The following is a 454147-nucleotide window of genomic DNA, read 5'->3' as shown; positions in this document are numbered from 1 at the left end:
GGGCGGTCGCCCACCCGGCTTCGACCGCCGGATCTACAGGCTCCGCAACGTCGTAGAGCGCTGCTTCAACCGCCTCAAGCAGTGGCGCGGCCTGGCCACCCGCTACGACAAGACCCGCGAGTCCTACCAGGCCGCCATCACCATCGCCTCAATCCTGCTCTGGATCTGACCCTTTGAAGACGACTCCTAGCGCGGTGGGGGCCGGTTCTCGTCGCAGGTGGCGCGCTGGCCGTGGAGGAGGAGGGGGACGGCGCGGTTGGCGAGGGCTTCGGCGGCGCGGGCGGCCTGGGCGGGGGCCATGACGTCCGGGAGTTCGTGGGCGGGGACGAAGCGGGCGCCGAACAGTCCGCTGCGGTGCCGGGGCGGGACGGTGAGGCGGGTGTCCTCTCGCACGGTGCCGCCGTCGAAGACCAGGTTGAGGCGCTCCAGGTAGCGGTCGGCGGGGGTGAAGTCGACCGCCAGGACGTCCGTGAGGCGCAGGTTGAGGCCGGTCTCGGCGTGGAGGTGGCGGGCGGCGGCGAGGTTGGGGGGCTCGTTGGGTTGGGCGGCGCCGCCGGGGAGGAGGAGGCCGTCCATGTAGTCGGGGTCGACCAGGAGGACGTCGCCGCGCGGGTTGCGCACGAGGACGAGGCAGCCGAGCCGGCATACGGGCGGCTTGGCGAGGAGGCGGGGGTCGCGCATCGGGTGGTTCACCTTCTGAGGGCGGCGAGGAGTACGAGGGAGAAGCCCGCCAACCAGAGGAGGCGGACGAGGAGTTCAGCCGTCATGCTTCAGGCGCTCGTAGCTCAGCCCCTTGCGGAGCAGGTCGACGACCCGGAGAAGTTCGGATGGGCGGGCGCAGCCGAGGCCGATGAGGTAGCAGCCCGTCCTGCGGCCGTGCTCCCAGTCGACTTCGACAGAAGGCAACTTCACCCCGGCCAGGGCGAGGACGGTGGTCAGGTCGTCGAGGACGTCGGCCGCCTGCCGGCGCTGATCGGCGGTGGCGCGGTCGAGGGCGGATCCCATCACGCCCCCACCTGCCGCCGAACCTCGAACCCCCGCCAGGCGCTGAAGGCGGCGGAGAAGGAGGAGAAGGCGGCCAGCCCACCCGAGGTACCGCTGCGCAGCCACTCGCCCGTCGTCTCGTTCCGCACCCGGTAACACCGGCCCTCCGGGTCCCACCGCACCCCGTAGCCGTGCAACCGGGGCACTTGGACATCACCCATGGGAGTAACCTTCCGCTGTCGATCCTTCACGTTCTGTGTGGGAAAGACTTGCGGAACGACCCCCTCCTGGGGAAGCATCTGAAGTCGCCAGTTCAGCATGGTTCAGTTGGGAAGCATCATGAACCGTAAGAAGCTTGATCCTGCGTCATCTCCGTACGCGACCCTCGGGATTCAGCTCCGCCGTTCACGCGAGGCACGCGGCCTGACCCAGACGGAACTCGGAGAGGTCATCGCCTACTCCGGCGCCTACATCTCCAGCATCGAGCGCGGCATCCGCGCGCCGAGCCGCCGATTCGTCGATCTCGTGGACGAGCACCTCGCCACCGGCGGCACCCTCGGCCTGATGCTCGACCAGCTCGAACACAGCATCCTGATAGAGGGTTTCCCTGAGTACGCCGACAAGGAAGCCGAAGCGACCGCCATCCGGCTCTTCCAGATCGGGGTCATCTCCGGGCTGCTACAGACTCCCGAATATGCGGCAGCCTATGAACAGGCACCGGTCACGCGCGGGACCGTCACTCAGCAGCAGGCCGACGAGCGCATGCGGTTCCTTCTCACCCGGCAGGAACGGATCAACCGAGCGTCTCCGCCGTACATCCAGGCCGTACTCGACGAGTGGAGCCTGCGACGACCGATCGGTGGACCAGCAGTGATGGCACGCCAGTTGGCTCACTTGGAAGAGCTGGCCGGTCGGCCGAACATGACCATCCAGGTAGCTCCGCTCGGTCTCGGAGAGCACCGGCCGTTCGCACACCCGGTGACGCTCCTGACGATGCCGAATCGTTCGCTGCTCGGCTATTCGGAGAGCCACCTGCGCGGCCATCTGGAGCGCGACGCCGAAACCCTCGCGGGCTGGGCCAGGGAGTACGATCGGCTGCAAGCCGAGGCACTTCCTCTGGCCCCGTCGCTTGAGCTGATCCGCGCAGTACGGAAGGAACTTGAAAGTGCACCTTGACCTATCCGGCGCTCGCTGGCGCAAGAGCACGTTCAGCGGCCAAGGCGGCGAATGCATCGAGGTAGCGGACGGCTTCCCCGGCATCGTCCCGGTCCGCGACTCCAAGAACCCCAACGGCCACACCCTCGCCTTCCCCGCCGATGCCTGGCAGGCCTTCGTCACCGCCGTCGGCGCCGGCGAGTTCGACGCCAACTAGGCCTACCTGACGCCGGAGTGGGAAGTCATCCCCATCGACTTCCCACTCCACCCGCAGGAGGCAACCGCGATGGACACCACCTGGCGCAAGAGCACGTACAGCGGCAGTGGCGGTCAGTGCATCGAGGTCGCCGACGGCTTCACCGGCGTGCAGCCCGTCCGGGATTCCAAGGACCCCGACGGGCCCGTCCTCCTCTTTCCCTCCCCCGCCTGGCAGGCCTTCGTCGCCGCCGTCCACGCCGGCGAGTTCGACGTCCGGTAGCAGCAACTCCGGCCCCGCCGCCCCGATCCGGCGGTTTCTAGGGGCCTTCTCAACCCCTCCGCCCGGTTCAATCCGCCGCCGCGACCTCAGGGGGTGATGAACGAGTGATCTGGCCCAACACCGTGCGGGCGAACGTCAAGACCGGGCACGACCGGGAGGTGTTCGCCGTCTATCCGTACCGCTCGGCCTGCCCGCAGGCGGTCTGGGCGCAGCTGATCGCCGAGGCCCGGTCGGATGTCTTCCTCGCCGGGTACACCAACTACTTCGTGTGGCTGGAGCAGCCCGCCCTGCTTCAGACTCTGCGGCGCAAGGCCGAGAGCGGCTGCCGGGTCCGGTTTCTCCTCGGGGATCCGGACTCCGACACGACGCGTCAGCGCGAGCAGGTCGAGGACGTGGCGCTCACGGTGTCCACCAGGATCAGGGTCACCCTGGAGAACCTGGCCAAGCTCTCCGGTACCGAGGGCTTCGAGGCCCGGTTCAGCGCTCCGGACGACGGTCCGAACCATGTCGGCCTCTCCGTCTTCCGCTTCGACGAGCACGCCCTCGTCACGCCTCACCTCGCCCGCGCCGTCGGCCACGACTCGCCGCTGATGCACCTGCGGCGCAGCGGGGAGAACGGCATGTTCGACCGCTTCGCCGAACACGTCGAAGAACTCTGGTCGCGGGGCAACGGCATCCGCTCCGGCCCGCACTGACACCTGCGCCTAACCCGGCGCCGGAGTGGGAAGTCATCCCCATCGACTTTCCACTCCACCCGCAGGAGGCAACCGCGATGAACACCACCTGGCGCAAGAGCACGTACAGCGGACAGGGCGGTCAGTGCGTCGAGGTCGCCGACGGCTTCACCGGCGTGCAGCCCGTCCGGGACTCCAAGGACCCGGACGGGCCCGTGCTCCTCTTCCGCTCCCCCGCTTGGCGGGCCTTCGTCGCCGCCGTCAGTGCGGGTGAGTTCGACGACCGGTAGTGGCAACTCCTGGGTGGGATGGAGGAGCTGTCGGGTCCGGGTGACCGCTTGTGTCAGCGGGCGGGGGTGTGGGCGGCCGGGCGGACGGCGTCGGGCAGCAGGTGGAGTTCGTAGGGGGTGTAGCAGTCCGACATCTCGCCTCCGACCACGGCGCCGCAGCGGCAGGCGCGGTTGGGCGGGCCGTCGCCGGGGGCTCCGCAGCAGCCGGGTGGCCCGCTCGTTGTCGCGTGCCAGGTGAGGCCGGTCCCGTCGTCGGGGTGCAGGACGAAGGTGTTCCGGGGCCCGGCGGAGACGACGACCATTCCGTCGAAGTCGCTGATGCACGGGCCGCCGGGGTAGGCGGCGGGGCAGCCGTCCTGGTCCTCGGCCGGGACGAACGGCGGGCCGTGCGGCTGCGGATCGACGGCGTAGTGGCCGCGGGGCACGGTGGGCGGGGCCTGTCGCCGGCCGTTGACGAGCTCGCCCTCGAACAGGTGCCGGGCCGGAACCGCCGGGAGGGGTTCGAGGTCGGCGGTGAGGGCCTCGCCGCAGGCGGCGCAATGAAAAATCGTCATCGCGGCATGTCTACAGCGCGGGCCCTCACCTCGCAACGGGATTCCGCTGCCCCGCCGGCGGGGCTCGCCCGTCAGGCGAAGCGGAACACCTGGTCGGGCCAACTACCCTCGGGTGTCTCGCCGTCGAGGGCCTCGCTGATCGTCCGTTCCTCGTAGGCGAAGTGGGATTCCATGATCGCCGTGAGGCCGTCGAGTTCACGGCCGACCGCTTCCAGCCCTTCGCCGGGTGGTCCGGCCGATTCGGCGGCGTGGTCGGCGAGTTCGCGCACCCGGGTGAGGATGGCGGCGATCATCTCGTGGTCCTCGACGAGTTTGGCGACCGTGCCGGCGAGCTGCGGGCGTTCGCGCACCAGTTGGGCGAACATGCCCTCGTCCTCGCCCTGGTGATGTGCCGTCAGTGCGGCGCAGAAGGCCAGGCAGTGGGTGCGCAGTGTGTCGCCGTCCGGGCGGCGCTGTCCGATCCCGGCCCTGATCCGACCGACCTGGCGGCGCAGTTCCTGGTGTGCTCGGGAGAGTTGAAGACTCAGGGCGACCACGCGGTCGCCGTCATGGGAAGCCACGGGAGGCGGCCCCTTCGGTTCCGCACCTCCATGCCTGACGCTGTCCGCCACCGGCACGCGATGCTGGCGCCATCCGATCACGGGCCCCGGCGCCGGGGCAAGCGCCGCCGGGGCAGGGGCCGGTGGCCCCGGACCCGGGCGGGCCGGGGCCGGGGTGGCGGCCCCGGCCCTACACGGGGCCGGTGGGGGTGGTCAGGCGGTGGCGGGCGGCGGCGAGGAGTTCGTCGGACAGGGCGGGGTCCTCGCTGGCGCGGGCCAGGAGGAGGGCTCCGACCATGGTGGACAGGTCGGCGAGGGCGCTGTCGCGGTCGGCGGCCTCGGGCAGGTGCTGGAAGCCGTCGACCAGGTCGCGCAGTCCGGCGGTGAAGGCGGTGCGCAGCGGGGAGCCGGGTTCGGCGCGGGCCGCGTCGGCGGCCAGGGCTGCGGCGGCGCAGCCCTGGCCGGGGTTGTCGCGGTGGGGGGTGGAGAGGTAGCGGGCAAGGAACTCGTCGCGGGGGGTGGGGTGTTGGGGCGCGGCCGGGTCGGGGGCGGGCGTGCCGGGTGCGGGGTCGTCGGCGAGGCGGTCCATGGCTTCGCGGCGTTCGGTGAAGGCGGCTGTGAGGGCTTGGGCGACGAGGTCGTCCTTGGAGGCGAAGTGCCGGTAGAAGCCACCGTGCGTCAGGCCTGCGGCGGCCATCGCCCGGGGGACGCTGACCTGGTCGGAGCCCTGCTCCCGGATCAGTCTGGCGGTGTGGTCGATCACCTCCTGGCGGTGGCGTTCGGCCTCGGCCCGTGACACGCGGGGCATGCCTGCGTTCCTTTCCTCGTCCTGCGGTGGTGGTGGTCCTACTTTCCCATCCGGGCTTCCCCATCCAGTTTAGATGATGGTAATAATCTAAACGTTGCGGTGCCCCGGCTGCGGGCACCGCCTTCCCGAGAGCGAGGAACACGCACATGACCGTGATCGACGGCTCCACCGCCCTGGTCACCGGAGGCCTGCGCGGCCTCGGCCGGGCGTTCGTCGGGGAACTGCTGGCGCGCGGCGCGAAGAAGGTCTACGCCACCGCCCGCACCCCCGTGCCCAGCGAGGACGCACGGGTCGAGGTCCTCGCCCTGGACGTCACCGACGACGCCTCGGTGGCCGCCCTGGCCGAGCGCGTCCAGGACGTCGACCTCGTCTTCAACAACGCCGGCGTCCTGCACCCGGGGGCGCTGCTCACCGGCGACCTGCGGCAGGTCCAGGAGACCTTCGACACCAACGTGCTGGGCCCGCTGCGCATCGCCCGGGCCTTCGCTCCGGTGCTGGCGGCCCGTGGCGGCGGGGCGCTGGTCGACATCCACTCCGCGCTGTCCTGGGGCGCGGGCGCCGGCGCCTACGGCGCCTCCAAGGCCGCCCTGTGGTCCCTGACCAACTCCCTGCGCCTGGAGCTCGCCGCCCAGCACACCCAGGTCGTCGGCGTGCACCTGGGCTTCGCGGACACCGAGATGGTGGCGGCCCTGCCCGTCGACAAGATCCCGGCCGCCGAGGTGGCCCGCATCGTCCTGGACGGCGTCGAGCGCGGCGACCGCGAGGTCCTCGTCGACGACCTCACCCGGGCGCTCAAGGCCGCGCTCCCCGGCCCGGTGGAGGGCCTCACCATCCCCATCCGCCGCTGAACCGCACCCTGCCGAGACCCGTCGAAACCCGTCGAAAACCAGCGAGGAGAACACCCATGCCGCTGTGGCACGTCTACCACCCTCCCGGCACCTACACCCCCGGGCAGAAGCAGCAGCTCGCCGCCGACATCACCGGGTTCTACACCCGCTTCGGGCTGCCGAAGTTCTACGTGATGACGCTCTTCCACGAGATCGGCGCCGACTCCTTCCACGTGGGCGACCAGCCCGCGCACGACGCCGTGCGGATCGTGGTCGAGCACATCGCCCGGCACACCGAGGACCCCGACCTGCGCAAGCGCACCCGGGAGGCCCTCGCCGCCCTCCTCGCGCCCCACACCACCGGGCGCGGCCTGCACTGCGAGTTCCACATCGACGAGACGCCCCGGGACCTGTGGATGATCAACGGGATCGCCCCGCCCCCGTCCCAGAGCGAGACCGAGAAGCTGTGGGCCCGCGAGAACCGCCCGACCCCCTACTGATTCCCGCCGAAGGGCTACCCGGCCTCCGCTCCAGGACCCACCGACCCGCCACCCCGCGGGCGGTGGGTTCAGCCGTCGAGGGCGGCGGGCGCGGCAGGCGCGGCGGGGGCGCCGGCGAGGAGGGCGTCGAGCAGGCCGGGGAAGCGGGCGTCGAGGTCGGTGCGGCGCAGGCTGACGAAGCGGTTGCGCCCGGCGACGCGGGTGGTGGTGACGCCGGCCTCGCGCAGGACGCGCATGTGGTGGGAGACGGTCGATTTGTGGAGGTGGTCCAGGCCCAGGTCGCGGGGGGCGCAGGAGTGTTCGGCGCCGTCGGCGTAGCTGAGCAGCAGGGTCATCCGGACGGGGTCGCCGAGGGCGTGCAGGACCGTGACGAGGTCGATGTCGGCGGTGGTGGGCTGGGGAAGCCGATCGTCTTCGGTCATGGCGCGTGGTCCTCGTCGGGTCGTCGATGGTTTGACAATCATCCACCCATCCTTAGTGTTTGACGAGCGTCAAACTGTTGCCCTATCGTCAAACAATCGGGGGGCTTTCCCATGCCCGTACGCCTGCTCCTGCTCGCCCTCGGCACCTTCGCCATGGGCACCGACTCGATGGTCGTCGCCGGCATCCTCGGCCCGATCGCCGCCGACCTGGGGGTGTCCGTGCCGGCCGCGGGCCAGCTGGTCACCGTCTTCGCGCTCGGCTACGCGCTGCTGGCCCCGGCGCTGGCCGCGCTCACCGCCCGCTGGCCGCGCCGGCGGCTGCTGCTGGCCGCGCTCGCGGTGTTCAGCGCGGCCAACGCGCTCAGCGCGCTCGCCCCCAGCTACGGCCTGCTGCTGGCCACCCGGGTCCTGGCGGCCGCCGGGGCCGCGCTGTACACGCCGACCGCCAACGCGGTGGCCACCACCCTGGTCGCCCCCGAGCGGCGCGGACGGGCGCTGGCCACCGTGCTGGGCGGGATGACGGTGGCCACCGCGCTGGGCGTGCCGCTGGGCACCTGGGTGGGGCGCGCCGACTGGCGGATGACGATGTGGCTGGTCACCGCGCTGGGCGTGGCGGCGCTGGCGGGACTGGCACTGCTGCTGCGCGACCTGCCGGCACCGGTGGCGGCGCCGGGGCTGCGGGCGCGCCTGGCCCCGCTGGGGCAGCGGCGGGTGCTGGGGGCGGCGGCCACCACGCTGGCGTTCTTCCTGGCCTTCCAGTGCGTCTACATCTACCTGGCCACCGCCGTCTCGGGCGCGACCGGGGGCGACGCGGACCGGCTGAGCCTGGTGCTGCTGACGGCGGGCGTGATGTCGGTGGCGGGCAGCTGGCTGGGCGGGCGCCTGGTGGACCGGGTCGGGGTGCGGCGGGTGCTGCTGACCGGCTCGACGGTGGCGGCGGGCGCGTTCGCCGCGCTGCCCTGGCTGGGGCGCAGCATGCCGGGGGCGCTGGTGTACGCGGCGGTGGTGCCGCTGGCGGGGTGGGCGGTGTCGGTGGCGCTGCCGCACCGGCTGGCGTCGATCGATCCAGGGAACGCGCCACTGCTGATCTCGCTGAACAGCAGTGCGCTGTACCTGGGGACGGCGGCCGGGGGTGTGGCGGGCAGTGCGGCGATCGCGGTGCTGGGCGGGCGGTGGTTCCCGTTCGCGGCGGCGGGGCTGGCGCTGGTGGCGGCGGTGACGGCGGCGGCGACCACGCGGGACGCGCGGGCGGGTGCGCGGGCGGAGGGGGAGGCGACGGTGCCGGCGCCGGCACCGTCGCGGTCCTGATCCCCGGGCGGGCGGGGTCCCGGCGGGCGGGGTCTCAGCAGGCGGGGGCCCTCAGCGGGCGGAGCCGAGGTTGCGGTCGGCCTCGGCTCCGGCGAGCAGCAGGGTGGTCTCCTCGATGCGGCGCAGGCGTCCGCAGGGGGCGTACCGGCCGAAGAGGTAGACCTCCATGGAGACGTGGGTGCCGTCGGTCTTGAGGACGTCGACGGTGTGCCGGGTGGCGGTGCGGTCGCCGTCGTGGAGTTCCTCGTGGACCTGGACGCGGCCGGAGGCGACCACGGCGCGCAGGTGGCGGATGTGGTCGGTGAAGGCGGCGCGGTCGTCCCAGCGGCCGTCGGTGCGCTGGCGGTAGTCGGGGGTGAAGTGGCGCTCGACGGCGGTCTCCAGGTCGAGGCCGGGGGTGAAGAGCAGGTCGTCGAGGGCGGCGGCGATGGTGGTGCGGGGGGCGGTGGCGGGCATGGGGGTTCCCTTCTCGGAATCCGACAATGCGTGCGTGGCGCACGCTTCATGGGATGAGCGTACCCCAGGAACGCGTGCGTCGCGCACGCTATGATCGGGGGGTGGACCACTCCCCCGAAATCCCCGACCCCGAGAGCTCCCCGGAGGCCGCCTCCGGCCTCGGGGACGCCGTCGCCCAGGCCCTGGCCGTCCTGCTGCGCCGCCCCGCCCGCGCCGCGCTCTACCGGCGCCTGACCGAGGGCCTGGGCGAGGCGGTGGACGAGGTCACCTACCCCGTGCTCTCCGGCCTGGCCCGCACCGGGGCGCGCAGCGCCGCCGACCTGGCCGCCGAGATCGGCCTGGACCGCTCCGGGGTCAGCCGCCGGGCCACCCGCCTGGAGGAGGCCGGGCTGCTGCGCCGCGAGGCCGACCCGCGCGACCAGCGCGCCACCCTGCTGACCCTGACCGGCGCGGGCGAGCGCACCGTGGCGGTGATGCGCGGGCGCCTGGCCGGCGGCATCGAGGAGGCGCTCGCCTCCTGGCCGCCCGGGGAGGCCGAGGCGTTCGCCCGGTCGCTGCGGCGCTTCACCGAGCAGGGCCCGTTCGGCTGAGCACGGGGCGCGCGGGCGCGCGGGGCGGCGGGGTCAAGGGACAGCGGGGCGCGCGGGACGGCGCCGTGAGGGCGAGGGGCCCGGAAAACGCGGGTGCCCCGGGCCGGTGAACCGGTCCGGGGCACCCGCGGGCGCGGGGATCAGGCGCCGAGGACCTCGCCGACCAGGGCGCGGGCCTCCTCCTGCACCCGGGCCAGGTGGCCGGTGCCGAGGAAGGACTCGGCGTAGATCTTGTAGACGTCCTCGGTGCCCGAGGGGCGGGCCGCGAACCAGGCGTTGTCGGTGCACACCTTGATGCCGCCGATCGGCGCGCCGTTGCCGGGCGCCTCGGCCAGCACCGCGGTCACCGCCTCGCCGGCCAGCTCGCCCGCGGTGACCTGCTGCGGGGAGAGCCGGGCCAGGCGCGCCTTCTGCTCGCGGTCGGCCGGGGCGTCCACCCGGGCGTAGGCCGGGGCGCCGTGACGCTCGGTCAGCTCGCGGTAGTAGGCGCTGGGGCTGGCGCCGGTGACGGCGGTGATCTCGGAGGCCAGCAGGGCCAGCAGGATGCCGTCCTTGTCGGTGGTCCACACCCCGCCGTCGCGGCGCAGGAACGAGGCGCCGGCCGACTCCTCGCCGCCGAAGGCGATCGAGCCCTCCGCCAGCCCGTCGACGAACCACTTGAAGCCCACCGGCACCTCGACCAGTTCGCGCTTGAGGTCGGCGGCGACCCGGTCCAGCATCGAGGAGGACACCAGCGTCTTGCCGACCGCGGCGTCGGCGGGCCAGTCCGCGCGGTGGCGGTACAGGTAGTCGACGGCCACCGCCAGGTAGTGGTTGGGGTTCATCAGGCCGCCGTCGGGGGTGACGATGCCGTGCCGGTCGGCGTCCGCGTCGTTGCCGGTGGCGATGGCGTACTCGTCCTTGCGGCCGATCAGGGAGGCCATCGCGGACGGCGAGGAGCAGTCCATGCGGATCCTGCCGTCCCAGTCCAGCGTCATGAACCGCCAGGTCGGGTCGGTGACCGGGTTGACCACCGTCAGGTCCAGGCGGTGCGTCTCGGCGATGCGCGCCCAGTACGCCACCGACGCCCCGCCCAGCGGGTCCGCGCCGATGCGCAGCCCGGCCGCGCGCACCGCGTCCAGGTCGAGCACGGCGGGCAGGTCCTCGACGTAGGTGCCCAGGAAGTCGTGGCGCCCGGTGGTCGCCGCCGCCAGCGCCCGCGCGTACGGGACGCGCTTGACGCCGCGCAGGCCCTCGCGGATCAGCTCGTTGGCGCGGTCCTGGATCCAGCCGGTGGCCTGCGAGCCGGCCGGGCCGCCGCTGGGCGGGTTGTACTTGAAGCCGCCGTCGCGCGGCGGGTTGTGCGAGGGGGTGACGACGATGCCGTCCGCCAGCGCCCGGGGGCTGCGCCGGTTGTGGGCCAGGATCGCGTGCGAGACCGCGGGCGTGGGGGTGTAGCCGTCGGCCGCGTCCAGCAGCACCTGCACGCCGTTGGCGGCCAGCACCTCCACCGCCGTCACCTTCGCCGGCTCCGAGAGCGCGTGCGTGTCGGCGCCCAGGAACAGCGGTCCGGCGATGCCCTGTTGGGCCCGGTACTCGCAGATCGCCTGCGTGGTCGCGGCGATGTGGTCCTCGTTGAACGCGGCGTCCAGCGAGGACCCGCGGTGGCCCGAGGTGCCGAACGCCACCCGCTGGCCGACCTCCTGAGGGTCCGGGTTCAGGGCGTAGTACGCCGTCACCAGCCGCGCCACATCCACCAGGTCATCCGGCTGCGCCGGCTGCCCGGCCCGTGCGTGTGCCATCCGTCTTCTCCCGCCAACTTCCCGTACGCGTCCTTGCCCCGTGCCACCGATCGTAGCCAGAACGCGACCGTGCCCCGAACCGCGAGGCGGGCCGGGGCACGGCGGGACCGGGGTCCAGGGGCCGGGGTTCAGGGGGCCGGGGTTCAGGCGGGCAGCTGCTGGCGGTAGGCGTCCAGGGCGGGGGCGGTGGTGGTGGCGAGGAACTCGGTCACCGTGTAGGCGACCAGGCCCTCGCGGGCGAAGGGGTCGGTGCGGGTCAACTCCTCGACCGCGGCGCGGTCCTCGCCCAGCGCGATGATCACCCCGCCCTCGCGCGGCACCTTGCGGCCCGAGGCGAGGAACGTACCGGCCTCGTAGTGCCCGCGCAGCCACTCGACGTGCTGCGGCAGGAAGGCGTCGATGCGCTCCAGCGGGGCGGTGTACGTCAGCTCAAGTACGAACATGCGACCAGGCTAGCCCCGCGCGACAGGGGCCTCGCGGCCGGGGCGCGCGGCGTGTACCGAACCCCATTGTGCCAGCTCAGCGGGGGGTTCCGGTAGGACGCAGAGCACCCGGATCACACCTTGCCGGGCGGCGGGCGCAGCCCGCAGACTCGTCCGCATCCACTCCTTCGGCCACGCGCCGGCCCCCTGCCCAGGGCGGCCGGGGCGCGCGCCGTGCTGCGCACGGGCCGCATCGCGCCGGGGGCGGTGGGCGGTGAACGGACGAAGGGGGACACGAGGATGACGGTGCACAAGGACGTGGCGGACAAGGACGTGGCACACGGGAACGTGGCGGACGAGGACGTGGCGCACAGGGACGCGGTGCACAGGGACCTGGTGCTCAAGGCGCGGGTGCGGCTGCTGAGCCACAACGAGTGGGTGCTGGAGGCCCCGGAGGGGCTGTGGGTGTACCGGGCGCTGTTCCCGGCCAGCCCGCGCGTGTACGCCTACAAGCTCGCCTACGTGCTGTGGACGGCGGCCGGCTCGCCGCGGGTGGCGCACGGGCGCTGCTGGAGGAGGCGCGGGCCGCCTGCGCGCACATCCCCGACGGCGCCCCGGCCCACCAGGCGCGGATGCGGGAGTACGTCGCGGCCGCGCTGGCGGGGCTGGAGCAGCAGGAGGGGCGTGCGGGGAGGTAGGTGGTCGCGGGGTGGTTGCGGTACAACAATCCCTATTTGACGACTGATCGGAGAAACACTGATATGAGCAGTTCAGGTCTGTCCCGCCGCGCACTGATCGCCGGCGCCGGCGCCGCCGTCGTCGGCTGGAACACCGCCGCCCGCGCCTGGGCCGCCGAGCCGGGCGAGAACGTGGATCAACTGCCCGCCCTGGACGGCACGGTGGCCCTGCGGGGCGCCGACGTGGAACGGTTCTCCTCCGACTTCGGGCACCTGGTCACCGCCTCGCCCCGCGCGGTGCTGCGCCCGGCCTCGGTGCGCGACGTGCAGAAGGTGGTGGCCTTCGCCCGCCGCCACCGCATCCCGGTGGCGGTCAACGGGCAGAGCGGCGACCAGGCGACGGCCGGCAACGACGGGCTGGAGTCGCACTCCAGCTACGGCCAGGCCAACCCCCGCGGCGGCATCGCGATCGACGCGCGCGGGCTGTCGCGGATCCTCTCCGTCGAGCCCGGGCGCGCCGTGGTGGAGGCGGGCGCCACCTGGGCGCAGCTGACGGACGCGGCGCTGGCGGCGGGCTGGATGCCGCCGTGCCTGACGGACTACCTGCACCTGTCGGTGGGCGGCACGCTGAGCGTGGGCGGCATCGGCGGGGCGGTGCAGCGCCACGGGCTGCAGGCGGACACCGTGCGGTCGCTGGACGTGGTGACCGGCACCGGCGAGCTGGTGACGGCCTCGCGCGAGCACAACCGGGAGCTGTTCGAGGCGGTGCTGGCCGGCGGCGGGCAGGTGGGCATCATCGTGCGGGCCACGCTCGCCCTGGTGCCGGCGCGCGAGCGCGCCACCGTGTTCACCCTGGCCTACGACGACGCGGACCTCTACCGCGCGGACCAGGAGAAGGTGCTGGCCCAGGGCCGCTTCGACCTCCAGGTCGGCAACGTGGTGCGCAGCGCGGACGGGCAGCGGTGGCGCTACACGGCGGAGCTGGTGGCCTACGGGGACGCCGGGCGGGCGGTGGACCGGGAGGCGCTGCTGGCGGGGCTGCACGGGGTGCCGGGCGAGACGACGGTGGTGGAGCAGAGCTGGCGCGAGTACGCGTTCCGGGTGGACGCGTTCGCGGGGTACCTGCGGGCGGCCGGGTTCTGGGGGCTGCCGAAGCCGTGGCTGAGCCTGTTCCTGCCGGCCTCGACGGTGGGGGTGTTCATGCGGGAGGCGACCGCGCTGCTGACGGCGGCGGACCTGGGGGCGGGGCTGCTGCTGTTCTACCCGTACGCGCGGGCGCGGGTGGGGACGCCGCTGGCGGTGCTGCCGCAGGAGCCGGTGGGCTGGCACTTCGACCTGCTGGCGTTCCCGGCGCCGGGGGCGGACACGGCGGCGATGCTGGAGCGCAACCGGCGGCTGTACGACCGGGCGGTGGAGCTGGGCGGCAAGCGGTACCTGATCGGGGCGGTGCCGGGGATGACGGGGGCGGACTGGCGGCGCCACTACGGCGGCCTGTGGGAGCGGGTGGAGCGGGCCAAGCGGCGGTGGGACCCGGCGGGGATCCTGGCGCCGGGCCAGGGCATCCACGCCGGCTGACGGCCGGGCCCCGGGCCGCCCGCGGGGGGCGGGCGGCCCGGCGGGGGCGGGCGGGGGCCCCGTCAGGTGATCTCCAGCTGCGCCATCATGCCCATCGCGGAGTGGTCCAGCAGGTGGCAGTGGTAGGGGTAGCGGCCGCGGTAGGAGTCGAAGAGGGCCTGGAGGCGCACGCTCTCCCCCGGCAGCAGGCGCACGGTGTCCTTCAGGCCGGACTCCGCCGGGCCGGGCGCGGCGCCGTTGCGCGCCAGCACCCGGAACTGCACCAGGTGCAGGTGGAAGTTGTGCGGGACGTCCTTGTTGGCGTTGACGACCGTCCAGATCTCCGAGGTGCCGAACGCCACCGAGGCGTCCACCCGCGCCGGGTCGTACACCTTGCCGTCGATCAGCCCGAGCGGGGCGGCGCCGGGCTTCTCCTGGTACTCCATGACCACGGTGCGCTCGCGGGCCGCCGCGCCCAGGGCGGGCAGGGTGCGCAGCTGGGCGGGGACGCGGCTGGGGTCGTCGGCGGCGCGGGTGATGTCGAAGCGCAGGACCTGGCCGACGTGTTCGGCGGGGCCGGGGGGCATGGAGTTGGTGAGGACGATGCTGGAGCCGACCGGGTAGCGGGAGAAGTCGACGACGACGTCGGCGCGCTCCCCGGGGGAGAGGTCGACGGTGTCGGTGACGTGGGGGCGTTCCAGCAGGCCGCCGTCGGAGCCGATCTGGGTGAGGGGGCCGCCGTCGGCCAGGCGCAGGGAGAAGAAGCGCAGGTTGGAGGAGTTGAGCAGGCGCAGCCGGTACTTGCGGGCGGCGACCTCGACCTTGGGCCAGGGGCGGCCGTTGGCGAGGATGGTGGTGCGGTTGAGGGGGTCGTCCATGCGGTAGACGAGGCGGCCCTGGGGGTCGAAGCGGGCGTCGCGCAGGGCGATGGGCAGGTCGTAGCGGCCGGCGGGCAGCGGCAGGGCGGCTTCGGTGGCGTCGGTGATCAGGTAGGTGCCGGCCAGGCCCCGGTAGACGTGCTCGGACTCCAGGTGGTGGGCGTGGTCGTGGAACCACAGGCTCGCGTGGGGCTGGTCGTTGGGGTAGGTGTAGGTGCGGGTGGCGCCGGCGTCCAGGAGGTTCATGGGGCCGCCGTCGGAGGCGACGGGGACGCGGGCGCCGTGCAGGTGGACGGAGACGGGGTCGTCCAGCAGGTTGGTCTGGCGCACCACGACCGGGCGTCCGGAGCGGGCGCGGATGACGGGGCCGGGGAAGGCGCCGTTGTAGGTGAGGACGTCGGTGCGGTGCCCGGGCAGGATGCGGGCGTAGGCCTTGAGCATGGTGACGGCGTAGGTGTCGGCGCCGCCGTCGGTGGAGACGGGGGCGAGCACCGGGGGCAGGGGCATCGCGGCGGTGAACTTCGGTGTCAGGGTGGGGCCGGCGTCGGGGCCCGGGTCGGCCTCGGCGGCGGAGGCGTCGGTGCCCGGGTGGGTGTGGGCGGCCGCGGCGGCGGTCTCGACGGAGGCGGCCGGGCGCAGGGTGGTGCGCATGAGCAGGACCCCTCCCCCGGTCGCCAGGGCGGCGCCGATCATCCTGCGTCTGGTCACCATCGCGCGTCCTCCTGCTGCCGGCCCGGTGTGGCGGTGTGCCCGTGCGGCCCCGGCGGGTGGGGCCGGGGCGGGTTCCGGGGGTGATTGCAGCAGCGGATCCTTGCGCCCGGTTGGGGTCCGGCTGAGGCCCGGTGGACCGCGCGGGGCGGGTTGCGGGCGGGGCGCGCGGTGAGCTGCGGGTGTTGCGGGCCGCTTGCGGCGGGCGGTCACCGTGGCTCGCAGAACACTGGAGGATCCCTCGAAGGGAAGGGCCGGAGCGTGGACCTGCGGTACTGGCTGCCGAGGGCGGCCGAGGTCGCCGAGCAGTGGGGAGAGCGGTTCGGGCCGTACAGCCCGCACCCCTCGCACCAGGTGGACGACGCGGACTTCGCCGCCGCGTTCGAGCGCTTCGCCAAGCGCCTGGAGCACAACTACCCGTTCTTCCACCCCCGTTACGCCGGGCAGATGGTCAAGCCGCCGCACCCGGCCGCCGTCGTCGGCTACCTGACGGCGATGCGCTTCAACCCCAACAACCACGCCTACGAGGGCGGGCCCGCCACCAACGACATGGAACGCGAGTGCGTCGCCCAGCTCGCCGCCATGTTCGGCCTGCCCCGCCACGTCGGCCACCTCACCAGCAGCGGCACCATCGCCAACCTGGAAGCCCTGTACGTGGCCCGCCAGAGCCACCCCGGGCTCGGCGTCGCCTACAGCGCGCAGTCCCACTACACGCACAGCCGCATGTGCCACGTCCTGGGCGTCGAGGGCCACGCGGTGGCCTGCGACGCGGACGGGCGCATGGACGTCGACGCGCTGGCCGCCCTGCTCGCCACCGGCCGCGTCGGCACGGTGGTCGTCACCGCCGGCACCACCGGGCTCGGCGCCGTCGACCCGGTGCACGAGGTGCTGGCACTGGCCCGCCGCCACGGGGTGCGGGTGCACGTGGACGCCGCCTACGGCGGGTTCTTCGCCCTGCTGGCCACCGACGACGCCCAGGCCGCCGCCCTGCGACTGGACCCGGCGCCGTGGCGGGCCATCGCCGGCTGCGACTCCGTCACCGTCGACCCGCACAAGCACGGCCTCCAGCCCTACGGCTGCGGCGCGGTGCTGTTCGCCGACCCCGACATCGGCCGCCACTTCGCCCACGACTCCCCCTACACCTACTTCACCGACGCCGAACTGCACCTGGGCGAGATCAGCCTGGAATGCTCGCGCGCCGGCGCCGCGGCCGCCGCCCTGTGGCTGACCCTGCAACTGCTGCCGCTCACCCCCCAGGGCCTGGGCGCCGTCCTGGCCGGAGGGCGCCGCGCGGCCCTGGCCTGGGCGGACCTGATCGAGGACAGCCCGCACCTGACCCTCCACCAGCGCCCGCAACTGGACATCGTCACCTACCACCCCACCCCCGGCGGGACGCCGATGTCCGCCGTCGACGCCGCCAGCCGGCACGTGCTGCGCCAGGGCATGGCCGACGAGCACGACCCGCTCTACCTGAGCCTGCTGCGGGTGGACGCCGCCGACTTCACCCGCCGCCACCCGGCGGCCGCGGCGGACGCCGACGGGGCCTCGGTGCTGCGCAGCGTCCTGATCAAGCCCGAGGCCGAGGACCACCTGCCCGACCTGCACGCGCGCCTGACCTCGCTCGCCACCGCCCGGCCCTGACCCGCCCGTCGCCCCGCTGTACGAGTGCGCCCCCCGTACGACCGCCCTGCTGTCCCGCCGCCCGCCGCCTGTCTGCCGAGGAGTGTCCGTTGACCACCGCCACCGTCCCGCCGGGCGCCGCCCTCGCGGCCCCCGCGGTCCGCCCCGCCCGACCCGAGGAGGCCCCCGCCCTCGCCCGGGTGCTCGCCGCCGCCTTCCACGACGACCCGCTCACCCGCTGGGCCTTCCCCGACGACGCCCACCGCGCCCGCGTCCTGCCCGCCTTCTTCCGCGTCCACGTCGACCAGTGCCTGGCCCACCAGGGCGCCCTGACCGCCCAGCACCCCGACGACCACGCCCCCGCCGGCGCGCTGCTCTTCCTGCCCCCCGGCGTGTGGGAGCACCCCGGCCACCAGGACCAGGCGGCCGCCCGCGCCCTGGACGCGGCCGTCGACGCCGACGCCCACCCCGAATCCGCCCGCCGCCTGGCCGCCATCACCCGTCTCCAGGCCCGCCGCCACCCGCGCCACCGCCCCCACCACTACCTGGCGTTCGTCGGCGCCCACCCCGACGCCCGCCACACCGGCACCGGCACCGCCCTCCTGCGCGCCTTCCTGGCCCGCGTCGACCACGACGGCCAGGCCGCCTACGCCGAGACCAGCTCCCCCGGCGGCGCCCGGGTCTGCGGCGCCGGCGGCTTCACCCGCTTCGGCGAGGCCATCGCCCTGCCCGCCGGCGGCCCCCGCCTGACCCCCGTGTGGCGGGGCCCCCGATGACCACCCACACCCTCGACATCGACACCGCGCTGCACAGCGGCACCGCACTGCGCATCGACACCGCGCTGCGCGTCTACTCCGCCGAGCAGATCGACGCCGGCGCCGCCGACCACCACCCCGAGGCCGCCGAGATCCTCGCCTGGAGCCGGCGCTTCCTCACCACCGCCCACCCCGACCTCGGGCGCAGCGGCCCCGTCTGCCCCTACACCCAGCCCTCGCTGCGCCGCGGCCTGTTCCACATCGCCGTCGCCGACACCGGCGCGGACGGCGACCTGCCCGCGCTGGTCGGCGAGCTGCGCGCCTGGTACGACCGGCTGCTGGCCGACCTGACGGAGGAGTCGGACCGGGAGCTGCTGACCGTGCTGCTGGTGCTGCCGGGCCTGGACCGGGCCGACTCCACCGCGCTGGACGAGGCGCAGCGCAAGGCCAAGGACGAGTTCGTCGAACAGGGGCTGATGATCGGCCAGTTCCACCCCGTCTGCGAGGAGGGGGGCCTGTGGAACCACTCCTTCAGGCCGCTGCGCGCGCCCGTGCCGCTGCTGGCGGTGCGCAAGCTCCTCGTCTTCGACCTGCCCTTCCTCGTCGCCGACGAGGCCCACCTGGCCCACTACCTGGCCCGCTTCGCCCCCCAGGTCCCCGCCCGCATCCGCGACCAGCTGGTCTCCGGCATGACGGAACACCGCAGGACCGCCCGCCTGACCGCCGCCTGAGCCGCGGCCCCCCTGCGCGCGGAGCCGGGTCGGCGCCCGGCTCCGCGCGCACCCCTCGGGAAAACCACTGGCGGCGGCGGGGCCCGGCGTGAAGGCTCTCACCGTGACGCTTCACGAGAACGAGGTCTTCGCCGACCAGGCCGTCGTCCGCTCCCTGCTCCGGGAGCAGCGGCCGCACTGGGCCGACCTGCCCATCGCGCCGGCCGGCTCGGGCACGGACAACACGATGTACCGGCTCGGCGACGACCTGCTCGTGCGGCTGCCGCGCACCGCGCAGAGCGCGCACTCCGTACAGAAGGAGTTGACGTGGCTGCCGCGGCTGGCGCCGCACCTGCCGTGCCGCGTCCCGGAGCCGGTGCACGCCGGGACGCCCAGTGCCGTGTTCCCGCTCGCCTGGTCGGTGTACCGCTGGATCGACGGCGAGGAGCCCGGCCCGGGGTCGGTCACCGACTGGCCCGCCTTCGGGGCCGACCTGGCGGCGGTCGTCCAGGGCCTGCACTCCGCTCCGCTCATGGGGGCCGTCCGCCACGGCGCGCTCGACTGGTACCGCGGAGGCGACCTGCGGGACAGCGACGAGTCGATCACCGCATGCTTCGAGAAGTGCCGGACGATCCCGGGCCTGGACCTCGACATCGAGCACCTGCTGCACCTGTGGAAGAGCGCGCTCGACCTGCCCGGGCCGTCCGGGCGCCAGGTGTGGCTGCACGGCGACCTGAAACCCTCCAACCTGCTGGTCCGGCAGGGCAGGCTGCACGCGGTCATCGACTTCGGATGCCTGTCGGTCGGCTTTCCCGACGCCGAGCACGCCACGGTGTGGGACCTTCCCTCCCCGGCCCGCCAGGCGTACTGGGACGCCCTCGGCCTCGACGACGTGACGTGGCTGCGGGCCCGGGCGTGGGCGGCCGGCGTCGGGGTCGGCGGGCTGTCGTACTACTGGGGCACCTATCCCGGCTTCGTCGACGAATGCCTGGCGCGGCTGTCCGCGATCCTGGGGTCCTCCGGCGCGCGGTGAACCAGGGCGGCGCGGTCCTCAGGTCGCGCGCTGGCCGTGGAGGAGGACGGGCAGCGCACGGCCCGCCAACGCCTCGCTGACACGGGCGGATTGGGAGGGGGCCATGACGTCGGGGAGCCGGCGGACGGGGACGAAGCGGGCGCCGAACAGGCCGCTCCTGTGCTGCGGCGGGACGGTGAGGCGGACGTCGTCGCGCACGGTGCCGCCGTCGAAGACGAGGTTGAGGCGTTCCAGGTGGCGGTCGGCGGGGGTGAAGTCGACCGCGAGGACGTCGGCGAGGCGCAGGTTGAGGCCGGTCTCGGCGTGCAGGTTGCGGGCGGCGGCCAGGTGCGGGGGCTCGTTGGGCTGGGCGGCGCCGCCGGGCAGGATCAGGCCGTCCATGTAGTCCGGGTCCACGAGGAGGACGTCGCCGCGCGGGTTGCGGACGAGGACGAGGCAGCCGAGCCGGCACACGGGCGGCTTGGCGAGGAGGCGGGGGTCACGCATCGGGCGGTTCACCTTCTGAGGGCGGCGAGGAGTACGAGGGAGAAGCCCGCCAACCAGAGGAGGCGGGCGAGGAGTTCAGCCGTCATGCGTCAGGCGCTCACTCCCCCGGCCGCTTGTGGACCTCGAAGACGCGCCAGGTGCTCCAGGCCTCGGAGAAGGACCTGAACCCGCCGAGCTCACCGTCCGGTTGGCGCAGCCACTCCCCGGTGAGCTCGTTGCGGACCCGGTAGAGGCGGGCCCCGGTGTCCCAGCGCACGCCGTAGCCGTGGAGGCGGGGAACTTGGGCATCGGCCATGAGGAAACCCTCCGCAATCAATGTTTCACGTTCTGTGCACATGGTGACCCGACATCACCTAGCATCGGAAGCGGCGAAGCACTTGACTTCGGAGACTTGTGTAGTTGGAGCAACCATGGTGAACATCAAGGAAATTGACCCCGAGTCGAGCCCCTGGGCTCCCTTCGCCGTCCAACTCCGCAGGTCACGCATGATGAAGGGGCTCAAGCAGGAACAGCTTGCGCGCAAGTGCGGAGTCAGCCCGTCGTACGTCTCGTTCGTTGAACTTGCGCGCCGACCGCCGAGTGAGAAGTTTGCCGCCAAGGCCGACGAAGTCCTGCAGACCGGCGGGACTCTGATGCTGATGTGGTGGCAGCACAAGCACACGGCGTTGGTTCCGGGCTTCCCCGAGTACGCCAACTACGAAAACGGCGCGGAGCAGATCCGGCTGTTCGAGATCAACATCATTCCCGGGCTCCTACAGACCCGCAGCTATGCCACCGCGTTCGAACTGGGAAAGGTCGGGCAGAACACCGCCACGCCACAAGAGGCCGAGGAACGCGTCGCCTTCCGTCTAACTCGCCAGCAGTGCCTGGACCGAACGCCACCACCATTCCTCCACGCGGTGATGGACGAAAGCTGCCTCAGGCGGGTAGTCGGCGGCCGAGACGTGATGATCGAGCAGATGAACCACCTTGAGCACATGGCCACCCAACCGAACGTGGTCGTTCAGGTAGTGCCCTTCTCCTTGGGCGAGAACCAGCCGTTCCTCCGGATGGTGCATCTCCTTACCATGCCTGGGCGCAGATTGGTCGCTTACACCGAGAATGAACAGCGTGGCTACCTCGACCGGGATAACGAATCCGTCGCGGGTCTAGCCAAGAGCTACGATCGGCTTGCAGTCGAGGCCGCGAACAGGGCCGACTCGCTGGCCATGATCCGCTCTGCAAGGAGAAACTTCGAATGGATGTCGGACTGACTGGCGCCCGCTGGCGAAAGAGTTCGCACAGCGGTGGCGGCGGCGCGTGCATCGAAGTCGCCGACGGCTTCACCCACGTGCAGCCCGTCCGCGACTCCAAGGACCCCCACGGCCCGGTCCTCCTCTTCCCCACCCCCGCCTGGCAGGCCTTCGTCACCGCCGTCCGCGCAGGAGAATTCGGCACCAACTAGGCCTACCGCTGGGCCTGCGACGGCTCCCCACTCAAAGCCGCATGAGCCCCCGAAGGGTCAACGCGGTGCTGCGCTAGGGTCTGGCGGCATGGGATCACCGAGGGAGCCGGACGCCTCCGGAGAGTTTCAGCGGATAGCCGACTGCTTGGCGGGACCGGGTGCCGACGCGCACCACGCCGGCTTGCAGGAGCTTGAGACACTCGCCCGGGCACATCCCGCGCTGCGCCAACCTGCCGCCGACGCCGTGTGCCGTTACCTGCGCGGCACGGTTGTGGAAGCTGTCGACAGTGCTGTCGCGGTTCTTGTCGCGCTGGCGCGGGGCGGAGACCACCTCGCCTTCGCCCTGGAGGGCGCCGTCTTGCCGGACGTCGACTTCAGCGGCTGCTCCTTCGGCCCGGCTGTCTTCGCGGACGCCCACTTCCGCGGCCGCTGCGTCTTCGACGGCGCTCACTTCCGCGACGACGCGATCTTCGCGCGGGCCGTGTTCGAAGGCGAGGCGTCGTTCGCCGACGTCAGGTTCGGCGCAGACGCCCACTTCGGGCTGGCGCGGTTCCGCTCCCCGGCCGGCTTCGCCGGCGCCCGGTTCGACAATATGGCCTGGTTCGGTCGTGGTGAGGAGTCCGTCCAGGAGGACGACCCCCGATTCGAAGAGTTCGACGAGGACGGCGATCTGCCCTCTGGCAAGCCGGACCCGTTCGGCGTGCAGATCCCCTGGCGCGAGCCGAACGAGGCCGACCCCGGCTGGCCGAGCGCCGTGCTTCAGGAGGAGTACCAGACCTGGTACGAGGGCAGCGACGGCACCTGCTTCCGGGATCGGGTGTCCTTCCGCGGCGCGCGATTCCACGGTCCGGCCTGGTTCTGGAAGGCACGGTTCGGGGCGGATGCGGAGTTCGGCGACGCCTGGTTCGGCGATCAGGTCCATCTCGACCAGCCGAGTGTGGATCTCACCGGCGCGACCGCGGACACCGTCGCCGAGGAAGACGACGCTTCGGAGTCCGACGACGCGGAAGGCTCGTTCAGCCCTCAGCAATGGCCCTTCGGCTGGGTGCTGCGCCCCGGGGACAACGGGCCGGGCCGGCTGGTGACGGACGAGTCCGTGGCGCCCTACGCCCACCAGCTCGCCGACGCCGACCCGGCGGTGCGGCTGTCCGGACTGCACGTGCTCGACGCGCTCGGCCAGGCCCGCGCCGACCAGCGGGCCAAAATCGTCGACGCGGTCTGCGGATTCCTGAGGGCGCCGCTGGCGTTCGAGGCCGACGATGAAGCCGCGCTCACCGCGGAGCAGGTGGCCGAACTGAGGCTGCGGCGGACCGCGCAGCAGATCCTCACCGACCACCTCCGCCCTCACGACCCCGGGGCGGCGCCGGATTCCCCGCCGCGCGAACGGTTCTGGGACGGAGTCGATCTCGGCCTTTCCGCCGCCACCCTGATCGACTTCGACCTCAGCGACTGCCGGTTCGCGCGTGCGGACTTCATGGGCACGCAGTTCCACGGGACCACCAACTTGGAGCGAAGCGCGTTCAAGGTGCACTTCATGCTGCCGGGCGGCGGCGGATACGCCACGTTCCACGGCGAATGCCGCACCGCCGGCGCCGCCCTCACCGACGGCTGGGCCTGGCGCAGAAGCGCCGACGAGACCCTCCGACGGGTTCGGGCACGGTCAGCCGAGGTGACTGTCTGAGTCGGTCCGTCGGCCGTCGATCGGCACCAGGCCGGCGGCTTGATCGCCGGGGCCTGCTGTCAGACCCGGCTGATCTTGGAGACGCTGCCGCTGTTCAGGGACGACCAGCCGCCGGCGGGTACGTCTCCCTTCCAGGCCGGCCATGGCCGGGGCGGCTGTTGCACAGGTGGTCGCGGTCGCGTCGTCCCACCCTGCATGAGAAGTCGGCCCCTCCGACTTCTCATGCAGCCGTCCGCAGCGCAACGGCGGCCGGATCAGCAGGTGCCGTTGGCGGTCAGGTTCACCACGGAGACGATCGATGACGATCCACTGTTCCATGGCGAGACGTCAGGCCATCGTGGCGCCAAGGCAATACGCTTCACGCGCCCTGGCGGCGTACCGATGGGCGCGGGCGATGGCGCAGTGGCTCGCGCGGCCGGGGATGTGGCCGGTGGTCAGTCCGTGGCCTTGGGGTGCCCGGTGCCGGCGTAGGTGATCCACGCGGTTCGGCCGGCATCGTCCAGCAGGTACCAGATGCGTCCGGCGCCGGTGACCTCGTACTGCCAGCGTTCCAGTTCCTGGCCCTTGAAGACACCGGTGCCGAGCTTGCCCTTGAGACGGTGCTGGCGGTCGGGGCGGTCGGCGGCGCGGGGGGTGGCGCGGATCCTCTCGAAGGCGCGGCGCAGGTTTCCCGCTGCCTGACGGGCCAGGTGTTCCCAGCCGTCGGCGGCCTCGGTGGTGGCGAAGCGCAGGTCGTACTCGTCGCCGCTCGGGGGCGGCGCGGCGCGGTCGCCGCGCTTGGGGCTCACTCGGCGGCCTCGGGCATGGCGGCCGGCCCGAGGTCGCCGTCGGGCTCGCGGGTGATCAGGGCGAGCAGGGCGGGGTCGGCGTGGACCTCGGCGCTGTGGCGCCACTGGGTGAGCAGCAGCGCGATGGGGGCGAGGTTGTCCAGGGCCACCGCGCCGCGGGCGGTGTCCACGAGCTCGCCGAGCAGGGTGTCGATGTCCTCGGCGGGCAGGAACGTGCTCCACGGCAGGGCCTCGGGCAGCGCCTGGCGCAGGGCGGCGGTGTTCCCGGTCCGTACCAGCGCCGCCAGCAGTCGCGAGGTGAAGTCCACGACGGAGGCGTCGCGTTCCATCTGCTCGACGCGCATCAGGGCCAGGTCCCCCGCGTCGCGCCGCCGCAGTCGTAGCGCGCGGACGGCGTCCAGCCGGCGCGCGGTCGCGGCGGGGTGGTGCAGGAGTTCGCTGAAGGGCACGTCCTCGTAGGCCGCAGTCATGACATCCACAGTAGCTCGGATGTCGCCCGCAGGGCGGGTGATCGCCCGCAGGGCGGGTGATCGCCCGCCCTGCGGTCAGCCGGCGGCGGCCAGGAGCGGTTCGGGGGCGGCTGCGGCGGGCTGGGGCCGGGGGCGGGTGAGGCATTCGTCGGTGAAGGCGAGGGCCCGCAGGTGGTAGGGGCGGGCGGCGTGGCCCAGGGAGAGGTTGTGGCCGGCGCGGTGGGCGGTGACGAGGTGGGCCAGGCCCGGGGGGAACGCGGCGGTGAGGGCGGTGCGGTGGGAGGGCTCCAGGCGCCACCAGGCCTCGTGGTCGGCGAGGGTGAGGCGCACCGGCACGCGCACGCGGGCGGCCAGGGCGCTGTAGCGGGCGGGCCAGGTGGCCAGTTCGCGGGATTCGAGGGCGGGGACGGGGGTGAGCAGGGTGCGGGCGGCGTGGAAGGTGCCGGGCGGGTAGAGGCCGAGGGGGCCCCAGTTGAGGCGGCCGCCGCCGGCGAGGTCGTCGGGCCGGTCCCACGCGCCGGGGGCGTAGTGCTGGGCGAGGCCGGAGATGTCGGCGCCGAGCAGGGGCAGGCGGGGGTCGGCGGGCCAGTGGGCGGCGAGGTGGAGGGCGATCTTGCCGCCGAAGGAGTGGGCGAGGAGCTGGACGCCGGCGCCGACGGGGTGGGCGCGGGCGTAGTCGGTGAGGGCGGCGTGCAGGGTGGCGGCCTGGTCGGCGATGAGCTGGCCGTCGGGCAGGCGGTGGGCGGAGGCGCCGTGGCCGGGGCGGTCCAGGGCCAGGACGGTGTAGCCGAGGTCGGCGGCCAGGGTGAGCAGGCTGGTGTCGGGGTGGGCGGGGCCGGCGAAGTAGGCGGCGCGCATGCCGCGGCCGTGGATGGCGAGGAGGACGGCTTTGGGGGCGCGGTCCTGGGGTTCGGCGACGAGGGCGGAGACGGGGATGCCGCCGGCGTCCAGGACCAGGGAGCGGGTGGCGAGGCGGGGGTTGGGCCGCGGGTTCGGACGGAAGCTCATACGGCGGCCCCGGCGCGGGCGGTGGCCCCGGTGCGGACAGCGGCCCCGGCGCGGGCGGTGGCTCCGGCGCGGGCGGTGTCGAGGTCGGCGAGCCAGCCGGTGAGGTCGCTCTGGCGCATCAGGGTGGTGCCGATGAGCAGTCCGGCGTAGCCGGCGTCCAGGAGGCGGGCGGCGTCGGCGGGTTCGGTGATGGCGGAGGCGGAGACGGGGGCGCGGGTGCCGGTGGCGTGCAGGGCGGGCAGCAGGCGCAGGCTGCGTCCGAGGTCGCCGCGGTCGCGTTCGCGGGTGCGGATGTCCTTGTTGTTGACGGCGATGACGCAGTGTTCGGGCTGGGGCAGGTGGGCGAGTTCGTGTTCGCCGGTGATCTCGACGAACGGGGTCAGGCCCAGGGCGAGGGCGGTGGTGACCAGGCGGTGCAGGGAGGTGGCGGGCAGCAGGGCGGCGGTGAGCAGGACGGCGGAGGCGCCGAGGGCGGCGGCGGCCTCCAGTTGGGCGGGGCGGGTGAGGAAGTCCTTCTGCAGGACGGGCAGGTCGGTGGCGGCGGTGACCTCGCGCAGCAGGCGGGGGGTGCCGCCGAACCAGCGGCCGGTGACCACGGACAGGCAGGGCGCGCCGGCCTGTTCGTAGCGGGTGACGAGGTCGGTGACGGTGCGCGGGCCCAGCAGGTCGGTGCCGTGCGGGTCGCGGAGTTTGACTTCCATGATCAGGGGGCGGTCGGCGGCCAGCAGGGCGTCGAGGAACCGCGGGGCGCTCATACGTACGCCTCCTTGGGGCGGGGGTGCCAGGCGTGGGCGAGGGCGGTGACGGCTTCGTGGGTGAAGTCGCCGGCCCGGTTGCGGGCGGCGGTGTCGATGTCGGCGCCGGCGTACAGGGGGTGGTCGGTGACGGTGCGGTAGGTGTCGCGGTTGGCGGCGTTCAGGCCGCCGGCGAGGAGGAAGGGGATGGTGAGGCGGGGCAGCAGGGTGTGGACGTCGGCGGGGGCCAGGGGGTGGCCGGTGGAGCCGACGCGGCCGTCGTCGGTGACGGTGTCCAGCAGGAACAGGTCGCAGCCGGCGCGTTCGAAGGCGCCGATGAAGGGGCGTTCCAGGCAGCGGCCGCGGGAGAGGTGGAGGACTTTGACGAGGACGGCGTAGGGCAGGCGGTGGCGCAGTTCGGTGACGAGGGCGGGGCTCTGGTAGGCGTGGAGCTGGATCCAGCGGATGCCGGTGGCGCGGGCGAGGCGGGCGAGGCGGTCGGCGTCGTCGAGGAAGGTGACCAGGACGGGTTCCAGGCCCAGGCGGATGGCGGTGGCGGCGAGGTGGGCGAGGTGCTGTTCGGAGAGTTCGGCGGGGCCGCCGGGCACGCCGTGCCACAGGCCCACCAGGGTGGGGCCGGATTCGGCGAGGAGGGTGAGGTCGGCGCGGGTGCGGGCCCCGCACACCTTGAGGTGGCGGGGCCGCGTGGGCGGCAGCGGGCGGGGCGGGGCGGGGGCGCTCACTTGCCGAGTCCGAGCATGGCGGCGATGCGGTTGTACTGGATCTCGTTGCTGCCGGAGTAGATGGTGCCGGCGACGGCGTTGCGCACGTCCTTCTCCAGCCCGTACTCGGACATGTAGCCGTTGCCGCCGAAGACCTGGACGGCGGCCAGCGAGGTGGCGAGGTTGGATTCGCTGGTGAGGAGTTTGGCGATCGCCATGTCGACGGTGACGTTCTCGCCGGCCTCCAGGCGCTGGGCCGTGTCGTAGAGCCACTTGCGGGCGGTCTCCAGGCGGATCTTGGTGTCGACGATCTTGTTGGCGACCGACTGGTAGGAGCCGATGGGCTTGCCGAAGGACATGCGGGTCTTGGCGTAGTCGAGGCAGCGGGCCAGGCGGTGCTGCATCTCGCCGGTGTTGACGATGAAGGAGTAGAGGATCTCGCGTTTCATGACGTGGTCCAGGACGAGGAAGCCGCCGCCGACGCGGCCCAGGACCCGGGAGGCGGGCACCGTGACGTCGTCGAGGTAGACCTCGGACAGCGGCGAGGTGCGCAGGCCCATCTTCTTGATGGGGTTTCCGGTGCTGATGCCGGGCATGTCGCGGTCCAGGAGGAACGCGGTGACGCCGAGCGCCCCGCCCTGGGGGTGGGTGCGGGCGTAGACGACGATGACGTCGGCGACGGGGCCGTTGCTGACGAAGGTCTTGGCGCCGTTGAGGACGAAGTGGTCGCCGTCGCGGATCGCGCGGGTGCGCATCTGCATGGCGTCCGAGCCGCCTTCGGACTCGGTGATGGCGTGGGCGCCGATGGCTTCGCCGGAGGCGATGCGCGGCAGGTAGGCCTCTTTGAGGGCGGGTGAGCCGAAGGCCTGGAGGGGGACGCCGGTGGAGGCGAGGGAGGTGGTGATGGAGAAGTTGAGGCCGCCGTCGCGGCAGGTCTGGCCCAGGCCCTCCAGGACGTACATGGTGGTGAGCAGGGACTGGCCCAGCCCGCCGTAGCGTTCCTCGAAGGGCAGGGACAGGATTCCGGTCTTCTGGACGAGGCGCCACTTGTCGTGGGAGAAGGCGGCCTGTTCGTCGCCTTCGATGTGGCCGGCGCTCAGGTCGTCGCCGAAGCGGGCCAGGCCCTCGCGCAGGGCGTGCTGGTCGGCGTTCCAGCGGATCATGGACGTGCCGCCTTCCTCCCGGGCCCGCGTGCGGGCCCGGGGTGGCAGGCCGGCGCGCGGGGCGCCGGCGCGTGACTCGAAGGGGGTCTTCGCCTGGTGGGCGGAGAGGGGGCCTAGTAGGCGGAGGAGGAGGCGGCGTCGAGCTGGTGGACCTCGTCGCCGCGCAGGGCCGGGGAGAAGACGCAGACCAGGCGCAGGTCCTCGTGGGGGCTGGCGACCAGGTAGTGGGCGTCGTGCTGGTCGAGGGCGTAGAGGCGGCCGGGGGTGATGGGGTGGGAGGTGCCGTCCATGGCGATGACCTCGCCGGAGCCGGCGATGCAGTAGCACGCCTCCAGGTGGTTGCGGTACTCCAGGCGGGACTTGGTGCCGGCGTTGACGATGGTGTCGGTGAGGCTGTAGCCGAGGTTGTCGCCGGCCACCAGGAAGCGGCGGGACAGGCCGTTGCCCCACTCGACGGTCTGGACGTCGTCAAGGTCGCGGATCAGCATGCTGGTTCTGCCTTTCGTTTCAGTGGGCGGGGGTGGTGGTGCGGGGGGTGGTGCGCGTGGTGGTGGTACGCGGTGCGGCGGTGGTGCTGGTGGTGCTGGTGGTGGTGCGTCCGGCCGTGGCGGGCTGGGGTGGCCCGGGCGGGCGGAGGTCGTGGAGGAGGGCGCGCAGCGCCTGGGCGGCGTCGCGGCCCTCGGTGAGGGCGGTCTCGATGCGGGCGACGGCGGCGGAGCCGACGATCGCGGCGTCGGCTCCGGCGGCGGCGACCGCGTCCAGGTCGGCGGCGCATCTGACGCCGAAGCCGATGGCGACCGGGGTGGCGGGGGCGGCGGCGCGCAGGGCGGCGACGGTGGCGGCCAGGGTGTGGTGGCCTGCCGCGGGGGTGGTGCCGGAGCGGCCGTAGTGGGCGACGAGGTAGACGTAGGCGCCGTGGGCGTCGCGGGCGGCGGCGGTGAGGACCTCGGGGGTGGAGGTCGGGTAGCAGGTGGCGACCTGCGGCAGGTCCGCCTCGCGCAGGGCCTGGCGCCAGGCGGGGCGCAGGCGGGGCGGCAGGGCGTGGACGAGCAGGGCGTCGGCGCCGGCCCGGGCGATGGCGCGGGCGCAGGTGGCGGGGTCGGCGGCGCGCAGGCTGTGGCTCCAGTCGGCGAGCAGCGCGATCTTCAGGTTCTTCAACTGGGGCCGCAGGGTGGCGAGTTCGTCCAGGACGGTGTCCAGGGTGGTGCCGGCGGCCAGGGCCCGGTCGGCGGAGCGGCGGATGACGGGGCCGTCGGTGGGCGAGTTGGGGAAGGGGACGGCGAGTTCGAGGACGTCGACGCCTTCCTCCTCCAGGACGAGGGCCAGGTCGGTGAGGCGGGCGGGCGGGTCTCCGGCGTTGAGGAACAGGGCCAGGTGCGGGCGGCCGTCGGCGCGGGCGGCGAAGAACGTGGTGTCAGGCATGGGCGGGGGCCTTGTGGTCGGTGCGCAGGCGGGTGGCCAGGGCGCGGGGGGCGCCGTCGGCCAGGGCGTCCAGGGCGGCGGTGTGGGCGGTGTGCCAGTGGGTGTGGCGGCCCGAGGCGAGGGCGAGGGCGGCGGCGTTGAGGGCGATGGTGTGGGTGGCGGTGGGGCCGGCGCGGCCGGCGAGGGCTTGCAGGAAGTGGCCGGTGAGGTCCTCGGGGTGGGGGGCGAGGTCGGCCAGGGTGCCGTCGGCGGGGGCGATGGAGCCGGCGGGCAGGTGGATGGTGGTGTCGGGGGTGTGCAGGGTGTTGTCGGCGAAGGGCAGGAGTTCGTCGGCGCCGGCGGTGTTGGTGGCCAGCCACACGGCGCGTCCGGGGGTGCGGGGGGCGAGGTGGCGCAGGGCGGGCAGGTCGGTGGCGGCGCCGGCGCCGGTGAGCTGGGCGGTGACGGGCACGGTGGCGAGCAGGGGGCCGAGGGTGTTGAGGAGGCGGCCGAAGGGTTTGAGGGTGAGCGGGAACAGGAGGCGGGCCAGGCGGGTGAGGGCGGGCGGGTAGACGTGGGGGCCGGCGAAGGCGATGCCGTGGCGGGCGAGGTGGTCGGCGGTGGCGGTGTGGGAGGAGGTGAGGGTGATGCCCAGGCGTTCCAGCAGGTCGATGGAGCCGGCGCTGCTGGTGTAGGCGCGGGAGCCGGTCTTGACGACGGGTACGCCCATGGCGGCGGCGGTCAGGGCGGCGGCGGTGGAGAGGTTGAAGGTGGCCGGGCCGCCGCCGGTGCCGACGATGTTGACGCTGGCGGGGTGGGCGGGGCCGGGGTGGGGGCTGCGTTCGGTCAGGGAGGTGGTGAAGGCGGCGAGGGTGTCGGGGGCGGGCAGGCGGGTGGTGAGGGCGGCCAGCAGGGCCGCGGCCTGGGCCCGGTCGCTGTCGCGGGCCGGGCCCGGGGTGCGCTGCTCCAGCTGGTCCCACCACGAGCGCCAGGTGTCCAGGTCGACGTCGTGCCCGGCGAGCAGGGCGGTGAGGGCCGGGTGCACGGGTCAGCCGCCTGCCACGGCGCTGGCCGGGACGGCGCGGCGCTGGGTGATGAAGGCGTCGATGGCGGTGACGGAGCGGAAGTTGTTGGGGTCGAGGTCGGTGTCGTCGACGGGCAGGGCGAAGTGGTCCTCGACCCAGGCGATGAGCTTGAGGACGCCCAGGCTGTCGATGACGCCGTCGGAGAGCAGGTCGTGGTCGTCGGCGAGTTGGTCGGGGGTGACGTCGGGCAGGAACTCCTCGATGAGGAACCGCTTGATCTGGGCGATGTTGCTCATGGCTCGCAACTCCCTTGGGTGTGTGGGGTTCTGGTGGTTTCGGGTCGGGTGGTTCGGTCAGGCGGTGGGCAGGACGGCCTTGCGGTCGACCTTGCCGGTGGCGGTCTTTTGCAGCGGGGCGTCGTGGATGGCGAGGCGTTCGGGCACGGCGGCGCGCGGCAGGTTGCGGGCCAGGTGCTCGCGCAGGGTGAGGCTGTTGAGGGCGGAGCCGGCGGCGCGTTGGACGGCGGCGTGCAGGCGTTTGCCGGTCAGCGGGTCCGGGGCGGCGGCGACGGCGGCCTCGCGGACCTCGGGGTGGGCGAGCAGGACGCGTTCGACCTCGGCGGTGTTGACGGCGACGCCGCGGACCTTGACCTGGAAGTCGGCGCGTCCGGTCAGGTGCAGGCGTCCGTGTTCGTCGCGGACGGCCAGGTCGCCGGTGCGGAACCAGCGCCGTCCGGGGCCGGCGCCCTCGGGCTGGGTGGTGAAGCGGCCGGCGTCGCGGGAGCGGTCCAGGTAGCCGGCGGCCTGGAAGGGTGTGGAGACGTACAGTTCGCCGCGGCCGGGGCCGGTGACGGGGGTGCCGTCGGGGGCGGCGAGGAGGGTGCGCACGCCGGGCAGGGGGGTGCCGATGGGCACCGGCAGGGCGGCGGTGGCGTCCAGGCGGTCCAGGCGGTGCAGGAAGCTGTCGTTGGTCTCGGTGCAGCCGTAGATGTTGTAGAGCGCGGCGCCGGGCAGCAGGGCGGGCAGTGCGGCCAGGGTGCGGGCGTCGATGGCGTCGCCGGTGAACGCGGCGTGCTCGACGCTGTCCAGCACCGCGGTGCCTGCCGTCTGGGCGGCGGCCTGGGCGAGGAGGGCGTAGGCGAGGGGGACGGCCTGGAGGACGTGCGGGCGGTGGCGGGTGAGCTGGGCGAGCAGGTGGCGGGCGTTGAGCGCGTGGGCGGGGTCGATGAGCAGGACGGTGCCGCCGGCGGCGAGGGTGGCCCACACGTCGAGCAGGCACAGGTCGAAGTTGAGGGGGGCGTAGTTGGCGACGACGCGGCCGGGTCCGAGGTCGAAGGTGTCGTGGGCCCAGGCGGTGAAGCGGTCGACGGCGGCCTGGGCGAGGGGGACGATCTTGGGCAGGTCGGTGGAGCCGGAGGTGGTGAGCAGGAAGGAGGTGCCGGCGGCGAGGGTGGGCACGGGGGCGGGGCGGGCCAGGGTGGGCAGGGCGGGGGTGTCCTGGCCGAGGGGGGCGAGCAGGTGGCGGGCGCCGGCCTGGGCGAACAGGGCCGCGAGCAGGGCGGGGGCCAGCTGCGGGGAGGGCAGCAGGAAGGGGCGGCGCTCGATCAGGCAGGCCAGGACGAGGGCGATCTGCTCGGGGGACTTGGCGGCGGGCAGGCCCACCGGCTCGCCGGGGGCGAGGTCCAGTGTGTGCAGGCGCAGCCGTTCGCGTTCGGCGGTTTCGGCGAGTTCGCGGTAGGTGACGGCGCGTTCGTGCCACAGGAGGGCGACGGCGTCGGGCCGGGTGCGGGCGTGGGCGGTGAACGCGTCGGGCAGCGACAGCGGCGGCGGGGCCTGCACGGCGGGTGTGGAGGGCGCGGCGGGTGCGGTGGGTTCGGCGGGTGTGGTCATCGGGGTCTCACTCCCCCGCCGGGGTGAGGGCGGCCCAGCCGGCCTTGACGGCGGTGCCGTCCTGGGTGGCGACGGTGAAGCGCACCACCGTGCCCCGGTCGTAGGGCTGCAGGGTCAGGCGCAGCGGGGTGCCGGGGGTGGTGGGGGCGGCGAAGCGGGCGCCCAGGGCGGTGAGGCGGGTGGGGTCGCCGTCGGCGTGGCGGTCGGTGATCTCCTCGGTGGCGAGGGCGACCAGGTGCATGCCGTGGGCGATGGCGGCGGGGAATCCGGCGGCGCGGGCGGCGGCGTCGTCGAGGTGCAGGGGGTTGAGGTCGCCGGCGGCGTGGGCGTAGGCGGTGACGTCGGCGGGGGTGAGGGTGTGGGTGAGGGTGAGGGGTTCGGTGTCGGGGGTGGTGCCGGGGTGGGCGGCGGGGGTGAGGGTGCCGAAGGGTTCGATGGTGGTGGCGCCGACCAGCAGGGCGGAGGTGGTGAGGCGGGCCAGGGTGCGGGTGCCGTCGGTGAGGTGGGTGGTGAGGGCCAGGCGGGTGCCGCGGGCTTCGCGGCGGGCGGCGGTGACGGTGACGTCGATGTCGACGTGGGTGCCGGCGGTGAGGAGGTGGTGGGTGTGGATCTCCTGGGCGAGGTGGACCACGCCGGTGAAGCCGGGATCGCCCGTGGTCAGGGTGGTGACGGTGTGCTGGGCGAGGGTGTGGGCGAGGACGAAGGGGTGGGCGGGGGCGGCGGCTGCGTCCGGGGCGGGGGGCAGGCCGGTGCGGGCGGCGGTGCGGTAGGCGGCCAGGGCGTCGGCGGTCACGGTGGTGCTGGTGCGGGCGGTGCGGTGGGCGGGCGTGGTCGCGGGCCCGGTCGCGGTCGCCGGTGTGGTCGCGGGTGTGGTCGCGGTTGCGGGTGTGGTCGCGGGTGTCGTGGTCATAGCGGGGTCACCACCAGGGTCGAGTTGTGGCCGCCGAAGCCGAACGAGTTGGACAGGGCCGCGCCCGCGCGGATGGGGCGGGCGGTGCCGTGGACGACGTCGAGGTCCAGGCCCTGTTCGGTGTGCTCGTGGTTGGCGGTGGGAGGGGCGAGGCGGCTGTTCATGGCCTGCACGGCGGCGATCAGCTCGACGGCGCCGGCGGCGCCGATGAGGTGGCCGATGGAGCCCTTGGTGGAGGTGACGGGCACGCCGTGCGGGCCGAAGACGGTGCGCAGCGCGGCGGCTTCGGCGCGGTCGTTGTGCACGGTGGAGGTGCCGTGGGCGTTGACGTGGGCGATGTCGGCGGGGGTGAGGCCGGCGTCGGTGAGGGCGGCGCGCATGGCGGTGACGGCGCCGGCGCCGTCGGGGCGGGGGTTGGAGAGGTGGTAGGCGTCGGCGCTGGAGCCGTAGCCGGCGAGGAGGGCGTAGGGGGTGCGGTGGCGGGCGCGGGCGTCGGCGAGGCGTTCGAGGACGAGGAAGCCGGCGCCTTCGCCCATGACGAAGCCGTCGCGGTCGGTGTCGAAGGGGCGGCTGGCGCGGGTGGGGTCGTCGTTGCGCTGGGAGTGGGCGCCGAGGTTGCCGAACGCGGCGAGGGTGACGGGGGTGAGGGTGGCTTCGCAGCCGCCGGCGATGACGATGTCGGCGCGGCCGGTTTCCAGGAGGAGGGCGGCGTGGCCGATGGCGTCGGCGCTGGAGGCGCAGGTGGTGGCGATGGTCAGGGCGGGGCCGGTCCAGGCCAGGCGCATGGCGATCTGGGCGGCGGCGGCGTTGGGCATGGTGACCAGGGGCATCAGGGGGCTGACGCGCAGGGGTCCGGCGGTGGTGAAGAGGGCGGATTCGCGGTCGCTGGTGGTGCGGCCGCCGACCGCGTTGCCGACGACGATGGCGGTGCGGCCGGGGTCGGGTTCGGGGGCGCCGGCGTCCTGGTGGGCGGCGAGGGCGGCGAGGGTGCCGTAGTGGGCGAAGGGGTCGAGGCGGCGGGCGTCCTTGGCGGGGACGGGGCCGTTGGCGGGCAGGTCGGTGACGCGGCAGCCCAGGCGGACCCGGTGGCGGGCCAGGGCGGGGTCGGTGAGGGCGGTGGCGGTGGGGGTGCCGGTGCTGACGGTGTGCCAGAACGCGTCCGGGGTGTGGCCGGCGGGGCTGACGACGCCCAGGCCGGTGACGGCGATGGGGGGCCGGGTGGGGCGGGCTGCCATGGTCTTGTCCTTTCCGGGCGTTGGGGGCCGGCGCGGGCGGGCCGGGGTGCGGCCGGCGGGTGCCGGGGCCTGGCCGGGGTGTGGCCGGCGCGGGGGCGGGGGCCGGCTGGGTCAGATGAGGCCGGTCTGGGCGGCGGCGGTCAGGAAGGCGTCGGCGGCGAAGTCGATGTCGGCGGCGGTGTGGCGGGCGGTGACGGCGATCCGCAGCCGGGCCAGGTCGTTGGGCACGGCGGGGGTGACGACGGGCAGGCCGATGACGCCGGCCTTGCGGCAGGCGGTGGCGTAGTCGTAGGCGGCGTCGTCGGAGCCGGCGATGACGGGCAGGACGGCGGTGGCGGAGTCCATGGTGGAGATGCCGGCGTCGTTGAGGCGCCGGCGCAGGCGCTCGGCCTGGACCTGGATGTGGGTGACGCGCTCGGGTTCGCGGCGCAGGATCCGCAGGGACTCCAGGGCGGCGCCGGTCTGGGCGGGGCCGAGGGCGGCGGAGAACAGGAACGGGCGGGCGGCGTAGCGCAGGTGGCCGATCAGTTCGTGGCTGCCGGCGACCCAGCCGCCCATGGAGGGGATGGCCTTGGAGAGGGTGCCGAGTTTGATGTCGACGCGGTGGCGGTAGCCGAAGTGCTCCTCGATGCCGCCGCCGGTCTCTCCGATGACGCCCAGGGCGTGGGCCTCGTCGACCATCAGGAGGGCGTCGTGGGCGTCGCAGACCGCGCGCAGTTCGGGCAGCGGGGCGATGTCGCCGTCCATGGAGTAGACGCTGTCGACGATGACCAGGCGCACGCCGGTCGGGGAGGCGGCCTTGAGGCGGCGTTCCAGGTGGTCGACGTCGTTGTGGCGGAAGCGGGTGACGGTGGCGCCGGAGAGGCGGCAGCCGTCGACGATGCTGGCGTGGTCGTACTTGTCGATCAGGACGGTGTCGCCCTGGCCGACCAGGGCGCCGACGGTGCCGACGTTGGCGGCGTAGCCGGAGCCGAAGACCTGGGCGCGTTCGCGGCGGGCGAAGCGGGCGACCTCGGCTTCCAGTTCCTCGTGCAGCGGGATGGTGCCGGCCAGGGCGCGCACGCCGTGGTTGCCGGTGCCGTAGACGTCGACGGCGGCCTTGGCGGCGGCCACGACGCGTTCGTCTCCGGCCAGGCCCAGGTAGCTGTAGCCGGACATCATGAGCAGGCGCTCGCCGTCCAGGTCGCAGTAGGCGCTGTCGCGTTCCATGGTGTAGGCGACGAAGCTGTTGCGGCGTGAGGGGTCGGACTCCAGCGCGGCCACGCGGTCCAGGGTGGCGGCGAGCTTCGGCTCCAGGCGGTCCCATGCTCCGGTGGCGTTCACGTGCGGGTCTCCTTCTCGGCGGGGCGCGGCGGGCGCGCGGCGGTTTTGCCGTGCGGTTTGCCGTCGGTTTGCCGCCGGTTGTCCGTCGGCTGTTCGGCGGTTCGTCGTCGGCTTGTTCAGGATTGTTTTCGGTATTTCCCGGCGCGGGGGCGGGTGGTGGTGCTGGGGTTTCCTCCCGGGATAGTCCCGGGGCTTTTACGGGTGGTGCCCGGCGCAGGGGGTGGGGTGGTGTTTCTCGAAGCCTTCACGCGGGGTGCTCAAGGATGACTACATTTCTACGGCAGGATGCGCAAGGCGTCCGCAATAGCCGTGTTCCCGGCCTGCGGTAACGCTCTGACGTGCAGAAACCCTGCGTCCACGACGCATGGACCGGCTGGTGGGTATGTTTTGTCGACCAGTGTTGACACCGTGTGATGCGCCGAATGTATGGTCGAAATCCGCCGAAACCGAACGGCTGGTCGGCGGCATTTCCGGTCCAGGTTTCCCACGCCGTCGGCCCGGCGTCACGGGCCGTCGGCTCCGCTTTGGCTCAAGGGGGTTGGAGCACGTTGAACGGCTTCCGGGAAGACAGTCCGTCCGGCAGATCGGGGGAATTCTCATGCTGATCCGCCTGACAGGACTCGTGACGATCGAGCACGACCACGGCGCCCCGCAGCACCTGTCCAGCGCCCAGGCCCAGGTGGCGTTCGCCCGCCTGGTCCTGGAGCGCTCCGCCGGCACCAGCCGCGACCAGCTGGCCGACACCATCTGGCCCGACGGGCTGCCCGACACGTGGGCCTCCGCGCTGCGCAGCGTGGTCTCGCGGGTGCGGGCGTTCGTCGCCTCCCCCGGCCAGGGCCCGGGCGCCACCCCGCTGATCGCCCAGGGCGGGCGCTACGTCCTGCGGCTGCCCGCGGACGCGGCGGTGGACCTGGAGGCCGCCGCCAGCGCGGTCGGGGAGGCCGGGGAGGCGTACGCGGCCCGCTCCTACGCGGTGGCGCAGCAGTTGGCCGCGGGGGCGATCGCCAATCTGCGCGGCGCGTTCCTGCCCGACCACGAGGGCGAGTGGGCGGGCGGGGTGCGCGAGCACGTGGAGGAGTTGCGGATGTCCGCGCTGGAGACGGCGAGCCTGTCGGCGTCGGCGCTGGGCGAGGAGCACCACGCGCTGCGCTGGGCCGACGAGGCGGTGCGCCGCGCCCCGTTCCGTGAGAGCGCCTACCGCTGCCGGATGGAGGCGCTGGCCGCGGCCGGCAACCGGGCCGAGGCGCTGCGCTGTTACCAGCAGCTGCGCCAGGTGCTGGCGGAGGAGCTGGGCATCGACCCGGCCGCCGAGACGCAGGAGCTCTACCTGGCGCTGCTGCGCTCCCCCGCCCCGGTCGCGCCCGCCGCGGCGGCGGTGCGGCCGGTGGACCCGGTGCTGATGGGGATCTTCGAGCCGCTGGCCCTGGCCCGGCTGGCGCGTCCGGCCGGGCCGCCGGTGCGCGCGGCCTGACGGGGCTGTCGGTGCGCGCGGCCTGACGGCTTGTCGTCGTGGCGGGCGGCCCCCCGGCGTTGGGGGCCGCCCGCCCGCGTGCGCGCACGGGGGCGGGCGGGGGCGCGGGGGTCGCGGGCGCGCCGGGGCGGGCGCGCGCGTGTTGCGGAGGTGTTGCGGTGGGCGTGGCGCACGGCGCGCTCGTAGTAGCGTCGAGGCGCGAAGTCGCGCACGCCGCGCGGCTTTTACCGAACCGGGACGGGGGTCGAGCGTTGGGAAGGGGTGGTGGGTGTGGGACGGGCACGCGTGGCGGCGCGGGTGATCGTGCACCCTGGTGTGGAGGACCTCAGCGTCCAGCAGGTGTTGGAGGCACTCGCGGACCCTGCCCGCAGATCGGTGGTGCGCCGGCTGGCCCACGCGGGCGCCGCGCTCAGCTGCGGCTCCTTTGACCTTCCGGTCTCCCGCTCCACCTCGACGCACCACTTCAACGTGCTGCGCCAGGCCGGACTGCTGCACCAGTACTACGTGGGCACCACCAAGATGAACTCGCTGCGCGCCGAGGAGCTGGAGGGCCGCTTCCCGGGCCTGCTGTCGGCGGTGGTGGCCGCCGCCGACGCCGAGGCCCGCACGGCGCCCTGACGGCCGGCCCGCTCCGGGCGAGCGGGCCGGCCGTGGCCGGTCCTGGCGGGGCCGGCTCCGGTGGGGTCGGCTCCGGTGGGGTCGGTCCTGGCGGGGTCGGTCCTGGCGGGGTCAGTTCCGGACGGTGAGGACGATCTTGCCGACCTGGGTGCCGGCCTCCAGGTAGCGGTGGGCCTCGGCGATCTCGTCGAGGCCCTCGAAGACCCGGTCGACGGCGGGGGTGAAGGAGCCGTCCGCGAGCCCGGCGGTGACGAAGGCCTGTGCGCGGCGCAGCCGTTCGTCGTCGCGGGTCACCTCGTGCATCGAGTAGAAGCGGCTGGTGACGGGGGCGAAGGTGTCCTGGCCGGGCAGGGGGGTGTCGCGGGGGTCGAGGCGGCCGTAGACGATCAGGCGGCCGCCGGGGGCGAGGGTGCGGGCGAGGGTGAGGACGCCGGGGCCGGCGACGGGGTCGAAGACGGTGCGCACGCCGGCCCCGGCGGTGATGGCGTCCACGCGGGCCACCAGGTCCTCCTCGCCGGTGATGACGACGTCGGCGGCGCCGGCGTCCAGGAGTTGCTGCTTCTTGGCGCGGGTGCGGGTGGTGGCGATGGGGACGGCGCCCAGGCGGCGGGCGGTGCGGATGGCGGCCAGGCCGGTGCCGGAGGCGGCGGCGGTGAGCAGGACGTGGTCGCCGGGGCGCAGGTGGCCGTCCTCGGCGAAGGCGCCGTAGGCGGTCAGGTAGGGCATCCACACGGCCGTGCCCTGGACGTCGGTGAGGCCGGCCGGGTGGTGGACGACGGCGCGGGCGGGCACGAGGGCGTGGGTGCGGTAGACGCCGTAGTCGTTCTGGGAGAAGGCGGGGACGGTGTCGACCCGGTCGCCGGCGGCGAAGCCGGTGACGCCCTCGCCGAGGGCTTCCACGGTGCCGGCGGCCTCGTAGCCGGGGGTGGCGGGCAACCTGGGCTCGTCGAGGTAGGTGCCGGCGCGGAAGAGGGCCTCGGCGCGGTTGAGGCCGATCGCGGTGACGCGGATGAGCAGTTCGCCGGGGCCGGGCACGGGTACGGGGGCGGCTCGCACGGTCAGGACCTCCGGTCCTCCGGTGCGGTCGAAGACGACGGTCCTGGACATGGTGTAACTCCCCTGCTGCGGCGGGCCGGTGGCGGTGCGGCGTGCGGTACGGCGTGCGGTACGGCGTGTGGTGCGGTGTGCGGTGCGGCCACTTACGTAACCCGGTGCGCGGGAAACTGTCAAACTTCGACCGGTCTCGGAATAGTGGGCGGTCGGCGGGCGTTGCCGGTGAGTTGACCTCGCGTCAGATGCGGGGCTACGTGGGCTGCGGGGGCGGGCGGGGACCCGGCGCGGCGGCGGGCGGGCGGTGTTCGTATCCTTCGGCGGATGGACGCCTTCGCACCGCCGCACGAGCCGCCGCAGGAACCGCCGCACGGGCCGTACGGGCCCTCGGGCCGGGCCTGGGCCGCCACGCTGCGGTGGGTGGAGCAGGGACTGCCCGCGGGCCACCGGGTGCGGTCGGTGACGGGCCTGCGCGGCGGCTGGACCTCGCGGATGCGGCGCCTGGACGTCGGCCCGGAGGGAGGTGCGGAGGCGGGCGGGTACAGGCTGGTGCTGCGTTCGTTCGTCAAGCCGTTCTACCTGCGCCACGCGCCCGCCCTGCTGACCCGTGAGGCCGGCGTGCTGCGGCTGCTCGCGGCCGGCGGCGTGCCGGCGGCGCGGCTGCACGCCCTGGACGCGGCGGGCGAGTTCTGCGACCACCCGTCGCTGGTGATGTCGCTGCTGCCGGGCGGCGTGCGGGTGGCGCAGGACGGCGACGTGGAGCGCCGCGCGGAGCTGCTGGCCGGTCAGCTGGCCGCCGTGCACGCCCTCGTGGTGGCGCCGGGCGATCGCCCCCGCGCCTTCGAGGCGTGGACGTCCCCGGAGCGGGTGCGGGTGCCCGGGGCCACGGCGCGTCCCGGGGTGTGGCGGCGGGCGGTGGACGTGATCCGCCGCGAGGCGCCCGCGTACCGGCCGTGCTTCCTGCACCGCGACTTCCACCCCGGCAACGTGCTGTTCACCGGGCAGGGCGCCGGGCTGGCCGTCAGCGGGGTCGTGGACTGGGTGGAGACCTCCTGGGGCCCGGCCGACCTGGACGTGGCCCACTGCTCCACCGCCCTGGCCCTGCTGCACGGCGTGGACACCGGCCTGGACTTCGCCGCCCGCTACCTGGCGGCCGGCGGCACGCTGGAGGAGGACCGGGGCGCGCACCTGTACTGGCGGCTGCTGGACGCGCTGGCGTTCGCGCCGGACGCGGAGAAGGTCGCCGTGCCGTGGCGGGAGCTGGGGCGCGACGACCTGACGCCGACCCTGCTGGGCCGGCGCCTGGAGGACTACCTGGAGGCACTGCTCGACCGGCACGCCTGAGCCCCGCCCGCCGTTCGCCGTTCGCTCCCCGGCTCCCCGGCTCCCCGGCGGGCGGTTCAGGTGGCCGGCCCGCCGTCGAGGAAGGCGGCGATCAGGGCCTGGGGCGTGTCGTCGCCGTTGCGGGGGAACATGGCCCGCCCGTAGGCGGCGAGGGCGGCCTCGGTGTCGCCGGGGTGCGCCGACAGGGCCTTAGCGATCGCCCTCGGAACGGACGGCGTTGCCCGGGCTGTCGAGCCAGTACCGGTGCTCGCCCTGGGGCGTCACGGTCAGCCCGAACCGCTCTGGCCCGGGTTCGCCGTGGTCAATCCACCAGGCGTGCGCCTGTGCCACCTCGTTCCACAGCCGCCGCTTGCCGTACTGCCACACGGTGTAGCCGCTCGACCCGTCGTCCGCCCGGTCGACGGCCGCCCACGAGGTGGCGTCGGTGGTGGCGAGCCAGAGCCGGCGGGCGACGCCGTCCACGTCGGGGTCGTCGTCCCACGCCGTCCAGACGTTGCCGAGGTGCACGCCGATGGTGAACGCGAGGTCCCACCGGTCTTCCGCGATCCCGTGCGCGGGCAGCTCGGTGTGCGACTCGTCCGGCACGTGCTCGTCTCGGACCACGTCCCGATAGATCCGCAGGTCCGTTCGCTGGTTCCGCGCGAGCATGAACGCGCTGTAGGGGCTGAAACGGCCCTCGGCGCTGCCGTCCTCGGCGACCGACAGCCTCAGCAGGCCCCAGCAGACCCACGGGTTGTCCCACGGCGTGAGGATCAGCCCGCCGGGCCTGGTCTGGCGGACCAGCGCCTCGGGGACGCCTTGCAGGGCGCAGGTCACCGAGACACGGTCGTACGGGGCCCGCAGGCCCCACCCTCGGGTGCCGTCGCCGCAGACCACTTCGGGGCTGAAACCGGCGTTCGCCAGACTGGTCCGGGCTCGCGTCGCGACCTGCGCGTCCACCTCGATGGAGACGACGTTCGACGAGCCGAGCCGGTGGCTCAGGTAGGCGGCCGTCAGCCCCGTGCCGGTGCCGATCTCCAGCACGGTCATGCCCTCCCGCAGATCGAGCATTTCGAGCATGCGGAACACGATGGACGGTGCCGATGCCGAGGACGACGGCCATGGGTCTGCGTCCGGGTCCTTCCCGTCGTTGACCTGCGTGACGACCGGCACGTCGGCGTAGGCGGCCTTGTTCCAGCCATCCGGATCGGATTCGCGGTCGCACGGCGTGTAGCCGCCGTGCCCGTCGTCCAGCCACACCCGGTCGGCGAGGAACCAGGACCGGGGCGCCGCTTCGGCGGCTGCCGCCCATTCCGGGGCCACGTCGCGGCCGAGCTCCTTGCCGACGGCCGAGAGCAGGCCGCGAACGGCGACCTGCTCCGGCTGACTCCCGTGCTCAGGCAATTACTTCCCCTTGCCGTGCTTGTTGTCGCCCTTGCTGCCCTGCGTGTCGGGGCTCGGGGCCGACTTGCCCGGGTCCTTGTTCCCCGCGTGCTTGCCCTGTCCACCGTCGTTGCGGCCCGATCCGCCGCCGCTGCTCCCGCCCTTGCCGGTTCCCCAACCCATGGCCGGACTCCTTCACGTCGTCCCGGGCTCCGTGCTCGACCCGGATGCTTCCTGCGCCGTCTGCTGTGACCGGCACAGGCCACGCTACGGACGGGAAGGCGCCGAGCTCTACGAACTTGCACGGGCTTGCACGTCAATCACCCTTCCAGGTAGCCGCATTGACGTCGTGTCCGCTGCTCGGCAAAGCTTGTGCAAGCCCGAGAAAGCACCTGGACCAGGGAGCCGGCCATGGCCGTGGAGTTCGTTGGCATCGACCCCGACACCGACCGGGACCACTGCCCCACCGTGTGGGTGGACCCGCAGACTCAGGAGATCCTGTTGCAGGGGTGGAAGGCGAGCCCCGAGACTCAGGCGCAGTGCGAGGCGAGCAGCCCCGCGAACGGTCCGGTACCCGACAGTGAGACCATCGTCAGGATTCCGGCCCGGATGGTGCCCATGATCAGGGAGGCCTGTGATGCCGTCGAGCGTGCCCGACTTCGCTGAGCTGCTCGGGCGGTGCCGGCGCTCCGCCGTCCATCTGGAACTGCGGGACTCCTATGCCCCGACCGAGCGGTTCGAGGCGTGGCGGCGCGGCGAGCGGATCGACTGGCAGGACCGCGCGTCCTGGTGGCATCCCTACGACCAGCTGATCACGGACACGGTGGCCCGGGGTGTGGTCGTACGCCGGGCCCGGGTCGTCTCCGAGCCCGTGTCCGCGTACATCCGGTGGGAGCACTACGTCACCCACGCCAACGTCACGGCGGGTGAGGAGGTCCGCTGGCTGCCCCGGCGACGGGCCACGGACATCCCCCTGCCGGGCAACGACTTCTGGCTGTTCGACGGCGCGCTGCTCCGGGTGCACCACTTCTCCGGCGACGGCGCGGTGGTCGAGGACGAGATCACCGAGGACCCGCAGACCGTCGAGCTGTGCGCCACCGCGTTCGAAGCGGTCTGGGAGCGAGCGGTCCCGCACCACCTGTACGGAATCTGACGAAGGCCGGCTCCGTGCCCGCGCACCCCTCTGCGAGCGTCCAGCAGGCCCGCGAAGCCCTGGCCGGCCGGCTGCGCGAGATCCGCAAGGAGGCAGAGATCAGCGGGCGGGAGCTGGCCATCAGGTGCGGCTGGTCGGAATCGAAGTCGTCCCGGATCGAGAACGCCAGGACGCCTCCCTCCGATGCGGACATCAGGGCGTGGTGCCGGGCCTGTGACGCCGACGATCAGATCCCCGACCTGATCGCCGCCAACCGACAGTCCACCGACGCCCACGTGCAGTGGAGGCGGCTCCAGCGAAGCGGGCTCCGCCGCCTGCAGGAGTCCACCGGGGACCTGTACCGGCAGACCAAGGTCTTCCGGACCTACGTCTCCGACGTGATCCCCGGGTTCCTCCAAACACCTGGATACGCCGCCGCCCTGCTGGCGTCCATCGCGGACTTCCGGGGAATCCCGAACGACGTGAGTGATGCCGTGGCGGCCCGCATGAAGCGCAACGCGGTACTGAACAACGGCGCACGCCGGTTCTCCTTCGTCCTGGAGGAGTCCGTGCTGCGGTACCGCGTGTGCAGCGCCGAGGCCATGGCCGCGCAGCTCGGCCACCTGCTCGCAGCCATGGATCTTCCGAACGTCGCCCTGGGCATCGTCCCGTTCGCGGCGCAACGGGATGTGTGGCCCATGCCGACCTTCACGATCTTCGACGACGCCAGAGTCCACGCGGACACGCTGGACGCCGCCTCCACTCTCACCCAGCCCGGCCAGGTCTGTCTGTACGCCCGGGCCTTCGACCGCCTCTCGCAGGGGGCGGTGCGGGGCGCGGCAGCGCGCTCGCTCGTGGCGGGCGCCTTGGCCTGCCTGGACTGATACGGGAGGCGTCAGACGGCGGCGGGCGGCGCGTCCTGCGCCTGCGGCGCCGGGACGGCGACGGCGGCGGCCGGGGTGGCGGGGCCCAGGCGGCGGCGCAGGAGGACGGCGGTCAGGGCGGCGAGGGCGAAGCCCGCTCCGGCCCAGGGCAGGTGGCGGGCGCCGGCGGTGGAGACGACGAGGCCGCCCACCGCACTGCCGACGGTGATGCCCAGGTTGGAGAAGGAGATGAACAGGCTGTTGCCGAACTCGGGTGCGTCCTGGGCGTCGCGGGCCAGCCAGCTCTGGCTGACGACGAGTCCGCCGGAGTGCACCGCGCCCCAGAGCAGGACGCCGGCGGTCATCGGCGCGGGCCAGGGGCCGATCGCGTAGAGGAGGGCGTAGAGGAGGACGTAGAGGGCGGGGAAGGCGGTGACGGTGCGCAGGAGGTCGCGTTCGAGGAGGCGGCCGAAGAGGAGGTTGCCGAGGACCATGACGATCCCGAAGGCCATCAGCGCGGCGCCCACCAGGGAGGCGCTCAGGCCGGTGACGCGTTCCAGGTATTCGGCGAAGTAGCCGTAGACGGAGAACATCGCGGCGAACACGCACACGACGGCGAGGACCGACAGCCACAGGCGGCCCCGGCGCAGGATGGCCAGCTGGCCCCGGTAGGAGGGGCGCCGGCCGGCGGGCGCTGCGGATGCTGCGGGGGTGGTGGGCGCGGCGGGCGCGGCGGGGGTGGCGGGGGTGGCGGGCAGGAGGAGCAGGACGCCCAGGCAGGCCAGCAGGTTGACGCCGGCGCCGAACCAGAACGCGGCGGCCAGGCCCGCGTGTTCGGCGAGGTAGGAGGTGAGCGGCACGCCGAAGGCGAAGCCGACGGTGACGCCGGCGAAGACGGTGGTGGCCGCCCGGGTGGCGCGGTGGGCGGGGACCAGGTTGGCGGCGGTGGTGAGGGCGACGGCGAAGAAGACGGGGTGGAAGAGCGCGGGCAGGATCCGGAAGGCGAACATCACGGCGAAGTCGTCGGTGAGCGCGTACACGGCGTTGGAGAGCGCGAAGACGGCCAGTGCGCTCGCCAGGACGGCCTTGCGGCGCAGGCCGGAGGCCAGCAGGGTGCCGAACGGTCCGGTGGCGGCGACCACGAGGGCGAAGACGCCCACCAGCCAGCCGGCGGCGGAGGGGGTGACGCCGAGGTCCTCGGAGATGCGGGGCAGGACGCCGACGACGCCCATCTCGGTGGTGATGATCCCGAACACTCCCAGGGAGAGCGTCAGGACGGCGGGGCCGGTCTTTCCCATGTGGTGCCTCCGTCCGCCCGGTGCGCGGGGTGTGCGGGCGCACGGCACCCACCCCCCCCACGCACAGGGCTACAAATCTAGATAGTTAGATGGAATGGGGCGAAAAGGAAGGGCGCAGCCCGGGCCGCCCCGGGCGGGGGCGGCGGGGTGCGCCCCTGAGGGGCGGAGCGTCAGAGTTCGTCGCGGGCGTAGGCGGCGAACGCGGCGATCGTCTCCTCGTCGCGGCGGTAGAAGGTCCACTTGCCGACGCGTTCGGACACCAGCAGTCCGGCGTCGCGCAGGATCTGCAGGTAGCCGGAGACGACGGACTGGGCGAGGCCGGACTTCTCCCGGATGTCCGTCACGCACACGCCGATGTGGAAGCCCACGCCGCGTTCGCGGTAGTAGTCCTCGTCGAAGTAGCGCTCGGGCGTCTTGAGCCAGCGCAGGAAGTCCGCCCGCGCCGGGTTGGCGAGCGCCTTGTGGACGGCCAGCGGATCCACCGCACGCTCCCTTCGCCCGAGCCTCGACCAGATGACGTATCCAATATTCTAGATGTGAAGAAGCGTGTCAACCCGGGCCGGGCGGGGCGGGCCCCTCCCGCCCGGGGCCTTGGCGGGTTCGCGGCGCTAGGGTGTGGCGGTGACCTCGCTGCCGGAAGACCTCTCGCCCCTGGCCGGCGACGACGACCGCGACACGGCCGTGCAGCGCCTGCAGGAGGCGTACAGCCAAGGGCGCATCTCCCACGAGGAGATGGACGAACGCCTCCACCAGGCGCTCACCGCCAGGACGCAGGGCGCACTCGCACGGTCCCTGGCCTCGCTCCCCGAGCCGGGCGCGGGCGCCGAGGTGACGATCGGCGCCGCCACGGGACGCATCCGGCGCAGCGGCGCCTGGCGGGTGCCCCGGACCCTCAAGGTCGCCTCCGCGCTCGGCAGGGTGCGCCTGGACCTGTCCCGGGCGGTCTTCGAGCACCCGGTCGTCGACATCGAACTGCAGCTCGGCACCGGCGGCGCCAGGATCACGGTGCCCCACGACGCGGTCGTCGACATCGAGGGCATGCACGCCGGCTGGAAGGAGGCCCGCTACAAGCCCCCGCGGCACCCCACCCCCGGCGGCCCCACGATCCGGATCTCCGGGACCACCGGGTTCGGACGGCTGAAGATCCGCCACGCGCGGCGCTGAGGCCCCTCCCCCGGGCCAGCGCCGCCGCAACCTCCTTCGTTCAACGCATGATTGACGGTTCATAACGTTCGGTGACGGCCACCCCGGCGGCGCTTTCGCCGGACCTCACGGAAGGAGGCGGGCAGGTGGACGGAAACGCGCGGCAGGCGGCCGTCGCGGCGCTCGCCGAGCTCGGACGCGGCCGCGACTACCGCGACCGGGCGGATGCCGGTCGCGCCCTGGCAGGGTTCGCCGAGCTGCCGGAGGCCTGCGGGCCGCTGCTGGCGCTCGTGCTCGACGCGGACGACACCTTCGTCACCCGGGCGACCACGCAGGCCCTGCTGCGGCGGAACGACCCGGCCGGGCTGACGGTCGTCGCGTCCGCGCCGGCAGTGGCCGACGACAACCACGGCGACTGGATCCACACCGCGGTCGTCGACGTGTTCGGCGTCTTCGCCGACGACCGGGACGACGCGCTACGGCTGTGCGAGGAGCTGTCGCGGGCCGCCGACGGCCGCGTCGCCCTGGGGGCGGGCCGGCTGCGCGACAGCCTGGCCGGGATCGATCCCGCTCTCGGCCCCGCGGCAGCGCGGGACGGGCGCTAGCCGGGCCGCGGGGTCGCGGGCGCCGCCGCGCGCGGGGTCAGCAGCCGGGTTCGGCCGGCGTGGACGAGACCAGGGCGAGCGCGGCCGCCCGCAGTTCGGCCTCCCACTCCGCCTGCTGGTCGAGCCCCAGCGTGTACGCGAGGCAGCAGGTGCACTGCGGGATCAGCCGCACGAACGCACGCTCCTGCGCCGTCTGGGCCCCGGTCTCCCCCAGGTCGTCCAAGCCCAGGTCGGCCAAGCCCAGGTCGGCCAAGCCCAGGTCGGCGAGCGGGACCTCCCCGGCCAGGAACCGCGCCGCCGTCCGCCGCAGGGCGTGCCGGCCGGCCAGGGCGAGGTCCGGCAGCGCGATCCCGCACTCGGCCGGCGCCCGCTCGAACTCGTCGCGGAGCTCCTGGCCGTCCGCGTTGCGCGGCCGGCCGGCCAGCTCGCACAGCGTCGGCCCGTCCAGCCCGGCCGCGAGCGCCTCGGCCGCGATCATCGGCAGCTGCGCCGCGTCGACCTCCCCCACCCGGTAGCGGCACGCCACCTCGCCCAGCACCGAGCGCCCCTGGCGCGCGAGCGCCCCCGCCGCCGTCCCCGAGTCTCCGTCGATCACACCGCCCACGATGCCACCCCCGCCCCCGAGGCACCCGCCCGGGGCCGCCCCGGATCGGCGCCCCCGGCCTCCGACGGCCGCCGGTGCGCCCACCCTGCCTTTCGCGCGGTCGAGTTGACGGTCTGGGCACGAAGCCCCGCAGCCTGGGGCCGTGTGGTGCCGTCCGGCCGGCGCGGCCGGTGTCGGAGGCGCACGGTAGCGTGCCGGGATGGGACGGACTGTGACGTATCTGGAGATGACCAGCCGCGGGGAGCTGCGGCCCGGGCGGGTCGTGCCGCAGGTGGGGCTTCGGCGGCAGGAGGGGCTGTCGGCGCTGGTGCGCTCGGTGATGGCCCGGGTCGGTGCGGCGTACGGGTGGCGCAGTTCGACGCGCTCCGAGCAGCAGTGGGAGGAGCTGGCGGCAGCGCACCCGCGCTGCCAGTACTGGCTGATCGAGCTGGCGGGCGAGACGGCCGGGGTCGTCGCACTGGAGCCCCAGCCCGGCGGGGACGTCGAGGTCCGCACCTTCGGGCTGCTGCCCGAGTACGTCGGCCGCGGGCTCGGCGGGCACGCCCTCACGCTGGCGCTGGAGCAGGCCTGGGGGACCGAACTCCCGCAGGCGCAGGCCGTCCGCAGGGTGTGGCTGCACACCGACTCCGAGGACCACCCGAGCGCGCTCGTCAACTACCGGCGCCGGGGCCTGCGCGTCTACCGCACCGAGGTCGAAGATGCGCCGGTGCGCGACAGCTGATCCCAGGACGCGCATGATGCGGGCGGCGCCGCCGACCGGACACCGGGTCGGTGCCTTCCTCGGGTACGCGACCGGGCGGGGCCGGGCCCGCCCGGACGCCGGGCCTGATCACACCCAACCGTCCCCGGGATCCGCCCGCTGATCGCCCGCCGCACCCGGCCCGTTCGCCGCAGAACCGACCACATCCCGCACTGGTCCCGCTGGCCCCGCTGGCGCCGTCGACGCCAACACCGGTCCCGTAGCGGCCACTTCGAGAAGCGAGGCAACGGCCGAGAGCCGAAGCCCCGTCACGTCGAGCACCGTTGCGGCCGGCGCGAGGGCGTCTGGCGGGCGCGGTCGGCGACGGCCCGCAGCAGGGCCTCGGCACTGTCGGGGGCGGCCACCCAGCGCCGCATCCCGGCGTGGGCGGCGCGGCGCCCGGGGCTCAACGCCCGCACGGGCAGGGAGAACTGGCCGTGCAGGCACCACCACCTCACGACCCGGGCGCAGCTGCGCCTCACGCCGGATCCGGGAGCCCGTCGATGCCGCCGGCGGGGCCGTCGGGGCGTTCGGTGCTTTCGTGGCTTTCGGCGGGGCGCAGGTGGATGGGGTGGGCGTGGGTGCCGACGAAGGCGATCGTGCGCAGCGCGCCGAAGTCGGTCAGCCGGCGGGCGATGCGGGCGGTGGATTCGGGGGCGAACAGGTCGGCGAGGTAGGCGGCGTGGTCGTCGTCGAGGGGGAGGCGGGCCAGGGCGGTGCGCACGGCCGTCAGGGCGTCGGCGAGCCGGGTGAAGGTGGCGGTCCTGGTGACGCCGCCGATCTCGACGGTGACCGGGTGCGGGTAGTCGCGGGGCGGGGTGGTGGTCACGCGGCGGCGCCGTTCTGGGGTCCGAGGACCGCCCAGACCGCTTTGCCGACTCCGCCCGCGCGGGGGCGGCAGCCCCACTGGAGGGCGAGTTCGGACACCAGCCACAGCCCCCGCCCGCATTCCTGGTCCCCGCTGACGCGGCGCAGCACGGGCTGCCGGGGGTCGGCGTCGTGGACCTCGATCCGCAGGTCGTCGGAGGAGAGGGCGAAGCGCACGAACAGCAGCCGGTCGGACGGGGTGCGGGCGTGCTGGACGGCGTTGGTGACGAGTTCGCCGAGCACCAACCCGGAGTAGTCGGAGAACAGTTCGCCCTCCTGGTGGTCGGAGAGGAAGCCGCGTAGCAGCCCTCGCGCGGTGGGCACGGACTTCTGGTGGCGCGACAGCCAGCAGGAGTACTCCCCCACGGCGGAGGGCGGGATCTTCAGCGTTTCGGACATGGCGACGCCTCCTCGGCGGCGGAGCGGCAAAGCGTGATCCGGGCACGTGAGGCAAGGCCCGAGGACCGTCGGCGGGCATGGGGATGCCCGGGTGACGACCCATCAGGATCACGCTGTGTCTTTCATGAACTACTGCCTGTAGCATGCCGCTGCGCCAATGCCGTCTGCAACAAGAACAACTGCAACCGTGCAGATTTGCGAGGCGCGTGGCCCCGACGGTCCGTCACGGGGCAGACTGGGCAGTTCAAGGGAGGAATCGCGCATGACCGACGAACCGAGGCCGACCGTCCGCGGCCGCCGCCTGGGGTCGGAGCTCCGTCGGCTCCGGGAATCAGCGAACAAGACCACCGAGGACGCCGCATCCGCGCTCGCATGCTCGCGCGCGAAGATCAGCCGGATAGAGACCGGCGCGGTCGGGATCCGCCGGCTGGACCTCGGCGTCCTGATGGGCCTGTACGGCGTCACGGAGCCGAGGGACCGCGATTCCCTTGAGACGCTGGCCCGCGACAGCAAGAAGCGCGGCTGGTGGCACGACCACGGCGATACGATCCCGCCCGCCTATGTGGACTTCCTCGATCTGGAAGCAGACGCTCGCTACATCCGAAACTGGCAGCCGCTGGTCCTGCCAGGCCTGTTGCAGACCGAGGACTACACCCGCGCCCTGCTTCAGGCCAACCCGGCTGTTGTCCGCCCGGAACGCATCGACCAGTTGGTCAAGCTCCGGATGGAACGCAAGGAGGTTCTGACCAAGCCCGATCCGGCCCGACTCTGCGCGATCGTCTGGGAGCCGGCCCTCCGATGCCCGGTGGGCGGCGCCGATGCACACCGCGCGCAACTGGACTACCTCGTCGAAGCGGCACAACTCCCCAACGTCACCCTGCAAGTGGTTCCGCTCGACATCGGTCCGACCGCTGGCGCCTGTGGGGCATTCGTGATGTACGGATTCACCGGCTCCCCCGCCTCGGGAGCGGTGTTCCTGGAGAATCTGACGAGCAGCCATTACCTGGAACGAGAGGCGGAACTCGACGGCTACGGGCTCGTCTTCGAGGACCTGCGATCGTCAGCCCTGAACCCCGCCCAGTCGCTGGATATGATCACCGCAATCGCGGCAGAGACAGCGAGTTAAGAGATCAGACAAGAGGGTGAGCGCATGACCAAGCCGAAGATCTCCGCTCGGGGCTGGTACAAGAGCAGCTACAGCGCACAGGCGAACGAGTGTGTGGAGGCGGGGCGCGTCGTCGGCGGCGGCATGGCCGTCCGCGACTCCAAGGACCCCGACGGCCCCGCACTGGTCTTCCCCGCCGACGCCTGGACCGCCTTCGTCACCGGGATCAAGGCCGACGGCCTCCCCACCGCCTGACCCTCCAACCACCCCGTCGGAGCGAAGGACCACCCGGCAACAACGCAACCCAGCTTGCGGAGGATCGCCCGTGACCAACACCGCCCAGAACCCCGCCTCCTGGCGCAAGAGTAGCCACAGCAACAATGACGGCGGTGTCTGCGTCGAGGTCGACGACGCACACCCGGGCCGCGTCCGGGACTCCAAGGACCCCGACGGCCCCCGGCTGGCCTTCTCCCCTGATGCCTGGCAGTCCTTCGTGACGGCCGTACGCAGCGGCGAGTTCGGCCAGATCTGACGGTTTGGCGGGCCCGGTTCCCTGCTACTGCGGCAGGGACCCGGGCATTTCGCGGACTCCCCGAGGACGGCGGCATGACCGAGATCGAACTGCGCCACCACCGCGAACTCGCCGACGCGGTCCGCCATGAACTGGCCGCCCTGTACGCCGATGTGCGCGCCCCGCTGCTGCATCTGCCCAACTACGCCCTGCCCACCTTCACCGAACGCCTGCAGCGCCACGGCGGTGAGCCCGGCTTCGAGGCCGTCATCGGCTACGCCGGTACCGTGCCCGTCGGCTACGCCTACGGCAACACCGTCGAGGCGGCCGACCGCTGGTGGACCCGCATGGCCCACCCGATGCCCCACCACCTCACCACCACGCCGGTGTTCGCCCTCAAGGAACTGGGCGTGCGCACCCCGTGGCGCGGCACCGGCGTCGCCCGCCGCATCCACGACGCGCTCCTCGCCGCCCGACCCGAGGAGCGGGCCACGCTCATGGTCAACCCCACCGCCGGGGACGGCAAGGTGCACGCGCTGTACAGGGCGTGGGGCTACGAGGACGTCAACGAGGTCCGCCCCCACCCGGACGCGCCGCCGCTGATCGCGATGCTGTACCGAAAGCCAACCCCCTTGACATAGCGCCTCGTTCACAACACCCTGCGGCCAAGGGAGACAGCCATGCACACGAACGACCAGACACGGTGGCGCAAGAGCAGCCACAGCGGCGACCAGGGGAACTGCATCGAGGTCGACGACGCACACCCCGGCCACGTCCGCGACTCCAAAGACCCCGACGGGCCCGTGCTCGTCTTCCCTGCCGATGCCTGGTCCGCCTTCCTCACCGGGGTCAGGGCCGGCGACTTCCCCACGGCCTGACCCTCCAACCACCCCCGCCACCGCCTGCAACGCACCGCGAGCGCCAGAGCCCGCCCCAGCGGATCCACCAGGCCTCTGAGCGGGAGCCGAACAGGGGACCCGGCAGGGCGCAGGCCCGCAGCAAACCGGTGGTTCCGCGCAGGAAGTCGGACCGGCCGACTTCTCGCGCTTCAGTCCGCCCTCGCCGCCCTGCGGGGTGCGGGGGCACCGCTCCCCCGCCGTGCCCGCCGACGCCGACAGCCCGGCTCCGGCGGCAATCCTGCGCCTGCGCCCGGTGCTTGAGATCGAGCAGGAGGCTGCGCGGCTGCGGCCCGCCGACCTCGACGCCCAGCCGGTAGCGAGGCGTCCCGCGCACCCGCCGCACCGCCTCGACCAGCAGGACCGCCAGGCCGAACAGAACAGCGAGCACGAGAAAGATCGGAAAGCCGTCGGAACAGGCTGGACCGCCGTCCGGCGGAAGGCCGTGGACAGGTCCGTACAGCCGCAGCACCACGGGCATGCCGTCCGGCCCGACGACCCGCCCGACCCGCACCGCGGTGGCCACGGCCTCCCCGCGCAGGCACTGGAGACGGCCGGGACGGCCAATTCTGTTGTACCGATGGCCCCAGCGAGGCCGCAGGAACGATTCGCCCCGGGTCGCGCCCGCCCCCGGCAACGAACGCGACAACACGGGAAGTCGGACCGGCCGACTTCCCACGCCCCGGCCCCACCCGCACCCGCACCCCGCCCCACCCCGCCCATAATCGCGTTTGACTATGACCCGTAGTCGTGTTCGACTAGCAATGTGAGCACTTCGCGACTCTTCGCACTCAGCGCGCTGGCCCGGGGCGGGCCGATGCACGGCTACCAGATCCGCCAGGCGGCCCAGCTCGACCGCACCGAGCTGTGGACCGACGTCAAGCCCGGATCGCTCTACAGCGTCCTGCACCGGATGGCCGACGACGGCCTGGTCGAGGTGGTGCGCAGCGAGAAGGTCGGCAACCCGCCCGAGCGGACCGTCTACGCGATCACCGACCAGGGCCGCCGGGAGCTCGCCGCCCTGCGTGACGCGGCGCTGCGCAAGGTGCGCCTGCTGCCCGATCCGGTCGACCTGGCCCTGCAGTACACCGCGGACCTCACGGACGAGGACCTCGCCGGGGCCGTCGCCGCGCGCCGGCAGGCCGTGGCCGACCAGGTGGCCCTGTTCGAGGAGCAGTTCGAGGCCGCCCGGCCGGACCTGACCGGCCTCGAACCGTGGATCTTCGAGCACTGCCTCGCCCGTCTGAGGGCCGACCTGGCCTGGCACGACGACCTGCTCGACACCCTGACGAAGAACACCCCGACCAAGAACAACCCGACCAAGAACACCCGGAGGACCCCGTGATCCTCGTGACCGGCGCGACCGGCACCGTCGGCCGCGCCCTCGTCGGCCACCTGACCGCCCTCGGCGCCCCCGTGCGCGCCGCCACCCGCCGCCCCGATCGGGCCCGCCTGCCGGACGGCGTGGAGGTCGTCGGCGCCGACCTGGGCGAGCCGGACAGCCTGGCCGCCGCCCTGCGGGGCGTGCGCAGGGTGTTCCTGCTCTCCGACGGCCCCGACATCCCGCGCCACGACGCCAACCTCGCCGCCGCGGCCGCCCGCGCCGGTGCCGAGGCCGTCGTCAAGCTGTCCTCCGGCCGGGCGGCGGACCCGGACGCGGACGACCCCGTCGCCCGCTGGCACCGCGCGGGCGAGCAGGCCGTCCGGGACAGCGGCCTGGCCTGGACGTTCCTGCGCCCGATGGGCTTCATGTCCAACACCCTCGCCTGGGCCGCAGCGATCCGCGCCGCGCGCACCGTCCGGGCCCCGTTCGCCGCCGGGCGGGTCTCCGTCATCGACCCCGCCGACATCGCCGCGGCCGCCGCCCACGCCCTGACCCGGCCCGGACACGACGGCCGGGCCCACCTGCTGACCGGTCCCCAGGCCCTCACCCCGGGCGAGATGACCGCGACGCTCGCCGAAGTCCTGGGCACCCCGCTGGCCTTCACCGAGATCCCGCCCGCCGCCGCCCGCCGGGCGCTCCTGGACCACGGTCTGCGGCCGGAGAGCGCGGACGCGGTCATGGCGCTGCGCGCCGCCTCCCTGGAACCGTTCGCCGCGACCGTCACGACGGCGGTCCAGCAGCTCACCGGCCGCGCGGCGACGCCGTTTCGGGCCTGGGCCGAACGCCACCGCGAGGAGTTCACCGGGCAGCCCGGCGAGGAGCCCGCCGAGGGGCCCGGCCGTGGCTGACACCCACCGCACGGAACCCGGCGCGGGACCCGGCCGGGAGCGCGGCCGTGGCGGCGTCCGCCGCGAGCCCGTCGCCCTGGCCCCTGGGCAGGGCGGGCGCCGCCACGTGCCGGGCAGCCCGTACGTCGTCAAACTCGCGGGCGCCCAGAGCGGCGGATCGATCGCCGTCCTGGAGTCCACCTTCGAACCCGGCCAGGGCGCGCCCCTGCACCTGCACCGCGGCCACGACGAGACGTTCTACGTCGTCAGCGGCGCGTTCCGCCTGCGGTGCGACGAGCACACCACCGAGGCGGGCCCCGGCGCCTTCCTGCACGTCCCGCGCACCCACCCGCACTCCTTCACCGCGATCGGCGACACCCCCGCCACGATCCTGGTGACGCTGACCCCGGCCGGCTTCGAGGAGTTCTTCATCGAGGCCGCCGCCCTGGCCGCCGACGGCCGCCCGGACCGCCGGACGATGCAGACCCTCCTGGCCCGCCACGACCAGGAACTGGTCCCCGACGCACCGCGGGAGCGCCACAGACGAGAAGGCCGCTGAGGACGGCGCAGCGGGCGGCGGGCCGGGCGGGCGGGCGCGCTACCGGTAGGTGCGCAGCACGTCGAGCAGGTCGCCGGTGTGGCCGTCGCGTGCGCCGAAGTGGGCGGCGCAGCTGAGCTGTTCGCGCAGGTGGAGCAGCCGCATGCGGTCCTGCCAGCCGTCGGTGAGGGGGTGGTGTTCGCGGTAGGCGTCGAAGAAGCGGGCGGGGACGCCGCCGGTGCAGAACATCATGCTCAGGTCCGTCTCCGCCCAGGTCCAGCACACCGCCGGGTCGATGAACGCCGGTGTCGCGTCCGGGCGGGCGAGGATGTTGCCGTGCCACAGGTCGCCGTGGGTGAGGACGGGCGGTGCGGCGGGGAGGAGTTGGGGCAGCCGGTCGCAGACGCGTTCCAGGTCGGCGCGGCCCCGGGGGCCGAGGGCCTGGCGGGCCAGGGGTTCGTCGAGGTAGCGCAGCAGGCGGTGGCGGGCGAAGAACTCGTGTCCGTCCTCGGTCCAGGGGTTGCGCTGTGCCAGGCGGCCGAGCCAGCCGTCCTCGGTCCAGCCGAAGCGCTGTCCGGTGGTGGCGTGCAGGCCGGCCAGCGCGTGTGCGGCGCGTTCCCAGAAGCCGGGGTCGTGTGCGGGCGGCTGTTCGAGGGCTTCCAGGACCAGGCCGTCCGGGTGCAGGGCCAGTACCCGCGGGGTCGACAGGGCGCCGTGGGCGCGCAGGGCGTGCAGGCCCTGGGCCTCTTTCGCGTACGCGTCGGGGGCCAGTGCCGGGGTGGATTTCACCACCACGCGTCCGCCGTCGGCCAGGGTGACCAGCCAGACGGTGTTCGCGGCGCCGCCGGTCAGGCGCGCCGCGTGCGCCGCGGGGCCGGGGAGCAGGTGGGGCGGCGGGCCGTCCTGTCCGGCGGCCGCCTCATCGGTGTCGTGCGCGAGGTCTTCCATGGCGGGGCCCTTTCCCGCGCCGGCGCCACCGACTCGGGCCGGCACCGGATTTCGCCGCCCCGGGGGGCGGCGGCGGGGCCCGCGCCAGGCCTGCCGGGGTGCGCGGTACAGTCCGCTTCCATGAACGAGAACGTGCGCGCCCCGTTCGGGAACTTCACCCTCGTCCGCGCGGCGGTCGAGGTCGTCGACGAGCTCGCCGCCCCCGTCGCCGACGCTTTGGGGAACGCGGACGCGCACGGGTGGGCCGGGTCCGTGCTGTACGTGGACACCGACCCCGACAAGGCGGACACCGCGGTGTTCTGCCAGGCCTACGACGTGCCGTTGGAGCTCTCCGCGAACTGCGTGGTGGTCGCCGCCAAACGCGGCGGCGACGTCACCCTGGCCGCCTGCCTGGTGCGCGCCGACACCCGTCTGGACGTCAACACCGCCGTGCGCAGGCGCCTGGGCGCGCGCAAGGCCTCCTTCGCGCCGGTGGACGTCGCCGTCGCGGCCACGGGCATGGAGTACGGCGGCATCACCGCCGTCGGCCTGCCGGGCGGCTGGCCGCTGCTGGTCGACGAGGCGGTGGCCGCCGCACCGCACGTGCTCATCGGCAGCGGGCGGCGGCGGGGCAAGCTGATCCTCCCCGGCTGGGCGGTGGCCCGGCTGCCCGGCGCCGAGGTCCTCCCGGGCCTGGCCGCCTGAGCCCGGCGGCGGCGGGACCGGCTCGCGGCTCGGGCGAGGCCTGCTGGCCCGCCGGCCTGGGGCCGGGGCGTGCGTGTCCGGGTCCGGGTCCGGGTCCGGGAAGGGCGCCACCCCGCGTGCGGCCTGAGTGGACGTCGAACCCAGGCGGGTGCGGCCTTGTCGGGTCGGATGGCGGGGTCTCGGCGGCACCCGGTCAAGGGGCGGACATGCGGGACCCCGGCGGGAAGGCCACGCCGGCCACCGGCGCCGGCGCAGGGGGCCCGAACCACAGGTGCAGGGCCGCGCGCAGCTGTTCGGCGGCGGCCGGGGGCGGTGCGGCGGGTGTCCCGGTGGGCGGTGCGGCGGGTGTCCCGGTGGGCGGTGCGGCGGGTGTCCCGGTGGGCGGTGCGGTCCAGGCGGCGTGGCCGTCCGGGCGCACCAGCACCGCGGACGTGTCGGGCAGGGCGCCGGGCCGCACCGTCGCCGCGCTCACCCGGTCCGCCCAGGGGGCGGCCGCCGTGCGCAGCGTCTCGGCCGCGGTGGTGTCCTCCAGGAGCAGGGCGCCGGCGCCGGTGCGTGCCAGCAGCGGTACCAGGGCGCCGTCTTGGAGGGTGCCGTGTCGTGCGGTGCCGTCGTGGAGGGGGATGTCGGGGACCATCGCGCCGTCCCAGGGGTGGCCGCTGCCGTGGGGGGCCGGGTAGCGGGTGGCGATGCCGGTGATCTCCTCGGCCAGGGGGCCGGCCGTCTCCTCGGCCCGGGCGAGTTCGGCGAGCAGGTCGCGCACCGGCGCGAGTTCCTCGTCGTCGCCGGCGAGCAGTGCCTGGGCGCGGGTGTTGCGCAGGAGTCTGGCGCCGGCCGCGTGGCGTTCGGCGTGGTAGGTGTCCAGGAGGGTTTCGGGGGCCTGTCCGCGGGCGACGAGGGCGAGTTTCCAGCCGAGGTTCATCGCGTCGTCGATGGCGGCGTTGACGCCGATGGCGCCGGCGGGCGGGTGGATGTGGGCGGCGTCGCCGGCCAGCAGGACGCGGCCCTGGCGCAGGCGTTCGGCCAGGCGGGCGGCGTCGCCGAAGCGGGTCAGCCAGTGGGCGCGGGCGATCGGGACGCGGTGTCCCAGGGCGTGGTCCAGTGCCTGCTGGAAGCGGGGCAGGGTGAGGGGTTCGTGCCGGTCCCGGGGCGGGTGGGCATCGGCGGTGATCAGGCGGACGTAGCCGGGCCTGGGGATGGCGAACACGGTGCCGCCCGGGCCGGTGTTCACGCCGAAGGGGATCTGCCGGGGGTCGGTCAGGACCACGTCCGCGAGCAGGGTGAAGCGGCGGGCGGGGGTGCCGGGGAAGGCGATGGCGGCGAGTTCGCGTACGGTGCTGCGGCCGCCGTCGCAGCCGGCCAGCCAGCCGGCGTGCAGCAGCGCGGGGCCGTCCGGGGTGTCGGTGTGGGCGTGGACGCCGTCGCCGTCCTGGTGCAGTGCGGTCAGACGGTGGCCGCGCAGGATGCGCACGCCCAGGTGGTGGGCGTGTTCGGTGAGGATCTCCTCCACCCTGGTCTGGGCGATGCCCAGGACGTAGGGGTGGCGGGTGCGCATGGCGGCGAGGTCGAGGCGGGCCTGTGCGGTGAACGCGGTGCTCGCCACGGTGGGGCCTTCGGCGAGGAGGCGTTCGGCCAGGCCTCGGCGTTCCAGCAGTTCCAGGCTGCGGGCGTTGAGGTTGAAGCCGCGGCAGAAGCCGGGCGGGGACGGGTCGCGTTCCAGGAGCACGGTGCGCACGCGGGCCAGGGCCAGTTCGCAGGCCAGCACCAGGCCGGCGGGGCCGGCGCCGACGACCAGGACGTCCGCGTCACCGGCCCCGACGGCGCTGGCGGCCCCGGCGGCGGGTGCGGCGGCGGGTAAGCGCCGTCCGGCGGGGGCCTGCGCGGGGACGGGCGCGGGGGTGGTGTCGGGGGCGGGGGCGGGTGCGGGGGCGGGGGCGGGGGTGGGGGTGTCAGGCATCGGGGGCGGCCTCCGGCCAGGCCAGGGTGCCCTGTTCGATCTCCTCGGCGGTGCGCAGCACCCATTGGCGTTCGGCGTGCAGCATGGCGTTGCCGTACTCGGCCTCGATGACGAACAGTCGGGGGGCGTGGTGTTCTCGGGTGGCGCGGTGGTGGGCGTGTTCGCTCTCGGTGATGCGGGTCTGCAGGGCGGCGGCGCGTTCGCGCAGGGCCTGGGCGGCGCGTTGTGGTCCCAGGGCGCCGAGGTAGCTGACGGCGGACAGGAATTTGGGGTATTCGCGGGAGGGTTCGCGGATGAGTTCGTCCAGCCACTGGGTGAAGTACTCGCGGCCCCGGGGGGTGTGGCGGTAGACGGTGCGGGCGGGGCGCGCGCCGACCTGTTCGGTGTCGGTGGCCTCGATCCAGCCGTCGCGGGCCAGGGCGCGCACCGTGTCGTAGAGCGAACCGGTGGTCAGTTTGAAGGCCTGGTCGAGGTGGCGCTCGCGCAGGGTGGTGGCCATGGCGTGGGGGTGCAGGGGCTGTTCGAGGAGCAGGCCGAGCAGGGCCAGGGCCAGGGGGTTGGCGGGTCGTTTGGCGGTCATGGCACTCCGTGGTCGCACGTGGGGGCCCGGGACCGGTGGTTCAGGCCCCGGGCCGGCGGTACTCGGATCGTACTACTCGGATCCGAGTATGTGGAGGGGGTGGCCCGGGCCGCCCGCCGCGGGGCCGCGGCGCACCGGCCGTACGGCGCGGGGGAGTTCGGGCCCGGCCGCGGGCCCGGCCGCTGCCGGGTGCGATCATGGCGGGCGTGGCTTCCGACGACGCACGACCCCAGGCCGGCCTGGTCCATGAGCGCTGGCGCGCCCGCCAGGCGCCCTACGGGGACTTCATCGTGTTCGGCGACGGGTCGCTGTCGGTGATGCGGCTCATGCGCTTCTCCCCCGCCGACCGGCTCCACGACCCGCGGGCCCAGCAGTGGAGTTGGTGGGAACTGCTGCGGGCCACCGCGTGGACCCCCACCGACTGGACGGACGTCGACACGACGTTCGCCACCAGCACCCACGCCGGCAGCCGCGCCCTCGCGGGCGAGGCGTCCGAGCACGGCAGCATCGGCTGGGTCGCGCTGACCCGCGACGACGACGAGAACACCCTGGAGTGGCTCGCGATCTCCTGCTCCTCCAACCCGTTCGCCGACGTCACCCTCGACGACACCGCGGTGAGCGCCACCAGCACCCTGGGACGGATCTGGACCTTCCCCCGCGACGCCCCGCAGCAGGTGCGGATCACCGAGGACCCCGCCCACCCCTGGCCCCGCCCGGCCGGGCCGGCGGACCCCGCCCCTGAGCCGCCCGGCCACCGCGGCCGCAGACCGCGCCCGCACCCGCACCACCGCCCGGCCGCCGGCGCCCCGGGCCCGGGTGACGGGGCGCCACCAGGCAGGCCCCGGACCGTCACTGGGTCGGCGCCGGTGGGCTGATCTGCTATTTTCGCCATGCTTCGACGCGAACCGTACAAGCATGCGGTTGCGCATGCCCGCACGGGACCCCGGCCGCGAGCCCGGCCACGAGCCCCGGTGCGGGCCCGGGTCGGGCACAGCAGTAGGTCGACCAGCGGGGGGACGGGATCCATGAACGCGTACGCGGGCTCCGACGGGCCGGGCCTGTACGGGCCCTACGGGCCGCCGGCGGGCGGGCCGCTGTTCGGGGTGAACCCGGCGGACCTGGACGCGGCGGCGAAGGTCGCCAAGGACACCGCCGAGGCGATGCCGGGCGAGCTCAAGCACATCCACGAGCCCTCCGACACGGCGGTCGCGGCACTGCCGGGCTGGCGCACCGGGGCGTCGCTGCACGCCTGCACGGCGGCGTGGGAGGAGTGCCTGAACAAGCTGGCCTCCGAGGTGGACGGCGTGAGCCTGAAACTGGGCCGGAGCGCCGACAACTACCGCGGCACCGACACGGGCAACGCCGGCGCCCTCAAGCCGCCCGGCGCCGGACCCTACGCGCCGGCGGTGAACTGATGGTCACCCTCGCCCAGCTGCGCGACACGGACCTGTCCTCCCTGACCGGCGCCGCCGGCGCCTACGACACCCTGGCCGGCGCGTTCGGCAAGCACGTCCAGGCCATGAACACCGAGGTCACCAAACACGTCTTCAACAGCCAGTGGGTCGGCACCGCGGCCGGCGCCGCCAACGCCTCCCTGCAGCGCACCAGCGGGCGCCTGGACGCCGCGCACACCGAGATGTCCGCGGTCTCGGAGCTGCTGCGCGAGGCCTCGGAGAGCTTCCAGCTGGCCCAGTCCAAGCTGAAGGAGGCCCTCCAGGAGGCCCAGGGCGCGGGACTGACGGTCGCCGAGGACGGCACGGTCAGCTGGCCGGCGCCCTCCCAGGCCGAACGCCACGACCCCGACTACGACACCCCCCAGCGGGCCAGGGCCCTGGCGGACCGCATCTGCCACGCCGTCACCGAGGCCGACGGCGCCGACCAGAAGATCGCCAAACTGCTGGACGACCTGACCGCGCGGGCCCGCACCGGCACCGGCCTGGACCTGACGCAGGCCGCCGCCGACCGCAAGGCCGTCGACGAGCTCGGCACCGGCCTGATGGCCGCCGGCTGGCCGCCCGCCGGCGCCGCCCCCACCGAGGTCAACTCCTGGTGGAAGGGCCTGACCCCGGACGCGCAGCAGCGCCTGGTCCAGGCCCACCCCGACCTGCTGGGCATGCGCGACGGCATCCCCGCCACCGCCCGCGACCAGGCCAACCGCCTCAACCTGGCCCACCTGATCGACACCTACGAGCACAAGCCGAACCCGTCGGACGACGACAAGCAGAAACTGGACGGCTTCCGCGCGATCCGGGACAAGCTGAACGTGCAGAACGGCAAGCAGCCGCCCGCGTTCCTGCTGGGCGTCAGCGAACAGGGCCAGGGCCGCGGCATCCTGTCCTTCGGCAACCCCGACACCGCGAAGAACGTCAGCGCCTACGTGCCGGGACTCGGCACCAAGCTGTCCTCCGTCGGCGGCAAGGACGCCGACCGGGCCCTGAACGTGTGGACCGCCGCCCGCATCGCCGACTCCAGTGCCGAGGTCGCCTCCATGATCTGGCTCGGCTACGACCCGCCGCCCGGACTGGAGAAGGTCCTCGACGGGGACCCCCGGCCCCTGGAGGTGATGAGCACCGACCGCGCCGCCAAGGGCGGCGCCGCCTACGACACGTTCATGGCCGGACTGCGCGCCACCCACGAGGGAGCGCCGGCGCACCTGGTCGCCCTCGCCCACAGCTACGGCTCCACCACGGTGGGCCTGGGCGCGCAGATGCCCGGCGGCACCGGCGCCGACGACATCATCCTGGTCGGCTCCCCCGGCACCGGCGCCGACAAGGCCTCCCAACTGCACATCGACCCCCACCACGTGTGGGTCGGCGACGCCGAGAACGACCCGGTCAGCCACCTGCCGGCCAAGGGCCGGGTCGCCACCGACGTGGCCCTGGGCCCCGTCCTGGGCCCCGTCGCCGACGACCTCTACGAGACGTTCGGCCCCGACAACCAGCTCTGGTTCGGCCAGGACCCGGCCAGCAAGGACTTCGGCGCCAACCGGTTCGCGGTCCCCGACGGCAAGCCCCTGTCCCTGGACTCCCACTCCAACTACATGAACAGCTCCTCCGACACCGCGACCGCGGAGTCGGTCAACAACATCGGCCAGATCGTGGCCGGCAGGTACGACGCCGTGACACGGCAGGAAGGCCGATGAGCATGGCAACCCCGACCGCACGACGGCTCGGCCTCACGGCCGCCACGCTGGCACTCGCCCTGACAGCCTGCGGACACACGGGCGCGGGCGTGGGCGACGAGCACCCGGCACCCGAGACCCTCACCACACCCGAACAGGCCGTCCAGAAACTCGACGCGCTCCTGGACGACGCGCTCTCCGGCATCCAGCCGCCGCTACGCCACCGGGACGGCTGGCCGCGCTCCACCGAACAGAGCGGGGGCATCGACGACCACTCCAAGGGCTACGCCACCGCCACCCGCGACCGCTACATCATGACCAAGGTCTCCAAGGCCAAGTACGCCACCCTGATGGACATGGCCGAACGCGACTGGAAGGCCAAGGGATACAAGATCACGTCGGTCAACCCCAACCAGCCGGCCCTGTTCGCCGCCGCCCCGGACGGATCCTCCGTCGCGATGCTGTTCGGCGCCGCCGGCAACATCACCCTCCAGGCCTCCGGCGGCGGCCACATCCCCGTCATCCGCGACCGCGACCCCTTCGGCACCCCCACCCCCGAACCCACCCTGCCGAACGGCAACCCCGACATCCTCCCCGCCTACGACGACCCCTACTGGTCCACCTGACCCACCCCCGCCCGCCACACCCCGCCCCCGCCCGCCGTCCCCCACCCCAGGCCCCCCGCCAGGGCCCGCCCCGCCCCCGCCGCGTGACCCCGCACCAGCCGAAGGCCCCCGCCATGACCCCCGAACAGGCCGTCCACACCCTCGACGCGCTCCTCGACGAGGCGATGTCCGCCATCCGCCCCCCGCTGCGCCACTGGGACGGCTGGCCGCGCTCCACCGAGCAGACCACCGGCGGCCTGGAGGACCGCTCCCTGGGCTACGCCACCGCCACCCGCGAACGGCACGTCACCACCCGGGTCGCCCCCGCCAGGTACGGGGCGCTGCTGGGCGTCACCGAACGCGGCTGGCAGGCCCGCGGCTACCGGATCACCGCCGTCAACCCCCGCCAGCCCGCCATGTTCGCCACCACGCCCGCCGGCTACGGCGTCGCCGTGCTGTTCGGCGCCGCCGGGAACATCACCTTCCAGGCCACCGTCGGCCCCATCCCCGTCATCCGCGACCGCGACCCCTTCGGCACCTACGTGCCCGAACCGACCCTGCCCGACGGCACCCTGGACGTCCTGCCCCGCCACGACGACCCGTTCTGGTCCGCCTGAGCCACAGGGCCCGCCGCCGGGCCCGCCGCCGGACCGCCGGCAGGCGCGACGGCAAGGCGTGACGGCAGCCCCGCCGGCAGCCCTGCTGGCAGACGCACCGCCAGACCACGGGCAGGCGCACCGGCGGGCACGGCGGCGGGCACGGCGGCGAGCGCACCGGCAGGCACGGCGGCGGCGGCGCCCGCACGCCCTCCCGTGTCCGAGGGGTGGCCGCCCGGCGTCCGGGGCCGGGCGCGCGCAGTAGGATCGGCGGCGTTGTCACCACATTCCACGCTGGTAGGAGGCTTTTCATGGCTCAGGTCACGCTGAAGGGGAACCCGGTCCAGGTCGGCGGCGCGCTGCCCCAGGCCGGCAGCCAGGCCCCGGCGTTCACGCTGGTCGGCGAGGGGCTCGCCGACACCTCGCTGCAGGACTTCGCCGGCAAGCGCAAGGTCCTCAACATCTTCCCCAGCATCGACACCCCCACCTGCGCCACCTCGGTGCGCACCTTCAACGCCAAGGCCGGCTCGCTGGCCAACACCGTGGTGCTGTGCATCTCCGCCGACCTGCCGTTCGCGCAGGCCCGCTTCTGCGGCGCCGAGGGCCTGGACAGCGTCCGGACCCTGTCCACCCTGCGCGGCCGCGACTTCCACGAGAACTACGGCGTGGCCCTGGCCGACGGCCCGCTGGCGGGGCTGACCGCCCGCGCCGTCGTCGTCCTGGACGAGAACGACACCGTCCTGCACACCGAGCTGGTCGCGGAGATCGCCGACGAGCCGAACTACGAGGCCGCGCTCGCCGTCCTCGCCTAGAACCCCCCGCGCAACGCCGCCCGCGCAACGCCGCCCGGCCCGCCCCCCAGGTCTTCACCAAAGGGGGGCGGGCCGGGAAGGGCGCCGGGCGGGCCGGCCGGGGCCGGGCCGGGAACCGGGGGCGGGCGGGTCAGGTGATGGAGGCCCCCGAGTCGATGCTGATGACCTGTCCGGTCATGCAGTCCTGGTCGAGGAAGAGCCCGATGGAACGGGCGACCTCCTGCGGGGTCACGAACCGCGGCACCGGCACCTTGTCCCGCATCCCGGCGACCACGTGCTCGGGCAGGGTGTCCGTCATCCCCGTGATCATGAACCCGGGCGACAGCGCGTTCACCGTCACCCCCCGGCGCCCGCACTCCGCCGCCAGCGTGCGGGTCAGCCCGATCAGCCCCGCCTTGGACGCCGCGTAGGCGGTCTGCCCGGCGGTGGCGATCAGCGCGGACGGCGAGACGATGTTGACCACCCGGCCCCAGCGGGCCCGCAGCATCGCCGGCACGCACACCCGCGCGGTGTGGAAGGAACCGACCAGGTTCGTGTCGATCACCTGCCGCCACTGCGCCGGATCCTGCATGGCCATCAGCGCGTCCTTGCGCACCGCCCCGTTGTTGACGAGCACGTCCACCGGGCCCAGCGCCTCGGTGATCCGCTCGTACATCGCGGTGACCTGCGCGTAGTCCGCCACGTCGCCGGTGACCAGGACGTGGTCGCCGGCCAGCTTGCCCGCCACCTCCTCGGCGGCCTGGCGGGCGCTGTTGTAGTGCACCGCGACCCGGCACCCGGCCGCGTCCAGCGCCAGCGCCAGCTCCCGGCCCAGGCCCCCCGAAGCGCCGGTCACCAGCGCCACCGGGGAGGCGGGCCGCTGCCCGAACGCCACCTTGCCGCTCACCGCGCCCCTCCCCACGTCAGCAGGACCGAACCCCACGTCATCCCGGCACCGAACCCGGCCAGCAGCACCGTGTCCCCGTCCTGGATGCGCCCGGCGTCCAGCGCCTCCGCCAGCGCGATGGGGATCGACGCCGACGCGGTGTTGCCGTACCGGTCGAGATTGGCCACCAGGCGGTCCGCGGGAATCCCGGTATGGGCGAGCACCGAGTTGATGATCCGGATGTTCGCCTGGTGCGGCACCACGTGGTCCACGTCCGCCGGCGTCAGCTTCGCCTGCTCCAGCGTCTCGCGGATCGTGCGCACCGTGTAGCGCACGGCGTTCAGGTAGATCTCGTTGCCGTTGATCTGCGCGTAGTGCAGGCCCCGGCGCACCGTCTCCTCGGTCGTGGGCATCCGCGAACCGCCCGCCAGGACCTTCAGGCTGTCCTTGCACGAGCCGTCCGCGCCCAGGTTCCACGCCAGGATCCGCTCCACCGGGCCGGGCTGCAGGACCACCGCACCGGCCCCGTCACCCACCAGGATCGACAGGTCCCGGTCCGCCGGGTTCGCGGTCAGCGTGTGGGTGTCCGAACCGATCACCAGGATCGGCCGCGGGTCCATGCGCAGCAGGCCCACCGCGGTCACCAGCGCGTACACGAACCCCGCGCACTCGGAGTTCACGTCGTGCGCGCTGCCCGCGATGCCCAGCTCGTCGTGGACGAACGCCGACGTCGCCGGCGAGGGCTGCTCCGGTGTCGCCGTCGCCACGATCAGGTGCGCGATGTCCGCACCCGACAGTCCCGCCCGTTCCAGTGCCCGGCGTCCGGCCTCGACCGCCATCGACGCGGTGCTCTGCCCCGCCCCGACCGCCCGCCGTTCCCGGATCCCGCACCGGGAGACGATCCAGTGCTCGTCGACACCGAAACGCTCCGCCAGCTCCACGCTGGTCACCACGCGCTCGGGGACAAAGATCCCCCACCCGGTGATGTCGAAGCCGCTCATCGAGCAGTGCCCCGCGCTCAGACGCCGGCCTGGGCCACGAGCGCCAGGATCCGCTCGTGCACCACCCGCAGCGTCGTCGTGTCGTCGATGTCCGCGAACAGCGACTCGTCCGCCGGGATGTGCGGGTACTGGTTCTGGAACCCGTACAGCCACTCCATCAGATCCAGCGAGTCCACGTCCGCGATGTGCTGCAGCGCGGCGTCCGCGTCGATCTCCTGTGCTCCGGAGACCGCCTGCAACTGCGCGGCCAGGTCCTCGATGGTGGGGATGTCGGACATGAGTGATCGTTCCTTCCTGGACGCCCCGAAGCGGGCGCCAACACGTGATGGGGCAGAACAGACCCGGAGGACGCGCCCCGGGGGGTCCTCCGGGTGCCGCCGCCGCGCCCCCGGCGGCCACAGGCCACGGGAGGCACCGCGACGGAACCCGGGCGGACCCCCCGGGGAGAAACCCGGGAAGGCCGTGGGGGCCGCGTGTCTTGTCGAAACCGCATGAAACCCACCCCCACGCAAACGCCCCGCAACCCCGGCCCCCCGCCCACGCTTGCGCGCCGCTTGCGAGACACGCGCTTACCTGACCCGAGACACCGCACCCACACGCACGACACCCACCACCCCGCACCGCACCGCACCGCACCGCACCGCACCGCGACGCACCGCGGCGGGACGGGACGGGACGGGGCAGCCCGCACCACACGGCACCACCCCGCACCGCACCACCGCGCACCGCGACGCGGACACCGCACCGCACGGCGCCGCCGGCCACCGCACCGGGCCTCACCGCACCGGGGCCGCACGCACCGCCAGCCCGCGCCGACCGCCCCCACCCCGCGCGAACGCCCGCACCGCACGGGACCGACCACCGTCACCGGCACGGCCGTCCACGCGGGGCGAGGGCACCCCCGGCCCCGCCGCGGCCCCGCCGCCGCCGCGCCACCGGACACCCGCACCAACCGCACCACCCGCACCACCGGGCCCGGCCGAACACGGCCGGACCCGGCCCGGCCCAACCCGATCCAGTCCAGTCCAGTCCAGTCCACCCGATCCGCCATCAGAACAGGGGCACACCCGCATGACCACCGCCGAGACCCGCTCCATCAACCCCGACGTCGACGCGATCCGCCACCACTACGAGGTCGGCAACGACCTCTACCGCCTCATCCTCGGCCCCACCATGATGTACTCCGGCGGCTACTGGGAGGACGGCGAGGACCTCGTCGCCACCCTCGACGAGGCCCAGGAACGCAAGCTCGACGTCTTCACCGACCTCGCCCAGGCCGCCGGCAAGGCCAAGGTCCTGGACATCGGCTGCGGCTGGGGCACCATGCTCAACCGCCTCACCACCGTCCACGGCGTCCAGCAGGCCGTCGGCGTCACCCTCTCCCGCACCCAGGCCGACTTCGTCGCCGCCCTCGACAACCCCGCCATCCACGCCCGCGTCGAGAGCTGGGAGGACCACAAGGCCGACGGCGAGCCCTACGACGCCGCGTTCTGCATCAACGCCCTCGAACACTTCGTGCTCTCCTCCCTCACCCCCAAGGAGCGCACCCAGCGCTACCGCGTCTTCTTCAAGCAGGTCCACTCCCTGCTCAAGCCCGGCGCCCGCTTCGTCCTGCACACCATGACCGTCGAGAACCCCCCGCTGCGCCGCCAGCTCCTGGACGACCTCAAGTTCCTCCAGCGCGAGGAGTTCGAGGGCTGCCACATCCCGCGCCTGCCCGAACTCGCCGCCGGCCTCGACGGCCTCTTCGAGGTCACCGAGATCCGCAACGAACCCGAGTCGTTCGCCCGCGCCTGCCGCGCCTGGCTCGAGCTCCTGGCCGCCCGCCGCGACGAGGCCGTCGCCATGGCCGACGAGACCACCGTCCAGCGCTTCGAGCGCTACCTCGACATCTTCGCCTACACCCTCGAAGACCACATCTTCAACAACTTCCGCGTCACCCTCACCCGCCGCGCCTGAAAGGGGACACCCCGGCCATGACCACCACCGCCGAACACCCCGCCCCCTCCGGAGCCGACCAGCCCGAACCCGCCGGCGCCACCGCACACCCCGACACCACCGCCGTGCGCCACCTCAAAGTCGCCATCATCGGCGCCGGCATCTCCGGCCTGGGCACCGCGATCCGCCTCCTGCAGACCGGCACCGACGACTTCCTCGTCTTCGAACGCGCCACCGACCTCGGCGGCACCTGGCGCGACAACACCTACCCCGGCTGCGCCTGCGACGTCCAGGCCCACCTCTACTCCTTCTCCTTCGCCCGCAACCCGGAGTGGAAGTCCACCTTCGCCACCCAGGCCGAAGTCCACGCCTACCTCAAGGACACCGCCCGCCGCTTCGGCGTCGAACCCCACCTGCGCTACGGCCACGAACTCCTCGACGCCCACTGGGACGGCGACCACCGCCACTGGCGCATCCACACCACCCACGGCCGCTACACCGCGCAGATCCTGGTCACCGGCACCGGCTACCTGTCCGAGCCCGCCGTCCCCGACCTGCCGGGCCTGTCCACCTTCACCGGCACCGTGTTCCACTCCGCGCGCTGGCGCCACGACCACGACCTCACCGGCCGCAACGTCGCCGTCATCGGCACCGGCGCCTCCGCCATCCAGTTCGTCCCCGCCATCCAGGACCGGGTCGCCCGCCTCGACCTCTACCAGCGCACCCCGCCCTGGGTCGCCCACAAACCCGACAAGCCCAACACCGCGCGCCACACCTGGATGCTGCGCCACCTGCCCGGCTACCAGCGCTTCCGCCGCGCGTTCAACAAGAACGGCCGCGAGATCGTCGCGTTCTTCATGTCCCGCCCGGGCCGCACCACCGGCATGAAGAACATGGCCGCCGGCCACCTCAAGAAGTCCGTCGCCGACCCCGCCCTGCGCGAGCGCCTGACCCCCGACTACACGGTGGGCTGCAAGCGCCTGCTGTTCTCCAACACCTGGTACCCCGCCATCCAGCAGCCCAACGTCGACATCGTCTCCGACACCATCACCGACATCGGGCCCACCCACATCACCACCGCCGACGGCACCACCCGCACCGTCGACACCATCATCCTGGCCACCGGCTTCACCGCCACCGACCGCCCCGTCGCCCGCCGCATCCACGGCCGCGACGGCACCACCCTGCGCGACACCTGGCACACCCACGGCATGAAGGCCCACCGCGGCACCACCGTCCACGGCTTCCCCAACCTCTTCATGCTCCTGGGCCCCAACACCACCCTGGGCCACTCCTCCCAGACCGTCATGATCGAAGCCCAGATCGCCTACATCGTCGACGCCCTCAAGACCATCGACACCCACGGCATCACCTCCGTCGAGGTCCGCCCCGAAGCCCAGGACACCTACAACCAGACCCTCACCGCCCGCCTGAAGAACACCGTCTGGAACGCCGGCGGCTGCCGGAGCTGGTACACCGACCAGCACGGCAACAACCCCTCCATCTGGCCGACCTACACCTACCGCTTCCGCCGCCAGACCCGCCGCTTCGACCTCCTCAACTACCAACGCGCCACCGTCACCCACACCACCCCCTGACCCCACACACGCGCGCACACCCGGACACACACGCTCGGGCACACGGGCACACGGGACAACCACACAGGCACACCCAACACGGCCGGGCGGCACCCGCCCACCCACGGACCCCGCCGCCCGGCCGGCCCACACCCCGGGACACCCCACCGAAACCGCACGCACACACGACCGACAACCGAACACCCACACGGACCCAGCAAGCCCCCCACCCCCAGGACCCACCCACCCGCCCTCACACACCAACCACCACCAGGCCACCCACCCGGCCACCAACCCCCGAACATCACACCATCAGACACCCAACCACGAACAAACACACACCACCCGAACACACCCACTACCCGAACAGGAAACCCATGCCCAACCCCAACCTCACCCGACGAACCCTCCTCACCACCACCGCCACCACCGCCCTCATCACCGCCTACAACACCACCACCCGCACCTGGGCCACCACCAACACCCCCACCACCCACGGCCACCTCTCCCCCATCCCCACCCTCGACGGCACCCTCACCACCGACACCACCACCCTCACCGAATTCAGCCACGACTTCGGCCGCCTCACCACCAACACCCCCCACGCCGTCCTCAAACCCGGCTCCGACCAAGACATCATCAAAATCATCAACTACGCCCGCCGCAACGGCCTCAAAGTCGCCATGAACGGCCGCAGCGGCACCGACAACGACCTCGAATCACACTCCAACTACGGCCAAGCCTCCACCAACGGCGGCATCAGCATCGACGCCCGCACCCTCAACCGCATCCACACCATCACCCCCACCAACGCCACCGTCGACGCCGGCGTCACCTGGGCCCAACTCACCGACGCCGCCCTCAACCAAGGCCTCACCCCACCCTGCCTCACCGACTACCTCCACCTCTCCATCGGCGGCACCATCAGCATCGGCGGCATCGGCAACACCGTCCAAAAACACGGCCTCCAAGCCGACACCGTCGAATCCATCGACATCATCACCGGCACCGGCCACCTCCTCACCGCCACCCCCACCAAAAACCGCGACCTCTTCCACGCCGCCCTCGCCGGCGCCGGACAATTCGGCATCATCATCCGCGCCACCGTCAAACTCATCCCCGCCCCCCAACGCGCCCTCGTCTTCAACCTCTACTACAACAACCTCACCACCTACCTCACCGACCAACAAACCATCCTCAACGACGGCCGCTTCCACACCCAAGTCGGCGAAATCATCCCCCAACAAGACACCACCCCCCTCTACAAAATCGAAACCGCCACCTACTACAACGGCACCACACCCCCCAACCCCACACCCCTCCTCACCGGACTCAACCCCAACCCCGACCAAACCACCACCACCGACCAGACCTACCGCGAATACACCTACCGCGCCGACACCTGGACCCAAAACCTCAAAAACCTCGGCTACTGGAACCAACCCAAACCCTGGCTCAGCCTCTTCCTCCCCGCCACCCAAGCCGCCAACTTCATCACCTACGCCACCCCCCTCCTCACCCCCGAAACCCTCGGCCAAGGCCTCCTCCTCTTCTACCCCTTCCCCACCAACAAACTCACCCACCCCTACGCCATCACCCCAAACGAACCCACCACCTACCTCTTCGACCTCCTCACCTTCCCCCACCCCGACACCAACCCCACCACCCAACTCACCCACAACCGCACCCTCTACGACCACGCCACCACCCTCGGCGCCAAACGCTACCTCGTCGGCGCCATCCCCCACATGACCCCCACCGACTGGAAAAACCACTACGGCCCCCAATGGAACAACCTCACCAACACCAAACACAAATACGACCCCACCCACACCCTCACCCCCGGCCAAAACATCTTCCCCTAACAACAACACAACACACAGGCGCAGAAGCAGAAACAGGCACAAGCACGCACGCACAAACACAGGCACACAGGCACAGGCACAGGCACAGGCACAGACACGCAGGCACGGAAACACAGACACAGACGCGCACAGGCGCACAGGCGCACAGGCGCACAGGCGCACAGGCGCAGGCTAAAAGCGGAAAAAAGAAATACATACCAAAACCAGAAAAAATAACTCAGGACACCACGAACCCGGAAAAAGACAGGAGGACCACACCATGCACACCTACGACCTCGTCAACGAAGCCGTCATCCACGCCCCCACCCACCAGGTCTGGAACCACCTCATCGCCGAACTCAACGGCACCACCACCTGGTGGACCCCCCACAACACCCACCAACCCGGCAACCCCACCCCCGAACACCCCGGCGGCACCACCCACATCACCGTCCACCCCAACGGCCACACCAAACCCGGACCCAAAATCCACTTCACCGCCACCACCACCCACATCACCCCCCCACACACCCTCACCACCACCCACACCGGCCACTTCACCGGCACCACCACCTACACCCTCACCCCCACCCACAACAACCAACACACCAAACTCACCATCACCTTCACCACCACCCCCCACGGCTGGCCCACCCTCCTCCCCAAACACACCATCCCCACCCAACACACCAAAGCCACCCACAACGCCCTCACCAACCTCAACCACCAACTCACACACACAACAAACACAAACATCCGATAGCCACCCGCCACACCTCGTACCCGACCAGGAGCTCGCGGCTCGCGCACAGACCACCTGCTCACCGCCAACTCCCGTGAAGTCGACCGCGGGAGCTGGCGAACCGGGCCACCCGTCGAAACCGTCCCCCGCGACGGGCACGACCCAGGACCTGCCCTTCGGGGAGCGCACGCAGCCCTCCGCCCGTCTCTCCGACTGCTCCTGGCAGCCGTCCCACTCCGCGCACCGCCGGCCCCGCGCGAACAACGCCCGCCCCAGGCCTACCGGCTGTCACCCCGGCCCGGCACAATCGCCCGTATGACGATCACCACGAGCGCGCCGCCCCCGCGCAGCACTCCGGTCGCCCTCGCCCGCAGTTTCCTGACGGGGGCCGTGATCGGGGGCTCGCTGGCCGCGCTGGTCGTCGGTGTGGTCGTCGAAAAGGTGCCCTTGTTCATCGGGGGTTTGGGACTGCCCGTCGTCTACGGCCTGTTGCTCCTCCTCGCCGGCGCGCCGAGGCGGGCCCGGGAGGCGGAGGTCGTGCCCCGGACGGCGCTCGCGGTGATCGAGAGTCGGCACGCCGTCGGGGGTGAGACGAGCGAGGTGCCGGTGCGATTCGATCTCACCGTCGCACCGGACGACGGGCCGGCCTTCCGCGTCGGGATCACTCAGGACATCAATCTGGTCGACCTCCCCGACTACCGACCGCGCGGCGTCCTGGTGGTGAAGTATCCGCAGGACAGGCCTTGGCAGGTAAGGATCGTGAAGCGGCCGATCCCGGAGTGGGAGGAGCGGGCGGCCGGCGCTCAGCTGGATTCGGCTCCCGAGTCGACCAGGGTGACCGAGCCTTCCGAGGGCCGTTCGACCGGCTTCGTCGGACTCTTCGGCCTGTTGCTCGCCGCGGCTGCCGTGGTCTTCCTGTTCCACGTGGACCTGTTCGAGCAGCAGGACTCCGCCTCTCCGGCACCGACGGTCACTTCGACGTGGTCGACCACGGTGGTGTCGTCCGGGACCGGCACGGTCTCCCTCGGGCCGGACCAGTCGCTCCTCGACGACGGCGAACTGCGCAAGGCCATCAACTCCCTTACCGAGGGGAAGGATCCGCGCCAGGCGATCACCGTCTTCGCGCAGGAGCGCGTGCTGTCGGTCGTGTTCTCCCCGAGCGGCACGAAGGCCCCCCAGTTCGATCCGCTGTCCCTGCCCTACGAGCGGTTCCCGGCCCTGGTCAAGGAGGCCGAAACCACGCTCGGTGTCCACTCCCCGACGTCCTGGCAGATCACCGCCGACCACCTCGCCGGCTCCCTCACGGTCAGGGTCGGCGTGACCGGGCCCGAGGGCAGTGCCTCGCTGGAGGCGAACGGTGAGGGCCAGGTGGTGCGACGCACCCCTGCACGCTGATCACCCGCGATTCACCCGCGCTCAACGCGCTTCGACATCAAGACTGCTTTCCACCGCCCGACTTGGGCCAGCGGCTGCGGCTCCCCACCGGCCCGAACGTGGTAGATCCTGCACGCGACGGGTTGCCACGGCAGCGAAAAGACCCCGGCGGACCGTACCCGGAGGGACAGGAGGAGGACGCATGGGCTGGCACGACTATCTGGCGCTCTGGTGCGGGGTGCTCGGCACCTTGGCGCTGCTCGGGTACGGGCGGTCGCTGGCGGGGGTGACCCGGGCCCAGCGGACGGTCCGGGTGACGGGGCGGATCCAGCGGGTGCAGGAGCCGCGGCACAGAGGTTCCGAGGCGGACGGCATAGCGATCGTCGCCACCTTCCAGGACTCCTCCACCGGGCAGCAGTTCACCGTGACGAACGACGGTGACTGCGGCGACAGGATCAACACGGCCTGGACGGGCCGGGAGATCGGGATCCGCTATCCGCCCGGAAGACCGGACGCCTTCCGATTCACCGACGGCCTCCGGGCCGGCCGCTACGGGCTCGGTTGGCCGAACTTCGCGGTGTTCCTGATCTACGTCGGGCTGGTGGTCGTCGCCGCGATCGACTGGGGCTGGCCGTGGGCCCTGATCGGTGTCGGCGCGCCGTGGAGCGTGTTCCTCGCGTGCTCCCTGCCCCAGGATGTCCGCCGGGCGCGGAGCCGGTTCGACACCCTCGCCGCGATGGTTCCCGTGCCGGGCCGTGTGGTCGCCGTCGTGAGGAGCGTCCGCACCGACGAGGACGGCTACACGTCCACCAGCCAGACGCCGGTGGTCGCCTTCACCACCCACGAGGGCGCGGCCGTCATCGCCTACTGCTTCTCAGGCCTGCCGGACCCCACCAACTCGTACGGCCGGAACGTCACGATCCACTACTCCCCCGCCGACCCGGCCGACTTCACCCCGGACCTCGCGGCCTCACAACGGTCCTGGAGGAGCGGAGTCACCAGCGGCATCGTGGGCGTTCTCGTCACGGCGTCGGCGGCAGTCGCGGGAGCGGTCCTGCTCTGACGCCCGACGGCCGTGGCGCCCATCGGCCCGCGAACCGTCCTCAGTCACGGGGCCGGTCCCACAGCCGTCGTCGGCCTGCGGCATCCTGGCCCGATGAATGAGCCGAGGGCCCAGTGGGTCAACACCACACATGACTGGTCGAGCGCCGTCGATGCGGACCATCTGGCGCGCATCAGGCAGAGCCCGGCGGAGTTCGCTCCGGGCGGAGCGTGGCACCTCGTCCTGGAAGTCCTCGGTTATGCGGCCGACGAAGCGTCAGGCAACGGCGGCGGGCGCTGCGTCCTCGTTCTCCACGCCGACGGCTCGCTGTCCGTCAGGGACGACGGGCGGGGCACCGACACCCGGGAGGACGAGCGGGGCCGGAGTGTGAAGAAGCCGGTCATGGCGACGAAGGACCTCCGGTTCTTCGACTTCCCGCAGGCCGAAGTGCTGCCCGACGGTCATCCCCGGCGCGGCATGTCCGTCGTGGCGGCGCTCAGCGACTGGCTCGTCCACACCAACCGCCGTCTCAACGGGGCCTGGACCCAGCGCTACGAACTCGGCGTCCCCGTCACCGGCCTGGAGCCCGTCGAGGTGGACGGCACGACCGGGACACTGGTCCACTTCAAGCCGAGCGCACCAGTGAACTCGCTCACCGGCCCGACGCTCACCACCCCGACGGCGGACGACCTGACACGCCTGGCCGCAACCTGGCCGCAGTTGGAGGTCCAGCTCGACGACCGCCGCGGGCCGCGCTGACGTCCGAGATACTCGACCGGCAGCCGTCCGGGCTCCCGCGCCTCAGGTCAGGCTCGCGGCCTGCTCCCCTGCCTTCCGGGGCGTCCTCGCGCGGCGCGGGAGCAGCAGCGGGGTGGCGAGGAGGAGGACTCCGGCGGCGGCGATCGCGGTGCGGGGGCTGGTGGTGGCGGCGAGCAGGCCCCACAGGGCGGTGAGGGCCGCGATGGCGGCACTGCTGCTGATCGACCATGCGGCGAGGGTGCGGGAGAGCTTGTCGGGGTCGATCTGTTCGAGCCGGTGGGTGGCCAGCAGCGGATTGAACAGGCCGCAGCAGGTGACCAGCCCGAGCTGGACGGTGACGATGAGGACGATCCCGGGGGTGCCGGGCTGGACGAACGCCAGCCCGATGGGCCAGCACGCGCGCAGCACTCCGGCGGTGAGCAGCGTCCGGTGCTGTCCGAAGCGCGTCGCGAGCGGGCGGGCGAGGCGTGAGCCGAGCAGGCCGCCGACGCAGGGGGAGGCGAACACGAGGCCGTACTGCCAGGGCGCGTAGCCGAGCCGGCCGAGGAGGAGTACGGCCATCAGCGGTTCGGCGGCCATGATCAGGCCGTTGACCACGATCGCGTTGAGGAACAGCGGGCGCAGTGTGGGGTGGGCGAGGATGTGGCGCCACCCTTCGAGCAGGTCCCCGGCGCGCAGCCGCGGTGCGCCGGTCGGCGCCGGGTGCGGTTCGGTGCCGCCGATGGCGCGGATGCCGAGGGCCGAGAGCAGGTAGCTGAGGGCGTCGGCGACCACGGTCACCACCGGGCCGAACAGTCCGATGGCGGCCCCGCCGAGCGGTGGCCCGACGGTGGTGGCGGTCCACGTCGTCGATTCGAACCGGCTGTTCGCGACGAGCAGGTCCTGGGGTGGCACGAGCGTCTTGAGGTACGCGCCGCTGGCGGCCTTGAAGGCGATGTCGGCCGCGGCGGTGACGACGGAGACGACGAGGAGTTGGGCGAAGCTGAGCCGGCCGAGCGCGAACGCGGCGGGGACGCTCAGCAGCACCGCGAACCGGATCAGGTCCATCGCCATCATGACCGGCCGTTTGCGCCGGAACTCCATCCACGGACCGAGCGGAACGGCGACCAGGGCCCCCACCGCCCGCCCCGCGGCGGACAGCAGCGCCACCTGGGTCGGTCCGGAGTGCAGCACGACGATCGCGAGGAGGGGGAACGCACCGAATCCGAGCCCCGAGCCGTAGGAGCTGACCGCGAACGCCGCCCACAGCCATCCGAACCGTCGTCCCAGTGCCCGCCGCCCGTTCATGCCCGTACGCCTTCCGCCGATCCGAACAACCACCCGCTGACCACCGGCATCAAAGCGGATGGCGAATGGCCGGATCAAACAACCGATCCGCCGGGAAGGCACAACCATCCGTTGTGTGGACACGATGGGCCGGCGCGGATCTCGACGCTGTGCGGGTCGACGGCGACGGCGTCGACCAACTCTCCTCGACGGCTTCGACCAGCTGCCTTCGTGGGAGCGTGCCGGAGGCACCGGCACGACGAGTGCACGGTGCCTCCGGGCCGGGCGGGTGGGGTCAGGCGCGCATCAGGGCCCAGGCGCCGAGGCCGCTGCACCCGCCGGCGCTGTACGTGGTGGCGCGGAAGCCGGCCGGGATGGGCGAGCCCGGGCAGGTCCACAGGCCGACGCGCGCGAGGTTGTGCCGCCAGGACCCGACGCCGTTGCAGCCGTTGCGGATGTAGTCGGTGATGACGTAGCCGCTGACGACCGGCGATCCGCCGCAGGTCCAGATCCCGTCCTTGGGGAGGTTGTGCCGCCAGGAGCCGATGCCGTTGCAGCCGGTCTGGATGTGGTCGGTGATGACGTACCCGGGGACGATCGGCGAGCCCGAACAGGTCCAGATCCCGTCCTTGACCGGTTCCTGGTACCAGGAACCGGAGCCGTTGCAGCCGGTCCGGTCGTAGATGGTGATGACCCATCCGGACTGGACGGGCGCGCCGGAGCAGGCCCACTTGCCGGGGCCGCCCCAGCCGGCCGGCTGGGCCGCCGCACTCGACGTCCCGGCGGCGGTGCCCGCAAGGACGAAGGCCGCGATCAGCGCGAGGGCGCCCAGGGTGGCGCCGACTCCCCTACGGACGACGGCAGTTGTCAGGTGCTTCCACAAGTGGCGTTCAGACATGGTCAATTCACTCCAGTCCTAGCGGCGGGCAGCACGATGCGGCCCGTTGACGGGGGAACCCGGGATGGAACGGCCACACCCTACGGGGAGGAAGTGTGCACAAAATGTGCCGATCACACGAACAGGCAATCTTGGCCCAAAGTCGCCCTTCGCACGGGAGCCCGTCCGGTCGGGGCGGTGGAGGCTGCGGGGTGGAAGCCCTGCGGGGAGGCCGCGCGGTCGATGCCGAAAGCGCCTGCGCCTGGCACCCGCAGGTCAGTCGGAGCAGAATCACGTCCATGTTCACGACCAATCGCCTGACGATACGCCAGTGGCAGCCCGAGGACCGCGAGCGGGCACTCGACATCTACTCCCGCTGGGAGGTGACGCAGTGGCTGGGCCGCGATCCCCGCACCCTGGAAAACCTCACTGACGCCGAGGCGGCGATCGAACGCTTCCGCTCCCGCTCGGCCGACCCGCGCTTCGGCACCTGGGCGGCGGAACGGAAGGACACCGGCGTGGTCGCCGGCTCCGTCCTGCTCATCCCGATCCCGGACGGCGACGGAGAGGTCGAGGTCGGCTGGCACCTCCATCCGGACAGCTGGGGGCAGGGCTACGCCACCGAGGCCGCGCAGGGCGCCGTGGCCAAGGGATTCGCGGACGGCCTGGCCGAGATCCACGCGGTGGTCCGGCCGGACAACCGGCCGTCGCTGGCCGTCTGCCACCGGCTCGGCATGACCGCGCTGGGCCGCACCACCCGCTGGTACGGCATGGAGTTGGAGGCGTTCCGACTCACCCCCTGACGGGAGGTCCGGGCGAGGACAGCCCGTTCGGCTCGCCCGTCGCCCGGGCGGGCCGGTCCGCCGGAGCCCGGCGCCGATCCGGTGACGGGTGGTCAGGTGAGGTCAGTCCCGGGGATCGTCCCGTTCCCGTGTCACTATCTGAGCGTATTCAGCCCGGATAGGCCGGTTCGCCCCCTTGAGGAGGACTTCGCATGCGTCGTCGCACGACCCGCCCCGTCTTGACCGCAGCCGTCGCGCTGGCCCTCGTGCCGCTCGCCGGCTGCACCGGTGTGGGCAGCGACGCTGCCGCTCCGGCGGTCGCCGCACCTCCCCCGCCGGAGCAGGCGTTCGGCCCGAACTGCGCCGCGCTGCCGGCCGACGGCCCCGGGAGCCTGGCCTCGATGGGCGGCATCCCGGTGCTGTCCGCGATCGACCAGACCAAGGACCTTAGCGCGATGTCCTCACTGATCAAGACGGCCAAGGCCAAGGACGTCTTCGACTCGATGGACAACGTCACCGTCTTCGCCCCGAACGACGCGGCCTTCGCCAAACTGCCGGAGGACCAGAAGAAGGCCCTGGGCGCCCAGCCCGGCGCGAGCGACCTGCTGCGCCGCCTGATCGTGGTCCGGGACCTGCGGAAGGCCGATCTGGCGGACAAGTCCTACACCTCGCTGCAGGGTGCGGTGATCAAGGCGACCGGCAGCGGGGACGACTACCGGATCGGCGGTGCGCAGGTGGTCTGCGGCAGCATCCGGACGGCGAACGCGCGGCTGGCGGTGCTGGACCAGGTACCGGCGTTCGACTGAACGAGCTGAACGCACTGAGCGAATCGGGACGTCTACACGCGGGTCGCGGCGGCTGCTCCCCACCCCGACCCGTCGTTCCGGGCAGAGCTCCTGCCGGAGTCCTCCGGGACAGGAACAGCAACTCCGTCGCCGCCCGCAAGACCCGGCCGAGGCATTCCAATAGGCCAATAGCAGGGATTCTCACGTAATGATCAGATGACACGGTCGTGAGTGGCCGCTGCCCATTGTGACCTCGGTTATTCCTGGTCGCGCACGCGTGCTGACGCGTGATCGCGAGAGGAGGCGCCGGTGCGTCCGGTGCGGTCGTTGGTCGACGGTCCAGTGTCCATGCTGCTGCGTGGCGTCCTCGCCCTGCTGTGCCTGGTGCCGCAAGGAGGGTTCGCCCTCGCCGCCTCCGTGCACCCGCAGCACACCGCCCCGCGCCTCGTCGAACGGAACCGCGCCCAGGCCTCCTGCACACCCTCCGGCACCAACACCAACTGCGTCCGCTTCACCTACAGCGGCGGTGACCAGACCTTCACCGTGCCGGCCGGGGTGAGCAGCGTCTACGCCCGCGTCTTCGGCGCCGGCGGCGCCGGCTCCCCCCGCCCCTACTACACCGGCCAGTACGGAGGCGGTGGCGGCGGCTACACCACCGGCACCCTCGCCGTGACGCCCGGCCAGCGGCTCACCGTCACCTCCGGGCAGGGCGGCGTGCTGAACAGCACCAGCTCGACGTACGGCGGCGGCGGCGCCGGCGGCCAGGGCTTCACGGACGCCTCCGGCGCCAGCGCGACGGGCGGCAGCGGCGGCGGGCTGAGCGCCGTGTGGAACGGCGCCTACGGGACCACTCCGCTGCTCATCGCCGGTGGTGGCGGCGGCTCCTCTCCCGGCGCCGACGCGACCACCCCGGCGGCCGGTGGCGGCGGCGGCACCAACGGCGGCCAGGACAACCAGCCCGCCGCCTCCGGCCGGGGCGGTACCCAGACCGCGGGCGGCCCAGCGGCCACCCAGACGGCCTGCGCGGCCGCCACCGCCGGCAGCCAGTACCAGGGCGGCCGCGGCGCCAGCAACAGTGGCTACGAAGGCGGTGGCGGCGGTGGTGGCGGTTACTACGGCGGTGGCGGCGGCGCCTGCCAGCGCTCCGGCACCCTGGACGCCAACGGCATGGGTGGCGGCGGCTCCGGCTACAACCGGGGCACCGGCGTCACCAACACCCAGACCTCCAACGGCACCAACAGCGCCGGCAACGGCCAGGGCGGCACCTCGGGCGGCCGCACCGACGCCCAGTACGTGCGCGGCATCGGCGACGGCGGCGGCTACTCCAACGGCGGCAACGGCGAGGTCGTCATCGAGTGGCAGACCACGGTCGGCCTGTCCATCACCAAGACCGCCGACAAGGCCGGCTACGTCCCCGGCCAGCCGCTGACTTACACCATCACCGTCCGCAACGCCGGCCCCGCTCCCGCCGTCGACGCGGCCGTCCGCGACGCCCTGCCGTCCGCGCTCTCGGGCTTCACCTGGACCTGCGCGGCCGCCACCGCGAACAGCGCCTGCGGCACGTCGAGCGGCTCGGGCAGCCTCGACACCACGGCCACCATCGCGGCCAACGACAGCGTCACCTACACCGTCACCGGCACCGTCCCGTCCTCGACCACCGGGACGCTCAGCAACACCGCCACGGTCACCCGCCCCGCGGCGAGCACCGACCCCAACTGCGGCCCGACCTGCTCCACCACCCTCGACACCCCGTCGCGGCCGACCACCGGCCTGTCCGTCACCAAGACCCCGGACAAGAACCCGTACATCCCCGGCCAGCCGCTCACCTACACGATCGTGGTGAAGAACAGCGGCCCCTCCGACGCCACCGGAGTGGGCGTCAGGGACACGCTGCCCGCCTCCATCCAGAACTTCACCTGGACCTGCGCGGCCGCCAGTGGCAGCAGCTGCGGCAGCAGCGCGTCGGGCACCGGGAACATCGACACCACCGTCGACATCGCGGCCGGCGGCCAGGTCACCTACACGCTCACCGGCACCGTCCCGGCCGACGCCACCGGTTCGCTCGACAACCGCGCCACCGTCACCCCGCCGGGCGGCGCCACCGACCCGGGCTGCACCCCGAACTGCACCAGCACCGCGAACCCGATCCCGCCGGGCGGACAGGCCACCCTGGGCATCTCCAAGGTCCTGCTCACCAACCCGGTGGTGCCCGGACAGCAGATCCAGTGGCGGGTGACGGTGACCAACAGCGGGCCGTCGCGGGCGCGGAACGTGGTGGTCAGCGACGCCGTACCCAGCGGGGTGAGCGGCGCTTCCATGAAGGCCGACACCGGCGGCGCCAACTGCCCCATCACCAACGGAACAGCAACCTGCCCCGCCGTCGAGATCCCCGTCGGCGGCTCACTGTCCTGGACGCTCACCGGCACGCTGTCGCCCGACGCCACCACCACACCCACCAACATCGCCACGGTCACCGGCGGACCCGACCCGGCGACCCCGACGCGGACGGCGGTGGCCTCACCGACCGCCGCTCCGTCGCCGCAGGCGAACCTGACAGTGTCGAAGGCTCTGCTGACGAGCCCGGTGGTGCCGGGACAGCAGGTGCAGTGGCAGGTGACCGTCACCAACAACGGGCCGTCGCGCGCCCGCAACGTCGTGGTGACGGACACGGTTCCCAGCGGAGTAACCGGCGCCTCCATGAAGGCCGACACTGATGGCACCAACTGCCCCATCACCAACGGGACAGCCACCTGTCCGGCTGTCGAAATCCCCGTCGGCGGCTCACTCACCTGGACACTCACCGGCACCCTCGACGCCAACGCGACCACCACGCCCACCAACACGGCCATCGTCACCGGCGGACCCGACCCCACGACCCCGACCCACACCGCCGTCGCCTCGCCGACCAACTCGCCCTCACCGCAGGCCAATCTGACCGTCTCCAAGGTCCTGCTCACCAACCCGGTGGTGCCCGGACAGCAGATCCAGTGGCAGGTGACCGTTACCAACAACGGACCCTCGCGCGCCCGCAACGTCGTCGTCAGCGACACCGTGCCCAGCGGAGTGACCGGCGCCTCCATGACCGCCGACACCGGCGGCGCCAACTGCCCCATCACCAACGGGACTGCCACCTGTCCGGCTGTCGAAATCCCCGTCGGCGGCTCACTCACCTGGACACTCACCGGCACCCTCGACACCAACGCGACCACCACACCCACCAACACGGCCATCGTCACCGGGGGTCCGGATCCCTCCGCGTCCACGCACACCGCCGTGGCCTCCCCCACAGCATCCCCCTCCGATCAGGCGAGCCTGACGGTGTCGAAGGCGCTGCTCACGAATCCGGTGGTGCCCGGGCAACAGATCCAGTGGCAGGTGACCGTCACCAACAACGGACCCTCGCGCGCCCGCAACGTCGTGGTGACGGACACGGTCCCCAGCGGAGTGACCGGCGCGTCGATGAAGGCCGACACTGACAGCACCAACTGCCCCATCACCAACGGGACTGCCACCTGTCCGGCTGTCGAAATCCCCGTCGGCGGCTCGCTCACCTGGACACTCACCGGCACCCTCAGCCCGGACGCCACCACGACACCGTCCAACACCGCGATCGTGACCGGCGGCCCCGACCCCACCACACCCACACACACCGCCGTCGCATCTCCAACCAACTCGCCGTCGCCGCAAGCGAACCTGACCGTCTCGAAGGCGCTCGTCACCAACCCGGTCGTCCCCGGACAGCAAATCCAGTGGCAGATCAGCGTCACCAACAACGGCCCCAGCCAAGCCCGCAACGTCATCGTCACCGACCAGGTACCAACCGGCGTAACCAACGCCAACATGGCAGCCGCAGACGGCACGACCTGCCCGATCACCAACGGCGCGGCGACCTGTCCGGGGGTGAACATCCCCGTCGGTCAAACACTCACCTGGACACTGACAGGCACCCTCGACGCCAACGCGACGAGCACTCCCACCAACACCGCCATCGTCACCGGCGGCCCCGACCCGGCGACGCCCACCCACACCGCCGTCGCCTCGCCGACCACCACCCCCTCGGGACAGGCCAGCCTGGCGGTGTCGAAGGTGCTGCTCACCAACCCGGTCGTGCCCGGGCAGCAGATCCAGTGGCGGGTCAGCGTCACCAACAACGGGCCGTCGCAAGCCCGGAACGTCGTGGTGACCGACCAGGTCCCCGCCGGTGTCACGGCTGCCTCGATGAAGGCGGACGCTGATGGCGCCAACTGCCCGATCACGTCCGGGACTGCGACCTGCCCTGCCGTTCAGATCCCCGTGGGCGGCTCGGTCTCCTGGACGCTGACCGGCACCCTGGCCTCGGACGCGACCACCACACCCACCAACACCGCCATCGTCACCGGCGGCCCCGACCCGGCGACGCCCACCCACACCGCCGTCGCCTCGCCGACCACCACCCCCTCGGGACAGGCCAGCCTGGCGGTATCGAAGGTGCTGCTCACCAACCCGGTCGTGCCCGGACAGCAGATCCAGTGGCGGGTCAGCGTCACCAACAACGGGCCGAGCACGGCCCGGAACGTCGTCGTCACCGACACCGTCCCTGACGGCGTCGCGAACCCGTCCCTGGCCCGGGACACGGACGGCAGCCTCTGCCCGATCACCGGGAACCGGGCGACCTGTCCGGCCATCGATCTGGCCGTCGGCCAGTCGCAGTCGTACACCCTCACCGGCACCCTGGCCTCGGACGCGACCACCACACCCACCAACACCGCCATCGTGACCGGCGGCCCCGACCCGGCAACGCCCACGCACACCGCTGTCGCGACCCCGTCCGCCTCGCCCTCGCCGCAGGCCAGCCTCACGCTCTCCAAGGTGCTGGTCGCCGGCTCCGCAGTGCCGGGCGGCCCGATCCAGTGGCGGGTCACGGTCACCAACAATGGCCCCTCCCGGGCCCGGAACGTGGTCGTCACCGACACCGTCCCCGCCGGCGTCCTGGACCCGACCATGGCTGCGGACGCCGACGACACCCCGTGCCCGATCACCGGGAACCAGGCGATCTGCCCCGCCATCGAGCTCGCCGTCGGACAGTCGGAGTCGTACACCCTCACCGGCACGCTCGACCCGAACGCGACCACCACTCCCACCAACACCGCGACCGCCACGGGTGGTCCCGACCCGGCCACTCCGACACACACCGCCGTCGCGACCCCGTCCGGTTCGCCGTCCCCGCGGGCGGACCTGTCGATCGCCAAGGTGCTGCTGACGAGCCCGGTGGTGCCGGGCGGCCCGATCCAGTGGCGGGTGACGGTCACCAACAACGGCCCCTCCCGGGCCCGGAACGTGGTCGTCACCGACACCGTCCCGGCGGAGGTCCGCAATCCGGCCGTGACCGCCGACGCTGACGGCACGCCGTGTCCGATCGCCGGCGGCACGGCGACCTGTCCGGCCATCGAGATCCCGGCCGACGGCACCGCTTCCTACACCGTCACCGGAACGCTCGACGCCGCCGCGACCGGCACGCCCGTGAACGTCGCCTCCGTCTCCGGCGGCCCGGACCCCAACCCGTCGAACAACACGGCGACGGCGACTCCGACCGAGACGGCCCAGCCGCAGGCGAACCTGACCGTGACGAAGATCCTGCTCACCGACCCGGTGGTGCCCGGCCGGCCGATCTCGTGGCGGGTCGCCGTCACCAACCGGGGGCCGTCGACCGCCCGCGGCGTGGTCGTCAGCGACCGCATCCCGGACCAGGTGGTCGGTGCCATGATGACCGTGGACGCCACGGGCTCGTCCTGCCCGGTCAGCACCGGCACGGCCACGTGCCCGGCGGTGGAGATCCCGGTCGGCGCGACGGCGACCTTCACCCTCACCGGCATGCTCGCCCAGGACGCCACGACCGTGCCCGGGAACAGCGCGACCGTCACCGGCGGTCCGGACCCGGCCACACCCACGCACACGGCGGTCGCCAGCCCCACCGGCGCGGTCACCCCGCAGGCGAACCTGTCGCTCGGCAAGGTGCTGGTGACGAATCCGGTGGTGCCCGGGCAGCAGATCCAGTGGCGGGTCACCGTCACGAACAACGGTCCTTCGCGGGCCCGGAACGTCGTCGTCACGGACCGGATCCCGGCGGGAGTATCGAGTCCGACCATGACGTCCGAGACCGACGGGGCCGCCTGCACGGTCTCGGGCGGCGTCGCGACCTGCCCGGCCATCGAGCTGGAGGTCGGCCAGTCGCACAGCTACGGCCTGAGCGGCGTCCTCGACCCCAACGCCACGGTCACTCCCACCAACGGCGCCACCGTCACCGGCGGCCCCGACCCCGCGACGCCCACCCACACCGCCATCGCCTCGCCCACCGCCACCCCGTCGCCGCAGGCGAACCTGACCGCCTCCAAGATCCTGCTCACCGATCCGGTGGTGCCGGGCGGCCCGATCCAGTGGCGGGTGACGGTCACCAACCACGGCCCCTCCCGGGCCCGGAACGTCGTGGTCACCGACCGGATCCCGGACGGCGTCGACAACCCCGCGATGACCGACGACACGAGCGGGGCCAGCTGCGTCATCGCCGCCGGTGTCGCCACCTGCCCGGCGGTCGAGATCCCCGCCGGGGGCACCGCGAGCTGGACGCTCACCGGCACACTCGACCCCGCAGCCACCAGCACGCCCGTGAACACCGCGGTCGTCACCGGCGGGCCCGACCCCGCCACACCCACCCACACCGCGGTCGCCTCGCCGACCGGTCCGCCGGTCCAGCAGGCCCGTCTGACCGTCTCCAAGGTGCTGCTGACGAACCCGGTGGTGCCCGGGCAGCAGATCCAGTGGCGGGTGTCGGTCACCAACAACGGCCCCAGCCAGGCGCGGGACGTGGTCGTCACCGACCGGGTGCCCGGCGGGGTGTCCGGTGCCTCGCTGACCTCGGATTCCGACGGCGCCGTCTGCCCCGTCACGGCCGGGGTCGCGACCTGCCCCACCGTCCAGATCCCGGTCGGCGCCACCCACTCGTGGACGCTCACCGGCACACTCGACCCCGCCGCCACCAGCACACCGGTGAACACCGCGGTCGTCACCGGCGGGCCCGACCCCGCCACACCCACCCACACCGCGGTCGCCTCGCCGACCGGTCCGCCGGTCCAGGAAGCCCGTCTGACGGTCTCCAAGGTGCTGCTGACCTCCCCGGTCGTGGCCGGCGCGCCGATCTCCTGGCGGGTCAGCGTCACCAACGACGGCCCCTCGCGGGCGCGCAACGTCGTGGTCACCGACCGGTTCCCGCAGCAGGTGGACCACCCGGTGCTGACCTCCGACGCCGACGGCACGCCCTGCCCGGACAGCGGCGGCGTCGCCACCTGCCCGGCGATCGACCTGGCCGTCGGCGCCACCGCGACCTACACCCTCAGCGGGACCCTCTCGCCGGACGCGACGGAGGTGCCGGTGAACTCCGCCGTCGTCACCGGCGGCCCCGACCCGGCGACGCCCACGCACACGGCCGTGGCCACCCCGACCGAGCCGATCACCGTCCGACACGACCTGCACCTCGTCAAGCAGGTCTCCCCGGCCAAGCCCAACCCCGGTGACAAGGTCACCTACACCGTCACCGCCACGAACCGCGCCGGCAGCACCTACCACGGCGCCGTCGTCGTCGACGACTTCGCCGGAGTCCTGGACGCCGCCGGCTACGACGGTGACGCCCACGCCACCATCGGTCGGATCTCCTACAGCCCGCCGCGGCTGACCTGGACGCTCGACCTCCGCCCCGGAGCCACCGAGACCCTCGTCTACACCTTCACGGTCAAGTCCGACGCCGGCGGCAAGCGCCTCGACAACCGGATCGTCTCGCTCGGCGACGGCAGCAACTGCCCCGCTTCGCCGAACCGATCGCGTCGCTCGGCCCAGGAGGTGCCGGAGCCGTCGGCGACCACCGGTGGGCCATGTGCCACCGGCATCACCGTCAACCCGTCGCAGCCCTCTCCCAGCCCCACCGGCGGCCCGCTGCCCCCCACCGGGTCGGACCCCATGCCCCTGGCGGGCCTGGCGGCCTTCGCGATGCTCGCCGCGGGCGGCCTGCTGCTGACGCTCCGCCGGACCCGCCGCTGACCGCCGTCCTGCCGGTCCCGGGCACACCTGGGACCGGCAGGATCCCGGTTCCGTCGGACAGTGTGGCCTCGGTACCCCGGGCTGATCGCCCGCCCTGGACAAGGGTCGGGGCTCGTACCGGTGAAGCCGGTACGAGCCCCGATCCTTGTCCCTCACCCGCACGAGGCGGGCGGAACCCTCAGCAGATCCGCGGGAGTTGCTCCCCCATCGGCAGGTCGATGACGCGGGTGCCACCGAAGGGGGTGCGGCAGACGACCATGCCGGGGTGGTCCACCACGCACTCGCCGATCACGGCCGAGCGCGCGCCCAGCGGGTGCGCCCGCATCGCGGCGAGGACGGCGTCGGCGTGCTCGCGCGGGACGAAGGCGACCAGCTTGCCCTCGTTGGCGACGTAGAACGGGTCGAGGCCGAGGATCGCACAGGCGTTGGCGACCTGCGCGGGCACGGGGACGGCCCGCTCGTTCACCACGACGCCCACCCGGGCGGCCTCGGCGATCTCACCGAGCGCCGCCGCGAGACCGCCCCGGGTGGGGTCGCGCAGCACGTGCAGGTCGGGTGTGACGGCCAGCATCGCGGCCACCAGTGTGCCGAGGGCTGCGCAGTCGCTCTCGATCTCGACACCGAATTCCAGGCCCTCGCGCACGCTCATGATGGCCACGCCGTGCAGACCGATCTCACCGCTGACGATCACCACGTCACCGGGTGCGGCGCGCTGCGGCCGGATGTCGACTCCGGCGGGGACGAGCCCGATGCCGGCGGTGTTCACGTACACGCCGTCTCCGTGCCCGGCTTCGACGACCTTGGTGTCGCCGGTGACCACCTCCACCCCGGCGGCCCGGGCGGCGGCGCCCAGCGCCTGGGCGACGTGCGCGACCACGGCCGTCTCCACGCCCTCCTCCAGAATGAAGCCGCAGGACAGGTAGGCCGCCTGGGCCCCGCTCATGGCCAGGTCGTTGACGGTGCCGTTGACCGCGAGGTCGCCGATGCTGCCGCCGGGGAAGAAGAGCGGCCGCACGACGTAGGAATCGGTGGAGAAGGCGAGTCGGGCGCCGCCGAGCTCGACGACCGCCGAGTCCGCGAGCCCGGCGAGCACCGGCCCGCCGAAGGCCGGGGCGAACAGGTTCGCCACCAGTTCGGCCGACAGCACCCCGCCTCCGCCGTGCCCCATCACCACCCGGGGGTGGTCGCGCAGCGGCAGTGGGCAGCTCCATCCGAGGATGTCCGGGGCGCCGCCGGCGCCGCTCAGGGGCTGGGTCTGGGTCTGGGTCTCAGCCAACGGGGCTCGCCTCCCGGGCGATGCCCGGCGCGTCGAGCCGCCGGTAGAGGTAGTAGGCGGCGCAGGCGCCCTCGCTGGAGACCATGGTGGCGCCGAGCGGGGTGCGCGGGGTGCAGGCGGTGCCGAAGGCCTCGCACTGGTGCGGCTTGAGCAGCCCCTGGAGGACTTCCCCGCTGCGGCACTGCGCGGGTTCGACGGTGGTGATCCGCGCGACGTCGAAGCGGTGCTCGGCGTCGTGGTCGCGGTAGCGCGGGGAGAGCCGCCAGCCGCTGTCCGGGATGACGCCGATGCCGCGCCAGGCCCGGTCCGTCACCTCGAAGACGTCCTCCAGCATGGCCCGGGCCGCCGGGTTGCCCTCCGGGCGCACGGCCCGCGCGTAGGCGTTGTCGACGGTGTGCTCGCCGTTCTCCAACTGCCGTACGGTGCGCCGGATTCCCTCCAGGATGTCGAGCGGTTCGAAGCCGGTGACGACGATCGGCACCCGGTGGCGATCGGCGAGCGCGGGGTATTCGTCGGTCCCCATCACACTGCACACGTGTCCGGCGGCGAGGAAGCCCTGGACCCGGCACTGCGGCGAGTTCATGATGGCCTCGATGGCGGGTGGCACCCGTACGTGCGAGACCAGCATGCTGAAGTTGCCGATGCCCCGCTTCCTGGCCTGGTGCACCGCCATGGCGTTGGGTGGTGCGGTGGTCTCGAAGCCGATGCCGAAGAAGACGACCTCCCGGTGCGGGTTCTCCTCGGCGATCCGCAGCGCGTCCAACGGGGAGTACACCACCCGGACGTCGCCGCCCTCGCCGCGCACCCGGAAGAGGTCACGACCGGTACCGGGCACCCGCAGCATGTCGCCGAAGGAGCAGAAGATCACCTCGGGCCGGGCCGCGATCTCCAGCGCCTTGTCGATCACCTCCAGCGGGGTGACGCACACCGGGCAGCCCGGTCCGTGGATCAACTCGACCTCAGGTGGCAGCAGTTGATCGATCCCGTGTCGGATGATGCTGTGCGTCTGGCCGCCGCACACCTCCATCAGCGCCCACGGCCGGGTGACCGTCGCCCTGATGTCGGCGAGCAGGCCGCCGGCCAGCTCGGGGTTCTGGAACTCCTCCAGGTATCTCACCGCTCCTCCTCCTGCTTCGCCGAGGCCTCCGAGGCTGCCGCGGCAGCGGAGGCCGCCGCGGCCTCCCAGGGGTCGCCGAACTCCTCCTGGAGCAGGCCGAGTTCCTCGAACAGCTGCAAGGTCCGGCGAGCCGACTCCTCGTCCAGCCGCTGCAGCGCGAACCCGACGTGGACGATGGCGTACTCGCCCACCTTCAGGTCCGGCAGGTACTCCAGGCACACGTCCTTGACGACCCCGCCGAAGTCGACGACCGCCATCCTGGTCCCGTCGCGTTCCGCGATCTCCAACACTCTTCCGGGTACCGCCAGGCACATCGCGGTCTCCCTCCTCTCTCCGGTTCCTCCGAACCTGCCGAACTCCGTGCGGACGGCCACTCAGCCGTCGGCCCGCGCCGCCACCATCAACTGGCCGAGCGCGAGCCCCGCGTCGTTGGGCGGCACCCGGCGGTGCCGCAGCACGGTGAACCCGTCCTCCGCCAGGCCCCGCGCGCACGCCGAGGACAGCAGCGCGTTGGCGAAGACGCCGCCGCTCAGCGCGACCGTCTCGGTGCCGTGCCGCCGCCTGATCCCGGCGCAGACCGCCCGCACCAGCGCGGCCACCGCCGCATGGAACCGCGCCGCGATCAACCCGGGCGGCGCCCCTGCCGCCAGATCCGCCACCACCGCGGCCAGCACCGGCCCCGGTCTGGCGGTCACCACCGCGCCCTCGTCGACGAGTTGGAACGCGTAGCCCTCTCCCGGGCCGACCACCGGCCCGTGCGCGAGGGCGGCCGCCTCCAGCTCGATCGCCGCCTGCGCCTCGTACCCGGCTTGCTGGCATACCCCGGCCAGCGAGGACACCGCATCGAACAGCCGGCCCATGCTGGAGGTCGGCACGCAGTTCACCGATCGGTCCAACTGCTGTGACAGCAGCCGGAGTTCTTCAGCCGGGCAGGAGCACACCGGCGGCAGGCCGGCCGCCCACGGGATTCCTGCCGCCCGCAGATGGGCCAGCGCCATCCGGTACGGGCGCACCACGGCCGCGTCGCCCCCCGGCAGCGGAACGTAGTCGAGTCCGGCGAGACGCCGAAAGCCCCGGTAGTCGGCCAGCAGCGCCTCTCCGCCCCACACCGCGCCGTCCACTCCGTAACCGGTGCCGTCGAAGGCGATCCCGATCACGGGCCGGGTTCCGTCGAGGCCGTGTTCGGCCATCACCGAGGCGATGTGCGCGTGATGGTGCTGGACGTACCGCACCTCACGGCCCCGGGCCGACCTGCGCACGTGCCGGGCGGAGCGGTAGCCGGGGTGGCGGTCGACGACGAGCACTTCGGGCTGCACGCCGGTGACGGCGCCGAGGTGGTCGACCGCGCGGTCGAAGGCCCGGAGGGTGGCGAGGTCGTCCATGTCGCCGAGGTGGCCGGACAGCCAGGCGTAGCCGTCCCGGGCCAGCGCGAAGGTGTTCTTGAGGTCGCCGCCCGCGGCCAGCGCGGGCCGCACCGGTACCGGCAGGGGCACCGGGAGCGGCACGTAGCCGCGCGAGCGCCGTACCGGCAGCGGCTGCCCGTCCACCACCCGCACCACGGAGTCCTCGCAGGGCACGTGGATGGGGCGGTCGTGGGTGAGCCAGCCGTCGACCAGCGGGGCGAGGCGGGCGAGGGCCTCCCGGTCGTCCGTCACGATGGGCTCGCCGGACAGGTTGGCGCTGGTCATGACCAGCAGCCCGGGGCCGGGAGGGGCGAGCAGGAGGTGGTGCAGCGGGGTGTACGGCAGCAGGACGCCGAGGTCGGGGCTGCGCGGAGCGGCTGCTTCCAGCTCCGCGAGCCGATGTGCCCCCCGGCGCAGCAGCACGATCGGCCGCACCAGGCCGGTGAGCAGGTCTTCCTCGACGGGCCCCAGCTCCACCGCCCCGGCCGCCGCCAGGGCCCTGAGCTGGTCGAGGTCGCGGGCCATCAGGGCGAAGGGCTTGTCGCCGCGCCGCTTGCGTCGGCGCAGCAGGGCGACGGTGTCCGCGTCGGTGGCGTCGCAGGCCAGGTGGTAACCGCCGATGCCCTTGACGGCCAGGACCGCTCCGCAGGTGATCAGGCGCCGGGCCTCGGTGAGCGCCTGCTCGCCGTCGAGCACGGGGAGCCCGGGGACGGACAGGGTGAGGGTCGGGCCGCAGGTGTGGCAGGCGACGGGCTGGGCGTGGAAGCGCCGGTCGGCCGGGTCGGCGTACTCGCGGGCGCAGTCGGGGCACATCGCGAAGGCCGCCATCGTGGTGTTGGCCCGGTCGTACGGCAGGGCGGTGACGATGGTGTGGCGGGGCCCGCAGTTGGTGCAGCTGATGAACGGGTGCCGGTAGCGACGGTCGGCGGGGTCGGCCAGTTCGGCGAGGCAGTCGGCGCAGGTGGCGGTGTCCGGGGGGATCTGGGTGCGGTGCGGTCCGTCGGCGCGGGAGGGGGTGATGACGAAGCCCGGTGTGCCGGTGACGGCCAGCGGCTGGTGGTCCACCGAGGCGACGTCGGCGAGCGGGGGCGCGTCGCTGGCGATGCGTCGGCAGAACGCCGTCACCGCCTCGCCGGGGCCCTCGATCTCGGCGAGCACGCCCTCGCCGGTGTTGGTGACGCTGCCGGACAGCCCGAGTTCGGTGGCGAGGGTGAAGACGAACGGTCGGAAGCCGACGCCCTGGACGAGTCCGCGCACGGCGACCCGGCGGCGCTGGAGCAGGGGCGGCTGCTGGTCCGTGGTCACGGCAGGTCCACGGCCGGGTGCGGGTGGTCGTGGGCCCCCGCGTGGGCGTGGTCGTTGCCGTGGTCGTGATCGTGGTGGTGGTGGTGGTTGCTGTGGTCGTGATGGTGGTTGCCGTGGTCGTGGTCGTGAGCGCCGGCCATCACCGGCCGGTGGACCTGCGCGCCGGCCAGCACCGCGAGCGCCCGGTCCAGCAGCGCCCCGGCGCCCTGCCCGGTGCGGGCCGAGGTGAAGACCACCTCCACCCCCGGGTTGACCCGCGCGACGCTCGCGAGGAAGGCCGCTTCGTCGAACTGCGCCGCCACCGCGAGGTCCGCCTTGGTGACCAGCACCAGGTTGGCCAGTCCGAAGGCGGTCGGGTACTTGAGCGGCTTGTCCTCTCCCTCGGTGACCGAGGCGAGGACGACCCGCAGCGATTCGCCGAGGTCGTAGGAGGCGGGGCAGACCAGGTTGCCGACGTTCTCGACGAACAGCAGCCGGGTGTCCGGCGGCAGCCAGCCGGCCAGGTGCCCGCGCAGCATCGCCGTCTCCAAGTGGCAGAGGCCGTCGGTGAGGACCTGCTTGACCGGCGCGCCCGAACGGGCCAGCCGACGCGCGTCGTTCTCGGTCGCGAGGTCGGCGGTGAGGGCCGCGACGGGCACCTCGCGCTCCCGGGCCAGGCCGAGTTCGGCCTCCAGGAGCGCCGTCTTGCCGCTGCCCGGGCTGGACAGCAGGTTCACCACGACGGTGCCCCGAGCGGCCAGTTCCGCCCGTAGCCGCCGGGCGTCGTCGTCGTTGCGGGCGAGAACCGCCTGCCGGAGATCAACGGTGCGACACATCGGTTTCAGCCTCCTTGATCGGTCCGGGCGCCCGCCGGGGGCTCGGACCACTCGACGCCGAGGATCTGCAGTTCACGCCCGGCCAGCAGTTCGACCCTGCCGCCGGCGCAGCGCGGGCAGCCCAGGTCGGGCGGCATGCCGACGCTCCACTCGACCCCGCAGGGTGTGCACTTCGCCCGTGCGGCGACGGCCTCGGTCTCCAGCACCGCACCTTCCAACAGCGTTCCTGCGCAGGCCAGTTCGAAGCAGAAGTCGAGTGCCGACGGGACGACTCCGGCCAGTTCGCCGACCTGCAGCCGGACTCTGGCCACGGCGCTCTCCCCGTGTGCGCGGGCGGCCCGGTCCACCTGGTCGACGACGGCCGTCGCGATCGACATCTCGTGCATCTGTCTCGTTTCCCGCGGTTGGAGGCGCCCGGCTCCCTGGGGGCGCGGGCCCGGTGTCCGGGCCCCGTGAGCAGCAGGCCCCGTGAGCAACAGGCCCCGTGAGCAACAGGCCCCATTACAGGGTGCGGCGGCGGGAACGGCTCGAAGCCGCGCCGCCGCCGCATCCGTGACTACCTGTTCGCAGCAGGCCGGCGGTGGCCCCCGTGCGTACTGCTCCACTACCGCTTCCGCTCCTACATCCGCCGGATCCGCAGGTAGCGCCTCAGGTCGGGAAGGCTCTGCCAGATCAGCGCCGCGGCCGCGGCCAGGACGGCCGCGCCGGCCGCGACGGCGAGGTTCTTCAGCATGGTGCCGCCTCTCTGTGGGTGTGTGCGTCCGTGGTGAGGACGCGCAGGATCACGGCGACCGCCTCGTCGACGGCGGCGGCCACCGGGGTGCTCAGTCCGATTCCCTCCTCCAGCGAGGCGGGTTCGCAGCCGACCACCAGGACCCGCCCGGGCGCGGTGCCGCCCGTTCCGGCGGCCAGGGTGGCGAGCAGGGCCAGCACGGCGTCCGGGCCCATCCGGTGGCCGTCCAGGACCATCGATTCCACCGGTCCGGCGTCCGCTTCGATCAGGTACACCGTCCCCGGCTCGCCGCCGCGCGCGGTGGCGTCGACGAGCACCAGCGTCCGGTAGCCGTCGAGGAGTTGGTAGGCCAGGTGCACGCCGCGCACGCCGACGTCGAGGAGCTCGACGCCGGCGGGCAGCTCCCGGGCGGCGAGGCGCCGGACGGTCTCGACCCCGAAGCCGTCGTCGCCGAGGAAGATGTTGCCGACCCCGGCGACCAGGACCCGCCCGGTCCGGTCGGCGCTCACGCCCCCTCCACCGGGGTGACCTCGTCGGGCTGGAAGTACCGGAACCGGCCCTGCGCCCGCCACAGGTCGGCGCCCGGGTCGTCGTCCACGGTGACGGCCAGGTGCACCGAACCGTCGACGTCGTACAGCACCGCCTCCACCAGCGCGGTGCGCCCGTGCAGGAACACGTCCTGGGCGTCGGTGCGGCGGCGCCCAGGACGGAGCCGCACCCGGCTGCCGGCGGCGACCGGGCGGCCGTCGATCACCACCTCGTCCCGTTCGGGGTCGGTCTGCGGGTCGTTGCCCGGATCCCACCAGGGCCGGTCCGCCCCGGCTTCGGGATCGGTGAGTTCGCGCAGCCCCCGGACGGCGCCGTGCAGCCGCTCCAGGATCTCGGGGGGCATCGAGTCGGCGAGGTCGATCACCGCGCCGGCCCGGTCGTCGGTGCCCCGCGCCTCGCGCTTCTCCCGCTCGGTCAGGGCCGCGGTGCGCAGCGCGAGGATCTCGTCGATCTCGGTGGCGTCGTAGAGCGCGCCGGGGCTCTCGGGCGCGATGTGCGGGTGGTCCTCCAGGATGATCGGCGAGGAGAGCAGCACCTTGCCGCTGCCGGGCGGGCCTGCCAGCACGGGCCAGGTGTGCTCGTTGCGGCAGGCGCGCACCGCCTCGCCCGCCCACTCGGGCGGGTCGGTCGCCGAGAGGAAGGAGCCGCGGTCGAGGCCGAGCAGCAGGTGGGCCGAGACGAGGGCGTGTGCCAGTGCGGCCTCGCGCCGGGTGCCGGGCGTCGGGTCCCAGTCGGAGGTGTTCTCCACCAGGACGGTCAGCCGCTGCGCCCGGTAGGGGCCGGGTACGTCCTCGGCGGTGATCCGCAGTCGGCCCTGGACCCGTTCGCGGCGGCGCAGGAGCCGCCCGGCCAACGCACCGTCCTCGACGAGCGGCTCCTCGTCCTCGGCCGCGTCGAGTTCGAAGCCGCGGACGGCCTCGCCGGCCGCCAGTTCCTCGACCGGGACGAGGAGTTCGATCCGCTCCTCGACCCCTTCGTCCCAGGGGACGAGCACCCGGTCGGCGAGCTCCAGCTCATCGACGGTCCGGAATCCACCCTGTCGGCCGGCCTCCTGGACCGTCCGCCGCTGGAGGCGCAGGAACCGCAGCTCGACGGCCAGCCGGTCGCCCTGGCGCGCTTCCATCACGCACTCGGTGCGCTGGTGGGAGTGCTCGCCGCTGTCGGCGCCGTAACGCGGCGGGGTCAGGACGCCGAACTGCCAGCGCAGCCGGTTCTTGGCCGCTGACGCCCGGTAGGGGTAGAGCACGTAGCCCTCGAACAGGACGGCGTCGGCGATCTGCCGGGCGTGGGCGAACCTGTTCTCGCTCTCGTGGGCGGGCGCGGTCACCGCTCCCCCTTCGCGGTCTGGGCCGCCTCGGCGGCCTGGGGTGGCTTCAAGGCATGGGTCGTGGCTGCGGTCCGGGGCGGCTTCGCAGCGTGGGCCGTGCCGAGCAGCTCGCGCACGGTGGCCTCCCAGGACGGCAGGGCGTGCCGGGAGCGGTAGGCGAGCAGTTCGGCCATCAGGTCGGCGGGCAGCCGGAGCCAGCCGCAGCCCGGGAAGTGCGCGTCGATCGCCTCCCGCCAGACCTTGACCGGCATCCGCACGGCGGCTTCCTGGTCCCAGGCCACCGGGGTGACCTGGAAGCCGCCGGGGCCGGCGAAGGCGGTGCCCGAGAAGAGCAGCAGCAGCGGCACGTCCCCGTCGTCCAGTGCGGCGAGGTAGCGGGCGGCGGAGACGTCCATGTCGTAGGTGCAGGGCACCACCAGGTCCGTCTCGGTCTCGCCGGTGAAGGCGCCGACCAGCAGCGGGACCTGGGCGAACTGGACCGGGTGGAGGGTGCCGGCCCAGCGTGAGCGCTCGCCGAACAGGTCGGTCAGCCGCCCGCCCTCGGCGTCGCCGTAGCGGCGCCGGGCCGGTTCGATCCGCAGTTGGCAGCGCAGCGCCAGTGCGTGCACCCGCACGTCGGCGGGGGCGGTGATGCGCAGCCGGAAGACCAGGGCGGGCCCGGCGGCGTAGGGGTCGGCCCGCACTCCGGTGCAGGCGAAGGAGATCGAGGTCACCGGGCGCCGCCTTCGGGGAGGACGCGGGACCGGGCGGCCAGGCGGTCGAAGAAGGCGGTCTGTTCGGCGCGTGCCTCGGCCCCGCCGTCGAAGCCCTTCCAGCAGCGCCGCAGTCGGCCGACGAGTTCGTAGCAGACGTCGACCGGCACCAGGTAGCACTGGATGCCGTCGGTGTCGCGCCGCAACAGCAGCGCCTCGACGTCCGGCCGCAGTGCGGCGTGGAGACGGCTGGCGCCGAGCGCGGCCTGCCAGGCGGCCTCGTCGGGTTCGGCCTCGGTCGCGCCGCCCGGGCCGGGGTAGAGCAGGACGGACCGCTGCTGGCGTGTGGTGCGCAGCAGGAACGCGGTGGCGACCGGGATGCCGAGGGCGGCCCAGGCGTCCTCGCCGAGGGGGTGCGCCGGGTCGGTCAGGTAGCGGTCGGGGACGGCGCGGTAGCGGCCGTCGGCCGCGCCGGGCTGCTGGAACAGCAGGGCGCAGGCGGTGCAGGAGCAGGTGAGCGCCTGCTGGTCGGTGTCCGCCAGGTGGCGGTGCTCGGCGGGCAGGTGCTGTCCGCAGAACTCGCAGCGTTGCGGCTGCGGGGGTGCGGGCTCCCGCAGCCGGCGCAGCAGCGCGGTGCCGGGCCGGTCGAGCTGGCGGAAGGTCATCGCGGGTCCGCCGGGGGCCGAGCGCCGATCTGCAGCAGTTCCGCGGGGCGTTCGAGTTCGACCGCGGTGACCTCGGGGGCGTGGCAGGCCAGGGCGTTCTCGATGTCCTGTTCGCCGCACCCGCAGCCGCTTCGGGTGCGGCGCAGCCGGGCGGTGCCGGTGGCGGGGTCGAAGGCGGCGAGGTCGACCGGTTCGGGCAGGGTGGCGAGTGCGCGGGTGATGCGGGCGGTGACGTCCTCGGGGTGCAGGTCGTGCAGGACGAGCAGCCCGGCCAGTGACGGTTCGTCCAGCAGCCGGGCCAGCGCGGTGGGCGGCAGGGCCTGGACGAGGCGGGCCAGGGCGTCGCCGTAGAGGGCCATCAGTTCGCGGACGAGGTGCTCGCCGGCCTCCTGCGCGTCGGCGCCGGCCAGTTGGTCCAGGGCCTCCTGGATGCGGGCCCCCGCCTGTTCCGGGGTCATGCGGTGAGTCCGCTCAGCCCGGTGGGCACGTGCATGGTCTGCACCGTTCGGCCGTCGCCCAGGTACATGTGGACGCCGCAGGGCAGGCAGGGGTCGAAGCTGCGCACGGCGCGCATGATGTCGATGCCCTTGAAGGTCTCCGGGGGGTTCTCCTCGAAGATCGGGGTGTTCTGGACGGCGTCCTCGTAGGGGCCGGGGGTGCCGAAGCTGTCGCGAACGCTGGCGTTCCACGGGGTCGGCGGGTAGGGGTGGTAGTTGGCGATCTTGCCGTCCCGGATCACCATGTGGTGGGACAGCACGCCGCGTACGGCCTCGGTGAAGCCGCAGCCGATCGACTCGTCCGGCACCTCGAAGCGCTCCCAGGTCTGGCTGCGCCCGGCCCGGACCTCGTCGAGCGCCTTCTCGGCGAAGTGCAGGGCGGCGGCGGCCGCGTAGGCCTGGAAGTAGGTGCGGGCGCGGTTGCGTTCGATGGCGTTGCTCCACTGCGGGATCTTCCACTCGAAGGTGGTCTCCGGCTTGGTCATGGAGCGCGGCAGGTTGATCTGCACGCTGTGTCCGGTGGCCTTGATGTAGCCGATGTCGACCAGTCCGGAGAGCGCGGTGGACCACAGGCGGGCGATCGGGCCGCCGCCGGTGTCGAGGGCGAGGTAGTCCTTGCCGTCGAACCAGCGGGGGGACATCACCCAGCTGTACTTGTCGTCGAAGTCGCGTTTCTGCGGGGCCGGGATGGTGTGCTGGTTCCAGGGGTGGCGGGGGTCGACGGGGTTGCCCAGCGGGTCGTGGGTGACGAAGAGCTCCTTGCCCTGCCAGTCCTGGTAGTAGGAGCTGCCGAGCAGGATGCGGATGCCGAGGTTGATCTCGGTGAGGTCGTTGGTGACGAGTTTGCCGTCCACCACGATGCCCGGGGTGACGAACATCCGCCGGCCCCAGTCCGTCATGTTGCGGTAGGTGAAGTCGCAGTGGTCCGGGTCGTTGAGGCTGCCCCAGCAGCCGAGCATGACGCGGCGCCGGCCGACCTCCTCGTAGCCGGGCAGGGCCTCGTAGAAGAAGTCGAAGAGGTCGTCGTGCAGCGGCACGACCTTCTTCATGAACTCCACGTAGCGCATCAGCCGGGTCAGGTAGTCGGTGAACAGCTGGACGGTGGCCACCGTGCCGACGCCGCCGGGGTAGAGGGTGGAGGGGTGCACGTGGCGGCCCTCCATCAGGCAGAACATCTCCCGGGTGTAGCGGCTGACCTGGAGCGCCTCGCGGTAGAACTCGCCCTCGATGGGGTTCAGTGAGCGCATGATGTCGGCGATGGTGCGGTACCCGTGGTCGCCGGCGTGGGGTGCCTCGGTGCGTTCGGCCAGTTCCAGGACGCCGGGGTTGGTCTCGCGGACCATCTTCTCGCAGTAGTCGACCCCGACCAGGTTCTCCTGGAAGATGTTGTGGTCGAACATGTACTCGGCGGCCTCGCCGAGGTTGATGATCCACTCGCCGAGGTGCGGGGGCTTGACCCCGTAGGCCATGTTCTGCGCGTAGACCGAACAGGTGGCGTGGTTGTCGCCGCAGATGCCGCAGATCCGGCTGGTGATGAAGTGCGCGTCGCGCGGGTCCTTGCCGCGCATGAAGACGCTGTAGCCGCGGAAGACCGAGGAGGTGCTGTAGCACTCCGCGACCTTCTTCTGCTTGAAGTCGATCTTCGTGTGGATGCCCAGGCTGCCCACGATCCGGGTGATCGGGTCCCAGGACATCTCCACCAGACCGCTGCCGTCGCCGGCCGTCCTGGTCGTCGGTGCCATCGTCTGTCATGCCCTTCTGTCAGCGGGAGGAGGCTCTGCAACGGCCCGCCCGCCCCGGGCGGGGCGGGCGGGCCGAAGGGAGAGGGGTCACCACGGCGGGCGGTAACCGGTGGTCAGGCGGCGCCCGGTGTGCCGCCACTTGGGCTCCTGGTCGACCGTCCGGCCCGTGATCGTGCGCAGGCGGCGGATCAGCGCCCCGTACGCCGAGCTGGCGCCCGTGGAGACCCGGGAGCCGGGCGGCGGGTCCATGAACGGCATGAACTTGTCGGGGAAGCCCGGCATGGTGCAGGCGATGCAGATGCCGCCGACGTTGGGGCAGCCGCCGATGCCGTTGATCCAGCCGCGTTTGGCGACGTTGCACTTGACGACCGGGCCCCAGCAGCCGAGGCGCACCAGGCACTCCGGCGTGCCGTAGTCGGTGGCGAACTGGCCCTGTTCGTAGTAGCCGCCGCGGTCGCAGCCCTCGTGCACGGTCGCGCCGAACAGCCAGGCCGGACGCAGCTTGTCGTCCAATGGGATCATCGGCGCGGAACCGGCCAGCTGGTACAGCAGGTAGGTCAGCGTCTCGGCGAAGTTGTCGGGCTGGATCGGGCAGCCCGGCACGCAGACGATCGGCAGGCCCGCCTTGGACTTCCAGTCCCAGCCCAGGTAGTCGGGCACGCCCATGGCACCGGTCGGGTTGCCGGCCATCGCGTGGATGCCGCCGTAGGTGGCGCAGGTCCCGATGGCGACCACCGCGGTGGCCTTGGGGGTGAGCCGGTCCAGCCACTCACTGGTGGTGATCGGCTGGCCGGTGTCCGGGTTGTCGCCGAAACCGCACCAGTAGCCCTCCTCCTTGATCGTCTCGTTCGGGATGGAACCCTCGACGACCAGGACGAAGGGGTCGAGCTCGCCGCGGTCCGCCTTGAAGAACCACTCCACGAAGTTGTCCGCGCCCTGGACCGGACCGCACTCGAAGTCGATCAGCGGCCAGTGGACGGCGACCTTCGGCAGGCCGGGGAGTGCGCCGGTGACGATCTCCTCGATGCTGGGCTGCATCGCCGCGGTCAGGGAGACCGAGTCCCCGTCGCAGCTCAGACCGGCATTGATCCAGAGAATGTGCACCACGGCGGCGTCGGCTGAAGTTGTTGCAACCGCACCCATGAGGATGCCTCCTCAAAAAAACGGGAGCCGAACAGATAGGCTCAAAAAATTCATAGCAGCAGTTCAGTCCGGCCGCCGGTCCAGAGAACCGGGCAGGTCGCTCGAAGGGACGCAAGCCGGCGCACCCGTCCGGGTGGCCGTCAGCCGGACTCGGCTGGTCCCGAAGGGAGCCCGCACTGAACACCCCGCTCGCGGAGGGCCTGGCCCTGGTACTGCTGCTGGCCGTGCTGGCCTGCGCCGTCGTCCGGCCGTGGGGCTGGCCCGAGGCCGCCGTCGCGGTGCCCGCCGCCGCCCTGCTGATCGCCACCGGCGCGATATCGCCCGCGCACGCGCTGGAGGAGGCCGAACGGCTGGGGCCGGTGGTCGGGTTCCTGGCGGCGGTGCTGGTACTGGCACAGCTGTGCGACGAGGAGGGGCTGTTCCACGCCTGCGGGGCGTGGATGGCCCGGACCGCCGCGCGGCCCGGACGGCTGCTGGTGCAGGTGTTCGCCCTGTCCTCGGTGATCACCGCGGTGCTGAGCCTGGACGCGACGGTGGTGCTGCTGACCCCGGTGGTCTTCGCGACCGCCACCCGGCTCGGCGCCCGGCCGAAGCCGCACGTCTACGCCTGCGCGCACCTGTCGAACACCGCGTCGCTGCTGCTTCCGGTGTCCAACCTGACCAACCTGCTGGCGTTCGCGGCCAGCGGCCTGAGCTTCACCCGGTTCGCCGCGCTGATGGCCCTGCCGTGGCTGGTGGCGATCGGCGCCGAGTACGTGGTCTTCCGCCGGTTCTTCGCCGCCGACCTGGACAGCGGGGCCCCGCCGCCGCCGGACGAGGCGGCCCCCGAGCTGCCGCTGTTCGCGCTCGTCGTGGTGGCCTGCACGCTCGGCGGGTTCGTCCTGACCTCCGCACTGGGCGTCAATCCGGCGTGGGCGGCCGCGGCGGGGGCCCTCGTGCTGGCCGGCCGGGCGCTCGCCCGGCGCCGCATCACGCCGACGGCGGTCGTCCGGGCCGCGAACGTTCCGTTCCTCGCCTTCGTCGTCGCCCTCGCGATCGTCGTCCGCGCCGTCGTCGACAACGGCCTCGCCGCCGCGCTCGGCCACGTGGTCCCCGCCGGCACCGGCCTGCCGTCCCTGCTCGCGGTCGCCGTGCTGGCCGCCGTCCTCGCGAACGTGATCAACAACCTGCCCGCCGTCCTGGTCCTCCTTCCGCTGACGGCGGCCTCCGGCCCGGGTGCGGTGCTGGCGATGCTGCTCGGCGTGAACATCGGCCCCAACCTCACCTACGCCGGCTCCCTGGCCACCCTGCTGTGGCGCAAGATCGTCCAGCAGCACGGGAGCACCGTCCGGCTGGGCGAGTTCACCCGCCTCGGCCTGCTCACCGTCCCGTCGGCGCTGGTGCTGTCCGTCCTGGCGCTGTGGGTGTCGCTGCGGGCCCTGGGAGGCTGACAGGCGGGGCGCCCGTGGGTCGGGCGCCCCGGGGCGCGGGGTGTCAGGAGATCATGAAGTCCCGGACCGGCAGGGGGCGGTTGACCACGCGGACGTCGCCGATCCAGCCGTGGAAGACCTGGTTGAGCGCGCCGCCGTACGCGTAGCCGCCGAGCAGCCAGGGGTGGCCGAGGGTGCTGAGGCCCTCGGACGGCGTCGAGGGGTTGCGGACGACCTCGCAGCCGTTCACGTACATCCGGGTGAGCCGCTTGTTGTTGACGACCGCGACGTGCCACCAGGCGCCGAGCGGCAGTTCGTGGCCCCAGTTGGTGACGGGGCCGCTCAGGTTGGTCGGGTAGACGCACCACTGCAGTTCCCGCCCGCCGGACAGGCTGAGCGTGGCGACCGGCTCCTGCGGGTCGGTGTCGGGGCCGTTCTTCCCCGCCTCCCCGCTCGTGCCCCAGCGGCTGAGCAGCGCCGTCCAGGCGTTGCGGCCGGCGTCCCAGTCGGTCGGCAGCTTGAAGAACGCCTCGAAGGTGTAGCCCTGCTGGAAGGTGTCGGCGTTCATCGGGGCCTTGGCGACGGTCTGCAGGTAGGCGCCCTGGACCGGCTTGCCCCGGCCCGCGAAGTGGAGGCTGCCGCGGCCGGGCTGGTCCGGGTGCGACTCGGTGGACCAGGTGAGCGTCCCGGCCGGGCTGCCCGGGGCGGTCTGCTGGACGAGGTCGTTGCCGTGACCGCTCAGGTCCTTGACGACCTGGGAGTCGGCGACGGCGCTGCCGTCCGGCCGTCCGCCGTCGAAGCGCCAGTAGGCGACCGTGCCCGGGATCGTCAGCTGACGCGCGGGGCGGGCCGGGCGGGCCGGGACCGGGGCGAAGCCGGCGAACCGCCGCGCGAAGTCCACCTGCACCGAGAAGCTGTCCACCGGGCCGGTCAGCTCGATCTCCTCGCTGGCGAGGCGGTTGACCTTCTCGGCGGCCAGCTGCTGGATCCAGGGCGAGTACGTCCGCACGTCGATGGTGTTGCGGTCCAGGTCGAAGCGGTAGGCGCGGATCATCGCCGCGCCGCCGTAGTACCGGTTCTGGTAGTTGGTGATGTGGACGTGGACGTCGTGGCCGGCCTTGTTGGTCAGCGTGGTGCTGCCGGGCGGCCAGTAGTGGCCGTTCAGGGTGAGGAAGATCTGGTCGTTGCCGCTGATCAGCCTGTCCCAGAGCGCGTGCCCGTGGTCGGACAGCTGGGCGGCGCCGCCGTCGTCGGCGTAGGCGAGGTCGTGGGTGGTGAGGATGACCGGCACGGTCGGGTGCTGGGCGATCACCGAGTTCGCCCAGGCGAAGCCGCGGTCGGAGAGCCGCCAGTCCAGCGAGAGCACCATCCAGTCCCGGCCCGCTCCCCGGAACAGGTGGTAGGTGTTGTAGCCGTCCGGGCTCGCGCCCTTGAAGGTCGCCGAGCGGGCGAACCGGGCCGGGTTGAAGGTGTCCAGGTACGCCGTCCGGCCCCGCTGGTCGTCGCTGCCCGAGCCGACGTCGTGGTTGCCGGCCAGGACGCTGTAGGCCGCGCCGTGGCGGTCGAGGAGGCTGAACGCCTTGCCCGCGGCGGCGAACTCCTCGGCCTTGCCGTTCTGGGTGACGTCGCCCAGGTGCGCGAGGAAGACGAAGTTCTCGTCGCTGCCGTCCAGCACGTGGCGCAGCGAGGCCTCCAGCGGGGCGGGGTGGATCCGGTCGTCGTCGAAGAGGTACTGGGTGTCGGGCATCACCGCCAGGGAGAAGCGGGGGCCGTCCGGGTCGGGATCCCAGGCGCCCCGGCCGTCGTCCGCGGCGGCGGGCGCGCCGAAGGCGTCGGCCGTCGCGTCGGCGGGCCCGTCCGCCGCTGCCGCCGTCGCCGTGGAGCCCGCCCCGAGGACCGCCAGCCCGGCGCCGACCAGCCCCGTCGCGCGCAGGAAGGCGCGGCGTCCGGCCGCCGCCGGCGCGTCGGAGTCGAACCCGACGGTCCGCGGGCAGCTCGATCCGTGGTCATCGTGGGGAAGGTCGTTCTGGTGGTGGTTCATCGGGGCAGCTCCTCGGGCCGTGCGCGGTGATCGCGACGTTAGGGGCACGACGCGGACCGCTGACCGGACGGACGGCCTCCGCACGGTGAACGCCCGGGGAACGTCCCCTGCGGGCCTGTTTCCCCGTCCGGCTTCTGCTGCTGGGTCAGTGGCCGGGTCAGTGGCCGCCCTTCGGTTCGGTGCAGCCGCCGTCCAGGTACATGCCGTGCGGGTGGATGTCGGGCCTGGCGGTCAGCAGGCCGCTGACGCAGAGAACGGCTTCGGGGATTTCGAGGTCGAAGCCGGGAGTGCCGGCGGAGGTGTGGACGTCGACCAGCTCGGCCGGGTAGCCGAGGCGTTGGAGGGCCGCGCGGAGGCCGGCTTCGCCCACGGCGGCCGACGTGCCGGCGGGCCGCAGGGCGTCCGCGATCCGTGCCGCGTGGGCCTCGCCACGGCATTGGGCGTCGGCGAGGAGCCTGACGGTCTGTTTGTAGGCGTGGTTCTCCGCGTACTTGTCGGCCCAGGTACCGCCGTCGCCCGTGGGCGCGGCGGCCGGGGCGGACGGCGGTGTGGCGGCGACGCCCGCGCATTTCGCCGCGACCTGGGGGAAGAGCCGGTCGTGGCGGGCCAGGGCCTCGGCTCCGGCCTGGCCGGGCTCTCGGGTCGGGGTGGTCGGGGTGGTGGCGGTGGTGGAGGCGCCGCCCGGTGCGCTCACCGATCCGCAACCGGCCAGTGCCACGGCCGTCACGGCCACGGCCACGCCTGCGGCCATCGAGGCCATCGCGCGCTTCATCGTCCTTCTCCCCCTTGGCCATTGACACTTGATCGCCTCATTGTCGCGCACGGGGGCGGCGGCGGGCGGGTCAGTCCGCGAACGGGCCGGTGTCTCCGAAGGCGAGGCGGGTGAAGTGCTCGGCGATGCGGTGGTGGCCGGCCTGGTCCGGGTGCAGGTCGTCGGGGAGCGGGTGGTCGTCGTGGTCGGTCCGGCCGTAGAGCGAACGGCCGTCCAGGTAGTGCAGGTTGAGGTCGCCGTCGGCGGCGCGGGCGGCGACGATGCGGGCGAGTTCGGTCCGGATGACGGTGAGGGTGAGGCGGCCCGCCGCGGTCTCGGCCGGGTCGCCGGTGGCCCGGAACCGCAGTGCCCCGGTGCTGAAGTCGGCGGCGAGGGGCCCCGGGGTGTCCTCCTGGATCGGGCAGAGGATCGAGGAGACGACGAGCAGCGGCGTGGCCGGGTGTCCTTCGCGGACGGTGTCGAGGAAGCCGTGCACCGCCGGGACGAAGGCGCGCAGGCGCATCACGTCGGCGTTGACGAGGTTGATGCCGATCTTCAGGCTGATCAGGTCGGCGGGGGTGTCGCGGATGGCGCGGGCGGTGAACGGGTCGAGCAGCGCGCTGCCGCCGAAGCCGAGGTTGACCAGGTCGACGCCGCCCGCGGCCGCCGCCAGGGCGGGCCAGGTGCCGGTCGGGTGGGTGGCGTTGGAGCCGTGGCTGATCGAGCTGCCGTGGTGCAGCCAGCGGCGGCGGGTGCCGTCCGGGACCGGGGTGACGGGGGCGTCGGTGTCGAGGGCGAGGAGTTCGGTGGTCTCGGTGTGCGGGAGCCAGATCTCGACGGTCTTGTCCCGTGCGGGCAGACCGGTGAACCGGGCGGTGCCGGGCGGGCCCTCGGTCAGCTCGACGCGGCCGGCGACCAGGTCGATGGTGCGCAGGTTGCCGCCGGACACCGTGGTCTGCGCCGTCAGCCGCCCGTCGACGAGGAGGTCGTACACCCCGTCGGGCGGGGTGGGCACGCCCACGTAGGCCCGCTTGGTCGGGACGGTGTGCAGGTCGATCGCGGTGGCGCGGGTGCGGAAGGCCAGCCGGACACCGGTGGGCTGGGACTCGGCGATCGCGAGCTGTTCGTCGGGGATCTGCCGGCGGGCCCGGGCGGGCAGGCGGTGCGGCAGCAGGCCGCGTCCGGTGTGCTCGACGTCGAGGTGGCCGTGCAGCAGGGCCTCGGTGACGGGGGTGGTGAGAGAGGTGTTCATCGCTGTTCCATCGGGTTCTGTGGTGAGTCCTGCCCGCGCCGTGTGCTTTCGGCCATCCGGCTATAGCCAGTATGGGATTGCCTAATATGTTTAGGCAAATGGGATTACAGCCTTGGATTCCTGGTCGCGGACTCCCCGGTCTCGGACCCCCCGGCCGCGGCCGTCGGCGGCGGCCGGGGCTCAGCCCGCCAGGATGACCGTCTCCGCCGGGCCGGAGAAGCCGGCCTGCTGGGCCGGGGCGCCCGTCGCGGCGAGGCGGCGGTGCTCCTGCGGGCTGACGCCGCGGACGCGCTTGAAGGCCGCCGAGAGGGCGAAGGCGTTGCTGTAGCCGACCTTGCGGGCCGCGAAGGCGACGGTGCACTCGGGTTCGCGCAGCAGGTCGGCGGCGACGGCCAGCCGCCAGCCCGCCAGGTAGGCCATCGGGGGTTCGCCGACCAGGCCGGTGAAGCGGCGGGCCAGGCCCGCCCGCGACACCCCGACCCGCTGGGCGAGGTCGGCGACCGTCCAGGCGGTGGCCGGGTCGTCGTGCATCAGCCGCAGCACCGGCCCGACGACGGCGTCGTGCTGGGCGCGGTACCAGGCCGGGGCGCCGGAGTCGGGGGCGGCGAGCCAGGAGCGCAGCACGGAGACGACCAGCAGGTCCAGGATGCGGTCCAGGACCAGCTCCTGACCGGGCTCGTTGCGCCCTATCTCGGCGGCCAGCAGGTGCACCAGGGTGTCGTCGGCGCCGGTGCCGGCCGGGCGGACCAGCAGGGCGGGCAGGCAGGCGAGCAGGCGCTGACCGATCTCGTGCTCGGCCTGGTAGGTGCCGGACAGGACCACCGAGGACGCCTGGTCCCCCTCCCGGCCCTGCCCCCACGTCCGGACGCCGAGCGACATCACCTCGGAGACGTCCACCCCGCCGCGCGTGCAGACCTGCCCGGGGCCGACGATCACGTCCACGGGGGTGTCCGGGTCGTCCGCCACCGTGTACGGCTCCGGGCCGCGGACGATCGCCACGTCGCCGGGGTGCAGCAGCAGCGGCGTGCCGCGCTCGGGCAGGATCCAGGCCTCGCCGCGGACCATCGTCACCACCGACAGCGGGGCCCGGTCCTCGATCCGCAGCGACCACGGCGGGGTGAGGATCGAGCGCAGCAGGAACGCACCACGGGCCTTGGGGCCGTCGAGGAGTCCCGTCAGAGTGTCCATGGCCCCAAGTGTAGACGGCAAGACATCATTTGACGGTTCGTCATTTGAGAGGGTCTTGAGTGATCGAGGTGGCCCGAGCGGCCCGGATGCCGGATGATCGGCGCACGGGGGACGAACCGATACGCAGATAGCAGATACGCAGAGACAGTGAGGGGCTACGAAGATGGAACTGGCACGCACACTCGCACTGGTGGCGGCCACCGTCACCTGTGGACTGACCGCCGGGTTGTTCTACGCCTTCGCGTGCTCGGTCATGCCCGCGCTCGCGCGGGTCGAGGACCGCACCTTCATCGAGGTCATGCAGCGCATCAACGTGGCCATCCTGAACGGCTGGTTCGTCCTCGGCTTCGTCGGCGCGCTCCTCACCACCGGCGCCGCCGTCGCCCTCCACCTGCCCTCCGACGGCCACCACGCGCTACCCGCCACCGTGGCCGCCCTGGTGCTCTACATCGCCGCGATCGGCGTCACCCGCTCCGTCAACATCCCCCTCAACGACGAACTCGCCGCCGGCGGCGAGCCCCGGCGCATCACCGACCCGGCCGCCGTCCGGGGGCGCTTCGAAGCCCGCTGGGTCCGCTTCAACGTGCTGCGCGCCCTGCTCTGCACCGCCGCCGTCGCCTGCCTCGCCTGGGCGCTGATCCTGCACGGCCAGGCCTGACCCCGCGCCCGGTCGGACCCCCGGATACGCCTTCGAACTCCCGCGCGTGGCGTGGGAGTTCGAAGGCGTATCCGGGCCTGGTCCCGCCCTAGCCGCAGACGGTCCCGAAGGTGTACCCGCGGGCCTTGAGGGTGGAGAGGATCGTCGGGAGCGCGGCGGCGGTCTGGCTGCGGTCTCCGCCGCCGTCGTGCAGCAGGATCACCGAGCCCGGGCGGACGTTCTTCAGCACCCGGGACCGGATGGCCGCCGTTCCCGGCCGGGACCAGTCGGTCGGGTCCACCGACCAGAGCACGACCTGCTTGCCGAGCGCCGCCGCGCGCGAGCGCACCGTGCCGTTGACCGCGCCGTAGGGCGGGCGCAGGCAGCTCGGGGTGTGGCCGGTCTGGGCCCGGATCGCCTTGTCCGTGTTCGCCACCTGGGCGTCGACGGCGGAGGCGGAGAGCCTGCGCAGGTCCGGGTGCGACCAGGAGTGGTTCTGCACGCTGTGGCCGGCCCGGGCGACCTGCCCGGTGAGCGCCGGATGGGCGGCGACGTTCTGCCCGATCTCGAAGAACGTCGCGCGCACGCCGTAGCGGGCGAGGATGCCGAGGATCCTCGGCGTGTACGTGGGGCTGGGGCCGTCGTCGAAGGTGAGGTAGACGACCTTCCCGCCCTTGTCGGCCTTGGCTCCCGCCGCCTCGGCGGGTGCGGCCGGCACCGCGACCGCCGCTCCGGCCACCAGGGCGACGGCGAGTGCACCGATCGCGGTCCGAATCCGCCCAACCGCCCTGCGCCTGCCGGAATGTACGGCCATGCCTGCCCCCTGCCCCTGGTGCCGGAACCGCCCTGTACCGACCAGTCTGCGCCGGAGGGCGCCGCGGCCGCGACCGGCCGGGGGTGAATTCGGCCAGCTGATCGGCGGGTTGACCAGCGGCGGGAACTGGCCGGGCACGGGCTCCGGGCACGGCGACCGCCCCCGGTGGTGATCCCCCAGGGGCGGCAACCCCGTTGCGGGGCCGAGCCGTTCAGCGCGATGCGCGGCCGTGCAGGACCAGCGCCCGGGTCAGGGCCGCCAAGCCACCCGTGCAGAGCAGCGTGCGGAGCATGTTGGTGGCCACCCAGGTGCCCTCGAACTTGGCGCGCACGCCCGCGAAGTCGGTGATCTGGGACGGGTCACCGGCCTGCGCCAGCTGGTTGTTGAGCGGGATGTTGACGCCCATGGTGACCATCAGGGCCACCACGTAGAGCACCGTCGCCCCGGCGGCCCACAGCGCCGCCTGCCGTCGCCCGGCCTTGTGCTGGAGCCAGGCCGCCACGCCCGTCGCCACGAAGGCGCCGACGAAGACCAGGCCGAACATCCCGTTCTCGATCGACTTGTTGATGTGCTGCATCGCCGTCACGTACGTCCGGTCGTCGCCCGCCGCGAGGCCCGGCATCACGGACACGTCGAAGGCGAAGAACAGGCCCGCCATCAGGCCCATCGCGATGGTGGCGCCCGCCAGGACGGGCCCGGCGGCCTTGCTCCGTGCGGCGGGGGCCGCCGAGGCGCCCGGCGCGAGGCCGCCGAAGGAGGATGGAGCGGAGTAGGAAGCTGGAGTCGCGGTCTGGTTCGAGCGCATCGGTAATCCTTCGATTTCTCCCCGGCCCCCGCCCAGCGCGGGGGCCACCACGGTGCCCGGGCACCGGCTTCCGTACCGCTCCCGGGTTCGACCCGGATGGACGGTCAGGAAGTCGGCGAGGCCCGGCACCGACGATCAACGAAACTGACTGGTCTGCGAGTTGTGCGGCGCGGTGGGCGGCTCACACGTCCCAGACCCCGGACGCGGCGGCCTCGCGGGCGAAGTCGGCGAAGTCCCGCGGCTCACGCCCCAACGCCCGCCGCACCCCGTCCCCCAACGAGGCGTTACGACCGTCCAGGATCACCGAGAACAGCTCCGCGAAGTCCCCCGGCAGACCCGCCTCCTCCAACACCCCCCGGTACGCCGCCTCCGACACCGCCTCGAACCGCACCCCACGACCCGTCGCCCGCGACAGCTCCACCGCCACATCCGCGAACGACAGCAACCGCGGCCCCGTCAACTCGTACACCTCCCCCGCATGCCCCGCCCGCGTCAACGCCGCCACCGCCACATCCGCGATGTCCTCCGCATCCACGAACGGCTCCACCGCACCCCCCACCGGCAACGCCAACTCCCCCGCCAGCACCGGATCCAGGAAGAAACTCTCACTGAAGTTCTGGTTGAACCACGCGCACCGCACCACCGTCCACGCGGCCCCCGACTCCATCACCGCCTTCTCCCCCGCCTCCGCGGCCTCCTCGCCACGCCCCGACAGCAGCACCAGACGCCCCACACCACGCCGCGCCGCCAACCGCGCGAACGCCCCCACCGCCTCCACCGCCCCCGGAAACGCCAGATCCGGGTAGTACGTCAGATACGCCGCACTCACCCCCTCCAGCGCCGCCTCCCACGTCCCCTCGTCATGCCAGTCGAACGCCACCGCCCCCGACCGCGACCCCACCCGCACCTCGTACCCCGACCCCGCCAACCGCTCCGCCACCCGCCGACCGGTCTTACCCGTCCCACCCACCACCAGCACCACACCAGCACCGACCGGAAGATCCACAACACCCTTGGCAACCACAGCAGCCACCCCATTCGGAGAAGAAGTCGACGAAACCAGCGGACCCGGGCGGTTCTGCGAACCCCTCGCGTCCGTCCTCATGTCCACCAGTCAAGTCCACTCCGGGCCGGCGAACCATAGCCTCCACACTCACATCCATGCGCGAGCGTCTACCGTCCCCCGGTGTGCCCCGCCCCGGGTCCTGTCCGGCCGGACAGGACCCGGGGCGGGTCTGCTTCGCCATCCACCAGAACACACCCAACCCGCCACGAACCACCCGCCTTGAGGCGGTCTCCAGTGGATCTCCAGCGCGGGCACACCGCCCCCACACCCCGGCCCGGGCCACCGCAAACGGAAGGGTGCGCGTCGGGTGGGGCGGGAGGCGGGCCCGGACGCGCACCCGGGTGGGCGGGGGTGGCCGGCACCGGTGAGCCGTCGGCGGCTCAGGGCAGCAGCAGGCCCGGGACGAGGACCAGGCCGACCAGGCCCGCGACCAGGGTCGGCAGGCCGGTGACGCCCATCCACACCAGGTGGCCGGCGAGACCGCCCGGCGTGTCCGCCGACAGGCGGCCGGGCACCACCAGGACCGTGCGGGGCCGAGTCACGTCCTGCACGTCGGCGGCGCTGCACTCGTGCCGCTGCGCCGTGCCGAGCTGGTCGGTCACCCGGTAGGTGTACCGGAGCGTGCGCCGGGTGCTGCGGGAGTGGCCGTGGACGTCGTGAACCCGGTACTCGCCGAGGTAGGAGCCGGTGAACTCCGCCGGGCGGAGCTCGCCGAGTGCCTGCTGCTGGCGCCAGTAGCGGAGCTGCCAGGGCAGGTTCGCCGCCCAGGCGGCGCTCACCCACCAGGCGGTGAAGCCGGCCCAGACGAACCCGGCCCGCACGGGGTGGCCGAGCAGGGCCAGGGCGACGGACTCGGTGAGGCAGCCGGCGAACAGGGCGAGGAGGCCGAGCTGCCAGCCGGCGGGCCGCAGCGGCCTGGGCCGCCGGAACGGTTCGACGCGGATCCGCGCCGGGTCGGCCGGGGCCTCGGCGAGCCGTTTCAGCCGTTGCGCGTTGATGGCGTCGGCGAACGCCTGGGCCTTGGCGTCGGTCGTGCCCAGGCGGAACTCGGAGCGCTCGCCGCGCCCCGGCGGGTCGACCTCGACGCACAGGTCCCAGAGCACGCCACGGCCGGGGACGGCGTGCACCCGGCGGATCCGGCCGTAGGGGATGTGGAAGGCCTCCGGTTCCTCCTGCCACACCAGCTCGGATCCGGTCATCCGCACCGAGCGCCGGCCGAACCAGGTGCGGAGTTCCCTCGGCGGTGCGAGTACTGCCTGCCCGGCCATCGCTGTTCTCGTGCTCCCCCGTGACGTGATCTCGGCCGCGTGATCATATAGCCGCGGCGGCCCCCCGAACGGCCGTGGCGGCCGGCCCGAGGCCGGCCCCCCGAACGGCCGTGGCGGCCGGCCCGAGGCCGGCCGCCACGACGCGGAGCGGTGCAGGTCAGCCGACCATCGCCGCCAGGACGGTACGCCAGTCCTCGCCCGGCTCGGGGGTCAGCGGGGCGGCGAGGGTCTCCGCGCGGTAGTGCCAGGGGCGGCGGAGTTCGGGATCGGCGTCGGGGCGCAGGTCCAGCGGGCTGCCGGAGTCGAGCAGGCGCACGAGCTCGCCGGTGAAGTCCGCCCAGGAGACGTGCCCGTTGACGGCGTTGACGATCCGCCCGGCCGCCGGGTTGCCGTCGGCGACGCAGGCGGCGAGCGCGCGGGCCAGCGCGGCGGAGTGCACCCAGGCGGCGCCGTACCAGGTGGAGCGGTCGCCGGGGGCGGGGGCGGGCAGGGCGATCGGGCGGCCGGCCAGGGCGGCCTGGTAGAGGTCGCCGGTGGAGCCCCAGCGGAGCTGGTCGCGCAGGCGCTGGTGCGGACCCCAGACGATCGGGGCGCGGACCACGGTGGCCGGGCCCCGGCCGGTGGCGGCCGCCTCGAACAGGATGCGCTCGCAGTCCAGCTTGGCCTGTCCGTAGGGGCTGACCGGGTCGCCGGTCGGGCCGCCCTCGGGGATGTCGGTGCCGGACGGGCGGCCGTAGGCGTCGATGCTGCTGACGAAGACGAACGGGCCGCCGCGCCAGCCCTCGACCAGGGCGCGCATCGCGGCGAGGTCGACGGCGTGCTCGGTGAAGGTGCAGGCGGCGTGGATGACGGCGTCGACGCCCTCGACCGCGCGGCGCAGGCTGTCGAGGTCGGCGAGGTCGCCCTCGGCCAGCTCGGCGCCGTGCAGGGCGGGCAGGTGGGCGGACTCCGGCCGGACCAGGGCCCGGACCGGGCGGCCCTGGGCCATCAGTTCCTGGAGGACGGCCGCGCCGACACCGCCGGTGGCGCCGGTGAGCAGCACGGTGCCCGCGCGGGTGCGGCTGCCCGGGCGGGAGCCGGTGCGGGCGGGGGCGGCGCGGCGCTCGTCCTCGCGGGTGGCGAGCAGGGCGACGAGGGCGCGCGGGGTGCGCTGTTCCAGCACGTCCAGGCCGGTGAGCGGCAGGCCGGTGCGGGTGCGCAGGCGTTCGGCGAGCTGGACGGCGACCAGGGAGTGGCCACCGAGGGCGAAGAAGTCGCCGTCGGCGGGCGGGGTGGTGCCGAGCAGTTCGCCGAAGGCCGTCCGGACGGTGTCGAGCGGGCCGGAGCGCTCGGGGGCGGTCGGGGCCGCGCCGGGCAGCCGGCCGCGGTCCGGGGTTCCGTCGGCGTGCCGGGGCAGCCGGTCCAGCAGGGTGACGGCGGCCGGCAGGTCGCCGGGGGCGAGGTGGCGGCGCAGGGTGGCGCGCAGTTCGACGCCGGTCGGGGCGACCGGGCCGCGCACCACGGCGTAGGCGAGCGGCGGGCCGTCGGCGGTCTCGACGACGGCCGCCTCGACCACCCGGGGGTCGGCCGACAGCGCGGCGAGGGCCGGGTGCTGGGCGGTGGCCAGGCGGGTGCCGGGGAGGGCGGAGAGGGGCTGGTCGGGGTCGGTGGCGACGGCGGCGAGCAGGTCCGCGAAGGCGGTGAGCAGGTGCTCGGCGGTGGTCTCGTCGAGGGCGTCCCGGTCGTGCTGGACCAGGCAGCGGGGCTGCGGGCCGTCCTCGACCAGCAGGGCGAGGCCGAACTTGGCCAGGCCCAGGTCGAGTTCGACGTCCTCGGCGGTGAGGCCGGGCAGCGTGAGCGGCTCGGCGGGGTGGACGAGGTCGCAGCTGACGGAGAGCAGCGGGGTGCCGTCGGCGCCGCGGGCCGCCGCGCCGAGCCGCTCGACGATCAGGTCGAACGGGATCTCGTGGTGCTGCTGCGCGTCGAGCAGCGCGGTCCGGGTCCGTCCGAGCACCTCGGTGAAGGTGGGATCGCCGGCCAGGTCGGTGCGCACCGCGAGGGTGTTGACGCCGAGGCCGACGGTGCGGCGCAGTTCGGGCCGCAGGCGCTGGCCGCTGGCGCAGCCGAGGGTGAGGTCGGCCTGGTCGGCGGCGGTGCGCAGGGTGGCGAAGGCGGCGGCCAGGACGACGGCGAACAGGGTGGCGCCGTGCCGGGCGCCGAGCCGGCGCAGGCCCTCCACGGTGGCGGGGGCGAGCGGGGCGGTGTGCAGGGTGGCCCGGCGCTCGCGCGCCCCGGGCGGGGTGGGCCGCAGCAGCGGCAGCGGGCGGGCGCCGGCCAGGTGTCGGGCGCGGGCGTCGGCGGCGCTGGTGAGTTCGGCGTCGCGGGTGCGCTCCTCGCGGGCGTACTCGGCGTACGACGGTCCGGGCGGCGGGAGTTGGGGCGCCACGCCGTCGCGGGCGGCGGCGTAGAGGGCGGCCAGGTCGGCGGCGAGGACGGGCAGCGAGCCGCCGTCGACGGCGATGTGGTGGATGTTCAGGAGCAGGGTGTGGTCCTGCGGGCCGTGCTTCAGCAGCAGGGCGCGCAGGACCGGGCCGGTGGCGAGGTCGAAGGGGCGGGCGGCCTCGGCGGCGAGCAGGGCGGGGGCGTTGTTCCCGGCGCCGTTCTCCCAGGTGGCGTCCACCGTGCGCAGCGGCACCGGGGTGACCGGGTCGGTCTGCTGGTGGGGCTGGTCGCCCTCGCGGCCGTAGCGGGTGCGCAGGACGGCGTGGCGCTCGGTGAGGCCGGTGAGGGCGGTGGCGAGGGCGGCGGGGTCGAGCGGTCCGCGCAGGCGGGTGGCGAGCGGGACGTTGTAGAGGGCGCCGCCCTGGCCGAGGTGGTCCATCAGCCACATCCGCTGCTGGGCGTGCGAGAGCGGGGCGGGGCCGGCCGGACCGTCGCCCTGGCCGGTCGGCGCGCTCTGCCCGGCCGCCGGGCGCCCGCCCGCGGCGGGGCGGTTGCGGCGGGCGCGGCGCAGCAGGTCGGCCTGGTCGGCGGTCTGGTCGACGGCCGGGTGCTCGGCGGTCATCGGGTGGCTCCTTGCGGGGTGTCGTCGTGCGCGGCGCGCAGGGCTCGTTCGAGCAGGTCGGCCTGGCCGGCGACGGTGGGGTGGCCGAGGAAGTCGGCGAGCGAGAGCTCGACGCCGAGGTCCTCGCGGAGGTCGTCGACGACCCACATGGCGAGCAGCGAGTGGCCGCCCTCGGCGAGGAAGTCGGCGGCCGGGTCGGTGATCGGGCGTTCCAGGGCGCGGGTCCAGGCGGTGGCGACGGCCTGCTGGATCGGGGTGAGGGCGGCGGCGGTGCCGGGTCCGTCGGCGGTCGTCTCGTCGGCGGCGGCGAGGGCGCGGCGGTCGATCTTGCCGGTGCTGGTCAGCGGCAGGGCGGCGAGCACGGTCCAGGTGGTGGGGACCAGGTGGGCGGGCAGCCGGTCGGCGAGCCGGGCGCGGAGGGTCTCGACGGCCGGTCGGCTGCCGTCGGCGAGGACCAGGCAGGCGGTGAGCGCGGCGTCGGTGTGGCCGGGCCGGCGGACCACGACGGCCGCCTCGGCGACCTCGGGGAACTGCAGCAGCGCGTGCTCGACCTCGCCGGGTTCGATCCGGAAGCCGCGGACCTTCACCTGGTCGTCGGTGCGGCCGTGGAACTCCAGTGCGCCGTCGGGGCGTTGGCGGACGAGGTCGCCACTGCGGTAGGCGCGGCCGGTGCCGGGCAGGTCCCGGAAGCGCTCGGCGGTCAGCTCCGGCCGGTCCAGGTAGCCCTGGGCGAGCCGGCCGCCGGCGATCCACAGTTCGCCGACGGTGCCGGGCGGCACCGGTGCGAGCTCCTGGTCGAGGACGAGGGTGCGGGCGCCGCCGAAGGGCCGGCCGATCGGGACGGGGCCGGTGGTGCAGTCGGCCGGGGTGATCCGGTGCAGGGTGGTGAAGGTGGTGGCCTCGGTCGGCCCGTAGACGTTGAAGAGTTCGAGCCAGGGGAAAGCGCGCAGCACCGCCCCCGCGTACTCGGGCGACAGGGCTTCGCCGCCGACGGCCAGGGTGCGCAGCACGCCGAAGATCCGGGACTGCCGGGCGGCCAGGTGGTGGAACAGGGCGGTGGTGATGAACACGGTGGTGACGCCGAACCGCTCGATGTCGCGGACGAGTTCCTCGGCGGTGGGCCGGTCGGACGGCGAGACGGCGACGGCGGCTCCGCGCGCCAGCGGGGCCCACAGTTCGAAGGTGGAGGCGTCGAAGCTGATCGTGGAGTGGAACAGGACCCGGTCGCGGGGGCCGAGGGTGAACGCGTCCTGGGCGGTGACCAGGTCGGCGACGGCGCTGTGCGGGACGATGACGCCCTTGGGCCGGCCGGTGGAGCCCGAGGTGTAGAAGAGCAGGGCGGGCGCGGCCGGATCGGCGGCGTCGGGGGCGGCGGCACCGGTGGCGTCGGGGCCGTGCCCGGCCGGGGCGGCGGGCTCGGCCAGGACGAGGGTCGAGGTCAGCGCGAGGGTCTGCTCCTCGGCGAGTCCGGCCTCGGCGAGCAGCGTCTTGTCGCCGAGGACGAGCCGGACTCCGGCGTCCCCGGTCATCTCGGCGATGCGCTGGCGCGGGTAGGCCGGGTCGAGCGGGACGACGTGGGCGCCGGTCCGCCAGATCGCGAGCTGGGCGACGACCAGGCGGGTGGAACGGGCGCAGAGCAGGCCGACCGCGCTGCCGGGGCCGATCCCCCGGGCGGTCAGGGTCGCGGCCAGCCGGGCCGAGGAGTCGATGAGTTGACGGTACGTCAGAACGGTGGAGCCGTCGGTCACGGCGAGGGCGTCGGGGCGCTCCTGGGCGTGCCGGGCGATCAGGTCCGGGAGGGTCGCGGTGGGCATGGTGGGTCCCTTCCGGGCGCCCCGGCCGCGAACGGCCGGGGCGCCCTGCGCAGGTCGTACGGGCGGGCGGGCGGTCAGACGGCGGCGGCGGCGGTCGGCTGCCGCTCCGCCACCAGCCGGGCGACGGCCCGCAGGTCGGGCTGGCGCAGCACCAGGGGCGCGCGCAGCCGCACCCCGCACTCCTCCTCCAGGGCCTCCAGCAGCCGTGCGGCGGCGAGCGAGTTGCCGCCCGAGGCGAGGAAGTTGTCGCCGGGCCCGAGGTCCGCGCGGCCGAGCAGGTCGCGGCACAGGCGCAGCACGGTGCGCTCGGTGGGCGTGGCGCCCTCCTCCGCCGCGACCGGCTCGTCCGCCGTCGGGGCGAGCAGCAGGGCGGCGCGGTCGACCTTGCCGTTGGCGTCCAGCGGGAAGGTGTCGACCAGGCGGACGGCCGAGGGGACGGCCTGCTCGGGCAGCCACGGCCGGACGGCGGCCAGCAGCTCGTCGGCGTCGGCCGCCGAGGACCCCTCGGCGGTCTGGACGAAGGCGAGCAGCCGGACGCCGCCGGTGGGCGCCGGGGCGGGGGCCACCACGGCCCGGCGCACCCGCGGGTCGCGCTCGAACGCGGCCTCGACCTCGGCGGGTTCGACCCGGACGCCGCTGACCTTGACCTGGTCGTCGAGCCGGCCGTGGAACTCCAGCACGCCGTCGGCGCGCATCACCACCCGGTCGCCGCTGCGGTAGACCCGGTCGATGCCGTCCACGCCGGGCGGCACGCCGACGAAGCGGCGGGCGGTCAGCTCGGGGTCGAGGTAGCCGGCGGCCAGGCCCCGGCCGCCGATGCGCAGTTCGCCGGCCTGGCCGCGCGGCACCGGTCGGCCCTCCTCGTCGGTGACCAGGACGACCGCGCCCGGGACGGGCAGCCCGATCGGCGGCGCGCCGGCGCCGTGGTCGAGGCCGGGCGCCATGGTGTGCACGGTGGTGGTGACGGTGGCCTCGGCGGGGCCGTAGGCGTTGTGGACGGCCGCGGTGACGTCCGGGCCGGGGGCGCGGCGCAGCCGGTCGCCGCCGATGGTGAGGTGGCGCAGTGCCAGCCCGTCCGGCCACGCGCGCGCCAGGATCGGTTCGGCGAGCGGGGTGGGCAGGATGCTGACGGTGACGCCGGCCTCGCGCCACCAGTCGGTGAGCGCGCCCGGGTCCCAGCGGACGGCCTCGGGGGCGAGGGTGAGCGCGGCGCCGGAGGTGAGGGTGGCCCACAGTTCCAGGACGTGCGGGTCGAAGGACACGCCGATCAGCAGGCTGTGCCGCTCGCCGGGGCCGAGGCCGGTCAGCTCGCGGTACCAGTGCAGCAGCGCGCCGAGGGCGGGTTCGCCGACGGCGACGGCCTTGGGGGTGCCGGTCGAGCCGGAGGTGAGCACCGCGTAGTGGGTGCCGGCGGGCACGTGGACCTGCTCGCCGGGGACGAACGCGGCGACCACGTCGCCGGTCGGGTCCAGGTCGAGCGCCAACTGCTCGCCGCCCTGGGGAAGTCGGGCCGGGTCGCCGACCAGGCAGGCGGGCCGCAGCTGCTCGGCGACGGCCTGGAGCCGGCGCTCGCCGGGGCGCGGGCCGAGCGGCAGGTGGACGGCGCCGAGCTTGGCGGTGGCGAGGGTGACGGCGGCCAGGGCGGCGGAGTGGCCGAGGCAGACGCCGACCAGGTCGCCGGGGCGGATCCGGTCGCGCAGCGCCGCGGCCACCGTGTCGGCGAGGCGGTCGAGTTCGGCGTAGCTGTAGGTGCGGGCGCCGTCGATCAGGGCGGGCGCGTCCGGGGTCCGGTGCACCCAGCTGGCGAACAGGTCGAGGACCGCGCCGTCCTGGTGCGGGCGGCCGTATTCGATGCTCAGGGTTTCCATCATCGTCTCCAGGTGGTTCAGGCCGTTGACAGGCCGTTGACGGACTGTCAGTTCAGGCCCATGGAGCGGGCGATGATCACCTTCTGGACCTCGGAGGTCCCCTCGATGATCGTGGTCATCCGCACGTAGCGGTACAGGAACTCCAGCGGGTGGCCGCGCACCCAGCCGGTGGCGCCGTGCACCTGGAGCGAGCGGTCCACCGCGCGCACGGCGGTCTCGGAGGCGGTGAGCTTGGCGAGCGCCGCGTTCTCCGGCGCCTCGGTGCCGTCGTCGACCAGCCGGGCGCAGGCGAGGGTGAGCAGCTTGGAGCACTCCACCTCGGCCCGGGTGGCCACCAGGTGTTCCTGGACGTGCTGGTACTCGCCGATCACCTTGCCGAAGGCGCGCCGCTCGCGGGCGTACTCGACGCCCATGCGCAGCGCGTACTCGGCGATGCCGTTGCACATCGCGGCGACGACCAGGCGGCCCCGGGAGAGGCTGTCCATGGCGAGGGCGGTGGCCGCGCCGACGCCCTCCTCGCCGCCGATCACGGCGTCGGTGGAGACGGTGACCTGGTCGAGCAGCAGCTCGAACAGCGGTTCGCCGGACATGCCCTCGTAGCGCTGGCCGATCCGCAGACCGGGCTGGTCGATCGGGAGGACGAAGGCGGTGGCGCCGGCGGTGGGCCCGGCGCCCTCACCCAGGTCGGTGGCGGTGACGACGAGCACCAGGCCGGCCCGGTCGGCGTTGCTGACGAAGGTCTTGCGGCCGTTCAGCACCCAGCCGTCGGCGGTGCGCACGGCGGTGGTGGTGAGGCGGAACGCGTCGGAGCCGGCGTGCGGCTCGGTGAGGGCGAGGCAGCGGGTCTGCTCGCCGCGCACCAGCGGCACGAGGTGCTGCTCGATCTGCTCGGGGGTGCCGTGCCGCAGCAGCGGGCTGGGGCCGTCGGAGCCGGCCAGGGCGTACGGCGCGAGCGGGCAGCCGCTGCGCCCGGCCGCGTGGTGCAGCAGGACGACGGCGGTGAACGGCATGTCGGCGCCGCCGAGTTCCTCGGGGTAGTCGCCGGCGTAGAAGCCGAGCGCGGCGGAGCGCTTGCGGACGTAGGCGCGCAGTTCGGCGGGCACCTCGTCGGCGGTCTCGGGCAGTTCGGCGGCCAGCGGGACGAGCTCGCGGCGGACGAAGCTCTCGAACGCGTCGACGAGTTCGCGGTGGCCGTCTTCGAGGACGGCGGAGGGGGCGGTCATGCGCGGTCTGCCTTTCCGGGGTGCTGGCCGGTGAGGGCGCTGGCCTGGTCGGCCAGGACGGCGTGGCGGAACAGGGTGCGCAGCGGCGGGCGGCTGCCGAGGTGCGGCTCCAGCCAGGCGGCGAGCTGGGCGGCGAGCAGTGAGTGGCCGCCGACCTCGAAGAAGTGGGAGTCGGCGGTGAAGCGGTCGTGGCCGAGCACCTCGCGCCAGGCGGCGGCGATCAGTTCCTGGCCGGGGTCGGCGAAGGCGCTCTCGGCGGCCGGGGCGGCCTCCTGGGCGGGTGCCTCGTCGACGAGCCGGGCGAGGGCGGCGCGGTCGGGCTTGCCGCCGGGCAGGGTGGGCATCGTCTCGACGGCCGTCCAGATGGCGGGGACGAGCCCGCCGGGCAGCCGCTGGGCGAGCGCCGCGTGCAGGGCGGCCTGGTCGGGGCGGTCGGCGCCCTCCAGGAAGCCGATCAGGCGCGGGCCGGCCTGCGGGTCGGTGTGCAGCACCACCGCGCAGGAGCGGCCGCCGAGTTCGGCGGAGGCCGCGGCCTCGATCTCCTCCAGTTCGATCCGGTGGCCGCGGAGCTTGACCTGGTTGTCGGCGCGGCCGAGGAAGCACAGCCGGCCGCGCAGGTCGCGGTAGCCGCGGTCGCCGGTGCGGTAGACGCGCTCGCCGCCGAGGGCGGGCACGGTGACGAAGCGGGCCGCGGTCGGCTCCGGCAGGCCGAGGTAGCCGTCGGCCAACAGGGCTCCGCTGACGGCGAGTTCGCCGACGCAGCCGGCCGGGAGCGGGCGCAGCGCCTCGTCCAGGACGTGCACGCGCACGCCGTCGAGTTCGGCGCCGAGCGGGATCTCGCCGTCCTCGGCCACGTCGGCGGCGGTGACCTCGTACACGGTGGAGGTGACGGTGGCCTCGGTGACGCCGTAGGCGTTCAGCACGGTGGTGGCCTCGGTCAGGCCGGCCAGCGCGCGGGCGGGCAGGCGCTCGCCGCCGAGGACGAGCAACCGGGGCGCCCAGCGGCCGTCGCGCAGCGCCTCACGCAGGTCCTCGCGGACGGCGAGCAGGTAGCTGGTCGGCAGGTTGGCGACGGTGACGCCGCGGGCGGCGAGCACGGCGACGAGCTCGGGCCCGGTGGGCACCTCGCGCTGCGGCACGACCAGGGCGGCGCCGGCGGCGAGCGCGGGCAGCACCTCCTCCAGCGCCACGTCGAAGGACGGGCGGGCGAACAGCAGCACCCGGTCGGCGGGGGTCAGTTCGTAGCGGGCGGCGATCGCGGCGACGTACCCGGCGAGCGCGTCGCGGCCGACCAGGACGGGCTTGGGCACGCCGGTGGAGCCGGAGGTGTGGATCAGGTAGGCGGCGCCGTCCAGCACGGCGGCGGGCTCGGCCTTGGGGAAGGCCGGGCCGTCCAGCAGCGCGGGGGTGACGCCTTCGGCGGGCAGGGCGAGCGCGCTCTGCCGGGTGGCCAGCACCAGGGCCGGGGCCAGCCGGTCCAGCAGCAGGCCGAGCCGGGCGGCCGGGTCCTCGGCGGACAGCGGCGCGTACACGGCGCCGTAGCGCAGGCAGGCGAGCAGGGCGACGACGCTGTCCACGCCGCGCGGCAGCACGGCGGCGACCGGCTGGCCGGGGGTGACGCCGGCGGCGCGCAGGCGTTCGGCCAGCTGGGTGACGCGGCGGTCGAGCTCGCCGTAGCTGAGGCGCTCGGTGCCGGCGATCATCGCGATGGCCGTGGGGTCGTGGGCGGCGGCCGGGTCGAGACCGGCCCGGGCGACGGCGGTGGCGGGTTCGGCGGCCGGGGCCGGGTCGAGCGCGGCGAGCGTGGCCTCGGGCCGGTCGAGGTAGCAGCGCAGCAGCTGGAGCAGGCGGTCGGCCAGCAGGGTGGCCTCGGCCTCGCCGAAGAGGTCGGCGTCGTAGTCCCAGACCAGGGTCATCCCGGCGCCGCCGTGCTTCTCGCCGACGACGCGGCGGTCGTCGGGCAGCAGCACCAGGTCGAGGTCGAAGCGGGTGGTGCCGGTGTTGAAGCCCTCGTACAGCGAGACTTCGAGACCGGGCGCCTGGACGTCCGGCAGCGCGGCGTCGTGCGCGCTGAACATCACGTTGAACAGCGGGTTGTCGGCGCCGCCGGTGTGCAGGCCGAGCCGGCGGGTGAGCTCCTGGACCGGCAGGTCCTGGTACGGCAGCGCGCGCAGCAGGACGTCGGTCACCTCGTCGACGGCCTCGGTGCCGGGGGCCGCAGGGTCCAGCCGCAGGTGCAGCGGCACGGTGTTCACGAACATGCCGACGGTGCCCTCGAAGCCCTCCGGGCGGTTGCCGACGGCGGTGCCGACGACGAGTTCGCGGTGCCCGGAGTGCCGGCGCAGCAGTTCGGCGAAGAGCGTGAGCAGGGTGCTGAACGGGGTGTGCCCGTCCTCCTTGCTGCGGGTGCGCAGCCGCTCGGCGAGGTCGGCGCCGATCGCCTGGCGCATCTGGCCGCCGCGGTGGCGGCGCACCGCGCCGGAGTTGGCCAGCCCGGGCAGGGTGACCTCGCGCGGGGCGTCGGCCAGCTCCCGCAGCCAGAAGGCGAGCGCGCGCTCGCGGGCCTCCGGGTCGACGGCCGTGCGGGCGTGCTGCTCGTACGAGGGCGCCTCGGGCAGCTGGTAGGGCTCGCCGAGGACGTGGGCGCGGTAGACGGTGAACAGGTCGCGCAGCAGGATCGCGAAGGAGTGGCCGTCGTGGACGAGGTGGTGCTCGACGTGGATCAGCCGGTGGTGGTCCGTGCCGAGGCGCACCAGGTGCCAGCGCAGCACCGGCGCCTTCTCGGTGTCCACCGGCTCCTCGGCCTCGGCGGCCAGCAGCTCGCGGAAGGCGGCGTCCGGGTCGGCCTCGGCGGCGAAGTCGCTGCGGCGCAGCGTCGGTTCGCAGTGCTCGGCGACCCGCTGGCCGGGCAGGCCCTCCGGGCGGGCGACCAGTTCCAGGCGCAGGCCCGGGTGGTGGGCGAGGACGGCGGCCAGTCCGGCGTGCAGCGCGTCCTCGTCGAGGGTGCCCCAGAGGTCGAGCACGGCGGTGAAGTTGTACGCACGACTGCCGGGCAGCATCTGCTCGTGCAGCCAGACGATCTCCTGCGAGGAGGAGAGCGCAAACATCGGTGACTCCCTTGTGTGGTGGGCGTGTTGGCCCTGTGGCGGCGGGGCGGGCGTGGATGGCCCGGCCCTGGTTCCGGGCACGCCGGGGTGGTGGCGCGGCCCGGCGGTCGGTATGGGGGCTCGGTGGCGGCTTCGGTCCGGGCGGGTCAGACGTCCGGAGCGGGCGTCCTGATGCGGACGTCCGGTGCAGGTCCGGTACGGCTTCGGGTCGGGTCCGGGGCGGCTTCGGGTCGGGTAAGGATCAGGCGTCCGGAGCGAGCGTCCGGAGCGGGCGTGCGGATCAGGCGTCCGACGCGGGGTCAGGCCGGGGGCGGGGTCGGGCCGGGGCGGGTCAGGCCGCCCGCAGGTGACGGCGCAGCGTGGCGAGCAGGTCGTCGAAGGCGGCGGTCGCGGCGTCCTCGGGGAAGCGTTCGCGGTCCCAGGCGAGGCGCACCAGCAGGTCGTCGCCGTGCGAGGCGGCGACCGCGAACGGCGCGGCGAGCGGCCGCCCGGCCAGGTGGGTCTCCCGGCCGGGCACGCCGCCGAACACCAGCGGCGGGCGGCGGTGCAGGTCCTCCAGGGTGAGCATGCCGTCCAGGGCGCCCGTCCACGGGGCGCCGGCGGTGCGGGCGGCCCGGACCACCTCGTCGAACGGGGTGTCGGCGTGGTCGAGGTCGTCCCACCAGGCGTCGGCGAGGTCCTCCAGGGCGGCGGACGCGCCGGGCACGGCGGGGTGCACCAGGGTGTTGAGGAAGCAGCCGAGCGCGGCGGGCGCGCCGGGCGGGCGGCCGCCCCACGGGTAGCCGAGGGCGAACTGCCCGTCGGTCCGGTGCAGCCGGTGGGCGGCGGCCGCGGTGGCGTCCAGCAGGGCGGGGAAGATGGCGGTGCGGGCGGCCCCCTCGGCGGCGGGCAGCCGGTGGCTGAGCATGCCGGTGGAGCCGGCCGCTCCCCCGCCCGTCCCGGTGACGCCGCCGAGCCGGCGGCCCCAGTGGGCCTGGGCGGCGGGGCCGCCGGCGGCGTCCTCGGCGGCCAGTTGCCGTTCGACGGCCTCCCGGTAGGCCGCCAGGGCGTCCTGGTCGGGGGCGGCGACGGCCTCCTGGGGGTGGTCGTCCCGGGCGTAGGCGTCGGTGAGGTCGGCGGTCAGGATGCCGAGCGACTGCTCGTCGCAGGCGGCGTGGTCCACCGCGAGGGCGAGCAGTTCCTCCTCGGCGTCCGGCTCCCGGGCCACCAGCAGGCGCAGCGCGGGCCCGTCGGCGGGCCAGTCCAGCAGGGCCTCGCGCAGGGCGGAGCGGGCGGTGCCGCCGGGCGGGACGGCGATCCGGGCGGCCTCGGCCGAGGGGGCGCCGACCCGCAGGACGGGCGTGCCGCGCACCGTCCCGAAGCCGCCGCACAGCGCCGGGTGCCGGGCCGCGGTGGCGGCGGCGGCGCGGGCCAGCCGGGGCAGGTCGAGGGTGCCGCCCGGGTAGGCGTGGAACAGCGGGACGACGTCGGGCCGGCCCTGCGGCGCGAGCCTGCGGGTGATCAGGAAGCGCCGCTGGGCGCCGGTGAGCGGGAGCAGGTCCATCGGGGAGTCGGCGGCGGCGGAACGGTACCGGGCGAGGTAGGCGGCGGTGATGCTGGCGTGCACGGAACGGTCTCCGGTTTCCGGTTTCGGTTCGGTTCGGACGTCAGGCGGCGGGGCTCGTCGGGCGGCCGGGTGCGTCAGGCGGCGGGGCTCGCGACGGGCTCCTCCCCGGCCGTGGCGGCGGTGTCCGCCGGGAGGTCCCGCAGCCGGCGCAGCGGCGACAGCAGCAGCGGCACCGGGACGAGCAGGAAGCCCGCCGCGCACAGCCACAGCGCGGCGCGCGGTCCGGCCGCGTCGGCGACGGTGCCGCCGATGAGCGCGCCGATCGGCAGCGTGCCCCAGACCAGGAAGCGCATGGTGGCGTTCATCCGGCCGAGCAGCTCCGGCGGGCACAGGCTCTGCCGGAAGCTCACCTGGGCGACGTTGTAGGCCACCGCGCCGAACAGCACCACCGCCGAGGCGATCCCGAACAGCACCACGCCCGCGCCCCGGCCGGACAGCGGCCACAGCAGCGCGAACGGCGCCGTCACCACGGTGGCGAGCCAGATCAGCCGGGCCTGGCCGAGCCACGCCGCCAGCCGCCCCGCGCACAGCGCCCCGGCCAGGCCGCCGACGGCGGAGGCCGACAGCAGCAGGCCGATGGCGCCCGGCGCGAGGTCGAGCACCCGCACCCAGAACACCGTCTGCACGGCCGCCAGCACGGCGGCGAACAGGTTGGACACGGCGGTCGCGGCGGCGATCGCGCGCAGCAGCGGGTGCTTGAGCACGAAGCGCACGCCCTCGGCGACCTCGGCGCGCAGCGACCGTCCGGGCGCCGGCTCCGGTCGGGGCTCCTCGACCCGGATCCGGGCGAGCAGCAGGGCGGAGGCCAGGTAGCCGACGGCGTCGGCCACGATGGCGAGCGACGCGCCGAGCAGTTGGACCAGGCCGCCGCCGAGCCCGGGCCCGACGATCTGCGCCGAGGAGCGGACCGTCTCGATCGCGCCGTTGCCCCCGACCAGTTGCTCGCGCGGCAGGACGGACGGCAGGAAGGACTGGTGGGCGACGTCGAAGAAGACCGTCGCCACCCCGGTGACCAGCGCCACCAGGTAGAGCTGGGCCATGGTCAGCACGCCGAGCGCGGCGGCCGGCGGGATCGACCCGACGGCGAGGCAGCGCACCACGTCGGCGCGGATCAGCACCGGGAGCTTGCGCATCCGGTCCAGCCAGGCGCCGGCCGGCAGGCCGACCAGCAGGAACGCGGCGGTCTCGGCGGCGGTCAGCAGGCCGACCTCGAAGGGTGTGGCATCGAGCACCACCACCGCCACCAACGGGAGTGCGACCAGGGTCACCTGGCTGCCCGTCTGGGCCGTCGCGGCTCCGGTGAGCAGGAGTCGGAAGTCGCGGTGGCCGAGCAGGCGGTCGCGGCGGGGGCTTGGCGTCTCGTTCATCAGTGCGACTTTCGGTCACCACTTCGCTACTGGGCAAGCATCGCGTCCGTTTCAGGACGAACCACGGGTCAGCCTGATCACGCCACTCCCGCGACCCGCCCATACGGCCCCCATACGACCGGGCGCGCTCCCGCCGGAACGTCCGCGCAGGCCGCCGACCTGGGGCGGACCACCCGCGCGGCCACCCGGCGCACCGCGGGCCCCGCACGTCCAATTCGCCGTCCGCTATGCGGGCATTCGCATTCCGGCCACCGGACGCCAGCACTCAACTTGGCTGGATCATGCGAAACACTGACTGCCCGTCACCTGATCGTGATATCAGCCGCGCCGCGGGAGGCCGTGGGAAGAAGCACCCGTACCGCCGAACCGGCCGGACCGGGCCCCGCCGCTCAGTCCGCCTCCCGACAGGTCACCGCCAGCACCGCCATGTCGTCGTCCCGCGGCCCGCCCGTCCACCGCTCCACGTCCGCCACCAGCGCGTCGACGGCCTCCTGGGGACCGTCGAACGGGCCGAGCGGGCCGAGGGCGGGCAGCGGATCGTAGAACTCCCCGGCCGCGTCCCGGGCCTCCGTCACCCCGTCGGTCACCAGCAGCAGCGTGCACCCCGGCGGGAACGGCCGGGTCTCCGGCGCCGGCCGGGCCACGCCCAGCGAGCCCATCCCGAGCGGCAGCCCCGGGTCGGCGGCGTCCAGCCGGCGCACCGCCTCCGGGCCGCCCAGCAGGTACGGCCCCGGGTGCCCGCAGTCGAGCGTGCGCATGACGTCCTCACCCGGCGGGAACTCGACCAGCAGCGCCGTGATGAACCCCTCCAGCCGCACCTCCTCGGCCAGCAGCGTGCTCTCCCGGGTGAGCGCCCGCTCCAGCCCGTCGGCCAGCGCCGCGAGGTCCGGCGCGCGGTGGGCGTCCTCCCGGAACGCGCCGAGCAGCACCGACACCGCGCTGACCGCCTGCAGCCCCTTGCCCCGCACGTCCGCGATCAGCACCCGTACGCCGTACGGGGTCTCCTGCAGTGCGTACGCGTCGCCGCCGATCAGCGCCTCGGTCTGCGCCGCCCGGTAGCAGGCGGCGACCGACAGCCGGCCCACCCGCGCGGGCGGCTCGGGCAGCACCGCCCGCTGGGCGGCCTCGGCCACCGACCGCACCTGTGCCAGCCGCTCCCCGTGCCGGGCGACGACGCGGTTGACCCAGACGCCGAGCAGCGCGGCGAAGGCCGTGTTCACCAGCTCCAGGTAGCCGTCCTGGGTGCCGATCGAGCCGTCCCGCACGGCCAGCACGAGGATGCCGGTCACATTGGCGACGCCCACCGCGAGGGTGTCCCGCAGGGTCAGCAGGGCGCCGGTCAGGACGGCGGCGGCCGCGAGGAGCGGGTCGCCCCAGTAGTCGGCGGGATCCAGGGAGTTCCAGACGAGTCCGCCGACGATCAGCAACCACGGCGCGAACCGCACGTACGGCGGCCACTGCTCGGACCTCGGGGCCATCGGAGACCTTGCTTCCCGTCTCACCGCCTATCCGGAATGGGCGATTCCGATCCTAGCCACCCCCGCGCGGCCCCGCGCGCCCCCGGCTGCGCCGCGGGGAGCGAACCGCGCGGTGGCGCCCCTCGGCCACCGGGGCGGGGCGGGGCGAGGGCCGTGGGTCGGCCCCGTGATCTGCTCCGGTACCTGCACGGTGCTCTCGCCGACGGCCGGGCACGCGGGAGCGGACGCGCCCGCTACCCGTCCAGGGTGAACCGCCCCGCGCCCGGGCCGGTGAGGAGGCCGGGCGGCAGCCGGCGCCCGAAGCTGAGCAGCAGGAGGTGTTCGGCCCGGCCCTCCACCACGGCCGGGCCCTCGCCGTACGCCCAGGCGGTGTCGGTGGCCCGCAGGTGGACGCCGTCGAGCCGGGCGCCGAAGAAGCGCAGGCTGCGGCGGGAGACGGTGGCGAGCAGGGCGGTGACCCGAGGCAGCGGGAGGCGCGAGGGCAGGCCGAGCGCGGTGGTGATGTCGAGGCCGTGGACGACGTCGTGGGCGAGGGCGGCGATCCGGCCGCCGACCGGAGGGCGCCAGGGGTGTTCGGCGTGGTCGGCGAGCGCGGCGGCGAGTTGGCGGTCGGTGAGGGCGGCGGCGTCGCGGCGGGCCACCCGGTCGGTCATCCGGTGGAGGGAGCCGCCGGCCCGCACGAGGTCCGCGAGGTTGCGGGCGGCGGAGTGGCGGAAGCCGGTGCTCATGTGGGCGGCGACCTCGCGGACGCGCCAACCCGCGCACAGCGAAGGGGAGTTCCACTGGTCCCGGGAGAAGGTGGTGAACACCTCGGCGAGTTCCCGGCGTTCGGCCGCGATCTGCTCGCGGACCCAGTCGACGGCCTGGTCGTGCTGCACGGTTCCCATGCCTCCAGCCTGCGGCCGGGGCCCTCCGTACGTCCAAGACCGGGGAGTTCTTCCACCTATCATCAGAAGTTATGGAACTCCGGCAGCTCCAGTACTTCGTCACCGTGGCCCAGCAGGGCAGCTTCACCCGCGCCGCCGAGCTGCTGCACCTCACCCAGCCCGGGGTGAGCGCCCAGATCCGGCAGCTGGAGAAGGAGTTGGGCCACCGGCTGCTGGACCGCGGCGGGCGCGGCGTCCGGCTCACCCCGGTCGGCGAGGCGGTGCTCCCGCACGCGCGGGCGGCGCTCGCCTCCGCCGCGGCGGCGCGGCAGACGGCGCAGGACTTCGGCGGACTGCGGCGCGGGCACGTCCGGCTCGGGCTGGTCTCCGGAGCGGCGCTGGGTCCTGTCCCGCCGGCCGGGGCGGACGGCCTCCCCGGACTCGCCACCACGCTCGCCGCGTTCCGCCGCGACCACCCGGGCATCGACCTCTCGCTGGCCGAGGACGGTACCGCGCGGATGCTCGGCGCCCTGCGCGAGGGGCGGTTGGACCTCGCCGTGATCGGCCTGCCCACCGCCGCGAGCGGACGGGACGAGGACGACGGCTGGCGGACGCTGGCCGGGCTCGCCCTGCACACCGTGCTGGAAGCCCCGCTGGTCGCCGCCTTCACCGGGCACCACCCGCTGGCCGGCGGACCGGACGGCCCCCTGCCGGTCGCCGCGCTGGCCGGGCACGCCCTGGTGAGCACCCCGCGCGGCACCGGCCTGCGGACGGCGCTGGAGCAGGCCCTGGCCGCCGCCGGCGCACACCCCACGGTCGCGGTCGAGGCGGCCGCCCCGCCGCAGCTGGCCGAACTCGCCGCCCACGGGCTGGGCGTGGCCGTGCTGCCGGATCCGCCGCCCGCCGCCGGGCTGCGGATCCGGCCGCTCACCGACCCCGTCCCGCTGGTGCGGATCGCACTGGCCTGGCCGACCGACCGCCCCACCGCGCCGCCGACGGCCGCGCTCCTGGGCCACTTGCGGACGGCCTATCCGGGCCCGGGGCCGCGTACCTGACGCTGCCGGAGGTCAGTCCTCCGCAGGCCGCCGTCAGAGTGCGGCGGTGGTCCCGTCGCCGATGTGCAGGATCGCGTCGGCCCCGTCGAGGACCGCCCGGTCGAGCGGGAAGTAGCCCTGCTCCGGCGTGGTGTCGGTGCGCGTCCGGCCACCGGCGGCCGCACCGGGATCGGCCAGTCCCCAGGTGGCGGCCTCGCGCTGGAGCGCACCCTCGTGGGTGTCCGGCTCGGGCTCCTGGAGCCCGACGGCCTCGCTGCGGCCCAGGCTGCCGGGGACGAAGGTGTACGGCTCGTCCAGGGAGTTCAGGATCGCACCGACGCCGCTCCAGGCCAGGTCCAGGTCCGCCAGGCGCATGGTGCTCGGCTGCCGCTGCAGGTGGAGGTTGTGGGCGAAGACGAGGGTCCCCCCTCGGCGGGCCTCGCCGCCGCGGATGTCGAGGAGGTTCTGGGCCATGAGCACGTCCCGGGTGCCGAGGAGGCCGGACAGCCGGGCGCCCGGCTCCAGGCGCTCGGCCGACTGCCGGTGGTAGCGGAGCAGGCCGAGGCCGGCGGTGAGGTGCGTCCTGGCCCTGAGCCACTCGGCGCGCGAGGTCGCCGCGACCAGTTCCGGGGCCCGCGCGTACAGCAGGGTGAGCAGGTCGTCGGCGATCGTCCGCAGCTTCTCCGCCTCGGCGGAGGCGCCGGGCGACATCTCCGGGTCCAGGACCGCCTCGGGCCGGCTCCAGCGCTGGTCCTCGCCGACGAGGCCGGCGAGGTCGAGGTCGAGCCCGAGGTAGTCGCGGGCGTGTTCGAGGTAGCGCCGCGGGCTGGGTGCGCTGGTGTTCTCCGTCTGTGCGTCGAAGCCGTGGAAGGCCAGACGGTCGGCCGGCGGCCGGCTCCGGCTGTACTCGCGCATCCAGGCGACCAGCCGCCGGTTGCCGTCCAACTCGCCGAAGCCGTGGGAGAAGCCCTCGCCCATCACCGAGTCGAGGGTGCCCACCCCCTCCTGGACGAAGTCGTTCACGGCGAGCGCGGCCACCCGGTCGGTTTCGAGGGCGATCGACCGGAAGCCCCGGTCGACCAGTTGGGCGAACAGCTCGTTGCGGATCCGCGCGAAGGCCGGTTCCCGGTGGGTGGGTTCACCGAGCGCCAGCAGTGCGCATGACGGAGGGACGAGGTCTCGCAAGTCCTGACTCATGGCCCTCAAGCGTATCCTTGAAAGAACGGTTGAAACTTTTCCTGCTCCGACCGCCCGATCTACCGCCGAAGTCTCAAACCGGTGACCACCATGCGCCCCTCCGACCTCGCCCGCCGGCACGGCCTCTCGACCCAGGCCGTGCGCAACTACGAGCGGGACGGCTTCCTCCCGCCCGCCGAACGCACCGCCAGCGGCTACCGCGTCTACACCGAGGTGCACGCGGCCGCGCTCGACGCCTACCGCTCGCTCGTCGCGGCGTACGGCCACACGACCGGCGGCCGGATCATGACCGCGCTCCACCGGGGCGGGCTCGACGACGCCCTGACGGCCATCGACCTCGGCCACGGCCAACTGCTCCGCGACCGGGACACCCTGGACGCGGTGCGGAAAGCCGTGCGCCACCTGACCGCCCGGCCCGGCGCGGCGCGGGACCTCGCGGCGGATCCTGCGGCGGGCCCGCCGGTGGGCCCGTCGGCGGAGCCCGCGGTGGACGGCGCCGCCCTGAGCATCGGCGAACTCGCCCACCGGCTCGGCGTCACCCCGGCGACCGTGCGCAACTGGGAGGGCGCGGGCATCCTCACCCCCGCCCGGGACCAGGCCAACGGGCACCGCGTCTTCCGCGCCGACGACATCCGCGACGCCGAACTCGCCCACCTGCTCCGGCGCGGCGGCTACCCGCTGGACCACATCGCCACCGTGGTCCGACAGGTGCGGACGGCCGGCGGCACGGCCTCCCTGGCCGACGCCCTCGACGGCTGGCAGCGCAGGCTCACCGCCCAGGGCCTGGCCATGCTCGACGCGGCCGCCCGGCTCGGCCACTACCTGGGCCTGACCGGCCACCCGCGGCCGGACCTGGGGTCTTAGCCAGCGGTTCGGCGGGCCGTCTCCCTGGCGGGCTCAGCCGACGCGGGTGAGCCGGGCGGTGCGGGGCGGGGTCTGGTCGGCGGAGGTGGCGAGGCCTGCGGGGGTGGCGGGACCGGCAGGGGTGGTGGGGCCGGCGGAGGTGGCGGGGCCGGCGGCACGGTCGGGCTCGGGGCGGTCGGGGTTGGCGAGCAGGATGGAGCGCTGGAGCCGTCGCAGTCCGGCCGAGGGTTCCATGCCCAACTCCCGTACCAGGGTGTTGCGCAGGCGCTGGTAGGCCTCCAGGGCTTCGCCCCGTCGGCCGGAGCGGTGCAGGGCGATCATGTACTGGCCGTGCAGACTCTCGTGGGTGCGGTAGCGGTCGACCAGGACGGTGAGTTCGGCGAGCAGGACGCGGTGGCGGCCCAGCCGCAGGTCGGCCTCGATCCGCTGGTCCAGCGCGCAGAGCCGGGTCTCCTCCAACCGCTTGGCCTCGACGGCGAGTTGACCGCCGAGCGGGACGTCGGCGAAGGCCGGACCGCGCCACAGGCCGAGTGCCTCGCCCAACTGGCGGGCGGCGAGCGGGAAGTCACCGCCGTCCATGGCCCGGTAGCCGAGGCCCGCGAGGCGGTCGAACTCCTGGTGGTCGACCAGTCCGCCGCCGCTGTCGAGCCGGTAGCCGCCGGGCGAGGTCACCAGGACGTCCTTGGCCCCGCACGCTCCCCCGGCGTCATCACGGTGGGCGAGCGCCCGGTCGATGAGGTCGCGCAGTTGGAGGACGTAGGTCTGGACGGTGGTGCGGGCGCTGCGCGGCGGATGGCCGGACCACAGTTCCTCGGCGAGGACGCCCGCCGAGATGACCTGGTCGGCGCGCAGGGCCAGCAGGGCGAGCACTTGCCGTGGTTTCGGCGCCGAGGGCACCACCGACACCCCGCACACCTGGACCCCCAAGGCCCCTAACACCCGGATCTCCATGACGTCCACCCCAATCCAGACGGATCGGCGGCCCCGACGGCCACCGGCCGGCCGGCGCTGCGGCTACCGCACAGCCGAGCACCAGGTGCTCATCCAAAAACAGGACGGACGGTTTGTCAATACAAAACCGAACGAGCTGTTTGTTTTTGAACGGACCATCGAACTCCGGACTGCGGCGACCGACCGGACCGACCGCCGCCGCAAGTGCCGCCGCGTCAGCCCCGGGCGCGAGCCGTCAGGCGCCACCAGCACGGGCCGCCGCCAGCTCGGCCACCACCCGCTCACCCCGGTCCGAGCCCAGATCCAGCGTGGCCAGCACCCCGGGGACGGTGATGCCCGGCATCACGTGCCGATACAGCACGGCCACCCGCCGCTCCAGATCCGCCCGGCCGGACATCTTCTGGGACTGGATCTGCACGCCCGTCCAGGCACCCGTCATCAGCCACGCCGTCTCGGCCGGCAGCACGTGCGGCAGCAGCTCGCCCCGCTCGCCGGCCGCCGTCAGCACCGCCTCCAGCCGGGCGATCCACCCGGGCGTGGCACCACCGCTGAGGTCGCCGAACACGTCCTGGCCGAGCGAGAGCCGCGCACCCGCGCTCAGCAGCGGGTCACGCGGCATGAGATGCGCGACGACCATCCCCAGGTCGACGAACTCCTGGAGCTTGCAGTGCCGTTCGGGGATCTCGTCCCGACCGAACTGCTCCTCCACGACGCCCTGCGCGAGCTCCCGCTTCGACGCGAAGTGGAAGTACACCGCCCCCCGGGTCACACCCGCGCGGGCGACCACCTCGCCGATCGTCGCCCCCTCGTACCCGTGCTCGTCGAAGACCGAGGCCGCCGCCTCCAGGATCAGCCGACGCGTCCGGATCGCCCGCTCCTGCCGCACCACCGCAACCACCCCGCCCGAAACGCTCGGCAAACAAAACCAAACACCCTGTATCTTACCCGCCGGTCAACCGGCGATCCCTCCTCCCCAGGTCGCATGCACCCGCCTTCGAGCGAAGGAAAACCGTGTGGACGGCACAGGGCGGGAAGGCGACCGCCACCCCTCCGCCAGCCGACAGATCCGGAATCCGACTCCCTACTTCCGGCCGCATCCCACCGAAAGCGGGCCGCCATGATAATGCACCTGTCATCCCGCTTTGGGGGATTCCTTTGCAGGCCAGGCGGCATCCACCCCAGGCTCGGCCCACCCGGACGGCCATCACGCGACACCTGGAGCGACCACCCGACCACGCTCGGCCGCCAACGAACCTTCGTTCGGGCTCCTTGAAAACCAAACCGGAAGGTACGTATCTTACGAGCCCTGAGCAGCCCACCCCGCCCGCCACGGCCTTCCGGAGCGCTCCCATGACCCTGCTTGCCTACCGCGCCCCCGCCATCTCCCGCGCCGCCGGCGCGGACCACGGCACCGCCCCCGGCCGCACCGCCGGGCCGTCCGTGCCGACCGGACCGGCACCGCGCCTGACCAGCACCGTTGCCAAGGAGTACGTCCACCGGGCCTGCCACGCCGAGGTCTTCCTCACCGGCAGCGAGCAGCTGAACGAGACGACCTTCACCGTCACCGCGCAGTGGCCGCGCGCCCACACCTTCTTCACCACCCCCGACGGAACCCGGCACGACCCGATCCAGACCGCTGAAACGATCCGCCAAGCCGGGCTCTACCTCGCGCACACCCGGTTCGGCGTCCCGCTCGACCACAAGTTCATGATGTGGAACCTCGACTACACCACCCGGCCCCGCCAACTGCTCATCGGCGCGGCGCCCACCGACCTCAGCATCGAGGCCAGACTCGTCCCGCAGCCGCGCCGGAGCGGCACCACCATCGACTTCACCCTCAGCGCCGTCATCCGACGCGGCGCCCACCTCGCCGCCACCGGACACACCCGGTTCACCACCGTGCCGGACTCCACCTACCGGCGGCTGCGCGGGGCACGCCGCGAGGCCGGCCCGGCGCCCACCGTCTCCGGCGAGCCGCTGGCCCCGGGCCGAGTGGGCCGGATCCGCCCCTGCGACGTCGTCCTGACCCCGGCCGACGCGCCCGGGACCTGGCACCTCACCCCCGACCTCTGGCACCCGATCCTCTTCGACCACGCCAACGACCACATCCCCGGCATGGTCCTGCTGGAGGCCGCCCGCCAGGCCACCAACGCGCTCGTCTCACCGGCCACCGTCATCCCCGCCTCCGCCGCGACCACCTACCACCGGTACGCCGAGCACGACGCCGCCACCACGATCACCGCCCGGCACACCCCCGGCGACGACCCGGACGCCCTCACCACCACCGTCACCGGTCACCAGAACGGCGAGCCGATCTTCACCACCGTCCTGACCGGCCACGCCGACCAGCGGTGACCGGCACCGACGGGCACTGCCGCGTGCCGACGGGCGCCGCCGGGCTCCCGTCGACCCGCGCCGGCCCCGACCGGTCCCGGCCGGTCCCGACCAGGGCGGACCAGCCCTGAGCAGCGCGGACCTCCGGCCGCCCACCACCCCGCCCGGCCCGCCCGACCTCCACGGTCGGGCGGGCCGTCGGCGCGTCGGAGACGAACCCCTCCCACGGACTGGCACCGGACGAACACCTGCGCGAGGATGTCAGCCCTTGGATTCGCAGTGACCGGGAGTACACAGTGCGTGAAGTCGCTTCGCACCAGAACGAGTTGATCAGGCTGACGGACCGCCCCGGCACCGACGACGCCACCGGACACGAGGGGCGCACCGGCGGCCGGAGCGTACGGGTGCGGGTGCTGGGGCGGCACGCGCCGGGCTCCCTGCTCGGCCACGACTGGCTGGACTGCGAGATCACCGTCACCGCCGACTCGGCCCGCGGGCAGTTCGTCACGCTGGTGACGGAACGTCAACTCCGGCAGTGGGAAGCCGCCCTGGAGCGGCTGGAGCGGCGCGAGGCGGTGCGCTGGCTGGACGAGGAGCACGGCCCGGAGCTACGGATCGAGCCGGGGCGGCCAGGCGGCCTCTGGGTGACCGTCTCCGACGCCGAGGACTCCGGCGTCACCCTCCGGGTCGTCCTGTCCCCCGCCCCCGGCTGGCTGGACGAGCAGCGCGCCCTGCTCGAACTCGTCCGCGACGCCTACCCGTTCGAGGTGGTCGAGGTCGCCCCCGGCGTCCACGCGTGGCGCGGACAGCAGGGGGAGGCCGGCTGACGGATTGCCACGATCCTTGTGATGACAGGCCCCCCGCCCGGCGTGGCGAGCAGCCGGGCCGGGCGAGCGGCGGCACAACCGGTCCGGTGGTGGTGGCGGTTGGTGTGGCGGTGGCGGTGACGGTGGTGGCGGCGGCGGTGGTGGCCCGGCCACCGCCGATAATGGCGACATGATCGAGAAGCAGCTCCGCGTCGTCCTCGCCGAGGACTCGGTGATCCTCCGGGACGGCATGGTCGAACTCCTCACCGCGCGCGGGTGCGCCGTGGTCGCCACCGCCGGGACGGCCCCCGAACTGATCGCCGCCGTCGAGGAGCACCGGCCCGATGTGGCCGTGGTCGACATCCGGATGCCGCCCAGCCACACCGACGAGGGCATCCGCGCCGCCGTCGAGCTCCGCTCCACCGCGCCCGGGGTCGGCATCCTGGTCTTCTCCCAGCACGTCGAGACCGCCTGGGCGGCCCGGCTGCTCGCAGGCGGCGCCGCAGGCGTCGGCTACCTGCTCAAGGAACGCGTCGCCCGCACCTCGGAGTTCGTGGACGCGCTGCACCGGGTCGCGGCCGGCGGCACGGCGCTCGACCCGGAGGTCGTCAACGGCCTGATGCACGGCGGGCGGCGGAGCCGTGTCGACGCGCTCACCCCGCGCGAACGGGAGGTACTGGAGCTGATGGCGCAGGGCCACTCCAACCGCTCGATCGCCGGGCTGCTCGTGGTGTCGGAGCGGGCGGTGGAGAAGCACGTCGCCGCCGTCTTCACCAAGTTCGACCTGCCGGCGACCGAAGCCGACAACCGGCGCGTCAAGGCCGTGCTCACCTACCTCGCCGAGAACGGCGGCTGAGCCGGGAGCAGCGGTTCCGTGGACAGCGCGCCGCGGCCACCCGTCACAGGCGGCTCGGCAGTTCGGCGGTGACCGTCGTCGGCCCGCCCGGCGGGCTGTCCACCCGCAGCACGCCGTCCACCGCCGCGAGCCGTTCGGCCAGGCCCGCCAGGCCCGAGCCGGAACCCGAACCGGAGCTCCCGCCCGGGGCGGCGCCCCCGCGGCCGTCGTCGCGCACCGTCAGCCGCACCCGCCCGTCGGCCGCGCTCGCCGTGAGCTCCGCCGCCGCCGCGCCGCTGTGCTTGGCGACGTTGGTCAGCAACTCGGCCGCGCAGAAGTAGACGGCCTGCTCGATCGCCGCGTCCGGCCGCTCCCTCAGGTCCAGCCGGACCGTGACCGGCACCGGCGCGGTGGCGGTGAGCCCGGGCAGCGCCTGGGCGAGGCCGCCGTCCAGCGCCACCGGGTGGATGCCCCGGGTGAGCCGGCGCAGTTCCGCGATGGTGTCGTCGGTCTGCCGGCGGGCCCGGTCGACCAGGGTGCGCAGGCGCTCGGTGTCCGGAGCGCCGGGCGGGCCGGGCTGGCCGGACCGGGCGTCGCCAAGAGCCTCGCCGGTGACCGCACCGAGGGCGTCGTCGGTCAGCGAGAGGGTGATGGCGAGCGCGACCAGTTGCGCCTGCGTCCCGTCGTGCAGATCGCGTTCGAGGCGGCGCAACCGGTCGGTGTTCTCGGCGAGCAGGGTCGCCCGGGCGGTCTCCAGCTCGTGCACCCGCTCCTGCGACCGCACCGGGCCGAGCAACAGCCGGGCGAGACCCCGATCGGCCGCGCTCACCGCCCGCAGCGCCGGCGGCACCGCCGCGAGTACGGCGAGCCCGGCCGGGGCCCCGGCCACGTCCAGCCAGCCGACCGGTCTGGGCCCGGGCTCCAGCAGCCGGACCCACAGCGGGAAGCCCACCAGCCAGACGCAGCTGAGCGGCAGTCCGACCGCGACCAGGAAGCCGAGCACCCCCAGGGGCAGCCGCAGCAGCAGGTAGAGCAGCGCCCGCCAGGCCACCGGGTCGGTCAGCACCGCCCGGGCCCGGGCGATCGCCCCGGACGGCCGGGGCAGCGTGCCCGGGGCCGGCACCCGCTCGCCGAGCAGCCGCCCGACCAGTCGCCGGTGCAGCCCGCCCAGGCCGCGCGCGCCCGCCAGGGCGGCCACCACGAACGGCAGCCCGAGCACGGTGAGCGAGAGCAACGCCCCGGCATAGAGCACGGCCACCGCGTAGACCCCGCCGAGCACGCCGATCGGCAGCCCGAGCAGCGCGAAGGCCAACTCGCCACCGCGCACCGACAGATACCGCCGACGCTCAGCCACCGTCCACCTCACCACTCCCACTCACCACGCTCACCGCTCACCGCTCACCGCTTCGACGACACACCCAGGCGGCTTCGACCCGGCCCCGCCCCACCTGGCGAAGGCCCGGTCGCCCTCGCTCACCCCCGCTCACCGCCGACCGCCTCGACCGCACGCCCCCGGATCGCCCGCAGGCCGGTGCCCAGGATCCCCGGTACCGTCAGCGCCGCCGCGCCCGCCACCACCCAGCCGCACGCAGCGCCGGGCACCACCGGCAGCACCGACCCCGTCACCGCCCGAGCGAACGCCCCCGAGGCGACGGCCGCCACCGCCGCCCCCAGCAGCACGCCGACCGCCGTGGTGAGGGCCGCCTCGACGGACAGCATCCGCAGCAGTTGCCGCCTGGTCGCGCCGACCAGGCGCAGCAGCGCGAACTCGCGCCGCCGGTCGGCCGTCAGGGCGACCAGCGTGTTGACGGTGGAGACGGCCGCGAAGCAGACCAGCATCCCCAGTTCCGCCTCGCGGAGCCAGACGTCCGTCGCCTTGGTGACGCTGGTCGCGGCGCCGGTCGTACGGACCACGTGCTCGGCGGTGCTCGTCATGATCAACATGGTGCCCGACAGCCCGACCAGGAGCGCGACCGGCACCACGGCCGAGGAGAGCCGGGCCGCGTAGCCGCGCAGGTTGGCGTCGGCGAGCCAGCCCGCCCCGGGGGCCAGCACCCGTACCGGCGCGCCGAGCGCGGCGGCCACGGCCCGGGCGGCGAGCGGCCCGAGCAGGGCGAGGGCGACCAGCAGCACCAGTGAGCCGAGCATCGCCGCCTGCCCCGCCTTGTCCAGTTCACCGGCCCCTCTGGTGGCGGCGAGCCGCAGCAGCAGCACCCCGCCCGCCAGGACGGCCAGCCCGGCCAGCACCCGCAGCACGCCCGTGCGCCGCTGGCCCGAGGTGTCGGCGGTCAGCGCGGCGGCCGGGGTGAGCCGGGTGATCCGTCGGGCGGCGAGGGCGGTGGCGGCCAGGCCGACCAGCAGCGCCACCGCCAGTGCGACCAGCATCGGCACCGGCGTCCCGGGGATCCGCAGCCCGGGCGCGGCCAGCCCGCGCCGTTGGAGCGCGGCGAGGAAGCCCCGGGCGGCGAGGGTGCCCGCCGCGCCGCCGGGCACGGCTGTCAGCAGGACGGTCGCCGTGACCTGGGCCCGCACCAGCCGACGCACCTGACGGGGTGTCGCGGCGACCGTCCGCAGCAGGGCGAGGTCACGGTGCTGCTGGCGGAGGGTGAAGCCGAGCGCGTTGACCACGACGAACAGCGCGACCAGGACGGCGATCTCACCGAACGCCCCCGCGATCAGCAGCAGGCCGGGCCCGGCCACCGCCCGCTGGGCCACCGTGGCGGGGGCCGTGGCCTGGGCGGCGACCAGCGAGCCGAACAGCGTCACCGTCGCCACCGCGAGGAACAGCGCCACCGCCAGCCCGGCGAAGGCGGCCGGTCGGCGCCGGATCTGTCCGGCCGCCAGGGAGAGGACGGGGCTCATCGCGCTCACCCGCCCAGCCGGCTCAGCCGCTCGCCGACCTGTGCGGCGGTCGGCCGGTCGAGCTCGTCCACCAGCAGCCCGTCGGCCAGCAGCAGCACCCGGTCCGCGTAGCCGGCGGCCACCGGGTCGTGGGTGACCATCACACACGTCCGGCCGTCCAGGTCCACACCGGAGCGCAGCAGGTCGAGGACGTCGTGCCCGGTCGCCCGGTCGAGCGCGCCGGTCGGCTCGTCCGCGAACAGCACGGCCGGCCGCGCGACCAGCGCCCGGGCGATCGCCACCCGCTGCTGCTGGCCGCCGGACAGCTGCCCGGGCCGGTGCCGCTCCCGCCCGGACAGGCCGACCCTGGCGAGCGCCTCCCGCACCTGCGCCCCGTCCGGCCGCGCACCCGCGAGCCGCCCGGGAAGTTCGACGTTCTGCGCGACGGTCATCGCGGGCATCAGGTTGAACGCCTGGAACACGAACCCCACCCTGGTGCGGCGCAGTTGCGCGAGCCGCCGCTCGGGCAGCCGGGACACCTCCGTCCCGCCCCAGCGGACGGTGCCCCGGGTGGGGCGGTCCATCCCGGCGAGGCAGTGCAGCAGCGTCGTCTTGCCGGAACCGGAGGGCCCCATCACCGCCGTGAACGTCCCCGGCGCGAAGGCCACGGAGACCCCCCGCAACGCCCGGACGGCGGCCGTGCCCCGCCCGTACTCCCGGTGCAGCCCGTCCCCGGTCAGGGCCGCGCCCGCCACCTCACCGCCCGTCACCTCACCGCTCGCCGCCGCGGCGGCTGTCGTCATCCCGTTCATGCCCTCCATCCTGGGCATGAACGGCCGCACGATCGATTGGGCTGGCCCCCCGATGCGGGGTTCGGAAAACCGAACCCCGCAGGTGGTCCTGCCTCCGGGCCCAGGACGCGTACGTCGGGTCGAGGCCGTCGCGGTCCCCTCCCGCCTCGGCGCCGTCGCGGCCCGGTCCCGGCCCGGCGCCGTCGGGGTCGACCGACCCGAGCCGCCGTCACGGCGCCCACCGGGGCGGTACTAGGCTGGCTCCCGTTTCGCCGGGGGACGGGGGACGGGTGTCTGAGGACGGGGGTCACGTGACCTTGCTGGAGAACGATCCGCGCGAGATCGGCGGGTACCGGCTGGAGGGCCGGATCGGCGCGGGCGGCATGGGCGTCGTGTACCGCGCGCGGTCGCTGTCCGGGCGGCAGGTGGCACTCAAGGTGATCCGCCCCGAGCTCGCCGGGGACGAGGAGTTCCGGGCCCGGTTCCGACACGAGGTCGAGGCCGCCCGCCGGGTGAGCGGGGCGTTCACCGCACCCGTCGTCGACGCGGACCCCGACGCCCCGTCGCCCTGGCTGGCCACCCTGTACGTCCAGGGCCCCTCGCTGGCCGAACGGGTCGCCCGGCAGGGCCCGTTGAGCCCGCCGGAGGTTCGGCGGCTGGCGACGGGCCTCGCGGAGGCGCTGCGGGACATCCACCGCGCCGGGCTGGTGCACCGGGACCTCAAGCCCGGCAACGTCCTGCTCGCCGAGGACGGCCCCCGCGTGATCGACTTCGGCATCGCCCGCGCCCTGGACGGCACCCAGCTCACCAGCACCGGAGTCGCCGTCGGCACACCGCCGTTCATGGCGCCGGAGCAGTTCCGGCACGGCGACACCAGCCCGGCCACCGACGTGTTCGCGCTCGGTTCGGTGCTGGCCTTCGCGGGCACCGGGCGCGGTCCGTTCGGCGCGGACTCCTCGCACGCGGTGGGCTTCCGGGTCGTCTACGAGGAGCCGGACCTCGCCGGGCTGGCGGCGGAGCTGCTCCCGATGGTCGCGGCCTGCCTCGCCAAGGAGCCGACCCGACGGCCCACCCTGGAGACGTTGCTGACCTGGTCCGTCGCGGGCGTGGAGCCTCCCCCGACCGCACCCGGCACCCGGCCCCCGGCCGCGCCCGAAACCCGGCCCGCGACCGTGTGGGAGCGGCCCGTGGCGCCGCCCGTTCCGACCGAGCCGGACGTCCGCCCGGCACCCCTCGCACCCGCCCTCCCCCCGCCCGCCGGTCCCGCCGTCATACCGGCGCCGACCGACCCCGCCGTCCCCACCCCCGCGGCCTCCCGGCCACGCCGCCGGAAGGCCGCGCTCGTCGTCGCGGTCGCCGTCGCGCTGGCCGCGGCCGGCGGAACGACCGTCCTGCTGCGGCAGCAGGCGAAGGACAGCGGCGGTGCCGGTGCCCTGCCCCCGGCCGCCTCGGCACCGTCCACTCCCGGCCAGTCAGGCCGGTCCGGCCCGCCCGACTGCCCCTCGGCCCGCGCCGTCGTGGGCGGAGACGGACCGTTGAAGACCGTCATGAGCCGCTGGACGGCCGACTACCACCAGGCGTGCCCCACCGCGAACGTGGCCACCACCGACCTGGGCGGCACCGCCGACCAGCAGTTCGTCGCCGGCCAGGTCGACGCCGTCACCCTCGACGACGCGCCCCTGGGCGACGAGGCCGCCGGCCTCGGCAAGCGGTGCACGGCCGCCCGGCCCGCCAAACTCCCGCTCGCCGCGCTGCCGATCGCGGTCGTCTACAACGTCCCCGGGCTCGACTCGCTGGTGCTGGACGCCCCGACGGTGGCCCGGATCTTCAACGGCCAGATCACCAGCTGGCGGGATCCCGCGATCGCGACGCTCAACCCCGGCCGGATGCTGCCCGACTCGGCCGTCACCGCGGTCCACCCGTCGGCCGAATCGCCGGTCACGCTCGGCTTCACCCGCTACCTCGCCGAGGCCGCGCCCGCCGCCTGGCCGTACCCGGCGGCCGCCCGCTCCTGGCCCGCCCAGGCGGCGGGCGGTCTGGCGGTCGGCGATCCCGGCGCCGTCCGCCAGACGGTGACCGGCAAGTCCGGCGCGATCGCCTTCCTCCCGCTCAAGGACGCCGGCGGGCTGCGGACCGCCAAACTGTCCGCCGGCTCCGGCCCGGTGGCCGCCACCACCGAGGCCGCCACCGCCGCCCTGGCCGGAGCCAAGGTGACCGGCACGGGCGCCGACCTGACCGTCGACGTCGACCACGCGAACCCCGGTTCCGGCGCGTACCCGCTCGTCCAGGTCGGCTACGCGGTGTTCTGCGGCACCGACGCACCGGACAACCGCGGCAACCGGCCGACCCAGGCACTGGCCGGCCTGCTCTCCCACGCGGTGAGCGCCGCCGGCCGGCCCGCCGCGACGCAGCTGGGCTACGCCGCACTGCCGCCCGCCCTCGCCCGTCAGGTCACCGACGCGCTGAACGGCCTGACGGCCGGCTGACCCGGCAACGGTGGGCGGTGGGCCACCGGTCACGACGCCGGTGCCCCCGGGCCCCGCGCCGCCCGTCCGTCCGTCCGTCCGTCCGTCCGGCAAGGGATCATGAACGGGTGACCATCGACCTGCTGCCCGGCCACGGCATCCGCCTGCCCGCGCCGCTGCCCGAACTGCGCTTCGGCCTCACCGAGGCGACGGTCCGCCGACTGCTGGCCCCGCACCACGAGGCGCTCCCGGGCGGTGTGCACCCCACCTTCGTCTGCGGCTCCGGCTGGGCGCTGCACTTCACCCTGCCCGGGGTCGGCGTCACCCTCTGCTCGGGCCAGGGCGAGCGCCTCCGGACCGTCTTCCTCTCGCGCTGCCCGGTGGAACCGGCCGAGGGTGCGGCCGCCTGCCCGGTCGGCCTGCACGGCGTCGACGTCTTCGGCCGGCCGGCCCACGAGGTGGTCGAGGCGCTGCGCGCCGGAGGCCTGCCCGTCCCCGACCCCGCCCACGGCAACGTCCGGTACGACACGCTGCACCTCGGCCGGAACACCCCCGTGCGCTGGGCCCCGGCCGGCGGGCGGAAGCCGCGCCACGAACCGCCGTTCACCTTCGGCCTCGTCTCCCTCTCCTCCCCGCAAGCCCACCCCTCACCCCCTCACCAGGAGTCGACATGACCACCACCCCCGCGACCACCTCCGCGACCGCCCCCCTGACCGTCGCCGTCCTCGGGCCCGGCGGCGTCGGCGGCCTGATCGGCGGACTGCTCGCGCGCGCCGGGCACCGGGTGATCTGCCTGGCCGGCGAGGAGACCGCCGCCGTCCTGAACCGGGACGGACTGCACGTCCACAGCGAGCAGTTCGGCGAGTTCACCGCCCGGGTCGAGGCCGCCACCGAACTGCGCGAACCGGTCGACGCCGCGTTCGTGACCGTCAAGGAGACGGCGCTGGCCGACGCGCTCGACCGGATGCCGCCGCAGGCCCTCGGCTCCGCCGTCGTGGTGCCGCTGCTCAACGGAATCGACCACGTCGCGGCGCTGCGCGAGCGCTACCCGGCCGGGCAGATCGCGGCCGGCACGATCCGGGTCGAGGCCACTCGGACCGCGCCCGGGCGGATCGAGCACACCAGCCCCTTCGCCGTGCTCGAACTCGCCGGAGCGGTGGCGGACTTGGCCGAGCAGCTGCGGCGTACCGGCCTCGATGTCACGCTTCGCGAGGACGAGACCGCGATGCTCTGGAGCAAGCTCTCCTTCCTCGCCCCGTTCGCGCTGCTCACCACCCGCCACCGCAGCGAGGTCGGCGTCGTGCGCACCGAGCACCGGCCCGAACTGCTCACCGTCCTCGACGAGATCGCGGCCGTCTCCGGCGCGGCTGGCGCGCCCGCGGACGCGCAGGCACTGCTCGCCGCCTTCGACCGGGTGCCCGGGTCGATGAAGTCCTCGATGCAGCGCGACGTGGAGGCCGGCCGTCCGATCGAACTGGACGCCATCGGTGGCGCCGTCCTGCGGGCCGCCGCCGCGCACGGGGTCGACACCCCGGCCCTCGCCGGACTGGTGCGCGACCTCTCCGGACCGGCCGACCGGTAGCGGTTCCGGCCGACTTCACGTCACGGGGCGGCGCCCGTGACGTGAAGTCGGCGCAGTCGAGACCGGACCCTGACGCTCCATCAACTTCCGTTCCTGGCCGACAGTAAAGGTTCACCCATGATTCACCCGATCGGGCGGAACCAAGAGCGGGCGATCAGGCGTTGTTGCCGGCGGGAGGGATACAGACATGACAAGGAAACCGTACCGACTGGCCGCCGCCGCACTCGCGCTGCTCGCCACCGCTCCACTGCTCAGCGCGTGCAAGGACGTCGACCAGGCACTCGACTGCGGCAAACAGGCCGTCAGCATCACCGGCGACATCCAGGACCTCGCCTCATCGGCCATCAACGTCGGCCAACTCACCGACCAGGACCGTCGCAAACACACCGCAGACGCCCTGAAGAAGGTCGGCGACGACATCAAGAAGCTCCGCGACCACAACAGCGGGGACAAGCTCGACAAGGCCACCGACAAGCTGAACAAGGCCGTCTCCAGCGCCCAGGACAACGTCTCCAAGGGCAAGATGCCCGACATCGGGGCGATCACCGACGCCGCCGGCGACGTGACCAGTGCCTGCGCCGGGTCCTGAGCCACCGACCGCACCGCCCGCTCCCGGCCCCGCACCCGCGGGGCCGGGAGCAACCCGGGCCCGCCCCGGCCTGTCGCCACCGACCGGGCCCCGCCAGACGGTAGGAATGGCACCGGGACCGAACCGCACCACGGAGGCACCGGTGAACCACCCGATCCTCGACCAGATCCGCGACCTGCGCGCCGAGTTGGCGCCCGGCGACGCCGCCCCGGCACTCGTCACGGCGCTCGCCGACGGCACCGCGCCCCGCGAGACCCTGGCCGAACTCGCCGCCCAGCAGCACCGGATCATCGCCTCCGACCGGCGCAGCCTGCTGCTGCTCGCCACCCGCACCGCCGACCGCCCGTTGAGCGCCCGGTTCGCCGCCCTCGCCGAGGGCGAGAGCGCCGCGCTGCGCACCCTGCCCGGCCTCGCCGCCGCCTGCGGCCTCGGCCCGGACGAACTCGCCACCCGGGCGCCACTGCCCGGCTGCCAGGCCTACCCGGCCTACTTCGCCTGGCTCGCACTGAACGGCGAACCCGCCGCCGCGGCCGCCGCGCTGGTCGCCAACTTCGCGGCCTGGGGCGGCTACTGCGCCGACATCGCCCAGGCCCTGCGCGGCCGCTACGGCTTCCCCGACCAGGCCTGCGCGTTCTTCGACTTCTTCGCCCAGCCCGCCACCGCGCTCGAACAGCAGGCCGCCGACGCCCTCGGGCCGGATCCGCTGGACGAGCCGACCCTGGCCGCGGCCCGCGAGTACGGCCGCCTGCTCCAGGCGTACGAGCACCTGTTCTGGGACACCCTCGGACAGCTCGACTAGGGTCCAGGGTCTCCCGGGTCACGCCGACGGGCCGAACGGGCGCGGGGGGGCCGAGGCGTTCATCCCCCGCGCCCGGTCGGCCTCGCTCAGGCCTGCCAGTGCGGCTTGCCGCTGACCATCCGGCAGTAGATCATTCCCCCGTTGGCGTCATGGGTGCTCTTGCCGAGATCGGCGTTGCGGCAGAACTGCCCGGCCGCGTAGCAGTTCCCGGCGTTCGAGCGGAGCTCGCACTCCGCGCCGCCGGCCGCCGCGGTGTGCTGCGGCTCCGGGGCGGCCGGCGGCTGGGCCGTGGTGGTCTTCGGCTGCGGCGCCTTCGGGGTGGACGACGGCGCGTGGGTGCTGGGGGCCGCCGGGGCGGGGGCGGCCGGCGTGCTCGGCGCGGGGTCGGACGCGGGCGGCGGCGTGCTGGCCGGGGGCGCGGCGGGCGGCGCCGCAGGCGGCGCGGCCGGCGGGGTCGACTGGGTGGTGGCGGCCGCCGGGGCGGTCACCGAGGGCGAGGCCTTGGCTCCGCCGTCGGCGGCCGACGGGTCGCAACCGGTCAGCGCCAAACCGACGGTGAGGACGAGTCCGGCGAAGCCGGCCAGGCCGGCCCGCCGACGCCCGCGTATGCGTGAAGGCATGGGTGGAGAACGCTCCGTTCCGTATGGGTGAGGTGTGTGATTCAAGCAGAGCTCGCACACGATCTGTGCACGGATCTCCCACTCGTTGGCAGATCGAGATCTCCCGGCTACCGAGCGTCGCCGCCCCCGGCCCGCCGTCACTCTGCGCCGAACCGTCGGCCGCTCCAACAGGGGTATAGCGCCGGAGCGCAGGGGAATTCAGCATGTTCCTGACACGCCCGGCGGATCGCTACCGTTCCGGCAACCCCCACGCCGAACGAGGAGATCCCCCATGCTCCGTATCCGTGTGCTCGCGGTCGCCACCGCGCTCGCGGGCGTCGCCCTGACCGCCGCCCCCGCCGTCAGCGCGACCGCTGACGACCCGTCCGTAGTCGCCGCCCTCGCTTCCCCCGCGGCCCGGACCGCCCCGGCCCCGTCCGCGCTGCTCCCCGCGCTCCAGCGCGACCTCGGCCTCTCGCCGCAAGCCGCCGCCGACCGGCTGGCCGGGGAGAACCGGGCCGCCCGGGTTCGGACCGCGCTCGCCGACGCCCTGGGCTCCCGCTGGGCCGGGGCCTGGGTCGAGGGGCCGGACGCCACCCTGGTGGTCGCCACCACGGACGCCTCCGCCGCCCGGACGATCACCGCGCACGGCGGCCGGGCCACCGTCGTCCGCAACGCCCTGGCCGCCCTCGACCAGGCGAAGGCCACGCTCGACCGGGCGGCCCGGGCCGCCACACCCACGGCCACGCCGGTCTGGTCCGTGGACGTCCGCACCAACGCCGTCGTGGTCCGGTCCTCCGACGCCGCCCGGACCGAGGACTTCCTGCGCCGCTCCGGGGTGGACCGCGCGCTGGTCCGGGTCGAGCGGGCCACCGCCACGCCCCGGCCGCTGGCCGACCTGCACGGCGGCGACGCGTACTACATCGACAACGCCGCCCGCTGTTCGATCGGCTTCCCCGTCACCCAGAACGGCCGGCCCGGCTTCGTCAGCGCCGGCCACTGCGGGCAGCCCGGTTCCAACGCGACGGCCTCCGACGGCAGTTCGATCGGCACCTTCCAGGGCTCGACCTTCCCCGGCAACGACTACTCCTGGGTGCAGGCCGGCCCGGGCTGGACCGCGCAGCCGCAGGTGAACGACTACGCGGGCGGCGCGGTGACGGTCGCCGGCTCGACCGAGCAGCCCGTCGGGTCCTCGGTCTGCCGCTCCGGCTCCACGACCGGCTGGCACTGCGGCACCGTCGAGGAGGTCAACGCCACCGTCACCTACCAGGAGGGCAGCGTCTACGGCGTCACCCGCACCAGCGTGTGCGCCGAACCCGGCGACTCGGGCGGGTCGTTCATCTCCGGCAACCAGGCGCAGGGCGTCACCTCCGGCGGCTCCGGCGACTGCACCTCGGGCGGCGAGACCTACTTCCAGCCCGTCAACCCGATCCTGAGCGCCTACGGCCTCACCCTGGCCACCGGCTGAGCAACTGAGCAGCTGAGCGCCCGGGCGAGCCGCCGGCCGAGCCGATCGCCCGGCCACCGGCCGCCCTGAGGACAGGACCTACGGCAGCCCCGCCGTCCGGCGCTCGAACACCTCGGGGCGCGCGGTCTCCAGGGCCGTGGCGACCGCGCCGAGGAGGACCGCCTCCTCCCCCAGCAGGCTCGGCGCGAGCGTCGGGCGCATCGGGGCGATCCGGTGCAGGGCCTGCTCCAGCGGTTCCAGGAGCAGGTCCGCGCTGTTGCCTATGCCGCCGCCGAGGACCACCAGGTCCGGGTCCAGCACGGCGGACAACACGGCGACGGCGTAGGCGAGTTGGCCGGCCTCGCGGTCGACGGCCCGGACCGCCGCCGGGTCGCCGGCCCGGGCCCGTTCGAAGACCTGCTTGGCCGTGGGCGCGCCGCTCAGCCCGAGGTCCTGGGCAGTGCGCACCACGGCGTCCGCGGCCGCCTCCTGCTCGATGGTCGCCGGCGGCTCACCGGGGCGGGCGGGCAGCGGCACCAGGCCGATCTCGCCCAGCGCGCCGTGTGCGCCGAGCAGCAGTTCGCCGTCCTTGACCACGCCGACGCCCAGGCCGGTGCCGACCAGCAGGTAGGCGAACATCCGGCTGCCCCGGCCGGCGCCGAGGGTGTACTCGCCGAGCGCGGCCAGGTTGGCGTCGTTGGCGACGGTGACGGCCACCCCCAGGCCCTCCCCGATCCGGTCGAACAGACCGGGCCGGCCCCAGCCGGGCAGGCTGGTGGCGTAGCGCACGCCGCGCCGCTGCTCGTCCCACACGCCCGGGGTGCCGATCACCGCGTGCACGATGTCGTCGGCGGCCAGGCCCGCCTCGTCGATGGCCTCGTGGGCGGCGGCGACCACGGCGTCGGCGACGGCGTTCGCCGAGCGGCCCCGGTTGGCCACGTCGCGGCGGGCGACGACCGTCCCGGCGAGGTCCGCGACGGCGACCCGCAGCCTGGCCCGCCCGATGTCCACGCCGAGCACGTGCCCGGCGGTCGGGTCGACCTCGTACAGCACCGCGGTGCGGCCGCGCTCGGGGGCCAGCCGGCCGGCCTCGCGGACCAGCCCGGCCTGCTCCAGGGCGGCCAGGGCGGCGGACACGGTGGGCTTGGACAGGCCGGTGTCCCGGGCGAGTTGGGCGCGCGAGGAGCCGCCGCCGGTGCGCAGCAGTTCGAGCAGCAGCCATTCGTTGTTGCTGCGCAGCCGCTGCCGGTTCCACGGCACCGCCGGGGCCCCGGCCGCCGGGCGGTGGGTCGGCAGGTGGCTGCTCATCGGTTCCTCCGGTCTGGGTGGGACGGCTGGCGGGCGGGCTGCGCCGGGTGGTGCCGGCACGGCCCGCGGCGTCCGGTGTCGGGCGCCGCCGCCCAAGTATGACCGGTGATCATTCCGTTCCCACCCCGGCTGCCGGCCCCAAGCCACCCCGAGCGGGACCCTCGGGCCCGTCAGGCGTGTCGGGCCCGGGCCGGACTCGTCAGACCACCCAGCCGCCCGTCATCCGCAGCACCGCCGAGCCGTCCAGGTCGGCCAGCTTGGTGCCGGCGAAGGCCCGGGCCGCCTCCGAGGTCTGCACCCGCAGCGGCGGCCGCTCGGCGGTGAGGGCCTCGACGATCGGGGCGGCCGCCTGCTCCGGGGTCTGGGCCTGGCCGAAGGCCTTCAGCGTGCGGTCGACGTAGGCCCGCAGGGCGGGGGCGTACGGGCCGGCCGCGGCGGTCAGCGCGGGCAGGTCGATGGCCTGGTTGCCGATGAACTCGCTGGCGACGGCGCCCGGTTCGACGACGGTGACGTGCACGCCGACGGTGGCGGCGACCGGCGCCAGCGACTCCATGAAGCCCTCGACGGCGAACTTGGCGGCGCAGTAGGCCTCGTTGAAGGGCTGTCCGACCACGCCGCCGACGCTGGTCACGGTGACGACCCGGCCGCCGGAGGCCCGCAGGTGCGGCAGTGCGGCCCGGGTGACCTCGACCACGCCGAAGAAGTTCACCTCCATGGCGGCCCGCACCGGCGCCGTCCCGTCCTGCTCGATCGTGCCGACGTGGCCGGCGCCCGCGTTGTTGACCACCGCGTCGAGCCGGCCGTGCCGGGCGAGGACGGTCTCCAGGCAGGCGGTGACGGAGGCCGGGTCGGTGACGTCCAGTTGCTCGACCTCGATCCGCCCGTCGACGCCCGCCTCGGCGGCGGCGCGCCGCAGGGCCTCGGCCCGTCCGGTGTCGCGCATGGTGGCGACGACGCCGTACCCGGCGCGGGCGGCGGCCACGGCGGTGGCGAGGCCGATCCCGGAGGAGGTGCCGGTGATGAGGACGATCGGGGCGGCGTCGGTGTCCATGGAAGTCTCTCCTCGGTTCTCCCCGGCTTCCCCGGGGAAAAGTGTGTGCGTGCACACGCACCATACATTTAGGTGCACGCGCACGCAACCGGTCGACGGCCCGGCGGCGGCGGCCGGGCGGCCGTCACACCTTCGCCAGCGCGCCCTCCACGTCCGCCCACAGGTCCTCGGGGTGCTCGATGCCCACCGACACCCGCACCGTCCCCGGGCCGATCCCGGCGGCGGCCAACTCGACGTCGTCGAGCTGGCGGTGGGAGGTGCTGGCCGGGTGGAGCACCAGGGTGTGCACGCCGCCGAGGGAGGGGGCGAGGGCGGCCAGGCGGACGGACTCGGTGAAGGTGCGGGCCGCCTCACGGCCGCCGACGAGGTCGAAGGCCAGGACGCCGCCGTGGCCGTCGGGCAGGAGCCGGCGGGCGAGGTCGTGGTCGGGGTGCCCGGGCAGGCCCGGGTAGTGGACGGCCCCGACCGCGGGGTGGGCGGCGAGGCGGCCGGCCAGGTCGAGGGCGCTCTCGCAGTGCCGGCGGACCCTCAGGGCGAGGGTCTGGAGGCCGCGCAGGGTCAGCCAGGCGGCGAACGGGTCGGCGGCGGCGCCGAGTTCGATGGCGTAGTGCCACACCTTGCGGTGCAGTTCGGCGTCCGCGAGAACGGCGATGCCGGCCAGGACGTCCGAGTGGCCGCCGAGGTACTTGGTCGCCGAGTGGATGACGACGTCCGCGCCGTACTCGATCGGCCGGCAGAGCAGCGGCGTCGCGAAGGTGTTGTCCACGACGCTGACCACCCCGGCCCGCTTGGCGACGCCGATCAGCCCGGGCAGGTCGGTGACCCTGGTGGTGGGGTTGGAGATGGTCTCCAGGTGCAGCAGCCGGGTGGTGGGCCGCAGGGCCGCCTCGACCTCGGCCGGGTCGTCGCCCCCGACGTGGGTGACCTCCACCCCCCAGCGGTCGGCGAGGTCGGCGAGCACGGCGAAGGTGCCGCCGTACAGGCTCCGCTGGGCGATCACGTGGTCGCCGGAGCGCAGCAGGGCGAGCAGGACGGTGTTGATCGCGCCCATGCCGGAGGCGGTGGCGATCGCACCGGCGCCGCCCTCGAGGTCGGCCACCGCCGTCTCCAGCGAGCGGACGGTCGGGTTGCCGTAGCGGTTGTAGAAGAAGGCCCCGCCCGGGCCGCTGAAGGCCTGGGTGAGCGCGTCGCTGGTGTCGAAGGCGAAGAGGTGGCTCTGGTGCAGCGGCACGCCCATCGGGCGGCTGCCGGTGGTGTCCGCGAGGGGCGGGTGGACGATCCGGCTCTCGGGGCGCAGCGCGTCGGGGGCCCGGTGCCCGTCCGGGATCCGGTGTCCGTCGGGGGTCAGCTGCCCGTCGGGGGCCTGCCGTCCGCCAGAAGCCTGCTGTCCGTCGGGGGCCCGGTGGCCGAGGTAGTCGCTCATGCCGCCCATCGTCGGGCCGGCCGCACGCCGCGCCCAGGGCCAATCGCGCCCGGGTGGCCCGCCCCGGTGCCGCTGCGGCGCCGGGGCGGGCCACCGCGACTCACTTGCGGCGGCCGAAGATCCGCTTCGCGGCGTAGACGATGCCGACGATCAGCAGCACGAAGAACAGGATGATCAGGATGACCACGACGATCAGGAACTTGCCGAGCTTGGCGAAGAAGCCCGACTTCTTCTTCTCGTCCTTGGCCGCGAGGTGGGCGGCCGGCGCGGCCTGACCGCTCCGGGTGCCGACGGAGACGGCCGGGCCCGCCGCCGGGGCGGCCGGGCCGGAGCCGGTGACGGAAACGGTGGTGGCGGCGGCCGCGACGGGCCGGGGTGCGGCCGTCGCCGTCGCGCTCGACGCCGCGGCGGTGAGGCCGACGGCGGCCAGCAGTGCCACCAGGGCGCCGGCTATCGAACGTGCGATCCGGTGAGTCATCGTGCTCCTCGTACGGTTTCTGAGCAGCGCAGAGGAGCCTGGCCGACCGGATCCGCTGGTCTGACCAGGTGGTTTTCTCATCTGCGCCTAGTATGCTCCACTGAGTTTCTACAGCGGTGTAAAAGTTTAGCGACGGGCCTGCCCGGATCGGCTCCGGCCCCGGCCACGCACGCCCGCCGGTCCGACGGGGGTTTCGTGGCAACTGTGGAGGATGACGACGTGTCTGGTCGCAGGGGTTCCCCCGGAGCCGGAAAATCGCCGCGCCGGGCAGCCGGCGGCTCGCCGGAGGGCCGCATACCCGAGGGCCGCAGCGCGGAGGGCCGCGCGGCGGACGGCGGCCAGGCCGGCCGGACCGGTCAGGCGGGCGGGGCCGGCCAGGCGGGCCGTACGAGCCGGGCGAAGCCGAAGGCCAAGCGCAGCACCAAGGAGAAGGTGCTCTGGGCGACGGCCGGCTGCACCGCCCTCCTCGTCCTCGGTGGCTGCGCCGTCTACTACCGCCTGAACAGCAACCTCACCACCTTCGACGGCGACGCCCTCAGCAAGGACCGGCCGGCCGCCGCGGCCCCGGACTCCCAGGGCCGCACCCCGGTCAACGTCCTGCTGATCGGCTCGGACAGCCGCGGCAACGGCAACAGCGACCTGGGCGGCGGCGGGGACGGCGGCGCCCGCTCGGACACCGCGATCCTGCTGCACGTCTACGCCGACCACAAGCACGCCGTCGGCATCTCCATCCCCCGCGACTCCCTGGTCACCATCCCGCCGTGCAAGCTCCCGAACGGCAAGTGGACCAAGGAGCAGACCAATGTGATGTTCAACAGCGCCTTCTCGGTGGGCGACAGCGACCAGGGCAACCCGGCCTGCACCCAGAACGCCGTCGAGAAGCTCACCAACCTGCGGGTCGACCACACCATCGTGGTGGACTTCAACGGCTTCGCCTCGATGACCAAGGCGGTCGGCGGTGTCGAGGTCTGCCTGCCGAACGACATCCACGAGGGCGACCTCAACCCGAACCTGGGCAAGAAGGGCAAGCTGGTCTTCCCCAAGGGCAAGCAGAAGGTGGAGGGCCAGTCCGCGCTCGACTTCGTCCGGGTGCGGCACGGCATCGGCGACGGCTCCGACATCGGCCGCACCAAGCGTCAGCAGGCCTTCCTCTCCTCGCTCATCAAGGAGGTCAAGTCCCGCGGCATGGACCCGACCACCCTGCTGCCGCTCGCCGACGCCGCGACCAAGTCGCTCACCGTCGACCCCGACCTCGGCTCGGCGGCCAAGCTGCTCTCCTTCGCCATGTCGCTCAAGGACGTCGACCTGCACGACGTCAAGTTCGTGACGGCGCCGTGGCGCTACGAGGGCCCGCGGGTCGCCCTGCTCCACCCCGACTCGGACCAGCTCTGGGCCGCGCTCAAGGCCGACCGCACCCTGGACGGCCAGGACGCGAGCGCCACCGCCGCGGACTCCGCCGCGCCGGGCACCCCCGCCGCCGAGGCCACCCCCAGCCCCACCGCCACCACCCCCGCGCCGGACGCCAAGGGCGGCGAGGCCAAGCCCGCCGACGTGAAGGTCGCCGTGCTCAACGGCACCGGTGCGACCGGGCTCGGCGGCAAGGCCGCGGAGGCCGTCAAGGGCGCCGGCTACACCGTGACCAGCGTCGGCAACGCGACCGGCAAGCCGCGCGCCACCACGGTCGTCGAGTACGGCGCGGGCGAGCGCGCCGCGGCCGACGCGGTCGCCAAGCTGTTCCCGGGTGCCACCGTCCAGGCCGGCGGCAAGGGCGTCAGCGTGGTGCTCGGCCACGACTTCGCCGCCGCCAATCCGGCCGGCGCCGCCGACCCGGCCGCCTCCGCGTCGCCCGGCGCCCCGGCCCCGGTGCCCAGCAGCGTCGCCAACGCCGCCCGGTCGGCCGACGACGACCCGTGCGCCAACGTGTCGTACGGCTGACCCGGACGGCACGCACGACGACGGCGGGGCGCCTGCGGATCCTGGTCCGGAGGCGCCCCGCCGTCGCGAGGTGCGCGAGGTGCGCTGGGCCTGCAAGGTCTACGAGGCCTGCGGGGTCAGCGCCTGGCGCCGCAGGACGGGCAGAACGCCGCGCCCTCCGGGATGTCCTGGTGGCACTGGCCGCACTGGGTCGGCTGGGCGAGCCGGTGGCCGCAGCCCGGGCAGAACGGCGTGCCGTGCGTCTCCGCCGAGCACTGCGGGCAGACGAGCTGGCGCGGCGTCCGCACGTCGAACTCGGCGCCGGACTGCTGGCCCTGCTGGTAGGAGCGGTCGGTCACCATGTCGTTGAGGCCGCGCCGCTGCGCCGCCATCGCCTCGGCCGCCGTGTCCGGGGCGCAGTTGTGGCACAGGCCCTGGCCCGGGTCGAAGCAGCGGCTGCAGACGTAGTAGGTGCAGCGGGCGCAGCGGTTGAAGTGCACCTGGGCGTTGGTGATCGCGCGCTGGAAGGCGGCGTCGCGCGCGTTGCCCCAGGTGTGGCCGGCCAGGCCGTCGGCGGCGTTGCTGATGGTGTTGGCGTTGCCGCCGATGAGGTTCCAGGCGGCGCTGACGCCCTTGCCGATCCAGCCCGCCACCTGGCCGGTGGTGAACGCCTCGAACGGCGAGCGCCAGGTGTCGGAGCAGCGGTGGCAGGAGAACTCGAACTGGAAGCCCGCGCCGGTGCCGTGCTGCTCGCACAGGTCGCGGTAGTTGCTGCTGAAGTAGATCTCGGAACTCACGTCGTCCCCGGTCGATGAGGTGGCATGTCGGCGGCCCCGGGCCCCCCAAGGTGCCGACACGGATGGGGCGGGTCACGGGGGCGCTGCACAGAATCGCACATGCCGTCATATTTTGTGAATCTCTTATGGACAACGCCTCGTGATCGCCGCACCGAGGGACGTCCGGACCCATCGGTCCGGTTCCGATCATGCCGGTACCGGTTTCGATCGGAACCAGTCCGATCGAAACCGTCCGACACCTCCTCAGAGCCCGGCGACCGGCAGCAGCAGGACCCGCGCCGGATCGAACCGCTCCCAGCCGGCCGGCCGGCCGCTGCGGCTCACCCGCAACCGGCACCACTGCTGCCCGGCGGAGTCCTGCCACCAGCCGCTGATCCGCCCGGACGCCCAGGTGCCGTCGCCGAGGTCCACCTCGACCGGCTGGTACACCCACTGGACGTCCGGGTCCGCCGGCTCCCCGGCGGCCACAGGACTGCGCCGACTCTCCACCACGGTTCCGCCTCCCGACCCGGCCCCGGCGCGCGGCCTCCCCGGTCGGGCGGCCACGCGACCAGGCGTGCAGCTCACCCCGGAAACTCTACAGGCGTGTAGAGGAAGACGGGGGGAGTTCAGCCGAAGCCCTCACCCGGCTCAGCGGCGGCTCCGGCGCGCGCCACGGCGGCGGCGCCACAGGGCGAACGGCACGACGGCGGCCAGCCCGAGCGCGTCCGGCGCCGACGGCGCCTGCACCGGCGCGGCAGCCCCCGCGCCCGCGGCCGCGCCCGCCGGCACCTTGCCGAAGGTGTCCGGGACGGGAAGGGTGGACCAGTCGGTGAGCGGCCACGCGACGACGAACGCCCGGCCGATCACGTTCCCCACCGGCACGAAGCCGTCACCGGTCTCGTTGTGGTGCGGGCGGGAGTCCCGCGAGTTGTTGCGGTGGTCGCCCATCACCCAGAGCTTGCCCTTGGGGACGGTGACGGTGCCCACCGGGTCCTGGTCGCAGGGCGCCGAGCCGGGGAACAGGTACGGCTCGTCCAGCGCGACGCCGTTCACCTTCAGCGGGCTGCCCGCCTTGCACTCGACGGTGTCCCCGCCGACCGCGATCACCCGCTTGATCAGGTCCTTCTCGTCCGCCGAGGGCATCAGGCCGACGGTGCTCAGCACCTTCTGGACCGAGCTCATCACCGAGCCGTCCGCGTGCGTCGGCACGCTCTCCAGCCAGCCGCCCGGATCACGGAAGACCACCACCTCGCCGCGCTCCGGCTCGGCGCCGAACCACGGCGTCAACTTGTCGACCAGCACCCGGTCGCCGATCGCCAGGGTCTGCTCCATCGAACCGGAGGGGATCGAGAAGGCCTGGACGAAGAAGGTCTTGATGCCGAGCGAGAGCAGCAGGGCGATCACCAGCAGAATCGGGAGCTCCTGCCAGAACGGGCGCTTCTTGCGCGCGCTCTTGGCGTCCGGCTCCGCACCGCCGGGCCCGTCGGCCCCACCGGTCGGACCGCTGCCGCCGCTGCCGTCGCCACCGCCGGAACCACCACCGGCCCGGCCGGATCCGCCGCCGGAGGACCCGAAGGCCCCCGCCGGGCCCGGGACTTCGGGCGCACCCACCGCACCGCGCTCCCCGGTTCCACCGCTCTCGCCGGACTCCGTGCTCTGCTGGACACTCATCTTCTCGGCCCCTCCCGACGGCCTGGCGGGAGACCGGAACGGAAAACCCCCGCTGTCAGGGAACGAACCTACCGAACGGAGGTTCCCGGGCGCGCCCTGACATGGATCCGCTCACCCTGAGGACCGAACAGACTGAGGAACTCCACCGGCTGCGGCCCGGCGTTGCCGAAGGCGTGCGGAGTGCGGGTGTCGAACTCGGCGGCCTCACCGGCCGTCAGCACCAGGTCGTGCGAACCGAGCACCAGCCGCAGCCGGCCGGACAGGACGTACAGCCACTCGTGGCCCTCGTGCACCTTCAGCTCCAACTCGGGCTCGGTGCCCCGGCCGGGCGGCATGATCTGCTTGAAGGCGTGCAGGCCGCCGAGGTGGCGGGTGAGCGGGATGATGGTCTGACCGTTCCTGGTCACCGGGCGGGGATGGACCCGGGGGTCGCCGGTGGCCGGGGCGCCGACCAGTTCGTCCAGCGGCACCCGGTACTCCCGGGCCAGCGGCAGCAGCAGTTCCAGGGTCGGCTTGCGCTGCCCGGACTCCAGCCGGGACAGCGTGCTGAGCGAGATCCCGGTGGCGGCGGCCAGTTTGGCGAGGGTGGTACCGCGCTCGCGGCGCAGGGCGCGCAGCCGGGGGCCCACCGTGGTGAGGACGTTCTCGAAGTCTTCGTCGGCCATGCCTGCCATTCGCCGGGACGGCAAGGGTGTTTGTCAAACCGGCACACCGGTGCACGGGCGCGCGGGCGCGTCGGCGCGCCCTATGCTGTCCGGCCATGCGCATCCACCTCACCCGGGACAGCGTCGCGGCCGGCGACGACGCCGACGCCCCGCACGCCACCGCGCTCGCCCTCCCCGACGGCCTCGACCTGCCGGAGGCGCTCGCCGCCCTCGGACTCCCCCGGCCGTACCTGCCCCTGATCGGCGGCGGCCGCGCCGGCTGGATCCTGCGCACCGGCGACGGCACCCCGCTCGCCGTACTCGCCCAGCAGTGGCCGCGCGCCCGGCCGCTCCCGGGCGTCCGGGGCCCGCTCGCCCGCCTGGCCGGCCCGGACGGCGACGTCCGGCTGCACGCCGAGTACCGGCGCCAGCTGGACCCGGACGCCGAGTACGACCGGCTCGCCGCCGGCTGAGGCCGGGGCACCGGAGCCCGCCGGGGCTTGGCCGACGCCAGCCCGGGGCGTGACCGGCCGACCTGCGGCGGGGCCCGGTGGCGGTGTGCGTCGCCACCGGGCCCCGCCGCGGGTCGGTGCCGGCGGCTACCGGTACTCGCGCAGGCGCGGCCGGACGCCCAGCGCGGTGAGGGCGAGCGCCGCCGCCAGCGCCCCCGCCGCCAGGGCCGCCGTGCCGGCGTCGAGGTCGCCGTCGGTCGCGGCGACCGCCGAGTCCATCGCCTTGGCGTTGACCGCGATGGTGTCCCCGATGGCCGTGCTCAGCTGATCGAAGTCGTAGTTCGACTGCCCCTGGGAGAGGCCGGTGTTGAGCGTCACCGCCTCCTTGAGCCGGCCCTCGTCGCGCAGCGCGCGGATCTTCCGGTCGTCCTGCTGGTACTGCTGGAAGGCGGCCAGCACCCGCTCGGCGGCGTCCTGCTCGCCGGGGAAGGTGATGTTGTGCAGTTCGGTGCCGAGGTAGCCGCCGAAGGGGACGGCCGCGTGGTCGGCGCGGTGCCGGGCCGCAGCCGCCGCCAGTTGGACGTTGTAGTCGGCGAGGGTGGCGCCGTCCAGGCGGGCGATCGTCTGGGTCTTGTCGAGGAAGCTCTGCTCGTAGGCGGCCGCGCGGGACGGGTCGGTGAGGTAGCGGCTCTCGTCGGCGTTCAGATCGAAGGCGACCGCACGGGCGCGGCTGAGCGCGATCACCGAGTCGTAGGCGTTGCTCTTGGCGGTCACCAGGTGGTCGTCGGCGCGGCTGGCCAGGTGCAGGCCGATCGCCAGCACGACGCCGGTGAGCAGCGTGACCGCGGCCAGCGCCGGGTTGACGACGCGGTGGTAGCGCACCGCCAGGACGCGCTGGAGCCCGAGCAGCGCGGCGAGCGCGAGCAGGCCGACCGCGAGCAGCCACCACCAGCCGCTGCCGAGGGCGTCGCGGCGCTCGGTGTAGACCTGCTCGACGGTGGCCTCGTTGGCGGCGGTGACCTGGTCGGCGGCGGGCAGCAGTTGCTGGCGCAGCAGGTCGGTGGCCTGGCGGTAGGCGTCCAGGGCGGCGGGCGAGGGCTGGCCGGCCGGGGCCTTGGCCTGCTCCTCCAGCAGCTGGGCACGGGCCACCAGGGCCTCGTAGCTGCCGAGCCGGCCGAGCACCTGCTGGACGGCGCGCTGGCCGGCCGGGTCGGCGGCCGCGGCCTGGGCGGCCTGCTGGAGGTCGCCGTCGGCCTGGGCGCGGCGCTGCTCGTAGGTGTCGAGGGTCTGCTTGCGCAGCGTCGTGTAGTCGGGGTCGGCACCGACCAGCAGCAGGTTGGCGGCCTGGGCGTCCATGTCGCTGAGCGCGAAGTAGAGGTCGGCGGCGCGGGTGGCCTGCGGGGCGGCCCGGTGGCCGATGGTGTCGGTGCCGTCGCGGGCCCCGCCGAGGACGGTGGTGGCGGCCGCGCCGAGGCCGATCAGGGCGGCCAGGCTGAGCGCGGTGAGGCCGCGGACCAGGCGCGGGGTGGTCCAGTAGGCGCGGCCGCCGACCGTCCGCGCGCCGTGCCGGAGCCGGGCCAGGGCGCTCGGGCGGGGGGTCGGGGCGGCCGGGGCCGGGGCCCTGGCTGGGGCCGGTTCCCCCGCCGGATCGGCTTCCGTCCCCGGGGCCGTCTCCCCCGTCGTGGCCGTCGTGCCCGCTGCCGAGGTGGTCATGGCCGCACGTTCCTCTCCCCCGTCGCACGGTCCGCCGGGGTTTCCTGCTGAAACCGGAGCAGAACCGTTTCTCTCCGCCGGGCGACGCTAGTGCCGCGCCACCTGCGGGAAGCCGCCCCCTGACGGCTCCTTGACGCCGCCGGGCACCGTTCTTGACGCATCCTTAGCGAGCGTCTCCGGCGCCCGGCGGTGTCCGCCGGTTCGCGGTGGTCCTCAGCGGTTCTCGGCGGTTCTCGGCGGTGGTGAGTGGTGATGGGTGGTGGCGGCGGGTGCCGGCCTGCGGTGGTGGGCGGGTCAGCCCTGCCCGGCCCGGCGGCCGCGGTTCGCCGTGTTCTTCCGCCGGGCCCTCTTCTTGCGGGCGCGCTTGGACATCGCGTGCTCTCCGATTCCGGGGAAGGACTTCAAGCGGCCTGGCCGACCAACTGGTCCGCCAGCTTGACCAGGCGCTTCAGCGAGCGCTCCTCCTGGGCGGCCTGCGCCACCGGCGCCACCGAACCGCCGTCGTAGTAGGCGCCGTTGGCGACCGCGACGTCCGGCAGGCAGAGCCGGACGACGGCCGCCGCACCCTCCGCCGCCGGCGCGCCGGCCCGCCCGTACAGCGGCAGCAGCGCCGTGTCGCACAGGCCCGGGTTGAGGCTGACGGCGGTGATGCCGGAGCCGGCCGGGGCCATGTCGGCGGTCGCCATGGTGAGCGCGAGCTGCGACTGCGCATACGCGGCCACCCGCGAGTACCTCTTCACCCGGTGCGGGTCCGACCAGTTCATCGAAGCCGTCCGGTGCAGCGAGGACGAGACGTTGACGATCCGGGCGTCGCCGGATGCCGAGAGCGGCGCCCGCAGCAGCCTGGCCAGCAGGTGCGCGGCCAGGAAGTTGACCTGCAGCGAGACCTCGTTGCCGTCGTCGGTCAGCGTGCAGCGCTCGGGCGCCATCGCGGCGGCGTTGTTGACCAGCAGGTCCAGCGCCGGGTAGTGCTTGACGACCGTACCGGCCAGCACCGCGACCTCCGAGAGGCGGGTGAAGTCGGCGGCCAGCTCGACGAGTTGGTCCCGGCGGGCGCCGGCGTCGACCAGCCGGGCGACGGCCGCCTCGGCCTCCGGGGTGGTCCGGGCGTGCACCAGCACGGTGGCGCCCAGCCCGGCGAGCAGCCGGGCGGTCTCCCAGCCGATGCCGGAGGAGGCGCCGGTGACGAGGGCGGTACGAGCGGACAGGGCGGATTCGGACATGACCGTTCCCAGGGTGCGGGGCACCGCCGGCCCTGTCCGGGCCGGGGTGCGGGCTCAAAAGACCTGATGAGATGCGGAACTCGCGCGCCCGCCCGCACCCCGCGCCGATCGGGCGACGGGGCGGGGCGCGGCACGTGCCGTGCCCTCCGGCGGGGAGGCGCGGATCAGCGCACGGCGATGGCGGCCGCGGCGACGCGGACCGGCGGCCGCGGATGCGGCGGGCGGTCGTGGTGGCGTGCCGGGCGGTTCATGCTCCTCATCCAACCGGCGGGCGCGGACCGGGGCAAGCGCCGCGCCGCCGCCCTGACGAATCCCTGACGCCGGGCGAACAGCCGTGCGGCCGACGCCGGTTGCGGCCGCCGGTCAGTGCTGCCCGCGCGGGGCCGCGCCGGCTCGCGGCGGCACGGCGGAGCCGGTCGGGGCGCCGCGCCCCGCCGTCAGAGCCAGTTGCGGCGCTTGAAGACCACGTACAGCCCGGTGCAGACCAGCGCCATCAGCCCGATCGCGAACGGGTAGCCGAACGCCCACTTGAGCTCCGGCATGATCTCGAAGTTCATCCCGTAGACGGTGCCGATCAGCGTCGGCGCGAAGAGGATCGCCGCCCAGGAGGAGATCTTCTTGATCTCGTCGTTCTGCACGTGCCCGGCCTCGGCGAGCTGCTTCATCTCCTCGTTCTGCCGCTGCGAGACCAGCGTCGCGTTCACGGTCAGGATGTTCTGCAGCATCTGCCGGAAGCCGTCCACCCGCTCGGCGGCGTAGGTGGCGTGGTCGGCGACGTCGCGCAGGTAGCGCTGCAGCTCGTCGTCGGTGCCGTACTTGCCGAAGCCCGCCTCCAGGCTCCTCATGATCTCCAGCAGCGGCCGGGTCGCCCGCTGGAGCTCGATCACCTCGCGGGACAGCTCGTAGATGCGCCGGGAGACCTGCGGGTCGCCGCCGAACACCTCCGTCTCGATCTCGTCGATGTCGTGCTGGAGCCCGGCGATCACCGGCGCGTAACCGTCCACCACGGCGTCCAGCACCGCGTACAGCACCGCCTCCGGGCCGAGCGCGAGCAGGTCCGGGTCCGTCTCCAGGCGGCGGCGCACCGCGGACAGGTCCGGCGCCTGGGAGTGGCGGACGGTGAGCACGAAGTCGGGGCCCACGAAGAGGTGGATCTCGCCGAAGTCGACCTCCTCCGCCTCGTCCAGGTAGCGCGCGGCACGCAACACCACGAACAGCGTGTCGCCGTAGCGCTCCAGCTTCGGCCGCTGGTGGGCGACGATGGCGTCCTCGACGGCCAGTTCGTGCAGGTTGAACCGGTCCGCCGCCTCCAGCAGCTGCGCCTCGGCCGGGCGGTACAGGCCGATCCAGGCCATCGCGCCGGGCCGGTCGGGCAGTTCGCGGTAGATGTCGGCGAGGTTCGCCGGTGCGTCGATCCGCCGCCCGTCCCGGTAGACCGCCGCGTCCACCACCGAGCGCTCCAGGGTGACCGGCTCGACGGGCTGGTCGGGCCGCGGATCCATCGAGTGCTCCGGCGCCGGCTGCGTGTCGACGGGGCCGGAGCCCCCGACGGGGCGGGAGAACGGACGCTTGCTCGCGCGCACGGCGCGCACACGCCAGTCGGACATGGCGGATACCTCCACGGTGGGTGCCCGGGCCGCCGTCCGGGGACGGCGGGCCGGAGGCGCCCGGCCGGCCACCACGCGCACGGCGCGACCGGCGGCACCTCGTCGAGGACGAGGTCAGCGCCGCGCGGGAGCCGTACGGGAGGAGGAACGCCGGGTGCCGCGAATGGTGCGGGACAACCGGGGGCGGGGCCGACTTCGACCCGGACTACTGCACTCCACGGCTCTCACCTCCTCGGCTCCGCGCGCCCGCGCACCGAAAGGGGGGCCTGCACAACTCCCGCCGAGTGTAGTACCCGCTCCCGGGTGCCTCCCACCGCCCGCCCCCGGGGGCCCGCGCGGCAACGTTCCGGGCCGGTCGTGCGCCCGGCGCGTTCGGGCTCCAACGGCCGCCCGCACCCTGCCCGTTCGTCCCGCCGATGCGACTACGGGGCCGCCACCGCCCGACTACGCTACGTGTCATGACTTCTTCGGAAACGGCCCCCGGGCGGGGCACGGCGGTGGTGATCGGCGGCGGACTGGCCGGCACGGTGGCGGCCTGGGCCCTGCGCGGGTTCGCCGAGCGGATCGTGGTGGTGGAGCGGGACCGCTACCCGGCGGAGCCCACGTTCCGGGCCGGGGTGCCGCAGGGCCGACACGCGCACCTGGTGCTGGAGGCCGGGCACCGGGCGCTGGAGGAGATGATGCCCGGCATCAAGAAGGAGCTCACGGAGGCGGGCGCGATGAGGGTCGCCGTCTCGGGCGATCTGAAGTGGCTCAGCTCGGCGGGGTGGATGGCGCAGTACCCGGCACAGCTCGCCTTCCTCTCCTGCACCCGGCCGGTGCTGGACAAGGCGGTGCTGGACCGGGTCCGCGCCGATCCCACGATCGAGTTCCTGGAAGGCGCCGACGTGGTCGGCCTGCTCGGGTCGGCCCGCACGGTGACCGGCGTCAAGGTCCGCGACCGCGGGCCAGAGCGCGGCGAAGTCCGGGAGATCCCGGCCGAGTTGGTGGTGGACGCGGCCGGCCGCACGACCTCGGTGCCGGACTGGCTGGCGGAGCTGGGCCACCCGCCGGTGCCCGAGGAGCGGGTGGACGCGGGCGTCGCGTACTCCTCCCGGCTGTTCCACCGCCCGGCCGGCGTCGACATCGGCTACAAGGCGATATACCTGCAGACCAAGGCCCCCGACGCGCCCCACCTGGGCGTGCTGCTGCCGGTCGAGGGCGACCGCTGGATCGTCAGCGTCGCCGGCATGCGCGGCGCCGAACCCGAGCCCGGCGAAGCCGGGTTCACCAAGCAACTGGCCCGGCTGCGCGACCCGAGCATCCGCGAGGCGCTCCAGCAGGCCGAGCCGGCCGGCGAGGTGCGCGGCTTCGTCCCCGGCCCCGGCATCCGGCGACACTACGAACGCAGCGCCCCGGACGGCCTGGTGGTGGTCGGCGACGCCGCCAGCACCTTCAACCCGGTGTACGGGCAGGGCGTCACCGTCGCCCTGTTCTGCGCCCGCGAGCTGCGCCGCACCACCCTGCGCCACGGCGGCATCGGCCACGCCACGGCCCGGGACGCCCGGCGTGCGATCGCGGCCGTCTCCAAGAACCCGTGGGTGATGTCCTGCACCGAGGACGTCCGCTTCGCCGCCACCACCGGCGGCCCCTCCGGCGCCCTGCTCGCGTTCCAGCACCGCTTCCTCGACAAGGTGCTGGCCGGCGCCGCCCACGACCCGGCGGTCACCGCCGCGTTCCACGAGGTGATGTCGCTGGTCGCCCCGCCGACGCTGCTGTTCCGCCCGTCGCTCCTCGCCGCCATCCTGCGGAGCTGACCGGCCCCCCTCGCCGCCGACCGGCTCCCCGTGCCGTCGACCGGCCTCCTTCACCGGCTGCCGGCCCGGGGCGCGCCCGGCCCGCCGTGCGCCCCGCCGGAACCGTCAGACGGGCTCCAGGTGCGCGGCCACGTACGGCACGGCGACCTGCTCCAGGGCGCCGCGGCCGAACGCCGGGTGGACGTTGACCTCGAAGACCACGCCGCCGCTCTCGGCGGCGAGGTCGACACCGGCCAGCGGCAGGCCGAGGCAGGCGACCGCGCGGATCGCCAGGTCCGCGAGCCCCCGGGGCAGTTCGGCGGCGGCGAGCGGGGCGGAGACGGCGCCGCGGCTCTCGTTGCAGGGGGCGTCCGGATCCGCCTGCACGTGTTCGACGACCCGGACCACCCGGCCGTCGAGCACCACCACCCGGTACTGGTGGCGGCGGCCGTCCGGGGTGAAGTTGCGGGCGTCCCGGGCGATCAGCCAGTCCGCCCCGTCGTGCTCGTAGTGCCGTGCGGCGGAGGCGAGTTGGGCGTGGGTGGTGACGTGGAAGACGTCGTCGCCGCCCATCCCGACGCAGGGCCGGGCCCAGACGTCGCCGCCGAGCCGGTCGAAGGCCTCGGCGGCGGCCCGCGGGCTCGGCCGGGACAGCGAGACGGTCGGCATGTGCGCGACGCCGTCGCGGGTGAAGCGGGCCACCGTGAGGTCCTTCTCGGTGGCCGCCCGCCAGGCCTGCACATCGGTGCCGAGTGAGCGGGCACCGTGCGCGCCCAGCAGCCGCTGGAAGGGCGCGAAGTCGCGCCGCCGGTGCGGCGGGATCTCGTAGACCACGACGGCGTCGGCCGCCACGCTGCGGCCGTCCGCCTCCAGGCGCAACCCGCCCTCGTCGTCGGGGCGGATCCGGCCACCCCCGCCGGTCATGAAGTGCCGGGCGTCGAGCAGCACGGGCGCCCGGCCGGTGAGGGCCCGGGCGGCGGCGACGAGGACGTCCCGGCTTCCTTCGGTCGAACTGTGATCAGTCAGGAGAACGAGCTCACGTCGACCCATGCGGGTCATGGAAGCGCGGGGTCCGCGCCCCGGCAAGGGGGCCCCACGAGCCAACACCCGCCCCACTGGCCGAAACCCGCGCGGACGCGGTGCGCTCCCCCGGTAATTCGGATGCGGACGCTCCACCCGCCCCGCTACCCTGGCCGCATGTCTACGCCCCGAATTTCCTAGCCGACGGACCCGCCTCCACACCACCCGTGTGTCCGTTCGCTGTTTCGGAGCGTTATCCCATGATCACCACCCGCGGTGTCGACCTGCGCGTCGGCGCCCGCCTCCTGCTGTCCGACATCACCGTCCACATCGCCCCCGGCGACCGGATCGGCCTGGTCGGCCGCAACGGCGCCGGCAAGACCACCCTGCTCGCCACCCTCGCCGGACAACTGCCGCCCGCCGCCGGGACGGTCACCCGCACCGGCCCCGTCGGCTACCTCCCGCAGGACTCCCGCGCCGCCGACCCGTCCGCCACCGTCACCGACCGCATCCTGTCCGCCCGCGGCCTGGCCACCGCCGTCCGCGCGCTGCGCGCCGCCGAGGAGGCGATGGCGCAGGCCGACGGACCGCACGACCAGCGCCGGGCCATGGACGCCTACACCCGCGCCGAGGCCGAGTTCCAGTCCCGGGGCGGCTACGCGGCCGAGGCCGAGGCCGCCCGGGTCGCGGCCGGCCTCGGACTGCCCGCCCGGGTCATGGACACCCCGGTCGGCACCCTCTCCGGCGGCCAGCGCCGCCGGGTCGAGCTGGCCCGGATCCTCTTCGCCGACCACGGCACCCTGCTGCTCGACGAACCCACCAACCACCTCGACGCCGACTCCGTCGCCTGGCTGCGCGGCTTCCTCGCGGCCCACCAGGGCGGGCTGGTCCTGATCAGCCACGACCTCGGCCTGCTCGCCGACACCGTCAACCGGGTCTTCCACCTCGACCCGCAGCGCGCCGCGATCGACGTCCACAACACCGGCTGGCGGGCCTACCTCGACCAGCGCGCCGCCGACGAACGCCGCCGCACCCGGGAGCGGGCCAACGCCGAACGCAAGGCCGCCGCCCTGCACGCCCAGGCCGACCGGATGCGGGCCAACGTCGCCACCGCCACCAGCGCCCGCAGCATGGCCCGCCGCGCCGACCGGATGCTCGCCGACCTCGAACCCGCCCGGCAGGCCGAACGGACGGCCCGGATCCGGCTGCCCGAACCCGCCCCCTGCGGCCGGATGCCGCTCGGCGCGATCAGCCTCGCCAAGGCCTACACCGGCCGCCCGGTGCTCACCGGCCTCGACCTGGCCGTCGACCGGGGCAGCCGGATGGTCGTGCTCGGCCTGAACGGCGCCGGCAAGACCACCCTGCTGCGCATCCTGGCCGGCCACGAGAGCCCCGACACCGGGCGGGTGGTGCCCGGCCCGGGCCTGCGGCTCGGCTACTTCGCGCAGGAGCACGACACCCTCGACCCGGCGCGCAGCGTCCGCGACAACCTCGCCCAGGCCGCGCCCCACCTGAGCGACGGCGAGCTGCGGCACGTCCTCGGCGCGTTCCTGTTCCGCGGCGACGACGCCGACAAGTCGGCCGGGGTCCTCTCGGGCGGTGAGAAGACCCGGCTGGCGCTGGCCGGCCTGGTCCACTCCGGCGCCAACGTCCTGCTGCTCGACGAGCCCACCAACAACCTCGACCCGGCCTCCCGGGCGGAGGTGCTGGCGGCGGTCGGCACCTACCCGGGCGCGATCGTGATGGTCACCCACGACCCTGGTGCCATCGAGGCCCTGCGGCCCGACCGCGTCCTGCTCCTCCCCGACGGCGACGAGGACCTGTGGCACGACTCCTACCTGGAGCTGGTCGCCCTGGCGTGAGCGGCGCCGCCTGACGCCGTCGCGTGACGGTGCCGTCTGCCGGCCCGGCTGCGCCCCGCCGGTCTCCCCGGCGGGGCGCAGCCGGGCCTGAACCGCCCTACGGCTTGCGCGCCTCGATCAGGAAGCGCGCGGAGTGGGCGACGAACGGCCCCTCCGCCCGGATCAGGGCGTCCAGTTCGCGCAGCCGGTCCCGGTGGGCCGCCACGGTGAAGCCCGGGACCATCCAGATCACCTTGCGCAGGAAGTACACCACCGCGCCGATGTCGAGGAACTCCATCCGGAGCCGCTCGGAGCGCAGGTCCTCCACCTCCAGCCCGGCGTCCCGCGCGGCGGCGCTCTCGTCCTCCGGGCGGCGGGCCCGGCGTGCCTCGGGCTGCGGGCCGAGGAAGTACTCGACCAGTTCGAAGCCGGACGCCGGCCCCACGTGCTGGGCGCAGTAGGTGCCGCCGGGCCGCAGCACCCGGGCGATCTCCGACCACCAGGCCTTCACCGGATGACGGCTGGTGACCAGGTCGAAGGCCCCGTCGCCGAACGGCAGCGGCGGCTCGTCCGGGTCCGCGACCACCACCACGCCCAGCGGGTGCAGCAGGCCGGTGGCGCGCGCGACGTTCGGCGGCCAGGACTCGGTGGCCGCCATGGTGGCCGGAAGCGCTCCGCGCTGCGCGGGGGCAGGCGCGCCGTGGGCGGGCATGCCGGGGGCGGACTGTCCTGCGACGGGCTGTCCTGCGATGGGCTGTCCTGTGATGGGCTGTCCTGTGACGAGCTTCGCAGCGGCGAGCCGGGCCGCGCCGGCCAGCACCTCGCCGCCGCCCGTCTGGATGTCCAAGGCCGCCGAGGCCCGGCCCAGCCGCTCGGCCAGCAACCGCTGGTAGCCCCAGGACGGCCGTTCCTCGGTGGCCCGGCCGGAGAGCCAGGAGAAGTCCCAGCCGTCCACGGACACCGCCTCGGCCTCGGCGATCAGCTCTTCGAAGGTGCGCATACCGGCATCATCCCGGTGGCCCGCCCGCCCGGCGAACCGTTTCACCCTCCGGGCCGTCCCACAGACCGACATCCGTCGCTCCATCTACTGCCGGCTCATCGCCCGCGCCCCATGATCCCGGCCGACCCGACGACTGCACGATCCGCACCGGCCGGGACAATTCCGGGGTGCTGTTGACATGGATCGCCGAAATAGCGGACGAACCGCTGGTATTGGAGCCGAACGACCGGCGGGTCGAGTGGCGGACCAACACCTGGTACCTGAGCGCGGAGGACAAGGACAGGTGGTCCCTGTCCGTGACCGAGGTGGTCGCCGCCTTCGAACGGACCGCTCAGGCCATCCGGCTCCGTATCCATGCGCTGGGCTTCGCCGGGGTGGCGACCTTCTATGTGTGGCACGACGAACAGGCCGACCAACTCCGCTGCTCCACCGGATCGGTGGCCGTCGACGAACTGCCGTTCGGCGGCAGCTACCTGGCCTCCGACGACCTCGCTCCGGTCGTCGAGGGCTTCCTGAGCGACCGACGGCCAGCCGGGACCAACCCGTCGGACCAGACCGCGCCCGATGCCATGCCTCCCTTCCCCGTCTGGGTCCGCGACGTCGGACCGGCCTCACGCTGACCTGTCCCGCAGCCCGCCGAGGCGGCGTCGAGAGCGGCCGGCCGGGATTCGCGGCTCAGCGGCCTGCGCCTGGCGCCGGGCCGGTCAGGTCAGGTCTCGCGCTGCGGGTGGTACTCGGACTCGGGTATGCCGAAGGTCCAGGCGACCCCGGCGCGGGCGGTGCGGGTGCTCGGCGGGACGCGCAGCCAGTAGGTGCGGAAGGTGCCGTCGGGCTCGGCAGTCGAGTTGACGACCTCGACCATGACCACCGGTTCGTCGTCGGGCAGGGTGATCCGCCAGAGCACCCCGGTCTCGTCGCGGTGGATGGGCTCGGCACCGGAGTCGGCCAGGTAGCGCTCGTAGCCGTAGTGCTCCAGCAGGACGCGGCGCAGTTCGGCGTTCTCCTCGGTGCGGATCCGCTCGACGGTGACGTCGGCCAGCCCGGCCAGGAACTCGGCGGGCACGGGCATGCCGCGCCAGGCGTGCAGGGCGAAGCCGTCGGCGTACTCCAGCGCGGGCCCGTCCGCCCGGTCGAGCCGCCCGGCCTCGTCGCGGTGCAGCGCGACGGGGCGCTCGCTGACCAGCGCGACGCCTTGGTACGGCCACCACCAGCCGGCCTCGCGGGCCACCCCGGCGAGCGGCGCGACGGCCTCGGCGCTGCCCCCGGCCGCGGCGGAGGCGGCCTCGAAGGCGGCGAACCAGGGGGCGTCGTGCTGGCCGCGCACGGCGTCGAGCAGGGCGAGCCGGACGGTGGTGCGCCGGGCGCGGGCGGCGGCGGCCTCGTCGTCCGAGGCCTCCTCACGGTCGGCCTCGGGGGCGAGCCGGTCGAGGACCGCCGTGCGGATGCGATCGGCGAGCGGGGTGGTGACCGGGCCGAGCTCGCCGCCGGTGAGTGCCCAGTGCGCCGCCCACCCGGCCGCGCCGACCTCCTCGACGGCCCGCCGCCGGGCCTGCTCCCAGGGCCCGGTGCGCACGGCCTCGCGTACGCTCACCGCGCCGGCGGCCCGCAGCTGCAACGCCGCCTCGGCGGCGGCGAACGGCGAGCCGAACCAGCGGACGGCCGTGGGCTCGGGCAGCCCGGCCGCCCGGTAGGCGGCCCGGACCGCGTGCTCGGCCGCCGACCGGTCGGCCGGACCAGTGGCCGCCGCAGCGGCCCGCCAGCGGGCCGTCACCTCGGCGGGCCCGGCCGTCACCGCGACCGACGGGCGGTCGGGAATCGTCGTCTCCATCGTCTGCTCCGTTCCCGGCCGGACTCCCCGCCCGGCCGTCTGCTTCCGTTCCGTTCGGCACTGCGCGTTCCACGCTGCACGTTCCGCGTTGCACGCCGCGCCCGCCCACCCGTGCACGCGCCGCCTGCCGTCGCCCGACGCCGGGCCACCCGCCCGGCTGCCGGTCCGTCAGCCGTCGGCCCGCTCGTCGGGCCCCGCGTCAGTCCGCGACCACCCGCACTGCGCCCGGGGTGTACTCGCGCTGGCGCACCACCCGGTACCAGCTCTTCGGCAGCGGTATCGCCGCATGCTCCTCGTGCACCACCCGGCCGCCTTCGGGCAGGTGCAGCCAGCCCGCGCCGAACGGACCGGCCTCCCGGCGCAGTTCCCCGGGACCGACCACGGCGTGCGCGTGGCCGGTGACCTCCCCGAGGGCCAGCACCATCCGGCCCCGGCCGTCCCGGGGCTGGACGGCCAGCGCGGCCACCCGGGGCGGCACGGCGCACTCCTCGACCGGCACGATCAGCACATCGCCCTGGCGGTACATCAGTCCTCCCTCGCCGTACGGCCGGACCCCGGCGGCTGCCGGAATCCCGGGCTCCGCCGCGCTGTTCGCGGTCACGTTCCGGAGCCACGACCAGAACGTAGGGCATGGGTCCGACAACGCGCCCGGCCCGCCACCCGGCCACCGGATTGTCGGACCCGACTGGTAGACACGTGTTCGGCCCCGACTCCTGAGGAGCAGCGCATGACCGTCAACCACCACATCGAGCAGTTCCACGGTCTCCCGGTCTTCGACTTCGTCCAGGCCCTGGACGAGGCCGCCGACGCAGGCGACGCGGCAGCCGTGCCCCTGCCGGAGCCGGCGTCGGCCGCCTGGCGGATCGGCCTGCACTACGACTCCGAGGAGGCCTTCACCGAGCGCTGGCGGCAGTTCCTCGACACGGTCGACACCGAGCGCGTGACGGCCGTGGTGATCGGCCCGTGGTTCTCCGACGAGCCGGAGCAACTCGACGCCGCCCTGGCCGCGATCGTCGAGGCGGCGGGCCGGCTGCCCGCGCTGCGAGGGCTCTTCGTCGGCGACGTCACGTACGAGGAGAGCGAGATCTCCTGGTTGGAGATGTGCGACGTCACCCCGCTGCTGACGGCCTACCCCGAGCTGACCGAGCTGGTGGTGCGCGGCGGCAGCAACTTGGAGCTGACACCCGTGCGCCACGAGGCGCTGCGAGCACTGCGATTCGAGGCCGGCGGCCTGCCGGCCGCGGTGGTGCGGGCGGTGGCCGGCTGCGACTTCCCCGTCCTGGAACGGCTCGAACTCTGGCTCGGCGTCGACAACTACGGCGGCGACGCCACGCTGAGCGACCTCGCCCCCTTCCTGGACGGCACGCGCTTCCCCGCGGTGCGCCATCTGGGCCTGCAGAACAGCGAGTTCGAGGACGCCATCGCGGCCGCCGTGGCGCACGCGCCGGTGGTGGCCCGGCTGGAGTCGCTCAGCCTCGCCATGGGCGTGCTGACCGACCAGGGCGCCACCGCCCTGCTGGAGGGCCAGCCCCTCACCCACCTGCGCGCCCTCGACCTGCACCACCACTTCCTCACCGGGGAGGTGCAGCAGCGTCTCACCGAGGCCCTGCCGGGCGTCGAGATCGACCTCTCCGAGGCCGGAAAGCCCGACGACCGGTGGCGCTACGTCGCCGTGGCCGAGTAGCCGTCACCGACCGCGCACGCCCGACGCCGCCGCACCGCCGCACCGACCAGCCCACCACGCCCATCCGTCTGGAACCGACATGACCGTCTCCCGCCACCCCGACCGCTTCCACGACCTGCCGATCCGCGACTTCACCCCCGACGACGGCACCCGCACGCCGCCCGCCGTCGGCCCGGTCGCCTGGCGGCTCGCCCTGGACTACGACGCGAAGATCGACTTCGCGCAGCTCTGGCAGGCCTTCCTCGACACCGTCGACCCTGCCGGAGTCCGCGCCCTGGTGATCGGCCCCTGGTGGCGCGGCGACTACGTCTCCGTGGCCGCCACCGTCGCCGCCGTCGCCGCGGAGGCGGAACGCCTGCCCGCCCTGGAGGCGCTCTTCCTCGGGGACGTGACCTACGACGAGTGCGAGATCTCCTGGATGGAGATGGGCGACGTCACCCCGCTGCTGACGGCCTTCCCCGGGCTGACCGAGCTGACCGTCCGCGGCGGCACGGGCCTGAGCCTCCAGCCGGTGCGGCACGACCGGCTGGCCGCGCTGCGCTTCGAGGCCGGCGGCCTGCCGGCCCGGGTGGTGCGGGCGGTGGCGGCTTCCGAGCTGCCGGCGCTGGAGCGCCTGACGCTCTGGCTCGGCGTGGACGAGTACGGCGGTGACGCCACGATCGACGACCTCGGGCCCTTCCTGGACGGCACCCGCCTCCCGAGCCTGCGCCACCTCGGGCTGGCCAACAGCGAGTTCCAGGACGAGATCGCCTCGGCCGTCGCGCACGCACCCGTGGTGGCCCGGCTGGAGTCGCTCGACCTGTCCATGGGCGTGCTCTCCGACGACGGTGCCGCCGCCCTGCTGGAGGGCCAGCCGCTCACCCACCTGCGCGCCCTCGACCTGCACCACCACTACGTCAGCGAGGAGCTGCAGCAGCGCCTCACCGAGGCCCTGCCCGGGGTCGCGCTCGACCTCTCCGAGGCCGAGGACCCCGACGAGGACGAGGACGACGGGGACCGCTACGTCGCGGTCGCCGAGTAGGCGGGTGACGGCACGATGACACCGCGGCTGACCGTCCTGGGCAATCCCGGGCACCGGCGGGTGACGCTGTTCGCCGCCGCCGCCCGGGCCGCCGGGCTGCCCGAGCCCGCCGTCCTGCCCTGGCTGGACGTGCTGCGCGGCGACTACCGGCTGCCCGAGGACGGCCTGCTGCGGATCGAGTCGCCCGGCGAGGAGGCCCTGGTCGACGAACTGCTGCGCGGCCCGGCGCTCGGCCCGTCCTACGCACCGACCCGGGTCGAGGGCACGGCCGCCTGGTACGCGGGGGTGACGGCCGCACTGCGCGAGCTGGCCGGGCGCCCCGGCGTACGGCTGCTGGGCGATCCGGAGGAGATCGCCGTGATGTTCGACAAACGGCGGGCACACGCGCTCCTCGCCGCCGCCGGGGTGCCGGTACCCCGGGCGCTGGGCGGCGAGGTCACCGGCTGGGAGCAGTTGCGCGGGCGGCTGGCCACGGCCGGCCTGCGCCGGGTCTTCGTCAAGCCCGCGCACGGCTCCTCCGCCTCCGGGGTGACGGCCCTGCAGTTCGGGCCGCGCGGGCAGATCCTGGCCACCACTTCGGTCGAGCTGGCCGACGGGCTGCTGCACAACTCGCTGCGGGTCCGCCAGTACCGCGGCGAGCGGGAGGTGGCCGAGATCATCGACCGGCTGGCACCGGACGGGCTGCACGTCGAGCAGTGGATCCCGAAGGCCGCGCAGTCCGGCCGCTCGGCCGACCTGCGCGTGGTGGTGGTCGCCGGCCGGGCCACCCACGCGGTGGTGCGCACGAGCGCGCAACCGATGACCAACCTGCACCTCGGCGGCGCCCGGGGCAGCCTCGACCTGGCCCGGGAAGCCGCCGGGCCCGCATGGCCGGCCCTGCTGGAGACGGCCGAGCGCGCGGCGGCCTGCTTCCCCGGCTCGTTGATGGTCGGGGTCGACGTCCTGCCCACGGCGGGCTGGCGGCGCGCCCTGGTCGGCGAGGTCAACGCCTTCGGCGACCTGCTCCCCAACCTCACCGGTCTGCCCGGCGGCCCCGCCGAGGGCCTCGACACCTACGGCGCCCAGCTCGCCGCCCTCACCGGGGCCACCGGCCGCACCACCGGCCGCGCCACCGGAACGCCCCTCCCCACCCCGACGGACCACCAGATCACGGAACCCTCCCGATGAACCACCAGACCTCCCCCCACACCCAGGCTCCCGCTCCGGCCACCGACATGAACGCGGTCGTCGGCACGCACGACCTGCTGCTCGTCACGCTCGACACGCTCCGCTTCGACGTCGCCGAGGAACTGGCCGCCGCAGGCCGCATCCCGCACCTCGCCTCCTTCCTCCCCGGCGGCCGCTGGGAGCGCCGGCACGCGCCCGGCAGCTTCACCTACGCCTCCCACCAGGCGATCCTGGCCGGTTTCCTGCCCACCCCGGCCTCCCCCGGCGGCCCCCACCCGCGCCTGTTCGCGGCCCGCTTCGCCGGCTCCGAGAGCACCGCCCCGCGCACCTGGGTGTTCGACGCACCGGATCTGCCGACCGCCCTCGCCGCCGCCGGGTACCGGACGGTCTGCATCGGCGGCGTGGGCTTCTTCAACAAGCAGGGCCCGCTCGGCTCGGTGCTGCCCGGCCTGTTCCAGGAGAGCCACTGGGATCCCGGGATGGGCGTGCCGTCCCCGACGTCCTTCGAGGAGCAGGTCGCCCGGGCGGAGCGGGTCGCCGCCGAACAACCCGCCGGGCAACCGCTGTTCCTGTTCCTGAACGTCTCGGCGCTGCACCAGCCCAACTGGTTCCACCTGCCCGGCGCCACCCGTGAGCACGGCGATTCCCGGGCCAGCCACGCCGCCGCCCTGGAGTACGTGGACGCCCACATCGGCCGGCTCTTCGCGGCGATGAGCTCCCGCCGCCCCTGCTTCGCGATCGTCTGCTCCGACCACGGCACGGCGTACGGCGAGGACGGCTACACCGGGCACCGGATCGGCCACGAGGTGGTCTGGACCGTCCCGTACGCCCACTTCACCATCCCCGCGGCCGTCCCCGCGGCCGCCCCCGATGCCGCCGCAGCCAGCCCTGCCACCGCTGCCGTCCCCACCAACGCCACCGCCGCCACCACCGAGGAGCGCGCATGACCACCGCACCCCCGCGCCCCGAATCGCCCTACCAGTCCTACGTCTACGCCTACCCGCACAAGACCGCCTACCGCCCGCTGCCCGAGCGCCCGGGGCTGCGCGAGCTGTGGGCCGGCGAGGCGCAGGACGCGCTCTCGCTCTACCTGCACATCCCGTTCTGCGAGGTCCGCTGCGGCTTCTGCAACCTGTTCACCAGGATCGGCAGCCCCGAGGGCCTGACCACCGCGTACCTGGACGCCCTGGAGCGCCAGGCGGCGGCCGTCCGCACCGCGCTGGACGAGGGCGCGCGCTTCGCGCTGGCCGCCTTCGGCGGCGGCACACCCACCTATCTGACGGCCCGCGAGCTGGAGCGGCTGTGCGACATCGCCGAGCGGCGGATGGGCGCCGACCTGCGGGCGATACCGCTCTCGGTGGAGGCCTCCCCCGCCACCGCGACCGCCGACCGGCTGGAGGTCCTGGCCGCCCGGGGCACCACCCGGCTGAGCCTCGGCATACAGTCCTTCGTCGACGCCGAGGCCCGCTCCGCCGTGCGCCCGCAGAAGCGGGCCGAGGTGGAGGCCGCCCTCGGCCGGATCCGTGCCGCCGGGTTCCCGGTGCTCAACATCGACCTCATCTACGGCATCGACGGCCAGTCCGAGGCCAGTTGGCTGCACTCGCTGGACACCGCGCTCGCGTGGCAGCCCGAGGAGCTGTACCTCTACCCGCTCTACGTGCGCCCGCTCACCGGCCTGGCCCGGCGCGGCGAGCAGGAGAGCCACTCCGCCTGGGACACCCGCCGGCTCGCGCTCTACCGCACCGGCCGCGACCACCTGCTGGCCCAGGGCTACGAACAGGTGTCGATGCGGATGTTCCGCCGTGCCGCTTCCCCACAGGCCGGGGCGAGCGAGTACGCCTGCCAGACGGACGGCATGGTCGGCCTGGGCTGCGGCGCCCGCTCCTACACCTCGCGGCTGCACTACTCCTTCGACTACGCGGTGAACGCCACCGAGGTGCGCGGAATCATCGACGACTTCGTCGCCACCGAGGACTTCCACCACGCCGAGGTGGGGCACCGGATGAGCGGCGAGGAACCACGCCGACGGCACCTGGTGCAGTCCCTGCTCCAGGCCGAGGGCATGCCGCTGGCCGACTACCGGGCCCGCTTCGGCAGCACACCGGCCGCCGACTTCCCGGCGGAGCTGGCCGAGTTCACCGCGCGCGGCTGGCTCGCCGACGACCAGGACCGCCTGGTGCTCAGCCCGGAGGGCCTGGCGCACTCGGACGCGGCCGGGCCGATGCTGTTCTCGCCCGAGGTCCGGGCCCTGATGACGGCGTACGAGGCGAAATGACCTTCCTCGGCCTGCCGTCCACCACCCCGCCCGCACCGCGCACACCGCGCGCACCGAGCACCGAGAGCGCACCGACCGACGCGGCCGACGGTGGGCGCGACCTCACCCTGCTCTACCGTGGCCCGCTCGCCTCCTGCGACTACGACTGCCCCTACTGCCCGTTCGCCAAGCGCCGCGACACACCCGATCAACTGCGCGCCGACCGCGCGGCCTTGGAGCGGTTCACCGGCTGGGCGGCCGGCCGGGCGGGCAGTGGTGACACCCTCGCCCTGCTGTTCACGCCCTGGGGCGAGGGCCTGGTGCGGTCCTGGTACCGACGGGCGCTGGCCGAGCTGAGTCGGCTCCCGCACGTACGCCGGGTGGCGATCCAGACCAACCTCAGCTGCCGGACCGACTGGCTCGCCGAGGCCGATTCCGACACCCTCGCGCTCTGGGTGACATACCACCCCGGCCAGGTCACCCGGGAGCGTTTCCTCGCCAAGTGCCGGGAGCTGGACGCCATGGGCGTGCGCTACAGCGTCGGCGTGGTCGGCCAGCCCGAGCACCTGGCCGAGGCCCGCCGACTGCGCGCCGAGCTCGACGCAGGCGTCTACCTCTGGGTCAACGCCGCCGAGGGCCGCACCTACACCGACGCCGAGGCCGCAGACTGGGCGGCCGTCGACCCGCACTTCGGCTACAGCCGGCACGCCCACCCCAGCGCCGACCGCCCCTGCCGCACCGGCGAGTCCGTGCTCTCCGTGGACGGCGACGGCACCGTCCGCCGCTGCCACTTCGTCCGGGACGTCCTCGGCAACCTGTACGACGGCTCCTACCGCACCCAACTGCGGGCGCGCGGCTGCCCGTTGCCGGTCTGCGACTGCCACATCGGCTACGTCCACCTGGAGACCCTGCCGCTGTACGAGCTGTTCGGCGCCGGCGTGCTGGAGCGGGTGCCACACGACTGGCCACCGCGCGGTTGAGGCCGGGCGGCGGGACGCGACAACCCGATTGCCGGACGTGGCCGCCACCCGTGAAAGCCCACGAACGACCTTGCAGGACCCTCCGCGACCGCCCGCACACGCCCCGGCTCCGCCCCGACTCCAGCCCGGCGCGCCCCACCGCCGCCCATCGCCGCCCATCGCCGCCCCCGCCCCGCCCCCGTGGGCGCCCGCCCGCCAACATCCCTAGCCTGGAAGCAGGAGGAGGCGAAGCACCATGCTTGGAGACGCACCACTGCAGGCCGTCATCCCCGCCGCCGACCTCGCCCGCGCGAGGAGTTTCTACACCGACACCCTCGGCCTCAAGCTCGCCGAGGAGACCGACGAGGAACTGGTCTGCGACTGCGGCGGCACCCAGTTCACGATCTACCACACACCCAGCGGCGGACAGGCCGCCCACACCCTCGCCAGCTTCAAGGTCGCCGACCTCGACGGCGCGATGTCCGCCCTGCGTGAGCGCGGCATCACGTTCGAGGAGTACGACTTCCCCGGGCTGAAGACCGTCAACGGCATCGCCGAACGCGACAACCTGCGCGCCGCCTGGTTCAAGGACAGCGAGGGCAACATCCTCTGCCTGGCCCAGTCCGTCAGCCAGTAGCACGATCCCCCCGGCCCCACCCTCGGCTCAACCCGCTGCCCCGCCCGTTCACCACGAGCAGACGGGGTAGCGGCCCAGACGACCGGACGGGAGGCTCAGCGCATGCCCTCGTGCCGGGGGACCCCGTGCCGCAGCCGGTGCTCCGCGAGGCGCTTCCGGTCGACGACGTGATCCGGCGCCTCCCGCAGCCGGCCCAGCACGGAACTGTCGCCGCGGCTCACCACCGTGAGGTCGTCGTTGACGACCAGCATGCCGAAGTCGAACAGCACGTGGTGGTTGGCACACAGGCAGAGAACGTTGTCGACGGTGTCCGATCCGTAATGCGGACTCCCCAGGGGCGTGATGTGTGCGGCCTCGGCATAGGCGCCGCCCGGGACCTCCATGCGGACGCCGCACAACTGACAGGTGTAGTCGTGCGCACGTTTCACGTGGGTGGCGATCGCGGTGTTCCGGACGACGCGCACGACCGACGTCGCGGACCGGACCGGCCCCGCCTCCCGACCGTCCTCATCCGCCGGAGCCGTCCCCCGATCCGCCAGCCGATCCGCCGCCCGATCGGTCACCGTAGCCGCTACCGGAACCGCTACCTGAGCCGTCACCCGATCCGATACCCGGGCGACTGCCGCAGCCTGTTCGACCGGGGGAAGGGCGACCAGGCGGAACCGCCACACGAGGAAACCGCCGGAGGAGGTCTCGGACCAGAGGTCCTCGACCCGGAAGAGCCCGTCGTAGCGGTAGAAGGAACGGGTCCCGGTGGTGACTCCCCGGACCACGCGAACCGGGGCCCCGGTCGCCGCGCTCGTCGCCAGGGCCGCGTTGCCGCGCGTCAGCTGCTGGTTCCGGGCCGGCTGCCCCGTCCGCGGGCTCCGCCCGCCCTCCCCGGTGTAGAGGATCACATCACCAAGATCCTCGTCGTCCTCGTACCCACCGGAGACCACGATCGATTCGGCGCCGAGTTCCCGCAGGCCGCAGATACCGGCCTGGAGCGGTCGGTGCACGCCGGCGTGCGAAAGCGTCCGGCGGTTGTCGAACTCCTGGCCCAGTCGTACGCCCGGCACCGGCCCGATGCCGTCGGGGAGCGGGCCGAACTCGACGGGCGCCTGCCCTTCCGGGAGGGCCGTGGCCAGTTCCCTGACCCTCGCCCGCTCCTCCTGGCGCGCCGTCTGGGCGCGGAAGAGCACCTCCCCGATGAAGGTGTCCCGGGTGGCCGCCAGCCAGGCGCTGTCATCGGGGCGCAGCGCGGACAGCCCGTCGAAGAGTTCGCGAAGCCGCGACTCCGTCGGAACGGTCCGTCCGTCCAGGTAGGAGTCGAGCGTTCGCGCGCTCAGGTCGCAGTGGCGCGCCACCCGTTCGGTCGACGGGTCGCCGACCTTGCTCCACAGTCCGCGCAGCGCGCGGGTGAAGTCCTCCTCCTCGGGTGTGCGGCCGGCCGTCGCCGCGCCCTCTCGGCGGGCCGCCTCCGCGAGGTCTTCCTCGGCGGAGCGTCGCAGGTCGTGCCACTGCCGCCGTTCGAGCTCGCTGCCGCTGCCCCACGCCTCGACCATGGCGTCCAGGTTCTTGGCGCTCGGCAGGCGGGATCCGTTCAGGGCGGCGTAGACCGCCGTCCGCGAGGCGCCTCGCGCGACGACCGTCTCGACCGTGCCCCGGGAGCGTTCCTTGAGTTCGCGGAGCTCGCGGGCGAAGGAGACCAGCGGGCCCGTTCCACTCAGTGGGAGCCTGCGCGCCATATCCCCACCGTGATATTCCTCACAGTTCCTCTCCCGTTTCGCATGATGTGGGTCACATGAATGGCGCCAGTGCGCCTCTGACCTGGACCAACATCAACTTTCTCAAGTCCCGCGATGTTTTCTGCGGTTTTTCGGCCTTCCACGGCTCTGTCATCGTAGCCACTGTCGGTACGAGCCGTACGCCCCACAACGGAGCGACGGCTCCCTGCGCCAACAGGAAGCCGTCATCACTCGTAGCCCCATCAACACCCGGAGAACTACATGCACGAGGGTACGGGGATTCCCGCGTCGGGCGGAAGCGCCCAGGCCACGGGCACCGCACCGCCCGCACCGGGCCCCCGCTGGCTCGCTCCGGCCGGCGTCGCCGCGACCGGCGCGGGCCCGGTCGCGGCCGGCTTCCAGAGCAACAACACCATCGCGATCATCTCGGCGGCCCCGAGCCTCGTCGTGGTGCTGCTGTTCTTCTTCGGGGTCGTCTGCCCGGCGGTCTGGTCGCGCAAGGCCCAGCGCAAGAAGGCGGCCCTCAACGTGCTCAACGCGCTCATCGGGCGGAACCCCACGAGCCCCACGAGCCCGCCGCCCCGTCGGTAGGCCCACGACCCCGCCACGCCACACCGCACCTCGCCCGCGCCCCGGCCCCGATCCCCCGCACCCGACGCCCGACGCCCGACGCCCGACGCCGCCCACCCTCCTGCGGACGGACACCTCCGGTGGCGGGGCGGGCCGGGCTGGCCTTGACTGGGGCGGATCGTTGCCCCGCTGCGGGAGGACCGAGGGATGAGGTCGGTGAGGGAGGCCGCCGGCCGCTGGGGGGAGCGGCTGGCCCGGGGCCGCGGGCGGTGGGAGCGGGCACGGGTCGATGCCGAGCGACGCTTCCCGGTGATCACCGAGCTGACGGCCCGGCTGCTCTCCCCCGGGCTGCTGGACGCCGCCACCCGGATGGCCTCCCAGATCTTCCTGACCTCCGTACCGCTGCTGTTCGCGGTGGCCGCGTTCGCCCCGGCCGATGTGCGGGACCAGCTGGTGGCCTCGCTCCGCGCGCTGTTCGGCGTCTCCGGCGCCTCGGATCAGGAGCTGCGCCAGGCGCTGTACGGCAACGGGGACCTGCGAGGCACCACCGGAATCATCGGCCTGCTGATGGCACTGCTGTCGGCGACCAGTTGCAGCCGCGCGGTGGCCCGGGTCTGCGAGCACGCCTGGCGGCTGCCGAAGGCCGGTACCCGGGCGGCGGGCTGGCGGTGGCTGCTGTGGATCGTGGCCTGGCTGATGGTGCTGGTCTTCCAGGGCTCGCTGCGGGACGGCTTCGGCGTCGGCTTCTGGCTGGGCCTGCCGCTCACCTTCGCGGCGTCCTTCGTGGTCTGGTGGTGGACCACCCACCTGCTGTTGAGCGCCCGGGTCGGCTGGCTGCCGCTGCTGCCCGGCGCGCTGCTGACGGCCGCCGCGGCCACCGCGATGTCACTGACCGCCCGGGTCTACATGCCGGGCGCGCTGAACCGCAGTCTGGCCCAGTACGGTTCGCTGGGGCTGGTGCTGATCCTGCTGTCCTGGCTGATCGCGCTCTGTGCCGCCATCACCTTCTCCGTCACGGCGGGGGCGGTACTGGCCCAGGGGCCCCCACTGAACGTCTACCTGGGCGCGCCCGCCCCGGGCCCCCCGCGCACCGGCTGATCCGTCGACGCCGCCACCACCCCGACGCCGCCACCACCCCGACGCAGCCACCGACCACCGCCGCCACCACGACACAGCCACCACGGAGCAGCCACCACCGTCAACGCCGGCGCAGCCGCCGTCGGACGAGCCGGCCCGTGGCGACCGGGTCCCAGGAGCCCGGGCGGTCCCGGGTCAGCGGGTAGCAGGCCAGGCCGATCAGCACGGCGCTGAAGTGGCCGATGCTGGTGTAGTCCCGGCTCTGCACGACGCCCAGGCCGTAGAAGACCAGCACACCGGCCACGTACAGATACCGCCAGGGCCGCACGATCAGATAGGTGAGCACCGCGACCACCCCGGCGAGCGCGTAGCTGACGCCGTAGTCGAGGGTGTAGACGGCCCTCGGCGGGGCGATGCCGCGGTGGATCGCCCACCCGAGCACGCCCTCGCTGAGGTAGGTCGCGCCGACGTGCGCGATCATCGCGACCGAGATCCAGCGCAGGGTGCCGAGCCAGCGTTCGGCGGGCACGTGGAAGAGGTTGTAGAGCAGGAAGTAGCTCAGCCACCCGCCGCCCGCGATCCACAGCGCGCTGGTGATCAGCACGCGCACCGGTGAGACCTGGAGGTGGTGCAGGTTGGTCGAGCGCCGTTCCAGGATCCGGTCGGCGGTCGCGCTGTCGACGTGGTGGATCACCTGCGTGGTGGCGAGCAGGATCGCCAGCCAGACGTAGGTGCCCGGGGCCCGGCCGACGTAGGTCAGGACCGCGTGCGCGAGCCGTGCCCACCAGGGGCGCCGGTGTCCGGGCGCGTTGGTGGTGCCACCGGTCATCGGCGCCTCCTCGACGGTTCCCTTCACCCTCACCCGGGGCGCCTCCGGGCGCGCCCACGCGGTGCGCCCTTCGAGTGACCGGGTCTCGCGGACGGTCTACGCACCGACTACGCACCGACCCCGGGCGCCCAGGCACCGAACGCGAGTTCGGTCCGCGAGGAGATCCCCCGGGGCTGGCGTACGCTGGCGCTCTGACCGCCCGGAACGGGCCGCCGGGGGCTGCCGGGCGGCACCACCGGGACCGCACAGCGAGGGCGACGGGCACGATGAGCGAGCGCGGCACGACGACCGCACCTGCGGGTATCGACGCCGGCCCCGGCGCGCGGCATCCGGCGCTGCGCGTGGCGGAGCGACTACGGCTGACCACGGTGTACGTGCTGCTGCTGACCGCGACGGCCTGCTGGCTGGCCGGCCAGAGCCACGGCGCCCGGGCCCGGTTCGTCCGGCACAACAGCAGCAACGTCCACCACATGGAGGTCGGCAAGTGGTGGACGATGTTCACCAGCGGGCTGGTGGTCGACGGGGTGCCCGCCTGGGCGGGCATCGCGGCGGTGGCCGTGGTGCTGGGCCTGGCGGAGTGGCGCTGGGGCCCGGCCCGGGCCGGCGCGGTCTTCGTCTTCGGGCACCTGGGCGCCACCCTGCTCACCGAGGGCGCCATGTGGGTGATGCTCACCGTCCGGATCCCGGGGGCGCTGTCCCGGGCGCGTGACGTCGGGATCAGCTACGGCCTGGTCGGCACCGCCGGCTGCCTGCTGGCCCTGGGCCCGGCCCCGTTGCGCCGGTTCGGGCTGCCTGCGCTCGGGCTGGGGCTGGCCGTGGCCTGGGCGCTGGACCAGCAACTGGCCGACGCCGGGCACCTGGTGGCGCTGGGCCTCGGCGCACTGGCCGCCCAGACGCCCTGGCTGCGCACCCGGGCGCGAGCCCGGGCCCGGGTGCCAGTCTCCGCCACACACTGACGGCGCTCCGACGTTCCTCCGGCGCTCCTCCGGCGCTCCTCCCGGCGCTCCTCCCCGGGGTCTTGCGATCACCCCTACCCCGAGTAATGCTGATTACATGATTACAACCTCACCCGAAGAGCTCCGGGGGTGGTTCACCGGCCGCCTCCCCGCCGACCTGTTCACCGATCTCGTCGAGATCACCGCGGACCGCGAGGAGATCACCGTCGTCGGCCGCATCACCGAGCCCACCCTCGACCGGACGGCCCCGGACGCCGAGCGCGAAGCGGCGCTCGAGGGCCGGATCGCCGAGTTCCGCGACCGGACCAGGGACGCCCGGATCGCCGTCGCCCGGGAGGCCGAGCGCCGCTACGGCCGCAAGGTCTCCTGGGGCGCCGAGTGCGGCGACCTGAGGGGCATGTTCACCACCGTCTCCGCCCCCGTCATGACCCGGCTGCGCCAGCCCGAACGGCAGGTGCTCGACACCCTGGTGGAGGCGGGCGTCGCCCGCAGCCGCAGCGAGGCGCTCGCCTGGTGTGTCCGCCTGGTGCAGAGCCACTCCGACACCTGGCTCACCGAACTGAGCGAGTCGCTGGAGAACGTCCGCCGCCTGCGCGCCCAGGGGCCGGACGCCGACGGCGCCTCCTGACGCCCCTCCCGCGGCACCCGGCACCCGGCACCCAACGCGCCGGGGAGACAGCCGGGTTGAGGCCAGGCGACCACCGATCGGCCACGGCGGGGGGCGGCAACAGGAGCAGCCACCCCTCGCCGAGCCGATCGTATGCTCTTGCGGTACTCTGCAAACCTATGCCAGAGTGCGGGCATCGGATACGCCGAATCCCCTCACACGTCGCTAAGTCAGGAGCCCGCGCCTCGCGGGTCAAGGGTGCATGCATGTCGAAGGTCTTGAGCAAGCTGCCGGTCGGTGAACGGATCGGCATCGCATTCTCCGGTGGATTGGACACCTCCGTCGCCGTCGCGTGGATGCGCGAGCACGGCGCCGTCCCCTACGCCTACACGGCCGACATCGGCCAGTACGACGAGCCGAACCTCGCCGACGTCCCGGCCCGCGGCCGCGCCTACGGCGCCGAGCAGGCCCGGCTGGTCGACTGCCGGGCGGCGCTGGTCGAGGAGGGCCTGGCCGCCCTCGCCTGCGGTGCCTTTCACATCCGCTCCGCCGGGCAGACGTACTTCAACACCACCCCGCTCGGCCGCGCCGTGACCGGCACCCTGCTGGTCCGCGCGATGCGCGAGGACGAGGTCTCGATCTGGGGCGACGGCTCCACCTACAAGGGCAACGACATCGAGCGGTTCTACCGCTACGGCCTGCTGGCCAACCCCAGCCTGCGGATCTACAAGCCGTGGCTGGACCAGCGCTTCGTCACCGAGCTCGGCGGCCGCAAGGAGATGTCCGCCTGGCTCTCCGAGCGCGACCTGCCGTACCGCGACTCCGCCGAGAAGGCCTACTCCACCGACGCCAACATCTGGGGCGCCACTCACGAGGCCAAGCGGCTGGAGTACCTGGACACCTCGATGGAGATCGTCAGCCCGATCATGGGCGTGGCCTTCTGGGACCCGGCGGTCGAGATCCAGACCGAGGACGTGACGATCGAGTTCGAGTTCGGCCGTCCGGTCCGCATCAACGGCCGGTCGTTCGCCGACGCCGTCGAGCTGGTGCACGAGGCCAACCGGATCGGCGGACGCCACGGCCTGGGCATGTCGGACCAGATCGAGAACCGCATCATCGAGGCCAAGAGCCGCGGCATCTACGAGGCCCCCGGCATGGCGCTGCTGCACACCGCCTACGAGCGGCTGCTCAACGCGATCCACAACGAGGACACCGTCGCGACCTACCACACCCAGGGCCGTCGGCTCGGGCGGCTGCTGTACGAGGGCCGCTGGTTCGACCCGCAGTCGCTGATGCTCCGCGACAGCCTGCAGCGCTGGGTCGGCCAGCCGGTCACCGGCAGCGTCACGCTGCGACTGCGCCGCGGCCAGGACTACTCGGTGCTCGACACCCAGGGCCCGAACCTCAGCTACCACCCCGAGAAGCTGTCCATGGAGCGCAGCGTCGACGCCGCGTTCGTCCCGGACGACCGCATCGGCCAGCTGACCATGCGCAACCTCGACATCGCCGACTCGCGCAGCAAGCTGGAGCAGTACGCGGTGCACGGCCAGCTGGCGCCGTGGAGCGGCCTGATCGGCGAGCTGGCCCCCGGCGGGGCGGCACCGATCGCCGCCGCCGGGCCCGACGCCGAGGCGCTGGCGGCCAAGTCCACCGCGCTCGACAGCGCCGCGATCGAGTCGGGCAACGACTGATCCGCTGCCGTGACCACCGCCGAGGGCCGCCGCACCACACCGGTGCGGCGGCCCTCGGCGGTTCCGGGCGAACTGCGGCCGTTCCTGGCCCGAGCCCTCCGGACCTCACCCGCACAGCGGCCCCGGCCGTGCACGGCGGCCCCGGGCGTAGCTGAATGGGGCAGACGTGTGCCCGGCGGGAGCAGGCCCGGGCGACAGCTTCACGGAACGCCCCGGGCGACGGCTTCACCGGACGGGCCCGGGCGACGGCTTCACCGGACGGGCCCGGGCAGCGGCTCCACCGGACGGGCCCGGACGGCGGCTGCGCCGGGCGAGCCCGGGCGACGGCGAGGAGGCGGGAGCGGGATGGGCGAGGCGGTCGGTTCGATGCTGGCGTCGGCGGTGGGCATCGCGATCAGCCCGCCGGCGCTGGTCGCGGTGGTCCTGATGCTGGCCGCACCGCGCGGGCGGACCATCGGGCTCGCCTTCGCGGCCGGCTGGGCGGCCGGCCTGGCGGCGGTGGTGGCGGTCGTGGTGGCGGCGGGCAGCGCACTGGGTCCGGGTGGCGGCCGGCCGGCCTGGCCGTACTGGCTGGAGCTCGCGCTGGGCGTCCTGTTCGTCCTGATGACCTGGAAGCAGTGGCGCGACCGGCCCCGCGCGGGGCACGTCACCGCGCCGCCGAGGTGGATGCGGGAGGTGGGCCGCTTCAGCGCGGGCCGGTCGGCCGGTCTCGCGGCGGCCCTGGTCACGGCCGGCCCGAAGAACCTGGCGCTGGCCGTCGGCGGCGCGGCCTCGATCGCCGCCAGTACGGCCGGGGTCGGGGGCAGGGCGGTGGCCGCCGCGCTGATGGTGCTGATCGGCTCGCTGTGCACACTGCTTCCGCTCGTGGTCCACCTCCTCCGCGGGGACCGCTCGGCGCGGACCCTCGGGGAGTGGAAGGCCTGGCTGGCCACCCACAGCACGGCGATCACGACCACCGTGCTGGCCGTGATCGGGGCCGAGTACGTCGGCGACGCCATCACGGGGCTCGCGTGAGCCGGCCCTCGGCAACCGACCCGCCGTCAACGCCACCGGCCCCGGTCCCCGCGCCACCACAGCCCCCGCCCACCAGCGCCCCACCCCCCTGGGCTCACCGGATGCGCACCACCCCTCTCCCCCGCACCGACCGCAGGCCCAGCCGTCCGCCGTCCGCCCCCGGGCGCACCGCCAGCACGTCCCTGAGCGTCAGCAGGATCTCGCCGTCGTAGCGCTCGGCCAGTACCCGCGCCAACTGCGCGGCGCCGCCCGGCCCGGCGTCCGGGGCCAGGGCCGGCAGGTGGCCGGGGGCGCTGAGGTCCTCGGCCTGGGCGGCCCAGCGGGCCGCGTCCCGGGTCTCGCCCTCGGCCGCGTAGTGGACGGCCAGGCAGTGCACGGCCAGCTGGTCGCCGTACTGCGTCGCGATCCGCCACCAGAAGACGCCGTCCGCGGTGCGGCCCATCCCGTAGAGCAGGCAGCCGAGGGTGCGGAAGGCCGTCTTCTCCGCGAGTTCGAGGTCCAGCGCCAGTTCGCCCGGTTCCACCGCGCCCGCCACGGTGGCGCACAGGTGCCGCAGGTCGCGTCGGAGCTCGGTCCGGCCGCCGGCCCACGGGGGCTCGCCGAAGGCGTGCGGCGGCCGGGCGTTCGCGGGCGGGCGGGCCGGGCGTTCGCGGGTGGCCGGCGCGGGCCGGCGGGCGGCGGCGAGCCGCTCGGCCAGCCGACGGGTGAAGGCGGCCGGGTCGTGGTCGCGGAACTCGTGTTCCAGCAGGGCGGCGTCCGCCCGCAGCAGTTCGGTGACCTTCACGGCGCCTGCCCGTCGTCCGGCTGCTCCAGCAGGTACTCCAGGTGGCGCCGCCCGAGGCTGTAGTAGGTGCGGGCGGTGGTGTGCGCGATGCCGAGGTTGCGGCCGATGTCCGGGTAGGACAGGCCCGCCTGGCGCAGCCGGACGACGTCGGCCTGGACCGGGGCGGCGCGCGCGAGTTCCTCCATCGCCCAGTCCAGCGCGTCGAGTTCGGCGAGCTGGTCCAGTTCGTCCTGGCTGGTGTCGGGCCGGCGCTGCGCGATGACGCGCAGCCGTTTGCGTTCGGCGCGGCGGCGCTCGCGCAGGAGGTCCACCACCGCGTCCTTGACGATCTTGAAGGCGAAGGCCTGCGGGTCGGCGCTGGCCAGGGCGCGGCGCCAGTTCTTGTAGAGCGTGGCGCCCGCGTTCTGGACGGCGTCCTGCGCGTCCTCGCGATGTCGCAGGCGCTGCTGGGCGTACCGGAGGTAGCCCGGGTGCTCGCGGGTGAAGAAGGCCTCGAAGTCGGCCGGCAGCGCGCCGAGCGGGTCCGCCCGCAGGTCCCGCTTCTCGCCCGGCCCGGGGGTGTTCAGCACACGCGCCCCCCTTTCGTGGGTCAGCTGGCCGGCCCACCGGGTGGCACGCCGACGGCCCCTGGGGGCTCGTGGTGTAACCGTCCGGGCGGCCCGGGTTGTTGACCGGATCGGGCGGACAATTGGCGACCGTTTCCGTTCACTTTCGAAAACCGGCGCTGACCTGCCGGTTCGACCCCGACAGGAGCCCGGGACCGAGACGCACGTGACCCACGTCACAGGCCGCGGGCCGTCCGACTTGACAGGGCGGGTACCGCGACTACGGCGCCGACTCCACCACCGCGGAGTCCAGCGCGGCGGTCACCCGCTCCAGCAGTACGCGCAGCGCGGCCAGGTCCTCGACCGGCAGCCCGGTCGCGTCGAACAGCCGGCGCGGCACCTGTCCGGCCCGCTCGCGCAGGGCGGAGCCCTCGGCGGTGAGGCTGACGGTGACCGACCGCTCGTCCTCCGGGCTGCGCTCGCGCCGCACCAGTCCGGCCGCCTCCAGCCGCTTGAGCAGCGGGGAGAGCGTGCCGGAGTCGAGCCGCAGGCGCTCGCCGATCCGCTTGACGGGCAGGTCGCCGTCCTCCCAGAGCACGAGCAGGACGAGGTACTGGGGGTAGGTGAGCCCGAGGTCGCGCAGCAGCACCCGGTAGACGCCGCCGAAGGCGCGGGAGGCCGCGTTCAGCGAGAAGCAGATCTGCTGGTCGAGGCGGAGCAGTTCCTCGTCCGCCATGCCGGGGAGCGTGGTCATGACTCCATGGTACCGATCACCCTCACGCCATTTAGTTGTGCGCAATTGAATTGCGTGCTCTACTTATCTCGAGAGGGCGGCCCGGGCGGCCGCCGGAACACACGAAGGGAACCGACCATGGACGCGCTCTACACCGCAGCCGCCACCGCCAACGGCCGGGAGGGCCGCGCCGTCAGCTCCGACGGGCAGCTGGACCTCGCGCTGGCCATGCCGCCCGCGCTCGGCGGCAGCGGCCAGGGCACCAACCCCGAGCAGCTGTTCGCGGCCGGCTACGCGGCCTGCTTCGCCAGCGCCCTCGGCCTGGTCGGCCGCCAGGCCCGGGTCGACACCAGCGAGGTCTCGGTCACCGCCGAGGTGTCCATCGGCAAGGACGGCGCCGGCTTCGGCCTGGCCGTCGTGCTGCGCGTCGAACTGCCCGAGGCGCTCGCGGACGGGACCGGCGAGCAGCTGGTCAAGCAGGCGCACGAGGTCTGCCCGTACTCGCGCGCCACCCGCGGCAACATCCCGGTCGAGCTGGTCGTCGAATAGGACCGGCAGGCCACGCACGCCGAGTAGGCCGAACGGGCTACGCCTACGTCGACCAGGCCGGCACCGCGGACGGGCCCGCCACACGCACCACCGTGTGGCGGGCCCGTCCGCACCCCGGCTCAGCCGTCACCCGGCCCGTTCACCGAGCGCAGCGTGTCGAGCCTGTGCCGGTACTCCTCGGTGTCGATCTCGCCACGTGCGAACCGCTCCGCGAGCAGTTGCTCGGGCGTCGGCCCGGCCGCCGCGCCGTGCGGCGCGCCCCATCCAGGCCCCGCCGCACCCGAAGCCGCCGAGCCCGAGCCCACGCCCGGACCCGGACCCGTCGCGCCCGGACCCGCCGGGCCCTGCGGCAGCGGGCGGCGCGACCGCGACAGGTACCGGAACAGGGCGATGGCGGCGAGCACCAGCACCAGCAGGACCAGTAGGGTCAGGACCGCCATCACGCCGATGCCCCAGCCACCCAGGACGTGGCCGTGTCCGTGCCAGTACCTCATCGGGACCTCCTCCTCCGGCCCCGCAGCCGGGGCCCGCCGAGGTGACCAGCGCCTCACCACCATCGTGCGCCCGCACCGGACCGAAGCACCCTGAAGAAAGCCTGAGAAAACGTTCCGGCACTCAGCGCCCGGCCCACCGGGGTAGCGTTGCCGCCCATGAACCACCACCCGCCGGCCGACGACCGCTCACCCGAGCAGCTCGTCGCGGCCGGGGTGCTGCGGCGCCACGGGGACCACCGCCCCCACCCCGCGCTCGGCCACTCCCCGATCAGCTACGTCTCCACCGCGCTCTGGGCCGAACTCACCGCGCTCGCCATCGCACCGCCCGCGGCCGACGCGACCGCCACCGCCCTGCTGCACGCCATCGCCGCCCGTGCCGTGGACGCGGCCCTGGCCCCCGGCAACGAACGCGCCCCGCGCGACGACCTGTACGTGGCCCACCCCGCGCACATCGGCGCGCACCGCCGGACGGTCTGGTTCCAGCGCTCCGGCCCGCGCGGCCCGGTCACCGCCACCTTCGCCCCGTGAGGCGGGACGCTCAGCGCTCGACCTGAAGGCTGTGGCAGACCCAGCTGAGCCGGTCCGGCCCCTGCAGCGGCGGCCGGTCGTGGTACGTGCCGTCCGCGACCGACAGGTTGACGATCAGGTACGCCTGCCAGCTGGGGCCGACCCCGTGCAGGTCCGCGTAGACCAGCTCGTCCTCGACGTACCAGTCCACCGAGTTCGCGCCGAGCACCACCCGCAGGTCGAAGGTCGCCCCGGGCGCGATCCCCGAGCCGGCGCCGTGCCAGTACCGGTACCCGCCCCGGACGTGGTTGGAGAACTCCAACAGGTCCGGGTGGTCCGGGTGGTACTCGAAGAGGTCGACCTCGTTGCCGCCGTTCCGCCAGGTCCAGACGGCCGGCCAGGCGCCCAGCCCGACGGGCAGCGTGATGCGCGCCGACAGCTGGTCGCCGGTGCGGGCCTGGAAGCCGTCCGGACTGCCCTCGGTGGTGAGCAGGTTGCACGTCCAGAGCCCGCCGACGAGCCGCCGGGTGGCGCTGAACACGCCGCCCGGGCAGTAGCCGCGGCCGAGGTAGTCGAGCTTGTGGTCGCTCCGGTTGGTCGGACCCATCCGGGGGTAGGCACTGCTGCGCCCGGCGGTCCACTGTCTGGTCGAAGTGAAGTCCGCGTCGAACACGACCGCCACGGCCGCCTCCCCTGTGCTCCGGAGCCCCGGCAGTTCGACCCGCCAGGCACACAGGGTGAGTTACCCGATACGCTCCGCAGTATGCGGAGCGGGACGTCCGGGCCGGAGCAGCGCGCAGCGGTCGGATCGCAGGATCGACGGATCGACGGATCGACGGATCGACGGATCGACGGATCAGCCCACCGGAGCGGCCGCCCCGCCCGCGCCGAGCCGGTCGGTGACCGAGACCACGCCGTCCACCGAGCGGCACAGGTTGAGCACGATCGGGACCAGGTGCGGCTCGGGCACCGTACCGCTGAGCACCACCCGACCCTGATCGACCTCGACGCCGATCTCCGCCGGGCTCACCCCCTCGATCCGGCCGAGCACCTCCTCGACGATCTCCCGCCGGATCACCACGTCCTCGCGCAGGAAGACGCGCAGCAGGTCCCCGCGGCTGACCATGCCGGTCACCCGCCCGTCCTCGTCCAGCACCGGCAGCCGCTTCAGCCCGTGCCGGCTCATCAGCCGGGCCGCCGCGACCACGCTGGTCCCGGGGGTCGTGCAGACCGGCTGCCCGGTCATCAGGTCGGCCGCGGTCACGGAACCGCCCGGGCCGGCCTGCGCCGCCTCGGGGGCGGGCAGCAGCGCGCCCGGGTCCTCCTGCGCGGCCAGCGTGCGCAGCAGGTCGGCCTCGGAGACGATCCCGAGCGGGCGCCCCTCCGCGTCCACCACCGGCACCCCGGTGATGTCGTACTCGGTCAGCAGCGCGACGATCTCCCGGAAGCCGGTCTCGGGCGCGACCCGGACCACGGGGCTGGTCATCACTGATTCGACGGTGGCATGCCGCACGCCGGTTCACCTCGTCCACGACACTCTTGCGGCCGGGCGCGGATCGTCCCGGCCGGTACCGGCAGCATCGCGCCCGGCGGCACGGGCCGCCAGGGGCCAAGGGGCTGAACGGGTGGGACCTTGGGCCCGCCCGCCGAACGCGGATCCGACACCGCGCCGAACCACCGCCCGCCCGCCGCCCCGCCGAGACCACCGAGTCACGAACCCCGCGACCCGGCGACCCACCGACCCGGTGACCCGGACGGCGCAACCATCACATGATCGACTCGTTGGACCGTCCACCACGACAGCACGCACGGCATCCGGGGAGGGCACGTTGGCAGGACGGACGATGGGCGCGGCATCGCCTGCGCAGGGCGCCGCGGCGCGCCCGGTGGCCCAGGCCGAGGCCGCGCTGGTGCGCCACTACCGCAGGCTGGCCCGGCTGGCGTACCTCGCGCTGCCCGCCGACCGGGACCGGCACAGCCGGGTGCTGGCCGCGCACGCGACCGTCCAGCGCGCCCTGCCCTCCCGCTGGACCCGCCCGGCCGGTCCTCCGGTGGCGGACGAGGACCCGGTGTACGCCGCACTGCGCCTGCGGGTGCTGCGCGCCGCGCTGCGGCCGCACCCCGCGCGGCGGCTGCCCGCTCCCCGGATCTGGGGACTGCGGCTGTTCACCCCGCACGGCGGCGAGGAGGACGCGGCGCTGGACCACGCGCTCGCGGCCCTCGACGCCCCCGCCCGGGCGGCCTTCGCCCTGCGCGCGGTGGAGGGGCTGACGCCGGAGCAGGCGGCCGGGGCGCTGCGACGGGCCGGGGTCGCGCACCCCGAGGAGGCCGTCGCGGCGGCGGCCGGCGTGACCGCCGGGGCGGACCCGGAGCCGCCCGCCTTCGACCCGTGCGCGGTAAGGGTCCAGCCCACCGACCTGCTGCGCCGCCGCCGGACGTGGAGCGCCGCGCTGCTGGTCGGCCTGCTCGGACTCAGCACGACGGCGGCCGTGGTGGCCGACTCCGGGCCGGCCGCGCCCGTGGCCCGCCCCGCGTCCGCCCCGGTCGGCACCGCGGCCGACCCGGCCCGCCTGACCCGGGTCGAGCCGGACCGGTGGCAGCACACCGCGCGGGTCGACTTCACCGCCTGGCCCGCCCGCGGCGACCGCCGCGACGACGGCGCGCTGCTCGGCCGCGCCCTGGCCGCCTGGGAGCGGCCCGGCCCGCAGACCCGCGCCGAGCCTGGCGTGGACGTCACGCCGCCCGTCGCCCCGCCGGCCCTGCTGTTCGCGGGGACGGTCGACGGCGCCGCCGTGGTGGTGCTGTTCGACGGCCGGCGGCTCGCCCGCTACACCGACGGGCGCGACGGCGGCCTGGACCTCGCCCGGGCCGACGACTCGGACGTGACCACGGCGGGCGCGGTGGCGCTGCGCCGCCAGGGCACCGCCGTGCGCTATCTGCTGGCCCCCTGGGTGGACGCCGCCGAGACCCGCCGGATCGACCAACCCGACTCCCCCGCGCGGCCGTTGGACCACCCTGACGGGGTCACGGCGGCGGTCCCCGGGGGCGGGCTCGCGGACTGCCACGGCGCCACGGTGCTCCAGCTGCACTCCTCCCCCACCATCGCCGAGAAGCACGCCTTCCTGCTGACCGACCTCGGCGGGCTCGTCCCCGCGCACCTCACCTACTCCCCGCCGCCGGACCGCGCCCAGCCGGCCCGCGAGCCGCGCGAGGCCACCGGCCAGGACGCGCTGCTGGCCTGGGCCCGCGCGGGCTGCGCCGTCCCGGACGGCACGCCGGGCGTCAAGCAGCTCAACCTGTGGGCCTTCGCGGTGCAGCCGCTGCCGCAGAACGCGGGCTCGGCGTCCTGGGTCTGCCTGCGCTCCGACCGCTGGACCGGTGAGGGCAGCGCCGCCACCGCCGTCCTGCTGCCGACCGCCCGCGGCCCGCAGCGCACCGGCGGCGGCCCGGGGCGGGCGTGCAGCCGGTTCGAGCAGGACGTCGTCGGCTGGGCCTGGTGGCGCTCCCCGCAGGGGGCGGAGTTCCTGCTCGCGGCGGGCAGCCGGCGGGTCAGCCGGCTCGCCGTCAAGGGCCCGGACTGGTCCGCCGACCGGCCCGCCCCGGACCACACGCTGGCCGTCGAGCGCCCGGCCCGGGCGACCGTCCAGGTGGAGGCGGCCCTGGACGGCGGCGCCCGGATCAGCCCGCCGCACTGAACCGGCCGGCCGACTCTCCCGCGTACTCCGGCAGCTCGTAGTCCGGCAGCTCGACGCTGGAGACCTGCTTGCCGAGCTCCAGCATCCGGTTCAGCACCCAGCGCCGGTTCAGCAGCCCGTTGCGCACCCGCAGGCCGGTGGCGGTGCGCGGCGCCAGGAACGGGCCGGTGCGGTCCCCGCCCTTCTGGCAGCCCTCGGCGTAGCCGCGCAGCAGCTGCTCGTACCGGGCGAAGGCGGTGCGGTGGTCGCCGCGGGCCCGGGCCAGTTCGCCGGCCAGGACGTACGCGGCCACCACGGCGGTGCCGGTGCCCATGCCGCCGATGGTGGCGCCGCAGGCCGCGTCGCCGAGCAGGGCGATCCGGCCGCTGGACCAGGTGGGGACGTCGGCGCGGCTGATCGAGTCGAAGTAGAGCTCAGGAGCGTGCCGCAGGCTCTCCAGCAGGCGCGGCACCTCCCAGCCGAGGCCCGCGAAGGCGTCCCGCACCAGGGCCTTCTGCTGCTCCTGGTCGTGGCGGTCGTAGCGCAGCTCGGGCGAGGCGAAGAGGCAGAAGGCTCCCGCGCGGGCCGGGTCGCGGTGATCGGCGCCGATCGAGGCAAGCCGGCCGGGGACGTTGAGGCCGACCGAACCGGGCGCCAGGCCGAGGTCGTTGGGGAACTGCCAGGTGGCCGCGTAGTAGCCGAGGTGGCGGACGTAGCGCTGCTCGGGGCCGAAGGCGAGCCGGCGGACGTTGGAGTGCAGCCCGTCGGCGCCGATCACCAGGTCGAACTCGCGCGGCGCGCCGTGCCGGAAGGCGGCCCGCACACCGCTCGGGGTCTCCTCCAGGGCGGTGATCGAGTCGCCGAAGACGTACTCGGCGCGGGTGCGGCTGTGCCGGTACAGCAGCTGGGCGAGTTCGCCGCGCGGGATCTCCAGCTCGCCGCCCGCGAACTCGGCGGGCAGGTGCAGGAGTCGGCTGCCGTCGGAGCCGAGGAAGGTCATCGGGCTGCCGCCGGTGTCGAGCGCGCGCAGTTCGTCGAGGACGCCCATCCGCTCCAGCACCGTCAGGTGGGTGCGGCCGCGGAAGTCGACGTTCTGGCCGCCGCCGCGCAGCGCCGGGGCGAGTTCGACGACGGTGACCTCGAAGCCGTACCGGCCGAGCCAGTGGGCCAGGGCGGGGCCGGCGATGCTCGCGCCCGAGATCAGGACCTTGGTGCTCATGGGGAACCACTCCGTCCGAGAGGATCGAGAAACTGCGTCCGGTGGATACTGTTTGCTGCTGTGTACGGTAGACGCAGTTAGGTCGGACGAGCAACCCCCGGAACGGGAGCGGAATGTGAGCGAGGCGGCGAACGACATGGTGCGGCTGCTCTGGGGCCCCCCGGCCAAGCCCACCCGCGGGCCGAAACCGGCCCTCAGCCTGGAGCGGATCGCGGCGGCTGGCGTCGAGATCGCGGACGCCGAGGGCCTGGGCGCGGTCTCGATGCAGAAGGTCGCCGGGCTGCTCGACTTCACCAAGATGTCGCTCTACCGCTACGTGCCCGGCAAGGCCGAACTCGTCGCCCTGATGGTCGAGGCCGCCGTCGGCGAGCCCCCGCAGGACCGGCACGCCCACGACTGGCGGGCCCAACTCACCGCCTGGGCACACCACTTGACCGAGTCATTCGGCCGCCACCCGTGGCTGCTCGACGCCACCGTCGGCCCCCGGGTGATGGGCCCGAAAGAACTCACGTGGCTGGAAGGGGTGGTGACCGCCCTCGACGGCCACGGACTGACCGGCCCCGAGCGGATGGACGCCGCCGTCCTGCTCGCCGGACACGTCCGCAGCATCGCCCAGCAGTCCCGCGCCGCCGGGCCCGACGGCTCCCCCGAAGCCGAACTCCTCACCGCCCTCGGCACACTGGTGCACCAGCACGCCGACCGCTACCCCGCCCTGGCCGCCGCCATGACCGGGGAGGACGGGCGCGACCAGGCCCTCGACTTCGGCCTGGACCGCATCCTCGACGGCCTCGCCGCCCTGATCACCCGCCGCACGGGCACCGCCTGACGCCACCGGCCCCGCCGCGCCCCGCCCCGCGAGGAAATCCGATGGGCCCGCGTCCGGTCGGCCGCTAGCATCCCGGGCCATGGCGATGTTCGTGCACCTGACCACCGCGGCGAACGCGCCGCGGATCCGCCGCGCCGGGATCCGGGCCGACAGCCGGGGGCAGGGCGGGGTGCGCGGGCTGTACTGCTTCCCGGTACTGCCGTCGTACCCGCTGACCCACCAGTGGCTGCGCGAACTGGCCCGGTTCGGCACCGGGGGCTCGCTGGTCGCGGTGCACCTCCGGCTGGACGACGCACAGCAGGTGCTCGCCGGGCACTACCGGGACCGCGCGAGGGACGCCCAGCAGTGGGTATCCGCCGCCGAGGCGGTGCGGCGGATCGCCGAACTGGCGGACCCGCGCGGCTGGGAGGTGTTCGTGCCGCGCGCGGTGGGCGCCCGCGAGGTCCACCGGATCCGCGGCGTGCCGCAGGTCGCCGGCTGGCGCTACCAGCCGAACGCCCACGGCACCCGACCTTGCCCCTGCATGGGCTGCCAGCCCGTCGGCGGGTACGGCAGCCGTCGACTGCGCGAGCGCCACCAGCACCCGCTGGACGCCCCGCCGCCGCCCGTGCCCGTCCTGCTCGCCCGGATCGAGGCCGCCGGCGAGCCGGGCGACCCCGCCGAACTGCTCGCCGCCCTGGAGAGCTTCGGGCGCCGCCGCCGCGGCCCGCTGGACCGTCTCGCCCGGCTGGCCGCCCACCCGGACCCGGCCGTGCGCGAGGAACTGGTGTGGGCCGTCGCCGGCTGGTCCACCCCGGGTGTCGCCGCCCTCCTCGACGGCCTCGCGAACGACCCGCACCCGGACGTCCGCGAAGCCGTCGAGGAGGCGCTGGAGCGCTGAGGGCCGGCCGTCAGGAGACGCGCTTCAGCCGTCAGGAGCCGTCGGTGAAGCTCGGGACCGAGCAGGTGCAGCCGGAGCCGTGGAAGCTCCCGACGTGCCCGTTCGGCCGATCCGGGCGATCATGGGACGAACCGCGTCTCGGCGATTCGGCGCACCGGTGTCAGTCCGGCCGCGCCCGGAAGGTGGACTGCGATGTTCCAGCTCCTGTGGATTCTGCTCATCGGCTTCGTGCTGGGCGTACTGGCCAAGCTGATCCTGCGCGGGCCGCAGTCGATCCCCTGGTGGCTGACGATGCTGCTCGGCGCCGCCGGGGCCTGGCTCGGCAACGCCGTCTCCGGATGGATCGGCGTCCGCCACACCTCGGGCATCGACTGGATCCGGCACCTTCTCCAACTCGGCTTCGCCGTCGCCCTGGTGGCCTTCGTCGCCCCGGCCTGGACCAAGTCCCACCCGAGCCGCTGACCAGGACGAACCAGGCTCAGCCGACGTGGACGGCCGGGCGGCGGCTGCGGTCCGGTTCGGCCTCGCGCAGGACTTCACGGGTGACGGGGGCGATCTCGCCCTGGCCGAAGAGGAAGAACCTGAGGAACTGGGCGAAGGGGTTGCCCTCGGTCCACTCGAAGTAGATGTGCGGCTGCTGCCCGGTGAGGTCCCGCACCCGCAGCAGCAGGGCGGCCAGCGCGTTCGGCACGCTGGAGCTCTGTAGCGTCAGCACCCGGTAGCGGTCGTGCAGCACCTCGCCGCGCACGGTCAGTTCGGCCTCGAAGTCGGACGGGTCGAGCACGGTGACCTCGACGAAGACCAGGTCGTCCTCGGTCGGGATGTCGTTGTCGGCACGGATCTGGCGGATCTTGTCGCGGTACTCGGCGAGGTCCCGGCTGTTCGGCTCGTTGGCGATCAGCCGTAGCGGGCGGTGCATGTAGTCCCGGACGAAGCGTTCGGCGACGACATCGAGCACCACGTCGGTGACGCGCAGTTCGAAGGCCCGCTTGAGCCGGGAGAGGAAGGACACCAGCATGATGCCGGCGATGAAGCAGCCGCCGATCTTGACGCCGTCCGGCCGCTCGGCGATGTTCACGGCCGTGGTGTAGAGGAAGACCCCGGCGATCGCGGCGAAGCCGACCGTCCTGCGGCGCTGCCCCGACTTGTGGGCGGCGATGGTGACGGCGATGGCGGCCGAGCTGATCAGCACCAGCACGCCGGTCGCGTACGCGCCGCCCTGGGCGTCCACGTTGGCGTCGAACAGCCAGGTGACCAGGAAGGCGATCAGGGTGAGGACGATCACGGTGGGCCGCACCGCGCGGGCCCAGTGCGGGGCCATGCCGTAGCGGGGCAGGTAGCGCGGCATCAGGTTGAGCAGCCCGGCCATCGCGGAGGCGCCGGCGAACCAGAGGATGGCGATCGTGGACAGGTCGTAGACGCTGCCGAAGGTGTTGCCGAGGTTCTGGTGGGCGAGGTAGGCGAGTGCTCGCCCGTTGGCCTGGCCGCCGGCCTTGAAGGCGTCCGCGGGGATCAGCAGGGTGGTGATGAGGCTGGTGGTGATCAGGAAGCAGCTCATGATCACGGCCGCGGTGGTGAGCAGCTTGCGGGCGCCGCGGATCCGGCCGGTGGGCTTCTCCTCGGTGTCGTCCGGGTCGCCCTCGATGTGCGGCATCACGGCGACGCCGGTCTCGAAGCCGGACAGGCCGAGTGCCAGCTTCGGGAAGACGATCAGCGCGACGCCGATCATCGCGATCACGTTGCCGTGCTCGGCGGTGAGCGCGTCGGTCCAGTCGCCGACGACGTGCGGGGCCTTCAGCACGTGCCAGAGTCCGTTGGTCACCACCACGACGTTCAGCGTGAGGTAGACCGCGACCAGGACGACGGCGATGCCGATCGCCTCGCTGAAGCCCTTGAGGAAGACCGCGCCGAGCAGGGCCACCATGATCAGGGTGATCGTCACCTGCTTGCCGGTCAGCAGGCTGTGCAGATGCGGGTTCTCCACCAGGTGCGCGGTCGCGTCGGCGGCCGACAGGGTGATGGTGATCATGAAGTCGGTGGCCGCGAAGCCGAGCAGCGTGAGCACGAAGAGCTTGCCCTGCCAGAACGACAGCAGCCGCTCCAGCATCGCGATCGAGCCCTGGCCGTGCGGGCTCTCCTGGGCGACCCGCCGATAGACGGGCAGGGCGCCGAGCAGGGTGACGACCACCAGCACGATGGTCGCCAGCGGCGAGAGCAGGCCGGCGGCGAGGGCGGCGATGCCGGGCTGGTAGCCGAGCGTGGAGAAGTAGTCCAGGCCGGTCAGGCACATCACCCGCCACCAGCGCTGGCCCTTGACGTGCGGCGCCTCGGCGTGCGGGCCGGGGTGCTGCTTGGCCATGTCCGACAGGCCTTCCAGCATCCACGCCCGGAACCTCGCGCCGTGGGTCGCGGGTGCCACCCCCGGATCGGCCGAACCCGACGACACCACGTGCACCCCTGTCCACCAGTCGGCCGGCCGCGCTCGGCTCCGGCCCCCCGAAGGCCGCCGGACGGCGGGCCTGGTCAGGCTAGGGGACCGGACCGGTGCCGCCGGGGAGCAGCGCGTCCGGACACGCCAGGGGTGCCCCGGACGGCCCTCGGCGGTGGCGGACGGCGCCCCACCGTGCTGCCCGTCCCGGCGCGGCGGGCCGCACGCACCGCCCGGAACCGGCGAGGATGTCCGCGCGATCGACGGATGCGTGCGGGTTTGCCGAGGACGGACAGCAGGGAGGCAGCGGTGGCGGAACCGAGTCGGCGGGGGATTCTGGGCCTGGGCCTGCTGGCGGCGGCCACCGCCTCCTGCGGCACCCGCCACCCGGCCCCCGCCCCGCACTCCTCGTCCGACGGCCCCGCCCCGCGCCCCTCCCCCGACGGCCCTGCCCCGACCGCCGACGCCCAGCACGTGGGCGTCCCGCCGGAGCAGTCCCTGCCCGGCGCGCGCGACTGGGAGATCACCAACCCCGGCCCCGCCGACGCCATCGAGGGCTTCGCCGACCGGGTCAGCGTGCTGCCGGGCGAGCAGTTCGGCCTGCACGTCTCCACCCCGGCCGCCGCCTTCACCGTCTCCGCCTACCGCACCGGCTGGTACGACGGCGCCCGCGCCCGCCTGGTCTGGCGCCGCGAGCACGTCCCGGGCGGCCGCCAGCCCGCCCCGCACGTGGACCCCGCGACCAGGACGGTGCTGACCGGCTGGCAGCGCACCCTCGCCGTGGACACCACCGGCTGGCCCGAGGGCGCCTACCTGCTGCGCCTGGACGCCGAGGACGGCTCCGGCCAGCGCTACGTCCCGCTCACCGTCCGCTCCGCCGCCACCGCCGGGCGGACGGTCGTGATGAGCGCCCCCGCCACCTGGCAGGCGTACAACGAGTGGGGCGGGTACAGCCTCTACAACGGCCCCACCGGCGGTCTGGCCACCCGCTCGCTGCGGGTGGTCTTCGACCGGCCCTACGACTACGACCACGGCGCCGGGCTGTTCCTGGTGTACGAGGCGCCGCTGGTCGCGCTCGCCGAGCGGCTCGGGCTGCCGCTCGCCTACACCACCGGGATCGACGTGGCCCGGGAGCCCGGACTGCTGCACGGCGCGAGCGCCGTCCTCTCGCTCGGCCACGACGAGTACTGGTCCCCCGAGCAGCGCGCCCAGGTGGTCGCGGCCCGCGACGCCGGCACCAACCTGGCGGTCCTGGGGGCCAATTGCTGCTTCCGCCGGGTCCGCTTCGAACCCTCGGAGCTGGGCCCGGACCGGACGGTGGTCTGCTACAAGGACGCGTGGGCGCAGGACCCGGGCCACCAGGCCGGCGCCCCGGCGACCACCGACTTCCGGACCGGCCCGGGCGCCGACCCGGAGAGCTCGATGCTCGGCGTGATCTACGACGGCTACCCGGTGGACGCCCCGTACGTGGTCGGCTCGCCGGAGCACTGGGCGTTCGAGGGCACCGGCGTCGCCGCCGGGGCGTCGTTCCCGCACCTGGTCGGCGTCGAGTACGACCGGGTGGACACCGCCTTCCCCACCCCGCGTCCGATCGAGGTGATCGCGCACTCCCCCGTGGTCTGCGAGGGCCGCCGCTCGCACTCCGACACCGCGTACTACACCGTGCCGGGCGGCGCCGGGGTGTTCGCCTCCGGGACGATGCGCTGGGTGGAGGCCCTGGACGCGCACGGGCCCGGCGGCGGCAGCGCCGACCACGGGATCGACGCCCGGGCCGGGGACCTGGTCCGCCGGGTCACCGAGAACGTCCTGCGCGCCTTCGCCACCGGCCCGGCCGGCCTGACCCACCCGGCCCGGGACAACCTCGCGACCGTCTACGGCGGGGCGTAGCCCGCCGGGAGCTGCGAGGGACCGTCCGCGAGGGACCGTCCGCGAGGGGCTGTCCGTGAGGGGCTGTCCGTGAGGGGCCTTCGAAGAAATTTCCCGGACCGACGGATCGGGTCGGTGGCGCGGCGCACCGGGCACGCATCGCGGTCGAACGGATTTCCGGGCCGTGGCCGGCCGTGCCCAGCCCGTCACCCGGGGCGAGGAACCGTCCGCCGCACCGATACACTCACACGGTCTCATCCACCGCAGGTCGTCAAGGACAACCGTCCGGCGTGGCACGGGTGCCGGCCGGAAAGGGCACGAGGGAAACAGAACATGGTCGAGGCCTCCCCGAAGGTCGTTGTCGTCGTCCCCACGTACAACGAGCGGGAGAACCTTCCGGTCCTCGCGGGTCTTCTCGCGGACCTCCCGGTACCGGGCCTGCACCTGCTGGTGGTCGACGACAACTCGCCGGACGGCACCGGCGAGATCGCGGACAAGCTCGCCGCCGGGTCCGGCGGCACCGTCGGCGTGCTGCACCGCACCGAGAAGGACGGCCTCGGCCGCGCCTACCTGGCCGGCATGGCCCGGGCCCTGGACGAGGACGCCGACGTCGTGGTCCAGATGGACGCCGACCTCTCGCACCCCGCCTCGGCGATACCCGCGATGGTCGAGGCCCTGCTGGCCGACGACACCGCCGTGGTGCTCGGCTCCCGCTACGTGCCCGGCGGTTCGACCGCCGCGGAGTGGCCCTGGCACCGCAAGGCCCTCTCCGCCTGGGCCAACCTCTACGTCAACACCATCCTCGGCCTGGGCGTCCGGGACGCCACCGCCGGTTTCAAGGCCTGGCGGGCGAGCACCCTGCGGGCGATCGACCTGCCGACCGTGCAGAGCAGCGGGTACTCGTTCCAGGTCGAGATGAACTACCGGGTCGTCCAGCGCGGCCTGACGATCCGCGAGGTGCCGATCCGCTTCGAGGAGCGGATCGAGGGCGCGTCGAAGATGAGCATCGGGGTGCAGGTCGAGTCGGCGCTGGCGCCCTGGAAGCTGCGGCTGAACCGTCAGGACCCGCGGTAGGCCGTAGGACCGTGACCCTCGCCCGGGTCAGGGCCCGGGCCAGAGCATACGGGTGCCGGTCGGGCGACTCGGCGGTGTGAAGGGCGGCCGGGGGGAAAGAAGGGCGACATGGCCCTTCTCCCGGAGTCCCTCACGGCCCTGATCCGCCGCGGTGCCCGAGAACCCTTCGTCGTCCAGACCGTGCGGGCCACCGTGGCCGCCACCCTCGCCTTCGCGGTGGCCACCCGGCTCAGCAGCGAGCCGGCCCCGCTGACGGCCCCGCTCACCGCGCTGCTGGTGGTGCAGGTCACCGTCTACTCGACGCTCAAGACCAGCATCCGCCGGGTCAACTCGGTGGTGGTCGGCGTGCTGATCGCGACCGGCTTCAGCGCCGTGGTGGGGCTCTCCTGGTGGAGCCTCGGGCTGATCATCCTGGCCTCGCTGGTCGTCGGCCGGTTCGTCCGGGTCGAGGAGTTCGTCCAGGAGGTCGCGATCAGCGCCATGCTGATCCTCGGCGTCAGCGGGCTCGCCTCGCAGGCCTGGGACCGGGTGCTGGAGACGCTGATCGGCGCCGCCGTCGGCCTGCTGTTCAACCTGCTGTTCGCCCCGCCGGTCTGGGTGGACACCGCCGGGGAGTCGATCGAGGACCTCGCCCGGCGGGCCCGCCAGCTGCTGCTGGACATCGCCGAGCAGCTGGGTCGTCCGACCCCGGTCGCCCGGGCCGCCGAGCAGCTGCACGAGGCCCGCCGGCTCGACCACGCCATCGCCGACGTGGACGTGGCACTGCGCCAGGCCGAGGACAGCCTGCGGCTCAATCCGCGGATCAACGACGGGCTGCTGTCCCGGCTGGTGCTGCGCACCGGGCTGGACACCCTGGAGATCTGCGTGGTGGTGATCCGGGTGCTGGCGCGCTCGCTGACCGACCTGGCCAAGCGGCGCGCGCCCGGCGAGCGGCTGTTCCCGCCGGACGTCGCGGTGGGCCTGGAGGAGCTGCTGGCGCACGTCGGCGGGGCCATGGTCAGCTTCGCGGTGCTGGTCACCACCCAGGTGAGCCGTAGCGCCGAGGAGGCGGAGCGGCGGCTGACCGCCGAGCTGGCCGCGGCCTGGACCTGCCGGGAGAACGTCGCCCAGGTGCTGCTGCAGAAGGTGCGGGAGCACCCGGAGGCGTGGCAGTTGCACGGTTCGATACTGGCCGAGGTGGACCGGATCCTCGACGAACTGGACCTGGAGCACCGCAGCCGGCGGCTGATGGAGGAGCTGGACCGGGCCTCGGTGGCGAGCCGGGAGCGGTTCTCGCGGTTCGCCGGGCTGCGACGCTTCGTCCGGGGCGAGCGGGCGCGCCCGGCGGTGCGGGCCGGGCGCTGACCCTGCGTCGGACTCCGAGGGGTCGGGGGGCCTGGGGGGGCGTGGGGGCTCAGGGCATCGACCAGGGTTCCTGCGGGAGCGGGTGGCCGGTCTCCAGGTAGGTCTTCAGGTTGGACAGCACCGCCGACCAGCCGCGCTCGGCGTCCGCCCGCTCGGTCTCGTCGGCCAGCCGGTCGTGGGTGACGGTGAGCCGGGTGAGGTCGTGCCAGCCCCGGAGCTCGAAGGTGACCTCGGAGGGGCCGCCCGGGCGCCGCTCCCCGGGCGCCGCCCAGGTGATGACCAGCCGGTGCGGGCGGTCGGCGGCCTCGACGACGCCGACCACGTCGGCCGTCCCGGAGCCGTCGGCGCGCTGGTGCTCCCAGGGCGCGCCGGGCAGCCAGGTGGAGACGTTGCGGTGGCCCCAGTAGAGGCCGGACTCGTCGGCGTTGGTGAGGGCGTGCCAGACCCGCTCGGGGGTGGCGCGCAGGTAGAGGGTGCTGCGGAGGGCGGGCGCGGCCATCGCGTCAGCCCCTGGCCGCGTCGAGCAGCGGCTGGACCTCGATCTTCTGCATCCGCATCATCGTCGCCATCACCCGGCCGGCCTTGGCCCGGTCCTCGTCGGCGATCAGGTCGAGCAGGACGCGCGGGGTGATCTGCCAGGAGAGGCCGAAGCGGTCCTTGAGCCAGCCGCACGGGCCCGCCTGGCCGCCGTCGGCGGTGAGCTCGGCCCAGAGCTCGTCGACCTCCTGCTGGCCGTCGCATTCCACCTGCAGCGACATGGCCTCGGTGAAGTGGAACTCTGGGCCGCCGTTGAGGGCCGTGTACTCCCGCCCGGCGAGTTCGAAGGCGACGGTCATGACCGATCCGGCTCCGCCGGGGCCGGTCTCGGGGTAGCGGGTGACCTGCGTGATGCGGGAGTTGGGGAAGAGCGAGGTGTAGAAGGTGGCGGCCGCTTCGGCCTGGTCGTCGAACCAGAGGAAGGTGGTGATCTTCTGCATGCGCCCGACGGTAGCCCCGGGCCCCGCCCGGACGGCCGAGCCACGGCCGGGGGTCACCGGTTCGGCGCCCCCGGCCCGCGGCCCGCCCGCTACCGGGTCAGTGCACCCAGCCCGCGTAGCGCTGCACGAAGCGCAGGCCGGTGTGGGCGGTGACGACGACGTCGTAGCGGCCCTGCTTGTCCAGCGGCCAGGACAGGTTCGCCTGCTGCCCGGGCTTGACCCGGACGGTCTGCGCGGTGCCGGCGAAGTCGTTGGGCGCGGCGGTGAAGGAGACGTCGGTCATGCCGTCGTTGGCCACCTGCAAGGTGAGCCGCACGCTGCCGTGCAGGTCGGCGGTGACGATCGGCACGCCGATGTCGTTCTGGCCGTCCTGCCCGTCCCGGACCACGGTGCCGGCGAAGCGGCGGACGAAGCCGTCCGGGCCGTGGACGGTGAAGTCGTAGCGGCCGTTGGTGGCGGCGGCGTCCCAGACGTACCGGGCGGTGGCGCCGGGGGCGACGGTGTACGGGGTGCCCGCGAAGGGCAGCGCGATGTTCGGGTAGACGGTGTACGGGAAGGCCACCGAACCGTCGTTGCTCATCGTGCAGGTGACCTTGCCGGTCCTGCGGTCCACCTCCACGTCGGCCCACGGCTGGTAGGGCAGCGGGCGGTGCGGGCGCTCGCCGCGCTCCTGCACGGGCATCGACTGGGCTCCGACCGCCGGGAGGGCGACGCCGGGCAGCTTGGTGCCCGCGTCGGCCCTGGCCATCAGGGCCGTGGTGTCGGGCAGCGACGGGACGGACGGGTTCGGCGCGGCGAAGTCGAAGCAGCTGGTGAGGTCACCGCAGACGGACCGGCGCCAGGCCGAGATGTTCGGCTCGGCGACGCCCGTGACCAGCTCCATGAAGCGCAGCACGGAAGTGTGGTCGAAGACCTGGGAGTTGACCCAACCGCCGCGCGACCAGGGCGAGACGACCCACAGCGGGACGCGGTTGCCCAGGCCGATGGCACGGCCCTGGGTGAACTCCTCGGGGGTGCCGGGCTCGGGGGTGGGCGGGACCATGTGGTCGAAGTAGCCGTCGTTCTCGTCGTACATGACCAGGAAGACGGTGTGCTGCCACACCTCCGGGTTGGACATCAGCGACTGGAGGGCCTGGTTGACCCAGTGCGCCCCGTACGCCGGACCGGCCTCCGGGTGCTCGGAGAAGAGGTAGGGGGCGACCAGCCAGGAGATGGTCGGCAGGGTGCCGTCCTTGCAGTGGCGGTCGAAGGCGGCCGGGTCGAACTTGGTCATCGCGTTGATGTAACGCGGGTCGGTGGGCGGGAAGTTGTGGAACTGCTTGAAGTAGGAGAGGGCATTGTCGTCGTAGTCGCCGGTGCGGTCGTCCTTGCTGGGGTTGTGGTAGACCCGCCAGCTGACGCCGGCCTGCTCCAGGCGCTCGGCGTAGGTGGTCCAGTCGGCGACGGGGTTGTCGGTGACCGGGGTGTTGTCGATCCAGGGCCCGGTGGTGCCGTCGCGGCCGGGGCCGGAGGTGCCCGTCCAGAGGTAGAGCCGGTTGGGGTCGGTCGGGCCGGCGAGGGAGGTGAAGTAGGCGTCGCAGAGGGTGAACGCGTCGGCCAGGGCGTACTGGTAGGGGATGTCGTCCCGGGTGAAGTAGCCCATGGTGCGCTCGCCCTTGGCGGCGATCCACTTGTTCATCGCGCCGTTGTTGATCGCCTGGTGGCCGGTCGCCCAGTCGTGGGGCAGGCCGCCGGCGTTCTGCGCGTTGTACTTCGAGGTGTCCATCCGGTACGGCAGCATGGCGCCGCCGTCGCTGCGGCGGCTGTCCGGCTGGCGGAACACGTCGGCGCCGTCCGGGAATTGGAGCGCCTGCTTGTCGCCGAAGCCGCGGACGCCACTGAGCGTGCCGAAGTAGTGGTCGAAGCTGCGGTTCTCCTGCATCAGCACGACGACGTGCTTGACGTCCTTGATGGTGCCCGCCAACCGGCCGGAGGCGGCAGGAGCGGCGGCGGGGGCTGCCTCGGCGGAGGCGGCGCCCAGTCCGGTCAGGGCGGTGGCGCCGACGGCCGCGGTGGCGCCGACGAAGGTGCGGCGGGAGAGCTCGGACATCACGAACTGGCCTCTCAGAGCTGGAAAGTGGCGACGGCGGCGGCGGTGTCGGAAGGCCACTCGTTGGCGGCGGTGTTCGGCTCGGGCTGCGGCCAGTCGGCGACCAGGGTGTGCGCCTCGACCAGCTTCAGCGGGCCGGCGTACTGGACGTAGTCGATGCGGTCCTGCGGCTCGGGCTTGGCGCCGCGCTGCTTGCGGGTGGGCGACCAGGTCGCGCCCGGGAACTTGACCGGGTCGCGGTGCTCCTCGCGGAAGGTGTCGGTCAGCCCCGCGCCCTGAAGGGCCACGCTGACGGGCCAGTTGAGCACCCCGACGCCACCGTGCGCGGCGGCGGTGGCGGCCGTCCAGTCCAGGTGGGACGGCGAGGAGAGGGCGCCGGCGAGCACCACCGGGGTGCGCCGGGCGATGTCCGCGCGCACCGCTGCGGCCAGGGCCCTGGCCTGCTTCAGGCGGAGCGAGGCGGTCTCGGCGGCCTCCGTCTGGGCGGCCGTCCGACCGTCCTGGAGCGCGTACGGGCCGTAGCCGGCCTCGTCGAGGTGCGCGGCCCAGAAGCGGACGGCCCGACCGCCCGGGAGCTGCAGGGTGGCCGCGGCGGCGGGCAGGTCGGCGGTCGGCGCGGTGACGTCGGCGAGCGGGTAGCGGCTCAGGATGCCGACGCTGCCGGGGCTCTGGTAGGCGTACCAGCCGAGCGCGTCGGCCAGGGTCTTCGCCCGCTCACCGGCGGTCTCCTGGAGGGCGAGGACGTCCAGGCCCTGGGTCAGGACGACCCGCAGCTGCTTCTCCAGGGCGTCGGTGTACCCGGCGCCGGCGTCGTACAGGTTCCAGCTGGCGGCCTTGAGCCGCGGCGGCGCGGCGGGGTCGACCACGGGGATGAGGACGGTGACGGTGTCGACGGCACCCGCGCTGTCCTTGACGCCGACGACGGCCAGCTCGGGGCTCTTGCCCGCCGCGGGTGCGGTGCCGGTGAGCGCGCCGTCGGCGGTGACGTTCAGCCAGGACGGCCCGCTGACCTTGCGGAAGGCGGCGGTCCCCGCCGGGTTGCCGACCGGGCGGGACCAGAGGCCGCCGAGCTTGACGGAGACCGCCGCGCCGGGGGCGACGGGCGCGGTGGTGAGGGCGTCCACGGCGCTGTGCGGGCGGACGACGGCCGGCTTGGCGCGGAAGCTGAACGGGGCCGTCTGGGCGAGGATGCCGTAGCCGTCCTTGGCGAGCAGGTAGGCGGTGTAGGGGCCGCCGGTCAGCGCGGAGGTGTCGAGCTGGAGGTCGCCGGAGGTGCCCGGGACGTACTTCCAGAGGAGGGAGCCGCCGTTGCCGGGCTGGCGGCCGCCGTCGTACACGCCGACCCAGTTCTTGGCGTCGGGGGCGTCGGTCGTCCAGTGGAAGGTGAGCCGGTCGCCTTCGGTGGGGTTGGCGGAGGAGGTGAGGGTCAGGGCGCTGCCTGCGGCCACGGTTGTCCTGTCCGCCGCCCGGGGCCCGGTCCGCCGGGGGTCGGCGCCGGGCCCGCGCGCGGCTGGTCACGGAGGCTGGGGAAGGGAGGGCCCGGCAGTTGGCTGTACAACTGTGGGCGGCCCTCATTCATCCGAAAGTCAGCGACCGGGACGTGAACGGCGTGTGACGGCCCATCGGGCGGTTCGGGAACTCCGTGGTGGGCGGCGGGGATTCTCGGCGGAGACGTCGGGGAGCCGGGGGCCGGAAGCGCCGGGAGGGCCGCGACGGGATCCGTCGCGGCCCTCCTGTGCTGCTGCGCCTCTCGGCTTCTGCGCTTCGCGGCTTCTCGGCCTATGCCAGGGCGAGGAACAGCTTCTCCAGCTCGGCCTCGCTCATCGGCGGGGTGTCCTCGTCGGAGGCGGCCATGCACTGGCGCATGCCGCTGGCCACGATCTTGAACCCGGCCCGGTCCAGGGCGCGCGAGACCGCCGCGAGCTGGGTGACCACGTCCTTGCAGTCACGGCCCGCCTCGATCATCGCGATCACCCCGGCCAACTGGCCCTGGGCACGGCGCAGCCGGTTCAGGACCGCGCCGACCGACTCCTCGTCCACCTGCATGTCCGGGCCGCCTTTCGCATCGACTGTCGACTGACAACTGTACCCGGTGGGGTATCCATTGCAGGGCGGGGCGATGCGGGCGGGGGCACTGGGGTGTTCGGCGGTTCAGCGACGGTGTTCAGCGGCTTTGCTCAGCGGCGGGCGAGGCGGCGCTCGCCACCGGCGCCGGTCTCGTACGGGAGCCCGTAGTGCGCGAACACGGCCGGTTCCTCCTCGGCGGGCAGGACGTCGTCGGTGCCGATCGACGGCGCCTGCTTGACCTGGTTCTTCGGGAACGCCACCTGGACGTAGTCCGGACCGACGACCGCCCCGTCGAGCGGGACGAACACCAGGCGGCGCTTGGTCACCAGGCCGACCGTGACGGTGGCGAAGAACGGCTGGTCGGTGGCCGTCTCCACGTAGACGGACTCCAGCGAGCCGATGCGGTGGCTCTTCTCGTCGACCACGGCGTGGCCGCGCCATTCGCGGATGTCTGCCATAGCGATCACCACAGCGCCGGACCTCCTGTTCCCCGGTCTTTCCGCTTCCGTCGCCCGGCAACGGTTCGCCGCCGGGACCTCCCATCCTCCGCCGGGACGACCGGGGGCGCGCGATGGACGAACGAAAACGGACATACAGGGGTGACCTGACCAACCGCCACCAGGGCCGTGACCTGGGCTTTAGGCTGTCCGCCGGGGAAGTTGGAAGCAGATCATCCGATCGTCAACAGACGGAGGCAGCGACCGTGGGACACGACGACCTGTGGGAGTCCGGCGAGGCCGGAACCCCGGCCGACCTGCGGCCCGACATCCCGCACCCGGCCCGGATGTACGACTACTACCTCGGCGGGAAGGACAACTTCCCCGCCGACCGGGCCGCCGCCGAGAAGGCGCTCGCCGCCAATCCGGAGTTCCGCCCCACCGCGCGGGCCAACCGGGGCTTCCTCACCCGCGCGGTGCGCTGCGTGGCCGACCTCGGCATCGACCAGTTCCTCGACGTCGGCACCGGCATCCCCACCGTCGGCAACACCCACGAGATCGCCCAGGCCGCCGATCCCGGGGCGCAGGTCGTCTACGTCGACAACGACCCGATCGTGCTCAGCCACGCCCGCGCCCTGATGGCCGGCACGGGCCCGGGGCGGACCGCCGTCCTCCAGGCCGACCTGCGCGAGCCGTCCGCCGTACTCGCCGCCGTCGAGGCCGCGGGGCTGCTCGACCTCTCCCGACCGGTCGGCCTCGTCCTGGCCGCCGTCCTGCACTTCCTGCGCGACGAGGACAAGCCCTACCAGGCGGTCGGCACGCTGATGGAGGCGCTCCCCTCCGGCAGCCACCTCGTCCTCTCGCACGGCACTGCCGACTTCATCCCCGCCGAGGTCCGCGACCGCGTCACCGGCATCTACGACAAGGCCACCGCCCCCCTCGTCGGCCGCACCCGGGACGAGGTCCGCGCCTTCTTCGACGGCCTCGACCTCCTCGACCCCGGCATCACCACCGTCCCCCTCTGGCGCCCCGACACCGCCCCCGCCCCCGGCGCCGACCGCGTCAGCATCTACGGCGCGGTGGGTCGCAAGCCCTGACGGCCCCTGGGGAAATATACCGACCGGTCTATTGATTCCTCCGGGGCTCCGGTGAGCCCAGGTGGGGGTGGGTGCAGCGGCGCCGGGGGGCTGGCTGGAGTCGCTTTAGGGGGGTTAATACCACCGACCAGGGCCGCCACGTGCGGTTATTGTCGTCGGGACGGCTCCGGACGGGGGCGGTCACCAGGGGCTATCGCGCAACAAGCAGCGCAGGACACATGGGGGACGAACATGGGCAGGTACCACCGTTTCGCGGGAGCTCTCGTGGTCGCCGGGCTCTCCGCCGGGGTGCTCAGCGCCTGCAACCCGATCGGGACCAACTTCACCGACGACGCCACCGTCACGGACAAGATCACCGGCATCCGGCTGGACAGCGACGCCGGAGAGGTGACCGTGCGCGGCAAGGCCGGCGCCACCCAGGCCTCCGTCCACCGCAACATCACCTACCGGAGCGACAAGCCGGGCGCGAGCACCCGGGTGGACGGTGGCGTGCTGGTGCTCGGCGGCTGCGGACGCAACTGCTCGGTGGACTACACCGTCGAGCTGCCGCCGGGGCTGCCGATCACCGGGGGGACGTCGGCGGGCGGGATCAAGCTCACCCAGGTCGGCGACGTCTCGGTGCACACCAGCTCCGGCGACATCACGCTCGACGACGTGGCCGGGCCGGTCGACGTGCGCACCGACAACGGCGAGATCAAGGGCACCTCGCTCAAGGGCGACCGGGTCAGCGCCAAGACCGACAACGGCGGGATCAAGCTCACCCCCGGCAAGGCCCAGAACATCACGGCGAAGACCTCCAACGGCGAGATCAACGTGACCGTGCCGACCGCCTCCTACCACGTCACCGCCTCGACCGACCTGGGCGAGAAGCACATCGGCGTCCAGAGCGACCCGAACGGCCAGTACAAGCTGGACCTCGGGACGAACATCGGCGAGATCACCGTCAAGACGGGCTGACCGACCCGGTCGGCGGGGCCGCCAACGGGGCGCCGTGACGGCCGGGTTCGGACCGGGGCGCGGCCGCCCGGCCCCGCCGGGGGGCGTAGCGGGGCCAGGGCAGGGCGGGGCCGGGGGCAGGGGCAGAGTCGGTCAGAGACCGACCTGGACCTCGGCGCGGTGCCGGATGTACTCGTCGGGGTGCGCCCTCGCGATGGCCACCGCGGCCTCCACCAGGGCGTGCAGCCGCGACGGGTAGGCACGCGGCACCAGGGGCAGCCCGGGGAGGATGCAGCGCCGCACGTCCAGGTCCTCGTTGGCGACGAACTCCCGCAGCGCGGCCTCGTACCAGGCGTCCCGCACGGTCGACCCCTCGTCGGCGACGGCCGTACTGCGGCCGTCCCCGACCGACAGGGACGTCCAGTACCAGGCCCGGGCGGCGCCGGCGCGCTCGGCGTCGGTGCCGGTGTGCAGGTAACCGAGCAGCGTCAGCCGCACCCTGCGCTGGCCGAAAGCCAGCAGGGCCGGCTCGACGAAGCGCCGGTTGAAGCTCGGGTTGGGGTCGTAGACCGCCGCCTCCAGCAGTGCCTCGAAGTACTCCTCGGGCAGGTCGGTACGCCCGGAAAGCGCCTTGTGGACCTCCCACCGGGCCGCGCTCGGGAAGTCCGCCCCGTGTGCGGCCTCGGCCCCGAGCAGGCGGAGCAAACGCGTCAACCGCAGGTCGAACTCCTGCGATCCGTCCGCCGTGCGCCCGGGCAACGGCTGGAGAATCCGCACCTCGCCTGCCGTGTCCTTGGTTTCCACGAACACCCTCCTCATCCTGAGTCATCGGCAGACTACTCGCTGATACACCAGTTCGGAGGTCGTTTTCGGGCAGGCTGGAATTCAGATCACCGACATATGGCCGGAGTCTGACGGTCGATCAGTCCTGCTATCACCACGAACCAGGCGAGTTGGACAGGCCGGCGGACAGGCCGGCGGACGCGCCGGCGGGCGGGCCTTCGCCGGTCAGGCCGGACGGCCCGGCGGGACCAGCCCGGACTGGTAGGCGATCGCGACGAGTTGGGCCCGGTCCCGGGCGTCCAGCTTGGCCATCGCGCGGTGGACGTGGGTGCGGACGGTGAACGGGCTGACGAACATCCGCTCGGCGATCTCCTCGTTGGTGAGGCCGGTGGCGGCCATCGACATCACCTCGCGCTCGCGCGCGGTGAGCACGGACAGCCGCTCGGCGGTGCCGCCGGCCGCCGGATCGGGCTGGGCGAGGAGCTGGTCGATGACGGCCCGGGTGGCGGCGGGCGAGAGCAGGGCGTCCCCGGCGGCGACGGTGCGGACGGCCGCGAGCAGTTCCGCCGGGTCCGCGCCCTTGCCGAGGAAGCCGCCGGCGCCGGCCCGCAGCGCCTGGGCCACGTACTCGTCGATCTCGAAGGTGGTGAGGATCAGCACCCGGGTGCCGGCCAGTTCCTCGTCGCCGCAGATGGCGGCCGTCGCACCGAGGCCGTCGGCGCCGGGCATGCGGATGTCCATCAGGACGATGTCGGGGCGGGTGGCGCGGGCGAGTTCGACGGCCTGGTGGCCGTCGGCGGCCTCGCCGACCACCTCCATGTCGTCCTCGGCGTCGATCAGCACCCGGAACGCACCGCGCAGCAGCGCCTGGTCGTCCGCGAGCAGTACCCGGATGGTCATGCGTGGTCCTTGTCTACTCGAACGGCACGGTCTTCCCGGCCGGCACGGTCTTCCCGGGCGGTGCTGCCACCGCGACTGACACAGCCGCCGCGAACGGCGCCGTCGTCCCGGGCGCCGGTGCGCAGCGGAAGTTCGGCGGTCACCAGGAAGCCGCCGTCGGGCCGGCTGTCGGCGGTGAGGCGGCCGCCGACCGCGCCGGCCCGTTCGCGCATGCCGATCAGTCCGAAGCCGCCCTCGCCGGGGGCCGGGTGGGGCAGCAGGGCCTGGCGGGGGCGGGCGCTGGTCGGCGGGCGGCCGTTGGCGACGCTGACGGCGACCCGGCTGCCGCTGTAGGCGAGGGTGATCTCGGCGCCGGCGCCCCGGGCGTGCTTGGCGACGTTGGTCAGGGACTCCTGGACGATCCGGTAGGCGGTGAGGTCCACGCCGGGCGAGAGCGCGCGGGCCTCGCCCTCGACGGTGAGCCGCACCGGCAGGCCGGTGCGCTCGAAGGCGTTGATCAGCTCGGGGAGCCGGTCGAGGCCGGGGGCCGGTTCGAGCGGCGCGGGCTCCTCGGCGCGGCGCAGCAGGCCGACGGTGGCGCGCAGCTCCTGGAGCGCGGAGCCGGTGGCGTCGGTGATGTGGCTGAGCACCTCGCGGGCCTGGGTGGGGTGGCGGTCCATGAGGTAGACGGCGATGCCGGCCTGGGCGTTGGCGAGGGCGATGTGGTGGGCGACGACGTCGTGCAGGTCGCGGGCGATCCGGATCCGCTCGTCGGCGACCCGGCGGCGGGCCTCCTCCTCGCGGGTGCGTTCGGCGCGTTCGGCGCGTTCCTCGATGGCGGCGAGGTGGGCGCGGCGGTTGCGGATGGAGTCGCCGAGGGCGCCGGGCAGCAGGGCCCAGGCGAGGACGCCGAGCCGTTGGCCGATCGGGCCGCCGCCGTCGCCGATCAGCGAGGTGCCGGTGAGCAGGACGGCGGAGGCGATCGAGGCGCGCAGGGCGGTGGCGCGGTCGGTGCGGACGGCGAGGAAGTAGAGGGCGAGCAGCAGCGGGGTGGCCAGCCCGGGGGTGAGGCGGGGGGTGGTGAGGATGAGGGCCATCGTGCAGATCAGCGTGATGACGACCACTGCCCGCGGGTACCGGCGGTGGGCGAACACGGTGACGGCGGAGGCCAGCGCGATGGCGGCGCTGAGCGGCCTGAAGGAGATGACGTGGCCGGTCTGGTCGACGGTGACGCCGATGCCGGTCATCGCGATCAGCACGACGCCGCCGACGGCGTCGAGCAGCCGGGGGTGGTCGCGGCGCAGCCGCTGCCAGGTGTCGCTCATCGTGGTGCTCTCCGGGTCGGGGGTGCCCTGGCGGCACCCTCGCCGGGTTCTGCCAGTTCGTGCCGAACCTCGCCCTGCCGGGCGGGGTGGGCCGGGTCGGGGGCCGCCGTGTGCGTGGCGGACCCCGACAGCAACGGTAACGGTAGGGATCGAACCATTGTCCGGGCCGGGGCCCGTCCCGTGGATCGGGACGGGCCCCGGCCCGGACGCGGGGGTCGGGCCTAGACGCCGACGGACTCCCGGACCGGGGCCGGTTCGGGGGCGGCGGTCTGCAGTTTGCTGCCCTCGACGTCGATGTCCGGCATCAGCCGGTCCAGCCAGCGCGGCAGCCACCAGGCGTGGCGGCCGAGCAGGGCCAGGACGGCCGGGACGATGGTCATCCGGACCACGAAGGCGTCGAAGGCGACGGCCGCGGCGAGGCCCAGACCCATCATCTTGATCATCGGTTCGCCCATGCCGATGAAGCCCGCGAAGACGGCGATCATGATGAACGCGGCGGCGGTGACCACCCGGGCGTTGTGCCGGAAGCCGGTGACGATGGCCTCGTCGGGCTGCTCGCCGTGGACGAAGCCCTCCCGGATCCGGGTGACCAGGAACACCTCGTAGTCCATGGCGAGGCCGAAGACCACGCCGACCATGAAGATCGGCATCATGCTCATCACCGGACCGGTCTGTTCGACGCCGATGAGGTTGGCCAGCCAGCCCCACTGGAAGACCGCGACGACCGCGCCGAGCGCGGCGGCCACCGAGAGCAGGAAGCCGAGCGCCGCCTTCAGCGGGACGAGCACCGAGCGGAACACCACCAGCAGCAGGACGACGGCGAGGCCGACGACCACCGCGAGGTAGGGCACCAGCGCGTCGGTGAGCTTCTGCGAGACATCGATGTTCATCGCCGTCGTGCCGCTGACCAGGATCGTCGCCCCGGTGGCCGTCTTGAGGCCGGCGGCGTGGCCGCGGATCGTCTGGACCAGGTCCTTGGTCTCCGCGGCGCTCGGACCGGTGGACGGGACGGCGTTCAGCAGGGCGGTGTCCCCCGCCTTGTTGAACATCGGCGGGGTCACGGAGACCACGCCGGGCAGCGCGGAGACCGTCTTGGCGACCTCGCCCGCGGCGGCCTTCGGGTCGGGCGTGCCCTTGACGTCGACCATGACGGTCAGCGGCCCGTTGAAGCCGGGGCCGAAGCCCTCGGACAGCAGGTCGTAGGCACGGCGCTGGGTGGTGGAGGTCGGCTTGGACTCGTCCCCGGGCAGGCCGAGCCGCAGGTCGAGCGCCGGGGCGGCGAGCACCCCGAGGCCGATCACGCCGCCGAGCAGCACCGCCAGCGGGCGGCGCAGCACGAACTTGGCCCAGCGGGAGCCGCCGTTCTCCTTCTTCGGCTCGACGGCGCCCTTGCGGGCCTTGCGGGGCAGCACCCGGCGGCCGATGAAGCCGAGCAGCGCGGGGACCAGGGTGAGCGCGACCAGGACGGCGATGACCACCGTGCCGGCCGCGGCCATGCCCATCTTGGCGAGCATCGGGATGCCCACCACCGAGAGCCCGGCCAGGGCGATCACCACGGTGAGCCCGGCGAACACCACGGCGGAGCCGGCGGTGCCGACGGCCCGGCCGGCCGCCTCCTGCGGGGTGCGGCCCTCGGCGAGCTCGGCCCGGAAGCGGGAGACGATGAACACCGCGTAGTCGATGCCGACCGCGAGGCCCAGCATCATCGCGAGCGTGCTGGTGGTGGAGGACAGGCCGAGCGTGCTGCCGAGCCCGGTGATCAGGGCCATGCCGAGGCCGACCCCGATCACGGCGGTGAGCAGCGGCAGGCCCGCGGCGACGAGCGAGCCGAAGGTGATCACCAGGACGACCGCGGACAGCGCCATGCCGATCATCTCGCTGCTGCCGCCGGCCTCGGGCTTGGCCATCAGCGCGTTGCCGCCGACCTCGACCTTGAGCCCGGCGTCCCGCCCGTGCTGGGCGGCCTGTTCGAGGGCGTCGGTGGCGCCCTTGGACAGCTCGCCCGCCTTCACGGAGTAGCTGACGGTCGCGTACGCGGTGGTGCCGTCCTTGGAGACGGTGTTGGCCTTGAACGGGCTGACCGCGCCGGTGACCTCGTCGGCGTGGGCGAGCTCGGCGACCGTCCGCTCCACCGCCTGCTGGTTGGGCTCGGCGGTGATCTTCTGCCCGGACGGGGCGACGAACACCAGGCGGGCCGAGGCGCCGTCGGCGTGGCCGCCGGGGAAGCGCTCGTTCATCAGGTCGAAGGCCTTCTGCGCCTCCGTGCCGGGCATCGCGAAGCCGTCGTCGGGTGCGGCGGGCGCCTTGGCCGCGAGGACTCCGCAGACCGCCAGCACGGCGACCCAGAGCAGGGTCACCAGCCGGCGTCGGACGAAGGCCCAGCGGCCCAGGCGGTACAGGAACGTGGCCACGGAAGAGTGGACTCCTTCGGATCTCGGTCAGAGTGCGCACCGCGGCCGCCCCGGCGCCTTTCGACGCGGACCGCCCGCAGCATGACCCATCCTTGATCGCCGGCCCCTCCTCCGTCGTCGTCCCTGCGCAGGCCGTTTGCGTACTGCGGACGCAGTACGGCCCCTCCCCGGACGGCGGAAGCGCATCAGCGGTGGTGGGAGCCATCGGGCGCACTCCCGGCGGTGGCGACGGAGCGGCGGCGGGGCGGTGCCGGGGCAGTGGCAGGGCGGCGACGGGGCCGGGCGCCGTCACCCGGGCGGGGGGCGACGACGGGCCGCGGCCCGGCGGGCGAAGTAGCGTGATGTGCCGGGCCCGACACTTTTCGTACGGTTCGGCCCCATCTGACCCGATCGGTGCTGACCCCAGCCCGCCGCCGGAGGTGCCCATGGGCGTTCCAGCCGCCCGCATCGTGTTCGACGAATCCGACCGCGCGGCCGTCGCCGAGGCGGTGATGGAGATGCTCACCACCGGCGCCCTCACCCTGGGCCCGTGGACCGAACGCCTGGAGCAGGCCTTCGCCGCCGAGCACGGCGCCTCGCACGCCGTCGCGGTGAGCAGCGGCACCGCGGCGCTGGAGGTGATCCTGCGCACGGTCGACGTCCGGGGCCGCGACGTCGTCGTACCGGCCGTCACCTTCTACGCGACCGCCGGCGCCGTCCTGCACGCCGGCGGGCGCCCGGTGATCGCCGACGTCGACCCGGCCACCCTGGCACTCTCCCCCGAGACGCTGGAGGCGGCCCTCACCCCGGATACCGCAGCCGTCGTACTCGTCCACATCGGCGGACTGATCACCCCGCGGGTCCAGGAGCTGCGCGCGCTCTGCGACCGGCACGGCGTCCCGCTGGTCGAGGACGCCGCACACGCCCACGGCAGCAGCCTCGACGGGCGCTGCGCCGGGACGTTCGGCCTGGCCGGGGCCTTCTCGTTCTACCCGACCAAGGTCACCACCAGCGGCGAGGGCGGACTGATCCTCACCGAGTCGCCCGAACTGCGCGACGAGGCCCGCACCTACCGCGACCAGGGCAAGGGCTCCTTCACCACCAACCACCACGTCCGGCTCGGCCACGCCTGGCGGATGAGCGAGCTCAGCGCGGCCGTCGGCGCCGTGCACCTGCGCCGGCTCAAGGAGTTCATCGAGACCCGCCGGGCCGTCGCCCGCCGCTACGACGAGGCGCTGGCCGGGCTCGACGGCCTGGAGCCGGTGCTCGAACCGTCCGGCTGCCGCGGCAACTACTACAAGTACGTGGCGCTGCTGCCGCCCGGGGTGGAGCGCGCCGCGTTCAAGCGGGCGGTCGCCGAGGAGTACGGCGTGCGGCTGTCCGGCGAGGTGTACGACCTGCCGCTGCACCTGCAGCCCGTCCTCGCCCCGTACCGGCGCGGGCCGCTGCCGGTCGCCGAGGACGTCTGCGCGCGGCAGGTGTGCCTGCCGGTGCACTCCGACATGACCGGGGACGAGACGGAGCAGGTCATCGAGGCCGTCTCGGCGGTGCACCGCAGACTCGCCGGATAGCCGGGGCGGGTCGACCCGGCCAGGCGGGCACGCCGAGGTGCTCGGCACGGAGCGCGAGAAACGGATTGCGAGAGACGGAGTGCGCGAAGGCGCTCGACACGGAGCCCGACAAGGAGAGAGATCGTGCGGATAGCCGTCACCGGGGGATGCGGATTCATCGGGTCACACGTCGTGGACCACCTGATCGCGGCCGGCCACGACGTCCTCGCGGTGGACACGACCGACAAGTACCTCAACCCCGACGCCGAACACGCCCGGCTCGACATCCTCGACCTCGCGGCCCTCACCTCCGCGCTGGCCGGCAGTGAAGTGGTGTACCACCTCGCCGCGATGGCCGACGTCGAGCAGGTCTCCGCCGACCCGGTGCGGGCCGTGCGGACCAACATCGACGGCACCGAGGCCGTCCTGGAGGCCGCCCGGCGCAGCGGGCTGAGCCGCACCGTGCTGGCGAGCACCGTCTGGGTCTACGGCGCCGCCCTCACCGACGATCAACTCGACGGTGGAGAGCAGGAGTTGGACGAGCACGTGCCGATCGAGCTGGAACACAGCGGCCACCTCTACGTGGCCACCAAGCTCGCCGCCGAGATGCTGGTGCACAGCTACCGCGAGCTGTACGGGCAGCACTTCACCATCCTGCGCTACGGCATCCCGTACGGGCCCCGGATGCGCGACGAGCTGGTCGTCGCCCGGTTCGTCCAGGCCGCGCTGGCCGGGCGGCCGATCACCATCGCCGGCGACGGGCGGCAGAGCCGCAACTTCGTCTACGTCGAGGACCTCGCCGACGCCCACGTCCGGGCCCTGTCCCCCGCCGCCGAGGACCAGACCTTCGCCCTGGAGGGCTCCACCGCCGTGTCGGTGCGCGACATCGCCGACACCGTCGACGACCTGCTGGGGCCGGTCTCGATCGAGCACATCGACGGCCGCAAGGCCGACTACACCGGGCGGCGGATCTCCTGCGCCCAGGCCAAGCGCCTGCTCGGCTGGTCCCCGCACACCAACTTCGCGGACGGCGTGCGGAGTTACGCCGACTGGTACCGGGCCGCCACAGCCGCCTCCGCCGCCTCCTGAGCGGGCCGCCCGATGCCGCACGCCCTGCTCGTCTCCGGCTCCCTCGGCCAGGGCCACGACGTGATGGCCCAGGCCTGCGCCGACACCCTGCGGGCCCGCGGCTGGACCACCCACACGGTCGACGCGATGGCCCTGCTCGGGCAGCGCTCCGGCGCCGCCGGGGAGGCCGTCTTCCGGCGGCTGCTCGACCTGCCCGGCGTGTACGACGCCTTCCACTTCTCGGCGTTGCGGCCCGGCGCCCGGCTCGCGCTGCTCGCCGACGCGGCCGCCCGCAGCCGGCTCGTCCCGGCGCTGCGCCGACTGGTCGCGGCGCAGCGGCCGCAGCTGGTGGTCTCCGTGTTCGCCACCGCCACCTCGGCCGTCAACCGGCTGCCGCAACGGGACTTCCGGCACTTCGTGTTCTGCACCGACGTGACGCCGCACCGGCTCTGGGTGCAGGAGGGCACCGACCTCTTCCTGGTCACCTCCGAGGTCGCCGCCTGCGCCGTGCGCCGCTACCGGCCGGACGCCGCCGTCACCGTCCTGCCCGCTCCGCTGCGGGAACCGTTCTACCGGCCGCCCGGCCGGGCCGAGGCGCGCGCCGAACTGGGCGTCCCCGCGGGCGGGCGGTGCGTGCTGCTGATGTCCGGCGCCTGGGGGCTCGGACCGCTCGCCCGCACCGCCGCCTCGCTCGCCGCCGCCGGTCCGCACGTGCTCGCCGTCGCCGGGCGCAACCGGGAACTGGAACGGCGGCTGCGGGCCGCCGCCCGCAAGGAGTCGCGCCTGCACCCCTTCGGCTACACCGACCGGATCCCCGCCCTGATGGCCGCCGCCGACCTCGTCGTCACCAGCTCCGGCGACACCTGCAGCGAGGCCCGCGCCCTCGGGCGGCGGCTGCTGCTGCTCGACGTCGTCCAGGGCCACGGCCGCGACAACCTCCAGCACGAGCTGGAACTCGGCCACGCCGACGTCGCCTCCGCCCACCCCGCCGAAGTGGTCCGCAACGCCCTCGCCGCCCTCACCCGCCCGGCGCCCGCCCCCTCCCCCGGCGCCACCCCGGAGCCCTGGCGCACCGGGTTCACCGAGGCCCTGGCGCAGGTGGGTCTGGCGTAGGCGGGTCCGGCGTCGCCGAGGGGCGGGGCTTCGTCGTCCGCCCGGCGCTCGGGGGCGGGGGCGGGCGCGGTGCCGTCAGCCGCGGGCGGCCCCCGGGACGGCGTGGTCGCGGAGCGGGCCGAGGGTGAGGGAGTGGGCGCGGCAGTGGGCGGCGATCAGCGGAAGGGCGGCGAGGGTGGCCCGCCAGGAGTCGGGGGCGGAGGTGCAGTCGGAGTCGTGCAGGAGGAGGGTCGCGCCGCCGGTGAGGCCGGGGCGGGCGGTCGCGTAGACGGAGGCGCCGGTCGCCTCCGCCGTCCAGTCCCGGCCCCAGGCCGTCCACAGGACACTGCGCAGGCCCAGCCGCCGGGCGGCCAGGGCGGGGCCGGCCGTCAGCACCCCGTACGGCGGGCGGTACCAGTGCGGGCGCACCCCGCACAGCGCCGTCACCGCCTCGGTCGCGCGGCGCAGTTCGCGCAGGTCACGGGCCGGAGCCGGGTACCACTGCGGCCGGTGGTACCAGCCGTGGACGGCCACCTCGTGGCCGCGCAGCACCAGCTCCCGGCCGAGGGCGGGGGCGCGCTCCAGCATCGAGCCCAGCAGGAAGAAGGTCGCCCGGACACCGCCCAGGGCGTCCAGCGCGTCCAGGATCTCCGGGGTGCCGCGCGGGTCGGGGCCGTCGTCGAAGGTCAGGGCGACGTGGTGCGGGTCCGCGCCGTGGCCGGCGGTTCGGCGGGCCAGCGTGCGGCGCAGCGCCGGGAGGCGCACCGCCGCCGGGGCCAGGTGCGCGAGCTCCGCCGCGGTCGCGGTCACGGTCGCCGTCGCGAGCACCCGGGTCGCGGTGTTCACCGGGCTCACCCGAAGCGGGACGCCATGCGCCGGAAGACGCCCGGCGCCACGCCGTGGATCCGGGCCGGGAAGCCGAGCCAGTGCGGCACGAAGAGCCGGTCGCGCCCGGTGGTGATGGTCGCGACCACGGTGTCGGCGACCCGCTCCGCCGTGACGGGCCGTGGCCGCTCCCGCTGGTAGGGCGTGCCGCGCCGGTCGAAGAACGGGGTGTCCACCGGGCCCGGCAGCACCAGGCGTACCCCCACCCCGGTGCCGCGCAGCTCGTACCAGAGGCTCTCCGCGAACATCGCCAGCCCGCCCTTGGTCGCCGCGTACCCCGACTCGTCGCGCACGCCGACCTGGCCGGCCATCGAGCCGAGCAGCACGATCCGGCCCCGGCGGCGCTCCAGCATGCCCGGCAGGAGCAGGCGGACCAGCCGCAGCGGGGCGGCGAAGTTGACCTCGATCATCCGGTCCAGGACGTCCGAGGGGGTGTCCACGAACGGGCCGCGCCACCCCAGGCCCGCGCTGGCGACCAGCGCGTCCACCCGGCCGGCCTCCGCGAGGGCCGCCTCGGCGAGCCGGCTCGGGCCGTCCGGTTTGCTCAGGTCCTCGGGCAGGACGCGGCCGCCGGTCCGGGCGGCGACCTCGTCCAGGCGGGCGCCGTCGGTACCGGACAGCAGGGTCCGCCAGCCGGCGTCGGCCAGGCGGACGGCCGTGGCCAGGCCGATGCCGGAGGACGCGCCGGTGACGAGCACGACCGGAGGGTCGGCGGGCCCCGGCCGTCGGGGGCCCGGCTGGGCTTCGTCCGCCATCGCGCACCTGCCGCTCCGTGGGCCTGTCACCGTCCGATTTGTCCGGCAAGTCACCTTCGCACGGCGGCGCCACCCGGGCTACCGGGGCGGGACGACCGGCTCCGCGTCCGCCTCCGGGTCCGGGCCCGGTTCAGAGGCCCGGTCCACCGAGCCCGGCCGCGCACCGGCCACCTCCGCGGACTGCCCCTCCAACTCCCCGAACCTGGACAGCAGGAAGGTGCCGCCCACCGCCACCGCGAAGCCCGCCAGCGCGCACCACTCGAACCCCGGACGCGCCGCGTCGCCCAGCGCCGCCACGCCCACCAGCGCCGGGCCGAAGGTCTCGGCGACCGTCCCGGCGGCGGTCGCGGCCGTGACCGTGCCGCGCTGAAGCGCCAGCGCGTACGCCAGGTAGCCGCCGAGGCCGCCCACCGCGAGCGCGTACGCCGCCGGGTCGGTGAGGACGGTGACCAGGCTCGACGCGTCCATCACCCGCACGGCCAGGCTCGTCACGCCGAACCCCACCCCCGCCAGCAGCCCCAGCCCGGCCGCCGCCACGGTGCCGGCCCGGCGCACCAGGACGAGGGTCAGCAGCAGCATCACGGCGGTCGTCGCGAGCAGCGCCCAGTGGAACAGCGGCGGGGCGTGCTCCCGGCCCTCCCGGCCCGACCCCAGCGCCAGCAGCGTCAGGCCGACCACCACGGCGACGATCCCCGTCACGTCCCCCCGGCGCAGCCGTGCCCCGAGCAGCCGGACGGCGGCGAGCGCCGTCACGGCCAGGCTCGCGTTGGTGACGGCCTGCACCAGGAACAGGGGCAGGCTGCGCAGCGCCACGATGCTCAGTGCGAAACCGACGATGTCCAGTACGGTGCCGAGCAGGAACTCCCACGACCGCGCCAGTGCGGCCAGCAGCCCCGCCCGCACCCGGTCCGCCTGCGGCGCCGACCGCGCCCCGCGCGCCTGGAACACCGCCCCGAACCCGAAGCACACGGTCGCGACCAGGGCGGTGGTGAGTCCCAGCAGCATGCCTCTCCCAGCCTCACGGGCGGCGTCGATCCACCACCAGTCTGTCCCGGGGACGGCGGGGCCGCACGGGTGGAGGGCGCTGGGTGGCGATCGGGCGGACGGGTCAGGGCGGGCGGGGTCAGGGCTTGAGCGCCACGGCGGCGTAGGCGGCGGCCTCGGGGGCGGTGGCCGGCGGGTCCGCGGGGGTGGGCCGCCAGTGGGGGGTGGGGACGGTGCCGGGCGCGATGAGGCTCCAGCCGTCGAAGAAGCGGGTGAACTCGGGGAGCGTGCGGGCCTGGGCGGCGGTGCCGGCGGATTCGTAGATCCGGACCAGGCCGGCGATCTCGGCCGGGGCGAAGTCGGGGGTGACGTGGGTCATCACCAGGGCGCTGCCGGGGGCGAGGGCCGCTTTGAGGTGCTCGACGAGCTCGTGGGCGCCGCGGGTGTCGGGGACGAAGTGCAGGAGGGCGTTGAGGGAGAGCGCGACGGGCCGGGTGAGGTCGATGGTGTCGCGCAGGCCGGGCGAGGCGAGGAGGCGGGCGGGGTCGGTGACGTCGGCCTCGACGTAGGCGGTGCGGCCTTCGGGGGTGCCGGTGAGCAGGGCCTGGGCGTGCGAGAGCACGATCGGGTCGTTGTCGGCGTAGACGACGCGGGCGCACGGGTCGACGCTCTGGGCGACCTCGTGGAGGTTGGGCGGGGTGGGGATGCCGGTGCCGATGTCGAGGAACTGGTCGATGCCGGCCCGGGCGAGGGCGCGGGTGGAGCGGTGGACGAAGGACCGGTTGGCGCGGGCGGCGACGCGCAGCCAGGGTGCGACCGCGAGGGCGTGCCCGGCGGCCTCGCGGTCGGCGGCGAAGTTGGTGAAACCGCCCAGGTAGTAGTCGTACATCCGGGCCGAGTGCGGCATGTTGAGCCGCAGGTCGACTCCGTCGTAGAGGCTCATCGCGTTCCCCCTTGGCGTCGCGGACACCTGTCGATTGGTGCCCACCGTATCCGGAGGCCGAGCGCGGACCCGCCGCGCTCCAACCAGTCGGCCGATCCCATGGGATGACGATCTGTATTCGGGATGCGGCCTGGAGTGACGAGCCGGATGGACTGAGGATGGGCGCAGACAGCCCGAACCTCAGGTGGCCCGGCGAACTGCCGGCGGCCACGGAAAGCAGGCTCGATGACGATCGACAGGAGCGCCCCCGTGCGCGGGTACCGGGGAGGGCCGACGCTGGAGCGCGCCGACGGCGCGGAGTCGGACCGGGAGGCCGGTGGCGACCTCGGCCTGCGGCTGGACCTCACCTACGCGTCGTTCTGCGAGACCCATGAACCCGCCTGGCACGCTCTCGCGTTGACCAGGATAGGCGGCCAGGCGGACGCCGCGCTGGTGGTCGAGGCCGTGAAGGCGGACCTGGCCCGCTGCTGGCCCCAGGTGCTGCGGTTCGAGGAGCCGGCCGCGTACGCCTGGCGGTTGGCGAACCGGCACGTCTCGGACTGGATGTCCGCCGAGGAACCGGTGGCGGTGGAGGCCGTCACCTTCGCCGCGGTGATCGGCGCGTTCAAGCAGGTCGCGAACGGGCTGCTGCACAGCGAGGCGGACGAGGTGCGGCTGTACGCGGCGATCCTCGAACTCCCGGACCGGCAACGGGATGTGATCATCCTGCGGTACCTGCTGGGCCTGCACGTCAAGGTGATCGCGGCCTACCTGGGCCGGCCGGTGGCGACGGTGCACTCCAACCTGCGGCACGCTCGGGAGCGGCTGGCGCGCCGGCTCGGCGTGGGCGAACTGCCCGACCGCTCGGGCGAACCGGCCGACCGGGCGGGTGAACTGCCGGACCACGCGGGTCAGCTGTGACACCCGGGCCGGAGGCGGACCCGCCCGACGGGGCGGGCACGAGCGACGGGACGGGTACGAGCGGCGAGGCGGGCACGAGCGGCGGGGGGCGTGCGGTGGTCCACGTGCCCCGGCCCGAGCGCGCGCACGCCGAGCGCATCGCAGCACTGCGCCAGGCCCGGCTCACGGCCGCGCCGACACACCTGCCGTCGGAGTTCGAGCAGGCCGCCTTCGAACTGGGCCTGGTGGTGGCCCTGGTGCTGGGCGCGCCGGACGCCTCCCGGGGGCTCGACCTCCTGGTGAACGCCCGCCGGATCCAGCCCGAGGGCGCGGAGGTGTTCGCCGCGCTGCTGTACGCGACCGGTCGGGAGGAGGGCGCCGAGTTCTGGTGGCGCTTCGCCGCCGGATCGGGCTGCGGCACGGCGGCGTACTGCCTGCACCTGCACCATCTGAAGCTCGGCGAGAACGACGACGCCGACTACTGGCGGGCCTGGTCGGACCAGCTGGCGGCGACCGGACGCCCCTCCGGGCCGATGCCGTTGCGGATGACCAGGCCGCTGCTGCCGGACGACGTGCGGCGCGACATCCTGTCCCGGGTCCACCACGGCCTGGCGCCGCAACTGCCGCCGCGGCTGGTCGCGGTGATCGACCGGCTGCCGTTGCAGGGCGACGAGGACGAGGAGGAGGTGCCGAGCCCGTGGGGGCTCACCTCGGGGGCGACCTCGGCGTGTTCCTGGGACGTCCGGTGGGACGGCGAGGACCCGTTGGAGTGAGTCCGCCCGCGCCTGCCCGCGCTCCCCCGTTCAGGTGAGCACCGCCTGCCGGGCGGCAATCTCCGGGTCGCGGCCGCCGCCGGAGGTGACGGCCTCCGCCCCGGGGCCGGTGTGCCGGACGAGATAGTGGTGCGGCGCCATCGCCGTGTCGCGGCCGGGCAGTGCGGCGACCACCGCCTGGTGGGCGGCGGCCGGGGTGAGTTCGCGGTCCGCACTGGTCAGCCTGGCGGTCAGCCTGCCCTCATCCAGCGCCAGTTCGATCTCCGCCCGCGCGCCGAGGGCGGCCTCCAGCAGGGCGCGGACGGCGGCCAGGTCGATCCAGGAGCCGTCGACCAGGCGCCACTCCCCGCCCCGGTCGGGGGTCGGCACCCCGCCGACGCCGGGCAGGGCGTCGAGCGGCACGGGCCCGCGGGCGGCGGCGGTCAGGACGGCGAGCAGTGCCCGCGCGAACCGATCGGTCTCGTCCGGGTCCAGCACCTGCGGGCAGCTGATCAGGGCGAAGTCGAGGCTGCCGCTGATCCGCAGGATGGTGAACATCAGCCGGACCGGCAGCTGTGGAGCGGGCAGCCGGGTCAGTTCGGGGTCGGCGGCCGCGGCGGGTCGGGCGTCGGCGACGGCGGCGGGGATGGTCAGGCTCAGGTCGTTGACCACGACGTGGCGGGGGAAGCGGCTGCCGCGCAGGTGGGCGCAGTCCTCGATGAGCCGCCAGACCTGTTCGGCGTCCAGGGTGCTGTGCCAGTAGGCGCTCAGCGAGGCCGCCTTGGCCCGGCCGATCAGCTGGTCGAGGTCGGCGGTCCCGGTGTCGAGCAGGATCAGGGCGTCCTGCGCCAGGGTGCCGACGTGGTCGACCAGGGCGGCGCGCTGGCGGTTCGCGGAGAGCGCCGAGAGCGCCAGCCCGGTGCGGCCGGACCGGTGCGCGACGAGCGCGGCGAAGGCGGCGAGCAGGACGACGGACGGGCTCGCGCCGGTGCGGCGGCAGACGGCGGCGAGGTCCTCGGCGACGGTGCGGGAGCGGACCAGGACGGCGGAGAGGTCGCGCGGGGGGCCGGTGATCCTCGCGTCGGCGAACACCACCTGCGGGCCGGTGGCGAGGCTGCGGGCCCAGTACCGCAGCGCGGCGGCCGACTTGCGGCGGCCCTGCGCGCTCCGTTCCGCGTCCGCGATCCGCAGCGGGGTCGGGGCGGTGACCGGCGGGAGGTCCTTGCCGGCCGCGAGGTCCAGCCAGTCCTGGATCAGCAGCACGGTGGCGGCGCCGTCGGCCCCCGCGTGGCAGACCACCACGACCAGCCGCAGCAGTCGCTCGCCGTCCGCGACGAGGGTGAAGCGCAGCCGCGGGGCGGCCGCCAGGTCGAACGGAACGGCGACGTCGGCCTGACCCAACTCCGCTGCGAGCGCATCCAGTTGGGTGTCGCTGCGGTCGCCCGCCTCGATCACGGTGACGGTGAACCGGCCTTCCGGGTGCACCACCTGGCGCTCCGGGAAGCCGTCCGCACCGGGGCCGGCCGGGAAGGAGGTGCGCAGCGACTCGTGCCGTTCGACGAGCCGGCGCAGGGCGGCCAGCCCGGCCGACACCGAGGTGCCGTCCGGGACGGGCCAGAGCGCATCCTTGTTGATCTGCTCGGGGGCGTCGCGCCCGATGCACCGGATCATGTTGTCCTGGCCGAGCGTGAGCGGCCCCGAATCGACAGCCGAACCCTCCGCCGAGTCGTCGGCCGAGGCCGCGTACCGGACCTCGATCCGCCTACTGGTCTGTGTCTCGCCGTACGGGGTCACGTCGCACGCGCCTTTCGGCTCGCCGGGGAAGGGTTCAGCGGGAGTGCGATCGGGACGCTACCAGCGACCTCGCACACTGGTCCATACCAATCGTTTACCAAACCGGCAGTTCGTCAATTCTCTTGCGAGACAGGGGAGTTGGCATGAACTGAACCATGACTACGGAAGGGTCAACGTGCTCAGCACGCCGAGCCTGCGATCCAGGTCGGCGACCAGGACGGGGCGCCCCTGCGCCCGCCAGGCGGGCAGCTGCTCGGCGAGCTCCGCCCAGGCCCCGGTGAACGGCTGGGCCGCCGAGTCCTCGGCACCGGCCAGCCCGGGGCCGAGCACGAGCGCCGGGTCGGGCCCCAGTTCGGCGGCCCGCGCCCGCACCGCCGTATCCGACAGCTCGGCACCGGGCGTCTGGTGGACGGTCATGTCAGGCCCGGGGGCCTCCTCGCAGACCAGCACCACCACGCCGTGCCGCTCCGGCAGCGCCACCGGCGCGGCCGGCTCGTGGTGCAGCGCCGTCTGCTCGGCGAGCACCACGACCGCCCGGCGGCAGGATCCGGTGCGGTGGTAGTCGACCGCGAGGCGCAGCGCGGTGAAGGCCGCGGCGACGCCCTGGTCGCAGACCGCGAAGGCGAGCGGTGTGCCCGGACAGGACCGGCTGAGCGCCAGCGAGGACGGCGCGCCCGGTCGGACGTCCGGGGTGTCGAAGGCCAGAATCAGCAGGTCGACGGGCTCGTCCTCGCCGAGCGCCTCGCGCAGCAGGTCGGCGGCCAGCTCCTCGTAGGAGTGGCCGACGCCCTCGCTCAGCAGGTCCTCGCGCAGCGGCAGGCCGTAGGGGCGGACGAGGTCGGAGACGAACACCCGCAGGTCCGGGTGGAGCGAGGCCTCCGAGCGGCCGTCGAAGCGCCGCGCGAGCGCCCGGGTGATCCGCAGGCCGTGGTCGGCCACCCGGTCAGTCCTCGGGGATGACGTGTCCGGCGACGTAGTCGGCCAGTTTGGTGACCGAGCGCAGGTCGTCCTCGGTGATCTGCTCGACGTCCACCTGGATGTCGAGCGACTCCTCCAGCTCCAGGATGAGCTCGATGGTGCCGGCGGAGGTGAGGCCGAGGTCGTCGAAGAGGCAGGCGTTCTCGGGGATCTCGGGCAGTTCGCGCTTGAGGACGCGGGGCAGCAGCTCGCCGATGCCGGTGCGGATCCGCTCGCGCAGCTCGGGGTCAGTGGTCTGGACCACAGGTTCTGACATGGGTGTCCCGTCCCGTCGTACGTGGGAGAGTGGTCTGGCGTGGGAAGGATGGACGAAGCCGACGCTTCGTCAGCAGCGGACCGCCATCGCGGAGAAGGTGGCTCCGACACCGGCGGCGGCGATCAGGTAGTGGTCGCCGCGGCGCAGCAGCCCCCGCGTGGTGGCGGTGTGAAGGTTGATGAGGCTGTCCGCAGCGAAACTGTGCCCCACCGACAGCACGTTGTCCAGCACCACCTTGTCGAGCGGATAGCCGATCCGGCGCGCGATCATCCGCCACGACGCCTGGTTGACGTTGTGCGGAAGCACCGCGGCCAGGTCGGAGAGGTCCAGACCGGCCTCGTCCAGGGCGGACTCGATCGCCTCCACCATCACGTCGGGGTACTCGCGCTGGTAGCGGGCCAGGAGGTCCGCGTCCTCGGCCAGCCGGCCGTCGAACTCCGGGCGCTGGCGCACCGCGAAGGAGAGCACCCGGTGGCGCTCGCCGTCGGCGCTCACCAGGCAGGCGGCCGCGCCCTCGGCGAAGATACCGGTCTCGGGCACCACCTGGGCGTCCTTGGTGAAGGTCTTCTCGCCCGCCAGGACGAGCGCCAGTGCCCGCGGGTCGGGCTCGGCGGCGAGCAGCCGGCCGGCCAGGTCGATGGCCAGCAGGCCCACCGCGCACGCGTGGTGGGTCACCGTGAAGGCGTTGGCGTGCGCGAGGCCGCGCGGGGCGAGCAGGTCGTGCAACGGGTTGAGCGGGTAGGGCACCGCCACCGGCATGCTGCGCGCGTGGATCACGAAGCGGACGTCCCGTTCGCGTCCGCGCAGCTCAGGCAGGTTGTCGAGGGCGGAGTCAAGCAGGTCGGGCAGCGTCCCGGACGGGTCCAGACGGAGCTGGTCCAGTCCGTGGAAGCGGCGGAAGAGTCGAAGTTGACGTGGGGTCAGGCCGATCCGCTCACCAACCGCCTCGATGGGCACGGCGTGCGGGGGGAGGTGAACGGCCACTGCCTCCAGTGCTGTCACGCGGGCTAGTATTCCGACGCCCGCCGGGTCGCACAAGTGATCTCGGGCCCCTTCACCATCGCGTTCGTCTCCGAGGCCGCCGAATCCGCCTGCGGGGCCGACGCGTTCACCCCCGCGCCGTCGAACAGGTGGGAGACCCCTTCGATGTCCGATGCCATTTCTCACACGTCGTCCGACCGTGAACCGCAGCACCCCGCCGCGCCGTTGCACCCCGAGCTGGTCGCGCTGCTGGTCGAGGCCGCCGGGGCGCCACCCGGCTGGGCCGACCGGCTGACCCCGGGCGCCCGGCTGGACGGCGACCTGCTGCTCGACGAGGGCGAACTGGCCGCGCTCGCCGGGCGCCTGCGCGAACGCTTCGGCCCGGCGGCCGACCTGGCCCGGCTGCGCGCCGGGCTGGACCTGGCCGCCCTGGAAGCGCTGACCGTCGCCGACCTGCAGAAACTGATCCCCGAGGAGGGTTCGCGATGACCCGGTTCCTGCTGGTGATGCCCCCGTTGACCGGGCACGTCAATCCCGCGGCGGGCATCGCCGCCGAGTTGACCGCGCGCGGACACGACGTCGCCTGGACCGGCACCGAGTCGGTGCTGCGCCCGCTGCTCGGCCCCCAGGCGCAGGTGCTCGGCACCGGCACCCGGGCGTTCCGGGCGCAGGGCGGGCACGGGCTCGCCGCGCTGCGTTCGCTCTGGGAGGGCTTCATCGTCCCGTACGCGCGGTTCACCGCGAAGCCGCTGGACGCGGTCGTGCGGGAGTTCCGGCCGGACGTCCTGCTCGTCGACCAGCACACCCCGGCGGGCGCGCTGGCCGCCCACCGGCACGGCCTGCCGTGGGCGAGCTTCGCGCCGGGGGCGATGGAACTGGGCCGCCCGTACCGGGCACTGCCGCAGGTGGAAGCCTGGATGACCGGCCTGCTGCGCGGGTTGTGGGAGCGTGCCCGGCTGCCCGCGCAGGAGTACGTGGACCCGCGTTTCTCCCCCGCCCTGGTGCTGGCGACCACCGGCCCCGCGCTGACCGGTGACGACGCGCCGCCCCCGCACCACGCGCTGGTCGGGCCGGTCCACTCCGTTCGGCCGGCCGATCCGGACTTCCCGTGGGAGCGGCTGCTGCCCGGGCGCCGGCGGGTGCTGGTCACCATGGGCACGCTGGCCGGGGAGCTGGGCGCGGACTTCCACGCGCGGGCCGCCCGGGCGCTGGAGCTGTGCGGCGACGACGTGCAGCCGGTGTTCGCCGCCCCGCGCGAGCTGCTGCCCGAACTGCCGCCGCAGACCGTCGCGGTGGACCGGGCGCCGGTGCTGGAGCTGATGGCGCGCGGCGCGCTGGACGCGGTGCTGTGCCACGGCGGGATGAACACCGTCGGCGAGGCCCTGACGCACGGCCTGCCGCTGGTCACCGCACCGATCCGGCACGACCAGCCCTTCGTCGCGGCGCAGGTGGCGGCGGCCGGGGCGGGGCTGCGGGTGCCGTTCGCCCGGGTGACGCCGGAGCGGCTGGCGCAGGCCCTGCGGACCGTCCTGGACACGGCCGACTACCGGTGCGGCGCGGTTCGGGTCGGCGAGGCGCTGCGCGCGGGCGGCGGGGCGGCCACGGCCGCGGACCGGCTGGAGGCCCTGGCGGCCCGAGCCGGGCAGGACTTCCGGCAGCCGCTGCCGGGGATCCTGTAGCAGACCGGAAGATCGACGTCCATTGGTCTAGGCCATTGTCTCCGGGCCGGAGTTCGGCCTAGGGTGGCGCCCAGCACCGCCTTCGCAGGTGCCGAGCACCGCCTTCCCAGGTGCCGTGGCAGCCCATCCCAGCACGGGAGTTCCGGTTGATCGAGACCACGGGACTGCGCAAGTCCTACCGCAAGAAGACCTCCCGCAAGAGCGGCGAGAACCCCACCGTCGACGCTGTGCGCGGCATCGACCTGTCCGTCGACGCGGGCAAGATCTACGGTTTCCTCGGGCCCAACGGCGCCGGGAAGACCACCACCCTGCGCATGCTGGCCACCCTGATCCGCCCGGACGGCGGTCAGGCCAGCATCGCCGGGGCCGACCTCTTCACCGACCCGGCCGGTGTACGCCGCCGGATCGGCTACGTCGCCCAGGGCGGCGGCACCACCGACACCGTCAGCGCCCGCGAGGAGCTGGTGCTCCAGGCCCGGATGTACGGCGCCGCCAAGGCGCAGGCCGTCCAGGCCGCCGAGGGCGCGCTCAAGGCCTTCGACCTGGCCGAGTTCGGCGACCGCCCGTGCGCCACCTACTCCGGCGGCCAGCGCCGCCGGGTGGACATCGCGCTCGGCGTCATCCACGAGCCCCGGGTGCTGTTCCTGGACGAGCCCACGGTCGGGCTGGACCCGGCCAGCCGGGCGTACGTGTGGGAGGAGATCCGCCGGCTGCGCACCGAGGGCATGACCGTCGTCGTCACCACGCACTACCTCGACGAGGCCGACGCCCTGTGCGACCGGGTCGCGATCGTCGACCACGGCCAGGTGGTGGCCGAGGGCACGCCCGAGGTGCTCAAGCGCGAGATCTCCGGTGACGTCGTGCTGCTCGAACTGGAGCCCGGAGAGGGCGTCGCCGAGCGGGCCGCCGAGGTGCTGCGCCCGCAGCCCTACCTGCACCGGCTGGAGTTCAGCGGGGAGGCCGGACTGCGGCTCTACCTGGAGGACGGCGCGGCGGCCATCCCGCAGCTGCTGCGCGCGCTGGACGGGGCGGGCGTGACACCCGGCACCGTCCAGCTCCAACGCCCCAGCCTGGACGACGTGTTCCTGGCCCGCACCGGCCGTTCGCTCCAGCAGTCCTGATCCGCCCACTCCTGGGGAAACCATGAAGCTCGCCCGCGACACCTGGCTGGTCTTCCAGCGCCAGGTGCTGCTGATGATCCGCACCCCGATCTGGATCGCCGTCGGGATCATCCAGCCCGTGTTCTACCTGCTGCTGTTCGCCCCGCTGCTGAAGCCGGTGATCGCCCCCAACGGTGCCGGCAGCTACGCCGACATCTACCAGATGTACGTGCCGGGCCTGCTGGCGGTGCTGTGCATCTTCGGCGGGCTGTTCACCGGCTTCAGCCTGCTCGGCGAGCTGAGGGCCGGCATCATCGAGCGCTCCCGGGTGACGCCGGTGAGCCGGCTGGCGCTGCTGCTCGGGCGGGCGCTGCGGGAGATGGTGGCGCTGCTGGTGCAGGCCGTCCTGATCACCCTCATCGCGCTGCCGTTCGGGCTGCGGGTGAGCCCGCTGAACCTGCTGCTCGCCTACCTGCTGCTCGGGCTGCTGGCGCTGATGACCTCGGCGATCTCCTACGGCATCGCGCTGATGGTGCCGACGGACGCGGCGATGGCACCGGTGGTGAACACCATCGCGCAGCCGATCGCGCTGCTCTCGGGGGTGCTGCTGCCGCTCACGCTGGCTCCGCACTGGCTGCAGCAGACCGCCAAGTGGAACCCCTTCTACTGGGCGGTGGAGGGCATGCGCGCGCTGTTCTCCGGCCACCTCGGGGACAGTGCGGTGTGGCAGGGCCTGCTGGTCGTCGTGGTGATGACCGTGCTGTCGGTGTACTGGTCGGCCCGGCTGTTCTCCACCCGGGTGCGCTGAGACACGACGCACGAGGACGAGATGCCCGAGGAGGGGCCCGGCTCACGAGCCGGGCCCCTCCTGCTGTTCGGCAGTGCCGCTCAGGAGGCGATGAACGCCGCCAACTTGGCCACGCCGTCGATAATCTGAGCCTGCGTCAGTGAGCTGATCGAGAGCCGCAGCCGGTGCTCCCCGCCGCCCGCCGGGTAGAACGGCGCCATCGGCGTCCACAGCACCCCGTACCCGCGGGCGCAGCGCTCCATCGCCGCGTCGTCGGCGGCGAACGGGACGGTCAGCACCGCGAAGAAGCCGCCCTCGGGCCGGTTCCAGGACACGCCCGAACGGCGCCGTTCGGAGGCCGGGAAGTGCCGGTCCAGCTCCCGCAGCAGGGTGTCCATGCCGGCCGCGTAGTGGGCCGTGGCGGCGGCGTTGGCGGCGCGCAGCCGGCAGTCGTGGCGCAGCAGCATGCCGCCGATGACGGCCTGGCTGAGCGCGGGCGTGTTGACCGTCGTCATGCTCTTCAGCTTGGCCAGTTCGTCCGCCAGCAGGGTGCGCCGCCCGCCGGGGCCGGCCACCTCCTGGTCGGCCACGACGTAGCCGAGGCGGGCGCCGGGGAAGCAGGTCTTGGCGAAGGAGCCCAGGTAGACCACCTGGCGGCGGCGGTCGAGCGCCTTGAGCGTCGGCCGCTCCCCCGGGTCGCGGGCGAAGAAGCCGTACGGGTTGTCCTCGATGACGAGCAGGCCCTCCTCGGCGGCCGCCTCCAGCAGCCGGGTCCGGGCCGCGACGGGCATGCTGGTGCCCGAGGGGTTGGCGAAGTCCGGGACGACGTAGAGGGCGCGCGGGCGGCGGCCCTCGGCCCGCACCGCCCGGGCGGCGGCGCGCACGGCCTCCGGGTCGGGGCCGCCGGCCGGGCCCTCGGGGACGGGCAGGGTGGTCAGGTCGAGCAGCCGGGCGGCGCCGGTGACGCCGACGTAGCAGGGCGAGCTGACCAGCAGGACGTCGTCCGGGCCGGCGCACAGCGCGCGCAGGGTGAGCAGCATGCCCTCCTGGGCGCCGACCGTCAGCACCAGGGCCTCGGGGGCCACCGTCAGGCCCTCGTCGTTGGCGAGGGTGCGGGCGACCAGGTCGGCGATGATCCCCTTGGTGGGGCCGTACTGGAACAGCGCGGTGCGCACGGCGTCCCGGTCGAGGCCGCGGGCCGCCAGGTGGGCGAGGTAGGTGTCCAGGTAGGCGGGGACGTCCTCGGGTTCGAAGAAGCCCTCGTAGGGGCGGCCGGGGGCGAAGGAGACGGCGTCGGGGTAGCGGGTGGTGACCTCGTTGAGGAAGGTCATCGCGTCCAGCAGCGGGTCGGCCAGGCTGGCGTGCAGGTCGGCCAGGGGCAGGGGCTCGGGCGCGCTCACCGCAGGGCCTCGCGCAGCCGCTCGGCGGCGTAGCGCTGGGCGTCGGCGGCCGCGTCCAGGGTGCCGGTCATGGCGAAGAAGCCGTGCGGCATGCCGGCGTAGCGGCGGCTCTCCACCGGGACGCCGGCCGCGCGCAGCGCCTCGGCGTACTGCTCGCCCTCGTCGCGCAGCGGGTCGTACTCGGCGGTGATGACGGTCGCGGGCGGCAGTCCGGCCAGGCCGGGGGCGCGCAGCGGGGAGGCGTGCGGGTGGGCGCCGTCGGCGGGGTCGGCCAGGTAGTGGCCCCAGTACCAGGCCACCGAACGGCGGTTGAAGAGCATCGGGTCGTCGTGCTCGCGCAGCGAGGGGGTGTCGGCGGCGTGGTCGGTGTTGGGGTAGACGAGCAGCTGGTGGCGCAGGGCCGGGCCGTTCTCGTCGCGGGCGATCAGGGTGAGGGCGGCGGTGAGGTTGCCGCCGGCGCTGTCGCCGCCGACGGCGAGCCGGCCCGGGTCGACGCCGAGTTCGCCGGCGTGTGCGGCGAGCCAGTACAGCGCGGCGCGGCAGTCCTGGACGGCCGCGGGGAAGGGGTGTTCGGGGGCGAGCCGGTAGCCGACGGAAGCGGTGACGCAGCCGGCCGCGTTGGCCAGCCGGCGGCAGATCGCGTCGCTGGTGTCCGGCGAGCCGAGGGCCCACCCGCCACCGAACAGGTAGAGCAGGGCCGGAAGTTGACGGCCGGGCGGCTCGGGGCGGTAGAGCCGCAGGGCGAGTTCGCCGCCCGGGCCGGGGATGCGGTGCTCCTCGACGGCGGCGACCGGCTCGGGGCTCCCGGCCGCGGCGCGGATGTCGGCGAGGTCGGCGGCGCGGGCCTCGGCCAGGGTGAGGGTGTAGAGCGGCGGCGCACCGCTGCTCGCGCGCCGGGCGCGCAGCGCCTCGGCCTGGGGGTGCAGGGGCATGGGTGGTCCCGTTCGGTACAGATCCGGTGCGGAGGCGTCGGCGGGCGGACTCTCAGGGTCCAGGGTCCATGAGACCAAGGACCCGAGGGCCTAGGGCGTGTCTTCAAACCCCCGTCGTCCGCCCGGAGGGCGGGCGTGGCGGCGTCGGGGTGCGTGCATCGCAAGGCGGAGGAGGGAGTCCATGCGGAGCATCGGCGACCGACGACAACGCGGCGAGGTGCGTGCCCCGGCGTCGGCGCGCAGGCGGGGGTTTGAAGACACGCCCTAGCGGTCGGCTTCGACGTAGACGGTCTCGTCGGTGCGGAACGCGGTGTCGAGGTCGGCGACGTCGGGGCGGGCGCCCTGGCGGTAGGCGCAGTGGCGGATCCGCTCGGGTTCGAAGCCGGCGAGGGTGAGGACGTGGCGCAGCTCGTCCAGGTCGTAGATCCACTGGTGCCCGAAGTGGCGGAAGATCTGGTTGACCAGGAAGGCCGGGCGGGCGGGCATCGGCGGACCGAAGCCGAGGGTGGTGAGGCGGCGGCGGTGCTTGGCGAGGAAGCCGTCCCCGTTGGCGTAGCCGACCAGGTAGCGGGCGAGGTCCGGGGTGGTGAGGCGCAGCACGCCGCCGGGGCGCAGGACGCGGCGCACCTCACGCAGCCAGCCGACCGCGACCGGCATGGTGACGTGCTCGATCAGGTGCTCGGCGTAGACCCAGTCGACGCTGGCGTCGGCGAAGGGCAGCGTCCGGCCGATGTCGAGCTGGGTGAACCAGCGGTCGCCGTCGACCCGGTAGAGGGTCCCGGGTTCGGTGGCGGCGCCGGGGCTGCGCAGGGCGGTGAGGTCGGTGCCGAGTCCTTCCGGGTGGGCGGTCCGGAAGGCGGCGAACTCGATTCCGGTGAGGCCGAGTTCGCGGAATCCGGCGTGGTCGCTGGGCAGCCCGCCGGGGTGCGCTTCGAGCGTGTCGCAGGTGGCGACCTGCTCGCTGAAGGCGTCCAGGCGGGTGGCGAGGCCGTCGGGGTCGTCCCAGTCCCAACCGGGGAAGGGGTCGTTGCGTTCGGTCTCGGGGGTCGGTTCGGTCATCTGCTGTTCTCCATCCAGTACGGACAACGTGGCGCGGGCGGTGCGCGGTTCAGCCGACCGGGCAGGGCCAGGGGGCGAGGGCCGTGCGGTCCAGGTCGGCGAGCCGGGGGCGGCCCAACAGGGCCATGGTGTGCTCCAGTTCGTCGCGCAGCAGGTCGAGGACGCGGTGCACGCCGGCCTCGCCCTCGGTGGCGAGGCCCCAGAACACCGGACGGCCGACCAGGACGGCGCGGGCGCCGAGGGCGAGCGCGACGGCGATGTCGGCGCCGGTGCGCACCCCGCCGTCGAGCAGCACCGGCAGGTCGGCGGGTACGGCGTCGACCACCTCGGGCAGTGCGGCCAGGGAGGGCAGTGCGCCGTCGAGTTGCCGCCCGCCGTGGTTGGAGACCACGACGGCGTCGGCGCCGTGCTCGGCGGCGAGCCGGGCGTCCTCGGCGGTCAGGATGCCCTTGAGGACCAGCGGCAGCCGGGTGCGGGCGCGCAGCCAGTCGAGGTCGGCCCAGGTCAGGGTGGGGTCGAACTGTTCGCGGGCGTGCTCGGCGATGCCCGAACCGCCGTCCGTCGCGCGGTGGCTGGCGGTCATCAGGTCCTGGTCCAGGTTGACGGCCCGGACGGCGGGCGGGATCGCGAAGCCGTTGCGCAGGTCGCGCAGGCGGCGGCCGATCCTGGGGGCGTCCACGGTCAGGACGAGCGCGCGGTAGCCGGCCGCCTCGGCGCGTTCGACCAGCGCGGCGAGCGCGGCGCGCTCGCGCAGCCAGTACAGCTGGAGCCAGAGCGGGCCGGTGGCGGCGGCCGCGATCTCCTCCAGGGTGCGGCTGGCGAACATGCCGGCGACCAGCAGGGCCCCGGCGCGGCCGGCGGCGCGCGCGGTGGCGGTCTCGCCCTCCGGGTCGACCAGCCGGTGGTAGGCCATCGGGGCGATGCCGACCGGCAGGCCGAGCGGCGCGCCGAGCAGCGTGCGCCCGGGCGAGCAGTCGGAGACGTCGACCATCGTGCGCGGGCGCAGTGCATAGCGCGCGAACATTTCCCGGTTCGCCGCCACGGTGCGTTCCGTGCCGCTGCCACCCTCGATGAAGTCCCATATTTCCGGGGAAAGTTGCGCGCGCGCGGCACGCTCCATCCCGGCCAGCGTGAGTTCTCCCACGGGCGTCCTCGATTCCGGGCGGCCACGCGTGGACCAGCCCCGGTTCGGCAGCGTAGGAGCAACAACCACATTGGTATAGACCTTGATTTGACCAAACGTCTGTGCAATCGTCTGGCAACGGAATTGACCGTTTTGGTTGTGAACGGCGTTCATGTCAAATCCCCTCACTTGTGTGGAGCGGTGTTGACCGGCATTTCCCCCTCTTCACTTCCGCCTTCCTCACCGCCGCACGCCGACGCCCCGGACGCCTGGGTCGACCGGCTGTTGCTGGCCGGTCCCGGAGGCGAGGAGTGCCTGCATCTCGGCGGACCACTCGACCGGGACGCCCTGCGCGCCCTGGTCGACGAACAGGCCGCGCACCTCGCCGCGGCCGGACTCGGCCCCGGCGGCACCGCCGCGCTACGGCTGCCGCCCTCGGTGGCGTTCGTCACGGTGCTGCTGGCGTGCTGGCGGCTCGGTGCCCAAGTGGCGCTGCTCGACCACCGGTTGACGGACCACGAGGTCGACGCGGCGGTGGCGCGGCTGGCCCCGCAGGTCCTGGTAGGCTCCGCCCACCGGCCCGCGGCGGCCCTGCGCGGCTTCTCCGAGGTCGAGCCGGTGGCCGTCCGGCTGCCGGAAGGCCGCCCGGCCGGCACCGGGCACGCGCTGATCCAGCTCAGCTCCGGGTCCACCGGCCCGGCCAAGGTCATCGCCCGCACCGCCTCCGACCTGCTCCGCGAACTCGACTGCTACCACAGGCTGGTGGAGTTCCCCGGCGAGGGCGAGCGGGTCGTCCTGCTGTCCTCCGTGGTGCACGTGCTCGGCCTGGTCGGCGGACTGCTCAACAGCCTGCACGCCCGGGTCGCGCTCACCGTGCCCGAGCGGATGACGGCGGCGGGCATCCTCGCCGCAGTCGCCGCCGGCGACCGGCCGACCACCGTCATCGGGGTGCCCTTCCACGCCGAACTGCTGGCCGGCGCCGTCACTCCCCCGGCACTGCCGGGGCTGCGGCGGATGATCGTGGCCGGCGAACTGGTCCGCCCGGGCCTGCCCGCGCTGTTCGCCGACCGCTACGGCGTCCCGCTCGGCACCATGTACGGGATGACCGAGACCGGGGTCATCGCCACCGACCTGTCCGGCACGCTCCACCCGGCCAAGCAGCCCGTCCACGGGATGCGGCTGCGGCTGGTCGCGGGCGAGCTGCGGATCGGCGCGGAGTCCTCGCCCTACCCGGGGCTGGACGACCCGACCCGCTGGTCGGACGGCTGGCTGCACACCCGCGACGCGGCCGAACTCGACCCGGACACCGGCCTGGTCACCGTCCTCGGCCGCCTGGACTCCCAGGTCTCGATCGGCGGCCTCAAGGTCGACCTCACCGAGGTCGAGCAGACGCTCACCGCGCTGCCCGAGGTCCGCGAGGCCGTCGTGGTCTTCGAGGACGGCGCGATCGAGGCCTACCTCGCCACCGAACCCGACGCCGACCTCGCCCTCGTCCAGGACGGTCTGGCCCGCCGGCTCGCCGCCTACAAGCGGCCGCGCCGGCTCGCCCTGCTGCCCCGACTCCCCCGTACCGCCACCGGAAAACTCCTGCGCGACCCGGCCGCCCTGCGCACCACCGCCACGGCCGCCGCGCTCTGATCCACCGCACGCACCCCGACAAGGAGCCACACCATGCAGGACCGCGTCCGCGAGTTCGTCCTCGCCTCGCTCACCGAGATGCAGTACGACGTCTCCGAGGTCACCGGGGACACCGACCTCGGCCCGGCCGGGCTGGACCTCGAATCGCTCGCGCTGGCCGAGCTGTCGGTGCAGGTCGAGGACGAGTTCGGGATCAAGTTCGACCTCGACGAGATGGAGACCACCGCGCTGATGACGCTCGACGAGTTCACCGCCGACGTCGTCAAGCGGATCGCCGCCGCCACGGCCACCGCCACCGCCGGTAGCCCGGCGTGAGCGGCTCCGCCCTCCCCGACCGGGCCGAGGTCCGCGCGATGCTGGCGGCGTTCGGGCAGCGCGCCGCCGACACCGTGCCGGACGACCTCGGATCGCTCGAACTCACCTGGCTCATAGCCGAGTTCGAGCAGCGCTACGGCATCCAGGTGGACCTCGACGACGACCGCTTCGGCGCCGTCCGGACGGTCGACGACGCCACCGAACTGCTGCGCTCGGCCGTCCTGGCCGACCGTGTGGGCGCCCGGCCATGACCACCGGCGCGCCCTCCGCGCACCGGCCGCGCGGCCGGCCGGTGGTCACCGGGCTCGGCGTGCTCAGCGCCGCCGGGCGCGGACTCGGCCCGCTGACCGAGGCCGCCGCCCACGGCAAGACCGCCTTCGGCCCCGTCACCCGCTTCGACGTGAGCGCCCGCCGCACCACCCGGGCCGCCCTGCTGCCCGACGACGTGCCGCTCGCACACACCTTCCCGCTGGCCCGCGCGGTGCTCGACGCCGTCGGCCAGGCCTGCCGCCAGGCCGGACTGACCGCCGCCGACGGCGCGGACACGCCCGTCCTGCTCGCCCTGCACAGCGACGAACGGACCAGGGGCACCGCCGACGCGGTGGCCGCCGGCGTCCGCGCCGCCTGGGGCACCGCGGGCGTGACCCGGGTGTACACCGGCGCCTGCGTGGCAGCCGCGACCGCCGTCGCGGACGCCGCGGCGCTGGTCGCCGCCGGGCGGCACGAACGGGTCCTGGTCGCGGCCGGTCACCTGGTCGAGCCGGGCGTGTTCGCCGTCTTCGACGCCGGCCGCGCGCTGGCCCGGGACGGCGAGCTGCGCCCGTTCAGCACCGGCCGCACGGGCACCCTGCTCGGCGACGCGGCCGCGGCCGTACTGGTCGAGGCCGCCCCGGCCGCCGAACGGCGCGGCGCCACCGCCCTCGCCCGGCTGGCCGGCTGGGGCCGGGCCGGGGACGCCCACCACGTGTGCCGCCCCGAACCGGACGGCGCCGGAGTCGCCCGGGCCGTCGAGGCCGCGCTCACCCGCGCCGGCGTCGCCCCGGCCGAGGTCGGCTACGTCAACGCCAACGGCACCGGCTCCACCCTCGCCGACCAGGCCGAGGCGAGCGCGCTGCGCCGGGTCTTCGGCGCGCACACCGCCGAACTCCCGGTCAGCTCCAGCAAATCCGTCCACGGGCACGCCCTGGAGGCCTCCGCCCTGCTCGAACTCGCCGTCACCATCGGTGCGTTGGGCACCGGCCTGCTCCCGGTCAACGCCGGCTGGCTCGGCCCGGACCCGGACGTCGGCCTGGACCTCGTCCTGGACGGCCCCCGCGCCGCCCGCCCCCGCTACGCACTCAGCCTCAACTCCGCCTTCGGCGGCGCCAACACCGCCCTGCTGGTGGCCCCCGCATGACCGGCCACCGGCACCCGCCCGCCGTCCGACGGCGCCGACCCCGTACCCCGGCACCCACACCATGACCACCGACGCCACAGACTCCGACGCCACAGAGCCCTACGGCACAGCGCCCGACGCCACGAGCTTCGGCGCCGCACCCGCGCCGGCCGCCGCCCGGCTGCGGGTCCTCGCCGAGGCCCGCCGACCCGACCCCGGCTCGGCCGACCCCGACCTGGCCGGCCCGCCGCCACCGCTGCCCGGCTTCGCCGCCTCCGGCTTCAACCCGCTGGTCGCCGACACCGCCGACCGCTGCCTGCGCGCCCACCACTGCGCCCCGCCCGCCCCCGGGCGGACCGCACTGCTGCTGGCCAGCGCCGGCGGCGACCGCGCCACCGCGCGGGCCATCGACCGGAGCGCCGAACCCGGCCGACGCCCCGCACCCCTGCTGTTCTTCCAGTCCAACCCCAACGCCGTCCTCGGGCACATCGCCGCCCGCTGGGGCCTGACCGGCCCCGTCGTGGCGATCAGCCCGGCCCACGCCGTCCCCGGGCAGGTGCCCGCGGACGCGCTCGACCTCGCGGCGCTGCTCCTCGCGGACGGCGACGCCGACCAGGTGCTGGTCATCGCCGCCGAACCGGGCGACGACGGACCGGGCGAGGCCACCGGACACGCGGTGGCCGTCCTGGTCACCGGCTGACGTCCTGTTGACCGACCGGGCCACCGGCCGAGTCACCGGCTGGGCCACCCGCCGAGTCACCGACTGAACCGTCCGGCCACCGCCGGCCGTACCCACGGACGAGGCCCGACCACTGAAGCAGCCGCACCCGGCAGACCAGCACCCGGCCCCGTCACCCACCCAGGCGCCGTCGCACCCGCCGACAGCCCGCCGACACCCGCCAGCACCGTTCGCCGACACCCTTCGCCGCCCGCGCGGCCGCCCGACCCACGCCAACCGATCAGCCGCCCGGGCCGCCTCCGGCCCCGAGGGAGGGATCCACCCCGTGACCATCCGCAGTGTCCGCAGCCTGATCGCGGACGACCCCGACGTGGGCGCCGGCAACGTCCTGACCGCCCGGCTCGCACTCGGCCTCGGCCTCGACGAACCGCTGCTGACCTTCGACACCCCGGTGGACGACCACCCCGCCTGGCAGCCGCTCACCCTGCGCGAGCTCGACCGCGCCGTCCGGGCCCGCGCCGCCGCCCTGCACGCCCTCGGCATCACCCGGCGCGACCCGGTGGTGGTCTTCGCCGGCGACGCCGCCGACCACGTGCTCGCCTTCCTCGCCCTGACCCGGCTCGGCGCCATCCCCGCGCTGCTCAACCCCAACGTGGACGGCGAGCGGGCCGCCCGCTACATCGCCCGCCTCGGCGCCGTCGGCGTCCTCGCCGACCCGGCCCACCTGGCCGCGCTGGCCGACCACGACCCCGGCGCGCCGCTGCTGCCCGAGATCTCCACCCTCGGCGCGGGCGACCCGGACGCCGCCCCCGAGCCGTACCGGCACTGGTCCGGAGACCCGGTGGCGATCACCCACTCCTCCGGCACCACCGGGATGCCCAAGGCCGTCGTCCACTCGCACGCGAGCCTGTACGCGGCGATCCGCCACCGGCTGCGGCTGCCCCGCCCGCAGGGCCAGGACCGGATGCTCAGCGCACTGCCCGCGCCGCACGCCGCCACCCTGATCGCGCTCAACCTGGCGCTCAGCTCGCACACCGAACTCGCCGTGCTGTCACGGCAGTCCGGCGCCGGGGTGCTGGACGCCATCGAGCAGTGGCGGCCCACCGGGGTGATCGGCTTCGCCGCCACCTGGGCCGAACTCGCCCACCACGACCTCACTGCCCGCGACCTCGACACCGTCGCCCTGTGGTGGAACACCGGCGACTGCGCGCACGAGGTGCACATCCGCCGCCTGATCGCCGCCGGCAGCCGGGAGTCCGTCACCCGCGCGGGCCGCACCCGGACGCCGGGCTCGCTGTTCGTCGACGGCCTGGGCTCCACCGAGATGGGCCACTCGCACTTCTTCATCACCCACGGCCCCGGCACCGAGCGCTACGGGCGCTGCGTCGGGCGCCCGCACGCCTTCGTCGACTGCGAGGTGGTCGGCCCGGACGGCGAGCCGCTCGGCCCCGGCGAGGTCGGCGAACTCGCCACCTCCTCGCCGACCCTGGCACTCGGCTACTGGAACGACTCGGCCACCACCTTCCGCACCCGGATCCGCGGCCGCTTCCTCACCGGCGACCTGATGTACCGGGACGAGGAGGGCTACTACTACCACGTCGACCGGGCCGTCGACTCGGTCGAACTCGGCGACGGCAAGCGGCTGTTCACCGCCATGTCGGAGGAGCGGGTGCTCGCCGCCCGCCCGGACGTGGCGGACTGCACGGTGGTCGCCGTACGGGACGGCGAGCGGGTGGTCACCGACGTGCTGCTGATCCTCGCCGCCGACGCCGACCCGACCGCCGACCGGACCAAGGACGTCATCGCCGCCCTGGACGAGGCCGCCGCCGCGACCGTGCGCCAGGTGCTGGTCGTCTCCGGGGACGACATCCCGCTCGGCCCCACCGGCAAGGTCCGCAAGGTGCTGCTGCGCCAGCGCTACCTCGACGCCGCGGCCGGTGCCCGATGACCCGCCGCGAGGGCGCCGTCGTCACCGGCCTCGGCCTGGTCTCGCCGCTCGGCCGCAAGCCCGCCGAGGTGTTCGACGCGCTCAACGCCGGGCGCTCCGGGCTGACCGCCGTCCCCGAGGGCCACGCCGCGCACGGCTGGCTGCCCGCCGCCGGGATCGCCCCCGCCGTCGACGGCCGCGAGGTGCTGCCGCCCACCGAGACCCGCTGCGTGGACCGCTTCGTGCTGCTCGCCCTGGCCGCCGCCGACGACGCGCTCGCCGACGCCGGCCTGGTCGTCGGCCGGGACGCCGACCCGCACCGCACCGCCGTGGTGCTGGCCACCGGCGGCGGCGGACTGGAGACCTTCGAGCAGCAGTCGCACCGCCGGCTGGAACGCGGCCGCCCCGGCGTCAGCCCGTACCTGCTGCCGGGCATGCTCTCCAACATGGCCACCGCCCGGATCGCCATCAAGCACGGCATCCGCGGCTACAGTTCGGCCGTGGTGACGGCCTGCGCGGCCGGCGCCCAGGCCGTCGCCGAGGGGCTGCGGCTGATCCGCTCCGGCGACGCGGACGTGGTGGTGTGCGGCGGCACCGAGTCCTCGCTGCACCCGACCATCGCCGCCGCCTTCACCAACGCCCGTGCACTCGCCCAGGGTTGGGAGGATCCGGAGCAGGCCAGCCGGCCCTTCGACACCCGCCGCAACGGCTTCGTGCTCGGCGAGGGCAGCGCCGTCCTCGTCCTGGAACGCGCCGACCACGCCGACGCCCGCGGCGCCGCCGGGTACGCGGACGTCATCGGCTGGGGCGCCTCCACCGACGCCCACCACCCGACCATGCCCCGCCCCGACGGCTCCGGCGCCGCCGACGCGATGCGCTCCGCGCTCGCCAACGCGGGCCTGGCACCGGGCGACATCGACTACGTGAACGCCCACGGCACCGGCACCAAGCTCGGTGACGTGGCCGAGACCGCCGCCCTGCGCGCCGTCTTCGGCGCGCACCCGCCCGCGGTCAGCTCCACCAAGGGTGCCACCGGCCATCTCCTCGGCGCCGCAGGCGCGTTGGAGGCGGCGGTGACCGCCCTGGCGGTGGCGAGGGGGACACTGCCGCCGACACTCAACCTGACCGACCCCGACCCGGCCTGCGACCTGGACCACGTCCGGGGCGGGGCCCGGTCCGCACCGGTGCGCGCCGCGCTGAGCAACGCCTTCGCCTTCGGCGGCCACAACCTCAGCCTGATCCTCGGTCCGGCGTCCACCCGGGCCGCCAAGTAGCGCGCCGATCCACGCCCTTCCATCCCTCCGGGGGAGATCCCGTTGTCCATCCAGTCCATCACCCACGTCGAGTTCCACTGCGCGGACGCCGACAAGACCGCGGCCGGGCTCTGCGCCGACTTCGACTTCACCGCCGACGCCCCGGAGACCGCACCGGACGGCGCCCGCACCATCCGGCTGCGCCAGGGCTCGATCCGGATGCACCTGGCCTCCGCCGCCGACCCCGGCCACCCGGTGGCCGGCTTCGTCGCCCGGCACGGGGACGGCGTCGCCGCCCTCGCCCTCGCCTGCACCGACCCGCAGGCCGCGCTGGAGCGCGCCGAGCGGCACGGCGCCCGCGTGCTGGACCGGGCCGGCGGGCTGATCGCCGGCTTCGGCGACACCGCGCTGAGGTTCGTGCCGCCGCGCCCGGCCGAACCCGCCGACGAGCCGGGCCTGCTGGACGCCCTGGACCACGTCGCGATCTGCGTCCCGGCCGGCGAACTCGCCGACGCCGTACGGTTCTGCGAGGCCGCGCTCGGCTTCCACCGGATCTTCGGCGAGTACATCGAGGTCGGCCGGCAGGCCATGGACTCCAGCGTGGTGCAGAGTGCCTCCGGCGAGGTCACCTTCACCCTGATCGAGCCGGACACCACCCGGCGGCCCGGCCAGATCGACGAGTTCCTGGCCTCCCACGACGGCGCCGGAGTGCAGCACCTGGCCTTCCGCACCGGCGACATCGCCACCGCCGTCCGGACCGCCCGGGCCAACGGCGTGGAGTTCCTGAGCACCCCGGGCGCCTACTTCGACGCCCTGGCCGAGCGGTTCGGCGAGACGGCCATCCCGGTGGAGACCCTGCGCGACCTGCACGTGCTCGTCGACCAGGACCACGGCGGCCAGCTGTTCCAGATCTTCGTGCGCTCCACCCACCCGCGGCGCACGTACTTCCTGGAGCTGATCGAGCGCCAGGGCGCCGGCACCTTCGGCACCGCGAACATCAAGGCCCTGTACGAGGCCGTCGAGCGGCAGAGCTCCGACGCCGCCGTCTGACCGCCGCCCACACCTCCGGAAGGGGCACACCCCATGACCACCGCCGTCGAGTTCCGCCTCAGCGAGGCCGAACACGCCCTGCTGCCCACGCCCGAGGAGGTGGCCCACTACCGCGAGCACGGCTGGTACCTGTCCCGGAAGCTGTTCAGCGACGAGGAACTGGACACCCTCCAGGCCGCCACCGAGCTCTACTACGGCGGCCACCGTGACCGCGAACTGCCCGCCCGCCCACCGCGCCTGGCCGCCTGGGACCCCTCGCAGGGGCCGATCCAGCGGCACAACGACTACGTGCACTACGAGAGCGACGCCATCGGCGCGATCCTGCGCAAGCCGCTGATCGGCGCGGTGGCCGCCCTGCTGGCCGGCGCCGAGGAGATCCGGGTGTTCCAGGCGACCCTGATCTACAAGCCGCCGGTGCCCGGGGAGCCGAGCAACCAGGTGCCCTGGCACTTCGACAAGCACTACTGGCAGACCTCCACCTCGGAGGAGATGCTCACCGCGTTCATCCCGTTCCACGACTGCCGCGAGGAGAACGGCACCATCACCATGGTGGACGGCAGCCACCGCTGGCGGGAGCTGGACTCCGGCGAGGACTCCACCCGCCACTTCGCCGATCGCGACCGCACCGAACTCGACGACATCCTGGCCGCCAACGCCGCCCACAACGGGCAGCAGGTGCGCACCGTCCCGATGCACATCCCGCGCGGCCACATGTCCTTCCACCACTGCCGCACCTACCACGGCAGCGGCCCCAACCTGGCCTCCTTCCCGCGCCGGGCCGTCTCGCTGCACCTCCAGGACGGCGCCAACGAGTACCGCCACCACACCCGGGCGGACGGCGGCCCGGTGGTGTACAACCACGACGTGCTGGTGCGCCGCACCGCCGACGGCCGGCCCGACTACGCCGACCCGCAGTTCTGCCCGACCATCTGGCGGGGAGCCCGGTGACGGCTCCCCCGGCGACCGTGCCCCCCGGCACCACCGCACCCGACACCGCCGCGCCCGGCACCGCTGCTCCCGACACCGCTGCCCCCGGCACCGCGCCGCTGGACACGCCGGCCGAGCGCTACCGGATGCTGCGGCTGATCCGCGGCTTCGAGGAGTTGGCGCTCGGCCTGGTGAAGGCCGGCGCGATCCCCGGCGGCATCCACCCGTACATCGGCCAGGAGGCCGTCGCGGTCGGCGTCTGCTCGGCGCTCGGCCCCACCGACCGGCTCACCAGCACCCACCGCGGCCACGGCCACGTCCTCGCCCGGGGCGCCGCACCGCACCGGCTGCTCGCCGAACTCGCCGGCCGCGTCGACGGGTTGAACGGCGGGCGGGGCGGCTCGATGCACGCCGCCGACCTCTCGCTCGGCATCCTCGGCGCCAACGGCATCGTCGGCGCCGGCGCCCCGATCGCGGTCGGCGCCGCCTGGGCCGCCCGGCAGGCCGGGGACGGCCGGGTGGCGGTGGCCTTCTTCGGCGACGGCGCGCTCAACCAGGGCGTGCTGCTGGAGTCGTTCAACCTCGCCGCGATGTGGCAGCTTCCGGTGGTGTTCGTCTGCGAGAACAACGGCTACGCCACCACCCTGCCCGCCGCCACCGCGGTCGCGGGCAGCGCGACCGGGCGGGCGGCCGCCTTCGGCATCCCCGCCGAGGAGGTGGACGGCATGGACACCGAGGCCGTCCGCGCCGCCGCCCTGCGCGCGGTGGAGCGGGCCCGCTCCGGCGGCGGCCCCGGCTTCCTGGAATGCCGCACCTACCGCTACGAGGGCCACCACACCATGGAACGCCGGATGAAGCTGCACTACCGCACCCCCGAGGAGGTCGAGGCCTGGCGCGCCCGCGACCCGCTCCCCCGGGCCGCCGCCCAGCTGGAACAGTCGGTCGTCGCCGAACTCGACGACGCGGTGGCCCGCCGACTCGCCGCCGCCGAGGAGTTCGCCCTCGCCTCCGAACACCCCGACCCGGCCGGCGCGTTGGACCACCTGTACGCCGACGGCCTGCGGCCCCGAGCCGGGGCGGTGGCATGACCAGGCTCTCGTACACCAAGGCCCTCAACCGGGCGATCGCCGACGAACTCGCCGACGACCCGGCGGTCTGCGTCTTCGGCGAGGACATCGGCGCCGGGATGGCCGGCCCGACCCTCGGCCTGCTGGACCGCTTCGGGCCCGAGCGGATCGTCGACACCCCGCTGTCCGAGCAGGCCTTCACCGCCATGGCGATCGGCGCGGCGCTCGCCGGGCGGCGCCCGGTGCTGGAGTTCCAGATCCCCTCGCTGCTGTTCCTGGTCTTCGAGCAACTCGTCAACCAGGCACACAAGTTCTCGCTGATGACCGGCGGGCAGGCGAGCGTCCCGCTGACCTGCCTGGTGCCCGGCTCGGGTTCCCGGGACGGCTGGGCCGGGCAGCACTCCGACCACCCGTACAGCCTGTTCGCGCACGCCGGGGTGAAGACCGTGGTGCCCGCCACCCCGACCGACGCCTACGGGCTGCTGCGCTCGGCGATCCGCGACCCGGACCCGGTCGTGGTGTTCGCGCCCGCCGCCGCCCTCCCGGTACGCGAGACCGTCACCTGGGACCTCGCGCCGATCCCGCTCGGCCGGGCCCGGATCCACCGCTCCGGCACCGACGTCACCGTGGTCGCCGTGGGACACCTGGTGCACGATGCGCTCGCCGTGGCGGACGAGGTCGCCGAGGAGATCTCGGTCGAAGTCCTCGACCCCCGCACGCTGTACCCCCTAGATTGGGCCGCGCTCGCAGCCTCGCTGGAACGAACCGGCCGGCTGGTCGTCTTCGACGACTCCAACCGCAGCTGCGGCTTCGCCGCGGAGGTGCTGGCCACCGCCTCCGAGGAGATGCGCCTGATCGCCCCGCCCCGCCGGGTCACCCGCCCCGACGGCACCGTCCTGCCGTTCGCCCCCGCCCTCGACCGCGCCCTCCAGCCCGGCCGCGAGCAACTGCGCCACGCCCTGCACGCCGTCCTCAAGCACCCCTGAGCAGCCTCAAGCACCCCTGAGCAGAAGGAGCCGCCTTGTCCACCAACCGCTACCACTGGGACCGTTCGCACCCCGGCCTGACCAGCCTCCAGCAGGCCATCGACCCGCTGCGCCGCGAGGTCGTCGGCCACGGCGTGTACGGCGGGCTCACCAGCATCGAGCGCGTCCGCACCTTCCTGGACAGCCACGTCTTCGCGGTCTGGGACTTCATGTCGCTGCTGAAGAGCCTGCAGCGCGACCTCACCAGCGTCGACGTCCCGTGGGTCCCGAGCGGGCCGACCGCCAGCCGCCGGCTGATCAACGAGATCGTGCTGGTCGAGGAGAGCGACGAACTCGGGGAGGGCTACACCAGCCACTTCGAGCTGTACGTCGAGGGCATGCGGCAGGCCGGCGCCGACCCGGGCCCGGTGGAGGAGTTCCTGGGGCTGCTGGGCACCGGCACCGCCGTCCCGCAGGCGCTGAAGGCCGCCGCGGTGCCGCAGGCCGCCGTCGACTTCACCGGCACCACCTGGTCGATCATCGAGAACGCGCCGGTGCACTGCCGGGCCGCCGCCTTCGCCTTCGGCCGCGAGGACCTGATCCCGGACATGTTCGCCCAGGTGGTCGGCATCGACGACCCGGACGGCGTGCTCACCGTCTTCAAGGACTACCTGGCCCGGCACATCGAGGTGGACGGCGAGCAGCACACCCCGATGGCGATGCAGATGCTGATCGACCTGTGCGGCGACGACCAGGCCAAGTGGGACGAGTGCGCCGAGACCGTCCGCACCGCGCTGCGCGCCCGGGTGCAGCTGTGGACGGCGATCGAGGCCGCCTTCGCGTAGCGCGGCCCGGGCGCGGCACACTCCGCGGCTCACCCCGCGCGGTGCGGCTCAGACCACCTTCGGGACGGCGGCGGCCGACGCGGACAGTTCGTCCGCCGCCGTCCGGAAGCGGTGCAGCGCGGCCCGGCCCTCCGCCCCCCGCACCCGGGCGGCGAGCCGGGCCGGCAGCACCACGGTGGTCAGGTAGCCGGCGCCGCCGAACCCCTCGACCGTCCAACTCACCCAGGGAAGCGGGTAGTTGGCGGCCGGGCTGAAGAACACCGGCCGATGCCCCTGGAAGCTCACCCGATAGGCCCCGAACCGGCTCCAGTTCGAGAAGCTGAACCGGCGCTCCTGCGGGTCGAAGCCCAGCGGCACGCAGTCCCGCAACCGGGAGCGGCCGAGCGAGGCCAGGAAGCCGAGGTTGGAACGCAGGTTGAGGTGGGCGGCCGGGAACTCCTCGACCGCCGCCCGCAGCGCGCCCGCGAGCGCCGCCGGGCCGTCCTCGGGCCGGTGCGACACGTGGACGTCGCCCAGCAGGTTGCCCACCAGGGCGGGTGAAAGTCCGAGCCAGCGCCGGGCGTTGACCGGTACGGTCAGCCAGCGCTCCGCCTTGTCGCCGTCCAACTCCCGGACGGTGCTGACGACATGGGCGCAGAGCACGTCACCGGAGGAGAGCCGGCGGCCGACCGTCGCGCTGAACTCCGCGCGCATCCGCTCGACTTCGGCGTCCCCGAAGTAGATCTGGACGGTCCGGTTGGCCCGCGGACCGACCGCCACCTCGCGGGCCAGCAGCTGCGCCTGCGCCGTCGAGGGCACTCGGAAGCCGGGCCGGCCGCAGTCCTCGGCGGGGAGCACCCGGTCCATCAACTCGTCTTGGTCCTCGACCAGTTCGGCTTCCGGCAGCTCCTCGCCCTCGACCGCCGCCGACCAGATCCGCAGCAGCAGCATGAAGCTGTGCAGATCGCCGATCGCGTGGTGCCAGGAGCAGCCCAACACCGTCCCGCCGTCTCCGGTGCGGGTGACCCGGACGGTGAGCAGCGGGACGCCGCCGCCGCGCGCGGCCGGGGCGTCCACCGGATCGACCAGTTCGGAACCGGCGGCCGTCACCCGGCCCATCGTCTCGGCGAGCGTGCTGTCCACGGTGTAGACGTCCAGCGGGACGCCCGAGTCGTCGCAGACCGCTTCGAGGGCGCCTTCCCCGCCGGTGCGCAGCCGCCCGGCGAACACCGGCACCCGGTCGAGCGCACGGGCCAGTCCGGCGGCCAGCCGGTCCTCGTCCAGCACCTGGTCGAAGCAGAGCACGACCGAGACGGCGAGGTCCGCCAGCATGGTGTCCATCAGACCGCAGTGCAGCACGGTTCCTGGGGCGCGGCCGGCCCTGACAGTCCGGGATCTTCGCAACACCGGCCAACTACTCATGCGTTCCGTCCCCGATTGTTCTGCGGGTGGCGAGCGGGCACGCCGAACGATAGTGCCGCGCCGTCACAGTGGTCCAGTCCAATCCCAGGATCCGGAAAGGCCGCTGGACTGCTGCGGCGATAGAATGCCCAGCATGGGAGAGCGCCCGGGCGCACCCACCGCGCCGCCCCTCGTCCTGGTCACCGACACCGGGTCGCTGCTGATCGACCCGGCCCTGGCCTACCACCTCGGCCGCGACCCGACCAGCGAGGTCGTCCTAGACGACCCCCGGGTCTCCTGGCACCACGCCGTGCTGCGGGCCGCCGACGGGCACTGGCTGCTGGAGGACGCCGGCAGCACCAACGGCACCTACGACCAGGGCCGCCGGGTCGAGCGCGAGGACATCGGCCCCGGCACCCGGCTGCGCTTCGGCGACCCGGCCGACGGCCCGTCCGCGACCTTCGCCGGCCTGCCCCGCCCCGACCCCGGCGAGCGGCCCTCCCTGCTCGCCCCGCAGGCCTCCGGCACCTTCCGCAGCCCCAGCTCGGTGCTCCAGCTGCCCGGCCGCACGGTCCGGATCGGCCGCTCGCACGACAACGACCTGGTCCTGGACGACCTGGTGGTCTCCCGCCACCACGCCGAACTGCGCGAACTGCCCGACGGCGGCCACGAGATCGTCGACCTGGATAGCCACAACGGCACCTACCACAACGGCCGCCCGGTGCAGCGGGCGGCGGTCGGCCCGGCCGACATCGTCGGCATCGGCCACTCCGCGCTCTGCCTCGCCGACGACCACCTGGTCGAGTACACCGACACCGGCGAGATCTCCCTGGACGTGCGGCACCTGGTGGTCCGGGTCGGGTCCGACCACCGGGTGCTGCTGGACGACGTGAGCTTCCCGCTCGCCGAGAAGGCGCTGCTGGCGGTGGCCGGCCCGAGCGGCGCCGGCAAGTCCACCCTGCTCAACGCCCTGACCGGGCTGCGCCCCGCCGACGAGGGCACCGTGCTGTACGACGGGCGCGACCTCTACCGCGACTACGCCGAACTGCGCCGCCGGATCGGCCTGGTGCCGCAGGACGACATCCTGCACACCCAGCTCACCGTCCGCCGCGCGCTCGGCTACGCCGCCGAGCTGCGCTTCCCCGGCGACACCGCGAAGCACGAGCGGGAGGCCCGGGTCGTCGAGGTGGTCCAGGAGCTGGGCCTGGCCGGCCGGGCCGACCAGGTGATCGGCAGCCTCTCCGGCGGCCAGCGCAAGCGGGTCAGCGTCGCGCTGGAACTGCTCACCAAGCCCTCGCTGCTGTTCCTCGACGAGCCGACCTCCGGCCTGGATCCGGGCATGGAGCGCTCGGTGATGCACATGCTGCGCGGGCTGGCCGACGACGGCCGGACGGTGGTCGTGGTGACGCACAGCGTGCTGAGCCTGAACGTGTGCGACCGCCTGCTGGTGCTCGCCCCCGGCGGCCGGACGGCCTACTACGGCCCGCCGGGCGAGGCGCTGGCGTTCTTCGGCTTCGCGGAGTGGCCGGAGGCCTTCGAGGCCTTCGAGAGCGAGGACCACGAGGCCTGGCAGCGCCGTTTCCGCAGCTCCCCGCAGTACGAGCGGTACGTCGCCGCCGAGGCGGTGCCCCTGACGCCGGCCGCGACACCGGGAGCAGCGGAGACACCGGGAATACCGGGAGCGCCGGAGGCAGCGGGCCCGGCGCAGGCACCGGCGGCCGGGCGGGATCCGATCGGCTGGGAGAAGCCGCAGGGCTGGTTCTCCCAACTGGGCACCCTGGTGCGCCGGTACACCGCGGTGCTCGCCGCCGACCGGCTGTTCCTGACCATCATGGTGGCGCTGCCCTTCGTGATCGGCCTGATGTGCCGGGTGATGGCCGGCTCCCGGCTCACCCCGGACAACGCCGTGAACTGCCTGCTCACGCTGTGCATCGGCGGCCTGCTGACCGGCGCCGCCAACTCGGTGCGCGAGGTGGTCAAGGAGCGGGCGATCTACCGCCGGGAACGCGTGGTCGGACTGTCCAGATCGGCGTACCTGGTCTCCAAGGTGGTGGTGCTCGGCACGGTCACGGCCGCCCAGGCCGTCGTGCTGACCGTGGTCGGCCTGGCCGGGGTGGACCTCTCCTGGGCGGTGCCGACCGGGGTGGTGATGCCGCAGCTGCCCGAACTGATCATCGCGGTCGCGCTGCTGGCGTTCTCGGCGATGATGCTCGGCCTGGTGGTCTCGGCGATCGTGGACAAGGAGGAGGCCACCATGCCGCTGCTGGTGCTCCTCTCGGTGGTGCAGATCGTCTTCAGCGGCCTGATGCTCAAGCTGCACGGCGTGCCCGGGCTGGAGCAGTTCGCCTGGCTGATCCCGTCCCGCTGGGGCATGGCCGCGATGGCCCGCACCGTCGAGCTGCACGGCATCTTCCCGAGCGCGATCACCGCCGACCCGATGTTCCGCCACGAGCGCGCCGGCTGGCTGCTCGACATCGCGGTGCTGCCCGGCCTCGCGGTCGGGTACGGGCTGCTGGTGCTGGCCCTGCTGCGGCGGCACGAGCCCGCGATCATGCGGCGCTGAGTCCCGAACAGCGGCCCCGGGCCCCGGCCGACCACCGCCGGTACAGTGGGAAGCGACCTGTGGTGCGAGTCCCATCGCTATGACCGCGCGCAGCCGCGGGCTCGCGCGGCGGAGGAAATGCAGCCGCCCATGGACGAGTTCGCGTTCCGCCCCACCCACGTCGCCCCGCCGGCCGGGATGGCCACCTGGGCGGCCCCGGACCCGGCCCGGCCCGCCACCCGGCTGGACGCGCTGCTGCCGGTGCGGGTGGTCGCCCGGCAGGGCGACTGGGCGCAGATCCTCTGCTCCAACGGCTGGACGGCCTGGGTCGACGGCCGCCTGCTGGTCGCCCTCCCGGAGCCGCCGCCCACCGCCGGGGGCCCGCCCACCCGGACGGCGGACCCGCGCCCGGCGCTCGTGGAGGCCGGGGCCGCGGTGGCCCGCTACCGGGGCCTGCTGGAGGACCTCGCGGCGGGCGCCCTGGACCTGGAGGCCTTCCGGGAGCGGACCCGTGGCCTGCGGATCGGCCTGGTCGTGGACGCCGAGGCGCTCTGGGTGTTCGACGCGGTGCGCGACCGCTGGTGCTACTGCGACGGGCTCCAGCTCCAGACGTACGCGGCCACCGACCGGCCGGGGCCCGGGGCGTCGCCATCGCCGCCCCCCGCCCCGTCGCCCGCCCCCGCCGCCCCGCCGGGGCCCGCACCCGGTCCGTACACCCCCACCCGGCCGGGCGTGCCGTGACCCGGGCCGAACGACCCCCCGAACGCCCCGGCCAGGCCGGCCAGGCCGACCAGCTCGACCGCCCCGACCGGCCGTCCGCACCCGGCCTGCCGGCCGGCATGGTCGGGCGCCGGATCGCGGGCTACCGGCTGGAGCGCGAGATCGGCCGCGGCGGCATGGCCGTGGTGTACCGGGCCAAGGACCTGCGGCTCGGCCGGACCGTCGCGGTCAAACTGCTCGCCCCCGAGCTGGCCCGCAACGAGGTGTTCCGGCAGCGCTTCATGCACGAGTCCGAGGCCGCCGCCGCGATCGACCACCCGCACATCATCCCGGTGTTCGAGGCCGGCGAGCACGACGGCATCCTGTTCATCGCGATGCGCTACGTCGAGGGCGGCGACCTGCGCGGGCTGATGAACCGGGGCGGCCCCTTCCCGGCCGAGCGGACCGTCCGACTGGCCCTGCAGATCGCCTCCGCGCTCGACGCCGCGCACGACCACGACCTGGTGCACCGGGACGTCAAGCCCGGCAACGTGCTGGTCGCCGCCGGGACGGACAGCGAGCACCCCGAGCACCTGTACCTGGCGGACTTCGGCCTCACCAAGAAGTCCCTCTCGCTGAGCGGCCTGACCAGCGTCGGCCAGATCGTCGGGACGCTGGACTACGCCGCGCCCGAGCAGATCTCCGGCAAGCCGCTGGACGGGCGCTGCGACCAGTACGGCCTCGGCTGCGTGGTCTTCGAGATGCTCGCGGGCTCCCCGCCGTTCCGCCGGGAGAGCGACGTGGCGCTGCTCTGGGCGCACCTCAACGACCCGCCGCCCACCTTGCGCGACCACCGCCCCGACCTGCCCGCCGCCGTCGGCGCGGTGGTCGCCCGGGCGCTCGCCAAGGCCCCCCAGGACCGCTACGCCAGCTGCCTGCAGTTCGTCGCCGAGCTGCGCGCGGCCACCGCCGTCGTGCCCGGCCACGGCGCCGTGCCAAGGGCGTGGAGCGGGGGCGGGCACGGGCCGCCCACCCGGGTCGTCCAGGCGGTCGTCCCCGGCCTCGCCGCGGCGGCCGTCGTGCCCGAGCCGCCCGCGTGGGCCGCCCCGGTCGTCCACCCGCCGCCGTGGTGAGCGCCGTACCGCCCCCCGCCCCCAGGAAGCCGACCCTCAGGAAGCCGACCGCCATGAACGCCGTGAGCCAGGTCTTCGCCGTGATCGCCGCCGCGGTCCACCTCCTCGCGTGGCCGCTGGAGAGCTTCCTGTACGGCCACCCACGGGTGCGCTTCCTGCTCACCGGCAGCACGGCGGACGCGCCGGAGGTCCGGCTGTGGCGCTTCAACGTCGGCTTCTACAACCTGTTCCTGGCGCTCGGCCTGGTCGCCGGACTGGTCCTGCTGCACACCGGGCACGCCGCCTCCGGCCGCGCCGTGATCAGCTACGTCGCCGCGTTCATGGTCGCCGGCGGGGTCACCCTCCTCGCCTCGGAGCCGAAGGTCTGGCGCGGCGCCCTCGCCCAGGCGCTGCCGGCGGCGGCGATCCTCATCGCCGAGGCGTTCTGAGCGCGCGCCGCCCGGCAGCCGTCAGCCCGCCCCAGGGGTCTCGCCACCCGAGGCCTCTCCGCCGGGGACATCGCCGCTGGGGACCTCGCCCCGGCGGCCGGTGCGGGCGGCCAGCAGGGCGCCCAGCGCGCCGGTCAGCAGGCCCCAGCCCGCCGCCAGCGGGACGGCCGTCCACAGCACCGGGCGCAGGGTGAGGCTGCCGCTGCCGAGGCCGGCCAGCGGGTTGGCGCCGCCGAGGAGCGAGCCGATCAGGTCGCCGAGGCCGCCCTGGCCGACGCCGACACCGAGCACCGACAGCCCGTAGTCGGCGTCCGCCCTGGTCCACAGCCCGACCAGCAGCATCGTCACCGCGCCGGCCAGGGCGAACCGGACGGCGTGCTGCCAGAGCCGGACGGTGCGCGGCGAGCGGTACGCGGCGAGGAAGCCGGCCGCGAGCAGCAGCACGGCGGCCAGCGGCAGCAGCCACCAGCTGCGCGCGTCCTGGTCGGCAAGGGTGCCCAGGCTGATGGTGGCCTGCTGCCCGTCCGGCACCCGCAGCACCTCGGCGAGCGGCCTGGGCACCGGCAGGCCGAGCGCGCCGCTGAGCCGCCCGTGCCACTGCGCACCGAGCCCGACGCCGAAGGCCAGCCAGACCAGGTCGGGCAGGGCGAGCAGCAGCACGGCCAGGGTCTGCCGGGCGTTGCCGTGCACGATCGCGGTCAGCACCCCGGCCGCCAGCCCGATCACCAGGTACGCCAGCAGAACCATCCAGAGCGCGAACGCGGCCGGGCGGACGGCCAGTTGGTAGGGCAGCAGGGCACGCGGCAGCGGCGCCCGCCGGGACACCGCGAAGGTGCCCGCGAGGACGACGAGCAGCCAGGCCAGCCCGATGCCGACCGTGCTCGGGGCGTCCGCGTGGAAGCCGACCTCCGGGGTGAGCCCGAGCGCGCCGCCGATGGTCTGCGCCAGGTCGCCGCCGAGCGGGACGTCGAAGGTGTGCCGGGCGCCGAGGGTGAGCAGCGCGAGGGCGACCAGCCAGATCACCACCGTGCGGGCGATCCGGCCGAGCAGTTCGCCGCTGCCGGCCACCGCGCGGAAACGCAGCTGCCGCAGGAACACTTCGGCCATCACCACCGCGCCGGCCAGCGAGACGGACAGCGGCATGGCGCTGATCCCGGCATCCACCGCGGCGAACTGCCCGGCCCCACCGTCGAGTTGGACGGCTCCGCCGACGGCCAGCACCACCGCCCCGGCCAGCACGGCCGGGAAGCCGCCGCCCGGGAGGTCGTCGGCGCCGGCCAGCCAGAGACCGAGCGCGGCCACCGCCGCCATGGCGGCGAACCCGGCCAGCACCACGGCGAGCGCGTCCAGCCAGCCGCGCAGGGCGCCGGGCGGGCCCGCGACCCGGGTGGTGGGCTGCTGCATGGCGCCTCCTCGGTGCATCGGGCTTCGCGTTCCAGGGTGGCCGACAGCAGGCGGGCACGCTCGGCGACGGCTCCCGCACCTGCTGTTGCGGCGGGTGGGGGGCCGGGGGGAAATGGAGGCCAGTGGCAGGAGCTTCCCGGGTCGGCGGGTCCGTCGGCCGCCTGCGAAACGGAGCCTCGATGAGTCCCCAACCGCCGCCGTCCGGCCCGCCGAGCGAACCGCCCCAGGGCCCGCCGTCCGGCCCGCTGGCCGGTCCCCCGTCGGGCGGCGGGCAGTTCGGGCCGCCGTCGGGGGCATCCGGCCCGTCCGGTACGTCCGGTCCTCCGTCCGGGCCGTCTGGTCCGTCGGGTCCGCCGGGTCCGCCCGGTCCGCCCTCCGGGGACGGCCGGGGGCCGCACACGCCGTGGTGGCGCTCCGGGCGGGGGCTCGCATTGGCCTCCGGCACGCTGGCGGTGGCCGCGGTGGCCACGGTGCTGATCGTGAACAGCCAAGGTGGCGGTCATCACCACGACACCGTGCCGGTCGCCAACGAGGTGGCCCTCCAGGCCCCGGCCGACCCGGGGCCGGACCCGTTCACCCCATCGGTGGAAACCCAGGGGGTGAGCGCCCCCGCCCCTGCCCAGGCGCCGCGGTCCGCACAGGCGCCGCAGTCGGCCCAAGCGCCGCAGTCCGGGCCGGGCGGCCGGTCCACGACCGCCTCCCCGGCGGTGATCCACAGCGTCGAGGGCAGCTCCGCCGGGCTGTACGGCGGGACGATGACCAGGCCCAGCTGCGACACCGAGCGCCTGATCGGGATGGTCTCCAGCGGGGACGCCGGCCGCGCCTGGGCCTCCGCCGCGGGCATCCGGCAGTCCGGCGTCCCGTCCTACCTGCGCTCGCTGACCTCGGCCTACCTGCGGGTGGACACCCGGGTCACCAACCACAGCTACAGGAGCGGCGCCGTCGTCGAGTACCAGTCCGCGCTCCAGGCCGGCACCGCCGTCCTGGTGGACGCCCAGGGCGTGCCCCGGGTGCGCTGCTCCTGCGGCAACCCGCTGAAGCCGCCGGTGCTGGTGAGCGACGCCAAGTACACCGGGACGGCGTGGGCCGGGTTCCACCCGACCACGCTGGTCGTCGTGGTGCCCGCGCCGCAGCCGGTGACCGAGATCATCCTGGTGAACATCGAGACGGGCGGCTGGTTCTCCCGGCTGACCGGGCGGACCGACGTGGTCGACCGGAACGTCGGACCGCCCAAGGGGCCGCTGGCGCCGGGCGTCCCGCCGCCGGGGAAGATGACGCCCACCACGCCGCCGGGCACGGCCTCGACCTCCGCATCGTCCTCCGGGGCGACCTCCGGGTCCGGCTCGGCGACGACCTCGGGTTCGACCTCGTCCGGGGCGACCTCCTCGGGGGCCTCCACCGGGACGGGCTCCGCCTCGGCAACGTCGTCCACTTCCTCGGGCGCCCCGCCCGGGACGGCCAGGACGACCGGCACCTCGTCCGCGTCCACCGGCTCCCCGACCGGGCCCCCGACCGGCTCGTCCACGGGGTCCTCCACCACCAAGACGCCGCCCCAGACACCGACCCAGACACCGGCCCGGACACCGAGCACCAAGGCCCCGGCGACCACGACCGGCTCCACCACGACGAACGCCACCAACGGCACCGCCCCCGGCACCCCCGGTACCACCGCGACGATCACCGAATCCCCGAAGACCTCGACGGCCGGGAGCGCCACCCCCAGCTGAGCCGCCCGACTCCCCGGCACCGCCCGCCGATGGCGGCGTGCCTCAGGGCAGCAGCACCTCGGCGTCCTCGGGTCCCAGCACCCGGCCGCCGGCCGCACGGACCTCCATCGCCTCGATCGGCGCGCCCGTCCCGCGTTCCACCAGCCGGGCGCGCGGCTCGCCCTCCGCGAAGAACCACTGGTCGCCCCACTGCCGTAGCGCGGTGATCACCGGGAAGAGGGCGCGCCCCTTCTCGGTCAGCACGTACTCCTGGTACGGGCTGCCGTCGGCGGCCGGCGCGAGCTCGAACACCCCGTTGGCGACCAGGTTGGCGAGGCGGGCCGAGAGGATGTTCCTGGCGAGGCCCAGGTTCTTCTGGAACTGGCCGAAGCGGCGCAGCCCGTCGAAGGCGTCGCGGACGATCAGCAGCGTCCAGCCGTCGCCGACGACGTCGAGCGGGCGGGCGACCGGGCAGGTCGACTCCTCGTGCGTGGTGCGCTTCGGCACTTCTCCCACCTTCCACCGGTCGGCGCCCAGCCTATCGGCGAGTCTCGTGGTTGCTTATTGAAACCAGAATATGCCAGGGTGACGTGGTAGCACTTTGAAACCAGTCGGTCGTGCCCGCCACCAGGAAGACCCGCCCATGACCTCGCCCGCCCGCGCCACCGCCGCCGACACCGCCGAAGCGCCCCCGCGCGGCCTGCCACCCGCCGCCGCCTGGCTCCTCTCCGTCGCCTGCGGCCTCGCCGTCGCCAACGTCTACTACTCGCAGCCCCTGCTCGACCTCATCGCCGCGGACCACGGCATCGACCCGGCCACCATCGGCCTCGTCGGCACCCTCACCCAGACGGGCTACGCGCTCGGCCTGCTGCTGCTCGTCCCGCTCGGCGACCGCGTCAACCGCCGCACCCTCACCACCGCGCAGCTCGGGCTCTCCGTGCTCGCCCTCGCCGCCGTCGCGCTCGCCCCCTCCGCGTCGCTGATGCTCGCCGCGATGGCCGCCGTCGGCGTCCTCGCGGTGGTCGCCCAGGTCGTCGTGGCGTACGCGGCCTCGCTCGCCGCGCCCGCCGACCGGGGCCGGGTGGTCGGCACCGTCACCAGCGGCATCGTGGTCGGCATCCTGCTCGCCCGCACCGTCGCCGGCACCATCGGCGACCTCGCCGGCTGGCGCGCCGTCTACGTGGTGTCCGCCGTCGCCACCGGCGCGATGGCCCTCGCCGTCGCGGTCGTCCTCCCGGCCGAACGCCACCGGCCGTCGGCTCGAACCGGGCAGAGCGCGCAGACCGAGCAGACCTCGCAGACCGCACGGATCAGCTACCCCCGGCTGATCGGCTCGGTGTTCACGCTCTTCGCCGAGGAGCCCGTGCTCCGCGCCCGGGCGGTCCTCGCGCTGCTCACCTTCACCTCCATCACCGTCCTGCTCACCCCGATGGTGCTCCCGCTCGCCGCCCCGCCGTTCAACCTCAGCCACACCCAGATCGGGCTGTTCGGCCTGGCCGGCGCCGCCGGGGCCCTGGGCGCCGGCCACGCGGGCCGCCAGGCCGACCTCGGTCGGGCCGAACGCACCGCCGGCATCGGCCTGTCGGCCATGCTCGCCGCCTGGATCCCGGCGGCCCTGCTGCCGCACTCGGTGTGGTGGCTGGTGCTCGCCATGGTGGTGATCGACTACGGCCTGCAGTCCGTACACGTGGTCAACCAGCACCTGCTGTACCAGGTCCGCCCCGAGGCGCAGAGCCGGCTCACCGCCGGGTACATGCTCCTCTACTCCGCCGGCTGCGCGGCGGGCGCGATCGGCTCCACCGTCGTCTACGAGCGCTGGGGCTGGACGGCCGTCTGCCTCCTCGGCGCGGCCACCAGTCTGGCCGCACTGCTCTACTGGCTTGCCAGGAAGCAGAATTGACGCAACCCCCGAACCGCTCCTCCCCCTGATCCGACGGCACGTCACGGGGCGGGTATCGTCCCGGCCATGAAGGCAGTGTTACGCCGGGTGTGGTCCCTTCCGTTGGCGGGCGCGGTGGTCTCGCTGCTGGTGCTCTGCTGGAGCCTGTTCGCCGCGTCCGCGCAGTGGCGGGCCGCGAGCCGCATAGACGCCGCGCCGCTGCGGGTGGACGGGACGGTCGGCGCCGTGGCCCTGCGCAAGGGCGGTTGGCTCTACACCGTCACCTACCGGGTGGGGGATCGCGACTACCGCACGTCGGCGCTCGGCCTCAAACGGGTCGAGAAGCCGCACGTCGGGATGACCGTCCCGCTGGAGGCGGCGGCCGACGACCCGGCCACCGTCCGCGTGGCCGGTGACCACTACCCCAACGACGACATGCCCGCGACCTACGTGCTGGCCGCGGTGGGCGCCACGGCGGTCCTGCTGTGGCTGGTCGGCCTGCTCGTCCAGCGCGCCCGGGGCCGCACTCCCCTCCCGTGACGGCCGGTCCGGCCGCCGGGCCGGTTCGCCCGCCGCCTCGCGGGTGCGGCCGCACGGCGCCCGGCGCCGCCCGTCAGTCCACGCAGGGGATGCCGCCCGCCTTGACGGCGGGGCCCTGCATGGGGAGGCCGGCGGCGGGGTCGGTGGCCGCGTCGCCCGGCCCGGTGGCGGCGGCGGTGGGGCTGGGGGTGCGGGTCACGGCGAGGGTGACGACGATGTGACCGGGGGCGACGACGGCGGCCGCGGTGGCGGTGACGCCGTAGCGGGCGGCGAGCTGCTGGGCGTCGGCCTTGGCGCCGCTGCCGTAGGTGACGGTGGTGGCCCTGGTCCTGGCGGCGGCGTCGCCGATCCTCCCCGGCTGGTAGCCGAGTTCGGTGAGGGCCTTGGACTCGGTGGCGGCCGCGCCGGCGCCCGCGACGGCGTTGACGTCCACGACGGCCCTGGTCGCCGTCGGGGAGGCCGCGGACGGCGAGGGGGTGGCGGTCTCGGCGGCCGTCTCGGTGGGCGCGGGGACGGCCTGGACGGGGGCGGGCTCGCGGTTGAACAGCTGCCGGACGATCTTCTTGATCAGCTCCGGGTTGACGGTGTTGACCTCCTGCCCGCCGACGGTCTTGAACCCGGTGATCGGCAGGGTGTTGAACTCGACGTTCCCGCCGGTGAGGTTGGGCGCCTGCTGGGCGAAGTCGAGGATGTTCCACTCGTTGTCGATGACGACGTCCTTCTTCACCACCCCGAACAGCTTCTGCATCTGCCCGAAGTCGTTGAGGATGCCCTGCTGCTTGAGCCGGTACTCGACGGAGGAGATGAACGCCTGCTGCCGGTGGGTGCGGTCGAGGTCGCCGTTGGCGAGGTGGTGGCGCTGGCGGACGAAGGAGAGGGCCTGGGCGGCGTCGAGGGAGCTGATGCCCGCGGGGAGCTTGAGGCCGGTTCCGCCGCCTTCGTGGGCGGCGGTGCGGGCGACGATCGGATCGTCGACGGGGTGGTTGAGGCAGACCTGGATCGGCTCGACGGCCTTGGCGATGTCGTAGAAGCCGATCAGGTTGACCTCGGCGAAGTGGTCGATCGGGACGTCGAGGAAGCTCTGCACGGTCTGGATGGTGGCGGAGCGTCCGGCTTCGCGGCTCTGCCGTTCCAGGTCGGCCTTGGAGAGCCCCTTGCCGGCGAGTTTCTGCTCGGCGGCCACCTTGGCGATGCCGTAGGCCTCCTTGATCTTGTGCATCTTGCCGTCGGCGCCGGCGGTCTGCACGTAGTCGTCGCGCGGGACGGACAGCGCGGTGACCTTGCCGCCGTTGGCCGGGATGTGCAGGACGATCAGGGCGTTGGTGTTGTAGCCGCCGATCTCGCTCGACCCGGCGTGCAGTTCGTCCTCGACGAACTGCTTGGGCAGGTCGTTGCCGTCCATGTCCTTGCGGCTGTCGAGGCCGATCAGCAGCAGGTTGACGGACTTGTCGAGGTGGGGCGGGGCGTTCTTCTTGGCCTCGCTCAGCGCGGTCGACTTGGTCATGCCGTCGTCGAGACTGCGGTACTCGTACCAGGTGAAGCCGCTGGCGCCGAGGACGGCGACGGAGACGGCGCAGGCGAGGGTGCGCCCGGCGACGGTCAGCGGGGCGGGGCCCCGGCGCGGGCCGCGGCCGCGCGGGCGGAGGCGGGCGGCGCGTTCAGCCACGACGGCTCCTTCCGGCCGGGGTGCCCGCACTGCGGGGCCGTCGGCGGTCGAGCGCGACGCGGACCGCGACGACCAGCAGCGCGACCCCCACCGCCGCCGCCATCACCGGGAACGCCCCCACCACCCACCGCAGCGCGCCGGTGCCGAGCTGCTTGCCCTGGTACGCGTCCCGGTTCGCCAGGTACTCGATGCCGGCGGCGCCGAGCAGCACCACGAGCGGGGCCGCGGTGACGACCCACCAGCGGCCGGCCCGGCTGCACAGCGCCGCCGCGGCGCCCGTCCCGCCGACCGCACCGACCGCGAAGAGCACGCCGACGCCGGGGCCGCCGAGTTCGTCCGCGACACCGCCGAGGACGGGCAGGCCGACGGCGGTGAGCAGCACCGGCAGCCGGCCGCCCCGGCGGGCCTGCGGCCGGCGGCGGGAGGCCCCGGTCCGTGGCGGGCGGGCGGCGGGCGGCGCGGCGGGCTCCGCCCGGTCGGCCGCGCGCGAGCGCTGCGCGGGCAGGGCGGGGTCCTCGGTGCGCGGTCCCGCGTCCTGGTACGGCGTTCTCGCCCGCTGCCCGGCCATGCGCACTTCCCTCGCTCGTTTCGGCTGCCGCGGCGCGTGCGCGCCGCTGTGCGTGCCGGGACGCGTTCCGTCCTGGTGGCGGTTCCCAACTTCTACAGTGCTGTAGAAGCTGGGCTGGAGCATACAAACCCATTTCAGCAAAGTCACCCGCCGTCCTCCGGCAGCGGCCGAGCGCCCGGTGGGCCGTCGTTAGGATGGTCATGATCCCCCGCCACGTCGGCACACCATCAGGAACGCGTCAGAGGAGCAGAGCGTCACCATGTTTGAGAGTCTGAAGAACCTCGCGGACAAGGCCACCGACCTCGCCCGCGAGCACAGCGACGTGCTCGGGCAGGGCCTGGACAAGGTCGGCGACGTGATCGACGACCGCACGGACGGCAAGTACAGCGGCCAGATCGACACCGGCGTCGAGAAGGCCAAGGGCTTCCTGCGCAACCTCGACGGCGAGCAGAAGCCGGCCGAGTAGCCTGCCACCGGGCGCGGTCGCCGGCACGATCGACAGTACGACGGTCGAACAAGGACACGGGCGCACGGGGAGGGGTCGGCAGCGATGAGCGAGGGGCAGCAGGGGTCGCGCTGGGGGCGCTGGCTGGTCGTCGGCGTACTCGTCGCGGCCGGGTGGGGCATCGTCCACGGCGGCGACCACCCCACCACGGCGTCGTCCGACGCCTCCCCGTCGGCGACCCCCTCCCCGGACGGTGCCGCGCCCTCCGCGTCCGCGCCCTCCCCGTCCGGGCCCGCCGCGACCGCGCCGTCGAAGCCGTCCGGCCGCTACGACCCCGCCGACTACGCGGCCCCGGTGCGCCGCTACGCCGCCGAGGCCGGGGTCGACCCGCAGCTGCTGATGGCGATCCTCTACAACGAGTCCTACAAGCCGCACGACCCGGAGCTCGAACGGGCCTGGCAGCGCGGCAAGCCCGAAGCCTCGTTCGGCATCGCCAACATGCACCGCGCCGCCTTCGACGACACCAAACCCGGCCGCCCCTTCGCCGACCGCAAGTGGGAGGAGCTGCCGGACGACCGCGACCTGGCCGTCCAGGCGGCCGCCTGGCACCTGCACGACCTGGCCGGGCAGCTCCCGGCGCGGCCGAGCGCGCCGCTGAACCACGACGAGCTCCTCGCCCTCGGCTACAACGCCGGCGCGGGCAACATGCTGGCCTTCGCCCGGGGGGTCAAGGTGGGCTCCCAGGCGCAGTCCTACCTCGACCGGCTGCACGACAACTGGGCCAAGTCCGGCACGGCCGTCCAGTAGCGCGGTCTCCCCGGGCCCCGGGGAGACCGCTCCGGGGATCAGCTGGCGCCGAGGCGGGCGGCCCACTGCGCGCGCCAGGCCAGCGCGTCGGCGACGCCCTCGGCGATGCCCCGCCGCGGCTGCCAGCCGAGCAGCTCGCGGGCGGTGTCGACGGCCGCGTAGCAGCCGATCACGTCGCCAGGCCGGGGGCCCGCCTCGCGGACGTCGAGCTTCGCGCCGACGGCCTGCTCGAAGGCGGCGATCAGCTCGCGCACGGTGGTGCCGTCGCCCGTGCCCACGTTGATGACCCGGTAGCGGTCCTCGGCGCCCTCGGCGATCACCTCGTCGAAGCGGAGCAGCGCCGCGACGTGCGCCTCGGCGAGGTCCCGGACGTGGACGTAGTCGCGGATGCCGGAGCCGTCCCTGGTCGCCCAGTCGACGCCGGTGACGGTGAACGGGGTGCCGTTGGTGTGCGCCTCGATCAGCTTGCCCAGGGCGTGGGTGGGGTTGAGGTCCTGGAGTCCGGTGCGCAGCCGCGGGTCGGCGCCGATCGGGTTGAAGTAGCGCAGGGAGATGACCCGCTGCCGCTCGGCGCCCTCCCCCCTGGTCCAGTCCTGGAGCACCTGCTCCATCATCAGCTTGGTGCGCGCGTAGGGGCTGTTGGCCTCGACCGGGCTGCTCTCGTCGACCCGCGCGTCCGGGGTGGGCGCGTAGATGGAGGCGGAGCTGCTGAAGACGACGCGGGTGCAGCCGTGGCGCTGGAGGGCGTCGAGCAGTTCGACGGTCTTGCCGACGTTCTCCCGGTAGTAGAACAGCGGCCTGGCCACCGAGTCCGGGACGACGATCCTGGCCGCGCAGTGCACGGCGGCGTCGATGTCCGGGTGCTCGGCGAAGATCCGGTCGAGCAGGGCCACATCGGCGACGTCGCCCTGGTAGAACACCTTGCCCTCGACGAACTCGGCCCGGCCCTTGGACAGGTCGTCCAGGATGACCGGGGTGATGCCCTGGTCGAGGAGGGCGAACACCACCGAACTGCCGATGAATCCCGCGCCGCCGGTGATCAGGACCTTCTTCATGCGCGGACGCTCCCTTGCGGTCGGCCGGGCGCCCGGTGGCGCCCGGTGACTTCTGGGACGGTGGTTCGCGCTCGACGGTTCCGCCGCCGGGCTCAGCGGCGGCGGAGCCAGAAGCCGGTGGCGACCAGCACGACGGCCGCTACGGCGGTGCCGATCGCGGCCCAGGCGGCGGCGTCGGGCGTGGTGTCGGAGGGGGTGTCGCGGGCGTCGGAACGGGCCCGGGCGGCGTTGTCGGCGACCGTCGGGGCGGTCGGGGCCGTGGGTGTGGGAGTGGGTGTGGCCGTGGATGCGGGCGCCGGTATCGGGGCCGGGGCGCCGGTCGTCGCGCCCGTCGCCCCCGGCAGCGGCGGATCGCCGACCACCGCGGCCTCGACGTCGAGTTCACCCTCGCCGTGCCCCGGCGAGGGGAACGCGCAGTCGACGCTCACCCGCCAGTGCCCGGCCGGGAGGATCTCCCGGGTGGTGTACGTCCCCGGCTCGCCCGGGACGGCGACCAGGCGCCAGGGGCCGACCGTGCGCCCGTCGGTGGCCGTCGCGGCCAGCGTGCCGGTGAACTCACCGGTGACCGGGTCGTGGTCGTTCTCCCAGGTGGCGACGGTGCTGACGCGGCCGTTCCGCTGGCCGGAGACGTCCAGGTGGACGGTGTCGCCGTGGGCGGCGACCGGCACGGCTGCGGGCAGCACGGCCGCACCGGCGAGGGCGAGGGCGACGACGAGGGGGCGGGTTCGCATGGCGGGCAATCCTCGTGAGGGGTGAGGGGCAGGGAGCGGTGACGCCGGGTGCGGGCGGCCGCCGGGTGGTGGCGGCGCCCGCACCCGGCGCCGCCGGACGGTCTCAGGAGGCCTTCAGCAGCGGCCGGTTGTTGCACGGCCGGCCGTTCGGGCTGCTGGAACTCCCCCGGGGCTGGTCCGACGGTTCGCGCCCTGCGAGAACCGTCGGACCAGCCCTAGCCGACCACCGTAGTACCAGCGGCCGTCGAGCCCGAGCACCAGCGCGCCGCCACCTGACGTGAAGTTAACCGGCCGATGCCGAAGGCGAGTTGCCGCTACGGAGGGCGCGGCTCCGCGCTCCGGCGTCCCATCGCGTTTTCCCCTCCTCGTACGAGGTGCGGGCGTCCCGCGGAGCGGCGCCCGCACCTTCCGGCACTCAGGAGAGCGGCGGGCCGCACGGGAATAACGAAAACCTCTTGCGGAATTCGGCCCGCTTGCGCGCGGCGGGCCGGGTCGCGCGGAGCGGACGGCGCCGGAGGCGCGGACCGAGAGCGGGCCGGGAGACCCCGGGGGCGGCCCCGGACGCGACGGTGCCGGGAAGCGCACTCGGGGGGTGTGCGCTCCCCGGCAACGGGGTGGTGGCGGCCACCCGGCCGGAGTCCCGGGGCGTGGGCTCAGACGGCCGTGACGGAAATGCTAGGGCGTGCCACGGGGCCCTGAACAGAGTCCTGAACTGGCCAATTCCCGCCCAGGACATGCCAGCTGGGGCCGCTGGCCGACGCTCCGTCGACCAGCGGTCAGGCCGCCGCCCGCACCGGGGCCTGCTGCGCCGCCGCCCGGCCGCCGGCGCAGCCGCCGTGCAGTCGGGCCAGCCCGGCGGCCAGCCCCGCCCGGTCCCCGGCGAGCCACAGGCGCAGCGCGGCGGACAGCGCGGCGCTGGCCGGTCCGCTCGACGGGCCGCCGGTCCGGGCGATCCGCTCGCCCAGCAGCGGCAGCAGGTCCGCGATCGGGGCGGGCAGCCAGAGGGTCAGGGCGCAGGGGGCGGGCCGGGCCAGGACGCGCCGCAGCGGCAGCGCGGAGGCGTCGTCGTGCAGCGCGGGGATGACCTCCAGCAGGCCGTCGACCACCACCTCGGAGACGTCCCCGCCGTGGCCGCGCGCGAGGGCCCGCAGCAGCGCGCGTTCGGCGGCGGTGATCCGGACGGTCAGCATGACCTCGTCGCAGTCCATGGTCCCGGTTCCCCTGTCGTGGAAGTCGTGGCGGTCGTGGCGGTCGTGGCCATCGGGGCCGGTGGGCCCGCCCCGGTGGTTCTCCTGCCCGTCAACGAGGCTCCGCTACCGGCGTTATCAGGCCGTAGTGGCCGTCGTAGCGGCGGTAGAGCACCCGGGCACGGCCGTCGCCGGGGTCGGCGTAGCAGACGAACGGGCCGCCGGTCAGCCAGAGCCGCCGGGCCGCCTCGGTGAGGTCGAGCGGGCCCGCCGGGTCGACGCCCGTGGACCGGCCCGCCCCGGGCGCGCCGCTGAGCGGGCAGCGGTGGACCAGCGCGTCCCGGCCGGTCGCGGCGTCCGCGAAGAGGTGGAACGGCCGGTCCAGCGCGAGCAGTTCGCGGGTGGCCTGCTCGGGGGTGCGGCGGGCGAGGACGACCTCCTTGCGCCGGGCGATCCGCCGTTCGGCGAGCGGGCGGGCGGCGTACTGCGGGCGGTAGGCGCTCTCGTGGGCGGCGGCGAATCCGATGTCGCCCTGCTCGCGCAGCCGGCCGGCCCGGCCGGCGAGGGTGCCCAGGACGACGTCGACGGCCTCGCGGGCGGTGGCGGCGGCGAGTTGCACCCGGACCGGGCCGACGCCGGCCAGGTCGACGTCGGCCTGCGCGAGGGCGGGCCGGGCCATGGCCCGGTCGCGCACGCGGGTGAGCCGGATGCGCAGCGCGCGGGTTCCGGGGCCGAGCCCGACCGCCGTGTCCAGTGCCTGCGCCCGGGCGTACTCGGCGTCCTCGCGCGGCAGCTCGCCGCGGATCTCCACCCGGACGTCGAGGGCGGGCCGGTGGCGCAGACTGGTCATCAGGGTCCTCCTTCTCCTGGACCATGCTGGCCCTCGGGCGGCCGGGCGGCGAGGGTCCAAAGACCCTGCGCGAGGGGCCCGGCCCGGAACTTTCCGGTGGGGCCTTCACCGCAGGTCAGCACCACGTTCCGGGGCGGTCGGAGCCAGTGCGGATGATCGACCGTTGGAGTGATCCGCCCGCGTTCGGCGCAACGCCCGTCGGACCGGCGCGTTTGCCATGACGTGCGCCCCTCCAGCCGGGGCACGCGCGGATCCGCGCGAGCCGGCCCCCCACCTCCCGGCCGGCCCGCCGGGGCCCCCGGTATCGTCCGCACCGGCTCCTCTGATGAGAGGTACTGACATGACCCTGCTGACCGAGACGCGGCAACGGGGCCTCCCCCCGAGAACCGCACCGACCGCACCCCGCACCACCCGCGCGGCCGTCCCCCCGCTCGCCCCCGGCGCGGTTCCCGGCCTCGGCCACGCCGCCGCCCTGCTGCGCGACCCGCTCGGCTTCCTCGGCTCGCTCTCCCGGCACGGCGGCGTCGTCCGGATCCGGCTCGGGCCGCGCACCGTCTGCGTGGTCACCGACGCCCCGCTCGTCCACACCCTGCTCGTCGCCCTCGCCTACGACTGCCCGCGCGGCGCCGTCCAGGACACCCTCAAGACGGCCTTCGGCGACGGCCTGCTGATGTCCGAGGGCCAGGCCCACCGCGACCGCCGCCGGATCATCCAACCCGCCTTCGGGCCGGACCGGATGGCCGAGTACGTCGCCGTGATGCACCAGGTCACCGAGGAGCGGGCCGGGCGCTGGCACCCCGGGCAGGTCCTCGACGTGGCCAAGGAGATGAACCACCTCGCGCTGGAGATCGTCACCCGCTCGCTGTTCGACGCCCGGCTGAGCGAGGACGCCACCCTGGCCTTCCACCAGGCCCTGCCGGACCTGGTGAAGGGCCAGATCGTCCAGTCCCTCTACCCGCACCCGGCGCTCGCCCGGCTGCCGCTGCCCGTCAACCGGCGCTTCGACGCCGCCGTCCGGGTGCTCAACCAGGTCGTCGACCAGGCCGTCAGGCCGACGGGCCCCCGATCCGCCGAGCGGGGCGGCACCCTGCCCGCCCTGCTGCGCGCCGCCACCGACCCGGGCACCGGCCGGCCGCTCACCGAGGCGGACGTCCGGTCCGAGGCGATCACCATGTTCGGCGCCGGCACCGAGACCGTCTCCACCACGCTGACCTGGCTCCTCGACGAACTCCTGCGCCACCCCGAGGTGGAGGCCCGGGTGCTCGCCGAACTCGACGAGCACCTGCCCGCCGGCGCCGCCCCCACCCCCGAGGCGCTGGCCAGGCTCACCTACACCCGCAGCGTCACCCAGGAGGTGGTGCGGCTGCACGCGCCCAACGCCTTCCTGATGCGCACCGCCCAGGTGCCGGTGGACCTCGGCCCGTACCGGATCCCGGCCGGCACCGAACTGCTCTACAGCCTCACCGCACTGCACCGCGACCCGGACCGCTACCCGGACCCGCTGCGCTTCCGCCCGGAGCGCTGGCAGTCGGGCGGGGTCGGGCGGCACTCCTTCCTCCCGTTCGGGGCCGGCAAGCACAAGTGCATCGGGGAGGCCTTCGCCTGGGCCGAGCTGACGGTCGCGGCGGCCGCGATCCTGCGCCGCTGGCGGCCGGTGGCCGTCCCCGACTCCCGGGCCCGGGAGGTGGTGTGGACGACGGTCCAGGCGCACGGGCTGCGCGTGCGGCTGGCCCCGCGCGGCGCCCGGATGGCCCGCCCGGACAGCCCGCCGGACGGCCCGGCGGACGGCCCGGCGGGGGACGACGGGGTGGGGAACGACCGGGCAGGGGACGACCGGGCGCGCGTCGAGGCCGCGCCGGCGGCCCGCTGCCCGATGAGCGCCTCCGCCACGGCCCCCGCCGCGCCCCAACTCCCGCAGCGGTCCGGCGAACTGCGCACGGCCGCGGCCCGGCACGCCGCCTGGGTGGTCGGCCGCAACCTCCTCACCCCGCCCGAGATGACCCGCTACGGGGCCTACGCCCTGCACGAGTTGATCGGCCACGCCTTCCCCCGCGCCCACGGCGCCAACCTCGACCTGCTGGTGGACATGCTGGGCTGGTTCACCATCCTCGACGACCGCTTCGACGGCCCGCCGGGGTGCCGCCCCGCCGAAGCCCGCGCCGTCGTCGACCCGCTCATCGACGCCCTGCGCCGCACCGGGGCCGATCGGACGGGTGTCTCCGCGCCGGTCGGCGAGGGCCCGGCACCGCGCTCGGGCGACCACCTGCTCCGCGCCTGGCACGACCTGTGGAGCCGCCAGGCGCAGGGCATGTCGCGCAACTGGCGCGTCCGGGCCGCCCGGGAGTGGCAGGCCTGTCTGGAGACCTTCCCCGCCGAGGCCGAACACCGCGCCCGCGGCACCGTCCCCGCCCTCGGACTGCCCGAGACCATGCGGCTGCGCCGCCATGGCAGCTGCCTCTACCCGTTCATGAACATACTGGAACGGGTCCACGGCGCCGACGCCCCCGCCGCCCTCCACGCGGAGCCCGCACTGCACCGGCTGCGTGCCAACACCGCCGACGCCGCCACGCTGATCAACGACCTGTACTCACTGGAGCGGGAGGAACGCCAGAGCGCGGCCGCCTTCAACACCGTCCTCACCCTGCAACGGATCCGCGGCTGCACCCGCAGCCGGGCCGTCGGGGCCGTCCGCGCCCGGGTCGCCCGGCTGCGGCGGGAGAACGAAGCCCTGCGCAGCGACCTGCGCCGCCGCCACCCGGCCGGGCGCTGGTACCTGGACGGCACCCGGGAGCTCATCGAGGGCGTCCAGGCCTGGACCAGCACCAGCGACCGCTACCTCGTGAAGGACGGCCCTCGGGCGTAGCAGGTGCCTACTTGCGGCCGCCGAGCGCGAACAGCAGCAGCACGAAGCCGGCGAACAGGTGCGTGGCGAAGATGTAGATGCCGGCCCGGATGAGCATGGCCTTGCGTCGGCGCTTCTCCTCGCGCATGCCGTCGCTCGTGCTCTCGCTCATGGCGGGGGTTCTCCTCGGGTCGGCCGGCCGGGTCGGGCGCGGGTTCGGCGGGCCGGCCGGGTTCGTCGGGCCGGCCAGGTTCGCAGGGGTCCTCGGGTCCAGCCGGCCCGAGGGCCTCGGCGGGCTCAACGGTGCGACCGGCCGCCGGGCTCGCGCAGTTCGGTGAGCAGCGCGCCCTGGTCGGTGATCAGCTCGGTCAGGATCCGGCGCGCGGCCCGCAGCAGCTCGGCCACGTCCGGGGTGCTGAGCGCGTACACCACGGTGTTGCCCTCGCGGGTGGCGGCGACCAGCTGGGTACGGCGCAGCACCGCGAGCTGCTGGGAGAGGTTGGAGGGCTCGACCTCGATCTCGGCCAGCAGCTCGCGCACCGGCCGGGGCCCGTCCTGGAGCAGTTCCAGCACCCGGATCCGGACCGGGTGGCCGAGGGTGCGGAAGAACTCCGCCTTGGCCTGGTACAGCGGGACGGGCATCGTCGGCGCCCCTCCCTCGGGTACGGCTCGATGGGCGTGCGGCCGCGTCCTCACCGGCGGCCGGCAAGCATCATCGCCACAGATGAAGGTTTCTTCAAGTCGTCACAGTGGGCGCCCGGCCGCCGCCTGCCGGTCGCCCGGCCCGCCGGGGCCGCCCCCGAGTGGTCCACGTCACATCCGGAGGGTGCCCGGGAACGCCGGAAGCCGAGCCCGGGACGCTGCCAACTCCCGGACTCGGCGCTCATGGTGAGGTTCCGTCAGCAGCCTACAGGTACATCCACCTCGACCGGGGCCGGCCCCCGCGAGATCGATTCGACGGAGAAGGTCGCGTGGAGGACCGAACCGCACGGCACGGTCACGCTGACGCCGTCGACCCGCACGGTGGCAGCCGTGAACACGGCGCGCACGCTCGCCGAGCCGAGCGACTCGCCGCCGACCACCCCGGCCGACAGACGGGTGAGCAGCTCCTGCGGCTTCGGCGGCCACGGGGTGTCCGGGGTGGGCGGACCGGCCAGGCCGATCTGCCCGTACAGCACGACACTGCTGCCGGTGACCTCGGCGCAGACCTTGGTCGACAGCCCGGCCTGGAGACCGTTGTAGCCACAGGTCGTCACCGTGGCGACGGTCGCGGCGGCATCGCCGGTCGACGCGGCGAGCGCCGGCACCGGCGCCGCGAGCAGGGCGACGACACCGGCCGCGCCCGAGGCGATCCGTGTGATGCGGTTCATTGCCTTCTCCTTCGGAGGATACGAGGAACGATCAGAACAGGTGAGGTCACATGTGACATTTCACATGTGCCATGACGAGACTTTGCCATGCGATTCCCATGCGATGACCGGGATTCTGCCTTCGAACTGCCGAGCAGACCGAAACCAGACCTTCGATGGCGCAATCCCACCCCGGAGGGTCAGGGTCCGCGCACCTGCCACGGCCGGTCTGCCCGGTGCCCGGCGCGGACGGCGGCCGCCCGCCCCCGCAGGCGTCGGCCCGGGGACGGCCCGGACGGCGGCCCGCCCCCGGGCGGGCCGCCGCCGGCTCAGTCCAGGGAGGCCCGCAGGGCGTCGACCCGGGTGACGGCGTCCGCGAAGGCGGCGCGGTCGAGGCGGCCGGAGTCCAGGGCGTCGGCGAGGGCCGTGGTGGCGTCCTCGGCCTGCTGCGGGTCGCGGGCCGAGCAGAGGATCAGGTCCATCCCGGCCTCGGCGGCAGCGACCGCGCGGTCGCCCGCGCCGCCGTACGAGGCGAGGGCCTCGGCCTCCAGCGCATCGGTGACCGTGACGCCCTGGAAGCCCAGGCGGCCGCGCAGCTCGCCCTGGACCACGGCGGGCGACATCCCCGCCGGGCGGTCCGGGTCGAGCGCCGGGTAGACCGCCCAGGAGGCCATCACCAGCCGGACACCCGCCGCGATGGCCGCCCGGTAGGGCTCCTCGCCGCGGGTGCGCAGCTCGTCCAGCGGGACGGACAGGGTGACGGGGCGGTCATCGGTGTTCTCGCCGTTGGCGGCCGAGCCCAGCCCGGGGAAGTGCTTGGCGGTGGCGGCCACGCCCAGGCCCTGCTGGGCGGCGAGGAAGGCGCTGCCCAACTCGCCGACACCGGACGGGTCCTGGCCGTAGGAGCGCTCATGGCGGTCGATGAAGTTGCCCGGGGTGTCGTAGACGTCCAGCACCGGCGCGAGGTTCACGTTGAGCCCCGCGTCCGCGAGCGTCCCGGCGGCGCCGGCACCGGCGCGGCCCGCCGCGCCGAGCGGGTCGGGGTCCGATCCGGTCCGGCGGGCGGAGAATTCGGGCTCGCCGGGCAGGCGGCGCACCTTGCCGCCCTCCTGGTCGGTCATCAGCAGCAGCCCCTCGGGCACCGGCGACTGCGCCGCCGCCTCCCGCAACTGGCCGACGGCCTCGGCGAGTTGCGCCTGGCTCGTGACGTTCTCGGCGAACAGGATGACCCCGGCCGCCCGCCCCTCCCGGATCGTCTGCAGCACGCCCGGCGGCGGTGTCGGACCGGCGTACGAGAGTACGATCCGGCGCCCCGCGAGCTGCCGCGCGTCCTGATCGGCCATCTCCGCCGCCACCGTCCCCCCTCCCGGGGCAACTGCCTGCCCCGGTATCGAATCCGGTATCGACGCCGGAACGGACACCGGTGCCGACGCCGGTGCGGACGCCGACACCGACCCGGCCGGAACCGGCCCGAGCGTGGCCGCCAACACCACCAGCATCGCGCCGAACTGGACGGTGCGCCGAAGCACGGCCATCACGCCTCCCTGAGGTCGGCAGCGGGATACGGCCCGTCAAGGCACCCGAGCCCGTCAAGGCGCCCGAGCCTGTCAGGGCACCCGAGCCCGTCGCCACCATAGCCCGGACCCCGGAGGAGCACACCCGCGCCGGAGCGGACGGGGGACCCGGGCGCCGACCGCCCTCAGACGGAGCGGCGCAGCAACCGCCCCAGGACGGCGATCCCCTCCGCGATCTCCCCCGGCGCACCCGCCGCGTAGCCGAGCACCAGCCCCGGCGGGTACGGCAGGCGCGCGTGCCAGGACAGCGGCTGCACTTTGACGCCCTCGGCGAGCGCCGCCGTGGCCAGTTCGGTGTCCGTACAGCGCGCCCCGAGCGGCAGGGTGAGCATCAGGTGCAGGCCGGCCGCCGCGCCGTGGACGGTGGCGCCGGGGAGGTGGGCGTGGACGGCGGCGATCATCGCGTCCCGTCGGCGGCGGTGGCGGTGGCGCAACAGCCGCAAGTGGCGGTCGAGTTCGCCGGACTCCATCAGCCGGGCCAGCACCAGCTGCGGCAGCACCGGGTTGCCCAGGTCGGCGAACCGCTTGGCCTCCAGGACGGCCTCGCGCAGCCGCGCCGGCACCAGCAGCCAGCCGGTGCGCAGCGCGGGGGCGAGCAGCTTGGAGATGCTGCCCGCGTAGCAGACCTGCTCCGGCAGGGCGGCGCGCAGCGCGGGGACGGGCGGGCGGTCGTAGCGGTGCTCGGCGTCGTAGTCGTCCTCGATGACCAGGCCGCCCTCGCCCGCCCAGCGCAGCAGTTCGCGCCGCCGCTCGCCGCCGAGGACGACCCCGGTCGGGTACTGGTGGGCCGGGGTGAGCAGGACGGCCGGGGCGCCGGTGGCGCGCAGCGCGTCGACCCGGACGCCCTCGGCGTCGACCGGGACGGGCGGGGTCGCGGCGAGCCAGTGGGCGAGGTGCTGGCGGGCGCCGAGCGAGCCCGGGTCCTCGACGGCGACCTCGGTGACGCCCACCCGGCCGAGCGCCCGGCCGAGCAGGGCGAGGGCCTGGGCCGTCCCGGCGACGATCAGCACCTCGTCCGGGTCGGCGCGGATGCCCCGGTTGCGGGCCAGCCAGTGGGCGACGGCCCGGCGCAGCGCGGGGGTGCCTCGGACGTCTCCGTAGCCGAGCTCGGCGGCGGCGAGGCCGTCCAGGACGGCGCGTTCGGCGCGCAGCCAGGCGGCGCGGGGGAAGGCGGCGAGGTCGGGCACACCGGGAGTGAGGTCGATCCGGGCGGGCGTGCCGCGCAGCAGGTCGAACACCTCGGGGTCGGGGTCGGCGTGGAACAGGACGGGCTCCGGCCGGGCGCGCGGCGGGGACGTGTCCGACGACGGGAACGCGGCCGACGACGGGGGCGCCGGGGCCGCGACGACGACGGTGCCGCCCCTGCCCCGGCCGGCGATCTGGCCCTCCTCGGCCAGGCGCCGGTAGGCGTCGGTCACCACGCCCCGGGAGACGCCGAGTTCGGCCGCCAGCCCCCGGTGGCGGGCAGCCGGCTGCCCGTGGGGAGACGGCCGTCGGCGATGGCCTCGCGCAGCCGGCGGGCGAGCCAGCCGGTGAGGCCGCCGGGCGGGGCGTCGGCGGTGTCGAGCTGGAGGAAGTCGGCGCCCGGGTCCGCCTGTTTGGACCTGCCGTCCGGCGCTTCTTTGGACCTGTTCACCGGACCATTGTGGCGCGAGGGTGGGGCCATGACCACGGAAACGGCATCACTGAACGACCGGCAGGACGCCGCGGGCCCCGGCCGCCCCTCCAGCCGCCTCCCCGGCCACGACTGCGCCCCGGACTACGTCCACGGCTACTCGGAGACCGAGGCGCAACGGCTCGGCGACCAGGCGGACACCCTCGCCGAACTGCTGCACGCGGGCACCGCGTACCCGGTGGGCAGCCGGGTGCTGGAGGCGGGCTGCGGGGTGGGGGCGCAGACCGCGCACCTGCTGGCCGCCAGCCCCGGCGCGCTGCTGACGGCGGTGGACGTCTCCGCGGAGTCGCTGGCCCGGGCCCGGGCCCGGGTGGCGGCCGAGGCACCCACCGCACGGGTCACCTGGCACCACGGCGACCTGCACCGACTCCCCTTCCCGGACGGCGCGTTCGACCACGTCTTCGTGTGCTTCGTGCTGGAGCACCTGGCCGACCCGGTGGCCGCGCTGACCGCGCTGCGGCGGGTGCTGCGGCCGGGCGGCACGATCACGGTGGTCGAGGGCGACCACGGCTCGGCCTTCTTCCACCCGCAGGGCCCGGCGGCCCACGACGCGGTCGACCTGCTGGTGCGGCTCCAGGCGGCGGCCGGCGGTGACGCCCTGCTCGGGCGCCGCCTGTACCCGCTCCTGACGGAGGCCGGCTTCCGGGACGTGGCCGTCCGCCCCCGCACCGTCCACGCCGACGGTGGGCGCCCCGCCCTGGTCGAGGGCTTCACCCGGCGCACCTTCGTCGCGATGGTCGAGGCCGTCCGCGCCGAGGCGCTGGCCGCCGGTCTGACCACCCCCGACGCCTTCGACCTCGGCATCGCCGAACTGCGCCGCACGGCCGAGCCGGGCGGGACGTTCCACTACACCTTCTTCAAGGCGGTGGCGGTCAACCCGTAGGCCGGGCGGGCGGGGAGGTCCGCCCACGCGCCCGCCCGCTCACTCCGGGCTGTCGCCGAGGGCGGCCAGGAGGGCGCGCATGGCGTCGACGAGGGCGGCGGTCCCGGGGTCGTCGAGGCCCGCGAGGAGGGCGCGCTCGGTGGCGAGGTGGTCGGGGAGGGCGCGGTCGATGAGGGCGTGGCCCTCGGGGGTGAGCGCGACCACGCGGCTGCGGCCGTCCTGGTCACTCTGGGTGCGGGTGACCAGGCCGCGGGCCTCCAGACGGTCGAGGCGCTGGGTGATGGCGCCGGAGGTGACCATGGCGGACTGCATCAGCCCGGTGGGGGTGAGGCGGTAGGGCGGGCCGCTGCGCCTGAGGGTGGCGAGGACGTCGAAGGAGGCGGCGTCCAGGCCGTGTTCGCCGAAGGTCCGGTTGAGCTCCGCGTCCACCAGGCGGTAGAGGCGCTTGAGCCGGCCGAACACCTCCATCGGGGAGACGTCCAGGTCGGGGCGCTCGACGGCCCATTGCGCGACTACTCGGTCCACATGATCTGCATCTGCCACAGGTTCAGGGTAGGGGATCCCGCCGGGTTTCCTTAGCGGTGAGGTAACTGTGAGCCACGTCACCCCGCCAAAGCGGTGAGAGATGTCTTAGCGCTGAGATACATTTGCTTAGTGCTAAGAAATCGCCTCGGAATCGTGCTGGTGACGGCGATAGCCCCCGCCGTCTGGGGGTCGACGTACATCGTCACCACCGAACTGCTCCCGCCCCACCGTCCGCTCCTCGCGGCCGTCCTCCGGGCCCTGCCCGCGGGACTGCTGCTGATCGCCGTCACCCGCCGGCTGCCGAAGGGCAGCTGGTGGTGGCGCGCACTGGTCCTCGGCGCGCTGAACATCGGCGCCTTCCTCGCCCTCCTCTTCATCGCCGCCTACCGCCTCCCCGGCGGGGTCGCCGCCACCGTCGGCGCCGTCCAGCCGCTGATCACCGCCGGGCTCTCGGCCGCGCTGCTCGGCGACCGGCTCACGCCGCGCACGGTGATCTGCGGCATCGCGGGGATCGCGGGCGTCAGCCTGCTGGTCCTGCGGGCCGACGCCCAGCTGGACGCCGTCGGCGTGGCCGCCGCGCTCGCCGGCGCGGTCGTCATGGCCACCGGCGTCGTCCTCTCCAAGCGCTGGGTCTCCCCCGCCCCGCTGCTCGCCATCACCGGCTGGCAGCTCACCGCCGGCGGACTGCTGCTCGTGCCGGTCGCACTGTTCGTCGAGGGCGCCCCGCCGTCCCACCTCACCGGCGGCAACCTGCTCGGCTACGGCTACCTCAGCCTGATCGGCGCGGCGCTCACGTACGCGCTCTGGTTCCGCGGGATCCGGGCACTGCCGCCGACCTCGGTCTCCTTCCTCTCGCTGCTCAGCCCGGTGGTCGCCACCGCGATCGGCTGGCTGGCCCTCGGGCAGGGCCTCAGCCCGCTCCAGGCACTCGGCGCGCTGATCGTCCTCGGCTCGCTGATCTCGGCCCAGACCCGGCGCCGCCCTGGCACCACCACGCCCTCAGCGCCCGCCGCGCCCGCCATGCCCTCCGCCCCGGCCTCCGCACCGCCCGTCCGCGAGAACGCCTGACCCCGCCCCGCCTCCGCCGGCCCCCCTCCCGCACTCCCCGACCCCCGCCCAGCAGCCGCTGGCACCCACCACATCAGGAGAACGTCCATGCACATCACCGTGTTCGGTGCCACCGGCAACGTCGGCAGCCGGGTGGTGACCGAGGCGCTCGCCCGCCGCCACCGGATCACCGCCGTCCTGCGCGACCCCGCCAAACCGCACGGCCTGCCGGCCGCCGTCGCCCTCGGCATCGGCGACGCCCGCAACCCCGAGGACGTCGCCCGCCTCGCCGCCGGGCAGGACCTGGTGATCACCGCCACCCGCCCGGCGCCCGGCAGCGAGCACGAACTGTCCGCCGCCACCCGGGGCCTGCTGGCCGGTCTCGCCGGAACGGGCGTGCGCCTGCTGGCCGTCGGCGGCGCGGGCAGCCTCACCCTCCCCGGCCGCGGCGGGACGGCCCTCGCCGACGACCCCGGCTTCCCCGCCGAGCTCAGGCCGATCGCCCGGGCCTGCCGCGAGCAGCTCGACCTCTACCGCGCCGCCGACCCGGGCGTCGACTGGACCTACCTGAGCCCCGCCGCCCTGCTCGAACCCGGCGAGCGCACCGGCCGGTTCCGGCTCGGACGGGACGAACTGCTGGTGGACGCCGAGGGCGCCTCGGCGATCTCCATGGAGGACCTCGCCGTCGCCCTGCTCGACGAGGCCGAGCAGCCCGCGCACCGCCGCACCCGCTTCACCGCCGCGTACTGACCCAGGACGTGTTTCATCATTCCCGCCGGGCGCGCGAATGATGGAACACGCCCTGGGGCGATCCTCCGTGTCCGGGGTGTACCCAGCACCACCCCGGACACGGAACCCCGCATGATCGACCGTCAGGGCGGGCTCGGACAGGATCGTTCCCGTGAACACCAACGCATCGAACACCACGGCCTCGCGCACCATCACGCCGAGCACCACCGCGCCGAACACCGCCGCCTCGCACACCCCGGCGGCCGGCGCCACCGCCTCCCGCACCCGGCGCGCCGCCCTGGCCGTCGCCGCCGCCGTCCTGGCCGGCCTCGCCGTACCGGCCACCGCCAGCGCCGCCCCGGACGCCGGCCGGAACCCGGGCGACGCCGAGGCCGCCCCCGCCCGCTACACCCACCAGACCCTCGCCTGGCAGCCCTGCGCCAAGCAGCCGGCCCTGGACTGCGCCACCATGACCGCCCCGCGCGACTGGCACCACGCCGACGCCGGCGCCGACGTGACGATCGCCGTCTCCCGGCACCGCGCCGGCGACCCGGCCAAGCGCAGGGGCACGCTGCTGATGGCCGCCGGCGGCCCCGGCGCGTCGGGCCTGCTGCGCCCGGCGAACCTGGCCACGGCCGCCCCGGCCGTCGGCGCCGCGTACGACATCGTGGGCTTCGACCAGCGCGGGGTCGGCGAGAGCACCCGGGCCGTGTGCCAGACGCCGGAGGAGTTCCAGGACTTCCTGGCCGGCGACTTCCGCGACCAGTCCCCGGCGGCGATCGACCGGGTGGTCGCCAACTCCAAGAAGTTGGCCGCCAGTTGCCAGGAGCGCACGGGCGACCTGCTGCCCTACCTGAACACCGAGCAGACCGCCCACGACATCGACCTGTTCCGCGGCCTGCTCGGCGAGCAGAAGCTCAGCTACTTCGGCCCCTCCTACGCCTCGATGATCGGGGCCTACTACGGAACGCTCTTCCCGCACCGGGTCGAGCGGATGGTCCTGGACAGCAACATCGGCTTCGACGGCACCTGGGAGAAGTTCGAACTGGGCCAGCCGATGAGCTTCCAGCGCCGCTTCGACGAGGACTTCGTACCGTGGCTGGCGGCCCGCGACGCCAGCTACCACTGGGGCTCCACCCCCGAGGAGGTGCAGGCGCACTGGGAGCAGCGGCGCGCCGCACTGCACGACCGGCCCATCGTCGACGGCTCCCTGACGATCGGCCCGAACCAGCTGGACAACGGCGCGATCAGCGCGATCTACGAGCGGGAGACCTTCCCCTTCCTCGCCCAGGCCCTGACCGCCGTCGACGACTGGCAGGGGGCCGACCCCGCGGCCAGGACGATGGCCGGGCGGCTCTTCGGCCAGTACCTCAGCCCGGAGTTCCTCGCCGAGTACTTCTCGGTGACCTGCAACGACACCCCGTGGACCAAGGACATGGACACCTGGGTCCAGCGCGGCGCGGAGAACACCGCGCGCTACCCGCTGGCGGGCGCGCGCACGCTGGCCTTCAGCGCGGTCTGCGCGGCCTGGCCGACCGCGCCCGCCCCCAAGGTCAAGGTGACCGGCGCCCACCTGCCGACGGTGCTGATGCTCAACTCGGTGCACGACCCGGCGACGTACTACGAGGCCGCGCTCGGCGCGCACCGCGCGCTGCGCGGCTCCAAGCTGGTGACCGTCACCGGGAGCGGCGACCACGGCCAGTACCCCACCGCCAACTCCTGCGTCACGAACGTCGTCGAGAGCTACCTGCTGGACGGCCGCGCCCCCGAGCGCGACCTCGTCTGCCCCACCCCGTAGGGGGGTTGAGCGCCGAGCCGCTCAACCGCGGCCGCCGGGGCACGCGTCGGGTGAGGCACGGCGGCCCGCGACTGGCCGAAAGGCGGCGAAAGCCCCAGCGGGCGGCCGCTGTTGGGCCTCACCTCCCCCGGCTCCGGGGAATACTGCGATGGACGTAGTCGCCACACACGGGAGCGAGCCCATGGTGAAGGTCGTCGAGACCACGGATACTCAGATCACCGCCGCAGTGGCCGAGCAGGCGCAGCAGGCCAGCCTCGGCCTGCTGCGCCAGTGCTTCCTGGTGCTGACGAAGAAGCGACTCTTCGGCCAGCCGCGCGAGGAGGAGAAGCTCCGGGTCTACCATTTCGACCACGGCCTGGCACACGAGGGCGGGGGCATGGAGCTCACGGTCTTCCGCTGGGACGAGGTCTCGACCGTGATGCAGTCGACCGTCGCCCACTACTCGCACAACATCTACACCGAGACGGACTTCTCCTACCAGTTCATCCGGGAGGACGGGGAGACGTTCACGATCGACGGCAAGTACCGCGACCCTCGGCGCGCCAAGCTCAGCGGCGGGGACAAGGGCACCCAGCTGGGCAGGTGGGCGGAACTGGGCGAGGTCGCCGCACACTACGTCGCGGCCACCCAGCTGTCCGGGGCCCGGGCCTCACTGGCGGACGGGGAGGAACTGGCCTTCGGTGACCTGCTGGTCAGCTCGGCCGGCCTGCGCACGGTGAAGCGCGGTCTGGTGCCCTGGGACGACATCAAGTCGATCAGCGTGGTCAACGGCTACCTGGTGGTCAGGAAGGACGGCAAGTTCCTCTCGCTGTCGAACACCGCGGTCAGCCGGATCCCGAACTACGCGCTCTTCATGATGCTGCTGGGCCGTTCCGGCTGACGCGCGGCCGGCCCGGACAGGCCCCGGAGCGCCGTCAGGACCGCGAGTCGTCCGCCGTGCGCCCCAGCCGCGACCGGAGCCAGGCGAAGGCGGCGGCGAGCCCGGCGAAGCCCCCGACGGCGAGCTTGATGCCGGCCTTGGCGACGATCCAGCCGACCCAGGGGACGCTCCAGCCCAGCCAGTGGAAGACGGCCAGCAGGACGGCGGCGCCGCAGAGGACGGCGAGCACCGTCACGCCCACGGCGGCGGCCCGCGAGAGCTCCCGCGGGCCGTCGTCCGTCGCGTCCTGCGCCTGGTCGCCCGTCAGCTGCTTCGTGTCCCCATCACCCATGGGGATCATCCTACGGATTCCTCACCGGCGGGCGCGATGGGTGTCGCCGAGGTGCTCGCCGGTCTCGTCGTCGGGGAAGCTGACGGCGAGGGTGACGCGGTACTCGTCCACGTCCTCGCGGTGCCCCGGCACCCGGGCCCAGGCGAGCGAGTGCACCTCGGCCGCGGGGGCCTGACGGCACCAGGCGGCGGCCTCCTCCAGTACGCGGGCGGCCGAACGCCCGGTGCACACCACGGCGGTGTACGCGGCGACGGCGAGGTCCCCACCGCTGCGGGCGACCCGTGAGACCGCCCGGACGGCGGCCGCGGCCTGGGTCAGGTCGCGGGCCAGGTCGTCGACCACCCGAGGGGGGGCCGGCAGGACGACCGCTCCCTCGGCGACGGTCTCGGGCAGGTTCGCGCTCACAGTCCGGGCCTCCATCCGCATGGTCACGGGGCACAGCATGCCGGGCGGAGATTCCTGGCATGCCCTTTTCACCAGAACGTCACCCGTCCAGGGGCGAGTTGGGGCCGCCCCCTGGTGTCCGCACGCCCGCCCTGGTAGGGAAACGCCCGCCCGGCGGCGGACATCCACGCAGGTCAGGCGGGTCGGCGGCGGGCGCCGCCGGGGAGCCCGGAACGACGCGCACGCACCACCCCCGCGCCCCGGACCGCCGGTCCGGGCCCCAGTACGCCCGGCCCACCACCGACACGCCCCCGGTCAACTCCCTTGGCAGAAAAGGGAGATGCCGCCGATGCTCGACCCACACGGCCCTCCGGTGCCGCCACCGGGCCCGCGGACGGAACCCGCGGGGGACGCGCACCCACCCCAACTCGCCTGCCCGGCCGGGCCGTCGGGCAGCCCGGCCGCGACGCGGCTCGGGCTCGGCCCGAGCCCGAGCGGGCCTCCCCCACCCCTGCTGACCTGCGGTGTTGGACGTCGGCGCCGGTCCGCGGCAACCTCCTGCCGCCCCCGTCGCGTCAGACCGTCGTGATACTAATCGTTGCGACGGCGGGAGCCGCCGTCCGGCGGCAGGCACGATGACGACGGTTCATCCGTTCCGGCAGGGTCGGAACGGCTACGGGGAGGGGCACGGTATGACGGCGAGGTTCGGCAAGGTGCAGGGCGGGCGCGGACTGCGGCTCGGCAAGCGGGTCACGGGGACGGCTGCGGCCTTCACCGCACTCGCCGCACTGACGGGCTCCCAGGTGACGGGCTTCGGGCTCGCCCCGGTCGCGGCCGCCGACGCCGTGACGGCGCCGGACGCCTCCGCCTCCCAATCCGGCTCACCGGCCGGCGGCAGCCCGACCGGCGGCGTCGGCAGCGCCTTCGGCGCCGGCGTCCCGGCCGACGGCGGTGGCACCGTCCAACTGCCGCAGCCGCCCGGCACGGTGCCCGGCGCGCCCGCGGCCGGCCCCTTCGCCGCCACCGGCCCGGCCCTGCCCGCGACCGTGCTCGCCGCCTACCGCCAGGCCGAGGCCTCGGCCGCACAGCGCTCGCCCGGCTGCCACCTGCCGTGGCAACTGCTGGCCGCGATCGGCCAGGTCGAGTCCGGCCAGGCCAACGGCGGCCAGGTGGACGCGGCGGGGACGACGCTCACCCCGATCCTCGGTCCGGCACTGGACGGCAACGGCTTCGCCGCGATACCCGACAGCGACGGCGGTCGCTACGACGGCGACGCGCGCTGGGACCGCGCCGTCGGGCCGATGCAGTTCATCCCCTCCACCTGGGCCACCTGGGGCACGGACGCCAACGGCGACGGCAAGGCCGACCCGAACAACATCTTCGACGCCGCCGAGAGCGCCGCCCGCTACCTGTGCGCGGGCGGGCGCGACCTCTCCGACCCGGCGCAGCTCGACCGGGCGATCCTCAGCTACAACAACTCGGGCGAGTACCTGCGGACGGTCCGCAACTGGATGGCGCACTACGGCAGCGGCACCGTCACCACCGTGCCGAACCGCCCGGCCTCCTCGACCCCGCCGTCCTCGCTGCCCTCCCCGCTCCTGCCGCTCGCGCCGCTGCTGCCGCCGACCGGGACGACGCCTGGCGCCACCCCCGGGACGCCGAGCACCCCCGGGACCACCCCGACCCCGGGCGGGCAGCCCTCGCCGAGCGCGCAGCCGACCTCGCCGGCCCCGACGCCGTCCTCCTCCGCGCAGCCGACGACGGACCCGAGCACCACCCCGACGGGCACGCCCAGCAGCACGCCGCCGTCGACCGCGCCGGCCACGCCGTCCGGCACGCCGTCGACCACTCCGTCGGGCACCCCCTCCGGCACCCCGTCCTCGACGGCCACCCCGACCGGGACGCCGTCCGGCACCCCCAGCACGACGCCGACCACGACACCGACCGGAACGCCCACCGACTGCCCGAGCCCGACGGCCACGACCACCCCGACGGGCAGCCCGTCCCCGACGGCCACCCCGACCGGAACGCCGTCCGGCACCCCGACCGCCCCCGGGTGCGCCACGGCGACGCCGACCCCCGGTGGCACTCCCACCCCGGGCGGCACCCCCTCGTCCGCCGCCGCGAGCACGACCCCCAGCGCGGGCCTCTCCCCCTCGGCCGCCCCGCCGACCCGCTGACACCGCCCCATCCGCCGACGGCCCGCACCCCTGGTGCGGGCCTTCCGCGTTCCCCGCCCCGACCGCCAAGCTCCCGAGACCGAGAGCTAGAGCCACAGCTGGCCCGAGGCCTACGCCGGATCCGACCCGGCCCCGGCCCTGGGCAGCGCCCCCGGCCCCAGCGCCGCCCGGTGCACCCGCCACCGCGCCAGCATGCCGTGCAGTTCGTCCACCATGAACGCGAAGAAGGCCGCGCTCTCCGCCAGCCGCTCCCCCGCGACGGTGCCCGCGCCGACGGTGGCCTCGCCCTCCCTGAGCACCCGCACCCAGCGCAGCAGGTATTCGTCGCGCCGGGTCAGCGACTCGAACCAGACGTCGTTCAGCACCCGGTAGCGGTCGCGCCGCGAGCCCGGCTCGCGCTCCTTGGCGGCCAGGCCGATCTGGGTGAGGTAGCGCATCCCGCCGGACACCGCGGCCGGGCTGATCCGCAGCCGTTCGGAGAGCTCGGCGGAGGTCAGGACGCCGCTCTCCTCGGCCATCAGGCAGGAGAAGAGCCGGGCCGGCATCCGGCCCATGCCCGCGGCCACCAGCTCGGCCGCGAACCGCTCGACGAAGTCCGACACCGCCTGCTCGTCGCGCCCCTTCTCCGCTTCCCGCTCCACCACGCGCGCCTTCCCCTCTCCGGTGATCAACAACTCGACTGAACTTTAACGCCTTCCCAATATTCACGTTTTTCTGAAACTACGGTAGCTTCAGCAGCATGACGAAGGCAATCGCCCTGACCGGCCTCCGCAAGACCTTCGGCCGGACCACCGCGCTGGACGGCCTCGACCTCACCGTCGAGACCGGCGAGGTGCACGGATTCCTGGGGCCCAACGGCGCCGGGAAGTCCACCGCCATCCGGGTGCTGCTCGGTCTGCTGCGCGCCGACGGCGGCAGCGCCCGGCTGCTCGGCAAGGACCCCTGGCACGACGCCGTCGAACTGCACCGCCGCCTCGCCTACGTCCCCGGCGACGTCGAACTGTGGCCCAACCTCACCGGCGGCGAGGCCATCGACCTGCTCTCCCGGCTGCGCGGCCGGCTCGACCGCCGCCGCCGCGACGAGCTGATCGAGCGCTTCGACCTCGACCCCACCAAGAAGGGCCGCAGCTACTCCAAGGGCAACCGGCAGAAGGTCGCCATCGTCGCCGCACTCGCCTCCGACGCCGAACTGCTGCTGCTCGACGAGCCGACCTCCGGCCTCGACCCGCTGATGGAGGTGGTCTTCCAGGACGTCGTCCTCCAGGCCCGGCACCAGGGGCGGACCGTCCTGCTGTCCAGCCACATCCTGGACGAGGTGGAGAAGCTCGGCGACCGGGTCAGCATCATCCGCCACGGCCGGGTGGTGCAGACCGGCAGCCTCGGCGAACTGCGCCACCTCACCCGCACCACGGTCGAGGCCGAGACCCACCGCCCCGTCACCGGGCTGGAGACGCTGGAGGGCGTGCACGCCGTCCGCACCGAGGGCGCCCGGGTGCGCTTCGCCGTGGACGGCGCCCACCTGGACGCCGCCATCCGCCGCCTCGGCGAGGCCGGACTGCGCAGCCTGGTCAGCCACCCGCCCACGCTGGAGGAGCTGATGCTGCGCCACTACGGCGACGAGCTGGCCGCCAACGGGCACCCGGTCGACGGCGAGGCCGCCCGATGACCGCCGCCACCACCACCTCGACCAGCGCGCCCACCACGGCCCCGCGCCCGCCACGCCGGCGCACCACCCTGGCCGGCACCGCCACGCTGCTCCGCTTCGCCCTGCGCCGCGACCGGCTCCGCCTCCCCGCCTGGGTGCTCGGCCTCGGCCTGCTCACCCTCGCCAGCGCCAACAGCGTGCACACCCTCTACCCGACCGCCGCCGACCGCGCCTCGATCGCCCACGCCTCCGCCGGACCGGCCGTCCTCGCCATGACCGGCCCCGGGCACTACCTGGCCGACTACACCTGGGGCGCCATGCTCGGCCACCGGCTGCTCGGCCTGCTCGCGGTGCTGGCCGGGCTGCTGAGCGTGCTGACCGTCACCCGGCACACCCGGGCCGAGGAGGAGAGTGGGCGGGCCGAGCTGGTCCGCTCCGCCGCCGTCGGCCGACACGCCCAGCTCGCGGCCGCCCTGGGCGCCGCGGCCGTCGCCGACCTCGCGCTCGGCCTGCTGCTCGCCGCCGGGCTGCCCGCCCTCGGCGTCCCCGGGCTCGGCACCGGCGGCGCGCTGCTGTTCGGGGCCGCGACCACCGCCGCCGGGCTGCTGTTCGCGGCGGTCGCCGCCGTCGCCGTCCAGGTCACCGCGCACGCCCGGACGGCCTCCGGGCTGGCCCTCGCGGTGCTCGGCGCCGCCTACGCGGTGCGCGCGGCCGGGGACGCCGGGTCGAACGGGCTCTCCTGGGCCTCGCCGATCGGCTGGCTCCAGCGCAGCTACCCCTTCGTGGACGACCGCTGGTGGCCGCTGCTGCCCGCGCTCGCCCTGGCCGCCGTCACCGGCGCGGCCGGCTTCGCGCTGAGCACCCGACGGGACGTGGGCGCCGGGCTGCGCGCCGCCCGCCCGGGGCCGCCCACCGCCCGCCCCGCCCTCGGCACCCCGCTCGGCCTCGCCCTGCGTCTGCACCGCGGCCTGCTGGGTGGCTTCGCGGTCGCGCTGCTGCTGCTCGGCGCGATGTACGGGTCGCTGCTGGGCGGCGCCGACGCGATGGTCAAGGACGTCGACCAGCTGAAGGAGGCCCTCGCCCGGCTCGGCGGCCGCTCGCTCACCGACTCCTTCGCCGCGATGACCCTGCTGGTGGTGGCGGTGGTCGGCGCGGTCTACGCGGTGCTGGCGACGCTGCGCCCGCGCGCCGAGGAGAGCGCCGGGCGGGCCGAACCGGTGCTGGCCACCGGGGTGTCCCGGTCCGGCTGGCTGGGCGGGCACCTGGCGGCGGCGCTGCTGGGCTCGACCGCGGTGCTGCTCGCGGCGGGGGTGGGCTTCGGCCTGGCCGGGGCACTGTCCACCGGTGACGCCGGCGCGTTCCCGCGACTGGTCGGCGCGGCCATGGCGTTCGCGCCCGCCCAGTGGGTGACGGTGGGGTTCGCCGCCGCCGTGTACGGCTGGCTGCCCCGGGCGACGCAACTGGCCTGGCTGGTGCCGGCGTACGCGTTCGTGATCGGGTACCTGGGCCCGCTGCTGAAGCTCCCGGCGGGGCTGGAGCGGCTCTCCCCGTTCGGGCAGGTGCCCCGGCTCCCGGCGGCCGCCATGGACTGGACGCCGCTCGCGGCGCTCACCCTGGTCGCGGCCGCCCTGATCGCCCTGGCGCTCGCCGGGTTCCGGCGCCGCGACCTCGACGTGCGCTGACGCCCGGGGCTGCGGCGGGGCAAGCGGACGGGGCCGGCCGCGGCGGGCCGGCCCCGGGCCGGGTCACAGGTGCTTGACCAGCTCCGGCATCAGGTCCTGGAAGGTCCGCCCGCTGGCCGGCTGCCCGATCGCGGTCATCTGCCAACCGGCGGGCGTGCGCTGCACCTTGGCCATGATCTGCGCGGTGTACGGGCCGCCCCCGGTGAGCGTGTACCGGGCCAGCTCGGCGCCCGTCTGCTCGTCGACCAGCCGGCAGAAGGCCGCCTCGACCTCCTGGAAGGTCTGGCCGGTGAAGGAGTTGACGGTGAAGAGGATCTGGTCGACCTCGGCGGCCATCTTGGTCAGGTCGACGGTGATCGACTCGTCGTCGGTCGCGTCGCCCGCGCCGCCGACCAGGTTGTCGCCGCTGTGCCGGACGGAACCGTCATTGCTGTTGAGGTGCTGGAAGAAGACCACGTCCACCGGCCGCCCCTGGGAGAACAGCACCGCCGAGGCGTCCAGGTCGATCTCCCGACCGGCGGCCAGCAGCTTGGCGAAGAAGCCCTTGGGCTGCGCGGCCTTCCAGCCCAGGCCCATCCGGACCACACTCAGCTGACCGCCGCCCGGCTTCTCCAGGCTGATCTTCTGTCCCTTGGCCAGCGAAACGCTCATCGTGCCCTCCTCGTTCCTGCCGCCGCTCCGTGCCGTGAATCTACAGCACTGTCGAACTTCTATGATCATCCGACCGGCGCGCTCCCCGCACCCCTACCCCGCGCTCCCCCCGCCGTCACCACCGGGGGCGGTCCGCACACTGTCAAGCGCCCCGGGGAGGAGCTTGCGCGGGGCGGCGCGCAATCCGGCTCGGTCAACCTGGCAACCGGCGATCCGACGTCTGGCGTAGCCGCGAACAGGGGCCGAACAGGCGGGCGGCGCGCGGTCTAGGGTCGGCTCGGAGGCGCCGCCGACCGGGAGAACGGCCGCCGACGCACCGCGTTCCGCGCACGTTCCCGTGATCCGCCAACCCACGCTGGGGGGACCACCATGTCCGAGCACGAAGGAACACCGCCCGCACCCGCCACCGCCGCCACCACCTCGCGCCTCGGCCGCCGCCGCCTGCTGCGGGCCGGCCTGGGCACCGGCGGCGCGCTCGCCGCCGTCCGCCTGCTGCCCGGCGGCCAGGCCTGGGCCGCCGCCCCGGAGCCCGCGCCCGCACCCGTGCCGGAGTCCGCGCCCGTACCCGCGCCCCTCCCGGGCGGCGCCGCCACGGCGCAGCCCTGGCCGGACTGGGCCCGGTTCGCCCGCGTCGGCGACGGCACCTTCAACGAGCCCGCCGACATGCAGAGCGCCGTCGACGCCCTCAAGGCGCAGAACGTCAGCGTCATCGAACTCGACACCCTGCTCTCCAACTGGCTCACCGACGCCGAGTTCGCGGCCCACATGGCCGAGGTGAAGACCTTCACCGGCCTGGCGCACGCCGCCGGCCTCAAGGTCGTCATGTACTACCCCTCCCTGGAGCTGATCTCCCCCGGCGGCGAGAAGGGGCGCTCGTTCTACAAGAACGACCAGGGCGGCGCCTGGGTGCAGCGCGACCTCGCCGGAAAGCCCAACGTGTTCTACGGCAGCGTGGTGGTCTGGGTCGACCCGGGTGACGAGAGCGTCTGGCTCAGCCCCAACTCGCCCTGGCGGGACTACTACCTCAAGCGGATCAAGGGCGTGGCCGCCACCGGCGTGGACGGCATCTGGCCGGACGTCCCGATCTACTTCGACGGCGTGCTCTCCTGGTGCGACGCCTCCACCTGGGGCGCGGCCGCCTTCAAGGCCGACAGCGGCCTCGCCCTGCCCAAGGCCGCCGACTTCGCCGACCCGGTGTTCCGCCGCTACCTCGAATGGCGCCACCGCAACCTGCTCCAGTTCCAGCTCGACATCGCCGCCGCCGGGCGCGCGGTCAACCCCGACCTGGTCACCTTCGTCGAGACCGTCTCGATGGACTACCGCTACGCCACCTCGATCGGCCTGGACGGCGGCTACCTGCGCCAGGCCGAGGGCGCCGTCAGCCAGGTCTGGGAGGTGGACATCCTCGGCAACTACGACGGCATGCGGCACGCCACCGCCTCCGACTGGGTCTGTCTCATCTCGATGTACAAGTACGCGCGCGGCGCCAGCGGCACCAAGCCCGCCTGGGCGTTCTCCTACGGCTGGCAGGCCGACGACGCCTCGCTGGTGATGTCCCAGCTGATCGCGGCCGGCTGCAACCCCTACGAGGTGAAGACGCCGTACAAGAACGACACCGTGGACGCGGCGATGCGCGCCCGGATGTACCGCTTCGTCCAGAGCAACCAGGAACGGCTCTACAACGCGGCCTCGGCCGCCCAGGTCGGCGTCTACCACTCCAGCCCGTCCCGGGACTACGTCAGCCCGGGCGCGGGCATCGGAATGTACGTCAACGCGACCGCGCCGGCCGGGATCAGCGACTGGTGGGGCGGCGACGACCCGGAGCAGAGCTGCGCGTCCGTCCCCTGGCTGGGCGAGTTCCGGGGCACGGTGAAGGCGCTGGTGTACGCGCACATCCCGTTCGACACGGTGCCCAGCCCCGGCCTGGCCGCCGCCGACCTGGCCCGGTTCAAGGTGCTGCTGCTGCCCGACCTCCAGGCGGTCTCGGACGCCGAGGCGGCCGTGCTGCGGGGCTTCGTCGCGGCCGGCGGGACGATCGTGATCACCGGCCCGGCGCCCACCGCGCTCGACGAACTGGGCGGCCAGCGGGCCGAGTTCGCGCTCTCCGACGTGCTCGGACTGCGCCGGGGCAGCCCGCTGCCGGCCAACAAGCAGAACGCCTACGGCAGCGGCACCTGCTGGTACGTCCGCGACCGGGCCGGGCTCAGCTACCTCACCAAGACCGACCAGGCCTCGGCCGACCAACTGCTCGCCCCCGTCCGCCGGTCCGCACCGCCCGCCGTCACCCTGGCCGGGGACCGCCGGATCTTCCTGGACGCGCGGCGGCTCGGCAACGACACCGTCGTCCACCTGGTGAACTTCACCAACTTCGGCGACACCCCGGCGGCCTTCCGCACCACGCCCGCCAACTGCACGCTCTCCTACGCCCTCCCGGCCGGCGCCGCCGTCACGGCCGTCACCGTCGCCACCCCGGACGGCACCGACCCGACGCCCAAGCCCGTCCCGTACACCGTCACGGGAGGGACGGTCAGCGTGCCGCTGACCGTCGTGCAGTACTCGGTGGTGACGGTGACAGTGAGCTAGGTCCTGTCCGGTCCCGGCTGGAGCGCGGGCGCGGGGATGCGCCAGAGGGCGGCGGGGTTGGCCTCGCCGCCCGGGGCGGACTCGAAGGCGATCCACTTCCCGTCCGGGGACCAGCTCGGCGCGCCGTCGTACGAGCCGTCGTCGCCGGTCACCCGGACGGGGCGGCCGCCGTCGGCCGCGACCACGAAGACCTGGGCGTTCGGCAGGTCGCCGAGGTTGGAGGAGAACACCAGGTACCGGCCGTCCGGGGACCAGGTGGGATCGGTGTGCTCGCCCGGCACGTCGGTGACCTGGCGCAGGCCGGTGCCGTCCGCGCCGACCGTCCACAGCGCCCAGTTCTCGCTGCCGGCGGCGCGCCGCTGGAAGACGATCCGGTCGCCCCGGGGCGACCAGTTCGGCTGCCGGTTGTCGGTGCCGGTGCCCTTGCCGTCGACCAGCCGGAGGGGGGCGCCGCCGTCGCGGCGGACCTTCCAGAGCGAGTCCTGTTCGGCGTCGTCGCCGTGCACGGCGGCGTGTTCCGGCTCCCAGCTCTGCTGGAAGACGATCCAGGCGCCGTCCGGGGAGAAGCTCGGCTCGCTGTAGCCGCTGCCGTCCTCGTGCCGGGTGACCCGCTCGGGGCTGCCGCCGGGCGTCATCAGCCAGACCTCGTCGTGGCCGGACTCCCGGTCGGTGGCGAAGGTGAAGGCGCCGGTGGCGGCGTTCCAGCTGGTGCCCGGGAGGTTGACGGCGGCCTTGTCGGGATCCTCCAGGACCTTCTGCGGTGCGCGGGCGCCGTCCAGCGGCAGCACCCCGAGGGCGGCGGCGCCCTTGTTGTAGCCCTCGCTGAACTCGGTCAGCAGCACCGAGCGGCCGTCCGGGGCGAAGGCGGGGTTCTGGGCGCTGCGACCGCCCTCGGCCCGGTAGAGCAGCTCGGCGCCGTCGGCCCGGTGCTCGCCCCCGGTCGGCGGCGCGCCGCTGGCCCGGGTCGGCCGGGGCCGCGGCCCGTCCTCGGAGCCGGATCCGGCGCAACCGGACAGCAGCAGCGCCGTGACGGCCGCGGCGGCGAAGAACGTGCGAGTCCTCATGACCCACAAGCTAGTTGACGCTTCGTCACATCGCGTCCGCCCACAGGCGGATCAGGCGTCGCCGTCCAGCAGGTGCTGGCGGACCTCCTGGAAGGTCCAGGCCCCGCCGACCGGGCGGGCGAACACCCAGACCAGGTCGAAGCGGTCCGGCCAGGTGGCGGGCGCGCCACTGCCGGCGGCGCCGAGCGCCTCGACGATCCGCGGGATGCGCGAGTGCTCCCAGCAGATCAGCACCGGCTGGGGCCCCGCCAGAGCGGCGCCCGCGAGCGCCGTCTCCTGGGACTCGGCGTAGTCGGTGTCGACGGTCAGCCCGAGCTTGGCGGCGAGCGGGGTGACGGTCTGACGCATCCGGTGCGCCCCGGCCAGCGGGCCCTGGTCGGCGGCGGCCAGGATCCGGGCGGGGGTGCGCAGGCCGGGGGCGGGCGGGACGAACAGGGTGGGCAGCGCCCGGGCGCGGGACCAGCCGCGCTCGGTCAGGGACTTGCCGTCGTGGTGGCCGTTCTCGTCCAGTCCCGGGTGGCCGCCGTCCGGCTTCTCGCCGTGCCGGATGATCATCACCAGGGCCTCGCCGCCCGCGTCGCTCGCCCTGGCCGCGCCGGCCTCCTTGTCCGCCTTCTTGCCGGCCTTGCCGGAGGAGGCCGAGCAGCCCGCCAGCAGCACCGGAGCGGCGATCGCCAGGCCGGTGAGCAGGGTGCGCCGGGCCGGCCGCGCCGCCACTCGGTGCTCCATCGCTCGGCTCCCCATCACTCGGCCCGCCACTGTCTGCTCCCCTTCCCCCTGGTCTCCCGCCACTCGGCGCCCCGTCGCTCGGTGCCCCCTCACTCGGCACCCCGCTCCAGGCGCACCAGCGCGTCGACCGCGACGCCGTCGCCCTCGCCCTCGCCCTCGCCCTCGCCCTTGTGCCCGGGCTCGGGGCCGACCGTCCGGTGCACCCGTTCGGCCCGGACGGTGCGCAGGCCGCGGTCCGCGAGGTCGGCGAGGACGTCCTCCGGGGTGAACAGCACGGCCGGGTCCTGCGGGCCGCCGACACCCTCGGCGAGGTTGCTCAGGTCGTGCCCGACCACCAGCAGGGTGCCGCCGGGGGCGAGCGCGGCGGCGGCGCGGCGCAGCGCGGCCCGCCGGTCCTGGGCGGGGACCTGGAGGTAGGCGACCAGGATCAGGTCGTAGCCGGCGGCGGGGGCCTCGAAGGTGCGGGCGTCGCCGTGCCGCCAGGTGAGCCGGTCGGCGACCTCGTCGGGCAGGTCGGCGGTGAGCCGCTCGGCACGTTCCAGGGCGACGGCGGAGTAGTCCAGCCCGGTGACCTCCCAGCCCCGGCCGGCCAGCCAGATGGCGTTGCGGCCTTCGCCGGCGGCCAGGTCGAGGGCGTGGCCGGGGGCGTGGGCCGGGGTGAGGCCGGTCAGTTCGCGGACCACCCAGCGGTTGGGCTCGGCGCCCCACACCAGCTCGGTCGCGGCGTAGCGGTCGTCCCAGTCCTGGCTGTCCATCGCGAGTCCTCCGTTCGGCGGGCCTGCTCCGCAGCGGTCAACCTACCGGGCCCGGGCGTCGGCGGCCCGCAACGGTCCAGCGGGCGGACACCCTTGACGGCGAATATTGGTCCAGTCCAATCTGTGATGTCGTGACGCGAGCGGGTCAGCCGGCCCGCCGCGCCCGCCGTCCGTACGTCGGCACGCTCCACCTGCCCGCGCGCCCCCACAGCGCCCGGGCGGCTCCCCCGGCCCACCCCGGGCCACGCACCGCCGGAACCCCCACACATCCGGAGGACACACCGCATGCACGACCGCGTCATGCCCGCACGGCCCGCCCAGGCCGCCGGGCGCCGGACCGCCCCGCGCAGACGGGCCCTGGCCCTGGCCCTCGCCGCCACGCTCAGCACCAGCGGCGCCGCCCTCGCCCTGACCCTCAGCCCCGCCTCGGCCGCCCCGGTGAACCTGCTGGCCAACGGCGACTTCGAGGCCGGCACCCTGGCCGGCTGGACCTGCGCCAACGGTTCCGTCGTCACCACCCCGGTGCACGGCGGGAGTTACGCGCTCAGCGGCGCGGCCTCGGCCTCCGACACCGCGCAGTGCCAGCAGACCGTCACCGTCCAGCCGAACACCACGTACACCCTCTCCGGCTTCGTCCAGGGCAGCTACGTCTACCTCGGCGCCACCGGGACGGGCGTCAACTCCTCGGTCTGGACGCCCGGCGGCACCGGCTGGAACCAGCTGAGCACCACCTTCACCACCGGCGCCACCACCACCTCGGTGACGGTCTTCACCCACGGCTGGTACGGCACCGGCGCCTACTACGCCGACGACCTCAGCCTGACCGGCCCGGCCGGGCCCACCTCCACCGGCAGCCCGACGGCCACCGGCAGCCCCACCACGAGCGGCAGCCCGACGGCCTCCACCAGCCCGACCGCGTCCGGCAGTCCGACCGCGAGCGGCAGTCCGACGGCCAGCGGCAGCCCCACCGGGTCCGGCAGCCCGACCGCGACGGCCACCGCGAGCGGCCCGGCCGGGGACGGCAAGGTCACCACGCCCACCGGTGTCGCCGCCACCAAGGTCACCGCGGGCGCCGTGGTGCTCACCTGGCAGCCCTCCACCCTGACCACCGGCGACGGCCCGATCGCCTACAAGGTGTGGTCCAACGGCCAGCTGGTCGCCACCTCGATGGGCACCTCCGTCGCCGTCAGCTCGCTGCTGCCCGGCAAGGCGTACACCTTCAGCGTCCAGGGCTACTCCGGCTCCCACGCCTCCGCCCAGTCCGCCGCGGTGAGCACCACGACGGCCGCCGCCCCCGCGCAACAGCCCGTCCGCTCGGCCTACTTCGACCAGTGGGGCGTCTACGAGAACGCGTACTACCCGAAGAACGTCGACACCAGCGGCGCCGCGGGCAAGCTGGACGTCATCCACTACGCGTTCGCCAACATCGACCCCACCAAGCTCACCTGCTTCCAGGCGGTGAAGGCCTCCGACTCGACCAACGAGAACAACCCCAACGCCGGTGACGGCGCGGGCGACGCCTACGCCGACTACCAGTCCGACTACAACTCCGGCACCAGCGTGGACGGCAGCAGCGACACCTGGGAGCAGCCGCTCAAGGGCAACTTCAACCAGCTGCGCCAGCTCAAGGCCAAGTACCCGAACCTGCGGTTCACCATCTCGATCGGCGGCTGGACGTACTCCAAGTACTTCTCCGACGCGGCCGCCACCGACGCCTCCCGGAAGACCTTCGTCTCCTCCTGCGTCGACATGTTCCTCAAGGGGAACCTGCCGACCGGCGTCGCGGGCGACGCCTCCGGCGGCGCGGCCACGGCGGCCGGCATCTTCGACGGCGTCGACCTCGACTGGGAGTACCCGGGCTCGGCCGGCGGCCACACCGGCAACCACTACTCCCCCGCCGACAAGCAGAACTTCACCCTCCTGCTCAAGGAGTTCCGCACCCAGCTGGACGCGCTCGGCTCCGCCCAGGGCAAGCGCTACCTGCTGTCCGCCGCCCTGCCCAGCGGCCAGGACAAGATCGCCCAGCTGGAGACCGACAAGATCGGCAACTACCTCGACTACGCCGACGTCATGTCCTACGACATGCACGGCGCCTGGGACGCCAAGGGCCCGACCAACCACCAGGACCCGCTGCACGACAGCCCGACCGACCCGACCACGCCGATCACCCCCGGCACCCGCAAGTACAACGTCGACACCATGCTCGCCGCGTACACCACCGGCCTGCCCGAGTACGGCATCCCCGGCGGCTTCCCGGCCAACAAGCTGGTGCTCGGCATCCCGTTCTACTGGCGCGGCTGGACGGGCGTCCCGGCCGGCTCCAACTACGGCCTGTACCAGAGCGCGACCGGCCCGACGGCCGCCAAGCCGCTGAGCCAGGAGGCCGGACTGGCCGCCTGGAAGGAGCTCAACCCGACCGCCGCCACCACCCACTGGGACCCGGTCACCGAGAGCAGCTGGGTCTACGACGGCACCAACTTCTGGACCGGCGACACCCCGCAGGCCATCCAGGCGCGCGGGGCCTACACCAAGAGCAAGGGCCTCGGCGGACTGTTCGCCTTCTCCCTGGAGAACGACGACGCCTCCGGCACGCTGCTCAACTCCATGGACGGCAGCCTGCGCTGACGTCCGGCACGCCGGTGGGCCCGCGCGGATCTCCGCGCGGGCCCACCGTGCTCCGGCGAGGTTCAGCTGACCTCGCTCAGCGCCTTCAGCTTTTCAGCCCTTCAGCCCTTCAGCCCGAGGGAGGGGAACAGGTCGACGAACGGCTGGGTGGTCACCGAGACGCTCCGGCCGAACGGATCGTCGAAGTCCCAGATCATGAACAGCAGGAACGCGATCAGCGCGCTGAAGCAGCCCGCCAGGATCAACTCCCGTGGCGTGCGCCGGATCTGCAGCGCGAACAGCATGCCGACGGTCACCACCGCACCGGTGATCAGGCCGAACCAGACGACCCCGGGCATGGTCGGCCCGGCGTTCTGCCCGCGCGAGTTGCGGGCGTCGTCGGCCTGGCTGATCCGGTCCATGATCGGCTGGTAGGACTGCGACTCCAGCTCGGAGGCCGGCGGCCGGGTGGCGACGTCCACCCGCAGCTTGTCCAGCAGTTCGGTGCCCTTGTCGGAGATCTCGCCGTTCTTGCGCATGTAGTCCCATTCGACCTTCACCACGTACGAGACGTAGGCGTCCACGTCGGCCCGGACCTGGTCGCGGAACTCGGCCGGGTAGACCACCGCCCGGTCGCTCACCTCCTGCAACGACTGCGCCTCCCGGAACAGGTCGTCCTGGGCGGCGCCGCGCGCCTCCCAGACACCGGCAAGGGCGAGGCCGAGGACGATCGCGTAGACCACGCCGATCATCATCGTGATGTAGTCGATGACGTCCGGGGTCTCGTCGACGTTCTTCTCGGTGCCCACCCGGCGGTGCCGCAGCACCACCACCGCCACCACGACGGCACAGGCCGCCGCCATCGCGATGGCCAACGCCAACCATTCGGACATGGGAACTCCCTTCTCTGGCTCGGCTTGTGACGGAACAAAGGTGTCGAGGCCGGCCCCGGGCCGGGCAGGTCGGGCTCCAGGACCGGACCGGGGGCCGGGGCGGACCGCCTCGGTGGGGCGGTCAGGACCGCCCGGAACGGCCGGAACGGCCGCGTCCACGGCCCGGGCGCAGGGCCGCCGCCGCCAGGATGGCGGGCACGGTGACCAGCAGCATGGTGGTCGTCGCCGGGGCGTTGTGGTGGTGCTGCAGCGGGGCCGGCGGCTGCGCCGCCCGCACGTGGTAGACGGGCTGCGCCGCCGGGGTCGGCCACAGCGGGCTCGGGCGCACCGGGCTCGGCGCGTCCGGGCTGGGGGCCGGTGGGGGCGCGGGCGCCGCCGGGGCCGGCGCCGGGGGCGCGGGTGGGTTCGGCGCGGGCGGCGGAGGGGGCGCGGGTGCCGCCGGCGGCGGGGTGGGCCCAGGTGTCCTGCTGGGAGCCGGCGTTGTCGGCGCGGGGGTCGGCGACTGCGTGGGGACGGGTGTCGGAGTCGGACTGGGCTTCGACGTCGGCGAAGGCGTCGGCGTGGCACTCGGCGTCGGGGTCGCCGTCGGGCTGGGCGTGTGGGTGGGGCTAGGCGTCGGAGTCGGCGTGGGGCTCGGGCAGGGGTGCGGGTGGTGATGGTGGTGGTGCCACCAACCCCCGTGCCACCAGTCCCCGTCGTGGTCCCAGTCGTGGTCCCCGTCGTGGTCCCAGTCGTCTCCCTCGTCATGGCCCCCGTGCCCGCCGCACGGGTGGTGCCGGCGAGGGAGCTTGGGGCCCTCGGCCTTCGGGGCGACGGTGACGCCGACCTGGACGTCCACGTCGACCCCGACGTTCACCTCCCCGCCCGGCCCGACCTGCACCGACACGTCCGTCGCGGTGCAGACGCAGGAGTCGACGGCCGTGCCGTGCTGCCGGCCCCCGCCGTGGCGCTCGGTACCGGAGGCCGAGGCGCCGCCGACGAGGGCGCACATCGCGACCACGCCGACCGCGGCGCCGATCAGCCTGGTCCGCCGACCGGAGGCCGCACCCCCACCGCCGTCCAGCGATATCCGTCGGGACTGCCGGCGCTGCGGCATGGGCTCCACTCACCTCTCGGGTCGCCGGGGACGGGATCGGAACAGGGCGATCCGCCCGGCCCGCAGGAGGACGCGGGCAGGCGTGATCAGATGCGATCAGACGTGATGAGGAACGATCAGGCGGACGGCCCGCCTTCCGGGGGCGGGCCGTCCGTCATCAGGTCAAACGATCTTCGAGCCGGCCGGTTACGGCCCGGGCCCGCCGCCGGCCGTCCTCAGTGGCGGCGGTGCGCGATCTCGACGTTCTCCAGGACGCCGACCGCGTCCGGCACCAGGATCGCGGCCGAGTAGTAGGCGCTGACCAGGTACGAGATGATCGCCTTCTCGTCGATGCCCATGAAGCGGACGGACAGCGACGGCTGGTACTCGTCCGGGATGCCGTTCTGGTGCAGGCCGATGACGCCCTGGTTGTCCTCACCGGTACGGATCACCAGGATGGAGCTGGTGTTCTCCTTGGTGATCGGGATCTTGTTGCACGGCAGGATCGGCACCCCGCGCCAGGCCGGCACCTGCTGCCCGCCGAGGTCGACGTGGTGGGGGTACAGGCCGCGGGCGTTGAACTCGCGGCCGATCGCGGCGATCGTGCGCGGGTGGGCGAGCAGGTAGTCGGGGTCGCGGCGGCGGTTGAGCAGCTCGTCCAGGTCGTCCGGGGTGGGCGGGCCGGAGTGGGTCTGGATCCGCTGGTCGAAGTCGGCGTTGTTGAGCAGGCCGAACTCCGGGTTGTTGACCAGCTCGTGCTCCTGGCGCTCGCGCAGCGCCTCGATGGTCAGCCGGAGCTGGTGCTCGATCTGGTTCATCGGCTCGTTGTACAGGTCGGCGACGCGGGTGTGGACCTTGAGGATGGTCTGCGCGACGCTCAGCTCGTACTCGCGGGGCTTGAGCTCGTAGTCCACGAAGGCGCCGGGCAGCTCGAACTCACCGTGGTGGCCGGCCGACATGGCGATCTCGGCCTCGCCGCGCTCGTTCTGGGCCTGCTGCGGCAGGGCCAGGAACCCGAGCAGGTGCTCCTGGAGGCTCGGCGAGTTGTCCCGGATGGCGGCGAAGTCGCGGCGGGTCAGCGTGAGCGCGACACCGGCGGTGGCGGTCGTGGCGGTGAACTCCCAGACGGCGTCCGGGTTCAGCAGGGCGTCGTCGCCGAAGCGGTCGCCGTCGCCGGCCACGCCGACCACGGTGTCGTCGCCGTACTTGCCGGTGCCGATCTTGTTGACCTTGCCGTGCGCGATCAGGAAGATCCGGTCGGCGGCCCCGCCCTGGGTGGTGAGCACCTCGCCGGGGCCGAAGTCGCGCTGCTCGCAGCGGTCGGCGAGGGCGGTCAGCACATCCTCGTCCTCGAAGCCGCGCAGCAGGGCGAGCTCACCCAGCTCGGCGGGGATCACCCGGACCTGGGAGCCGGTCTTGATGAACTCGACCACACCGTTGCCGACGGTGTAGGTGAGCCGTCGGTTGACACGGTAGGCGCCACCGGCGGCCTGCACCCAGGGGAGCACCTTGAGCAGCCAGCGGGAGGTGATCTCCTGCATCTGCGGTGCGGACTTGGTCGTGGTGGCGAGGTTGCGGGCAGCGGCTGTCGTGAGGCTGGACTGCTGCGGGACCTGCGCTGTCTCCGGGCTCGTGTCCACGGGCATCGGCAGGGGTCTCCATTCATCTGGTCGGATCACGCGGTCAGGGTCGGACGGCGACGGGGTCGCCCCGATCCACCCCGACTGATGCCATGACGGCTCATCAGACACGCGTATCGATGGGGGTGTTGGCGATTCATCGCGATCACGGCCACCGTCTCCCGGCGGCCCATCGGGAACCCTAGATCACCAGCGCCCGACCGGACCCGCGGGAAGGCCGACTACCCCCCGATAGGGTGAATCTGAAGCAGTCCCATTCCGCTCGGGCCCCGGGTCGCGAGAACATCCGTTCCCCACCGCGGATCCCGCGCCGGCGGCGCCCGCGCGTGGACAGCGGGCAGCAGGCGGCGGACAGGCGGCGTACCTCCCGTACGACATCGGCGGGAGCGGGTCGTCAACAGGTGCCGGCACAACGGGTCCGGCCGGCTGCGCCCCGACCACGGGCGCCGACCCGCCACCGGCATCCGGGCACGCGAACGGCCCGTCAGGTGCCGGGACGGGGGCGGCCGGCACCTGACGGGGGATCGGGGATGCGCAGTGGGGGTGCGACGGGGAAGCGGCGAGGGAGCGCCGGTCGGGCGATGCGTCAGGCGCAGGCGATCTGGCTGCCGGGAATGCCGACGATGCCGGAGTTCTTGGCCTCGCCCCCCTTGTACTCGTAGTACAGGTAGGAGTAGAAGTCGATCCTGGTCGCCGCACCGCAGGTCGAGTCCGGCGCCACGGTGTAGGTGACCGTGAAGCTGCTCGTGGCACCGGGGGCGAGCGGCACGTTGTACCGGGCGATCCCGCCGTGGACGTTGTCGCTGCAGCCGTTGGTCTGGGTGCCGCAAGCCGTGGCGGTGAACTTGAGGCCGTTCTCCAGACTGGTCTGGTAGGTCGGCTGAACGCTCTGGTACACGAACTGGATCGGCGTGTCGTACGGGTTGCTGAGCGTCAGGGTCAAGGTGAACTCGCCGCCCCGGACGGTCGTTTGCCGGTCGGAGACGGCCGTGAACGGCAGCGGGGTGTCGGCCTGGGCGGGTGTGGCGGAGAGGAGCAGACCGACGGCGAGGGCCGGGCACGCGGCGAGGGCGACACGGCTCAAATGTGTTCTGCGCATGACCAAGGAGCGTAGGGCGCCGCACCGGTTCCGTTGCCCCGCTCCGCCCCGGTCCGTACCGACGCACGAGTCGGGGGCGGACACCGTGGACCACCCCGGCCGCGTTCCGCCCCCACTCCCCCGCCCGGGGCCCTATGCTTCGCCCGCCGCCCCGGACGGCCGCCCGGAGCCGGCCGCCCGGCAGGCCGGTGCCGGTCCGGACGCCACCGGGCCCGGCCGGTTCAGGCGGGCGGCGGCAGGATGTCGCAGAGCGCGGCGAGCGCCGCCGGGTAGGCGTGGTCGGGCGGCGTGGCGTAGCCCACGACCAGGCCGTCCGCGGTCGGCATGGCCTCCGGGCCGATCCCCGGGTGCCGGTAGTCGGCGAGCCCGTCCAGGCCCAGGCCCCGGCGGGCGGCGGCCTGGAGCACCGCGTGCTCGGTCCCGGGCTCCAGCCGCAGGACGGCGTGCAGGCCGGCCGCGACGCCGGAGACCCCGATGTGCGGGGCGCTCGCCGCCAGCGCGGCCACCAGCTGGTCGCGGCGCTCCCGGTAGCGGCGGCGCATCCGCCGCACGTGCCGGTCGTAGCCGCCGGAGTCGATCAGCTCGGCGAGGGTCAGCTGGTCCAACGCGCTGGCCCAGCCCTCGCGTTCGCCCTTGGCGGCGAGCACCCGGTCGACCAGGTGGTCCGGCAGCACCATCCAGCCGAGCCGCAGCGCCGGGGACAGGCTCTTGCTGACCGAGCCGAGGTAGACCACCCGCTCGGGGTCGAGCCCCTGGACGGCGCCGACCGGCTGGCGGTCGTAGCGGAACTCGCCGTCGTAGTCGTCCTCCAGCAGCAGGCCGCCGCGCCCGCGCGCCCAGTCGACCACGGCGGCGCGACGGCCGGCGTGCAGCGGTCCGCCGGTCGGGAACTGGTGGGCGGGGGTGAGCAGGGCCGTCCGGACGTCCTGACGGTGCGCCAACCCACCGATCCTGGCGCCGTGTTCGTCGACCGGAAGGGGCACGGTGGCGACCCCGGCGGCGGCCAGCAGCCCGCGGTGGAACCCCAGCCCGTACCCCTCGACGGCCAGCGGCCCGGTCGACTCGGGCGGCAGGGCGGGCGCCCCGCCGGCGAACAGCAGCCGCAGCGCGTGGGCGAAGCCCGAGCAGACCACGATCCGGTCCGGGTCGGTGCGCACCCCGCGGACGCGGGCCAGGTAGTCGGCGAGGACGGTGCGCAGTTCGCGCCGGCCCTGCGGATCGCCGGGCCCGAAGGCCTCGTTGGGCGCCGCGGTCAGGGCCCGGCGGGCGGCGGCCAGCCAGGCGGTGCGCGGGAAGGACGCGGCGTCCGGCTGGCCCTGGCGCAGGTCGTGGACGGGCCCGGGCCGTGTGGAGGGTCGGGGGGACGGGCTCGGCGGGACGGGCTCGGCGCGCTCGGCGACGGCGGTGCCGGAACCTTGACGGGCGGTCAGCCAGCCCTCCGCGACGAGTTCGGCGTACGCCTCGGCGGCGGTGTTGCGGGCCAGCCCGAGGTCGGCGGCGAGCGCGCGGTACGGCGGCAGCCGGGTGCCGGGGGCGAGCCGGCCGCTGCGGATCGCCTCGCGCAGGGCCGCCATCAGCGCGGCACGGCGGCCCCCGACGGCGGGGAGGTCGAGGTGCAGGTCGCTGCCGGTCGGGTGGGCGGGCCCGGTGGGGTGCGCGCCCGGCGTTTCCGTCATGGTCACGCACCCTACCCGCCGCCGCCGGGCCCCCCGCCGGGCGGCCCGGCCGCGCTACGGCACCACGGTGACCGGCCAGCGGCCCGCCTTCACCAGGCGGACGGCGACCGAGCCGATCACCCGGTGCCCGGCCTGCTCGGAGGCACCGACCACGACGGCGTCGGCACGCAGTTCGTCCGCGAGCTTGGCCAGCCCCGTATAGGGGTCGCCGCGCATGGTGAGGAAGCGCCATTCCACCCGCCACACCTCCTTCACGTGGTGCTCGGCCTCGCGGAGGGCGGACAGCAGCTCGTCCGCGATCTCCTGGGTGGTCTCCTCCACCGCGGCCCCGGCCAGCGCGGTGGCCGCGCCCAGGATCGGCTGGACGTACGCGACCGCGAGGGTGGCGCCCTGGCGGCGGGCCAGCCCGGCGGCGTAGGCGGTGGCGCGCCAGGAGGAGTCGGAGCCGTCCAACCCCGCCAGGATCACCTTGGGCCCGTCCGTCCCCAGTTCGAAGCCCGCGGGGGCCGCTGCCGCCCCGGGCTTCTCGGCGCCGCCGACGGCCTCCACGTCCTCTGCATCGCTCTCGTTGCTCATGGCCCCGAGGCTATGCCCGCCACCGTGCGTGAGCGGAGGGGGCCCTCCCGGTGAGGGTTGTGGTGCGGGCCACCCGGGGCGCCGGGCGGTGCGGCGATTTCGCCACCGGGGGCTGCCGGGACGTCACGCGCTGTCGACGATGTGGGCGGGCTCACACGGCTTTCGGCGTGACCCAGGCCACTTCGCCGGGTGGTTTGATCTTGCAAATGGTGGCAAATCGGGCCAAATCATGTCATTTCCTTGATCCTTACGCCCGGTAACGGCCTCCTGACGTGCCTAAACCTCCAAATCCTTGAAACCGCCTCAACCGCCCCCGTACCTTCGAATCCGTTGCACCAAGCACTCCGCTCCGGCCGGCTTCACCGCCCCGGAACCGGAACGGTGCCGGACCACGCGAGTGACGTGTCCCCCCGAAACCGACGGCCTTCCGAGGGCCTGGTTCCGCGCGCTCGCAGCCTCCTCCGAAAGGAATCGCATGACCTTCCGTAACGAGACTGCCGCTGCCACCACCACCGCCACCCCGAAGCGCCGCAACCGCGTCCGGATGGCTCTGATGGCCGGGGCGATCACCGCCCTGCCGGTCGCCGGCCTCGTCACGGCCACCAGCGCCTCCGCCGCGCCGGCCACCGTCTGGGACAAGGTCGCCTCCTGCGAGGCCACCGGCAACTGGGCCGTCAACTCCGGCAACGGCTTCTTCGGCGGCCTGCAGTTCACCTCCAGCACCTGGGCCGCCTTCGGTGGCACCGCGTACGCCCCGCAGGCCCACCAGGCCACCAAGGAGCAGCAGATCGCCATCGGCGAGAAGGTCCTCGCCGCCCAGGGCCCCGGCGCCTGGCCGATCTGCTCGGTCAAGGCCGGCCTGGGCAAGTAGCCCCCACCCCCCGGCCCGCCTGTCCCGGGCCCCCGACGCCGCCGCACCCTCCCCGGGTGCGGCGGCGTCGTCGCGTTCCCGCCCGCTGCGGCCGACCGCACGCGCCGGCCTGCGGGCCGCGCCCGCGGACGGCGGTCGAGCGAGTCGGACTACCGCACCGGGGCCCGCTCCGGACCGCCGCCGGGCGGGCCGCCGGCCACCACCGTCACCGAGAAGTCGGTGTGCCAGTCGGGCGAGGGGCAGTCCTCCCGCCCGGAGACGTCCAGCGTCCCGCCGGGCAGCACCTGGCCCGCGGTCGTCGCCGGATCGATCACCACGGCCGGGTCGATGAAGATCGCGTCCTGGTAGCGCGGCCCGACCCCGTAGTGGCAGGTCAGGGTCCGCGGCCCGGTGGCCGTGCAGTCGGACGGCGTCGGGCTGGTCAGCGTGGTGTGCTCCGGCACGGTGATCCGCACGTCGATCGGGTGGGTCGAGTACGACGGACCCGCGTTGTACACCCACAGCGGCAGGTGGATGGTGGCCCCGGGTGCGCCGGTGAGGTCGCCCGGCTGCGGCACCGGGTGCCCGGCCTGCCAGGCGGAGGAGGCGCCGACCATGAAGTGGGCCCGGGTGTCGTCGGTGGTGAAGCTGTACGGCGTGGTGTGGCCGGACTGGTCCGGGTCGCCCGGGTAGAAGGCCTGCACGTCACCGCTGATGGTGGTGAACGGTGAGGTGATCGGCGCGACGTACAGCGACAGCCGCTCCACGGACGTGGCCCCCGGCGCCAGGCCGGCCGGGACGGAATAGGAGCTGCCCGTCCCGAAGTACGTCAGCGCCACCGGCGGGTCGGCCGACTTCACCACGCCCGGCGGGGGCAGATGGACGACCACCAGGGTCGGATCGGTGGTCGCCGCCGGGCCCCGGTTGGTGACGCGCACCTCCAGGATCCCGCTCTCGCCCGGGACCACCGGGCCCGGGGGCGGGCAGAGCTCGACGGACAGCCGAGCGGTCGCCGACCGCTCCGCGCGCGGGGCGGTGACGGCCTGGGCCGGCCAGGCCACGAGGACTACGGAGAGCGCGGCCAGGGCGGTCGCACGCAGGGTTCGTATCATGACCATCACGCTCCCCCCATCCGACACTCAGGGCAATCGGATGACTGCCGTCCGTAGCGAGGCCGGCGGCGCCGTTCCGCTCCGCCACGAGCTTCCCCGGGGCCCCGGCCGGAGCCCGACGCGTACCGAGGTGGCGACGGTCCGGCCGCGAGCCGGTCACGAACCGACCCGGCGCACCGCACGGCAGGTACGGTCGGTTCGCCGGGACCGTAGGCGAATTCCATCGGGGGGACCATGCGCCGCCGCACCTGGACCCTGCTCGTGCTCGTGGCCTCGCTCGGGCTGGCCGCCTGCGATCCGCACACCGATCCCGGCCGCACGCTGCCGCCGGACGACCGGCCCGGCTACGCGATCCCCGCGCCCAGCCCGCCCCACCCGCCGATGCCCGAGCTGCGGGGCCAGACCGTCCTGGCGGCACGGGCGCTGCTGCCCCTCTGGTACCCGGTCAGCGTGCGGGACGCCGATCCGCGGGGGCGGGTCGTGGTGGTGCAGTGGGAGTGGCGGGTGTGCGGGCAGAGCCCGGCGGCCGGCGAGGTGCTGACCGGGCAGGCGATCGGCCTGACGGCGATGCGCGTCGAGGAACCCTGCCCGTAGCGTCGGCCTGACGGTCCGCTACGACCTGTCCGGCCGGGGCGGGAGCGGCAGCGGGAGAGCAGGAAGGCCGTCGATGCTGGTGCCGACGTACTGCTTGCCCTCGCAGTAGGTGCTGAACTCCTCCTCGTCCTTGCGGCCGAAGAACTGCGCGTGCAGCTCGCGGTCGGCGCGGTAGTCCATCAGCGGGACGGCGAACCCGCAGGAGTCGCTGACCCGTTCGGCCCGCACCAGCACGATCGCGCGCAGCCCCGAACCGTCGGCGGCAGGGTCGAAGAGGCCCAACAGCCCGGCGAAGCGCGGGTCGTCACGGAACACCGGCTCGCCCCGGCCGTGCACCCGCACCACGGTCGGCGGGCCGTCGAAGGCGCACCACATCAGCGTGATCCGGCCGTTCTCCCGCAGGTGGGCGACCGTCTCGGCGGTGGATCCGCCGAAGTCCAGGTAGGCGAGGGTGAGTTCGTCGATCACCACGAGCGTGCCGGAGCGGCCCTTGGGCGAGACGTTGACGTGCCCGTCGGTGGAGAGGGGCGCGGTCGCGACGAAGTAGACGGGCTGCCGTTCGATGAACTCCCGCAGCCTGCCGTCGATGCTCTCGTACTGCTTTCCCATGCCCACCAGTGTGCGCCCATCTCGCCTGGCAAGAAAGGATGATCCACTGGGCGAGACGGCTGCTTCACCGGGACGCCCGCAGGGCGGCCGAACTCGGCGGCCCCGGTGCGCGTTTGTCCAAGACACCCGCCCCCGCCGTGCGGCACCCTCGAAGGGCCCGGCCGGTACGGGGGACCGGCCGGGCCCGGGCGGCCGATACTGGGAACGTGACGACGGAAACCCCCGAGACGTCCCCAGCCGGCGCAGACACCGACGCCGGCCTGATCGACGAAGCCGTCCGCGCCCGGCCCGCACCCGCGCTGCGCCCGTACGTGGCCTGGTACTCCGGGTACCGCCAGCGCGGCATCCCGCCCGCCCTGCACCGCGGCCTGCCGTCCCCGTACCTGACGTTCATCCTCACCCTCGACGAGCCGCTGGTGATCGCCGGGCACCCCGACCCGGCCCAGCCGCCCGGCAGTTACCCGACACTGCTCGGCGGCCTGCACACCGGCCCGGCGCTGATCACCCACGACGGCCGGCAGTCCGGCGTGCAGATCGCCGTGCACCCGTTGGCCGCCCGGGCGCTGTTCGGGCTGCCCGCCGGCGAGCTGGCCGGGATCGACCTCCCGGCGGAGGAGGTGATGGGGCGGCTCGGCCCGCGCCTCCAGGAGCAGTTGCAGTGCGCGCGCACCTGGTCCGAGCGCTTCGCCGTGCTGGACGGGACGCTGCTGCGGGCCGCCCGCCCGTCCGGGCAGGTGCCGCCGGAGGTCGGCTGGGCCTGGCGGGCGCTGCGGCGCAGCAACGGCGCCCTGCCGGTGGCGGCGCTGGCCCGGGAGACCGGCTGGAGCACCCGGCACCTCCAGGAGCGGTTCCGCCGGGAGACCGGTCTGACGCCGAAGGCCGCCGCCCGGGTGATCCGCTTCGACCGGGCCCGCCACCTGCTGGCCGCCTCGCCGCCGCCCCGACTCGGCGACCTGGCCGTCCGCTGCGGCTACTTCGACCAGGCGCACCTGGCCCGGGAGTTCCGCGCCCTGGCCGGGGCGGCGCCGAGCGCGTGGCTGGCGGCGGAGGGGCCGGAGGAGGCGAAGTTCCGAAACGTCCAAGGCGGGGCGGGTGCGACGGCCGCAGAGTGGGAAGCGTAAGCAACCCGAGCCCCCCCCCGAGGAGACAGCCATGGACGGCACCGCCCCCGCCCCGCAGGTCTGGCCCAGCCTGCGCGCCACCGACGCCCGGGCCCTGATCCGCTTCCTGGTCGACGCCTTCGGCTTCCAGGAGGTCGTCGCCTACGGTGAGGGCGAGTTCGTCGCCCACGCCGAACTGGCCTGGCCGGAGGGCGGCGGCGTGATGCTGGGCTCCGACCGGGAGACGCCCGAGGGCGGCGCGCCCTGCCCGGGCCGGCCGGGCGGTTTCACCGCCTACGTGGTCACCGCGGACCCGGACGGCGTGCACGACCGCGCCGTCGCCGCCGGGGCCCGGATCACCACCGCGCTCACCGAGACGGACTACGGCTCGCGCGACTTCGCCGCCGCCGACCCGGAGGGCAACCAGTGGTACTTCGGCACCTACCGGGGTGCGCCGCGGCCCGCCGCCCCCGCACGGGGGTAGGGGGCCCCGGCGCCGGCGGACCGGCTGCGCCCCCGCCGCCGCCCGGGCAGACTGGCTGCGGGGGCCACGCACAGGCCCACCCAGGCTCCGGGGAGCACCCATGCCCCAGCTCACGGTGGACGGGCGCACCCTCGCGCTCTCCCACCTCGACAAGGTGTACTACCCGCGCACCGGCACCCTCAAGGGCGAGGTGCTGCGCTACTACGCCGCCGTGCACGGCGCCCTGCTCCCCCACCTGCGCGACCGCCCGGTCTCCTTCCTGCGCTGCCCGGACGGCGTGGAGGCCGAGGTGTTCGTCGCCAAGAACCCGCCGGCCGGCACCCCGCGCTGGGTGCGCACCGTCGAGGTGCCGAGCAGCGGCGGCGACCTGCGCCAGGTGGTCCTGGACGACGGCGCCGCGCTGCTCTGGGCCGCCAACCTGGGCTGTCTGGAACTGCACGTCCCGCAGTGGCACGCGGCCGCGCCCGGGCTCGCCGACCGCCTCGTCCTGGACCTCGACCCCGGTGCGGGCGCGTCCGTCCTCACCTGCCGCGCCGTCGCCGTCCTGCTGCGCGAGCGGCTCGCGGCGGACGGCCTGGCGGCCTGGGTGAAGACCTCCGGCTCCAAGGGCCTGCACCTGCTGGTCCCGATCGAGCCCACCCCCAGCGCCCGGGTCTCGGCGTACGCGAAGGCGCTCGCCGCCGCGTTGGAGGGCGACCACCCGGAGCTGGTGGTGCACACCATGGCGAAGGCCCGGCGGGCCGGCCGGGTGCTGGTCGACTGGTCGCAGAACAACGCCAGGAAGACCACCGCCGCGCCGTACACCCTCCGGGCCCGGCCGCTGCCCACGGTCTCCACCCCGCTGACCTGGGCCGAGCTGGAGCGCGCCGGCACGGCGGACGACCTGGTGTTCACCCTCGCCGAGGTGCCGGAGCGCCTCGCCGCCCACGGCGACCTGTTCGCCCCGCTGCTGGACCCGGAGCAGGCCCGGCCGCTCCCCGCCGGCCCGGCGACCCGGCAGGAGGCGCCCCGCCAGGAACAGCCCCGCCAGGTGCTCCACCCGCCCGTCGAGGTGATGCGCCCCGCCGCCGTCACCGCCGTCCCGCCCGCCGACGGCCTGGGCGGCGCGGGCGTGCAGTACGAACTGAAGCTGGACGGCTTCCGCTGTGTCGCCTTCGCCCGCGGCGCCCGCCCGCCCGTCCTGCAGTCCCGCACCGGCCGCGACCTCGCCCCCGAGTTCCCGCCGATCGCCGCCGCCGTCGCCCGGCTGCCCGAAGGGCTGGTGCTGGACGCCGAACTCGTCGCCTGGCGGGCCGGCCGGTTCGCCTTCGGGGAACTGCTGCGCACCCGCCGGGCCCGGGCCGCCGCCCCGGACGTCGTCCTCGGCCTGATCGCCTTCGACCTGCTCGCCCTGCCGGGCCGCGACCTGCGCCGGCTGCCGCTCACCGACCGCCGCCGACTGCTGCTCGCCGCCCTGGCCGACGTCCCGCCGCCGATCCAGCCGGTGCTGGCCACCACCGACCGGACGGAGGCGCTGGACTGGATGACCGGCCTCGCCGACACCGGCGTCGAGGGCCTGGTCTGCAAGGCCGCCGGCTCCCCCTACCGCCCGCGCGGCGCCGGCCGCGCCTGGGTCAAGTACCGCCGCAGCGACACCTTCGACGCCACCGTCCGCGCCTTCACCGGTCCGGCCTCCCGTCCGCGCGCCCTCGTCCTCGAACTCGACGACGGCCGGGTGCTCCTCAGCGCTCCCCGGCTCACCCCGGTCCAGGCCCGCGAGGTCGCCGAGGCAGTCGCTCCCCTCGCCGGCCCGCCCGTCACCGATCCCGAGCACGGCCCGGTCCACCCCCTCACCGGCCCGCTCCGCGCCGAAGTGACCCTCACCGGCCGCCCGCCCGTCGCCACCTTCGTCCGGCTGCGCGGCGACTGACCGCCCCCTGTGTACCTCGGGCCTCGGCCGACCCGGAACTCCACTGGGCGGGAGGCGGGTTCACCCCTTCCGCCGCTTCGCCGCGTGGACGAACTCGGTGACCAGGGTGTCGTTGAAGACCGGCAGGTCGGCGGGTCGGCGGCTGGTGACGAGGGGGCCGGGGCCGGCGCGGCAGACGTGCACCTCCTCGTCCACCCAGTGGGCTCCGGCGTTGCGCAGGTCGGTGCGCAGGCTCGGCCAGGAGGTGAGGGTGCGGCCGCGGACGGCGTCGGCCTCGATCAGGGTCCAGGCTGCGTGGCAGATCGCGGCGACCGGGCGGCCGGAGGCGCAGTAGGCGCGGACGAAGACCACCGCGGCCTCGTCCAGCCGCAGCGCGTCGGGGCTCGCGACGCCGCCGGGCAGGACCAGGCCGTCGAAGGCGGCCGGCCGCGCCCCGGCGACGAGGAGGTCGACGGCGAAGGTGTCGCCCGGGGCCCGGTGTCGGACGGCCTGGACGCGGCCGGGCCCGGTGGACAGCAACCGCGGGGTGCCGCCGGACTCGGCCACCGCCTGCCACGGCGAGGTCAGCTCGACCTGCTCCGCCCCGTACGGCGCGACCAGGAAGGCGATCGTCCGGCCGGTGAGCGTGGTGGACGGCCAGCCCACGGCTCAGCACCGGTGCGGATCGCAGGCGGAGCCCAGGGCGACGGCGGCGGGCGGGGCGGGGCTGAGCCGGGCGCGCGGGCAGTCCAGGTGAACGGCCAGCTCCAGGTGGTCGATCCGCGACACCACGCCGACCGGGACGGACAGCCGGGTGCCCGCCACCCAGGGCCCGGCATCGACCAGCAGGTGGTCCCCGGTGTCCTGTTCGACCCGGCCGAGCGGGCCGTCGGTGGCCTGCACCTCGTACCCGGTCAGGTTCAGGTCGGCAGCATGGTGGGGGCCCGGACGGTACTCCCACAGGTCGGTGGTCATCACGCCTCCGGTTGGTCCCAGGGGCGGCGTTCGCGGCGCTCGTCCCGGTCGGGGGGTTCGGCACGGCGTTCGCCCCGGTCCCGGCCCGAAGCCTGGTCCCGGCCCGCGGCCCGGCGGCGCAGCAGCGCCGAGGTGGCGATCGCCGCCGCCACCGAGGCCGCCCACACCAGCCCGAGGGCGGTCAGCACCGCGGTGGTCGGGGTCCGCACGCCGATGCTGAGGCAGATCGCGGACATCACCAGGGCGGTCAGCACCACCCCGGCGGACAGGCGGCGCCCGACGCCGCGCAGCACGCGCCGGACCCGGCTCGGCGACTTGGCGCCCATCGTGCTCAACTTCCGGTCGAGGCGCGTGTCCTGGCGCAGATCGGACTCGATCTCCTCAAGGAGCCGTCGCTCCCATCCGCTCAACGCGGGTCCGTCCATCTCGGTCACCTCCGACACTTCCGGTGACGTGCTCGCACCCGGGCGGTTGCCCGGTACGGGCAGGCGCTAACCGCTCAGGGGGCCGCCGGTTACGGCGTGTGGTGCGGCGCCGGCGGCGGCGCCCACGGGGCCGAAGGCCCGGGGACGGGCCAGCAGGCTGTCGTCCAGCACGCGCAGCAGGGCGTCGGCGTCGCGGTGGACCTCGACCGCGCCCGCCGCCCGCAGCTCGGGGCCGGCGTCCGCACCGGCCGCCAGGGCGACGCACGGCACCCCGGCCCGCCGCGCCGCCAGCACCTCGCGCACGCTGCCGGCCACCGCCACGGCGTGCGGCGGTGTGCCGCCGACCAGTTCCAGCGCGGCCCGCACCGGGTCACGCCCGGGGGCGGTCACGGTCAGGGCCGGTGCCCCGCCCGGCCCGGGCCCGGTCAGCACGACCGTCCAGCCCCGGGCGGCGCACTCGCGCAGCAGTTCGGCGGAACCGGGCGGCGCAGGGCGCCAATCGGTACCGAAGAGAGCCGCCGAGATCACCGTCATGGCCGACCGTTTCCCTTCCCGGGCCGCGCACCGTACGCGCCCTTCCAGGTTAGGCCGCTCCCCCGCCGTGCGCGCAGCCTGCGGCCCACCGGTTTCCCGGCACCGGGAGGACCCGCTCGGCGGCCGGTCGGCGAACCCGGCTACCCGGCGTCCGGGTCGGTGGAGAGGCGGGCGTGGAGGTGCTCGTCGACGTAGTCGCCGTCGCCGCCGTAGCGGTAGGAGGCCCGGGTGGTGCCCTCGTGGCGGAAGCCGCCGCGGTCGGCGACGCGACAGGAGGCCTCGTTGCCGACCGCGTGCCAGAGCTCGATGCGGCGGGCGTCGGCGGTGGCGACGGCCCAGCGGGTGACGGCGGTGACGGCGCGGGTGGCGATGCCCCGGCCGCGGGCGGTGGGGAGCAGCCAGTAGCCGACCGTGGCGATGCCGTCCGACTGGTTGCTCCAGCCCAGGAAGGCGTTGCCGTGGAGGGCCCCGTCGAGGGCGTCGGTGATCGCGAAGGCGGCCGCGCTCCCCTCGGCCCAGCCGGTGTCGCAGCGGTCGAGGTAGGCCTCGGCGCCGGCCGGGTCGGCGATGCGCAGCGGGTTCCAGCGGGCGATCTCCGGGTCGGCCGCGGCCGCCACCAGGGCGGGGACGGTGCCGCCGGGCACGTCGAGGGCCCTGCCCCAGGGGCGCAGCGCGACGTCGCCCAGGTCGAGGGTGGCGGGCCGCAGGACGCGTCGCTCGGCGGAGGTCTCGGGAGTGCTCATCCGGCCTTCCTATCCCGCCCGCTCCGGTGCCCGCCAGCGAATTTCCCCGGCCGGTGAGCGGGCCGGTGAGCGGGGCGGCGCACGGCGGGCCCGCCGTGCGCCGCCCGGACGGCCGGATCAGACGATCCGGGACAGGTACCCGTTGTCGACCAGCCAGAGCACGTTCAACTTGGCCGGGCCGCCGGGCACCAGGGCCGCGTCGAGCTGGTACTGCAGGCCCCAGCCGGGCTGGCCGAACCACGGGGCGATCGGGCCGGCGTGCACCTTGAAGGGCTTGACCACCTTGTAGTCGTGGTAGTTGCAGCCCGCCGGCGGGGTGCCGTCGAGGCTCTGCGGCGGGATGGAGCGGGTGGAGTAGGGCAGTCCCTCGGGGGCGAGGAAGGCGCCGTACTCGCTGCCGTAGCGGTCGATGTTCTGGTTCGGGTAGAGCGTGAGGTCGAACTCGACCGGGGTGCCGTCGGGCAGGGTGACGTAGCCGTCGGACGGCGGGTAGATCCAGCCGCCGGCGCCGTTGTTGCCGGCCGGGTCGTAGTAGGTGGTGAGGAACTTCTGCTCGCTCAGGGAGCCGGTGCGCTGGTAGCCGACGAGTTCCCTGCCGACCCGGCCGGTGGTGGGCAGGTCGGCGGGGCCGAGCCGCTTGTCACCCTGGTAGAAGTCGGCGGAGCACTCGTCGGCGGGCGTGGCGGCCCGGGCGGAGGCGCCCGCGGTGGAGGTGCCTGCGGTGGAGGTGCCTGCCGTGGAGGTGTCGGCCGCTGCGGCCGGGATGCTCGGGGCGAGCAGGGCGGCGGCCGCGGCGAGTGGCGCGACGAGCAGGCGAAGGCGAAGGCGCACGGTGTCTCCGTCGTGAGGGGGGTGGCACGGAGGGGGCGTCCTGCTCACCCTCCGTGTCCGTTTCGGCACCAGGCAAGCGGATCAGCTGATCATCCGTCAACACGACTTGGCCGAAGGCGCACCGAATCCTCCGGTTCCGGCCAACCCCCGGACGTCGGACCGGTTCACCCGGAAGAATGAAGGGTTCGGCACCGGCCGGACCGTCCGGACGGCCGGCCCTGCCAGCGCCCCCGCCAGTGCCCCCCAGCGCCCCGTCAGCGCCCCGGCGCGACCCGCCCGACCAGGTGGAGCAGCCGGTCGAGGGCGTCCTTGGAGTTGGGCTCGGTGAGGTTGACCATGAGCCGGAACGCCACCTTCAGCAGCGCCGGGTGGCCGAGCCCGGCGGCGCCGGCCGCGCCGAGCAGCTTGGGCCGGCCGAGCAGGTCGGCGGCGAGGCGGCCGAGCGCGAAGTAGCCGGCGTAGGCGGAGCGCAGCGCCTGCGGGTAGGCGCGCAGGGCCAGTTCGCGTCCGCGGTCGGTGCGCCGGGCGAGCGCCTGGACGATGGTCTCGGCGGCGTAGCGGCCGGATTCCATCGCGTAGGCGATGCCTTCGCCGGTGCCGGGGCTGACCGTGCCGCCGGCGTCACCGACGAGCAACAGGCCGTCGGCGTAGTGGGGTTGACGGTTGAGGCCCATCGGGAGGGCGGAGCCGCGGACGGGATCGGTGACGGCGTCGGGGGTGTAGCCGTACGCGGGCGGCAGGTTGTCGCACCAGCGGCGGAGCAGGTCGCGCCAGTCGAGGTCGACGTGGGCGGTGTCGAGGACCCCGAGGCCGACGTTGGCGGTGCCGTCGCCCATGCCGAACACCCAGGCGTAGCCGGGCAGCAGGCGGCGGGCGGGGTCGCCCGGGTCGCGCAGGTCGAGCCAGGCCTCCAGGTAGCGGTCCTGGTGGCGGGGGGTGGTGAAGTAGGTGCGGTAGGCGACGCCCATGGCCCGGTCGGTGCGGCGGTAGCGCTTCATCGCGACGGAGAGGCGGGTGGAGTTGCCGTCGGCGGCGACCACGACCGGCGCCTGGTAGCTGACGGGACGGCGCTCGTCGCCGAGCTTCGCGGTGACGCCGGTGATCCGGCCGCTCCGCTCGTCCACCAACGGGCCTGCCACGTTGGCCCGTTCGATCAACCGGGCGCCGGCCGAAGCGGCCCGGCGGGCGAGCAGTTCGTCGAAGTCGGCGCGCCGGCGGACGAGTCCGTGGCCGGGGTAGGCGGACAGCTCGGGCCAGTCGAACTCCAGCGCGCGCCGGCCCGAGATCAGCCGCAGCCCCTGGTTGTGCAGCCAGCCGGCCTGCTCGGAGACGTCGATGCCCATGTCCACCAACTGCTTGGTGGCGCGCGGGGTGAGGCCGTCGCCGCAGACCTTCTCGCGCGGGAACGCGGACTTCTCCAGCAGCAGGACGTCCAGGCCGGTGCGGGCGAGGTGGTAGGCGGCGGTGGAGCCGGCCGGGCCTGCGCCGACCACGATGACGTCGGCGCTCTCCTCGGTCCGGGCGGGCCGGGGGGCCCGGCCGCCGTCTGCGGGCACCTGCTGCTCTGGGCCGGGCATCACGCACTCCCACGGGGTCGGATCGACTGCGGGCCCGACGGGGCCGCAGGGGCCCCGGACGGACCCGGGCAGGGTCATTCGGACAGGTTCGTTCGGACGGGGCCATCCGGACGCGGCCGGACGCGGCGGTCCGAGACGGACGATAGAGAACCACGGCACCCGCCCGCCGCCCCGACACGCGGGCCCGCTCCGATGACCGGTCAATATCGGCCACCGCAGCGGCTGCGCGGTCACCCGCCGGGTCGGAACCCGCCGTTGACCACCGCGCCGGCGACGGGGCCCGGCCCGTCGGCGGGCCGCCGTCCGGCACCCGCCCCCGGAAGACGACGGAGCCCCTGCCTCCGACGGCGGTGTCGGACGGCAGGGGCTCCGTGGAACTGCTGCGGCGGCGTCAGGGGTTGAGCGCCAGCACCACGTAGGCGGCCAGCACGGAGAGGTGCACGGCGCCCTGGAGCGGGGTGGCCCGGCGCGGGATGACCGTCAGGGTGCCGAGCACGATGGTCAGGGTCAGCAGCACCATGTGCGCCGGGCCGAGGCCGAGGTCGAGCGGGCCGGGGAGCCAGTAGGAGGCGATCGCGACGGCCGGGATGGTCAGGCCGATGCTGGCGAGCGCCGAGCCGAGGGCCAGGTTGAGGCTGGTCTGCACCCGGTTGCTCAGCGCCGCTCGCAGCGCCGCGATGGTCTCCGGCAGCAGGACGAGCAGGGCGATCACGACGCCGACGACGGAGTGCGGCAGTCCGGCTTCGTCCACGGCGTGCTCGATGGTCGGCGAGACGCCCTTGGCGAGGCCGACCACGGAGACCAGGGCGACGCCGAGCAGCAGCAGGCTGATCCAGGCGGCCTTGGCGGTCGGCGGAGCGGCGTGGTCCTCCTCGTCGAGCACCCGGCCCTCGGGGGTGACCGGCAGGAAGTAGTCCCGGTGCCGGAAGGTCAGGGTGGTCACGAACAGCCCGTACAGCACGATCGAGGCGGTGGCCGCGAAGACCAGCTGGGTGGTGGAGAACTGCGGGCCCGGGGAGCTGGTGGTGAAGGTCGGCAGCACCAGGCTGAGGGTGGCGAGGGTGCCGATGCAGGCGAGCGCGGCGCCGGTGCCCTCGGCGTTGAAGACGGCGGTCCGGTACTTGATCGCGGCGACCAGGATGGACAGGCCGAGGATGCCGTTGCAGGTGATCATCACGGCGGCGAACACGGTGTCCCGGGCCAGGGTGGCGGACTTGGAGCCGCCGTCGGCCATCAGCGTCACGATCAGCGCGACCTCGATCACGGTGACCGCGACCGCGAGCACGAGCGATCCGAAGGGTTCCCCGACCCGGTGCGCGATCACCTCTGCGTGGTGCACGGCGGCGAGCACGGCGCCGGCCAGGAAGCAGGCGACGACGCCCACCACCCAACCGGGCAGGTCCCGGTGCCAGGTCAGGGCGAGGACGACGAACGACACCACCGGAACGACGACGGTCCATTGCGCGGTGGCCGCGCGGAGCTTCGTGATCATGCCGCCGAGCATCCCAGACCGGGGGCCGCCCACCCGGTTGCCCGCGCCGGGATACGTAGGGATGTGGTACAAGTCATCCCGTTTTGCCCGGTCACCCGCCGTAGTCGGCTAGGTACCGGAGCACCTTGTCGACGTGCGGGCGGACCCGTTCCGGGACGCCTCCGACGGCCGCCACGGTCTTGTCGCTGGTCCGGTAGGCGGCGGCCACCAGGGCCGGCAGGTCGCGGGTCAGGCCCCGGTGCTTTATCTGCTGGTCCAGCCAGCAGACGTAGTTGCCCATCGCGGCGATCGCGTCGCCCGGGTCCAGGTAGGACTTGGGGCCGTCGTGGGCCGCGGCCTTCGACCAGGCGTCGAAGACGGCGGGCGTCCACATGGCGATGCCGTACTCGCCGGTCTCGGGGCTGGCCGCGTTCGGGTCGAAGCCGCTCTCGGCCTTGAGCATCGCGGCCAGCAGCGCCGGGGTGATCTCGGGCTCGGGGCAGCGCCGGGCGGCGACCTCGATCATGCCGCGGTAGGCCACCGGGACGTCGGAGCCGGCCGGGATCGCGCCGGGCAGCGGGGGCGCGGCCGGGTGGGCGGCCGACCCCGCGGCGGGTACGGCCGCGCCGGGCTCCGCGGCCTCCGGCTCGGGGGCCCCGGTCAGGGCGAGGACGGTGGCGGCGCAGGCCAGCAGGCCGGTGGCGGCCCGCAGGGCGCCGCCGCGGCGGCAGGCCGGACGAGCGCCGGCCCGGGCGACCAGCGCGGCGAGGTCGGTGCGGGCCCGCTCCTCCCGCCCGGGGGCCAGGCAGGCGGTGACCACGGCCCGCCAGGGCCCGGGCAGCGCCTCGTCCAGCCGCAGCGGCGCCGCGCCGCGCGCGTACGCCTGGGCGGCCAGCGAGCGGGCCCGGGAGGTGGCGCCGAGGAACGGGTGCAGGCCGCCGGTGAGCACCTGGTGGGCGATCACCCCGAAGGCCCAGATGTCGGCGCTGGGGCGCACCGCGACGCCGCGCGCGCCGGTGCGCTCGGACCACCACTCGGGCGGGACGTGGTCGGGCGAGCCGAGCGGCGGCGTGTAGGCGTGGGTGCCCTCCAGTTCGGCGGTGAGGCCGAAGTCCGCGATCTTGGCGGTGCCGTCGGGCATCAGCAGGATGTTGGCCGGTTTGAGATCCCCGTGCACCCAGCCGCCCCGGTGCATGTGGGTGAGCCCGGCGCAGACCTCGGTGAGGACGCGTCCGGCGCCGGGCACCGGGGTGCCGGGGCGGGCGGCGGCGAGGACGTCCTGGAGGCTGCGGGCGGCGCGTTCCATCACCAGGGCGACGGCGCCGTCCAGGCCGGGGTGGGCCGGGTCGTCGACGACCGTCACGGCGAGGGTGCGGATCAGGTGGGGGTGGTCGGCGCGGCGGCTGTAGCGCATCTCGCTGCGGGCGACCTCCGTCATGGTCCGACGCTGGCCGGGGCTGAGCCGGGCGGGGCTGAGCAGTTTGACGGCGGCCGGGGTGCCGTCGGGGCCTTCGGCCGCGTACACGCTGCCCCAGGCGCCGGCTCCGAGGTAGGCGCCGGTGCGGTAGCCCGCGAGCCGGTAGCCGGCCGGCACCTCGAACTGCTGGTCCGGCAGGGGCCGGTCCTCCTCCGGCACCCGCTGCTCGGACGCCGGCTCGTCGGGCGGCGGCTCGTCGGACGCCGGCTCGTCGGGTGGCTGGCCGGCGGGCGGCTGGCCGGCGGGCGGCTGGCCGGCGGGCCTCACGGCCGGGAGGCCGGGCGCCGGGGCGGGAGCAGGGCCAGGTGCTCCTCCCGGACGAGGTCGAACTTCAGCGCCAGGGCCGCGAGTTCCTCGCGCTTGCCGCCGCCGGGGCCGTCGTCGTAGGGCTCGCGCAGCCGCAGTTTCGTCCACACCAGGTAGTCGATGTGGTAGTTGACCGCCGAACGCGTCAGCCCGTGGCAGGAGGGCAGGGCACGCAGCCGGGCCAGCACCTCCGTCACGCCGGGGACGACGGCGGCGGAGGGCGAGCGCAGCCGGGGCTCGCAGAGCGCGAGCAGCACCAGGAAGTACTTGGCGGTCGGGTCGAGGGCGAACGGGCTGACGGTGAGTTCGCCGTCGACGCCGCCGGGCCGGCCCTCCAGGTAGGCGTGCTGCGGGGCGAAGACCTTGAACGAGGCGGGTTCGCCGAGGGCGGGCAGCAGCACCCGGGAGAACTCGAACGGGACGGGCGCGCCGAGCCGGCCGGGCGCCACCTTGACGTGCTCGCCCGCGCCCTCCAGGTTCTCCACCACGTAGGTGGCGGAGGTGCTGAAGTTGGACAGCCGCCAGTAGTCCTCGGCGGCGGTGACCTCCCCCGCGCGCCGGGAGACGCCCTGGTCGGGCAGGGGGATGGGGGCCGGACGGCCGGGCTCGCCGCGGCCGAACGCGGCGGCCTCGCCGGGGCCCATCCGCAGCAGGCCGGGCGGTTCGCCGGGCGCCATCACGGGCTCCCGGTCGGGCAGTTGCACGATGACCGTGTCCACGCCGACACCTCCGTGGTTCGGGTCGATGCTAACGGCCCGATTCGCCCCGACGGCAGTTCGCCACTCGGACGAGTGAAGGGACACCGCCAACCCGGCCCGGGCGTCGCCGAGTTGCCCAAAGGCCGCTCACCTGCCGGTCCGTCGACCGTTCACCGGGTGGTTGCAGCACGTAGTTGAATGGTCACCTTGAGTGTGACGCAAGACACACACGACATGTCCACGTTCTGTGCAAGACTCATCTCAAGGAGTGAGATCCCCTTAATTTCCAAGGAGGTTCATATCATGCGCGCACGGATCGCAGCTGTGACGATGATGGTGGCAGGGATAGCAGGCCTGGCGGCCGGACCGGCCATCGCGGCCCCGGCGACGACCGAGAACGAAGCGGTGGCCTGCGCCTCCGTGCTCAACACGCCCTGCATCTCGCACCAGCACGACGGTGAGGGCTTCTTCGGCGTCGCCCAGGTCTCCGCCGACCCGCGCCAGTTGACGATGGTTCAGGTCGAGGTGCGGACCCAGAAGGCCTGGGGCAGCCCGTGGGAGACGGTCGCCTCCGCGACCACCGTGCGCCTGGGCTCCGCGAAGGCGGTCACCCCGCGCGTCGTCACCACCGACCTGCGGATCATCTGCGCCACCGCCGGCCCGGCGCTGGAGGCGGCCCAGCAGGTCACCACCTGCACCAACCCGTTCTGACGGACCCCGCCGCTCCACCAGTACCGAGGTCCTCGATCGACCCGACCCACCCCATCCGCCGGGGCGTCCGCGCCCCGGCTCCAGGGCCGGCCGCCAGCGCACCCGGCGGCCGGCCCGTCGGCATGCACCGCCCTCGCAGGCCGGCTCCCGGCGGTCCGGCGGCTGGCAGGGCGGCTCCGACCAGGGGCCGAGTGGACCTGGGGCACCCGTTCACGGCAAACTGGTCTAGACCTCAAGGGTCTAGACCAAGCACCCGGCTCAGAACGGTGGACCAGTATGGAAATCGTGATCGTCCCTGACGCCTCAGCGGCCGGCGAACTCATCGCCGCGGCGATCACCGATCTGCTGACCGGCAAGCCCGAGGCCCTGCTCGGCGTGGCGACCGGCTCGACGCCGCTGCCGATCTACCAGGCCCTCGCCGAGCGGGTCCGCGACGGCCGGCTCGACGCCTCCCGGGCGCGCATCTGCCAGCTCGACGAGTACGTCGGCCTGCCCGCCGGCCACCCCGAGTCCTACCGTTCGGTGGTGCTGCGCGAGGTCGTCGAGCCGCTGGGCCTGACCGAGGACTCCTTCCTCGGCCCGGACGGCAACGCGACGGACATCGCCGCGGCGGCCGCCGACTACGACCGCGCGCTGGCCGCGGCCGGCGGCGTGGACCTCCAGCTGCTCGGCATCGGCACCGACGGCCACATCGGCTTCAACGAGCCGTGCTCCTCGCTGGCCTCCCGGACCCGGATCAAGACGCTCACCCGGCAGACCCGGGAGGACAACGCCCGGTTCTTCGACAGCCTCGACGAGGTCCCGCACCACGTCATCACCCAGGGCATCGGGACCATCCTGGAGGCGCGCCACCTCGTCCTGCTCGCCACCGGCGAGGCCAAGGCCGAGGCCGTCGCGCTCTCCGTCGAGGGGCCGCTGTCCGCCGCCGTCCCCGCCTCGGCGCTGCAGCTCCACCCGCACGCCACCGTGGTGGTCGACGAGGCCGCCGCCTCCGGGCTCAAGCTCGCCGACTACTTCCGCGACACCTACGCCGCCAAGCCGGCCTGGCAGAAGCTCTGAGGTCGGCGGGCCCGTGCGGGAGGCAGTCGCCTCCCGCACGGGCCCGACCCGCGTTCCTCCCCGGCGGCGCCCGGCGGTCAGCGCCCGCGGAGCCAGTCGCCGAAGGCCGCCAGGGCGGGGCCCGGATCGCGGCGCCCGAGGCCGATCCGGAAGCGGTCGGTGGGAGCGGGCGTCAGGTCGGAGTGGAACATGCTCGCGGGCAGCAGCAGGACGCCCGCCTGCTCGACCAGCGCGGTGCAGAAGTCCTCGACCCCGTCCGCCCCGAGGTAGCGCGGGTAGGCGACGCAGCCGCCGTCCGGGGCGCGCCACTCGAAGAGGTCGCCGAACTCGGCGAAGAACGCGTCGAACCGCGGCAGGTTCTCCGCGATGATCGCGCGGTTGCGCGTCAGGATCCGCTCGCGGGCGTTGATCGCGATCCGGGCCAGCACCTCGCTCGGCGCCGAGTTGCAGATCGTGGTGTAGTGCTTGGCCCGCTCCAGCCGGGAGCGCAACTCCTGGTCGCGGCAGGCGATCCAGCCGATCCGCAGGCCGGGCAGGCCGAGCGACTTCGAGGTGACGTTGAGCGAGAGGGCGCGCGCGGAGAGGTCGGCGGCCTGCGGCAGCGCCCGGGCCGGGTCGCGCTCCAGACCGCGGTAGACCTCGTCGGAGAAGAGCCGGATGCCGCGCTCGTCGCACAGCTCCACCAGACGCGTGAAGTCCGCCGCGTCGATGACCTTGCCGGTCGGGTTGTGCGGGAAGTTCACCGACAGCACCCGGGTGTTCGGGCGCAGCGCGGCGGTGACCGCGTCGAGGTCGAGCGCCCAGTCGTCCTTCTCGTCCAGGGCGACGCCGGTGACCTCGCAGAGGGAGAGCGGGATGGTCTCGGCGGACTGGTAGTTGGGGGTCACCACCACGGCGTGGTCGCCCCGGTCGAGGAGCACCTGCATGGCGAGGTTGAGCCCCTCCTGCGCACCGCCGAAGCAGAGCACGTCGTCGGCGTCGACCTCCTGGTACATCCCGGCGATGGCGCGGCGCAGCTCCGGATCGCCGTAGGTCTCGGTGTAGCCGAGCGCGAGGCCGTCCCAGGCCCGGCGGTCCTCGGGGCCGGCCAGGGCGAGGAGTTCGGCCATCGTCATGGTCTGGGCGTCGGAGGCGGCGAGGTGGTAGCGGGCGCTGAACTCCCAGCGCGAGAAGTACGTTTCGAGCCGGAAGTCGGGGAGCCTGGTCATCTCTCTGTCACTCGCTCTCGTCGGCGCCGGCGCCGGTTCCGGCGTCGGCCTGCTGGTCCTCGGGGGCCTGCTGGTTCTCAGGGGCTTGCCGGGGCTCGGGGGTCTGTTTGAGCTCGGCGAGCAGGGTGTAGGCGGTCGAACGGGAGATCCGCAGTGCGGTGGCGACGGCCGGGACGGCGCGGCGCACGGCGAACACCCCGGCCTGGTCGAGTTCGCGCAGGACGGCGAGCCGGTCCTCGCGGCCGAAGCGTTCGAGCGGGCGGCCGTGCGCGCGGACGTAGCCGCCGATCACGTCGTTCATCCGCTCCGTCCAGTCGCGCTCGAAGAGCGGTTCGGGGCGGGGCGCGGTGGGCGCGGCGAAACCCGCCAGCAGGGCGGCGGCGTGCTCCAGCGGGCCCCGGTCGAGGTTGACGCAGAGCACCGCCGAGGGCCGTCCGGCCTCGTCGCGCAGCACGGCGCTGACGGAGGAGAGCCGGCGCCCGTCGGGCAGCAACTTCTCGTAGGGCCCGTAGACGTCGGGGGCGGACGGGTCGAGGGTGTCCAGTTCGCCGAGCAGCGACGGATCGCCGGGGGTGCGGGGGGTCATCGGGTTCCAGATGGCCAGCACCCGGTCGGCGGTGGCGTCGTGCAGCACCACCTCGGCGTACGGCCCGAGCAGCAGGGCCACGGCGCGGCAGACCGGTGTCCAGGTCCGGACGCGCGGGTCGGGGGTTTCGGTGGTCATGTTCGGACTGTACGTCCAGACCAGACGTTTGGTCCAGATGTTTCGTTCAGGCGTTTCCTGCGGGCGATTCGCCAGGTCGTCCGGTCGTCCCGGCTTGCGGCACCGGCGGCGACGACGAAGGCCCCGCCGGGACGCCGGCGGGGCCTTCGGTGCTCGGGGAGGGTCAGTGGCAGGTGATCAGCAGTCCGAGGACGGCGGTGCAGCTGCGGGTGTCCCGGCTGGTGGCCGGGGTCGGGTCGGCGGGCACGCCCGCGGTGCGGGCCACCGTGACGTCGAAGCTGCGGATCAGGCTGAGCAGGCCGACCGAGATCGAGAAGTGCCGGGTGGTGCTCGCCCCCTTGGCGAGCGGCCCGGTGAGCTTGCAGGTGAGCTTGGTGCCCGCGATGGTGCAGTCGCTGGAGGTCGCCGAGAGGCCGGCCGGAAGGTCGGCGGAGACGGTGCCCGAGGTCAGCGTGTCGGGGCCCTGGCCGGTCAGCGTGACGGTGTAGTCGACCCGGCCGCTGAGCAGGTTGGACACCGGCGTGGCGGTCAGGGCGACGCCGAGGTGGGCGCTGGGGGCCGTGTAGCTGAAGCGGTCGGCGGCGACGGCGGCGCTGGTGCCACCGGGCGTGGTGACCCGGACGTCCACCGGCCCGGTCACCGTGGTGGCGGGGGCGGTGGCGGTGCAGCTGGTCTTGGTGCAGTTGAAGGCGGTGGCGGCGCCCGCCGCACCGAAGGTCACGGCGGTGGCGCCGTTCAGGTCGGTGCCGGTGAGCGTCACCGTCGTGCCGCCGACCCCCGAGCCGCCGGACGGGCTGATCCCGGTGACGGCCGGGACGGGCAGCGGGAAGTCGAGCACGTCGACGGCGCCGCCGGTGAAGTCGGTGAGGTAGCCGCGCCGGCCGTCGCCGGTGATCGCCAGGCTGTACGGGCTCGCGCCGACCGGCACGGTCGCGGTGACCGTCCGGCTGGCGGTGTCCACGACGCTGACCGTGTTGTCGGCGTAGTTGGAGACGTACGCGACGCTGCCGTCCGGGGCGAGCGAGACGGCGTACGGGCCGGCGCCGACGGCGACGGTGCCGACGAGCGTGTTGCCGGTGGTGTCGAGGACGCTCGCGGTGGCGTCGTCCGCGTCGGCGGCCCACAGCCGGGTGCCGTCCGGGCTGAGCGCGAGGCCGAAGACGCTGTGGCCGACGGGAACGGTCGCGCTCACCGTGCTGCTCGCGGTGTCGATCACGTTCACCGCCTTCGCGCCGGAGGCGGCGACGTAGAGCCGCTTGCCGTCCGCCGAGACGGCCAGCCCGTGCGGCTCGGCGCCGACCGGGACGGTGGCGGTGACCGTGTTGGTGGTGGTGTCCAGCACGCTCACGGAGTCGGCCCCGGCGTTGCCGACGTAGGCGCGCGAGCCGTCCGCGGAGAGCGCGAGGCCCCACGGCTGGGCGCCGACCGGGACGGTGGCCGTCACGGTGTTGCTCGTGGTGTCCACGACGCTGACGGTGCCGTCGAGGTGGTGGGTCAGGTACGCCCGGTGCCCGTCGGGGGACACGGCGACCGCGTAGGAGCCGGTGCCGGCGGTGAAGGTGGCGGCCACCGTGTTGCTCTTGGTGTCCAGCACGCTCACGGTGCCGCTGCTCTGGCTGGTCACGTAGGCGTGGCCGCCGTCCGGCGTGAGCGCCACGCCCGCCGGGTAGGGCGCCACCGGCACGTGCGCCTTGACGGTCGGCGGCGGTGTGGCGGCCTCGGCGGTGGCGGGCTGCGACAGCAGTGCGGCCGTGGCCGCGGCTATCGCGGTCACGGCCGTCCAGGTGCGCCCGGGTGCGCGACGTGTTCTCACGAGTCTCTCCAGCATGGTCGGTCAAGGGATGCAACGCCGGTCGCTCCAGCCCCCTGCGGATCCGGAGCCGCACGAAGCGTAGAAGCCGGTATGACCATCCGTCAGGGGCTGATCGGTAATGTCGCCAACTGTTCAGATTCGACCGAGATTCGGACAGCGGCCACCCCGCCTGCCCCGCCCCGTCGCGACCGGGGACCGGCCGGGGGCGGGGAGCAGGCCGGCCGGGGGCAGAGTCGGGGGCGAGGTGGGGGGCGTGCAGGAAATTGGAGTTGTGGAGTCGCATTCGATAGCGTTTCGAACGTGAGGCTGACCAAGAGCACCGACATCGCCCTGCGGATCGCCATGCGGCTCGCCGTCCTGGGCGAGGACGCCAACCCGACCACCCGCGAGGTGGCCGAGGCGGTCGGCGTGCCGTACACCCACGCGGCGAAGGTGGTCAGCCGCCTGCAGCACCTCGGCGTGGTGGAGGCCCGGCGCGGGCGCGGCGGTGGGCTGCTGCTCACCTTCGCCGGGCGGACCGGCTCGCTCGGGCTGCTCCTGCGCGAGCTGGAGGGGGTCGGCGACGTGGTCGGCTGCGAGGACGACCCGCCGTGCCCGCTGCGGGCCGCGTGCCGTCTGCGCGGTGCGCTGCGGACCGCCCAGGAGGCGTTCTTCGCCGCGCTCGACCCGCTCAGCATCGACGACCTGGTGGCCGCGCCCACCGGGCCGGTGCTGCTCGGCCTCACCGCCAGACCCACCGACTGATCCACCACCCCCGGGGCCGGGCTCAAGCACGGCCTTTAACGCGAATCTGAGATACCAGTTAGGAGTCGGACTGATGCTGTCCGCCAAGTCCGCCGAGGTCATCGAGGCCACCCTGCCCGTCGTGGGCGGCGCCATCGGGGACATCACCCCGCTCTTCTACGACCGCATGTTCGCCGCCCACCCGGAGCTGCTGCGCGACCTGTTCAACCGCGGCAACCAGGCCAACGGCACCCAGCGGCAGGCGCTCGCCGGGTCGATAGCCGCCTTCGCCGGCGCGCTGGTCGCCCACCCCGACCAGCGGCCGGACGCGATGCTCGCCCGGATCGCCCACAAGCACGTCTCCGTCGGAATCGACAGCAGCCAGTACCGGATCGTCCACGAGCACCTCTTCGCCGCCATCGTCGAGGTGCTCGGCGAAGCCGTCACGCCCGAGGTCGCCGCCGCCTGGGACGAGGTGTACTGGCTGATGGCCAACACCCTCGTCGCCGTCGAGGACCGGCTGCGCGCCGAGGTCGCCGCCGGCGGCGACCGGGCCGACCTCTGGCGCCCCTACACCGTCGTCGCCCGCTACCAGGAGACCGACACCGTCACCACCTTCCTGGTGCGCCCCGCCGACGGCGGCCCCGTCCCCGCCGCCCGGCCCGGCCAGTACGTCTCGGTGCGCACCGAACTGCCCGACGGTGCCCGGCAGATCCGCCAGTACAGCCTCTCCGGCACCGCTGACGGCGCGCTGCGCTTCACCGTCAAGCGCGAGCCCGGCGGCGAGGTCTCCGCCCACCTGCACGACCACCTGCACACCGGCGGCCTCGTCCACCTCGCTCCCCCGCTCGGCGACATCGCCCTCGCCGACGGCGACGGGCCCGTGCTGCTCGCCTCCGCCGGCATCGGCAACACCCCGATGACCGCCATGCTCGACCACCTCGCCGCCACCGGCTCCACCCGGCAGGTCGTCTCGGTGCACGGCGACCGCGACCAGCTCACCCACGCCTTCCGCGCCGACCTCGCCCAGCTCACCGCCAAGCTGCCGAACGCCACCGCCCACGTCTTCTACGAGCGGCCGCTCGGCGACTGGCCCGCCGAGCGCACCGGCCTGGTCGACCTCTCCACCGTCGACGTCCCGGCCGGCACCACCGCCTACCTTTGCGGCCCGCTGCCCTTCCTGCGCGCCGTCCGCGAACAGCTCCTCGCGGCGGGCGTCCCGGCCGCGGACATCCACTACGAGGTGTTCGGCCCCGACCTCTGGCTCGCCTGAGATCCCCGAGATCCCCCGCCCCGGCCGACCCGCTCGCTACGATCGCCAGCGGGCCGGCCGGAGTCGCCGGACGAAGGGAGGGCCGATGCGGGTCGCACTGTTCGCCACCTGCGTCAACGACGCGCTGTTCCCCGCCACGGCGGTCGCCACCGTCCGGCTGCTCGAACGCCTCGGCGTGACCGTGGACTTCCCCGCCGGGCAGACCTGCTGCGGGCAGCCGCAGTACAACACCGGCTACCGGCGGGCGTGCGAGCCGCTGCTGCGGCGCACCGCACGGGCCTTCGCCGGGTACGAGCACGTGGTGACGCCCTCCGGATCGTGCGTGGCCATGGTCCGGGACAACTACCCGCGGATCGGGGCCCGGGCCGCCGCCGACGGCCGGGGCGGCGAACTCGACTCCATGGCCGCCGCGTTGACGCCCCGGGTGTACGAGCTGACCGAGTTCCTCACCGATGTGCTCGGCGTCGAGGACGTCGGCGCGCACTTCCCGCACACCGTCACCTACCACCCCTCCTGCCACGGCCTGCGGGTGCTCGGCCTCGGCGAACGGCCGCTGCGGCTGCTGCGCGCCGTCCGCGGACTGGAACTGGTCGAACTGCCCGGCGCCGAGGAGTGCTGCGGCTTCGGCGGCACCTTCGCGGTCAAGAACGCGGCCGTCTCGGCGGCCATGGCCGAGGACAAGATCACCCACGCACTCGGCACCGGCGCCCAAGTCCTCTGCGGCGCCGACAACTCCTGCCTGCTGCACCTCGGCGGCACGCTGCGCCGCCGGGGCGCGGCCCTGCGCCCGCTGCACCTGGCGGAGATCCTCGCCAGCACCGAGGAACACCCGTGGAGGCCCGCATGACCGGCACCTTCCTCGGCATGCCTGCCTTCCGGCACGCGACCTCTCCGCAGGCGACCTTCCCGCAGGCCGCGGCGGCGGCCGTCCAGGACGAGCGGCTGCGCGCCAACCTGCGGCACGCCACCCACACCATCCGGGACAAACGGGCCCGCGCCGTCGCCGAACTCGACGACTGGGCCGAACTGCGCGCCGCCGGCAAGGCGATCAAGGACCACACGCTGCGCCATCTCGACCGCTACCTCGTCCAGTTGGAGGAGGCCGTCACCGCGGCCGGCGGCACCGTGCACTGGGCGGCCGACGCCGAGGAGGCCAACCGGATCGTCGCCGACCTGGTCCGCGCCACGGGAGAGACGGAGGTCGTCAAGGTCAAGTCGATGGCCACCCAGGAGATCGGGCTCAACGAGGCGCTCGCCGCCGAGGGGATCACCGCGTACGAGACCGATCTCGCCGAGCTCATCGTCCAGTTGGGCGACGACCGGCCCTCGCACATCCTGGTGCCCGCGATCCACCGCAACCGCGCCGAGATCCGGGAGATCTTCGCCGAGCAGATGGCCGCCTGGGGCCGCCCCGCACCCGAGGGCCTGACCGACTCCCCCGCCGAACTCGCCGAAGCGGCCCGGCTGCACCTGCGGGAGAAGTTCCTGCGCGCCCGGGTCGCCGTCTCCGGCGCCAACTTCATGGTCGCCGAGACCGGCACCCTGGTGGTCGTCGAGTCCGAGGGCAACGGCCGGATGTGCCTCACCCTGCCGCGCACGCTGATCTCCGTCGTCGGGATCGAGAAGGTCGTGCCGACCTGGCAGGACCTGGAGGTCTTCCTGCAACTGCTCCCCCGCTCCTCCACCGCCGAGCGGATGAACCCGTACACCTCGCTGTGGACCGGCACCGCGGAAGGCGACGGCCCGTCCGCCTTCCACCTCGTGCTGCTCGACAACGGGCGCACCGCCGTGCTCGCCGACGAGGTCGGCCGCCAGGCGCTGCGCTGCATCCGCTGCTCGGCCTGCCTCAACGTCTGCCCGGTGTACGAACGGGCCGGCGGCCATGCCTACGGCTCGGTCTACCCGGGCCCGATCGGCGCCATCCTGACACCCCAACTACGCGGCACCACCAGCCCCTTGGACGCCTCGCTGCCGTACGCCTCCTCACTCTGCGGGGCCTGCTACCAGGTCTGCCCGGTGGCGATCGACATCCCCGAGGTGCTGGTGCACCTGCGCGAGCGGGTCGCCGAGCAGGGCGGGCACCCGCTGGAGCGGGCCGCGATCGCGGCCGCCGGGTACGTGCTCGACCACCCGGCGGCGCTCACGGCCGCCGAGCGGCTCGCCGGGCGCACCCGCGCGCTGCACCCGCGCCGACTGCCCGGCCCGGGCCGGGCCTGGACCGACACCCGGGACCTCCCGGAGGTACCCGCCGAACCGTTCCGCGACTGGTGGCGGAGGAACCGCTCATGACCTCACGGGAGTTGATCCTCGCCCGGATCCGCGCCGCGCTCGCCGAGCCCGACCGGGAGCGGGACCCCGACCGGGACCGGTACCGGGCGCCGGAGGAGCCCGTCGCCCGGGACTACCTGCGCACGCACAGTCCGGACGATCCGGCGGCCCTGCTCGACCTGCTGCACCACAACCTGGCCGACTACCGGGCCCGGGTGCACCGCTGCACCGAGGCCGAACTGCCCGCCGTCCTGGCCCGGTTGCTGGCCGAACGCGGCAGCCGTACGGTCGCCGTGCCGCCCGGCCTGCCGCCCGCCTGGCTCGGCGCCACCGCCGTCACGGTCGTCCCCGACGACGGCACGCTCACCGCCGCCCGGCTCGACGCCGTGGACAGCGTCGTCACCGGCTGCGCGCTCGCGATCGCCGAGACCGGGACGATCGTGCTGGACGCCGGGCCGGGCCAGGGGCGGCGGCTGCTCACCCTCGTCCCGGACCACCACCTGTGCGTCGTCCGGGCACCCGGGCAGGTCGTCGCCTCCGTGCCGCTCGCGCTGCCCCGGCTCGACCCGGCCCGCCCGCAGACCTGGATCTCCGGGCCGTCCGCGACCAGCGACATCGAGCTCGACCGGGTCGAGGGCGTGCACGGCCCGCGCACCCTGGAGGTGCTGCTGGTCGAGGGCTGACCGCGCCGACCGGGGCCGCGGCGACTCAGCTCATCGTCACCTCGCTGTACCGGTCGCCCTGGGAGCTGTCCCAGGCCACCTGCACCCGGCAGTCGACCGGCCGCCCGGAAGCGGCCAGTCCCTGCGCCGCGATGGCCGCCGACGGGTCGGACAGCGTGCTGGACAGGCCGCCCGCCGGCGGGGCGCCGCCAGGTGTGAAGCCGAGGTCCGCGGGCGCGACGGCCGTGGGGTAGAACACCGCCCGGCCCGTGATCGTGTACGTCCCCCGCGTGGTGTCCTTGCGCTTGCGGCCGGGGATGACCGAGCACAGCGAGAAGGTGTCCTCGGCGCCGTCCGAGACGTTGCCCGCCGCGTCCACCGTCCACAGCTCCCAGTAGCGGGCGACCGTGGCGTGGGCGCTCGACCCCTTCGCGGTGATGTACGAGTCGATCCGGCTGCCCGACATCGCGTTCCAGTCCGTGCCGTCCCACTCCTCCACGGCGAACACGCGGTTGATCTCCTGGATGATGACGCCCTGCTGGGGCGCGGCGACGCTCAGCTGCCGCCTGCGCTCGAAGTAGCCGCACTCACCTTCCAGGTCGTCGGCCGCCAGGTGGGTGAGCGCGATCTGCGTCGCCGGCCCGGCGCCGGGCGTCGGGGCCCGCTGGACCGACACCCCCGCGCCGCCGGAGGCGTCGTGGCCGTGCCGCTGCTGCTCGACCAGCCGGGCCACCGCGGCGTTGCCGAGGGCGCGTTGCAGGGGCAGGGCCGTCGACGGGGACAGCGGGCCGGCGGCCGCGGCCTCCCGGGCACCCTCGGCCGGGAGGCCCGTGCTCCGGCGCTCGGGCGCGGCCCTGCGCCGCCGTGCCGCCTCGTCCTCGGATGCGGAAGCCTGATCGCGCATGTGGCCCTCCTGTCGGCACGGCACCGCCCCGGATGCCCTGGCCAACCTCTACCGGACGGCGGCGCGGCCGGGAAGGTCCGCGAGGGCAGCGGGGAGGGCAGTGCGGAGGGCGCGGAGGGCGGTGCGGACGGCGGTGCGGACGGCAGGTTCCGGATTCAGGCAGGCCGCAGCTCCAGCGTGCAGCACTTGGCTCCGCCGCCGCCCTTCAACAGCTCCGAGACGTCCACCGGGACCGGCTGGTAGCCGTGCTCGACGAGCCGCCCGGCCAGGTGCTTCGCCGCCTCGGGCAGCAGCACCCGGCGCCCGTCCGAGACCGCGTTGAGGCCGAACACCTCGGCGTCGGCCCGGTCGGCGAGGATCGCGTCCGGGTACAGGGTGCGCAGCACGGCCCGGCTGTCGGCGTCGAAGGCCTCCGGGTAGTACATGACGTGGTCATCGGCGAGCACGGCCAGCGCCGTGTCCAGGTGGTAGAAGCGCGGGTCGACCAGGGTCAGGCCGACCACCGGGACGCCGAAGAACTCGCCCGCCTCGGCGTGCGCGGCCCGGGAGGTGCGAAAGCCCGTCCCGGCGAGCACCCGGCCACCGGCCACCAGGTGGTCGCCCTCGCCCTCGTTGACGTGCCCGGCGCGCTGCACCTCGCGGTAGCCGTGCGCGCGGAACCAGGCCTGGTAGGCCTCGGACTCGGCGGCCCGCTCCGGGTAGCGGAAGGTCGCGACCAGCGCCCGGCCGTGCAGCACGGTCGCGCCGTTGGCGGCGTAGACCATGTCGGGCAGGCCGGGCACCGGCTCGATCAGCTCGACGGTGTGGCCGAGGCGGCGGTACAGCCAGTACAGCCGCTCCCACTGGCGGACGGCGAGCGCGGTGTCGGTGGGCTGTGCCGGGTCCATCCACGGGTTGATCGCGTAGTCGACGGTGAAGTACGTCGGCCGGCACATCAGGTAGCGCCGCGGCCTGGCGGTGCGCTCCGGGGTCTGCGTGGGCATTCCTCAACCGTCCTCGGGTGCAGGGGAGTTCGGGAATTCCGTTCCCCAGGCCGCTGCCCCGGCGGGGCTGTTCGCACACCCGCGCGGGCGCCCCCGGCGGGCGCAGGCCCCCGCGCACCCGGCGCGGGCTCCGGCGCACGCGCGGCCGAATACCACGGGACGGACCGCGTCGAGCGTCCCGGGGACGGACCGCGTCGAGCGTCACCGGCAGGCCGCGCCGAGCGTCACCAGCGGACCGCGCCGAAGTCCACCGGCGCGGTCCGCAGGCCCCGGCAGCGGTCGGCGAGCGCCCGCAGCCGGGCCGCCGCCTCCTCGGCGGGCATCCGGTGCCGCTGACCGTGGCCGGGCAGCAGCCACTCGAAGCGCAACGCGTCCAGGCCGCGGTCCAGCGAGGCGGAGAGCTCCTCGATCGAGTACCAGGTGACGGTGTCGTACACCTCCAGGTCACCGGTGGTGCGGGACCAGTACAGGGTGTCGCCGGTGAAGCAGTACCGCTCGTCGACCAGGTACAGCACGCTGCCGCGGGTGTGGCCCGGGAAGGGGTGGGCGGTGACGCCGGGGGCGACCTCCGCCGGTTCGAGGCCGCGCAGCACCCGGTCGGCGTCGGGTGCGGCGTCCAGGTCGCCCTCGTGGATCCAGAGCCGGGCGCCGAGCCGGTCGGCGTACGCCCGGCCGTGCGCCGCGTGGTCGCGGTGCGTCAGCAGGATGTCGGTGACCGGGCCGAGGGCCTCGTACCGGGCCGCGAGCGGCTCGGCGTAGCGGGGCGTGTCGACCATCAGCCAGCCCGTCGGGCGGCGGCAGAGGTAGGAGTTGGCCCCGGCGTTGCGGCGGGAGTTGTGGCCGAGCAGCAGCAGGCCGTCGTCGAGGGCCAGCGGGAAGGGGTCGGTGGCCGGGTCGAGCGGGCCGGCGCCCGGCCGGATGGAGCGGGTGGGGCAGGCGTGGGCGGCGGCGAGCAGCCGGCGGTGCTCGGCCTCGTCGCGCGGCTGGCGGACCAGCTCGGAGCGGCCGGCGTGCTCACGGATCAGTCCTGGCGCGAGCTGCCGGGCCACGTCGCAGTTGGTGCAGCGGTCGTCGACGGACCATTGCCCGGACGGGCCGGAGGTCGGATTCAGAGCCATGGTGTCTTCCCCTTGGAAGGACGGCGGCCGGGCCGACCGCACTCTTCGAGCATCGTCCGGGCGGGCCCAAAAGCGGAAGGGGGGCGGGATCTTGTGGTTTCCGGGGGCCGCCGCTCTGCACCCCGGTTGTATTCCGGGTGGGGCACGTGGTCCATCTCACGTGCCGCCGGGGTCACCTACGGTGGCGTAGGTCACTTGAATGGGTGAACTATCTCCTTCATGCCGAACCTCCAGGAGACCCTTGACCTCAGTTCGTATGCCGCCCTCGGCGACAGCTTCACCGAGGGCCTGAACGACCCCGGTGCCGACGGCGCCTTCGCCGGCTGGGCCGACCGCCTGGCCGGGCTGCTCGCCGACGGGCGTCCGCCGGGCGGGTTCCGCTACGCCAACCTGGCGGTCCGCGGCCGGCTGCTGGACCAGATCACGGCCGAGCAGGTGCCGCAGGTCCGCCGGCTCCAGCCCGACCTGGCCACCTTCTGCGCCGGCGGCAACGACATCCTGCGGCCCGGCAGCGACCCGGACGAGGTCGCCGAGCGCTTCGAGGCCGCCATCGTCCAACTCACCGCCTCCGCCGGGACGGTGCTGATCTGCACCGGCTTCGACACCCGGGACGTACCGCTGTTCAAGCACCTGCGCGGCAAGATCGCCACGTACAACGGGCACATGCGGGCGGTCGCCGACCGCAACGGCTGCAAGGTGGCCGACCTGTGGTCGCTGCGCGCCGTCCAGGACCGCCGGGCCTGGAGCGAGGACCGGCTGCACCTCTCCCCGGAGGGCCACCAGCGGGTCGCCCTGCTGGCCGCCCGCTCCCTGGGACTGCGCACCGAGCAGGACCCGGAGGCGCCCTGGCCGGCCGGCCCGGAGGTGTCCGCCGCCGACCAGCGGCGCGAGAACCTCCAGTGGGCCCGCGAGTACCTGCTGCCCTGGGTCGGCCGACGGCTGCGCGGGGAGTCCTCGGGGGACCACGTCGAGGCCAAGCGTCCCGACCTGCTTCCGCTCTGACGTCGCGTCAGGCGGCACCGGGTGCTGCGGTCCTCCTCGCAGCCCTTGCGACCCTCGCGGTCCACGCGGCCTTCGCGGTCCGCAGCACCCGGTGCGCCAGCACGGCGAACACGGCGCCGATCAGGTACCAGAACAGGTCCGGCGGATTGAACGTCGACCCCAGCACCAATCGGGCCAGCACGCTGCGCCGCCCCAACTCGTCGGGCACGCCGGTGATCTGGAACAGCTCCACCGCCCAGCTCAGCCCCGCCGCCACCACCGCCGCCCGCCCCGGCGGAATCCTGGGCGCGACCAGCACCACCAGCGCGTACACCAGCACCGTGTAGAGCGCGTCCCCGGCGTACTTCGCGACGTCCCCGCCGAGCACGGCCCGCACGCCCAGCCCGGCCGCCACCGTCACCCCGGCCGCCAGCAGCGGCACCGCCCGCACCCGCAGGCGCCCCCAGAGATCATCCACCCGCCCACCCTACGGCCCGCCCGACGGCCACCGGCCTCCGGTGCCGGGGCTGGTCCGGACGGGGGACCTCCCGCATCCGCGACGCCCGGGCGTCGTTGGCCGCTGCGTGACCGCACACCGAAGCCTGCTCCGCATGGCCGCCGCCGCACTGTTCCTGACGGCCGCCACCGTCCCCTCCGCCGCCCCGGCCGGCGCCGCCGCCCCCGCGGCCCACCCCGCACCGCGGATCGTCCGCGGCATCGTCGAACCCCCGCTGCCCGTCGACCAGTTGCCGCCCCAGGTCGAGGAGGCGTGCCACATCTGGCACGACCTGCACTGGCCGACCGCGAACGCTCCTCGGGACTACCCGGTGGCCGACTCCCCCTACGTGATCCGCGGCAGCAACGTCTACGGCAACCGCAGCGGCGACCTCCCCCAGAGCGGCCACTACCGCGAGTACGACGTCAACCCGCGCTCGCCCGGCCAGCACCGCGACGCCGAACGCCTGGTGCGCGACCCCGGCACCCAGCACGTCTGGTACAGCGACGACCACTACGCCAACTTCCATGAGATCGGCTCGGGCTGCTCCTGATCCGACCACACGGACACCGCCCGCGGGCCGGGACCGGGCACGTCACTCGCGTGACCACTCGGTCTCGGCCTCGGGCTCGCCGACGGCGTCGGACCCGCCCCAGACCCGCACCCTGACCGCCCGGGGCCCCGGGGCCGGCCGCGAGAGCGTACGCACGAACACCTCGCGGACGTGGTTGGCGGCCTGCTGGGGCGGCCCGTCGTACTCCAGGGGGTTCGGCATGGGCTCGCCGCCCTGCCGGGCCCAGTGGCCGTCGTCGTCCTGGGTCTCCAGGACCCATCGGTAGTGCCGCATCCTGACCTCCTCCGGCCCGGGGCCGCTCCTCGGTACAGTCCGGCCGGCGCACTCCGATCGGCGCAGTCCGGCCAACGCGATCCGGTCAGGGCAGTTCGGTCCTGGGCTCGGAGCCGATGCCCGTGTCCAGGAGGATCTGCCGCGCCGAGTCGGTGCCGCCGGCCCGGACCGCGCGGGCCATCGAGGCCAGGGCAGCTTCCCGGCCCGCCTGCGGCGGAACCACGAGCAGACTGAAGTGATCGCGGTCGCCGCGCGTGACGATCACCGTGTCGTCGCCGACCGGATACCGGTCGATGCGCACCGACCGGCCGTCGACGACGATCCGGGCCGGCACCTCGTCCCAGGCGTCCGCGTCCAGGCCCACGCTCGCCACGGGGCCGAGGTGTTCGGTCAACGCGACGACCAGGCCGGGCAGTTCGGCGCCGATGTTCCGTGACCGCGGCCACCAGGCGCCATCGAGTGCGCCCTCGCGGGACTGCGTGGTCTCCAGGCGCAGCAGGACCGTCCCCGGTTTCGCCGCCTGCCGGAAGCGGTCCGGCAGAAGCCCCGAGTGCGGGGCACCGGCATCGTCCGACATGGCTCGCCGCCTCTCCGCGGGCGCGGATCGGGCCCGCTGAACGGGGCCCGGCCCTTCGCTTCCGCAGCTCGGGCCGCCCCGCCCTCCCACGGTACTCCGACCGCACCGGGGCCGAACGGGCGCGAGCGGGCGCCGGCGGACGCCCGCGCGGGAGGGCGCGGTCCTGCTCGACGCCCCGACTGCGGACCTGCGCCACCGGGAGCCGCGATGCGTAACACTGTGTGTCGTGTCGAATACGAAGAATGACGGCGGTGGCGCGGGGGCGGGCGGTGCGCCCAGTCCCGACGCCCCGCTGCCGGTCCTCGACCGGCAGCAGGTCGGGGTACTGCGCCGGGTGGGCCGGGAGTGGGGCCGGGCGGCCGGAGATCCGCAGGCGTGGCGCCGGGCGCTGCCGGTGGACCCGGAGCTCGGCCGCTTTCCGGCCTCCTCCGAGATCCGGCCGGTGCGCTTCGGCCGCTTCGTACGGGTGGCCACGGTCGGCGCGCAGCCGCCGCCGGTCGAGGCGGGTGGCGAGGACACCCGGACCTCCCGACTCGGCCGGGCGGGCGCCGGGGTCAGGCACGTGCTGCTCGGGGCCCCGCTGCGCAGTACCGCGATCGCGCACGAGCGGATGCGCAAGCTGGTGGCGCTGCCGGTGCTCTCCGCCGACGCGCTCTCGTCCGTCGCCTACGGGCCCGAGGCGATGCTGGCCGTCCTGGTCCTGGCGGGCACCGCCGGCCTGCGCTACTCGGTGCCCATCGCCGCGACGATCGCGTTCCTGATGCTGGCGGTCGGGGTGTCCTACCGTCAGACGATCCGCGCCTACCCGCACGGCGGCGGCTCGTACATCGTCGCCACCGCGAACCTCGGCCGCCTCCCCGGGCTGGCGGCGGCCGCCGGTCTGACGACGGACTACATCCTCACGGTCGCGGTCTCGATCGCCTCCGGCATGGAGGCCGTCACCTCGGCGGTCCCCTCGCTGCGGGGCGACGTGGTGCCGATCGGCCTCGCCGTGATCGGCGTGCTGCTCGCCGGGAACCTGCGCGGCGTGCGGCAGGCGGGCGTCCTGTTCGCCGCACCGACCTACGCCTTCGTCCTCGCCGTCCTCGCCCTCATCGCCTTCGGCCTGTACGACGCGGCCGGCCACGGCTTCCAGCCCACCGCGGCTCCGCAGTCGACCGCGACCGAGGGGGTCGGCCTGCTCCTGGTCCTGCGCGCCTTCGCCTCCGGCTCGACGGCGATGACCGGCATCGAGGCGATCTCCAACGCCGTCCCGGCCTTCCAGCCCATCGAGTGGCGCAACGCCCGGACCACCCTGACCTGGATGGTCGGCCTGCTGATCGTGCTCTTCGCCGGCACGGTCGCGCTGGTCCACCTCGACGGCGTCGTCCCCGACGCCCGGGAGACGGTGCTGTCGCAGCTCGCCCACCGCGCCTTCGGCCCGGGCTTCGGCTACGTCTTCACCCAGGCCGCCACCGCCGCGATCCTGCTCCTGGCGGCCAACACCGCCTACAACGACTTCCCCCGCGTCCTCTACCTCCTGGCCCGCGACAACCAGGCGCCGCGGATCTTCCTGCGGCTGGGCGACCGGCTGGCCTTCAGCAACGGCATTCTCGTGCTCTCGGTCGCCGCGGCCGCGATCTACGCGGCGTTCGACGGCATGACGGCGCCGCTGATCCCGCTGTACGCGGTCGGCGTGTTCCTCGCCTTCACGCTGTCGCAGACCGGCATGGTCGTGCACTGGTGGCGCCTGCGGGACCGCCACTGGCGCAAGAGCCTGATCTTCAACGCCGTCGGCGCGCTGCTCTCGGCGATCGTGCTCGTCACCGCCGCGATCACCAAGTTCACCTCGGGCGCCTGGTTCGCCGCGCTCGTGGTGGGCCTGTTCATCCTGGTGGCCACCAGGATCCGGCACCACTACGAGCAGGTCGCCGCGGCGCTCGCCCTGCACCCGCACGCCGTCGAGGTCCCCGGCCGCGCCCTCACCCGGCAACGCCCACGGGACGGCGCGCCCGCGCCCTCCGCAGAGGCGAAAGCGGAGGGTGAGCGCGAGGCGGAGAGCGAGGCGGAGAGCGAGGAGACTCCCGAGGAGATCCACCCCCTGCTGATCGTGCCGATCGCCGCACTGGACCTGGCCGGCATGCGCGCCCTCGCCTACGCCGCCTCGCTCCGCCAGCCCGTCCTCGCCCTGCACATCAGCGCCAGCGAGGAGGAGGCCCGGCGCTTCCGCGCGTACTGGAACCTGTGGGGCGACCACCTGCCCCTGAAGATCCTCCTCTCCCCCTACCGCACGATCGTCGCGCCCCTGGTCAACTACATCGAGTCCCTGCACGACCAGCGCCCGGACCTCACCCTGACCGTCGTCCTCCCGGAGATCGTCGTGCGGCACCGGCGCCACCGCCTCCTGCACAACCGACTCGCCCCCCGCCTGCGCAGGGCGCTCCGCCCACTGCCGAAGATCGTCGTCACCACCGTGCCGTTCCACGTCTGAGGACTGTCCGGGTGTCCGCACCCGGACCGCTACGCGCCGGCGGGCCAGGAGGCGGCGCGGCTTCGGGCGACGTCCGCCCGCCGGCCGACCTCGCCCTCGCCGGTGGCGGGCACGAGCGCCGAGGGCAGGACGTCGGCACCGGGTTCCGGGCCGGCCGCGCCGCGGCCCGGCTCCGAGGCGAGCAGTTCGCTCGCGGTCCGGCTGTCGGCGGGGTCGGCCGCCCGCGACATCAGCCGCTCAGCGGTGACGGCGTCCGTCTCCGGCGGCACGACCAGCAGGTTCAGCCGCAACGGGGCGTACGAGCAGACCACGATCAGGTGCTCGTCCTGCTCGGTGGTGAACCAGCCCACGTGGACGGTGTGCCCGGCGACCGGGGCCCGGTGCGGGACGGTCGGCCACTGCGCGGGGTTCACGGTGACCCGGGTGACCCGCCCCCACGGGCCGTCCAATGCGGCGGCGAGGGAGGGGAGTTCGAGGAGAAGGTCACGCGAGCGGGGCCACCAGGCGCCGTCCAACCGGCCGGGCCGGGTGCCCTCGGGTACCCGGGAGAGCCGTGCTGCGGGTTCCAGGGCGGTGGGCGTCATCGCGCGATCGAGGGTCGTGGTCATGATCGAAGACCTGTCCCCGGACCCGGCCTCGGGCCGGATCCGGCATCGCCGTTCGCCGGAGACGACGCCAGGTGTCCTGCCCGGCATGCGAGGTGCCTTCGGTGATGTCCAGGCTACTCTCCGCCAGGCCCGGACCTCGCATGGTCTGCCAGGATGGGCGTCCTCGACCCCGGGCGCGGCGAAAGGGCGGCACAGCGGTGGAACTCGACCCGAAGAGGCTGCTGATCCTGCGCCGGATCGCCGACGAAGGCAGCGTGGCGGGCGCCTCGCGCGCGCTGGGCCACACCCCCTCCGCGGTGTCCCAGCAACTGGGCCGGCTGGAACGCGAGGTCGGCGTCCCCCTGGTGGACCGCACCGGCGGGCGGGCCGAACTGACCGCCGCGGGCCGCCTGTTGGCGGGCTACGGCGACCGGATCGGCCAGGCGCTCCAGGACGCCGCCCGCGACCTGCGCGCGCTCGGCGCCGCTGCCGCCGGCCCGGTCGCCATCGGCGTGCCGCCGCCCGCCATCACGTTCTTCGCCACCACCGCCGTCCACCTGCTCGCCCGCACCCACCCCGACCTGGCCCCCCGCCTCGTGGAGGCCGGACGGCAGGAGGGCCTGCGCGCGCTGCGCCTGGGTGAACTGGACGTCCTGGTCATCGAGGACGACCGGCAGGAACCCACCCCGCTGCCGCCCGGCATCGAGGCGAGCGTCATGTTCGAGGACGCCTACCGCCTGGTCGTCCCCTCCGACTGGCCCCCGCCCACCGACCCGGCCCGGCTGTCCGGCCGCCCCTGGATCGCCGCCCCGGCCGGCTCGCCCCGGCAGCTGGCCTTCCAGCGCCTGGCCGCCCGGCACGACATCGTGCCCCTGGTCGAGCACACCGCCCGCTACCGCTTCGCCGTCTACACCATGCTCGCCGCCCGCCTGGGCGCCGCGATCCTGCCCGCGAACGCCGCCGCCCTGATCGGCCCGGGCGCCGGCACCGTCACCGCACTGCCGGTGCCGGGCGCCTACCTGGTGCGCCTGCTGCGCCGCACCGGACCGTGGGGGGCGCCACCGGCGGTGCGGGCGGCGGCCGAGGCGCTGCAGAGCGCGCTGCTGGCGGCGAGCGAGCGGCTGGCGGCCCAGGGCCTGACCGAGAGTGAGCCGCGCGTGAACGGCCGCCTGGTCGACCCCAGTGAGTCGAGCACACCTGAGGGCCCGCCCGCCGGGACGCCGTAAGCGCTGCTGAACGCCGGGGGTCAGCCCCGCTTGCTGGTGCCCGGCCCGGCACTCTGCCAGCGTGGCCGGGTGACCACCATCGCGGACGAGCGACCCCCCGTCCCTGCTCCTCCCCCCTCCGGCCGGCTGCGCCGCCGGGCGCGCGCCGCCACGAGCCTGCTCCAACGGGCGGCCTGGGCCACCACGCTGGCCGGCGCGGTGACGACGGCCTGCACGCCGTGGGGATCCACGCCCTGGTACGCCGGCTGGATCGGCGCGGCCGGCGCGGCGGCACTCGCGGCCCTGGCCTCGCCGGTGCGGCTGGCCCTGGGCGAGAGCCCGCGCTCCGGCTCCGTCTCCGCCCTGTTCCACGCCGCCATGCTCGCCCTGATGCTCTGCACCTTCGCCGGCTGCTTCGCCTTCTCCCTCAGCGGCTGGTTCCACGAGCACGACCGCGACCTGCACGCCACGCTGCGGGTGTCCGCCACCGTCACCGGCTGCCACAGCAGCGGTGACACCAGCACCGAGTGCACCTTCCTCTGGACGGCGGACGGGCACGAGTACCGCGCCGCCGAGGGCACGGACGGACAGTGGCCCGACGGGCACCGGATCGACGTGCGGATCGATCCCGCCCACCCGCAACGGGATCCCGTCACCGACGGCGGCTACTGGCCGCTGTGGATCGCGGTCGTCGTGGGCGGGCTCGGCATCCCGTTCAGCCTGTGCGTCTGGTGGGTCCTGGAGGAGGCCACGAACTACTGACGCCGGAGCGGCAACGGAGGCGGCGGGCCTTGTCGGGCGGGTCGTCGCCGTGGACGCGCGGGCGGCCCGGCGGGGTACCGAGGTGCGGCATCGCGGTCATACTTGATCGGAAGTCGATCGAAAGATATGGTCCGATCAACCAGCCACGGTTCGGAGCAGTACGGGGGACAGGCGATGACCATCTCGGCCGAGGAACGTCGGGACCTGATCCTCAAGGCCGTCGGCGAGGCGAGCGGGCCCCTGCGGCTCGCCGACCTGGCGGCGCGGCTCGCCATTCCGGCGGTGACGGTGCGGCGGGACGTCGCCGCGCTGGCCGAAGCCGGCCGGGTGGGGCGCTCGCACGGGTTCGTCGTACGGCGCACACCGGAGAAGCCGACGGACGGCGAGAGCGGGACCCGCACCCTCGGGCTGCTGGTGCCCTCCGTCGGGTCGTACTTCGACGAGCTGATCAACGGTGCCCGGGCCGCCGCGACGGCGGCGGGCGCCCGGCTGGTCCTCGGCATCGCCCCCTACGAGGCCCGCGACGACCACACCCAGGCCGAACGGCTGCTGGAGTCCGGCCTCGACGGGCTGCTGCTCGCACCCAACCTCCTGCCGGGCGGGCCCGCGCAGACCCACGACTGGCTGGACGACCTGCCGGTGCCCGCCGTCCTGGTCGAACGCGGCGCGCCCGAGTACGGGGGCCCCGGCGCCGGCCTGGACTCCGTCGGCTCGGACCACCGGCAGGGCGTCCTCCTCGCGCTGCGCCACTTCGCCGACCTCGGCCACGACCGGGTCCTGCTCGCGGCCCGCGGCGACTCCTGGACGGCCCGGGAGGTCCGGGCCGGCTACCAGCACGGCACCCAACTGCTCGGCCTGGCCGCCCTGCCCGTCCTGGACACCCTCGGTGACGACGGCCGCCCCGCCGACTCCGACCGGCTCGCCGGGCTGATCGCCGACGCCGTGTCCGACGGCGTCCGCGCGGCCCTCATCCACAACGACCAGGACGCGATCCAGCTGCTCCCGCTGCTCCGCGCCCGCGGCCTCGCGGTGCCCGACGACCTCGCGCTGATCGCCTACGACGACGTGTTCGCCGCCCTGGCGGCCCCGCCGCTGACCGCCGTCGCCCCGCCGACCCGCGCGGTCGGCGAGACCGCCGTCGGCCTGCTGCTGCGCCGCCTCACCGCCGGGCCCGACCTGCCGGTGCACCGGATCTCCCTGCTCCCGGCCCTGCGCGTCCGCACCTCCTGCGGCGGCTGAGCCCCCAGCCCCCGGCCGGGGAGCCCGTCCGGCTGCCGCCTTCGCGGGGCGGTCCGCCCATGGGCCGGGCCGGGGGCCCGTTACCGCCGCAGTCCCGCCAGCCAGTCGGCGGCCGCGCCGAGCAGCGGAGCCAGCGGGGCGGCCTCGGGGTACCACGGCGCCTCGTACTCCCAGCAGACCCAGACGTCGGCCGGCAGCAGGGCGAGGCAGGCGGCGATCGGCAGGGTGCCGGCGCCGAGCGGCAGCGGCGTGCGGTCGGCGGCCGAGGCGACGTCCTTGACCTGGACGTGGCCCAGCCGGTCGGCCAGCGCCCGGTGGGTGGCCTGCGGCGGCTCCCCGCCGAGGACGGTGTGCTGGAGGTCCCACAGGGCGCCGACGGCCGGGTGGTCGACGGGGGCGAGCAGCCGGGCGAGGTCGCGGCCGGTCGGGTGCGAGTCGTGCGTCTCGACCAGGACCCGGACGCCGAGCACGGCCGCACGGTCAGCGACGGCGGCCAGCCGCCGGGCGGCGCGCTCATCGGCCCGTTCGTCGGCCGCCGCCGGGCCGGGCGCGGCGCCGCCGCGCGGGAAGACCCGCACGGCCGGGCAGCCCAGGTCGGCGGCGAGTTCCAGGTGTCCGCCGAGGTCGGCGAGCAGCGGGGCGTCCGCGCCCGGGGCGGCGATGCCGAGGTAGGAGGCCAGCGCGAGCGGGACCGTCCCGGTGGACGCCAGTGCACGCACGGCGGCGCGCCGCTCCTCGGCGGTCAGGCCGGGGTGGACCGGCTGGCCCGGGGCGCAGCGCAGTTCCAGCCCGTGCCAGCCGTGGTCGGCGGCGAGGCGCGCGGCGGCGGCGAGCGGCAGGTCGGGCAGGCCGAGGGTGGACAGGGCGAGCGGCACGGGTGCTCCTCAGGTTCGGGCGCCGGGCGGAAGTCGGCGGGCGAAGGCCGCTCCCGGCGACAGCTGCGCCTCGTGGACGGCTCCGTCGGCCCACCGCACCCGCAGCCGGTACGCCCCGTCGGGGGCGGCCGCCACGTCCGCCGTCAGCCGGTCGAGCGGCGGGAGTTCGTCCGCGGCCGCGGTGAGATGAGCGGCGGTGAGGCGGGCTGCGCAGACCAGCAGGTGGACGGCCCCGCCGGTGGCGCCGGTCAGCACCGGCAGGGCGGCGGCCGCGCCGAAGGCCGTGCCATCCGGGACGGCGCTGGTACTGGCGGCGGTGTAGCCGTGCAGGGCGCGCAGTTCGCTGGCCAGCAGACGGCCGTCCAGCGTGTGGGCGGTCGCGGTGGCAGAGGCAACCGCAGTGCACGGCCGGGCGGGTGGCAGGTGGTCTCCGGCGACGGCCCAGCCGCCCTCGCGCAGCGGGGTGCCGGGCGGGGCGCCGACGACCAGGTGGGCGCGGACCTCGTCGGCGCCGTGGGCGAGGGTCAGCGAGGTGACGGTGACGCCCGGCAGGGGGTGTCCGGCGGCCCGGGGACGGTGGGTGGAGGCCGCCCAGCCGTCGCCGGTGGCGAGCGGGGTGATCGGGCCGCGTTCGGTGGGTTCGCCGTCGACCAGCAGGGCGAGGTGGTTGTCGGCCGGACCGGTGTGGACGGGGCCGGTGGCGGTGGAGTGGGCGAGCCGCGCGTAGTGCGGGTCGTCGGGGTGGACGCGGTCGGCGGGCTGGTCGTCGCTGCCGTGGTTGTGGAGGCGGACCAGGCCGTCGGCCGCGGTGGACTGGACCAGCCAGCCGGGGCCGGGCAGCGCGCGGACGGTGTCGCGGCGTTCGGCGGGGGCGGGCTCCTCGCGGTCCGTCCAGGCAGGGTGGTCGGCGGGCAGCAGCAGGCCGAGGAAGCCGGAGGCCGCCCAGTAGGGCGAGGAGGGGCCGGAGTAGGGCTGGACGAGCGGGGGGTGGGGGCCGTACCAGCCGAGGGCGAGCAGGCCGTCGGGGCCGGTGGCGCCGCGGTCGAGGAAGTGGCGCAGGGCGCCGGAGGCGAGTCGGCGGGTGGTGCCGGGGGTGAGCGGGGTGTGGCCGGTGAGGGCGCCGGCCCAGAGCGGGGCGGCGGCGGCGAACCGGTAGATCAGCGAGCGGCCCTGGTGCACCGGCGCGCCGTCGCCGCCGAACAGGTGGGCGTGGTCGGCGAGGTGGGCGGCGAGCCGGGGGCCGTACTCGGCGAGCAGGGCGCGGTCGTCGGCGAGGTGGGCGTGCAGCACGGGGTAGAGGTGCAGGGCCCAGCCGTTGTAGTGGTCGAAGGCGCGGGGGCGGCCGTCGGTGTACCAGCCGTCGCCGAGGTAGAAGCGGTCGATGCGTTCCAGGCCGCGCCGGACGGCGGCGCGGGCGGCGCGCTCCTCGACGCCGGCCTCGGCGAGGAAGCCGCCGACGGCGAGCGGGAAGAGCCACCAGTTGTTGTCGTTGGGTGTGCGGTGGAGGGTCTCGGCGAGCCACCGGGCGGTTCTGGTCCGGACGTCGGCGGGGAGGCGGTCCCAGAGCCAGGGGCGGGTCAGCCGCAGGGCGAACGCGATGGCGGCGGCCTCGACCATGGCCTGGCCGCGGTCGGTGACGACGGGCCAGGACGCCGGGTCGTCGTCGGTGAGGTCGCGCGCGGTGGTGGGGTGGCGGGTGCCGGCGTCGAGTCCGGCGGCGTAGCGGTCGAGCAGGCCGTGCGGGTCTGCGCCGCCGGCGCCGGCGATGCGCAGGGCGGCGAGGAGGAAGGTGCGGGCGAAGCCTTCGAGGGCGTCGGAGCGGCGGCCGGACCAGCTCGGCCGGGGGCCGGGGAGGTCGATCAGCGCGTGTCCTGGGCCGGCCCAGGGGAGGACGGCGTCGAGCAGCCCGTCGGCGGCGGCCTCCCAGTGGGCTCTGGTCCAGCCGGTGCGGGGGCTGAGGGCGTGGTCTTCCGGGGGCAGCAGCACGGCGGTGTCCTCCATGGCCCGGGGCTCGGGAGTCGCGCCCTGTGCGGGGAATCTAGAAAGCCGTTGATCGTTCGTCAAGGCTTTTGATCGCAACGGATCATTTGATCCCGATCTCTTGACTTCGATCGTTCGCCCGCCCAGGATGGCGACCACTTGCCCGCCCGGTCGCGGCCACCGGCAGCCCCCTGACTCCCCGGCCGCGCCCCCCTCTCCCGGAGTCGTGCATGCCCTCACTCCCGTTCGCCCTCCCCCACCCCCGGCGCAGACTCCTCCGCGCGGCCGCCGGCGGCCTGCTGTCCACCGTCCTGCTCACCGCCTGCGCCGGCAACGGCGGCGGGGCCCCGAAGGCCGACGACGGCAAGCCGGTCACCCTGACCTTCTGGGCCTGGTCCAAGGGGACGAAGGAGGTCGTCGCCGCCTTCAACGCCTCCCACCCCGACGTCAACGTGGTCTACGAGGAGATACCCTCCGGCACGGCCGGCGGGTACGCCAAGATCTCCAACGCGGTGAAGGCCGGCAACGCCCCCGACGTGTTCAACGTCGAGTACGCCCAACTGCCGGACTTCGTCAGCCAGGGCGCCGTCCAGGACATCTCCGGGCTCGTCCCCGGCGAGCTCAAGGCGAAGTACCTGCCGCAGACCATGGACCTGACCAGCCTCGGCGGCCGCACCTGGGCGCTGCCGCTGGACGCCTCGCCGCAGGCCTTCTACTACCGCAAGGACCTCTTCGACCGGGCCGGCCTCACCCCGCCGAAGACCTGGGACGAATTCCGCACCACCGCGCAGAAACTGAAGCAGGCCCAGCCGGACACCCGGATCGCCACCTTCTTCCCCGACGACCCGGCCACCTTCGAGGCGATGGCCTGGCAGGCCGGCGCCCACTGGTTCACCGGCCGCGACGACGCCTGGAGCGTCGACCTCAACGGCGCCGGGACCAAGCAGACCGCGGACTACTGGCAACAGCTGATCGCCGAGGACCTGGTCCGCGTCCAGCCCTCGTTCAGCCAGCCGTGGACGGCCTCGCTGCAGAAGGGCGAGACCGCCGGCTACCTCGGCGCCTCCTGGGGCGGCGGGGTGCTGAAGGGCACCCTGCCCGACGCGGCCGGCACGTGGGCCGTCGCCCCGGTGCCCAGCTGGGACGGCACCCCGGCCAGCGGCATGGTCGGCGGCACCACCTTCGCCGTCTCCAAGAACAGCAAGAAGGCCAAGGCCGCCGTCGAGTTCGCCACCTGGGCGACCACCACGCCGGAGGGCATCAAGGCCCGGATCGCCTCCGGCACCTCCTCCGCCTTCCCGGCCGCGCCCGCGCTCGTCCCGGTGGCCGAGGAGGCCTTCAAGGCCGACTTCTACGGCGGCCAGGACGTGTACGCGCTCTACACGGACGCCGCGAAGTCGATCAAGCCGAACTGGCAGTGGGGCCCGACGATGAACGCGACCAACAACGCGCTCAAGGACGCGTTCGGCAAGCTCACCCAGGGCGGCACCGTGCAGGCGGCCCTCGACGCCGCGCAGCAGTCCACCCTGGCCGAGCTGAAGAACCGCGGCCTCAAGGTCAAGCAGTGACCGCCCAGCCGCCCCGCACCGGGCCCGGGCCCGCCGTCGCCGCCCGCGCCCGCCGGCGCGGGCGGTACGGGGCGCCGGCCGTCCTGCTCGCCCCGTTCGTGCTCCTGTTCACCGCCTGCACGCTCGTCCCGATCGGCTACGCCGTCCACCTCAGCCTGTACACCGAGCACCGGTCCGGGCTCGGCTTCGGCGGCGGCGAGACGGTCTTCACCGGCCTCGGCAACTACGCCCGGGCGCTCGGCGACCAGGCGTTCCGTTCGGGCTTCTGGACCACCGCGCAGTACTGCCTGCTCTACATCCCGCTGATGACGGGGCTGGCGCTGCTGCTCGCGCTGCTGCTGGACTCGGCGCTGGCCCGCGCCCGCCGCTTCTTCCAGCTGGCGCTGTTCCTGCCGCACGCGGTGCCCGGCATCATCGCCGCGCTGATCTGGGTCTACCTGTACACACCCGGCATCAGCCCGGTCATCGACCTGTTGAACGCCGGCGGCGCCCACCCCGACCCGTTCGGCGCGCCGCTGCCCGCCGTGGTCAACATCGCGCTCTGGGAGTGGACCGGCTACAACATGGTCATCTTCTACGCCGCGCTCCAGGCCGTCCCGCGCGAAGTCCTCGAAGCGGCCGTCGTCGACGGCGCCGGACCGCTGCGGACCGCCGTCAGCGTCAAGATCCCGCTCATCCGCGCCTCGATCGTGCTGGTCGGCCTGTTCACCCTGATCGGCTCGCTCCAGCTCTTCACCGAACCGATGATCCTGCACGGCGCCTCCCCCGGCGTCGTCTCCACCTGGACGCCCAGCATGTACGCCTACACCGCCGCCTTCGACCGGGGCGACTACGGCCTGGCCGCCGCCGCCTCGGTGCTGCTCGCGCTCGCCGCCGCCGCGCTGTCCTTCCTCGTCACCCGGGCCACCCGCCCGCGCCCGGACCGGCGGACGGAGGCCACCGCATGACCACGCTCGCCCCCGGACGCCGCCCCCGGCAGCGCTCCGCCGCCCGCAACCACCCCCACGGACACCCGCCCCGCCGGCCGTGGACGCTCTCCAAGGCCGCCGTCAACGGCGCCCTCGTCCTCGCCACCGCCTACACCCTGCTGCCGCTGCTGTGGCTGGTGACCGCCGCCGCCAAGAACACCGGCGACCTGCTCGGCGGGCGCGCCCTCTCCCCCTCCACCTGGCACCTCGGCGACAACCTGCACGCGCTGGCCACCACCGGGGACGGCATCTACTTCCGCTGGTACCTCAACTCCCTGCTGTACGCCGGGCTCGGCGCCCTGGCCTGCGCCCTGGTCTGCGTCTGCGCCGGGTACGCGTTCCACGTCCACGCCTTCCCCGGCAAGGAGAAGCTGTTCGGCCTGGTGCTGCTCGGCGTGCTGGTGCCCACCACCACGCTGGCCCTGCCGATGTACCTGCTCGCCTCGGACCTCGGCGTGGTCAACACCTTCTGGGCGGTCTTCGTGCCCTCCCTGGTCAACCCCTTCGGCGTCTACCTCGCCCGGGTGTTCTGCGCGGGCTACGTCCCCGGGGAGGTGCTGGAGGCGGCCCGGATGGACGGCGCGGGCGAACTGCGCACCTTCTGGTCGATCGGCCTGCGGATGATGACGCCCGGCTTCGTCACGGTGTTCCTCTTCCAGTTCACCGCGATCTGGAACAACTTCTTCCTCCCCCTGGTGATGCTCTCGGACAACCGGCTCTTCCCGGTCAGCCTCGGCCTGTTCAGCTGGAACGCCCAGACCCACGCCTTCCCCGAGTACTACCCCCTCGTCGTCAGCGGCTCGCTGCTCGCCGTCCTCCCGCTGGTGGCGGCCTTCGTCGGCCTGCAACGCCACTGGCGGGCCGGCCTGACCGCAGGAAGCGTCAAATGACCACCACCACGGCCGACATCCCCTCCCCCGCCGCCCCGGCCCGCCGGCCCCGTGCCCTGCTCGCGATGGACCGCGCGCTGCCCGCCCGGCTGCTCGACCGGCACGCCGTCCGGCGGCTCACCGACCTCGCCGACCTCGACCCCGACCTGGTGGTGGACGACTTCGCCGCCCCCGAGGCCGCCGCCGCGCTGGCCCGCACCGAGGTCATCATCAGCGGCTGGGGCTGCCCGCCGCTGGACGAGGCCGTGCTGGCCGCCGCGCCCAGGCTGCGCGCCGTCATCCACGCCGCCGGCTCGGTCAAGCACCACGTCACCGACGCCTGCTGGCGGCGCGGCCTCCAGGTCACCTCGGCCGCCTGGGCCAACGCGCTGCCCGTCGCCGAGTACACCGTCGCCGCCGTGCTGCTCGCCAACAAGCGGCTGCTGGCGATCCGCGAGGACTACCGGCACCGGCGCGCCCCGCACGACTGGCAGGGCGCCTACGCCACCGCCGGGAACTACCGGCGCACGGTCGGCGTCGTCGGCGCCTCCCGGATCGGGCGCCGGGTGCTCGAACTGCTCGGCCCGCACGACCTCGACCTGCTGCTGTACGACCCGTACGTGGAGGCCGCCGAGGCCGCCGCGCTCGGCGCCCGGGCCGTCGGCCTGGACGACCTGTGCGCCTCCTCCGACGTGGTCACCGTGCACGCCCCCGAACTGCCGGAGACCCACCACCTGGTGGACCGCCGCCGGCTCGCCCTGATGCGCGACGGCGCCACCCTGGTCAACACCTCCCGCGGCTCGCTGGTCGACCAGCAGGCGCTCACCGACGAACTCGTCGCCGGCCGCCTGGACGCCGTCCTCGACGTCACCGTCCCCGAGGTCCTGCCCGCCGACTCACCGCTGTACGAGCTGCCGAACGTCCTGCTCACCCCGCACGTGGCCGGCTCGCTCGGCGGCGAGCTGCACCGGATGGCCGCCGCCGCCGCCGACGAACTCGCCCGCTACGCGCGGGGCCTGCCGTTCGCCCACGCCGTCCACCCCGAAGGCATCCACCGCACCGCCTGACCGCGCCCCCCGTTACCAGCTGCAAGGAGAACACCCGTGGACCGCAAGGTGATCGGCGTCGTCCTGAACGGCGTCACCGGCCGCATGGGCCACCGCCAGCACCTCGTCCGCTCGATCCTCGCCATCCGCGAGCAGGGCGGCCTCGACCTCGACGACGGCCGGGTGCTCTGGCCCGAACCCATCCTGCTCGGCCGCAACGAGGCCAAGCTGCGCGCCCTGGCCGAACGCCACGGCCTGGAGCACTGGACCACCTCGCTCGACGAGGCGCTCGCCCACCCGCTCACCGAGGTGTACTTCGACGCCCAGGTGACCCCCGCCCGGGAGGCCGCCCTGCGCGCCGCGATCGCTGCCGGCAAGCACGTCTACACCGAGAAGCCGACCGCCGAATCCCTCGACGCCGCCCTGGAACTGGCCCGCCTCGCCCGGGCGGCCGGCGTCCGCAACGGCGTCGTCCAGGACAAGCTGTTCCTGCCCGGGCTGCGCAAGCTCAAGCGGCTGGTCGACGGCGGGTTCTTCGGCCGGATCCTCTCCGTGCGCGGCGAGTTCGGCTACTGGGTCTTCGAGGGCGACTGGCAGAGCGCCCAGCGCCCGTCCTGGAACTACCGCGCCGAGGACGGCGGCGGCATGATCCTCGACATGTTCCCGCACTGGCGCTACGTGCTGGACAACCTCTTCGGGCCCGTCCGCACGGTGTACGCGCACACCGCCACCCACATCCCCCGCCGCGTCGACGAGCAGGGCCGGGCCTACCCCGCCACCGCCGACGACGCCGCGTACGGCGTCTTCGAGCTGGCCGGCGGCGTCGTCGCGCAGATCAACTCCTCCTGGGCGGTGCGGGTCGACCGGGACGAACTGGTCGAGTTCCAGGTCGACGGCACCGAGGGCAGCGCCGTCGCCGGGCTGCGCGAGTGCCGCATCCAGCACCGAGCCACCACCCCCCGGCCGGTCTGGAACCCGGACCTCCCGGCCACCGACCCCTTCCGCGCCCAGTGGCAGCCGGTGCCCGCGAACGAGGAGTACGACAACGGCTTCAAGGTGCAGTGGGAGCTGTTCCTGCGCCACGTGGCGACCGGCTCCGCCTACCCGTGGGACCTCCTGGAGGGCGCCAAGGGCGTCCAGCTCGCCGAACTCGGCCTGCGCTCGGCGCGCGAGGGCCGCCGGCTCGACGTCCCCGAGCTGGTGCTCTGATGGCCGAACTGAACCTGCCAGGACACGGCCGGCTGCGGCTGCGCGAGCCCGCACCGCTCGACCTGCCCGCACACCCGCCCGCCTCCCGCACGGCCTTCGCGGCCGCCCACGTCGTCGCCGACCCGCTCGGCGCCAACGCCGCCGGCGCCCCGGCCGCCCTGGACTGGGACGCCACCCTCGCCTTCCGCCACCACCTCTGGTCGCTCGGCCTCGGCGTCGCCGACGCCATGGACACCGCCCAGCGCGGCATGGGCCTGGACTGGGCCGCCACCCGCGAACTCATCACCCGCTCCGGCGCGGCGGCCCGCGCCGTCGGCGGCCGGCTCGCCTGCGGCGTCGGCACCGACCAACTCATGGACCCGGCACACTCCCTGAGCGACATCACGGCCGCCGCCCTGAGCGAGGTCGCGGACGCCTACGAGGCGCAGCTCGCCGTGGTCGAGGCAGCCGGCGCGCAGCCCGTCCTGATGGCCAGCCGGGCCCTCAACTCCCGCGCCCGCGGCCCGGAGGACTTCCTCCGCGTCTACGACGGGCTGATCCGGCAGTCCGCCCGGCCGGTGATCCTGCACTGGCTCGGCGCCGCCTTCGACCCGGCACTGGCCGGCTACTGGGGCTCCGCCGACCTCGACGCGGCCACCGACACCGTCCTCACCCTCATCCGCGAACACCCCGGGCGGATCGACGGCATCAAGGTGTCGCTGCTGGACGCCGACCGGGAGGTCGCGCTGCGCCGCGCCCTGCCCGCCGGGGTGCGGCTCTACACCGGCGACGACTTCCACTACCCCGAACTGATCAAGGGCGACGGACTCGGCCACAGCGACGCCCTGCTCGGCGTCTTCGACCCGATCGCCGGCCACGCCGCGGCGGCCCTGCACGCCCTGGACGCCGGCGACACCGCCCGCTACGACGCGCTGCTCGGCCCGACGCTTCCGCTGGCCCGGCACCTCTTCGCGGCGCCGACCTACCAGTACAAGACCGGTGTGGTCTTCCTCGCCTACCTGGCCGGCCACCAGGAGCACTTCACCATGGTGGCCGGCGCCCAGAGCGGCCGGTCCGTACCGCACCTCGTCGAGCTGCTCCGGCTCGCCGACGCCGCCGGGGTGCTCCCCGACCCCGAGCTCGCGGCCGACCGGATGCGCCGCTACCTCGCGCTGGCCGGGTGGTCGGCATGACCGCACCGGGCCCCACCACACCGGGCCCCGCCGCCCTGCCGGGTATCGCCGCCCCCGGGCTGGAACGGCTCTCGCTCAACCAGATCACCACCAAGCACTGGTCCCTGCCCGAGGCCGTCCGGGGCTGCGCGCAGGCGGGCATCCCGGCGATCGGCCTGTGGCGGGACAAGGTCGCCGAGACCGGAACGGCCCGCGCCGCCCGGCTGGTCCGCGACAGCGGCCTGACCGTCAGCAGCCTCTGCCGGGGCGGCTTCCTCACCGCCGCCGGAGCGCAGGGCCGCCGCGCCGCGCTCGACGACAACCGGCGGGCCGTCGAGGAGGCCGCCGAACTCGGCACCGACACCCTGGTGCTGGTCGTCGGAGGCCTGCCGGAGGGCAGCCGTGACCTGCCCGGCGCGCGCGCCCGGATCGCCGACCTGCTCGCCGAACTCGCCCCGTACGCCGGACAGTTCGGTGTACGGCTGGCCATCGAACCGCTGCATCCGATGTTCTGCGCCGACCGCGCCGTGGTCTCCACCCTCGGCCAGGCGCTCGACCTCGCCGCGCCGCACCCGGCCGCCCAGGTCGGCGTGGTCGTCGACAGCTACCACGTCTGGTGGGATCCGGCGCTGCCCGAGCAGATCGACCGGGCGGGCCGGGACGGCCGCATCGCCGCCTACCAGGTGTGCGACTGGACGCTGCCGCTGCCCGCCGACGTCCTGCTCGGGCGCGGCCACGTCGGCGACGGCCACATCGACTTCCGCTCCCTCACCGACCAGGTCACGGCCGCGGGCTACACCGGCTGGATCGAGGTCGAGATCTTCAACGAGCGGATCTGGGCCACCCCCGGCGCGCAGACCCTCGCCACCGTGGCCGACCGCCACCGCACCCACGTGGTCGCCGCGCCACGCCGGTAGCCGCCGGGCGTCGGACGTTCACCGTCCGGCCCTACCCTGGCAGCCCGTGCCACACCCTCGAAAGCTGGTCACGCCATGATCGAAACGATCGAACTCGACTACGACGACTCCGGATTCCGCCGCAACGGGTCCCCGCACCGGATCGTCGCCGGCGCCCTGCACTACTTCCGCGTCCACCCCGAGCTCTGGGACGACCGGCTGCGCCGCCTGCGCGCCCTCGGCGTCAACACCGTGGACACCTACATCCCCTGGAACTTCCACGAACTCCCCACCGGTGAGATCGACTTCACCGGCTGGCGGGACGTGGCCCGGTTCGTCCGGCTGGCCCAGCAGCACGGGCTGGACGTCATCCTGCGGCCCGGCCCCTACATCTGCGCCGAATGGGAGTTCGGCGGCCTGCCCGCCCGGCTGCTCGCCGTCGACGGCCTGCGCCTGCGCTGTGCCGACCCCGCCTTCCTGGCCGCCGTGGACGGCTGGTTCGACGCCCTCGTTCCCGAGCTGGTGCCGCTGTTGGCGAGCCGCGGCGGCCCCGTCGTGGCCGTCCAGGTCGAGAACGAGTACGGCAGCTACGGCACCGACGCCGGCTACCTCGCCCACCTGCGCGACGGCCTCCTCGCGCGCGGCGTGGACTGCCTGCTGTTCACCGCCGACGGCGCCGAGGACTTCATGCAGCAGGGCGGCGCGATCCCCGGCCTGCTCGCCACCGCGACCTTCGGCTCCCGCGCTCCCGAGCGCTTCGAGGTACTGCGCCGCCAGCAGCCCAAGGGGCCGCTCGCCGCCATGGAGTTCTGGATCGGCTGGTTCGACCGCGTCGGCGGGCCCCACCACGTCCGCGACCCGGAGGAGTCCGCCCGCTCCCTGGACGCACTCCTCGCCACCGGCGCCTCCGTCAACCTCTACATGGCCCACGGCGGCACCAACTTCGGCCTCTGGTCCGGCGCCAACCACACCGGCACCAGCCCCGACACCCCGGGCTACGAGCCCACCACCACCAGCTACGACTACGACGCCCCCATCGGCGAGGCCGGCGAGCTCACCCCCAAGTTCCACGCCCTGCGCGACGTCATCGGCCGGTACCTCCCCCTGCCCGACGGCGAACTCCCCGCCGAGCCGCCCCGCCTGGCCCCGCGCCGCATCGACCGCGGGACCGGCCGGGCGCGCCTGTTCGACTCCCTGGACGCGCTCGCCGCCCCGCACCACCGGCCCGTCCCGGAACCCATGGAGAACCTCGGCCAGTCCCTCGGCCTCATCCACTACCGCACCCGCGTCCCCGGCCCCCGCCCCACCCTGCCGCTGCGCATCGACGGCCTCGGCGACCGCGCCCAGGTCTTCGCCGACGGCAACCCCCTCGGCACCCTCGACCGCAACGACCCCGGCGCCACCCTCCCGCTGGCCACCACGGCGGCCGGCACCACCCTGGACATCCTGGTCGAGGCGCTCGGCCGCACCAACTACGGCCCCCAACTCGACGACCGCAAGGGCATCCGGCGCGGCGTCTCACACGAACGCCAGCGCCTCCACGACTGGGAGATCCGCCCGCTCCCCCTCACCGACCTGAGCGGCCTGGCCTTCGACCCGGCCACCGCCGTCACCGACGGCGACCCGGCCTTCCACCGCTTCGAGACGGACCTCGACACCCCCGCCGACGCCTTCCTCGCCCTCCCCGGCTGGGGCCGCGGCCTGCTCTGGCTCAACGGATTCCTCCTCGGCCGCTACACCGACGAGGGCCCCCAGCGCACCCTCTACGCCCCCGCCCCGCTCTGGCGCCCGGGCACCAACACCCTCGTCCTCCTCGAACTCACCCGCCACGGCGAGGCCCTCGACCTCCGTGACCGACCCGACCTCGGCCCCGTCACGGACGCCCCCAGCTCCGAGTTCTGAGGCGAGCCGAAGACCCGTCGGCCGCGACGGACCCGCCCCGGTGGGTCCGTCGCGGCCGACGCGGCTCAGGCCAGGAAGCCGCCGTCGACGGCGAGGTGGCTGCCGTTGACGTAGGAGGCGTCGTCGGAGAGCAGGAACGCGACGGCCGTCGCGATCTCCTCCCCGGAACCGACCCGCCCCAGCGGGATCCCGCTGTCCACGACCCGCCGGGTGCCGTCGGGGTCGGCCCGGGTCATCTCGGTGTCGATGACGCCGGGCTGCACTTCGTTGACGCGCACTCCCTGCCCTCCGAACTGGATCGCCGCGGTGCGCGTCAGGCCGCGGATGCCGTGTTTGGCGCTGGAGTACTCCGCGGTCGGGCCTCCCCGGTCGGCGAACACGCTGGAGACGTTGACGATCGCGCCGCCGCCGGCCGCCAGGATCGCCGGGATCTGGTACTTCATCCCGTAGAACAGGCTGTTGAGGTCGATGTCGACGGTGCGCCGCCACTGCTCGGGGGTCATCTCGGGCAGCGGGGTGAAGTCACCGGACACGCCGGCGTTGTTGACGGCGTGGTGGAGGGCGCCGAACTCCTCGACGGTACGGGCGACCGCGCGCTCCTGGTCCTCGGGCCTGCTGACGTCTCCCGGGACGGCGAGGGCCCGCCCGCCGGAGGCGGTGATCTCCGCGACCACCTCGGCGAGCCTGTGCTCCCGCCGGCCGACGACGGTGACGGCGGCGCCCCGCCGCGCCAGCAGGATCGCGGTGGCGCGCCCCATGCCCGATCCGGCGCCGGTGACCAGTGCGGTTCTCCCGGTGAAGGGTCGCATCCGTCCCACCCCTTCCTCAGCCGCCGGCGGGCAGGTCGACCGGGTAGTCGGCGCCGGTGTCGGCGGAGGCCGAGACGGCCTGCCAGGCGGTGGCTTCGGCGATCTGGCCGTGGGAGTGGTCCAGGGCCATCCGGGCCGCGCCGCCGCCCAGCAGCAGGTGTGCGGGCGGGTTGCCGGCCTTGACGATCCGGACCAGGATCTCGGCCGCGCGGTCCGGGTCGCCCACGGACGCGGCGCCGCTGCGCAGCAGGTCCGCCATGGCGCCCACGGTGGCCTGGTACTCGGCGGGGACGTCGTCGACCTCCATCGAGGCTCCGGCCCAGTCGGTGGCGAACCCGCCCGGCTCGACCACCAGGAAGCGGATGCCCAGCGGCGCCGTCTCGGCGGCGAGGACGCGGCTCAGGCCGTCGACGGCGAACTTGGCCGCCTGGTAGGAGCCGAGCCCCGGGTTCCCGCCGACGCGCCCGCCGATGGAGGAGAACTGGATCACGAGGCCGGCGCCCTGCTCCCTGAGCAGGGGCAACGCGGCCTTGGAGACGTTGTAGACGCCCCAGAAGTTGGTGTCGAACTGGCGGCGGAAGTCCGTCTCGGCGGCCGTCTCCACGGGTGCGAGGTTGGCGTAGCCGGCGTTGTTGACGACGACGTCGACCCGGCCGAACGCCTGGCGCGCGGTGGCGAAGGCGGCCTCGGCCGCGGCGGCGTCGGTGACGTCCAGGGGCACCGGGAGGATGCGCTCGCCGTACCTGGCGACCAGGTCGTCCAGCTGCGCGGGCTTGCGGGCCGTCGCCACGACCCGGTCACCGGCCGCCAGGGCCGCCGTGGTCAGGGCGCGGCCGAAGCCGCGCGAGGAGCCGGTGATGAACCATGTCTGCGGTTGCGTGCTCATGGCTCTACTGCAACACCGTTGTGCTATTAACGCAACCCCGTTGCACTGTTAGTGCAACATCGTTTCGCTATAGTGGAGCAATGACCGACCCGGACTTCCAGCGCGCCCGCACCCCCGAGGCCAAGCGCGCCCGCGAGAACGCGATCCTGGCCGCGGCGGAACGCCTCGCCACGGCGAACGGAGTCCGGGCGGTGACCGTGACCGCCATCGCCGACGAGGTCGGCATGCACAAATCCGCGATGCTGCGCTACTTCGAGACGCGTGAGGACATCTTCCTGCGCCTGGCGGCGGACGGCTGGCAGGAGTGGTCGGCCGAGGTGCGCAGTCGCCTCGGCGCCGTCCGGCCCTACGGAGGCGCCGCCGGACCGGAACGGGAGAAGGCCGCCCGCTCGATCGCCGGCGTCCTGGCCCACTCCCTGGTGGCCCGCCCGCTCTTCTGCGACCTGCTCGCGCACACGCCGCTGAACCTGGAACGGAACGTCTCCCTGGACACCGTCCGGGCGTTCAAGCTCCGCGCCATCGCGGAGGTGGCCGAGATCGGCACCGCGCTGCGTACGGTTACCCCGCTCGACGCCGACCAGGCGCGCAGCGTGGTGGTGACCGCGACGTCGATGGCCGGGGCCCTGTGGCAGATGGCCGCGCCGGGCACGACGCTGCGCGCCTTCTACGAGACGGACCCCGAACTGTGCCACTCCGTCGTCGAGGTCGAACCCCGCCTCACCGACATCCTGGCCGCCCTGCTCACCGGCTATGCCGTCGCCTCGACGGCCCGGCCGGTCGGGGACTGAGCGTTCCGGCGTGGTCGGCTACCGGCGCCGGCCCCAGCAGGTGATGAGCGGGGCGGTGGTCACGTCCAGTTCGGTGTCGCGGAGGTTGGCCAGGTGCCGGTCCAGGTCGGCGGCGGGGAGGTCGGGGCCGACCAGCTGGTCGCGGAGCTGACGGACCGTCGCCGCCTCCAGCTCCCGGCAGGCCGGGGAGGTGACGGGGAAGTACGCCTCGGCGGCGACGTCCGTCAGGCCCGCCTCGCGGAGCAGCCGGGGCAGGGTGCGGCCGAAGGCGAGGTCGGCGCCGCGCTCGGCGAGCCGGGCCCGGAACGCCCGGCGCACCCGGTTCGCCAGTTCCTGGTCCGGTCCGTGCTCGTCCGGGCAGGCGAGCGGTTGCAGGGCCGGGTCCGCGTCCTCGACCACCAGCCAGCCGCCGGGCCGGACCGCCGACGCCAGCCGTCGCAGCACCTCGGCCCGGTCGGGCAGGTGCACCAGCACCAGGCGGACGTGCACCAGGTCGAACAGCTCGTCGGGCAGCGGGTCGCGGGTGACGTCGTGCCGCAGGACCTCGACGCGGTCGGCGGGCAGTCCGGTCAGCCAGCTGGTGTCGAGGTCGCTGGCCAGGACCCGGCCGGTCGGCCCGACCCGCTCGGCCAGCGCCAGCGGGATGCCCGGGCCGCCCGCGCCCACCTCCCAGCAGTGGTGTCCGTCGGCCGGGCCCAGCCGGTCCAGGTGCTCCAGGGTCCACGGGTCGAACAGCTCGGCGATGCCCTCGAACCGTCGACCCGCCTCCCGCTGCCGGTTGTCCAGCAGGTAGCCGCGCTCGTCGCCCATGCTCCGCGCCTCTCGGATCGCCCTTGCCCGTCGCCCGCCCGTCGCTCGACGCGGCCGACCGCGATGGTAGGCGATCGGCGCCGGGCGCGCGAAGGCGCCCCGGGGACACGCCGTTGCGCCGTCGGCCTACCCGCCGGGGTCGCGAGGGCGGGCGGGAGCCGAGGGGAATCGAGCGCTTAAACTGATCATCCGAAAGTGGATCAATCTGCATCCTCCGCCGACCCGCCCGAGGTGCCCCGCGATGAGCCAGTCCTGGAAGCCGCTCCCTGACGATCTTTCGGAACCCGCTCGGCGTCTGGCCGAGGAACTGCGTGCGGTCAAGGACGCGCACCAGATCTCACTGGCCGAACTCGGGAAGAGGACCTACCTCAGCAAGGCCTCCTGGGAGCGCTGGCTGAACGGGAAGCGCCTGATCACCCCGCAGGCCCTGGCCGGCCTGATCGCCACGGTCGAGTGCGACGCCGATCTGCTCACCTCCCTGCTGCGGAAGGCCGAGGCCGCGCGCGGCGCGGACGAGGCGCTCTCCCCCGGGGCCGCGCCCGCGCCGGCCGAAGCCCCCGGGCTCCAGCCCGCAGCGCCGGCCGAAGCCGCCGCGCCCGAGCCGGCGGCCGAAGCGCCCGACGCCGCCCCCGCCCCGCCGCGGCCCGCCCCGTGGCGGCGGCCGGCGGCCGGCGTGGGAGCCGCCGTCGCCGCCGTGCTCATCCTGTTCGCGGTCCTGTACCTGCGCGGCCCGCACGGCGGCAACGGCACGGCATCGGCGGCGACGCTCCCGCCGAAGACGGCGGCGGCGACGGCGACCGCCGGGCCGGCGCCGCTCTGCGAGGGCGTCGGCTGCGCGGGCAAGGACCCCCAGGCCATGCGGTGCGACGTCGACCAGCGCACCCTGCTGACCGGCAACGTGGGCAAGGTCGTCCTCTACGTCCACTACAGCCCGCGCTGCCGGGCCGCCTGGTCGGGGATCACCGACGGCTCCCCCGGGGACAGCGCCACCATCACCACCAACCACGGCTGGCAGGAGACCGCCCTGATCCACTGGGGCTACGACAACTACTCCGTGATGGTCGACGCGAGCCCCGGCGACACCACCTTGCAGGTGTGCGGCCACCAGAAGGACGGCGACAGTTGCACCGACGTCGTCACCGATCCCGCCGCCCGCGCGAGCGCCCTCCCCAGCCCCCCGCCTCCGGCCGCCGCTCCCACGCCCGCGCCGACACCCACGCCGACGCCGACGCCCTGAGGAGCCGCCACCAGCGCGGCGAAACCCACTGGCGGCCCGGGCCCGTACGAACGAGCATGGCCCGCATGAGCGACCGACCCGAGCGATGGACCCAGGCGACCGTCTACCCCGACATGTGGGCCGACCCGGACGACGACCCCCGCAACAGCGAGGGAGTCAGCCCGGACGGCGAACTCGCCACCCTGAACGACTTCCTGACGAACTACCGCCACACCCTGCGGATGAAGTGCGAGGGCCTGGACCCGGAGCAGCTGGCCCGCCGCTCCGTCCCGCCGTCGACGATGTCGCTGCTCGGCCTGGTCCGGCACCTCGCCGAGGTGGAACGGGACTGGCGCGGCTGGATCAGCGACGGCGATCCGCTGCCGAAGCTCTACGGCAAGCGGGACGCGGACTTCGACGGAGCCGTCGCCGAGCAGGCCGAGGTCGACGCGGCCTTCGCCGACCTGGCCCGCGAACAGGCCGCCACCGACGCCGCCCTGGCCGCACACCCCGATCCGGGCGTGCGGCTGGGGAAGAACGGCATCGCGGTGCGAGAGCTGCTGGTGCACAGGATCGACGAGTACGCCCGTCACTGCGGGCACGCCGACCTGTTGCGCGAGTGCCTCGACGGGCGGGTCGGCCAGTGAGGCCCGTCCCGGTGCGCTGAACCCAGCGGCCGGCCTCGGCGGCCGGCCCCGTCAGGCGGCGCCCCGCCGGAACACCGCCGACAGGCTCGCTCCCCCGGTGCCCGCCACCGTGCAGCGCAGCACCAGCGGCCCGGAGTCCGAGACCACCGTGATGCCGGTGCCGCCGCTCGCGAGCCGGTAGCCGTCCCTCGCCAGCGTCAGCTGGACGGTGGCCGCCTTCCGGGTGGGGTCGGCGAGGGCGACGGAGAGTTCGTCGCCGTTCTCGCGGAGCAGGACGGAGCAGGGGGCGGAGACGGTCAGCGGGCCGACGGTGCCGGGGGAGAAGAAGTTGGCGAGGGTGAGTCCGAGTCCGGGCACGCTGATCGCCTGGGCGTCGGCCGTGTTGGCGAGCACGGTGGCCGTCGGGGCCGCCGCGCGGGCCGCCGCCTGCTCCGGGCCGGCCCCGGGCATCAGCACGTAGTGGTACGTCCCGTCGACGGGGTCGGTGCCGTGGTCGAGGCCGATCGACAGGTAGGTCCGGGTGATCGGGTCGGGCGCCCCGCCCCGGTTGATGTCGGCCCACGCCCCGGTCCGCCGTTCGCGGGCGAGGTCGAGGGTGGCGCCGTCGGGGAACACCCAGGCGCCCGACCCGGCCAGCGCCGCCCAGCGGACGCCGTCGGCCCTCCGGCTCCAGCCGGGGTCGGCGGGCTGGCTGACGCCGTCCAGCACGAACTCCCGGTCCTCGCGGGCCCCGAGGTTGCGGTGGTCGACGGTCGTGCGGACGGCGACGCCGTCGGTGCAGCCGATGCCCGCGCCGAGGCAGACGATCGAATCGTCCAGGCAGAACCAGGACTTGCGCCCGACCAGGGTGGAGCCGAGGCCCCGGACGTCCTGGCCGACCACCGACCGGTCGCCGTCGCTCGCCCCGCCGGCCCAGGCGGTCGCCGGGCGGGCCTGGCCCCAGTCGCCGCCGGCCCCGTCGGCCAGCGGGCGCGTCGACACGGTGGTGCCGGGCAGCCGGTAGGGGTCTGCAGTGGGCCAGAAGGAGTCGCTGTACTGCTCGTCGCCCTGCTCGCCGCCGTACCAGTAGAGCATTCCGCTGCCGCTGTGCCAGGCCCGCAGGTTCTCGCCGTTCCCGCACTCGTAGAAGGCGGTCCGGGACGAGGACAGGCTGAGCTGCGCGCTCCAGCCGGGCCGGCGGTGGACGGCCCGGTCCATGGTGAACACCCGGCTGCCCGTGCCCTCGTCCGCCGCCCGGGTGCCGGAGTCCGCCAGGAGGGCCTGTGCGCGGGCGAGTTCGGGGACGTCGGCGAGGACGTTGGACAGGTACGGGAGCACCTGGTCGCGCTGGAGGGAGCCCTTCACGGCGGCGCGCCAGGCCGCCGCCTGGGCGGCCGGCACCGACCCGGAGTCGGCCAGCCGCAGGACGTCCCCGAGCAGGGCGTGGCCGCGCACGTGGTCGTCCAGGCGGGCCCGCCGCGCGTCGCCGGCCTGCACGCCCCGGCTGACGGCGCGGCCCGAAACCCCGTCCATCACCAGGCCGTTGAACAGGAACGGCAGGAACCCCCGGTCCACGGCGGTGAAGACGTTCCGCAGCGCGGGATCGGTGACGGCCCAGGGCGTTCCGGCGAGCAGGCGCAGCAGCCGGCCCAGGCTGCCGAGCAGCACCTCGCCGTAGCTGCCGGTGTACGGCACCCAGGTGTGCTGGACGAAGCTGCCGTCGGCGTAGATCCCGTCGCCGGTGGTCACGTAGCGGAACACCGGTGACAGCCCCCGCTGCGCGGCGGCGACCGGGGCCGCCGAGCGGCCGATGACACCGCGCAGCGCGAGCACCCGGCACAGGTCCACCCGGTTGGCCCCGGTGCTGGTCCCGGTGTACTTGTCGACCACCGTGGACGGGACGAAGTGGTCCACGGCCGCACCGCACGCGGCCGCCCGTTCGGCCGTCAGGAGGTCGCCGATCAGCACGCACACGTCCAGCAGCGCCTGGGGGGCGCCGATCTGCCAGTCCCACCAGTTCCCGTACGACGTGGTGGTGGCGGTGTAGGCGCGCTGGAGCACCCAGTCCAGGCCGGTCGCGACGGCGGCGCCGAGGCCGGGATCGCCCGTCGAGCCGGTGGCCGGCCGGGTGAGGGCCAGGGCCATGAGCCGAAGCCGCCCGACCGTCGACGTGACGGCGGCGGAGGCCGAGCCGACCGGCAGGTCGGGCCAGAGCGACCCGGGCTGCGGGCTCAACGCGGCCTGATGGCCCCGCGCCTGGTCGCCCAGCGCGGTGAGCGCGCGGGCGAACGGCGGCGCGGCCGGGTCGTACCCGGTGCCGGTCAGCTGCTCGGACCAGGCCGCGCGCATCGCGTCGTAGCCGTCGGCGGCCCGGGCCTCGGTGGGCCCGCCGAGCCACCACGCGGCCGCCGCGGCGGTGGCGGCCGCGCTGGTCCTGAGCAGTCCACGCCTGCTCAGGACCGGTATCGCCGCCGGATCACCGGTCTTCGTCCACGAGCTGTCCATCGGGCCGTCCTTCCTCGCGAACTCCCTTGTCTGACGGGAGAGTAAGCGCTTTCTATCGCGAGGACAACGCTTCCGGCACAGGTCAGTGACCGGAGTTCCGGCTACCCGACCGGCCCCGTCGAGCCGCGGGGCACCAGCTCGGTGGCGAGGACGGCCCGCTGCGGCTCGGGCCCGGGGCGGTGCAGCGCGAGGCGCAGCGCCGTGCGGCCGAGGTCGAGGTGCGGGATGCGCACGGTGGTCAGGCCGGGCCTGAGGTCCTCGGCCCCGGGCAGGTCGTTGAAGCCGACCACCGAGACCTGTTCGGGCACGTCGATCCCGTGCTCCCGCAGGACCGTCAGCACGACGGCCGCCACGTCGTCGTCGTGCGCGAAGACCGCCGAGAAGTCCGGCGGCCCCTGGGCCAGGCGGCGGCGCAGCCAGGCCCGCGCCCCGTCCCGGGTGTGGCACCCCTCCACCGTCAGTTCGGCCGGGCGGCGCTGGCCGTGGGCCGCCAGCGCGGCCTCGTACCCGGCGAGGCGCTCCCGGGTGGTGGTGGTCGCGGCCGGCCCGCCGAGGAACAGGATCCGCCGGTGGCCCAGCGCCAGCAGGTGGTCGACGGCGGCCCCCGCGCCGCCCGCGTTGTCGTAGTGCACGGCCGTCAGCGGCAGTTCCTCCCCCGGGGCCGGCCGGCCGCAGAGCACCAGCCGGGAGCCGGCCGCGTCCAGGATGCCCGCCAGCCGGGCGATCCGGGTGCGGTACCCCTGGCTGTCCTCCACCCCGCCCACCAGCACGACGGCCTCCACGTCGCGCGCCCGCATCTCCTCGACCAGCGTCAGTTCGCGGTCGGGGTCGTCGTCGGTCGCCGCCACCAGGCAGAGGCAGCCCTCGTCCACCGCCTGCCGCTCCACGCCGTGGGCGACCCGGTTGTGGAAGGGCGCCGCGAGGTTGCCCAGCAGGATCGCCACCGTCCGGGACCGCCGGCCGGCCAGTGCCCGCGCCTGCGCGTTGACGACGTAGTCGAGGTCGCGCACCGCGCGCAGCACCCGCTCCCGGGTGGCCCCGGCCACCGGGTAGTCGCCCGCCAGCACGCGCGACACCGTCGCCATCGACACGCCCGCCAGCGCCGCCACGTCGTTCACCGTGGGCCTGCCCCGCCGGGCTCTCCCCCCGTCGCTCACCGCTGTCCCCCCGGTCCCGACCTGCTCCGTGCCCGGCCTCCACGGCGGGCCGTGCCCCGAGGATACGGGCGGCCGCCCTTCCCGCTTCCGCAGACCTCCGAAGACCTCCGAAAGACCTCCGCCGGCTGCTCGTCGGCCGTCTCGCGTCCGCCGGGCTCAGGAACCGTCGTCAGATGTCGGACGTCACTCCCCCTGCAGGCCGTTCGCGCAGGTCGCGGGTGGGTGGGAGCCGGAAGGGACGGGTGGGGAGCGGTGACGCAGGTGACGCAGGTGACTCAGGTGGCCGAGGTGGCGGACGGGGCCGTGGCCGGTGTGGACGGAGCTGCGCCGCAGGGGCGGCGGGCGTTCGCGGTGGCCGGGTTCGCGTCGGGGCGGGGCGAGCGGGCGCGGGAGCGGGGGAAGGCGCTGCGCGGGCGCATCCCCCGGGAGCGGCACGCGGAGTTCTCGACCGCGCCCGGGCGGCCGACGGCCGTCGAGGCGATCGAGGCGTCCAACGCGGGCCGGATCGCCGCGTTGGTGCCGATCCGGGTGGGGCGGATGGCCGCCACGCCGTTCGCGTTCCTGCGCGGTTCGGCCGGACTGATGGCCGCCGACCTGGCGGGCACCCCGGACACCGGGGTCGGCGCCCAGCTGTGCGGGGACGCGCACGCCGCCAACTTCGGGCTGTACGGGGACGCCCGCGGGCAACTGGTGATGGACATCAACGACTTCGACGAGACCGTGCCCGGCCCGTGGGAGTGGGACCTCAAGCGGCTGGCCGCGAGCCTGGTGCTGGCCGGCCGCGAGACCGGGGCCGACGAGACCACCGCCCGGGAGGCCGCCCAGCACGCGGTCGGCTCGTACCGCCGGACGATGCGCACGCTCGCCAAGCTGCCCGCGCTGGACGCCTGGAACGCCGTCGCGGACGAGCAGTTGGTCTCCTTCACCGAGGCGCACGACCTGGCCGAGGTGCTGCGCAAGGTCGGCGCGAAGGCGCTGGGCAACACCAGCGCCAGATTCGCCGCCCGCAGCACCGCCCGGACGGCGGACGGCGGCCGGCGGTTCACGGCCGCTCCGCCGGTGCTCACCGAGGTGACCGACGCGACCGCGCGGGCCGTCGCGCAGTCGCTCGGCCCGTACGTGGCGACGGTGCCCGCCGAGGTGCGCACCCTGCTGTCCCGCTACCGGGTGCAGGACGTGGCGTTCCGGGTGGTGGGCACCGGCAGCGTCGGCACCCGCTCGTACGTGGTGCTGCTCACCGACCACCGGGACCAGCCGCTGGTGCTCCAGGTGAAGGAGGCCCGCCCGTCCGTGCTGCTGCCGTACCTGGAGCGCGCGGGCCACCCGGTGGCCGGTCAGGACGGCCACGAGGGCCGCCGGGTGGTGCTCGGGCAGAAGCACATGCAGGTGGTCAGCGACACCCTGCTGGGCTGGACGACGGTGGACGGACTCCCCTACCAGGTCCGGCAGTTCCGCAACCGCAAGGGCAGCGTCGACCCGGCCGCGCTGCTGCCGGGCCAACTGGATGACTACGCCCGGATCACCGGCGCCCTGCTGGCCCGGGCGCACGCGCACACCGCCGACCCCGGCCTGCTGGCCGGCTACTGCGGCCGGAGCGAGGCGCTGGACGAGGCGGTCGCCGCCTTCGCCGTCGCGTACGCGGACCGGACCGAGGCCGACCACGCCGACCTGGTCGCGGCGGTGCGGGCCGGCCGTCTGCCGGCCGAGTTCGGCGTCTGACCGGCGCGTCCGGGTCGGGACGCCTGGGTCAGGCGGACAGGAACGGCGCCACCGCGGCGACGAACTCGGCGGGCCGGGCACCGTGCACGAGGTGCCCGGCCTCGATGGTGACCATCCGGCAGTCCGGGATCAGCCGGGCGAGCTCGGCGAGCCGCTCCTGCGGGACGTGGCTCGCCGAACCGCCCGCGACCACCAGGGTGCGGGCGGTGATCCCGGCCATCCCCGCCAGCCAGGCCGGGTCGGGGGTGTCGACCTGCGCCTTGACGGCCTTCACCACGGCCCAGTCGAAGTGCACCGGCTCCTCCGGCGCGTCCGGCACCGCGCCGGCCGGGCGCGGGTGCGGTGCCGGGATGTCCTCCAGGACGAGACGGCCGATCCGCTCCGGCCGGGCCTGGGCGACCAGGTAGCCGACCACGCCGCCCATCGAGTGGCCGACCAGGTCGACCCGCGCCAGGCCGAGCGCGTCGAGGAAGGCGAGCACGTCGTCGCGCATCTCCTCCAGGCCGTACCGGGCGGTGCGGCCGCTGTCGCCGTGGCCGCGCAGGTCGAGCGCGTACACGTGGTGCCCGGGAGCGAGGCCGGGCAGGACGACGTCCCAGTCCGTGGCGCGCTCCCCGAGGGCGTGCAGCAGCACCAGCGCCGGGCCGTCCGGCGGGCCGCTCTCCCGGTAGGCGAGCGCCACCTCGGGCAGGTCCACGGTCCGGTTCTCTGTCATGCCCGCCACCGTAGCTGCGGGCCTGCGCTAGCGGACCGCTGTTCGCCCACGGCTCACCGCGACGGGCTCGCCGGGCGCCTCCCGGGCCGCCCGCCGGCCGGCGAACACCGAGGCCAGGACGGCGAGGGCGGCGACCGCCGCGCACACCACGCTGGTGGCCAGGTAGGCGGAGCGGTGGTCGCCGCCCCCGGCGGTCTGCCGCAGGTAGACGCCGGACAGCGCCGAGACCGCGACCGCCGCCGCGATCCGCTGCGCCATCTGCAGGATGGCCCCGCTCACCCCGGCCGCCTCGGCGGGCGCGTGGCGCAGCACGTACGCCTGGTTGGTGGCGCCCATCACGCCGATCGAGGCGCCGCCGAACAGTTGCAGCAGCGCGAGCAGCCAGGGCAGGACGGCGGCGGGCGCCCAGTGCGCGACCAGTCCGCTCGCCAGCATGACCAGGGCGGAGCCGGTCATGCCCGCGGTGACGGTGCGCCGCCCGAAGCGCTGCACCACCCGCCAGGCCAGCGCGGAGGCGACGCCCATGGCCACCGCCGAGGGCAGCGCGACGAGTGCGGCGCCCATCGGGGAGAGCCCGAGGCCGTCCTGGAGGAACATGGTGAGCACCAGTCCGGCGGCGAGCGAGGAGCCGAACTGGGCCATCGCGGTCACGGTGCCGAGCGCGTACGGCGCGGAGCGGGTGAGTGCCGGGTGGATCAGCGGGTGGCCGCCGGAGCGGGCGTAGCGGCGCTGCCACCAGGTGAGGGTGCCGAGCAGCAGGACGGCGGCGGCGGCGAAGGCCAACCAGCCGGTCCAGCCGGGCGGTTGGACGAACGGCAGCATCAGGGCGAGGGTGAGCGCGGCGACCAGCAACAGCCCGACCAGGTCGAGGTCGGCGTGCCGGGCGCTCGGGCGCGGCCTGGGCAGGTGACGCACCGCCAGCGCGACGGTGGCCAGGCCGAACGGCACATTGAGCAGGAAGGTCAGCCGCCAGCCGTGCTCGGGGCCGGCCGCCGCCAGGACCGCGCCGCCGATCGGCGGGCCGAGCGCGAAGGCCAGCCCGCCCGTGACGGCGTACATGCCGAGGGCGCGGGCCCGTAGTTGGCCGTCGAACACGTCCTGGAGGGTGCCGATCATCTGCGAGTTGACGAGCCCGGCGCCCACGCCCTGGAGCAGCCGGACGGCGATCAGCACCTCGGGTGCGGTGGCGGTCGCCGAGACCAGGCTGACCAGGGTGAACAGGGCGAGGCCGGTGACGAAGAACCACTTGCGGCCCCTGACGTCGCCCAGCCGCCCGCCGGGGATCAGAGCCAGGCCGAAGGCGAGCGAGTAGCCGGCGACGATCCACTGGAGGTGGGCGGGCTGGGCGTGCAGGCTCTCGCGCAGGGCCGGGATGGAGGTGTTGAGGACGGACTGGTCGAGCAGCGTGGTGAAGCCGCCGGCGACGCAGACCAGCAGGACGCGGCGCCCGGCGGCGTCGAAGCGCTCGCGGGGCCCGGTGGATATCCGGGTCTTCGGGCGCCTCACGGTTCCACCACCACCAGGGCGTACCGGGCGTCGTCCGGGCCGGGGGCGCGGAAGCGGCTGGTCCCGGAGACGTAGCGCAGGCAGTCGCCGGGGCCGAGCAGGTGCCGCTCGCCGTCCACGGTGAGCTCCAACACCCCCTCGAACACCCACAGGTGGTGTTCCAGGTCCGCCACGCAGGGGCGGTCGTAGGCGATGTCGGCGCCGGCGGGCAGCCGGCCCTCGACGATCTCGGCGCGCAGCGAGCCGTGCGGCGGGGAGACGGAGCGGCGGACGAAGCCGGTGGTCTCGTCCCGCCAGATCCGCTGGTCCGCGGCCCGCACCAGCCGGGCCGGGGCCGACTCGACCTCGGCGAGCAGCCGGGACATGGTCCGCCCGTAGACGGCGCAGAGCCGCCCGAGCAGCGCGGCGGTCGGGCTGACCTCGGCCCGTTCGACGCGCGACAGCGTGGAGCGGCTGACGTCCGCCAGCCGGGCCAGTTCCTCCAGCGTCCAGCCCCGTTCCAGTCTCAATTCGGCGAGCCGGTTGGCGAGCCGCTCGTCGGCGGCCGTCTCGATTCCCATATTCGCGATGCTATCCCGGATATGAGATCACTCCCAGGGGCGCGGGCCGCTGTGGCCGGGGCGTGGAGAAGGGCGGGAGGCGTGGACTCGGCCGGGGCGGCGCGCCGCGTTCGGGTGCACGCCCCTGCGCTCCTCGCACCCTCGCCCTTTCCCCCGGCTCCTCCGACCCTTCGATTCCTCCGCCCCTCGGCCCGGGAGGGGCGGTGATCATATGATGTTCGGCGGATCGGGGCTGGTCAGCGGCCCATCGGCGAGGGGGAATCATGTTCGGCATCATCAGACCGTGCAAGCACCGACTGTCCGAACGGCTTCAGGCCTCGTGGCTGGCGCACCTGTGCGGGCTCTGCCTCGCGCTGCGCGACGACCACGGCCAACTCGCCCGCACCGCCACCAACTACGACGGCCTGATCATCTCGGTCCTGGTCGAGGCCCAGGCCGCCCGCGAGGACGCCTCCTGGCGGCGCACCGCCGGGCCCTGCCCGCTGCGCGGCATGCGCACCGCCTCCGTCGCCCGGGGCGAGGGCGCCCGGCTCGCCGCCGCCGTCTCGCTCGCCCTCGCCTCGGTCAAGATCCGCGACCACGTCGAGGACCGTGACGGCGTGTTCGGCCGCCGACCGGTCGCCGTCGGGGCCCGCGCGGTCACCCGGCGGTGGGACCGGAAGAGCGCCGGCAGCGCCTCGACGGTCGGCTTCGACACCGGCGTGCTGCTCGAAGCCGCCTCCCGACAGGGCGAGTTGGAGCGGTCCCTGCCGCCCGGCGGCTCCGTCCTGCTGGTCACCGAGCCCACCGAGACCGCCACCTCGGCGGCGTTCGCGCACACCGCCGTCCTCGCCGGCCGCCCCGGCAACGCGGCCCCGCTCGCCGAGGCCGGCCGGCTCTTCGGCCGACTCGCCCACCTCCTCGACGCCGCCGAGGACCAGGCCGCCGACGCCGCCGGCGGCGCCTGGAACCCGCTGACCGCCACCGGCACCGACCGCGCCGAGGCCGAACGCCTGTGCCGCGACGCCGTCCACGGCATCCGGCTCGCGCTGCGCGAGGTCGAACTGACCGACCGGGCCCTGGTGCACCTGCTGCTCGCGCACGAGACCGAGCGGGCCGTCGAGCGGGTCTTCGGCCCGGCCGCCCACGCGGCCGTCTGCCGGACCCGGAACGCCGGGCCCGCCGCCGACGGGCCCGCCGCCGACGGGTCCGCGCACGCGGCGACCGACGGGCGCCCGCACGCCGCCGCCGGGGAGCACCCGCACGACGCACCGCCGCGCCAGGCGCCGCCCGGGCAGACCCCCGGCCAGGAGCCCGGCGAGACCCCGCTCCCGCCGTGGGTGCCCCAGGGCCCCGGCTTCACCCCGATCGGTCCCAAGCCGCCGCGCCCGCGCAACCTGCTGGCCGGTTGCGCGGTGTGGGCGCTGATGGCCTGCACCTGCCAGTTGCTCTGCTGCGAGCACGACGACCCGTTCAGCCGGGAGCGCCGGGAGGGCTGGTGTCAGCGGCACGGCTGCGACTGCGGCGACTGCTGCGACCCTTGCAATGGTTGCGACAGCTGCGACGGCTGTGGCTGTTGTGATGGTTGTGACTGCTGCGACTGCAGCTGCTGACGCGCCGTACCGTCAGCCGTCCGGATTCCACCGCGCCGCCGACGGCAGCGGCGGCAGCTGCGACACCGCCACCTGATCGACCGCCACCGGCCCGGAGCGCCCCCGCGGCACCCCGGGCCGGTCCGCCGGCCCGTACGACTCACCGCGCCGCCAGAGCGGCAGCACCACCACCGGGCGCCGCTCCGGCCCGTCAGGCATCGGACCCGGCCGCCGCCCGGCGCCTCGCCCGGTCAGCCGTCCGATCCACCGCCAGCGAGTTCTCCAACCGCGCCAGCAACTCCCGGAACCGCTCGGTGTCCTGCTCCGTCATCCGCCCCTCGGGCGCCGCCCCCGGCCACTCGGCCGTCGTCTCGTTCATGGGTCCGACGTTACGCCCCGACGATCAACAGGCGATAAATACGGAACGCACGCCTACGGGTGCGGCGGTGAACGGAGCCGGTCCTCTTGGCGCGCGCGGGGGTTGGTGGTTCACTTCTCATGTTAGGCAACTTTCCTAACCCGGGATCGACGCTCGACCGCCTCCCCCGCGAGAGGACCAGCTCCCCATGGGCCGTAGCCGCACCAGGACACTGATCGCCGCGGCGGCACTCGCCGCCCTGCTCCCGCTCACCTCCGCACCGGCCGGAGCCGCCGCACCCGCCGCGCACGGCGCCCGGGCCGCCTTCCAGCACCCCGGCGTGCTGGTCGGCGACCGGCAACTCGCCTTCGTCAAGGGCAAGCTGGCGGCCGGGGCCGAACCCTGGACGTCCGCCTTCGCCGACCTCCGGTCGAGCAAGTACGCCTCGCTGGACTGGCAACCCCGGCCGCGCGCCACCGTCGAGTGCGGGTCCCGCTCCCACCCCGACAACGGCTGTTCGGACGAGCGCGACGACGCGATGGCCGCCTACGCCCACGCCCTCCAGTGGGTGCTCACCCGCGACCAGCGGTACGCCGACAAGGCGATCGAGATCATGGACGCCTGGTCGGCCGTGATCCAGGAGCACACCAACAGCAACGCCCCGCTGCAGACCGGCTGGTCGGGCAACAACTGGTCCCGGGCCGCCGAGTTGATCCGCCACTCCGGGGCGGGCTGGCCGACCGCCTCGATCGACCGCTTCGCCACCATGCTGCGCACCGTCTACGTGCCGCTGCTGTCCCCCGGCAGCCCGCGCAAGAACGGCAACTGGGAGCTCATCCAGACCGACGCCCTGATGGGCATCGCGGTCTTCCTCGACGACCGCGGCCTCTTCGACCAGGCCGCCGACATGTGGCGCAAGCGCCTGCCCGCCTACGTCTACCTGTCCTCCGACGGCGCCCTGCCCGTCCCGCCGCCCAAGGCCGGGATCCAGGGCAAGGCCGCGCTGGTGAAGTACTGGTCCGGCCAGTCGACCTTCGTGGACGGGCTGTCGCAGGAGACCTGCCGCGACTTCGGGCACACCGGCTGGGGCTTGGAGGCCGCCGCCCAGACCGCCGAGACCGCCCGGCTCCAGGGTCTCGACCTGTGGGGCGAGGGGCGCGAACGGCTGGTCAAGGCGCTGGAGTTCCACACCGCGTACGACAACGGCGCGAAGGTACCGAACTGGCTCTGCGACGGCTCGCCGAAGACCGGCCTCGGCGCGGCCGTCCAGCTCGCGTACAACGAGTACCACCTGCGCGAGGGCGTGGCGATGCCGCAGACCGCGCAGTACGTGGCCGCGCACAGCCCGTTCGGGGCCGACTACTTCATCGGCTGGGAGACCCTGACCCACACCAGCGCGCCCTGACGGCGCGGGCGGCGAGCGGCGGCTCCGGGGGCGTCCGTTCGGGGAACGGGCCCGCCGGGAACGGGCGTTCCCGGGAACGCCCGTTCCGCGCGCGGCTCACCCCTCGGGGAACAGACCCTCCAGGACGGTGGCCACCCCGTCCTCGTCATTGCTGCCGATGACGTGGTCCACCGCGGCCAGCACCTCCGGGTGGGCGTTGGCGACGCCGTACGAGGTGCCCGCCCAGGCCATCATCGGCAGGTCGTTGGGCATGTCGCCGAACGCGACCGCCTGCTCGCGGGTGATCCCGCGCCGCCGCGCCAGGTCGCCGAGCGCGGCGGCCTTGCTGACGCCCTTCGCGACGGCCTCGACCAGCCGCTCGCCGTTCGCGTGGTAGACCGTCACCAGCTCGCCGAGCACCGGGCGGGCCAGCGCCAGCAGCTCGTCCGCGGACAGCTCCGGGTGACGGCCGATCAGCTTGGGCGCCGGGCGGCCGAACAGCCGTGCGTCGTCGAGGCGTTGCACGGTGGTGTCGGCGTCCCAGGCGCCCGCCTCGTAGTGCGCGTCGCCGGCCAGCTCCTGGGCGTACTCGACGGCCAGCCCGATCCCCGGCACGGCCTCGCGCAGCCGCCGGGCGCTCTCGCCGAGCACGTCGACCGGGATCGGGTTCTCGGCGACCACCGCGCGGGTGCGCATGTCGTAGCCGAAGGCGCCGTTGGAGCAGATCGCCACGCCCCGGTGGCCGAAGGCGGCCGCGATCTCGCCCATCAGGCGCGGCGGGCGGCCGGTGACCAGGACGACGAGCCCGCCGGCCCGTTCGACCCGGGCGAGGGCGGCGACGGTGCGGGCCGAGACGGTGCGGTCGCCGCGCACGATCGTCCCGTCGAGGTCGGTGGCCACCAGGCGCGGCGGCCGTATCGGGGTGACGGTGGGTGGGGTGGTGCTCGGGAGGCTCATGGGTCGGTGCTCCGTGCTGGTCGGGGTTCGGTGGGAGCGGCCGGGCGCGGGGGCGCGTGCGGTACGCGCGCGTACGGCGCGGGCGGTGCGCATGCGGCGGGCACGCGGCGTGTGCGTGCGCGCGGGGCACCCGGTTCGGTGGTGCAGGGAGCTCGCGGGCCGGGCCCGGCGGTGGCCGGGCGGACGGTCGCCAGACGCTCGGACGGTATCACCGGCGCGGCGCGTTCGGCGACGGCCGAGCACCGTCTCCGAGGCCCAAGCAATTTTATTAGGAAACTTTCCTTATCTTATAGACCGCCGTCGGCCGCAGACCGTACTCTGCTGCCGCGAGCTCGCTCTCTCGCTTCCACGGGCGCCCGTTTCGACCGGCGCGCCATCCCCCACTGCCTCCGGCGGCACCGCCCCGGAGATCGGAGCACACCCATGCGAGTTTCCCGAACCCGACGCCTCGCCGCCGCCACGGCGGCAGCCGCCCTGGTCGCCGGTGCGGCCTGGGCCGCCACCTCCGCCTCGGCCGCCACCGCCACCACCCCCGCCCGGGCGACCGCCGCGGCCGTGCAGCGGGCGTCCGCAGGCGGCCTGACCCCCGATCAGCACCGCCGGGCCGACCAGCTGATCAGCATCTTCGAGAACAGCACCACCGAACTCCAGTACGGCTACGCCGAGAACATCAACGACGGCCGCGGCGTCACCGCCGGCCGCGCCGGCTTCACCACCAACGACGGCGACGCGCTCAAGGTCGTCCGCGCCTACACCGCCGTCTCCCCCGACAACCCGCTCGCCCGTTTCATCCCCGAGCTGGAGCGCCTGGCCGCCGCCGGCAGCGGCGACACCAGCGGCCTGCCCGAGAGCGACTACGTCGCCGCCTGGAAGCAGGCCGCCCAGGACGCCGCCTTCCGGCAGGTCCAGGACGACCAGGTCGACCAGCGCTACTTCACCCCCGCCATGAACCAGGCCGACCAGCTCGGCCTCACCACCGCCCTCGCCCGCGCCGAGCTGTACGACGCCTCCATCCAGCACGGCAACGGCAGCGAGTACGACGCCCTGCCCGCCCTCATCAGCCGCACCAACGCCAAGGTCGGCCCGCCGTCCGGCGCCGGCGAGAGCACCTGGCTGAACGCCTTCTTCGACGTCCGCGTCGACGACCTCACCAACCCGGCCAACTCCTCCACCGCCGACGAATGGAGGAAGTCCGTCGACCGGGTCGAGTGCCTGCGCCGGATCGCCGCCACCGGCAACTACAACCTGGACGGTCCGCTCAGCGTCACCGCCTTCGGATCCGGCTACACCATCGACTGACCGACCCGCACCCGTCGAGCCCGGGGTCCGGCGTGTGGGACCGGACCCCGGCCCGGCGGGGCCCGCCCCGACGCCCCGACCCGGCGGGGCGCGGCCGCGCCGGGCGATCCGACCGCCGGTGGCAGCAGGGAGCCGGGACTCCCCGCCGCCACCGGCGGTCCGCGCTTCCGCTCCGCCCGTCCGCCCACCGTCCGTGCTCTCACCGTCCGTCCTCGTTCGTCGGCTGACGGGTGCCCTACGATCGACCGAATGAGCACAGCAGGACGGACTACGGCCACGGACGGGGCGCCGCAGCCCGTCGCCCTCGCTCCACTGTCAGGGCCTGGACAACCGCCGTGGAACCGGCAGCGGCTCCGGAGCAACAACGAGTGGCTCCTGCTGGAGCGGCTGCGCTGCCACGGCCCGCTCTCCCGGGCCCAACTCGCCCGCGACACCGGGCTGTCCAAGCCGACCGTCTCCACCGCACTGGCCACCCTCGAACTCGCCGGACTCGCCCGCGAGGCCGGCAGGTTCGCCCCCGAGCGCGGCCGCACCGCCGTCCTGTACGAGACCGATCCGGCCGCCGGGCACGTCCTCGGGCTCGACATCGGCCGGGCCCGGCTGCGGGTCGCCGTCGCCGACCTGTCCGGATGCGTCGTCGCCCGCCGCGACCTGCCCAACCGTGGACGCTCGGCCAACGCCGTCGCCGACGCCGTCGTCGCGGCCGCCCGCGAGGCCGTCGCCGAGGCGGGGCTGCCCGGCACCGCCGTCGCCCACACCGTGGCCGGCACGCCCGGGGTCTGGGACGAGCGCAGACGCAGCGTCAGACTCGCCGCCAGCCTGCCCGGCTGGGGCCGCCCCGGCCTGTTCGACCGAATAGCCGACGGCCTGGGCACCACCGTCACCGTCGCCAACGACGCCAACCTCGCCGCCGTCGGCGAGTACACCTACGGCGCGGGCGCGGGCAGCCGGCTCTTCGTCTACCTACTGGTCGGCACCGGGCTCGGCCTGGGGGTGGTCAAGGACGGCGAACTGCTGACGGGGGCGCACGGCGCGGCCGGCGAACTCGGACTGCTGCGCCTGCCGGGCTGCGCCTCCGCCACCAGCACCAGCACCAGCACCAGCACCGGCACCGGCACCGGCACCGGCACCACCCTGGAGGAGACCGTCTCCGCCGACGCCGTGGTGCGCACCGCCCTCGGCCTCGGGATGCGACGGCCGCTCACCGCCGAGAAGGTGTTCACCCGGGCCAGGCTCGGCGAGCCCGCCGCGGTCGAGGCCGTCCGGCAGGAGGTGGACCGCCTGGGCCACGTCCTCGCCGTCGTCGCGGCGCTGCTCGACCCGGACGTGGTGGTGCTCGGCGGCGGCATCGGGCGCAGCGCCGACCTGCTGCTGCGCCCGTTGGAGCAGGCCCTCTACGAGCGATCCCCGCTACGGCCCCGGCTGGAGCCGAGCCGGCTCGGCCAGGACGCCGTCCTGCTGGGCGCCGTCGCCACCGCCCTGGAGGCGGCCCGCCCCGAGGTCTTCGAGCGGCGCACGGCCCCCGTCCCGGGCTGACGGGCTAACCGGCCTGCGGTCCGTCAGGTGCGGGCGGGCAGGGCGGCGTCCAGCAGCACGCGGGCGGCCGCCTTGGCGTCGGCGGCGGCGCTCGGGTCGCCGTGCACGGCGGCGGTGGTCATCGCCCCCTCGGCGAGCAGCGCCAGCTGGGCGGCGGTGGCGGGCGGGGCACCGGCGGCCTCGGCCAGGCAGGCGAGGTAGGCGTTGAACTCCTCCTTGTGCTGCCGGGCGGTCGCCGCGACCCCCGGTGAGACGGCGCCCAGTTCGCCGAAGGAGTTGACGAACGCGCAGCCCCGGAAGCCGGGTTCGGCGAACCAGCGGCCGAGCCAGTCGAAGACGGCGAGCAGTTGGTCGCGCGGCGGCGTGGCGGCGCCGGCCACGTAGGCGGCGAGATCCGCCCGCCAGCGCCCGTCCCGGCGCCGCAGGTACGCCTCGACCAGGTCGTCCTTGGACGGGAACTGCTGGTAGAGCCGGCGCATCGTCAGGCCGGAGGCCGCCCGGACGGCGTCCATGCCGACCGCCTGGATGCCCTGCCCGTAGAACAGTTCCTCGGCCGCGTCGAGGATCAGGCCCCGCGGGTCGTGCTGGTCCATCTGCCGTGCCCTTTGCGTGAGAACGATGGTTCTCCTAGGGTAGCCGCTACAGTGAGAACGACCGTTCTCACCGTCGGCTCCGCCATACCCGAGGAGACTCCCGTGACCGAACAGCGCCCTCCCCTGCCCCCGTTCACCCCGGAGACCGCCCGACGGAAGGTCCGCGCCGCCGAGGACGCCTGGAACACCCGCGACCCCCACCGCGTCGCCCTCGCCTACACGCCCGACAGCCGGTGGCGCAACCGCACCGAGTTCCTCACCGGACGCGAGCAGATCGCCGACTTCCTGACCCGCAAGTGGCACCGCGAACTCGACTACCGCCTCGTCAAGGAGCTGTGGGCGCACGACGGCGACCGCATCGCCGTCCGCTTCGCCTACGAGTGGCACGACGACTCCGGCCAGTGGTACCGCTCCTACGGCAACGAGAACTGGGAGTTCGACCGCGACGGCCTGATGGCACACCGCCACGCCGCCATCAACGACCTGCCGATCACCGCCGCCGAACGCCTCTTCCACTGGCCGCTCGGCCGGCGCCCCGACGACCACCCCGGCCTCACCAGCCTCGGACTCTGACGCAGCGTCAAGCTTTGTTCCCAGCAGGGCAGCTGTTGTTCCACGACCGTGACACGGCTCGCACCGGCCGCTGAACTCCCCCTGGGAAGCTCCTCCTCGAACGCGAACAGCACCCGAGGGGGGACCTGGAAATGTCCGTGCGCAACAGATTCGGCACCACCGCCGCGCTCGCCGTGATGACCACCGTCGGCGCCGTGCTGCTCTCCGCCTGCGGCCCCGACAACACCGGCTCGGACGCCGCCGCCCCCGGCAGCGCGGCGCCCGGCGCCACCGCTCCGGGGGCCCCGGCCCCGGGCGGCTCCGCCCGCCCGAGCACCCCCGCGCCAGGCACCCCCGCCCCGGGCACCCCCTCCCACGGCACCCCCGCGCCGGGCACCAAGGAGGTCAACGGCACCAGCGCCGCCAACCACCTGACCATCAGCACCGGCACCCGGGCCGTCACGATGAACGGCACCACCGTCGACTTCGGCACCGTCGTCCGCGACCTCGCCTGGTCCGCCGACGGCAAGCGGGCGGCCTTCATCAACGGCAACGGCGACCTCGTCGTCGCCGACCCCGACGGCGGCGCGAAGGCCACCCTCGCCACGGCCCCCGGCGGCGAGACCTGGTCCCACCCCACCTGGCAGCACGCCGCGCAGGGCCCCAGCGACCTCCCCGAATCCGCCGAACGCTTCGACACCATCGTCTTCGCCGCCGCCAGGGGCGGCGTCCTGCGCCTGGAGAAGATCCCCACCAAGGCCGTCGGCGGCACCCCCGAGGTGCTCACCCCGCGCACCTCCCTGGACGGCAGCGCGGACAGGCCGCAGCCGCCGCAGACCGGCAACACCTGGGCCGACGCCGGCGGCCGGCACGGCGAGATCGTCTACGCCAACACCCCCGCCGGCGAGGTCTACCTCTACGACGACTACATCCGCCCCGCCACCCGCGACCTGGGCCACGGCTCCCAGCCGGCCCTCTCCCCCGACGGCGAACACGTCGTCTTCGTCCGCTCCGTCGACGGGCACGACCACCTGTTCACCCGCTCCAGCCGGATCGACCAGCAGGACGAGAAGGACCTCACCCCCGCCGCCGCCACCGACTACACCGAACCCGCGTGGTCCCCCGACGGCCTGACCATCGCGGCCCGCACCCCCGACGGCGTCAGCACCCTCCCCGCCGACGGCTCCGCCGCCCCGGCCCCGGTCTCTACCGTCAAGGGCCTCCCCGCCTACCGGCCGTGAGCCCCCGGAACATGGTGAGCAGCTGACGGCGGAGGGGGCGCGGCGGCCGCCGCGCCCCCTCCGCCGTCGGGCACTCAGGAGATGCAGGAGATCGTCAGCCTGATGCTCGGGGGCGGGGGCGGCGAGTCGAGGTAGGGGGCGATCCAGACGATGATGCCCCTGCCGCCGTCGCTGTCCCTCCACTGCCACCGCTGGTTCGCGCCGAGCCTGGTCCCGTCGCCGTTGGTGATGATCCAGTCGTTGTCCGGGTGCAGTCCCTCGGGGCAGATGGCGGTGACGCCGCTCGGGGAGCCCGTGGCGGACACGGTCTCGGGCAGGTTGTCGGCCTGGGCGGGGCCGGCGAGGGTGGCTGTCAGTGCCACCGCCGCCAGGCCCACGCCGGCGATTCGTCCGGGGCGCATGGATGTCCTCTCGTCGGACGGCCCCCTCGGATGGGGGCCGAGCGGTCACATCCGTTGCCACGGCGCCGCATCCGCACGCCGATCGCGCCGTACTCCACTCTTCTGCGCCGGGTGGGGGCGCGCCGGCGGCCTCGGACGCAGGACGGCCGGGGCGGGTGGACGTGGACCGTTGAACCCGGGCGGCCCGATCATCCGTCGTTCACAAGGGGCTTGAGGAATCGCCCGCACGGGTTCGGGCCGGCGCACCGCGAGCGTCAGGCCTACGCAAGGGACGCGTATGGATCGAGACAAAGTGGCACTGATCGGCTGACCGGAATGCCATATTTTGTCCCGCCCATCACAGAACTCGCAAGGAGAGCACGTGCGTTCGACGAAGAAGCTGTCGGCCCTGGCCGCAGGGATGAGTGCCGTGGCCGTCCTGGGTCTGGCGGGGCCCGCGATGGCCGACGGCTCGTACGACCCGGCCCAGGACAACTGCAACGCCGCCAACACGGTGACTCCCGGCTCGACCAGCCTGGTGTGGTGCATCGAGGCGGCGAAGCACACCTCGGAGCTCAAGAACCGGGCCCGCGGCGAGTACGTCCAGGGCACGCTCGACATGCTGATCAGGATGACCGGCGGCAGCTACAACGTCATGGTCTTCAACATCAAGGGCGACAACGCCTTCGGAGACCCCTGGTACGTCCACAACTACGAGCAGAACCTCCAGAACGTCGCCTTCACCTACGACGTCGACTACCACGACAAGACCTCGCGCGAGGACCAGACCTATCGGATCTGGGTCTTCTCCGGCGGCGGCAGCTTCGCCAACGGCTTCGACGGCGGCTGGGGCAACTGGGGGTTCTACGGCCTCTTCACCCGGACCACCCGCGAGCACACCTGGACGTACCCGAGGGGCACGGGCAGCGCCGGTCAGCGCTACAACCACACCGACGGCGTCGTGAACTTCTCCCCGATGGCGTCCCCCGGCGTACCGAGGGACCCGGGCACTCCCGCGCCGGGCGGGCTGCCGGCCACCCTGATCGTCCCCGGGATGCCGCGGGACCCCGGCACGCCGTACGACCCCGGGGTGCCCGCCACGCCGGCCAGGCCTCCCCACACCGGCCAGCCCGGCGGTCCGGCCGAGCCCGGCACCAAGCCCGGCACCAAGCCGGGCACCGGCACCCCCACCGGCTCCGGCCGGCCCGCGCTCAACACTCCCGTGCACCTGCGGACCGTCAACAACCTCGCCGCCGTCGCCACCGGCTCCGGCGAGGGCGCCTCCGTGATCGCCGGGAAGCCGGGCGACGCGGGCGGCACCTGGACGTTCCGCGACGCGGGCGGCGGCCGCTACCGGATCACCAGCGCGCTCGGGCGGGACCTCACCGAGAACACCGGCACCTACTTCGCCGACACCAAGGGCTGGAAGGGCGCTTCGGAGCAGAAGTGGGAGGTGAAGAACGTCTCGGGCGACCGGTACGTGATCCGGATCAGCGACCAGGACTGCCTGACCTACCACGAGGACGACAAGGAGCTCGGGGTGTGGACCTGCGACGGCTCCGCCGAGCAGCAGTGGACCATCTCCCGCTGACCGTCACGCCGTCCCTCCCACCGCACGGGCGGCGGGCGGGACGGCGGATGTCCTTCGGACGGACAAGGCCGCCGGAGAGGCCTAGCGGAACAGGCGGTCGCCGCTGTTGGCCATGCGGTGGGTGCCGCTGTGGCGGTTCACCCAGTCGCGGACGAGGTTGATGGCGTTGGCGCACTGCCAGCTGTTGTCGTACTCGCGCACGCCGGTGAAGGCGCCGTAGCCCGCGATGATGCCGTCCACACCCGCGTCGCCGAGCAGCTTGTCGACGTACCACGGGTCGTTGTAGGTGGTCGTCCAGGACAGCGTGGCCGCGAGCCGCCCGGCGGCGCGGTCCCCGGCCCCCTTCTTCAGCTCCGCACACGTGTTGTAGGTGGCCTCCGTGCAGTTGCCGAAGCCCTTGGTGATGTCGGAGTCGCCGTAGTCCATCGCCCGGTGACCGGCCGGGAATCCGGAGCCGGACCGGTTGAAAGCGCCCTGGACCTGGTCACGGGTGCCGGTGGACGTGATGCCCTCCAGCGGGCCGAGCCTGCCTTCCAGGCTCTGCCAGCCCCTGCCGCCGACGTCCGGGGTGTTGCCGCCGTGGTACTCGAAGAAGCCGTAGAGCACCTGGATCCCGGCGGCCGTCAGCCGCTGCGCCTTGTCACGCAGTCCGGCGACACTGCACGTGCGGTTGGGCTGCTCCCCGCAGTAGTTCGGGTCCTTGATGTCCAGCCAGACCAGCGACAGCCGGCGCCCGGCGTTGGCGTTGGAGAGAATGCGGTCGATCATGCTGTCGAAGCTGGGGCCCAGGCGGTTCTCACCGGCCGAGGAACAGTCGTGGTAGGCGCGCCATTCGTTCGGGTTCCACCAGGCGCAGACGTCGATCTCGATGGCGTTGGCGCCGTGGCCGAGCGCGGCGTCCACCCCGTCCAGGGTGTCGACCCGGTGCGCGATGGCGTAGATCGCGTGCCGCGAATCGGCCGCCGCCGCAGCGGTCGTACCGAGCGCGGTGAGGCCGACGATCCCGCACAGTGCCGCCAGCAGCGCCAGCACCTTCCGCGGGCCGGTGCCGTGCCTGAGGTGAGTGGTCAAGAAACGTACTCCTCGATGTCGGTGCCCTGGAGCCGTCGCTGACGGACGGCCACCCCCGATCCAGGAACTGGTCATGTCCGCCTCAGTCTGTCACTGGTTCGTGCCCGGTACGGGGCGAACCGCGCGAATCCTCCGCTAAAGTCCGCCGCGCGAGGCCAACTCGGCCCGCAGCGCGGGCAAGTGCTCGTCGGCGGACTCGTGCGGCAGGAACTCGACCGGGTCCAGGAAGCGGAAGAGCACCCGGCTCTCGGTGACGGCGAACTCGTAGTCGCCGAACCCGACCACCGCCCCCGTGCCGCCCCGCACCGCCCCGCGGACGGCGGCCGCCGTCAGCTCGTCCGCGCCGCCGGGCGCCGTCGTCCGGCGCCGGGCGTTCGGCCGGGCCAGGTACGGGCACACCATCGCCGCGTAGAGCATGCAGGCCCGGTGGCCGGGCCCCTCCGTCGTCGGCGCGAGATTGCGGTACGGCCGCCCCCCGGCGAGCGCGGCCGCGATCGCCGCGCTCTCCGCCGCTCCGACCACGCGCCACACCGGGCCCCGGGCCATGAACCCTCCGCACACCGAACAGAGGCGCTCCAGCGCGCAGTTCGCGCTGCGCTCGTGGTCGGTCAGCGCGAACTGCGGCTCGCCGCCCCGCCACGGCGTGATCGCCGGCACCGGATAGCCCCGGACGTCCCGGGGCCGCTCCCCCACCCGCTCCGGCATCGGTACGGCATCGAATCGCACGCCCCCATCCTCACCGCCCACCGCGCCGCTGTCGACCTCGGACGCGACGGCCGCCCCGCGCGACGGGCGCGGGGCGGCCGGTGGTCCGGAGGCGGCTCCTGGCGGACGGTCAGGGCGGCGGGACTCAGTTCCAGATGCCGGTGATGTCAGCGGCGTTGGCCGCGTTGCCCGCGTGGGTGGTGGCGCCGGCGAGGTCCTCCAGGGTGCGCAGCACGTTGTAGTGGTTGTAGGTCGCGGAGGAGGTGCTGCCGGGGGTGACGTGGGCGCCGTAGAAGACGGTCGGGATGCGGTTGCCCGCGAGCCGGTTGTCCTCGTCGAAGGTGACCACGAGCAGGCTGTTGTGGCTCTTGGCCCAGGTGGCGTAGGCGCCGAGGTTGTTCTTGATCCAGGTGTCGCCGGTGCCGACCGAGCAGTCGTGCATGTCGCTGCAGAGGTTCGGTACGACGAAGGAGACGTTCGGCAGGGTGGTGTAGTCGGTCGGGAACTGGGCGAAGGTCCTGGCCGAGTTCAGCGGGACGTTGCCGAAGCCGAACCAGGGGTTGTGCTTCTGCGCGTACTTGCCGCTGCTGCACGTGGTGCTGCCCTGGGCGGGCAGGGTCTCGTTGTAACTGGCCCAGGTCCTGCCGGCGGCGGTGACCTCGGAGGCCAGGTTGGGGCCCTGGAGGGCGCCGACGGAGACGCAGCTGTCGTCGGTGACGCCCTGGGTGGAGCCGGAGAACAGGGCGTAGTAGTTCGGCTGGCTGGGGTGGGTGATGCCGAACGACTGGGTGAGGTTGGCGCCGCCGGTGGCCAGGGAGTTGAGGTAGGGCGCGCTGCTGCTGCCGACGACCTGGTTGTAGGCGTGGTTCTCCATCACCACGACGACGATGTGGTCGGGCGCGGGCAGGGCGGCGGCCTGCGCGGTGGAGGCGGTGGCGGCCCAGAGGCCGGCGGAGGCCGCGACCAGCGCGGCCACCGAGCCGAGGGCGGTGGCGGTGCGGCGGGAGCCGGGCTTGGTGGACGAAGTCATGACAATTCCTTGGGTAGGGAGCGGCCCGGGCGCGGACGTCGATCGGGCCGGCGACGAACCGGTCTAGTAGGGCGTGCCGTTGGCGAAGTCGCGGGCGGCGGTGGACTCGACGGCGGTCAGCACGCCGGAGTCGGTGGTGATCAGGCCCAGTTCGCGGTTGTTGTTCAGCGAGTTGTCGGAGAAGTTCTCCGAACCGGCGAACACCTTGGCCGAGGGCGTGCCGTAGTCGGCGACGATCGCCTTGGCGTGGATGTACAGGGCCGTGGTGTTGGAGTAGGTGACCACCTTGCCGCCGGCTGCGACCACCTGGTCGAAGTAGCTGTCGTAGGACGAGAAGTTCATCCCGACCACGCGCACCGCGACGCCCCGGCCGGCGGCCGCGGCGACCGCGTCCACCAGGGCCTGGTCGCCGAACTCCAGCTGCTCCAGGTCCAGCGTGTGCTGCGCGCCGTTGATCAGGTCCAGCAGGCGGGCCTGCGAGTCGGTGGGCGACCAGACCAGGTTGTCGCCGTCGGAGGGGGTGATCGAGGTCTGGGCGTAGTCGGCGGCGAAGACCTGCTCGATCGCGGCGACGTCGTTGGCGTCGGTGTCGACGACGCCGTAGTCGCGGCTGCTGGAGTAGTAGGTGGAGTCCAGGTTCCCGGTCAGGATCAGGGACTTGGCGCCGTCCACGGTGACGGTCTTCTGGTGGGTGTAGACGAACGCGGAGGAGGAGTACGTCACCCCGACTCCGGCGGCCCGCAGGGCCGAGTAGGCGGCGCCGTTGACCGAGCTGTGCTTCCCGTCGAGGATCACCCGGACCTTGACGCCGGCCTGCTGGCGGCCGATCAGGGCGTTGACGGCGGTGGTGTCGCGCAGCTCGTACATCGTCACGTCCACCGAGCGGGTGGCCGAGTTGATGAGGTCGTAGACGACGCCGTGGTCCTGGTCCGGGAACACGATCGGCGTGTACGTGGCGGCGGTGGCGGCCCGGGCGGTGCCGGACAGCGGTATCAGACCGGCGGCGGCGAGCAGCAGCGCGCCGACCCGGCGCGCGGAGGTGGCCAGGGGCATGCGGAACTCCACGATCGATGAGGGGGAAGGCCTGGGCGAAGGTGCGGGAGCACGCGCGAGGCGCCCGAACAGCATCGGGTGGATCGGTCGACGCGGGTAGACGACAGCAGGTAAAACCTTGACCCCGGGTCGGGAAACGGATGGTGCACCCGATCGGGTTCACTTTGCCAGCCGCGGGCCCCTCCGGTGATAGTGGATCTTCGAGGACGTGGCCGACGCCGCGTCAGCCGAGTGAGAGAACAGAGGATCATGGCGAAGATCAGCCTTCTGCGTCCGCTCGCGGTGGCGGCCGCGGGTGTCGTCCTGCTGGCGACCGGGGCCGCGCAGGCCGTGGCCGCCGACCAGGGCACCACCGGCGCGCCCACCCCGGACACGGCCGCGGTGCGCGCCGCCCTCCAGGCCACCACCGACGCGGGCGCCCCGGGCGCCTTCGCGGTGATCCGCGACCACGGCGACGCCGAGACCACCCGCTCACTGGCCGTCGGCAAGGCCGATCTGGACGGCACCCCGATGAACTCCTCGTGGAGGTTCCGGGTCGGCAGCAACAGCAAGATGTTCAACGCCGTTCTCGTGATGCAGCTGGCGGAGCAGGGCCTGATCGACCTCGACAAGCCGCTGCGCGACTACCTGCCGGCCGGCACCCTGCCGGACACCTGGACCATGACGGGCCGCCAGGTCATGGAGCACCGCGCCGGGATCTACGATCACACCAACGACCTGCTGGAGCAGGCCGGCGAGGAGACCACCAGCGCCTTCGAGGCGCGCATCCGCACCAACGTGTACGCGCCGCGCGACCTGGTGGCGATGTCCGTCAAGCACGGCCAGCAGTACACGCCCGGGAGCCGGTACTCCTACTCCAACACCGACTTCGTCCTGATGGGCCTCGCGGTCGAGCACCTCACCGGCCGCCCCTACGAGGACGTCCTGCGCGAGCGGATCATCGAGCCGCTGGGCCTGAACAAGACCTCCTTCGTCGTGCCCGACCAGACGATCCAGGGCGCCCACGTCACCGGCTACCTCACCAACGACGACCGCACCAAGCCGCTGCTGGACTCCACCGAGCAGACCGGCTCCTGGGTGTGGACGGCCGGCGCGGTCATCTCCGACGCCGCCGACCTCGACCACTTCCTCACCGCGCTGATGGCCGGCAGCTCCGGCGGGCTGGTCTCGGACGACTCGCTGAAGCAGATGACGGCCGCCCTGGCCACCCCCACCGCCAAGATCAGCTACGGCCTCGGGCTGCGCCGCATCTCGCTGTCCTGCGGTGACGTGTACGGCCACGGCGGCATCGTCCAGGGCTTCCAGACCCAGTCGTTCGCCACCCCGGACGGCAAGCGCTCCGTCGTCGTGTTCGCCAACGCCTCCAACAACGGCTCCGTGACCCAGGGCCTGATGAACGCGCTGGAGCCGGCCTTCTGCGGCAAGAAGCCCGCCGTCGCGCCGCGGAACTCGTTCGCCCCGAGCGCCTTCGCCGAGAACCACACGCTGCCGGTGGTCGAGGACACCCGGATCTGACCGACCCGCACAGTCCGCCGCTCACGCGCCCGCACGGCCCACCCGCCGTGCGGGCGTGCGCGTTTCGGGCCCCAGGCCCCGGGCCCTCCCGGCGCGGGATTCACCCCGCCCGCCCGCCGGGCTCCCCGCCTCACCCCGTCCGGCGCCGCCCCTGCCGGGGGCCGTCCGCGCTGAGGTCGGTGAGCGCCTCGGTGAGGAGTTCGCGGGCCTCCTCGGCGCGGCCCTGCTCGATCAGGGCGGTGCCGAGCTCGGTGAGGGTCTTGGTCATGCTGTCCGGCCGGCCGATCTCCTCGTAGTGGGTCAGGGCCTGCCGGAAGGCCTTCTCGGCGGCCGGCCAGCGCCCCAACGCGGCGCGGTCCAGGCCGAGTTCGTGTGCCGTCATGGCCGCCGCCAGGTGCATCAGCGGCGAGGACCAGCGCTCCACCAGCTCCAGCGCGCCGGCCAGCGCCCGGCGGCGGGACTCCACCGCCTCCTCGGCCCGGCCCGAGTCGCGCAGGCAGTTGGCCGCGCCGCGCAGCGTGACCAGTCGGCCGATCCAGCCGGCGCGGCTGTTGACGGCGGCGAAGGCGTCCGCGGCCCGGTGGTAGGCGTCGATGGCCTCCCGGTGCCGGTGCAGGTGCCGGAGGCCCGCCGCGAGGTAGGTCAGCGCCCAGCCCTCCTGCTCGCGGGCGCCGATCCGGCGGGCCAGTTCCAGCCCCTCGTTGGCCAGCTCGATGCCGCGCTGGTAGCGGTGCAGGCAGGTGACGTACGTCCACGCCAGGTAGTTGACGTGGACGGCCTCGGCCAGCTGGTCGCCGCAGGCGCGGGCCGCGTCGACCGACAGCTGGAAGACCTCGGCCCAGATGTCCCAGCTCAGCAGCCGGTCGGAGAACCAGTGCATGGCCTCGGCGGTGTCGATCACCTCCCGGTGCCGGCCGGCGGCGAAGGCCTGGTGGAGGGCGGCCAGCCACTCCGGGTGCTCCTCCTCCAGCCAGCGCGCCGCCTCGGTGAGCGGCACCGGGGGGCCGGTGCGGTCCGCGTCGGCGTCGGGATCGGTGTCGGGGTCCGCCGTCGCGTGGTCCGGGTCGAACCGGAGGCCGTACTCGGCGGCCCGGTTCAGCAGCCAGTCACCGGCCCTGGCCCGGGCCTGCGCCACCGCCTCGGGGCCCTCGTCGGCACCGAGCCGCTCGCCCGCGTAGAGCCGGACCAGGTCGTGCAGCCGGTAGCGCTCCGGGGTGGCGAGCTGCACCAGCCCGGCGTCGATCAGCTGCTCCAGGACGAGTTCGGTCCGGCCGACCGGCAGGCCCGCGTAGGCGGCGGCGACGGCGGCGGTGAAGTCGTGCCCGGCGGTCAGTGCGGAGCGGCGCAGCACCAGCTGGGATTGGGCCGGCAGCCGCCGGTAGGACAGCGCGAAGGCCGGGCGGACGGCCAGGTCCCCGGTCTCCAGCAGGTCCAACCGGTTCTCCTCGGCGGCCAGTTGGCGCACCAGATGGCTGACCGGCTGCTGCGGGCGGGCCACCAGCCGCTGCCCGGCGATGCGCAGCGCGAGCGGCAGGTAGCCGCAGAGCCGGGCCAGTTCGGCGGTGGCGTCGGGCGCCGCGTCGATCCGCTCGCGGCCGGCGATCCGGGCCAGCAGGTCGGCGGCCTCGCCCGGGGCCAGGGCCTCCAGCCGCAGGCGGAGCACCGACTCCAGTCCGGGCAGGGCGTTGCGGCTGGTCACCAGGGTCACGGCGGGCCCGGAACCGGGCAGCAGCGGGCGCACCTGGCTCTCGTCGGCGGCGTTGTCCAGGATCAGGACGAGCCGGCGCTCGCGCACCAGGGCCCGGTAGAGGCCGGCCCGCTCCTCCGTCCCGGCGGGCACCGCGTTGTCGGCCACGCCCAGGGCGCGCAGCACCTGGCCGAGCGCGTCGCGGGCGGAGAGCGGGGTGGCGGCCATGCCGCCGAGGTCGAGCGAGAGCTGCCCGTCGGGGAAGAAGGGGGCCAGGGTGTGGGCGGCGTGCAGGGCGAAGGCGGTCTTGCCCAGGCCGGGCTGACCGCTGATCAGCACCACCCGGGGGTGGGCGGGCCGGTCGTCCTCGGCCAGCTCGGCCAGCAGGGCGAGGGCGTCCTCGCGGGCGGTGAAGTCGGCGATGTCGCGGGGCAGTGCGAGGGCGCCCGGCACGAGCGGGGCGGGGGGCGCGGTGTCCCCGGTCTCGGCGTCCCCGGTCTCGGCCGGTCCGGCCGGTCCGACGGGAGCCGGGACGGGGGCGAGGGCCGGGGCGGGGGCGGCCGGCCCGCGGGTGGGGGCGGCGGCCGACACCGGCCTGGTCCCCCGGGGGCGGCCGCACTGGGCGGCGCGGTCCAGCGCGGCGGCCTGCGGGGCGTCCAGGCCCAGCGTCTCGGCCAGGGCCCGGACGGTGCGCCGCTGCGGCCCGCGGGTGCGACCGCGCTCCATGTCACCGACGGCGCGCAGGCTGACGCCGGCCGCCGCGGCGAGCTCCTCCTGGGTCAGGCCCGCCGCCACCCGGTGCCCGGCCAGCAGGCGGCCGAAGTCGCCGGCCCCCTCGGAGTCCGTGCCCGTTCCCGTGCCGCTCACAGCCGTCATGTCCCGCCCCTGCTAGCGCCGTTACTTCTGCCAGGCGTTGTGCCTGATCGACCGTCCCAGGCAGAAGTATGCCCGGGCAGAAGTATGCCTCGTGCCCAGCGCTTTCCCAGCATCGAGCGCCCAGCTCAGGCGCCGGGCACCCCGGTGCGGGCCGCCGTGTCCCGCCTGCCGGCGGGACGGCCGCGCGTGCTGGTTCTGCCCATAGTTCCGCCTGTGGTTCTGCCGATCGGACGGGACGAGCAGGGCGAGCGGGCAGGCAGAGCTGCTGTTGCGGCGGCTGCGGGGCGGCGCACCGTCAGCGCTCCCCCGCCGCCAGGGCACGGGCCGCCTGCCGCCTGGCGACGGCGCCCTCGGTGGTGCGGCCCAGTTCGCACAGCAGGTCGGCCAGCAGGCCGTGGGTGCGGGACTCCAGCCCGGTGTCGCCGACCGTGCGGCCCAGGGCGACGGCGAGCCGGGCCGTGGACAGGGCGGCGTCGCGGCGGCCGAGCGCGTGCAGGGCGCGGGCCCGGCTCTGGGTGGCGAGGACGGCCTCGGCGCCGGAGCGGGTGGTGGCGACCCGGACGGCCTCGTCGGCGTGGACCAGGGCCGGGCCCGGGGAGCCGGCCAGGACCAGCGCGTCGGCGAGGTCGGTGAGCGCGCGGACGAGCAGGCCGCCGACGGCCGGGGTGCGGGCGGCGCTCACCAGGTCGGTCATCAGCGGCAGGGCCTGGTCGTAGCGGCCGGCCCGCAGCAGCGCACCGGCCACCCGGGCGCGGCACTGGTGGCGCAGCAGTTGGTCGCCGGCCCGGTCGGCGGCGGCCACGGCCCGTTCCAGCTGCTGGACGGCGGTGCGATGGGCGGCGCGGTCGACGTGCAGGACGGCGAGGTCGGTGGCCAGCCGGGCGACGGCCGCCTGGTCCGCGCAGCCGTGGGCGGCGCGCAGGCCGGCCTCGGTGACGGCGCGCCAGTGCGTCCGGTCATGGCCGGTGGTCTCGTACAGCAGGCCGATCCGGTGGGCGAGTTGCCAGGATTCGGCGGTCCGGCCGAACTGCTCGGCGCAGACCACCACCGCGCGCAGGGCGCTCTCCTCCCGGCGGAACCAGGCGGCCGCCTCCGCCGGGGCCGCGCCGGCGCCCTCGGGCGTCCAGGCGGCGGTGGTGCAGCCGCCGGTGGTCCAGGCCGCGGTGACCGCGAGGTAGTGGGCGATCAGCCGGTCGAGGGCGACGAACCGGTCGTCGCAGGTGAGTTCGGCGGCCTGCCCGGCCGCGTAGCGCCGGACCAGCTCGCGCCGGGCGTAGCGGCCGGGCGTGGTCTCCTCCAGCAGGTGGACGGCGTCGAGGCGGGTCAGCAGGGTGCGGGTGGTGGCGAGCGGCAGGTCGGCGAGCGCGGCGGCGGTGGCGGTGTCGATCACCGCGCCGGGGTGCAGGCCGAGCAGGGTGAACAGCCGGGCGGGGGCGGGCGGCAGGGTCCGGTAGGTCTGGTCCAGGGCGGTGGTGACGCCGATCGGGCCGCGGTCGGTGCCGGCCAGGGTGGCGAGGCCGGTCTGCTCGTCGGCGAGTTCCGCGGCCAGGTCGCCCAGGGTCCAGCCGGGGCGGGCGGCCAGCCGGGCGGCGGCCAGCCGCAGGGCGAGCGGCAGGTGGTCGCAGGCCGCGGCGAGGTCGGCGGCCGCCTGCGGTTCGGCGGCGACCCGGGCCGGGCCGAGGGTCCGGGCGAGCAGTTCGGCCGCGTCCTCGGCGCCGAGCACGCCCAGCGGGAGCGGGATGCCGCCGTCGCGGACCAGCAGGTCGCGCAGCCGGCTGCGGCTGGTGACGACGACGACGGGGGTGCCGCGGGTGCCGGCGTCCCCGTCCCCGTTCCCGTCCTCGTTCCCGTCCCTGCCCCCGTTCGCGCCCCCGTCCGGGCCGTCCCCCGGCGGGGGCGGGTCGGGCAGCAGCGGGGCGAGCTGCTCGTACGAGCGCGCGTCGTCCAGCACGATCAGCAGCCGGCGGCCGGCCAGCAGTTCCCGGTAGCGCTGCTCCCGCTCCTCGGGCGAGGCGGGCAGGGCGCCCGCCGGTTCGCCGAGGGCGAGCAGGAACCCCGCCAGCACGTCGGCGGGTTCGCGGGGCCCGGCCGGGTCGAAACCGCCCAGCTCGGCGTGCAGGACCCCGTCGGGGAACTGCCCGGTGGACCGCTGCACCCAGTGCTGGACCAGGCTGGTCTTGCCGACCCCGGCCGGTCCGGTGACCAGGATCGGGTGGCCGGACCGGACGGCGGCGGCCAGGGCCTCGTCGAGCCGGGCGAATTCGGCCGACCGGCCGGTGAACCTGCGGTCCGGCGCACCCCGCCGCGGAAGCCGGGCGGGTCTGGGCGGCGCGTCCCGCTCGGGGCCGTCCGCCGACCGTTCACCGGCGTGGCGCAGCTCCGGGCCGGGCGGGCCGGAGAGCCGGGCCACCGCCCGGTCGTACCAGGCCGCCGCCTCGTCCCGGCGGCCGGCCTGGTCGAGGCAGCGGACCAGCCGGGCGACCAGCGTCTGCCGGGTCGGGTGGGCGGCCGCCGCCTCGGCCAGCTCGGCGGCCAGCTCGCCGCCGCGGCCGGCCCCGAGCAGGCCCTCGGCGAGCCGGTCCAGGGCGCGCAGCCGCAGGTCGGTGACGTGCGGCAGGGTGCGCTCGCGCAGCAGGACGGACCCGCAGTCGACGAGGGCCGGGCCGCGGAACAGGTCCAGGGCCGCACGCAGCAGGGGCACGGCCGGATCGTGCGGCTCGGGCTCGGTGCTCGCGGCGGGCGCGGCCGGGGCGGGCCGCAGCACGCCCGCCCGGTCGCAGAGCCCGCGGAAGTGCAGCAGGTCCACCCGGTCGGGGTCGCCGGCCAGCAGGTAGCCGGCGCCGCGGGTGCCCAGGGTGAGCCCGGGGCCGTCGAGCAGCTGGCGCAGGGCCGCGACGTGCCCCTGGAGCGCGGCGCGGGCGGTAGGAGGCGCGTCGCCGTCCCAGACCAGCTCGATCAGCTCGTCGGTGCCGACGGTCTGGTTGAGCCGGATGGCGAGGGTACTCAGCAGCGCGCGGCGTTTGGGGGCCGAGGGTGTGACCGTCGTCCCGTCGTCCCGCCGTACGGCGACCGGCCCGAGCAGATCGATGTGCATGCGGCCCTCTCCTCCCCTGTCGCCGATCGGATCCGCCGCCGACGACAACCTCCGGCGTCTTCCCGGCGTTGTCAGAGGATAGGCCTGGTCCGGTCGCGTGCACGCGGCCGGATGGGGTCTGCCCGGATCCGGTGGATCTTGTCGGGTCGGGCCCGGACCCGGCAAGATCCGCAGGGCCCGGCATCGACGTCCGTTCCGCCGGGCACCGCGACCCGGCGGCGCCCGGGGAGTGGGCGATCTGGCGCGAACAGGACACTTCAGGGCACTACACTGCTCCACCCCGGGGAACGCCCCGGACGTCAATGGGGCGGGGGGACGCCCTGCCCGTCGTGGGGTGAAGTGGGGGTACTGGTGCGGATTCGGCTGCTCGGCCCGGTGGAGCTGCGGGCCGGGGCGGACGGCTTCGCCTCGCTGCCGGGGGCGCAGCGCAGGGCGATCCTGGCGCTGCTCGCGTTGCGGCTGGGCCGGGTGGTCGGGGTGGACGGCTTCTGCGAGCTGCTGTGGGGCGAGCGGCCGCCGGCCAGCGCCCGGGCCGCCCTGCAGGGGCACGTGGCGGCGCTGCGCAAGGCGATCGCCGACACCCCGTTCGTGCTGCACACCCGCTCGTCCGGCTACCTGCTGGCCGGTCCGGCCGAGGAGGTGGACGCGCTGCGCTTCGAGGCGCTGACCGACCAGGCCGCCGAACAGGCCGGACTCGGCTGCGGCACGGCGGACGCGCAGGCGATCGCGCTGCTGGAGCAGGCGTTGCGGCTGTGGCGCGGCGAGGCCCTGGCCGACCTGCCCGACACCACCGTGCGCGCGGCCGTGGTCGACCAGCTGGAGCAGGCCCGCACCGCCGCCGTGCTCAGCTGGGCCGGGCTGCGGCTGCGCCAGGGCAGCGGGGTGGCGGCGGTGCCGGCCCTGGAGCAGCACGTGCGGACCGACGGGCTGCGCGAGGAGCTGGTGGCGCTGCTGATGCGCTGCCTGCACCAGGCCGGACGGCCGGCGGACGCGCTGTCCGCCTACCACCAGGCCCGGGTGCGGCTGGACCGCGAGCTGGGGATCCGGCCCGGCCCGGCGCTCCAGGCGGCGCTCGCCGAGGTGCTGTCCGGGGGCCGGGCCGAGCAGCCGGCCCCGGCCCGCTCGGCGGCCCCGCCGGCCGCGCCGCGGGTGCCCCGCCAACTCCCGCGCCGCCCGGTCGACTTCGTCGGCCGGGACAACGAGGGCGGCTGGCTGGACGGCGAGTGCGGCCCGGACCGCGCCGGTGAAGGCCTGGCCGTGGTGGTCGGACCGGCCGGGGCCGGCAAGAGCGCGCTGGTCACCGCCTGGGCGCACCGCCGCGCCCCGCACTTCCCGGACGGTCAGCTGTTCGCCGACCTGCGGGGCCTCGACCCGGCCGGCCCGGCCGACCCGGAGGCCGCCCTCGGCGGCTTCCTGCGGGCCCTCGGGGTCTCCGAGGGCGCCGTCCCCGAGGACCGGGACGACCGGGCCGCGCTCTACCGCGACCGGACCAGGGGGCGGCGCCTGCTGGTGGTCCTGGACGACGCCGCCGATGCCGACCAGGTCGCCGACCTGCTGCCGCAGGGGCCCGGCTGCGCCGCCGTGGTGACCAGCCGCGGCTCGCTGGAGGGGCTGGTGGCCGCCGACGGTGCGGCCCTGCTGCGGCTGCCCCCGCTGCCCCAGGACGACTCCCTGCGGCTGCTGGAGCGCGCGCTCGGCCCCGACCGGCTGCGGGCCGAACCGGCCGCCGCCGCCGAACTGGCCGGGCTCTGCGACCACCTGCCGCTGGCGCTGCGGATCGCCGCGGCCCGGCTGGCCACCCGCCCGGACTGGACGATCGCCGAACTCGTCGCCGAACTCGCCGACGAGCGGACCAGACTGCCCGTCCTGGACGCCGACGGCGCGACCGGCGTCACCACCGAGCTCCTCCTGACGTACCGCCGCCTCTCCCCCGGCGCCGCCGAACTGCTCACCCTGCTGGCCGCCCACCCGGGCCGGGAGGTGGACACCCTGACCAGCGCGGCCGTGCTCGGCACCGACCCGGTCACCGCCCGCCAGTCGCTCGGCGAACTCGCCGCCCACCACCTGCTCACCGGTGCGGCGCCCGGGCGCTACGGCCGCGCCGAGCTGGTCCGGCTGTTCAGCGCCGGGCTGCTCGCCGAGCAGCCCGAGCCGCGCCGGCGCCTCGCCCGGGAGCGGCTGCTGGACTACTACCAGGCGGCGCTGCGGCAGGGCGGCGAGTTCATCGAGCCGGGCCAGGACGGTTTCGACGCGCTCGTCCACCCGCCACGGGCCCTGCCGCCGGCCGACGGCATCCGCGCCGCACTGGACTGGTTCCAGGCCGAGGAGCCCGCGATCCGCGCGCTGATCACCGGCACCGCCGACGACCCGGAGCGGGTCTGGCGGCTGGCCCAGGCCGCCGGCCCGCTGTACTACGGCTCCAGCCGGTTCACCGACTGGCTGGGCTGCCTGCACGCGGGCGTCCGGGCGGCCGAGCGGTGCGACGACGACCTGGCCGCCGCCCAGTTGCACGGCGCCCGGGCGAACGCGCTGCTCGGGCTGGAACGCCGTCAGGAGGCGGCCGAGGCCGCGCGCCGGGCGGTGGCCGCCGGCGAGGCCGCGACCGGGCCCGCGGGCCGCGCCGCGTACGCCCGCGCGCTCGCCACCCAGTCGCTGATCACCGCGATCCTGGGCAGCGCGACCGAGGCCGCCCGGCTGGCGTCCGGCTCGGCCGCGCTGGCCGTGGAGTCCGGCGACCCCAGGCCGCTGGCCGTCGCCCTGGTCCACCACAGCTGGGTGAGCATGCTGGCCGGGGACCGGCAGGGCGCGCTGCGGCAGGCCCGGGAGGCCAGGGAGCTGCTGCCCGCCCGCCCGGTCACCTCGATCCACCTGTGGTCGATGCTGACCGAGGCGCACACCCTGCCCCCGCACGGGCGCAGCGAGACCGTCGACCTGGCCTGGCACCGGCTGCTGGCCGGCTGCGAGGAGGCGGGCCTGCTCTACCTCCAGGCCATCGCCGAACAGTCGCACGCCTCCTACCTGCTGAGCCGGGGCCGTGAACTGGAGGCCCTGGACCGGCTGCGCTCGGCGCTCGACCGCTTCCGCTGCCACGATCGACTGGCCGGGGTGCAGAGCGAGTTCACCACCAGCCTGGAGGAGTCGCTGAACTCGCGCGCGCCGCACCGGCACTGACCGGCTCCCCGTGGCGGCCACCCGGCGATCGGGTGGCCGCCACGGGGAGCCGGTCGGCCGTCAGCAGTCAACGGTCAGCGGTCAGCGGTCAGCGGGAGACGGCGGCGCCCGGGCGGTCGAGCGCGGCCGCCTGGCCGCGGCCGTCGACCGGGCCGTAACCGTGCTCCGCCGCGAGGACCGGACGCAGCGCCCGGATCGCGTAGAAGTTGCGGGACTTGACCGTCCCCGGCGGCACCCCGAGCCGGGCCGCCGCCTCCACCACCGAGCGGTCCCGCAGGTGCAGTTCGACCAGCACCTCGCGGTGGTGCTTCTGCACCCGGCGCAGGGCCAGCGCGATGTCCCGGGCGACGACCACCTGCTCGTACGGGTCCTCGGCGAGCGGACGGTCCTCCAGCGGCTCGCCGATCACCTCCTTGGCGCGGGCGGCGGCCATCCGGTAGTGGTCGATCGCGATCCGCCGGGCCACCGTGAACAGCCAGGGGCGGCTCTGCTCGGCCCCGGCCGCCAGCGCCTCGGGGTGCTGCCAGGCACGCAGCAGCGTCTCCTGGAGGATGTCCTCGGCCTTGCCCCGGTCGCCGCCGGTGGCGCGCAGCAGCGCACGCAGCAGGTAACCGCCGTGCAGCCGGTGGATCTCGGCGAGCGTGTCCGGGTCGAGGGTGGGGCGGGCCGCCTTCGGCGTGCCGGGTGCGGGGGCAGATCCCGTGGTGGCCGACGGGTCCGTGCCGGCCGGCGGGCCGACGGGCGGCTGGGCGACGGACGTGGGCTGGGCGACGGGCTGCTTCGACACGCGCGGCCTCTCAGATCGGGCAAGGGCAGGGCGACACACCGACCGGGCTTCCCCGGCGGCTACAAGCAGCAGACTGCCCGCAGCCGCCAAGGCCGCACCAACGATCCGCCAACGCCCCGGCCCCGCACGGCCGGGCCGCAGGCCAGGGCTCCGCACGGACACCTGCCAGCCACCTGACGGCCATCTCCCGGCCGCCCCATGGCCACCAGGCCTTCCCTCAGGCCTCGTTGAGCACGCGCACCAGCTCCTGGACCCCGTCCTCCCCCCGGTGCTCGATCAGCACCGCGACCCAGGTCGCCAGCTGCTCCCGCTCCACCGCCGACCAGGCCGGTGCCGAGGGGTGCTCGTCGACCACCAGCGCCGCCGCCAGCTCCCGCAGCCCCGGTGCGGGCTCCGGCCGCCGCCGCTCGGTCGGCAGCGCCAGCAGCGCGAGCCGCCGGGCAACGGCGGTCACCTCCTCCGCCGTGCCCTCGGGCACCACCAGCGCAGGCGGCCCGGGCCTGCTCGGTTCCTCCTGCCGTACCAGCGCCGCGACGACCTCGCGCACGTCCGGCCCGTCCGGATCCATCGTTGTCCCTCCCCCATCCCGTCCCACGGGAGTCACGCCGGCTGCTCCTGCATGGCACTCGTTCCGCATCGAGTGCCATCCGAAGACGGTATCTACTGACAGCCGGTCCAGCAGAGGGTTTTCCGGTACGGCCGGGCAGCTGCCGCTCAGCTGCCGCCTGCACACCGGTTCGGCCGGCGACGAGGCCCGAACGAGAGGACCTGGACGGGCAGCGCCTAGCCGACCGCCCGGTGGTCGGGGGTGCAGGCCGGGCGGCCGGTGCGGCGGGGGGTGGTGCCCATCAGGTCCTCCAAGCGCGGGGGAGGCACAGTGCGCGCCCCGACCCGCTCAACGGGCCGTCCACCGGGGGTGGTTCACCCCGCCCCGGCGACGGCGCCGGGTGACCCGGAACCGGCGCGCCGTCCGTAGACGTCTCCCCGGCCGCGCACGGCCGGGAGCCCCTCCGAGGTGGCGGGGCGCGATCGGGCCGAAGCGTCCCGCGCTCCCGTTGAACGGTGCTCCCGGCCCCGGCCGTTGAACCGATCGGACGGCCTGTACCCGGCCGGCGCGGGGGGCGTCGGAATCCGGTGCACCAGACAGGGCCGACACGGCGAGCAGGAGGCGAACACATGGCGGCCGACCACACGCACACCGGGCGGGTGCACCGTCTGACGCAGGGCCCGGACTGGGACCTCGCCCCCGACTACGGCCTCGTCTACGGCCCCGTCCTCCCGGCGACCGGCACCGTGGCCGTCGGAACGGCGACCATCCCGAGCGCCGCGCCCAGTGCCGGACCGAGCCCGGCGCCTGGCACCGCGCCCACCGCCGGTCACCTCGCCGGCCCGGACTGGCAGCAGCCGCTGGACGTGCTCGGGACGGTCCTGGTGCCCCCGCAGGCGCGGCCGGCCCCGGTCGCGCTGCCCCCGGAGCCGTTCACCCAGCTGCCGCAGCTCCCCCAGGCCGCACTTCCGGCCCTACCGGCCGTACCTTCCCCACCGGCCCCACCAGCCCCGCAGTCCGCGCCGCTACAGCTCCCCGCCGCACGGCGGGGCCGTCGCACCCTGGGCCTGCCCGCCGGCCTGGGCCTCGGCCGGGGCGAGCGGGAACGGGAGCGGGAACGGCTGACCGCAGCCATCCGCACCCCGCTGCACCGCTCCTTCCGGATCGCGGTGATCGGTCTCAAGGGCGGTGTCGGCAAGACCTCGACGACCCTGGCGCTCGGCTCCGTCCTGGCCGAGATCCGCGCCGACAAGGTGGTCGCCGTCGACGCCAACCCGGACACCGGCACCCTCAGCAAGCGGGTGCACCGGGAGACCGGGGCCACCGTCCACGACATGCTCGCCGCCGAGGCCACCATCACCGGCTACATGGACGTCCGCCGCTTCACCTCGCTCACCCCCAGCGGGCTGGAGGTCCTGGCCAACGACTCGGACCCGGCGATCGCCAACAGCTTCAGCGGCGAGCACTACCGGCGGCTCGTCGACCTGCTCGCCCGGCAGTACCCGATCATCCTCGCCGACTGCGGCACCGGCCTGCTGCACAGCTCCATGGGCGCCGTCCTCGACCTCGCCGACCAGCTGGTCATCACCGCCACCACCAGCATCGACGGCGCGAGCAGCGCCGACGCCACCCTGGAGTGGCTGTACACCAACGGCTACGGCTCGCTGGCGCAGCGCAGCGTGACCCTGATCTCCAGCGTCCGCAGCAGCGGCCGGACGATCCGGGTGGAGGAACTCGTCGCCCACTTCGAGAACCGCTGCCGCGGCGTCGTGGTCCTGCCCTTCGACGAACACCTGGCGCTGGGCGGGGAGTTCGACCCGGCCAAGCTGCGCCCCAAGACCCGCCGCGCCTATCTCGACCTCACCGCCCTGGTCGCCGAGGGCATGCACTTCGCCCCGCCCGCCGCCGGCCCCCACGCCGCCGCCGCCCTCCACTAGCCCGGATCCGGTGGCCCGGATCCACTGGCCCGGGCGGACCCGCACCGCCCGGAGGACTCCCGGCGCCCCGTCAGACCGACCAGCGGCCGGGGCGCCAGGCCCGGCGACGGCCCGTCGCGCAGACCACAGCGGTGCCGACGACCAGGGTGACGCCGGCGATGATCCCGCCGGCGATCAGGGTGGCCTGGCGGGCGGCGGGGTCGGGGGGCGGGGGCTGGACCAGGGACACCGCCAGGGCGGGCCCGGGAGTGGCCGGGGGCCCGTCCTGGAGGGGGGCGCTGAGGGCGGCCAGGGGGTCGACCGTCCCGTACCCGAGGTGCGGGTCGGGCAGGGCGGTGCCGGGGTGGTAGGCGGTGGCCCGGAGCCGGTCGGCGAGCCGGGCCGGGGTGAGGTCGGGCCGGTAGGCGAGGGCGAGGGCCGCGGTGCCGGCCGCCAGGGCGGTGGCGAAGCTGGGCCCGGCGGCGGTGAAGTAGCCCTTGCCGCCGGGGCCGACGCTCAGTACGGCGTCGCCCGGGGCGACCAGGTCGACCCGCACCGCGTCCGCCGCACCGTTGGGCGGGGCGCCGTTGGGCGCCAGGTCGGAGACCGCCAGGACGTCCGGGAGGGCGGCCGGGTAGGCCGCGACGGGCGGCGAGTTCGGGGAGGACTGGGAAGAACTGCCGCCGCCGTCGGGGGCGGCCGGAGCGATCACCAGGGCGCCCTTGCCGGTGGCGTAGCGGACGGCGTCGCCGAGTTCGGCCTCCCCCGTCGACAGCGCCAGGCCGACGGCGATGATCCGGGCACCGCCGTCGGCCGCGTCCCGGATGCCCTTGGCCAGCAGGGCCGGGGTGGTGTTGCCCACGTCGTCGGTGACGGCCACGCCGAGGATCCGCGCCTCGGGGGCGAGGCCGGCGAAGCCGATCCCGTCCTGGCGCCGGGCGGCGATCAGCCCGGCGAGGAAGGTGCCGTGGCCGACGCAGTCGCGGGTGGAGTCGCCGGGGCCGTACTCACGCGGCCCCGGCGTGAGGCGGCCCTCCAGGACCCCGGACGCGGGGTCGACCCCGGAGCCGACCACGGCGACGGTCACCCCGGCGCCGCGGCTGAGCTGCCAGGCGGCCTCGGGCCGCAGGTGGGTCTGCGCCCACGGGGTCCGGTCGGTGCCCTTGTCGGAGGGCTTGACACAGCCGTCCGGCCGTCCGGCACTCCGGTTCTGGCCGATGACGGGCAGCGCGGCCTGATCGGCCGCGGCCGCGCCCGAGGTGGCGGCCGGCGTCGGGGCGGAGGCCGCGGCGGGCGTCGGGGCGGCCCAGGCGGGGGCGGCCGGGAGCAGCAGGGCCCCGCAGCAGAGCACGGCCGCGGCGGCCCGGGCCGAGCGGCCCGGTGCGCCGGTCACACCGCGCTCCCCTGCGGCAGCCCGGGGATGTCCTGGGGCAGCAGCAGGCTGAGTTCGGACAGGTCGCCGACGTCGAGCCGGGCGAGCCGCCCCGCCTGGCGGGTGACCATCGCCTCCAGCGTCTGCCGGGCGAAGCGGCCGTTGCCGAAGTTGCGGTCCCGGGGGACGGCCGCGCACAGCTCGCCCAGGACGGCCAGGGTCTCCGGTGCGCAGACGTAGCCGGCCTCCTCCGCCTGGAGGCGCACGATGGTGACGAGTTCGTCCGCGCTGTAGTGGTCGAAGGCGATCTGCTGGGGGAACCGGGAGGCCAGACCGGGGTTGGAGCTCAGGAAGCCCTGCATCTCCTCCTGGTAGCCGGCCACGATCACCACGACCTCGTCGCGGTGGTCCTCCATCAGCTTCATCAGGGTGTCCACCGCCTCCTGCCCGAAGTCGCCGCTCGCGGCGCCGCCGCGCGGGGTGAGGGTGTAGGCCTCGTCGATGAACAGCACGCCGCCCCGGGCGCGTTCGAAGGCGTCCCGGGTGAGCTGGGCGGTGTGCCCGATGTAGCGGCCGACCAGGTCGGCCCGGGCGGTCTCGACCAGCTGCCCGCGCGGCAGCACGCCCAGTTCGGCGAGCAGCGCCCCGTAGAGCCGGGCGATGGTGGTCTTGCCGGTGCCGGGCGGGCCCGCGAAGACCAGGTGGTGGCTGATCCGGGCGGTGGGCAGGCCGGCCTCCTCCCGGCGGCGGGCCTGGGTGATCAGGTTGACCAGGTTCTCGACCTGCTCCTTGGCGGCGGCGAGGCCGACCATGGCGCGCAGCTGGGCGAGCAGGTCGCTGCCGCCTTCGGCGCCCGGTCCGCCGGCCCCGGCCGCGCGGGCCGCTTCGGAGTGTTCCTCGCCGAGGTCCTCGGGCAGCAGCCGGGCGAGGTCGGCGTCGGTGATGTCGGCCAGCACGGCCAGCCGGGAGGCCTGACGGTCCACCATCTCCTCGAACACCTTGCGGGCGGCTCGGCCGTTGCCGAAGTCGGCGCCCTTGGGCATCCGCGTGAAGTGCGTGCCGAGCACCTCCCGGGTGGCGTCGGCGAGTTCGTAGCCGTGCCCGGCCGCGGCCCGCTCGACGATGGTGACCAGTTCCTCCGCCGAGTAGTTGCGGAAGTCCACGGTGCGGCTGAACCGGGAGGCGAGGCCGGGGTTGGAGCCGAGGAAGGAGCGCATCTCGTCCGAGTACCCGGCGACGATCACCACCACGTCGTCGCGGTGGTCCTCCATCAGCTTGACCAGGGTGTCGATGGCCTCGCGGCCGAAGTCCGGGCCGGTGCCGCCGGATCCGGCGGACAGCGTGTACGCCTCGTCGATGAACAGCACGCCGCCGAGCGCCGACTGGAACACCTCGGTCGTCTTGATCGCCGTGCCGCCGACGATGGACGCCACCAGGTCGGCCCGGGCGACCTCGGTGAGGTGGCCGCTGCGCAGCACGCCGAGTTCGGCGAGGATCGCCCCGTAGAGGCGGGCGACGGTGGTCTTGCCGGTGCCGGGCGGGCCCGCGAAGATCAGGTGCCGGCCCATCGGCAGGGCCGGCATCCCGGCCTGTTCGCGGCGCCGGGCCAGCTTGTTGAGGTTGACCAGGGTGGCGACCTGCTCCTTGACGCCCTCCAGGCCGACCAGCGCCTGGAGGGCCGCCTGCGGGCCCTCGAGCTCGGGCGGCGGCAGGTCGCCGGCCGGGCGCTCGGCCTCGGCCTCGGCGCCGTCGGCCTCGGGCGCGCCGGCCGGGCGGGCGACGGGAAGGTCGTCGGCGCCGGCGGTCGCGGTGCCGTGGCTGTCGGCCCGCCCGTTGTCCCGGCTGGTCAGGTTCTCCACCGAGAGCCGCTCGCTGGGCCTGGTCTGGCACAGGCCCGAGCCGCGGTTGCCGGTGACGGTGCAGCCGGTGATCCGGATCGGCTCCTCGGACTCGGCGCGCAGCCCGTCCCGGGTGTTGCCCACCAGCTCGCAGCCGGTCAGGGCGGCCCGGCTGCCGGCGGCCAGCAGCACACCGTGCCGGCGGTTGCCGTGCACCCGGGAACGGGCCATGGTCAGCTCGCCGCCGTCCTCGACCACGATCCCGTCGCCGGTGCTCTCGGCCACGTCGCAGTCGCGCAGCGAGGCGACGCCGCCCGGGCCGACCTCGATCCCCGGGGTCCCTGCGGTCTTGGCCGTCCCCGGCGCGCCGGTCGCGGCGGTACCGCGGACCGTGGTGCCACCGACCTGGGTGTTGCCGCCGTCGGCCACCCGCAGGGCGGCCCGGCCGGTCGCACCCAGCACGCAGGACTCCAGCCGCCCGCGGCCCTCCCGCAGCACCTCGACGCCGTGGCCGCGCACGTCGGCGATGTCCAGCCGGCGCAGCAGCGGGTTGGCACCGTCCCGCACGCTCACCCCGGCGCCGCCCGCGCCGCGGACCTCCAGCCGGTCGAACTCGGCGGCGCTCTCGCCGATCAGTTCCACCCCCGCCTCGCCGCTGTCGCCGACCGCCGTCCGGGTCAGCGACGGGCTGGAGGACTCGTCCACCACGATCCCGGCCGCCTCCGCGCCGGCCACCTCGCACTCCTCGAAGGCGCCCCGGGAGCGGCCGGTGACGTGGATGCCGTGGCCCTTGGTGCGCATCGTGCGGCAGCGCCGCACCACCGGGTCGGTGCCGCCGGTGAGGACCAGGCCGTGGCCCCGGGTGGCGCTGACCGTGCAGTCCTCCAGCAGCACCTGGGAGGTCGAGCTCACGTAGATGCCGATCGAGGCGTCCCGGACGGTGGTGCGCAGCACCCTGGTCGTGCTGTTCTCCTCCAGCGCGATGCCGGGCTTGTCGGTGGCGGAGATCTCGCAGTCCTCGATCGAGCCGCGGCCCTCGCCGTTGGCGCACACCCCGTTGCCCCGGGCGTCGCGCAGCACGCAGCCCCGGATCACGGGGTTGGCCCGCTCGCCGATCACCACGGCGGAGCTGCCGAGGTGCTCGACCACGCAGTCCTCGATCACGCTGGAGCCGGTGGAGGTCTCCACGATGCCGGCCCCGGCCGGGTTGACGACCCGGCAGCCGCGCATCGCCAGGGCGCCCTGCTGCCGGGTGAGCACGGCCGTCCAGGAGTTGCCCGCCACCTCGCAGTCCTCCAGGGCGGCCTGGCCGCGCGGGACATCGACGGTGGGAAGTTCCTCGTCCTGGCCCTGGAGCACCAGCCCGGTCAGCTGGACGGCCTCGGCCACCACCTGCACCACCGCGCCCCGCCGCGGCGAGATCCGGACGCTGCCCCGGGCCTCCGCGGCGGTGATGGTCACCATCTTGGTGATCACCAGGTTCTCCTCGTAGCGGCCCGGGCGGACGCTGATCACCGTGCCGCTGCGGGCCGCATCCAGCGCGGCGCCGATCGTGCGGTAGCCACCGCCGTCGCGCTGCTCCGCACTGACCGTCAGCACATGGCGGGTCATGGTGCGTTCTCCTCCGTCGTTCTTGGCTGTCGTGCCGGTGCTGCCGTGCGTCGGTGCAGCGGGGTCACCCGGTGCAGTTGGCCCGGATCGCGGATGCGGCGTGGTGGGCGTAGGTGTTCTTGTCGCTGCCCTGCCAGTCCTGGCCGCGGTCGTGCAGCGTCACGGCGAGCTTGCCGCCGTTGAGCTGGAAGGGGCCGACCGTGACCCACTGGCCCCGGTTGCCGACCTGGTTGACGTTGAACGAGCCCGACCCCGAACCGCTCTGCACCGTGTAGAGGGACGACGTTCCGCCGACCGCCTTGACGTCCCCGCTGTTCGGCACGTACACCGACAGCTTGCAGGTGCCGGTGGTGACCGACCCCGTGGAGAACGTCCAGACCACCGAGTTGTCGTGGTCCTTGTTGGCGTCACCCGACATCGGCATCGAGTAGTAGCCGCCGTTGCAGCCGTCCCCCGAGTAGCCGCCGGAGTTGTTCCGCCAGCCCTCCTGGCCCTTGTCGTACCAGCCGCGCGCCTGGGCGCCGCCGCCGCTGCACCCCGGGCCCGCCACCGCGGCGAAGCTCGGCGCCGGCGGCGGGGCCGGCTGCGCGGGCTTGGCCGGGGGCTGGGCGGGCGCGGACGGCGGCGGCTGCTGGGCGGCGGCGGGCGGCGGTTGGGGCTGGTTCTGCGTCTGGGGTTGGGTCTGCGGGGCTCCGCCTCCGCCTCCCGCCGCGGTGCCACCGCCACCGCCGCCACCACCGCCCCCGCCCTGGTTGGCCGGCGCACCGCCGCCCGTGTTCTTGCCCGCGTCCGGCTTCCCGCTGGTCGACGGCGCACCGCCGCCCACCGGGGCCCGGCCGGCGACCGGTACGGCCTGGCCGCCGCCCTGGTCCGGCACGGCACCGCCGGCCGCGGCGGCCGCCCCACCGGCCGCCGCCGCGCCGGCGTCGCCGGGCGGCGGGCCCTCGACCGGCTGAGCGGCGGCCTGCACGGGCTGCTCGCCCACCGGGTTCCCGTGCGCGTCGGCACCCGGGACGAACCCGTTGCCGCCGTCCTGCTGCGTGTACCCGGCCGGCGGCGGACCGTCCGCACCGGACGGACCCGGGTCGTCCCCGCCGAACTTCGCGATGCCCAGCGGCACCCCGACCAGGACCAGGCCCGCGATCACGGCCGCGGCCACCATCGGCCGGGAGATCCGGCGCGGCCCACTGCCCTCCTCCTCGACCGGGGACGGGCCCGGGACGGCGGTCACACCGGCGGGCGCCTCTGCGGCGGCTGCGGCTGCGCCCGTGGCAGGCTTCGCGGCCTCGACGGCGGGCACGGCGCCGGCGGCGGCCACCGCCGCGGGCTCGGCCTCGGCAGGCTCGGCCTTGGCAGGCTCCGCCTTCACGGACGCGGCGCTCGCGGACGCGGCGCTCGCGGACGACGCCGGGCGGGCCCCCAACTCCTCGGGCACGACCCATGCCACGGCGGGCAGCTGGATCCCGCCGCCCTCCGCCCCTTCCGTCCGACTCCCTCGGCCGCTCCGGTCCTTGCCCACCCTGGCCCCCTGGCCTTCGACGACGATGCTCGGCAGGGACGGCCCCGCCGCGACCCTCACCGGCGGCACGACGGACACGTCCCTCCCGTACTCACGGACGGCGGGGCCCCGCGGGTTCAGCTGCCGTCGACACGCCACACCGCCTCGGCCGGCTCCGGGGGGTCAAGGATGAAGGCGACCGCCCGCTCCAGCGTCGCCGCGTCCGGTTCCGGGCGGTCCGTTCCCCGCTCGCGCAGGTGCGCCAGGAGCCCCGGCTCCGGCGCGACGGTGTACTCCTCCAGGTAGTACGTGACGGTGTCGGTCCAGATCCACTCGCCGTCGGTGCGGTAGTTCAGCGGGACGACACCCCGGCGGTCCGCGTCGAAGACGTCGTCCATGAGCATCGGCGTCATCAGCACGGCCGCCCCGGCCCGCAGGTACGCGACCAGCGCGGCCCGTTCCTCCTCGTCCTCCACCACCGGCCGGTCCGGCGCGAACCCCGGGCCGGTCACCGGGTCGACCACGTCGAACACCGCCGCCAGCCGGAACTCCTCCGTCGCCCGCCGCTCCATGTGCCACTCCCCATCGGTACCGGCCCCACCCGCCGGGGGCCCTCACCGGGTGAACGGCGCGGGCGGCTCCCGCCGTTCACATGCCGCTGCCGCCGGACCAGGGCGGCCCCCGACGGCCCTGGCGAGCGGCATCACCGGCGTCAGCCGTCCTCCCGGTTCACGGTCCCCCTGCGGCGGCGGGGGCTGACGCTCCCGAGGACGGCGAAGACCGTGTCCGAGAGGTTGGCCTCGGGTCCCTGTCCGCCCACGTTCTCGTTCGTCGTACCGGCACGCCGGGGCGTCCGCCCCCCGAACTGCGGGGACGGTTCGAAGACCGGCAGGGAGTCCGAACGCGGCGGCGCATTGTGCGGCAGCGAATCGGAGCGCGGCGGCGGGGGCCGGCGCGGCAGCGAGTCCGCACGCGGCGGCGCGTTGTGCGGCAGCGAGTCCGAACGCGGCGGCGGGAGCCGGCGCGGACCGGACGGCTGCCCGCCGGCCACACGACCCCCCTGCAGGTAAGCGTTTCGCAGCGCCTGTGAGCTGAGGGCCTCTCCGGGCCTTCCCACGGCAAGGGCGACCTCCAGCACTCGGCGCCTTTCCGCGGTCCCGACCGGGTGTTCCTCGGCCAAGCCGAGCACCCTGCGGACCAAGGGGTCGAAATCCGTGACACCGACCCGCTTCGGGCCGCCGAACTCCCGGTGCAGGACGTCGACGAGCCGACGGCCCGCCGTCAGGGCATCGATCGAGGGCACCCCCGACAGATCCGCCACGTCGCGGACGACATGGACCACATCCCTCATCAACACGGCGTCCTGCGCGGTCACGGTCGCTGCCCGGCCCTTGGTCGGGACCGTACCGGTCTTCCGCGCGAGTTCGACCAGTTGCTCGACCTCCAGACTGAGCCTCCCGGAAAGGCTGTCGTTCGCCGAGGTCCGCAAGGTCACCACCGAGTCGATGTCCTTGGGACCCCCGTCGCGGACCACCCGGTACGAGTCGGGGCGCAGGGCGACGTCCCGCACCACTCGGATGTGCTCCGGGCCGAGCCTCGGCTGCCCGGCCGGAACGTCCTGCCTCCGGTCGAGACTCGACCGGAGCTCCCGGTGGAAGGCCGTCATCAGCGCGTCCGCCCGGGCGTCGAGACCCTTCAGGGCCTGCTCCGAGTGCAGCTGGCTGACCACGGTGACACCGGGCATCGCCATGCCCTGCTCGGCGTGCCACAGGGCGATCTTCGCGACGTGGTCGGCGATGCCCACCACCCACTTCTCGGCGAACTCGTCCAGAGCGTCGGTGTTCTCGCGCACCGGGAAGTCCCGCGAGTCGTCGTGGTGGCCGCCCTTGACCACCACGGCCATCGGGTTGCTGAAGGCCCTCGACCCGTCCCGGACCGTGAAGAAGCTGTCCTCCGGACGCCGGCCGTGCATGGTGAAGAACCAGGCGTCCCCGGACTTGCCGTAGGCGGCTCCGGTGATGCCCACCATCGCGCGGGCGGCGGCGGCCAGGCCGGCCTTCTCCCTGGCCTTCCCGTCCTGGATGCCCGCATCGATCCTGGGGTCCGTGGAGGTGTTCGCCGACCTGGCCGCTTCCAGCAGTTCCAGATCCTTGCGCGCGTCCCTGATCTGCACCATGGCTTCGGCCAGCCTGAGTCGGCGGTCGTCGGGACTCTCCCCCGCCGAATTCGCGATGCGCTTCAACTCGGCGACCAGTCCCTCCAGGTGCCCACCGTGGTACTTCAGGCTCTCCTCCACGGCCTCCCGCATGAGGGCGCTGGTGGTGCTCCGCACGTTGGCGTTCTGGAGTGCGATCTGGGCGCTCCCGTCACGGCTCGCGACGACCACCGGCGCGAAGTGGTAGCCGTATCCGCCGTGCTCGATCCCGTGGGAAACGTCCCGCTCGTACGAGCGGATGCCGTTCACCCGGTCGGCCGGCAGTGACTGGATGGCGTAGCCCTCGCCGGGCCGGGCGTAGGCGTTCTCGTTGATGCCCAACCGGCGGGTGAGTTCCGCCAGACGCTCCGTGCCGTCTCCCTTCCGTGCCTCGGCCTGGATCCCGCCGTACTCCTCACCGGGTACCGGCCAGCTGTTGGCCTCGGTCTTCAGCTCGCGGGCGACCAGCGACCGCGCCCAGTCGAGTCGGGCTCCCTCGTTGTCGGTCTCCCGCTTCGCCACAGCGGCGATGCCTTCGGCCAGTCGCGCGATGCCGGAGATCTCCACGTTGTTCGACGTGTTGATCGGTGCCACGACCGTGCCGCCGGTTCCGCCCTGCTCCGGCGGGCGCTCGTCGTGGAGGACCAGGTGCGAGTGGTCACCACCGAGCACGTCCGCCGAGAAGTCCCGGCAGACGTCCTTCGGTTCGCCCCTGAACGAGGGGACGACCTTGTACAGACGGGCCGGGGTGCCCCCGTGGTCGAACTCGACGTAGGTGTCCGCGTGGAGGTTCAGGGTGACGTTGCTCCCGGCCAGCCCCAACACCCGGTTGCCGTGCTCCACCACCTCCGGGACGGCGTAGAACTCCCGGGAGATGGTCTCGTTCACCGCCGCGAGCGTGCCGTCGCCGGACACCAACAGCTCGGGCTTGCCCAGGTCACGAGGCTGCCGTACCGGCTGGTAGAGCGGGAACGAGGTGAGATCGCCCCGACCGCTCCCGACGGTCGCCGAGGCGCCCGGCCCGTAGATCCGCTTGACCTCGGCGGGGTCCCGCTCGGAGAAGGGTGCGTGGGCCAGGATTTCGGCGGGCGAGGGCTCCTGGAGGTTCAGGTGCGGGGAGACCAGGTCGTAGTCGTGGTCGGCGACCGTGCGCATCGGATGGCCCTGGACGACCGGCCGGGAGCCGAGTACCGCGCTGAGATCGGCCCCGCCGGGCGGGGCGAAGAGATCGATCACCCGTTCCCCGACCGGTTCCGACAGCTTGGACGACTCCGTCCCGAACGCGACGGCGTGCGGAATCGTGTCCGGGCCGGGCTGCGGCCCGTTCTCCGGCGTTCCCTCCGACGAGCCGCCGTGCTGCACCGCCTCCCCGGTGGTGAAGCCCGCCGGCGCGTCGACGTGGTTCGGCGGCACGCTCCCGTCCACCGGGAGATGCGCGCCGAGCAGAGTGACCGTGGGTTCGGTCGCGCCCGGCTCCAGGCGCAGGTGGACCCACTGACCACCGCTCCGGACCTGGGGGCGACCGTCCTTGTCGAAGACCACGCCGCCAGTCACCACGAGGTGTCCGGAGCCGGTGTCCTGCACCCGGTGGGGCCCGTCCGGCTTCGGCATGAACATCATCTGACCGTTCGGGGCGTACACCTCCAGGGCACCGTCGGGCTGCAGCAGGTCACGCGCCTGCCGCAACAGGTCGGCCGCGTAGGACGTCGTACCGCCCCGGCCGGTGGAGCAGGAGGCCAGCAGCAGCGGCTTCGTGCCGTCCCAGCCGGTGTTGCCCTCGCCCTCCACCAGGGCGTGCGCCAGGTCGCCCGCCGCAACGGGCTCGCCCCGCCACCGCGGGCGCCCGTCCGAGCCGCTGTGCATCGCGACCGTCCGGAACCGGTCGTCCCGGGGGAAACGGGAGAGCGTCCCGGACGTCAGCGCTCGCCCGCCCTCCCCGGCCGGACCCGGGAGCCAGGACACGTCCGACTCCTCGTCATGGACCAACCCGGCCCGGAGTTCGGCGATCCGGCCGCCGCCGGCGCTCTCCGGGTGCCCCGCGCCGTCGGGCAGGCGCAGCACGGCCGACTCGGCGTAACCGTTGAGCCACGAGCTGACCTCGCCCGGCGGGCCGTTGCGGACGATCACCGCCGCTGCCTCCGGCGGCAGGTCGACGACGAGTTCCCCGGCCGGCGAGACAGCCCGCGAGGTGACACGGTTGACGAGCCCGGAGAGGACGGGGTCGGCCGCCAGGTGGCGAAGCACTGCCGTCCACACGAGCTCGCGCTGCGGGTGCCGGTCGACCACCGGGGCCACCAGGGTCAGGTGCAGGTCGCCCTCGCGGTTGTGCAACTCGCGCACCAGCGTCTGCACCAGCCGCTGGGTCAGTGCCAGCGTGGTCTCCCGGGACGGCGCCTCGGTGGGCGCTGCACCGGGGGCGGGCCTGAGCCAGCTCGCCGCGCTGTTGGTCTCGCTGTGACCGACCACCGGCAGGCCGGCGAGGGTACCCACGCCGAGGCGCTGCGCCAAGGTCTCCAGAACCTGGGGCCCTGTGCGCAGCATCGTCGAGTACCTGCGGTTGGCGATCTGCCCCTCCGCCCGGTAGCCCTCCGGCCCGGCCAGCCGTGCCCAGGGTCCGTAGAGCTCGCGCTGGGTCCTGGTGTAGTTCTCCCTGATCACGTCCAGGAAGATCTCGGCGACCGGGTGCCCCTGGGGGATCACCATCAGGTCGTTGCCGACCTCCCCCGGACGCCCCATGGAGTGCAGGGCGTAGCCCGCCGAGGTGTGCAGGACCTGCTGCATCGCCCCGAAGTCCGTGATCCGGTTGTCCCCGTCGCAGTAGACACCGCCGAAGCGGCGCAGGATCTCCAAGCGGAGGATGTCGCTCGCCGCGGCGTAGCCGGGACCGATCTGCTTGGCGTGCTCGGTCCTGAACTCCTCGTGCAGGGACATCGGGTCCCCCGCGTGGAACACCTCGTCGATGCTGACGAGCGTCACGTTCTTCTCGTTGGCCCACGCGAGCATGTCGTGGACCGCGGCGAGATCCGCACGGCCCTCGGGGACCTCTCCGCCCCGCACCAGGTCGAAGGCGCTGCGCGGTACGTCCGTCCACAGCGTCACCATGGGGATCCGCTCGGCCTGCTCGGCGAGCACCGTTCGGAAGCCCGCCATCGAGCCCTCGTTGCGCAGCGGTCCGCCGAGCCAGACGGAGTGACGGATCCCCGGCAGCACCAACTGCTCGGGCAGCATCGGGTGCTCTCCCGGTGCCCACGCCCTTCGGGCCTCCATGGGCAGCGTGCGGGACCAGGTCGAGTCCTCCGTCGGATTCAGGCTCTGCATGTACTCCAGGGGCGGAGCGCCGACCCGCAGGTCCAGCAAGCCGAAGTAGTCGTACTGTTCGTCCCCGGCGAGGGTCGAGTGGTCGATCCCGACCATGAAGGACGGTGTGGCCTCGGGGGTACGGAGGCCGAACAGGTCAGGTCCGAGCAGGCTCGGGGCCCCGTCCGCAGGGGTGTCCGGCCGCCTGCTCGTGGCCAGGTCGCGGACGAGCTCCCCCGCGTCGGTGTACGGGCCGTTCCCCCCGTTGGCGGGTGCCGCCTCGGGTGCCGGTGCGTCTACCGGTGCGTCCGCCGGCGCGGCCTGCTGGCCGTCGTCGCCCTGGTGGGGGGCGGACGGCGGCGTGGGCAGGGTGTTGCTCGCCCCGCTCGGCCGGATCACCGCTGCGGCGCCCTCGCCCGTCGGGGTGTCCGGGCGCCCTTCGGCACCGGTCGGTACGACCGGGGTCACGGCGGGCCGGGCCGGATCGCCTCCGGGCTCGAAGGTGCGCCACTCCCCCTCCCCGTTCGCGGCGGAACGGTCGATGAAGAGCCAGGCGTCCTGCGGTCGGTCGTACGGCCTGGACGGGTCGGCCTGTTCGACGCCGACCGACTCGGTCGGCGCGTGCACCTTGAGGCCGATCTCCTCCGCCACGTCCTGGGCGAGGCTGGCCGAGTGGCAGCCGAGCAGGACGACCGAGGCCGGCCGGCCGTCGTCGGCCGCCTGCTTCAGCGCCTGGACACTGGGCCTGCGCCTGAGGAAGGCGCCCATCTCCGCGCCGCTGACCACCACGTGCGCCGGGTCGGGGCCGGCGGCTCCCGGGTCGGGCGCCACCTCCAGCGCGAAGCCGCGGTCGCTCGCGTGCCCCGCGAAGAAGTAGGCGTGGGCCGGGTCGTAGGGGTTGGGACGGTGCAGTCCCGATCCGGTCGGTTCGAACGTGTCCATCCGGTCCAGCTCCGGGTAGACCCCCTCGCGCAACGCCCAGTCCCGGTCGGTGAAGGAGGCCCGTCCGATGGTCTGCGGGCGGGCGGCCGAGGGGATCGTCCGGGTCCGGATCCGCTCGTCGGGGATGACCTGGCCGTCGACCGTGCGCACGCTCCCGCCGGCGGCGCCCAGTTCCGGGTCGGCTCCGCCCCTGGACGGGGGCTCCACCCGGATGATCGTTCCGCGCGGCTCGCTGTGGCCGTCCGCGCCGACGGCTGCGGCCTTGAGGCCGAACTCCCAACCGCCGTCGGGATGCGGAACCATGTCCATGTCCCCGGTGATCGCGTACACCGTGCGGTCCGTCCAGGTCGCGATCTGCCGGGGCATCTCCAACCCGCCCGCTCCGGCGCGCGGCATCAGCAGCACCACCGGGACGTCCTCGGGCAGGTCGGCCAGCACCGGGTCGTCCGCCACCATGGCCGCGAACCGGTCGCGCTCGACGAGGATCACCTTGCCGTGCTCGTCGGTCAGCCGGAGCGTGCCGTCGGCCGAGGCCGACAGCACGAAGTACGGTTCGGGACCGGCCGCCCAGGGGACGGCTGACCGGCCCAGGTCCTCCTGGACGTAGCCGGGCTCGTCCGGCTCGCGGTCCGCGTCCACCAGGGCGTGCCGGAAGTCGGGCAGGCCACCGTGGAAGGCGGTCAGTTCCGACTCCCCCTCGGCGTGCCCGGCGTCCAGGTCCAGGAAGTCCTCGGGCTCCAGGAAGGCACGTCCCATTACGCGCCCGCCGTCACCGAGCGGGCGGCTCTGCACCCGCAGGTCCGAGCCCAGCACCTTGTGCAGGTCCCGTCCTTCCGGTCCCGCCCCGGCGGAGAACGCCGGGACGCGACGGACCGGGGCCCGGCGGCTGACCACGGGGCCGCCGGCCGGTGTCGCGACCGGCCCGCCCGGCTGCTGGTCACCCACGTCCGCGTTCCGGGACGAAGGGCCCCCGGAGCGGCCCGGTTCGACGAGGCGCGAGCCGGTGACGGCCGGGCCGTTGTCGATCACCCGCCCGAAGGACACCGCATTGCGCGGCAGCCGCATGCCATCGACGCCGTTCTCCCCGGCCACGTGGAGACCGGCCGGCAGCTGCTCCTGCGGATCCGGTTGCGTCGGCGACAGGTACGGCCCGTGGTTCTGCACGGGGGGCGGGCTCTCCGCACCCTCCGCGGGGCTGAGGTGCCTGCCCCATCCACCGTCCATCAGGACCACCGTCTGTCCCTGCTCGTTCACGCCGATCCCGCTCGTGACGACCAGGTTCCCGGTACCGTCCTGGCCCGGGATGAACCACGCGACCCGGTTGGGTACCAGTGCCGACGTCCCCTTCGCCCGCTTCTTCAGCAGCCTCAGCACCTCGGGCACGTACGTCGCCTTCAGCGCCGACGCCAGGTTGCACGAGACGAACATCAGCTCGTCCGTCCCGTTCCAGTCCGGGTCCTGCGCGAGCAGTTCGGCCATCTCCTCCGGGCTGACCGGCCGACCCATCCAGGACGGCTGACCGTCCGCCCCCGTGTGCGCCGCCACCAGGTGGCGCCCCGGATGCGCCGGGAAGTTCCTGAGCGCCGCCCGCTGCTGGTCCCTGGCCTCCTGCGAGGCGGCCGGATCGTCGATCCACAGCCCGCGCGCCCGCGAACCGAGCTCGGTCAACGAGCTTGCCGTCACAGGGGGGTGCTCATGGACTGCCGATGCGGGGGCCCACTCCCCCAGGTGCTCGTCCGGGAACCGCCGGTCCGGCGCCACCTCGTTGCGGAGCTCGTCCTCCGTCAGCGGCGCGAGGGACCGGTAGCGGAAGTACGACTCGTCATAGGCGAGACCCTCGTCGTACAACCGGCATCCGGCCATGATCTCGTGGAAGGTGTGGTCGTCCGACTCCAGCATCCAGCCGAGCAGGGCCAGCCTCAGGAGCTCGTTGTCGACCGAGAAGTCCTTGATCCCCTGCTTCTCCGCCGCCTTGCGGATCGCCTCGGCGGCCTGGAGCAGCCCGTAGGCCGTGCCGGAGGTACCGGTGCTGGCCAGACCTCCGCTCAGGTGGGCGCCCTCGTGGAGCTCGGACTTCAGCTTGTAGTAGGCCGACTTGGCGCCCGGCTGCCAACCCAGCCGCCCGTCCTTGTCCACGGCGCTGTACCACTCGCCCCGGCTGAGCGGCGGTCGCACGTCGCGGGGGTTGAAGTCCGTTTCGAGCAGGCCTCGGGCCGCCCGCTCCGCGGCCTTCTGCTTGTTCGGGACCTCCTGCTCCAGCCGCCACTTCGGAAGCGCCTGGGCCAGGAGGTCCGCGTAGTCGCCCCTGATCTTGTCGATGACCGGCCCTGACCACCGGTTGAAGGGCTCCAGCGGTTCACCCGCGCCCTCGGCCGGCGGTTTGAGCAGGTCCTTGTAGCGCTCCTTGATCTCCGCGATCAGCGGCGTGACGACCGTCGGCTCGACGCGGTTGCGGTCCTTCCGTTCCGCCTCCAACGCCTCCGGCCGCGCGAGCTCCTTCTCACCGATGAGCCTGGCGAAGTGGTGGGAGGTGTAGCCGTTGTAGAGGAGGGCCATCCGTTCCCGGATGTTGCCCTGTTCGACGACCCGTTCCAGCATGTGCCGGTCGGTGCCCACCATGCCGGTCACGGTGGTGAACCTGGTCCCGAGACTGCCCTTGTCCTTCTTGTCGGTGAGCTCCCACGCCATCCGCACGAGCTTCTCGACCTCGTCCTGGACGCCCTTGTGCCCGAGCAGGTACGTGGCGAGCCGCCGCTCGAAGGCCTCGGCGTGGTCGAGGTAGCGCATGCGTTGGAGGTCGTCGGGCCAGGCGGGCGGAGCCTCCCGCAGGGCGTCGGACTCCGGCGTCGGGGTCGGGGTCGCCGTCGAGTCGGCTGCGGACAGCGCCTCGGCGTCCAGACGCTCGTCCGCCTTCTGCTGGTGCGAGGAGATCAGGTACCCCTCGAACTCGGGCACGAAGTCCTCGGTCGCGTAGTGGTTCCAGATCGTCGCTCCTTCCTTCACCTTCAGACCGGTGACCCTGAGGCCGCTCTCCTTCTCCCCGGGTGCCAGGCCTGCCTCGGGAACGCGGATGAGCCCGTCGAAGAATCGCGGGTGGAACTTGAACTGCGACCCGTCGGTGACGAAGTCGTACTCGGCCAGCGTCTTCGGTATGTCGCCGGCCGTCCAGTCCTTGTTCGACTTCGTGTCCACGTCCAAGCCCTTGGCCGGGCGGGTGAGTTGGAACTCCATGACCACCGGCAGACCCTTGAGCCCGTCGCTGTAGTTGGCCGCGTGACTGAAGTCGTCGCCCGTGTAGAGACCCGGCCCCAGTTGGGCCCAGCCCTTCTTGTTGTTGACCTTGCCGAACTCGCCGTCCAGCAGGTATCCGCGCACCGACATCGCGTCGGTCACCCGGAAGACCGTCGTGTCGGCCGGCAGGGTGACGACGACGATGCCCTTCTCACCTTCCCCGGATTTGATCCGCGAGTTCAACTCCCTCCGCACCCCGGTGGGAACGGTCTCCGTGACGGTCGCCGCCGCCGCTCTCCGCTCGTCCGGCAGCAGCCCCGAGAAGTGCGGGGTGAGCCCCCCCGGTCCGGGCACCCGGTGGATGTACACCATGGGGGCGCCCACGCCGCCGTCGCCGACGACGGTGTGGCCCGTCCCCTGGACGACGGTCAGGGAGATGCCGAGGGCACCGGCGATGATGATCGCCGCCTCGTCGTAGAACGGGGTGTTCCACAGGGACCGGTTCCGGAGCGCCAGGTCGTACACGTCGCTCATCGGCATCGACGCGATCTCGTCCCCGCGAATCGTCGACAACTCCCGGTCCCCCGCCGCCCGGTACACCTGCCAGGAGTCCGTGGCCGCCACCTCGGGGCGCTCGCTCCGACTGTTGACGGCCCGGCGAAGGTCCGCGCCGCCCTCCCCCTGGAACCACTCCGACGCCAGCCTCCTCAGCCCGTCGGCATCGAGCGCACCGTGCTGCCACCCGTCCAGCGTCCGCGCGCTGTCGAGGACGGCGTTCAGCAGGCAGTCGCCGTCGCCCGCCACTTCGAGGATTCGGTACAACCTGGTGCCGGTCCACACGTTGCGCGGGCGCGGGGTTGCCGCGCCGCCCGCCGGCTCCTCGTCGTCGGTGCCGAAGCGGATCGCGTCCGGGAGCGGATCCAGGCCGGTGGCCTCCGTGACCTCCTGGTAGTGCTCCGGGAGGGGCACGTGCTCGCGGCCCGTCGGCGGGAGGTAGGGGCCGAGCACGGGGTGGAGCGGATCCAGTGCGCCGTCCTCGGTCCGGAGGTACCGGATCCAGTCACCACCGGCCTCGATCACCGGACGGCCGTTGCCGTCGATGCCGACCTTCGCCGACACCATGAGGTGACCGGAGCCCGGAACCGGCGTGGTGCCGTCGGGGCCGAACGCCGGACCGAACCACACCGGCCGGTCGGGAGCCACCACGCTGGTGCCGAGCTTCTCCTTCACCAGCAGCTGCATGAGCTCCAGCATGTACGTCGAGTTCAGGCCGCGGACGAGGCCGCAGGCCACGAAGACCACCTCGTCCGTCCCGTTCCAGGAGTCGTTCCGACGCAGCCTGGCGAGCAGGTCCACCATCGCCGCCGGCGTGACGGGCTTCCCGTCGTACTGCGGCAGTCCGTCCGCTCCCGTGTCGACGACCAGCAGGAACCGCCCGGGGTCCTGGGGGAACCGGGCCAGCGCACGCTCCATCTCCACCCGGCGGGCCTTCGGCATCGCCGGATCGACGATCCAGTGGCCCCGCAGACCCGGAGCCAACTCACTGAGCGACCGGCTCAGGACGACGCCCTCGCCCGGCTGGTGCACCACCGGGGCGGTGCTCTGCGGAACGGTTGCCCCAGGCGCCTCGGGCACCTCAGGCGCCTTGGGCACCTCGGGCAGTTCCTCGGCCTGGTTCTTCTGCTGGTTCTCCGGCTCAGGCTGCTTGGACAGCTCCTCGGCCTGGCGCTCCGGCTCAGGCTGCTTGGGCTGTTCGGTGGGCTTCGGGGCAGCCGGCTTCAGCGGTCCGGCGGCGCCACCGAGCAGCTCGGCGGCGGGCTTCGGCTCCTCGGCCTTCGGCTCCTCGGCCTTCGGCTCCTCGGCCTTGGGCTCTTCGGCCTTCGGCTTGGGCTCTTCGGGCTTGGGCTCGGGCTTGGGCTCTTCGGCCTTCGGCTCGGGCTTGGGCTCGGGCTCGGGCTTGGGCTTCGGCTCCTCAGGCTTCGGCTCCTCGGACTTCGGTACCTCCTCCGTGTCCGGCGGAAGGTCGTACCGGTCGGACGGCCGACGGCCCGTGCGCCAGTTCTCCCTGGTGAAGTAGACGTCGCTCGGCCCGGTGTGCTCCTGCGTGACCGATCGCTTCGGAATGCCCACCACGACCGGGACGTTGCCGGCCACCACCTCCGGCCGCCACGACCACGGGCCGGAACGGTGCTGGAACGAGAAGGTGAACTTCACGTGTCCCTGGAAGCTCACCAGCGGCTCGGGGAACTTGGAGTTGGCCACGGCCCTTTCGGCGAGGGTGCGTTCACCGCCGGTGCGGCGGCCCGCGCCGCCGCCGAAGGTGATCCCGGCCATGATCTTGCCCTTGACCTTGGAGAACTCGACGCCGAGCTGGCCCATCAGCTGGGTCATCCGGGAGGACAGCGCCCGCTCGGTGAAGCGGGTCGCCAGTTCGGCGGACTGGGAGATCTCCGACTTCTTCTCCTCACGCCCCTGGCCGAGGCCGACCAGTTCGGCCTTGACCGTGACACTGACCCTGTCGAGGAAGCCCAGCCGAAGGGTCTTGGCCAACTCCCCTCCGGCCGTCAGCCCCGGAAGGGCGTCGATCAGGGTGCCCCGGTCGAACATCCGCTTGAGCTTGCGCATGGCGGCCGAGTTCTCGTTCAGCCGGAACTCGTTCCGGCCCAGGGTGGTGAGCAGGTTGCGCAGCGACCCGACATCGGGCAGGTCGACGACCATGTCCTCGGCGCGCAGGCCCTGCCAGACCTCCTTGGGCGGCACCGGGTGGGTGGTCTCGACGGTTTCGGGCTTCGGCCTGGTCGTCTCCTGCCCGGGGCGCGGGGCCCGGTAGGAGGCCTGCTCCCGGGTGGGGACCGGCTGCGTGTCGGAGGTCTCCAGCAGCACTTCGAAGCCCAGCTCGACGGGGACGGTGGCCTGACGGCGGCCCCGCCCGGGCGTCGGCGGCGCGACGGGCGCGCTCGGACCGGTGTTCTCCGCGTTGCCGTCCTTCGGAGCCCCCTCCTTCGAGGTCCCCTTCGCGCTCTCCTTCTCCCGCCAGGCACGGGCCGCGTCCTGGATCCGCTGACCCTGGCGAATGAGTTCGTCTTCGAACGGCTTGGGCAGCGGGGCGCCCTCGGGCAGCTTCTCGCTCTGCCGCCGGAGCGCCTCCTGGCGCAGCCGTTCGCCCCGCGCCTCCTGCGGGGCCACGCCGTGGACGGGCCGCGCCGACCCCTTGCGGCGCATCTCGACCTGGATCACCGCGCCGCCCTCGAACACGCTGCCGGCGACCTTGGTCTTGGTCGCCACACCGGTCCGGCCGACGCCGTCGTGCTCCGCGGTCCGCTCCTGGCCCCGGACGTGGCTCAGCGTGCCGCCGGCCACGATGGCGGCGGGCACCGCCCCGAGCGGGTCGGTGGTGCCCACCACCCGTCCGGTGAAGGTGTCGTCGGTGCCCCGGTTCTGGCCGGCCGTCCCGTCGGGGCCGCCGTGGGCGACGCCGCTGCTGCCGCCGGTCGCGAACTCGGTCTCGGCCGTGTCGGCGGTGTGCCGCATCTCCTGCACCCCGGCCCAGCGGAGCACCACCGTGCCGCCGGGCACCTTCACGAAGAGCTCCTGCCCGGCCATCAGCGCCCGCAGCCGGGACTGCAGCGCTCCCGGCAGCAGGGCCGGCTCCAGCACCCGCCGGACCCGCCCCCAGCTCGCGCCGTACACCTCCCGTCCACGGCGGTCGAGCTGGTCCAGCAACGAGGTGCGGACGACCTGGCCGGCGCCCGCCGGCTGGGCGCCGACGGGGGGCTTCGGCGTCCCGTCCTCCTGGCCGGACGCGTCGCCCTTGGGTTCCGGTGCCCAGACCCGCAGCACCACGTCGGAGCCGCTCAGCACGCCGGAGGAGACGATCCGCTCCGGCACCGAACGGAAGGTGCCGGGGGCCGGGGCGACGCCGGTCTTCGGGTCGATGGGCAGTTCACGGACGGGGAACACGAAGTCGGCCGCCGTGACGGCGGTCGTCCGGCCCGAGGCCTGGTCGAGCTTCTGCCGCTCGGACCGGCCGAGCAGCACCGTCGATCGCGTCGGCTTCGCCACGATCTCGACGTCGAAGCCCACGTCACCGGTGAACCGGGCCGCCCGCTCGACGGTCTTCTCCTTCTCGGACCGGCCGGTCACGACGTCCCGCGTCGAGCCCACCGTCTCCTGCACGGCGGACGACTGGCCGAGCGTCACCGCGACGTACGGGACCTTCGCGTCGAGCGACGCCGTCATACTGGTTCCGCTGCGCACGTCGCGAAGCGCCCCGGTGGACGACACCGTCTCGCCGCCGCGCTCGAACTCGCACTTCTCGATCAGCCCCTGGTAGTCCCGCATGGTCACCTTGGCCCGGGCGACCCGGACCTCGACGGTGATCCCCTGGTGCGACACCGAGACGCTCAGGCCGCCTCCGGTGGTGAGGGCCGACAGCCGGGGGCGCAGCGCCGTCTCGTCCAGGTGGGGGGCGAGGGCGGCCTCGACCCAGGCCCAGTGACGGCCGAACAGCGGCTTCAGCTTCGCGCCCACGGCGTCGAGGACGGCCCTCGCGTCGTTCAGTCCGAGGACGGGGTCGGACGGTCCGAGTTCGCCGGTCCGGGACACCCGGGACGGCGGCTGCACGGTGGGCGTCCGGTCCGGCGCGAGGCTCGGCCGGGGGGTCTTCGGGATAAGCGGGATGTTCTCGACTCCCGCCGCTCCCTCGCCCCCCTCGACGAACGGGGCCTCCTCAGCGTGCAGGGTCTCGTCGACGTGCTGGACCTTCGGGCGGTCGAACGCCAGGCGGGCCGGGGCGAGGCCCTCGCCCTCCGGGGTCCGGTGCGGTGCCGTCAGGGACTGCGGGACGGCCAACAAGGCCCGGACCAGGGCCCGTTCGGGCGCGGTCGCACCGTCCCCGCCGTTCTCGGCGACCTTGACGTCCAGTTCGACGGTGGCCAGGTAGACCACCATCTTCTCGGCGAACTTCGCGTTGGCGGTGCCGCTGACGGAGTCGGCCGCCCGGTCGCCGGTGCGCCACCGGGTGGTGCGGCCGGCTCCGCCGGTGGCCGCCATGGCGGTGCCGGGGGCCTTGAACTCGGGCCCGCCCTGGAGCTGGCCGCCCGCCGCGTGGAACGTGTTCTCCCGGAAGCCGCCGCCCGCCGCCCACTCGTTCACGAAGTTCAGCTCGGCGTCCTTCTCGAACTCCCGGACGTACTCCAGCTTCTGGACCTTCGCCCCGGCCAGCACCAGGGCGTCCCGCTCACCGGTCCTGACCAGCAGCGGCGAGCGGAGGTCGATGCCGTGGCTCATCCCGGTCAGCAGGGCCCCGAGCCGCTCGTGGCGGAAGGCCCCGCGCACCAGCGGGCCGAGCTCGCTCCAGTCCTGGGCGCCGAAGGTCCGGCGCCCGAGCGCCTCCAGAACCTCCCTGAGCGGCCGGACGGCCTCGGTGGTGCCGTGCCCCGGAGCGGACGGGACGACGTCGAGCACGACGGTGCCCGGCGGCAGCCCGTTCTTGCCCTTCGCCGGGTCTGATCCCCACAGCTCGGGCTTGGGCTCCCAGGCGGCGGAGCCGGGCTTCAGCTCCGGCGCCTGGAGCGGGCCGGGTTCGGCGTCGGGACGGTACGTGTTCTCGGCCGCGGGGGGTTGGCATTCCGCGGTCTCGACGAGCACCTTGAAGCTGAGCCGCGTGGTCGCCCGGCCCGCGACGACGGTTCCCTCCGCGTCCTGGTGCACCAGGCTGAGTTCGGCCGTGCCGTCGAAGATCGTGCCCTCGACCTTGGCCTTGAGGGCCGTTCCGGTCCGCTGGGAGCTCTGCCCGATGGTGTTCCGGTCGCTGCCGCGCTGTCCGTTCAGGCCCCCCGTACCGGTGCCACCGAGGAAGTCCTTTCCGCCGTCCGACTGCTTGGCCGAGGTGCCCAGCGCCAACGTCCGGGTCCTGGCGTCGGACGAGGTGACGGCACTGGTGACGTCGGAGCCGGTGTTGAACTCGCCCTTGTCGGTGTTGCGCAGGTGCGACAGCTCCAGCACCTTCGCCGACGCCAGGATGCTGCCCCGGCCTCCGGACAGCGGAATCTCCAGCAGCTCACCGGCCGTCATGGACCTCAGCTGGGTCTGCAGGCTGGGCAGGTCCAGCTGGGCGAGGATCTCGAGCCGCACCGAACTCCAGGCGTCGCCGAACCGCTGCCGCCCGAAGGCCTCCAGCCCGGAGGGCGCCGAGGCCGGTCCGAACAGCGCCGTGTCACCGGCGGTGGCGTCCCCGCGCCCGTACAGCGTGTCGACGTCCTTGACCACGTCCATCCCGCCCAGCCCCGCCGTCTGCAGCACACGGAGCGGCGGGGCGTGGCGGGTCGGCTCGGGCGACGACCCGGCGGGGGCGGCCTCGGAGGCCGGTGTGACGATCCGCACCGACAACGGGACCCGCAGCGGCTCCGGACGCTGCTGCGCGCCGGTCCGCCCGGTGTCCACCACCGGGGTCCGGGAGAACGGCGGCGTGAGCGTCCGCATGCCCGGGACGCCGGAGAAGTCGAGGTCCAACCGGACCGTCCCGTCCACCCACAGCACCGGCTCGGCGGTCTTCCTCCGGTGGGTCATCCGGCCGGTCGCGGCGACCGTCTCCGCCTTGCTCCGGTCGACCGTCCCGCTCACCGGCCCGGACAAGCCGGTGTTCGACGCCGGCTTGCCGCTCACCACCAGACCCCCGGCCCACCGGGACCGGCTCTCACGCAGGGTGCCCGCTCCGGCGGACGAGTCGCCGCCGTCCTCGAACTCGAACTTCTCCGTCTGATGCTTGGTGACGGGCTTCTCCAGCGTGGCACTGACCCGCAGCGTCCCGGTGCCGCCACCCAGGTCCAGGGGCACCAGCAGATCGTCGCCCCGGGTCATCCGCGACAGGTTCGGCTTCAGTATCCCGACGTCGAGCTGCTCGGCGAGCCGCTGCCGGATCTCCTCCCGCCGGCTCGCCGAGACACTTGCGGGCAGCTGCCCGAGCACGGCCGCCACGACCTGGTCGTCCGCCCCCTCGACCTTCATCACCCGGTCGCCCGCACCGATCCGGCCCTGCTGCGTCATCCGGCTCGGCGGGGCAAGCAGGGGCGGCGCCTTGGGCTTCTCCTGCTCCTTGGGCTGTTCCTGTTCCTTGGGCGGCTCCTGCTGCCCCTTGGGCTGTTCCTGCTCCGGCTCCTTCGGCAGGTCTTGCTCCTTGGGCAGCTCCTGCTGCTGCTCCTTCGGCAGATCCTCCTGCTTCGGCTGCTCCTGCTCCGGCTCCTTCGGCAGATCCTCCTGCTTCGGCTGCTCCTGCTCCGGCTCCCTCGGCAGATCCTCCTGCTTCGGCTGCTCCTGCTCCGGCGTGGGCGTCGGCTCAGGCACCTTCAGCGGCGGCGGAGTGGGCTTGGTCTGCGACTCGGTGGCCGCAGGCGCGTCGGCCGGGTGCTGCGTGGTGGGCCGAGGCATCGTCGGCCGCATCGCGCTGTAGTGAGTGACCCGGATGTCCTCCTCGTTCGAGCGGAGGATGTGGACGATCCGCCCCGACCCCTCGTTCATCAGGCGGGGCACGGGGTTCTGGTCGTGCACCCTCAGCTGGATGCCGAAGGCGTGGGCGGCCACCACCGCGATCTCGTCGTAGAACGGGGTGCTCCACAGCACGCGGTTGCGCACCGCCATGTCCACGAAATCGCTGAGCGGCCGATCGGTCAGGTCGGACAGCGTCAGGTGCCGGGGATCGTTGTCCCCCGGCTGCACCCACACCCGCTCCCGGAGCGCCGGGATCCGTTCCAGCAGTCGGGCCCAGGCCGTCTCCTGCTGCGGCCCGTCCGCACCCAGCACCATGAGGAGCTGTTCGAGCACGTCCTCCCTGGTGAGCCCCAGGCCCTCCGCACCGGCGATCGCTTCCAACTGCTGATGAGTGAGGTCGTGATCGGAGAGCAGGAACCGAAGGGGACTCATCCCGAGGGAGTCGAGGGCCTCCCGCTGCGTGGCGCCCTCCGCCCCCCGGAACCACTGCGAGACGGCCGTGCGCGCGCCCCTGACGTCCAGGTGCCCGTGGTCCCAGGAATCCAGTTGCCGGGGCGCGCTGGCCAGGATCGAGGTGAACAGGCAGTTGCCGTCGCCCGGGACCCGCAGGACGTCGAACCGCGACCCGTCGCCCGTCGACCTCTGCCCCGCCACCGGCCAGTCCCGCGTGGCAGGCGTCGGCGGGGCCGCCGGCAGGACGTCGCCCTGCCCGGTCTCGCCGAACGTGCCGTCGTACCGGGATCCCCTCTTGCCCTTCTTGTCCGACTTCTCCGCGCTCTCCACGACCACGGGCCGGTGTGAACCCTGCTCGGTGTCCGGGTCCTCCGTGCCCGGCTCGAACCTGACCCAGCGTCCCCGCGTGCCGTGTTCGTCGCTGAGGATGCCGAGCGGGGCGACGTCCTGCCCGATGCTCAGGCTGATCGTGGTCGTGGACGCCCACACGACGCGCCCGGTGGCGTTGGCGAGTTCCTGCGCCACCACCTTCCCGTTGTCACCGCGGGCGCCCGCCTGACAGGCGAGCAAGACGATCTGGGTGCCGGGCGGCATGCGCCGGAAGCTGGGCCGTCGGCGGACGACCTTGCCGAGCCCCTCACCGGAGACGTGGACCTGCTTCTTCCCGGAGGGCTGCTCCGACAGGGTGGTCAGTGCCGCCGCGAGGTGCGTGGCGTGCGTCATGACCGTGTAGAGGGGATCCGAGACATTCCAGGGGACGAGCCCGATCGTGCTCAGGTCGGGGTTGTCCGACTCGGCGGCGGGCCTGGCCTCCTTCCGGTCGAAGTAGTCGGACGGCAGGTACTCGAAGTGCGGGCTGGTCGGATCGAACCCGTCCCGCACCGCCTCCCATTTCCGGGTGAGGGAGCTGTCCCGGTAGAAGCGGCCGCCCGACTGCCGACCGAACGGGAACAGGATGGGCTGGCTGTCGAGGTCCGACTCGTCGACCACGTCCGGCGAGTTCGAGTCGACCATGCGGCCGTTGTCCGAGCGGACGCCCTTGGTCGGGATGGAGCTGTCCTCGTCGTTCTCCGGCAGGGCCGGGTCCGGCGGAACCTCCTTGATCCAGAAGCCCCGCTCGGCCTTCGTGTGCTTCCTGTCCTTCAGTTCGGACCGCAGTTTGGCCTTCACCTTGACGAGGCCGTCGGTCAGCGACGTCCCCACGGAGTTGGTCCACACCGTGCGGCCGGTGGCCTTGGCCACCGCCCGCGGGAAGTCCAGCTCCGTGCCCAGCGCGCCCGGCCCGACCAGTACCAGCGGGGTCTCGGGAGTGAGGACGTCGTGCGGCAGGTCGGCCGCGACGCCCTTGGCGAGCGCTTCGGGGTCGAGCTCGTCCAGCTTGTTGGGGATCAGCACCAGGAACGGCTCGTGCCCGGTGACCTCGGTCAGGCTGTAGTGCTTGTTCTTCTTCTCCTGCGTGTCGTCGCCCGGCTGGTCGCCGGGCCGCTGCACGGGCTCGGGGGCGCCGTTGGACGGCTTCCCGGGCTCAGACCAGTGATAGACGGTCCGTACGTCCTCGGCCGCCACCGGCTCGGTCTCCGGCCAGCGCCCTCCCCGCACCGCGATGCCGACCGTGGCGCCGCCGGACGTGGTCAGGGGGCGGGTCTGGTAACGGGTCTTGCGCTTCTCCGGTGCCTGCTGCTCGGGGGCGGTCCCGGCGGGGACCGGGACGGTCTTCTCCCCCGGCGCCGGGTCGACCGGGTCAGCGACCGGGGCGGGCTCCTTCGTCGGCACATGCGGCGACAGCACGTTCCGCAGGGCGGCGCGCAGGGCGGCCCCGCGCAGGGCCGGGTCACTCTGCGCGGTCGCGTCCACCAGCGCCCGCAGGTGCTCCGGCAGCGGGCGCTGCCGGTCGGGCAGCCCGTTCAGTTCGTGGGCCATGCCGGCCAGCCAGCCACCGGTCAGGGAGGGCACCCGCATCCGGTACTCGTCGCGTGCGAGGTTCTCCAGGCGGCGCAGCGCACGGACCTTGTCGAAGTCGCGGGTGATCCCGCCGGGGGAATCGTCCCGGTGGTAGAGGTCATCGTGGATCTTCAGCAGCGCCCCGGCGGCCAACCGCTCCTTCGAGGACGGTGCGGACGACGAGGACTCCTCGCCGGACGGGACCGTCGTCGAAGCGTCCAGGTCCTTGGCGAGTTCCCTGACGGTGTGGTCCAGTGCGTCGCGGTCGACGGTGCCGCCCGTGCCATCGATGCCACTGGTGACGACCACCTCCGGTGCCGCCGGGGCAGCGGTCTTCTTCGCGGCCTTCTTGGGCGCGAGGCTCGCGTCGTCCTCGCCGAAGCGGTTCCGGGAGGACGCCGGCTCGGTGTCCTCCACCTTGGTGACGTGCTCGCGTTCCCCCTGCGTGCCCGGGAACTCGGGCATCGGGCCGTAGCGCTGCAACGACTGGACGTTGACGCCCAGTTCGGACGCCAGCCGGTACCAGGGGGCGGCCACGCCGTTGGAGCGGTGTTCGGCGAGCAGCTTCCGCGCCTCGGCCAGGGTCACGTCACCGCGCGTACCACCACTGCCACCCGACTTGTCCCTCATGTCGGCCAACTGCCGTTGCCATGCGGCCTCCTCGGCTGCCTCCCGGCGCGTCTGCCGCTCGACCTCGCGCTGTTGCTCGCGGACCTCCTCCTCAGCCCGCAGTCGCTGCCGCTCGGTCTCCCGCTGCTGCTCGCGGGCCTCCTCCTCGGCGCGCAGACGCTCCCGCTCCTTGAGGGCCTTCCGGTCAGCCTCGGCGCGGACGTCCGCGTCGGCCGCCCGCTGCTTCCGGCGCTCGGCCAGCTTCGCCTCCGCCTCCGCGGCCTCCCGTTCGCGCCGCTCGGCCTCCTGCTTGAAGACCGGATCGTTCTTCTGTTCCTCCCGACGCTGCTCGGCGGCGTCGCGGCGCTGGTCCCGCTGGCCCGACTCGGTGATCCGCCCGTCGCGGGTGGCGTCCTCGCCGCCCAGCTTCTCCCCCTTGCCGGAGAACTTCTCCGCCGGGGGCTTGCCCTCCGACCCCGTCGTGCCGGAACCGGTCAGGTCGCCGAGCCCGTGGATCCCGGACTTCGGAGCCGGGTGCTGCTGCTCGCCGCCGTCCGATCCCTGGGTCCCCTCGTCCTTCGGCGGCGCCGCCGGCGGGTGCTCCTCCTGCGGGCCCGCCACGGTCTCGTCCGTCAGCAGGTGCCCCTGACCGGAGAACTTCTCCGCCGGAGCCTTACCCTCCGGACCCTTCGCGTCACCGAGCCCGTGAACGCCCGCCTTCCGGACCGGAGGCACCGTCCCAGCGCCACCGCCCGAACCCTCAACCACCCCGTCCTTCGCCGGAACCGGCGGCGGACCAGCAGCCGTCCGCCCCTGACCGGGGAACTTCTCCGCCGGAGCCTTGACCTCCGGAGCCTTCGCATCACCGAGCCCGTGAACGCCCGTCCTCCGAGCCGGAGGCACCGTCCCAGCGCCACCGCCCGAACCCTCAACCACCCCGTCCTTCGCCGGAACCGGCGGCGGACCAGCAGCCGTCCGCCCCTGACCGGGGAACTTCTCCGCCGGAGCCTTGCCCTTACCCGAATCCTTCAGGTCATCGAACCCGTGAACCCCGGACCTCCGGTCCGGGCGCAGCTGCTCGCCACCATCCGAACCCTCCGCCCCGTCCTTCGGCGGCACCGGCGGAGCATCATCCGTCAGCAAGTGCCCCTCGCCGGGGAACTTCTCCGCCGGAGCCTTGCCGTTACCCGAATCCTTCAGGTCGCCGAGCCCGTGAACCCCGGACTTCCGATCCGGAGACTGCTGCTCACCACCTCCCGGCCCCTCGGAGTCGGCGGGGGCCGGCTCCACCTGGGTCTGGCTGCCCTCGGACGGTCCTCGGCCCTGCACTCCGCTACCGGCAGGGCCGGGCCCGCCCTCGGGCCGCCCGTCCGAGCCCGAATTCGGCGAGGCTGCACCGGAGCCGTCGCTCTCCTTCTTGGCGTTCAGATCGTCGATCGTGCGGAATTTGAGCTCCCGTGTCGAACGCGGCCTCTTGGCGTCGGCCAGAGCCTTGGCCTCCTCACGATCCGTGAAGGACGGATCCGCCAGCGCCTTCGCCTTGCGATCCGCCTCGCCCTGCTCACGCTGCTGCCGGTGCAGCTCGGCCTGCGTCAAGTACACGGGATCGGGCAGCGGCTCCTTCTCACCGTCGCCACCAGGCTCCTTGGGCGCCTCCTCATCCACCTTCGGCGGACCAGAGGCCTCCTTCGCCTTACGAGCAGCCTCGGCAGCCTCAGCGGCCGCCGCACGATCCTTCTCACCCTGCTCACGCAGCTGTCGGAACGCCTCAGCCTGCGACGAGTACCCGGGATCGGGCAGCGGCTCCTTCTCGCCCTCACCCGGCTTCTTGACCCCGTCACCGTCCGCCTGCGACGTACCCGGCCCTTCCTTCGCCTGACGAGCCTTCTCGGCCTGCGCACGCAGCTCCCGCTGCACCTCACCCTGCGCACGCAGATCCCGGTGAATCTCACCCTGCGCCGTGTACATCGGGTCAGGCAGCGGCTCCTTCTCACCGTCGCCACCAGGCTTCTTGGCCCCGTCACCGTCCGCCTGCGACGTACCCGGCCCCTCCTTCGCCTGACGAGCCTTCTCAGCCTGCGCACGCAGCTCCCGCTGCACCTCACCCTGCGCACGCAGATCCCGGTGAATCTCACCCTGCGCCGTGTACATCGGGTCAGGCAGCGGCTCCTTCTCACCGTCGCCACCAGGCTCCTTGGGCGCCTCCTCATCCGCCTGCGGCGGACCAGAGGCCTCCTTCGCCTTACGGGCCGCCTCAGCAGCCGCCGCACGATCCCTCTCGCCCTGAAGGCGTTGTTCCCGGAGGTGTTCGCGCTGGAGCTCGTACTCGGACTTGGGGGTGTCCTTGCGCGGGCCGTTCGGGTCGGGGTCCTTGCTGTCTTTCGGGCCGCCCTCGGTCTTGGGCAGCTGCCCGTCGCCCTCCTTGGACGGCTTGGGGTCGGGCTTGGGGTCGGGCTTGTGGTCAGGGTTCGGGTCCGGCTTGGGGTCCTTCGTGTGGTCGGGCTTGTGGTCGGGGTTCGGAGGGTCGGGCGTGTGGTCCGGCTTGGGGTCGGGCTTGGGGTCGGGCTTGGGATCCGGCTTCAGGTCCGGCTTGGGGTCGGACTTGGGATCCGGCTTCGGGTCCGGCTTGGGATCCGGCTTAGGTGCAGGCCGCGGATCCGGCTTCGGGTCGCCACCACCCGCCGTCGCCGTGTTGCCACCCGTCTGCTTGCTCTGGTCGCCCCCGGACTCGGTGGGGCGGCGGGTGGCGGGGTCCGGGGTCGGTCGACCACCGTTGCCGGTCTGCGAGCCGGGCTTGGGGGCCTTGTCCCCGTCCGGCGTCTCCGCGCCGACCGGCGGCTTCGAGCCCGTCGGCTTGCCGCTCTCGGAGCCGTCCGTCTTCGACCCGCCCTCGGTGCTGGGCCCGCCGTCGGTGCGGTGCGAGCCGGACGGCGGGGTGAGCGAGGTGGTGCGGCCGCCGCCCTCGATGTTGGTCAGGTGCGGGCCGCCCTCGGTCGGGGCGGGGAGGCGCTCGCCGAGCCTGGGCACCGGGAACGGCACGGCGTGGCCGGACAGGTTGGTGGCCACGGACAGCAGGGTGAGGGGGTGGAGCGGGTGGAAGTACTTGCTGCCGTCGTGCGGGATGTCGGCGTGCTGGAGGTCCCGGACGAAGTTGACGTACTTGGTCATCAGGGGCGAGGTGAGGCCGTGGAGCAGGTGGCGCGCGCCGCCCATGAGGAAGCCGCTGAGGAAGCTCGCACCGCTCGCCGAGAACTCGTGGTTCGGTTCGAAGATCAGGTTGTAGAAGCCCTCGGTCAGGTACTGGTTGAGGCCGTTCTTGACCTGCTCGCCGAGCGCGTGGCCGAGCACGAACATCGTGTTCATCTTGCCGACGCGGCCGGCGAGTTCGGGAAGCTTCTCGGCCAGGAGCTTGAGTTCTCCGCTGGCGACCTTGGAGTTGTTCGCGATCTCGCGCAGGGCGACGGCCAGGCCCGCGCGGGACTCCGCCGACTTGGCCCACTTCTGGGCGAACTCCTTGCCGAACGCCGTTCCCAGCTCGCGGGCGAGGTCCTTGCCGAGGGCGGTGCCGAGGTGCTTCTCGAAGGACTTCGCCATGTTCTCGGCGAACTGGGCCCCGGCCTTGGCTCCGGTCTTGCCGCCGGCCGCGAAGCCCTTGGAGAGGAAGGCGGAGTTCTCCCGCAGGATCTTTTCGAGGCTGTTGGCGAACTCGTTCGCCGTCTTGTCTCCGATCGCCCGGCCGGCGCCGGACCCGACCTCCTTGGCTCCGGCCTTCCCGGCGCCCTTGGCCCCGGCGTTGGCTATTTCCTTGGTGGTGAGGTTCTTCACTTCGCCGGCGCCGAGGGCCGCGAGCTCCTTGATCCCGAGCTTCTCCAGGTCCTTGGCCCCGCCCTTGGCGAGCCCGGCGGCCAGGCTCTTCAGCGAGGCGCTCAGTTCGTTCGAGACGAAGAGCTTGCCGAACATCTTGCCGAAGAGCTTGCCCAGGCCCATGCCCAGCAGGTGCAGCGGGCCGGCGATGACGCCGCTGATCGCGCCGAAGATCGCGGCCTGCTTGGTCAGGTCCTTGTCCCACTCGTGCCGGTTGCCCTGCCCGAACTGGATGCCCTGGAGGATCGCGTCCAGCGCCAGGCCGCCCACCACACCGAAGAAGGTGTGCATCAGGATCACCTGGAAGAGCTTCTTCAACAGGTTGATGATGATCGTCTTGACGACCTGTTTGGCGGGCTCGACCACGAGGAGCGAGGCTCCGCCGGTGAACGGGGACCAGAAGATGGCCAGTGCGATCTCGATCAGCAGCTGGACGATCTGACCGATGATCATCCACTTCGTGTACTCGACGGTGTTCGCGACCTTTCCCGCGAACTCGGCGAGATTGGTGCAGAGTTCGCCCGCGACGCTGACGTAGTCGGTGGCCCCCTCCTTGTCGTCCGCGCCGATGAACCGCTTCATCTCGCCCCTGAAGGCGTCGGCGGCCTCCCCCGCGTACTTCTCCGGCGTGCAGGCCGCCACGAGCTGAATGATGTATTCCTTCAGCTTCGGCAGGTCCTTGGCCAGCTCGAGGTAGTCGTCCCGGACGTCCCGCAGCAGGCCCTCGTCGGACTGCGGCCAGGGCATGCCGGTGAGGACGTGGAAGAACGCGGCGACACCCGGGGACACCTGGATGGACGAGTGGGACATGGCGCAGGGCCTCCGGGTGCGGAGCTGTCGGGGAGAGGTGGGGCGAGGACGCGAAGGAGTCGAGCACCAGGGCCTGTCCGGCCGGTTGTGTCGGACTGGCCCTGGCCTCGGGTCAGACCAGGTTTCGGTTGTGCTCGTCGATGTCGTCGAAGAGCTTGACCGTGCTCGTGCCGTGCAGACCGGCCGCCAGCAGCTTGACCCTGATCTGCGTGAGCAGGGTGGTCAGGTTCGCCATGGGGTTGTCGATCTTCTCGTGGTACTGCTTGCCGATCTCGTCGCCACCGCCGGCCTTGACGTTCTTCTGGTTGATGTCGGTGATCTCGTCGTTGATCTTGCCGACCAGGGCTGCCAGATCGGGGAACTCGTTGAACAGGGTCTTGAGGTCCGTACTCGACACCAGGCGCTTAGCCATTGAACTCCTCCTGCTTGTGGGCCTGCTTCGCCGCCGGATCGGCCCCCGGGCGCATCGCCGTGAGCGGGGCCAGCAGCGACTCCAGGTCCAGCCCGCCCGCAGCGAACAGGTCCTCGTCCTCGCGCTCGCCCGTGAAGTTCATCCGCAAGGTCTCGCCGACGCCCTCGAACGCCCGCATGGAGGCGATGACCTGCTCGCCCATCCGGGCCTTCGCCTCGTTGAGCACGTCCACCAGGAGGGCACTCAACTGGGCCGGGGCCATGGACCTGTAGGCGGTGGAGTGGAAGGTCAGCGCGAGCACCTCGCCCTGGGAGCCCACCTTCGCGGTGACCGTACGGTCCTTGCTGGTCGCCGAGGCGGTCATCGCCCGCAACTGCTCCGTCGCCTCGGCCATCTTCGCCTGCTGCTCAGCCAACGACTCCATGGCCTGGGCCAGTTGTTCCTCGAACGAGAACGTCATCTTTCCACTCCTCCGAACTGCTCCGAGCTCTGCCGGACTCTCCCGACTCCCCCGACTTTCACGACTTTCAGGACTTTCACGACGGCGGTCCGCCTCAGCGGCCGATCACACCGTTCACCGCTCCGGTGTCGGTGCCCCAGACCTCCTCGTCCTCGGCCAGCCAGGTGGTCCGCTGGCGGTCCTTCTCGCCCTGGGCGCCGCCGCCCATACCGCCGGCCATCGGCGGCATCATCCCGCCACCGCCGCTGGTGGAGACCGACCGGCCCCGCATCGCGGCCTCCTCCTCGGCCAGCGCGGAGGCCGCCTTCTGACTCATCGCGGCCTTCTCCCCCGCCGGGGCGACCGTACCGAGCTTGCTCGCGGGTGCGACCCCACCGCTGCTCTCGATGGTCTTGGGGCTCATTCCGCCACCGGAGCCTGCCAGCCGGGGCATTTGGCCGCTGCCCGACGAGCTGCCGCCGGAGCCGCCGCCGACCCCGCCGCCACCCGCACCGCCGAACAGGCCGGCGTACGAGCCCAGCCCGCCGGAGCCGGAGCCGGACCCCGACCCGACACCCGAGAGTCCGCTGGAGCCGCTCCCGTAGTCACCGAAGGAACCGAGGTCCAACTGCCAGCCGGAGCCGATGGACGGCGGGCGGATGCTGCCGCCGCCTCCTCCACCGCCACCGCCTCCTCCGCCGGAACCGGAGCCGGCGACCAGCGCGTTGATCGCGTGCTGTTGGTCGGTGTACCGCTGGGCGATGTCCGAGATCGGGCGACCGGTGGCGTCCAGCAGCGTGCCGTCCGCAGCGATCGAACCGCCCTTGGGCAGCACCACCGGGTTTCCGTCGCGGTCCAGCACCGACTTGCCGTCGGCGTCGACCACCGTCCCGTCATCCCGGACCTTGGAGCCCTTGGGCACCTTGGCGTTCAGGCCGTAGATGCCACCGCCCGTACCCGGCGGGACGTCCGATCCCACGGGCACGACGACCGGCTTGCCGTCCTTGCCCCGGACCACCTGGCCGTTGGCATCGTGCACCTGGCCCTTCTCGTCGATGTACCCGCCCGGAGGGAGCAGCACCGGCTTCTTGTCGGCGTCCAGCACGGGCTTGTGGTCCTTGTCGAGGATGGGAGTCCCCGAACCGCCGCCCCCGTTGCCGCCACCGATCCCGCCGCCACCACCGCCGCCGACCGGGGGCGGCGGTACATGGGTCTTCGAGCCGCCACCGCCGCCACCGCCGCTACCCCCGGCACCGCCGCCGAGGTCGAACTTGCCGTCCCCGCCGCCACCACCACCGCCGCTGCCGCTCAGGTCGACCTTGCCGTCGCCACCGTCCTTCTTGGAGTCGGGCCCGTCCTTGCCGGGGTCGGTCCCGTCCTTCGTGGGGTCCGGTACCGGCACGGGGGGCAGGGTCAGACTGGCCGACCGGTAGCCGAAGCCGAAGTCCGCGTTCAGCTGCGTGTAGGCCGCCTCCAGCGCGTCCATCGGGTCGGAGCCCCCGCCCGCCGCGACGTCGACCACGGTGCCGAAGTGCCGGTTGTCCAGGTACTTCACGACGTTATCCAGCCAGATGGTCTTGGCCCGCTGCTCCAACTGGATGTAGAAGACATCGTGCCGAGGATCTCCGAAGGCGGTCGCGACCGCCCCGTCGCTGGGGATGGTGGTGAACTCCGGCTTGACGTCCTGCAACGTCTCCGTCAATGCCTGAAGGCTCGCTTGCGCGGGCCAGGACAGTGGGTCGAGGGCCCAGTTCGAGCCGAGCAGGTCCATGCCCGCAGCCGCGAAGTCGATGGCGGCGGCTGCCGCGTTGAGGTCGGTCTCGTACGGCTCTCCGTCGAGTTGGAGGCGGATGGTCGCCATCTCCAGCGCGTACCGCTCGAGGAGCGTCTTGAACTCGCCTGCGGCACTCCCCTGCCAGTTGCTGTCCGGCGCGTCGATCTTCGCCGCCCAGCCCTTCACCCTCGGTTCCCAGGTGGCCAGCCAGGATCTGACCTTCCCGATGGCCGTCGCGGCGGCCCGCAGGGAGTCGGAGTTGATCGTGTCGTTGTGCTTGTCGCCCAACCACAAGGGCGAGAGGATGTCCTGCCGCTGATCCCTGAACTTGTGGAGCACGTTGTCCGGGTGGTCGCCGAAGTCCTTGTCGTTGAAGCTCAGGGTGATCACGGCATGGTAGTTCCCCCCCTGGTACGTGTAGTTCCACGCCCACCACAGGTCGGGGACCGCCCCACCGGCGAACTTTCCCTCGGTCGACCCGTAGTCGCAGAAGCCCGCCCCCCACTCGAACTTCTTCACCGGCGTGAACCAGCGCTGGTCCCCCGTGGTGGTGGTGACCTGCTCCCTGGTGGCGATCTTGGCGGTGCGCTGCGCCTCGGAGGCGAAGAACTTGAGCGCGTCCTCCCAGCGGATGGTGGCCACGGGCTTCTCTCTCTCCAATCGGGTGGGGCGTGACGGGGCGGCCGCCGGCCGGCCGGCGGCCTCGGGGGTGGCTGGATCCGGTGAACCCGAAGGCTCACCGGACGGGTGGTCAGCTCGACGTCGTGTCGTTCTTCGGAAGGGTGACCTTCACCACCTCGTTGAGGATCTCCATCATCTCCGCCGCCGTCATCGCCTCTTCGTGGGCGGTGTCCATGATCCCCAGAGTGGCCTTGATCCTCAGCTGGGCCTCGCTCATCTGGATGCCGAGCAGGAGCAGGTCCTCGGAGAGCCCCTTGGCCAGTTGCGCGAAGTTGGCCTTGACCCGGTCCGCGGCGGGCAGCTCGGCGCCGTGCCCCGTCAGCAGGGCGGTGTACTGGCCGGTCCCGTGCCCGCCGAACCCTCCGATCGCCACGAAACCGGGATCGTTCGCGAGCTCGCGCTTGTAGCCTTCGAGCTGGGTGTACGCGAAGTACTCCAGATCGTCGTGGTCGATGCTGAGCGTGTGCTCGTAGTCGACGTTTCCGGGGTCGGTCGAACTAGCCATCGCGGCCTCCCCGACCCCGGCCCCGCTCGATCACCGTCATCCGTGGATACCCGCGCCGGCCTGCTTGTCGGCGTCGCGCAGCAGGCCGTGCATGGTCCGCAGGACGTCGGCGCCCTGGACGATGTCGTCGTTCATGGTGGAGTTCTGGGCGGCCAGCACCTGGTAGAAGGCGTGGGCCGCGGCGGCCAGGTCACCCTGGAGCTGACTCTCGGCGGTCCTGATCGCCGCCATGCAGTCGTCCATGGCGGTACGCATGCCCTGGCCGGCTTGGGTGAGGGCGTCCGCCGCCTCGTCGATGTTCGCGTGGTTGAGCCTGATGTCCGCCATCGGACACTCCTTTCGATCGGTGCCCGTCCGGCCCGGACGGGCCACGGCCGGGCGGGGCAACGGGGGTTGGTGTCAGGGGTTGAGGCCCTTGTAGACCTCGGAGCCGGGGCCGCCGCTGCCCCAGGAGCCGGTGTACCCGAGGGCCTCGTCGTGGGCGTTGTTGACGTGCTGGTGCCCGGTCGAGAAGCTCCCGTGGAAGGTGTCGTAGGCGCTCCTGAGCTGCCCGTACCTGGTCTGCCAGTCGTGGATCTTCCCCTGGTACGCGGTGCTGCACGCGGCCTGGAAGTGCTGCTGGACCTCGCCGTTGACGGCCTCGACCTGCCCTGCGGCGCGCAGCATCGTCTCGATGTGGGTCTCCAGGGTCGCCAGAACGCTCCGGACGACCGCGTCGTCCGTCTGCAGATTGGGGGTGGTCACAGAGTTTTCCCTTCGTCGGTTCCGGGCTCTCGGCCGCCCGGCTCATCTCCATCAACGGCCCCGTGGCGGCGGCCGGTTCACCTCGGGCAGGCCGGTCCGGACGGGAGCGGCGCGGGTGTCGCGGCGCCGCTGAGGAGGGCCGGGTCGAGGCTGGGCCCGGTCGGCAGCAGGGTCAGCAGCGGCTCGGGTGCGGCGGTCGGGACGACCTGGCCGTAGCCGAGCTGCTTGGCGACGGCGGGCGAGGGCAGCGGGTACTTCACCCCGGTGTCGGTGACCAGGTAGAGGGTGTCGCCGACGCCCGCGCTGGAGAGGGCCCGCACCAGGGCGCCGCCGCCGGGGCGGACGGCGATGCTGTCGGCGGTGGCGCAGGCCGGTTCGACGCCCGGCTGGGCGGTCGGCGGCAGGCCGGCGACGGTGGCGGCGTCGACCAGGGTGACGACGGTGGTCGGGGCCTGGTCGGTGAGGCGCAGGTCGGCGCAGACGCCGCGGCCCTGGGGGACGGTCAGCAGCTCGGGCGGCGCGGTCGGCAGCCCGGCGGCGGCCGGTACGGCCGGCGCGGTGTGCGCGGCCAGGTCGCTCCCGCCCAGGGCGGCGGGGGTGACGGCGGAGCCCTCGTACGCGGTGTCCTGGGTACGGGAGTCGTTGCGCAGCAGTTCGAAGGCCATCCGGCTGAGCGGGGCCAGTCCGGCCGAGGTCAGCAGGTAGGGGTCGCCGCCGGGGCCGGTGAAGAGCTGGCCGACCCGGGTGGGGCGGTTGGCGAGCTGCGGTCCGGCCTGGCCGCGCCCCTCGACGGCGGGGGCGGCCAGGTCGGGTCCGGCAGTGGTCGCGTTGAGGAAGGCGGTGGTCACCGGGTAGGCGGCGACGGCGGTCTGACCGAGGGCCTGCCGGGCACCGGAGCGGGCGTCCAGGCGCAGCCGCCGTCCGTGCCAGAGCAGGTACTGGGCGCCGTCGGGGGCGGCCACCAGCAGGCCCTGGCCGTCGGTCAGGCCGACGCCCCGGTTGCCGGGGCCGATCGCGAGGGCCAGTTGCGGGGTGCGGCCGCCGGAGGGGCCGGGCCGGTCGACGGCGCAGGCCAACCAGGGCGTGTCGGCGAGCCGGTCGGGGGCGGGCACGCCGTCGGGGGCGCCGAGGATGCCGATCGGGACGCCGCGCGGGGTGTCGGCCAGCGACTTGGTGCCGACCTGGTCGACGATCAGCTGGTCGCCGGCGAGCAGCCGGGCGCTGGCCTCGTTCAGCAGGGGGTGCAGGCTGCCGTCCACGTACAGGTAGCGGGCACCGCTCTCCTTGACCACCACCAGCGTGCCGGGCTTCTTCCAGGCCGTGGCGCCGCCGGGGACGACCACCCCGTAGAGGGTGACCACCAGGCAGACCAGCACGGCGATGATCAGCCCGGTGACGGTGCCCCGGGAGGTGCGCCCGGCCGGGGTGTCGGGTGCGTCGGGCTCGCCGCGGAGCATCCCGGTGGCGAGCCGGCCCATCACGAACAGGTGCGCCTGAACCTGGTCGCGCTTCGACTGCATGGCGTGGTTCTCCTTGAGGACGGAATGTCAGGGGCGTCGCGCGGCTGGGGCGTGTCCGGCGGGTCCCGCCGGGCACGTCCTAGCCGGCGACGGCCCTGAGCCCGTGGTAGACCCCGGCCACGGCCAGCGCCAGCGGGATCACCGCCACCGCCGCGACCGTGTGCAGCAGGTCGGCGGCCCGGCCCCAGTAGGGCAGCAGCCGCCGGCCGGGGATCGTCCAGGAGACGACGGCCAGGGCGGCGGCCAGGGCGAGCAGTCCGCCCAGCACCAGCAGCCGCGCCCCGCCCTGCTCGCGGAGCACCAGGTGACCGAGGAGCAGCGCCGGGCCGTAGGCGCCGGGCAGCAGGACGGCGAGCCGCTGCGTGATGCTGCCGATCGCCCGGGAGTGCAGCAGCAGCAGGACGGACAGGGCCGCCGTGAGCGCGGCCGGTTCCCAGCCCGGTTCGGCGGCCAGCTGCGTGATGCTCAGGGTGAGGACCAGGCCGAGTGCCAGGTGAAAGGCGGTCAGGAAGCCGTCGGCGACGTCGCTGCGGCTGCGGACGGTGGCGCTGGGGACGGGCGCGATGCCCTCCTGGAGCTCCTCGGCGTTGCGCGGCAGCGCGGGCAGCCGCAGGCCGGAGAGGCGGAAGCAGATCCCCGGGACGAAGGCTCCGACGATCACCGCGAGCACGGCCAGGGTCGCGGCCGCCTCGGGCGCGGTCAGCCCGGCGAGCACCAGTACGCCCGCGACCACGACGTTCAGGGCGAGCAGCACCAGGCCGAGGTAGAGCGGCGCCGAGCAGCCGACCGCGGCCATCGCCAGCACCGCCGCGCCTGCGGCCGCGCAGCCGCCGGCCAGCAGCCGGGCCCCGGTGGCGGAGGCGCCGTCAGCGGGCAGCAGGGCGCCGGTCAGGGCGAGGTAGGGCACGGCCATGGCGCCGAGTGCGGTGCCGGCACCCGCGTCGCCGACCGCCCGGGAGGCGCTCAGGGCGCCGAGCAGCAGGAGCAGTCCGGTGACGGCGCCGGCGAGTTCGCGGGCCGGCACCGCGCCCGGGAGCAGGAGCACGGCGAGCCCGCCGGCCAGGGCCGTCAGGGCCAGCCCGAGCGCCACGTGGTGGGTGACGGCGGGACGCCAGGTGTCGGGGCGCTCCCGCATGCCGGTGGCGACGCCGTCCGCGAGGTCGTCGTAGTGCACCTCGGGGAGCGCCTCGCGGCGCGGGCGCAGGTAGAGGTCCTCGCCGTCGTGCAGGTCGAGCGCCTCGGCGCTCGACTCCTCGTCCAGGGGCGGGCCGCCGAGGCGCTGGAGCACCCAGCCGTCGTGTTCGATGCCCTGTTCCTCCAGCCCGGGGCCGCCGTGGCGCAGGACGGCCGGTAGCAGGTCGGCCAGCGGCACGTCGGAGGGGACGGCGAGTTCGAACACCGCCTCGGGTGCGCGGAACCTCAGTCGGCACAGTCCGGCGACGGCGGTCCCGTTGGCACTCCCGTTCACACTTCTCCCTTTTGCCCTGGCCTCGGAACGGCGTGGCGAGGTGACGGCCCGGGGGCGCCTGGGGGATGGGCGAGCCCGGGCGTCACCTCACCAGGAGGCACGGACGGCGGGGCCCGCGGGGTTCACCGCCTGCCGGAATCCGTTTCACGGCGGCCGTTCACAGCCGTTCACAGCCGTTCGCCGCCGTTCGCGGCCGTTCGCGGCCGTTCGCGCCCGTCCTCGGCGTCGGCGCCACGCCCGCCCCGCCGAACCGGGTGAACCCGGCCGGGCCCGCCGCCCGTCGTCCCGGGTGGACGGTGCGCGTCCCGGGCCGCCGACGCAGCGAGCGGCCCTTCCCCTGCGCGAGGAGCCCTTCGTTGAGTGTGGTGCTGGTCAACCGTCCGCCACGGCGCCCCGGCCCGGCGATGCCCGACGGCGAGATCCAGTTGCAGGAGCCGCCCGTCCTCCCCGAGGCGCAGAGCGGCATGTCGAGCATGATCGCGATGGCGCCGATGGCGCTGAGCTCGCTCTCGATGGTCTTCATCTTCCTGCGTCCCGGCGACGGCGGCGGCATCATGACCTACGTCGCGATGGGCATGATGGGCCTGTCCGCCGTGGGCATGCTGGTGACCCAGCTGATCCGCAGCTCCAGCGACCGCAAGCGGGAGCTGCGCGCCGAGCGCCGGGACTACCTGCGCTACCTCGCCCAGGTCCGCCGCCAGGTCCGCGCGCACATCTCCCGCCAACAGGAGGCGCTCGCCTGGCGCCACCCCGCGCCCGACGTCCTGGCCTCGCTGGTGCGCACGTCGCGGCTGTGGGAGCGGCGCAGCGCGCACCCCGACTTCGGCGACGTCCGGATCGGCCTCGGGCACCAGCGTCTCGCGGTCCGGCTCGCGCCCCTGTCCACCAAGCCGGTGGAGGACCTGGAGCCGCTCTGCGCGCACGCGCTGCGCCGCTTCATCAACGCCTACGGCACCGTCGCCGACCAGCCCATCGCCGTCTACCTGCGCGGGTACGCCCAGGTGCTGCTGCGCGGCGAGGACCGGGCCGCGACCCGGGCCCTGGCCCGCGCGATGCTGGCCCAGCTGGCGGCCTTCCACGCCCCCGACGAGCTGCGGATCGCCGTGGTCACCGACGCGGAGCACCGCGCGGACTGGGAGTGGACGAAGTGGCTGCCGCACGCCGTGCACCCGGTGGACACCGACGGGGTGGGGCCGGTGCGGCTGGTGGCGGGCTCGGTGGTGGAGATCGAGCAGCTGCTCGGCGACGAGTTCGCCGGGCGGCCCCCGTACGAGCCGGACACCCAGCCGAACCGGGACGAGCCGTACACCGTGATCGTGTTGGACGGCCCGCAGGCGGGGGCGAGCAGCCGGGCGGCACTGGCCGGCTACCGCAACGCCACGCTGCTGGACCTCGGTGACACGCTGGACTGGAAGCCGCTGCGGTTCCGGCTGCGGCTGCGGATCGAGGACGGCCTGCTGGCCATGGTCGGCGCCGACCGCAACCACCGGGACGACGTCACCGACCTCGGCCGGCCGGACGCCCTGTCGCTGCCAGCCGCCCGCCGGCTGGCGGGGCTGATGGCCCCGTACCGGATCGGCGACCCGGGCGAGGCCGGCGAGCCGCTGGCGAGCGACTTCGACCTGGCCTCGCTGCTCGGCATCCGCGACCTGCACCGGCACGACGTCGGCGACGGCTGGTCCCGGCGCGGGATCGCCGACCGGCTACGGGTCCCGCTCGGGATCTCCGGCGACGGCACGCCCGTCGAACTGGACATCAAGGAGTCCGCGCAGGGCGGCATGGGCCCGCACGGCATGCTGATCGGCGCGACCGGCTCCGGCAAGTCCGAGCTGCTGCGCACCCTGGTGCTGGCGCTGGCCCTCACCCACTCCTCCGAGGTGCTCAACTTCGTCCTGGTGGACTTCAAGGGCGGCGCGACCTTCCTCGGCCTCGACCGGCTGCCGCACACCTCGGCGGTGATCACCAACCTGGCCGACGAGGCCGCCCTGGTCGACCGGATGCGCGACGCTCTGCACGGCGAACTGGTCCGCCGCCAGGAGCTGCTGCGCTCCGCCGGCAACTACAGCTCGCTGCTGGACTACGAGACGGCGCGGGCCGCCGGCACCCCGCTGGAGCCGCTGCCGACGCTGTTCGTCGTGGTCGACGAGTTCAGCGAACTGCTCGCCGCACACCGCGACTTCATGGACCTCTTCATCATGATCGGCCGTCTCGGCCGCTCCCTCGGCGTCCATCTGCTGCTCGCCTCGCAGCGCCTGGACGAAGGCCGGATGCACGCCTTGGAGTCCCACCTGTCCTACCGGATCGGCCTGCGGACCTTCTCGGCCATGGAGAGCCGGGGCGTCCTCGGCGTGCCCGACGCCTACCAGCTGCCCTCCCAGCCCGGCAACGGATTCCTGCGCAGCGACATCGCCACCCTGACGCGGTTCAAGGCCGCGTACGTCTCCGGCCCCTACCGGGTCCGGCGTCCGGAGGCCCGCCAGGAGGCGGTGGCCGGGCAGGTCGCCCTCTACGGCACCGACTACGTGGCGCCGCGTCAGCCCGTCGTGGTGCCCGAGGAGCCGGCCGTCGCGGAGGTGCCCGAGGAGACCCGGACCCTGCTGGCCCTCGCCGCCGAGAAGCTGACCGACGTCGGTCCGCCCGCCTACCAGGTGTGGCTGCCGCCGCTGGGCGTCCCGCCCACCCTGGACCAGCTGCTGCCGCCGCTGGCGCCGCACCCCGAACTCGGCCTCACCACCGAGAGCCACGCCGACCGCGGCACCCTGACCGTCCCGGTCGGCCTCATCGACCGGCCCTTCCAGCAGATCCGCGACCTGCTCACCGCCGACCTGTCCGGCTCCGGCGGCCACGTCGGCATCGCGGGCGGTCCGCAGAGCGGCAAGAGCACCCTGCTGCGCACCCTGATGACCGCCCTCGCGCTCACCCACACCCCGCGCGAAGTGCAGTTCTACTGCCTGGACTTCGGCGGCGGCACGCTCTCCTCGCTGCGCGGCCTGCCGCACGTCGGCGGGATCACCGGCCGGCACGACCCCGAGCGGGTGGTGCGCACCGTCGCCGAGGTCAACAGCATCCTCGCCCGGCGCGAGGTGCGCTTCGCCGAGCTCGGCATCGACTCGATGTCGTCCTTCCGCCGCCGCCTGGCGGCGGGCGAGCTGCCCGACGAGGCGCACGGCGACGTCTTCCTGGTCATCGACGGCTGGAACACCGTCCGCCAGGAGTTCCCGGACCTCGCGCCCGCGCTGACCCTGATCGCCCAGCGCGGCCTCAACTACGGCATCCACCTGATCGTCGGCACCACCCGCTGGGGCGAGGTCACCGGCGCGCTGCGCGACCTCCTGGGCACCCGCTTCGAACTGCGGCTCGGCGACGCGGTCGACTCCGCGATCAACATGCGGGCCGCCGGGAAGGTGCCGAAGATCCCCGGCCGCGGCCTGACCTCCGACGAGATGCACTTCCTCACCGCGCTCCCCCGGCTGGACGGCGGCGGCACCGAGGACCTCGGCGAGGGCGTCGCCGACCTGGTCGACGCGATCGCCGAGCAGTGGGCCGGCCCCCGCGCGCCCGAGATCCGGATGCTGCCGCTCAACCTGCCCGCCGCCGCACTGCCCGCCCCGGAGGGCCGGCTGCGCGTCCCGCTCGGAATCCAGGACGTCTCGCTCACCCCGATGTGGCACGACTTCGAGGAGACGCCGCACCTGCTGGTGGTCGGCGACAGCGAGGCGGGCAAGACCAACCTGCTGAAGCTGGTCGCCTCCGCCATCACCACCGCCTACCAGCCCAACGAGGCCCGGATCATGCTCGTCGACTACCGCCGGGTGCTCCAGGGGGCGGTGCCCGAGGAGTACCGGCTGGGTCACGCGGTGGCCGTGGACGTCCTGCGCCAGATCGTCGACGGCGCGGCGCGGGCGATGGCCAACCGACTGCCCGACGCGGACATCGCACCGGCCCGGCTGCGGCTGCGGGACTGGTGGGAGGGCCCCGAACTGTTCATCGTGGTCGACGACTACGAGCTGGTCGCCGGCTCCTCCAGCAGCATGGGCGCCCACCCGTTCGCGCCGCTGCTCGACTACCTGTCGCAGGGCGTCGAGCTCGGCCTGCACCTGATCGTCGCCCGCAGCGCCAACGGCATCGGGCGGGCCTCCTCCGACCAGCTGCTCCGCAAGCTGGAGGAGGTCAACACCCCGGTGGTGCTGCTGTCCTGCCCGCCCAGCGAGGGTTTCCTGTTCGGCTCCACCAAGCCCCGCGCCTTCCCGGCCGGGCGTGGCCTGCACATCACCCGCCGGCGCACGGTCCAGGTGCAGACCGCCGTCATGGAGGAGGACGGCGACGAGGGGTGAGCCGGCAGTGTCGGGCGCGCCGGTGAACCCGGCGAGGCGAGGCGGCCGTAGAGCCTGGTGACACGTGCGGCAGACGCGGCCGCGCGGACGGAGGGCGGGCGGGACGATGAGCACATCAACGCAGGCGGCAGGGGACGCGCCGGGCGCCGCCCCGGCCAAACGCCGACTGGGCTTGCGTCGGAGCGCTCCCGCCGCGACGCCCGCCGCCCTGCACCAGGTGGGCCCGCACTTCGTCATCGCCCCCGGCGGCGCGGACGGCACCGGCCCGGCGGCGCTGCCCGCCGCGATGACCGCCGCGCTCGGCCGGCTCACCGCCGTCACCCGGACCGTCACCGTCCTCGCGGCCGCCCCCGACGCACCGGCCGTCCTGTTCGGCCGGCTCGACGAGCTGACCCGCACCGCCACCGCCCGGGACGCCACCGCGCTCGTCCTCGCCGCCTCCGGCCTGGCCACCGCCCCGGAGACCGGGCCCCGCCCCGCCGAACGGATCGCCGAACTGACCGGCATCGGCGTCGTCGCCCCGGACGGACTGGTCACCCTCCGCCCCGACGGCACCCTGCTGACCAGCGGTCCGACGGACGACGCGCCGTCCTCCTGGTGGCTCTGCACCCCGACGGGGCAGCTGCGCCGGCTCGGGCCGGTCTGGCCGCTGCCGACGGAGCCGGCCGCCGCACCGGTCGGTTCGCCCGGCTCGGCCGACTCGGCCGCGGAGACCGTGGTGATGGAGCGTCCGACGGCGGAGACCGCCGTGCTGGAGCTTCCGGTGGCCACGCCCGCCGTGGCCGCGCCCGCGCAGGCCGTTCCGGTGGCCGCCGTGTCCTCGCCCGGCCCCGCCGCACCGCCCGCCTCGCCCGCCGACCCGCTGGTCACCGCGCTGCCGCACGGCTACTGGTTCCGCAGCGAGCCCGACCCCGACGGCCCGTCCGGCCCGCTCACCAGGGCCACCGCCGACGAGGGCACCGTCATTCTCGTCGTCGGTCACCCGGGCGCACCCCTCCCCCCGGCCGCCGAGCTCGCCGCCCGGCTCCGCCGCCTGCTCCCCGGCCCCGAGGCCGACCTGCTGCTCAGCGCCCCCTGGGCCGCCACCGGCGCGCTCACCGCCCTCGCCGCCGGGCTCGCGGCCGAACTCGGCCGCGACCTCCGCGCCGCCGTCGGTCTGCCCATGCGCACCACCAGCGGTTTCTCCTCCCGCGTGCTGGCCGCTGACGGCACCCCCGCCTGGGAACCGTGGCTGACCGAGCTGACCGCCTCCCCCACGCGGCGCCGTGTGGTCGCCTCCGCCTGGCGCACCACCCCCGACGGCCCGGCCGCCTGCGGACCGGCCCTCTACGAATCCCCGGTCACCGGCTGGCGGTTGGAGGCCGTGCCGGCCGGCCTGTGGCTGCGCCCCGAGGAGCCGCCGCAGGACCGCGGCCCGCGCCTGCGCGACCCCGACCCGGCCCACCCGCTGCTGATCGCGGGCGCGGACGGGCGAACGGTGCCGCCTGAGGTGCTCGCCGTCCTCGACGAGCTGCGCGCCGCCCTCACCACCCCCGGCGCGGCCGCACCCGAGCTGCTGATCGACGGCGCTCGCCGCGGAATCCCCCTCCCCGCGGCGCAGCTCGCCCAGCCCGCCGCGCCGGCCACCGTGCAGGCCCCTGCGGTCGAACAGCAACGGCCTTCCCCCGAGGGCGAGTTCGCCAGCGTCGCCACCATCACCGCCGCCATCCCGCCGGCCTCGGCGGTCCGGACCCAGACCACCACCACGGCCGACGCCGACGCCCAGGACCCCGCCCCGGACGACGAGTTCACCACCGCTGCCGCCACCCTCCCGGAGCCCCCGGCCCCAGTCCCGGCTCAGCCGCAGATCCCCGAACCGCCCGCGCCGCCCGCCGCCGAGGCACCCGCGCCCGAACCGGCCCCGATCCCCTCCCCCGAACCCGAACCCGAACCCGAACCGGCCCCGGCGCCCGCCCCCGAACCGGAACCCGCCCCCGAACCCGAGCCTGCGCCCGCCCCGGAACCCTCTCCCGCCCCGGAGCCCGAAGCCCCCACCCGCTCCCGCCTCCTCGCGCCCGACGGCACCGCCGTCTCCGGCCGCCCGAGCACGGCCGCCGAGCGCACCGCCTTCCGGGCGCTGCTGGGCGAGCACTTCCAGCGCTGCGCCAGCCGCGCCGAACAGGTCGCCATGCGGCTCCCGGCGCTGCGCTCGCACTCCCGGGACGACCTCAAGAGCGACCTCGCCGCGGTCTACCTGCACTGCGTCGACACGGGCGTCCCGGTCCTGCACACCGAGTTGGTCGCGGCGGCCCGCCGACCGGGCTCCGGGCCGCTGGACCCGTACCTGGCGTGCCTGGGCTCCGGCCTGCGGCGGCTGCCGAACCACCGGGGCGCCGTGCTGCTGGGCGCCGACGCGGGCGAGGAGGAGCTGCGCCACTACGTGCCGGGGACGCTGCTGGTGGAGCCCGCGCCGGTGGTCGGGACGCCGTCGCCGGAGGTCGTACCGGGGACTCCGGTCGAGTTCCTGGTGTGGTCCGCGACCGGCCGCCGCACCTCGGTGATCGCCGAGGACGGCGAGCCCGAGGTGGTGTTCCCGCCCGGTTCGTGGTTCTCCGTCCTGGAGGTCCTGCCGGGCGAGGACGGCGAGCCGACCCGCGTCCTGCTCCGCGAGGTCGGCCCGGGCGCCACGGCCGGGACGGCGGATGAACGCGACCAGCAGGCCCTTGAGCGGCTGCTCACCTGGCAGTCCCGCCGCGACCTGCTCGCCCCGGAGGACCTGCGCTCCCCGTCCCGCCCCGAGCGCCTCCGCCTCACCCCGGGCGTCACCGCCGCCCGGTGACCGGACGTCGGCGGAAGAGCTGCGCCGCTGACTTCAGGCCAGTTCCGGTTCGGAGCGGCCCTCGGACCTGACGGATCCACCGCCACATCCCGCGCCCGATGCCGACACGGCGTCCCCGGCGCGGACTTGACGGCGGCTCCCGCACCGCCCGACAGGCCGACAAGTTGTCTGTACAGCTCAGGGCCCCTTGGCGGACATCGGATCGTCATCGAACTCCCCGGCCCCGGTCACCTCGGTCGCTTAGAAACATGACTGGTCCGGGTCGAACCGATGGTCCGGCGCCCGTCAGCAAGGAGCCCCACCCGATGAGTCCGATGCCCGAACTGTCGCGCCGCAGCCTGCTCGGCGGCGCGGCGGCGGCCGCCGTGCTGTCCGCCCTCCCGATCAGCGTCCAGGAGGCGCTCGCCGCGCCGGCCAAGCCCGGGCGGCTGGCGGACATCCAGCACGTCGTGGTGCTGATGCAGGAGAACCGCGCGTTCGACCACTACTTCGGCACCCTGGCGGGCGTCCGCGGCTTCGGCGACCGGACGGCGGTGCGCGGGGTCAACGGGCGCTCGGTGTTCCACCAGCCCGACCCGGGCCGCAAGGAGGGCCACCTGCTGCCCTTCCCGATGAACGCCGCGCACACCAGCGCCTACCAGCAGGGCGCGCCCGCCTTCGGCTTCGTGGACTCGATGAAGGCCTGGAACGACGGCCTCGCCGACGGCTCGGTCACCCGCCGCTCCGGCGGCTGGCTCGGCCAGGGCTACTACGAGAGCGCCGACATGCCCTTCTACCACGCGCTCGCCTCGGTGTTCACCACCTGTGACGCCTACTACGCGTCCGTCCAGTGCAACACCAACACCAACCGCGAACACCTGATGACCGGGACCAGCGGCGGCACCGTACGGGACACCCCGGTGACCGACAACACCGAGATCCCCGGCGGCTACGAGTGGACCACCTACGCCGAGCGCCTGGAGCGGGCCGGCGTCAGCTGGAAGACCTACCAGGCGCTGGACAACTTCGACGACAACGCGCTCGCCTGGTTCGCCCCCTTCGTCAAGGCCAAGCCCGGCGAGCCGCTGTACGAGCGCGGCATGCGGGCCGTCGGCGACCCGGCGAAGAAGAACGACCCGTTCGCGATGGGCGACGCCCTGGTCGACGCCTTCGCCGCCGACGTCCAGGCCGACCAGCTGCCGCAGGTGTCCTGGATCGTCGCCCCGGCCGCGCTCTCCGAGCACGCCAACTACGCGCCGCCGAACGGCGAGCACCTCACCGCCCGGCTGCTGGCCGCCCTGGCGGCGAAGCCCGAGGTGTGGCAGAAGACCGTCTTCATCCTCAACTACGACGAGCACGGCGGCTTCTTCGACCACCAGCTGCCGCCCGTCCCGCCGCTGGCCACCGGGCGCGGCAAGTCGACCGTGCCGGTGGACGGCGAGGTCGTCGTCCGCGTCAGCAAGGGCTCCGCCACCTACCACCGGGTCGTCGGTCAGGACGGCAGGTACCGGGTCAAGGCCGCGGACGGCTCGCTCACCTGGTCCGACACCCTGCCGGCGGGCGAGACCCTGGTCTCCGGCCCGTACCCGATGGGCCTGGGCGTGCGGGTGCCGATGGTCGTGGTCTCGCCGTGGACCCGCGGCGGGGTCGTCGACTCCACCGTCTACGACCACACCTCGGTGCTGCGCTTCCTGGAGCAGCGCTTCGGCGTCCAGGAGCCCAACATCAGCCCGTGGCGGCGCACCGTCTGCGGCGACCTCACCAACGTCTTCGACTTCTCCGGCCGCAACCCGGCCTGGCCGCAGCTTCCCGACACCAGCGGCAACCGGCAGAAGGTCGTCGACACCGGCAAGCTCCCCGCCCCCACCGTGCCCAGCCCGCAGGCCTTCCCGCAGCAGCAGCGCGGCACCCGGTCGGCCCGCCCGGCGCCCTACGACCTGCTGGTCAAGCCCCGGCTGAAGGGCGGCGAGCTCACCCTCGACCTGGTCAACCAGGGCCGCCAGGGCGCGGTGTTCGCCGTCTACCCGGCACCGGGCGGCGCGCCCCGGCACTACACCGTCGGCGCGAAGAGCCGGCTCTCCGACGTCTGGACGGTCGGCCCGGAGGGCTACGACCTGCGCGTCCACGGCCCCAACGGCGCGCTGTGGCACCTGCGCGGCGACGCCGCCGCCACGTACGAGGTGTCGCTGTCGGAGGAGCGCAACGGCAAGGTCCTCGAAGTCGACGTGATCAACCGCTCGCGCACCGCCCAGACCTTCCTGGTCGGCGACCTCGCCTACGGCGACGGGCTGCGCGAGGTGCGGGTCGCGGCCGGCGACGACCGGACCGTCAACCTCGCGGTCCGGCCCGAGGGCTGGTACGACGTCGCGGTGGCCGTCCGCGGGGACCTCACCTTCCGCCGCCGGATCGCCGGCCGCTTCCCCTGGGACGACCGGACGGTCACCGACCCGGCCCTGGGCCTGGCCGACCCGCTCGCCGTGGACGTCGCCCTCGGGGCCGCCTCCGGCACCATCGACGAACCCGTCCTGCTGCCCGGCCGCCCGGCCCGGGTCTCGGCCGTGCTCACCGCCACCGCCGCGCTCACCGCCGTCGAGGCGCAGCCGGTCGTCCCGCCGGGCTGGACGGTCACCGCCGTCACCGCGCCGCCCGCCGCGCTCGCCGCCGGCGCCACCGCCACCGCCGTGTGGGAGGTCACCCCGCCCGCCCAGCTGCCGGACGGCGCCACCCACCGGATCCTGGTCACCGCCCGGGCGCTGGCCGGCGACCGCTTCGCCATCGCCGACGGCGAACTCGCCGCCCGCCCGGCCCCCGTGATGGCCGGCCACCTGCTGGGCGAGGACTTCGAGTCGCTGGCCGGCGCGCTCCAGCCGCAGGACGGCGTGCTCGGTTGGACGGCGCAGGCGCCGCAGGGCTGGTCGGTGGTCAACGCCCCCGGCATGCCGCAGGGCACCGTCCGCCTCCAGGGCTGGACCTTCCACACCAAGCGGGAGTGGTCCACCCCGGCCGGGCAGGACCGCGGCAACTTCACCCGCGGCCTGGGCATCCTCGCCGTCGCCGACCCGGACGACTGGGACGACACCGGCTCCCCCTCCCGCAAGGGCGTCTTCGACTCCACGCTCGTCTCCCCCGCCGTCCGCCTCCCGGCCGGCGCCGACACCCTGTACCTGGCCTTCGACTCGCACTACCGGCAGGAGGCCCCACAGAAGGCGTCCGTCACCGCCGTGTTCGACAACGGCACGGAGACCCGCCTGGTGTTCTACAGCTCCGATGCCACCGGCAACGACAACGCCGGCAAGGACGTCCAGAACACCCTCGTCACCCGCCGCCTCGCCGTCCCGGCGGGGGCGCAGGCGGTGACGCTGAAGTTCCGGATGTACGACGCAGGCAACAACTGGTACTGGGCGGTCGACCACATCCGCCTGGACAGCCGGCCGATCACGGGCTGACCGTCCGGGAACGGCCCGGTCGGCCGTGCCGTGCCGCCCCGGCTTTCCGGGCTCGGCGCGGCACGGCCGATCGGGCCGGCACATCGGTCCAGCCGATCGCTCCGGCAGATCGGTCCGACAGATCGGTCAGGCCTGGCCAGCCGGTCGGACCCGGCCGGTCGGGCCCAGCCACTCGGCCCCGGCCGCGCGGACCGAGCGGTCAAGCCGGGCCCGAGGAGCCGCCGGAGGCCCCGGCGGCCTCGGGCTGCTGCTGGGTCGAGCAGTGGATGCCGCCACCGCCGGCCGCGATGGCGTTGATGCTCACCGGGACGATCTCGCGGCCGGGGTGGAGGTCGGCCAGCACGCCCGCCGCCCGGTCGTCGGAGGCCTTGTCCCCGAACTGGGGCATGATCACGGCCCCGTTGACGACGTAGTAGTTGAGGTAGGTGGCCAGGAAGTCCTTGCCCCGGTCCGGCTGCCCGGTGAGGTCGGGTTCGGCGAGTTCCACGATCCGCGGCTTGCGGCCCTTGGCGTCGGTGGTGGAGCCGAGCACCTGCAAGGCCTGGTCGGAGGCACGGGACCAGATGTCCGGCGGGGTGTCGGGGCCGGGGCGGTGGATGACGACCACGCCCGGCTCCGCGAACCGGGCCAGGGCGTCGATGTGGCAGTCGGTGATGTCCTGCCCGGCCACGCCGGCGAACCAGATGACCTTCTGGACGCCGAACAGGTCCTTCAGGGCCCCCTCGATCTGGTCGCGGCTCGTCCCCGGGTTGCGGTTCGAGTTGACCCACGAGCTCTCGGTGGCCATCAGGGTGCCCTCGCCGTCGACCTCGACCGCGCCGCCCTCGCCGGTGATCGGCGCCTGGATGCGCCGGATCCCGTAGTGGTCGAGGAGGTTCCGGGCGACCTTGGCGTCGTTGTCGTGGGTCTGCTTGCCGCCCCAGCCGTTGAAGTTGAGGTCGACGCCGGCCAGCCCTGCCGGGCCGGTGACGAAGGTCGGACCGGTGTCGCGGGCCCACAGGTCGTCCACCGCCAGGTCCAGGACCTCGACGCTGGAGCCGCACAGCTGCCGGGCCGCGGCGCTCTGGTCCGGGCGGGCCATCAGCACCACCGGTTCGAACCGGGCGACGGCCTGCGCGATGTGCGCGATGTCCTGGCGGACGGCGGGCAGTTGGTCGCCCCACACCGAATCGAGGGCCGGCCAGGCCATGAACGTCCTGGTGTGGGGGCGCCACTCGGCCGGCATGGCGTACGACGCCGCGGCGCTCGCGGCTCCGCCCGTGCCCGTGCCGGCGGCCGTGGTCGGCTCGTCCTTCGGGGACGAGGCCCCCGACGAACCGCAGCCTTCCACCATCGCGACCAAGGCCGCGGCCGCCCCGGAGCGCAGCACGGTCCGGCGGGACAGGGCGGGTTCTCTCATGGCAGGTCCCCTCGTCGACACGGATTCCACCCCGAAGCGGGCGATATCCGACAGTAGGGGTGGCCGGCGGATCCGTCGGCGAGCCCGCGCGGCGCCGATCGGGCGAATCAGGCGATCCGCCGGGGCGGGAGGCCGGGTGGACGCCTCCCGGTCTAGACTGAAAGTTCAGTCAACATTTCGAGTACAGTGGACCACCATGCCAGACCGTCGAACAGAGATACTCAGAGCGGCCACGAGGCTCATCGCACGACGCGGCGTACGCGGACTGCGGGTGGGGGAACTGGCGGCCGAGGCCGGGGTGTCGACCTCGCTGATCTACTACCACTTCACCGACCGCGCCGGGATCCTGCGCGAGACCCTGGAGTTCATCGGCGAACGGGCCGACCGCTACACCGCCGAACCGGAGCCCGGCGCGCCCGCGGACGACCCCTGGAGCGAACTGGCCCAGGCCCTGCTGCTGGAGCTCCAGGACTCCACCGAGGTCCGCGAGAACAGCACCGCCTGGGGCGAGTTGCGGGCGAGCGCGGTCTTCGAGTCCCGCCTCCGCGAGGACCTGGCCAGGGCCACCCACACCTGGGTGCACGAGATCGCCGGCCTGCTCGGCCGCGCCCACCCGTTCGGCACCGCGCCCGCGCACGCCGCCTCCGCCGAACGCCTCACCGCGCTCCTGGAGGGGCTCAGCACCCGGTGGCTGAGCGGCTCCCTGCCGCTCGACCGCGCGCGCAGCCTGCTCGGCGAGGCGATCGGCGCGGAGATCGCGGGCTGGCGCGCCTAGGCGCGCGTCCTCGGCCCCCGTCCCGCCCGGGAGCAGCGGTCAGGACTCCGGCGTGCCGGGCTGGTCGTGGGTCGAGCAGTGGATCCCGCCACCGCCGGAGGCGATGTCGTCGATCCTCACCGGGACGATGTCGCGGCCGGGGAAGTGGTCGCGCAGGATCTGCTGGGCCCGGTCGTCGGCCTTGGCGTCCCCGAAGCGCGGCAGGAACAGCGACTTGTTGGCGACGTAGAAGTTGATGTACGAGGACACGAACGCGTCGCCGCGGCCGGTGATCCGGTCCGGATCGGGCTGCGGGAGGTCAATCACCTGCAGCGGCCTGCCGTGGGCGTCGGTGGCGGTCCTGAGGACCTCGCGCGCCTGGGCCGCGGAGCGGGACCAGACGTCGGCGGGCGCGCCGGGGAAGGGCTGGTCCAGCAGGACGACCCCGGGGGCGGCGAAGCGCACCAGGCAGTCCACGTGCGCGTCCGTGATGTCCTGGTCGCGCACGCCGGCGAACCAGATCACCTTGGTCACGCCGAGGGCCGTCTTGAGCTCGGCCTCGATCTCGTCCCGGCTCCTGCCCGGGTTGCGGCGCTGGTTGACCACCGAGCTCTCGGTGACCATCAGCGTCCCCTGCCCGTCCGTCTCGAACGAGCCGCCCTCCGCGACGACCGACGTGCGGACCCGCTCGATCCCGTACCGGCCGAGGACGGCGGCGGCCAGCGCCGTGTCGTTGCCGTGCTCCTTCTGCTTGTTGCCCCAGCCGCTGAAGTTGAAGTCGACGCCCTTCGGCTTTCCGGCCTCCTCGACGAACACCGGCACGGTGTCCCGGGCCCACAGGTCGTCGACGGGCAGCGCGACGACCTCGACGTCCTTGCCGCACGCGCTCTGCGCCGCGTCCACCTGGGCCTGGCGGGCGAACATCACGACCGGTTCGTAGCCCCCGACGGCGCGGGCCAGCCGCGCGATGTCCTGGCGGACGTCCGGGAGCTGGTCGCCCCAGATGCCGGTGGACGCCGGCCAGGCCATGAAGGTGCGGGCGTGGCTCTCCCACTCCGCGCCGAACCTGCGCCCCGGCGTCGCGCCCGCCCCGCCGGAGGCGGACGGCTGGGGCGCCTCCGGCGCCGACGACTGGGACGTGCCCGGCGCGGGCGGCTCCGAGGAGCCCGAGGGAGCCGCCGCCCCGGGCCCGTCCGACGGGGCGCAGGCCGCGGCGCCGAGCGTCAGCAGGCCGGCGCCGGCCACGGCGCGCAGCATCGTGCGGCGGGACGGGACGGACGGGCTGGACGGGGTGGACCGGGAGGAGGAAGCGGGCGGGGTCGGGTTGAACACGGAACGCTCCGGCGGGACGAGGGCGCGGGACAGCGCGGGCGGGCAGCGGACAGCGGGCGGCGGGCAGCGGGCAGCGGGCAGCGGGCAGCGGGCAGCGGGGTACGGCTGCGGCTACGGCAGGGGTTCCTGCATCGTGGAGCAGTGGATGCCGCCGCCCCCGGCCATCAGGCGGTCGACGTCGAGCTGGACGACCTCGCGCCCGGGGAAGGCCTCGGCGAGGGTGCGCCGGGCGGCCTCGTCCTTGCACACGTCGCCGAACTGGGCGGCGATCACGCCCCCGTTGACGACGTGGAAGTTCAGGTACGAGTCGACGAACTTCGAGTCGCGCGAGCGGACGGTGTCGGGGCCGTCCACCCGGATCACCTGGAGCCGGCGGCCCCTGGCGTCGGTGGCCCGGGAGAGGATGTCGAACTGCTCCCGGGCGTCCCGGGCCCAGACGTCGTGGCGGTCCGCCGGGGGCAGCTGCACCAGGACGACGCCCGGCCGGACGAACCGGGAGGTGACGTCGATGTGGTCGTCGGTGATGTCCTGGCCCTTGATCCCGGGGACCCAGATCATCTTGTCCGCGCCGTACACCTCCAGGACGGCCTCCTCGATCTCGTCCCGGCTCATGCCCCGGTTGCGGTTCTTGTTGACCAGGCTGCTCTCGGTGGCCATCAGGGTGCCGTCGCCGTCGGTCTCGACCGAGCCTCCCTCACCGACGAACTCCGCGTAGGAGAAGGGGAGTCGGAGCATCCCGGCGATGCCGCGCGCGACCTCGGCGTCGTCCCGGTGGGTCTGCTTGCCGCCCCAGCCGTTGAAGTTGAGGCCGACGGCGTCGAGCCGCCCGTAGCCGTCGCGCCGGAACACCGGGGCGGTGTCCCGCATCCAGAGGTCGTCGGTGGGGACGGCGTCGGTCACGGTGACGGCGGGTCCGCACAGGGCCTGGGCCTCCCGGACGCTGTAGTCGTCCGGGGCGCACATGACCACCGGCTCGAAGCGGGCGATGGTCCGGGCGATGAGCGCGATGTCCTGTTGGACACCCGCCAGCTGCCGGCCCCAGACGGACTTGCGGGACGGCCAGGACATCCAGGTGCGGGCATGCGGGACGTCGTCGCGGTCCACCCACCACTGCGGGAGCCCGGTCTCACCGGCGTACGGCAGCCCGTGCTCCGCCTGGTGCGGGGGCCGGGGCGGGGCCCCGAAGAGGCGGTCGAACAGGGAGCGGCTGTCACCGTGGGTGTTGCTCATGACGGATCTCCAAATCAAGTATTGCCCACCGAGTGACCGGTGGCCCCGCAGTCGCAACTCTGACATTGACTGAATTTTCAGTCAAGCTCCAGATCATGGAACTGCCCAGCCGACCTCGACACGGGGAAAGGCCCTCCCCGGAAAGGGGCCCGACATGCCGGAAGGCCCCGGGCCGCCTCGCCCGGGGCCGGAACACGACGCGCGCTACCCGCGCAGTCGCTCCACTTCGGCCTCGATCGCGCCGGCCATCAGCTCACGCGCGTGCGCCACCGGCAGGCTGCCGCTGAGCCAACGGACGCTCAGCCCCTCCAGCAGTGCGGTCAGCCGCTCGGCCGAGGCCGCCAGGGCGGCGGCCCCGTTCATCGGCCGCACCTGCCCGAGCAGCTCCGCGACCTCCTGGACCCAGACGAGGGTGGCCCGGGCCAGGTCCTCCCGCAGCTCGGGGTCGAACACCGCACTCGCCCGCAGCTCGCCCCAGGCCGTGCTGTTCTCCCGCACCTCGGGGGTGTCCTGGAGCTCCAGCAGCAGCGTCTGCTCCAGCTCGCCCCGGGCGTCCAGCGGCGGCGCGTCCGCCGCGCGCTCCGTCGTGTAGCGCTCGGCCCGGTCGTTGATGAACTCCAGCGTCGCGCGGAGGATCCCCGCGCGGTCCTTGAAGTGGTAGTAGATCAGCGCGGTGGACACCCCCGCCTCCGCCGCCAGTTCCTCCACGCGCAGCCCGCGGACGCCGCGCCGGGCGATGACCCGCGCAGCCGCTTCCATGATCAAGGTTCGACGGTCAGCCACAAGGAATCACCTTACCCGGAGGGGGCACCGACCGATCGGAGGGCCCCATTCCTGACTGAAATCCCAGTCGGGGTATGATCCGGTGCGCTTCACGACGCCGGCGTCCGCCCGGGCTCCGGCCCGACCGCCCGCCGCGCCCTCGCCTTGCGCCGTCCCACCCCGTCCCACCCTGCCCCATCCCGTCCCACCCCGTCCCACCGTGCCCCGCCCGCTCCGCCACTCCCCCGTCCCACCCGCACGACCCGCTGGGAGCCAGCATGACCGCAGAGCCCTTCGGCGCCCCGTCGCCCACGGCGTTCCAGGCGCTGTCCCCGGACGACCCCCGCGAGGTCGGCGGCTACCGCCTCTGCGCGCGGCTCGGAGCGGGCGGCATGGGCCTCGTCTACCTGGCCTACACCCCCGGCGGGCGGCCGGTCGCGCTCAAGGTCGTCCGGCCCGAGCTCGCCGAGGACCCCGAGTTCCGGCACCGCTTCGCCCAGGAGGTCGCCAGCGCCCGGCGCATCCACGGCCTCTACACCGCCCAGGTGGTCGACGCGGGCACCGACGCCGCCACTCCCTGGCTGGCCACCACCTTCGTGCCCGGCCCCTCCCTCCAGCAGGTCGTCCAGCACTACGGACCGCTGCCCGAACGGACCGTCCTGCTGCTCCTCGCCGGCATCGCCGAGGCCCTCCAGGCGATCCACGCGGCGGGCGTCGTCCACCGCGACCTCAAGCCCGGCAACGTCCTCGTCGCCGCCGACGGCCCCCGCGTCATCGACTTCGGCATCGCCCGGGCCGCCGACGCCAGCCCGCTCACCGGCATCGGTCTGCGGATCGGCTCGCCCGGCTTCATGGCCCCCGAACAGGCCCTCGGCCTGTCCGCCGCCCCGGCGACCGACGTCTTCGCGCTGGGCGCCCTGATCGCCTACGTCGGCTCCGGCACTCCCCCCTTCGGCGACGGGCCCGAGCCCGCCTCGCTGTACCGGGCGGTGCACGAGGAGCCCGACCTCTCCCAGCTGCCGCGCGGACTGCACGAACTGGTCCGGCTCTGCCTGGCCAAGCGCCCCGAGGACCGGCCGGGCACCGCCCAGCTGATCGAGGCCGCCCGCCGGCACCCCGCCACCGGCGGCGAACTCCGCTTCTCCGACGACTGGCTGCCCCAGCAGGTCAGCAGCGCGATCCGCCGCCACAGCGACCTGCCGACCACGCCCGGCACACCCGCCCCGCCCGCCACCGTCCTCTCCCCGGCCCGGGCCGCGGCCGACGCCCCGACGACGTTCGGCCTCCCCGCCCCGCCGCCCACCCGGCTGCAACCGGCCCCCGCCGGACCCGAGCCCGCCGCCCCCGCGCGCCGGCGCACCCGCACCCGCACCGTGCTCCTGACCACCGCCGCCCTCCTCGTCGGCGCCGCGGCCGCGTTCGTCCTGCTCGATCCCGAGTACCTGGACGACCTGGACGACCAGAACGTCGCCGCCGGCCTCGCCCCGTCCGCCGGCGCCACCACGACCACCCCGTCCGCCCCGGCCCCCGCCACCACCGCCGCCACGGCGGCCGCCGGGTACACCGCCGTCCACACCGACCTCGAACTCACCTCCCCCGACCCGAGCTACGAGTTCGACCTCAAGGCCGGGAAGGTCACCGCCCAGGACGCCTCCACCTGGTACCTGGGCCGCCACGCCGGCGCGTTCTACCTCCCCGAGGACAGCGACGCCTACGTCGCGCCGACCGGCCGGCTCACCCTCCCCGACTGCGTCAAGGGCGTCGAGACCCAGCCGGTCTCCACCCTGCCGTTCAACGCCCTGCGCACCGACCGCAGCTTCTGCGTCCGCGCCCAGGGCGGCCAGGACATCGCCATCGTCCGTGTCCTCGCCACGGCCGACGACGGCCCGGTCCGGATCTCGCTCACCTCCTACCACCGCTCCGCCTGACGCGGCGCCACCCCCGGGCGGACGGGCCCGTTCCGCGCGCAGGCGTGGCCGGACGGGGCCCGGCCGCCGGCCCGGCGGCACTGTCGGTGGCGGCTGGTACGGTCCGCCCATGATGAAGCGCGTACCGTTCACCGGTAATGAGAAGGACAGTCTGCACGTCGCCCTCGACCGGCACCGTGACGCGGTGCTGTGGAAGCTCGACGGCCTGGACGACGAGCAGCTGCGGCGGCCGATGACCCCGTCGGGGACGAACCTGCTGGGCCTGGTCAAGCACCTGGGGGGTGCCGAACTGGGCTGGTTCTGCGAGGCGTTCGGCCGCGAGACGGGGCCCCTGCCCTTCGACGTGGAGGCCGACGAGACCTCCGACATGAGGGTGGAGCCGCACGAGTCCACCGAGGACGTCCTGGCGTTCTACGCCCGCGCCCGCGCCGCCGCCGACCAGGTGATCGGCGAGCTCGACCTCGACGACCTGGGCACGTCCTGGTTCGGCGACGCCGTGTCGCTGCGCTGGGTGCTCATCCACATGGTGACGGAGACGACGCGGCACGCGGGCCACGTGGACATCCTGCGCGAACTCATCGACGGCGCGGCCGGCGACCACAACCGGGGCTGAGCCGGGCCGGGGGCCGCACCCGCGCCGTCCCGCGCCGTCTCCGGTGAACGCCTGACGTGCCCGCCCTGCGCCTTCACACTGGTGGTGAAGGCGCAGGCCGGCCTGCGACCGCGGAACCCCGAAGGTGCACATGAGTGAGCGATTCGCCGCGTTGGACGACGTGGCCGGGCGGTGGGGCCTGAGCGGCCTGGAACTCGTCGGCGAGGGCCTGGAGTTCTCCGTGTTCCGGGCGCAGGGGCAGGACGGGCGGCCCGTCGCGGTGCGGCTCGCGCGCCGGCGGTTCGAGTCGAACGCCAACGACCCCCACGTGGACACCCGCACCCTGCTCCGGCAGGAGTACGCCGTCGCGGAGCACCTGGCCGCCCACGGCCTGCCGGTCGCGCAGCCGAGGGAGCTCGTCCTGGCGGACGACCCGGCCGCCCCCGACGTGCTGCTGTCCGCCTACGTCCCCGACGACGGCTCGGACCTCGACTCCTTCGAGCTGGGCCACCTGCTCGCGCGGCTCCACCGGGTGCCGCCGCCGCGGCTGAGGCCCGTCGCGGCGGAGGGAACCGGCACGGCGGCGGCCATCGCCGCACGCATCGGGCGCCGCTGGGCCGAGATCGGCCGCCGCGTCGACGACTGGCCCGAGCCGCCGGCCGCGTCCCTGATCGCCGGCCACCTCGCCGGTTGCACCGAGGACAGCCTGCTGCACCTCGACGTGCGCAGCGCCAACATCCGCCGCCACCAGGGGCGGGCGGTCACCCTGCTCGACTGGTCGAACGCCCTGCTCGGGCCGCCGGCCCTGGAGTTCGGCCGACTCGTCGAGTACGCCCGGTACCCGGAGAACGGCCTCGACCCGGCGGCGGTCCGCAGCGGGTACGCGAGGACGGCGACCGCCCCGACCGACGACGATCCGTGCCTGGTCGTGGGCCGGCTGGACGCCGCGCTGATGCTGGCGCTCGTCTTCCTCTCCGAGGCGCCCGACTCCGGCCGGGGCCCGGCGGCGGCCGACCACGCCCGCGAGCTCGCGCTCAGGATGGGCGCGCGCCACGCGTGAGGAAGCCCGGGAGCAGGGCTCTCAGGGCCGGCCGAGGACGCGGTCGACGGCGATCTCGATGACCACCCGGTCCGGGTTCGCCCGGGGTTCGCGGTAGCGCTCGGTGTAGCGCCGCTCGGCGTCGGCGACCTGCTCCGCCTCGTCCCGGACGACGGCCACGCCCTCCAGGGTCGACCAGCGCGCCCGGTCCACCTGGCAGACCGCGACCCGCAGGCCCTGCGGGCCGGCCGCCGCCACGTTGCGCGCCTTGCGGCTGGTGCGGCTGGTGATCACCCGGGCCGTCCCGGTCTCCGGCTGGTACGTCACGCCGACCGGCACCACGTGCGGCGAGCCGTCCGGGCGGGCGGTGGTCAGGGTGGCGATGTGACGCTCGCGCCAGAAGGCGAGGAAGGCGTCGTCGAGGTCGCGGGGATCATGGGCCATGATCGCGATGCTACGGCCCCCGGAGCGCGCGCCGTGCTCCGGGGGCCGTTCGTCGTCAGTGCCCGCGGGCGATCCACTCCGGCAGGGCCGGGGCCTCGGCGCCGATGGTGGTCGGGTCGCCGTGGCCGGTGCGGACCACCGTCTCGGCCGGGAGCGACAGCAGCCGCTCACGGATCGAGTCGATGATCGTCGGGAAGTGCGAGAACGACCGGCCGGTCGCGCCCGGGCCCCCGTGGAACAGGGTGTCGCCGGTGAAGACGGTGCCGAGCTCCGGCGCGTACAGGCAGACCGCGCCCGGGGCGTGGCCCGGGGTGTGCAGGACGGTCAGCTCGGTGCCGGCCACCTCGATCCGCTGCCCGTCGGCGAGTTCGCCGTCCGGGAGGCGCTCGGGGTGGGTGAGCTTCCACAGCGGCAGGTCGTCCGGGTGCAGCAGGATCGGCGCGCCGGTGCGGGCCGCGAGGGCCGGGGCGGCGTCGATGTGGTCGTTGTGCGCGTGGGTGGAGACGATCGCCAGCAGCCGGCGCCCGCCGAGCGCGGCCTCGATCGCGTCGGCGTCGTGCGCGGCGTCGATCACCACCGCCTGCTCGTCGTCGCCGACGATCCAGACGTTGTTCTCCACCTCCCAGCTGCCGCCGTCGAGTTCGAAGGTCCCGGCGGTGACCAGCCGGTCGATGCGCGCGGTCACAGGACCATGACCGAACGGAGCACG

General features: G+C 74.3%; 403 protein-coding genes and 3 pseudogenes (2 of these 406 running past the window's edge). 184 read left to right on the top strand and 222 right to left on the bottom strand.

The window, feature by feature from the left end; all coding sequences use genetic code 11:
* Positions 1–169: pseudogene (locus tag OG556_RS33035) on the top strand (IS5 family transposase) (its annotated part extends 460 nt beyond the left edge of the window); the annotation flags it as partial.
* 17 nt (positions 170–186) lie between these two features.
* Here OG556_RS33035 and OG556_RS33030 read toward each other — a convergent pair.
* The 3 genes from OG556_RS33030 to OG556_RS33020 all read right to left on the bottom strand — a co-directional run bounded on the left by OG556_RS33030 (position 187) and on the right by OG556_RS33020 (position 1205).
* A complete protein-coding gene (locus OG556_RS33030; RefSeq protein WP_371515314.1) occupies positions 187–681 on the bottom strand; it encodes an NUDIX domain-containing protein in 495 nt (164 codons plus the stop codon).
* Between the two features lie 75 nt (positions 682–756).
* Positions 757–1005: a hypothetical protein gene (locus OG556_RS33025; RefSeq protein ID WP_371515315.1), complete on the bottom strand. Its 249-nt coding sequence runs from the start codon at positions 1003–1005 to the stop codon at positions 757–759.
* Entirely contained in the window at positions 1005–1205 is a 201-nt protein-coding gene (locus tag OG556_RS33020) for a hypothetical protein (RefSeq protein WP_371515316.1), read from the bottom strand. Before OG556_RS33020 ends, OG556_RS33025 begins: the two co-directional genes overlap by 1 nt.
* A gap of 118 nt (positions 1206–1323) precedes the next feature.
* Here OG556_RS33020 and OG556_RS33015 point away from each other — a divergent pair, with 118 nt between their 5' ends.
* The 5 genes from OG556_RS33015 to OG556_RS32995 all read left to right on the top strand — a co-directional run bounded on the left by OG556_RS33015 (position 1324) and on the right by OG556_RS32995 (position 3581).
* Positions 1324–2160 (top strand): helix-turn-helix domain-containing protein, encoded by an 837-nt coding sequence (locus tag OG556_RS33015; RefSeq protein WP_371515317.1) that lies wholly within the window; start codon positions 1324–1326, stop codon positions 2158–2160.
* The gene (locus tag OG556_RS33010) at positions 2150–2356 is read left to right on the top strand and encodes a DUF397 domain-containing protein (protein ID WP_371515318.1); all 207 of its coding nucleotides are present in this window, start codon (positions 2150–2152) and stop codon (positions 2354–2356) included. The genes OG556_RS33015 and OG556_RS33010 overlap by 11 nt, the downstream gene beginning before the upstream one ends.
* Positions 2357–2425: 69 nt before the next feature.
* The gene (locus OG556_RS33005) at positions 2426–2617 is read left to right on the top strand and encodes a DUF397 domain-containing protein (protein ID WP_371515319.1); all 192 of its coding nucleotides are present in this window, start codon (positions 2426–2428) and stop codon (positions 2615–2617) included.
* A gap of 104 nt (positions 2618–2721) precedes the next feature.
* Entirely contained in the window at positions 2722–3312 is a 591-nt protein-coding gene (locus tag OG556_RS33000; RefSeq protein ID WP_371515320.1) for a DUF5919 domain-containing protein, read from the top strand.
* Between the two features lie 77 nt (positions 3313–3389).
* Positions 3390–3581 carry a DUF397 domain-containing protein gene (locus tag OG556_RS32995; RefSeq protein WP_371515321.1) on the top strand — a complete coding sequence of 64 codons (192 nt, stop codon included), beginning with the start codon at positions 3390–3392 and terminating at the stop codon, positions 3579–3581.
* A gap of 53 nt (positions 3582–3634) precedes the next feature.
* Here OG556_RS32995 and OG556_RS32990 read toward each other — a convergent pair whose 3' ends face one another.
* The 3 genes from OG556_RS32990 to OG556_RS32980 form a co-directional block, all read right to left on the bottom strand.
* A complete protein-coding gene (locus OG556_RS32990) occupies positions 3635–4135 on the bottom strand; it encodes a hypothetical protein (protein ID WP_371515322.1) in 501 nt (166 codons plus the stop codon).
* A gap of 71 nt (positions 4136–4206) precedes the next feature.
* Positions 4207–4695 (bottom strand): hemerythrin domain-containing protein, encoded by a 489-nt coding sequence (locus OG556_RS32985; RefSeq protein ID WP_371515323.1) that lies wholly within the window; start codon positions 4693–4695, stop codon positions 4207–4209.
* A 169-nt stretch (positions 4696–4864) separates the two neighbouring features.
* On the bottom strand, positions 4865–5482 hold the full coding sequence (locus OG556_RS32980; protein WP_371515324.1) for a TetR/AcrR family transcriptional regulator: 618 nt from the start codon (positions 5480–5482) through the stop codon (positions 4865–4867).
* 146 nt (positions 5483–5628) lie between these two features.
* On the opposite strand from OG556_RS32980, the gene OG556_RS32975 reads away from it, so the two are divergent.
* Together OG556_RS32975 and OG556_RS32970 are read left to right on the top strand one after the other, a co-directional pair.
* The gene (locus OG556_RS32975; RefSeq protein WP_371515325.1) at positions 5629–6330 is read left to right on the top strand and encodes an SDR family oxidoreductase; all 702 of its coding nucleotides are present in this window, start codon (positions 5629–5631) and stop codon (positions 6328–6330) included.
* Between the two features lie 56 nt (positions 6331–6386).
* A complete protein-coding gene (locus OG556_RS32970) occupies positions 6387–6809 on the top strand; it encodes a tautomerase family protein (RefSeq protein ID WP_371515326.1) in 423 nt (140 codons plus the stop codon).
* Between the two features lie 68 nt (positions 6810–6877).
* Here OG556_RS32970 and OG556_RS32965 read toward each other — a convergent pair whose 3' ends face one another.
* The gene (locus OG556_RS32965; RefSeq protein WP_371515327.1) at positions 6878–7231 is read right to left on the bottom strand and encodes an ArsR/SmtB family transcription factor; all 354 of its coding nucleotides are present in this window, start codon (positions 7229–7231) and stop codon (positions 6878–6880) included.
* A 111-nt stretch (positions 7232–7342) separates the two neighbouring features.
* On the opposite strand from OG556_RS32965, the gene OG556_RS32960 reads away from it, so the two are divergent.
* Positions 7343–8539: an MFS transporter gene (locus OG556_RS32960; RefSeq protein ID WP_371515328.1), complete on the top strand. Its 1197-nt coding sequence runs from the start codon at positions 7343–7345 to the stop codon at positions 8537–8539.
* Between the two features lie 51 nt (positions 8540–8590).
* Here OG556_RS32960 and OG556_RS32955 read toward each other — a convergent pair whose 3' ends face one another.
* Positions 8591–8995 carry a nuclear transport factor 2 family protein gene (locus OG556_RS32955; protein ID WP_371515329.1) on the bottom strand — a complete coding sequence of 135 codons (405 nt, stop codon included), beginning with the start codon at positions 8993–8995 and terminating at the stop codon, positions 8591–8593.
* A 182-nt stretch (positions 8996–9177) separates the two neighbouring features.
* Between OG556_RS32955 and OG556_RS32950 the strand changes: the two genes are divergently transcribed.
* On the top strand, positions 9178–9585 hold the full coding sequence (locus OG556_RS32950; protein ID WP_350886161.1) for a MarR family transcriptional regulator: 408 nt from the start codon (positions 9178–9180) through the stop codon (positions 9583–9585).
* Positions 9586–9725: 140 nt separating this feature from the next.
* Here the strand turns inward: OG556_RS32950 and pgm are convergent, their stop codons facing one another.
* Both pgm and OG556_RS32940 read right to left on the bottom strand, forming a co-directional pair.
* Complete coding sequence (pgm, locus tag OG556_RS32945; protein WP_371515330.1) at positions 9726–11366, bottom strand: phosphoglucomutase (alpha-D-glucose-1,6-bisphosphate-dependent); 1641 nt, start codon at positions 11364–11366, stop codon at positions 9726–9728.
* A 143-nt stretch (positions 11367–11509) separates the two neighbouring features.
* Positions 11510–11809, bottom strand: a complete 300-nt coding sequence (locus OG556_RS32940) for a YciI family protein (RefSeq protein WP_371515331.1) — start codon at positions 11807–11809, stop codon at positions 11510–11512.
* Positions 11810–12315: 506 nt separating this feature from the next.
* Between OG556_RS32940 and OG556_RS32935 the strand changes: the two genes are divergently transcribed.
* On the top strand, positions 12316–12486 hold the full coding sequence (locus OG556_RS32935) for a hypothetical protein (RefSeq protein WP_371515332.1): 171 nt from the start codon (positions 12316–12318) through the stop codon (positions 12484–12486).
* Between the two features lie 63 nt (positions 12487–12549).
* Positions 12550–14040 (top strand): FAD-binding protein, encoded by a 1491-nt coding sequence (locus tag OG556_RS32930; protein ID WP_371515333.1) that lies wholly within the window; start codon positions 12550–12552, stop codon positions 14038–14040.
* A 62-nt stretch (positions 14041–14102) separates the two neighbouring features.
* Here OG556_RS32930 and OG556_RS32925 read toward each other — a convergent pair whose 3' ends face one another.
* Entirely contained in the window at positions 14103–15608 is a 1506-nt protein-coding gene (locus OG556_RS32925; RefSeq protein WP_371515334.1) for a multicopper oxidase family protein, read from the bottom strand.
* A gap of 258 nt (positions 15609–15866) precedes the next feature.
* Between OG556_RS32925 and OG556_RS32920 the strand changes: the two genes are divergently transcribed.
* The 4 genes from OG556_RS32920 (at position 15867) to OG556_RS32905 (ending at position 19723) form a co-directional block, all read left to right on the top strand.
* Positions 15867–17246 carry an aspartate aminotransferase family protein gene (locus OG556_RS32920; protein ID WP_371515335.1) on the top strand — a complete coding sequence of 460 codons (1380 nt, stop codon included), beginning with the start codon at positions 15867–15869 and terminating at the stop codon, positions 17244–17246.
* An 89-nt stretch (positions 17247–17335) separates the two neighbouring features.
* Positions 17336–18001: a hypothetical protein gene (locus OG556_RS32915; RefSeq protein WP_371515336.1), complete on the top strand. Its 666-nt coding sequence runs from the start codon at positions 17336–17338 to the stop codon at positions 17999–18001.
* Positions 17998–18711 carry a DUF6875 domain-containing protein gene (locus OG556_RS32910; RefSeq protein WP_371515337.1) on the top strand — a complete coding sequence of 238 codons (714 nt, stop codon included), beginning with the start codon at positions 17998–18000 and terminating at the stop codon, positions 18709–18711. Before OG556_RS32915 ends, OG556_RS32910 begins: the two co-directional genes overlap by 4 nt.
* 103 nt (positions 18712–18814) lie before the next feature.
* Positions 18815–19723, top strand: coding sequence for an aminoglycoside phosphotransferase family protein (locus tag OG556_RS32905; RefSeq protein WP_371515338.1), 909 nt, complete (start codon positions 18815–18817; stop codon positions 19721–19723).
* An 18-nt stretch (positions 19724–19741) separates the two neighbouring features.
* Here the strand turns inward: OG556_RS32905 and OG556_RS32900 are convergent, their stop codons facing one another.
* Both OG556_RS32900 and OG556_RS32895 read right to left on the bottom strand, forming a co-directional pair.
* On the bottom strand, positions 19742–20209 hold the full coding sequence (locus tag OG556_RS32900) for an NUDIX domain-containing protein (RefSeq protein WP_371515339.1): 468 nt from the start codon (positions 20207–20209) through the stop codon (positions 19742–19744).
* A gap of 97 nt (positions 20210–20306) precedes the next feature.
* Complete coding sequence (locus OG556_RS32895) at positions 20307–20504, bottom strand: hypothetical protein (RefSeq protein ID WP_371515340.1); 198 nt, start codon at positions 20502–20504, stop codon at positions 20307–20309.
* A gap of 115 nt (positions 20505–20619) precedes the next feature.
* Between OG556_RS32895 and OG556_RS32890 the strand changes: the two genes are divergently transcribed.
* From OG556_RS32890 to OG556_RS32880, 3 genes are all read left to right on the top strand, one after another.
* Positions 20620–21462, top strand: coding sequence for a helix-turn-helix transcriptional regulator (locus OG556_RS32890; RefSeq protein ID WP_371515341.1), 843 nt, complete (start codon positions 20620–20622; stop codon positions 21460–21462).
* On the top strand, positions 21447–21653 hold the full coding sequence (locus tag OG556_RS32885; RefSeq protein ID WP_371515342.1) for a DUF397 domain-containing protein: 207 nt from the start codon (positions 21447–21449) through the stop codon (positions 21651–21653). The genes OG556_RS32890 and OG556_RS32885 overlap by 16 nt, the downstream gene beginning before the upstream one ends.
* A gap of 181 nt (positions 21654–21834) precedes the next feature.
* The gene (locus OG556_RS32880) at positions 21835–23334 is read left to right on the top strand and encodes a pentapeptide repeat-containing protein (protein WP_371515343.1); all 1500 of its coding nucleotides are present in this window, start codon (positions 21835–21837) and stop codon (positions 23332–23334) included.
* Positions 23335–23768: 434 nt separating this feature from the next.
* Here the strand turns inward: OG556_RS32880 and OG556_RS32875 are convergent, their stop codons facing one another.
* From OG556_RS32875 to OG556_RS32810, 14 genes are all read right to left on the bottom strand, one after another.
* Positions 23769–24122, bottom strand: coding sequence for a hypothetical protein (locus OG556_RS32875; protein WP_371515344.1), 354 nt, complete (start codon positions 24120–24122; stop codon positions 23769–23771).
* The gene (locus OG556_RS32870; RefSeq protein ID WP_363377619.1) at positions 24119–24592 is read right to left on the bottom strand and encodes a hypothetical protein; all 474 of its coding nucleotides are present in this window, start codon (positions 24590–24592) and stop codon (positions 24119–24121) included. Before OG556_RS32870 ends, OG556_RS32875 begins: the two co-directional genes overlap by 4 nt.
* A 75-nt stretch (positions 24593–24667) precedes the next feature.
* Complete coding sequence (locus OG556_RS32865; protein ID WP_371515345.1) at positions 24668–25600, bottom strand: alpha/beta hydrolase; 933 nt, start codon at positions 25598–25600, stop codon at positions 24668–24670.
* A complete protein-coding gene (locus OG556_RS32860) occupies positions 25597–26355 on the bottom strand; it encodes an indole-3-glycerol-phosphate synthase (RefSeq protein ID WP_371515346.1) in 759 nt (252 codons plus the stop codon). Before OG556_RS32860 ends, OG556_RS32865 begins: the two co-directional genes overlap by 4 nt.
* Entirely contained in the window at positions 26352–27077 is a 726-nt protein-coding gene (locus OG556_RS32855) for an N-(5'-phosphoribosyl)anthranilate isomerase (protein WP_371515347.1), read from the bottom strand. The genes OG556_RS32860 and OG556_RS32855 overlap by 4 nt, the downstream gene beginning before the upstream one ends.
* The gene (locus tag OG556_RS32850; protein WP_371515348.1) at positions 27074–28219 is read right to left on the bottom strand and encodes an acyl-CoA dehydrogenase family protein; all 1146 of its coding nucleotides are present in this window, start codon (positions 28217–28219) and stop codon (positions 27074–27076) included. Before OG556_RS32850 ends, OG556_RS32855 begins: the two co-directional genes overlap by 4 nt.
* A gap of 113 nt (positions 28220–28332) precedes the next feature.
* On the bottom strand, positions 28333–28707 hold the full coding sequence (locus OG556_RS32845; protein WP_371515349.1) for an ectoine synthase: 375 nt from the start codon (positions 28705–28707) through the stop codon (positions 28333–28335).
* A gap of 19 nt (positions 28708–28726) precedes the next feature.
* The gene (trpA, locus tag OG556_RS32840) at positions 28727–29641 is read right to left on the bottom strand and encodes a tryptophan synthase subunit alpha (RefSeq protein WP_371515350.1); all 915 of its coding nucleotides are present in this window, start codon (positions 29639–29641) and stop codon (positions 28727–28729) included.
* On the bottom strand, positions 29634–30665 hold the full coding sequence (locus tag OG556_RS32835) for a hypothetical protein (protein WP_371515351.1): 1032 nt from the start codon (positions 30663–30665) through the stop codon (positions 29634–29636). Before OG556_RS32835 ends, trpA begins: the two co-directional genes overlap by 8 nt.
* Positions 30666–30668: 3 nt before the next feature.
* Positions 30669–30941, bottom strand: coding sequence for an acyl carrier protein (locus OG556_RS32830; RefSeq protein WP_371515352.1), 273 nt, complete (start codon positions 30939–30941; stop codon positions 30669–30671).
* Between the two features lie 57 nt (positions 30942–30998).
* Complete coding sequence (locus OG556_RS32825) at positions 30999–32534, bottom strand: AMP-binding protein (RefSeq protein ID WP_371515353.1); 1536 nt, start codon at positions 32532–32534, stop codon at positions 30999–31001.
* Between the two features lie 7 nt (positions 32535–32541).
* Positions 32542–33444 (bottom strand): MaoC family dehydratase, encoded by a 903-nt coding sequence (locus OG556_RS32820; RefSeq protein ID WP_371515354.1) that lies wholly within the window; start codon positions 33442–33444, stop codon positions 32542–32544.
* Positions 33441–34679, bottom strand: a complete 1239-nt coding sequence (locus OG556_RS32815) for a beta-ketoacyl synthase (RefSeq protein ID WP_371515355.1) — start codon at positions 34677–34679, stop codon at positions 33441–33443. Before OG556_RS32815 ends, OG556_RS32820 begins: the two co-directional genes overlap by 4 nt.
* A gap of 111 nt (positions 34680–34790) precedes the next feature.
* Positions 34791–36002, bottom strand: coding sequence for an aminotransferase class I/II-fold pyridoxal phosphate-dependent enzyme (locus tag OG556_RS32810; protein WP_063352988.1), 1212 nt, complete (start codon positions 36000–36002; stop codon positions 34791–34793).
* Between the two features lie 598 nt (positions 36003–36600).
* Between OG556_RS32810 and OG556_RS32805 the strand changes: the two genes are divergently transcribed.
* Both OG556_RS32805 and OG556_RS32800 read left to right on the top strand, forming a co-directional pair.
* Positions 36601–37473: a BTAD domain-containing putative transcriptional regulator gene (locus OG556_RS32805; protein WP_371515356.1), complete on the top strand. Its 873-nt coding sequence runs from the start codon at positions 36601–36603 to the stop codon at positions 37471–37473.
* Between the two features lie 270 nt (positions 37474–37743).
* Positions 37744–38091, top strand: coding sequence for a helix-turn-helix transcriptional regulator (locus tag OG556_RS32800; RefSeq protein WP_350886075.1), 348 nt, complete (start codon positions 37744–37746; stop codon positions 38089–38091).
* A 111-nt stretch (positions 38092–38202) separates the two neighbouring features.
* Here the strand turns inward: OG556_RS32800 and OG556_RS32795 are convergent, their stop codons facing one another.
* Positions 38203–39198, bottom strand: coding sequence for a zinc-dependent alcohol dehydrogenase family protein (locus OG556_RS32795; RefSeq protein ID WP_371515357.1), 996 nt, complete (start codon positions 39196–39198; stop codon positions 38203–38205).
* A 267-nt stretch (positions 39199–39465) separates the two neighbouring features.
* Between OG556_RS32795 and OG556_RS32790 the strand changes: the two genes are divergently transcribed.
* The gene (locus OG556_RS32790) at positions 39466–40485 is read left to right on the top strand and encodes a phosphotransferase family protein (protein WP_371515358.1); all 1020 of its coding nucleotides are present in this window, start codon (positions 39466–39468) and stop codon (positions 40483–40485) included.
* Positions 40486–40674: 189 nt separating this feature from the next.
* Here the strand turns inward: OG556_RS32790 and OG556_RS32785 are convergent, their stop codons facing one another.
* A complete protein-coding gene (locus OG556_RS32785) occupies positions 40675–41868 on the bottom strand; it encodes a methyltransferase domain-containing protein (protein WP_371515359.1) in 1194 nt (397 codons plus the stop codon).
* Entirely contained in the window at positions 41869–42030 is a 162-nt protein-coding gene (locus tag OG556_RS32780) for a hypothetical protein (RefSeq protein WP_350886069.1), read from the bottom strand. It lies immediately after the preceding gene.
* A gap of 228 nt (positions 42031–42258) precedes the next feature.
* Here OG556_RS32780 and OG556_RS32775 point away from each other — a divergent pair, with 228 nt between their 5' ends.
* From OG556_RS32775 to OG556_RS32765, 3 genes are read left to right on the top strand one after another with little or no spacing between them, the layout of a single operon-like run.
* Positions 42259–42513, top strand: a complete 255-nt coding sequence (locus tag OG556_RS32775; RefSeq protein ID WP_371515360.1) for a hypothetical protein — start codon at positions 42259–42261, stop codon at positions 42511–42513.
* A complete protein-coding gene (locus tag OG556_RS32770; protein WP_371515361.1) occupies positions 42485–43000 on the top strand; it encodes a DUF6879 family protein in 516 nt (171 codons plus the stop codon). Before OG556_RS32775 ends, OG556_RS32770 begins: the two co-directional genes overlap by 29 nt.
* A 14-nt stretch (positions 43001–43014) precedes the next feature.
* A complete protein-coding gene (locus tag OG556_RS32765; protein WP_371515362.1) occupies positions 43015–43863 on the top strand; it encodes a helix-turn-helix domain-containing protein in 849 nt (282 codons plus the stop codon).
* Positions 43864–43874: 11 nt separating this feature from the next.
* Here the strand turns inward: OG556_RS32765 and OG556_RS32760 are convergent, their stop codons facing one another.
* On the bottom strand, positions 43875–45140 hold the full coding sequence (locus OG556_RS32760; RefSeq protein ID WP_371515363.1) for an MFS transporter: 1266 nt from the start codon (positions 45138–45140) through the stop codon (positions 43875–43877).
* Between the two features lie 170 nt (positions 45141–45310).
* On the bottom strand, positions 45311–45622 hold the full coding sequence (locus OG556_RS32755) for a helix-turn-helix transcriptional regulator (RefSeq protein WP_063352995.1): 312 nt from the start codon (positions 45620–45622) through the stop codon (positions 45311–45313).
* Between the two features lie 139 nt (positions 45623–45761).
* Here OG556_RS32755 and OG556_RS32750 point away from each other — a divergent pair, with 139 nt between their 5' ends.
* The gene (locus tag OG556_RS32750) at positions 45762–46304 is read left to right on the top strand and encodes a DUF1707 domain-containing protein (protein WP_371515364.1); all 543 of its coding nucleotides are present in this window, start codon (positions 45762–45764) and stop codon (positions 46302–46304) included.
* Between the two features lie 125 nt (positions 46305–46429).
* On the top strand, positions 46430–46888 hold the full coding sequence (locus tag OG556_RS32745; RefSeq protein WP_371515365.1) for a hypothetical protein: 459 nt from the start codon (positions 46430–46432) through the stop codon (positions 46886–46888).
* 37 nt (positions 46889–46925) lie between these two features.
* On the opposite strand, the gene OG556_RS32740 is transcribed toward OG556_RS32745, so the two are convergent.
* Positions 46926–47483 (bottom strand): hypothetical protein, encoded by a 558-nt coding sequence (locus OG556_RS32740; RefSeq protein WP_371515366.1) that lies wholly within the window; start codon positions 47481–47483, stop codon positions 46926–46928.
* Between the two features lie 208 nt (positions 47484–47691).
* Between OG556_RS32740 and OG556_RS32735 the strand changes: the two genes are divergently transcribed.
* Entirely contained in the window at positions 47692–48213 is a 522-nt protein-coding gene (locus tag OG556_RS32735; RefSeq protein ID WP_371515367.1) for a GNAT family N-acetyltransferase, read from the top strand.
* 287 nt (positions 48214–48500) lie between these two features.
* On the opposite strand, the gene OG556_RS32730 is transcribed toward OG556_RS32735, so the two are convergent.
* Genes OG556_RS32730 through OG556_RS32720 form a run of 3 tightly spaced genes read right to left on the bottom strand, consistent with a single transcriptional unit; the run spans position 48501 to position 49497 of the window.
* Entirely contained in the window at positions 48501–48713 is a 213-nt protein-coding gene (locus OG556_RS32730) for a hypothetical protein (RefSeq protein ID WP_371515368.1), read from the bottom strand.
* Entirely contained in the window at positions 48710–49060 is a 351-nt protein-coding gene (locus OG556_RS32725; protein WP_371515369.1) for a hypothetical protein, read from the bottom strand. Before OG556_RS32725 ends, OG556_RS32730 begins: the two co-directional genes overlap by 4 nt.
* A complete protein-coding gene (locus OG556_RS32720; protein ID WP_371515370.1) occupies positions 49057–49497 on the bottom strand; it encodes an ATP-binding protein in 441 nt (146 codons plus the stop codon). Before OG556_RS32720 ends, OG556_RS32725 begins: the two co-directional genes overlap by 4 nt.
* Positions 49498–49759: 262 nt before the next feature.
* Between OG556_RS32720 and OG556_RS32715 the strand changes: the two genes are divergently transcribed.
* The 8 genes from OG556_RS32715 (at position 49760) to OG556_RS32680 (ending at position 54779) form a co-directional block, all read left to right on the top strand.
* A complete protein-coding gene (locus OG556_RS32715) occupies positions 49760–50623 on the top strand; it encodes a helix-turn-helix domain-containing protein (RefSeq protein ID WP_371515371.1) in 864 nt (287 codons plus the stop codon).
* A gap of 24 nt (positions 50624–50647) precedes the next feature.
* On the top strand, positions 50648–50857 hold the full coding sequence (locus tag OG556_RS32710) for a DUF397 domain-containing protein (RefSeq protein WP_371515372.1): 210 nt from the start codon (positions 50648–50650) through the stop codon (positions 50855–50857).
* Between the two features lie 70 nt (positions 50858–50927).
* Positions 50928–51134, top strand: coding sequence for a DUF397 domain-containing protein (locus tag OG556_RS32705; RefSeq protein WP_371515373.1), 207 nt, complete (start codon positions 50928–50930; stop codon positions 51132–51134).
* Positions 51135–51208: 74 nt separating this feature from the next.
* Entirely contained in the window at positions 51209–51754 is a 546-nt protein-coding gene (locus OG556_RS32700; RefSeq protein ID WP_371515374.1) for a GNAT family N-acetyltransferase, read from the top strand.
* A 39-nt stretch (positions 51755–51793) separates the two neighbouring features.
* Positions 51794–51991 (top strand): DUF397 domain-containing protein, encoded by a 198-nt coding sequence (locus tag OG556_RS32695; RefSeq protein ID WP_371515375.1) that lies wholly within the window; start codon positions 51794–51796, stop codon positions 51989–51991.
* A 784-nt stretch (positions 51992–52775) separates the two neighbouring features.
* Positions 52776–53354, top strand: a complete 579-nt coding sequence (locus tag OG556_RS32690) for a PadR family transcriptional regulator (protein ID WP_371515376.1) — start codon at positions 52776–52778, stop codon at positions 53352–53354.
* Positions 53351–54241, top strand: a complete 891-nt coding sequence (locus OG556_RS32685; RefSeq protein ID WP_371515377.1) for an NAD(P)H-binding protein — start codon at positions 53351–53353, stop codon at positions 54239–54241. The genes OG556_RS32690 and OG556_RS32685 overlap by 4 nt, the downstream gene beginning before the upstream one ends.
* Positions 54234–54779, top strand: coding sequence for a cupin domain-containing protein (locus OG556_RS32680; protein WP_371515378.1), 546 nt, complete (start codon positions 54234–54236; stop codon positions 54777–54779). Before OG556_RS32685 ends, OG556_RS32680 begins: the two co-directional genes overlap by 8 nt.
* Positions 54780–54818: 39 nt before the next feature.
* On the opposite strand, the gene OG556_RS32675 is transcribed toward OG556_RS32680, so the two are convergent.
* Positions 54819–55706 carry a fructosamine kinase family protein gene (locus OG556_RS32675; RefSeq protein ID WP_371515379.1) on the bottom strand — a complete coding sequence of 296 codons (888 nt, stop codon included), beginning with the start codon at positions 55704–55706 and terminating at the stop codon, positions 54819–54821.
* Between the two features lie 120 nt (positions 55707–55826).
* Here OG556_RS32675 and OG556_RS32670 point away from each other — a divergent pair, with 120 nt between their 5' ends.
* On the top strand, positions 55827–56390 hold the full coding sequence (locus OG556_RS32670) for a YbaK/EbsC family protein (RefSeq protein WP_371515380.1): 564 nt from the start codon (positions 55827–55829) through the stop codon (positions 56388–56390).
* A 193-nt stretch (positions 56391–56583) separates the two neighbouring features.
* Here the strand turns inward: OG556_RS32670 and OG556_RS32665 are convergent, their stop codons facing one another.
* Together OG556_RS32665 and OG556_RS32660 are read right to left on the bottom strand one after the other, a co-directional pair.
* A complete protein-coding gene (locus tag OG556_RS32665; RefSeq protein ID WP_371515381.1) occupies positions 56584–58347 on the bottom strand; it encodes an FAD-dependent monooxygenase in 1764 nt (587 codons plus the stop codon).
* Positions 58340–58927 (bottom strand): PadR family transcriptional regulator, encoded by a 588-nt coding sequence (locus tag OG556_RS32660; RefSeq protein ID WP_371515382.1) that lies wholly within the window; start codon positions 58925–58927, stop codon positions 58340–58342. Before OG556_RS32660 ends, OG556_RS32665 begins: the two co-directional genes overlap by 8 nt.
* A 206-nt stretch (positions 58928–59133) precedes the next feature.
* Between OG556_RS32660 and OG556_RS32655 the strand changes: the two genes are divergently transcribed.
* From OG556_RS32655 to tpx, 6 genes are all read left to right on the top strand, one after another.
* Complete coding sequence (locus OG556_RS32655) at positions 59134–59802, top strand: hypothetical protein (protein WP_371522493.1); 669 nt, start codon at positions 59134–59136, stop codon at positions 59800–59802.
* A 150-nt stretch (positions 59803–59952) separates the two neighbouring features.
* Positions 59953–60342, top strand: coding sequence for a type VII secretion target (locus OG556_RS32650; RefSeq protein ID WP_371515384.1), 390 nt, complete (start codon positions 59953–59955; stop codon positions 60340–60342).
* Complete coding sequence (locus OG556_RS32645; RefSeq protein ID WP_371515385.1) at positions 60342–62069, top strand: alpha/beta hydrolase; 1728 nt, start codon at positions 60342–60344, stop codon at positions 62067–62069. Before OG556_RS32650 ends, OG556_RS32645 begins: the two co-directional genes overlap by 1 nt.
* Positions 62066–62674, top strand: coding sequence for a hypothetical protein (locus OG556_RS32640; protein WP_371515386.1), 609 nt, complete (start codon positions 62066–62068; stop codon positions 62672–62674). Before OG556_RS32645 ends, OG556_RS32640 begins: the two co-directional genes overlap by 4 nt.
* Before the next feature lie 113 nt (positions 62675–62787).
* Positions 62788–63270 carry a hypothetical protein gene (locus OG556_RS32635; RefSeq protein ID WP_371515387.1) on the top strand — a complete coding sequence of 161 codons (483 nt, stop codon included), beginning with the start codon at positions 62788–62790 and terminating at the stop codon, positions 63268–63270.
* A gap of 290 nt (positions 63271–63560) precedes the next feature.
* Positions 63561–64061, top strand: coding sequence for a thiol peroxidase (tpx, locus tag OG556_RS32630; RefSeq protein ID WP_063350790.1), 501 nt, complete (start codon positions 63561–63563; stop codon positions 64059–64061).
* A gap of 130 nt (positions 64062–64191) precedes the next feature.
* Here the strand turns inward: tpx and OG556_RS32625 are convergent, their stop codons facing one another.
* From OG556_RS32625 to OG556_RS32615, 3 genes are read right to left on the bottom strand one after another with little or no spacing between them, the layout of a single operon-like run.
* Positions 64192–64947 (bottom strand): SDR family NAD(P)-dependent oxidoreductase, encoded by a 756-nt coding sequence (locus OG556_RS32625; RefSeq protein WP_371515388.1) that lies wholly within the window; start codon positions 64945–64947, stop codon positions 64192–64194.
* Complete coding sequence (locus OG556_RS32620) at positions 64944–65927, bottom strand: 3-oxoacyl-ACP synthase III family protein (protein WP_371515389.1); 984 nt, start codon at positions 65925–65927, stop codon at positions 64944–64946. Before OG556_RS32620 ends, OG556_RS32625 begins: the two co-directional genes overlap by 4 nt.
* Before the next feature lie 17 nt (positions 65928–65944).
* A complete protein-coding gene (locus OG556_RS32615) occupies positions 65945–66205 on the bottom strand; it encodes a hypothetical protein (RefSeq protein WP_350887349.1) in 261 nt (86 codons plus the stop codon).
* A 793-nt stretch (positions 66206–66998) separates the two neighbouring features.
* Here OG556_RS32615 and OG556_RS32610 point away from each other — a divergent pair.
* The 7 genes from OG556_RS32610 to OG556_RS32580 all read left to right on the top strand — a co-directional run bounded on the left by OG556_RS32610 (position 66999) and on the right by OG556_RS32580 (position 75203).
* On the top strand, positions 66999–67886 hold the full coding sequence (locus OG556_RS32610) for a class I SAM-dependent methyltransferase (RefSeq protein WP_371515390.1): 888 nt from the start codon (positions 66999–67001) through the stop codon (positions 67884–67886).
* Between the two features lie 17 nt (positions 67887–67903).
* The gene (locus OG556_RS32605; RefSeq protein WP_371515391.1) at positions 67904–69463 is read left to right on the top strand and encodes a flavin-containing monooxygenase; all 1560 of its coding nucleotides are present in this window, start codon (positions 67904–67906) and stop codon (positions 69461–69463) included.
* Positions 69464–69819: 356 nt separating this feature from the next.
* Entirely contained in the window at positions 69820–71307 is a 1488-nt protein-coding gene (locus OG556_RS32600; RefSeq protein WP_371522491.1) for an FAD-binding protein, read from the top strand.
* A 259-nt stretch (positions 71308–71566) separates the two neighbouring features.
* On the top strand, positions 71567–72049 hold the full coding sequence (locus tag OG556_RS32595) for an SRPBCC family protein (RefSeq protein ID WP_371522489.1): 483 nt from the start codon (positions 71567–71569) through the stop codon (positions 72047–72049).
* A gap of 294 nt (positions 72050–72343) precedes the next feature.
* The gene (locus OG556_RS32590; RefSeq protein ID WP_371522487.1) at positions 72344–73423 is read left to right on the top strand and encodes a hypothetical protein; all 1080 of its coding nucleotides are present in this window, start codon (positions 72344–72346) and stop codon (positions 73421–73423) included.
* Positions 73424–73604: 181 nt separating this feature from the next.
* The gene (locus tag OG556_RS32585) at positions 73605–74465 is read left to right on the top strand and encodes a DUF3592 domain-containing protein (protein WP_371522485.1); all 861 of its coding nucleotides are present in this window, start codon (positions 73605–73607) and stop codon (positions 74463–74465) included.
* A gap of 93 nt (positions 74466–74558) precedes the next feature.
* Positions 74559–75203, top strand: a complete 645-nt coding sequence (locus tag OG556_RS32580) for an ATP-binding protein (protein WP_371522483.1) — start codon at positions 74559–74561, stop codon at positions 75201–75203.
* Positions 75204–75245: 42 nt separating this feature from the next.
* Here the strand turns inward: OG556_RS32580 and OG556_RS32575 are convergent, their stop codons facing one another.
* Both OG556_RS32575 and OG556_RS32570 read right to left on the bottom strand, forming a co-directional pair.
* Positions 75246–76490, bottom strand: coding sequence for an MFS transporter (locus tag OG556_RS32575; protein ID WP_371522481.1), 1245 nt, complete (start codon positions 76488–76490; stop codon positions 75246–75248).
* Between the two features lie 274 nt (positions 76491–76764).
* Complete coding sequence (locus OG556_RS32570; RefSeq protein ID WP_371522479.1) at positions 76765–77367, bottom strand: hypothetical protein; 603 nt, start codon at positions 77365–77367, stop codon at positions 76765–76767.
* 278 nt (positions 77368–77645) lie between these two features.
* Here OG556_RS32570 and OG556_RS32565 point away from each other — a divergent pair, with 278 nt between their 5' ends.
* The 3 genes from OG556_RS32565 to OG556_RS32555 all read left to right on the top strand — a co-directional run bounded on the left by OG556_RS32565 (position 77646) and on the right by OG556_RS32555 (position 86980).
* Positions 77646–78149 carry a GNAT family N-acetyltransferase gene (locus OG556_RS32565; RefSeq protein WP_063350778.1) on the top strand — a complete coding sequence of 168 codons (504 nt, stop codon included), beginning with the start codon at positions 77646–77648 and terminating at the stop codon, positions 78147–78149.
* A 191-nt stretch (positions 78150–78340) separates the two neighbouring features.
* Positions 78341–78934 carry a fasciclin domain-containing protein gene (locus OG556_RS32560; protein ID WP_371522477.1) on the top strand — a complete coding sequence of 198 codons (594 nt, stop codon included), beginning with the start codon at positions 78341–78343 and terminating at the stop codon, positions 78932–78934.
* Positions 78935–79261: 327 nt separating this feature from the next.
* Positions 79262–86980, top strand: a complete 7719-nt coding sequence (locus OG556_RS32555; protein WP_371522475.1) for a hypothetical protein — start codon at positions 79262–79264, stop codon at positions 86978–86980.
* Between the two features lie 178 nt (positions 86981–87158).
* Here OG556_RS32555 and hypE read toward each other — a convergent pair whose 3' ends face one another.
* The 14 genes from hypE to OG556_RS32485 form a co-directional block, all read right to left on the bottom strand.
* On the bottom strand, positions 87159–88256 hold the full coding sequence (gene hypE / locus OG556_RS32550; protein WP_371522473.1) for a hydrogenase expression/formation protein HypE: 1098 nt from the start codon (positions 88254–88256) through the stop codon (positions 87159–87161).
* Entirely contained in the window at positions 88249–89373 is a 1125-nt protein-coding gene (gene hypD / locus OG556_RS32545) for a hydrogenase formation protein HypD (RefSeq protein WP_371522471.1), read from the bottom strand. Before hypD ends, hypE begins: the two co-directional genes overlap by 8 nt.
* On the bottom strand, positions 89370–89687 hold the full coding sequence (locus OG556_RS32540; RefSeq protein WP_371522469.1) for a HypC/HybG/HupF family hydrogenase formation chaperone: 318 nt from the start codon (positions 89685–89687) through the stop codon (positions 89370–89372). The genes hypD and OG556_RS32540 overlap by 4 nt, the downstream gene beginning before the upstream one ends.
* 60 nt (positions 89688–89747) lie before the next feature.
* A complete protein-coding gene (gene hypF / locus OG556_RS32535; RefSeq protein ID WP_371522467.1) occupies positions 89748–92081 on the bottom strand; it encodes a carbamoyltransferase HypF in 2334 nt (777 codons plus the stop codon).
* Positions 92078–92896 (bottom strand): hydrogenase nickel incorporation protein HypB, encoded by an 819-nt coding sequence (hypB, locus tag OG556_RS32530; protein WP_371522465.1) that lies wholly within the window; start codon positions 92894–92896, stop codon positions 92078–92080. Before hypB ends, hypF begins: the two co-directional genes overlap by 4 nt.
* 5 nt (positions 92897–92901) lie before the next feature.
* Positions 92902–93282, bottom strand: a complete 381-nt coding sequence (gene hypA / locus OG556_RS32525; RefSeq protein WP_371522463.1) for a hydrogenase maturation nickel metallochaperone HypA — start codon at positions 93280–93282, stop codon at positions 92902–92904.
* 233 nt (positions 93283–93515) lie between these two features.
* Entirely contained in the window at positions 93516–93629 is a 114-nt protein-coding gene (locus tag OG556_RS32520; RefSeq protein ID WP_371522461.1) for a hypothetical protein, read from the bottom strand.
* Entirely contained in the window at positions 93623–94138 is a 516-nt protein-coding gene (locus OG556_RS32515) for a hydrogenase maturation protease (RefSeq protein WP_363588691.1), read from the bottom strand. Before OG556_RS32515 ends, OG556_RS32520 begins: the two co-directional genes overlap by 7 nt.
* On the bottom strand, positions 94135–95505 hold the full coding sequence (locus tag OG556_RS32510) for a hypothetical protein (RefSeq protein ID WP_371522459.1): 1371 nt from the start codon (positions 95503–95505) through the stop codon (positions 94135–94137). Before OG556_RS32510 ends, OG556_RS32515 begins: the two co-directional genes overlap by 4 nt.
* Positions 95502–96218, bottom strand: coding sequence for a DUF6084 family protein (locus tag OG556_RS32505; RefSeq protein ID WP_371522457.1), 717 nt, complete (start codon positions 96216–96218; stop codon positions 95502–95504). Before OG556_RS32505 ends, OG556_RS32510 begins: the two co-directional genes overlap by 4 nt.
* The gene (locus OG556_RS32500; protein ID WP_371522455.1) at positions 96215–96862 is read right to left on the bottom strand and encodes a DUF5947 family protein; all 648 of its coding nucleotides are present in this window, start codon (positions 96860–96862) and stop codon (positions 96215–96217) included. Before OG556_RS32500 ends, OG556_RS32505 begins: the two co-directional genes overlap by 4 nt.
* The gene (locus tag OG556_RS32495) at positions 96859–97320 is read right to left on the bottom strand and encodes a thioredoxin (protein ID WP_371522453.1); all 462 of its coding nucleotides are present in this window, start codon (positions 97318–97320) and stop codon (positions 96859–96861) included. Before OG556_RS32495 ends, OG556_RS32500 begins: the two co-directional genes overlap by 4 nt.
* Entirely contained in the window at positions 97317–99101 is a 1785-nt protein-coding gene (locus OG556_RS32490; RefSeq protein ID WP_371522451.1) for a nickel-dependent hydrogenase large subunit, read from the bottom strand. The genes OG556_RS32495 and OG556_RS32490 overlap by 4 nt, the downstream gene beginning before the upstream one ends.
* Before the next feature lie 87 nt (positions 99102–99188).
* Entirely contained in the window at positions 99189–100244 is a 1056-nt protein-coding gene (locus OG556_RS32485; protein WP_371522449.1) for a hydrogenase expression protein HypE, read from the bottom strand.
* Positions 100245–100420: 176 nt separating this feature from the next.
* Here OG556_RS32485 and OG556_RS32480 point away from each other — a divergent pair, with 176 nt between their 5' ends.
* Positions 100421–101674 (top strand): SLC13 family permease, encoded by a 1254-nt coding sequence (locus tag OG556_RS32480; RefSeq protein WP_371523012.1) that lies wholly within the window; start codon positions 100421–100423, stop codon positions 101672–101674.
* 43 nt (positions 101675–101717) lie between these two features.
* On the opposite strand, the gene OG556_RS32475 is transcribed toward OG556_RS32480, so the two are convergent.
* The 4 genes from OG556_RS32475 to OG556_RS32460 form a co-directional block, all read right to left on the bottom strand.
* The gene (locus OG556_RS32475) at positions 101718–103694 is read right to left on the bottom strand and encodes a LamG-like jellyroll fold domain-containing protein (protein ID WP_371522447.1); all 1977 of its coding nucleotides are present in this window, start codon (positions 103692–103694) and stop codon (positions 101718–101720) included.
* A 157-nt stretch (positions 103695–103851) separates the two neighbouring features.
* On the bottom strand, positions 103852–104466 hold the full coding sequence (locus OG556_RS32470) for a hypothetical protein (protein ID WP_371522445.1): 615 nt from the start codon (positions 104464–104466) through the stop codon (positions 103852–103854).
* A gap of 70 nt (positions 104467–104536) precedes the next feature.
* Positions 104537–105697, bottom strand: coding sequence for a GDSL-type esterase/lipase family protein (locus tag OG556_RS32465; protein ID WP_371522443.1), 1161 nt, complete (start codon positions 105695–105697; stop codon positions 104537–104539).
* A gap of 180 nt (positions 105698–105877) precedes the next feature.
* A complete protein-coding gene (locus tag OG556_RS32460) occupies positions 105878–106885 on the bottom strand; it encodes an AraC family transcriptional regulator (RefSeq protein WP_350886904.1) in 1008 nt (335 codons plus the stop codon).
* 163 nt (positions 106886–107048) lie between these two features.
* Between OG556_RS32460 and OG556_RS32455 the strand changes: the two genes are divergently transcribed.
* Positions 107049–107543, top strand: a complete 495-nt coding sequence (locus tag OG556_RS32455) for a DUF1772 domain-containing protein (protein WP_063350758.1) — start codon at positions 107049–107051, stop codon at positions 107541–107543.
* An 88-nt stretch (positions 107544–107631) separates the two neighbouring features.
* On the opposite strand, the gene OG556_RS32450 is transcribed toward OG556_RS32455, so the two are convergent.
* From OG556_RS32450 to OG556_RS32390, 13 genes are all read right to left on the bottom strand, one after another.
* Positions 107632–108336, bottom strand: a complete 705-nt coding sequence (locus OG556_RS32450; protein WP_371522440.1) for a polysaccharide deacetylase family protein — start codon at positions 108334–108336, stop codon at positions 107632–107634.
* A gap of 211 nt (positions 108337–108547) precedes the next feature.
* Complete coding sequence (locus tag OG556_RS32445) at positions 108548–109141, bottom strand: DUF1772 domain-containing protein (protein ID WP_063350756.1); 594 nt, start codon at positions 109139–109141, stop codon at positions 108548–108550.
* A gap of 181 nt (positions 109142–109322) precedes the next feature.
* Positions 109323–110165, bottom strand: coding sequence for an NmrA family transcriptional regulator (locus OG556_RS32440; RefSeq protein ID WP_371522437.1), 843 nt, complete (start codon positions 110163–110165; stop codon positions 109323–109325).
* A 422-nt stretch (positions 110166–110587) separates the two neighbouring features.
* The gene (locus tag OG556_RS32435) at positions 110588–111475 is read right to left on the bottom strand and encodes a hypothetical protein (RefSeq protein WP_371522436.1); all 888 of its coding nucleotides are present in this window, start codon (positions 111473–111475) and stop codon (positions 110588–110590) included.
* A 157-nt stretch (positions 111476–111632) separates the two neighbouring features.
* Positions 111633–114518, bottom strand: a complete 2886-nt coding sequence (locus OG556_RS32430; protein WP_371522434.1) for a condensation domain-containing protein — start codon at positions 114516–114518, stop codon at positions 111633–111635.
* Positions 114515–116332: an amino acid adenylation domain-containing protein gene (locus tag OG556_RS32425; RefSeq protein WP_371522432.1), complete on the bottom strand. Its 1818-nt coding sequence runs from the start codon at positions 116330–116332 to the stop codon at positions 114515–114517. Before OG556_RS32425 ends, OG556_RS32430 begins: the two co-directional genes overlap by 4 nt.
* A gap of 74 nt (positions 116333–116406) precedes the next feature.
* Positions 116407–118200, bottom strand: coding sequence for an amino acid adenylation domain-containing protein (locus OG556_RS32420; RefSeq protein WP_371522430.1), 1794 nt, complete (start codon positions 118198–118200; stop codon positions 116407–116409).
* Between the two features lie 47 nt (positions 118201–118247).
* Positions 118248–119423, bottom strand: coding sequence for an acyl-CoA dehydrogenase family protein (locus OG556_RS32415; protein ID WP_371522428.1), 1176 nt, complete (start codon positions 119421–119423; stop codon positions 118248–118250).
* Positions 119420–122530, bottom strand: a complete 3111-nt coding sequence (locus OG556_RS32410) for an amino acid adenylation domain-containing protein (protein WP_371522426.1) — start codon at positions 122528–122530, stop codon at positions 119420–119422. Before OG556_RS32410 ends, OG556_RS32415 begins: the two co-directional genes overlap by 4 nt.
* 331 nt (positions 122531–122861) lie before the next feature.
* Complete coding sequence (locus tag OG556_RS32405) at positions 122862–124136, bottom strand: non-ribosomal peptide synthetase (protein ID WP_371522424.1); 1275 nt, start codon at positions 124134–124136, stop codon at positions 122862–122864.
* A 74-nt stretch (positions 124137–124210) separates the two neighbouring features.
* Positions 124211–125503 (bottom strand): MFS transporter, encoded by a 1293-nt coding sequence (locus OG556_RS32400; protein ID WP_371522422.1) that lies wholly within the window; start codon positions 125501–125503, stop codon positions 124211–124213.
* Positions 125504–125892: 389 nt separating this feature from the next.
* Positions 125893–126981 carry a PP2C family protein-serine/threonine phosphatase gene (locus tag OG556_RS32395; RefSeq protein ID WP_371522420.1) on the bottom strand — a complete coding sequence of 363 codons (1089 nt, stop codon included), beginning with the start codon at positions 126979–126981 and terminating at the stop codon, positions 125893–125895.
* A gap of 233 nt (positions 126982–127214) precedes the next feature.
* Positions 127215–127868 carry a maleylpyruvate isomerase family mycothiol-dependent enzyme gene (locus tag OG556_RS32390; RefSeq protein ID WP_371522418.1) on the bottom strand — a complete coding sequence of 218 codons (654 nt, stop codon included), beginning with the start codon at positions 127866–127868 and terminating at the stop codon, positions 127215–127217.
* 71 nt (positions 127869–127939) lie between these two features.
* Here OG556_RS32390 and OG556_RS32385 point away from each other — a divergent pair, with 71 nt between their 5' ends.
* Positions 127940–128902: a LysR family transcriptional regulator gene (locus tag OG556_RS32385; RefSeq protein WP_371522416.1), complete on the top strand. Its 963-nt coding sequence runs from the start codon at positions 127940–127942 to the stop codon at positions 128900–128902.
* Between the two features lie 33 nt (positions 128903–128935).
* On the opposite strand, the gene OG556_RS32380 is transcribed toward OG556_RS32385, so the two are convergent.
* Entirely contained in the window at positions 128936–130078 is a 1143-nt protein-coding gene (locus tag OG556_RS32380; RefSeq protein ID WP_371522414.1) for an erythromycin esterase family protein, read from the bottom strand.
* A gap of 90 nt (positions 130079–130168) precedes the next feature.
* Here OG556_RS32380 and OG556_RS32375 point away from each other — a divergent pair, with 90 nt between their 5' ends.
* Positions 130169–130942, top strand: a complete 774-nt coding sequence (locus OG556_RS32375) for a TioE family transcriptional regulator (RefSeq protein ID WP_371523010.1) — start codon at positions 130169–130171, stop codon at positions 130940–130942.
* Between the two features lie 33 nt (positions 130943–130975).
* Here the strand turns inward: OG556_RS32375 and OG556_RS32370 are convergent, their stop codons facing one another.
* Positions 130976–131893 carry a BTAD domain-containing putative transcriptional regulator gene (locus OG556_RS32370; RefSeq protein ID WP_371522412.1) on the bottom strand — a complete coding sequence of 306 codons (918 nt, stop codon included), beginning with the start codon at positions 131891–131893 and terminating at the stop codon, positions 130976–130978.
* Positions 131894–132128: 235 nt separating this feature from the next.
* The gene (locus tag OG556_RS32365) at positions 132129–132782 is read right to left on the bottom strand and encodes a ScbR family autoregulator-binding transcription factor (protein ID WP_371522411.1); all 654 of its coding nucleotides are present in this window, start codon (positions 132780–132782) and stop codon (positions 132129–132131) included.
* A gap of 461 nt (positions 132783–133243) precedes the next feature.
* On the opposite strand from OG556_RS32365, the gene OG556_RS32360 reads away from it, so the two are divergent.
* From OG556_RS32360 to OG556_RS32350, 3 genes are all read left to right on the top strand, one after another.
* Positions 133244–134248, top strand: a complete 1005-nt coding sequence (locus tag OG556_RS32360; protein WP_371522409.1) for a ScbA/BarX family gamma-butyrolactone biosynthesis protein — start codon at positions 133244–133246, stop codon at positions 134246–134248.
* 275 nt (positions 134249–134523) lie between these two features.
* Complete coding sequence (locus tag OG556_RS32355; RefSeq protein ID WP_371522407.1) at positions 134524–135054, top strand: DUF5959 family protein; 531 nt, start codon at positions 134524–134526, stop codon at positions 135052–135054.
* Between the two features lie 169 nt (positions 135055–135223).
* The gene (locus tag OG556_RS32350) at positions 135224–135889 is read left to right on the top strand and encodes a response regulator transcription factor (RefSeq protein ID WP_371522405.1); all 666 of its coding nucleotides are present in this window, start codon (positions 135224–135226) and stop codon (positions 135887–135889) included.
* Between the two features lie 43 nt (positions 135890–135932).
* On the opposite strand, the gene OG556_RS32345 is transcribed toward OG556_RS32350, so the two are convergent.
* The 3 genes from OG556_RS32345 to OG556_RS32335 form a co-directional block, all read right to left on the bottom strand.
* Positions 135933–137222: a sensor histidine kinase gene (locus OG556_RS32345; protein WP_371522403.1), complete on the bottom strand. Its 1290-nt coding sequence runs from the start codon at positions 137220–137222 to the stop codon at positions 135933–135935.
* A 119-nt stretch (positions 137223–137341) separates the two neighbouring features.
* A complete protein-coding gene (locus tag OG556_RS32340; RefSeq protein ID WP_371522402.1) occupies positions 137342–138730 on the bottom strand; it encodes an FtsX-like permease family protein in 1389 nt (462 codons plus the stop codon).
* A 5-nt stretch (positions 138731–138735) separates the two neighbouring features.
* A complete protein-coding gene (locus OG556_RS32335; protein ID WP_371523008.1) occupies positions 138736–139512 on the bottom strand; it encodes an ABC transporter ATP-binding protein in 777 nt (258 codons plus the stop codon).
* A 299-nt stretch (positions 139513–139811) separates the two neighbouring features.
* Between OG556_RS32335 and OG556_RS32330 the strand changes: the two genes are divergently transcribed.
* From OG556_RS32330 to OG556_RS32310, 5 genes are all read left to right on the top strand, one after another.
* On the top strand, positions 139812–141986 hold the full coding sequence (locus tag OG556_RS32330) for a substrate-binding domain-containing protein (protein WP_371522400.1): 2175 nt from the start codon (positions 139812–139814) through the stop codon (positions 141984–141986).
* Positions 141987–142093: 107 nt separating this feature from the next.
* Positions 142094–142639 (top strand): hypothetical protein, encoded by a 546-nt coding sequence (locus OG556_RS32325; RefSeq protein ID WP_371522398.1) that lies wholly within the window; start codon positions 142094–142096, stop codon positions 142637–142639.
* Positions 142636–143547 (top strand): ketopantoate reductase family protein, encoded by a 912-nt coding sequence (locus OG556_RS32320; protein ID WP_371522397.1) that lies wholly within the window; start codon positions 142636–142638, stop codon positions 143545–143547. Before OG556_RS32325 ends, OG556_RS32320 begins: the two co-directional genes overlap by 4 nt.
* A gap of 187 nt (positions 143548–143734) precedes the next feature.
* Positions 143735–144136, top strand: coding sequence for a hypothetical protein (locus OG556_RS32315; RefSeq protein ID WP_363625977.1), 402 nt, complete (start codon positions 143735–143737; stop codon positions 144134–144136).
* A gap of 142 nt (positions 144137–144278) precedes the next feature.
* Positions 144279–144935, top strand: coding sequence for a transcriptional regulator (locus tag OG556_RS32310; protein ID WP_371522395.1), 657 nt, complete (start codon positions 144279–144281; stop codon positions 144933–144935).
* Between the two features lie 86 nt (positions 144936–145021).
* Here the strand turns inward: OG556_RS32310 and OG556_RS32305 are convergent, their stop codons facing one another.
* Positions 145022–145555, bottom strand: coding sequence for a hypothetical protein (locus tag OG556_RS32305; protein WP_371522393.1), 534 nt, complete (start codon positions 145553–145555; stop codon positions 145022–145024).
* A gap of 271 nt (positions 145556–145826) precedes the next feature.
* Here OG556_RS32305 and OG556_RS32300 point away from each other — a divergent pair, with 271 nt between their 5' ends.
* A complete protein-coding gene (locus OG556_RS32300; protein WP_371522391.1) occupies positions 145827–147002 on the top strand; it encodes a S1 family peptidase in 1176 nt (391 codons plus the stop codon).
* A 78-nt stretch (positions 147003–147080) separates the two neighbouring features.
* Here OG556_RS32300 and OG556_RS32295 read toward each other — a convergent pair whose 3' ends face one another.
* From OG556_RS32295 to OG556_RS32280, 4 genes are all read right to left on the bottom strand, one after another.
* The gene (locus OG556_RS32295; RefSeq protein WP_371522389.1) at positions 147081–148289 is read right to left on the bottom strand and encodes an ROK family protein; all 1209 of its coding nucleotides are present in this window, start codon (positions 148287–148289) and stop codon (positions 147081–147083) included.
* A gap of 199 nt (positions 148290–148488) precedes the next feature.
* Complete coding sequence (locus OG556_RS32290) at positions 148489–149340, bottom strand: SDR family NAD(P)-dependent oxidoreductase (protein ID WP_371522388.1); 852 nt, start codon at positions 149338–149340, stop codon at positions 148489–148491.
* A 124-nt stretch (positions 149341–149464) separates the two neighbouring features.
* The gene (locus OG556_RS32285) at positions 149465–150763 is read right to left on the bottom strand and encodes a PLP-dependent aspartate aminotransferase family protein (protein WP_371522386.1); all 1299 of its coding nucleotides are present in this window, start codon (positions 150761–150763) and stop codon (positions 149465–149467) included.
* A gap of 100 nt (positions 150764–150863) precedes the next feature.
* The gene (locus OG556_RS32280; protein ID WP_371522384.1) at positions 150864–151241 is read right to left on the bottom strand and encodes a hypothetical protein; all 378 of its coding nucleotides are present in this window, start codon (positions 151239–151241) and stop codon (positions 150864–150866) included.
* Positions 151242–151535: 294 nt separating this feature from the next.
* On the opposite strand from OG556_RS32280, the gene OG556_RS32275 reads away from it, so the two are divergent.
* Positions 151536–153176 carry an LCP family protein gene (locus OG556_RS32275; protein ID WP_371523006.1) on the top strand — a complete coding sequence of 547 codons (1641 nt, stop codon included), beginning with the start codon at positions 151536–151538 and terminating at the stop codon, positions 153174–153176.
* A gap of 116 nt (positions 153177–153292) precedes the next feature.
* Here the strand turns inward: OG556_RS32275 and OG556_RS32270 are convergent, their stop codons facing one another.
* The 4 genes from OG556_RS32270 to OG556_RS32255 all read right to left on the bottom strand — a co-directional run bounded on the left by OG556_RS32270 (position 153293) and on the right by OG556_RS32255 (position 156270).
* A complete protein-coding gene (locus OG556_RS32270; protein WP_371522382.1) occupies positions 153293–153952 on the bottom strand; it encodes a zinc ribbon domain-containing protein in 660 nt (219 codons plus the stop codon).
* A gap of 243 nt (positions 153953–154195) precedes the next feature.
* Entirely contained in the window at positions 154196–154444 is a 249-nt protein-coding gene (locus OG556_RS32265) for a hypothetical protein (RefSeq protein WP_371522380.1), read from the bottom strand.
* A gap of 138 nt (positions 154445–154582) precedes the next feature.
* Positions 154583–155605, bottom strand: coding sequence for a signal peptidase I (lepB, locus tag OG556_RS32260; RefSeq protein ID WP_371522378.1), 1023 nt, complete (start codon positions 155603–155605; stop codon positions 154583–154585).
* 68 nt (positions 155606–155673) lie between these two features.
* On the bottom strand, positions 155674–156270 hold the full coding sequence (locus OG556_RS32255; protein ID WP_063350727.1) for a helix-turn-helix domain-containing protein: 597 nt from the start codon (positions 156268–156270) through the stop codon (positions 155674–155676).
* A gap of 95 nt (positions 156271–156365) precedes the next feature.
* On the opposite strand from OG556_RS32255, the gene OG556_RS32250 reads away from it, so the two are divergent.
* Positions 156366–156722 carry a hypothetical protein gene (locus tag OG556_RS32250; RefSeq protein ID WP_371522376.1) on the top strand — a complete coding sequence of 119 codons (357 nt, stop codon included), beginning with the start codon at positions 156366–156368 and terminating at the stop codon, positions 156720–156722.
* Positions 156723–156848: 126 nt separating this feature from the next.
* On the opposite strand, the gene OG556_RS32245 is transcribed toward OG556_RS32250, so the two are convergent.
* From OG556_RS32245 to OG556_RS32235, 3 genes are all read right to left on the bottom strand, one after another.
* Positions 156849–158414: a hypothetical protein gene (locus tag OG556_RS32245; protein WP_371522374.1), complete on the bottom strand. Its 1566-nt coding sequence runs from the start codon at positions 158412–158414 to the stop codon at positions 156849–156851.
* Between the two features lie 401 nt (positions 158415–158815).
* Complete coding sequence (locus tag OG556_RS32240; RefSeq protein WP_363582675.1) at positions 158816–159637, bottom strand: SDR family NAD(P)-dependent oxidoreductase; 822 nt, start codon at positions 159635–159637, stop codon at positions 158816–158818.
* A gap of 437 nt (positions 159638–160074) precedes the next feature.
* Positions 160075–161244: a magnesium and cobalt transport protein CorA gene (locus OG556_RS32235; RefSeq protein ID WP_363582673.1), complete on the bottom strand. Its 1170-nt coding sequence runs from the start codon at positions 161242–161244 to the stop codon at positions 160075–160077.
* 458 nt (positions 161245–161702) lie between these two features.
* On the opposite strand from OG556_RS32235, the gene OG556_RS32230 reads away from it, so the two are divergent.
* Positions 161703–163040, top strand: coding sequence for an FAD-dependent monooxygenase (locus OG556_RS32230; protein ID WP_371522372.1), 1338 nt, complete (start codon positions 161703–161705; stop codon positions 163038–163040).
* A gap of 105 nt (positions 163041–163145) precedes the next feature.
* Here the strand turns inward: OG556_RS32230 and OG556_RS32225 are convergent, their stop codons facing one another.
* Positions 163146–164069 (bottom strand): RimK family alpha-L-glutamate ligase, encoded by a 924-nt coding sequence (locus tag OG556_RS32225; protein WP_371522370.1) that lies wholly within the window; start codon positions 164067–164069, stop codon positions 163146–163148.
* A 230-nt stretch (positions 164070–164299) separates the two neighbouring features.
* Between OG556_RS32225 and OG556_RS32220 the strand changes: the two genes are divergently transcribed.
* On the top strand, positions 164300–165901 hold the full coding sequence (locus OG556_RS32220) for an ABC-F family ATP-binding cassette domain-containing protein (protein ID WP_371522368.1): 1602 nt from the start codon (positions 164300–164302) through the stop codon (positions 165899–165901).
* A gap of 97 nt (positions 165902–165998) precedes the next feature.
* Here OG556_RS32220 and OG556_RS32215 read toward each other — a convergent pair whose 3' ends face one another.
* A complete protein-coding gene (locus OG556_RS32215; RefSeq protein ID WP_371522366.1) occupies positions 165999–166880 on the bottom strand; it encodes a methyltransferase domain-containing protein in 882 nt (293 codons plus the stop codon).
* A gap of 167 nt (positions 166881–167047) precedes the next feature.
* Between OG556_RS32215 and OG556_RS32210 the strand changes: the two genes are divergently transcribed.
* Entirely contained in the window at positions 167048–167500 is a 453-nt protein-coding gene (locus OG556_RS32210) for a hypothetical protein (protein WP_371522363.1), read from the top strand.
* A gap of 89 nt (positions 167501–167589) precedes the next feature.
* Here OG556_RS32210 and OG556_RS32205 read toward each other — a convergent pair whose 3' ends face one another.
* Together OG556_RS32205 and OG556_RS32200 are read right to left on the bottom strand one after the other, a co-directional pair.
* A complete protein-coding gene (locus tag OG556_RS32205) occupies positions 167590–168708 on the bottom strand; it encodes a DUF6745 domain-containing protein (RefSeq protein WP_371522361.1) in 1119 nt (372 codons plus the stop codon).
* Between the two features lie 199 nt (positions 168709–168907).
* Complete coding sequence (locus OG556_RS32200) at positions 168908–169234, bottom strand: hypothetical protein (RefSeq protein WP_371523004.1); 327 nt, start codon at positions 169232–169234, stop codon at positions 168908–168910.
* 201 nt (positions 169235–169435) lie between these two features.
* On the opposite strand from OG556_RS32200, the gene OG556_RS32195 reads away from it, so the two are divergent.
* The 7 genes from OG556_RS32195 (at position 169436) to OG556_RS32165 (ending at position 176430) form a co-directional block, all read left to right on the top strand.
* Entirely contained in the window at positions 169436–170392 is a 957-nt protein-coding gene (locus tag OG556_RS32195) for an STM4015 family protein (protein WP_371522359.1), read from the top strand.
* A 79-nt stretch (positions 170393–170471) separates the two neighbouring features.
* Complete coding sequence (locus OG556_RS32190) at positions 170472–171413, top strand: STM4015 family protein (RefSeq protein ID WP_371522357.1); 942 nt, start codon at positions 170472–170474, stop codon at positions 171411–171413.
* 15 nt (positions 171414–171428) lie between these two features.
* Positions 171429–172580, top strand: coding sequence for an STM4014 family protein (locus OG556_RS32185; RefSeq protein WP_371522355.1), 1152 nt, complete (start codon positions 171429–171431; stop codon positions 172578–172580).
* 47 nt (positions 172581–172627) lie between these two features.
* Positions 172628–173527 (top strand): STM4013/SEN3800 family hydrolase, encoded by a 900-nt coding sequence (locus OG556_RS32180; protein ID WP_371523002.1) that lies wholly within the window; start codon positions 172628–172630, stop codon positions 173525–173527.
* Positions 173524–174855 carry an STM4012 family radical SAM protein gene (locus tag OG556_RS32175; protein WP_371522353.1) on the top strand — a complete coding sequence of 444 codons (1332 nt, stop codon included), beginning with the start codon at positions 173524–173526 and terminating at the stop codon, positions 174853–174855. The genes OG556_RS32180 and OG556_RS32175 overlap by 4 nt, the downstream gene beginning before the upstream one ends.
* Complete coding sequence (locus tag OG556_RS32170) at positions 174852–175814, top strand: STM4011 family radical SAM protein (RefSeq protein WP_371522351.1); 963 nt, start codon at positions 174852–174854, stop codon at positions 175812–175814. The genes OG556_RS32175 and OG556_RS32170 overlap by 4 nt, the downstream gene beginning before the upstream one ends.
* 235 nt (positions 175815–176049) lie before the next feature.
* Entirely contained in the window at positions 176050–176430 is a 381-nt protein-coding gene (locus OG556_RS32165; protein WP_063350712.1) for a VOC family protein, read from the top strand.
* 95 nt (positions 176431–176525) lie between these two features.
* On the opposite strand, the gene OG556_RS32160 is transcribed toward OG556_RS32165, so the two are convergent.
* Positions 176526–178157: a YDG/SRA domain-containing protein gene (locus OG556_RS32160; RefSeq protein WP_371522349.1), complete on the bottom strand. Its 1632-nt coding sequence runs from the start codon at positions 178155–178157 to the stop codon at positions 176526–176528.
* A 261-nt stretch (positions 178158–178418) separates the two neighbouring features.
* Between OG556_RS32160 and OG556_RS32155 the strand changes: the two genes are divergently transcribed.
* Together OG556_RS32155 and OG556_RS32150 are read left to right on the top strand one after the other, a co-directional pair.
* Positions 178419–178748: a hypothetical protein gene (locus OG556_RS32155; RefSeq protein WP_371522347.1), complete on the top strand. Its 330-nt coding sequence runs from the start codon at positions 178419–178421 to the stop codon at positions 178746–178748.
* Positions 178749–178934: 186 nt separating this feature from the next.
* Positions 178935–179825: a YhjD/YihY/BrkB family envelope integrity protein gene (locus tag OG556_RS32150; protein ID WP_371522345.1), complete on the top strand. Its 891-nt coding sequence runs from the start codon at positions 178935–178937 to the stop codon at positions 179823–179825.
* A 100-nt stretch (positions 179826–179925) separates the two neighbouring features.
* Here OG556_RS32150 and OG556_RS32145 read toward each other — a convergent pair whose 3' ends face one another.
* On the bottom strand, positions 179926–180633 hold the full coding sequence (locus tag OG556_RS32145; protein WP_371522343.1) for a rhomboid-like protein: 708 nt from the start codon (positions 180631–180633) through the stop codon (positions 179926–179928).
* A 266-nt stretch (positions 180634–180899) separates the two neighbouring features.
* On the opposite strand from OG556_RS32145, the gene OG556_RS32140 reads away from it, so the two are divergent.
* From OG556_RS32140 to OG556_RS32125, 4 genes are all read left to right on the top strand, one after another.
* Positions 180900–181589 carry a rhomboid-like protein gene (locus tag OG556_RS32140; RefSeq protein WP_371522341.1) on the top strand — a complete coding sequence of 230 codons (690 nt, stop codon included), beginning with the start codon at positions 180900–180902 and terminating at the stop codon, positions 181587–181589.
* Positions 181590–181686: 97 nt separating this feature from the next.
* On the top strand, positions 181687–182217 hold the full coding sequence (locus tag OG556_RS32135; protein ID WP_371522340.1) for a hypothetical protein: 531 nt from the start codon (positions 181687–181689) through the stop codon (positions 182215–182217).
* A 245-nt stretch (positions 182218–182462) separates the two neighbouring features.
* Entirely contained in the window at positions 182463–183887 is a 1425-nt protein-coding gene (gene argG / locus OG556_RS32130; RefSeq protein ID WP_371522338.1) for an argininosuccinate synthase, read from the top strand.
* A 345-nt stretch (positions 183888–184232) separates the two neighbouring features.
* Positions 184233–184901 (top strand): GAP family protein, encoded by a 669-nt coding sequence (locus OG556_RS32125; protein WP_371522336.1) that lies wholly within the window; start codon positions 184233–184235, stop codon positions 184899–184901.
* A gap of 94 nt (positions 184902–184995) precedes the next feature.
* On the opposite strand, the gene OG556_RS32120 is transcribed toward OG556_RS32125, so the two are convergent.
* The 3 genes from OG556_RS32120 to OG556_RS32110 all read right to left on the bottom strand — a co-directional run bounded on the left by OG556_RS32120 (position 184996) and on the right by OG556_RS32110 (position 186984).
* Positions 184996–185685, bottom strand: a complete 690-nt coding sequence (locus OG556_RS32120; protein ID WP_371522334.1) for a hypothetical protein — start codon at positions 185683–185685, stop codon at positions 184996–184998.
* Positions 185682–186254: an RNA polymerase sigma factor gene (locus tag OG556_RS32115; RefSeq protein ID WP_371522333.1), complete on the bottom strand. Its 573-nt coding sequence runs from the start codon at positions 186252–186254 to the stop codon at positions 185682–185684. Before OG556_RS32115 ends, OG556_RS32120 begins: the two co-directional genes overlap by 4 nt.
* A gap of 256 nt (positions 186255–186510) precedes the next feature.
* A complete protein-coding gene (locus OG556_RS32110; protein WP_371522331.1) occupies positions 186511–186984 on the bottom strand; it encodes a MarR family winged helix-turn-helix transcriptional regulator in 474 nt (157 codons plus the stop codon).
* A gap of 117 nt (positions 186985–187101) precedes the next feature.
* Between OG556_RS32110 and OG556_RS32105 the strand changes: the two genes are divergently transcribed.
* Complete coding sequence (locus tag OG556_RS32105) at positions 187102–187512, top strand: organic hydroperoxide resistance protein (protein WP_063350702.1); 411 nt, start codon at positions 187102–187104, stop codon at positions 187510–187512.
* Positions 187513–187631: 119 nt separating this feature from the next.
* Here the strand turns inward: OG556_RS32105 and OG556_RS32100 are convergent, their stop codons facing one another.
* Positions 187632–188006 (bottom strand): hypothetical protein, encoded by a 375-nt coding sequence (locus OG556_RS32100; protein WP_371522328.1) that lies wholly within the window; start codon positions 188004–188006, stop codon positions 187632–187634.
* A gap of 156 nt (positions 188007–188162) precedes the next feature.
* Between OG556_RS32100 and OG556_RS32095 the strand changes: the two genes are divergently transcribed.
* On the top strand, positions 188163–188534 hold the full coding sequence (locus OG556_RS32095; RefSeq protein ID WP_371522326.1) for a hypothetical protein: 372 nt from the start codon (positions 188163–188165) through the stop codon (positions 188532–188534).
* 10 nt (positions 188535–188544) lie between these two features.
* Here OG556_RS32095 and OG556_RS32090 read toward each other — a convergent pair whose 3' ends face one another.
* Together OG556_RS32090 and OG556_RS32085 are read right to left on the bottom strand one after the other, a co-directional pair.
* Complete coding sequence (locus tag OG556_RS32090) at positions 188545–189195, bottom strand: beta-glucanase (protein ID WP_371522324.1); 651 nt, start codon at positions 189193–189195, stop codon at positions 188545–188547.
* Positions 189196–189369: 174 nt separating this feature from the next.
* On the bottom strand, positions 189370–189999 hold the full coding sequence (locus tag OG556_RS32085; RefSeq protein ID WP_371522322.1) for a CBS domain-containing protein: 630 nt from the start codon (positions 189997–189999) through the stop codon (positions 189370–189372).
* Between the two features lie 358 nt (positions 190000–190357).
* On the opposite strand from OG556_RS32085, the gene OG556_RS32080 reads away from it, so the two are divergent.
* Positions 190358–192208: a hypothetical protein gene (locus OG556_RS32080; RefSeq protein ID WP_371522320.1), complete on the top strand. Its 1851-nt coding sequence runs from the start codon at positions 190358–190360 to the stop codon at positions 192206–192208.
* Here the strand turns inward: OG556_RS32080 and OG556_RS32075 are convergent.
* Positions 192192–193406, bottom strand: a complete 1215-nt coding sequence (locus OG556_RS32075; RefSeq protein WP_371522318.1) for an FAD-dependent monooxygenase — start codon at positions 193404–193406, stop codon at positions 192192–192194. The genes OG556_RS32080 and OG556_RS32075 overlap by 17 nt on opposite strands.
* 136 nt (positions 193407–193542) lie before the next feature.
* On the opposite strand from OG556_RS32075, the gene OG556_RS32070 reads away from it, so the two are divergent.
* The 3 genes from OG556_RS32070 (at position 193543) to OG556_RS32060 (ending at position 195574) form a co-directional block, all read left to right on the top strand.
* Positions 193543–194232, top strand: coding sequence for a TetR/AcrR family transcriptional regulator (locus OG556_RS32070; RefSeq protein WP_371523000.1), 690 nt, complete (start codon positions 193543–193545; stop codon positions 194230–194232).
* A gap of 79 nt (positions 194233–194311) precedes the next feature.
* On the top strand, positions 194312–195112 hold the full coding sequence (locus OG556_RS32065; protein ID WP_371522316.1) for a HEAT repeat domain-containing protein: 801 nt from the start codon (positions 194312–194314) through the stop codon (positions 195110–195112).
* Positions 195113–195304: 192 nt separating this feature from the next.
* The gene (locus OG556_RS32060) at positions 195305–195574 is read left to right on the top strand and encodes a GlsB/YeaQ/YmgE family stress response membrane protein (RefSeq protein WP_350882685.1); all 270 of its coding nucleotides are present in this window, start codon (positions 195305–195307) and stop codon (positions 195572–195574) included.
* 16 nt (positions 195575–195590) lie between these two features.
* On the opposite strand, the gene OG556_RS32055 is transcribed toward OG556_RS32060, so the two are convergent.
* Complete coding sequence (locus tag OG556_RS32055) at positions 195591–197492, bottom strand: amino acid transporter (protein ID WP_371522314.1); 1902 nt, start codon at positions 197490–197492, stop codon at positions 195591–195593.
* A gap of 315 nt (positions 197493–197807) precedes the next feature.
* Between OG556_RS32055 and OG556_RS32050 the strand changes: the two genes are divergently transcribed.
* From OG556_RS32050 to OG556_RS32040, 3 genes are all read left to right on the top strand, one after another.
* Positions 197808–199427 carry a N,N-dimethylformamidase beta subunit family domain-containing protein gene (locus OG556_RS32050; RefSeq protein ID WP_371522312.1) on the top strand — a complete coding sequence of 540 codons (1620 nt, stop codon included), beginning with the start codon at positions 197808–197810 and terminating at the stop codon, positions 199425–199427.
* 312 nt (positions 199428–199739) lie between these two features.
* On the top strand, positions 199740–200480 hold the full coding sequence (locus OG556_RS32045; RefSeq protein ID WP_371522310.1) for a polyprenol monophosphomannose synthase: 741 nt from the start codon (positions 199740–199742) through the stop codon (positions 200478–200480).
* A gap of 108 nt (positions 200481–200588) precedes the next feature.
* Positions 200589–201824, top strand: coding sequence for an aromatic acid exporter family protein (locus tag OG556_RS32040; RefSeq protein ID WP_363374742.1), 1236 nt, complete (start codon positions 200589–200591; stop codon positions 201822–201824).
* A 49-nt stretch (positions 201825–201873) separates the two neighbouring features.
* Here OG556_RS32040 and OG556_RS32035 read toward each other — a convergent pair whose 3' ends face one another.
* The 6 genes from OG556_RS32035 to OG556_RS32010 form a co-directional block, all read right to left on the bottom strand.
* Entirely contained in the window at positions 201874–202323 is a 450-nt protein-coding gene (locus OG556_RS32035) for an SRPBCC family protein (RefSeq protein ID WP_371522308.1), read from the bottom strand.
* A gap of 4 nt (positions 202324–202327) precedes the next feature.
* Positions 202328–202801: a VOC family protein gene (locus tag OG556_RS32030; RefSeq protein ID WP_371522306.1), complete on the bottom strand. Its 474-nt coding sequence runs from the start codon at positions 202799–202801 to the stop codon at positions 202328–202330.
* Between the two features lie 97 nt (positions 202802–202898).
* Positions 202899–204890 (bottom strand): phosphocholine-specific phospholipase C, encoded by a 1992-nt coding sequence (locus OG556_RS32025; protein ID WP_371522304.1) that lies wholly within the window; start codon positions 204888–204890, stop codon positions 202899–202901.
* Positions 204891–204904: 14 nt separating this feature from the next.
* Positions 204905–206338 (bottom strand): endonuclease/exonuclease/phosphatase family protein, encoded by a 1434-nt coding sequence (locus OG556_RS32020; protein ID WP_371522302.1) that lies wholly within the window; start codon positions 206336–206338, stop codon positions 204905–204907.
* A 331-nt stretch (positions 206339–206669) separates the two neighbouring features.
* The gene (locus OG556_RS32015) at positions 206670–206936 is read right to left on the bottom strand and encodes a metal-sensitive transcriptional regulator (RefSeq protein WP_363582589.1); all 267 of its coding nucleotides are present in this window, start codon (positions 206934–206936) and stop codon (positions 206670–206672) included.
* 131 nt (positions 206937–207067) lie between these two features.
* The gene (locus OG556_RS32010) at positions 207068–207415 is read right to left on the bottom strand and encodes a PRC-barrel domain-containing protein (RefSeq protein ID WP_371522300.1); all 348 of its coding nucleotides are present in this window, start codon (positions 207413–207415) and stop codon (positions 207068–207070) included.
* A 245-nt stretch (positions 207416–207660) separates the two neighbouring features.
* Between OG556_RS32010 and OG556_RS32005 the strand changes: the two genes are divergently transcribed.
* Together OG556_RS32005 and OG556_RS32000 are read left to right on the top strand one after the other, a co-directional pair.
* Positions 207661–208491, top strand: a complete 831-nt coding sequence (locus tag OG556_RS32005; RefSeq protein ID WP_371522298.1) for an SAM-dependent methyltransferase — start codon at positions 207661–207663, stop codon at positions 208489–208491.
* 231 nt (positions 208492–208722) lie between these two features.
* On the top strand, positions 208723–209448 hold the full coding sequence (locus tag OG556_RS32000; protein ID WP_371522296.1) for a DUF4097 domain-containing protein: 726 nt from the start codon (positions 208723–208725) through the stop codon (positions 209446–209448).
* 132 nt (positions 209449–209580) lie between these two features.
* Here OG556_RS32000 and OG556_RS31995 read toward each other — a convergent pair whose 3' ends face one another.
* From OG556_RS31995 to OG556_RS31980, 4 genes are all read right to left on the bottom strand, one after another.
* Positions 209581–210231: a hypothetical protein gene (locus tag OG556_RS31995; RefSeq protein WP_371522294.1), complete on the bottom strand. Its 651-nt coding sequence runs from the start codon at positions 210229–210231 to the stop codon at positions 209581–209583.
* A 204-nt stretch (positions 210232–210435) separates the two neighbouring features.
* Positions 210436–211110, bottom strand: coding sequence for a response regulator (locus OG556_RS31990; protein ID WP_371522292.1), 675 nt, complete (start codon positions 211108–211110; stop codon positions 210436–210438).
* On the bottom strand, positions 211107–212414 hold the full coding sequence (locus OG556_RS31985) for a sensor histidine kinase (RefSeq protein WP_371522291.1): 1308 nt from the start codon (positions 212412–212414) through the stop codon (positions 211107–211109). The genes OG556_RS31990 and OG556_RS31985 overlap by 4 nt, the downstream gene beginning before the upstream one ends.
* Positions 212415–212635: 221 nt before the next feature.
* A complete protein-coding gene (locus OG556_RS31980; protein WP_371522289.1) occupies positions 212636–214825 on the bottom strand; it encodes an MMPL family transporter in 2190 nt (729 codons plus the stop codon).
* Positions 214826–215250: 425 nt separating this feature from the next.
* On the opposite strand from OG556_RS31980, the gene OG556_RS31975 reads away from it, so the two are divergent.
* From OG556_RS31975 to OG556_RS31965, 3 genes are all read left to right on the top strand, one after another.
* Complete coding sequence (locus OG556_RS31975; protein ID WP_371522287.1) at positions 215251–216375, top strand: DegT/DnrJ/EryC1/StrS family aminotransferase; 1125 nt, start codon at positions 215251–215253, stop codon at positions 216373–216375.
* Positions 216376–216498: 123 nt separating this feature from the next.
* Positions 216499–217443, top strand: coding sequence for an NAD-dependent epimerase/dehydratase family protein (locus tag OG556_RS31970; RefSeq protein WP_371522285.1), 945 nt, complete (start codon positions 216499–216501; stop codon positions 217441–217443).
* Between the two features lie 12 nt (positions 217444–217455).
* A complete protein-coding gene (locus OG556_RS31965) occupies positions 217456–218535 on the top strand; it encodes a hypothetical protein (protein WP_371522283.1) in 1080 nt (359 codons plus the stop codon).
* Between the two features lie 75 nt (positions 218536–218610).
* On the opposite strand, the gene OG556_RS31960 is transcribed toward OG556_RS31965, so the two are convergent.
* From OG556_RS31960 to OG556_RS31945, 4 genes are all read right to left on the bottom strand, one after another.
* Positions 218611–219360, bottom strand: coding sequence for a polysaccharide deacetylase family protein (locus OG556_RS31960; RefSeq protein ID WP_371522282.1), 750 nt, complete (start codon positions 219358–219360; stop codon positions 218611–218613).
* A gap of 5 nt (positions 219361–219365) precedes the next feature.
* Positions 219366–220154: an SDR family NAD(P)-dependent oxidoreductase gene (locus OG556_RS31955; RefSeq protein ID WP_371522280.1), complete on the bottom strand. Its 789-nt coding sequence runs from the start codon at positions 220152–220154 to the stop codon at positions 219366–219368.
* A 78-nt stretch (positions 220155–220232) separates the two neighbouring features.
* Positions 220233–221159, bottom strand: coding sequence for a hypothetical protein (locus tag OG556_RS31950; RefSeq protein WP_371522278.1), 927 nt, complete (start codon positions 221157–221159; stop codon positions 220233–220235).
* A 118-nt stretch (positions 221160–221277) separates the two neighbouring features.
* Complete coding sequence (locus tag OG556_RS31945; protein WP_371522276.1) at positions 221278–222081, bottom strand: SAM-dependent methyltransferase; 804 nt, start codon at positions 222079–222081, stop codon at positions 221278–221280.
* Between the two features lie 225 nt (positions 222082–222306).
* Here OG556_RS31945 and OG556_RS31940 point away from each other — a divergent pair, with 225 nt between their 5' ends.
* Positions 222307–222981, top strand: coding sequence for an RNA polymerase sigma factor (locus tag OG556_RS31940; protein WP_371522274.1), 675 nt, complete (start codon positions 222307–222309; stop codon positions 222979–222981).
* Between the two features lie 95 nt (positions 222982–223076).
* The gene (locus OG556_RS31935) at positions 223077–223733 is read left to right on the top strand and encodes a hypothetical protein (protein ID WP_371522272.1); all 657 of its coding nucleotides are present in this window, start codon (positions 223077–223079) and stop codon (positions 223731–223733) included.
* 30 nt (positions 223734–223763) lie between these two features.
* Here the strand turns inward: OG556_RS31935 and OG556_RS31930 are convergent, their stop codons facing one another.
* The 4 genes from OG556_RS31930 to OG556_RS31915 all read right to left on the bottom strand — a co-directional run bounded on the left by OG556_RS31930 (position 223764) and on the right by OG556_RS31915 (position 227742).
* Complete coding sequence (locus OG556_RS31930) at positions 223764–225506, bottom strand: condensation domain-containing protein (RefSeq protein ID WP_371522270.1); 1743 nt, start codon at positions 225504–225506, stop codon at positions 223764–223766.
* Positions 225507–225665: 159 nt separating this feature from the next.
* Entirely contained in the window at positions 225666–226445 is a 780-nt protein-coding gene (locus OG556_RS31925) for a hypothetical protein (protein ID WP_371522268.1), read from the bottom strand.
* A gap of 4 nt (positions 226446–226449) precedes the next feature.
* Positions 226450–226740, bottom strand: a complete 291-nt coding sequence (locus OG556_RS31920; RefSeq protein ID WP_079136143.1) for a phosphopantetheine-binding protein — start codon at positions 226738–226740, stop codon at positions 226450–226452.
* A 69-nt stretch (positions 226741–226809) separates the two neighbouring features.
* The gene (locus OG556_RS31915; protein ID WP_371522266.1) at positions 226810–227742 is read right to left on the bottom strand and encodes a 3-oxoacyl-[acyl-carrier-protein] synthase III C-terminal domain-containing protein; all 933 of its coding nucleotides are present in this window, start codon (positions 227740–227742) and stop codon (positions 226810–226812) included.
* A 36-nt stretch (positions 227743–227778) separates the two neighbouring features.
* Here OG556_RS31915 and OG556_RS31910 point away from each other — a divergent pair, with 36 nt between their 5' ends.
* From OG556_RS31910 to OG556_RS31895, 4 genes are all read left to right on the top strand, one after another.
* Positions 227779–228210 carry a hypothetical protein gene (locus OG556_RS31910; RefSeq protein WP_371522264.1) on the top strand — a complete coding sequence of 144 codons (432 nt, stop codon included), beginning with the start codon at positions 227779–227781 and terminating at the stop codon, positions 228208–228210.
* Positions 228207–229400: a glycosyltransferase gene (locus OG556_RS31905; RefSeq protein ID WP_371522262.1), complete on the top strand. Its 1194-nt coding sequence runs from the start codon at positions 228207–228209 to the stop codon at positions 229398–229400. Before OG556_RS31910 ends, OG556_RS31905 begins: the two co-directional genes overlap by 4 nt.
* 146 nt (positions 229401–229546) lie before the next feature.
* Positions 229547–230521, top strand: coding sequence for an ATP-binding cassette domain-containing protein (locus OG556_RS31900; RefSeq protein ID WP_371522260.1), 975 nt, complete (start codon positions 229547–229549; stop codon positions 230519–230521).
* A 22-nt stretch (positions 230522–230543) separates the two neighbouring features.
* Positions 230544–231308: an ABC transporter permease gene (locus OG556_RS31895; RefSeq protein WP_371522258.1), complete on the top strand. Its 765-nt coding sequence runs from the start codon at positions 230544–230546 to the stop codon at positions 231306–231308.
* An 80-nt stretch (positions 231309–231388) separates the two neighbouring features.
* Here the strand turns inward: OG556_RS31895 and OG556_RS31890 are convergent, their stop codons facing one another.
* The 4 genes from OG556_RS31890 to OG556_RS31875 form a co-directional block, all read right to left on the bottom strand.
* The gene (locus OG556_RS31890) at positions 231389–232687 is read right to left on the bottom strand and encodes a PLP-dependent aminotransferase family protein (RefSeq protein WP_371522256.1); all 1299 of its coding nucleotides are present in this window, start codon (positions 232685–232687) and stop codon (positions 231389–231391) included.
* Complete coding sequence (locus OG556_RS31885) at positions 232684–233619, bottom strand: alpha/beta hydrolase (protein ID WP_371522254.1); 936 nt, start codon at positions 233617–233619, stop codon at positions 232684–232686. Before OG556_RS31885 ends, OG556_RS31890 begins: the two co-directional genes overlap by 4 nt.
* 264 nt (positions 233620–233883) lie before the next feature.
* On the bottom strand, positions 233884–234678 hold the full coding sequence (locus OG556_RS31880; RefSeq protein WP_371522252.1) for a methyltransferase domain-containing protein: 795 nt from the start codon (positions 234676–234678) through the stop codon (positions 233884–233886).
* A 49-nt stretch (positions 234679–234727) separates the two neighbouring features.
* On the bottom strand, positions 234728–235822 hold the full coding sequence (locus tag OG556_RS31875) for an alpha-hydroxy acid oxidase (protein WP_371522250.1): 1095 nt from the start codon (positions 235820–235822) through the stop codon (positions 234728–234730).
* A gap of 180 nt (positions 235823–236002) precedes the next feature.
* Here OG556_RS31875 and OG556_RS31870 point away from each other — a divergent pair, with 180 nt between their 5' ends.
* The 12 genes from OG556_RS31870 (at position 236003) to OG556_RS31815 (ending at position 247842) form a co-directional block, all read left to right on the top strand.
* Positions 236003–237439, top strand: a complete 1437-nt coding sequence (locus tag OG556_RS31870) for a class I adenylate-forming enzyme family protein (protein WP_371522248.1) — start codon at positions 236003–236005, stop codon at positions 237437–237439.
* A gap of 33 nt (positions 237440–237472) precedes the next feature.
* Entirely contained in the window at positions 237473–237754 is a 282-nt protein-coding gene (locus OG556_RS31865) for a phosphopantetheine-binding protein (protein ID WP_371522246.1), read from the top strand.
* Positions 237751–238005, top strand: a complete 255-nt coding sequence (locus tag OG556_RS31860) for an acyl carrier protein (protein WP_371522244.1) — start codon at positions 237751–237753, stop codon at positions 238003–238005. The genes OG556_RS31865 and OG556_RS31860 overlap by 4 nt, the downstream gene beginning before the upstream one ends.
* The gene (locus OG556_RS31855) at positions 238002–239150 is read left to right on the top strand and encodes a beta-ketoacyl synthase N-terminal-like domain-containing protein (RefSeq protein ID WP_371522242.1); all 1149 of its coding nucleotides are present in this window, start codon (positions 238002–238004) and stop codon (positions 239148–239150) included. Before OG556_RS31860 ends, OG556_RS31855 begins: the two co-directional genes overlap by 4 nt.
* A gap of 61 nt (positions 239151–239211) precedes the next feature.
* A complete protein-coding gene (locus OG556_RS31850) occupies positions 239212–239829 on the top strand; it encodes a hypothetical protein (RefSeq protein ID WP_371522240.1) in 618 nt (205 codons plus the stop codon).
* Between the two features lie 304 nt (positions 239830–240133).
* The gene (locus tag OG556_RS31845; protein ID WP_371522239.1) at positions 240134–241756 is read left to right on the top strand and encodes a class I adenylate-forming enzyme family protein; all 1623 of its coding nucleotides are present in this window, start codon (positions 240134–240136) and stop codon (positions 241754–241756) included.
* Positions 241753–243009 carry a beta-ketoacyl-[acyl-carrier-protein] synthase family protein gene (locus tag OG556_RS31840; RefSeq protein ID WP_363617211.1) on the top strand — a complete coding sequence of 419 codons (1257 nt, stop codon included), beginning with the start codon at positions 241753–241755 and terminating at the stop codon, positions 243007–243009. The genes OG556_RS31845 and OG556_RS31840 overlap by 4 nt, the downstream gene beginning before the upstream one ends.
* A gap of 42 nt (positions 243010–243051) precedes the next feature.
* Positions 243052–244038, top strand: coding sequence for a 4-hydroxyphenylpyruvate dioxygenase (hppD, locus tag OG556_RS31835; protein ID WP_371522237.1), 987 nt, complete (start codon positions 243052–243054; stop codon positions 244036–244038).
* Positions 244039–244071: 33 nt separating this feature from the next.
* Complete coding sequence (locus OG556_RS31830) at positions 244072–244986, top strand: phytanoyl-CoA dioxygenase family protein (RefSeq protein WP_371522235.1); 915 nt, start codon at positions 244072–244074, stop codon at positions 244984–244986.
* Positions 244983–246053, top strand: coding sequence for a thiamine pyrophosphate-dependent dehydrogenase E1 component subunit alpha (locus OG556_RS31825; protein ID WP_371522233.1), 1071 nt, complete (start codon positions 244983–244985; stop codon positions 246051–246053). Before OG556_RS31830 ends, OG556_RS31825 begins: the two co-directional genes overlap by 4 nt.
* Complete coding sequence (locus OG556_RS31820) at positions 246050–247018, top strand: alpha-ketoacid dehydrogenase subunit beta (protein WP_371522231.1); 969 nt, start codon at positions 246050–246052, stop codon at positions 247016–247018. The genes OG556_RS31825 and OG556_RS31820 overlap by 4 nt, the downstream gene beginning before the upstream one ends.
* A 35-nt stretch (positions 247019–247053) precedes the next feature.
* Positions 247054–247842, top strand: coding sequence for a DUF3050 domain-containing protein (locus OG556_RS31815; protein WP_371522229.1), 789 nt, complete (start codon positions 247054–247056; stop codon positions 247840–247842).
* A gap of 48 nt (positions 247843–247890) precedes the next feature.
* On the opposite strand, the gene OG556_RS31810 is transcribed toward OG556_RS31815, so the two are convergent.
* A complete protein-coding gene (locus tag OG556_RS31810; protein WP_371522227.1) occupies positions 247891–249162 on the bottom strand; it encodes an acyltransferase in 1272 nt (423 codons plus the stop codon).
* A gap of 214 nt (positions 249163–249376) precedes the next feature.
* Between OG556_RS31810 and OG556_RS31805 the strand changes: the two genes are divergently transcribed.
* The 4 genes from OG556_RS31805 to OG556_RS31790 all read left to right on the top strand — a co-directional run bounded on the left by OG556_RS31805 (position 249377) and on the right by OG556_RS31790 (position 254024).
* The gene (locus OG556_RS31805; RefSeq protein WP_371522226.1) at positions 249377–251785 is read left to right on the top strand and encodes an FHA domain-containing protein; all 2409 of its coding nucleotides are present in this window, start codon (positions 249377–249379) and stop codon (positions 251783–251785) included.
* A gap of 129 nt (positions 251786–251914) precedes the next feature.
* A complete protein-coding gene (locus tag OG556_RS31800; protein WP_371522224.1) occupies positions 251915–252505 on the top strand; it encodes a hypothetical protein in 591 nt (196 codons plus the stop codon).
* Between the two features lie 98 nt (positions 252506–252603).
* On the top strand, positions 252604–253596 hold the full coding sequence (locus OG556_RS31795) for a serine/threonine-protein kinase (RefSeq protein WP_371522998.1): 993 nt from the start codon (positions 252604–252606) through the stop codon (positions 253594–253596).
* A gap of 53 nt (positions 253597–253649) precedes the next feature.
* Positions 253650–254024 (top strand): DUF1304 family protein, encoded by a 375-nt coding sequence (locus OG556_RS31790; RefSeq protein ID WP_371522222.1) that lies wholly within the window; start codon positions 253650–253652, stop codon positions 254022–254024.
* Between the two features lie 21 nt (positions 254025–254045).
* Here OG556_RS31790 and OG556_RS31785 read toward each other — a convergent pair whose 3' ends face one another.
* On the bottom strand, positions 254046–255428 hold the full coding sequence (locus tag OG556_RS31785) for a streptophobe family protein (protein WP_371522220.1): 1383 nt from the start codon (positions 255426–255428) through the stop codon (positions 254046–254048).
* A gap of 479 nt (positions 255429–255907) precedes the next feature.
* Between OG556_RS31785 and OG556_RS31780 the strand changes: the two genes are divergently transcribed.
* Entirely contained in the window at positions 255908–257155 is a 1248-nt protein-coding gene (locus OG556_RS31780; protein ID WP_371522218.1) for a DUF6777 domain-containing protein, read from the top strand.
* A gap of 42 nt (positions 257156–257197) precedes the next feature.
* On the opposite strand, the gene OG556_RS31775 is transcribed toward OG556_RS31780, so the two are convergent.
* Positions 257198–257641 (bottom strand): winged helix-turn-helix transcriptional regulator, encoded by a 444-nt coding sequence (locus OG556_RS31775; RefSeq protein ID WP_371522216.1) that lies wholly within the window; start codon positions 257639–257641, stop codon positions 257198–257200.
* 136 nt (positions 257642–257777) lie between these two features.
* On the opposite strand from OG556_RS31775, the gene OG556_RS31770 reads away from it, so the two are divergent.
* Both OG556_RS31770 and OG556_RS31765 read left to right on the top strand, forming a co-directional pair.
* Positions 257778–259034 carry an MFS transporter gene (locus OG556_RS31770; protein WP_371522214.1) on the top strand — a complete coding sequence of 419 codons (1257 nt, stop codon included), beginning with the start codon at positions 257778–257780 and terminating at the stop codon, positions 259032–259034.
* A 66-nt stretch (positions 259035–259100) separates the two neighbouring features.
* Positions 259101–259553 carry a hypothetical protein gene (locus OG556_RS31765; protein WP_371522212.1) on the top strand — a complete coding sequence of 151 codons (453 nt, stop codon included), beginning with the start codon at positions 259101–259103 and terminating at the stop codon, positions 259551–259553.
* A gap of 73 nt (positions 259554–259626) precedes the next feature.
* On the opposite strand, the gene OG556_RS31760 is transcribed toward OG556_RS31765, so the two are convergent.
* Together OG556_RS31760 and OG556_RS31755 are read right to left on the bottom strand one after the other, a co-directional pair.
* Positions 259627–261219: an LCP family protein gene (locus OG556_RS31760; protein ID WP_371522210.1), complete on the bottom strand. Its 1593-nt coding sequence runs from the start codon at positions 261217–261219 to the stop codon at positions 259627–259629.
* On the bottom strand, positions 261212–261787 hold the full coding sequence (locus tag OG556_RS31755) for a DUF6542 domain-containing protein (RefSeq protein ID WP_371522209.1): 576 nt from the start codon (positions 261785–261787) through the stop codon (positions 261212–261214). Before OG556_RS31755 ends, OG556_RS31760 begins: the two co-directional genes overlap by 8 nt.
* Before the next feature lie 259 nt (positions 261788–262046).
* On the opposite strand from OG556_RS31755, the gene OG556_RS31750 reads away from it, so the two are divergent.
* Together OG556_RS31750 and OG556_RS31745 are read left to right on the top strand one after the other, a co-directional pair.
* The gene (locus OG556_RS31750) at positions 262047–262253 is read left to right on the top strand and encodes an antitoxin (protein ID WP_280680643.1); all 207 of its coding nucleotides are present in this window, start codon (positions 262047–262049) and stop codon (positions 262251–262253) included.
* A gap of 84 nt (positions 262254–262337) precedes the next feature.
* Positions 262338–263039: a transglycosylase SLT domain-containing protein gene (locus OG556_RS31745; RefSeq protein ID WP_371522207.1), complete on the top strand. Its 702-nt coding sequence runs from the start codon at positions 262338–262340 to the stop codon at positions 263037–263039.
* A 38-nt stretch (positions 263040–263077) separates the two neighbouring features.
* On the opposite strand, the gene galE is transcribed toward OG556_RS31745, so the two are convergent.
* From galE to OG556_RS31725, 4 genes are all read right to left on the bottom strand, one after another.
* Complete coding sequence (galE, locus tag OG556_RS31740; RefSeq protein ID WP_371522205.1) at positions 263078–264094, bottom strand: UDP-glucose 4-epimerase GalE; 1017 nt, start codon at positions 264092–264094, stop codon at positions 263078–263080.
* 92 nt (positions 264095–264186) lie between these two features.
* Positions 264187–264825, bottom strand: a complete 639-nt coding sequence (locus OG556_RS31735; RefSeq protein WP_371522203.1) for a hypothetical protein — start codon at positions 264823–264825, stop codon at positions 264187–264189.
* A gap of 776 nt (positions 264826–265601) precedes the next feature.
* Positions 265602–266033, bottom strand: coding sequence for a hypothetical protein (locus OG556_RS31730; RefSeq protein WP_063350641.1), 432 nt, complete (start codon positions 266031–266033; stop codon positions 265602–265604).
* 91 nt (positions 266034–266124) lie between these two features.
* Positions 266125–266862: a sigma 54 modulation/S30EA ribosomal C-terminal domain-containing protein gene (locus OG556_RS31725; RefSeq protein ID WP_371522201.1), complete on the bottom strand. Its 738-nt coding sequence runs from the start codon at positions 266860–266862 to the stop codon at positions 266125–266127.
* A 340-nt stretch (positions 266863–267202) separates the two neighbouring features.
* Here OG556_RS31725 and OG556_RS31720 point away from each other — a divergent pair, with 340 nt between their 5' ends.
* Positions 267203–269725 (top strand): cytochrome P450, encoded by a 2523-nt coding sequence (locus OG556_RS31720; RefSeq protein WP_371522199.1) that lies wholly within the window; start codon positions 267203–267205, stop codon positions 269723–269725.
* Between the two features lie 7 nt (positions 269726–269732).
* Here OG556_RS31720 and OG556_RS31715 read toward each other — a convergent pair whose 3' ends face one another.
* The 5 genes and pseudogenes from OG556_RS31715 to OG556_RS31695 all read right to left on the bottom strand — a co-directional run bounded on the left by OG556_RS31715 (position 269733) and on the right by OG556_RS31695 (position 274293).
* Positions 269733–269876 (bottom strand): DUF6126 family protein, encoded by a 144-nt coding sequence (locus tag OG556_RS31715; protein WP_350879374.1) that lies wholly within the window; start codon positions 269874–269876, stop codon positions 269733–269735.
* A gap of 125 nt (positions 269877–270001) precedes the next feature.
* Positions 270002–270346, bottom strand: a complete 345-nt coding sequence (locus tag OG556_RS31710; RefSeq protein WP_371522197.1) for an ArsR/SmtB family transcription factor — start codon at positions 270344–270346, stop codon at positions 270002–270004.
* 257 nt (positions 270347–270603) lie between these two features.
* The gene (locus tag OG556_RS31705) at positions 270604–271074 is read right to left on the bottom strand and encodes a hypothetical protein (RefSeq protein ID WP_371522195.1); all 471 of its coding nucleotides are present in this window, start codon (positions 271072–271074) and stop codon (positions 270604–270606) included.
* Positions 271075–271382: 308 nt separating this feature from the next.
* On the bottom strand, positions 271383–272396 hold the full coding sequence (locus OG556_RS31700; protein WP_371522193.1) for a glycoside hydrolase family 3 N-terminal domain-containing protein: 1014 nt from the start codon (positions 272394–272396) through the stop codon (positions 271383–271385).
* A 356-nt stretch (positions 272397–272752) separates the two neighbouring features.
* Positions 272753–274293: pseudogene (locus OG556_RS31695) on the bottom strand (PLP-dependent aminotransferase family protein).
* Here OG556_RS31695 and OG556_RS31690 point away from each other — a divergent pair.
* Entirely contained in the window at positions 274292–275185 is an 894-nt protein-coding gene (locus OG556_RS31690; RefSeq protein WP_371522191.1) for an L-histidine N(alpha)-methyltransferase, read from the top strand. The pseudogene OG556_RS31695 and the gene OG556_RS31690 sit on opposite strands and share 2 nt — an antisense overlap.
* Before the next feature lie 39 nt (positions 275186–275224).
* Here OG556_RS31690 and OG556_RS31685 read toward each other — a convergent pair whose 3' ends face one another.
* Positions 275225–275728 carry a MarR family winged helix-turn-helix transcriptional regulator gene (locus tag OG556_RS31685; RefSeq protein ID WP_371522189.1) on the bottom strand — a complete coding sequence of 168 codons (504 nt, stop codon included), beginning with the start codon at positions 275726–275728 and terminating at the stop codon, positions 275225–275227.
* A gap of 111 nt (positions 275729–275839) precedes the next feature.
* Here OG556_RS31685 and OG556_RS31680 point away from each other — a divergent pair, with 111 nt between their 5' ends.
* From OG556_RS31680 to OG556_RS31665, 4 genes are all read left to right on the top strand, one after another.
* Positions 275840–276778 (top strand): EamA family transporter, encoded by a 939-nt coding sequence (locus tag OG556_RS31680; RefSeq protein ID WP_371522187.1) that lies wholly within the window; start codon positions 275840–275842, stop codon positions 276776–276778.
* Positions 276779–276865: 87 nt separating this feature from the next.
* Positions 276866–277507: an NAD(P)-dependent oxidoreductase gene (locus OG556_RS31675; RefSeq protein WP_371522185.1), complete on the top strand. Its 642-nt coding sequence runs from the start codon at positions 276866–276868 to the stop codon at positions 277505–277507.
* 151 nt (positions 277508–277658) lie between these two features.
* Entirely contained in the window at positions 277659–279284 is a 1626-nt protein-coding gene (locus tag OG556_RS31670) for an alpha/beta hydrolase (protein WP_371522183.1), read from the top strand.
* A gap of 181 nt (positions 279285–279465) precedes the next feature.
* The gene (locus OG556_RS31665; RefSeq protein WP_371522181.1) at positions 279466–280164 is read left to right on the top strand and encodes a DUF6585 family protein; all 699 of its coding nucleotides are present in this window, start codon (positions 279466–279468) and stop codon (positions 280162–280164) included.
* Positions 280165–280198: 34 nt separating this feature from the next.
* Here OG556_RS31665 and OG556_RS31660 read toward each other — a convergent pair whose 3' ends face one another.
* Entirely contained in the window at positions 280199–280495 is a 297-nt protein-coding gene (locus OG556_RS31660) for a hypothetical protein (protein ID WP_371522179.1), read from the bottom strand.
* Between the two features lie 21 nt (positions 280496–280516).
* Positions 280517–280900: a hypothetical protein gene (locus tag OG556_RS31655; protein WP_350879391.1), complete on the bottom strand. Its 384-nt coding sequence runs from the start codon at positions 280898–280900 to the stop codon at positions 280517–280519.
* 671 nt (positions 280901–281571) lie between these two features.
* Between OG556_RS31655 and OG556_RS31650 the strand changes: the two genes are divergently transcribed.
* Positions 281572–283059 carry a lytic transglycosylase domain-containing protein gene (locus OG556_RS31650; RefSeq protein WP_371522176.1) on the top strand — a complete coding sequence of 496 codons (1488 nt, stop codon included), beginning with the start codon at positions 281572–281574 and terminating at the stop codon, positions 283057–283059.
* 110 nt (positions 283060–283169) lie between these two features.
* Here OG556_RS31650 and OG556_RS31645 read toward each other — a convergent pair whose 3' ends face one another.
* Positions 283170–283703, bottom strand: a complete 534-nt coding sequence (locus OG556_RS31645; RefSeq protein ID WP_371522174.1) for a GbsR/MarR family transcriptional regulator — start codon at positions 283701–283703, stop codon at positions 283170–283172.
* Positions 283704–283798: 95 nt separating this feature from the next.
* Here OG556_RS31645 and OG556_RS31640 point away from each other — a divergent pair, with 95 nt between their 5' ends.
* Both OG556_RS31640 and OG556_RS31635 read left to right on the top strand, forming a co-directional pair.
* On the top strand, positions 283799–284725 hold the full coding sequence (locus OG556_RS31640; RefSeq protein WP_371522172.1) for an ABC transporter ATP-binding protein: 927 nt from the start codon (positions 283799–283801) through the stop codon (positions 284723–284725).
* A complete protein-coding gene (locus OG556_RS31635) occupies positions 284722–286386 on the top strand; it encodes an ABC transporter permease (protein WP_371522170.1) in 1665 nt (554 codons plus the stop codon). Before OG556_RS31640 ends, OG556_RS31635 begins: the two co-directional genes overlap by 4 nt.
* Before the next feature lie 63 nt (positions 286387–286449).
* Here the strand turns inward: OG556_RS31635 and OG556_RS31630 are convergent, their stop codons facing one another.
* On the bottom strand, positions 286450–287037 hold the full coding sequence (locus OG556_RS31630; protein ID WP_350879397.1) for a TerD family protein: 588 nt from the start codon (positions 287035–287037) through the stop codon (positions 286450–286452).
* Positions 287038–287406: 369 nt separating this feature from the next.
* Between OG556_RS31630 and OG556_RS31625 the strand changes: the two genes are divergently transcribed.
* A complete protein-coding gene (locus tag OG556_RS31625; protein ID WP_371522168.1) occupies positions 287407–289620 on the top strand; it encodes a hypothetical protein in 2214 nt (737 codons plus the stop codon).
* Here OG556_RS31625 and OG556_RS31620 read toward each other — a convergent pair.
* The 3 genes from OG556_RS31620 to OG556_RS31610 form a co-directional block, all read right to left on the bottom strand.
* Complete coding sequence (locus OG556_RS31620) at positions 289617–290684, bottom strand: hypothetical protein (RefSeq protein WP_371522166.1); 1068 nt, start codon at positions 290682–290684, stop codon at positions 289617–289619. The two genes, OG556_RS31625 and OG556_RS31620, sit on opposite strands and share 4 nt — an antisense overlap.
* A 51-nt stretch (positions 290685–290735) precedes the next feature.
* Positions 290736–291413 carry a hypothetical protein gene (locus OG556_RS31615; protein WP_371522164.1) on the bottom strand — a complete coding sequence of 226 codons (678 nt, stop codon included), beginning with the start codon at positions 291411–291413 and terminating at the stop codon, positions 290736–290738.
* An 89-nt stretch (positions 291414–291502) separates the two neighbouring features.
* Positions 291503–292168: a class I SAM-dependent methyltransferase gene (locus OG556_RS31610; RefSeq protein WP_371522162.1), complete on the bottom strand. Its 666-nt coding sequence runs from the start codon at positions 292166–292168 to the stop codon at positions 291503–291505.
* 285 nt (positions 292169–292453) lie between these two features.
* Between OG556_RS31610 and OG556_RS31605 the strand changes: the two genes are divergently transcribed.
* Positions 292454–294793: a glycosyl hydrolase family 18 protein gene (locus OG556_RS31605; RefSeq protein ID WP_371522160.1), complete on the top strand. Its 2340-nt coding sequence runs from the start codon at positions 292454–292456 to the stop codon at positions 294791–294793.
* A 101-nt stretch (positions 294794–294894) separates the two neighbouring features.
* Here the strand turns inward: OG556_RS31605 and OG556_RS31600 are convergent, their stop codons facing one another.
* The 6 genes from OG556_RS31600 to OG556_RS31575 all read right to left on the bottom strand — a co-directional run bounded on the left by OG556_RS31600 (position 294895) and on the right by OG556_RS31575 (position 301731).
* Positions 294895–295665 (bottom strand): DUF4239 domain-containing protein, encoded by a 771-nt coding sequence (locus OG556_RS31600; RefSeq protein ID WP_063350621.1) that lies wholly within the window; start codon positions 295663–295665, stop codon positions 294895–294897.
* 121 nt (positions 295666–295786) lie between these two features.
* Positions 295787–296761 (bottom strand): hypothetical protein, encoded by a 975-nt coding sequence (locus OG556_RS31595; RefSeq protein ID WP_371522157.1) that lies wholly within the window; start codon positions 296759–296761, stop codon positions 295787–295789.
* 215 nt (positions 296762–296976) lie between these two features.
* Positions 296977–298386: a family 2B encapsulin nanocompartment shell protein gene (locus OG556_RS31590; protein WP_371522155.1), complete on the bottom strand. Its 1410-nt coding sequence runs from the start codon at positions 298384–298386 to the stop codon at positions 296977–296979.
* A 580-nt stretch (positions 298387–298966) separates the two neighbouring features.
* Positions 298967–299479, bottom strand: coding sequence for a hypothetical protein (locus OG556_RS31585; RefSeq protein WP_363587458.1), 513 nt, complete (start codon positions 299477–299479; stop codon positions 298967–298969).
* Positions 299480–299700: 221 nt separating this feature from the next.
* Positions 299701–301155 (bottom strand): PLP-dependent aminotransferase family protein, encoded by a 1455-nt coding sequence (locus OG556_RS31580; RefSeq protein ID WP_371522152.1) that lies wholly within the window; start codon positions 301153–301155, stop codon positions 299701–299703.
* 54 nt (positions 301156–301209) lie between these two features.
* Positions 301210–301731 carry a universal stress protein gene (locus OG556_RS31575; RefSeq protein WP_371522150.1) on the bottom strand — a complete coding sequence of 174 codons (522 nt, stop codon included), beginning with the start codon at positions 301729–301731 and terminating at the stop codon, positions 301210–301212.
* 475 nt (positions 301732–302206) lie between these two features.
* Between OG556_RS31575 and OG556_RS31570 the strand changes: the two genes are divergently transcribed.
* On the top strand, positions 302207–302602 hold the full coding sequence (locus OG556_RS31570) for a transglycosylase family protein (RefSeq protein WP_363617297.1): 396 nt from the start codon (positions 302207–302209) through the stop codon (positions 302600–302602).
* Between the two features lie 149 nt (positions 302603–302751).
* Here OG556_RS31570 and OG556_RS31565 read toward each other — a convergent pair whose 3' ends face one another.
* Positions 302752–303693 (bottom strand): hypothetical protein, encoded by a 942-nt coding sequence (locus OG556_RS31565; RefSeq protein ID WP_371522148.1) that lies wholly within the window; start codon positions 303691–303693, stop codon positions 302752–302754.
* A 234-nt stretch (positions 303694–303927) separates the two neighbouring features.
* Here OG556_RS31565 and OG556_RS31560 point away from each other — a divergent pair, with 234 nt between their 5' ends.
* Positions 303928–304287, top strand: coding sequence for a hypothetical protein (locus OG556_RS31560; protein ID WP_371522146.1), 360 nt, complete (start codon positions 303928–303930; stop codon positions 304285–304287).
* A gap of 18 nt (positions 304288–304305) precedes the next feature.
* Here OG556_RS31560 and OG556_RS31555 read toward each other — a convergent pair whose 3' ends face one another.
* Positions 304306–304896 (bottom strand): pyridoxamine 5'-phosphate oxidase family protein, encoded by a 591-nt coding sequence (locus OG556_RS31555; protein WP_371522144.1) that lies wholly within the window; start codon positions 304894–304896, stop codon positions 304306–304308.
* A gap of 206 nt (positions 304897–305102) precedes the next feature.
* Between OG556_RS31555 and OG556_RS31550 the strand changes: the two genes are divergently transcribed.
* From OG556_RS31550 to OG556_RS31535, 4 genes and pseudogenes are all read left to right on the top strand, one after another.
* Complete coding sequence (locus OG556_RS31550; RefSeq protein WP_371522142.1) at positions 305103–306017, top strand: helix-turn-helix domain-containing protein; 915 nt, start codon at positions 305103–305105, stop codon at positions 306015–306017.
* 31 nt (positions 306018–306048) lie between these two features.
* On the top strand, positions 306049–306480 hold the full coding sequence (locus OG556_RS31545) for a VOC family protein (RefSeq protein ID WP_371522140.1): 432 nt from the start codon (positions 306049–306051) through the stop codon (positions 306478–306480).
* A gap of 100 nt (positions 306481–306580) precedes the next feature.
* Positions 306581–307459 (top strand): annotated as a pseudogene (ligD, locus tag OG556_RS31540) (non-homologous end-joining DNA ligase); the annotation flags it as partial.
* Positions 307460–307534: 75 nt separating this feature from the next.
* A complete protein-coding gene (locus OG556_RS31535; RefSeq protein ID WP_371522996.1) occupies positions 307535–308389 on the top strand; it encodes a DNA ligase in 855 nt (284 codons plus the stop codon).
* A 60-nt stretch (positions 308390–308449) separates the two neighbouring features.
* Here the strand turns inward: OG556_RS31535 and OG556_RS31530 are convergent, their stop codons facing one another.
* The 10 genes from OG556_RS31530 to OG556_RS31485 form a co-directional block, all read right to left on the bottom strand.
* The gene (locus tag OG556_RS31530) at positions 308450–309034 is read right to left on the bottom strand and encodes a type 1 glutamine amidotransferase domain-containing protein (RefSeq protein WP_371522138.1); all 585 of its coding nucleotides are present in this window, start codon (positions 309032–309034) and stop codon (positions 308450–308452) included.
* A 3-nt stretch (positions 309035–309037) separates the two neighbouring features.
* On the bottom strand, positions 309038–309343 hold the full coding sequence (locus OG556_RS31525; protein ID WP_371522136.1) for a PRC-barrel domain containing protein: 306 nt from the start codon (positions 309341–309343) through the stop codon (positions 309038–309040).
* The gene (locus tag OG556_RS31520; RefSeq protein ID WP_371522134.1) at positions 309343–309768 is read right to left on the bottom strand and encodes a hypothetical protein; all 426 of its coding nucleotides are present in this window, start codon (positions 309766–309768) and stop codon (positions 309343–309345) included. The genes OG556_RS31525 and OG556_RS31520 overlap by 1 nt, the downstream gene beginning before the upstream one ends.
* Before the next feature lie 66 nt (positions 309769–309834).
* Positions 309835–310302: an HAD family hydrolase gene (locus OG556_RS31515; protein WP_371522132.1), complete on the bottom strand. Its 468-nt coding sequence runs from the start codon at positions 310300–310302 to the stop codon at positions 309835–309837.
* A gap of 140 nt (positions 310303–310442) precedes the next feature.
* Positions 310443–311045 (bottom strand): GNAT family N-acetyltransferase, encoded by a 603-nt coding sequence (locus tag OG556_RS31510; RefSeq protein WP_371522130.1) that lies wholly within the window; start codon positions 311043–311045, stop codon positions 310443–310445.
* Between the two features lie 117 nt (positions 311046–311162).
* Positions 311163–311876 carry a TNT domain-containing protein gene (locus OG556_RS31505; protein WP_371522128.1) on the bottom strand — a complete coding sequence of 238 codons (714 nt, stop codon included), beginning with the start codon at positions 311874–311876 and terminating at the stop codon, positions 311163–311165.
* A gap of 254 nt (positions 311877–312130) precedes the next feature.
* Positions 312131–313453 (bottom strand): geranylgeranyl reductase family protein, encoded by a 1323-nt coding sequence (locus tag OG556_RS31500; RefSeq protein ID WP_371522126.1) that lies wholly within the window; start codon positions 313451–313453, stop codon positions 312131–312133.
* A gap of 391 nt (positions 313454–313844) precedes the next feature.
* Positions 313845–314945: a calcium:proton antiporter gene (locus OG556_RS31495; RefSeq protein WP_371522125.1), complete on the bottom strand. Its 1101-nt coding sequence runs from the start codon at positions 314943–314945 to the stop codon at positions 313845–313847.
* 91 nt (positions 314946–315036) lie between these two features.
* A complete protein-coding gene (locus tag OG556_RS31490; RefSeq protein WP_371522123.1) occupies positions 315037–316668 on the bottom strand; it encodes a protein kinase in 1632 nt (543 codons plus the stop codon).
* Complete coding sequence (locus OG556_RS31485) at positions 316665–317426, bottom strand: serine/threonine protein kinase (protein ID WP_371522121.1); 762 nt, start codon at positions 317424–317426, stop codon at positions 316665–316667. Before OG556_RS31485 ends, OG556_RS31490 begins: the two co-directional genes overlap by 4 nt.
* A gap of 282 nt (positions 317427–317708) precedes the next feature.
* On the opposite strand from OG556_RS31485, the gene OG556_RS31480 reads away from it, so the two are divergent.
* Positions 317709–318116, top strand: coding sequence for a hypothetical protein (locus tag OG556_RS31480; protein WP_371522119.1), 408 nt, complete (start codon positions 317709–317711; stop codon positions 318114–318116).
* A gap of 276 nt (positions 318117–318392) precedes the next feature.
* Positions 318393–319175: a glucosamine-6-phosphate deaminase gene (locus OG556_RS31475; RefSeq protein WP_371522117.1), complete on the top strand. Its 783-nt coding sequence runs from the start codon at positions 318393–318395 to the stop codon at positions 319173–319175.
* A gap of 77 nt (positions 319176–319252) precedes the next feature.
* Here OG556_RS31475 and OG556_RS31470 read toward each other — a convergent pair whose 3' ends face one another.
* The 3 genes from OG556_RS31470 to OG556_RS31460 form a co-directional block, all read right to left on the bottom strand.
* Positions 319253–320383, bottom strand: a complete 1131-nt coding sequence (locus OG556_RS31470; RefSeq protein WP_371522115.1) for an aminotransferase class I/II-fold pyridoxal phosphate-dependent enzyme — start codon at positions 320381–320383, stop codon at positions 319253–319255.
* Between the two features lie 7 nt (positions 320384–320390).
* Positions 320391–321107: a transcriptional regulator gene (locus OG556_RS31465; protein WP_371522113.1), complete on the bottom strand. Its 717-nt coding sequence runs from the start codon at positions 321105–321107 to the stop codon at positions 320391–320393.
* 163 nt (positions 321108–321270) lie between these two features.
* Entirely contained in the window at positions 321271–322920 is a 1650-nt protein-coding gene (locus OG556_RS31460; RefSeq protein ID WP_371522111.1) for a beta-propeller fold lactonase family protein, read from the bottom strand.
* 300 nt (positions 322921–323220) lie between these two features.
* Here OG556_RS31460 and OG556_RS31455 point away from each other — a divergent pair, with 300 nt between their 5' ends.
* The 5 genes from OG556_RS31455 (at position 323221) to OG556_RS31435 (ending at position 327867) form a co-directional block, all read left to right on the top strand.
* Positions 323221–323664 (top strand): Rrf2 family transcriptional regulator, encoded by a 444-nt coding sequence (locus OG556_RS31455; protein ID WP_371522109.1) that lies wholly within the window; start codon positions 323221–323223, stop codon positions 323662–323664.
* Between the two features lie 73 nt (positions 323665–323737).
* Positions 323738–324916 (top strand): globin domain-containing protein, encoded by a 1179-nt coding sequence (locus OG556_RS31450; protein ID WP_371522107.1) that lies wholly within the window; start codon positions 323738–323740, stop codon positions 324914–324916.
* Positions 324917–325001: 85 nt separating this feature from the next.
* The gene (locus tag OG556_RS31445) at positions 325002–325763 is read left to right on the top strand and encodes a (Fe-S)-binding protein (protein ID WP_371522105.1); all 762 of its coding nucleotides are present in this window, start codon (positions 325002–325004) and stop codon (positions 325761–325763) included.
* Positions 325760–327205: a lactate utilization protein B gene (locus OG556_RS31440; protein WP_371522101.1), complete on the top strand. Its 1446-nt coding sequence runs from the start codon at positions 325760–325762 to the stop codon at positions 327203–327205. The genes OG556_RS31445 and OG556_RS31440 overlap by 4 nt, the downstream gene beginning before the upstream one ends.
* Positions 327202–327867: a lactate utilization protein C gene (locus OG556_RS31435; RefSeq protein WP_371522099.1), complete on the top strand. Its 666-nt coding sequence runs from the start codon at positions 327202–327204 to the stop codon at positions 327865–327867. The genes OG556_RS31440 and OG556_RS31435 overlap by 4 nt, the downstream gene beginning before the upstream one ends.
* Positions 327868–327892: 25 nt before the next feature.
* On the opposite strand, the gene OG556_RS31430 is transcribed toward OG556_RS31435, so the two are convergent.
* From OG556_RS31430 to OG556_RS31420, 3 genes are all read right to left on the bottom strand, one after another.
* Positions 327893–328750 carry a hypothetical protein gene (locus OG556_RS31430; RefSeq protein WP_371522097.1) on the bottom strand — a complete coding sequence of 286 codons (858 nt, stop codon included), beginning with the start codon at positions 328748–328750 and terminating at the stop codon, positions 327893–327895.
* 155 nt (positions 328751–328905) lie between these two features.
* The gene (ddaH, locus tag OG556_RS31425; RefSeq protein WP_371522095.1) at positions 328906–329733 is read right to left on the bottom strand and encodes a dimethylargininase; all 828 of its coding nucleotides are present in this window, start codon (positions 329731–329733) and stop codon (positions 328906–328908) included.
* Between the two features lie 224 nt (positions 329734–329957).
* Entirely contained in the window at positions 329958–330851 is an 894-nt protein-coding gene (locus OG556_RS31420; RefSeq protein ID WP_371522093.1) for a 4Fe-4S domain-containing protein, read from the bottom strand.
* Between the two features lie 219 nt (positions 330852–331070).
* Here OG556_RS31420 and OG556_RS31415 point away from each other — a divergent pair, with 219 nt between their 5' ends.
* Positions 331071–331853, top strand: a complete 783-nt coding sequence (locus OG556_RS31415) for an SGNH/GDSL hydrolase family protein (RefSeq protein WP_371522092.1) — start codon at positions 331071–331073, stop codon at positions 331851–331853.
* A gap of 7 nt (positions 331854–331860) precedes the next feature.
* Here OG556_RS31415 and OG556_RS31410 read toward each other — a convergent pair whose 3' ends face one another.
* A complete protein-coding gene (locus tag OG556_RS31410) occupies positions 331861–332310 on the bottom strand; it encodes a DUF2809 domain-containing protein (protein WP_371522090.1) in 450 nt (149 codons plus the stop codon).
* A 133-nt stretch (positions 332311–332443) separates the two neighbouring features.
* Here OG556_RS31410 and OG556_RS31405 point away from each other — a divergent pair, with 133 nt between their 5' ends.
* Positions 332444–332881, top strand: a complete 438-nt coding sequence (locus OG556_RS31405; protein ID WP_371522088.1) for a ribonuclease domain-containing protein — start codon at positions 332444–332446, stop codon at positions 332879–332881.
* 42 nt (positions 332882–332923) lie between these two features.
* Here OG556_RS31405 and OG556_RS31400 read toward each other — a convergent pair whose 3' ends face one another.
* Together OG556_RS31400 and OG556_RS31395 are read right to left on the bottom strand one after the other, a co-directional pair.
* The gene (locus tag OG556_RS31400; RefSeq protein ID WP_371522086.1) at positions 332924–333175 is read right to left on the bottom strand and encodes a hypothetical protein; all 252 of its coding nucleotides are present in this window, start codon (positions 333173–333175) and stop codon (positions 332924–332926) included.
* A gap of 85 nt (positions 333176–333260) precedes the next feature.
* A complete protein-coding gene (locus OG556_RS31395; RefSeq protein WP_371522084.1) occupies positions 333261–333752 on the bottom strand; it encodes a DUF5994 family protein in 492 nt (163 codons plus the stop codon).
* Positions 333753–334362: 610 nt separating this feature from the next.
* On the opposite strand from OG556_RS31395, the gene OG556_RS31390 reads away from it, so the two are divergent.
* Complete coding sequence (locus tag OG556_RS31390; protein ID WP_371522995.1) at positions 334363–336222, top strand: APC family permease; 1860 nt, start codon at positions 334363–334365, stop codon at positions 336220–336222.
* Positions 336223–336251: 29 nt separating this feature from the next.
* Here the strand turns inward: OG556_RS31390 and OG556_RS31385 are convergent, their stop codons facing one another.
* Positions 336252–336830, bottom strand: a complete 579-nt coding sequence (locus OG556_RS31385; protein ID WP_371522082.1) for a DUF5994 family protein — start codon at positions 336828–336830, stop codon at positions 336252–336254.
* Positions 336831–337027: 197 nt separating this feature from the next.
* On the opposite strand from OG556_RS31385, the gene OG556_RS31380 reads away from it, so the two are divergent.
* The 3 genes from OG556_RS31380 (at position 337028) to OG556_RS31370 (ending at position 340015) form a co-directional block, all read left to right on the top strand.
* Entirely contained in the window at positions 337028–338035 is a 1008-nt protein-coding gene (locus tag OG556_RS31380) for a LysR family transcriptional regulator (protein ID WP_371522080.1), read from the top strand.
* Positions 338036–338104: 69 nt separating this feature from the next.
* Entirely contained in the window at positions 338105–338776 is a 672-nt protein-coding gene (locus OG556_RS31375) for a DUF3592 domain-containing protein (protein WP_371522078.1), read from the top strand.
* 174 nt (positions 338777–338950) lie between these two features.
* Complete coding sequence (locus tag OG556_RS31370; protein WP_371522076.1) at positions 338951–340015, top strand: substrate-binding domain-containing protein; 1065 nt, start codon at positions 338951–338953, stop codon at positions 340013–340015.
* An 80-nt stretch (positions 340016–340095) separates the two neighbouring features.
* Here OG556_RS31370 and OG556_RS31365 read toward each other — a convergent pair whose 3' ends face one another.
* The gene (locus OG556_RS31365) at positions 340096–340890 is read right to left on the bottom strand and encodes a sugar phosphate isomerase/epimerase family protein (protein ID WP_371522074.1); all 795 of its coding nucleotides are present in this window, start codon (positions 340888–340890) and stop codon (positions 340096–340098) included.
* Between the two features lie 9 nt (positions 340891–340899).
* Complete coding sequence (locus tag OG556_RS31360; RefSeq protein WP_371522072.1) at positions 340900–342891, bottom strand: DUF2264 domain-containing protein; 1992 nt, start codon at positions 342889–342891, stop codon at positions 340900–340902.
* 209 nt (positions 342892–343100) lie between these two features.
* Between OG556_RS31360 and OG556_RS31355 the strand changes: the two genes are divergently transcribed.
* The 8 genes from OG556_RS31355 (at position 343101) to OG556_RS31320 (ending at position 352479) form a co-directional block, all read left to right on the top strand.
* Positions 343101–344438, top strand: coding sequence for a sugar ABC transporter substrate-binding protein (locus tag OG556_RS31355; RefSeq protein ID WP_371522070.1), 1338 nt, complete (start codon positions 343101–343103; stop codon positions 344436–344438).
* Positions 344435–345385 carry a carbohydrate ABC transporter permease gene (locus tag OG556_RS31350; RefSeq protein WP_371522068.1) on the top strand — a complete coding sequence of 317 codons (951 nt, stop codon included), beginning with the start codon at positions 344435–344437 and terminating at the stop codon, positions 345383–345385. The genes OG556_RS31355 and OG556_RS31350 overlap by 4 nt, the downstream gene beginning before the upstream one ends.
* Complete coding sequence (locus tag OG556_RS31345) at positions 345382–346296, top strand: carbohydrate ABC transporter permease (RefSeq protein ID WP_371522065.1); 915 nt, start codon at positions 345382–345384, stop codon at positions 346294–346296. Before OG556_RS31350 ends, OG556_RS31345 begins: the two co-directional genes overlap by 4 nt.
* A complete protein-coding gene (locus OG556_RS31340; RefSeq protein WP_371522063.1) occupies positions 346293–347342 on the top strand; it encodes a hydroxyacid dehydrogenase in 1050 nt (349 codons plus the stop codon). Before OG556_RS31345 ends, OG556_RS31340 begins: the two co-directional genes overlap by 4 nt.
* An 84-nt stretch (positions 347343–347426) precedes the next feature.
* On the top strand, positions 347427–348530 hold the full coding sequence (locus OG556_RS31335; protein WP_371522993.1) for a Gfo/Idh/MocA family protein: 1104 nt from the start codon (positions 347427–347429) through the stop codon (positions 348528–348530).
* Positions 348530–349702 carry a dihydrodipicolinate synthase family protein gene (locus OG556_RS31330; RefSeq protein WP_371522061.1) on the top strand — a complete coding sequence of 391 codons (1173 nt, stop codon included), beginning with the start codon at positions 348530–348532 and terminating at the stop codon, positions 349700–349702. Before OG556_RS31335 ends, OG556_RS31330 begins: the two co-directional genes overlap by 1 nt.
* On the top strand, positions 349699–350598 hold the full coding sequence (locus tag OG556_RS31325; protein ID WP_371522059.1) for a sugar phosphate isomerase/epimerase family protein: 900 nt from the start codon (positions 349699–349701) through the stop codon (positions 350596–350598). Before OG556_RS31330 ends, OG556_RS31325 begins: the two co-directional genes overlap by 4 nt.
* A gap of 75 nt (positions 350599–350673) precedes the next feature.
* Positions 350674–352479, top strand: a complete 1806-nt coding sequence (locus OG556_RS31320) for a beta-galactosidase (RefSeq protein WP_371522058.1) — start codon at positions 350674–350676, stop codon at positions 352477–352479.
* 65 nt (positions 352480–352544) lie between these two features.
* Here the strand turns inward: OG556_RS31320 and OG556_RS31315 are convergent, their stop codons facing one another.
* Both OG556_RS31315 and OG556_RS31310 read right to left on the bottom strand, forming a co-directional pair.
* Complete coding sequence (locus OG556_RS31315) at positions 352545–353288, bottom strand: SDR family NAD(P)-dependent oxidoreductase (protein ID WP_371522056.1); 744 nt, start codon at positions 353286–353288, stop codon at positions 352545–352547.
* Positions 353289–353304: 16 nt separating this feature from the next.
* Positions 353305–354174: an SDR family NAD(P)-dependent oxidoreductase gene (locus OG556_RS31310; RefSeq protein ID WP_371522054.1), complete on the bottom strand. Its 870-nt coding sequence runs from the start codon at positions 354172–354174 to the stop codon at positions 353305–353307.
* Positions 354175–354254: 80 nt separating this feature from the next.
* Here OG556_RS31310 and OG556_RS31305 point away from each other — a divergent pair, with 80 nt between their 5' ends.
* On the top strand, positions 354255–354962 hold the full coding sequence (locus tag OG556_RS31305; protein WP_371522052.1) for a TetR family transcriptional regulator: 708 nt from the start codon (positions 354255–354257) through the stop codon (positions 354960–354962).
* A gap of 18 nt (positions 354963–354980) precedes the next feature.
* Here OG556_RS31305 and OG556_RS31300 read toward each other — a convergent pair whose 3' ends face one another.
* Entirely contained in the window at positions 354981–355772 is a 792-nt protein-coding gene (locus OG556_RS31300) for a methyltransferase domain-containing protein (protein ID WP_371522050.1), read from the bottom strand.
* A 241-nt stretch (positions 355773–356013) separates the two neighbouring features.
* Between OG556_RS31300 and OG556_RS31295 the strand changes: the two genes are divergently transcribed.
* Together OG556_RS31295 and OG556_RS31290 are read left to right on the top strand one after the other, a co-directional pair.
* The gene (locus tag OG556_RS31295) at positions 356014–357009 is read left to right on the top strand and encodes a DUF2690 domain-containing protein (RefSeq protein ID WP_371522048.1); all 996 of its coding nucleotides are present in this window, start codon (positions 356014–356016) and stop codon (positions 357007–357009) included.
* 56 nt (positions 357010–357065) lie between these two features.
* Entirely contained in the window at positions 357066–357635 is a 570-nt protein-coding gene (locus OG556_RS31290) for a DinB family protein (protein WP_371522047.1), read from the top strand.
* Positions 357636–357686: 51 nt separating this feature from the next.
* On the opposite strand, the gene OG556_RS31285 is transcribed toward OG556_RS31290, so the two are convergent.
* Together OG556_RS31285 and OG556_RS31280 are read right to left on the bottom strand one after the other, a co-directional pair.
* Positions 357687–360119: a polysaccharide lyase 8 family protein gene (locus tag OG556_RS31285; RefSeq protein ID WP_371522045.1), complete on the bottom strand. Its 2433-nt coding sequence runs from the start codon at positions 360117–360119 to the stop codon at positions 357687–357689.
* Between the two features lie 101 nt (positions 360120–360220).
* Positions 360221–361237: a LacI family DNA-binding transcriptional regulator gene (locus tag OG556_RS31280; protein ID WP_371522043.1), complete on the bottom strand. Its 1017-nt coding sequence runs from the start codon at positions 361235–361237 to the stop codon at positions 360221–360223.
* Between the two features lie 291 nt (positions 361238–361528).
* Here OG556_RS31280 and OG556_RS31275 point away from each other — a divergent pair, with 291 nt between their 5' ends.
* Positions 361529–362995, top strand: a complete 1467-nt coding sequence (locus OG556_RS31275) for a DUF2252 domain-containing protein (protein WP_371522041.1) — start codon at positions 361529–361531, stop codon at positions 362993–362995.
* Positions 362996–363023: 28 nt separating this feature from the next.
* Here the strand turns inward: OG556_RS31275 and OG556_RS31270 are convergent, their stop codons facing one another.
* The 3 genes from OG556_RS31270 to OG556_RS31260 are packed head-to-tail and all read right to left on the bottom strand — an operon-like array spanning position 363024 to position 365776.
* Positions 363024–363710 (bottom strand): alpha/beta fold hydrolase, encoded by a 687-nt coding sequence (locus OG556_RS31270; RefSeq protein WP_371522039.1) that lies wholly within the window; start codon positions 363708–363710, stop codon positions 363024–363026.
* Positions 363711–363737: 27 nt separating this feature from the next.
* Positions 363738–365216, bottom strand: coding sequence for an MFS transporter (locus tag OG556_RS31265; protein ID WP_371522037.1), 1479 nt, complete (start codon positions 365214–365216; stop codon positions 363738–363740).
* Positions 365213–365776 carry a helix-turn-helix domain-containing protein gene (locus OG556_RS31260; RefSeq protein WP_063350572.1) on the bottom strand — a complete coding sequence of 188 codons (564 nt, stop codon included), beginning with the start codon at positions 365774–365776 and terminating at the stop codon, positions 365213–365215. Before OG556_RS31260 ends, OG556_RS31265 begins: the two co-directional genes overlap by 4 nt.
* Positions 365777–366039: 263 nt before the next feature.
* Between OG556_RS31260 and OG556_RS31255 the strand changes: the two genes are divergently transcribed.
* Positions 366040–367368 (top strand): DUF5685 family protein, encoded by a 1329-nt coding sequence (locus OG556_RS31255; RefSeq protein WP_371522034.1) that lies wholly within the window; start codon positions 366040–366042, stop codon positions 367366–367368.
* 12 nt (positions 367369–367380) lie between these two features.
* Here the strand turns inward: OG556_RS31255 and OG556_RS31250 are convergent, their stop codons facing one another.
* A complete protein-coding gene (locus tag OG556_RS31250) occupies positions 367381–367566 on the bottom strand; it encodes a hypothetical protein (RefSeq protein ID WP_371522032.1) in 186 nt (61 codons plus the stop codon).
* Positions 367559–367726, bottom strand: coding sequence for a hypothetical protein (locus tag OG556_RS31245; RefSeq protein WP_371522030.1), 168 nt, complete (start codon positions 367724–367726; stop codon positions 367559–367561). The genes OG556_RS31250 and OG556_RS31245 overlap by 8 nt, the downstream gene beginning before the upstream one ends.
* 187 nt (positions 367727–367913) lie before the next feature.
* Here OG556_RS31245 and OG556_RS31240 point away from each other — a divergent pair, with 187 nt between their 5' ends.
* A complete protein-coding gene (locus OG556_RS31240) occupies positions 367914–369110 on the top strand; it encodes an alginate lyase family protein (protein WP_371522028.1) in 1197 nt (398 codons plus the stop codon).
* 96 nt (positions 369111–369206) lie between these two features.
* On the opposite strand, the gene OG556_RS31235 is transcribed toward OG556_RS31240, so the two are convergent.
* Complete coding sequence (locus OG556_RS31235; RefSeq protein ID WP_371522026.1) at positions 369207–370046, bottom strand: HAD family hydrolase; 840 nt, start codon at positions 370044–370046, stop codon at positions 369207–369209.
* 423 nt (positions 370047–370469) lie between these two features.
* Here OG556_RS31235 and OG556_RS31230 point away from each other — a divergent pair, with 423 nt between their 5' ends.
* Positions 370470–371345, top strand: a complete 876-nt coding sequence (locus tag OG556_RS31230; RefSeq protein WP_371522025.1) for a chitosanase — start codon at positions 370470–370472, stop codon at positions 371343–371345.
* A 249-nt stretch (positions 371346–371594) separates the two neighbouring features.
* On the top strand, positions 371595–372881 hold the full coding sequence (locus OG556_RS31225; RefSeq protein WP_371522023.1) for an ROK family protein: 1287 nt from the start codon (positions 371595–371597) through the stop codon (positions 372879–372881).
* 23 nt (positions 372882–372904) lie between these two features.
* Here the strand turns inward: OG556_RS31225 and OG556_RS31220 are convergent, their stop codons facing one another.
* Positions 372905–373474, bottom strand: coding sequence for a TetR/AcrR family transcriptional regulator (locus tag OG556_RS31220; RefSeq protein ID WP_371522021.1), 570 nt, complete (start codon positions 373472–373474; stop codon positions 372905–372907).
* A 102-nt stretch (positions 373475–373576) separates the two neighbouring features.
* On the opposite strand from OG556_RS31220, the gene OG556_RS31215 reads away from it, so the two are divergent.
* Both OG556_RS31215 and OG556_RS31210 read left to right on the top strand, forming a co-directional pair.
* A complete protein-coding gene (locus tag OG556_RS31215; RefSeq protein WP_371522019.1) occupies positions 373577–374047 on the top strand; it encodes a DUF1348 family protein in 471 nt (156 codons plus the stop codon).
* A 131-nt stretch (positions 374048–374178) separates the two neighbouring features.
* Positions 374179–375267 (top strand): hypothetical protein, encoded by a 1089-nt coding sequence (locus tag OG556_RS31210; protein ID WP_371522017.1) that lies wholly within the window; start codon positions 374179–374181, stop codon positions 375265–375267.
* Positions 375268–375341: 74 nt separating this feature from the next.
* Here OG556_RS31210 and OG556_RS31205 read toward each other — a convergent pair whose 3' ends face one another.
* Positions 375342–375668, bottom strand: a complete 327-nt coding sequence (locus tag OG556_RS31205) for a hypothetical protein (RefSeq protein WP_371522015.1) — start codon at positions 375666–375668, stop codon at positions 375342–375344.
* A 361-nt stretch (positions 375669–376029) separates the two neighbouring features.
* On the opposite strand from OG556_RS31205, the gene OG556_RS31200 reads away from it, so the two are divergent.
* On the top strand, positions 376030–377238 hold the full coding sequence (locus OG556_RS31200) for a hypothetical protein (RefSeq protein ID WP_371522013.1): 1209 nt from the start codon (positions 376030–376032) through the stop codon (positions 377236–377238).
* An 81-nt stretch (positions 377239–377319) separates the two neighbouring features.
* Here the strand turns inward: OG556_RS31200 and OG556_RS31195 are convergent, their stop codons facing one another.
* The 4 genes from OG556_RS31195 to OG556_RS31180 form a co-directional block, all read right to left on the bottom strand.
* A complete protein-coding gene (locus OG556_RS31195; RefSeq protein ID WP_371522012.1) occupies positions 377320–378309 on the bottom strand; it encodes a phospholipase in 990 nt (329 codons plus the stop codon).
* 135 nt (positions 378310–378444) lie between these two features.
* Positions 378445–379035, bottom strand: a complete 591-nt coding sequence (locus tag OG556_RS31190) for a hypothetical protein (RefSeq protein ID WP_371522010.1) — start codon at positions 379033–379035, stop codon at positions 378445–378447.
* Positions 379036–379159: 124 nt separating this feature from the next.
* Positions 379160–380044 carry an alkaline phosphatase family protein gene (locus OG556_RS31185; RefSeq protein WP_371522008.1) on the bottom strand — a complete coding sequence of 295 codons (885 nt, stop codon included), beginning with the start codon at positions 380042–380044 and terminating at the stop codon, positions 379160–379162.
* A 63-nt stretch (positions 380045–380107) separates the two neighbouring features.
* The gene (locus OG556_RS31180; protein ID WP_371522007.1) at positions 380108–381097 is read right to left on the bottom strand and encodes a phospholipase D-like domain-containing protein; all 990 of its coding nucleotides are present in this window, start codon (positions 381095–381097) and stop codon (positions 380108–380110) included.
* A gap of 249 nt (positions 381098–381346) precedes the next feature.
* Here OG556_RS31180 and OG556_RS31175 point away from each other — a divergent pair, with 249 nt between their 5' ends.
* The gene (locus tag OG556_RS31175) at positions 381347–382612 is read left to right on the top strand and encodes a serine hydrolase domain-containing protein (RefSeq protein WP_371522006.1); all 1266 of its coding nucleotides are present in this window, start codon (positions 381347–381349) and stop codon (positions 382610–382612) included.
* A 130-nt stretch (positions 382613–382742) separates the two neighbouring features.
* On the opposite strand, the gene OG556_RS31170 is transcribed toward OG556_RS31175, so the two are convergent.
* Both OG556_RS31170 and OG556_RS31165 read right to left on the bottom strand, forming a co-directional pair.
* Complete coding sequence (locus tag OG556_RS31170) at positions 382743–385175, bottom strand: tetratricopeptide repeat protein (protein ID WP_371522004.1); 2433 nt, start codon at positions 385173–385175, stop codon at positions 382743–382745.
* Positions 385176–385470: 295 nt separating this feature from the next.
* Positions 385471–388269 carry a BTAD domain-containing putative transcriptional regulator gene (locus OG556_RS31165; RefSeq protein ID WP_371522002.1) on the bottom strand — a complete coding sequence of 933 codons (2799 nt, stop codon included), beginning with the start codon at positions 388267–388269 and terminating at the stop codon, positions 385471–385473.
* A gap of 351 nt (positions 388270–388620) precedes the next feature.
* On the opposite strand from OG556_RS31165, the gene OG556_RS31160 reads away from it, so the two are divergent.
* Positions 388621–391440, top strand: a complete 2820-nt coding sequence (locus OG556_RS31160; RefSeq protein ID WP_371522000.1) for a BTAD domain-containing putative transcriptional regulator — start codon at positions 388621–388623, stop codon at positions 391438–391440.
* A gap of 88 nt (positions 391441–391528) precedes the next feature.
* On the opposite strand, the gene OG556_RS31155 is transcribed toward OG556_RS31160, so the two are convergent.
* Both OG556_RS31155 and OG556_RS31150 read right to left on the bottom strand, forming a co-directional pair.
* Positions 391529–392227, bottom strand: a complete 699-nt coding sequence (locus OG556_RS31155) for a sigma-70 family RNA polymerase sigma factor (RefSeq protein WP_371521999.1) — start codon at positions 392225–392227, stop codon at positions 391529–391531.
* Between the two features lie 217 nt (positions 392228–392444).
* Positions 392445–392795, bottom strand: coding sequence for a hypothetical protein (locus tag OG556_RS31150; protein WP_371521998.1), 351 nt, complete (start codon positions 392793–392795; stop codon positions 392445–392447).
* 608 nt (positions 392796–393403) lie between these two features.
* On the opposite strand from OG556_RS31150, the gene OG556_RS31145 reads away from it, so the two are divergent.
* Positions 393404–394711 (top strand): AAA family ATPase, encoded by a 1308-nt coding sequence (locus OG556_RS31145; RefSeq protein ID WP_371521996.1) that lies wholly within the window; start codon positions 393404–393406, stop codon positions 394709–394711.
* A gap of 70 nt (positions 394712–394781) precedes the next feature.
* On the opposite strand, the gene OG556_RS31140 is transcribed toward OG556_RS31145, so the two are convergent.
* From OG556_RS31140 to eccD, 13 genes are all read right to left on the bottom strand, one after another.
* Complete coding sequence (locus OG556_RS31140) at positions 394782–396083, bottom strand: S8 family serine peptidase (protein WP_371521994.1); 1302 nt, start codon at positions 396081–396083, stop codon at positions 394782–394784.
* Positions 396080–399511, bottom strand: coding sequence for a right-handed parallel beta-helix repeat-containing protein (locus OG556_RS31135; RefSeq protein WP_371521992.1), 3432 nt, complete (start codon positions 399509–399511; stop codon positions 396080–396082). The genes OG556_RS31140 and OG556_RS31135 overlap by 4 nt, the downstream gene beginning before the upstream one ends.
* 64 nt (positions 399512–399575) lie before the next feature.
* Entirely contained in the window at positions 399576–401108 is a 1533-nt protein-coding gene (locus OG556_RS31130) for a hypothetical protein (RefSeq protein ID WP_371521990.1), read from the bottom strand.
* A gap of 38 nt (positions 401109–401146) precedes the next feature.
* On the bottom strand, positions 401147–401581 hold the full coding sequence (locus OG556_RS31125) for a hypothetical protein (protein ID WP_371521988.1): 435 nt from the start codon (positions 401579–401581) through the stop codon (positions 401147–401149).
* 140 nt (positions 401582–401721) lie between these two features.
* Complete coding sequence (locus OG556_RS31120; protein ID WP_371521986.1) at positions 401722–425838, bottom strand: hypothetical protein; 24117 nt, start codon at positions 425836–425838, stop codon at positions 401722–401724.
* A gap of 112 nt (positions 425839–425950) precedes the next feature.
* On the bottom strand, positions 425951–426250 hold the full coding sequence (locus tag OG556_RS31115; RefSeq protein ID WP_371521984.1) for a hypothetical protein: 300 nt from the start codon (positions 426248–426250) through the stop codon (positions 425951–425953).
* Positions 426243–426710, bottom strand: coding sequence for a YbaB/EbfC family nucleoid-associated protein (locus tag OG556_RS31110; RefSeq protein ID WP_371521982.1), 468 nt, complete (start codon positions 426708–426710; stop codon positions 426243–426245). Before OG556_RS31110 ends, OG556_RS31115 begins: the two co-directional genes overlap by 8 nt.
* Before the next feature lie 94 nt (positions 426711–426804).
* Positions 426805–429105, bottom strand: coding sequence for a hypothetical protein (locus tag OG556_RS31105; RefSeq protein WP_371521980.1), 2301 nt, complete (start codon positions 429103–429105; stop codon positions 426805–426807).
* Between the two features lie 109 nt (positions 429106–429214).
* The gene (locus tag OG556_RS31100) at positions 429215–429649 is read right to left on the bottom strand and encodes a hypothetical protein (RefSeq protein ID WP_371521978.1); all 435 of its coding nucleotides are present in this window, start codon (positions 429647–429649) and stop codon (positions 429215–429217) included.
* Between the two features lie 36 nt (positions 429650–429685).
* Positions 429686–429976, bottom strand: a complete 291-nt coding sequence (locus tag OG556_RS31095) for a hypothetical protein (protein ID WP_371521976.1) — start codon at positions 429974–429976, stop codon at positions 429686–429688.
* 72 nt (positions 429977–430048) lie between these two features.
* Positions 430049–430393 carry a hypothetical protein gene (locus OG556_RS31090; protein ID WP_371521974.1) on the bottom strand — a complete coding sequence of 115 codons (345 nt, stop codon included), beginning with the start codon at positions 430391–430393 and terminating at the stop codon, positions 430049–430051.
* Between the two features lie 77 nt (positions 430394–430470).
* A complete protein-coding gene (gene eccB / locus OG556_RS31085; protein ID WP_371521972.1) occupies positions 430471–431913 on the bottom strand; it encodes a type VII secretion protein EccB in 1443 nt (480 codons plus the stop codon).
* 79 nt (positions 431914–431992) lie between these two features.
* Positions 431993–433381 (bottom strand): type VII secretion integral membrane protein EccD, encoded by a 1389-nt coding sequence (eccD, locus tag OG556_RS31080; protein WP_371521970.1) that lies wholly within the window; start codon positions 433379–433381, stop codon positions 431993–431995.
* Positions 433382–433737: 356 nt separating this feature from the next.
* Here eccD and eccCa point away from each other — a divergent pair, with 356 nt between their 5' ends.
* The 3 genes from eccCa to OG556_RS31065 all read left to right on the top strand — a co-directional run bounded on the left by eccCa (position 433738) and on the right by OG556_RS31065 (position 443958).
* Positions 433738–437715 carry a type VII secretion protein EccCa gene (gene eccCa, locus OG556_RS31075; protein ID WP_371521968.1) on the top strand — a complete coding sequence of 1326 codons (3978 nt, stop codon included), beginning with the start codon at positions 433738–433740 and terminating at the stop codon, positions 437713–437715.
* 106 nt (positions 437716–437821) lie between these two features.
* Positions 437822–440533 (top strand): hypothetical protein, encoded by a 2712-nt coding sequence (locus OG556_RS31070; RefSeq protein WP_371521966.1) that lies wholly within the window; start codon positions 437822–437824, stop codon positions 440531–440533.
* A gap of 305 nt (positions 440534–440838) precedes the next feature.
* Positions 440839–443958 carry a phosphocholine-specific phospholipase C gene (locus OG556_RS31065; protein ID WP_371521964.1) on the top strand — a complete coding sequence of 1040 codons (3120 nt, stop codon included), beginning with the start codon at positions 440839–440841 and terminating at the stop codon, positions 443956–443958.
* Between the two features lie 199 nt (positions 443959–444157).
* On the opposite strand, the gene OG556_RS31060 is transcribed toward OG556_RS31065, so the two are convergent.
* Positions 444158–445357: an agmatine deiminase family protein gene (locus OG556_RS31060; protein ID WP_371521962.1), complete on the bottom strand. Its 1200-nt coding sequence runs from the start codon at positions 445355–445357 to the stop codon at positions 444158–444160.
* A gap of 196 nt (positions 445358–445553) precedes the next feature.
* Here OG556_RS31060 and OG556_RS31055 point away from each other — a divergent pair, with 196 nt between their 5' ends.
* Positions 445554–446132, top strand: coding sequence for a TetR/AcrR family transcriptional regulator (locus OG556_RS31055; RefSeq protein WP_371521960.1), 579 nt, complete (start codon positions 445554–445556; stop codon positions 446130–446132).
* A 39-nt stretch (positions 446133–446171) separates the two neighbouring features.
* On the opposite strand, the gene OG556_RS31050 is transcribed toward OG556_RS31055, so the two are convergent.
* From OG556_RS31050 to OG556_RS31040, 3 genes are all read right to left on the bottom strand, one after another.
* A complete protein-coding gene (locus OG556_RS31050; protein ID WP_371522991.1) occupies positions 446172–447368 on the bottom strand; it encodes an agmatine/peptidylarginine deiminase in 1197 nt (398 codons plus the stop codon).
* 186 nt (positions 447369–447554) lie between these two features.
* On the bottom strand, positions 447555–448673 hold the full coding sequence (locus tag OG556_RS31045) for an agmatine/peptidylarginine deiminase (RefSeq protein ID WP_371521958.1): 1119 nt from the start codon (positions 448671–448673) through the stop codon (positions 447555–447557).
* Positions 448674–448877: 204 nt separating this feature from the next.
* Positions 448878–449432 carry a TetR/AcrR family transcriptional regulator gene (locus OG556_RS31040; RefSeq protein WP_063350538.1) on the bottom strand — a complete coding sequence of 185 codons (555 nt, stop codon included), beginning with the start codon at positions 449430–449432 and terminating at the stop codon, positions 448878–448880.
* Between the two features lie 281 nt (positions 449433–449713).
* Here OG556_RS31040 and OG556_RS31035 point away from each other — a divergent pair, with 281 nt between their 5' ends.
* From OG556_RS31035 to OG556_RS31025, 3 genes are all read left to right on the top strand, one after another.
* Entirely contained in the window at positions 449714–451363 is a 1650-nt protein-coding gene (locus tag OG556_RS31035) for a serine/threonine-protein kinase (RefSeq protein ID WP_371521956.1), read from the top strand.
* A gap of 109 nt (positions 451364–451472) precedes the next feature.
* Positions 451473–451976: a DinB family protein gene (locus tag OG556_RS31030; RefSeq protein ID WP_371521954.1), complete on the top strand. Its 504-nt coding sequence runs from the start codon at positions 451473–451475 to the stop codon at positions 451974–451976.
* A 130-nt stretch (positions 451977–452106) separates the two neighbouring features.
* Positions 452107–453015 carry a phosphotransferase family protein gene (locus OG556_RS31025; RefSeq protein ID WP_371521952.1) on the top strand — a complete coding sequence of 303 codons (909 nt, stop codon included), beginning with the start codon at positions 452107–452109 and terminating at the stop codon, positions 453013–453015.
* Positions 453016–453036: 21 nt separating this feature from the next.
* Here the strand turns inward: OG556_RS31025 and OG556_RS31020 are convergent, their stop codons facing one another.
* The 3 genes in view from OG556_RS31020 to OG556_RS31010 are tightly spaced (at most 55 nt apart) and all read right to left on the bottom strand, a layout consistent with a single transcriptional unit that may run on beyond the window.
* Entirely contained in the window at positions 453037–453438 is a 402-nt protein-coding gene (locus OG556_RS31020; protein ID WP_371521950.1) for a pyridoxamine 5'-phosphate oxidase family protein, read from the bottom strand.
* 55 nt (positions 453439–453493) lie between these two features.
* Positions 453494–454123 (bottom strand): MBL fold metallo-hydrolase, encoded by a 630-nt coding sequence (locus tag OG556_RS31015; RefSeq protein WP_371521948.1) that lies wholly within the window; start codon positions 454121–454123, stop codon positions 453494–453496.
* A protein-coding gene (locus OG556_RS31010; RefSeq protein ID WP_371521946.1) for an S-(hydroxymethyl)mycothiol dehydrogenase crosses the window boundary here: on the bottom strand, positions 454120–454147 show its final stretch. The gene runs 1058 nt beyond the window's last position; only the last 28 of its 1086 coding nucleotides appear in the window; the start codon falls outside the window, past its right edge; its stop codon occupies positions 454120–454122. Before OG556_RS31010 ends, OG556_RS31015 begins: the two co-directional genes overlap by 4 nt.

The sequence above is a fragment of the Kitasatospora sp. NBC_01300 genome, assembly GCF_041435235.1.
Taxonomy (GTDB): domain Bacteria; phylum Actinomycetota; class Actinomycetes; order Streptomycetales; family Streptomycetaceae; genus Kitasatospora.
Note: the sequence above shows the minus strand (reverse complement) of the source record. Positions and strands in the feature narration are given on the sequence as shown.

Bases quoted from the DNA above. Each gene is read 5' to 3' on its own strand.
- OG556_RS33030 (WP_371515314.1), bottom strand. From the start codon at position 681: ATGCGCGACCCCCGCCTCCTCGCCAAGCCGCCCGTATGCCGGCTCGGC.
- OG556_RS33025 (WP_371515315.1), bottom strand. From the start codon at position 1,005: ATGGGATCCGCCCTCGACCGCGCCACCGCCGATCAGCGCCGGCAGGCG.
- OG556_RS33020 (WP_371515316.1), bottom strand. From the start codon at position 1,205: ATGGGTGATGTCCAAGTGCCCCGGTTGCACGGCTACGGGGTGCGGTGG.
- OG556_RS33015 (WP_371515317.1), top strand. From the start codon at position 1,324: ATGAACCGTAAGAAGCTTGATCCTGCGTCATCTCCGTACGCGACCCTC.
- OG556_RS33005 (WP_371515319.1), top strand. From the start codon at position 2,426: ATGGACACCACCTGGCGCAAGAGCACGTACAGCGGCAGTGGCGGTCAG.
- OG556_RS32995 (WP_371515321.1), top strand. From the start codon at position 3,390: ATGAACACCACCTGGCGCAAGAGCACGTACAGCGGACAGGGCGGTCAG.
- OG556_RS32990 (WP_371515322.1), bottom strand. From the start codon at position 4,135: ATGACGATTTTTCATTGCGCCGCCTGCGGCGAGGCCCTCACCGCCGAC.
- OG556_RS32980 (WP_371515324.1), bottom strand. From the start codon at position 5,482: ATGCCCCGCGTGTCACGGGCCGAGGCCGAACGCCACCGCCAGGAGGTG.
- OG556_RS32975 (WP_371515325.1), top strand. From the start codon at position 5,629: ATGACCGTGATCGACGGCTCCACCGCCCTGGTCACCGGAGGCCTGCGC.
- OG556_RS32970 (WP_371515326.1), top strand. From the start codon at position 6,387: ATGCCGCTGTGGCACGTCTACCACCCTCCCGGCACCTACACCCCCGGG.
- OG556_RS32965 (WP_371515327.1), bottom strand. From the start codon at position 7,231: ATGACCGAAGACGATCGGCTTCCCCAGCCCACCACCGCCGACATCGAC.
- OG556_RS32960 (WP_371515328.1), top strand. From the start codon at position 7,343: ATGCCCGTACGCCTGCTCCTGCTCGCCCTCGGCACCTTCGCCATGGGC.
- OG556_RS32955 (WP_371515329.1), bottom strand. From the start codon at position 8,995: ATGCCCGCCACCGCCCCCCGCACCACCATCGCCGCCGCCCTCGACGAC.
- pgm (WP_371515330.1), bottom strand. From the start codon at position 11,366: ATGGCACACGCACGGGCCGGGCAGCCGGCGCAGCCGGATGACCTGGTG.
- OG556_RS32940 (WP_371515331.1), bottom strand. From the start codon at position 11,809: ATGTTCGTACTTGAGCTGACGTACACCGCCCCGCTGGAGCGCATCGAC.
- OG556_RS32930 (WP_371515333.1), top strand. From the start codon at position 12,550: ATGAGCAGTTCAGGTCTGTCCCGCCGCGCACTGATCGCCGGCGCCGGC.
- OG556_RS32925 (WP_371515334.1), bottom strand. From the start codon at position 15,608: ATGGTGACCAGACGCAGGATGATCGGCGCCGCCCTGGCGACCGGGGGA.
- OG556_RS32910 (WP_371515337.1), top strand. From the start codon at position 17,998: ATGACCACCCACACCCTCGACATCGACACCGCGCTGCACAGCGGCACC.
- OG556_RS32900 (WP_371515339.1), bottom strand. From the start codon at position 20,209: ATGCGTGACCCCCGCCTCCTCGCCAAGCCGCCCGTGTGCCGGCTCGGC.
- OG556_RS32895 (WP_371515340.1), bottom strand. From the start codon at position 20,504: ATGGCCGATGCCCAAGTTCCCCGCCTCCACGGCTACGGCGTGCGCTGG.
- OG556_RS32890 (WP_371515341.1), top strand. From the start codon at position 20,620: ATGGTGAACATCAAGGAAATTGACCCCGAGTCGAGCCCCTGGGCTCCC.
- OG556_RS32885 (WP_371515342.1), top strand. From the start codon at position 21,447: ATGGATGTCGGACTGACTGGCGCCCGCTGGCGAAAGAGTTCGCACAGC.
- OG556_RS32870 (WP_363377619.1), bottom strand. From the start codon at position 24,592: ATGACTGCGGCCTACGAGGACGTGCCCTTCAGCGAACTCCTGCACCAC.
- OG556_RS32865 (WP_371515345.1), bottom strand. From the start codon at position 25,600: ATGAGCTTCCGTCCGAACCCGCGGCCCAACCCCCGCCTCGCCACCCGC.
- OG556_RS32860 (WP_371515346.1), bottom strand. From the start codon at position 26,355: ATGAGCGCCCCGCGGTTCCTCGACGCCCTGCTGGCCGCCGACCGCCCC.
- OG556_RS32850 (WP_371515348.1), bottom strand. From the start codon at position 28,219: ATGATCCGCTGGAACGCCGACCAGCACGCCCTGCGCGAGGGCCTGGCC.
- OG556_RS32845 (WP_371515349.1), bottom strand. From the start codon at position 28,707: ATGCTGATCCGCGACCTTGACGACGTCCAGACCGTCGAGTGGGGCAAC.
- trpA (WP_371515350.1), bottom strand. From the start codon at position 29,641: ATGCCTGACACCACGTTCTTCGCCGCCCGCGCCGACGGCCGCCCGCAC.
- OG556_RS32830 (WP_371515352.1), bottom strand. From the start codon at position 30,941: ATGAGCAACATCGCCCAGATCAAGCGGTTCCTCATCGAGGAGTTCCTG.
- OG556_RS32825 (WP_371515353.1), bottom strand. From the start codon at position 32,534: ATGACCACACCCGCCGAACCCACCGCACCCGCCGCGCCCTCCACACCC.
- OG556_RS32820 (WP_371515354.1), bottom strand. From the start codon at position 33,444: ATGACCACGACACCCGCGACCACACCCGCAACCGCGACCACACCCGCG.
- OG556_RS32815 (WP_371515355.1), bottom strand. From the start codon at position 34,679: ATGGCAGCCCGCCCCACCCGGCCCCCCATCGCCGTCACCGGCCTGGGC.
- OG556_RS32805 (WP_371515356.1), top strand. From the start codon at position 36,601: ATGCTGATCCGCCTGACAGGACTCGTGACGATCGAGCACGACCACGGC.
- OG556_RS32795 (WP_371515357.1), bottom strand. From the start codon at position 39,198: ATGTCCAGGACCGTCGTCTTCGACCGCACCGGAGGACCGGAGGTCCTG.
- OG556_RS32790 (WP_371515358.1), top strand. From the start codon at position 39,466: ATGGACGCCTTCGCACCGCCGCACGAGCCGCCGCAGGAACCGCCGCAC.
- OG556_RS32780 (WP_350886069.1), bottom strand. From the start codon at position 42,030: ATGGGTTGGGGAACCGGCAAGGGCGGGAGCAGCGGCGGCGGATCGGGC.
- OG556_RS32775 (WP_371515360.1), top strand. From the start codon at position 42,259: ATGGCCGTGGAGTTCGTTGGCATCGACCCCGACACCGACCGGGACCAC.
- OG556_RS32770 (WP_371515361.1), top strand. From the start codon at position 42,485: ATGCCGTCGAGCGTGCCCGACTTCGCTGAGCTGCTCGGGCGGTGCCGG.
- OG556_RS32760 (WP_371515363.1), bottom strand. From the start codon at position 45,140: ATGGGAAAGACCGGCCCCGCCGTCCTGACGCTCTCCCTGGGAGTGTTC.
- OG556_RS32735 (WP_371515367.1), top strand. From the start codon at position 47,692: ATGGGACGGACTGTGACGTATCTGGAGATGACCAGCCGCGGGGAGCTG.
- OG556_RS32720 (WP_371515370.1), bottom strand. From the start codon at position 49,497: ATGTCCGAAACGCTGAAGATCCCGCCCTCCGCCGTGGGGGAGTACTCC.
- OG556_RS32715 (WP_371515371.1), top strand. From the start codon at position 49,760: ATGACCGACGAACCGAGGCCGACCGTCCGCGGCCGCCGCCTGGGGTCG.
- OG556_RS32710 (WP_371515372.1), top strand. From the start codon at position 50,648: ATGACCAAGCCGAAGATCTCCGCTCGGGGCTGGTACAAGAGCAGCTAC.
- OG556_RS32700 (WP_371515374.1), top strand. From the start codon at position 51,209: ATGACCGAGATCGAACTGCGCCACCACCGCGAACTCGCCGACGCGGTC.
- OG556_RS32695 (WP_371515375.1), top strand. From the start codon at position 51,794: ATGCACACGAACGACCAGACACGGTGGCGCAAGAGCAGCCACAGCGGC.
- OG556_RS32675 (WP_371515379.1), bottom strand. From the start codon at position 55,706: ATGGAAGACCTCGCGCACGACACCGATGAGGCGGCCGCCGGACAGGAC.
- OG556_RS32670 (WP_371515380.1), top strand. From the start codon at position 55,827: ATGAACGAGAACGTGCGCGCCCCGTTCGGGAACTTCACCCTCGTCCGC.
- OG556_RS32665 (WP_371515381.1), bottom strand. From the start codon at position 58,347: ATGCCTGACACCCCCACCCCCGCCCCCGCCCCCGCACCCGCCCCCGCC.
- OG556_RS32660 (WP_371515382.1), bottom strand. From the start codon at position 58,927: ATGACCGCCAAACGACCCGCCAACCCCCTGGCCCTGGCCCTGCTCGGC.
- OG556_RS32650 (WP_371515384.1), top strand. From the start codon at position 59,953: ATGAACGCGTACGCGGGCTCCGACGGGCCGGGCCTGTACGGGCCCTAC.
- OG556_RS32645 (WP_371515385.1), top strand. From the start codon at position 60,342: ATGGTCACCCTCGCCCAGCTGCGCGACACGGACCTGTCCTCCCTGACC.
- OG556_RS32640 (WP_371515386.1), top strand. From the start codon at position 62,066: ATGAGCATGGCAACCCCGACCGCACGACGGCTCGGCCTCACGGCCGCC.
- OG556_RS32635 (WP_371515387.1), top strand. From the start codon at position 62,788: ATGACCCCCGAACAGGCCGTCCACACCCTCGACGCGCTCCTCGACGAG.
- tpx (WP_063350790.1), top strand. From the start codon at position 63,561: ATGGCTCAGGTCACGCTGAAGGGGAACCCGGTCCAGGTCGGCGGCGCG.
- OG556_RS32620 (WP_371515389.1), bottom strand. From the start codon at position 65,927: ATGAGCGGCTTCGACATCACCGGGTGGGGGATCTTTGTCCCCGAGCGC.
- OG556_RS32615 (WP_350887349.1), bottom strand. From the start codon at position 66,205: ATGTCCGACATCCCCACCATCGAGGACCTGGCCGCGCAGTTGCAGGCG.
- OG556_RS32610 (WP_371515390.1), top strand. From the start codon at position 66,999: ATGACCACCGCCGAGACCCGCTCCATCAACCCCGACGTCGACGCGATC.
- OG556_RS32605 (WP_371515391.1), top strand. From the start codon at position 67,904: ATGACCACCACCGCCGAACACCCCGCCCCCTCCGGAGCCGACCAGCCC.
- OG556_RS32600 (WP_371522491.1), top strand. From the start codon at position 69,820: ATGCCCAACCCCAACCTCACCCGACGAACCCTCCTCACCACCACCGCC.
- OG556_RS32595 (WP_371522489.1), top strand. From the start codon at position 71,567: ATGCACACCTACGACCTCGTCAACGAAGCCGTCATCCACGCCCCCACC.
- OG556_RS32590 (WP_371522487.1), top strand. From the start codon at position 72,344: ATGACGATCACCACGAGCGCGCCGCCCCCGCGCAGCACTCCGGTCGCC.
- OG556_RS32585 (WP_371522485.1), top strand. From the start codon at position 73,605: ATGGGCTGGCACGACTATCTGGCGCTCTGGTGCGGGGTGCTCGGCACC.
- OG556_RS32580 (WP_371522483.1), top strand. From the start codon at position 74,559: ATGAATGAGCCGAGGGCCCAGTGGGTCAACACCACACATGACTGGTCG.
- OG556_RS32575 (WP_371522481.1), bottom strand. From the start codon at position 76,490: ATGAACGGGCGGCGGGCACTGGGACGACGGTTCGGATGGCTGTGGGCG.
- OG556_RS32570 (WP_371522479.1), bottom strand. From the start codon at position 77,367: ATGTCTGAACGCCACTTGTGGAAGCACCTGACAACTGCCGTCGTCCGT.
- OG556_RS32565 (WP_063350778.1), top strand. From the start codon at position 77,646: ATGTTCACGACCAATCGCCTGACGATACGCCAGTGGCAGCCCGAGGAC.
- OG556_RS32560 (WP_371522477.1), top strand. From the start codon at position 78,341: ATGCGTCGTCGCACGACCCGCCCCGTCTTGACCGCAGCCGTCGCGCTG.
- OG556_RS32555 (WP_371522475.1), top strand. From the start codon at position 79,262: ATGCTGCTGCGTGGCGTCCTCGCCCTGCTGTGCCTGGTGCCGCAAGGA.
- OG556_RS32540 (WP_371522469.1), bottom strand. From the start codon at position 89,687: ATGTGCCTGGCGGTACCCGGAAGAGTGTTGGAGATCGCGGAACGCGAC.
- hypB (WP_371522465.1), bottom strand. From the start codon at position 92,896: ATGTGTCGCACCGTTGATCTCCGGCAGGCGGTTCTCGCCCGCAACGAC.
- hypA (WP_371522463.1), bottom strand. From the start codon at position 93,282: ATGCACGAGATGTCGATCGCGACGGCCGTCGTCGACCAGGTGGACCGG.
- OG556_RS32520 (WP_371522461.1), bottom strand. From the start codon at position 93,629: ATGCTGAAGAACCTCGCCGTCGCGGCCGGCGCGGCCGTCCTGGCCGCG.
- OG556_RS32500 (WP_371522455.1), bottom strand. From the start codon at position 96,862: ATGACCTTCCGCCAGCTCGACCGGCCCGGCACCGCGCTGCTGCGCCGG.
- OG556_RS32495 (WP_371522453.1), bottom strand. From the start codon at position 97,320: ATGACCCCGGAACAGGCGGGGGCCCGCATCCAGGAGGCCCTGGACCAA.
- OG556_RS32490 (WP_371522451.1), bottom strand. From the start codon at position 99,101: ATGGCACCGACGACCAGGACGGCCGGCGACGGCAGCGGTCTGGTGGAG.
- OG556_RS32485 (WP_371522449.1), bottom strand. From the start codon at position 100,244: ATGGGTGCGGTTGCAACAACTTCAGCCGACGCCGCCGTGGTGCACATT.
- OG556_RS32475 (WP_371522447.1), bottom strand. From the start codon at position 103,694: ATGAACCACCACCAGAACGACCTTCCCCACGATGACCACGGATCGAGC.
- OG556_RS32470 (WP_371522445.1), bottom strand. From the start codon at position 104,466: ATGAAGCGCGCGATGGCCTCGATGGCCGCAGGCGTGGCCGTGGCCGTG.
- OG556_RS32465 (WP_371522443.1), bottom strand. From the start codon at position 105,697: ATGAACACCTCTCTCACCACCCCCGTCACCGAGGCCCTGCTGCACGGC.
- OG556_RS32460 (WP_350886904.1), bottom strand. From the start codon at position 106,885: ATGGACACTCTGACGGGACTCCTCGACGGCCCCAAGGCCCGTGGTGCG.
- OG556_RS32455 (WP_063350758.1), top strand. From the start codon at position 107,049: ATGGAACTGGCACGCACACTCGCACTGGTGGCGGCCACCGTCACCTGT.
- OG556_RS32450 (WP_371522440.1), bottom strand. From the start codon at position 108,336: ATGGCCGTACATTCCGGCAGGCGCAGGGCGGTTGGGCGGATTCGGACC.
- OG556_RS32445 (WP_063350756.1), bottom strand. From the start codon at position 109,141: ATGCGCTCGAACCAGACCGCGACTCCAGCTTCCTACTCCGCTCCATCC.
- OG556_RS32435 (WP_371522436.1), bottom strand. From the start codon at position 111,475: ATGGCCGGGCAGGCAGTACTCGCACCGCCGAGGGAACTCCGCACCTGG.
- OG556_RS32430 (WP_371522434.1), bottom strand. From the start codon at position 114,518: ATGACCGCCGAGCACCCGGCCGTCGACCAGACCGCCGACCAGGCCGAC.
- OG556_RS32425 (WP_371522432.1), bottom strand. From the start codon at position 116,332: ATGCCCACCGCGACCCTCCCGGACCTGATCGCCCGGCACGCCCAGGAG.
- OG556_RS32420 (WP_371522430.1), bottom strand. From the start codon at position 118,200: ATGGAAACCCTGAGCATCGAATACGGCCGCCCGCACCAGGACGGCGCG.
- OG556_RS32415 (WP_371522428.1), bottom strand. From the start codon at position 119,423: ATGACCGCCCCCTCCGCCGTCCTCGAAGACGGCCACCGCGAACTCGTC.
- OG556_RS32410 (WP_371522426.1), bottom strand. From the start codon at position 122,530: ATGTTTGCGCTCTCCTCCTCGCAGGAGATCGTCTGGCTGCACGAGCAG.
- OG556_RS32400 (WP_371522422.1), bottom strand. From the start codon at position 125,503: ATGAACGAGACGCCAAGCCCCCGCCGCGACCGCCTGCTCGGCCACCGC.
- OG556_RS32395 (WP_371522420.1), bottom strand. From the start codon at position 126,981: ATGGCCCCGAGGTCCGAGCAGTGGCCGCCGTACGTGCGGTTCGCGCCG.
- OG556_RS32390 (WP_371522418.1), bottom strand. From the start codon at position 127,868: ATGGGAACCGTGCAGCACGACCAGGCCGTCGACTGGGTCCGCGAGCAG.
- OG556_RS32385 (WP_371522416.1), top strand. From the start codon at position 127,940: ATGGAACTCCGGCAGCTCCAGTACTTCGTCACCGTGGCCCAGCAGGGC.
- OG556_RS32380 (WP_371522414.1), bottom strand. From the start codon at position 130,078: ATGAGTCAGGACTTGCGAGACCTCGTCCCTCCGTCATGCGCACTGCTG.
- OG556_RS32375 (WP_371523010.1), top strand. From the start codon at position 130,169: ATGCGCCCCTCCGACCTCGCCCGCCGGCACGGCCTCTCGACCCAGGCC.
- OG556_RS32370 (WP_371522412.1), bottom strand. From the start codon at position 131,893: ATGGAGATCCGGGTGTTAGGGGCCTTGGGGGTCCAGGTGTGCGGGGTG.
- OG556_RS32360 (WP_371522409.1), top strand. From the start codon at position 133,244: ATGACCCTGCTTGCCTACCGCGCCCCCGCCATCTCCCGCGCCGCCGGC.
- OG556_RS32350 (WP_371522405.1), top strand. From the start codon at position 135,224: ATGATCGAGAAGCAGCTCCGCGTCGTCCTCGCCGAGGACTCGGTGATC.
- OG556_RS32340 (WP_371522402.1), bottom strand. From the start codon at position 138,730: ATGAGCCCCGTCCTCTCCCTGGCGGCCGGACAGATCCGGCGCCGACCG.
- OG556_RS32335 (WP_371523008.1), bottom strand. From the start codon at position 139,512: ATGACGACAGCCGCCGCGGCGGCGAGCGGTGAGGTGACGGGCGGTGAG.
- OG556_RS32320 (WP_371522397.1), top strand. From the start codon at position 142,636: ATGACCACCACCCCCGCGACCACCTCCGCGACCGCCCCCCTGACCGTC.
- OG556_RS32315 (WP_363625977.1), top strand. From the start codon at position 143,735: ATGACAAGGAAACCGTACCGACTGGCCGCCGCCGCACTCGCGCTGCTC.
- OG556_RS32305 (WP_371522393.1), bottom strand. From the start codon at position 145,555: ATGCCTTCACGCATACGCGGGCGTCGGCGGGCCGGCCTGGCCGGCTTC.
- OG556_RS32300 (WP_371522391.1), top strand. From the start codon at position 145,827: ATGCTCCGTATCCGTGTGCTCGCGGTCGCCACCGCGCTCGCGGGCGTC.
- OG556_RS32295 (WP_371522389.1), bottom strand. From the start codon at position 148,289: ATGAGCAGCCACCTGCCGACCCACCGCCCGGCGGCCGGGGCCCCGGCG.
- OG556_RS32290 (WP_371522388.1), bottom strand. From the start codon at position 149,340: ATGGACACCGACGCCGCCCCGATCGTCCTCATCACCGGCACCTCCTCC.
- OG556_RS32285 (WP_371522386.1), bottom strand. From the start codon at position 150,763: ATGAGCGACTACCTCGGCCACCGGGCCCCCGACGGACAGCAGGCTTCT.
- OG556_RS32280 (WP_371522384.1), bottom strand. From the start codon at position 151,241: ATGACTCACCGGATCGCACGTTCGATAGCCGGCGCCCTGGTGGCACTG.
- lepB (WP_371522378.1), bottom strand. From the start codon at position 155,605: ATGAGTGTCCAGCAGAGCACGGAGTCCGGCGAGAGCGGTGGAACCGGG.
- OG556_RS32255 (WP_063350727.1), bottom strand. From the start codon at position 156,270: ATGGCCGACGAAGACTTCGAGAACGTCCTCACCACGGTGGGCCCCCGG.
- OG556_RS32250 (WP_371522376.1), top strand. From the start codon at position 156,366: ATGCGCATCCACCTCACCCGGGACAGCGTCGCGGCCGGCGACGACGCC.
- OG556_RS32245 (WP_371522374.1), bottom strand. From the start codon at position 158,414: ATGACCACCTCGGCAGCGGGCACGACGGCCACGACGGGGGAGACGGCC.
- OG556_RS32240 (WP_363582675.1), bottom strand. From the start codon at position 159,637: ATGTCCGAATCCGCCCTGTCCGCTCGTACCGCCCTCGTCACCGGCGCC.
- OG556_RS32235 (WP_363582673.1), bottom strand. From the start codon at position 161,244: ATGTCCGACTGGCGTGTGCGCGCCGTGCGCGCGAGCAAGCGTCCGTTC.
- OG556_RS32230 (WP_371522372.1), top strand. From the start codon at position 161,703: ATGACTTCTTCGGAAACGGCCCCCGGGCGGGGCACGGCGGTGGTGATC.
- OG556_RS32225 (WP_371522370.1), bottom strand. From the start codon at position 164,069: ATGGGTCGACGTGAGCTCGTTCTCCTGACTGATCACAGTTCGACCGAA.
- OG556_RS32220 (WP_371522368.1), top strand. From the start codon at position 164,300: ATGATCACCACCCGCGGTGTCGACCTGCGCGTCGGCGCCCGCCTCCTG.
- OG556_RS32215 (WP_371522366.1), bottom strand. From the start codon at position 166,880: ATGCGCACCTTCGAAGAGCTGATCGCCGAGGCCGAGGCGGTGTCCGTG.
- OG556_RS32205 (WP_371522361.1), bottom strand. From the start codon at position 168,708: ATGGAGACGACGATTCCCGACCGCCCGTCGGTCGCGGTGACGGCCGGG.
- OG556_RS32200 (WP_371523004.1), bottom strand. From the start codon at position 169,234: ATGTACCGCCAGGGCGATGTGCTGATCGTGCCGGTCGAGGAGTGCGCC.
- OG556_RS32195 (WP_371522359.1), top strand. From the start codon at position 169,436: ATGACCGTCAACCACCACATCGAGCAGTTCCACGGTCTCCCGGTCTTC.
- OG556_RS32190 (WP_371522357.1), top strand. From the start codon at position 170,472: ATGACCGTCTCCCGCCACCCCGACCGCTTCCACGACCTGCCGATCCGC.
- OG556_RS32185 (WP_371522355.1), top strand. From the start codon at position 171,429: ATGACACCGCGGCTGACCGTCCTGGGCAATCCCGGGCACCGGCGGGTG.
- OG556_RS32180 (WP_371523002.1), top strand. From the start codon at position 172,628: ATGAACGCGGTCGTCGGCACGCACGACCTGCTGCTCGTCACGCTCGAC.
- OG556_RS32175 (WP_371522353.1), top strand. From the start codon at position 173,524: ATGACCACCGCACCCCCGCGCCCCGAATCGCCCTACCAGTCCTACGTC.
- OG556_RS32170 (WP_371522351.1), top strand. From the start codon at position 174,852: ATGACCTTCCTCGGCCTGCCGTCCACCACCCCGCCCGCACCGCGCACA.
- OG556_RS32165 (WP_063350712.1), top strand. From the start codon at position 176,050: ATGCTTGGAGACGCACCACTGCAGGCCGTCATCCCCGCCGCCGACCTC.
- OG556_RS32160 (WP_371522349.1), bottom strand. From the start codon at position 178,157: ATGGCGCGCAGGCTCCCACTGAGTGGAACGGGCCCGCTGGTCTCCTTC.
- OG556_RS32155 (WP_371522347.1), top strand. From the start codon at position 178,419: ATGCACGAGGGTACGGGGATTCCCGCGTCGGGCGGAAGCGCCCAGGCC.
- OG556_RS32150 (WP_371522345.1), top strand. From the start codon at position 178,935: ATGAGGTCGGTGAGGGAGGCCGCCGGCCGCTGGGGGGAGCGGCTGGCC.
- OG556_RS32145 (WP_371522343.1), bottom strand. From the start codon at position 180,633: ATGACCGGTGGCACCACCAACGCGCCCGGACACCGGCGCCCCTGGTGG.
- OG556_RS32140 (WP_371522341.1), top strand. From the start codon at position 180,900: ATGAGCGAGCGCGGCACGACGACCGCACCTGCGGGTATCGACGCCGGC.
- OG556_RS32135 (WP_371522340.1), top strand. From the start codon at position 181,687: ATGATTACAACCTCACCCGAAGAGCTCCGGGGGTGGTTCACCGGCCGC.
- argG (WP_371522338.1), top strand. From the start codon at position 182,463: ATGTCGAAGGTCTTGAGCAAGCTGCCGGTCGGTGAACGGATCGGCATC.
- OG556_RS32125 (WP_371522336.1), top strand. From the start codon at position 184,233: ATGGGCGAGGCGGTCGGTTCGATGCTGGCGTCGGCGGTGGGCATCGCG.
- OG556_RS32110 (WP_371522331.1), bottom strand. From the start codon at position 186,984: ATGACCACGCTCCCCGGCATGGCGGACGAGGAACTGCTCCGCCTCGAC.
- OG556_RS32105 (WP_063350702.1), top strand. From the start codon at position 187,102: ATGGACGCGCTCTACACCGCAGCCGCCACCGCCAACGGCCGGGAGGGC.
- OG556_RS32100 (WP_371522328.1), bottom strand. From the start codon at position 188,006: ATGAGGTACTGGCACGGACACGGCCACGTCCTGGGTGGCTGGGGCATC.
- OG556_RS32095 (WP_371522326.1), top strand. From the start codon at position 188,163: ATGAACCACCACCCGCCGGCCGACGACCGCTCACCCGAGCAGCTCGTC.
- OG556_RS32085 (WP_371522322.1), bottom strand. From the start codon at position 189,999: ATGACCAGCCCCGTGGTCCGGGTCGCGCCCGAGACCGGCTTCCGGGAG.
- OG556_RS32080 (WP_371522320.1), top strand. From the start codon at position 190,358: ATGGGCGCGGCATCGCCTGCGCAGGGCGCCGCGGCGCGCCCGGTGGCC.
- OG556_RS32075 (WP_371522318.1), bottom strand. From the start codon at position 193,406: ATGAGCACCAAGGTCCTGATCTCGGGCGCGAGCATCGCCGGCCCCGCC.
- OG556_RS32070 (WP_371523000.1), top strand. From the start codon at position 193,543: ATGGTGCGGCTGCTCTGGGGCCCCCCGGCCAAGCCCACCCGCGGGCCG.
- OG556_RS32065 (WP_371522316.1), top strand. From the start codon at position 194,312: ATGGCGATGTTCGTGCACCTGACCACCGCGGCGAACGCGCCGCGGATC.
- OG556_RS32060 (WP_350882685.1), top strand. From the start codon at position 195,305: ATGTTCCAGCTCCTGTGGATTCTGCTCATCGGCTTCGTGCTGGGCGTA.
- OG556_RS32055 (WP_371522314.1), bottom strand. From the start codon at position 197,492: ATGCTGGAAGGCCTGTCGGACATGGCCAAGCAGCACCCCGGCCCGCAC.
- OG556_RS32050 (WP_371522312.1), top strand. From the start codon at position 197,808: ATGCGTGCGGGTTTGCCGAGGACGGACAGCAGGGAGGCAGCGGTGGCG.
- OG556_RS32045 (WP_371522310.1), top strand. From the start codon at position 199,740: ATGGTCGAGGCCTCCCCGAAGGTCGTTGTCGTCGTCCCCACGTACAAC.
- OG556_RS32040 (WP_363374742.1), top strand. From the start codon at position 200,589: ATGGCCCTTCTCCCGGAGTCCCTCACGGCCCTGATCCGCCGCGGTGCC.
- OG556_RS32035 (WP_371522308.1), bottom strand. From the start codon at position 202,323: ATGGCCGCGCCCGCCCTCCGCAGCACCCTCTACCTGCGCGCCACCCCC.
- OG556_RS32030 (WP_371522306.1), bottom strand. From the start codon at position 202,801: ATGCAGAAGATCACCACCTTCCTCTGGTTCGACGACCAGGCCGAAGCG.
- OG556_RS32025 (WP_371522304.1), bottom strand. From the start codon at position 204,890: ATGTCCGAGCTCTCCCGCCGCACCTTCGTCGGCGCCACCGCGGCCGTC.
- OG556_RS32015 (WP_363582589.1), bottom strand. From the start codon at position 206,936: ATGCAGGTGGACGAGGAGTCGGTCGGCGCGGTCCTGAACCGGCTGCGC.
- OG556_RS32010 (WP_371522300.1), bottom strand. From the start codon at position 207,415: ATGGCAGACATCCGCGAATGGCGCGGCCACGCCGTGGTCGACGAGAAG.
- OG556_RS32000 (WP_371522296.1), top strand. From the start codon at position 208,723: ATGGGCAGGTACCACCGTTTCGCGGGAGCTCTCGTGGTCGCCGGGCTC.
- OG556_RS31990 (WP_371522292.1), bottom strand. From the start codon at position 211,110: ATGACCATCCGGGTACTGCTCGCGGACGACCAGGCGCTGCTGCGCGGT.
- OG556_RS31985 (WP_371522291.1), bottom strand. From the start codon at position 212,414: ATGAGCGACACCTGGCAGCGGCTGCGCCGCGACCACCCCCGGCTGCTC.
- OG556_RS31975 (WP_371522287.1), top strand. From the start codon at position 215,251: ATGGGCGTTCCAGCCGCCCGCATCGTGTTCGACGAATCCGACCGCGCG.
- OG556_RS31965 (WP_371522283.1), top strand. From the start codon at position 217,456: ATGCCGCACGCCCTGCTCGTCTCCGGCTCCCTCGGCCAGGGCCACGAC.
- OG556_RS31955 (WP_371522280.1), bottom strand. From the start codon at position 220,154: ATGGCGGACGAAGCCCAGCCGGGCCCCCGACGGCCGGGGCCCGCCGAC.
- OG556_RS31950 (WP_371522278.1), bottom strand. From the start codon at position 221,159: ATGCTGCTGGGACTCACCACCGCCCTGGTCGCGACCGTGTGCTTCGGG.
- OG556_RS31945 (WP_371522276.1), bottom strand. From the start codon at position 222,081: ATGAGCCTCTACGACGGAGTCGACCTGCGGCTCAACATGCCGCACTCG.
- OG556_RS31940 (WP_371522274.1), top strand. From the start codon at position 222,307: ATGACGATCGACAGGAGCGCCCCCGTGCGCGGGTACCGGGGAGGGCCG.
- OG556_RS31920 (WP_079136143.1), bottom strand. From the start codon at position 226,740: ATGTCAGAACCTGTGGTCCAGACCACTGACCCCGAGCTGCGCGAGCGG.
- OG556_RS31905 (WP_371522262.1), top strand. From the start codon at position 228,207: ATGACCCGGTTCCTGCTGGTGATGCCCCCGTTGACCGGGCACGTCAAT.
- OG556_RS31895 (WP_371522258.1), top strand. From the start codon at position 230,544: ATGAAGCTCGCCCGCGACACCTGGCTGGTCTTCCAGCGCCAGGTGCTG.
- OG556_RS31885 (WP_371522254.1), bottom strand. From the start codon at position 233,619: ATGCCCCTGCACCCCCAGGCCGAGGCGCTGCGCGCCCGGCGCGCGAGC.
- OG556_RS31880 (WP_371522252.1), bottom strand. From the start codon at position 234,678: ATGACCGAACCGACCCCCGAGACCGAACGCAACGACCCCTTCCCCGGT.
- OG556_RS31865 (WP_371522246.1), top strand. From the start codon at position 237,473: ATGCAGGACCGCGTCCGCGAGTTCGTCCTCGCCTCGCTCACCGAGATG.
- OG556_RS31855 (WP_371522242.1), top strand. From the start codon at position 238,002: ATGACCACCGGCGCGCCCTCCGCGCACCGGCCGCGCGGCCGGCCGGTG.
- OG556_RS31850 (WP_371522240.1), top strand. From the start codon at position 239,212: ATGACCACCGACGCCACAGACTCCGACGCCACAGAGCCCTACGGCACA.
- OG556_RS31840 (WP_363617211.1), top strand. From the start codon at position 241,753: ATGACCCGCCGCGAGGGCGCCGTCGTCACCGGCCTCGGCCTGGTCTCG.
- OG556_RS31830 (WP_371522235.1), top strand. From the start codon at position 244,072: ATGACCACCGCCGTCGAGTTCCGCCTCAGCGAGGCCGAACACGCCCTG.
- OG556_RS31820 (WP_371522231.1), top strand. From the start codon at position 246,050: ATGACCAGGCTCTCGTACACCAAGGCCCTCAACCGGGCGATCGCCGAC.
- OG556_RS31810 (WP_371522227.1), bottom strand. From the start codon at position 249,162: ATGGACACCATGCTGGCGGACCTCGCCGTCTCGGTCGTGCTCTGCTTC.
- OG556_RS31805 (WP_371522226.1), top strand. From the start codon at position 249,377: ATGGGAGAGCGCCCGGGCGCACCCACCGCGCCGCCCCTCGTCCTGGTC.
- OG556_RS31800 (WP_371522224.1), top strand. From the start codon at position 251,915: ATGGACGAGTTCGCGTTCCGCCCCACCCACGTCGCCCCGCCGGCCGGG.
- OG556_RS31795 (WP_371522998.1), top strand. From the start codon at position 252,604: ATGGTCGGGCGCCGGATCGCGGGCTACCGGCTGGAGCGCGAGATCGGC.
- OG556_RS31790 (WP_371522222.1), top strand. From the start codon at position 253,650: ATGAACGCCGTGAGCCAGGTCTTCGCCGTGATCGCCGCCGCGGTCCAC.
- OG556_RS31785 (WP_371522220.1), bottom strand. From the start codon at position 255,428: ATGCAGCAGCCCACCACCCGGGTCGCGGGCCCGCCCGGCGCCCTGCGC.
- OG556_RS31770 (WP_371522214.1), top strand. From the start codon at position 257,778: ATGACCTCGCCCGCCCGCGCCACCGCCGCCGACACCGCCGAAGCGCCC.
- OG556_RS31765 (WP_371522212.1), top strand. From the start codon at position 259,101: ATGAAGGCAGTGTTACGCCGGGTGTGGTCCCTTCCGTTGGCGGGCGCG.
- OG556_RS31755 (WP_371522209.1), bottom strand. From the start codon at position 261,787: ATGGCCGGGCAGCGGGCGAGAACGCCGTACCAGGACGCGGGACCGCGC.
- OG556_RS31750 (WP_280680643.1), top strand. From the start codon at position 262,047: ATGTTTGAGAGTCTGAAGAACCTCGCGGACAAGGCCACCGACCTCGCC.
- OG556_RS31745 (WP_371522207.1), top strand. From the start codon at position 262,338: ATGAGCGAGGGGCAGCAGGGGTCGCGCTGGGGGCGCTGGCTGGTCGTC.
- galE (WP_371522205.1), bottom strand. From the start codon at position 264,094: ATGAAGAAGGTCCTGATCACCGGCGGCGCGGGATTCATCGGCAGTTCG.
- OG556_RS31735 (WP_371522203.1), bottom strand. From the start codon at position 264,825: ATGCGAACCCGCCCCCTCGTCGTCGCCCTCGCCCTCGCCGGTGCGGCC.
- OG556_RS31730 (WP_063350641.1), bottom strand. From the start codon at position 266,033: ATGGACTGCGACGAGGTCATGCTGACCGTCCGGATCACCGCCGCCGAA.
- OG556_RS31725 (WP_371522201.1), bottom strand. From the start codon at position 266,862: ATGACCAGTCTGCGCCACCGGCCCGCCCTCGACGTCCGGGTGGAGATC.
- OG556_RS31720 (WP_371522199.1), top strand. From the start codon at position 267,203: ATGACCCTGCTGACCGAGACGCGGCAACGGGGCCTCCCCCCGAGAACC.
- OG556_RS31715 (WP_350879374.1), bottom strand. From the start codon at position 269,876: ATGAGCGAGAGCACGAGCGACGGCATGCGCGAGGAGAAGCGCCGACGC.
- OG556_RS31710 (WP_371522197.1), bottom strand. From the start codon at position 270,346: ATGCCCGTCCCGCTGTACCAGGCCAAGGCGGAGTTCTTCCGCACCCTC.
- OG556_RS31705 (WP_371522195.1), bottom strand. From the start codon at position 271,074: ATGAACCGCATCACACGGATCGCCTCGGGCGCGGCCGGTGTCGTCGCC.
- OG556_RS31700 (WP_371522193.1), bottom strand. From the start codon at position 272,396: ATGGCCGATCAGGACGCGCGGCAGCTCGCGGGGCGCCGGATCGTACTC.
- OG556_RS31690 (WP_371522191.1), top strand. From the start codon at position 274,292: ATGACCACGGAAACGGCATCACTGAACGACCGGCAGGACGCCGCGGGC.
- OG556_RS31675 (WP_371522185.1), top strand. From the start codon at position 276,866: ATGCACATCACCGTGTTCGGTGCCACCGGCAACGTCGGCAGCCGGGTG.
- OG556_RS31665 (WP_371522181.1), top strand. From the start codon at position 279,466: ATGGTGAAGGTCGTCGAGACCACGGATACTCAGATCACCGCCGCAGTG.
- OG556_RS31660 (WP_371522179.1), bottom strand. From the start codon at position 280,495: ATGGGTGATGGGGACACGAAGCAGCTGACGGGCGACCAGGCGCAGGAC.
- OG556_RS31650 (WP_371522176.1), top strand. From the start codon at position 281,572: ATGACGGCGAGGTTCGGCAAGGTGCAGGGCGGGCGCGGACTGCGGCTC.
- OG556_RS31640 (WP_371522172.1), top strand. From the start codon at position 283,799: ATGACGAAGGCAATCGCCCTGACCGGCCTCCGCAAGACCTTCGGCCGG.
- OG556_RS31635 (WP_371522170.1), top strand. From the start codon at position 284,722: ATGACCGCCGCCACCACCACCTCGACCAGCGCGCCCACCACGGCCCCG.
- OG556_RS31630 (WP_350879397.1), bottom strand. From the start codon at position 287,037: ATGAGCGTTTCGCTGGCCAAGGGACAGAAGATCAGCCTGGAGAAGCCG.
- OG556_RS31625 (WP_371522168.1), top strand. From the start codon at position 287,407: ATGTCCGAGCACGAAGGAACACCGCCCGCACCCGCCACCGCCGCCACC.
- OG556_RS31620 (WP_371522166.1), bottom strand. From the start codon at position 290,684: ATGAGGACTCGCACGTTCTTCGCCGCCGCGGCCGTCACGGCGCTGCTG.
- OG556_RS31615 (WP_371522164.1), bottom strand. From the start codon at position 291,413: ATGGAGCACCGAGTGGCGGCGCGGCCGGCCCGGCGCACCCTGCTCACC.
- OG556_RS31610 (WP_371522162.1), bottom strand. From the start codon at position 292,168: ATGGACAGCCAGGACTGGGACGACCGCTACGCCGCGACCGAGCTGGTG.
- OG556_RS31605 (WP_371522160.1), top strand. From the start codon at position 292,454: ATGCACGACCGCGTCATGCCCGCACGGCCCGCCCAGGCCGCCGGGCGC.
- OG556_RS31600 (WP_063350621.1), bottom strand. From the start codon at position 295,665: ATGTCCGAATGGTTGGCGTTGGCCATCGCGATGGCGGCGGCCTGTGCC.
- OG556_RS31595 (WP_371522157.1), bottom strand. From the start codon at position 296,761: ATGCCGCAGCGCCGGCAGTCCCGACGGATATCGCTGGACGGCGGTGGG.
- OG556_RS31590 (WP_371522155.1), bottom strand. From the start codon at position 298,386: ATGCCCGTGGACACGAGCCCGGAGACAGCGCAGGTCCCGCAGCAGTCC.
- OG556_RS31585 (WP_363587458.1), bottom strand. From the start codon at position 299,479: ATGCGCAGAACACATTTGAGCCGTGTCGCCCTCGCCGCGTGCCCGGCC.
- OG556_RS31580 (WP_371522152.1), bottom strand. From the start codon at position 301,155: ATGACGGAAACGCCGGGCGCGCACCCCACCGGGCCCGCCCACCCGACC.
- OG556_RS31575 (WP_371522150.1), bottom strand. From the start codon at position 301,731: ATGAGCAACGAGAGCGATGCAGAGGACGTGGAGGCCGTCGGCGGCGCC.
- OG556_RS31570 (WP_363617297.1), top strand. From the start codon at position 302,207: ATGACCTTCCGTAACGAGACTGCCGCTGCCACCACCACCGCCACCCCG.
- OG556_RS31565 (WP_371522148.1), bottom strand. From the start codon at position 303,693: ATGATACGAACCCTGCGTGCGACCGCCCTGGCCGCGCTCTCCGTAGTC.
- OG556_RS31560 (WP_371522146.1), top strand. From the start codon at position 303,928: ATGCGCCGCCGCACCTGGACCCTGCTCGTGCTCGTGGCCTCGCTCGGG.
- OG556_RS31555 (WP_371522144.1), bottom strand. From the start codon at position 304,896: ATGGGAAAGCAGTACGAGAGCATCGACGGCAGGCTGCGGGAGTTCATC.
- OG556_RS31545 (WP_371522140.1), top strand. From the start codon at position 306,049: ATGGACGGCACCGCCCCCGCCCCGCAGGTCTGGCCCAGCCTGCGCGCC.
- OG556_RS31535 (WP_371522996.1), top strand. From the start codon at position 307,535: ATGCGCCCCGCCGCCGTCACCGCCGTCCCGCCCGCCGACGGCCTGGGC.
- OG556_RS31525 (WP_371522136.1), bottom strand. From the start codon at position 309,343: ATGACCACCGACCTGTGGGAGTACCGTCCGGGCCCCCACCATGCTGCC.
- OG556_RS31520 (WP_371522134.1), bottom strand. From the start codon at position 309,768: ATGGACGGACCCGCGTTGAGCGGATGGGAGCGACGGCTCCTTGAGGAG.
- OG556_RS31515 (WP_371522132.1), bottom strand. From the start codon at position 310,302: ATGACGGTGATCTCGGCGGCTCTCTTCGGTACCGATTGGCGCCCTGCG.
- OG556_RS31510 (WP_371522130.1), bottom strand. From the start codon at position 311,045: ATGAGCACTCCCGAGACCTCCGCCGAGCGACGCGTCCTGCGGCCCGCC.
- OG556_RS31500 (WP_371522126.1), bottom strand. From the start codon at position 313,453: ATGCCCGGCCCAGAGCAGCAGGTGCCCGCAGACGGCGGCCGGGCCCCC.
- OG556_RS31495 (WP_371522125.1), bottom strand. From the start codon at position 314,945: ATGATCACGAAGCTCCGCGCGGCCACCGCGCAATGGACCGTCGTCGTT.
- OG556_RS31480 (WP_371522119.1), top strand. From the start codon at position 317,709: ATGCGCGCACGGATCGCAGCTGTGACGATGATGGTGGCAGGGATAGCA.
- OG556_RS31475 (WP_371522117.1), top strand. From the start codon at position 318,393: ATGGAAATCGTGATCGTCCCTGACGCCTCAGCGGCCGGCGAACTCATC.
- OG556_RS31470 (WP_371522115.1), bottom strand. From the start codon at position 320,383: ATGACCAGGCTCCCCGACTTCCGGCTCGAAACGTACTTCTCGCGCTGG.
- OG556_RS31465 (WP_371522113.1), bottom strand. From the start codon at position 321,107: ATGACCACCGAAACCCCCGACCCGCGCGTCCGGACCTGGACACCGGTC.
- OG556_RS31450 (WP_371522107.1), top strand. From the start codon at position 323,738: ATGCTGTCCGCCAAGTCCGCCGAGGTCATCGAGGCCACCCTGCCCGTC.
- OG556_RS31445 (WP_371522105.1), top strand. From the start codon at position 325,002: ATGCGGGTCGCACTGTTCGCCACCTGCGTCAACGACGCGCTGTTCCCC.
- OG556_RS31440 (WP_371522101.1), top strand. From the start codon at position 325,760: ATGACCGGCACCTTCCTCGGCATGCCTGCCTTCCGGCACGCGACCTCT.
- OG556_RS31435 (WP_371522099.1), top strand. From the start codon at position 327,202: ATGACCTCACGGGAGTTGATCCTCGCCCGGATCCGCGCCGCGCTCGCC.
- OG556_RS31430 (WP_371522097.1), bottom strand. From the start codon at position 328,750: ATGCGCGATCAGGCTTCCGCATCCGAGGACGAGGCGGCACGGCGGCGC.
- ddaH (WP_371522095.1), bottom strand. From the start codon at position 329,733: ATGCCCACGCAGACCCCGGAGCGCACCGCCAGGCCGCGGCGCTACCTG.
- OG556_RS31420 (WP_371522093.1), bottom strand. From the start codon at position 330,851: ATGGCTCTGAATCCGACCTCCGGCCCGTCCGGGCAATGGTCCGTCGAC.
- OG556_RS31415 (WP_371522092.1), top strand. From the start codon at position 331,071: ATGCCGAACCTCCAGGAGACCCTTGACCTCAGTTCGTATGCCGCCCTC.
- OG556_RS31405 (WP_371522088.1), top strand. From the start codon at position 332,444: ATGGCCGCCGCCGCACTGTTCCTGACGGCCGCCACCGTCCCCTCCGCC.
- OG556_RS31400 (WP_371522086.1), bottom strand. From the start codon at position 333,175: ATGCGGCACTACCGATGGGTCCTGGAGACCCAGGACGACGACGGCCAC.
- OG556_RS31395 (WP_371522084.1), bottom strand. From the start codon at position 333,752: ATGTCGGACGATGCCGGTGCCCCGCACTCGGGGCTTCTGCCGGACCGC.
- OG556_RS31390 (WP_371522995.1), top strand. From the start codon at position 334,363: ATGCGCAAGCTGGTGGCGCTGCCGGTGCTCTCCGCCGACGCGCTCTCG.
- OG556_RS31385 (WP_371522082.1), bottom strand. From the start codon at position 336,830: ATGACCACGACCCTCGATCGCGCGATGACGCCCACCGCCCTGGAACCC.
- OG556_RS31370 (WP_371522076.1), top strand. From the start codon at position 338,951: ATGACCATCTCGGCCGAGGAACGTCGGGACCTGATCCTCAAGGCCGTC.
- OG556_RS31360 (WP_371522072.1), bottom strand. From the start codon at position 342,891: ATGGAGGACACCGCCGTGCTGCTGCCCCCGGAAGACCACGCCCTCAGC.
- OG556_RS31355 (WP_371522070.1), top strand. From the start codon at position 343,101: ATGCCCTCACTCCCGTTCGCCCTCCCCCACCCCCGGCGCAGACTCCTC.
- OG556_RS31345 (WP_371522065.1), top strand. From the start codon at position 345,382: ATGACCACGCTCGCCCCCGGACGCCGCCCCCGGCAGCGCTCCGCCGCC.
- OG556_RS31340 (WP_371522063.1), top strand. From the start codon at position 346,293: ATGACCACCACCACGGCCGACATCCCCTCCCCCGCCGCCCCGGCCCGC.
- OG556_RS31335 (WP_371522993.1), top strand. From the start codon at position 347,427: ATGGGCCACCGCCAGCACCTCGTCCGCTCGATCCTCGCCATCCGCGAG.
- OG556_RS31330 (WP_371522061.1), top strand. From the start codon at position 348,530: ATGGCCGAACTGAACCTGCCAGGACACGGCCGGCTGCGGCTGCGCGAG.
- OG556_RS31325 (WP_371522059.1), top strand. From the start codon at position 349,699: ATGACCGCACCGGGCCCCACCACACCGGGCCCCGCCGCCCTGCCGGGT.
- OG556_RS31320 (WP_371522058.1), top strand. From the start codon at position 350,674: ATGATCGAAACGATCGAACTCGACTACGACGACTCCGGATTCCGCCGC.
- OG556_RS31315 (WP_371522056.1), bottom strand. From the start codon at position 353,288: ATGCGACCCTTCACCGGGAGAACCGCACTGGTCACCGGCGCCGGATCG.
- OG556_RS31310 (WP_371522054.1), bottom strand. From the start codon at position 354,174: ATGAGCACGCAACCGCAGACATGGTTCATCACCGGCTCCTCGCGCGGC.
- OG556_RS31305 (WP_371522052.1), top strand. From the start codon at position 354,255: ATGACCGACCCGGACTTCCAGCGCGCCCGCACCCCCGAGGCCAAGCGC.
- OG556_RS31300 (WP_371522050.1), bottom strand. From the start codon at position 355,772: ATGGGCGACGAGCGCGGCTACCTGCTGGACAACCGGCAGCGGGAGGCG.
- OG556_RS31295 (WP_371522048.1), top strand. From the start codon at position 356,014: ATGAGCCAGTCCTGGAAGCCGCTCCCTGACGATCTTTCGGAACCCGCT.
- OG556_RS31290 (WP_371522047.1), top strand. From the start codon at position 357,066: ATGGCCCGCATGAGCGACCGACCCGAGCGATGGACCCAGGCGACCGTC.
- OG556_RS31285 (WP_371522045.1), bottom strand. From the start codon at position 360,119: ATGGACAGCTCGTGGACGAAGACCGGTGATCCGGCGGCGATACCGGTC.
- OG556_RS31270 (WP_371522039.1), bottom strand. From the start codon at position 363,710: ATGACAGAGAACCGGACCGTGGACCTGCCCGAGGTGGCGCTCGCCTAC.
- OG556_RS31260 (WP_063350572.1), bottom strand. From the start codon at position 365,776: ATGGGAATCGAGACGGCCGCCGACGAGCGGCTCGCCAACCGGCTCGCC.
- OG556_RS31255 (WP_371522034.1), top strand. From the start codon at position 366,040: ATGTTCGGCATCATCAGACCGTGCAAGCACCGACTGTCCGAACGGCTT.
- OG556_RS31250 (WP_371522032.1), bottom strand. From the start codon at position 367,566: ATGCCTGACGGGCCGGAGCGGCGCCCGGTGGTGGTGCTGCCGCTCTGG.
- OG556_RS31245 (WP_371522030.1), bottom strand. From the start codon at position 367,726: ATGAACGAGACGACGGCCGAGTGGCCGGGGGCGGCGCCCGAGGGGCGG.
- OG556_RS31240 (WP_371522028.1), top strand. From the start codon at position 367,914: ATGGGCCGTAGCCGCACCAGGACACTGATCGCCGCGGCGGCACTCGCC.
- OG556_RS31235 (WP_371522026.1), bottom strand. From the start codon at position 370,046: ATGAGCCTCCCGAGCACCACCCCACCCACCGTCACCCCGATACGGCCG.
- OG556_RS31230 (WP_371522025.1), top strand. From the start codon at position 370,470: ATGCGAGTTTCCCGAACCCGACGCCTCGCCGCCGCCACGGCGGCAGCC.
- OG556_RS31225 (WP_371522023.1), top strand. From the start codon at position 371,595: ATGAGCACAGCAGGACGGACTACGGCCACGGACGGGGCGCCGCAGCCC.
- OG556_RS31220 (WP_371522021.1), bottom strand. From the start codon at position 373,474: ATGGACCAGCACGACCCGCGGGGCCTGATCCTCGACGCGGCCGAGGAA.
- OG556_RS31210 (WP_371522017.1), top strand. From the start codon at position 374,179: ATGTCCGTGCGCAACAGATTCGGCACCACCGCCGCGCTCGCCGTGATG.
- OG556_RS31205 (WP_371522015.1), bottom strand. From the start codon at position 375,668: ATGCGCCCCGGACGAATCGCCGGCGTGGGCCTGGCGGCGGTGGCACTG.
- OG556_RS31185 (WP_371522008.1), bottom strand. From the start codon at position 380,044: ATGACTTCGTCCACCAAGCCCGGCTCCCGCCGCACCGCCACCGCCCTC.
- OG556_RS31180 (WP_371522007.1), bottom strand. From the start codon at position 381,097: ATGCCCCTGGCCACCTCCGCGCGCCGGGTCGGCGCGCTGCTGCTCGCC.
- OG556_RS31175 (WP_371522006.1), top strand. From the start codon at position 381,347: ATGGCGAAGATCAGCCTTCTGCGTCCGCTCGCGGTGGCGGCCGCGGGT.
- OG556_RS31170 (WP_371522004.1), bottom strand. From the start codon at position 385,175: ATGACGGCTGTGAGCGGCACGGGAACGGGCACGGACTCCGAGGGGGCC.
- OG556_RS31165 (WP_371522002.1), bottom strand. From the start codon at position 388,269: ATGCACATCGATCTGCTCGGGCCGGTCGCCGTACGGCGGGACGACGGG.
- OG556_RS31150 (WP_371521998.1), bottom strand. From the start codon at position 392,795: ATGGATCCGGACGGGCCGGACGTGCGCGAGGTCGTCGCGGCGCTGGTA.
- OG556_RS31145 (WP_371521996.1), top strand. From the start codon at position 393,404: ATGGCGGCCGACCACACGCACACCGGGCGGGTGCACCGTCTGACGCAG.
- OG556_RS31135 (WP_371521992.1), bottom strand. From the start codon at position 399,511: ATGACCCGCCATGTGCTGACGGTCAGTGCGGAGCAGCGCGACGGCGGT.
- OG556_RS31125 (WP_371521988.1), bottom strand. From the start codon at position 401,581: ATGGAGCGGCGGGCGACGGAGGAGTTCCGGCTGGCGGCGGTGTTCGAC.
- OG556_RS31120 (WP_371521986.1), bottom strand. From the start codon at position 425,838: ATGTCCCACTCGTCCATCCAGGTGTCCCCGGGTGTCGCCGCGTTCTTC.
- OG556_RS31115 (WP_371521984.1), bottom strand. From the start codon at position 426,250: ATGGCTAAGCGCCTGGTGTCGAGTACGGACCTCAAGACCCTGTTCAAC.
- OG556_RS31110 (WP_371521982.1), bottom strand. From the start codon at position 426,710: ATGACGTTCTCGTTCGAGGAACAACTGGCCCAGGCCATGGAGTCGTTG.
- OG556_RS31100 (WP_371521978.1), bottom strand. From the start codon at position 429,649: ATGGCTAGTTCGACCGACCCCGGAAACGTCGACTACGAGCACACGCTC.
- OG556_RS31095 (WP_371521976.1), bottom strand. From the start codon at position 429,976: ATGGCGGACATCAGGCTCAACCACGCGAACATCGACGAGGCGGCGGAC.
- eccB (WP_371521972.1), bottom strand. From the start codon at position 431,913: ATGCAGTCGAAGCGCGACCAGGTTCAGGCGCACCTGTTCGTGATGGGC.
- OG556_RS31070 (WP_371521966.1), top strand. From the start codon at position 437,822: ATGAGCACATCAACGCAGGCGGCAGGGGACGCGCCGGGCGCCGCCCCG.
- OG556_RS31065 (WP_371521964.1), top strand. From the start codon at position 440,839: ATGAGTCCGATGCCCGAACTGTCGCGCCGCAGCCTGCTCGGCGGCGCG.
- OG556_RS31060 (WP_371521962.1), bottom strand. From the start codon at position 445,357: ATGAGAGAACCCGCCCTGTCCCGCCGGACCGTGCTGCGCTCCGGGGCG.
- OG556_RS31055 (WP_371521960.1), top strand. From the start codon at position 445,554: ATGCCAGACCGTCGAACAGAGATACTCAGAGCGGCCACGAGGCTCATC.
- OG556_RS31050 (WP_371522991.1), bottom strand. From the start codon at position 447,368: ATGCTGCGCGCCGTGGCCGGCGCCGGCCTGCTGACGCTCGGCGCCGCG.
- OG556_RS31045 (WP_371521958.1), bottom strand. From the start codon at position 448,673: ATGAGCAACACCCACGGTGACAGCCGCTCCCTGTTCGACCGCCTCTTC.
- OG556_RS31040 (WP_063350538.1), bottom strand. From the start codon at position 449,432: ATGGAAGCGGCTGCGCGGGTCATCGCCCGGCGCGGCGTCCGCGGGCTG.
- OG556_RS31035 (WP_371521956.1), top strand. From the start codon at position 449,714: ATGACCGCAGAGCCCTTCGGCGCCCCGTCGCCCACGGCGTTCCAGGCG.
- OG556_RS31030 (WP_371521954.1), top strand. From the start codon at position 451,473: ATGATGAAGCGCGTACCGTTCACCGGTAATGAGAAGGACAGTCTGCAC.
- OG556_RS31025 (WP_371521952.1), top strand. From the start codon at position 452,107: ATGAGTGAGCGATTCGCCGCGTTGGACGACGTGGCCGGGCGGTGGGGC.
- OG556_RS31020 (WP_371521950.1), bottom strand. From the start codon at position 453,438: ATGGCCCATGATCCCCGCGACCTCGACGACGCCTTCCTCGCCTTCTGG.